Below are 461,373 nucleotides of genomic sequence, written 5' to 3'. Positions count from 1 at the left end.
GGACGAATGCGTTGTCGTGGTACCACCCTAATTCAGCGGTCGGCATACACCGACCGCTCTTGCTTGCATAATAACGGGCTGGCCGCCCGGCAGATCAAAATCTGCAGCTGCAAAGCAGGGAAAATGAAGTTGCAAGGAAACCATCACACCCATTAGGTTCCTCTCTGCGCATGCGTAACGTTCATTCTCACGCTTTGGTCATCGCTGTTTATGGATATATTTCCTAAACAAGTTGCAACATCTTATTCACGCTGTCAAGAAGGATACAGCATTCCGCTACCGCAGCAGCCAGTACCCTAATTCCAATAGCAGACCAAGCACTAACAGCACAGTGCCCAGGTTCTGCTTGTCCTTATCATTGTGGAATGCCAGTACCCCGCCTATGAGTAGACCAACTAGAGGGAAAATGGCGGTAGCGACTAATACTAGCAGAAGTGCAGCGCAGCCTGGCCCGCTCTCTGACGAAGACGGCTGAGCAGTTGCTTCAGATGTCAGCTTTTGCTCGGATTGGCTTGGAATGACGGAACCACAATATTTGCATTTTAAAGCGCCCTGCTCTACTTTTTCGTGACAATGGGAGCATGTAAGCTCTGCTTGATTCACCGACAAGATGCCGTTGTATTGCTTCTCATCTTCTGGCGTTCCCGCTATGGTGGCATCTTTCAGTGAGTGACTGCACGCGATACATAGCATTGCGGATTCCTTGTTCGATTCTCCGCAGTTGCTGCATATTTTAATCGCCATGCTGGAGCACTCCTTTCTATGACCACTCCTAATTCTGAATAGGCACTGCTTTACTTCCTAGATGCTCGATCAGCTCCGACATTTTCTTTTTTCCGTCCAACCGTTAGGCTATAGCTGCATGAATTCCGGATAGTGCTCCTTCAGGCCCTGCTTCAGCGCTTCGATGGGCTGCATTCCTGTGTCCGCCAGATTGCTTAGGGCGATTAACACAGAATCCGATTTCGCATCGCGAATCATCGTGCAGCTGTATCCAGACAAGCTGCCATTATGATAACGGATATGCGGACGCTCTTGATACACGACCCAGCCGTATCCATAGCTCCGTTCCTCATCAATGCGCACATGAGGCGTGAACATCGCTTTCAGCGATTCTTGATTTGCAGCTTGGCCTAAATGGAGCGCACGATCCCAGCGGTACAGATCCTCTACAGCCGAGTAAACAATACTGCCTGCACTATTATGGCTTGGAATATCTTCCTTCCATGCCGGCTCTCCTCTACTGTAGCCTAATCCTATATTCGCTTCATGGCGCAGCACATCCATACGACCGCCCGTTCTTATCATTCCAAATGGCGCGAACAGCTCCTTCTCGATAAATGCTTCATACGGCTGCCCCGACAGCCGCCCCACGATTAGTCCAAGCAGGGCATATCCGAAATTGCTGTAACGATATTCCCCCCTTGCACCTGCTGGCATGACGGTATGAAGGGCCAACGTATGCAGCGGTCTTCTATCCTCATTCACGTTCCAATCAATCAGAGCATCCTCATCTAAGCCTGAGGAATGGGTAAGCAGCTCGTGAATGGTCACATCTGCAAGTCCTTTACATTCAGGGACATATTTCGATAGCGTATCCTCTACGCGAAGCAGCCCTTTTTCCTGCAGCTTCAATATTGAGACAGCTGTAAACTGCTTGGCTATCGAAGCTATTTTAAATATCGTATCCTTATTTATGACCTGCCTTGTCTCAAAGTTCGCCAGGCCATAACCTTTACTGATTAGGATCTCATCATGTGACGCCAGTAAGATCGATCCATTATACCCATGCTGCTCCAATAATTGATCTGCCCATGCCGCCAGGTTCATTTCCCGCCATATCCCCTTCCTGTGCCATCACAGCGCGCTGGCTCGATAACATGAATGAATCGTAAGTATTACGTTATATCCACTTCGATACTATCGACGGTGTTTCCTTCATTTACTAACGATTAGACACAAAATCGCCTCCACAATGAGTATTGGGAGACGATTTAGGTGTGAGATATTAAGCTACAAGCTTTAGTCCAATAGCAGCACCAAGCACCATCGCAATAAAGACGATCCGTTTCCAATCGCGGGATTCACCATAGAAAAGCATTCCTAATATCGCTCCGCCAGATGCACCAATTCCTGTCCAAATGGCATATGCTGTCCCCATCGGCAGCGACTTCATGGCAATGGACAAGCAGATAAAGCTAGCGCTAAAGGCAAGCGACATATACAAAAATGATTGCCAATTGCGATCTTGGTTCAGCTTATTGATCATTGCCACGCCAAGCATCTCACAGATACCGGCTGCAATGAGACTTATCCATGCCATTACGATTCAGCTCCTTTCGCTTCCTTGTCCTTTGTAACCAGCTTCAGTCCTACAACCCCCATCAGCATAACAAGAATAAGCAGCACCTTAATCGCCTTGAACGGTTCGCCGAAGAATGCCATCTCCGCAAACACTGTACCTGCGGTCCCTAGTCCTACGAATACGGCATAGACCGTCCCTACCGGAAGCTGCTTGCCGGCCATAATCATCACATAGAAGCTGACAGCGATCGAAATGATCGTACCTCCCCATTCCCATACATTGCTGGCGTGCTTTAAACCAATTACCCAGAACACTTCGAAAAAAGCCGCCACAAACACATAAATCCAATGCTTATTCATCCTTCTCCACTCCCTTGCTGTTCTCTATCCACGCATAACCTCTATCTATCTGAACCATCAAATTCTGACATACCAAAAGCATCGTTAGTATTCTCTACAGCACGTACTTCCATATCTAATCTGGACAAATGTTTATGGCTCCATTGTTCGTGCAAGACTGCGCCAGAACATGCGCCAAGATGCATCAAAGCGCCGCTGAAATCTCTCTGGCCCCCCAAGCAGCATCTCAACGAGAATGCCATCTACAAGGCACATGTAGGATACCGTCATCATCCCTACATCCAGAGCGGCAATTTCTTTCCTTTCTATGCCCAACTGGAACACCTCTGAAAGCACCAGCTCCATTTGATCCAAATAACCATTCACCAACTCCATAACCCGCTCCTGCATCGCAACAGGCGGGAAGAACATCATTCTCAGCAGGAACTTCAAATGACTGGTTGTCTCGTAGCGCACTTCATATTGCCGAATCAGACCATACAGCGTATCTTCAACAGAGTGCGTCCGGCATGAATCAATGAACTGCTGCAATTGTCCCATCTCTACTTGAATGGCGCGCTGTATTGCACGTAAAAACAAATCATCTTTATTTTTGAAATGTGCATAGATGGAAGGGGTTTTAATGCCCACTTGCTCCGCTATATTGGCAAGAGACGCTCCTTCATAGCCATGCTCAGCAAAATGATTCAACGCTGCTTCAATAATTCGGTTAGCCGTCATCTTGTTCAGCTCCTTTACTAACTAACATTCGTTAGGCAACGTTTGCAACGAAGCCTTTGCGTACTTACCTTGATGCGAACAATTCCTAACTAATATTCGTTAGGCTCATTTTTTCACATCCTAGTCTTATTGTCAAGACTAGGAACCATGTCGCCATTATGTCCCTATGAATCTCTGCAGCGATACTTCCACAATCCATACAATTGCTTTTCCGCACACAAGCCGTTGGATTAGTAATCCACGGCTCGCGTGCAGTTATCAATTATATGCTATTACCTGCAAGCCATTTTCCTGCACTTCCCCCGCTCCACACCTCACCCGCTAAGCATACAGCGGAATGCACAACCCATTTATTCCACTGAGCATCTGCCCCAACAATTGTCGCCATCTCAGCGCTACATATGCGCCGGTGCCTGAATCCCCAGCTTCTCTAGACCTTCCTGAAGCACACGTGCAACGACAGCAACGATACGGAGCTTCATTTGGCGTTCAAGCGCATTCTCAACAAGGATTTGCTCCTGATGATAGAAGCGATTGAATTGCTTCGCTGCATCAAGAATATATCGCGCGAAGATGGAAGGCTCATTGCTTGCTAGCGCCTGCTGCAGCGAACGCTCGTATTTAGAAATGGACTTGATGCAAGCCCATGCCTCTGGGCTCATTTTCCAATTCCCTGCCGCTTCCGGTATCTGACGCAGATGAGCCATGCAACTGTCCGCACTGTTTCGAGCAGTCGCATTAATTTCAGAAGCAGAAGCGGAATCCGGTTGAGACTCCAAGCCCCCCTTCATAAGCAAGCTCTTAGCTCTAACAAGAGTAAACTGCACATAAGGGCCTGTTTCCCCTTCATAACGCAGCGCCTCCTCCAGGCTGAAATCGACGGACAACATGCGGCTGCTCTTCAAATCATCGAAGATAATCGCGCCAATGCCCACCTGAGATGCAACTGCTCCTTTATCCGGCAAGGATGGATTTTTGTCTTCAATGATTTGTAGCGCGCGATTCTCTGCCTCATTCAGCACCTCATCTAGAAAAATAACCTTCCCCTTTCGGGTCGACATCTTCTTCCCTTCAAATGTCATCAAGCCAAATGGCACATGCTCGCATTGCTCTGCCCATTCATATCCCATCTTGCCAAGCACGGCAAATACCTGTTGAAAATGAAGCTGCTGCTCTGCACCGACCACATAAATCAACTTGTCAGCCTTCATCACTTCCTTGCGGTAAATCGCAGTTGCCAAGTCACGAGTCGGGTAAATCGTTGTACCGTTTGACTTTAAAATAAGACATGGCGGCATGCCCTTATCTTCCAATCGAACAACCATTGCCCCATCGCTTTCCTCCAGCAAATCAAGCTCCTGCAATCGTGCCACCACTTGATCCATTTTATCATTGTAGAAGCTCTCCCCAAGGAAGTAGTCAAAACGAATCCCCAGCCGCTCGTACATCCGATTAAATTCAATCATGCTGGCGTCCACGAAGTACGTCCATAGCTGAACAGTCTCTGTATCTCCCGCTTCCAGCTTGCGGAACCATTCGCGTGCTTCATCTTCCAGTTCCGGCTGCTGTGCGGCCTCCTCATGAAACCTCACATACAGCTTCAAGCTTTCGCGGATTGGATCTTGGCGCAGCGTCTCATCATTGCCCCATAGCTTGTATGCTGTTATAAGCTTGCCGAATTGTGTCCCCCAATCCCCTAGATGATTCACCTTCACCACTTCATAACCGGCAGCCTCATACAGATGAGCGAGAGCATTGCCAATTACCGTAGAACGCAGATGACCGACGCTGAATGGCTTTGCAATATTCGGAGACGACATATCAATAACAACGCGCTGCCCTGAACCATCCGCCAGCCTCCCGAAAGTCGGCTCCAGCATGCGTCCAAGGCACGTCTCTCCATAGAAGTCCTTATCGAAAAATAAATTCACATACCCGCCTGATGCAACAGCATGTATTCGTGAGGCATCGCTATTTTGGTTGATACGTTCTACGAGCTCGCCTGCTATTTGCTGTGGAGCGCGTTTCCACTGCTTTGCGAGCGGGAAGCAAGGGAATGCCAGATCTCCCAATTCACTTTGCGGCGGTATTTCTAAGGCACGCTCGATATCGTATCCACTCATCTCTAACATTGGCTCTAATCGTTGTGCAGCGATCTGTTTTAACATAAGCTCATTCTCCTTCATTTTGATTAACATATTGCAACATAAGTCATGGGCATCGATTCAACTCTTAACACGACAAAAAGCCCCCGTCTGCAAAGAGACGGAGGCTTGAATCCGTGGTGCCACTCTTATTGATCCTACCGGAAGCAGTGTGCTTCAATAGGAATCCACTCCATAAATAACGGCTGTGCCGGGCTCTCCTACGGGCTCGTGTGAGGCAGTTCAAAGAGCCAACTCCCGGGTCCGCTTCCTCTTCATTCCGTATCGGCTTCCACCCTCCCGATTCGCTGCATTACGGAGCTTGCAGAGTACTCTCCCGTTCATCGTTGTTGCTTCCATTTTTCATTTCACACATTATATCCACAACATTCAGGAAAAATCAACCTCTTTTTGCCTATTTCTCAAAAAAGCGAGCGCGTTTGTACGTTCAACGAGATTGGAACGATATCTACAGCACCAACACCAATTTTGTCACTTCATCGTGTACTTGCGATCTTCCGTTCCATTAAATTCTATCGCAATCTTAGTGAAGGTGCGCTCAATAAATTGACACACATCCGTATAAATCTTAGGTTTGCCTGTTATATATCGGCGTTCGGGCGAACCATGATCACGTATGAGCAATTCGCTGATGATGCGAGCACTGCCCACACCGTTCGCCACATACTGCTTCACCGCCTCTTGTTCGGATGCAGTAAGACCATCATAGCTTACTTCCTGGATTTCCGCAGATTCTGTCCACGACCATAAATCAAATTCCTCAGGCATGGAAGCCAGCCTAGGATCAGCCTGCTGTGGAACAGCCTTAGATGGAGTTTGAGGAACAACAGGCCTGTGCTTCAACACGTTAAGCTGCCTGTCCAGCAAAGGAAGTCCCAGCGATAGCTGCTGCTTCATGTGCTCGGGTAAATCAGCATGTATCAATGAATCTGGTGCAGGCTGCCAATTACTTGCCAGCTTCACCAAGATTTCATCAAGCTCATAATCAATGGCATCGAACCCCTTTTTAATCACCGCAACGATGGCTGCATCAATGCCAAGATGCTCCTTCAGATGCTCAATGCCGAACTTTTTGATCTCGCCTGTCTTTCGATTTTTCACCTCGTGCTGGTAGCGTAGGGAACGGCCGCATTCGCATCGCAGCTCTGGACTTATCGTGCCTGCATCCTTATAACCGGTATAAATCCAATCATCAAGCAGCGCTTCAATGTCCTCTGGCTCGGCATTTGCTGGAACATGATGCCCTTTCTCCTTCGCCATCGCATTCGCGAACGCCGTACGGCGAGAACGAACGAGATAATGTGTCAGAAACTCCCGCTGCGTGTCATTGAGCTGTGATAACATTTCATCCCGTTCCTGGATCGTTAATATCATTCTTTCTCCTCCTCGGGCTTGCTCAACTCCATTCTATTGTACAGGATACGAAGTATAGAAAGAAACAGGCAAGACAGCAAAGAAGCTGTCCTGCAATCATCTATACGTTTCCGTACAAACTACAGGCAGCTTCTTTAGGGTTGGTAGAGAGCTGATCAATAAGGAGTGAGCAGATTACGCATCATATACAGACATAAGTTCGACTCTGTCCATTCAGCGCAAGCTTAGCCGAAGTTAAGATTAGGATGCATCAATTCGCTCCTGTGGGGCCTGAAAGCATTTTTTGCACACCTTGATCTGAACTCCGTTCGCCCTTGTCCGATTATATAACAGCTTAATACGTGTACTGGCGCAGACCGGACATGTCCCACGCCCACGTGAAGGCAGATTCCACAATGATTTGCCGCGTTTGTTCTTCGCCATTCCGTTCCCCTCATTTCCTATCATTTCATTCGTTCTCCTACCCTTATGAGCGGGCGAATAAAAATATGACTCATCAATGGCATACCAGCTCCTATCGAAAAAAATACCAATAAATGTATGTGCCAAGAAGGTTGTTTTCCTTCACCGCTTTCTCGACAACTCGTGGTATGATGGAAATGGTCAGATGATTTTGAACTTCGAAAGTGGATGGAAAGATGAAAGGAGTATGATTATGGCAATTCGCATTCTTACCGACAGTGCTGTAGACCTTCCTCAATCTGTTATAGATGAGCTAGGAATTACTGTCATGCCGCTAATCGTTACTATAGACAATGAACAATATGAGGATGGTGTAACCATTTCACCTAAGGCCATGTTCGATGGCATGCGTGAAGGCCGCATATATAAAACCTCGCAGCTCTCTATGGAGGTATTGCAGAAAACGTTCCGATCCATTGCGGAAGCGAACGATGAAGCTATCTATATTGCATTCTCTTCTGAGCTATCTGGCACCTATGCTTCGTCCCGCATTATGCACGATATGGTGCAAGATGATTTTCCAACTTTTACTTGCAGCATTATCGATACGAAATGTGCTTCCCTAGGATTTGGTCTCGTCGTTCGTCAGGCTGCCCTCTGGGCGCGCGAAGGCTTGTCTCGAGAAGAGATTGTTACACAGACACTGTCGCTTGCTCGGCAAATGGAGCATGTATTCACAGTCGACGACCTGCAATATCTGTATCGCGGCGGGCGCGTCAGCAAAACTTCAGCCGTCATCGGCGGCTTGCTCAATATTAAACCCGTGCTGGATGTTGAGGATGGTAAACTTATCCCCGTCGATAAAGTGCGCGGTAGAAAGAAATCCATTCAACGGCTTGTTGACCTCATGGAGGAGCGGGCAAATCTGAATGATAAACAGCAAGTAATCGGCATTGCTCATGGAGATGACGCAGAAGCGATGGAGCAATTGAAGGCTCTCATCCAAGAGCGCTTCGGCATGACGAATTTCCTTATTAGTTCAATAGGCTGTGCAGTAGGTGCACATTCCGGTCCCGGAACCTTGGCTCTCTTTTTCCAGAATAAGTCCTATTCTAAATAGTTGGTGCAGCTCTCACGATCTATTGACTTGAAATTGCGTAGAGCAGCACGCTTCTTGATGTATTTCCGTGCAACACAGAAGCCCTCAGAATCAGCATTACGGTCTGATCTTGAGGGCTTCTTTTTACTTCTTTTTACTTCTTTTTATGTCGTTCCTATTCTACCCGCGCGGCTCACATCCTTTTTGGAAGCTGGTTCTCCAAATCATTCCCGTCTACCTTGGACTTTTGAAGCAATTCTCCTTCCATGTATAAAAAAGCCCATTGGAATGATCCAATGGGCTTAACATCTATCCTATAAACAAGGACAGAACTTTCAACTTCCCATCTACAATTAGGAAGCTGCGGAATGACTAATCTCTTCTTCATCCTTCTGCAATTCACTTGTCGGTTGCTTCGTCCCATTGAACAGCAAATTTAAAACCATAGCAGTGAACGTTCCCGCTACGATTCCGTTGTCCGTCAAAATGCGCACCGTTGACGGCAAGCTTGCAAACAATTGAGGAACTACCGTTACTCCAAGCCCCATGCCGACCGAGCAGGCAATGATAAGCAGATTTTCATGGCGATTCATATCCACCTGTGAGCCGAGCATGCGCAGTCCGCTCGATACGACCATGCCGAACATGGCAACCATTGCACCGCCAAGCACCGATTTCGGAATAAGTGTTGTGAGAGCTGCAATTTTCGGAACGAGACCAAGCAGCATCAGCAAGCAGCCAGCTACGACGATGACATCTCGCGTTTTCACCCGGCTCATTTGGATAAGTCCTACATTTTGCGAATATGTGGTATAAGGGAACGCATTGAAAATCCCGCCAATTGTAATCGCCAAGCCTTCCGCACGATACCCTCGAGCCAAATCCTTGGAGTCTACATCACGGCCAACAATTTTGCCTAATGCCATGAACACGCCTGTCGACTCCGCAATGCCAACCATTGCAACGATAATCATCGTCAGAATGGCCGTCATGTTGAATTTCGGAACACCGAAATAAAATGGCTGAACCGCATGAAACCAAGATGCCTCTGCAACTGGCGTAAAATCAACCTGTCCCATAAAGGACGCAATTGTCGTTCCGATGACAAGACCCAGCAGAATAGATATGGCACGAATAAATCCGCCAGACAGCTTGTTCATAATGACAATGAACACAAGTACACCGAATCCGAGCAGTAAGTTCGTTGGACTTCCGAAATCTGGATTCCCTTGACCGCCGCCCAAATCATTGAACGCAACAGGAATCAGGGTTACTCCGATTATTGTGACGACCGAGCCCGTTACAACCGGAGGGAACAGCCGAATTAATTTGCCGAATAAACCACCGAATAAGATGACAAACAGCCCCATCGCTATGATAGCGCCGTAAATATAGGATATGCCGAAGTCCTTGCCGATTGCGATCATTGGCGTGACCGCCTGGAAGGCACAACCTAAGACGACAGGCATTCCAATACCGAACCACCGATTTGCAAATACTTGCAGCAAAGTAGCTATGCCGCACATGAACAAGTCAATCGCAACCAAATACGTAATTTGCTCTTGTGAGAATCCTAAGTTACCGCCCACAATGAGTGGAACAATAACGGCTCCGGCGTACATCGCCAATACATGCTGCAAGCCAAGTGAGAAGGTTTGCAGCGGATGCCGATTTTTCACAAATATGCGGTTGTCGATTTGACTCATTGCTGCACCGCCTCGGACTTCGCTTCTTCTACAGCTTCATTTACAAATGCAACACCGTCCGCAGACAATGACGCGATACGAGCAAGGGATTCTACACGATAGCCAGCATCGAGCAGCATTTGACGGCCTGGCTGGAACGACTTTTCAATTACAATCCCGAATCCAACGACACTAGCTCCCACCTGCTCGACGATGCGAGCCAAGCCAGAAGCCGCTTCGCCGTTCGCGAGGAAGTCATCAATGATCAGTACACGGTCATCAGCGGACAAGAAGCGCTTGGATACCGTTACTTCATTCGTCTCTTGCTTCGTGAAGGAATACACCTTCTCTACAATAATATCCTCACGCAGAGTGAGTGATTTTTGCTTGCGTGCAAAAATGAGCGGAACATTCAGTTCTAATGCTGTCATTAACCCTGGCGCAATCCCGGAAGATTCAATCGTGAGCACCTTCGTAATACGTTCCCCCGCATAGCGGCGGACGAATTCTTGTCCGATCGCCTGCATTAGCCCTGGATCCATTTGATGATTAAGGAAAGAGTCCACCTTCAATACATTGTTGCCCAACACTAGTCCCTCTTGCGTAATTTTATCCTGAAGCCGTTTCATGTTCAGTTCCCCTTTCGATGTGTGCAGCTGTGCATCTCTCTTTATTCTCATACGATAACAGCCCGGCTCCTGATCTACCTTCGGCATGAAGGTGATTGGAACCGGGCTGTGCGATAGTTGCATGCAATGACTGAATACAAACGGAATAGCCCTATATCCCATAAGCTCAATCAAGCAAGCATGCGATCGACTGTGAACCAAGTTTCCCCGCTGGCTGACAGCTGGATGAAACGGCCGCGCTGCAGCATACCCTATGGGCGATGTACAAGCCTGCTTCATATGATAGGCTGCGGCACGTTGGTTCCCCGTAGTCCAATCATTCCGGTGATTGGGTAGAAACATGCAGGCCAATTCCTGCACATATACGAGATGACGCTGCTTTATGATGTTAGCGGTAAGTATACCTCATTTTTTTATTGAAAGGAAGTAACAATTTCTGAAAATACGACAAATTCAGAGGGCTATTATCAGATGTTGTCGCCCCTTGTCTTCATTCGATGCTGACTGATAACATCTCCTAATTTCCACCTTAATCAAATAATGTCAGCTGCTCGGCCGGAAGCGGCGGATCCTCCATCCCTAGCATTCGCTTGAACTGCTTGCCATTGTGCGCTGCATCTCCGCCCGAATTATTGTTGAAAATGACCCAGCAGCGCTTCGTATCCTTCAGAAGCGACTGGACATGCCCCTTCCATTCCTGAAGCTCTTGTTCATTGTAGCGATACAAGTAGCGAACATCTCGCCAATTCGGTTGTCCGCTTGCATTCCAGCCAGATTCGTTGCGACCATGCATACGAACCATCGTGGCTCCCATCTGTGTCGGGACAAGCACTGTCGGCACGCTCCCCTCGCCAGCTTGCGGCTCATCACAGATGCTATGTATCCAGCCTTCCTCACGCATAAAGTCGAGTGTACGCTCTCGCATCGGTTCTGCAAACCAGCTCTGGTGTCTAAATTCCAAAGCGACAGGAATCCCCTCCATCCATTCTCGCGTTCGCCGTAAGATGTCAACATTTCGCCGATCACAATGGAACCAAGGCGGGTACTGGAACAACACCGTTCTAAGCCTTCCCCTCTCCAGAAGTGCATGGACGGATTGGCGAAATACTTCAAACATCTCCTTCGTGCTTGTGAAGGGATGCTTTCCTCGAGAATGGCCTGTCATGCCCTGATACGCCTTCACAATAAATCCGAAGCTGTCTGGTGTCTGCTTACTCCAGCCTTGCATCCGTTCAGGAGATGGAATGGCATAAAAGGAGCTGTCCAATTCAACGATGGAAAAATGCTTGGCATATTCCGTTAGCTTCTCATTGGCTCGTGTACCTGGCCCGTACAGTGCGTCCTGATCTCCCCAGCCTGCAAGCCCAATTTCGATTTGATAATGCTCCATATCCGACTCCTTTCGCATCAGATGCTACTGCCTATGTTGATTTACGACTCCATCTATGTATAAAGTACATATAAAGTACATTCTATATAACAAACTTAATTGAAGTGATTGGCCTCGCTGTTCCTAATCCCTTTTCCCTGGCTAAACGAAAGCAGCGAGGACTCTATCCATTGCCCCTATAATCCCCTTCTCTATTGTGCAATCTTTCGCATAGGATTTCAATTGTGTCCGCTCCTTTCGGAGAACAATTGCACACACTGAAGATGATGCTGCTTGTTTCTGTCTTCAAATAGGTTGATCATTGATTCAATAACGATAATTATGCTACTATATATTCGTTAGCACAATATTATCCATCACAAGATACTCGTTAGCATTTTATATGCGTATATCGCCTTGAAAGGATGACAATTACGATGACTATATCGATGACTGCAAGCGAAGCAATGCTTTCGCGCCATTCCGTACGTAAATACGTCCCAAATACTCCGATTGCTGCAACAGAATTGAACGAAATTTTGGAGTTGGCTGCTTCTGCTCCTTCTTCATGGAACCTGCAGCATTGGCGCTTCCTCGTCTTCCAACAGGAAGAAACAAAACAAAAGCTGCTTCCGATTTCGTACAATCAACAGCAAGTTGTGGACTGCTCAGCGGTGATTGCTGTACTTGGAGATACACAAGCGAACTTGATGGCTCCCGAATTGTACGGCGAGCAGCTTCAAGCAGGCAATATCACACAGCAAGTGCATGATACACTGGTGGGCAACATTAATCGCGCCTATGAATCATCTGCACAGCTTGGTACCGAAGAAGCGATTCGCAACGGTTCGCTTGCTTCCATGCAATTGATGCTGGCTGCAAAAGCCAAAGGATGGGACACTTGCCCGATGGGCGGCTTCAATAAGGAGCAGTTCGTTACAGAATTCAATATCCCATCCCGCTATGTGCCGGTCATGCTGATCACACTCGGCAAAGCTGCTGCTCCAGCGCATGCTACAAGCCGCCTGCCTCTGGAACGCACTGTATTTCATGAGACATTTCCAGCCAACCAATAAGCTAGCATGATTCATGCTTGCCTATCAACAATATGATTCGAAAGTAACAAAAGCGCCCATCCCTAGGATGAGGCGCTTTTGACGTCATTACATTGGATTCCAACGCATCTTCACTTCCAATTCACAGCACCGTGATTCCGAAGAATCCGTATTGAAAGTCAACTTGATACCATCAGGCGTAGACTTCACTTCCAGCCTCGATTGTACACCGATATCCCGAATTAAACGCGTTACTTCCGTTCTATTTCCCCGCTGTGCAGCATCCATAATAGCAGTCGCTAATGTTCTCGACTTCCTTAGGCGATCCAGCACGCGGACAGCCTGTTCTGCTAGAGAATGGGTACTATCTGCAGATGATACAAATTTACTCGAATCAACGGGTGGATACGTATCCGGAATGCGCTCACTCTTGCCTGCTACCGGACGGACAGGGGTTACTCGTACAATGGATTGGTTTGAGCCCACACGATACGTAATCCCCAGTTCATTGGACGACATCTTACACATCCCTCGTTTCTTGCGTAATCCGTACGAAGAGGTACTATGTCAGCCTATGTGAGGAGGACTTATTTCGTGTGCTCTTTTCATATTCTCACAGTATTAAAAGATGCTCCAATCATATCGCTCCGACAATGCGCCGAGCAAATGAACGCCTGCAACGCTATTTCCTTTCTTATTCAGGGCGGGACCTACCACTCCGATCCCCATCTTGCCTGGGATTACCGCAAGAATCCCCCCGGAAACTCCACTTTTGGCCGGTATCCCCACTTGAATTGCAAACTCTCCCGAGGCATTGTACATGCCGCATGTTACCATGAATGAATTCGCAATTTGTACATAATGCTTCGGAATATAGCAGCGCCCGTTCTGAGGATTGCAGCCTCCATTCGCCAAGACAAGCGCCATACGCGCAAGATGGTCTGTGTTGACCTCGATCGCACATTGGCGAAAATACACTTCGAGCGTATCCTCGACATCCGCTTGAAGAACACCATTATCCTTCAAAAAGTAAGCGAGCGAGCGGTTGCGATGGGCAGTATCTCTCTCCGATTGATACACCTCTTCATTCCATGTTATCGTTGGGTCATCTGCCAATTCACGGATGAATTCAAGCATGCGCATCGATTTTTCTTGCGGAGTTTCGCCTTCAATCAGCGAGGCGATCGCGATTGCTCCCGCATTAATGAACGGATTGAACGGCTTGCCCGGATCAACGAGCTCAAGCTTCAAGATCGAGTTGAAATCATCTCCAGTAGGCTCCATGCCTACCTTACTAAATACGCCTGCTTCACCACTATCGAGCAAAGCGAGGAGCAGTGAAAATACTTTGGATATACTTTGCATCGTAAACGTTAACTTGCAATCGCCTGCATGCACTTGTTCACCTTGAATACCGAACAAGGATATGCACAGCGCGTCCTTCGGAGCACTTGCAAGCCCGGGTATATAAGAAGCGACCTCTCCATCCTGTGATACAGTCCGGCTCTCCTCTACCCATTGAGGGAGCTCTCTTCTAAGTTGTTGCCAATAGGTCGTCATACCATGTACACCTTTCCTTCCTTCTATCCCAACATTGCAATGAACCTATCTGCATTGCTCTGCTTCAATATGTACGGTTATATCTATCGTTTCATAGATAACGAATTCACATGCGTCAAATGAGCTGCTCCTGAGTCTAGTTTGTCCAATTTTCACTTCTCATCGGGAGACTTCGTGACACCGGTCACCTTGCTTACGATTTGCGATTCATATTGGGCAAACGCGGGCACAACAGTCCACCCACGCTCCTCCATCATCATCTGCAGCCGGAGTTTCCGTTCATTCAGCTGCTTCCGAGTGTCGCCTATCCTTTGCTTATCTTCTGGATCACACGCTGCAAGAAGCTCCTCCAAACGTACGATTTCACGTCCAAGATATATAGGTTCAGGCAGCAGTCCAGCATTTTGCATCATCAAATATGCAGGCCGCAATTCCTCAGGAACATGGGTCAAATCTTTCAGATCTAATGGCCTCCCTTTGCCAGGCAGTTGATCAAATGCGCCTTCCTTCATCGCTTCTTGAATTTTCTGCTCTGCCATCCATCCGATGATGTCCATGATTACGCACCTCGCTCATCATTCGACTATAAATAACGAAGACATTCCATCTAATAGGATACCACTAATCGCCCCAGAATTTTAACTGGAAAATAAACAAAAAGAGCTTATCTCCCATCATAGGAGGCAAGCTCTTGTTCCCCTATACAGTTTGAGCCTCAGTTGAGGGCTCCTTGCGTTTTATGCCAATCCTCTTCATGTGTCAGCAAAAATTGCTCGGTCGTTAAGTAAAGCGAGATTGGCGGCTTCTCTTTTAAATAGTGGCGCTGCACGAGCAAGTCATAATGAACTTGGCGATTGCGCGTGCCCGAGAGTACGGGAAGATCATCATGTTCATCCAAATAATCATCCACCGCAGCCTGCACCATATCGAGATATATCGGAATATGCTTGTCTTTCTCATCAAATATTTCGTACGTATATTGGGACATATAAAATTTCTGATCCGATTCCCCGCCCAAGTAACGGCGCAGACGCTTCAAATCAATGCTGTGATCTGCTAGCATCAGTGTTGTGCGTTTGATTTCATTCGGCATATCTTTTTCGTATTGAAGCACCGCTCTGCGCACATCCTCCACAGTCACGTGCACCCTTTTACGTACCGATGGAGAAACCTGTTTGTTCCGTTTGAACCATTGTGTAATCCAACGCATATCAGATCCCACCTTTCTGCTTCCGGAAGTAGGGTACGGGAAGATGGAAGCAGGAGATATGTATCCGCTTACATCTCTATTATACCATATCTTTTCTTCATTCGATATATCCTTATATCTCGACATCCTTTACGTATAAATAACCATTTTCGTTCTCCTTTACTCATGTCCAGAAATCAAGTTGTCCATATGCCATCTATTGCATATTTCAAATTTTAATCTTTCTTATTCCACTCCACTTTAAGAAAGAAGGGCCATCCCTGCATGGCAATCACGATGATTGCGAGAGATGACCCTTTCCTACTTAAATGATCCTATTGAGGTATAATTGCATGTTGCGGGGAGTGGTAATGAACAAGCTTATGCTTCAGTTGATACGGCCGCTGCATGACGGGCACGAGCAAGCTTCGTTGCTTCTACCATGTTGCGCAATGCTGCTACTGTTTCAGGCTCGCGGCGAGTTTTCAGACCACAGTCCGGGTTAATCCAGAACGTCTCTACTGGAAGCACGCGCAGTGCCTGTTCGATGATTCGATCAATCTCTTCCACCGCTGGGACGCGGGGACTGTGAATGTCATAGACGCCAAGTCCGATGCCAAGCTCATAGCTTTGCTTCTCCAGCGTTCCAATCATATCGCCGCCGCTTCGTGCCGTTTCAAGTGAAATGACGTCCGCATCCATCTTGCGGATTGTGTCAACCATATCGGAGAAATCACAATAGCACATATGCGTATGCACTTGCGTTTCCGGCGCTGCTCCGCAGGTGGCAAGGCGGAACGCCAATACCGCCCAATCGGTGTAATAAACAGCATCCTCTGCCTTCAGCGGCATGCCTTCCTTTACCGCCGGCTCATCGACCTGGATCATGCCGATTCCGGCTTTCTCCAGCGCGGCAATCTCTTGGCGAAGCGCATAGGCCAGTTGGAACGCAGCTTGCTCACGCGGGATATCATCGCGGACAAAAGACCAGTTCAAGATTGTGACTGGGCCAGTAAGCATCCCTTTAACCGGTTGAGAAGTCAAGGATTGAGCAAATGCCGTTTCCTTCACTGTCATTGCCTCTGTAAACGCAACATCTCCATACAACACTGGCGGTTTCACACAGCGCGAACCGTAGGATTGAACCCATCCAAACTTTGTAAATGCGAACCCATCTAACTTTTCACCGAAATATTCGACCATATCTGTCCGTTCGAACTCGCCATGCACCAGAACGTCAATTCCGATCTCTTCTTGAATGCGGATCCATCGTGTCATTTCATCTTCTAAATACGTTTCGTATGTCTTTGCATCCCATTCGCCCTTGCGGAAACGAAGGCGAGCGCGGCGAATATCCGCAGTTTGCGGCATACTTCCGATCGTTGTTGTCGGTAGCAGCGGCAAGGAAGGCCAGCGCTTACGATGCAGCTCCTTGCGCTCTTCAAATGGAAGGCGTTCAATTCCTTTTTCTTTTTCTGTCCGAAGCAGCTCCTCCAAAGCCTGAACCACTTGCGGACGCTGTCTCGAAGGCTCATTGCGCCAAGCTTGAACGCGAGCGCCGCTGTCTGTGAGCACTGCGCGAGTCTCCTCGCTTGGGCTTGAGAAATGACGAGCAAGCGCAGCAGTCTCCTCCAGCTTCTCGTCTGCGAACGCCAAGGCTTCTCTAACAGGGGCTGGCAATTCAATCTCCCGCTTCGCAGTCAACGGTACATGCAGCAGGCTGCATGATGGCTGTACGATCCAGCGCTCCCTCGGGACAATACCTTCCACCGATTCGAGCCAAGCCGCTGCTGCGGCTAGATCCGTACGCCAAATATTACGGCCATCAATGATACCGATGGCAAGCTGCTTCTGTTCTGGGAATCCAAATTTACGCAGTGCTGCTTCATTTCTACCTTTATCATGAACAAAATCAAGACCGAGCGTATCTACCGGAAGCGACACGAACGATTCGTAATCTGATACTGCATCGAAGTATGTTTGCACCCATAGCGACAAGCTTGGAGCCGCCTTGCGAAGCTCAGCATATATTTCCTGCACTGCCGGCCAATGTTCGTGCGGCATCTCCAGAACGAATGCCGGCTCATCCAATTGAACGGTCTTCACGCCTTCCTGCTCCAATTCACTCAAAAGCTGTCCATATACTCCAGCGAATTGACGAAGTACATTCAAGCGTTCTTCCGGTTTAATCCCTTTAATAAAGCGGACATACGTATAGGGGCCGATGATGACTGGCTTTCCTTCAATGCCATGGGCTTGCTTAGCCCTGCGATATGCTTGCAGCGGGCGGTTGACCGTCAATTGCGGAGCCTTGCCCTCCCACTCTGGCACAATGTAGTGATAGTTCGTGTTGAACCACTTCGTCATCTCGCAAGCGACGGCATCCTGTGTGCCTCGAGCCAATGCGAACAGCAAATCCGCGCTTACTTCACCTCCATTGTAGGAGAACCGTGAAGGAATCAATCCGAAAGTAGCAGTCATATCAAGCACATGATCATACCAGGTGTAATCATTGACCGGAATCAGATCAATACCTGCCTCTTGCATCGTCTTCAGGCGAACGTCATTGATGCGTTCCAGCTCATCCTCCAATTGCTCCGCAGAGCTGTTGCCTGCCCAATACTGCTCCAATGCCTTTTTCCATTCCCGGTCGTATCCGATCCGAGGGTAACCTGCTGTGCTTGTCTTGATTGAATTGGCTGTCATCATACTGCCCCTCTCATGCGTAATTTTGCCGTACGGGATTAATTGGACAATTTCTATCGCTTAACACGGAATTAGAATTGCAGTCGAACTCACTACTCCACCTTATGAGACGTTTATGGATCGCCTTGTGCATTCATTACATCCTTAATATGCAAAAAAAGACATTCCTGTCCCATAACAGAAATGTCTCGTAAACGTCCATGAAGGCATAATGGAATAGATCGTTCCTTCCGGCTCATTAGCAAAAAACACCTCATGCTAAGAGGAATCGAAATGACGATATCCATGCTTACGAACACTTCCCTATCTCCCGTAGGTACGAACAGTGTTGTCAAAACAGGCAGGTCTCCTGGCTTCAGCTTCATTGGCCATTGCAGCCTTCCCGATTCCTTACAAACCAGTGGCTCTCTCGCAATACCTCAACTGTCACAGTGGCGGGACCGCGCCGGATTTCCAACCGGCTTCCCTATTAAGCTTCGACGTTACCCGAAGCACCTGTTTCCCATATTTAATTACATTGAAAGCCGCTTTCACACATCTTCCAATTGAGAACGATTATATATCTAACCAGAGCGATTGACAAGAATTTTTTCTCAGTTTCTATTCGAAAAAAATCCTAACCCCGCCCGCTTCATTTGTACATAAGCTCCCCTTACATACACAATAGGCGAGCCTCACGGCTCGCCTAACGATCATTGATGGGGTGATATGCTAGATGACCATCCCTTCATGTACGAAAACAATATCTTCGTCCTTCTCATCCAGCGTCAATTCGCGATTATCCAAGAACCATACATCATTTTGCTCCATAAAGAACGTAATGCCGTTCACGACTTCCGTCACTGCTGGATATTGCGGACTGTCTTTCATGATGCCGAATGAATAAGGCCCTGAAGCACTGAATCCGCTGTAGCGCACAAAGATGCGCACTTGATCTCCTGCTGTAAATCCCCAATCGGCCAAAAAACGCTCGACTGCCTTCGCTGTAACGCGTAATTGCATGCTCAGACCTCCTTAATCCAACCTATCATCATTTATGATCATACCACGCGCATATATCATTTGTTAACACCAAAGTGTTTGGTACGAACATGGTCTGCGACTTTTTCCGACTGTCCGCATTACGCAGATGTTGAGCATACAACATATGTCCGTTGTCGGCAATCATCCACTATAGCTCAGAAAAGCCTCTCCTTGAAATTACAGCTTGATCCGCTGAAGACGAAGCGCATTGAGCACGACCGAGACTGAACTGAACGCCATGGCCGCGCCTGCAAGCCATGGAGCAAGCAGACCGGATGCTGCAATCGGAATGCCGAGCGTATTGTAAATAAGCGCCCAGAACAAGTTTTGCTTAATATTGCGCATCGTCCGGCGGCTCATCTCCATCGCATCAGCAATCCCGTTCAAGTCGCCGCGCATCAAAGTTACACCTGCTGTCTCCATTGCTACATCCGTCCCTGTACCGATAGCGAAGCCAATGTCAGCCGCGGCAAGCGCAGGTGCGTCGTTGATGCCATCGCCTACCATGGCAACGACTGTGCCGTCCTGCTGCAGCTCACGAACATGCTGCGCTTTTTGTTCAGGCAGCACCTCTGCAAATACATCATCAATCCCGACTTGTGAAGCGATGGCTTTCGCTGTTCGAATGTTGTCCCCTGTCATCATCACTACTCGAATCCCCATCTGATGGAGCCGCTCAATCGCCTGCTTCGAGGAAGCCTTCACCTGATCAGCTACAGCAACAATCCCTCTCCACTTGCCATCAACCGCAATCAACATCGCCGTCTTGCCTGACTGTTCCATCTCCTGCAGTGCTGCTTCCGCGTTACTGCTTACGATTCCGTTCTTCTCCATCCATCTGCGCGTCCCGACAATGATGGATTGCCCATTTACTTGAGCCTCTATGCCATATCCAGGCTCAGCGCGGAATGAAGTCGGCTCAACCGTACTAATTCCTTGCTCGGACAGTCCCTTCACAATCGCTTGCGCAAGCGGATGCTCAGACTGCTTTTCGGCAGATGCAAGCAGGGTCAAAAGCTCTGCCTTCTCCTCTTCATTCACATCAGGAAGCACAACATCGGTAAGCGAAGGTGCCCCTTCTGTTACGGTACCCGTCTTATCGAGCACAACAGTCTGAACTCGATAAGCTCCCTCTAAGTGCTCGCCTCCACGGAATAGAACACCATATTCGGCCGCACGACCCGTACCAGCCATGATGGAAGTTGGTGTAGCCAGACCTAATGCGCATGGACAAGCAATGACGAGCACAGCGATGGTACGAGATAAGGCGATACCGAAGTTCCCGGGCTCAACTGCGAAGTACCATAGCAAAAACACAAGAACTGCAATCCCAACGACGATCGGTACGAAAATGCCTGAAATTTTATCCGCAATCCGCTGAATAGGAGCCTTGGAGCCCTGTGCTTCCTCGACGATTTTAATAATTTGCGACAGAGCCGTTTCGGAGCCTATCTGAGTCGCTTGCATCGTGAAGGCGCCTTGCGCATTCACTGTAGCACCATACACATTATCCCCAGCCTGCTTCTCCACAGGAACACTTTCCCCAGTCAGCATGGACTCATCTACGGTTGAAGTACCACTAACGACAACTCCATCTACTGGAACCTTCTCGCCTGGACGAACGAGCACGATGTCTCCACTCGCCACATCTTCCACTGGCACTTCTACTTGTTCGCCATTGCGCACAACCGTTGCCGTTTTAGCACGAAGTCCCATGAGAGCGCGAATTGCCTGAGAGGAGCGCCCTTTCGCAGAAGCCTCCAGCCATTTTCCAAGCAGAATAAGGGTAATGAGCACAGCGCTCGTTTCAAAGTACATTTCAGGATGATGAAGTTGGCCGATTTGCCATTGCCACGCCAAATACACACTGTACACATACGCAGAAGTCGTGCCGAGAGCAACCAGCACATCCATATTGGCACTGCCGCTGCGAAGCGCTTTGTACGCCCCCACATAGAACCGTGCACCAATGATAAATTGAACCGGCGCAGCTAGAATCATCTGCACCCAAGGGTGCATGAACCATTCCGGCACCCATATCCATGAAGTGAACGAAAAATGTCCTACCATCGACCATAGAAGCGGAATCGACAAAATAGCCGAGACAAGAAATGTGTTGCGCAGACGGCGCATATTCCGCTGGGTCGGCGACTCTTGTTCCCCTTCACCCTCTTCCTTCTTCAATCGGCCTGTATATCCAAGCTGGGCAATTTTATTCAAAATATCTTCTTGCTTTAATCCAATGTAAGTTATTTTTGCAGTCTCAGTCGCCAAGTTAACGGCAGCGCTCTGCACGCCCGGCAATCGATTCAGCCCCTTTTCAATTCGGGTTGAACAGGCGGCACAGGTCATGCCTTCAATTTGCAAATCCATTGTTTCAACCGGCACCTTATACCCCAGATGCTCAATCTTATCTACAACCTGCTGTAAGGATACAGCATCGCCGTCATACTGCACGGCTGCTCGTTCAGAAGCCAGATTTACTGCTGCTTCCTCTATGCCGTCCATGCGCTTCAAGCCTTTTTCAATCCGGGTTGCACACGCAGCACAGGTCATGCCTTCAATCGGCAACGTTGTATGCTTTTCTGCCATGGTCAAGTCCTCCCTACTCTCATAAATATACCCCTATACCCTATATCCAATTCCAAAAGAAAACTCCTCGTAAGGAGTATTCTCGGTTGAATGATTTCGGGCAGGATGAAAGCGCCGCGCCCTAATTATTAAACTACATCGTATCCTTGATCCTCAATTGCCTCGCGAATTTGTTCTGGCTTCACCTTGGACTCATCATACGATATCGTCACTTGCTTCGCTGCCAAATCAACTTGAGCTGAAGCTCCTGTACCTTCAACCGCACGTTCTACCGCTTGCTTGCAGTGCCCGCATGTCATGCCTTCTACTTTCCATGTTACGTTTGTCATCACGATTTCCTCCCCTTGCGGCTGTTGCTTTAGATTGGAACAACCATTATTATTTAAGTAATTTATGAATCGTTGTTAACAGTTCATCAATAACTTCCGGTTCACCATCTTGCAAGCGCTCAACGACACAACTCTTCATATGCCCTTCGAGCAGCAATCTTCCAACAGAATGAAGAGCCGACTGGATGGATGCGATTTGATTTAGTACATCATCACAGTAAGTATCTCGTTCAATCATGGATTTCACGCCCCGCACTTGACCTTCAATGCGATTCAATCGGTGAATCAGCTTCTTCTTCATTTCGTCAGAGTGATGGCTCTTCCTCTTGCCTTCTGTTGAATGGCATACCCCCCCATCCTCAATTGAGGAGCAACCATCATCTGATTCGAAAGCAGCGTCCAGTACGTCATCGACTTGTTTATCGATACGTTCGTTTGACATTTGTGTATCACCACCTCATGTATCCAATATACTATACCCCCCCACCCTATGCAAGCCTTTTTTCTCACTCTTTTTTTTAAACTGAATGGTACTTTTTGTAGCATGAAAATTAGGGTTGGTTATTTTTTCGGAAAATGGTTAAAATTTAAGTGGTTAGTCTGGCTTCTTGTCGCTGGTCAACACATGAATTTATCGTTTACTACTTAAGAGGAGGCAATACTTATTATGACTCAAATGACAAAAGTGTCCCGTGTCGCATTGATCGGATCGGGCTTTGTAGGCTCTAGCTACGCATTCGCATTATTCAATCAAGGCTTGGCCGCTGAGCTTGTCATCATCGACGCAAACCGCAAAAAAGCAGAGGGAGATGCGATGGACTTGAATCATGGACTTCCATTCGCATCCAATATGCGCATCTGGGCCGGAGACTACAGCGATTGCAAGGACGCGGACTTAGTTGTCATTACAGCAGGCGCGAACCAAGCTCCTGGCGAAACTCGACTTGATCTGATCGGCAAAAACGCGAACATCTTCAAATCGATCGTCACTTCCGTTATGGAAAGCGGCTTTGACGGATTGTTCCTCGTCGCGACGAACCCGGTCGATGTCCTTACATATGCAACCTGGAAATATTCTGGTCTGCCTGCGCACCGTGTCATCGGTTCAGGCACCATTTTAGATACAGCACGCCTTCGTTACTTGTTGGGTGAAAAGATCGGCGTCGATCCGCGCAACGTCCACGCTTATATCATGGGCGAACATGGAGACACTGAACTTCCTGTGTGGAGTAATGTCAGCATCGGCGGCCAACCGCTTGAGCACTATCGCAAGACACATGGCAATCCTACTCAAGAAGAATTGGATGAGATTTTCGTCAATGTGCGTGATGCGGCTTATCATATCATCGAACGCAAAGGTGCAACTTACTACGGAATTGCCATGGGATTGGCTCGCTTGACGAAGGCCATTCTGAAGAATGAGAACTCTGTATTGTCCGTATCTGGACTGCTTACTGGCCAGTACGGCTTGGACGATGTCTATATCGGGGTGCCGGCTGTCGTCAATCGTCAAGGTATCCGCGATATTTATGAGCTGCACTTGTCCGAAGAAGAGATGCAGAAGCTGCACCATTCCGCAAGCGTACTCAAACAAGCTATCTCTTCGGTGTTCCCAAAATAGCTTCTGATTCATCCTAATGAAAAAGGCGCACTCTTCTAAAGAGATGCGCCTTTCCTGTATTATGCATTTATGATCATGGTGCGCACTTGCTCTGGCAGCATTGCTGCCTCTTCTTTCGACAGAGCGGAAGTCATAACGGCTGGAAGAACCGTCACCTCGACATGAGCTGGGCGGATCCAATTGCCGTTCGCCTCCATCAGCTTGTACGAACCGGATATACGAACCGGCACAATAGGCACTCCTGACTTTGTAGCCACTCGGAAGCCGCCATTTTTGAACTCCCCGATTTGATCGCCCTTGCTGCGCGTTCCTTCAGGGAAAATAACAATAGGATGCCCGCTCCCTACAAGCTTGCCTGCTTCATTCAAGCTGTTCATCGCCTGGCGTACATTGCTCCGATCCACGAAAATGCAGCGCAAGTATTTCATCCATACGCGAATGAAGGGCAGCTTGGCTAACTCCGCTTTAGCCATCAGCGCCTTCGGCTTGCCGATATGTCCGAGCATGATCGGTACATCGAAATTCCCTTGATGATTGGCGATAAAGACTGCACCGCCTTCCGGAATATGTTCCAATCCACGTACTGTGACTTTCGCTCCAGCTACACGCAGTAAGGAACGTGCCCACCTTCCTACCTGTTTGGCTGTGTAAGCGTCCAGCTCTTCAAGTCGCCCTTGTCTGTACAGTCTATTCGCCTTCATCATACCTGGAATGATAAAAATTAAATAAAGCCAAAAATAAATAAACCAAATGATTGTTCGTATGAATTTCATGCTGTAATTCCCTTCTACATATCGATCAAGTCAGCCATTCCTGCGAACATGGCGTGCCGTCTACAGATTGTGCCGCAACAATGGCATTATGAACAGCATAGCCAAGCACTTCCGCTGCCCACATCCCTGCAAGATCCACAGAAGACTCAACTCCGCCCGTCGTCATTGCGAACACTGTGTCCCCATCATACATCGTATGGACTGGATAAATCGTTCGAGCCAATCCATTGTGGGCCATTTGAGCAATTTTCGTCATTTCGGTTTTGGTGAATGAACCGTTACAGGCAACCGCAGCAATCGTCGTATTCGTACCCGGCTTCAACGTTCCTTGAAAAGGATTAGCCAATTGGGTAAGAAAGGACAACGGATCAATAAAGCTCCCCTTTTCATCTGATCTTGCACCAGCCAGTGTTCTGCCGTTCTTCGGGTGTCTAACCTCGCCGACTGCATTGACTGCGACAGCGGCTCCAACAATCAGTCCATTGGGCAATTGTACAGAAGCCGTGCCGAATCCGCCTTTCATTGACCGATCAGTGCCCGCGAATTTGCCAAGCGTTGCACCCGTTCCCGCACCAACATTCCCTTCAGCAACCATTCCAGATGAAGCGCTCACTGCAGCCGCATATCCCATCTCTGCAGTTGGTACAACTGTGGGATCGCCAAGCGCCAGGTCAAATAAAATCGCCGAAGGTACGATTGGCACCTTCGCAACGCCTACATCCAATCCAATCTCCTGCTCCTGCAGCCGCTGCATGACCCCTTGTGCGGCAGCAAGTCCAAATGCGCTTCCGCCGCTAAGGCAAAGAGCATGTATATGCTGAACGAGCGCCGTCGGCTGCAAAAGCTCCGTCTCACGAGTACCTGGCGCTGAACCCCGGACATCGACGCCGCATACAGCGCCTTGCTCGGCTACAATGACAGTACAGCCCGTAAGTGCAATATTGTCCTGTGCATGGCCTACAGCAATGCCAGGTACATCTGTTATTGATCCAGGATAGCGAGCGGGCTTGTCACCCGCTCTATTCGTATAATGGGATGATTCCATATGCTCACCCTTTCCGGTGTGATTATGATGCGCCCTGCTATTTCCACACCAATCCGCTTCAGATTGCAACAAGAACGTGGCACCATTTTGGGCAAGCCTACACGCCTGTAAGAGGAAGATTGTCGAAAAAAGTAAACTCTTGCAGAAAAATGCACGTTTTTGCGCTTTCCCGAGAAATAATTTTGTCTTCCTTTCCCGAGATAGCGGCCCCTTGGCCTGTCATACATCGGATAGACCAAAATCCTGCATGAAGCAGAGAAAGGAGCCCGATTGCAATGGGCTCCTCTTTGACATTAGGATGTTATACAAGTCCGAACAATCTGCGGCAGCGGCCAGGACGGTTCGCTCGGAATCGCTCGACATTGCCCTGATCCATCATCGTGACATATACGGTACATCCATCTTCGCCACCGAAGGTCACATTTGTGCAGTTGCTTCCATGGAGTCGTATCTCTTCGAGCAGAGTTCCATCCGGAGCGAGAACTGCTACCGTCCCTTTGCCAAAGCGAGCAACGTACAGATTGCCGTCTATATCACAGCGCATCCCATCCAGTCCGAAATCCGGAAACTCATGAAATAGCCGCTTGTTCGAAATACTTCCGTCCTCATGAAGATCATAGACCCATATTCGGCGTTGAACCGACTCGTTAACATACAACAGACGCTCGTCCGAGCTCACCTCTATGCCGTTCGTAGTTCCCATGCCCGTTTCCAACAATGTCATTTCTCCATTTGGACGGATGCGCCAGATTTGCCCGGAATCATCGGCCCACTTCGGATCACTTGCAAATATAATATCATTCGCCATAATTGCAATATCGTTCGGCTGATTCATTGTTGGATCGTGTGCAAGCACTTGCAGCTCCTTCGTCACAAAGGAATATCGGAACACATGATGTCCTGCATAATCGGCGATGCACATCTCCCCTCTGCGATTAAAGCGGATACCATTGCCTATGCATCCCTCGGGAAGCTCCAGAAACACAGAGCATTCGCCTGCCGGCGTGACTTTTCCAATAGTGCCTTGGCGTTCATAATTGACCGCGTACAAATTGCCTTCCTTATCGCAAGCAGGACCTTCTATGCCTTGTGTAAACCCATGCTGTGGTGTAAATACCTCACTGCTTCGCATTTCCACTGATCCATCAAACGTCTGACTCATGCTATCTCCCTCTCCCTCTTCGCATGTACATCATTCATAACGTTAAACGATCTTGCTCATGGTACGGCCTAACAGAAGTAAATCGCTTCATAGCCGCAATTGCAGTATGACAGCGATTCCTATCCCCGCATAAAATTCGCACAATCTCGCGTTAGACGGGGAAGTCAACTCGTATGATCAGAGCTTGTCCAACTCACCGATGTTCATTATTTATCGTGATCCTCATCCGAATCTCCAGCATCCATTTGGAATGAACGCAATTTTTCCTTCTCTTGCACATGCGCCTCAATCATGTCGCGCTTGAGCTCCCAGGCCTTCGTGCTCACATCGACATGATACTGCTCTGGGTTCGTCTTCCGCAAATATTCCGGCCAGAACAGTTGCAGCTGCTCCTTATGGTAGTTGCGGATCTCCTCCAGAGGCGGGCGTTCATATACAAGCTTGCCGTCCCGATATACAGGCTGAAGCAGCAGTTCTGCATCATAACTCTCCACATATTTGTGTAAGTATGGGTGAATTGGATCAAACAGCTTAATTTTCGCCCGACGCTTTACATCATCCTCTTCAGAGAGGCAAATGTAGTCAGCGATCGCTTTTTTCTTTTTCTTATGAATGATGCGGTAAACATCCTTCTTGCCTGGCGTCGTGACCTTCTCTGGATTCGCAGAAATTTTGATCGTTGGCTGCATCTCTCCGTTTACTTCACGAGATACAAGCTTGTACACGCCGCCAAGCGAAGGCTGATCCGCTGCCGTAATCAGTTGTGTGCCGACTCCCCACATTTCCACACGAGCACCCTGTGATTTCAAGTCTGAAATCGTATACTCATCCAAATCGTTAGATGCACAAATCTGCACATCAGTCAGACCGGCCTCATCCAGCAGCTTGCGGGCTTGAATGGACAAGTACGCAATGTCCCCGCTGTCGAGTCGAATCGCCTGTAGCTTCTTCCCTTTTTTCTCCAGCTCAAGACCAATTTGAATCGCATTCGGAATTCCGCTGTGCAGCGTATCATACGTATCGACGAGCAGCGTCACCTGATTAGGCAGCGCTTCAGCGAATGCATGAAAAGCCTCTTCCTCGCTCTCGAAGCTTTGCACCCACGCATGAGCATGCGTCCCTTTTGTCGGAATACCGAACCTACGGCCCGCGAGCATATTTGAAGTGGCATGGAAGCCTGCCAAGTAAGCTGCACGCGCGCCCCATAATGCAGCATCTGCCTCTTGGGCCCGGCGTGTGCCGAATTCCATCAAAATATCGTTCGGAGCGACATGCTTGATGCGCGAAGCCTTGGTTGCGATCAATGTCTGAAAGTTCATGAAGTTCAATAGAGCTGTCTCAATCAGTTGCGTTTCGAACACACGTCCCTCTACGCGAATAAGCGGCTCATTGGCGAATACGAGCGTACCTTCTCGAACTGCATCAATCTGTCCGGTAAAACGGAATGCGCGCAGCTCTTCCAGAAACGCTTTCTCGTATTGCTCTTCCTGCATACCTAGATACTCTATGTCTTCTTCTGTGAAATGCAAATGCTCAATATACTCAACAATTCGCTCAAGACCGGCGAACACGGCATACCCATTATGGAAGGGCAGCTTGCGGAAAAATGCTTCAAACACCGTCTGCTGATTATGTGTGCCATTCTTCCAGTGCGCATACATCATATTGATTTGATATTTATCTGTGTGTAAGGCCATTGATGTATTCATCAAGTCATCTCTCTTTCTACCGTTTACCAGTCAGACTGTATGCGGCAATTAACTATTCTGTGCGGTACCCGCTTACAATTTGGGCACCAAGCGAATTGCGGAAGTGCTGCAATGCCCACGCATGAGCTTGCCCGTTAAAGGTTGCAACAGCATCCTCATGAACAACAATTTTATATCCTTTATTATAAGCATCCACTGCCGTATGAAGCACGCAGATGTCTGTACATACGCCAACCAAGTGAATCTCTTGAATATGTCTAGCTCGCAATTGCATATCTAGATCGGTACCGCAAAATGAGCTGTATCTGGTCTTATCCATCCAATATACATCTGATTTATGACGCTCGTAGGCATCGGCTACTTTACCGTATAGGTTCCGCCCTTCAGTCCCCCGAATGTTATGGGGCGGGAACAACGCTGATTCCGGATGGTACGGATCCTGCTCCTCATGCAGATCCACGGCCATCGTAACAAAATCACCAGCAGCCGCGAAGGACTCTACCAAATCCGCAACACGATCCTCGATATGTACGGCTGGATCTCCGCAAGGAAGGCGACCAATCACAAAATCATACGTATAATCAATGACAATTAATGCCTTCAATTCCAATTGCATCCCCTCTCCGAGGCCCGCTATCCGATAGTTAGCTTATCGTCATTATGACAAATCGGTGCTAAATGTCAACCACCTGCACGCGGGCTTCTCACGTGAAAAGTTCCTGTCGCCATCGTACCGAGCTCACCTTGCTCGTTCACAATTGTCCCTTGAATCGTAAGCACGCGCTTCGTTGCATGGGTAACATGCGCTCGAGCTTCCAATATGCCCAGCTTCATTGGACGTAAAAAGTTCACATTCAAGCTCCCCGTCACAATGTTCTGATCCTGCTTATATGCAGTGGCGGCAATCCCCATCGTATTGTCCAGCAGAGAAGATAATACGCCTCCATTCACAATGCCCATCATATTCAAATGGTGATCCTTCGCGTCAAGACGAACGACCACTTCCTTCTCATCCGCATGAACGAGCTCACAGCCCAAGTATCCCCAGAATGACGTTTGCGCGCTTTCCTTTATTTCATCCCACCGCAAGATTTGCTCGTTGCTCATGTTGGCCACCTCTCGATTTATCCGCCATTATTTACCTTACAGTATACCGACATTATGCCCTTCTATCACTAACAAAATGTCGAAAGAAGCGAAGGCCGATCGTTTTGATGACCGGCCTTCTCCTCTATTTTATCACATTGTTGCTTCAAATGGTTCGTCTCCTGCTACTTATCGTCAGAAGAGTTGTCGCCATGATGCTCGTGTTGGAGCCGGCGCTGCGCCTCTTCTTCAACCAGCTTACGGCGAAGCACTTTGCCAACCATCGTCTTAGGCAGCTCCCCTCGGAACTCGATTTGCCGAGGAATTTTAAATGCAGCCAGCTTCGCACGGCACCAACCGACCAAGTCCTCCTCTGTAATCGTTGAACCATCCACTCGTACGATGAAAGCCTTGACCGTTTCCCCTCGATATGGATCTGGAACTCCGATTACTGCTGCTTCTTTCACCTGAGGATGCTCGAACAGCACCTCTTCTACATCGCGCGGGAATACTTTGAATCCGCTTGCATTAATCATCTCCTTCTTCCGATCAACGATCGAGAAGAACCCATCCTCATCCATCTTCGCCATGTCACCGGTTAGCAGCCAGCCCTCTTTCAATACTTCCGCTGTCTCTCTAGGCCGATTCCAATACCCCTTCATAACCTGCGGTCCGCGTACGGCGAGCTCTCCGATAGAGCCTATCGGCAATTCTTCAAGAGTATCTGGATTTACAACTTTAGCATCAGTGTCCGGGAATGGAACCCCAATCGTTCCAGCCTTCCGATACCCCCATACCGGATTGGCATGCGTAACCGGGGAAGACTCTGTTAAGCCGTATCCCTCAATCAATCTCCCGCCCGTAATGGCTTCAAATCTTTCTTGTACCTCAAGCGGGAGAGGCGCGGAACCAGACACACATGCCTGCACCGATGATAAATCATAACGAGCAATCTCTTTATGGTGATTGATCGCAATATACATTGTCGGAGCGCCGGGGAATATCGTTACCTTTTCCTTGGAGATCGATTCCAGCACTTGTTTTGTATCGAACCGCGGCAGCAATATCAGCTTGCCTGCCAGATGGATGCCCAAATTAAGAAGAACCGTCAAGCCGAATACATGAAAGCACGGAAGTGCTGCAAGAAACGTTTCCTTGCCTCTTTGTGCGCAGTAGAACCAATTTGCCGTTTGCGTTGTATTTGCGAGCAAATTATAATGCGTCAGCATGACACCCTTGGCTACTCCTGTTGTCCCGCCCGTATATTGAAACATAGCCACATCCTGCTCGGCATCGACAGGACAAATCGTAGTCAGCGGAGCACTTGAAGCGAGCCAGCGCTTATAGCGTATTACACCAGGCACCTCGGGAACCGCAAGCGATTGACCTTCCTTCTTCATTTTGAGCGGATACAGCCAATTTTTCGGGAAAGGCAAATAATCACGGATCGAGGTTACGATCATATGATTAAGCTTGGTTTTCTGCTTGACATGCAGTACACGAGCAAACAGCAAATCGAGTGTTATGATTACCGTTGCCCCTGAATCCTCCAATTGGTGAGCCAGTTCTCCCTCCATGTACAGCGGACTGGTCATCACTACGATTCCACCCATAAATAACGTGCCATAATAGGCAATAAGCATTTGCGGGCAATTCGGCAGCATGATGGCAACCCGATCCCCTGCACTCACCCCGAGCGAGCGCAAGCCGCCTGCAAATTGATAAACTGAAGCAAGCAATTCACGATAAGAAAGCGCCTTACCCATGAATTCAATCGCTGTACGCTCTGGGTACTCAGCAGCAGCCTTCTCCAGCAGGTGTGCCACATTATGCTTCGGATAGTCGAACGACGGAGCTACTTCTTTCGGATAATGGCGCAGCCAAGGCCTTTCATCAGCACTCATGTGCTACTCCCCTTCCTCGTTCTGTCTGCGCTGCGCGCAAGGCAGCAGCGCAGATCAGTCACTGAAAATAGCGCTTAATTACATCACGATATACCGTTCGTTCGCGATTACACGAACAGCGATGTCCCGCTTCTGCGAAATTAAGGACAATGGCGAGGTGCGGCTGAACTTCTTGAGCAAAGAGAGCTGCGTGCGAAGCACGTCCCCTGATGCAGCTTCATGGAGTGTTTCCTTTGCTCTTTGCTCGATAACCTGGATCGAATCGCGAACGAATACCTGAGTCATCCGCATAGCCAGAGCAGCCTTCTCCTCTCCAAAGCGGTTGATTAGCTTATTCGTTCGCAGTATCGCGCTTTCTGCCGCATAAATGTAAATCATCATATCAGCAAGGGCAGAGAGAACCTCCTGCTGCTCCTCGATACGTGTTCCATATTTCTGAACAGCGGTTCCACCCACGACCAGAAAAGCGGTCTTCATTTGGTTCAATAGTCCATATAGAACAGACAAGGGATCCTCTTCGCTGTCGCTAAGAGATGGACGGAATGCAAGCACCTCTTCCTGCAGCCGCTCCAATCGCTCCATTAATGGGAGCTCTCCCTTCAATGCTTTTTTCAGCAGCGTACCTGGAATGAGAAGCCGGTTGATTTCATTCGTGCCCTCGAAAATGCGGTTAATGCGCGCATCACGATAAATTCGCTCCACCTTGTATTCTTGGGTGTAACCATAGCCACCGTGAATTTGCACGCCTTCATCCGCAATTGTATGCAGTGCTTCACTGCCGAACACCTTAATAATGGAGCATTCAAGGGCAAATTCTGCGATTGCTTTGGCTGGAGACGCGACCGTATGCGTACCGCCTTGTGTTCCCGTATCCGTTGACTTCTCATGTAAGCCCTGGAGCATAGCGTCGATATAACCAGAGGTTCGATAAACCATGCTTTCTAATACATAAGTTAGCGTATTCATCTCGGCAAGCTTCTTCCCAATAAGCGGGAAGCTGCTGATCGGCTTGCCGAACTGCGTTCTTGCATTCGCATAGGCAGAAGCCAGCTGGATCGTTTCCTTTGCTGCGCCAAGACAGCCCGCCCCTAGCTTGAATCTGCCGATATTTAATATGTTAAAAGCAATAAGGTGCCCTTTCCCGATCTCTCCGAGCACATTATCAACAGGTACACGCATGTTATCAAAGTAAATCGGGCAGGTGGATGAGCCCTTGATTCCCATCTTTTTCTCTTCCGGTCCAACCGTAAATCCTTCCATGCCCCGCTCCACGATAAACGCCGTAAATTTCTCACCGTCTACCTTCGCATATACGATAAAAATATCCGCAAATCCTGCGTTCGTAATATACAGTTTTGAGCCGTTTAAAGTATAATGGGCCCCATCCTCAGTCAGCTTAGCAGTTGTACGAGCGCCTAGTGCATCAGATCCTGAGGCGGGTTCGGTTAAACAATAGGCGGCTATTTTAGCGCCAGTTGCTAGTTGCGGCAAATATGTGCGCTTTTGCTGTTCGGTTCCAAAGTACACGATCGGCAGTGTCCCAATCCCTACGTGAGCCCCAATGGACAATGCGAAGGACGATGCCTTCGCCAGATTCTCATTTACGATCGTGGAGCTCACCTTATCGAGTCCCAGCCCGCCAAAAACTTCGGGTATATCCACGGCTAATAGGCCGAGCTCACCAGCCTTGCGCATCAGTTGAACTGTCAGCTCGTAATTGAGCCGTTCAATCTCTTCATCATGCTGCAGCACATCCCCTTCGACAAAAGCCTTTGTTGTATCGGCGAACAACCGCTGCTCTGAGGTGAAATCCTCGGGCGTTACTACCCATTCAAGCTTCGGCTCGTCAATAACGAAACCACCGCCCCTTATTCGCGTCGTAGACGCTGCATCCATGCCTCATTCCTCCTGTCCCATGCTGTTCATCTCGTACAGTGCTGTTCGGATAGCTTCGTCCCAGGCTGTCCCAAGCCTATGTAGCCAAACCTATGCCGAAAGACGGGTTTACAGCTATCCGTCCCCCATTTGTAATGAGTAAGACAAGCCATTTTACATAAATTAGCAACCCTTCTCCCCTTCCTTATGCAGGATGCTGTCTAATCTGTACTCACGCAACTTGGCTGTACGTAAAGAACTATGTTTGATGGATATGAGTTTTGACACTAAAAAATTCGTCCTTGCCCTTGCTATGACCGCTGGTTAATGAAATTGCTGAATCAGGAATAGAGATAAGTTAACAAATTCCCCCATACAATGATTGCATAAAGTTGAGAATAAGTCTTAATTACAGACCGGTCTGCTCTTGGAAGACGGAGGAAAGAGGATTATTCATCCTTATGACGAATATGGCAATAAAGAAACAGGAAAGTGGAAAGGGAACTATGGCGGACATCCCTCTAATCACTTCGTTACACATCGACCATGCGCTTGCTTCTAAACGATAAGATCTACAAGTAAGCCGCAAGCGTGCTATCGACTGGAAAGGAGTGCTGCCCTATGAGCCGCACATATGCTGTAATTGCTGAAATACGTGGAACTCGATTGCACCAGGTTACATTCGAAGCGCTTGGTGCTGCTGCGCAGATGGCGAAGCCTGATGATCGAATTATTGTGCTTGTCATTGGATATCAACTTGCAGAGGACACCATCCAGTCCTTAAAGATTCGAGGAATTGCGCAAGTTAGCTGCGCAGATGATGAAAGGTATAGATATTACGAGGCAGAAACCTATTTTTCGGCATTGCAAGCATTTACGGAACAGCAATCACCAGATGTCGTGCTGCTTGGACACACGGCTATGGGACGCGACCTTGCCCCTATGCTTGCTGCCCAGCTCCATACTGGCCATATTTCAGATGTCGTCTCCATACAATCGGATGCGGCTGGCAGTACGTTCTTGAGACCTGTCTATGCAGGCAAAGCATTTGAAACAAAACGCTTTGCCAACCAAGCCCGACCTTGGATTATCACGATCCGGCCTAACTACTTCAGTCCTATAACCCAACAAGCTGGAAGGCTTCCCGCGTATCAGTCCGTAAATGATCCTCAATTTATTTCCCTGCTTGCCCCGGCCTCATCCTTACGGACTGTCGTCCATGAAGTTGTGACCAGAATGAGCGGATCTGTAAATTTGTCTGAGGCTAAAATTATTATTTCTGGCGGGCGCGGTGTGAAAAGCCCCGCAGGTTTCAAGCCGCTGGAGCAGCTGGCCCGTGTACTGAATGGTGCAGTCGGGGCTTCGCGCGGCGCTTGTGATGCCGGCTATTGCGATTACTCTCTGCAGATCGGACAAACGGGCAAGGTCGTTACGCCCGAAATTTATTTCGCATGTGGAATTAGCGGCGCCATCCAACATATTGCAGGGATGGGTCAATCCCGCACTATCGTTGCCATCAATATTGATCCATATGCTCCTATTTTCAAGGTAGCCAATTACGCTATTGTTGGCGACTTATTCGAGGTTGTGCCGCTGCTTACCGAACAATTCCGCAAGCTATTATCCTAATTTGCTTCCTCTCACCCTATTTCCTTCAACAATCGCAAAAGAAGGCTTCCCGCCTTAACTGCAGGAAGCCTTCTTATTTCATCCTATGCTAATCGCATGATTCTGGCGCTTCTGGTGTGACTGCTTCTACCTCGATCTTCTCAGATACCGTGTCACGAATAACCGACATGATCAGTTGAAGCAAATAATTTACATCACTCTGGCTTTGCTGGAATTCCACAACGAGCGGAATATTATCCAGTTCGTCTTGGAGCTCGCTAATCTCATTTTCAATTTTATCCACCATCTTAGCATTTTGGAATGATTGGAACGCAACCAATTCCTTTTGCTTTTTCTTAATCGAGGAGATTAGCTCTTGTACCCTATTATGCATCTGAATTTGCTTCTCGGCTTGCTGGAATTGCCGAACCTCATCTGTCGTGAGAATAAGCTCGGACAACTGCTTCGCCTTTGCCATAATATCTTCGCGGACTAGCAAGTCCCGCGTATTGAACTTCGGTATTCCGCATCCCGATCGATGGACATGCTCCTCATGTTCCGAGTGTTCTGCGTGTTCCGAATTCACCTTTGAAGATTGTGACTGTTGCGTCAATGAGAACCTCTCCCATCTATTCGGCCTGAATTGTATTGGTAAAATCTATCTCTTCTCGTTTATTGTATCCGATAATACAGAAAAGGTTAAGAAGTCATTTGCATCGGTTCTGTGACAAGCACACCCTTGATGTAATATGACATAATATCTGTAATTTTAACATGTACGATTTGACCGATCAACGATGCCGGACCTGCAAAATGGACAAGCTTGTTCGTACGCGTACGTGCAGATAAAATGTCAGGGTTATTCTTACTTTCCCCTTCTACCAAGACTTCAACGACTTGATCCATCAATCGTTCGTTACTGCGACGACTCTGCTCCTGCAGCAGTGCATTCAAGCGCTGCAAGCGCTCCTTCTTCACTTCCATCGGAACATTGTCTTCCATCCCTGCCGCTGGCGTGCCTTCTCGCGGTGAATAGATAAAAGTGTAGGCAAAGTCGAATTCTACCTCTCGCACGAGAGACATCGTTTCTTCGAACTGTTCATCTGTCTCGCCTGGGAAACCGACGATAATATCTGTCGTAAAGACGACATCTGGAATCGCCTGCTTGATTTTGAAAGCCAGTTCCAGGAAGCGTTTCCGGTCATACTTGCGGCTCATTTTCTTCAATATTTCCGTGCTTCCTGATTGTACAGGAAGATGAATATGCTCAACCAAATTGCCGCGCTTTGCAAGCACCTCAATTAATCGGTCATCAAAGTCTCTTGGATGAGAAGTGGTAAAGCGAATGCGCGGTACATCGATGGTACGAATTTCATCCATCAAATCGCCGAATGAATAGGTAATGTCGGCAAAATCTTTACCGTAAGCGTTGACATTTTGACCGAGCAGTGTAATCTCCTTGAACCCTTGACGAGCCAAGTCTCTAACCTCAGCAATTACGTCTTCCGGACGGCGGCTGCGCTCTTTCCCGCGTGTGTACGGAACGATGCAGTATGTACAGAACTTATCGCAGCCATACATAATGTTGACCCATGCTCGCATACCTTCCCGCTTCTTCGGCAGATTTTCAATAATGTCGCCTTCTTTAGACCATACCTCCACGACCATTTCCTTATTGAACAAGGCATCGCGAATCAGCACCGGCAAGCGGTGAATATTATGTGTACCGAATACGATATCAACGAATTGATGCTTTTGCATGATTCGATTCACGACATTTTCTTCTTGGGACATACAACCGCACACGCCAAGAATAAGCCCAGGTCTTTGCAGCTTCAATGTCTTCAAATGTCCGAGTTCGCCAAAAACTTTATCCTCTGCATTTTCACGAATCGCACATGTATTTAATAAAATGATATCGGCCTGTTTCCGATCTTCCGTTTTTTCATAGCCCATTTGTTCGAGTAAGCCGCTCATTGTCTCGGAATCATGCTCGTTCATCTGGCAGCCGAATGTATAGATGATATATTTCTTTCCAACACCTAGATCCTTTAGCTCCTCAGTCACTGCCTGATCATAATGCACCTGAATATCCTGTTTGCCCCGTTGCTTCTCTTGACGCTGGTTAGGCTCCGAAATAATGTTGATTTCACGACCATTTATACGAATCCGTTTACCTTGTTCATCCTCGGAAATGACTTTGGCATTCGAGAAATCAAAATATTTGGAGTAATCTTTCGACTCTTTGTTCATTTGTGTCGGCACTCCTTCTTCTCAATCGATTCTGTAGGTTTTCATTGTGGTGTTCATCTGTAGTCTTCTATCTTTATGCAAACCACCAATGTATGTACATGAACATCACTTCGAATTATACCATCATCCGAAGATGAGAGCCAAGAATGAACTTCCATATTTAGTTATTCGGAGTGGACAACATGGCCCTATGCTATCCAAAACACTGTAAACAGTAAGAATTTCCAAAATTCAAAATAGACAGGATTGGTCATAGTGGCCTGGTGTAAACATCGTTTTTGTCGGTAGAGTGTGGATCATGTATGAAAAAAAGCCTCGGAGCATGCCGGGGCTTACTTTTTTGGCTTAGGTCTCATTGTGTCATAAACAGGTTTATTGCACTTTAAAGCAGGTATATACTTCATCCACCCAGAGGCCACGCATCGCAGTCATATAAAGATGAAATCCATTTCAGGTCAATATTTTATATTGATTGACGTACAATGATGTTATAAGGAATAAGGAGGAAGAACATTCTCTTGAAGGTGCTAATTTTCCACTCACTTTATAGATTCAATTCTTTTCCGCTTTCCTTCTGTATCTTTTCAAGCTATATTGTTTGCCAATAGGCTGTTCAAGTCGCTTGTGTTCTCCGTTTTTGTACCATCTCATCCACGTTTGTATTTGCGTCCTGTTTTTGATGTGTAACTCTTTCATGACTTCTTTAACGGTAATTCCCGCTAATCTCATTTCTATTGCTTTCAGCTTCACTTCCAATGGATAACTCACTCTAGGTGCCATCACAAGCACCACAAGAATCTACGTTCAGTACGAGACAGCTTATCGCGTATTCCCCAAATTCCTTGCCCTCGATTGTAATCTGATTGTCCTTTACAACCGTAATGACACCATTCGAAATACAGTGAGTCAACTCATTCGGTAATAGTGGGTGAACCGGAGGAACTGGCATCGCTAAAACCGTTGCTGTTGCCAATACATTGGATGATTTTTTCATAGTCTGTAAGCCTCCTAGGTATGTTCCTTTGTGTTACATTTCCTAAAGACGGGCGCGCGTCAACTAATGTTGCAAGTGAAAATAAGCCAATCCCCCCTGAAAACGGAAGGACGGGAGCCTGTACCTGCTTGACCTTCCCGGGCGTGTACTACTTCACCAGCTACGAAAGCACAGATAGGAGCTTTATGGCTCTTAACAATATCAATGTCTGTATGAAATACTGTGCCGCCGTTGAATGGATCACTTCTGTATCCATATGGGCTTGTTACGCGGAATCCATATTCTCCCCAATTAATTGTCATTCTGACATCTCCTTTTCGTGACTCTAACCGTTATTTTTTATCAAGATCCGATTTGCCCAGTTCAATAACCCAATTCAATACAGGCAGCGGCAGCTAGTCATTCCATCCTGATCCTATGCTGTTGGCTATCATGGACTGTAACACATGGTAGAGAGTACTGAGGGCGATCGCCCCAAATACAAGACCAGGCAACCCGAACATGACGTCAAGCAGATGCCCGCCACACGGAAGCAGCAGAATGAAAAATGTCCTTGCCACGCCTCCAAACCGCTTTCCATTTGTCCATCTCTAAACCTCCCCAATTGAAATAGCCCCCACGCTGGTGAGGGCATAAAAATAGCATAGCGCTGACCGTCTATGCGGCAGCGCCTAAACTACATATTTAATATGAACTCTGCTCTTACAAAGTAGTCATCTATGCAAAAAAGGCACAGCCCATAAGGACTGCACCTTTAATTTCTTAGTATGATTCAATAATTAATCAATGATCTCAGCTGTGTCGCCGTTTTTTACACCAGCAGCATTCGCTTCGTCTGTGTCGATATGCATGTCCAATGCAAATTTTTCGGAAACACGTGCAATCACGTTTTCAAATACAACACCGCGCTCTCCGCCTACACGTACGCGAAGCTTTTGCTTGTCTTGAATCCCCCATTTTTCTGCATCAGAAGTATGGAAGTGAATGTGACGCGCAGCTACGATAACGCCGTCTTGCAGTTCAACTTCACCGGCAGGTCCTTTTACAAGAATACCTGGAGTACCTTCGATATCACCAGATTCGCGAACTGGTGCTTTTACACCAATTGCAAAGGAGTCAGTACGGGAAATTTCCAATTGGGATGCAGGGCGTGCAGGTCCCAAAATACGAACTTTATTGAAGGATCCTTTGGAACCTACAACTTCAACTGTTTCGTTCGCAGCATATTGTCCTGGCTGGGACAATGGCTTGAACTCAGTCAATTGATAGCCTTTGCCGAACAAAATCTCGATATGTTCTTGAGTCAAATGAATATGGCGAGCGGATACGCCGACAGGTACGTTTTTCATTTCTCTTCCACCTCACGTATGTGTTCTCTCTAGCTAGTACCAAATCATATTATACTACGAAAAGCAACAAGGCATGCGCCTAAAGACGCATGCCTTTTCAACAATTATTTGAATTCTGCCACCAATTTGTCAAATTCTTCAGAAGAAAGACGAATATTTTGCTTCGCTAACGGTTCAGCGCGGAATCCAGTTACGAGATTCTCATAGCTCTTCTTCGATGTATCTTGATAGATAAGACCTGTTATCATTCCATCTGTTTCCATCAGCTTCGTCATTGCCGCGATGCGGTTAGACGGATCATAGCCTTCCACGGAATCCAAATTGATGATGTTCTCCTTGAACCAATCATACGTATTGATCTTGTTGAAGGTTACACATGGGCTGAACACGTTGATTAAAGAGAAGCCTTCGTGCTTGATGCCTTCTTCAATCAAGGATGTCAGCTGCTTCAAATCACTTGAGAACGATTGTGCTACGAAGGTAGCTCCCGCAGAGAGCGCAATTTCAAGCGGACTCAATGTGTTCTCGATTGCGCCTTCCGGTGTACTCTTCGTCTTAAAGCCGACCGCGCTGCGTGGCGAAGTCTGGCCTTTCGTTAATCCATAGATTTGATTATCCATTACGATGTAGGTTATGTTGATGTTACGACGAATCGCATGCACCGTATGTCCCATCCCAATCGCGAAGCCGTCTCCATCCCCGCCGGATGCAATGACGGTCAAGTCGCGATTGGCCAGCTTCAATCCTTGTGCGATTGGAAGCGCACGGCCGTGAATGCTGTGGAAGCCGTATGCATTAATATATCCTGAAATCCGACCAGAACAACCAATCCCTGATACAACTGCCAAATTCTCAGGTTCCAATCCGACATTGGCAGCTGCGCGTTGAATGGCTGCCTGAATTGAGAAGTCGCCGCAGCCTGGGCACCAATTCGGCTTCACATTGTTGCGAAACTCTTTGAACGTTGCCATTCTAGACCAACTCCTTGCTTTGTTTGTACAATTCCAAAGGCAGGAACGGAGTTCCATCATATTTATTAATTCGGCGAAGCTTCTCTCCGAATCCGACGTTCAGTTTCACTTGATCAGCCAATTGGCCAGTAGCATTGTTCTCTACCACAACGATTTGCTTCGCCTTCTGCGCATGCGGAGTGAATAGCTCTGTTGGGAACGGATAGATTTGACGAACGGTGATGTGGTTCGTCTTTACACCGTCTGCTTCCAAGCGTCTGCGCGCTTCATCAATCGTACCGCCTGTGGAGCCCATACCCACCAGAAGTAAATCTGGTTCTTCATGCGGTACATCTGCATGAATGGCGTTTGTCACCTGCAGCCCATTCAATTTGTTCAACCGTTTGTCCATCATCTTCTTGCGGTTCACTGCACTTTCCGACGGTCTGCCGATCTCGTCGTGCTCTACGCCAGTTACGTGGTGAAGCCCGCCTTTCTCTCCTGGGATAACACGTGGAGAGATGCCGTCTTCCGTAAACTCATAGCGCTTAAACTGTTGGTTAGCCTCTAACGGAGGTACATCACTCACCAGCTTGCCGCGGTCGATCATGATTTGCTCATAATCCAGCATTTCACATGTTTGCTTGCCGAGAGACAATTGCAAATCCGTCAATACGATAACTGGACATTGGTATTTCTCTGCTAGGTTGAATGCTTCTACTGTATCGAAGAAGCACTCTTCTATTGAACTTGGCGCGATCACGATCTTTGGAATTTCACCGTGCGTCCCGTAAATCATCGCGTTCATATCACTTTGTTCCTGCTTCGTCGGAAGCCCTGTACTTGGACCGCCGCGCTGTGTATTTACGATTACAATCGGTGTTTCCGTCATCCCCGCAAGACCGATTGCCTCAGTCTTCAAGGATAGACCAGGACCTGCGGACGCAGTCAATGCACGTACGCCTCCATAGTTAGCGCCGATCGCCATCGTAACTGCTGCGATCTCATCCTCTGTTTGAATAACCGTGCCGCCGAACTTCGGCAGACGCTTAATCAAATATTCCATAATCTCAGATGCTGGCGTAATTGGATAAGCCGCCATCAGGCGGCATCCTGCTGCCACTGCACCCAAGCCAATTGCATCGTTACCTATCATGAACAGCTTCTGCTTGCCATCAGCCGGCTCCAGCTTGAAATCATCAAGCGGACCGCCTGCTTGCTCCAGCACGAACTCTGCACCTCTACGTGCCGCCTCTACGTTCTTCTCTACGACTGCTGGACCCTTACGACTGAATTCCTCTTCAAGCGCCTTGTTGAAGACCTCCAGCGGCAATCCAAGCAGTGCCCATGAAGCGCCTGAAGCAACCATGTTCTTCATGAGAGAAGCACCCAGCTCTTCCGCGATTGCTGTGAACGGAACAGCGAACAGACGCGCATCTACACCTTCTGGGACAGTCGGATTGAACTTTGCATCTGCAACGATTACGCCGCCTGCACGAAGCTCACCAACGTTCAAATCGATGGATTCCTGGTCGAATGCGACCAGAATGTCCAAGTCGTCTGAAATTGCACGAATCGGCTTCGTACTGATACGAATCTTGTTGTTCGTATGACCACCCTTAATACGAGAAGAAAAATGACGGTAACCATATAAATAGTATCCAAGACGATTCAATGCCGTCGAGAAAATACGGTCCGTACTTTCTACGCCTTCCCCTTGCTGACCCCCGATTTTCCAAGACAATTGACTAATCAAGCTCGCCCACTCCTTTTGAAAGGTGACTCGCATATGCATCACGACGGATGCCACCAAAATTCGATAAATTGTAACAAGTAAAATACTGTAATGGTTGAGTCAATCTCATTCTATGTCCAGAGGTTGGAAAAAGCAAGCGTTTTCGCCGATGTCCACGATAGCAAGTTTCGATAGATATGATACCTTCATGAGATGAATGGACAATTATCCTTTCCTCGCAGGAAGGTTCGTCTTCAGAAACTGGACAGCATTGCTATGAGCAATGCGATTGACAAATTCCGACGAATATCTGTATTCGATCGCTTCCAGCAAATTGCCGTATCGACCGGCGTGTTCCAACCCTTGCACCTTGCGATCAATGCCGTCGAAGTCCGAGCCGAACATGATATGATGTTCACCGCCCAATTCACATATCCGATCGATATGGCGAAGCAAATCCTCAATCGTAACAGCTTGGCGATCCGAGATAAATTGCGGTACAAATGTTATTCCGATTCTGCCGTCACGCTCGATAATCGCCTTAATCTGTGCATCACTCAAGTTTCTTGGATGGGCAAGCACATGAGCCGAATTGGAATGGGATGCGAATACGGGACGCGCTGTGAGCTCCAACAGCTCCCAGAAAGCACGTTCATTCAAATGGGAGACATCTACCATCATCCCCAGCTTGTCACACTCGCGAATGAGTTGTTTCCCCTTGTTCGTAAAGCCAGCCTGCCTCGGCTCTAGGGTTCCGTCTACAGCCCAGTTCGAGTGATTCCAAGTCAATCCAAGGAAACGAACGCCAAGCTCAAATGCAGTTCGCACATACACCATGTCGCCTTCCAGACCGTCAACACCTTCAATGGACAGCAATGCCCCCGTTGCCTGGGGAATTTGCTCCCAATGCTCAACATCTTCGCGCCACCGAATAAGGGACACGTCTGGCAGTGAACATATCCGTTCTCGCAGCAAATCAATACAACGCAAAATTTGAGAGAATTGCGGAGGGCCGCTAAGTAAAGCTTCTTCTAAAAATACCGCAAAAACCTGCATGCCTACATTACCTGCCCGCATACGCGGCAGCGTAATATCCAGTGCATCCTCGCTCATAAAATCCAGTTTGCCTGTGTAGAGCATCTTGTACAATACATCGCAATGAAAATCAATAATTCGTTGTGTCATGTTATCCCGTCTCCTTCTTTTTGTTATTCTTATCGGATCGCCAATCTATTCCGCCGCTATTCGAACTGTGCTTGTCCGAATTGCCGCACCTAGATCCATCTTAACCATCTTTCTTCCCGAGGAACACAAAGCAAAAAACCTGCTTACGTTGTAAACAGGCTGAAAAAAGTCGTTACTCACACACCACTGTCGACGTATATTATCTGGGCTCAACTATCAATTTAATTGCTGTCCGATCCTCGCCATCGATGACAATATCCGTGAAAGCGGGAACACAAATCAAATCCACACCACTTGGTGCAACGAATCCCCGTGCAATGGCAACGGCCTTAATCGCTTGGTTCAAGGCCCCTGCGCCAATTGCTTGCAGTTCGGCTGCTCCCCGTTCACGCAAAACCCCTGCTAACGCTCCAGCTACCGAATTAGGATTGGACTTTGCTGAAACCTTTAATACTTCCATGGAAAGTACCTCCTCGGGATTGTTAAGGTTAGACTCCATTATTACAACATATTCGTGAATGTGCTAAAAATTCCTTCACAATGCAGATTCATTCACTTTCGGGCAGCCTGGCTCGACTGGTTCGGATTTAGGCTCCGCTCTGTTCAAGCGTCATCCGTTAACAACAACCATTCCATAAACGCTTCTTTATCGCTTCCCCCCAATTCAAGAACCTCCTGAGCACCTTCCTATCCCAACGTTTAGCATGGCTTACCGTTCATCTTACCTATCATTCAACGCATACAGCAAAAAGGCGAAGCCAGTGCTCTCGCACTTGCCTCGCCTGCTTCTTACCGCAATTACTGCAATTACTCCATTATCCACTCGTCTTCACGAACACGGATCTTTTCAAGCTTAACAGCCTTGCCGGTAGCTTCATCAATTTCGACTACAAGCCCATGGAACTGCCATTTTCCTTCGTCAACAACGAAACGGACTGGTAGCTGTGTCTTGAACTTGCGTAGCACAGCTTCCCTTTCCATTCCCAGCACGCCTTCCTTGGAGCCTACCATACCCACATCTGTTAAGTAAGCAGTGCCTCCTGGCAAGATTGTATCGTCATTTGTCTGTACATGCGTATGTGTACCTACTACAAGTGACGCGCGGCCATCCAAGTGCCAACCCATCGCAATCTTCTCTGACGTTGCCTCAGCGTGGAAGTCAACAAGTATCGCCCGCGATTTCTTCCCCAGTGATTCAATGATTTCATCCGTCGTACGGAATGGGCAATCAATAGCCGGCAAAAAGGTGCGGCCTTGCACATTGACGATTACCAGTTCCTTGCCGTTGGCCTTAATTACCGTATGACCTTGGCCTGGTGTCCCGGGCGGGAAGTTCGCTGGGCGAACCATGCGTTTCTCGTCGTCAATCCATTCGAATATATCCTTATTGTCCCATGTGTGGTTCCCCATTGTAAAGCCGTGAACGCCTAGATCAACGAACTCCTTAATAATCGCAGAAGTTACACCTCTGCCTCCGGCAGCATTTTCAGCGTTCGCAATGATGATGTGCGGATTGTGCTTTTGCTTGAGTGACGGAAGAACCTGCTTGAGGGCTTTGCGCCCCGTATTTCCGACGATATCTCCGATAAACATTACTTTCATCTTGCCTAAGTCCTCCTTGCGACAGCCTCTAGCCCAGTTCTTCTTGAGTTCCGACCAGTTGAGGCAGCTTTCTATCTCCTAACCATTTCTTCGATGTATTAAAAAAAGGTCGGTTTGCAGCATCGAGAAGGTTGCGCGAACTTGAAGCGTATGCTTCCGTAGTGAGTTTTGCATTGCAAAACTTGTAGGGAGCGGCGAAGTGTAGATGAGACTACATGAGCAGCTGAATGTTTCCGTTGGAAACATACTTCGAAAGCATACGCCCTTCGAAAGTGAACGCACGATTCGATGTCAAGTTACTTTCTGCATCTCTTTGTGCCCAAAAGCGAACTTTTTGAACAACCGCTAAAAGGGAGAAGTGGCCTAATTAGGCCACTTCTCCAAATCCTATATGTGCATCCTATTTCGCATATTCAACCGCTCGGGTTTCGCGAATGACCGTTACCTTAATATGCCCTGGATAATCCAATTCATTTTCAATCGTCTTCGTAATTTCACGAGCAAGACGATATGCTTCGGCATCATCAATCTTCTCCGGTTGTACCATTACGCGGACTTCACGTCCCGCTTGAATCGCGTATGATTTCTCAACGCCCTCGAACGACTCTGAAATCTCTTCCAGTTTTTCAAGTCGTTTGATGTATGTTTCAAGCGTTTCCCTACGAGCGCCTGGTCTTGCTGCCGACAAAGCGTCAGCGGCAGCGACCAGCATAGCGATGACAGATGTTGCTTCACAGTCGCCATGGTGGGATGCGATGCTGTTAATGACTACAGGATGTTCTTTATACTTCTTCGCCAACTCTACGCCGATTTCGACGTGAGATCCTTCAACTTCATGATCCAACGCTTTTCCGATGTCATGCAACAGCCCGGCACGTTTGGCTAACGTTACATCCTCTCCAAGCTCTCCTGCCATCAAACCGGCAAGATAAGCCACTTCCATAGAGTGCTTCAGTACGTTCTGTCCATAACTTGTACGGAACTTCAAACGACCCAATATTTTGATCAAATCAGGATGCAATCCGTGCACGCCGACTTCGAATGTAGCTTGTTCTCCGTATTCGCGAATCCGCTCGTCCACTTCCTTGCGCGACTTCTCCACCATTTCCTCGATGCGAGCTGGGTGAATACGTCCGTCTGCAACGAGCTTCTCAAGAGATGTTCTTGCAATTTCACGGCGAATCGGGTCGAATCCGGACAGAATAACCGCTTCAGGCGTGTCATCGATAATGAGATCGATCCCTGTCAACGTCTCGAGCGCGCGGATATTTCGTCCTTCGCGACCGATAATGCGGCCCTTCATCTCTTCGTTCGGCAATGCAACAACGGATACCGTCGTTTCTGCGACATGATCTGCAGCGCAACGCTGGATAGCCATCGTAATAATCTCACGGGAGCGCTTGTCCGCTTCCTCGCGAGCTTGCTGCTCAATCTCTTTAATCATTTGCGCCGTTTCATGACGCACTTCTTGCTCTACATTCGTCAAAATAATTGTACGCGCATCTTCCATCGTCAGATTCGAAATGCGTTCTAATTCTGTAACTTGCTGCTGACAAATTTGATCGATCTGTTCTTGTGTTTCTTCGATTCGTTTCTCTTTAGCAGCTACTTGTTCTTCTTTACGTTCCAGCGCTTCTAACTTTTTATCCAACGACTCTTCTTTTTGCAATAAGCGTCTTTCGAGTCGTTGAACTTCGTTCCGTCGTTCGCGGATGTCCTTCTCCGCTTCATTGCGAAGCTTATGGATTTCGTCCTTCGCTTCAAGCACTGCTTCTTTCTTCAGCGCTTCAGCTTCCTTGCGCGCGCCATCCATAATTTGTTCCGCGGCGTGTTCAGCACTCGTTATCTTCGCTTCGGCAAGCGATTTGCGAATCAGGTATCCGATTCCAAACCCCAAGAACAATGCGGCCACAACGAGAACGATCGCGAGCCAAAGTTGTACGTTCATTGCCTCACCTCCCCGTTGGTTCCTCCAAGCACTGCTTGGGACAGGTTACATTTTTGGTTTTCAAGTTTCCCTATTCATTAATCAACTCAATAGACTAGTGTTCGTGCACTAGCCTATGTATATGCTCTAGGCATACACGGGCGTCGCCTTAAGGCGACAATCGGAAATCAGTAAATTGGCGAAATGAATCATTAGAAATCAATCTCTGGAAGAGGGGATTGATCTCGTGAAAATAAAGATACATGTTCATTTTATTATTCATGAAAAGATATTGTCAAGCAAATGACGTGAGTGGTCACTTTATTATTCGTCAAGATGGCCTGATACACCCTCTTCATCAACTTGCTCATCCGCTGCAGCATAAGCTGCCCGACGCGCCATATCCATTGGGAAGCCTCTGCGGGCGAGGAAGGCTGCCACTTTTTGCTTGCGCAGATGCATTTCCCCCTTCGTCTGTCTCCATTTTTTGCGAGCGGCATGCAGTGCGCTTTCCCATTCCTCTTCCGGATCTATCGAATAAAGCGCAGTTTCAATATGCCGATCCTGCACTCCCTTTTGCTTCAGCTCATGCTGAATCCAGCGGCGCCCCTTCATATGACGATTCAGACGCTGATGCGCCCATTGCATTGCATATGATTTATCATCGACCAACCACTCCCGTTCCAAACGATCGAGCACCTCATGCACGATGCCGTCTTCATAGCCCTTCTGGGCTAGGTTACGTGCGAGTTCGATGCGTGTACGTGGTTTGCGCTGCAAATACTTAATCGCTTGCACGTAGGCCTTATTCCCTTCGTCTGCACGCAATATCTCCGTAAGGGAGTCGAGTGACAGTTCTGATCCTTTTAATAGTCGGAACTTGATCATCACATCTTCATGCACTTCAAGCGGAGCTGCCCCATCGAAATGAATCGTATAGCGACCAGCCTGTCTCTCCACGCGCTCTACGCGTGTGATTGTTACGATACGTTCACTATCCTTCAAACGGCTCTCCTCCATACAAATACATAGAAGCACCTTCGCCTAACGCGAAGGTGCTTTGAGCAGACAACGAATTATTCGTCGTCACCTAATTCCAATTCTAATGTATCATCATCATCTTCACTAACACCCTTAGCAGGGATTGTTGTCGTTAGATTGCTTGCTTCACGAATTTGATTTTCAATGGATAACGCAATTTCCGAATGTTCCTTCAAGAATTGCTTCGCATTCTCGCGACCTTGGCCCAATCGCTCACCCTCGAAGGAATACCAAGCACCGCTCTTCTGCACGATATCCATCTCTGTGCCAATATCGACGATGCTTCCCTCGCGTGAGATACCTTCACCATACATGATGTCGATGTCTGCCTGCTTGAACGGAGGAGCAACCTTATTCTTAACAACCTTGATGCGTGTACGGTTACCAATCATATCTGTACCTTGCTTAATTGTCTCAACACGGCGTACCTCAAGACGAACACTGGAATAGAACTTCAATGCACGGCCGCCTGGCGTTGTTTCCGGGTTACCGAACATCACGCCAACCTTCTCACGAAGCTGGTTGATGAAGATCGCGATCGTCTTCGATTTGCTGATTGCACCAGACAATTTACGCAATGCCTGCGACATCAAGCGAGCCTGAAGACCAACATGGGAGTCTCCCATTTCGCCTTCAATCTCTGCCTTCGGAACAAGTGCTGCAACAGAGTCAATAACGATAATGTCGACAGCACCGCTTCGTACCAATGCTTCCGCAATTTCAAGCGCTTGCTCCCCTGTATCTGGCTGGGACAACAGAAGTTCGTCAATATTGACGCCCAGCTTGCTTGCATATAGCGGATCCAACGCGTGTTCCGCATCAATAAATGCAGCTTGTCCACCAGTCTTCTGTACTTCAGCGATCGCATGAAGCGCAACCGTTGTCTTACCGGAAGATTCTGGTCCATAAACCTCGATAATACGACCTCTCGGCAAACCGCCGATTCCTAAAGCTATATCTAATGCAAGAGATCCGCTTGGTACAATCTCGACTTGCATGTGATTGGATTCGCCAAGTTTCATGATCGAACCTTTACCGAATTGTTTCTCAATTTGACGCAAAGCCATTTCTAACGCAGCGCGACGATCTGACACAAACTCACTTCCTTCACTGATTCGTTTGATATATACATCATAACGTGTTTCATTCGGTTTGCCAAGCATTTTTTCGAACATACATTCGTTTTTTTGACGAACACACCCACTTCAATATCCATTTTTACCATATATTTGATATATCAATTTGCCGGATGCAGCCAACAAAAAAACCGCAACAAAGCGCACATACACTTTGTTACGGTTCTTCCGCATCTATAATCGATTGTAGCTTCCGCTCTTTATTTTGTCAACAATTTCTAAATTACATCGCATTATGCACGGATCGTTCCTGCAGCCGTCTCCATAACCGATACATAATGGCATATACCGTACGGCGGCGTATCCCTTCCCGATCTCCATTCAAACGCAACTCTTCAACAACAACTTCCTTCCCCTTCTCGGCAATTGCTATATAAACCAAGCCGACAGGCTTACGCTCCGAATGGTCAGGCCCTGCAACTCCTGTTATGGCTACTGTGAAATCAGTATCAGCAATGTCCTGCATCCCTTCAACCATAGCCTTGGCAGTTTGCTCACTTACTGCTCCAGGTGCATGCTCTCCCTCAAGCAGCTCATGAGGCACGCCAAGAATTCGTTCCTTCATTTCGTTCGAGTAGGTCACCGCACCGCCAGCGAACACATGCGAGCTTCCAGGGATCGCCGTAATCGTATCAGCGAACATCCCTCCTGTACAGCTTTCGGCAGCGGATAAGGTTAACCCATATTGCGTCAACTGCTTCACAAGCACTTCTGGGAGCGGCAAATCCTCAGTTGCATAGAGATGCAAGCCCAGTCGGGTGCGAATTTCACGTTCCACCTGATCGAGCTTCAACTCGGCTTCTGTCCGATCTGTCCCTTTTACAGCCAATCGAACAAGTACCTCCCCTTCCTTTGCATAGGTGGCAATCGTTGTATCTGTTTGCTGCTCGATCAGATCGAGAAGAGCATTTTCGAGACCTGATTCTCCGATGCCCGCAAATTTCAGCATTCGCGTATACAAGGAGGATTGATCAATGACTTGCCGACGCTGCAGCCACGGAATCGCCTCATTGTCGAGCATTGGCTTCATTTCACGTGGAGGTCCTGGAAGCAGTACATACGTTGTTCCATTATGTTGGAGGACATTCCCAACGGCGAGGCCTGTCGAGTTCTGCAGTACATCAGCCCCATCAATGACATGCGCTTGACGCTTATTGCTTTCAACCATATGGATGCCGCGCCCTGCAAACATCTCTGTCATCTTGGCCATTGCCGGTTCATCGTATGTCATCTTACGACCTAACATTTCCGCAAGTACATCCTTCGTCAAATCATCCATCGTTGGTCCTAGACCGCCGGTAAAAATGAGCAGGTCAGAACGATCCCGAGCTGTTTCAATAGTCTGTTGAATTCGCTTGGCGTTATCTCCGACAACCGTATGATAAAAAACATCCACACCAACCAAAGCCAATTGCTGTGAAATATATTGAGCATTCGTATTTACAATTTGTCCGAGCAGCAGCTCAGTGCCAACTGCAATGATTTCTGCTTTCATGTCAACCACCATCCCCATAAGTCTGTACATAAGAATAGGTGCCTCTTCCACCCCGGAAACAGCCGGAAATACGGAAAAAGCACCTATTTACCTAACAGCTTCCGCTCATCTATCACGAAAGATGCAGCACATTTTTATTTTTGACAAAATAGTCAATTCCCGAGTAGACCGTGATCAACGCGGCAACCCACGTCGCCAATATATCAAATCGGAAATGAAGAAACGCAAACGGAAAGTTGTTAAGCAGCATTGCCGCAATCGCCGTTATTTGTGTTGCCGTCTTCCATTTTCCCCACTTGCTGGCAGCAACAACCGTTCCTTCGAGCAAAGCAACTTGACGAAGGCCTGTAACCGCGAACTCACGGCTGATAATGACAACCGCGATCCACGCATCACACTTTTGCATCTCAACAAGAGAGATGAGTACCGCCGCTACGAGCAGCTTGTCCGCAAGAGGATCAAGCAGCTTTCCTAAATTTGTAACCATTTTGCGTTTACGGGCGATATAACCATCCAATCCATCAGTACTTGCAGCAATAATGAAGATCAAGGCCGCAATAATCTGGTTGTAAGTAATCGAAAACCCCTCTAGTTCAATCGCAGGCAAATAATCAAAGTTCACCAATAGGAAGAACATCATTATTGGCACAAGAAAAATACGGACCAACGTTATCTTGTTCGCCAGATTCACGCGAGACCCTCCCCGGCTAAGTCAAATTCAAGCGCATGAGTAATCCTTACCTTGGCAATTTCCCCAATACTCAATGGCTGGCCGGAAATAAATACTTCCCCGTCAATTTCAGGGGCGTCGAATTGCGAGCGGCCGATGAATACATCATTGCGGCCATCGTAACGCTCAACAAGGACTTCCAATATATCACCAATACGCTTCTCACTTACTTCTTTAGATACTTGACGTTGAATCTCCATAAGCGTATTCGCACGCCATTCTTTCACCTCATCAGGGACATGGTCAGGCAAGCGAGTTGCCGGCGTGTCCTCTTCGGAAGAATAGGTGAATACACCTAATCGATCGAACTTCATTTCCCTAATAAAGTCGCATAGTCTGTCAAAGTCTTCGTCCGTTTCTCCGGGGAACCCTACAATAATAGACGTACGCAGCGCTACACCCGGGATTCGTTCACGGATTTTGTTCACGAGCTCTCTGGAATCACGCTGGCGGCCCGGACGTCTCATACGCTTCAAAATGCTATCTTCGCTATGCTGCAATGGCATATCGATATACTTGCAAATCTTCGGATTGCTTGCAATCGTATCCATAAGCTCCTCGGTGAAGAAACCAGGATATGCGTAGTGCAGGCGAACCCATTCCACACCTGGAATTTCGCTTACTTTATTCATCAACTCCGGCAGCTTGAAGCCATCGTACAAGTCTACACCGTAATTCGTGGAATCCTGGGCAATTAAGCTAATCTCCTTAACCCCTTGTTCTGCCAGCTGGGCTACCTCCGCAAGAATTGACTCCATTGTACGGCTGCGGAACTTGCCTCTCATAATTGGAATACTGCAGAAGGTACAATTGTTGTCACAGCCCTCGGCAATCTTGACATACGCCGTATAGCGCGGAGTCGCCACTTTACGCGGAAGGATGCGATCATAATCGAACACAGGATTGCCTACCCGGATAGGCTTGCTTCCCTGCAGTGCTTCATCAACAATATCATTGATTTTATCAAAGTCGCCTGTACCAACGATACCATCAATCTCCGGCATTTCATCGAGAAGCTGCTCTTTGTATCGCTGTGTTAAACAGCCCGAAACGATGAGCGCCTTCAGCTCTGCGGTTTCCTTCAGATCTGCCAATCTTAAAATCGTATTGACCGATTCTTCCTTAGCAGCATCAATGAATCCACATGTGTTGACGATGATAACCGTTGCGTCTTCTTCATTTTCCACCAACTCATATCCACGCTCATAAATTAAGCCGGACATAATCTCGGAATCAACCAAGTTTTTGTCGCAGCCCAACGTTACGATTTTAATCTTTTCTGTCATTTTACATCCCCCATAAGGCAGACTCCTATTTGGAGTATTTTCATATCCGTATATCTATGTATCTCATCAAGTATAATACAGTCATGACTTTGGAGTCAAAAAAACAAAAAAGGCCCATCATCCTTCTACCTTACAGCTGTGATGATGGGCTATCCGCTTAGCGATAATTCGTAAATTGCAGATCTAGCGGCAGATTTGCACCCCGTAGCAGCTGCATGACAGCTTGCAAATCGTCTTTACTTTTACCAGTAACTCGAATCTGATCTCCTTGAATCTGGCTTTTTACTTTAAGCTTCGAGTCACGGATCATAATATTAATTTTTTTAGCTGTATCCTGATCAATCCCCTGCTTACACTTCGCCCGCTGTCGTACAGCAGCTGACGCTGCCGGCTCAATTTTACCGAAGTCCATATTTTTGATAGCTACACCGCGCTTGGCCATTTTTGATTGCAATATATCAATGACACTCTTTAGTTTGAACTCATCATCCGATACAATGATCACTTCATCCTTCTCAAGGGTAATTTTACTTTTACTTCCTTTAAAATCGTATCGAGATTCAATTTCCTTCATTGCCTGAGTAATTGCATTATTCATTTCCTGCAGATCCAGCTTGGATACAATATCAAATGAACTGTCCGCCATATTTGGTTCCTCCTTCAAGATACCACTTAATTCCATATGTACAAACTTAACGTTATGTATATACACAAAGGCATTCTCAAACAGGCTCAAGCCTGCAAAAGAATGCCCCTGCAGCATGCGATTGTCTAAAAACGAACGCGTGCTGGCGCTCGGAACATATCAAGCACTCCTAGTAAAATATGTGCAAGCCCAAAGCCTAACACGCCATACCCCCAAACACTTGGCATCAAGTAATACCCTAACAAGCTGACCACAATACCAGCACCGGTAACGATCCAACTGGTTGCCATTGCTCGACACCTCACCTTGTATTTAATCGGAGTTCACAATTATCGCCGCAGCTATATTGTCTCCTGTGAAAAAGTGATTATGTCCAGCGGCAGGATGTAATTCGAACCAAACCAGCCATTGGGTCATGCTGTTTATGCACCTAGTGATTGCCTTGATCCATGTTCGTTGTAGGGGATCCCTCTTGCTTTTCTGCTTGTAGCTTCTGCGCTTCCTCGTAAGAAATCCATTGCAGGCGAATATTTTTGGAGCCCTCATTGTCGGATTTATTCAACGGCTCCCCAGCAACCGTAACTTCGATCGCCTTAGCATAACCAGCGCGAATGAACATACCTTGATCCGTCATATCGAACGATACGGTTTGATCCTTCTCCAATGTTTCATAATGGAGCTTCTTCCCGCTGCTATTCTTCTCATGAACGGCCAGCCAGCTTCTGTCATTAACTGCTTTAATTTCAACCTTCACAGGTGTATTCGCTGGGGCCGATACTTGATACACATCCTCAGAACGCTTAGAGGTTTGCAATACGACAATTGGCTTCTGCTCCTGTTTCGGAGGTTCTGGAGTAGTAGGCTTAACTGGCTGTTGAACCGCTCCACCGGCATTGTTTTGTCCTGCTTTGTCGCCATTGGCCGCTCCATTCGCGCCCGTAGATGGTGTCTGTGTCTCCGTAATATTCGTATCATCAGAAGTGTTGTCCGATGTTCCCGGATTCACTTTCATGACGACGAAGAAATAGACAATGACACCGATTAAAATGATGAAAGCCCATAGAAGCAGCGTCGATGCCCAGCGTCCAAATCGATCAGACGATGACGATTGTACACTGCGTTTCTTCGTTCGCATGAGCGGCTCGACTGACGGCTCGGGTTCCGGTGTCGGAATATCGTTGCGATAATACTGCAAAATTTCATCAGGGTTCAAGCCTACCGTCTCTGCGTACGTTTTGACAAAGGCACGTACATAGAACGAACCCGGCAGCACCTTATAGTCCCCTTCCTCAATCGCCTCCAAGTAACGCTTACGAATTTTCGTAGCTTCTTGGACATCATCCAGGGAAAGATTTTTTTCTAGCCTTGCTTTTTTTAATAATTGCCCTAACTCTGACACAACTTCACCTCCTGTCCATAATCCAAGCTGCACCTGCGTACTGCTATGTTAAATTTCGTTATAATTTATCGTAAACGATTCGTACGTAATTTCCTCATCCGGATTGTTGCGCAATTCGATAATGTAATCAAAAAAATCATAATCATAACTGGTTTCTTGAACAAATATATCTGGATGCTCAATTACCTTCGTGGATGGCATATTGATAATTTCCTCGAGCAATGAAGCATGTTTCTCATTCGAACGAATCGTGCTTACAATGCCATCGATAATAAAGATATTGTTCGGGTTCAGTTCCTCATCAGACATTTGACTGCGCACGGTCTGTCTGAGCAGCGTAGAGGATACAAATGTCCAGCGCTTCATCGCACACACGCTTCCAGCAATAATGGATTCCGTCTTGCCAACCCGCGGCATTCCTCGAAGCCCGATCACCTGTTGCCCATCACGCTTGAATATTTCACCCAAAAAATCAACAAGCAAGCCAAGCTCGTCTCTTGTAAAGCGGAACGTCTTTCGATCATCAGAATCGCGTTCAATATATCTGCCATGGCGTACAGCCAGTATATCAACCAGCTTCGGCTGCCGCAGTGCGGACACTGTAATATTGTCAACCTTTTTCAGCATCTGCCCCATGATTTCGATCTTCTCATCATCATCCGTTTGCAGAAGCATTCCTCTTGTCTTGTCTTCTACACCGTTAATAGTCAAAATGTTTACTTCGAGCATTCCTAGCAGCGAAGCAATATCCCCGAGAAGACCAGGGCGGTTTTTATGTATCTTATATTCCATATACCACTGTTTGTACTCCATGACACACCTCATCCGCGGTTATCCGCCGTTTTCCATTCTACAATACATGGGACACAAATTCCACCGGAGTCGGGCTAAAAAACGAGAAAAAACGCAATACTTTCTAAATTTCTCCGATTCAGTACCATTATAGCAGGTTCTGAGCATGTATTCATGTCGTTTGCATGAAGATGAGGGTATGAAAAGAAAGAAAGTTCGGTTCAGAACTTCCTTTCTTTTGATATATGGACAAAATGACGAATTACCCGTTTTGCTCAGCCAATTTTACCATCAAACGAGCAATCGTTTTCCGCTCCTCGTCAGAGCCGACACTCCACAATTCTTTCAATGCACTTTCTTGTGCATTTTTCGGGTCAACCTTCTCTTCCAAAAACGAACCGATTTCATAAGCAAGCTTGGAAATTGTTTCTTCAGACATGCCTAGCCCTTTTGCTTGCTTGACACGTTCTCCAAGAAACTTTTTCCACGAGTCGAAGTTTTCAAGTACTGATGACACGAGAACGCCCTCCTAGTGGTCTAATGTGAATTCATCAGTCGTAATATGTGCCTATGCCACCGGAATTATGCGTAACATATCAAGCATTAGACTTACATTTGCCATCCGCCATTTGGACTAATAACTTGTCCTGTGATATATCCCGATTCAGGCAGTGCCAAATAATAAATCAGGGAAGCAACCTCTTCCGGTGTTCCAAGTCTGCCTAATGGAATATCTTCTTGGAGCGCCATTCGTTCTTCTTTATCCAAATGCTTGACCATATCGGTATCCACCACACCCGGTGCTACCGCATTTACAGTTACTCCAGAAGGCGCCAGCTCTTTCGCTAATGCCTTTGTAAAGGCATTAACGCCGCCTTTGGCCATCGAATACATGACTTCACAGGAGGCTCCAGTGATTCCCCAAATGGAGGATACATTGATAATTCGACCATACTTTTGCGTTATCATATACGGAGCAAATCGTTGCGTACACATGAACATCCCCTTCAAATTAATGTCCATACAGTCCATCCATTCCTGCTCCGTTACATCCGTGAACAGACCGTAATAAGCAACACCAGCATTATTGACCAATATATCAGGTGTGAAACCCAACTCATCAAGCTTTTCCTTCATTCGATCAAGCTGCTCCATATCTCTGAGATCAGCAGAGATTGTCATGACCTGCGCACCATGATTCAGACACTTGCGAGCCACTTCATTCGCAGCTTCGTGTGAATTTAAATAATGAATCACGATCTTCATTCCTACTTGAGCGAAACGTTCCGCAATCGCTGCTCCAATCCCACGGCTAGCTCCAGTTATTAGGACAGATGTCTCTGACAAAGCTTTCATACTTGCTCTCCCCCTTTTTTTGTGGACAAGTATTGTACATATAAAAAAAGAAAGCGCACCTGATTGCAGGTACGCCTTCGTATGTTACGGTTGTTCGACAATAGACACTGCTAGTCGATTCCAATCAAAATGATCCTTCAACCGCTGATGCACTTGTTCTAACGTTAGCGTCTCGTATACCGAAAGTATATCAAATAAATCGGTATCACGGAACTTATACTTCGTAAATTCGTTGGCAATCGCTTCAGGAGAATTTAGCATCCGCAAGTAAGAGCCAATCGACTTATTGCGGATACGCTCGAATGCACCCTGCTCGAAGCCCGATACTTTGCGCTCATCAATTAGCTCCCTAACCCGCTTCACCAAACCATCAGGGTCTTTCGTTTCCCCGCCGATAATCGAGAAGGCATAATCAGAGCTGCAATTGAATTCGCTGCCAAATGAATCTGTCGTTAAACCTTCCTCATACAGCGTCTGATATAACGGCGAGCTACTGCCCAACATCAAATCCAGCATAATGCGCGTCTTTATTTCATGCTCCAACAGTTCCTTACCCTCTAGGCCGGGACGAGGTTCTTTACAACCGAATAAACATCGAGGAAGAGATACGGGAAGCTTGGAGACTCGTCTTGTCTCCTTCACCGTGTTTGGTTCCTCCTCGAATATGCGGCGTATCTGCCCTTGCGGTTCATATGTCTTGCTGGCCTGATTGCTGCGTACTAACTCGAAGATGCTTTTCGGTTCAACACCGCCTACGACGAACAACAGCATGTTGGAAGGATGGTAGAAGGTATGGTAGCACGTATAGAGTGTTTCCTTCGTAATCGTCCCGATTGATTCTATCGTACCTGCAATATCAATATGTACAGGATGAACATGGTACATTGCCTCAATAAGGCCAAAGTACACCCGCCACGCTGCATTATCGCGATACATGTTAATTTCCTGACCGATTATGCCCTTTTCTTTTTCTACATTTTCATCTGTAAAATAAGGCCTTTGTACGAAATCAATCAACGTCTCCAGGCTTTCTTCAATTCGGGACGTGGATGAAAACAAATAGACCGTACGATCAAAAGTAGTAAAAGCATTCGCAGATGCACCCTGTTCGGCAAACTTAGCAAAAATATCTCCTTCAGGCTCTTCAAACATTTTATGCTCCAAGAAGTGTGCGATCCCATCTGGAACTTGAATCTCTTCTTGTCCTTCCACATGAAAATGATTATCGATAGAGCCATATTTTGTGGAAAAAGTAGCGTATGTCTTCTGGAATCCCGTCTTAGGGAGCACGTACACATCTAATCCATTATCCATCTGTTCATAATAGATCGTTTCTTGCAAATTGGAGTAATGACGTTGTTCCATCGATTAGGCCTCCTCCCTATTGCGCAAGAAATAAATCGTATCCAACTGGAAGGTCAGAGCGACCTTTTGAATATGCGCTGCGTCGATATGCTCTACCTCGTCAATGAGTTGGGACGTACTGCGCTCTTTTCCAGACAGCACCCGGTTGAAATCAAAGCCAATCATTTCAAACGAGGAATCATCAATTTCACGCAGTTGATTCGCAATCATGGCTTTCGTCTGACTGATTTCGAGTGGCTGCAGTTGTCCTGCCTTCATTGCCTCAAGCTGCTCAATAATAATTTCCCTGGCTTTATCAAAATGCTCGAACTCAATCCCAGACTGAATCGTGCAAATGCCTTTATGCCCTTCGAAGCGGGAGGCAGCATAGTAGGCTAGACTGTTCTTCTCACGCACATTGATAAACAGCTTGGAATGCGGGTACCCGCCCAAGATGCCATTGTACATTAACACAGCAGGATAGGCATCATCAGCATAGGTAATGGTGGAGCGAAGCCCCATATTCAGTTTTCCTTGACTGACTTCGAGACGTTCAATAACGGTGTTCGGTTCGCCTATGCGCGGCACTGGTATAGAACGGGCATATGGCGTCTCAACCGAGCGGCCGATACGGAACGATGACTCTACACAGCGTTCAACCTCTTCATAGGTTGTATCCCCAACAACATAAACGTCAATTGCCGCATGCTCAAGCAGCCAGCGATACTTTTCGGTTAATGCGGCCGCATCAATCGAGTCTAAATCTTGCCGATTGCCAAGCGCATGCAGGCGATACGGTTCGTTTTTGCACATTTCCTCTACGCAGCGTTCTGCCGCATAACGGATTTTATCGTTAACGATCGACTCAATACGCTGGCGCAAGGTTTCTTTCTCCTCGTCCACATACTTACTGCGAAAGGTACCATTATCCATGGCTGGGGTCGTAATTGCTTCGCCTAAAAACTGAAATGCCTGTGCAAGCAAGGACTCTGACGAGCTCACAAAAACATCATTGATAACGTCCATACGGAACTGAATGATTTGATAATCCGCTCGCTTGAACACATCGAAGCCAAATCCTGCTCCGTACAACTCATCCAAGCGCTCGCGGAATCGTATCGTTTCCGGATACGAAGACGTGCCTCTCCGCAGTACAAAAGGCGTTAGTGCCGTAGTCGTTAAGGTATCCTCTTGGAGTGGGATCCCTACATACACAGAGATGGCGAACGTTTTAAAGCGCTTTGTCGGCATAACATGAACACGCATGCCTTTTACCTTTCCCCGTTCAAATGTCGGTTTGCTCACCATATCTAACCCCATTTCTTCATATGATCAATCATTCATTACCAATAACATACCGGAATGGAAACAAAGAAGCAAATGGCCTGCTGCCATTGCTTCTTCATCCCGCTTCCATATGTAACATCTCGTTACGTCTCATTTCTTTCGTCGCTTCGATCACTTCATTACATACAGAATATATGCTTGCCGATTGTTTTCACCTGAGGACGTGTCCAAATCCATTTGGACGTAGCGGTTTCAGGGTTGAAATAATATAGGCAGCCGCCGGAAGGATCCCATCCATTAATTGCATCCTTAACTGCTCGTTTTGCCGTCTCATTTGGTTCTAACCAGATCTGTCCATCGGCTACTGCGGTAAAAGCGCCTGGTTGGAAAATAACACCGTATGCCGTTTTCGGGAAGCTCGGCGATTTCACCCGATTCAAAATAACAGCTGCTACAGCTACCTGCCCTTCATAAGGCTCTCCACGTGCTTCACCATAGACCGCATTCGCCATAAATTTCAGATCATTTTCCGATAGCCCCAAATTGTTGGAACCGCTTATATTGTTATTTGTTGAGCCAGAAGGCTTGTTTGGTGCCGTCCCGCCCGTAGTTTCAGGCTTCCAGTTTTTCGTCGCCTTTACTAGCATTTCTTTGGTCTTCGGCCCAACGATTCCGTCTGACTTCATGCCAAACTTCCATTGGAACCACGTCACTGCATTTTTCGTCGCTGGGCCAAAGATACCGTCGGTCTTGCCGTCATAATACCCGAGAAACTTCAATCGACCTTGTAACTCCTTCACATCTTGCCCCTGTGAGCCTTGCTGCAATGTCGCATTGCTAAATGTGGCTTCCGTCTTGCCCATTTGCTTGTACTGGAATGCCCCAATCAGCACGAATACGATGCATATCGTAATCCAAATCATCCGTTTTCTCATGCCTAACGTCTACCTCTCTCTTGTGAATTTGACAGGATTGGCAACTTTATTATGAGATAACAGGGAAAGATCTATGCACTTGCATACACTCCTCCATGCACAACAAAAGAGGACGCCAAAGCATCCTCTTTTATGGTTCCCTACACTATGATGATATTTTACTCTGCTGATACTGTTCCAGCGTCATTAGTACTTCGCGCGGTCGACTGCCTTCATGTGCGCCGATCAAACCTTGCATATGCATATGATCAATTAAGCGGCTGGCGCGGTTATATCCGATTCTCATCCGGCGTTGAAGCAGTGATGCCGATGCTTGCTGCGCCTCCAGCACAATTTGAATAGCTTGGTCGTACAATTCATCGACTGGTTCATCCGAGGCATGTCCGCTTTCATCAATCTCCGGCACTAATTCCTCATTGTATTCCGCCTGCGCTTGACCGCTTACGAAGCCAACGACAGCTTCGACCTCTTGATCGGATAAGAATGCTCCCTGCACCCGTATCGGCTTGGAGGAGCCCATCGGCAGGAAGAGCATATCGCCACGTCCAAGCAGCTTCTCAGCGCCAGCCATGTCCAAAATGGTTCGTGAATCCACTTGAGAAGATACACCGAATGCAATTCGCGATGGAATGTTTGCCTTGATAACCCCAGTGATAACGTCAACAGAAGGACGTTGAGTCGCGATAATCAAGTGAATACCTGCTGCACGCGCCATTTGGGCTAGGCGGCATATCGAATCCTCTACATCATTGGCAGCAACCATCATCAAGTCCGCAAGCTCATCGACAATAATAACGATATACGGCAGAACCTTATCCGGTTCATCTGCTACTAGCTTGTTATACCCCTCAATGTTCCGGGTTCCTGATTTGGAGAACAATTCATATCGTTTCTCCATTTCAACGACGATTTTCTTCAAGGCTAACGAAGCGCGTCTCGGATCTGTAACGACGGGGGCAAGCAAATGTGGAATACCGTTGTATACATTCAATTCGACCATCTTCGGGTCAACCATCAGGAACTTCACTTCATCCGGTTTTGCCTTGTAGAGGATACTCGTTATAATCCCATTAATACATACCGACTTCCCTGAACCTGTAGCGCCTGCAACAAGCAAGTGGGGCATGCGGGCCAGATTACCTACGATTGGCGTTCCTGCAATATCACGTCCCAATGTAATGGACAACCTTGATGGCGCATCGATAAACGTCGGTGTCTCCATGACTTCTCGCATCGTTACAACCGAAACCTCATTGTTCGGCACTTCAATCCCAATTGCGGATTTGCCCGGAATCGGCGCTTCCATGCGAATGTCCTTAGCGGCTAGCGCAAGTGCGATATCATCCGACAGACTAACGATTCTGCTGACCTTTACCCCGATGTCAGGCTGAATTTCATAACGAGTTACTGCCGGTCCACGTACAACCTCTAGCACCTTCGCCCTTACACCGAAGCTCTCAAGGGTTGCTTCCAGCTTGCGAGCCGTCTGCATGAAGTCGGATTGATCGCCGCCTTTCCCGCTTCCTTGCTGTTTAGCAAGCAGGTTGAATGGCGGCATTTTATATGGCTTCGGAGGCGGCTTCTGAATAACAACAGCTTCGTTTGTACCTTCACCGTCAATCAGCAATCCATCCGTCTCTAATTGGACATCCCCTTCACTCTCCACTACGTCATTCTGATGGCGAAGAGGAGACGCTCCTTGCTGTACACCTTGTGTTTCTGCTTGAGGATCATTATTCCAATCATCTTCAATATCATCCGCCCCTTCTTCCCACGTTGCAGGCTTTGTAAAGCCTCCTACCTCCTCAGCATGATGGGACTTCTCATCTCCGCTATCATCTGTCGCTGTAAAGTCGCGGAACAACGGGGTATGTGACTGATCATCATCCTGTTCAATGCGAGCAAGCAGCGCGTTCAGCTTGGAAGCATTGCTTACCGTATTCATTGATGCTGCTGTATCAGCTTCTGGGTGTATATTGTGATCGTCATTCAATCTAGCTACATGCGGCTTGCTCGAATGAGCGGTATGTCGCTCATTATATTCCTCATCCTCTTCTTTCGATGCGAGGAATCGCTTTTTTCCTGCTTCACTTAATTTGCCGAATATTTGCATGAACACTGGCGTTCTGTTTGAATCATTCTCTTCTTCATCGTCCAATTCATCATCCAGCATGTAATCGTCGTCTGAATCCTTTTTCGCCGATTTACGATTTTTACTTTCCATACGTTTACGTTCATTAAGACGCGCCTTACGTTTCTTCTTGATGATTGCCGCAAATTTCTTCACTTGAACACGGATAAGCTTCACAAGATCGACATAAGACAATTGCGTTGCCAGCATGAAGCCGATGAAGAGCATAACAATGGTAAGCAACTTTGTTCCTAGAGCTCCAAACAGCACAAATAGCGTACAGTAAAGGATTGCTCCAATGTAACCGCCGCTAATATCCTTCTGCAGCATCGTTCCTGCCGTCCCCGTATCGGTAGCCTGCACGAGCTCTAAGTTCAAAGCTTTATGTATATCATTTAATATGTATCCAGCACTTACTTCATCTGCAGTTGGCAAAATACGCTGTTCTACTGCATGCACGGTACTTATCATCGTCAAAGCTAGTATAATGACCATGATGCCACTCTTGCGGGAGTTCCAGCCTGAAGGCCACTGGCGTTTAATCATAACCGACAATCCAATATATATGAACACGAGCGGTATGAAAAAGTACCATTTACCTAACAACAAGCCTGATATTTTGGATAAGGAGCGCCCGAACGCCGCTCCGCCTGCCAATGCAATGACGGAACAGGTAATCAGCAATATGCCATATATTTCATATTTCAAGCTCTTGCTGAAGGATTGCTTTTTCTTCTTCTTACGGGCCAAAATGCCGTCACCTCCATCCCTCATTATAACACAGAACAACCGTTCTTCCTATGACCATTCCATAACTAGGGAAAAGGGAAAATAAAAAAGACAGAACCCAGGCTCAGGTTCTGTCTGTCTGCTTGAACATATATGGGATTAAACCATCCGCAATGTCTTAGACCTTACATATTAACACAGTGATAATAGGGTGCCAGGGGCGAAGCTTGGATCCAAAAAGTCCTGCATGCCTGTATTCTTCAACAGCCGCTCGACTTTCACGGTCGTATTGTCGACCTGCTGCACTAGCAGCGTACGTCCCTGCCACTGCATTTCGAAAAATGCCGGCTCCTTATCGAATCCTTGCAAGACCTGCTCCATCGGTATGATTGTATGAAGCATTATCCTCGCTCCTTTGCCGGCACATACATTGCTTGCGTACCTGCATGCTGATTGTGTTGCTGCTGCTGCTGATTAGCTCCACATTGTTCACCAGATATGATCGACTGCTCAGCCCCAGCATGATGCCCGCCATGTTCTTGATGCGATCCATAATGATTAGCGTGCGCATGGTCATGATGGCCATGGTCATGATGGCCATGATCATGATGGCCACCATCCGAGCCTCTCTCCTCACGTTTCTCATCAATTAAGCGATTCAAATGCTTCAATGCCGTACCAATACCCCCGACTTCATCAATAAGACCATACTTAACAGCATCATGCCCAATTACTGTCGTACCGATATCGCGTGTCAGTTCTCCAGTTGTGAACATTAAGTCCTTGAATTTGGACTCTGAAATATTTGAATGAGCCTTTACAAAGCGTACGACCCGCTCCTGCATCTTCTCCAAATACTCAAAAGTTTGCGGTACACCGATTACGAGCCCTGTTAATCGAATTGGATGAATCGTCATGGTTGCCGTCTCTGCAATTAAACTGACATCGGCAGCTACGGCAATTGGAACCCCGATGCTATGCCCTCCTCCTAGCACCAATGTCACGGATGGCTTGGACAATGAGGATATCATCTCGGCTATGGCCAGTCCTGCCTCTACGTCTCCCCCAACCGTATTTAATACGATGAGCACACCCTCAATTTTTGGATTCTGTTCCACCGCAATTAATTGTGGGATCACATGCTCATATTTGGTTGTTTTATTTTGAGGAGGCAATACAATATGCCCCTCGATTTGACCGATAATGTTCAAGCAATAAATATTAGATTCGCCGGTTGTCGGGATCGACGCCGTACCTAGTTGTTGAATTGTTTCCACTGTAGGGGGAGCTTTAGCTGGCTGCTGCGGCTGACCTTGTGGATCTAAAGGCTGTTCGTTCATCATCTTCCATTACCTCCAATTGACCGGTACAATGCCGTCATAGCATGCTTCGCGCAAAGAAGTTTTATACGCTAATTCATATGCATAAAAAAGCTGCCGTCCCTGCAGATTGCAGAGACGGCAGCTTGTAACGTACGTGAGCGAGAATGACTGGTGACTGGGATTCTCGCTCACTTCGTTCTATACTTCCATAATGATTGGCAAAATCATCGGACGACGACGCGTTTGTTCGTACAAGAAACGTCCAAGCGCATCTTTTACGTTCGTCTTCAATGATGCCCATTCGTTCACATTTTCATTCATTAGCTTATGCAGTGTTGAAGTGACGATGCGGTTCGCTTCATCAAGCAGTCCTTCCGATTCACGGACATACACAAATCCGCGAGAGATAATGTCTGGTCCGGAGAGAATCGTACCTTCTTGCTTGCTGAGTGTAACAACAACAACCAATATTCCGTCTTGTGACAACAGCTTTCGATCGCGCAATACGATATTGCCGACATCGCCGACACCAAGACCATCAATAAGTACATAACCGGATTGAACCTTAGAGCCCCGGCGTGCAACACCATTCGTAATTTCAACAGTATCGCCAATATCCGTAATAAAGATATTCTCCCGCTCAATTCCGACTGCTTCTGCCAAGTCAGCGTGGTGACGCAGCATGCGGTATTCACCGTGAATCGGAATGAAGTACTTCGGCTTCATCAGATTCAGCATCAGCTTCAGTTCTTCTTGGCTGCCGTGACCGGATACGTGTACACCAGTCTTGGAGCCGCCATAGATGACATGAGCGCCGAGGCGGCACAGTTCATCTACCGTTCTGCCCACATATTTCTCATTACCTGGAATTGGTGTAGCCGCGATCACGACTGTATCCCCTGGCAAAATATCAACCTTGCGGTGCGTAGAGCGCGCCATGCGCGTTAAGGCTGACATCGGTTCACCTTGAGAGCCTGTGGACAGGATAACTACTCGATCAGCAGCCATCTTATTCACTTCTTCTGGTTCGATCAGCATACCATCTGGTATGTTCAAGTAGCCTAGCTCGGAAGCGATCGTGACGACGTTCACCATGCTCCGACCGATAACGGTTAACTTGCGATTTGTAGAATATGCAGCATCAATGACTTGTTGAATACGGTGAATATTTGAAGCGAATGTCGCAACAACTACGCGCTGCTCCGCCTTCCGGAAAATATCTTCCAGAACGACACCCACACTACTTTCAGATGGAGTAAAGCCTGGGCGTTCTGCATTCGTACTGTCTGACAACAGTGCAAGAACCCCTCTTTGGCCAATTTCCGCCATACGCTGCAGATCAGCATATTGACCGTTAACCGGCGTATGGTCAAACTTAAAGTCTCCTGTATGAACGACGCATCCTTCTGGAGTATCGAGACATACACCGACCGAATCCGGGATGGAATGGTTCGTTTTGAAAAAGCTTGCGCGAATAGTGCCTAGCTGAATTTCCGAATCAGCTGTAATCAGAATTCGCTTTGTTTCACCTAGCAAATTCGCTTCCCGTAACTTGCTCTCAATCAACCCGAGCGTCAATCTTGTTCCGTATACTGGAACGTTCAAATGCTTCAGTACATATGGCAACCCGCCAATATGATCTTCATGTCCGTGCGTAATCAAGATTGCTCTTACCTTATCTCGATTCTCCGTGAGGTATGAAATATCCGGGATGACAATATCTATTCCGAGCATGTCTTCTTCCGGGAACTTCAACCCTGCGTCTACGACGACGATATCGTTACCGTATTGGACGACGTACATATTTTTTCCGATTTCACCTACGCCGCCCAATGCGAAGATGGACAATTTATCAACGTTGTTTTTCTTCGACAATTGGATCTTAACCTCCTATATTCAGTTGGCCGTCGTACCAATGAACATCCTTCTTTTGAAAAATATACCGCACCCAGTCACTTGATATCCATTATACATGAACAAAAGTAGAAAACACAAGTCGGCGATTTGTCCCCTATTGTTGCCGAAAAACACAAAACCGATGCTGGATATCAGCATCGGCTTAGTAAAAGTGCAATTATTCGCTTACTAAAACAGCTATTTTCCTTTTATTTTTTGATCGATTGTACCAGTTCACGAATAGCTGCCGCTTCTTGTGAAGTCGGTTCTACGAGCGGAAGTCGAACACTTCCTACTTGGAAGCCAGACAATTGAAGCGCATGCTTAACCGCTACTGGGTTCGGACACATGAACAGTCCCTTGAATACCGGGAACAGCTCAAGATGAATACGAGCAGCCTCTTCATGCTGACCAGCCAGATGATTTTCAATCATTGCCTTCATTTGAGCACCAATAATATGGCTGGCCACACTGACAGCACCATATCCGCCTACGGACAAAATAGGCAGCGACAAGGAATCCTCGCCACTGTACACCTTGAATGAGCCAGGAGCGCCAGCGACGATCTGGGATACTTGCTCTAGACCCGCACACTCTTTCGTAGCAACAACATTAGGCAGTTCAGCCAATCGAAGCGTCGTCTCGACTGAAAGGCTGGATGCCGTACGCCCTGGAACATTGTAGAGCATGATCGGCAAAGAAGTAGATTTCGCAATCGCTTCAAAATGTCGATACATCCCCTCTTGCGAAGGACGATTATAATAAGGAACCACGAGTAAAATGCCGTCTACGCCCGCTTCTTCTGCTGCCTTCGTCAAATGGATAGAATGTGCCGTATTATTGCTTCCTGTGCCGGCAATAATGCGAGCGCGTCCGTTGGCTTTCTCGACCGCAAAACGGAACAGCGCCACCTTCTCTTCATCTGTCAACGTAGGAGACTCTCCTGTCGTTCCGCACATAACGATGCTGTCACTCTTCTGTTCCTCAATTAAGTAATTTATCAATCGTTCACATTCAGGCCAATTTACCTCATTCTGACCGTTGAATGGTGTCACCATCGCCGTAATTAATCTACCAAAATCCATAAAGACTCCTCCTCTTGCGACTATATGCGCTCAAGGTTCGCGTTCCTAGCGCTGCGTGATTATCGATTCAGATGGAACTTCGCATGCAGCGCCCGCAAAGCCCGAACCATATCTTCCTTACGTACCAGAACCCAAATCGTTGTGTTGGAGTCGGCGGATTGAAGAATCTGAATTTCTTGCTCAGTCAAGGCTTCAACGATGTGCGCCATAATACCTGGCACCCCATTGATGCCTCCACCGATTACAGATACTTTCGCGCAACCCGATAACGATTTCGGCTCGAATCCCATCTCTCCCAGCACTTGCAGCGCTCGCGGCGCGTCACTGTCAAATACCGTATAAACAGCGCCAGATGGGGTTACATTAATAAAATCAACACTAATTTGATTTTGCGCCATTGCCTTGAACACTTTTAATTGTAAATCATACACGCCCTCACGAGATTCCACCGTGATTTGTGTTACATTGCCAACATAAGCAATTCCCGTTACGTAGCGATCAACGATGTCAGGCTGCATATCACGGAATCCTTCCGGATTCGTCACAAGCGTCCCTTCCTCATCGCTGAATGTAGAACGGACACGAACTGGAACCTGAGCTTGCATTGCGATCTCAACAGCACGCGGATGAATAACTTTGGCACCATGATGCGCCATGTTGCATATTTCTGCATAGCTGACGATAGTAAGCGGCTTCGCATCCTCAACAAGACGAGGATCAGCGGTCAATATTCCATTTACATCGGTATAAATATCGACTATTTCTGCGTGCAGCGCCGCACCCAATGCTGTTGCAGACGTGTCACTGCCACCGCGTCCAAGTGTAGTAAAGTCGCCTGTTTCCGTTTGCCCTTGAAATCCAGTTACAATGACAACCTGTACATCTTTCCAGGCATCAATAACTCGATCAGGAGTAACATCCAAAATACGCGCATTATTGAAATGGCTATCCGTCTTAAACCCGGCTTGTGCGCCAGTAAGAACCGTGGATGTGATACCTTCACTATTCAACAAGCTGCATAAAGTGGTAGCGGAGATAATCTCTCCACAGCACAAAATCATATCCTTCTCACGTGATGGCAAACTATCGCCATTCTGACCTATCCAATCAAGCAAAGTATCTGTCGCATATGGCTCTCCCCGTCTGCCCATCGCCGATACAACCACAGCTAATTGGTATCCCTGCGCCAATTCTCTACGGATATGGTGTATGACTCTTTCTCTAGCTTCTGGTGTAGACAAAGAAGTTCCGCCAAATTTTTGTACTAATATTCGCATGTGTTATTTCCCCCAACTAAATGAAAACTGACTGCCAGAACGAATAAAGGCAATTCAACCCATCACATCGTGACCAAGCTGAATACCTTGTCAAGTAAGAAAAAAAGGCAGGAGCGGCCTGCCAATTACTGCCGCTCCGAAGCAATGTACTCTGCGATTTGTACCGCGTTCCATGCAGCGCCTTTCATTAAGTTGTCGGATACGACCCACATATTCAATGCGCGTGGCTGAGACAAATCACGACGCAAACGGCCAACGAATACATCTGGCTTGCCTGCAGATTCGGTAGCGAGCGGGTACTTTTGTTCGGAAGGCTCATCGACGAGCGTCAAACCTGGCGCGTTAGCCAGCAACTCGCGCACATCCTCCATTTGGAAGTCGTCCTTCAACTCAACATATACAGATTCAGAGTGGCCATGTACGACCGGGATACGGACGCATGTTGCCGTCACTTGAAGGCTATCATCATTCATGATCTTTTTGGTTTCACGGATCATTTTCATTTCCTCGAGCGTGAATCCATTATCTTGGAACTTATCGATTTGAGGAATAGCATTGAATGCGATTTGATGCTTCACGGGCAAAGAACCAACTGGAAGAATGTCTGGCTCAACTTCATTGCCTGCAAGCACTTCTGTAGACTGACGCAATAGCTCGTTAATTGCTTTGCTGCCAGCGCCTGACACTGCTTGATACGTAGACACGATGATACGGGAAATACCGTAGCGATCATAGAGCGGCTTCAAGGCTGCTACCATTTGAATCGTGGAACAGTTCGGATTGGCAATTATGCCTTGGTGTTCCTTCACTTTCTCGATGTTCACTTCGGGAACAACGAGTGGCGTGTTCGGATCCATACGGAATGCATTGGTATTATCAATACATACCGCTCCGCGTTCTACTGCAGCTGGAGCCAACTCTTTACTAACATCGCCGCCAGCACTGAACAAGGCAATATCAATACCTTCGAAGCTTTCTGGCTTTGCTTCCTCAACCGTAAATTCTTGACCATTAAACATGATCTTCTTGCCGGCTGATCGTGCCGAAGACAACAGCTTCAAGGATTGAATGGGGAATTGACGTTTTTCTAACAATGCTATGATTTGTTCCCCTACTGCACCCGTAGCGCCGACTACAGCAACATTAAACCGCTTCTGATTCGTCATCTGTCGTTTCTCCCCTCTATACCCACAATCTTTCAACCATCTATATTATGATAATTTGCGTGGTATGCTATGTTCAGTACTGGAACCGTTCAATTAATACCGGTTGAAGCTGCCTGCCCTCTAATGCTGCATAGCAGGCCTCTGGTACCAAGTCCATGCGCGCCACCAATGAATTCGGCTTCTGCTTTGGATTATCTTGGCCGAACGGAACGAAGTATATGTTCTTGGCAACGAGAAGTTTGGCAATATTGGCCGCATTCAATCCCAGTCCATCATTCGTCGATATCGCCAGCACAAGCGGGCGCTGATTGCGCATCTGTGCCTTCGCCGCCATAAGGACAGGACTTTCTGTCATTGCATTCGCCAATTTACTCGTTGTATTGCCTGTGCAAGGTGCTATGACCATCACATCCAGCAGCTTGGAAGGCCCAAGCGGCTCAGCATCCACAATTGTAGAAATGATATCATTGCCAGTTATTTCTTTCAACTGTTTCTGCCAGTGATCCGATGCTCCAAAACGCGTATCCGTCGTCATCACCGCTTGCGATGCAATCGGAATGACCCGTGCTCCTGCATCTACGAAGCGCTTCACCTGAGGCATTATTTCCTCTAATGTACAGTGAGAACCTGTTACTGCATAGCCGACTGTTTTCCCCGTGAAGTTCATTGTCCACTCCCCCGATTCCGCATGTCCTCAAGCAACAGTTGTGTGATACTCTGTGCCAATATTCGTCCAGCAGATTTCGGTGCGACAATGCCTGGCAACCCTGGTGCCAGCATAGCCTTAATCCCCCGCTTCTCCGCGAATCTAAAATCCACGCCTCCCGGGAAGGAAGCAAGGTCGATAATCACGGCACGGTTAGGGATTTGCGCTATGACCTGCGCTGTGACTATCATAGTCGGTATCGTATTAAAAAGCAAGTCGATATTTGACACCTGTCGTGCGAGATCTGCTATGAAAAAAGGCTTAAATCCCATTTCTACCGCTCTGGCAAAATGTTCATCTCTGCGCACCCCAATTCGTACATTGGCCCCTAACCCGAGAAGGGTGCGAGCCAATGTGAAACCTGTTCTTCCCATGCCAAGGACAACTGATTCAGAACCATGCAGCGTAATGTCTGTGTTCTGTATCGCCATCATAATTGCGCCTTCGGCTGTTGGAATCGAATTGTAAATGGCAACATCGTCCCGATCGAACAGTTCAATTAATGAAATGCGGTATTTTGCGCATAGCTTGCTTAAATACGGTTTGGCCATTCCCGTAAAAATGACACACTGATCCGGAAGTGCCGCAATATGCTCCTCGGTCAGCAACAATTCATCCGACGTAAATATGGCATGAACCTTGCCGCTGTCATCTGTGCCTACCGCAGGAAGCACAAGAGCGTCCGCATGCTTCAGCAGCTCAATAGATAAAGGCTGGCGCTGCACGCCATGGTACGGATTTTGCAGTTGGTCATACCCTACAATCGTGACACTGGCATCTAATTCAGTCAGCTTATGGATGATCTCTAGCTGGCGGGCATCTCCGCCAATAAACACGACCTGAACCCCAGTCAACATCCTCGCTGATCACTCCTTTCACAAACATGCACACAACATATAAAACATCTTATGCCGCCGCCTAAAAAGGGTGCAGCCATAATCGCACCCATCTGCATGCACAAAAAAACGCAGTCGTTTTACCTATTAGGTAAACTCAACTGCGTGATTTATAACTTTTATTTCGTTCCCGTATGTCCGAAGCCGCCTTCTCCGCGCATCGTTTCAGTCAATTCATCCACCTCGACAAGTTCAATAGAAGGAACAAATTGAATGACCATTTGAGCAATGCGCTCATTGCGTTCAATCTTGAAGTGTGTCTGTCCTAGATTGGCCAGCAATACCTTCACCTCGCCGCGATAGTCGGCATCGATCGTACCTGGTGAATTCAAGCATGTAATACCATGCTTATAGGCAAGTCCGCTGCGCGGACGAATCTGTGCTTCTAAGTATCCAGGCATCGCCATGCAGAACCCAGTAGGGACAAGGGCACGATGACCAGGCGCTAATGTAAGCGGTTCTTCTACTGCTGCATATAGATCGAAGCCTGCTGCTAGTTCAGACATTTTCTGAGGAAGCGGGACATCCTCATTGCCTGGCAGGCGCTTAATTTGAACTTGGTGTAATTGCTGTAACAAGTTGATCCCTCCTAAATGCCGATATTGCTTTGTCATTTGCTCCGACCATTGCTCCTGCGAATGAATGGGAAAGCATACGCTTCAATACAAATGTAACATCATCTAACGCGATTGAATCAATGCGCGCGATGATTTCATCCAACGTATAATGCTTGCCAAGCATGAGCTCATTTTTCCCTAACCGATTCATGCGGCTGCCGGTACTTTCTAAGCCAAGAATAAGGCTTCCTTTTAACTGCTCCTTGCCCTTGTGCAGTTCTCCCTCAGACAATCCCTTCACCGCCAGTTCGCCTAACATATCCATAGTCAGATCTAGCACTTCTTTCGTCTGCTTCGGCGCTGTACCTGCATAGATCGTAAACAGACCACTGTCTGCATGTGAGGAATGATAGGAGTAGACCGAGTAAGCAAGCCCACGCTTCTCCCGAATTTCCTGGAACAGGCGAGAGCTCATGCCTCCCCCGATCAAGTTGTTAAGCAAGATCATCGCATATAAGCGCGGATCCGTCATTGAACAGCCAGGCAGGCTGAGACAAATATGATTCTGTTCCGTCTTCTTCTTATGATAAATGAATTCACTGTGGAAACTAGGTTCCGATATATTGGCTGCAAGCTCATCATTCGAAAATTGCCCGAAGTGCTTTTCCAGCAGCTCAATGATCGAGTCATCAAAGTTTCCCGCTACAGCAATGACTGTATTCGAAATCGTATAATGGCTCTTCATATAAGCCCGCAAATGATCTGGCCCCATCGGTGTGAGTCGTTCCTTTGTTCCTAAAATCGGATACGCCAACGGATGCGCACCAAAGGCAGCACGAGTAACCAGATCATGTACGGTATCATCTGGTGTATCCTCGTACATCGCAATTTCTTCAAGTATTACATTTTTCTCTTTCTGCAACTCCTCGTCCAACAAAGATGAACGGAAAAACATATCGGATAATACATCGACGGCAATTGGCAAATGCTCATCGAGTACCTTCGCATAGTAACAAGTATATTCTTTGGAAGTGAACGCATTTACATTGCCTCCAATCGCATCAAAAGAGTCTGCGATTGCTTTTGCATCAAACCGTTCCGTTCCTTTGAACATCATATGTTCGATAAAATGGGAAATCCCGTTGGTCGTTTCATCCTCATTTCGAGAACCTGTCTTCACCCAAATTCCAAATGAAACGGAACGGCAGGTTGGGATTTTTTCCATAACGACACGCAGGCCGTTAGACAGCTGCACTTTCTCCACCGGCAATTCCTCCTCGTCCAAGTACATTCCAAGTATGCCTTTCTAATCCTACCAGAAAACTTACTCCCTCTCAACTTCATTTGGAGGGTATTCGCTTCTCCGAAAGCGTCTCCCCAACCGTTCCCGGTGTAATGCCCTTTTCCCTTAGAATCCGTATCATATCGTTCAAGGCAGTACTGGATGGAGCAGTTGGATGCATCAAGATGAGCGACCCTGGCTCCGTCTTCTCTTGAAATCTTCGCAATATTGTAGTTACGGCTGGCTTCATCCAATCTCTCGTATCAAATGTCCACAGCACCGTCTTGAGACCAAGTGCACGCGCCGTGCGTACTGTCAGCATATTAAAATCTCCTGATGGAGGAGCAAACCATTTATTTTCTACCCCAAGCGTTTCCTTAAGCAGTTGCTTGGTCTTGTCAATTTGCTGGGTCTGTAGTCCTTCGCTCAGTTCACTCATGTTCGGATGGGAGTACGCATGATTCTCCATCTCGTGGCCAGCCGCCTGAATGCGCTTCGCAATGTCTGGATGTTTTTTCAACCAGCTTCCATCTAAGAAAAATGTCGCTTTCACCTTCTCTTTCTCCAACACGTTAAGCATCGGATCAATGAATTCATTGCCCCATGCAACATTAATCATGAGAGCGGCCATTGGCTTATTCGGATTCCCGCGATATATCGGTTGTGGATCCAGATCATTCAGCGTAATAGCTGGCTTAATCTCCCGCATAACGAATTGAAGCACATCACCTTGCCCCTTACCTTTGTTGGCCGCATAGGTTTGCTCCAGGTCAACTTCTATTCCATTATATCCGGGGATAGCCTTCCATACCCGATCCACGCGGGCATTAATAGGAGCAATATATTGTTTGGCTGCTTCCTGCTTAATTCGGGCCATGAGAGCATCATCTGCAGCCTTATCGTCTTGGTTTGATTGATACGCATAGCTAACGGCGAGCTCAGCCTTTCTTTCCTGTAAATAGCTTCTTACATCTGGCTGCGCTCCAACTGCAAGCACGATGACAATCCCTGCTGTTACGGCAATCCACTTCTTGAAAATTGGCTGCATCAAGTCCATTCCCTTCCATGATAGTCCTTTTGATTCTATGCGTTTTCGGGACGAGTTATGCGGTCAGAATGAAAACCGTTCCATCTTCTACTCTAAAGAAGTTTCTACAGCAGTAAAATTGTCCATAGCCGATGTTGATCACTTCGCTCTGTGATTCATTTTTTGCATCAAAAAAAGAGCCAGAAACCAGTCTGCCTCTTTCCTTGCTACGTATGTTGTGTTGCCTTCTTCAGGCTTGTCTTGCTCTCGTACCCGAATTAGCTTTGCGGCTTAGACGGACGCGGTCCGCGAGGTGGACGATTGCCGCCCCCTTGCGGAGGTCTGCTGCTGCGTGGACGTTCCGTCCCTGCAGCTTCGGAGCTTGCAGAACCTTCTGTCTGCGCAGGCTCAAGCAATACTTTACGGGACAAGTTGATACGGCCCTGTTGATCAATCTCGACAACCTTAACCTCAATCTTATCGCCGATGTTCACGACATCTTCTACTTTCGCTACACGCTCAGTCGACAATTGCGAAATATGCACAAGCCCTTCCTTGCCTGGAAGCACCTCAACGAATGCACCGAATTTCTCAACGCGCTTCACTGTTCCTGTGTATACCTCACCAACGACAACTTCCTTCACGATACCTTCGATAATTTCACGGGCACGCTCGTTGGACTCTGCATTTGTAGATGCGATGAAGATGCGTCCATCCTGCTCGATGTCAATTTTGACACCTGTTTCCTCGATGATTTTGTTGACGACTTTACCGCCGGCACCAATAACATCACGGATCTTATCTGGATTAATATGCATCGTCAAGATCTTAGGCGCATACTGTGACAAGGATTCACGTGGAGTTTGGATAACTTCATTCATTTTACCCAAAATGTGCATACGTCCTGCACGTGCTTGATCCAGCGCTTGCGTCAAGATGCTGCGGTCAATACCATCGATTTTGATATCCATTTGAATGGCTGTAACACCCTCAGCAGTACCAGCAACCTTGAAGTCCATGTCGCCGAGGTGGTCTTCCATACCTTGAATATCGGACAAGATGGAGAAGTGTTCCCCGTCTTTGATCAGACCCATAGCAATACCTGCAACTGGCGCTTTGATCGGTACCCCTGCATCCATCATAGCAAGTGTGCTTGCGCAAATACTTGCTTGCGAAGTTGAACCGTTAGACTCCAACACCTCAGATACGAGACGAATTGTATATGGGAATTCGCTCTCTGGCGGAATAACCTTGGACAAGGCACGTTCTCCAAGTGCGCCGTGACCAATCTCGCGGCGTCCAGGCGCGCGAAGCGGACGAGCTTCTCCTACGGAGAATGGCGGGAAGTTGTAATGATGCATGAAACGCTTCGATTCTTCCAAGCCAAGACCGTCCAAAATTTGCACGTCTCCAAGCGCACCAAGCGTACAGATGCTGAGTGCTTGCGTTTGTCCACGTGTGAACAAGCCTGATCCGTGAGTACGAGGCAGCAGTCCTGTATCGCAATCAATCGGACGAATCTCCTCTAGTTGTCTGCCGTCTGGGCGAACTTTGTCATGTGTAATCAAGCGGCGAACTTCTTCCTTCACGATATCGTACAAGGTTTCGTTCACATCGCTCATATTCTCAGGCGTTTCTACATACAATTGTTCGAAATGTGCAACTGCTTCTTGATTGATTGCATCAATCGCGTCTTGACGCGCATGCTTCTCAGGAATACGAATCGCCTCAACAAGACGTTCCTGTGCGAAAGCACGAACAGCAGCATTCACATCCGTATCAACTGCATGCAGCTTTACTTCCATTTTAGACGTGCCCGCGATTGCCGCGAACTCTTCAATCTTCGCAACAATTTTCTTGATTTCTTCGTGACCGAACATGATTGCTTCAAGCATAACCGATTCCGGTACTTCGTTCGCTTCTGCTTCAACCATCATGATCGCGTCTTTCGTACCCGCTACAACAAGGTGAATATCGCTCTTTTCCTCTTGTTCAACAGTTGGGTTAATAATAAATTGACCGTCGATACGTCCAACAATCACGCCCCCGATTGGCCCGTTAAATGGCACATCAGAAACCGTTAAAGCAGCGGATGTCCCGATCATTGCCGCGATTTCAGGTGGGCAATCTTGATCCACGCTCATAACCAAATCCACGATTTGCACATCGTTGCGGAAGCCTTCCGGGAACAATGGGCGAATTGGGCGGTCAATAAGACGGCTGGCAAGAATCGCTTTTTCGCTTGGGCGACCTTCGCGCTTAATGAATCCTCCAGGAATTTTACCTACAGCATATAATCGTTCTTCGTAATTGACAGTCAATGGGAAGAAATCTAGATCTTTAGGTTCCTTCGAAGCCGTTACAGTACACAATACAACGGTGTCGCCGTACTCGACTTTGACTGCGGCATTTGCTTGCTTGGCCAAGCGTCCCGTTTCCAGGATAAGCGTTCTGCCGCCAAGTTCCATCTCGATGCGGTTCATCGGATCCCTCCTTAAGTGATTCACTTTATAATCTTCGGTACTACTCCCATTATTTCCTGCATTTCATTTGAAATACCGTTTCATTGGAAGCTTGTATTCTATGACAATATGTAGCAACTTATGCAATCACTAAAAAGCAACCCGGTTGCATGCCGCTTTATCAGGCGGCGATGAACAACCAGGCTGCTTTGGTTCGTGCTATTAACGGCGAAGACCGAGCTTTGCGATCAATGCGCTGTAGCGTTTAACATCTTTGTTTTTCACATAAGCCAACAATTTACGACGTTGACCTACCATTTTCATCAAACCACGACGGGAATGATGATCTTTCTTGTGTGTACGAAGATGCTCCGTCAAATTAACGATGTTTTCAGTAAGGATAGCGACTTGCACTTCCGGAGAACCAGTGTCCGTAGCGTGCGTCTTATGTTCTTCAATAAGCTGTTGCTTACGCTCTTGAGTCATAGCCATCCTATTCACCTCCTAAAATATGTTGGTTTACGCCATTAGCCTCGTTATCGACGGTGAGATCGAGTAACCAAGCTATGGACAGGTGCCGTTTTCACGACAACGATATTAGTATAGCATTATCATCTTCAAAAGTAAAACAAGTCTTTGCAATCTATTCATACAAAATAGAAGCTTAGAAAATGGAGTGCAATATTAAACGCCAATTGTTAATGCAGGCGCCTTATCCATCTTGCTCAGACGTTGGCGTGCTTCCTCTGAATCCGCAGTAATCTGCGCAATCAGCTCTTGTATGGAGCTGAACTTGCGCTCTGGACGAATATAGCTCATCAGGGCAACCGTTATGGTCTCTCCATATATATCTTGATCAAAATCAAATAGATGGGCTTCAATCGATTGAACGGTTTCTCCCGTCTTGAACGTCGGCTTTAAGCCGATATTCAGCACCCCATCATACCATGTTCCGTGCACAAGCACCTTCACAGCATATACGCCATTCGCTGGGATGACATATGCTTCTTCTGCCCGAACATTCGCAGTTGGGAAGCCCATCGTACGACCACGGGCGTCACCGTGAATGACCTCGCCACGAATGATATACGTTCGGCCTAGCAGCCGATTCGCATTGACAACATCACCTTGCAATAGACTTTCGCGAATCCGTGTACTGCTTACCTTCACTGCGGTTTCTACGTCGTTATGTGCTGGTATGATATCAACAGTAAAGCAGCCCTTGCCCCATTCCTGCAGCAATTGGGCGGTACCTTCTCCGCCATGACCGAAGCGATAGTCGAAACCGACAACAACATGTTTCACCTTCATACGGCAGATCGCTTCTGCGAACTGCTGCGCTGTTACCTTAGCAAACGACAAATCAAACTGTACAACATACAAGCGGTCAAGCCCAAGCTGACTCAAAATTCGCTTTTTCTCCGACAATGGCGTAATGAATCGTTCATACTCCGGCTTGCCGAATACTCCCTTGGGATGTGGATGGAAGGTCATCAGCCCTACAGGCAATTGTTGCTGCTTCCCATAGTCTAACGCACGTCGAATGACCCTTACATGTCCCTCATGAATGCCGTCAAAATGTCCTAATATTAATACTTGCGGCTGCTCCTGCAGTCGCCAGCTCGAATCATCGAGCGCTGCATGTAATGCTATCGTTTCCATTATAATCAGAGCCCCTGCGTATTATCGATTTGTGATTAAACTACTAATCCAGTTACACGGACAGTCAACAGTAGTGTCTACCTTTTAGTATGTTCTCCCTTTCACAAGAGTAGACAAAAAGCTGGCGCATACCGAGTCACTTGACGCTCGATCTGCGCACTAGCTATGCTTGTTACTCGTTCGGAAGAAATACCTTCACAGGACGCAATACAGTTTGCCCCTGTGGAACTTGGAATATCCCATAGAACGTTCCTTGTTCATCATACAATCGAATCGTACCATTCGTCAAAGGTTTCGGCTGTAAAGCATGAAGGGGAATCGATCGCCCTGTAATTGCATAGTGCGCATACTTCTCAGAAACCTCGATTCTAGGCATATCTGATATCGCATCTTCCACAGATAGCAGCATCTCTTCAAATGTCCCATCCGCGACAGCTTGCTCGATCTGTTCAAAGGTTACACATTGAGACGGCACAAACCCAGCAGATACCGTCCTCGTTAGCTTGGCCATCGTAGATGGAACGCCAAGCTTGCGGCCTATATCAACGCATAGTGTCCGGATATACGTTCCTTTGGAGCACTCGACAAGGAAGCGGATTTCCGGTTCTGCTGCGCCTAACTGCATATCCAGAAGATCAATCTTGTGGATCGTAACCTGCCGCGCTTTTCGTTCCACCGTTTTTCCCTCACGTGCTAGATCATATAGTCGCTTACCATCCACCTTAACGGCTGAATACATCGGAGGAATTTGCTCGATGTCTCCAATAAAGGAATGAACCGCCTCCCGTATCATCTCTGCCGTCAAGTGAGAAGCATCCGATCGCTCCAATACTTCTCCACTCAGATCCTCTGTGTCGGTAGATAGACCAAATCGAAGAACTGCCTCATACTGCTTCGGCATCTCCTGCAAATATTCAACAATTCGCGTTGCTTTGCCAATGCAAAGCGGCAGCACTCCGACAACCTTCGGATCCAATGTTCCCGTATGCCCGATACGCTTCTCCCGAATTAGTCGGCGTACTTTGGCGACTACGTCATGAGACGTCCAGTCCTCAGGCTTCCATACGGGCAATACACCATGATAGTTACTCATAAAGCTTGCTTCACCCGTTCTATTACAATGGTAATGACTTCTTCTAATGTACCAGTAAGCTTGCAGCCTGCTGCACGAACATGGCCGCCTCCACTGAAGGATTGAGCAATCTCAGCCACATTGGCAAGTCCTGCGGAACGCATGCTCACCTTAACTCCTGTGTCATCTACTTGCTTAAATAAGATACCAACTTCTACACCATCGATATTGCGCGGATAATTGACCAAGCCTTCCAGATCTTCATTTAGCGCACCAGTCTCCTGCATATCCTGAGGGGTCACATACAACCAGCCAATTCGATGATCTTCGCTAAATGCCAATCGCGACAGGCCACGCTGTATAAGCTGCATCTGTGCCATCGACATCTTTTCGAGCAATCGATCCGCAATGTCATTACCGTTAACACCTTGCTTCAGCAGCTCAGAGGCTATCGCCATCACATGCGGAGTCGTATTGCTGTACCGGAATCCGCCCGTATCGGTTAACAAGCCGGTATACAGTACTGTTGCTACACCTAAATCGAGTGTGATCCCGTAGGAAGTAATCATATCGAATAATATCTCAACGGTTGCCGCAGCATCCTCGCGGATGACTGCAACTTCCCCATAACGGTCATTCGTTGGATGATGATCAATATTTAAAATACGAGCATCTTTATCGATCCATTCTGCTATTTTGCCGATGCGTGCATAATCCGCACAATCCACACAAATAACGTTATCAAACGGCTTGGCAGCAACGTTCTCGCGATCTTCATGTACATTGATTTGATCAGATCCCGGCAAATAGCTTAGCTTGTTAGGAACTCCATTCTCATTCACCATGACGAAGGATTTGTTCCATTGACGAAGCAGCCAGCCTACTGCCAATGTTGAGCTTATTGCGTCTCCGTCAGGCTGAACATGTGCAACAACAAGAAAATGATTTCCCTCTTGAATAAAGCTTCTAGCTCTCTCGATCTGCTCTGCATAAGATAGCGTCGTTAGTCCTGTCATTAATAACCTCCATACAGACAAGTGAACCGAGCCTAGGCCCGATTCACTTGTGCGTTCTTATGCAGCTGTCTTAGTTATTGTCGCGATCGCGAATTTCACCAAGCAGCTTTTCGATATGGCTGCCGTATTCGATCGAAGAATCGATCTTGAACAACAGCTCTGGAGTATGACGAAGACGAATTCGCTTGCCAATCTCGGAGCGAAGGAATCCGCTCGCCTTCTCCAAGGCTTTCATGGATTGTTCCTTTTGTTCTTCATTACCCATGACACTCAAGTACACTTTGGCTTGTGATAAATCGTTCGTTACATCAACGCCTGTCACCGTTATGAAGCCGATTCGAGGATCCTTAATCTCGGTTTGAATCAACTGGCTAAGTTCCTTCTTCATCTGCTCGCCAACACGTCCGGAGCGAAAGTTCGCCATGGGAAACACCTCATTTCATTTATAACTTACAACATCATCCGAGTGAAACCATTCTATTTGCGTTCGATGGTTTCCATAACAAACGCTTCGATGATGTCGCCTTCCTTCATATCGTTGTACTTCTCAAGCATAATACCGCACTCGTAGCCTTGTGCAACTTCCTTCGCATCATCCTTGAAGCGCTTGAGCGAGTCGATCTTGCCTTCGTGAACAACAATACCGTCACGAACAAGGCGTACTTCTGCAGAACGGGAAATCTTACCTTCTGTAACCATACAGCCGGCAATTGTTCCGACCTTGCTGATCTTGAACGTGTTGCGCACTTCAGCATGACCGATAATAACTTCTTTATATTCTGGGTCAAGCATACCTTTCATCGCTTGCTCGATTTCTTCTACGATCGAGTAGATGACACGGTGCAGACGAATATCAACCTTCTCTTGCTCTGCGGTAATCTTCGCTTGCGCATCTGGACGAACGTTGAAGCCGATTACGATCGCATTGGATGCTGTTGCCAAAATAACATCCGATTCGGTAATTGCACCCGCACCGGAGTGAATGATCTTAACGCGAACGCCTTCCACTTCAATCTTCTCAAGCGAACCGCGAAGTGCTTCTACGGAACCTTGAACGTCACCTTTAATAATCACGTTCAGTTCTTTCATTTCGCCGTCTTTAATATGCTTGAACAGATCATCCAGCGTTACTCGAGTATTCGCACCCAGTTGGCTCTCTCTGTATGTTGTCGAACGCTTCTCAGCGATCGAACGAGCTTTGCGCTCATCCTCAAACGCGACGAACATATCGCCAGCCTGTGGAACATCTGTAAGACCTGTAATTTCGATCGGTGTGGACGGGCCTGCTTCTTTCAAGCGGCGGCCGCGGTCATTCACCATTGCGCGCACACGGCCGAAGCATGTGCCTGCAACGAATGGATCTCCGACTTTCAATGTACCTTGTTGAACGAGTACACGTGCAACTGGTCCACGACCTTTGTCCAGTTCAGCCTCGAGTACAGTACCGCGAGCATCCTTATTCGGGTTCGCCTTGAACTCGTTCACTTCGGATACGAGCAGAATCATTTCGAGCAATTCTTCTAAGCCCGTACGCTGCTTCGCAGAAACGTTAACGAAGATAGTGTCTCCGCCCCACTCTTCTGGAACCAATTCATATTCAGTCAGTTCCTGCTTCACGCGATCGACATTGGCTTCTGGCTTATCGACCTTGTTTACAGCAACGATGATTGGGCAGTTCGCCGCTTTCGCGTGGCTGATTGCCTCAACCGTTTGCGGCATAACACCATCGTCAGCAGCAACGACGATAATCGTAATGTCGGTTACTTGAGCACCGCGAGCACGCATCAGCGTAAACGCTTCATGGCCTGGTGTATCCAGGAACGTAATCTTCTTCGAGTTAAACTCAACTTGGTATGCACCAATATGCTGCGTAATGCCGCCTGCTTCTCCACCCGTAACATTTGTTTTGCGGATCGAATCAAGCAATGTCGTTTTACCATGGTCAACGTGACCCATAATCGTAACAACTGCTGGCCGTTCAACCAAGTCTGCTGCATCTTCTTCTTTTTCTTCTGTTTCCTCGAACGGATCTTCGGATACAGGCAGCTTCAAATCAACTTCAACTTTGAATTCGTCTGCAATCAATTGGATTGTATCCAAATCTACTTCTTGGTTGATTGTTGCCATAACGCCCATGAGCAAGAACTTCTTAATAACCTCGGAAGCGTCTTTATGAAGCAATTTTGCCAATTCACCTACTGTCATTGCACCGCGTACAATAATCTTTTTCGGCGTATTGTCAATTTTCTCACGCTGTACCTGCTGTTGATTATTTCTGCCTCTGTTCTTGCCGCCGCGGCCGCGCATGCCTCCGCCATTACGGTTGTCATCGAAGCGTTTCTTATTATTATTGTTGTTTCTTGATTGATTTCTTCCACCGGAAAAATCATCACTGCGCTCACCGAAGTTTCTGTTCGGACGTTGCTGGCCGCCTTGACCTGCACGCGCTTGATCACCTTGACGCTGTTGACCGCCTTGTGCAAAGCGCGCTTGCCCGCTGCTTTGTTGACTACCTTGACCTGGACGGGATCCACCGCCTTGACCTGGACGCGGAGCGCCTCCTTGACCGCCTTGACCGCCTTGACGCGGAGCGCCTCCTTGACCACCTGGACGCGAAGCACCACCTTGACGTGGTCCGTTTCCTTGACCGCCTTGACGCGGAGCGCCTCCTTGACCTGGACGGGAGTTCCCGCCCTGGCCTTGACGTGGGCCGCCGCCTTGACGCGGAGCACCTTGGCCTTGTCTTTGCTGGCCATTAGATCTGTTACCTTGATTATGCTGTTGTTCACCTGATCGACGTTGTTCTTGTCCGTTCATATTCCCCTGTTGGTTTCCTTGTCTTGTATCCATATTAATGTTTATCTCGCCCTGTCTATTATGGTCTTTTTGACCGTCATGACCTCCACCGCGATTAATGCGTTCCTGGCGTTCATTACGTCCGCCTCGGTTGCCTTCGCGCTGATGGTCGCGACCGTCACGTTGCATTTGTTGCTGCTGTCCAGCATGTGAGTCACGCTGATCCGACTGTTGACTCGTCTTTCTTGCCGGTTGGCTAGCAGTTTTATCTGGTACTTCTGATGTTTTCGTCTGGCTAATGTTCACTTGTGGTTGCGAGGTACTATTGCCTTCACGCTTTGCCTGTGCATTTTCCTTAATCGTGCGCATGTACGACTCTACTTTCCCTACAGCATCATTCTCCATAACGCTCATATGATTGTTAACTGGTATGTTAAGACGTTTGAGTATCGTAATAATTTCTTTGCTGCTCATATTAAGCGATTTGGCATATTCATAAACTCTTGTTTTGTCCTTAGTGTTCTCTTGTTTGCTCAATATACTCCACCTCCGACATAGTTTTCAGCCCGTTCGTCATCATGGTCGCAAATCCATCATCCGTTACCGCCAATACTACCCGCTGCAGTTTGCCAATGCTCTCACCGAGCTCGCTGCGCGTAAATCCGATAGCAAGTGGCACTCCGTACGACTTACATTTATCTCGAAACTTCTTCTTCGTGTTGTCAGAAGCGTCCGCCGCAACAATCACCAAGCGTGCTTGCTTATTGCGAATCGCCTTGAGGACAATCTCATCACCAGTCGTCAGCTTTCCTGCCCGCTGGGCAAGACCAAGCTGCGACTTTACCTTACTCATAATCATCCTCCTGCTCCTTCAAGGCGTGGAATTCATCCTCCACCTTAATGAAGTCTTGAGCAAGCTGTTCATAGATGGAAGAATTCACCTGATGCTTCAAAGCCCGATCAAGCGCACGAGACTTATGCGCAAGCTTGAAGCAGGACAATTTCCCGCACAGGTACGCGCCGCGTCCAGACTTCTTCCCTGTCAAATCAATTAAAACCTCATCCTGTGGTGTCTTTACCACACGAATCAGTTCTTTCTTCGGCATCATTTCTTGACATGCGACACACTTCCGAAGTGGAACTTTCCTCGGTTTCATGACTCAATCCCCCCCTTACGATTCGGTCTGACTTCCCCTGCTTGAAAGAAGCGACCGCTTCATATGGCGTTGGTCGCGCCTTCGGTGTTTACTCGCTTACTTCAATGCTGTCGTCAACAGGTCGCTCATCCGAAGCCGCCGGGAATTCTTCCTCATCTGCTTGGGATTCACTCTTAATATCGATTTTCCAACCAGTCAATTTCGCGGCAAGTCGAGCGTTCTGTCCTTTAATCCCGATTGCTAGCGACAACTGATAGTCAGGCACGATAACACGAGCCATCTTCTCAGCCTCTCGCACTTCGACATCAACAACTTTGGAAGGGCTAAGTGCATTTGCTACATACTCGCTCACATCTTCAGACCATCGAACAATATCAATCTTCTCACCACGAAGCTCGTTGACAATCGTTTGTACGCGCATTCCTTTTGGCCCGACGCAGGAGCCTACCGGATCGACTTCCTCGTTGCGGGAGTATACTGCAATTTTGGAGCGTTGACCCGCTTCACGAGCAACTGACTTGATTTCAACGACGCCATCAAAGATTTCTGGTACTTCCAGTTCGAACAGGCGCTTCAGAAGCCCTGGATGCGTACGGGACAAAATAATTTGCGGTCCCTTCGTTGTGTTCTCCACTTTCGTAATGTATGCTTTGGTACGATCACCGTGCTTGAACTTCTCGTTCGGCATCAGCTCGTTCAAAGGAAGGACTGCTTCCACTTTGCCCAAATCTACATAAACATTGCGCATATCCTGACGTTGCACGATACCTGTGACGATATCATCGGACTTGTCGATGAACGCGTTATAGATAAGGCCGCGCTCCGCTTCGCGAATACGTTGTGTTACGACTTGTTTCGCCGTTTGTGCAGCGATGCGGCCGAAATCACGCGGTGTAACTTCAATCTCGCAAATATCATCCAGCTGGTAGTTCGGATTATGTTCACGGGCAGCATGAAGTGAAATTTCAAGACGCGGGTCCAACACCTCGTCCACTACGTTTTTGCGTGCATATACCTTAATTACTCCAGTTGCCCGGTTAATATCTACTCGTACATTTTGTGCAGTATTGAAGTTGCGCTTATAGCTCGAAATCAGAGCCGCTTCAATTGCATCAATGAGTACTTCCTTGCTAATTCCTTTTTCTCTTTCGATTTCCGACAACGCGTCAATAAAATCCATACTCATTTGGTGAGTTCCCCCTTTCAGCCGAATCCGGCTTCATTCCAATAATGTTAAAATTCAGCAGGCCGATTCCCAATCTAAGATTACGATCGTCCTAAAAAACGATAGCAAGACGTGCGCTTGCTACCTTCTCAAACGGAATTGCATGTTCTTTTTTGCCGACTTGAACAACGACCGTCTGTTCATCGAAGGAAGAGAGAACTCCTTCAAATTCCTTCAATCCGCCTATCGGTTCGTATGTAGTCACATACACATGCTTGCCCACCGCTTTGACGAAATCCTTCGTCTTCTTCAACGGACGTTCCGCACCTGGAGACGAAACTTCCAAGAAGTAAGCGTCTGTAATCGGATCGTTCTCGTCCAGCTTCTGACTCAATACTTCGCTGATGCGGCCGCAATCCTCGATGTCAATGCCGCCTTCCTTGTCCACAAACACGCGCAGGAACCAACTGCTGCCTTCCTTTACGTATTCCACATCGACAAGTTCGAAGTTGTTCTCTTCCAAATAGGGTGTGATCATATTCTCAACTGTCGATTTGATATTGGCTGAGCTCAAATTCAAGAACCTCCTAGAATGTTAGGAATAATGATGTTCCTCTATGTTAGAACCCGATACTAAACATGAAAGAGTGGGTTTCCCCACTCTTTACGTAACGGATTTATCCACATGATTACCAAAAAAATTATATCATAGCCATCTACAATATGGCAAGGGCAACTCCGATCATGCCTTAGAACAGAGACAATTGGTTCGTTTCCGGCAGTCCGCGGAAGCAGCCCATCTGATTAAGCAGCTCGACAATTGTCTTTGTAGCCTTTGAACGCATTTGGAAATCCTCAATGGACAAATACTCCGCCCCATCGCGAGAAGCTGCGATATTGCGAGCCGCATTTTCACCAATCCCCTGCACAGCAGAGAATGGCGGAATGAGCGAGTTGCCATCAACGAGGAATTTCGTCGCATCGGAACGATACAGATCAATCGGCTTAAAAGTGAAGCCCCGTGCCGTCATTTCAACAGCCATCTCCAAAATAGAGATCATCGCCTTTTCTTTCGTTGTTGCTTGGAAGCCCTTCGCCTCAATCTCATCGATCTTCTTATTGATAGCCTCGTATCCTTGGCAGCACAATTCGATATCAAAGTCCTCAGCACGGACGGTAAAGTAGGTCGCGTAGAACTCGATCGGATGGTAGAGCTTAAAATAAGCTGTCCGCACCGCGGAAATAACATAAGCGGCAGCATGGGCTTTCGGGAACATATATTGAATCTTTAAGCAGGAATCGATGTACCACTGCGGCACATTGCAGTTTTTCATTTCTTGAATCCATTCATCACTCAAGCCTCTTCCCTTACGAACGCTTTCCGTTATTTTAAAGGCAAGACCTGCATCCATGCCTGCTTTGTAGATCAGGAACAACATAATCTCGTCACGACAACCAATAACGGTCTTGATCGTACAGATTCCATTCTTAATCAGTTCTTGCGCATTACCAAGCCATACGCCGGTACCATGAGATAACCCGGATATTTGCAATAAATCAGCGAACGTGCTTGGCTGTGCTTCCACAAGCATCTGTCGCACGAAGCGGGTTCCCATCTCAGGAACACCATAGGTCGCTACTGGTGTCCGGATTTGCTGCGGCGTTACGCCAAGAGCATCGACGGAGTTGAACATACTCATAACCTTCGGATCATTCATTGGAATCGTTGTCGGATCGACCCCTGTCAAATCCTGCAGCATCCTCATCATCGTCGGATCATCGTGCCCTAGAATATCAAGCTTCAATAAATTATCCTCGAACGCATGATAATCGAAGTGCGTCGTCTTCCATTCGGCACTTGTATCGTCCGCTGGATATTGAACAGGCGTTACATCTTCAACTTCGATATAATCCGGTACAACGACGATACCGCCTGGGTGCTGGCCTGTACTGCGCTTCACGCCCGTACAGCCTGCTGCAAGGCGGTTAAGCTCTGCCCCTCGCCATCGCTTGCCATGGTCTTCTTCATATTTCTTTGCGAAGCCGTATGCCGTTTTTTCCGCGACCGTACCAATCGTACCTGCACGGAACACACTCTTCTCACCGAACAGCACCTTCGTGTAGTTATGCGCCACAGGCTGATAATCACCTGAGAAGTTCAAATCGATATCGGGAACTTTGTCTCCCTTAAAGCCGAGGAATGTTTCGAACGGAATATCCTGTCCATCCCCCTTCATCGGCTGGCCGCATTCTGGGCAATCCTTGTTTGGAAGATCGAAACCGCTCGGTACACTTCCGTCCGTAAACCATTCGCTATGCTTGCACTCCGGATTGCGGCACACATAATGCGGCGGAAGCGGGTTAACTTCTGAAATGCCAAGAAACATCGCTACAACCGAGGAGCCTACCGATCCCCGCGAACCAACAAGATACCCATCTTCGTTCGACTTCTTCACAAGACGCTCTGAGATCAGATAGTTCGCGGAGAAACCGAATTTAATGATTGGAATCAGTTCCTTCTCAAGACGCTGTACAATAATGTCATTTAACGGTTCCCCGTAAATGCTCTTCGCCGTATTGTAGCATTTATCACGGATTTCTTGATCCGCGCCCTCAATATTCGGCGTAAACAGCTCTTTCGGGAATAAATCGAAATCCTCAAATCGTTCCAGCAACGCATTCGTATTCTCTACAACAAACTTATACGCCTGCTCTTTACCCAAAAACTCAAATTCCTGCAGCATTTCATTCGTCGTCCGGAAATGTGCATCAGGCTTGCGGAGATCCTTGAGCGGACTGAAGCCCGTGATCCCATGGATAGTTATATCACGGAACAGCTTGTCTCGCGGATGCAAGTAGTGCACATTACCTGTTGCGACAACAAGCTTGTTCTGCTTTTCACCGATCTGAACGATTTTGCGAATTGCGCCTTCAATCTCAGCCGTCGAACCAACCAAGCCCTTCTCCACCAAGTGCATGTACATCGTCAGAGGCTGGATTTCAAGCACGTCATAAAACTCTGCTACCTGCTCTGCTTCTTCCATTGATTTGTTGAGTACCGTCTCGAAGAACTCACCCTTCTCACAACCTGACATGATCAATAAGCCTTCACGCATGCCGACGAGCTTGCTCTTTGGAATACAGGCGACGCGCTTAAAATACTCCGTGTGGGACATTGAAACGAGCTTGTACAAATTTTTCTTACCCACCGCATTAAGCGCGTAAATCCCGCAATGGAACGGACGAGCATTTTGCAGGTTCTGACCTACATAATCGTTCATCCGATCAAGTGTTTCAATCCCGATAAGCTGCTGAGCGTCTTGAAGCAAGCCATTCAACACACCACCGAGAGCTATCGTATCGTCAATCGCACGGTGATGGTTCTCCAGCGATACTTTATATTTGTCCGCCAATGTATTCAGACGGTGATTTTTGAGCGTCGGGTGCAGTAGCCGCGCCAGTTCTAACGTATCTAGTACTGGATTGTTCATCTCAGACAAATTCATAAGCTTCAAATTATGCTGTATAAAGCCAATATCGAACCTTGCGTTGTGCGCAACGAGGATCGAGTCCTGTGCAAACTCCACAAATTTCGGCAGCACTTCTTCAACATCCGGAGCATCTGCCACCATTTCGTCCGTAATATTGGTGAGCTGCTGAATGTTATACGGAATTCGAACATGCGGATTGACGAATGTGCTGTAGCGATCAATCTCTTTCCCCTCTTGCATTTTTACAGCAGCAATCTCAATAATCTTATTGTTCGTTACAGACAAACCGGTTGTCTCGATATCAAACACCGTAAAAATGGCATCTTTCACCGAGCGATTGTCCGCATTCAGAACAACCTCCATATTATCATTCACAACATTCGCTTCTAAGCCATAGAGCATTTTAATGCCGTTTTTCTTTGCCGCTTTCGCTGCTTCTGGGTAACACTGCACGTTGCCATGGTCAGTCACCGCGATCGCCTTATGTCCCCATTTGGCTGCCTGCTTCACGTAATCGCTAATCGAAGTTACTGCATCCATCGCACTCATCGTAGAGTGAAGATGAAATTCAATACGCTTCTCTTCGGCGGTATCCTGCCGTTCCGCTGGAGCCTTGACTTCATTCAAATCATTTGGCATCATCACCAGCTCAGGCACCTGCATGAAACGATCATATTCTACCCGACCGCGTGCTTTCAGCCATTGACCATCCCGAATAAGGCTAAGCATTTTGACATCTTCCTTCGTCTTCGCGAACATCTTCATTGCCATTGAGTCCGAGAAGTCCGTTAGGTTAAAGGTGAACAAGGTACTGCCATTGCGCAGTTCCTTCATCTCGACACCAAAAACGGCCCCTTGTATCGTGACACGCTTCTCCTCATCCTGTATGTTCATAATCGGAGTTGGATCATCCTTAATATCGTAACCAACATGCAGACGCTCAGGCGCTTCTCCCTCTTCTTCCACCACTTCACGCGCTGAATCTTCCATCATCTGCTGAATGACTTGACGTTCTTCCTCCATAAGCTTCTGCTGGAATGCTTCATAGGCTTCCGTATCATGGCTGCCCTGCTGCATGGTCACACGCAATGTACGAGTGAAATACGTTTCAAAAAACGTCGTGCAATATTTATCGATTTGCTTCTTCTTCGCAAGTTCCAACGACGTCGCATCAGGCAGAGAAAGCTTAATCAGATCCTTTTCAACCTCGTACTGCCCTTTATGCAGCCATCCGTTTACCGACGCCACCTCGCGCTTAACCCATTCCATGAACAATCCCCAATAAGCATCAACGACATCCTTATTTGGAAGCTGCTCTTCATAATGAAAAATGATTTTGATCTTGGCAATGTGGGACAGCTTATCCTGTACACGCAGGCAGAACGTACGATAAGCCTCCGCCGGGACGACTGTCGACTTGCCGATGTGAATCGTCCACTCTTGATTCGAGCGGCTGCACTCCACCTTGTCAATCCATCCATCATTGAAAAAGCTATCTAACAGTTCGACAGGAACTTCCACCTGTCTCATCAACACTTCAAATCGCTGCCTTTTATCCGTCATGTAGATTGAAGCACCTCCCAACTCCATACTGCTGCCGAACCCACAGGTAAAGTGGCAGTGTGTGAACAAAGAGAAGCCTCCCTCAATCGAGCCATCGTCCGGTGTTCCGTTGGATGTTCCAATGATGGAAGCTTCCCTTCATTGTGCTCCTTGAGCAAGGAGCATGTATCTAATTAATACGCTCGTGCAAATACGACCGTATGCTTGGCATCTTCTCCGCAGACAAGGCATTTCGTTTTTGTCGTTTGCGGATCAAATGGAATGTTGCGGCTCGTTGCACCTGTCTCGTCCTTAACATGCTTCTCGCACGCCTCTGATCCACACCAGCCAGCCAGTGTAAATCCACGCTTTTCTTCCATTTGCGCCTTCATCTCGTCAATTGTCTCTACCGAGTAGAAGTGCTCGTCGCGGAAGGAACGCGCGCGCTCGAACATTTCTTGATGAACGTCAGCAAGCATGCGGTTTACTTCTTCAACCAAATCCGCCTGCTGTACAATGCGTTTCTCACCCGTTACGCGAGAAACTAACACGCATACTCCATTTTCCATATCACGAGGGCCAATCTCCAGTCGAACCGGCACACCACGCATTTCATATTCGTTGAACTTCCAACCCGGACTAATATCAGAACGGTCGTCCATGCGAACACGCACACCTGCTTGTTTCAATTCGCTGAATAGCTCATTGGCCCGTCCTACAACTTGCTCGCGCATCTTCGCAGGGCCAATAGGAATCATAATAACTTGTGTAGGGGCTACCTTCGGCGGCAATGCAAGTCCTCTGTCATCACCGTGTACCATAATCATGGAACCGATTAGACGAGTGCTGACGCCCCAAGAAGTAGTGTGAACGAATTCCTGTTCGTTCTCGCGACCCAAGAATTTAATATCAAAAGCAACCGCAAAATTCGTACCCAAGTAGTGAGATGTTCCGGCTTGAACCGCTCTGCCGTCCTTCATCATCGCTTCAATGGAGAATGTATCTACGGCACCGGCAAATTTTTCAGAAGGCGTCTTCTGCCCTTCGATTACCGGAATTGCCAAGTAGTCTTCTACGAATTCACGATAAATTTTCAGCATCTGCATCGTTTCTTCGCGTGCTTCCTGCTCTGTTTCATGCGCCGTATGACCTTCCTGCCACAAGAACTCACTTGTACGCAAGAATGGCAGCGTGCGCTTCTCCCAGCGCACAACGTTCGCCCACTGGTTAATTAACACAGGCAAGTCGCGGTATGATTGAATCCATTTCGAGTACATATGTCCGATCATCGTTTCCGATGTAGGACGAATCGCCAACTTCTCTTCCAGTTGTTCGCCGCCTGCTTCAGTTACCCAAGGCAGCTCAGGATTGAAGCCTTCCACGTGCTCCTTCTCCTTCTGGAAAAAGCTCTCTGGGATGAACATTGGGAAGTATGCATTGCGATGGCCAGTTGCCTTAAAGCGGCGATCCAGTTCGTCACGAATATGCTCCCAAATTTCGTACCCATCCGGGCGAAATACGATACATCCTCGAACTGGAGAATAATCCATCAAGTCCGCCTTCTTAATCACATCAATATACCAACGGGAGAAATCCTCCTGCTGTGGGGTAATCTCCGTAACAAACTGCTTCTCTTTCGACATAACGGTACATGTTCCTCCCGACAGACACGGTTATTTGTACTCTAGTATAAATGAAATGAACCGTGATATAAATGTTAACCTTTAACCAATCGTAATATATCATTGTAGGTTACAGCAAGCATCAATAACATGAGCATTGCAAAGCCTACAAAATGAACCATGCTTTCCCTGCTCGGATCAACAGGCTTGCCTCTAACAGCTTCCAGCCCAAGGAATACGAGACGGCTTCCATCCAGCGCAGGAATAGGAAGCAAGTTGAAAATTCCTAAATAAAGGCTCAATATCGCCGTCCATAGCGTAAGCTGTTCGATTCCCTTCTTCGCAATTTGGCCAGTCACTTCGAACGTACGAACCGGCCCGCCCAAATCATCCAGCTTGAATTGGCCAAAGATAAGCATGCGAAATCCTTCAAAAATCTTCTCCGTCGTATTCACCATAGAAGTTGAGGCGAACGACATCGTCTCACCGAATGAGGCCGTTCGTGTCGGCAGTACCGGTACAATACCAACCTTGCCGCCTTCTTGACCTTCCACCTTCTGCGGAGTCAGTATCGTAGTGAAGCGTTCTTCACCGCGTGCAATAAGGAATGTCATCGGCTTGCCTTCGGAGTCAGCAATCAGCTTAATTAACTTGTCACGATCGCCGCCGATATGCTTGCCGTTTACTTCCTCAATAATGTCTCCCTTTTGCAGTTGAGCTTGTGCTGCTGGAAGCCCTGGTGTTACATCGCCTATTTTCACAGTTGTGGGGTTTTCTACTGGAACGCCGGATAACGATACGGACACGCCAAATAGAATAAATGCGAGCACAAAGTTCATAAAAGGACCTGCAAAAATAGCAAGTGCGCGTTGCCCCACTGTCTTGCTGCCAAACTGCCGATCATGCGGGGCGATTTGAATTTCATCACCCTTCACAATCATCTTAGCCTGCGGATGAATGTCGTAAGTTGTGTCTTCCCCTTCAACATCCAAAGTCAGCTTCAATGAATGCTCCAAGTCAATCGATTTCACTTCTCCACGAACAACCTGCTTGCGCATATCCAGCTGATCTAGGTACAATTTCGTCACCTTATTGTCGCCTGATATACGTACAGCTATGGTCTGTCCGGGATTAACTTCGACGATTTCAGGATCTTCTCCGGCCATCCGTACAAAGCCGCCGATCGGCAGAAGCCGAAGTGTATATCTTGTTTCTCCACGTGTATGGGAGAATATTTTCGGTCCGAATCCAATAGCGAACTCTCTAACGAGAATCCCTGCCCGTTTGGCGAAAATAAAATGTCCCCATTCATGAATCGTTACAATAACGAAAAAGACGAGCACGGTTAAAAATACGATTTGCACCATCTGCACTGCGTAGAATCCTCCTTTTTGTGCGTGTTCACTCCTCCTGACATGTCTCTTGGAATCATGAACGGCCCCAATAACAATCGGACAGCGGTTTGTCTATATAGATTATCATTATTCTCCAATCCCGCACAAGAGAATCCGTATCTAGTGAATGGTTGTTATAAAATGGACAGAGCTTCTGCTCGCGTACGCATGTCCGTCTCTTGGATCGCCTCCAAGGATGGATGCGAAATCGTCTGATGCTTCGTGATGAGCGTGCTCACAATACGTTCAATATCTAAGAAAGAAATTTCACCGCGAAGGAATCTCGCAACAGCCACTTCGTTGGCCGCATTGAATACGGTGGTAGCCGTGCCCCCTGCCTTACCGCAATCATAGGCGTATCGAACCATAGGGAAGCGTTCTGTGTCCAGCTCACGGAAATGAAGCTTTGCGATTTCTGCCAAATTCAATGAAGCTGAAGTATTCGAAAGTCTCTCTGGATAAGCCAATGCATATTGAATAGGTACGCGCATATCAGGTACACCCAATTGCGCAATGATGCTGCCATCCAAATATTCTACAAAGGAATGAATAATGCTTTCAGGATGGATAAGTACACGGATTTGCTCGTAAGGCAGATCAAATAGCCAGCGTGCTTCTATTACTTCGAGACCTTTATTAGCCATCGTTGCAGAATCAATAGTTACCTTTGCTCCCATTGACCAGTTCGGATGCTTGAGTGCATCCTCAACCGTAACATTTTCCAGTTCATCTCTCGTACGATCCCGGAAGCTGCCGCCAGATGCCGTGAGTGTAATTGTCCGCACCCCACGCATCGGTTCCCCGTTTAAACACTGAAAGATAGCAGAGTGCTCACTGTCTACCGGCATCAGCGCAACACCTTTTGCCCGTGCTCGTTCCGTAACCAGGTGTCCCGCTGTTACTAACGTTTCCTTATTCGCAATTGCTATTGTCTTCCCTTCGTCAATCGCTGCAAGTGTCGACTTCAAGCCGATACTTCCAACAACAGCTGTAACGACGGTGTCCGCCTCGCTGCCAGCAGCCACTTCAACCAACCCATCTTCTCCATAATACAGTTCAACACCCTGTGGCAGTCGTTCCCGCAGGCGATCAGCCGCAGCCTTGTCTTGAACCGATACTTTGCTAGGCTTGAACTCATGAATCTGCTCAAGCAGCAATGATGTATTGTTCCCAGCTGCTAATGCTTCTACCTTAAACTGCTCAGGATGCTGTCTGACGATGTCGAGTGTCTGTGTCCCGATTGAGCCGGTTGACCCTAGTATAGAGATCCTCTTCATGGCCTCACCTCTTCACCCTATTCATAACTATATCTATTACATGATAACGTCATCGCTGCTCTTGTCGACAACGTTCGATTTACAACGTTAATAGTCCGATCAGATGAACGAACGGGAACACGACCAACCAGCTGTCGCAACGATCTAGAACACCACCATGGCCTGGAAGCAATGTACCCGAATCCTTCACACCTCGAACCCGCTTATAGGCCGATTGGATCAAATCACCGAACTGACCGACAACGGCAGACGATAACCCAATGCCTAGCGCAAGCGGCAAGCTAACAATATCAGGTCGACCAATAGCAAATAATAGAGCGACTACAATCGACGTCAGAACTCCACCAATTGCCCCTTCTATCGTCTTGTTCGGACTGATAGACGGCCAAAGCTTATGATTGCCGATCGCACGGCCAATGAAATACGCACCGATGTCTGACGACCAAATGACTGCAAACAACATGAGCGTCCAAAATAAACCATCAATCCCCATTGATGTGCGTGTCAGCATCATGTATTTAAAACCAATTCCAATATAAAACGCCCCTAGCCACAACTGTGACACTGCCTCAATCGACACTTTATTTTTGGATAATACCGTCATGCCAAGCATCAGCAGCATGCTGATCCACACGACTGCTTCTAACGGTACATCCCACCCTATTGACCAGCTTGTCCAAGGAATCGCAATTAAGGCCATCGTTGCATACCCAATCAACGACGCCAAATCGAACGGAGATACATGATGCATACGTGCAAATTCATAATAGCCCACAAAGGCAAGTGCGAGGAGCAGCAGCTCATACGGCAGACCGCCAATGATGCATAATGCGCCGAACAATAGTCCTGCTATAAGCCCTGTAACGATGCGCTGTTTCATATAGACTGTTCCTCCAACCTATTGTAATCCACCATATCTGCGCGTTCTGCGCTGATACTCCATAACGGCCTCCATCAGATGTCGCTCAGTGAACTCTGGCCAGTAATCATTGGTGAACCACAATTCGCTGTACGCGATTTGCCAGAGCATGAAGTTGCTCAGTCGCATTTCCCCGCTAGTTCGAATGAGCAAATCAGGATCAGGCAAGCTGCTTGACAAAAGATGATCATGAATCAGGCCCTCATCAATGGAGTCGACTGCAATCTCACCTGACTGTGCTTTGCGTACAATTTCACGAACACCTTCCACGATTTCACGCTGACTACCATAATTCAAAGCGAAATTCAAAATAAGTCCTGTATTATGCTTCGTTTTTTCAATGGCTTCCTCAAGCGCTTGTTTCGTATGTTCAGGCAAACGGTCACGGTACCCCATCATTCGCACTTGGACATTTTTCTCAATCAATTCATCGAGTTCGATCGCCAAAAATTCCTGTGGCAATTTCATGAGAAAATCGACTTCTTCTTGCGGGCGCTTCCAGTTTTCGGTCGAAAAAGCGTACATCGTAAGCACTTTTACGCCCAAATCATTCGCTGCGATGGTTACGCGCTTAACGGCTTTCATTCCTGAATGGTGGCCAGCAATGCGCGGCAAGCCCCGTTTTTTAGCCCAGCGGCCGTTGCCGTCCATAATAATCGCCACATGCTGTGGGATATTATCTGGCATCAGTTCCAGCTGGTTGTGGCTTCCTCGCTGCTGTAACCACGCTTGGAATCGCTTAATCATTCGGTCTCCTCCAACCCGGTGATGAAAAAAAGACAATAAACCCCACCGTTCGGAGGGGCATGAAGAACAAAAAAGAATAGGTTCTATTCGTCTTACTTTTATACTTCCATAATTTCTTTTTCTTTAACAACTAATACTTTATCCACTTCAGCGATGAATTTGTCAGTCGTCTTCTGAATATCTTCTTGATGACGACGAGACTCATCCTCTGAAATGTCTGTTTTCTCAAGCTTCTTGATGTCATCATTCGCATCACGACGAATGTTGCGGATTGCTACCTTCGCTTCTTCACCGAACTTCTTCGTGTGCTTGACAAGCTCTGCACGACGCTCTTCTGTTAACGGCGGAATCGATAGGCGGATCAACGAACCGTCATTTGCTGGTGTCAATCCAAGATCCGACTTCAAAATCGCGCGTTCAATATCAGCCAAAGAGGATTTGTCCCAAGGCTGAATCATGAGCGTACGCGGATCTGGCGTGCTGATGTTCGCCAATTGGTTAACTGGCGTCATCGCGCCATAGTATTCTACTTGAACACGATCAAGCAATGCAGGTGTTGCGCGTCCAGCGCGCAATGTTGCCAGTTCCCGTTTCAAAGCGGCAATCGCTTTTTCCATGCGTTCTTCTGCGTTTTTCTTCACTGCTTGTGGCACTAGTCTACACTCCCTTTTACAATCGTTCCAATCTTCTCGCCGAGCACGACGCGCTTGATATTGCCTGACTCCGTAATTGCAAATACAATAAGTGGGATGTTATTGTCCATACACAACGAGGATGCCGTTGCATCCATAACACCCAAGTTGCGGTTCAACACTTCCATATATGTCAATTGCTCGAACTTTTCTGCTGTTTCATCCTTAAATGGATCAGCTGAGTATACACCATCGACTTTATTCTTCGCCATCAAGATCACATCGGCTTCGATTTCAGCAGCACGGAGCGCAGCTGTCGTATCCGTCGAGAAGAATGGATTCCCGGTTCCTGCTGCAAAAATAACAACACGTCCCTTTTCCAAATGACGTATTGCACGACGACGAATATATGGTTCTGCGATTTGCTGCATCGCAATCGAAGTTTGTACACGAGTCGGCACGCCAATTTGTTCGAGGGCATCCTGTAAGGCAAGCGAGTTCATAACCGTTGCAAGCATCCCCATGTAGTCTGCTGTTCCGCGGTCGATTCCTTTTTCACTTCCCGCAATACCGCGCCAAATGTTGCCCCCGCCGCAGACAATTGCGACCTCTACGCCAAGCTCTACAACCTCTTTTACTTGCTCGGCAATGGAGTTGATCATTTCGGATTCGATGCCGAAGCCAGCTTGCCCGGACAACGACTCTCCGCTTACTTTAAGTACGATACGTTTATAAACCGGTTGTTTCAATGTATACCCTCCACTTTTCCATAACGGCCGCTAAAAAAGAAGGAACACGATGTGTTCCAACTTTTAAGCGCGTCTGTTGATTACGTAGTAGCCGCGTTCGTATGTCCTCTTTTCAAATGAAAAGATTACTTCATGTTCGCTTGAGCCATAACTTCTTCAACAAAATTATCTTCTTTTTTCTCCAAGCCTTCACCAAGCTCGAAACGAGCGAAGCGACGGATAGAAATGTTTTCACCGATTGTTGCGATTTTCTCTTTCAGCAACGTTTCGATTGTTTTGTCTGGGTCTTTAATGAAGGATTGCTCCATCAAGCAGTACTCTTCATAATATTTACCGATGCGGCCTTCAACCATTTTTTCAACGATTTTTTCAGGCTTGCCTTCGTTCAATGCTTGTGCTTTCAAGATTTCTTTTTCTTTTTCGATTTCCTCTTGTGACACTTCTTCGCGACGAACATATTTTGGAGCTGTCGCTGCGATTTGCATAGCTACATCACGAGCGAATTCTTTGAAGTTGTCAGTCTTTGCTACGAAGTCAGTTTCGCAGTTGATTTCAACCAATACGCCAATGCGTCCGCCAGCGTGGATGTAAGACTCAACCACACCTTCTGTAGCGATACGATCGGATTTCTTAGCCGCTGCTGCAAGACCTTTCTCACGAAGCAATTCAGCTGCTTTCGTCAAATCGCCGTTAGCCTCTTCCAATGCCTTTTTGCAATCCAGCATACCTGCGCCTGTTTTTTCGCGCAATTCTTTTACTGCACTCGCATTTACTGCCATCTCGTATTTCCCTCCATCAATAAATTGGTACCGACGTATTATGTACGATTAACGGCACCGAACGTTATACAGCTTAAAAAAAGGGCGGCGAGAGGTGAACCACCTGCCAACCACCCTTTTGTTCATCTAATTAGTATTCCAAACTTACGCTGTTGTTTCTTCGCCTTGATGTGCTTCAACAATTGCATCAGCCATCTTGGAAGTCAACAATTTAACTGCACGGATTGCATCGTCGTTACCAGGGATAACGTAGTCGATTTCGTCCGGATCACAGTTTGTATCAACGATACCTACGATTGGGATACCCAGTTTACGAGCTTCCGCAACAGCGATGCGCTCTTTGCGTGGATCGATAACGAACAACGCGCTAGGCAAACCTTTCATATTTTTAATACCGCCCAAGAACTTCTCGAGACGATCTTTTTCCTTGCGAAGTATGATAACTTCTTTTTTAGGAAGAACTTCGAATGTTCCGTCTTCTTCCATCGTTTCGAGTTGCTTCAAGCGATCGATACGTTTTTGGATCGTTTCGAAGTTTGTAAGCGTACCACCCAACCAACGTTGGTTGATGTAGTACATGCCGCAACGCTCAGCTTCTTCCTTAACGGAATCTTGAGCTTGCTTTTTCGTACCTACGAACAAGATTGTTCCATTTTCTTCGCCGACGGATTTTACAAAGTTGTAAGCTTCCTCGACCTTTTTCACTGTCTTTTGCAAGTCAATGATGTAAATACCGTTACGTTCTGTGAAGATATATCTGTCCATCTTCGGATTCCAACGACGTGTTTGGTGACCGAAGTGTACCCCAGCTTCCAAAAGCTGTTTCATGGAGATAACTGCCATCTTCACTACACCTCCTAATATGGTTATTTATCCTCCGCCAGTATCCTCTTTCGATGAGACTTCCCGCAGTTGTCCCGACAAAAAGCACCCTCACTGAAATACACTGACGTGTGTTCTTAACACCGTCATTTAATATACCATAACGCCTACCCAGTTGCAACCACTTTATCCATTGTTCTGCCTATGCGCATCTACTTCGTTTTTGGGTTCGTAGATTGAAGAGGAACAAGCTTATATCCTGCTTGCTCTGCAGCACGCTGCAGCTCCGTATCGGATATCGGCTCCATTGTCCGCTGACCGATCATACACAACTGAAGCAGAAGTCCTCCGAGAACAATCCCAGCTCCAAGTCCGATAAGAAAGCGTCGATCCTTAATCATGAGATCCCTCCTGCTGACCCAATCGGATAATAAGCTGAAGTTCGCCGATAGGCATTCCCACTTTCTCCGCTATAGCCTGCTCTGACCAACCGTTTTGGATAAGCTTGAATATTTCTGCATACCGCTTCTGAATTTGAGGATTAGTTTGCGTTGCAGGCTCTATTTCATCAACTGCATGACTCTCTTCTATTTTATTAGCTTCAAGTAAATCTGGGGCAGCAGCAGATATCCAATTTGAATCAATAGCTGATTGTTCAGTCTCATCTTCCGCATGAATACCTTCAACCGGTTGCTGCTTGCTGTTATCATCCACCAGAACAATACCGCTGCTCTTTGCAACTGAGGATGCTCGTATAGATAAGTCCGCAGCGTGCTGAAAGTTGTTCCACCTGGTGTTCGACTCCTGCTCAAGCTTGTCCAATCGCTTGCGCAGCGCTTCATCTCGATATTCTCCCTCTTGCTTCATTCGCTCGATTACCGTCAGGAGCTTATCATTTTCTGTTTCCAGCTCAGTCATATAATGTTCAAGTGTCTCTTCCATATTACGGCGCATCTCTGTGCTATCCGTTATCTGCTGTGTTCGAGGACGGAGCATGCCAATGGCAACAATGACACCACCTAATAGTACAATATAAATCCAGGGCTCCATATGAGCACCTCCTTATGTCGTCACGCATCCTAAATGCAAGCGCCGCGATCCACACATAATGCGGGAACCCGGCGCCACCATTTAACACATGAAATCAATATGTTTACCTTTGAAGGGATGTTGGGCCGGAACCGATGCTTGCCCAGCTTCATCTTGATTGTGCTCCGATTGATTGTTATCGCTTCCATCTCGATCTGCATGGTTCTCACCTTCATGCTGTTGATTGCGAATTCGAGCATCCTGTGATGATTCGACCTGTTCATTTCGCTCTCGTGACTTTGCCATCAACTTTTGCGCTTGCGTATTTAATATTGCTTGTTCCGTTGATGGGCGCTGCTGCTGTTGATGCTGCACAGTCGATGTTTCCTGCGTTCGCGGCAGCGCGATTTGCATTTCTACAGGCTTCATATTCATCAAATCACCCCGATTAGGCTAGTAACCCTCCACACGATCGATTATCGGTAAGGCGTCATCATGATGTCGCCTTCAACGATACGGAAGGAAATTCGCTGTGCCATATCCTTGATGAACCGTACATTGCGGCCAATAACCAGCTTGGCACCGCCGTATATCGTATGAGTTACATCTATGGAAGATACAGCAGTGTCCTCGAGCATTTTTTCGATTTCCAGCATACGCTCACGCATTTCGGTCTGCTCTCCAACAAGCTGTTTTTTCGTTGAATTCAATTTAATGCGCATTCCTAGTTTTTCTCCTGTCAACTGTCCAGTTGCAGCTAGTTGATCCAGAATACGAAGTGCTTTTTCGGTCTTCTCTACATTTTCAACATTGTATTTAAGCTTCGTTCGCAAATCTGTTAATTCATTACGCAAATCCGGTTGGACTCCCACTTCAATAATGGTGGCAGTAGACATCGTATTGCCGATCGTACGAGCGGTTACACGCTCGCCTGCCTGTACAATTCCGCCTACAATAAGTCCCTTCGTGCCTTGGCAAACGACACGCTTGCCTGCTCGAATGTTGGAATGCATAATGCTTTGCGACACATTGACTTCTGTGCCTGCAATAACGTTCGCCTCTTGAATGAACGAACATTTCACATGAGTTCCAGCTTTGACGAGTCCTTTATTGCTGGCAATAATTCCGCCGCTTACCTCAATGCAGCCTGCCGCAGTGAGCGTAGCACCTTCTACTCCGCCATAGACGCGGATATCCCCTGCCGCCTTAACCGTAAATCCAGTCAGTACATTACCACGAATGACGATTGTGCCGACAAAATCAATATTACCTGAGCGATAATCCACGTCTCCATTGACTTCAAATACAGGAAATACACTAATTCGATCTGGTTCAATTCGGGATACTAGTCCATCAATCGCTGAATAAAGTGCTTTTTCATCCTCATCAAGAACAACATTCTTACCTTGCTTGAAACGTGCCTCACGTCCATTGATTGCTTTCAGTTCCTCACCAAGAACGGACATGCCGGGTATCCCTTCTTGGCTTGGAATCCGCTTGGCTATCAATTGACCTTTCTTAACGTTGTCTAACTGCTTCACTTCACGAAAATCAATCGTACCGTCTTCTCTCTCAGCTGGCCTTGACTCGCTTCCGCTCTGCGGAAGCATTAATTCGATTCGACCATCTACACCGTGTACGGGTGCTTTTCCATGAGCGACCATCGTTGCACCACGAGCAAAATTGATCGGATTTGCAGCGATATCCTTCAGAACCTCAGGCTGTACTCCATATCGAACGCCATAAGAGCGCAGAAATTCGTTCAATTGTTCCACCGTACACTTGAGATCTTCGGCAGACTTCTTAAAATAGAGATGCGCCTGCATCTTATCTTCAGATATTGCGACATCCATATACTCTTCCAATGCCAATGTCATACTCACGAAAAACCCCCCTTTCTTTTTCTTCATTCAGCGTAGTCTCTCAACTATTCCGTATCTATTTTTTAATTTTCCATTAACATAGGTTTCTGCTTCTCCAATACGGTTCGCAATCTTAATATCGCCTTGGAGTGCAGCTGCGAAATTCGGGAAGGTGATAAAGACATGACTTCCGCGATTTCACTTAAAGACAAGTCCTCGTAATAGAACAAGGAGATTACCGTTCTCTCTTTATCGGTTAATTTATCAATTCCTTGAACAAGGGCTTCCTTTAAATAATACTCATTGACCTTGTACTCTGGATTCTTCGCAGTCTCATCAATCAATAGCGATATTCGAGTCTCCGAGTCATCCTCTCGAATCGGATCTTCCAATGAACAAATCGACATAATCGATACATCTTGAAGCATTCCATGGAATTCCTTTTCGCTGACTTGCAAATAGGCGCTTACCTCTTCATCTGACACAGTACGCAAGTATTGCTGCTCCAATTGTTGATAAGCCTCTTCTATTTTTTTCGCCTTTTCTCTTACCGAGCGAGGCACCCAATCTCCAGAGCGAAGTCCATCAAGGATTGCTCCCCGAACACGCCATGAGGCATAAGTTTCAAATTGCAATCCTCTTCGGTGATCGAATTTTTCAACAGCATCTATTAATCCAATAACACCATGGCTAGCCAGATCGTCCTTACTAACATTGCGAGGCAACCCTGCAGCAAGTCGATTCGATACGAAGTCGACGATGGATAGGTGGTTCTCTATCAATTGCCGCTTCGCATCCTGATCACCATGATCCTTCCAGCGTTCCCAAAGCCCCTCTTGCGAGCCAGGTTGTAATTTCTGTACGCTCACCGACAGTCAACCTCCTTACTTTTGTACGAAGTGACGAACAGCCTGTGCCAATTTCTCCGCATCTGGTTGCGGCTTGGTCACGAGCTTGGGTGGTTGCAGCGGTTGGAACGAGCCGCCATTATCATCTTCCGGATTCGTTTGTTTCGAATCTGGGCCAGACGGCCGCAGCAAGTCTCGAATAGCATCCTCTTCATCCGGAGTTGTCATATCCAACAGTGACCCTGCATTCGGGTTCTGATAAGAGCCTGATCCAGCCAGTACGGCATCAGCTTCTTTATGCAGCATGCCTAAGGCATATCTGACTCCATATGCAAGCCCAAACCATATCGCAAACGCAATGATTCCACGGAGCATACTCGTCGTCCAGACATTATTGCTCCAGGACACCATCATTGCAAGGAATGCTCCGACGGCACCAAATATGTAATTCCAACGTATTGTTCCTCTCATGCTATATATCCTTTTCACCCATCTGCACACTGCGAATGTGTAGTCTCCCGTCATCGCAGTACAGCTCAATCGTTCTCCCATAATTGCCGCCTGTATCTTCTGCGTGAAGCGGGATACTGTATTGCTCCAACATTACTTTGCAGGAATCAACATTACGTGGGCCGATGCGCATCATGTCGTTATTGGATGAAAAAGCGAACATTTGTGCGCCGCCGGCCATTTTCGCATGCATCCGGGACATGGAGGCCCCGGCTTCTGTCATGCGGCGTATTAGCTCTGGAATAGCAGTATCCGCATATTTGGCAATATTGCGATTTCCCTCTCTTGCTATATCGGAAGAGGGCAACATGACATGCGCCATCCCCGCGACTTGGGCAACGGGGTCGTATAATGTCAATCCAACGCACGATCCGAGACCGGTCGTACGTAAGGAACCGAAACGGCTCACCTGCAAATCGGCCATTCCGACTTTTACAACCGTCGACTCTTCTATCATTCGAATGGCACTCCCAATGCAGCAAATATTTTGTCAAAAGAGTCCGGGTCAGGTATTAAGAAAAAGGTCCCTTGCACTTCATCGCAATCCTGTAAAAACTTCGTATCGATTAACAAAGCGCTGTCTCCCATTTCCCCATACTGCAATATTCCGTAGTTGAGCACTGCACCTGCCATATCGATGGCAAGCTGAGGAACAGTTGGAGACATCGCCAGATGTGTGAAGTCTGCCAAGGAAGACAAGTACGAACCCGCTAATATATTTCCAATCTCCGACAAGGCGGACAATTCCATGTCATTGAACCATTGGTTAGTGTCTGAAGGAAGAGCTTCCAAATGTGACAGAAGGCGCTTAGCGGCATCGGTATCAAACATGAAGAATAAATGGCTTGGCGCATCTCCCTCGACGCGAAAATAAATCGCAATTACAACATGCTCTGCTCCACCGACCTCGTCCGCAATTTCTTCGAACGGCAGAAGCCGTACCTTAGGCACAGCCATGTCAATTGGCCGGTTGAGAAGACGGGATAGTGCCGTTGCGGCGTTGCCGGCACCAATGTTCCCGACTTCCTTCAGAACATCCAGCTTGAATTCTCCGAGACGTTCAAATAAATGCACGCTGCTACGCCTCAAGCTGCTCTAGTCGAATAATTTCGCTCTTATTCAGCACTTCGGCCAAATTGAGCATAATAAGCAAACGGTTATCCCCAATCTTAGCTACGCCGCGCAAGTATTTGGCTTGAATTCCGCCAACAACCTCTGGTGCCGGTTCGATATCCTCATCAATAATGTCGATGACATCATTGGCGCTATCGACAATAAAACCAACTTCCAGATCTTCATAAGCTACGATTATAATGCGGGATTGTTCAGTCACTTCCGCTGACGGCAAACCGAATCTGCCACGAAGCTCGATGACAGGAACGACAACACCGCGCAAGTTGATAACACCTTTAATGAAGTCATATGTTTTCGGAACTCGTGTAATAGGAAGCATGCGCTCTATCGTTTTTACCTTTTCTACTTCAATACCGTATTCTTCTTCTCCTAACGTAAAGACAACGACCTTTAATTCCTCTGCCATGTCGCGCCCTCCTTCATTTGAATATGGCTGTATTGCTATCATGAATAGATATTGATGATTACTTCAGTAAGGCATTCGGGTCTATGATCAACGCCACTTGCCCATCTCCAAGTATCGTTGCACCAGAGAAGCCCGGCGTGTTTTTCAAATAGGTTCCGAGCGGCTTCAGCACAATCTCGCTTTGACCGATAAAGTCATCTATAGCGAGTGCAGCCAAGCGTTCGCCTTTACGCACAATGATGATTTCTATCTCTTCTTCTTCCATATCCGAATAATTCGGACAATCGAACAATGTGCTGAGGGACAGCAAAGGAATTACGCTGTCTCGGTAATCGACCATTCGAATTCCACCGTGAACACGGCGTATTTTCTCTTTCTTAACCAAGCTGGTTTCCACAATAGAGCTAAGCGGAATTGCATATTTCTCGCTGCCCAAACGGAAGAGCATTGCTGATAAAATCGACATCGTAAGCGGAAGCTGTACAATGAACTTCGTTCCTTGTCCCAACTTGGACTCTACGATAACATGTCCGCCAAGTGAAGTAATCTTCGATCTTACGACATCAAGTCCTACGCCCCTGCCTGAAATATCAGAGACTTTTTCCGCCGTACTAAAGCCGGAGGCGAACAATAACATATAAACTTGTTCATCGCTCATTTGAACTGCTCTCTCTGCAGTCACTACCCCATTCTTGATGGCTTTCTTCAGAACCATCGCGCGGTCAATTCCATGACCGTCTTCTTCAATTTCGATGAAGACATGGTTGCCGCTGTGGAACGCCCGAAGATGGACAGTTCCGGTTTCTGATTTGCCCGCTGCGATACGTTCTTCGATGGATTCAATACCATGGTCAACTGCATTACGCAGCAAATGGACAAGAGGATCACCAATTTCATCAATTACCGTGCGATCAAGCTCAGTCTCAGCACCTGTAATAATGAAATCTACTTTTTTATCTAGTGATTTAGCCAAGTCCCGCATCATCCGCGGGAATCTGCTGAATACTGTATCAACTGGCACCATGCGCAGCTTGAGTACGATATTTTGCAGATCGGAACTCACACGTGACAGATGCTCCACAGTGTCTGTCAAATCATGATTTTTCAGTTCTCCGGACAATTGTTCAAGACGAACACGGTCGATAAGCATTTCGCTTAATAGATTCATTAATACGTCAAGTCGCTCAATGTCCACTCGAATTGTTCGATTTCCAACTGGTTTTCCCGTAGCAGCGGCTGCTGTATTTGCCTTTCGAGCTGGAGCAGAAGGCGATTCCGAAGCCGCAGACTGCTCTTGCTTTACGTCGGGCTTGGATGGCGCTGCTGTTGCCGCAGCTTCCTGCTTTCCAGCTTGTATCTCATCAATCTGACTGTTCCAATTCCGAACATCATCAAGCGTGAATGGCTGCACCTGCACACTGTCCAGCTCTGAAACCTGTCCGATTTCTTGCTGTAGACGCGATTCCTGTTCGCTACTGACATAGAACACAGAAAATCCATTTTCGAACTTGTCCTGCTCGATGTCCTGTGCTGGCGGGTTCGACTTCACAACTTCTCCGTACTGCCCTAATACTTGGAACACCATATAAGCTCGAGCAGCCTTAAGCACGCAATCTTCACGCAATCGGATATGAATATGGTATACATGCATGCCTGCTTCCAGCGATTGCTCCAGTATACTTCTTTGGAATTCATCAAGCCGTTCGTTTTGCTCTTCTTCACCAGAAGCAGAGCTGCCGTCTTCAGAAGCTGCTTCTTTTTTGTAGTCGCCCTTGACTATGGACTGAAGAGATGCAACGATTGCCGTCACATCCGCCTTCCCTTCACCGCCATTGGTGATATCGGAAACCATTGCTTCCAAAGCATCCAAGCTTCGGAATAACGTATCAAAAATGAAGGAGTCCATTGCAAGTAGGTTATTTCTCACAAGATCCAATACATTTTCCATCTGGTGGGTTAGTGAGGCCAAGTCCTCAAATCCCATCGTTGCCGACATCCCTTTGAGTGTGTGGGCAGACCGAAAAATAACTTGCACAATCCCAACATCGTCCGGCTGGTTCTCCAACTCTAGCATGTGCTCGTTCAACGCTTGCAAATGGTCGTTCGCTTCGTCAATAAACATGGACAAATATTGATTCAAATCCATGCTCGAACACCTCCTTTAACGATTTGCACAACAGTATCTGATCATTTCATCGCATGTGTGATGGACTTAGCCATCTGCTGAAGTGGAATGACTTGCGATACACATCCCAACTCGATTGCCGCGCGCGGCATGCCGAAGACGACGCAGCTTTCTTCACTTTCGACAAAGGTAGAAGTCACGCCCTCGTCGGCCAACCGTTTCATCATTTTTGCACCATCACTGCCCATCCCTGTTAACAGAACAATATGTCGTTTTAGCTCCTTCAACGGCAAAAGCGACTCGAAAAGGGTATCTACCGAAGGACGATGCCCGTTGCGAGGCTCTCCTTTAGAAAGAGCAATTGAATATGTCCCCTCCGGGTTGCGCACAGCCGTCATATGCATGCCGCCTGGCGCTATATAGGCTACTCCGGTATGAAGCACTTCGCCATGCTGCGCCTCTCTCACTTCGATATCGCTATAATTGTTCAATCGTTCAGCTAATGACTTCGTAAAATTAGGCGGCATATGCTGAACCACCAATATCGGCGCAGGGATTTGCTTAGGGAGCGATGATAACAGTTGCTTCAATGCACGCGGTCCGCCTGTTGATGTCCCGATGGCAATGATTTGATCGAATTTGACTAGTTGGGTCGCACTTACAGCTTCATGCTGTCCTGTGACCCGGGAAGACATCCCATCTATTTGCTCATCGCGACAACGTGGTTGTACTTCAGCATCTGAGATTGGAACAGGTGGCTTGTCCTCTCGAGAACGGCTAGTAACAGCCTTTTCGTCCGGAGTTCGACGTGTCTGCTTTTCATTAGCTGCCAATCTTGCTGCGGCTCGAGATGCCAATGGACTTTTAGCCTTTGGCTTATGCCCCTCCTCTTTACGAGGTTTCGAAGCAGATTGATTCGGCGGCAAAGCATGATTTTCTTCTGTCTGAGAAGCTGTCGCCGCATACTCCCTTTTAAGACGCTCCCCTTGTTCCCGCAATCGCTCAAGCTGACGCTTCCTTTCTTGAGAAGCGATAGCAGTATGCAGCTTCTCTCGAAGCATTTCTCCTACATTATGTATATCTTTCGATCCGCCCGCTGGACTTGGCTTGCATACGAAGTCAAATGCTCCATATTCAAGGGCGGATAATGTTTCCGAACGCCCTTCCTCTGTCAAGCTTGACAGCATAATTACTGGAGTAGGACATTCTGTCATGATGCTCTGAAGTGCTTCTAAACCATTTCGAATCGGCATTTCAACATCAAGCGTCACAGCATCCGGTTTCAGTTCCATCACTTTATGTACAGCATCCACCCCGTCTGAGGCTGTCCCTACAATTTCAAAGGAATGATCCTGGATGATTAAATCAGAAATAATCGTTCGCATGAAGGCCGAGTCGTCCACAACAAGCACTTTCTTAGTTGTCAATTTCTCATCACGCTCCCTGGCAGCAATTTGTGAATACTGCGTCCTTCATTCCATTATGCGTTCATTTAGGAAGACCATTTGCCCAGCCATTTGCGCAAGAAATGCTTAACACCACCAGTTTGGCCCGCCTGCCCTGCTCCGTGCATATAGGCATTGGCTAGTTCGCGCAGTTGCTTGGCAACTATACATTGTGGATACAAAATGGTAAACGGGATTTGCTTCTTCACAGCCTGCATGACATGAGGATCATCATACAAAATGCCAAGCGTGGGAATCGGGCGATGTAGGAATCGCTCCGCTACTGAGGATAGTCGCTCAGCAGTTTGGCTTCCCTCTTTCCAGTCAGATGCACGATTAATTACGAGACGGAACGTATGATCAGGTCTAGCTGCAGTCACAACCTTAATCAGTGCATAGGCGTCCGCAGTGGATGTTGGTTCTGGTGTGGTTACGACAAGTGTTTCATCCGCTGCAGTTAGAAATTGCATCGTTTCCTTACTTAAACCCGCTCCCGTATCGAACAATATGACATCATATTGTTCTGACCATTTTTCCATTTCCTGAATGAAGTGTTCAATATGAACAGAAGGCATATCCAGTAGTTCTTGAAACCCTGAGCCCCCAGGAATGTAATGCATCCCGCGAGGGCCCACCTGAATAATATCCTGCAAGGAACGCCCGTCACGCAGCACATGCATTAGGCTTACCCCCGATGTCGCACCAAGCAGTACATCGATGTTCCCCATGCCAATATCTGCATCGAATACTAGTGTTCGATATCCCGCCTCCTGCAAGGAGAGTGCAAAGTTCAACGTGAAATTGGATTTCCCCACTCCACCTTTGCCGCTCGTAACCGCAATAATGCGTGCCGTTGAAACCTGAGCGCGTTCCTGCGGCTTTCTGCTTACCGGCATCATTCGAGCTTTCTCATGACGGGACTCTACCAGTTGTCTTAGCCCTTCTGCTTGATCATAGCTCATCTCGTCATGCACCTACTATTCGTCTTACCGCATCATCCACTTGAAATGGCTCGATATCATCAGGTACGTTTTGCCCTGTCGTCACATAGCTGAACGGAATTGTCGTCCGCTCAGCAAGCTCCAATACTGAACCGAATGTATCTGTTTCATCCGCCTTCGTGAAGATAATCCGGTCGATACGCTGTCTCGAGAAACGCTCCAATATAGCTATCATATCTTCCGTCTTGGAGGTTAAGCTCAAAACGAGAAATGTCTCGCTGTCTGGATACGGTCTGAGCATCGTATTCAACTCATTTACATACATGTCATTGCGGAAGTTCCGCCCAGCTGTATCCATAATGATGAGATCACAGCCCTGCAGCGCGCGAAGCGCCCGCTCCGTGTCATTTGGTGAGGTCACTACCTCCATTGGTACGTTCAGGATTGATGCATACGTTCGCAACTGTTCAACCGCAGCAATTCGATACGTATCCGAAGCAATAAGCCCTACCTTGCGCTGATGATGGAACATTTGATCCGCCGCCAGCTTCGCAATCGTTGTCGTCTTGCCTACTCCTGTTGGCCCTACTACGTACAAAATACGGGTAGCCGGTGTCAATCCATGAACAACATGCGACTGCAGCTTTTCCTCCACAATGTCTTTCACATAACCTCTCAGCACATCGGAGTCAGGTTCCTCTTCACGGTTTAATTTGCATTGCTCCCAAGCTTGTTGAACATACCCGTAAGCAGCCTCTTGTGACAGTCCCTGCAAACGAAGATGGCGCTCTACTTCCTGCGCGCTTTCTGACCATGAATCATAGTTGACACGCTCCATAACTTTACGCATCATCCGTTTCATTTCAGCCAATTCCTTTTGCAAATGCGGATCTGCCTGCTCTTCTTCAACCGATGTTATCGGAACAACGGAGCGCTCAGAACGTGCAAAAGGAAGCTGTGCCGGGGGCTCAGTCGTATTTTCCTCTACCGACTCAACCGCCGCCAAATGCAAGGATGTCGGAGGATAAGCTGCTCCGTTGGAGGTTATAGATTGCTGTACACGGTTGGCTGCATCAGCATGTCGCTGTGCTATTCCTTGCTCCGCTGCATCCCTAGTAAGAACGCTTCCTCCAGTTCCTCCGTACATTGAACGGGCAACCGATGAAGGGATATATGATTGCATCCCTCCATTGCCAGAAATCTGATTCGATTGTGTGGGAGTCTTCACAGCAGGCTTGGTTTGTTCGTCGACAGCTGCAACTACCTCAATGGCCCGTTTGCGGAACATGCCAAGAATACCGCCTGTCTTAACCTCTTTAGTGCTGACAATGACCGCATCCTTGCCCAGCTCTTGCCTGATTTGACTCATGGCCTCCGGCATCGTTTCGACGAGGTACTTTTTCACCCTCATACATTCACCACTCCGACGCTTTGAATTTCAACATTTGGTTCAAGCTCATTGTAGGACAGCACCGGCACATCCTGCATTGCACGCTCCATCAACTGGCGCAAATACATGCGAATATTCGGAGATGCAAGCATAATCGGCGAATGTCCGGATTGAAGGAGCTTCTGAATCTGTTCGCTCATGCGCTGATATACTTGCTGTGTCGTATTCGGATCCAGAACAAGGTAAGAACCATGCTCATTTTGCTGCACATTCTCCGCAATTTTCTTTTCCAAGCTAGGCCCAATTGTAATAACACGCAGCGTCTCGCCTGGAGTTGAATATTGCTGTGTAATTTGTCGTGCTAGCGCTTGACGTACATATTCCGTCAACACATCCGGATCCTTCGTGTATGTACCGTAATCGGCCAGTGTTTCGAATATCGTTACGAGATCGCGAATCGATATTTTCTCTCGCAGCAACTTAGCCAAAACTTTTTGAACATCACCGATCGTCAATACATTTGGAATCAGTTCATCCACAAGTGCAGGATATTGTTCTTTAACAGTTTCAACAAGCGATTTTGTTTCCTGACGACCAATAAGCTCGTGTGCATGCTTCTTAATGATTTCGGTCAGATGCGTAGCCACGACGGAAGGCGGATCTACAACCGTATATCCTGCCAATTCGGCACGCTCCTTCATTGCATCATCCACCCATAACGCAGGCAGTCCGAATGCCGGCTCTACCGTTTCGATTCCTGATACCGATTCATCATCATAACCAGGGTTCATCGCCAGATAATGATTGAGCAGAAGCTCGCCGTGGGCTACCGCGTTGCCCTTGATTTTGATAACATATTCATTCGGCTTCAGTTGGATATTGTCCCGAATCCGGATGACGGGAACGACTAATCCAAGCTCCAATGCACATTGGCGTCGAATCATAATAATGCGGTCGAGCAAATCCCCGCCTTGCTGTGTATCCGCTAGTGGAATGAGTCCATAACCGAACTCAAATTCAATCGGATCAACCTGCAACAGATTGACTACACTTTCTGGACTGCGCACTTCTTCAATTTGCAGCTCTTCTTCAAGCTGTTCTTCTTCGATTTGCCGTTCATCAATGTTCTTCTGCATCCGATACCCAGCAATCGCGAGAATAACGGCAAAAGGAATCGTAGAACCAATTCCAATTGGGGTAAGAAGACCAAGCAAAGCGATCGTTCCTGATACAATGTAAAGCAGCTTTGGATAGGCAAACATCTGCATTCGCAAATCTTCTGCCAAATTACCATCAGATGCTGCTCTTGTTACGATAAGACCTGCTGCAGTCGAAATGAGAAGCGCTGGAATTTGGCTGACGAGACCATCACCGATCGATAAAATCGAATACGTGGATGCCGCATCGCCAAAAGATTTGCCATGCATCGCCATTCCGATAATGAAGCCGCCAATCAGGTTAATAAGTAGGATGATGATACTTGCGATCGCATCCCCTTTTACGAATTTGCTGGCACCGTCCATGGCGCCATAGAAATCCGCCTCTCGACTAATCTTATCGCGGCGATCACGGGCCTGCTGCTCGTTGATAAGTCCTGCATTCAAGTCTGCGTCAATTGCCATCTGCTTACCGGGCATCGCATCGAGCGTAAAGCGTGCTGATACTTCAGCGACCCGCTCTGAGCCTTTCGTAATAACAATAAACTGTACAATGACAAGAATGAGGAAGACGACAAGACCAACTGCGATATTTCCTTGCGTTATCCACTCACCAAAGGTGGCAACTACGTCACCAGCTTCGCCATTCGTAAGAATTTGCTTCGTAGTGGATATGTTCAGCGCGAGTCGGAACAATGTCGTAATGAGCAGCATAGCCGGGAAAATCGAGAAGTTCAACGCTTCCCTCGTATTCATGGCAATGAGCAAAATCATGAGCGCGATCGATATATTGATTACGAGTAAAATGTCTAGCAACCATGTCGGTATGGGCAAAACCATCATGAGTACGATACCGATAATACCGACCAAGACGAATAAATCCCTCGTTTTCACGGAATGCACCCTCCATCCTTGAACAAATCAATCAATTGACTTTGCCTTTTAATTTGTATACGTATGCCAGTACCTCAGCCACGGCTTGGAACAAATCGGCCGGAACGGTTTCGCCAATATCGGCCCTTTGATACAAAGCACGGGCGAGCGGCTTGTTTTCCATCGTTATGACGCCGTGTTCCTTGGCAATCTGCTTAATACGGAGCGCGACGTAATCCTGTCCCTTGGCGATAATCTCTGGCGCATCCATCGCGCCGCCATCATATTTCAATGCAATGGCAAAGTGCGTCGGGTTCGTAATGACGACATCCGCCTTTGGCACCTCCTGCATCATGCGCATGAGCGCCATGCGTCGCTGACGTTCACGAATCTTACCCTTAATGAGAGGGTCGCCTTCGGTCTTTTTGAATTCGTCCTTAATGTCCTGTTTCGACATCCGTAAGCTTTTCTCGTATTCGTACCGTTGGTACATGTAATCCAAAGCAGCAAGCACGCATAACGCTGCTCCAATCTTCAATCCGAGCATAAGCGTCAAGTGACCCGTAAATGACATAATGTCATTCAATGGAACATGGGACAGCATGACAATCGTATCTCTCTCTCCCCACAATGAGGTGTAGACGATCACGCCGATCGTCGTAAGCTTCAAGATCGATTTCAGAAATTCAACTACGGAACGCATGGAAAAAATGTTTTTGAACCCTTTAATCGGATCAATCTTCTCTAATTTCATCTTCAACGGCTCGCCAGTAAACAGGAAGCCAACCTGCATATAGTTAACGACCAGTGCAATGACAATTGCTGCAATGAACAACGGTGCCATTATGATCATTAGCTTCATAAAAATAGAGCTAAAGTAACTAAGCACATTGTTTGCTGTTACATCCATGGTAAGCCGGTTTTGCAATACATCAGAGAATAATTCGACAATCCGATCCTTCATAAAGCCGCCGAGTGCGAACAAGCAAGAGAACCCTGCCAAGAGAATGAATGCTCCTGAGAGATCCATACTTTTGGCAACTTGCCCTTTCTTGCGTGACTCCTGTCGTTTCTTCGGCGTAGCTTTCTCTGTCTTCTCTTGCGAGAAAAGCTGCAAGTTCAGCTCATAACGTAGTGCATACGCGTGACGATTCGACTCATCTGTACGTATCTCGTGAAGCTGCTTCATCCTCTCGCCCCCATCATGCGTAACAACTGATCGAGCGCTTCGAACAGCGTAGAGAACAATTGCTGCAGTACGTATACAAGGCCTGGTACGACTAGCAGCAACATAAGAAGACCAACAATTAGCTTCAGTGGGATGCCCACGACGAAAATATTAAACTGTGGCGCTGTACGCGCTAGAAATCCCAGTGCTACATCAGTTAAAAACAATGCAACGATAAGTGGCGCAGAGACCTGAAACGCAATGATGAAAGCTTCTGTGAATGATTTCATAATGAAATCTGTAACATTCCCATTTGCAATTTGTGCGAAAAAAGCATTTTCATCCAGCGGAAGCCACTTAAAACTTTGCATAATTCCGTCGATAAAGTAATGGTGGCCGTTCATTCCAAGAAACAATAACACGACAAATATGTATTTAAAGTTGCCCATCACAGGTGAACTTGTCCCGGTCAAAGGATCAATGACATTAGCTATGCCGAATCCAATCTGCATATCAATGAATGATCCTGCTGTCTGCACAATGGAGAAGAACAGTTGAGCCAAATATCCAATGAGCAAACCTATTAATATTTCCCGGACAATATATACGATATAAGTTCCATCTGTTGGTACACTCTTGCCAAGCCCAAACAACAAATAGGCGATAACACTGACGAAGAATGCGAGCCCAATCTTGAAACGAATCGGCACGCCTCGGGAAGAAAAGACAGGGACGGCGACAAAGAATGCCGCAATTCGACACAGCGAGAGCAAAAAAACAGGGAAAGCTTGTACGAGCATTTCCATGGCTTCACTGCCTAACCGATATAATGATGCAAGTTATTTAAAATATTGTGCGTAAAATCCACGAGTGTCGTTAAAATCCAGGGTCCAAATAGCAGAATTACGATCATAACCGCCACAATTTTCGGCACGAATGCAAGTGTCTGCTCTTGAATTTGTGTCGTCGCTTGAAATATGCTTATCAGCAATCCTACGACTAAGGCTACTGCCAGCATGGGCGCGCCGACCTTAAGAACAGTAAACACAGCCTGTCCAGCCAGCCCCATTATAAATTCTGCACTCATGTTCATTCCTCCCGTTCGCCATGTCCCACTCGCGTCATGTATTGAAGCTCATGAGCAATGATTTCACTACGAGATACCAGCCATCGACGAGCACGAACAATAAAATCTTGAACGGCAGCGATATCATGACTGGCGGCAGCATCATCATCCCCATGGCCATTAGCGTACTGGCCACTATCATATCGATGACCAAGAATGGGATAAAGATCATAAATCCCATTTGGAACGCCGTCTTCAACTCGCTGATCGCAAATGCAGGCACGAGTACGGTTAACGGAATATCTTCATATGTTTTCGGTTTTTCCGTTTTGGTGTATTTCATAAATAAGAGCAAATCTTTCTCACGTGTATGTGAGAACATAAACTTCTTCATCGGAACAGATGCCTTCTCGAGCGCTTGGTTTTGATTCAACTCACCCTTTAAATACGGCTGCAGGGCAGTTTGGTTCACTTCACCAATGGTCGGGGACATCACAAACAAAGTAAGAAAGAGCGCCAGACCAATCAACACCTGATTGGGCGGCATCTGCTGCGTCCCTAGGGACGTTCGAACAAATCCCAAAACAACCACAATACGTGTAAAGGATGTCATCAGTACGAGTATTGCTGGAGCTAAGCTCAATATTGTAATAAGCAGCAATATCGATATCGATGATGCTCCCGGCTGTCCTCCGCCACCAACTTTAATGTCGATGTCTGGAATGATGGGAGATGCCATTGCCCAATGAGCTGACATGCTGGATACAAACAGTGCGACGGTTACAGATAGTAACAATTTTTTGTTCATGAATCCATCTACCGATCTTCTTTAATATCATCTTTTAATAGTTGCTCCACTTGCTCGCTGCGCTTCGGCATGCGTTCAAGCTTCTCGTGAAACATTTCATGAAATGAGACTGTGTCCGTCTCTTCTAGCTTCGTGTTACTGTCAACGTTGCGTCCATTGCGTCCAACCCGCAGACGCTCCTTCCACTCCGACCAGGAGGTTGGCCATGTCGCTGTCGGCTGCTCGCGTTCAAGCGCCGCGATGAAGCGTGCCGCTTGGGCCGGATCGGATATTTTATCAATGAGTGTAATATCTTCCCCGATGCCCAATACATAGACGACATCGCCAACTTCTACGATTTGCATCGACTTGTTCGGTCCGAGGCCGGTGCCGCCCAACGTCCGGATACTCTGGTTCAATTGCCACATTCGATTCTTGCGGCTCAACAGCTTGATGAACAGCACGATAAGCACGATAATGACGGCAAGCGACAACAACACGGTCAATAAGCTCGATAAATATCCATCGACACCAGATGATTGCATCAGTTGACCGCTGTCATTTTTCATACAATTACCCTAGCGTCTTCTTGATAGCTTCGATTACGCGATCAGCTTGGAACGGCTTCACGATGAAGTCCTTCGCGCCTGCTTGAATCGCATCGATTACCATGGCTTGCTGCCCCATAGCGGAGCACATAATGACTTTGGCGTTTGGATCGGATTTGCGAATTTCTTTAAGCGCTGTAATTCCGTCCATTTCCGGCATTGTAATGTCCATTGTAATCAGGTCAGGTTTATGTTCTTTGTACTTTTCGATCGCTTGCGCACCGTCCGATGCTTCCGCGACAACATCATAACCATTTTTAGTTAAAATGTCGCGAATCATCATTCGCATAAACGCTGCGTCATCTACGATCAAAATACGGTTTGCCATCGTTGAGAATCCTCCCCAAATCTTATTGTAGTTTTTGAATTCGATCCCACTGATTGATAATATCTGTGACACGCACGCCGAAATTCTCGTCAATAACCACAACTTCACCTTTAGCGATCAGCTTGTTGTTGACAAGAATGTCGACAGGTTCGCCTGCCAGCTTGTCCAGCTCGATAATGGAGCCCTGGGAAAGCTCCAAAATGTCTTTGATCTGTTTGTGTGTCCTACCTAATTCTACTGTGACTTTGAGTGGGATGTCCAACAATAAATTTAGATTTGATTCATCCGGTTGTTGGTATGGAGCCGACTGGAAATTTGCGAATTGCACAGGCTGCACATTCACATTCCGATTAGGCGCTGTCCCATATGCTGCAGCTTGATCTCTATGCATATCCATACCCGGCGTATGCATTGGAGCAGATGTATAAGGTTGCTGCATTGCGTGTCCTCCTCCCATTGGATCATAATGGCCCTGCATCGGCGGAACGTGAGATTCCATAGTTGGTGCAGTCATTGGCGATTCATAAGCTGATTTTGCTTCTGGCTGCATTTCTGCAACTGGAGCTTCTGCAGCAGCCGCAGGTTCATCTGAAGCTGAGTCAAGAAGCAGAGAGATCATATTACGTGCAAATGGAACCGTTAATATTTGCATGATCGTGGAATCGATCAGGTCACTAATTGTCAGGCGGAATGAAACCTTAACGAGCACGTTATCATCAGGCAATGTGTCTACACCAGTTCCATTGGACATGTCCAAGATCCCGATCCCCGGAGGGGAGATATTTACCAATCGGTTAAATATCGTAGACATCGATGTTGCAGATGATCCCATCATTTGGTTCATCGCTTCTTGTACAGCACTAATATGAATTTCTGTTAAATCATGGCTTGTGTTTGTGCCGTCTCCACCCAGCATCAAGTCTGCAATTACTTGCGCATCCGATGTTTTAATAACGAGTGAATTTACACCCTCAAAGCCTTCCACATAACGCACGTGAACAGCTACATGCGGCTTAGGAAATTCATTTTCCAAGTTTTCACGCTGCAGCAGCGAAATGCGAGGCGTTGTGATCTCGACCTTTTTACCGAGCAGTGTGGACAATGCTGTCGCTGCACTACCGAATGTAATATTGCCGATCTCACCCAACGCGTCAATTTGAATCGGGTCTAAAAACTTTTCAATGGAAGGAGTACCGGCTTCTTCGGCAGACGGTTCATCCGATGATCTCTTCAGCAACGCGTCAATTTCCTCCTGTGACAAGTAGTCCTTACTCGTCATGCTCTTCCACTCCTTCATCTACAACTTGCTCGATTTGTACTGAAATTCGATCCTTGTATACACCAGGTGTTCCTATGTATTTCTCGCGTTCGCCGACCCGGATCGATAATCCACTGTCAACCGGCTTGTTCAACGCGATTACATCGCCAACGGCAAGCTGCATCAGCTCATGTACCGTAATTTGGGATGTCCCAAGCTCCACCGATATAGGCAGTTTTGCTTTTGTTACGCGCTGGCGCAATTTTTCGACTTCAATCGGTTCCCTTGTCTTCTTCTCCGACACGAACCAATGGTGTACGGAGAGCTTCGGCATAATCGGCTCAATGACGACATGCGGAATACACAAATTAATCATCCCCGTCGTATCTCCAATTTTTGTGCTCAAAGAGATGAGCGCAATTGTTTCATTGGGCGATACGATTTGCATAAATTGTGGATTTGTCTCCAGTGCTTCAAGTCTTGGTTCAATATCAAGGACATTTTTCCAAGCTTCTTGCAAACTGTCGAACGCACGGCTGAATATCCGCTCCATTACCGTCGTTTCAATCTCTGTCAACGCATTGATCTTCGATGGAGAAATACCAGTACCACCCAGCATGCGATCCAGCATTGCAAAGGCTACGTTAGGGTTCACTTCAAGAACCATCCGTCCCTTGAACGGTTCAGCCTCAAAGATATTCAAAATGGTCATTTTCGGAATAGACCGAATAAATTCGTCATACGGCAGCTGCTCCACCTGTACGACATTGATTTGTACAAATGTCCTGAGTTGCGCAGAAAAATATGTTGTTAAATATCTGGCAAAATTCTCATGGATGCGTGTTAAGCTGCGAATATGATCCTTAGAAAATCGAACAGCCCGCTTAAAATCATAAGAGCGAATTTTTCGCTGCGTTTCCTCTTTTTTCAGCTCTTCGGCATCCATTTCTCCAGAGGACAACGCCGCGAGCAAGGCGTCAATCTCATTCTGTGACAGCACGTCAACCAATCGTTTCACCCCCTTACAGGAATCAACTACAACAGATGCAAGCGCCCCTTAGAGGCGTTGCATAATGAAATCAGTCAAGTCGACTTGGACGACCTTGCCTTCCGGCAACTGCTTATTAATCAATTCAAGCAGCTTGGAACATAATTGATCCTGTCCCTTCATGCCTTGCAGCTCTTCTGGCTTCATATCAGCGAGCGTGCGCAGTATGAGAGGCTTAATGCGAAGGTCTTTGATCTTGTCGAACTGTTCCTTGGTCTTCTTGCTGTCCAATTGAAATGCGAATCCTGTCAGCACAATATAGTCGTGATCCGCCAGGTTCGTCTTGATTTCATTCATACTGGACGTCATATCTACAATTTCATCGGCAGACAGTCTAGGTACGGCAATGTTCCCAGTTGGGGTTGCTTGTTTCCCTGGTGTTGTGTTCCATATTATAATGACTACCACTGCAATTAACGTGAGCGCTAGCAGCACCGTAATCATCCACGGCAGCATTCTTTTCATGGTTGACCCTCCGATAATTCTGTCTTCTTCGTTCCTGCAATAATGCCTACAGAACGTATGTATTGTTCAATACGGGTAATAACTTCTTGCCCTTTCTCCAGCACAATTACCTTTTTACCTGTCGTTAGGGTGATGTACGTATCTGGCGTCTCTTCAACGGACTCGATAAGAAGGGCGTTCACCCAAATAGGCGATCCATTCAATCTCGTAACAGATATCATTCTATTCCTCCTTTCGAGCGCCGCCCGTCATCCCGCAAGCTTGGCCATTACAGACACGGCTACCTGCGGGATTCAGGAAGCATTATCTGCTAATGCTTATCGCTTCAAATTAACAACCTCTTGCAACACTTCATCTGAAGTGGTGATGATGCGAGAGTTCGCTTGGAAGCCGCGTTGTGCAACGATCATTTCTGTGAATTCAGAAGTCAGATCGACGTTCGACATTTCCAATTGACCTGAAATGATAGCGCCTGTACCTGCTTCCGGATCGTTCGCCTCCGAAAACTCATCAAGAGTGCCGCCCTCGATCGCATTCGGTGTCAAGCGGTACAAGTTGCCCCCAACCTTTTCCAGACCTTCAGGATTCGGAATTTTTGCAATACCGATTTTAACACCGGTTGCTTCCGTCGTACCGTCATCCTTCTTTGCTACGATTTCACCATTTTGCCCGATAGTGAAGGCAACGATCTCTTCATCCAGCGTAATTGGCTCACCACCTGCATCCAATACCCGCAAGCCGTCAGAAGTAACGAGTTGGCGATTGGCATCCAGATGGAAGTCACCAGCCCGTGTAAAGAAGGTAGCCCCATCTTCACCCATGCGAACCGCGAAGAATCCATCTCCATCAATACGCAAGTCTAGCGGACGGTTCGTCGTCATCGCACTGCCGCCTGTATGAATATTGTCAATCGAAGCAACAACAGAGCCGAGTCCGATCTGCTTGGCATTGACGCCTCCTGTACCATCATCACCTGGTGCAGTTGTTCCTGATACCGTTTGGCTCATAATATCCTTAAAGGTTACACGTCCAGCCTTGAAGCCAGCTGTGTTCACGTTCGCAATGTTATTGCCGATTACGTCCAGCTTGGTTTGAAAGCCGCGCATCCCGGATACACCCGAGTACATGGATCGAATCATTTTTTTACCTCCGACTATTCATTATTCCGCTCACTTCAGTCGTTCCATGAGCGAAGGCCTCCTTAACGGTCCAGCCTTGTTATACAGCGTTCTTACCGCGTGTATAATCTTTCATCTTTGTTTCCTATTCACAACCAGTGAACATTAATTCATAAGAACAGCACTGTCTATTTGTGTAAAGATGTGATCCTGTTGAGATGCCTCGTCCAAAGCAGTAATCACCGTTCGAGATTGAACATTCACAATAAACGCCTGCTTATTGACTACAACCAACGACTGCTTAGCCCCTTTGGATTCTGCTTGTGAAATAGCCTGCTTCATTTTTTGCATGAGATCCGGCGTCATGGACATCCCGCGCTCCTTCATTCGAGCTTGCGCATGATGACTGAACCGAACATCCTCTTGCTTATGAAGCTCCTGACTCAGCAGCTGCTGGAACGGAGGGAGAGCATTGGTCTTTCCATTCAAAGCCGTCCGCGAAGTTGAACTTGCCTGTACAGGACGAATCGGCGGCAAGTGTCCTAGCGGCCCATGGATATTCATGAGTTTTTCTCCACGGCTTGTTCCGGCTTGCTTGTCTTATTTCCATCCTCTTGTTCGCCCGATGGCATGCGAATTTCCGTAATGTACTTCATTTCGACTTCGTCCTTGCCTACTTTGGCATACATTTTATTATCACGGACTAATATTGAATCCACGATACCTGACTTGATTTGAGTCGTGCTTTCATTACCATCCGTGTCCGCTGCATCTTTTTGAGCGATCCAATTAATTTGCTTACCAATCATATTGGAGGACATTCCAAGCGTCTGCTGCATCGTATTCATCTGCGTCGAAATATTCATCAACTGCTCAACAGAACTGAATTGCGCCATCTGTGCGATAAAGTCGCGATCCTGCATTGGCTGCATCGGATCCTGGTTTTGCAATTGCGTGATTAGAATTTTAAGAAATTCATCCTTGCCCAGCTTCTTCTCTTCCACACGTCCTGCCAAAGCCATATTGTCCTTGTGATAGTTCGGGAACGTTACGACTTTATGCAACTGATTGTTCGTGACACCATTAATTTCTCCCGGCACTTCCGCCCCTCCCTTCTCAATGCTTGCTGTTCTACATTGCGTACGATTTATACCGATGCTGAGAAGGTAGATTGACCATGAGCACGCAGTGCCTCTTTCACTTGCTCTTCATCTTGTATTAGCGCTGCTGCTTCTTCAATGGAAGCTGCTGCTGATCGCTGCTTTGATTGACGTTCTGACGACTGTTGTCGGTTAGCATTGGACTCTCTTTGTTCTTGGAACATCGATGAAGTCAAGGATGAAGCTGGCTGCTGCGCAACTTCAATCTTCTCAACTTGTATGCCTTGTGTCTGCAGCGCTCCGCGCAGCATTGACATCTGTTGCTCCAGCATTTCCTTCGCTAGTCCATGCTCCGTCATAAAACGAGCTGTCAATTGTCCATTATGCATCGTTAAGCGAATATCAACTTGTCCCAAATGCTCCGGATACAACGAGATTTTCGCTTCGGAAACACTTCCTAGCTTGCTGAAGCGAAGCTGCTTCACAATGAATCCAGACATTTCATTTGCAAATCGATCAGCATGAACAACAGGTGTAGATTTCGCTGTATTCAATCCGTCCTGTTTCATTGCCCATTGACCCGCCAGCATGACTTGTTGAACAGGCTGTCCTTCGTTGCTGTCCAATGTGGTTGGTTCCACAACAGCTCCTGATGCTGCTTGATTCGCTGTAGATGGACGAAGCAGTGCATTTAATTCATCGATCCTTTTCACGACACCCTGCAATTGGCCATCCTCTTGCCCAGCGGCCTTAGATGCAGCCGCTTGATTCGCTCCATTTCCAGTAATGAACCGCAAAAGATCCTGATTCCCATCAACTTCTGAGCCAGTACCATTAGCAAAAAGCGCAGCACGCAGCATATGAGTGAATTGATGCGGTTCAGCATTGCCCTTTGGTGCTTCCAAATACGCCGCCAATTGAGCCAATACATCACGAACCGCTATTGTAATCGTCTCTGGCTGTGCAATCAAATTCTGAAACTGTGCTGAGTCTCCTTGCTGTCCTGGATTCTGCTGTTGTAGCCACTCGTGCGTCTGCAGAAGCCACTGCTGCAATGCAGCCATTAGTGCAGAGTCGGGATTTGCTGCAAGCTGCTCATCCAGTTGCTTAAGCGGCTCATCGAACCATTGATCAATGACCGCCGTTAACGCCTCCCCGTCTTCGGAGCCCAGCGCAGACAGAAGCTCATTTGAAGACATCATCGAGCTAAGCGAAGAAGACATCGTCGCTTCTCCTTCAGCCCCAGCACCGCCCATGCACTGAGCAAGGGTAGCCCAGAATCCACTGGCGCCAGTATCGCCTTTTGATTGAACACCGCTGAAAAAGGATGCTGCATTACCAGCTGATACGTTCGTAACCGTTCCTGACATGTTATCACCTCCTTCCGTAATTTACGGTTATTGGTTCGGCAATAATTTTGCAACTAATTTGGCAGTCTTTGTCTTGTCCAAATCAGTCATCGCATTGATTAATTTCGAGCGCGTCGCATCATCGACCGAGCTCAATACCGTCAATGCTTTGTCCGGGTTGATTTTTGCTGTTTCAAGCAGGAAGCTTGCCCCACTCTTCGGAGTCATGCTTGAGAATGTTTTGCTAAGTTGTGAGCGATCCAGCCCCGTTTGAGCCTCTTTCGTACTTTCGTTCTTCTTCAGTCTTGCTTGCAGAGCGCGTACTTCGAGATTGTCGGACGGCTTGATATTCTTCAACATCATGGATGCCTCAGCTGCCACCTTCGGATTCATCTTCTCTAGAACCTTGACTCGGTTATCCGGCTTCATCGCATTTAATACAAGCACAATTTCTTCCGTCGCCATGTTTTCTAAAATGGGCGCTGCCTTACTTGGCATCATCTTCGCATAGATATTCGCCAAATCCTTAATTTGTCGATCTGACTGCTCTTGGTTGGTTTGTTCTTCTTGGCGATTGCTCTTGAGCGTTTGCAGTTCATGCTTCAACTCGGCAACTTCACCCTCCAAAGTTTTACGCTTGTCCGCTAGAACCCGTAAATCCTGATCTTTCGAAGTAAGCAATGCCTTCAATTCAGTTATTTGATCAGACTGTGCCTTAGCGTCATCCTGTTTCGCTTTCTCTTTTTTCTCTTCCTTCGCTTTTTCCTTCGTTGCCTCGTCTGGAGTGACCCATTTATTCACGATCGGAATTTCACTCGCAATCGACACCAACTGGTTGCGCCAGTTTGCATTAAAAAGCGTCAAGAGCACGCCGATAAGAATAATCGCGAAAATAATTGGAGTTACAAAGAACAAAAACCGCTCAAAACCTGAATAATTACTTTCTTTCTCTTCTTCTGTCATTATCTCTGACACTGCTATCCCTCCTGCTTGTGCGGCGGGTCTGAACCGGTATCCATGTTAGCGGGCGGCCATGTGATAGCGGACCGTTGCGAGCTCGTCCATCTCACTTTGCTCCCACAATGCCGTTTGCCGCTTGAACTCCTCTTCTGCTTTTTCACGGGCTTTGGTCCATACCTTTTCATCTGTCATCCGTTCGGCAAGCTCACCTTGCTTGTCCTGAACATGGATTTCGGCAGAGCGCACCCGTGTCCTCGCATGTTGGATTTGCTGTTCCACATGGGAGATGTACTGCTGCCAAGCTTGAACTTGCGCAGCCGGCGCACAGCTGTCTACGCTCTGCTGCAGTTGCTGCCTCGCTGTCTCGAATTCTCGAAGACATTCCTGTAGACTATTCTCCTCTGCATGAAGATGTCCAACAGCCTCTGACAGCATCCATTCTGCTTGTTTCTTCTCATTCGTCTTCAGATCCAGTACCTTCTGGAATGAATAATGAAAAGCTCGCACTGCTCATTCAACTCCCTGGAAATTGCATCATTAATTGCTCAACTGTGTTCTCATAAGAAGCCTGCTCCTCAATACGCTGCTTCGTGAACGACTCGATTTGTTCAATATAGGCGATAGCCTCATCGATCGCCGGGTTACTGCCCTGCTGATAAGCGCCGATGTTAATTAAATCTTCGGATTCACGGTAGACCGCTAGCAGCCGCTTCAATTGCTCTGCGGCTAATTGATGATCTCTTGGCACAATATCCTTCATAACCCGACTGACACTGGCCAATATATCGATTGCCGGAAAATGTCCCTTATTGGCGATGCTTCGGTTCAACACAATGTGTCCATCAAGTATCCCACGTACCGCATCGGCAATTGGTTCATTCATATCATCACCGTCAACGAGCACGGTATAAAAAGCAGTAATCGAGCCGCTAGTTCCGGTTCCCGAGCGTTCCAGCAGCTTCGGCAAGCTTGCGAACACAGAAGGAGTATAACCGCGTGTCGCCGGAGGCTCTCCTACTGCAAGTCCAACCTCACGCATTGCCATCGCATAACGGGTAACGGAATCCATCATGAGCATGACATTCATGCCGCGATCTCGGAAATACTCCGCAATCGTCGTTGCTATCAGCGCACCCTTAATCCGAACGAGCGCAGGCTGATCCGAGGTTGCAACAATAACAACTGAACGAGCAAGACCTTCAGGCCCCAAATCCCGCTCAATAAACTCCAACACTTCACGTCCGCGTTCACCAATAAGAGCAATGACGTTTACATCAGCATCGGTATTGCGTGCAATCATGCCAAGAAGTGTACTCTTCCCGACGCCTGATCCGGCAAATATACCTACGCGCTGACCATTGCCTATCGTCAGTAATCCATCGATTGCTCGTACACCGACTCCTATTGGACTGCTGACTCGTTGGCGTTTCAACGGATTGGCCGGTGTATTCGTTGTTGAATACTGTGACATTCGTGTCGGCAAGTAGGAACCGTCAAGCGGTCTTCCAAGTCCATCTAACACTTTGCCAAGAAGCTCTGATCCAACTGATACGCTTAATGGCTTGCCAGTGCCTACAACATCACAGCCAGGACCTATGGATTGCAGTTCACCAAGAGGCATAAGAAGCACCTTATTGTCTCGGAAGCCTACTACCTCCGCCATTAACGGCTCGCAGCCCTTCGACGGGTAGATATAACATACTTCCCCAACGCTTGCATCCGGCCCCTCGGATTCAACCATTAATCCGATTACTTGTGTTACCTTGCCATTCACACGGACAGGATCTACTTGCCGTAAATAATCCATGTATTTATTCGCATTCCATTTGTAATTAAGCGTCATCGTCTATACGCTCCTCTTGCTGTATCGCCACCTGCAGCAGTGCCTTCTTGATTTCAGACAACTGTGTGTCAATGCGGGCGTCGATGCTTCCAAGGGATGACCGTACAACACAGCCCCCATCGTTCACGCTTGTATCCGGAATAATTTCCAGTTCAGCTTGAGAATCTATGGCAAGTCCAAGTTCTTCTCTAGCCGCATGTACGAAGGAGAACTGCTCTGGCGATACACACAGCGTAATTGTTCCGCTCTCACGCTTGCGGGCAAGTGTTCGGCGAGCAATTTCGAGTATAATGTCCGGATCGACCGTAAGCTGCTGTTGAATGACCTTCTCCGCAACGGCACAGCTAAGCGTAACGACGAAAGGCTCAGCCTCCTGGAGGATTTGCTCTTTGGCCTGATACGCTTGCTGCAAAACAGCTTGGGCTTCAGCGATTTTACGCTCATATGCCTGCTGAATTTCCTGCTCCGCTTGGGCCATCCCTTGCTGATAGCCTTCGTCATATCCTTGCTGCTTTAACGACTCGACAAGTTGCTCATCTTGCTCTCTCCGCTCTGTCCACCAGGCATCGATCTGTTCATGAGCTTCGCTTAACATTGTTTCAGCTTCTTCCGCTGCATTTCGCACATGCTCTTCAGCGAACGATTCTGCATCATCGAGAATGGACTGCCGCAAGCTTGCAAGCTGCTCATCCTTATTCAGGACATGCTCCGCTGTTACCAGCTCAGCTTCTTCTTCATTCGGTTCCGTGTTCTGTTCGAGATGGCGGCGAACCGCCTCCAGCATTCTCAGCTGCTCGACAGGTACATACTGTGTTGATTTGATGACATTAGACAACGATATCATCTCCTCCGCCGCGAGCGATGATCACTTCACCCGCTTCTTCTAAGCGACGGATAGTCGACACAATTCGGGTCTGCGCTTCTTCCACATCACGCAGCCGCACTGGACCCATAAATTCCATTTCTTCCTTGAACGTATCCGCCATCCGTTTGGACATGTTCCGGAATATCGATTCGCGAACCTCTTCGCTGGCAACCTTGAGCGCAAGCTGCAAGTCGCTGTTGTCGATGTCGCGGATAATGCGTTGAATCGAACGGTTGTCGATATTGACGATATCCTCGAATACGAACATTCTCTTTTTGATTTCTTCAGCCAATTCCGGATCCTGAATTTCAAGTGAGTCCAGAATTGTGCGTTCCGTGCCTCGATCGACGCCATTCAAAATGTTGACGATCGATTCGATGCCGCCCGCACTTGTATAATCCTGTGTAACTGTAGACGACAGCTTTTGTTCCAATACTTGCTCCACTTGGCTAATAACTTCTGGTGAAGTGCTGTCCATAAGCGCAACTCTTCTTGCGACCTCTGCCTGCTTCTCTGGTGGAAGTGAGGAGAGAATGACCGATGCTTGCTCGGTTTGCAAATAAGAGAGCACCAGCGCAATCGTTTGAACATTTTCGTTTTGGATAAAGTTGAAAATCTGCTGAGCGTCTGCTTTGCGTGCAAAGTCAAACGGTCTCACCTGCAGCGTAGCTGTCAGACGATTAATAATATCCAATGCCTTCTGCTGTCCAAGCGCCTTTTCCAATATTTCTTTTGCGTATGTAATACCGCCTTGCGATATATATTCCTGTGCCAAGCAAATTTGATGGAATTCGCTCATCACTGCTTCTTTTTCCGCTGCATCTACTTTACGTACATTAGCGATTTCGAGCGTTAACTGCTCAATCTCTTCATCCCTGAGGTGCTTGAATATTTGGGCTGACACTTCCGGTCCGAGAGTGATGAGCAAAATTGCCGCTTTTTGTCTGCCTGTTAATCCACCTTTGACCATTCCGCTCACCTCGATTCCTCTACTAGCCATGTGCGCAGCAATTTAACAAATTCATCCGGTTTCTTCTTCGCTAGCGATTCCAGTTGTTTACGTACTTGATGTTCGCCTGTCAAATTCTCCAAATCAATCGAAGGAAGCTCGATTTGAGACGCGCCGGACATTTCGGACTCGTAATATTCTTCTTCCTCTTCTTGTCTGCGTTTGCGAACGACCGCATAGGTAATTCCTCCTGCTACAGCTAGTAGTCCGAGCGCACCCGCACCATACCATACCCAGGTCGGAATCGATTGTTTATCAGACGCAGCTCCATCTTTAGAACCATTTTGCGTCATGACTGAAACTTTTTGCGTCAAGTCAGCGTCTGTATAAGTAACACCTGAATCTCTTAATTGAGTGGCAACGATACTGCGCAGCACCTTCTCAACCTGCTGCACACGATCTTGCTGCATTCGATCGGAGTCAATTGCCGCATGAATGGTTAAATCTTTAACCGCATACGGACTTGCTTCAATCGTGTTCGATATTCGATTCACATCGTAATTGGTCGTACGTTGGGATTTCTCGGAGTTCGTCTCTCCGCCGTTAGATGCAGAAGGATAATTCGTCACTTCTCCATCACCCACGCCAGCAACACCACTTTCAGGTGAACCTTTGCCTGTATGGGATTCCTGCATTTCCTGTACGCTGATTTCAATCCCTTTTATCTCTTCCTTATTTACAGGCTCGACAAGATCTTCTTTCTTGTGGATTTTGTCGAAATTCAATTTGGCAGAGACAAGAATATGAACCTGATCAGCAGGGAATTGCCCGTTCAGGAACTGTTGTACCGTCATGCGAATATCATTTTCGTACTTACGTTGAATTTTGAGCTGCTCATCGACTTCACCGAGCGCATTTTTCCCGTTGCCGCCAACAGAACCCGAAGCGAAGAACATGCTCTCATTGCTGGAAATCGTAATATTATCAATTGGTAAATGTGGAACAGCGGTTTTTACTAGATTAAAGTATCCATCTACTTCTGCTTGGTTCGGTTGATAACCGCTTTTAAAGCTAAGCACGATGGATGCCGATGCCTGTTCCTGATCGGGTGTTGCAAATACCGTTTCTTTAGGAAGATTGACGATTACTTTTGCATCTTGGACACCTTGCATTTGACGCAGTAACCGTTCGACTTCTCCGTTCAATGCGTTCTTGTATCGAACGTCAAATACATTGTCGGTCATTCCACTCATCAAGCCGTCTGCACCGAATGATTCGAAGCCGATCGATCCATTCTTCACAATCCCTTGCGCACCGACATCTACCTTTACTTTTGCAGCCGAGGTGCTCGGGACGGATATTTGGCTTCCATTGGAACTTAATTGATACGGAATGTTGTTCGAATTTAAATACTCAATGATTCCAGCCGCATCATTCGCATTCAAGTCGCGAAATGCGAGTTCATACTCGGTTCTAGAAAACAAATAAGTCATAATGACTGCAGCTACTAGAACAAGACCTATTGTCGACAGAAGCAATGCTTTTTGCTTCTTGCTGAATTGATTCCAATACCGAGATACTTGTTCACGATACTGGGTCACTTTTTCATTCACTTCACGTCACCCCACCAAAACTATGTAAGACAGCACGCTGTTACAATTGCATGCGCATAACATCCTGATATGCTTCAACGACCTTATTGCGCACTTGAGTAGTCAGCTGCATGCCGAGTAGCGCACGCTCCGAGGCGATCATGAGTTGATCGACATCAACTTCACCCAGTATAAATTTGTCATTCATTGTCTGGACTTGCTGTTCTTGTCCTTCAAGCTGCTGGAGTGCATCTGCAAAGAAAGTACCGAAAGACTTTGTTACTTCTGCTGGTGAATTCTGCTTCAGTCCTGCAGTGGCCGTGGTAGACGTGGCCGGCTGAGCCATATGTATTGGGAGCATTGTATTTTGAATCACCCTTATTCCTCCTTATCCGAATGAGTCGGCAGATTTTTGTCGAATAATAGCGAAGATTACCCTTTGCCGATTTCGAGCGCCTTCATAACCATTGACTTGGAGGCATTGAGCGCTGTTACATTAGCCTCGTATGACCGCGTAGCCGAGATCATGTCGACCATCTCCTTCGCCATATCTACGTTAGGCATAGATACATAACCATTTTCATCGGCATCCGGATGAGTAGGGTTATAAGCGATCTTGAAAGCCGAGTTATCTGATTTAATTTGAGAAACCTTCACCCCGCGTGCTGTCGGTTCTCCCTTCATCGCAGCCTCAAAGGATTGCTGGAAAGTTGGTTCTGTAGGAGACATTACCACTACCTTGCGACGATAGGGCGTGAACTTTCCGTTGACATACTGTGCACGCGTCGTTTCCGCATTCGCAATATTGGAGGAGATCACATCCATCCGCAATCTTTGAGCAGTTAATCCTGACGAGCTAATTTGAAAACTGTTGCTGATCTTCATATTATCGGTTACCTCCTAACATCCATAGATGTTCGCATCATGTTGATATGATGGTTAAGCTGTTGGATAAATGTGTTATAACGCAACTGGTTCTCGGCCTGCATCGTCATTTCACGGTCCATGTCGACGTTATTTCGATTATTCCCCATCACCGTAGCCTCGTCGCGAATCATCTGCATCGGCGGCGTCGATTGAGAAGGTCCAATATAGAAGTGTTTCTCATTCGTCCGGCGACCAATCAATGTACCGCCCTCCATCTGATCTCTCAGGAGTGATTCAAATTGCACTTCCGAGCGCTTAAAGTATGGCGTATCGACATTCGCAATATTGTTTGAAATTGCGTTTTGTCTTGCTACGGAAGCTTGAATGGCACCCTCTAGCCGTGTCATGTGCACGCCATTCAATAAGTCCACAATAATCCCTCCTTTAGTTGTTTAAATTTTTGACTATATAACTATACCACTTCTTTCGACGTTTCTCCTTCTTTTTTCGACAAAATATTCGTTTTTGTGCATAAGTCGAAGGACGCATGTGCAAAATTCGCCTTTATTCATTCAAATCGTTAAATTTATGACAGAAGAAGATAATTAACGCCATACCTATCATCTTAAACTTTGGGTTATAACACAATAAGAAAAAAGCCCTATCTTTCGTCCGAAAGTCAGGGCTTTTTCTGAATAGTTTGTCGAACATTTTGAGAGGTCTATTTTTCAGTAACATTTGTCACACTTTGTCGTAATCATTTAGAGAATATATTGACTCAAGTCCCGGTTCTGAGAAATATCTGCAAGCTTTTCACGCACATACTCCGGTGTTATTTGGAATTGCTCCAATGTCAGCTCCGGAGCCTCGAAGGATAAGTCCTCAAGCAGCTTCTCCATAATGGTATGAAGCCTTCTTGCACCAATATTCTCCATGTTTTGGTTAACCGTTGCTGCAATTCGGGCAATTTCTCGGATGGCTTCATCTGAAAACTGAATTTCAATGTTCTCGGTTTTCAGCAATTCGACATATTGCTTCGTCAGGGCATTTTTCGGCTCCGTCAATATGGAAACAAAGTCATCCAGAGATAGATTGTTCAATTCGACACGAATCGGGAATCGTCCCTGCAATTCAGGAATAAGATCAGACGGCTTAGCGATATGGAACGCACCTGCTGAAATAAACAGCACATAATCCGTCTTTACAGGCCCATACTTGGTCATGATAGTAGAGCCTTCTACAATCGGCAGAATGTCACGCTGTACCCCTTCTCTGGATACATCCGGGCCAGAGCCTCCCCGCCCGCTGGAAGCAATCTTGTCGATCTCATCAATGAAGATGATGCCAGATTGCTCCGCACGTCGAATGGATTCCTGAATAACATCGTCCATATCAATCAATTTACCCGCTTCTTCTTGTGTTAAAACCTTACGCGCTTCTTTAACCGTCAACTTACGCTTTTTCATGCGCTTAGGCAGCAAATTGCCAAACATCTCCTGCATGTTCATCCCCATCTGTTCATTGCCTTGTCCAGACAGAAAATCAAGCATGCTTGGGGCATTTTCCTCTACATCAATTTCAATCATGTCATTTTCAAGCTGACCAGACAGCAATTCAAAGCGAACTTTGCGACGTTTTTCTTGTATTCCTGGGTCTGGCTCCTTCTCAGGGGCAGACTGTTCTTGATTTTGCTGACCGAACAGCATCTCGAACGGATTGCGTCCGCTTTTATTCGATTGTGGTGCGGGAACGAGCAATTCGACAATGCGTTCATTAGCCATTTCTTCCGCTTTATCCTTCACCTTCTCCGTACGCTCCAGCTTTACCATTCGAATCGAGGTTTCAACCAAATCTCGTACCATCGATTCGACATCACGGCCGACATAGCCTACTTCTGTGAATTTCGTCGCCTCCACCTTTACAAATGGTGCATGAACAAGCTTAGCCAAGCGGCGGGCAATCTCCGTCTTCCCTACACCCGTAGGCCCGATCATTAAGATATTTTTTGGAACAATCTCATCCTGGATACTCTCGTCAAGCAGTCCGCGGCGATATCGGTTGCGCAGTGCAATCGCAACGGCACGCTTCGCGTTCTTCTGACCTACAATATACTTATCCAATTCAGTAACGATTTGTCGCGGTGTCCACGCTTGTTGATTCATTACTATCCCTCCGCTCCGGCTGCCTTACGGCTACTAAATTTGTTCAATCACAATATTATCATTCGTATATACGCAAATCTCGCTTGCAATCTTGAGTGCAGCTTCTGCCATTTCTTTGGCTGTCATATTCGGAGAGTGACGCTTTAATGCACGTCCAGCAGCAAGGGCAAATGATCCGCCAGACCCAATTGAAATGACATCATCATCGGGCTCAATGATTTCTCCCCCACCCGAAATAAGCAGCATGTGGGACGCATCCATGACAATCATTAATGCTTCTAATTTGCGAAGCACGCGATCCTGGCGCCAATCCTTTGCAAGTTCAACTGCTGCACGCTGCAAATTGCCGTGATGCTCCTCCAGCTTGCCCTCGAACTTCTCAAACAACGTAATAGCATCCGCCACAGATCCCGCAAATCCAGCAACCACCTGACCGCGATACAAGCGTCGCACCTTGCGTGCATGCTGCTTCATTACCATATTGTTGCCAAAGGTCACCTGACCATCGCCAGCAATCGCAGCAGCACCATTATGTCTTACTGCACAAATCGTTGTTGCATGAAATGAATATTCCACTCTCCTCAGCCTCCTGCCTCATGAAAGCGCAAAGGAACCAGACATGCACAAAACGGCCGCTGCTTCCTTACACTTCACCAATTATTTGATGTGGATGCCATTCTCTTCCTGAAATGCACGCAGCGTATCAAGCGCACGGTGTGCGATGGCTTCGTTCTTTTCTTTTTTGTTGCGAATACGAGTCTCCAGCGGCGGGAACAAACCAAAGTTCGCATTCATTGGCTGGAAATGCTTAAAGTCTGCAGTTGTAATGTAGTTCGCCATACTTCCCAATGTCGTTTGGTGCGGCAATACAAGACAAGCTTTCCCTGCAGCATAACGTGCTGCATTTATGCCCGCAATTAATCCCGACGCAGCAGATTCTACATATCCTTCTACCCCTGTCATTTGACCAGCAAAGAACAAAGATGGACGGCTCTTAAATTGATAAGTCGGCTCAAGCAGCTTCGGCGAATTAATGAACGTATTGCGATGCATTACACCATAGCGTACAAATTCGGCCTGTTCTAAGCCTGGAATCATGCGGAATACACGCTTCTGCTCTCCCCACTTCAAGTGAGTCTGGAAGCCAACCATATTGTACAGTGTGCCTGCTGCATTATCCTGACGGAGCTGAATAACGGCGAAAGGTGTTTTGCCCGTTTTCGGATCAATAAGTCCGACAGGTTTCATCGGTCCAAACAGTGCCGTCTGCTTGCCGCGGCTCATCATGACCTCAATCGGCATGCACCCTTCAAAATAAACTTCTTTCTCGAATGTTTTTAGTTCAGCCTTCTCCGCTGTAATGAGTGCTTCATAGAATGCATTGAACTCTTCTTCATTCATTGGGCAATTCAGATACGCAGCTTCTCCTTTATCATAGCGGGAAGCCAAGTATACTTTATCCATGTCGATTGTATCTTTATCAATGATGGGCGCTGCCGCATCGTAGAAGTAGAAGTACTCCTCACCCATCAATTCTTTAATACGTGCGGATAAAGATTCGGATGTCAAAGGCCCAGTCGCAATAACAGTAATCCCATCTTCAGGGATATCACTTACTTCCTCGTTGCGAACCTCTACAAGCGGGTGCTCCTTTAACGTATTTGTGATTTCATCCGAGAAGCCCTCACGGTCAACCGCAAGTGCACCACCGGCCGGCACGGCATGCTTATCTGCTGCACTCATAATAAGTGAGTTCATATAGCGCATTTCTTCCTTCAACACACCTACTGCGTTGCTTAAACCATTAGCCCGCAGCGAGTTGCTGCACACCAACTCTGCAAATCGTCCCGTGTGATGCGCAGGCGTCTGCTTGACAGGTCTCATTTCATATAGTGTGACAGGCACGCCTTGCTGCGCAATTTGCCATGCCGCCTCGCTTCCCGCCAATCCTGCTCCAATGACGGTTACTCTAGGCTGATTCATTTATTGATATCCCCCTCAATTGTATGCAAAAGCATTGATCGCGGCCCTTAGAACAAGCAGCCGCGATGCAGAGCTAACTATTATTATCATAACTCTGTCCGTCTCGTATGAAGACAACGGCCAGAATAACTGCAGCGAAGCTCGGCATATTACACAGCATGGTCATATCCACTTTATGTGTATGCCAGCAGCTCCTTATTCATCCTCTGAATCTTCTTGCACTTGTTCTGTATGATCGCAACTTGTACAGAGCAGTTTCGTTCCTTGCTTGCTCCGCTTCTCAATCATCATGCTGCCGCAAGAAGGACACGGCTTCACAGACGGACGATCCCACATCACATGATCGCATTCTGGATAACGGTCACATCCGTAGAAGACGCGCCCCTTCTTGCTGCGGCGCTCTACGAGCTTACCCTCGTGGCATTTCGGACAAGTAACTCCGGTATCCTTTACGATAGGTCTTGTATTGCGGCACTCCGGAAAGCCCGAGCAAGCAAGAAATTTCCCGAAGCGACCCATTTTATATACAAAATGACGTCCGCACTTCTCACAAATCTCGTCGGATACTTCATCCTCGATCTCGATTTCCTTCATTTCCTCTTCCGCAACAAGCAGGCGTTTCTCGAACGATTCATAGAAATCAGCAAGCACTTTCACCCAATCCTGCTGCCCTTCGCCAACATGATCCAGATCCTCTTCCATGTGGGCGGTAAATTCCACATCCAGTATTTCTGGGAAAAATTCTTCCATTAACTGAATGATGAGCTCGCCCAATTCCGTTGGAACGAATTTCTTTTCTTCAATGGCTACATATCCACGCTTCTGGATTGTTTCCAGCGTAGGCGCGTATGTACTCGGACGTCCAATGCCAAGCTCTTCAAGTGTCTTAACCAATCTAGCTTCTGTGTAACGTGGAGGCGGCTGTGTAAAGTGCTGCTTCGGTTCAATTTGCTCGGTCTTCATGCTGTCTCCAACTGCAAGCGGAGGAAGAAACTTGTCATCCTCAACCGTGCCATCATCGTTGCCCTCTACATAAACCTTCATAAAGCCAGGGAAGCGGATCTTGGATCCATTCGCACGGAACGTAGCTTCTCCAGTCTTAATATCTACCGTCATCGTATCCATGATGGCCGATGTCATCTGACTCGCTACGAATCGTTCCCATATGAGCTTGTATAAGCGGAGCTGGTCACGGCTTAAGTAAGATTTCATCTCATCAGGACTACGCATTATCGAAGTCGGTCGAATCGCTTCATGGGCGTCCTGTGCATTCGCAGATTTCTTCACATATTGCCGTGGCGTCTCAGGCAAAAACTCGTTGCCATATTGGTCTTTGATGTACTCGCCAGCCTCTTCCTGCGCAGTCTGAGAAATGCGCGTTGAATCAGTACGCATATACGTAATGAGACCAACCGTTCCTTCTTTGCCAAGGTCAACCCCTTCATACAGCTGTTGGGCAACCGACATCGTCTTCGCCGCACGGAAATTCAGTTTGCGAGCAGCCTCCTGCTGCAATGAGCTGGTCGTAAACGGTGGCGAAGGGTGGCGGAGACGTTCTCTCTCCTTCACTTCATGGACGACAAATGAACTGCCCTTAATTGCTTGAAGAACTTCATTAACCTCAGCTTCGTTCGAAAGTTCTCTCTTCTCCCCATTCATGCTGTAGAACTTAGCATCGAATGAAGATTTGCCTATGTTCAATCGTGCTGTAATTGTCCAATACTCTTCGGGTATGAACGCGCTGATCTCATTTTCCCGGTCGATGATCAGTTTGACTGATACAGACTGTACACGTCCAGCGGACAGCCCTTTCTTCACCTTTTTCCACAAAAGCGGACTTATCTTATAACCGACCAAACGGTCAAGGATACGTCTCGCTTGCTGTGCATGAACGAGGTCCATATTGATTTGACGCGGGGTTTTGAACGCATCCTTCACCGCTTGCTTCGTAATTTCATTAAATACGACTCGGCAAGCTTCAGACTGATCCAACTCGAGAGCGTGTGCTAGATGCCATGCAATCGCTTCTCCTTCACGATCGGGGTCAGCTGCGAGATACACTTTTTTGACTTTCTTCCGGGCATCCTTCAATTCTTTCAGGACACTGCCTTTACCACGAATCGTTATATACTTGGGTGCAAAATTGTCCTCAATCTCGACGCCGATTTGACTCTTCGGCAAATCGCGAACATGCCCCATTGATGCTTTCACTATATATTTGCTACCTAAATACTTCCCAATTGTCTTGGCCTTCGCAGGTGACTCGACAATTACTAGTGAATCCGCCACAGGCGCATCCTCCTCTCCAGCATACTGCACTCTCATTCCGAGCTATATACGGCTCCAAGGCCTTCTCGGATTCGTTTTTTTAATTGTAAGGATAACAAAACTTCATGGAGTTGCGCAAATGTAGTACAACTGCGCTGCATTAAGTCATCTATTGTACTGTCCTGCTCACAGATGAGCTCGTAAATGCGCTTTTCTTCTTCTGTTAGGGATTGTTCCCCTATTGCGTCGACCGTTTCATTATTGTACGACGAGGGGATCGTTGTCAACCAACCTTTGAATTCTTCCACAATATCACTAGTCGAACGGATCATTTTAGCCGATCCTTCATACAGCAGCTTCAGTGTCCCTGCCGACTTCGGAGATGTAATCGGTCCAGGAACCGCGAATATCTCCCGATTGGACTCCAATGCCATATCTGCCGTAATCAATGCGCCGCTGCGCAAATTAGCCTCCACAACGACCGTTCCCAAGGACAATCCTGCAATAATTCGATTGCGGCGAGGGAACATTCCCGGATGTGTCTTCATACCGAGAGGGTACTCGGTTATGACAATCCCATTGTCAGCAATTCGACCTGCCAATCCCCGATTCTCCGGCGGGTACACTTGATCGAATGACGTTCCCATCACTGCGATTGTCTTGCCATATTTGAGAGCGCCTTCATGACTGGCCGCATCAATTCCTTTCGCTAATCCGCTAACGACGTGAAGGCCCATTCGACTCAACTGCTCTCCCAGCGTTGCTGCTACCTTCTTGCCATATGATGTAGGTGTTCGCGTTCCGACGATACTGACGGAAGCTTCCCCTAGGCATGTCCAATCCCCTTTACCATATATGACCCAAGGATATTGAGCGGTTTCCCTCAATAATAAGGGGTACTGGGCGTCAATCGCCGTCCTCCATTCAATACCGTGCCGCTCTATGATATCAAGTCTCTGTTCAAGATGCTCGGAACGAAACTGAGCTGCCAGCCTATCAGCTATATTCGGCTTCATACCAAATTCTTGCCATTGAGAAGAAGGGCGATCCAGCCAATATTGCAGATCGTTGGGCCCTATTCTATCCATCAAGTCACGTATCGTGTGCCATCCAATTCCTTCCGCTTCATGAAGTGCAATTATGATTTGACTTATTGTCCATTGGCTCATCGCATTCTTTCCCTTCATTAAAAAAGAAGCGCGATTCCGCTCCCCTTATTTTGCTTGAGATAGTAACAGATTGCAAGTGTCAACCCATTCATTTTGAAATTCATAGAACTTTAATTTGCAAAACAAAATAAAAAAGCAACCTTTATACACGTTTCCGTGTCGTAAAGGTTGCCTACCTTTGTAAATAGATTAGGAGTTGACTACATGAGTCTTGCAGGATTCAAGCAGTCCCCGTTCTTCTAGTACAGCAACAAGTGTACTGCCCATTTCTGAAGGTGTTGGAGCTACCTTAATACCACATGCCTCCAGCGTTGCAATTTTCTCGGCGGCAGTTCCTTTGCCTCCTGAAATAATGGCTCCTGCATGGCCCATACGCTTGCCTGCGGGCGCTGTTGCCCCACCAATGAATCCGACAACTGGCTTCTTCATATTATCACGGATCCATTCTGCTGCTTCTTCCTCAGCAGTCCCGCCGATTTCACCAATCATAATAACAGCATGTGTGTCCGGGTCTTCATTGAACAAGTTCAGGATGTCGATGAATTCGGAGCCTTTTACTGGGTCTCCTCCAATACCAACAGCTGTTGATTGACCGATACCTCGTGTCGTTAATTGATGTACCGCCTCATAAGTGAGCGTTCCGCTTCGAGAAACGACACCTACATGACCTGGAGCGTGAATATATCCTGGCATAATCCCGATCTTGCATTGTCCAGGTGTGATGACACCAGGGCAGTTCGGACCGATAAGACGTGTGCGCTTGCCCTCCATGTATCGCTTAACCTTAACCATATCCAATACAGGGATGCCTTCCGTGATGCAAATTACAAGATCGAGATCCGCGTCTACTGCTTCCATGATTGCATCTGCTGCAAATGCTGGCGGTACGTAGATAACACTTGCTGTTGCGTTAGTTGCTGCCTTGGCTTCTACTACCGTGTTGTAAACAGGAAGTGTGACCACTTCTCCGTTATCAAGCGTAATATCAACCTTAGTTCCACCTTTGCCAGGGACAGCGCCAGCCACCATCTGGGAGCCATACTCCAGTCCGCCCTTCGTGTGGAACATGCCTGTAGCACCCGTCATATTTTGCGTAATAATCTTGGTATGCTTATCAATTAAGATACTCATTGACTCTCATCCTCTCGTCCGTGAATTATTGAACCAATGCGACAATTTTCTGCGCACCGTCTGCCATTGAATCGGCTGCAACAATGTTCAATCCAGATTCATTCAGAATGCGCTTGCCGATCTCCACGTTCGTACCTTCCAGACGGACGACGAGCGGCCGATCAAGACCAATTTGCTTCGCTGCTTCCACAACACCGTCAGCAATGACATCACAACGCATAATACCGCCGAAAATATTAACGAAAATTCCTTTTACATTTTCATCCGACAAAATAATCTTGAATGCTTCCGTTACTTTCTCCGTAGTAGCGCCGCCACCTACATCAAGGAAGTTAGCTGGTTCGCCGCCGTAATATTTAATAATATCCATCGTGGACATCGCAAGACCGGCACCGTTAACCATACAGCCGATATTGCCGTCGAGGGCGATATAGCTCAAATCGAATTTGGAAGCTTCAATTTCCTTCTCATCCTCTTCATCCAAATCGCGCAGCGCTTGAATGTCCTTATGGCGATACAGCGCATTGGAATCGAAGTTCAGCTTCGCATCCAATGCCATGACCTCTCCGTCACCAGTTACAACGAGCGGGTTGATCTCTGCAATCGAGCAATCCTTATCTACAAATGCTTGGTACAGGGCAATCATAAATTTAACAGCCTTGTTGACCAGTTCGGCCGGAATATTGATTGCATACGCGAGCTTGCGCGCTTGGAAGACTTGCAGACCAACCGCTGGATCGATGACTTCCTTCACGATCTTCTCCGGTGTTGCTGCAGCAACCTCTTCAATTTCCGTACCGCCTTCTTCAGACGCCATCATAACGACGCGACCTGTTCCACGATCAACGACTACACCAACATAATACTCTTTCTTAATGTCACAGCCCTGTTCGATCAACAGACGCTTTACTTCCTTGCCTTCCGGACCTGTTTGATGCGTCACGAGCACTTTGCCAAGCAATTCCGTCGCATATGTACGCACGTCATCCAAGCTCTTCGCTACCTTCACTCCGCCTGCCTTACCGCGGCCACCTGCATGAATTTGCGCCTTGACGACGACGATTGGAGTGCCCAATTCCTCAGCTGCCTGTACGGCTTCGTCTACCGTGAACGCAACCTTCCCTTCTGGAACAGCAACGCCATATTGCTTCAATACACTCTTGCCTTGATACTCATGAATATTCATCGTGCATCCCCCTATCCGATCGTTAGCCTCATGGGCTGTTTCCGACTTGAAGCCGAGGTTGTAGGACAACAGCATGCCTTGCCCGCTCCTGCAGCTACACCTCGCGGCGCGTCCGTGAACTTGGGGAACCGCTTCCGCCGCTTCGCCACCGTTAATCACAATAACGGAAAATATATACAATCCGAACACATTGTATCATGAATTTAAAACGCTTTCCTCTCATTTTCGTCAAGAAAGTACATTTTTTTGATATTGATATCATCTCATTTTGAGATTAATAGGGAATCTCGACATTTCCTAAAGGGAAAAATTGACGTTGTAATTGGGCAGAGCTATAATACACAGTACATGCTCTAATAGACTTACTACATGGTTTCAATTATCAGATCACATAAACAATAGGCCTATTGCATTCTATTAAACTAGCTAGATTATCTGCATTTCAATAACGAGCGTTGATAAGGAAGCACCTTTCCCTCGTATTCCAGCATTGTGCTGAGAATGACGATAGAGAGGTGTTTTTATGTACGGAAATTTGTGGGGTGCCTCTGTATATGGTGTAGAAGGCAGACTCATCCATGTGGAAATTGATATTTCTCCCGGTTTGCCGCAGGTCAGTATTGTAGGTCTTCCCGATGCTGCAATTCGTGAATCCATCGAACGAGTAAGAGCGGCAATCCGCAATTGCGGCTGGAAATTCCCTCTGGAGCGAATAACGATTAATTTGGCGCCGGCCGATCTTCGCAAGGAAGGAACTTCATTCGACATCGCCATGGCGGTAGGACTGTTATGCACAAGCGGACAAATTCCCACTCCTCCCTTTCAAGATATGCTGCTCATTGGGGAGCTAGCGTTAGATGGTTCTACCCGAGCCGTCCCTGGTGTCCTGTCTCTCGTCGATGAGGCACGAAGAAAAAGATTTACCCGCGTAATTGTACCAGCCGACAATGCTGCTGAGGCAGCACTTGTAGAAGGTATTCAAGTATTCCCCCTTCGCCACCTGAATGAATTGAAAGATGTACAACATGTGGGAGATCTGCCCATCGCGATCCGTGACAAATGGGGGATGGTGTCGAGTGACATGGAAGAAGAAGGACTAGAAACGAATACCGAGGATTACGCCGATGTCAACGGCCAACTGCATGTAAAGCGCGCATTAACCATCGCAGCTGCAGGCATGCATAATATACTGCTTAGCGGCCCGCCGGGAACAGGCAAGACCATGCTTATCCGGAGGCTGCCGTCGATTCTACCACCTATGAATGAAGAAGAAGCACTCGAGGTGTCGAAAATATATAGTGTGTCAGGAAAATGGAATCATGATGGTGCAGGTCTGATAATGAAGCGTCCCTTCCGTTCGCCCCATCATTCCATTTCTGCTGCCGGGCTTATTGGCGGCGGCGCCATTCCTAAGCCTGGGGAAATCAGTTTGGCTCATCGTGGTGTTCTATTTCTAGATGAATTGCCCGAATTTCCGCGTCAAGTGCTTGAAGTACTGCGGCAGCCGCTCGAAGAACGCAGCGTCACAATCGGTAGAGCACGCGCCGTCTTCCGCTTCCCTGCCCATGTGATGCTCGCGGCATCGATGAACCCTTGTCCTTGTGGATATGCAGGCTCCACCACTGACGAATGCAGATGCTCACAAGGGAGGCTCGAGCAATACAAAAGCAAATTGTCAGGCCCGCTACTCGATCGCATAGATGTACAGGTGGATGTGCCTCGATCACCAATATCCGATTGGAGCAGCAACAATCTTAGCTCGGAGGAAATGCGTAGACAGGTTATGCATGCCCAGCTTGTGCAAGCAAAGCGATATCAAGACATAGGTATCCAGTTCAACAGCGAGCTGTCAGGGTCTTATTTGAAGAAATTTTGCAGCATGTCTGATAACGCAAGGCGAATGCTGCAGCAGGCATATGATCAGCTTGGCATGAGTGCACGGGCTCATGATCGCCTTTTAAAGATGTCTCGGACGATTGCGGACATCGAGGGCAGTGAAGTTATTGAAGTTCCGCACGTGGCGGAAGCGATCCAATACCGTACGTTGGATAGACGGCACAATCTTTGACTCATGCGGCTTAAAATGCCCCTTGAAAAAGTTCTATCTTAGGTATAGCCCCTGATTGAGACGAATAGGTAACGGCCACGGCATCGAAGCGCACATGAACCTCATCCAGACGATATCGATGCATATAAGCGGTAGCAACTGCTCGCACCTTGCGCTGCTTGCGCCAATCAATGGCCTCAGCCGCACCGCCATAACGCAGCCCCTCGGTGCGGCTTCTTACCTCTACAAACACCCAGATATCGCCATCTTTAGCTACGATGTCAATTTCGCCTGATTTGCAGCGCCAATTCACATCAACAATAAGGTAATTCAGCCGTTCCAAGTAGGCAATTGCAAGCTGCTCGGCCTCTGCTCCCCGAGCGCGGCGGTTGAGCTTTTTCGACATGGCTCTCTCCTCCTTGCATTCTCCACGATGGAAGAAGTCGCTATGTCCATTGAAGACGCCAAAGAACTCGTCCTATGAGTATGCGGCAACTTCATCAGACGGTTACGATCTACGATTGATCCCCCCCTTATCCGCACGTTGATCAGCTTTATAGACGAAGGAGAGCACTTCCGCAACCAATTGATACAGAGCAGGCGGAATTTGTTGATCGATGTCAAGCTTGGACAACACCTCAACTAAGGAAGCATCCTCTTGAATAGGCACTCCGCTCTCCTTCGCTTTATCGAGAATCCGCTCAGCGATTTGGCCATGTCCCTTCGCAACAACAACAGGCGCATCCCCCTGCTCGGGATTATAGGTAAGGGCAACCGCCTTTTTACGAGGAGCGGCGCTCTCATTCGCTGACGCATTCATTGCCTCGCGAACGCCTTGACGCGCCTCCTGCTGATTCCAATAACTCGTTCCCGAGTTCGGTGATGGCTGTACGGGCTCAACAGAAGCTGGCCGAGGGATAGATGATTTATTCTTCATATTTTCATATCCACCCCTTTATATGGCTTAGCCGCATAATCATCCATGCTTATTTCCGATGTTGGCGCCGGCACCGTATCGGAGCTTCGTTCTGGAAGCGGCAGTGTTCGGAAGGCGGACATCTGATAGCCGATACGCTCCAATGCTTCTTCCGCCTCGCCTCGTAATCCCTTTATCCATTCTCCAACCCGTTCATCATCATGATGGATATGCAGGGCAACCGCATTGTCCACGACCTGAACGTCAACTAGTGTACGTCCTAGCGTCTTCATGTTCAAGTCGAACCAGAGACGGCAATTTCCTGCATCAAGCTCTCCACGCTTGCTCTGACGGGACTGAATATGAACAGCTGCCGTTTGCTTGCCATCTGGTGTAACAAGTGGAACAAACAACGTAATATGCGAAAATGGCGCTTGCCGATCAGAAGCAAGCAGCAACTGCTGGCCTGTAACATGCTGTACAAGCTGCTGTGCTGCCTCACGAAGTGCGTGAGGGACACCTTCAGCTTGCAGCAAATGAAGCAGGGCGCTTTTCAGCGATTCGCCCACTGCAACTCCCTGCTGCGTTGACCCAGTTGCCAATTGGGAGATGTCCAACTGAGCAGCACCCGGAGCAGTAGATGCCGCGGAAATAGGCGGATGAATGGCAGTTTTTGCTGCGGCCGCTCCTGCAGCCGCTTCTTGTGGCGCGATATTACGTCCTGTTCCACCGTTCACTGCTCCCGACTTGTCTGATGGAGTACCATTCGTATTTGATGCTCCGGTTGGAGCATTCGAAGCCGATGCCGTAGATGGTGCTGCAGTACCTGAATGCAGATCTGGCCGTCCTCCACCCGTAAGCCCGCTATTTGCAGAGGCACTCGTATTAGCGGAAGAAGCTGCGGCATTGCCTCCGCCAGTTGTAGACTGCGCGCTGTCCCCCACCGCCTGCTGAGGCTGTGATGTGAGTTCCATCACCGCAGCTCGATGAGCCTGCTGTTCATGCGATACGCCCAGCAATTGAAGCATTCTTCCAATCCATGCACCAGCTTGAATAGACGGCTGAGAAGTCGAAGGAGCTCCAGCGGTTCCTGCAGCTCCGCTGCCACCTTGAGCGAGTTCAGCATGTGCTCCTTCCCCGCTCTTCGCTGCCCCGCCTGATGCCGGTGTCGCATTCAGCATGGCTCCGCTCGTATTTTTGTTCTGCTGCTCATTAACAGGCGAAGTGCCAAACTGACCTACTGCACTGCCTGCGGCATTACTATGCCCATTCCCATTCACAGCAGCGCTCATTCCGCTTCCACTGCCTTGCTGCTGACCTCCAGTCTGTAATCCCTCTGCGAGCAGCGCCCTTACAAGTGCTTGCGCCTCGCGCAGAGGCTGCGTCCACATACTGCCTGACTGCGAGCCAGTGTCCGTCGTCTTGCCCATTAACCCGCTTTCTAAGGCAAGTGAATCATCTCCTGCCCGCATAAATACTGCAAGCATATCTGTAAGCGGCTTACCGAAAAGCGCCTGTCGAAGCCCGTTTAACGTATCCGCTGTAAGCGGCAATTGACGCCGCAGGGCAAGTCCCGCTGCCTGCATCCACTCCGATGCCGCAACACCTGGAGGTTTCGCGGCCATCGCTTGGCTTAGCTTCGAGGCAAGTTCCTTCGTCAACGGCAAGCCGGCCTTCTGCAAATCCTGCAGCAGGCGGCGTGCCCACGGTTCATCTGGCAGACCCGATTGCTTAAGTGCTTCCTCCATGGACGGCAGCGCAGCAACAGAAGGCCCGTCTGTTGGCTTCAATATAACCAATCCATCTGACTGCTGTCCCTGCACTCGCATCCATGTCGTCTGACCAGGCTGCATTGGCGCATCCAATGCAGCACGCACGGGAACACCATTCACCGATACGACTGCCTCACGGCCATTTTCGGATACTTCTGTTACTGTCGCGCGCACGACTTGACCTGTCTTTAACTCCAATGAACGCTGCTCGCCGGGTCTCGCCTCCCCAGCCAAGCCTCGTACCAATTGTGATATATTCATATTCATCCCCCGTCCTCTGCAAATAGCTAACTTATATATCGGCATAGAGTGGGCGGATGATGAGCATTATCCGCAGCTCTCTTCATACCTTTCACATGAACCAATAAGCATTAGGTAATACGCTCAAGCAACTAGAATAACGTCAGCTGCTCCTCTTTAGGAAATAAAGAGGATAAAAAGCTCTTCCGATGCATGGGGGTAGGGCCATGGATGAGCAGTTGTTCACGATGCATTTTTGTTCCATATCCCTTATGTACAGCAATCCCATACTCTGGATATCGGTCATTCCATTCCCCACTGCATAGACGATCACGCGTTACTTTAGCTATGATTGATGCGGCTGCTATCGATTGGCTGTTGGCATCTCCTTTAATAATAGCCTCCTGCGTAAAAGGTAAATCGATCTTCTCTGCATCCACAAGCAGTACCTCAGGCTGTATGTCCAAAGTTTCAACCGCCTCTTTCATGGCACGGCGGGCTGCCTGCTTAATATTAATCTGATCGATGGTTGCAGCATCCACATGGGCGACTGACCACGCAACTGCTTCCGCGATGATGATATCATACAGTTCATCACGTTTCTTCTCTGACAGCTTCTTCGAGTCATTTATGCCCTCTATAATAAGACCCTCAGGCAAAATGACGGCTGCTGCGACGACATCACCGAACAGACAGCCACGACCGACCTCATCAATCCCTGCGATATGTCGAATGCTGCGTGCCCAATACTGCCGTTCCCAAGCTAATAAGTCAATCGGCTCCGCCGCCGTTTCCTGCTTTTTTTTCCCCATTTGAATAAGCTCCTCTCCTGCCTGTCCAAGCAACACTGCCCTGCCTAAAGAAATAGCGCCGTACACCCTTCGGCGTTAACGGCGCTATCCCATGCTCTTACTCACTGCGTCTATCGAACAGCTAATTCACCATAAAAGAGTATGGCTCTTCGAATGTAAGACGTCCCAGCTTGCCGGAACGCAGCTCTCGCAAAATAATGCCGGATGCCTTCTCTAGGTCGACTCTCCCGCCGCCCATCAAGCATCCGCGCTTACGTCCAATGTCTTCCATCACACGTACCACTTCATCTGAATCCTCCACATCAATGGCATCGCCAGTAATGCCGAATCGTTCAGACAACCGCCCCCAATAATGGGATGCAACATATTTCAGCGCGTAGAACGCGATATCTTCCACATTTAATATTTCTTCGCGAATTGCTCCGGTTGTCGCCAACCGGTAACCTACTTCCTGATCCTCAAACTTAGGCCACAAAATCCCCGGAGTATCGAGCAGTTCCATTTCAGAACCTACACGAATCCACTGCTGCCCCTTGGTAACGCCAGGGCGATCCCCAGTTGCAGCTACCGTTCTTCCAGCCAGTTTGTTAATGAGTGTAGATTTCCCCACGTTAGGAATCCCAACAATCAACGCACGTACTGGACGCGGTTTCATTCCTTTTGCTATTTGCTTCTGGAACTTCTCTTCGAGTAGTTTGCGCGCTTCCCCAGGAATCTGCGATACATTAATGCCTGTTGACGCATCGACGGCAATTACAGCGTGGCCTTCATTGCGAAAGTATTTCATCCATTTCGCCGTCACGTCTGGATCTGCTAGATCGCATTTGTTCATAATAATCAGACGCGGCTTATTGCCGAGTATATCGTTAATCATCGGATTGCGGCTTGACATAGGCAGGCGCGCATCCAACAGTTCGATCGCTACATCTATCAGTTTTAACTTCTCCTGGATCTGACGTCGCGCTCGCGTCATATGACCCGGAAACCATTGGATTGACATCGCTATCCACCTCCTTAGCAGCCGTAACTCAATTAATGATGCTGAATCAACTTAACATGCGAGATCGGCCAGAAAATAACATCCGCACGTCCAATGACGTCTGTTAACGGAATGAATCCAAGCATGCGGCTATCGGTACTGTTGCTCCGATGGTCACCCATGACGAAGATATGTCCTTCTGGAACTTTGTTCGGCTGAGTCGAATCACTTGGGAAATTACGGTCATTATATAACATATCGTTCTTATGAGCTTTATCTATTGCTTCCTGTATGTACGGCTCTTCTACCTTTTTGCCGTTCACGTACAAATCGTCACCACGATAATCAATCGTATCGCCTGCAACGCCGATAACACGCTTAATTAAATCGCGGTTCTCCTGTGGAACATGGAATACAACGACTTCTCCTGTCTTAGGTTGTCTGAACTCATACAAGATCTTGTTTACGATAAGCCTTTCACCCGTCCAGAAGTTAGGTTCCATAGAAGGACCATCAACTATAAACGGAGCGAACAGCAACCATCGTACGACAACGACAAGGACAACGGCTATCGCAATCGCTTTTATCCATTCCAACAATTCGTTTTTCTTCGGGCTAGCTGGCTTTTCAGCCGTTTCTTCCGTATTCGGTTGCATCAATTGGTCGTTTTGATCCATTCGCTGTGCCCCGCTTTCTCCTAGGATGCGTATTTGAAGTTCACGTCATGCGCAATGCGCAGTCCAATCCATACAAATAGCAAAAGGGAGCTTGCAGTCAAGCAAGCCCCCCGGTTGTTCCTTAACGGATTTCTTTGATTCTCGCTGCTTTACCGCGAAGGTTGCGAAGATAGTACAGCTTCGCACGACGCACTTTACCACGGCGAGCCACTTCGATTTTATCGATTTTCGGAGTGTGAAGCGGGAACGTACGCTCAACACCTACACCGTAGGAAATTTTACGAACAGTAAACGTTTCACTGATTCCGCCACCACGACGCTTAATAACAACACCTTCGAACAACTGGATACGCTCGCGAGATCCCTCGATAACTTTAACATAAACCTTCAAAGTATCACCGGGACGAAAGCTTGGAATATCCTTGCGAAGCTGTTCTTGCGTAATCGCTTGTACGATATTCATCTAGGACTCCCTCCTTCCACACAGGTGTTCTTACATCTCAGCACGCATTGCACGTTCGCCTCATCGTATGCAGAGGACCACCGTATTCCAAACAACGAAATTAATTGTAGCATACGAATGAATAGAACACAAGCGCATTTTTAGGGCTTGGCCTCTTTCCAATAATCATAGGCGTGAATCATAAATCCTGTATAAGAAGAGTGTTCCGCAAGCATTTCAGGAAGCTTGTCAAGCTGCTTGATCATCTCTTCTGCCCCTTTATCGTAAAAGGAAATATGCTCGCCCTCAAAACTCTCCTTCATCTCGACAGCAACAACAATCCGCTTGCCTAAACGATCTGCCATTTGCATCTCCTGCTTCACCACAGCGACGATGCCATTACTTCCTTCTGCCATATTGCGAAACGCCATTAGCGTTACATGATCCATATGTCCTATCATCCATTCACTTATCGACAATTCCGGCTTATCCGGCAGGAAGGTTCGATCCAGCCATACAGCAAGATCCACGCTTATCTCTAATTTAGAATCCGCCTTGACTGACTGGGCGAAAACGTTCATATTTTCTCTCCATTGCGCAACCACATCGTCCCTGCTGCTGCTCCATTCCGGTAAAACATACGGTTCCACGTCCAGATGTATACCATAAAAGCGTTCTTCTGGTGCAACAGCCTGATTGTAACGCTTCACATAATCGACAAGCTTCATAATTCGCTGTCTGTTCTCTGTTAGCGCCCAAGCCGGATGCCCTCCCATAGCATGCATCTCAATGCCGGCATCGTGCGCCTTCTTCACGAATGAGCGATATGCGTCGAACGGCTGTTGCAGATCCAATCGAACATATAAATAGTTAATCCCCTTTTCCTTCGCAAACGCAATAATGTCATCAGGCTGGTTTATCGCTAACTCCGCCTGCCATACATAGGTACCAACAACCGTGCTATTACGCTCCATCAGTGGCGGCATAGGCACCGAAATCTGACCTGGATCGGGGTCAGGCTTTGGCAGCGGTTCGGGATCTGGCTTCGGATCAGGAAGTCCGCCTGCATCTCCATCCCGCTCCAGCATACGGTTCCAATACTGATAATCATGAATGGCAACACCTGTGAAGGAGGCATGATGCTCTAAACGCTCTGACACCTGCTTAAGCGCTGCATCCATTGCCTGTATACCTGCATCATAAAACGTAGTGTGCGTTTCAGTCATAGGCTTTGTGTTAACCCCGATGAAGATAGACTTCCCGAAGCGATCTGCGATTTCCATCTCATTCTGCACAAGCTCGATAATCCCATTACCGCCATCAAGCTGTTGGCGATAGGCCATTAACGTCACATGATCAAATCGGCTAATAATCCACTCCGACAGGGAGGTACTTTGTGTATTCGGCACCATTATGTTATCGAACCACACCGGCATATCAACACTGATTTCGAGGCTGCCGCGGCCTTTGACAGCATCGATCACATGCTCCATATTTTCCGTCCAAGAGCGCAATACCGGCTGTGGATCAACTTCCCATTCAGGGAGAACATAAGGCTCCACATCCAAATGAATGCCCTTAAATCGCTCCGCAGCAGCAGAGCTTTGATTATAAGCACTTACCCAATCCACTAGCTTCATTATCCGATCCCGATACTCACGCAAAGCCCATAAGGGGTGTCCTGCTAATCCGTGTACTTCAATTCCAGCTTGTCCCGCCTGCCTCAAAAACCGACGGTATGCCGCTTCTGGAACCCTCCTATCCACATGCAAATACATAACGTTAATGTGATTCTTTTTTGCAAAATCAATCAGTTTTTCCGGTTCGTCCTCTATCCTCTCCGCCTGCCATATCCAAGTCGCCTTTCGCGTATCGCCCGGCTTTGAAAAACCGACCATAAACAGTGCGGTCATCACAAGCAGAAGCAATCCGATACGCGAAGCATTTCTCTCCACGATATCCCTCCATTCACGATTTATTTCTACCATTTTCGACATTCTTAAAATGGTTATTTCATTATAAATGTGCAAGATTGGAAAATATACGTGAAGATGGACCTGTTTTAGACAACCCGTGTAATGCGCATCCAACTATTTTATTGCATGTACAATAGACTATCGTTGACCTAACGTGAAGGTATGCAATCGTTCGTACATAGGACTTTGATTCATATGAGTCCGGAAGAGCACTATCTCTTCCCCCATCCATTGATGCGAAGGGAGTGGTTCGCTGATCATAGAGAATGGATGCACCTCTCCACCTCGATACTTGCGCGCTAGCGTAATATGGGGACGATAAGGACGATCCTCTGGCTCGAATCCTAGCGGTGATACCGCAGCACCTACACTATGGTTCAATTGTCGCAGCCTGTCGATTGCACCTCCGAGACCAACCCACAGCACACGAGGCGCTTCTTTTGTCCCAAAGCTCCCTATGCCCTCGAATTGAAGCTCAAAAAGATCTGTTTTTCTCGATACCTGCTCCAAAGCCTGAACAATCCGAGGAGTAGCCTCCTCGTCTGCTGCACCAAGGAATTGCAAGGTTATATGTAAATCCTGCGGATGTACCCATTTGGCAAAATGCCAATGGCGTTGTCCTGTTTTGCACCATGCATCAAGCACATGAACAGCTGACTCAGGCAGCGGCATTGCAATAAACAATCGCAATTGACGGTTCTCACTTTTACTCATAACGTCTCCTCATTTCCTCCAGATTCAACACGATGTAATACCACCTTAGATCAACATTGTCCTCCAAATACGGTTATTATGGTCAAAATAACAAAATTCTTTGCGGTTTCTATCAAAAAAAAATTCCAAAAAGGCTGCGAATCTATGACTTAACTACATAGATTCACAGCCTTCTATTGTTGACCATGCGTGCAACTATTCACCCTGATCATTTAACCGGCAGACCACAGCATTATGCATGAGTCCCATTGGTTTCATTTTTCAATCGTTCTATCATTTTTTTATCTTCCTTGCTTAGTTCCACATGCTCAAGTAGGTCAGGACGTCGTTCAAGCGTCCGCTTCAACGCTTGTTCTCGCCGCCACACCTCGATATTCGCATGATGACCGCTAATGAGCACATCGGGCACCTTCCAGTCACGGAACTGCGCCGGACGGGTATAATGCGGATACTCCAGCAAACCTGTACTAAATGAATCGGTTACTGCCGACATCTCATTGCCTAGAACGCCTGGCAACAAACGAACTACCGAGTCGACTACCGTCATTGCAGGAAGTTCCCCACCTGTCAGCACATAGTCCCCAATGGACAATTCATCTGTTACTAAATGCTCGCGAATGCGCTCATCATACCCTTCATAATGACCACACACGAAGATTAAATGCGACTCCTGTGCCAGTTCCTCCGCTTTCTTCTGTGAGAAGCGTTCCCCTTGTGGACACATTAAAATAACTCTTGGTTTGACAGCCTCCTGTAAGCTTTCTTCGCTCTGATCCTTCTTATCGGCCAACCGCTCTGCTGCCGCTTTTGCGACCAGATCCTCAACCGCCGCAAAAATCGGCTGCGGCTTAAGCACCATACCGCCTCCACCGCCATACGGATAATCGTCAACGGTTTGGTGCTTATTATCAGAATAGTCGCGGAAATTGACCGTGTTAATCGTAACATGACCATTCTCGCGCGCTTTGCCTAATATACTGGAACCAAATACCCCTTCACACATTTCCGGAAAAAGGGTCAACACATCGATACGCATCCTATATTAGTCCTTCCATAATATGAACCTTCACAATCTTCTCCTGCACATTAACCTCTAGTACAACATCGTCAATTACCGGCAGCAGAATGGATTTCCCTTTTGCCGGCTTAACAACCCAGACATCATTCGCACCTGGGGACAATATCTCCTCAATAACCCCAAGCTCTTCTCCTTCATCTGTGACGACTTTACATCCGATGATCTCATGATAGTAATATTCGTCATCATCGAGCTCGTCCAGCTGTTCTTCACTTACTTTCAGCACCCAGCCTTTATACTTCTCGACATCATTAATGTTGTCGAACTGTGTGAATTTCACGATGTACATATTTTTATGTAAACGCGACCGTTCAATCGTAACCGGTACGTTAATGTTCGAATCAGGCTGCTGCAAAATTAGCTCGCTCTTTTGTGCAAAGCGCGTCTCCGGAAAATCAGTTGTCGGGATAATTTTTACTTCTCCACGAATGCCGTGCGTATTGACTAGCTTGCCGACATTGAACATTCTTTGAGACATATCGTATCCTCCTGCCATGTATTTACCATTTATATCTATCTATCGTTAGTGCCCGGAAGCAGAAGCTTCCGAACAGCCTTCTCTCTAGTGTAACACAAACTGCCCTATGCATACGAAAAAGGGCTAGGACTTCATCCTAACCCTCTTGCGTACTGTTATGAAATAATGTCCACGGCAACTCGTTTTGGAACTTTGACTGCTGCCGATGTGACGACCGTACGAAGCGCCTTAGCGATACGACCTTGCTTGCCGATAACCATACCGACATCGTCGGGATGAACGTGAAGCTCATACACGATGACATGGTCTTTCTCCACGACGTCCACACGGACCTCCTCCGGATGATCGACCAAAGCGCGTGCAATTACTGACACTAACTCTTCCATTCGCGACCCTCCGAACGGCTAGATTATTTCTGGTTTTTCAGCTCATGGAACTTCTTCATTACGCCAGCTTGGCTAAGCAAGTTGCGAACCGTGTCAGATGCTTGAGCACCAGTTTGCAACCATTTCAGCGCCTTTTCCTCGTCGATGTTAACGACTGCTGGTTGAGCTACCGGATTGTAATGACCGATTTCCTCGATAAAACGACCGTCACGCGGGGAACGGGAATCGGATACAACGACACGATAGAATGGTGCTTTATGAGCACCCATGCGTTTCAAACGGATACGTACTGCCACGAAATTCACCTCCTAAACAGAATTCGAATCAACAAGCGAGCTTGTTGCAGCTCCACTTCTTTATTTCTTAACGGAAAGGAAATCTCATTCCTTTGCCAGCCTTGCCTGCTTTGCTCTTCAAGTTCTTCATCATCTTCGGCCCTTTCGGGCCCATCATGTCGGAGAACTGCTTCATCATCCGTCGCATCTCATCAAATTGCTTGATAAGACGATTCACATCAGCCAGCGCAGTTCCGCTGCCTGCTGCAATCCGTTTGCGACGACTGTGATTGATTAAGTCTGGATCTTGGCGTTCTTCGTTCGTCATTGAACGGACAATCGCTTCGATTCGACCCATTTGACGCTCATCCACCTTTAGATTTGCATTTTGCTTCATCTTATTCATCCCTGGAATCATATCCAGGATCTGATCGATTGGACCGAGCTTCTTCACTTGCTGCATCTGCTCAAGGAAATCATCGAATGTGAAGGCTGCATTGCGCATCTTCATTTCCATTTCCTTGGCTTTCTCTGTATCGATATTCGCTTGTGCCTTCTCGATCAAGGAGAGCATGTCCCCCATGCCGAGAATCCGCGATGCCATCCGCTCTGGATGGAACGGCTCCAGCGCATCCATTTTCTCGCCAAGTGTAGCGAATTTGATTGGACAGCCAGTTACTGCCTTGACAGACAAGGCTGCACCACCGCGCGTATCGCCATCGAGCTTCGTCAGCACGACACCCGTAAGCTCTAGCTGTTGGTTGAAGCTATCCGCTACGTTCACCGCGTCTTGACCTGTCATCGCGTCGACGACGAGCAGCACTTCATCCGGCTTCGCTGTAGCATGAACCTGCTTCAGCTCCTCCATCAATGCTTCATCGATGTGCAGGCGGCCTGCGGTATCGATAATGACATAGTCAAGATGGTTCTCCTTGGCATGCTCCAATCCACGACGAGCGATCTCAACCGGACTTACTTGATCACCAAGTGCAAATACCGGAACCTTAATCTGCTCGCCTACAACCTGAAGCTGCTTAATCGCAGCTGGTCGATAAATATCGGCAGCGACAAGAAGCGGCTTATGATTCTGCTTCTGCAGCATCTTAGCCAGCTTACCAGATGTCGTCGTCTTACCAGCACCTTGGAGACCTACCATCATAATGACAGTTGGCGGCTTGTTGGCCTTAGCCAGCTTCGCAGCTGTGCCACCCATCAATTCCGTCAATTCCTTATTAACGATGTCGATAATGACCATGCCCGGTGTGAAGCTCTGCATCACTTCCTGACCTACGGCCTTCTCTTTCACCTTGCCAATGAATTCCTTGACGACTTTAAAGTTAACGTCGGCTTCAAGCAGCGCGAGGCGCACCTCGCGCATGGCTTCGTTGACGTCGTCCTCACTAACTTTACCTTTGCCTCTTAACTTGCTGAATACATTCTGTAATCGGCTCGTTAATCCTTCAAATGCCATATTATCTCACCCCGTTCCCTTAATCCAACGCCTGCAGTTCACGGACAATCGTCTGCAGTTCCGCGCGCTGCGGGTCGGGTATGGTATCCATATCGTTCAATGTATGTTGCAGCGTCATCACGATCTCTGTCCGACGCTCGAACTTCGACAATAAGCCGAGCTTGCTTTCATAAGATTCAAGCGTCTGCTCCGCCCGCTTAATATGTTCATATACCGCTTGGCGGCTAATGCCGAAGTCGGCTGCAATCTCGCCTAATGAAAAGTCATCTTGAAAGTAACATTTTAGGAACGTCTGCTGCTTCTCAGTAAGCAGTGGTTCATAGAAGTCGAACAGCATATTAATGCGGTTCGTCTTAGCAAGTATCTGTTCCTCGTTCATACGGGCCACCCCTTTCGTAAAGGAAAAACACTTTACAGCCCATCGACGTTTCTTATCATACCGAAATCACAGCATCATGTCAAGGGTTGAACCTTAACAAGGAGAAAAATATTTTTGAAGCCTTTCATTCGGTGATCGGAGACGACTATTACTCCTATATCACATAACGGTAAATACATATAAAATGCAAGATTGAACCAGCCAAAACGAACAAATGCCAAATGGCGTGATGATAGGGCAAGCGGCGCCATACAAAGAACGGAATGCCCGCTGTATAACATCCCCCTCCCATGACTAGCAGCATAACCCCTTCAAACGGTATCGCCTGCATTAAGCTGTCCCATACCGTTACCATGAGCCATCCCATTACTGCGTAACCAATTGTCGAAAACCACATATGGCGGCCTGTATAAAAAGCTTTATAAATCATGCCGACAATCGCAGTTCCCCATATTAGGCCAAACAACTGCTGGCTGAACTCATCCTGTAATACAATCAACATAAAAGGCGTGTAGGTTCCAGCAATAAACAAATAGATCGCCATATGATCGAGGATGGTAAATCGGAACTTAGTCCTGCCCTCCGGCATACTGTGCATCATCGTCGAGGTTGTAAACATAATAGTCAAGGTAATTCCATACACAGAAGCCCCGATGACATGCGCTATCGTTCCACGCTCCCATGCAGCGCCAATCAATACTCCAAGCGCCCATAGACTGAACAATAATCCGGCAGCATGGGTAATCACGTTCGCCCGTTCCTCCCCAGATATATTGCGTCCCCACTTCATAAGTCGCTCCTCCCCGCGGCACTCTAGCTGCCTGCTGTGCATACGCCCATATTCACGACGGATCACATTATATGCGGAGCAGACATCGTCGGTGAGAACAGGGAGACGAGTCGGTTCGTTGTTTAACTTGTACAGGCTCTTCATAAATAGGATGGCTTTCTCTTGCATCATCCAAAGACTGCACAGCCGCATCCTATTAATAGGACGCAAACACTTAAACAATACGTCAATAACGTGCAATTATATTTATTCCCCCATTATAGATAAAACCCCAGCACGTATGGATCTGCCAGGGCTTCTTATAGCTGTTATAGCTGTGCCGAAAACGATGGAAATATCCCTCCCAACGAGAAATCGAATCAGATGTTGCCATCTACCTATCAGCTTAGTCAAAATAGGTAGAGATTCCCGTTCTGCCCGATAGTCGCAACTAGACTTTGCCGCAGTTAACTCCATATTTCCAGCATCGTTTCTATACTTTAGGAAATGTTCAAAAAGCACGCTTATGATCACGATGATATATGAAGGCAATATCAGCACGGCCTTTTTGAACTCTCCTTTTCAATTTGCTTACAGGGCCTTGCTCATTAGGTCGTAGCTCTTCCACGTATGGAATCCAAGCTTCGCATAAAAGTCAACCAGTTCTGTCCAGTCAATAACTAACTGGCGCATGCCGCGTTGCTGTAATTCTGCAATGCCCGCCTTAACTAAGCCGAGACCGTATCCTTTGCCGCGGTACTGATCATCTACGCCGAGCGGCCCAATGCCGCCTAACGGTTCTTCGAAAAGCGGTGCCCAATACGTATTTTGTGCAATAAGCGGAGAGTGCTCATCATTGACGCGACAGAAGCCTATCATTTCACTGCCCTGAAACAATCCAATGAACTCTCTTCCCTGTCCTCCGCGCTCCCAATAGCATTGTGCTTCATACAGCCATCTTCCCGGGAAGCAGCGGCGGAAAAATTTCAGCATTTCTTCCTTGTCCTCTGGTTCGAGCAGCTTAATAATCCCTCCATCTGCAAAGTCAGGGGTTGCCAACAGCTCTGTCTTTTCGGAAGACAGCATATCGCTAACCTCGTAGAGCTGCTTAAATCCTCTCTTCTCCAGCCATGGGCGATGCATGGACAGCGCCTTCGGCAGTCCCGGTACATAATGCCACGGATCGCGTCCAATAAACACTTGAGAAGCGCCCGCTTCACGCAATGCCTGTTCGGCCCGTGCGAGCAATTCGGAGCCTATCCCCTGCCCCCTTGCTTCGGAACGAACGACAAGAGCTTGAATCCAGCCTCCTCCTTCTCCAAGCTTCATCTCACGTTCTGTTTCCTGCCATTTCTTTGCAATGATGAAACCAAGAATGGAGCCGTCTGAATTTTGGACGATCCAGGAGCCAGGAAAGTAAACGTTTACATCTCGAAAGCTATTTTGCAAAAACAGCTGTTGTCTCATTGGGAACAGATCGCCCAGTTCACGGTTCCACAGCTCGCACATTGGATCCGCCCATGCTTCATTAAGTGGAATGACGTTCACATTCAACCCCTCCTACGATGAAGTCAATCTTCCCCGCAAATTGACTGCATTGATGTCTGTTACTATTTTATGAAATATTATTACAATATAATTATAGGTAATGTGAAATATTACTTCAACATTTTTTCCGCAAAATAATCTACGACGTGCATGACCTTCACTTTTTCAGCTACACCGTCCCGTTCTACGCCAACCTTCATCTGCATCAGGCATCCGGGATTGCTCGTCAAGATAATCGAGGCCTGCGTATCGCGAACGGCATCCATCTTCCGATCTACGATTGAATTCGCCATGTCTGGCTGTACAATGTTATAAATACCTGCGGATCCGCAGCATACATCTGCGCCTTCCAATTCCTTGTACTGTATGCCCGAAATACGGCGGATCAATTGACGAGGGCCATTGGATGATCGCATTACATTTCGCAAATGGCAGGAATCTTGATAAGTAACGGTTTCAGCAGCTTCTTCTGCTCTCGTTCCACTATTGCCTAACGGCATAACCGGGAGATTGCTCCAACGCTGTGAACGCATAATGAGATCACTGATATCCTTCACTTGCTTCGCAAATTTTTGGGCCGGCTCCACCCACTCCGACTCATTCTTCAGCAAGTGATCGTACTCAACGAGCAACGCTCCACATCCGCCAGCATTGGAAGCAATGTAATCAACGCCAGCATCTCGGAATGCCGCAATATTTTGCTTAGCTAAATCCCTAGCCGTAGCCGTATCGCCTCCGCCATGAGCAAACAACGCGCCACAGCAGCCCTGTGCTTCTGGAATAATGACGTCATAGCCGGATTCCGTCAGCAAGCGGATCGTATTCACGTTCGTTTCGGTGAACAAAACGTCCATAATACAACCGCGGAACAGCCCTACTGTACCCAGCTTCTCGCCCTTCGCCAAGAAATGCCGTCCACCCGCCCGCTTCACAACACCTTGACTGTCCGCTTCCGGCAAAATGCGCTCCATCATTTGCATTTGCGGAGGAAGCCACCGAAGCAGGTTCTTCTTGCGAGCAAAGCTTTGCAAGCCAGAACGCTGATAGGTTTGCAACAGCTTGCTTATTCGCAGCAGACGATTGTGTTTCATAAATACGGGGCGTGCAATGCGTTTCAGTCCCTTGACCGCCGTCGGCGGATTATGATGCGCATGCATCGCCTCTTTCGTCTGCTCAAGCAGCTGTCCGTACTTGACGTCTGAAGGACATACCGGCTCACAAGCTCTGCATCCCAAGCACAAGTTCATCTGCTTCTGGAACGATTCATCCGGCTCCATAATGCCATCGGCTACTGCTTTCATGAGGGCAATGCGTCCGCGTGGAGATGCTGCCTCCAAGCCAGTCTCTTGATAAGTCGGACAGGTCGGCTGACAAAATCCACATCGCATGCAGTTCATCATCTGCTCGTAGTCGAGCGTCTTAACGAGCTCCTTCTGCAGTAGATTGTTCGCCTCTGATTGTTGTTGACTCATCGGGAGACCACCAGCCTTTTACGAGCAGCTTTGGCAAATATTTTGCCTGGATTCATAATGCCATTCGGATCGAAAACTTGCTTGATCCCTTTCATGATATCGATGCCTGCAGATCCCACCTTCCATTCCAGATACGGAGCCTTTACCGTTCCTACACCATGCTCGCCTGTAATGGTGCCGCCTAGACGAATCGCTTCCTCGAAAATATCCGCAAATGCTTGCTCAACACGATGAATTTCATCTTCGTTGCGAGCATCCGTTGGACAGGTTGGGTGAAGATTTCCGTCTCCGGCGTGACCGAAAGTACAGATGTTCACTCCATATTGTTCGGCGATGCGATTAATCGCAAGCACCATTTCAGCGATCTTCGAACGAGGAACGGTTGCATCCTCCAAAATCGTCGTTGGACGAATACGCGCCAATGTAGACAATGCACTGCGACGAGCCTTCATCAGTTGCTCTGCCTCCATTTCATCCTTCGCAGTCTGGACGCTGTCTGCACCGTCCTCGTTGCATATCTTTGCAATCGCTTCCATATCGCGCATGACAACGTTCTCGTCTTGTCCGTCCTGCTCAATAAGCAGCACAGCCTGCATATCCGTTGGAAGGCCGATGTGATTGTACTCCTCAACTACGCGAATCGTTGGCTGATCCATAAATTCAAGTGTAGCTGGAATAATGCCCGCGCCCACGATCCGAGATACACTGCGTGCAGCTGCATAAATATCCTTATAGGATACGAGCATCGTCTTGCGGATGCCCGGCGCTGGCAGCAGCTTGACCGTAGCTTCCGTAATAAGTGCCAAAGTTCCCTCCGAGCCGACCAGCAGCTTCGTTAAATCATAGCCGGCAACGTCCTTGTACAATTTCCCTCCCGTACGAATCACTTCACCGGACGGCAGCACCGCCTCAAGCGCAATCACATAATCCTTCGTCGTTCCATATTTCAAGCCGCGCAGTCCCCCGGCGCCCTCCATAATGTTGCCGCCCAATGTCGATATGGACATGCTGCTTGGGTCTGGCGGATAGAACAATCCCCGCTTCTCGACCTCACGATGGAATGTCTTCGTGTTCAATCCTGGCTGGAACGTTGCTGTAAGATTCTCCGTATCCATTTCAATAAGCTTATTCATTCGTGTCATCGCTACGACAATTCCCCCTGCTACAGGAACAGTACCGCCGCACAAATTGCTTGCAGCGCCTCTCGGCACAATGGGAATACGGTATTCATTCGCTGTGCGCAATATTTCCTGAACATCCGCTGTCGATTCCGGATATACAACAGCATCGGGCAAAGACTGCATCATTGGCGTAGCATCATACGAGTGTGTGACCAGGCTTTCCTTATCATCGCGATACCGCTCAGGCCCGAGCAGTTTAAGCAGCCGCTCACGTGCTTCATTGGCTATCATGAATGAACTCCTCCTTGATGTCTTGGTTCCAAGTCAACATCTGAAGTGAACGATTCAACCTAATCTTCCACCTGCTGAATTGTTCAGGTCATCTGATGACTTTGGCATATTATAACGTATGATTGAAACCAATGTCACTCAATTTTAAAAATTAATTTTATAATATTTATATTTTTTGATTTTATATTTCAGTAAAAAGAAGATATCGTTACATGGCGGAAAATTAAATTAAAAAAGGCTCTAAGCTTATTCAAGAGCATCTGTTTGAACAGCTTCGCGGTGGAATTTATACCCCTGGCGACAAACTGCCTTCTGTCGAAGTATTTTTCTCAACATATGCGGTAGGCCGTTCTACTATACGAGAAGCGTTTAGTATGCTTAAAGCGATGGGCTGGCTGAAGCGAGCCACAATGAAGTTCTTATCCCAATGCTGCACATGACCATCAAAAATGTGCTGAGCATATGGGGGAGACTCGGCGCATTTTGGTTGTCAGAGGACGCTCATCCACGGCTCAGTTGCTGGAGGAGCACCGGGAAATCTATAACGCGATTGCAGCTCAGAATGAACAACTCTCATGCTGGAGCATTTGAGCAAAATTGAAGCCCTGCTTGAAGGCGGTATAAAAATTTCGTAGCTGCTCCATTCCCAACATCAGTTTATTATTATTATTTATTTAAAATAGTTCTTAAAAACCAAAATCATCCATGCTATAATGTGTAAAATTAGAAACAACATGAGGATGTGATAGGTTTTGAATCGCTCTTTCTACTCGCTTCTATCCAGCAGATCCTTCGCCAATCTTGCCGGATCGTTATATATGATGACGTTGATAGCAGCTGTTTATCAAATGACGGATTCGGCTGCTTTTGCCGGAGCAGTCTCCTTTATACGATCGATGGCGATATTGGCGAGCAGCTTCATGCTACCGATCTGGTATCGCCGCATGAGCCTCGCGTACGTTACACGTTTATTTTTGATATTACAGTTTGCGCTGTCGGCGATTGTCGCCTTCTCTATATCGCCGCTCGCATCGATGTTATCGACAACTCTATTTCTCGCCTATTCATTTTCTTCCATTATTGGCATTGGGTACGCAGAGGGCTGTGCTTCTGCAGCGGCAAATGCCCTCTATCCGCGCTTGGTGGAGGAAGAGAAGCGGGTTCACGCGAACAGTCTGGTATCAACCAGTATGCAAATGCTATCTTTACTTGGATGGATCATGGGCGGAATACTGGTTGCCAAGCTTGGACATTCCCTGGTTTTGCAATTGTCCGCAGGTCTTCTTTTTCTTGGCTGCCTCTGCATTTTCAAATTATCTTACCATCAAGAAGAGAGTGTGAAATCAAATAAGAAATCGCACTCTATCCTGGCAGGCTGGACATACCTGTTCACGCATCCTAAGCTGCGCGTCATTACATGGATGGACATTCTTGAAGGAGTAGCCGGTGGAATATGGATTGGCGGTGTTACGCTCGTCTTTGCACAGGAGGTGCTCCATAAAGATGAAGCGTGGTGGGGATATATTAATGCAGCCTATTATGCGGGAACAATTATTGGCGGACTCATTACATTGAAGCTGTCTGCACGCATTCATAACCATTTGGTCGGCACGATCCTGATCGGATCGTTTGGTGTCAGTTTGCTCGTATACGGGTATGCTTGGAACACGCAAGCATTTGTCGCATTAGCTATAGTGGTTCTAATGGGGCCATTCTATCAGCTTCGTGATATTGCTCAGCGTACATATGTACAGCAGGTCACCCCAATTGAAGAACAGCCGCATGTTTTTGCCGCGCAAAGCACCATCTCATACATATTGTTCGGAGTATCCGTACTGTTCGCTGGAACAATCTCTGATATTTGGGGACCCCAAGCCGTCTATGTTATTGGCGGCACGATGTATCTATTGTCCTCCGCAGGAGGATTTTTGCTTCGCCGCAAGCAGGAAGTAGCACATTCGGAAAACCATGCACCTTATTCTACCTGACCTGGCATTGGTTTGTGCCTTCTAACAAGTAACAAGACGGAGTAGCCAGTTTGGTCTCTCCGTCTTTCTTCGTCTTATTTATATATTGGGAAGAAATATAGTCAGCTAACCAAATCGTATGATCACCGTGATAGAACAGTGTACCCTCTGACATACGGCTCCATATTTCACCTATGAAAGCCGGCGAGGGCTAGGAGCGAATCTTGCGTTCTCTGCGCAATAAGTAAAGGAAATAAGGAGCCCCGATTACGGCAGTCACTAACCCTGCCGGGAACTCGATTGGCGGAACGATGGCGCGTCCAAGCGTATCGGCCGTCAACACCAAGATGGCGCCTAACAAGCCCGATACGGGCAGAAGAATGCCATGTTTGGCGCCCACAAGCCGGCGCGCCATATGCGGAGCGATCAAGCCCACGAAGCCAATTGCGCCGACAACGGCCACCGATGCGCCTGCCAAGGCTACTGAAACAGCTACCAGCGCAAGACGCTGCCGCTTCACCCGTTCCCCCAGGCCTGTCGCTACATCATCGCCCAAGCTCAGCACATCCAGCCTCGAAGACAGCAGCAGCGCAAGCGGGATGAGTGCCAGCATCCACGGCAGTACGCCCATCACTTCATCCCAGCCTCTGCCCCATATGCTTCCGGTAAGCCAAATCAGTGCTGCATTGACGCTGACCGGGTATTTGAACATGAAGTACTGGATTCCTGCATCGCACATCGCGCCAAGCGCTATGCCCGTCAGTGCCAGCGTCGTGGGACGAGCTCCGCGCCTATATACGAATGCAAATAGAAGTAGGGCTACCAGAGCCGCTCCGGCAAATGCGGATAAAGGCAGTGCGATTGCCGATGACCCAGGAAATAAAATAATGGTTGCACAAGCCGCTAAGCCTGCCCCTTTCGTAATTCCGATAACGTCCGGAGAAGCAAGCGGGTTCCGCAGTACGCCCTGCAGCACAGTTCCCGATATAGCAAGCCCGGCGCCCACAAGAACGGACAAGACGATTCGAGGCGAACGGTATTTGCCAAGGATGAACGCATGGTCTGTGCTTTGCCCCAACATCGTCTCGATCACTTGGTTCGGCGTTATATAGACCGCCCCCACTCCAAGGCTGATCAGGCCCATGATGAGAAGCAGCGCAACTAACGCGAGCACGACGAGCCGATGACGGCGCGCCATATTTACAGATCTATTCATTGTGCTTCCCTCCTGCATATGCCAAGTACAAGAAGAATGGTGTTCCCAGCATGGCGGTGACAATCCCAATTGGCGCCTCATACGGATACGAGATATAGCGTGAAGCAATATCCGCATACACCAGCAGCACCGATCCATACAGGGCGGAGCAAGGCAGCACATAACGCAGATCCACGCCGACCATCAGCCGGACGATGTGCGGTACCAGCAAACCTACGAAGCCAATCGGGCCGGCAACGGACACCGAGCCTCCCGCCAAAATAATGACGAGCAGACCGCCGGCGAATCGCGTTGCCTCGATTCTTGCTCCGAGCCCCCTCGCCACATCATCCCCCATGCTCAGCATCGTTAACGGCTTCGACAGAGCCAAAGCGCCCAACAAGCCAATGCTTGCCCATGGAAGAAGCACACCAACATGATGCCAATTCCGATTGCCTATCGCGCCGACCAGCCAATAGAGAATGCTGTCCGTTGTGTTCTCATGAAACAAGATCAATCCTTGTGTGATGGACGAAAGAAAAAAATGGACGGTCATTCCGGCAATGGCGAGTCGGGCCGGCTTTAAATCTCCCCCTGCGCTGATAAAATACACGATAAAGCCGCCCAAAGCCGCTCCCGCAAATGCGGAATAAACAAGCTGCTGCTGCGTCAACTCCGGCAGGAACACCGTTGACGTTACCACTATGAGCGAAGCGCCAGCATTGACGCCGAACACCTGCGGATTAGCTAGCGGGTTGCGCGTCATCGCCTGCATGATCGTACCTGCGACCGCCAAGCTGGCACCGATCAGAATTGCGATTAACGCACGGGGCAATCGGATCTCCTGAACGATAAGCATCTCCTTCGTTCTGTCCGCGAAGAACAGAGCCTTCAGCAAAGTAGGAAATGAAATCGAGGAGGAGCCCAGCGACACATTGATCATGACCCCTGCCGATAATAATGCGAAGCCAAGCAGCAGCGACAGGCCGAACGCCTTGCGCCTACCGCCGTGACGTAATCCCGTCATGCGTTACAATGCCCCTTTCTTTTTTCGTTCCTGGGCAGACAAAAAGTAGACGTTAACAAGTAACGCCTACCTCGCCCGTTTCCTGTCTTACAAATTATTTCTCCACTTTCCCGCTTCCGTACAGTTTCGAAATTGCCTCTTCCATCATTAATTCCCCGGCAACAATGCCGCGCCAGCGTGTCCATAAATTGCGATCCACTTCAATGACCTTTTTATTCTTCACGGCCTTCAGCTCCTGCCACAACGGATTGACGGACCACTCGTCCACGATCGTTTGCTCTCCGTCTGTCTTCATCAGGAACAAAATATCGGGATTGATATTCAGCAATTGCTCCAATGTTAGCTCCGCATAGGGTTCCTTCGGATCCTGTATCGCATTCATCAGACTGACCTTTTCCAATACGGCGCCGTCATAGGAGGATGATGTATGCGCTTTGAAGCTTTCTTTGCGCAAAGCAGCCGACATGACGGTCTGTTTCTCGTCTGATGGCGGCACTTGAGCCTTCAAAGCATTGATTTTATCCTTATGCTGTTCCAACCGCTGCTTTCCTTCCTCACTCATGTTCAGGGCGTCTGCTATCGTCTGGAAGGACGCCAAATTGTCTTCATAACTTGCTTCCAGACTCTTCAGCACGATTGTAGGAGCAATTTGTTTCAAGTCTTCATAAATCGCTTTATGACGTTTCCAATCCGCGATAATCAAATCCGGCTGCAGGGAGCTTATTACCTCCAAGCTTGGCTGCTTGCGCGTTCCAACTGACGTATAATCTCCAATCTTATCTGCTAGCGTCTTCAAAATTCGATCTTTATTTCCGTCATCGGCAATGCCGACAGGCTTCAAATCAAGTGATGCAAGCGCATCGACAAAGGAAAATTCGAGCACTACGACCCGCTTCGGCGATCCTTTCACCTCTGTCGTACCGAGCTCGTGCTTAATTTCTCGCGCGGCTTCTGTTTTCTTAGCGGCTGGTTGACTATCGTCGGCTTGGCTGCCCCCATTTGCTTGAGAGCCGCATCCCACGACGAGAAGCACTGTGAATAATATCGCCAGTACCGCTTGATATTTCTTTTTCAAAGTTACTACCCCCTGGTGTCCAACATGATGCCGTATACACTTTACATCAACATTGAGAATCATTATCACTTGTTCATCATATTGTGATTTGATCTAACTGTCAATGTAATCTTTAAATATAAATTATAGTATTTTATGGTATTATAAATTTTGTTTACATTTCTTTCTATGAGAAGACTGATTTGAACTTGATTTTGCAATCCCTTTTTCGCTAGCATTCGTTTTGTGGTAAACTAACACTAACCTGTATTGGATTCTTTTATTGTGAATAAGGGAGAAAGCCAACATGTATCCGGATATTCAGCATTTTAAGGCGGAGTTTTTCAAAGCATTAGCGCATCCTTTGCGGATAAAGATTCTGGAGATCCTATGCGAAGGAGATAAAACAGTTAACGAAATTCAATCCATACTCGGAACGGAAGGATCTTCTGTTTCTCAGCAGTTGGCCGTTCTGCGCGGCAAAAACGTAGTGTATGGCGTTAAGGATGGAACCTCTGTTATTTATTCCTTGCGTGACCCGATGATCAAGGATTTACTTCAAGTCGCGAAGCAAATTTTCAATAACCACTTAGTCAATTCCATATCTATGTTGAAAAACATGAAAAACCAAGAATCGTCCTAAAAAAGAGAGGAATATGAGTCCCCGACTCCTGTTTCCTCTCTTTCTTGTATAAAAGCACACCACATCCCTTCCTATACGCTTTGACAGGTATGCGAATCACCGTTATCATTTTAAATATTCAAATAATCAAATATTTAGAAATGGTGGGGAGTCATACATGAAACCGTTGTGGCGCGGTCGCTATGCCGAATACAGCTGGCAATCTTTTAGAAAAGATATGATTGCAGGCATGATCGTCGGTGTCGTTGCCATCCCGTTAGGCATGGCATTCGCCATAGCCTCCGGCGTTAAGCCTGAATACGGCTTATATACAACCATAATCGCCGGATTTATTATTTCGCTGCTTGGTGGATCCAAGTTTCAAATCGGAGGCCCTACCGGTGCATTTATTCCGATATTATTCGCAATTGTCATGCAATATGGGTTTGAAAACCTGCTGATCGCTGGCTTTCTTGCGGGAGTAATGCTTGTCTTAATGGGACTGCTGCGCTTAGGGGCAGTCATCCGCTTCATCCCGCGGCCTGTAACCATCGGTTTTACTTCAGGGATTGCCGTCATTATTTTTACAGGTCAAATTGCTGACTTTTTAGGGCTTCACCTTGAGAAGCAGGACAGCTTCATTGCCAATATGCGTGAGCTGATCATTCATATCCCAGCGGCCAACTTGTACAGTGTACTGACATCCTGTATTTGTCTTGTTGCCCTTCTTCTCGTACCCAAGTACATGCCCAAGGTTCCAGCTTCCCTGGTAGGACTTCTTTTATCAAGCCTTATTGCTGCTTGGCTGTATCCGAACCAGGTTGCTACGATTGGTACGACATTCGGCGCGATACCTAGCGGTATTCCTGACTTCCATTGGCCAGCATTAAGTTGGGATCGTATCCTTTTACTGCTCCAGCCTGCTTTTGTCATTGCACTGCTCGGCGGAGTAGAGTCTCTGTTGTCTGCACTTGTTGCCGACAGTATGACTGGTGAAAAACATAACAGCAATCGAGAGTTGATCGGGCAAGGCATTGCAAATATGATCGCACCGTTGTTCGGGGGAATACCGGCAACCGGGGCGATTGCACGCACAGCTACCAATATTCGCAGTGGAGCTGCTTCTCCTATATCCGGTATGGTACATGCCATCGTCGTACTGCTCGTGCTGCTGTTCCTTGCTCCCTTTGCTTCAGCTATTCCCTTGGCTGCAATGGCCCCGATATTGATGCTGGTAGCCTGGAATATGAGCGAGCGAAAAACATTTGCCAAGATTGCACGAACGAAAACAGCAGACTCGCTTATTTTAGTTGTTACCTTTTTGCTGACTGTGTTCATGAATCTGACGGTCGCCGTTCAGGCTGGGCTTGCGATCGCCATCATATTGTTTATCAAGCGAATGAGTGAAGAAGTAAAGGTCGATAAGGTTCTGCCTGATCCGCAGGATCAGAAAGCCAAAGTATCTGCAAGCGTCGTAAAGGACGGACGGAAATGTCCTCAAATTAGTATGGTCAGTGTTGAGGGGACGCTGTTTTTTGGCGCTGCCCACACGTTGGAGCAAGCACTATCCTCACAATGCGAGGATACACCGCATGTGCTAATTTTACGGCTGGGGCGTGTACCGTATTTGGACACAACAGCAGCTGCGCATCTATCCGCATTCGTGAGCCGTATCCAGCAGCAAGGCGGGATCGTGCTTATTACTGGGATTGCTCCTCAGCCAGCGCAAATGATGCACAAAACGGGACTGCAAGCCTTAATCGGGACAGAGCATTTTTTCAGAAGAACAGGCACAGCCATTGATTACGCTCTATCTCGGATTGCGCTATCCCAATGCCAAGGCTGTACACATTTTGCCTTTCGGGAGTGCAAGCAATTATGCTGTGCTCAGTCACTGCCGGAGCTATCCAAACAGCCGTTATCACAGCGAAGTACTTTGCAAATTTGATGAGCTGCACGATATTCTAACCAATATCATTTCATAAAAAGGCGTCCCTGACTGGGACGCCTTTTTCTACCTGAATGGTCTTATGCTTGCTGTTCTTCTTCCTGCTCCGCTTCTGCAATCAGTCCTGCGAACAAAGCATGAACGAACTGCTCGGAATCGAATTCCTGCAAATCTCCCATTTTCTCGCCGAGACCAACCAGCTTTACTGGCAGGTTCAGTTCTTGACGGATCGCAATGACTATGCCGCCCTTCGCCGTACCGTCCAGCTTCGTGAGCACTAAACCGGTAACGCCGCTTTTCTCACCAAACAGCTTCGCTTGATTCAGTGCATTTTGACCCGTTGTTGCATCCAACACCATCAATACTTCATGTGGAGCATCTGGCACTTCACGCTGAATGACGCGGAAGATCTTATTCAACTCTTCCATCAGATTTGTTTTGTTCTGCAAGCGTCCTGCTGTATCGCACAATAACACATCTACATTGCGCTGTTTCGCTGCCTGCACTGCATCGTACATCACTGCCGCTGGGTCAGAGCCTGCCTGCTGCTTAATGACGTCAACCCCAGCACGTTGTCCCCATACCTCCAGCTGTTCAATTGCACCAGCGCGGAACGTGTCTCCCGCCGCAAGTAAAACGGATTTGCCTTCTTGCTTGAAACGATGCGCCAACTTTCCGATCGTAGTCGTCTTCCCGACGCCATTAACACCGACGAACAGAATGACGGTCATTCCATTCGGATTTATGTTCAGTTTGTTAGAATCATCGCCACGCAGAAGCCCGATAAGCTTCTCGGACAATACCGGCTGCAGATCAGCAGCGTCCTCGATTTTTCGCTTCTTCACCTCATCGCGAAGATCGTCAATCAAGTTCATAACGGTCGTCACGCCGACATCGGCACCAATTAAGATTTCTTCCAATTCTTCATAGAATGCTTCATCGATTTTCTTGCGTCGCGTAATGAGCTCCGTTACCTTCTCCACGAGCCCTTTGCGAGTTTTCTCCAAGCCTTCCTTGAATATATTCGTTACGGACTCCGTCTTCGCTGCGATGCTATCCTTTAGCTTCTTAAAAAAACTCATGTCCTCTCCGCCCCTTATGCAATGATTGCTTCATCATCTTCCAACTTTACGGATACGAGCTTCGATACGCCGCCCTCTTCCATCGTAACTCCATACAGCACATCAGCCTCTTCCATCGTCCCTTTGCGATGAGTGACAACAATGAACTGAGTCTGCTCGGAAAATTCACGCAAATATTGAGCAAATCGCGTAACGTTCGCTTCGTCAAGCGCTGCTTCTACTTCATCAAGTACACAGAATGGAACCGGCTTAACATGCAGAATCGCGAACAGAAGCGCCATTGCTGTTAGTGCGCGCTCCCCACCGGACAGCAGTTGCAGGTTCTGCAGCTTTTTGCCTGGTGGCTGTGCCACAATGTCAATTCCCGTTTCCAAAATATGATCCGGATCAATCAATACGAGATCGGCCCGCCCTCCGCCGAACAACTTCGAGAACACGACGACGAACTGCTTGCGAATCGCATCAAATGTAGACTTGAACCGCTTTGACATTTCATCATCCATCTCTCGAATGACCTGATATAATGTCGTCTTCGCTTCGATTAGATCATTTTTTTGCTCACTGAGGAACTGATAGCGCTCATTTACTCGTTCAAATTCGTCGATTGCACCAAGGTTCACTTCTCCAAGCGCAGCGATCTGCTTCTTCAAATCACGCACTTCCTGCTTTGCTTCCTCAATATTTTCCGGCATAACGTACCGATGCTTTGCGAGTTCAAAGCTAATTTCATACTCTTCACTCAGCTTGCGCAGCAGGTTATCCAGCTCAACATCAAGCCGATTCGCTTGAATTTCGGTTTGGCGCATGGACTCTTCCACCTGTTTCAACTCTGTGCGCTGTTCCTTTGTATCACTCTCGGCAAGCTCCAATCGAGCAACACATTGCGCACGATCCGCACGCTTGAACTCGATCTGTTTGCCCGTTTCCTGCTTCTTCACGCTGAAATGATTTAAGTCTTCCGTCTGCTTCATCGTCTCGCGCTCTGCCGTTTCCAGATCAATCTGAACCTGTATCAACCCTTGTGTTAACTGCGTATACTCTTGTTCATACGCCTTCGCTTCCTGCTCGGATCGCGTCAGTTGCTCCTGCAGGGAGAACGATTCCTGATCCAGCTTGCCTTGACGAACCTTCAAATCCGTAAGCTGCGATTGCAGCACTTCCTTCTCTGACTCGTTCGCTTTGCGTGCGGATTCCGCTGTCTCAATCGAGACATGCAGCCGATCTTCATCAATTTTCAGCTCGGCAAGCCGCGCCTCCGCAGTACGACGGCCAGCATCCAGCGTGGACATCTCCTCTGCCGCGTGCGCCAGCTCTTGCTGCTCCATCTCAAGCGTTTCTGACAGCTGGCGTTCTTCCTTCTCCAGCTGCGCAATCTCGCTTGTCAGTTGCTGTTCATTAATGCGCTTCGTTTCTCCTTGCTCTCGAAGATCATCCAGCCGCTTCAAACCAGTCGTTGTGCGCTGCTTCAGCTCCGTATAGGTTTCCGTCAACTTGGCCAGCTGCTTTTCAGCTTCCTTAATATCTGCTTCCAGCTGATCCAATTGACGCTGACGTCCGAGCAGGTTCGCACTCTTCTTATTCAAGCTTCCGCCTGTCATAGAGCCGCCGGCATTGACGACATCGCCTTCTAGCGTCACAACACGATAGCGATATTGGAGCTTCGCTGCAATTCGGTTTGCGTCCTCCAGCGATTCCGCGATCACGACATTCCCGAGCAAGCTCCCAACAATGCTGGCATAGGCAGCGTCTGACTTAACCAGATCTGCTGCTACACCCACGAACCCTTCCGCTCCATTCACGATTCGGCGATCTGTATCATGCAGCGAACGCGGACGGATAACATCCAGTGGCAGGAAAGTCGCTCGGCCTAATTGGCGCTGCTTTAGGAACATGATCGCGTTCCGAGATACTGCCTCATTCTCCATAACGATGTGCTGCAAGGCTGCACCGAGTGCCGTCTCAATCGCCGTCTCCAGCTGTTCCGGTACGCGAATCAGTTCGGCAACAGCGCCGTGCACGCCCTGCAGTCCGTTTGGACGGCGGGAGGCCTTAAGCACTTCCCTTACACCGAGCATGAAGCCGTCAAAATCATTTTGAAGCTCCTGCATCGTATCACGACGGGACACCATTGCATCCGCTTTTTGCTGCCATTTGCGAACGGCCTGCTCCGTTTCGCCGAGAAGCGCCTCATCCTGCTTCAGCTGTTCACTCTCAGTCATATAACGGTTTCGAATATAAGCAAGGTCTTCCATGAGGGTTTCACTGCGGCGTTTCGCATCTTCTACCTTCTTTTGAAGATCCTTTTTCTCCTGCTCGCGCTTGTTTCGAGCTGTATTCATTTTATCGAGACGTTTTTGCAGCGCTTCTTTTTGCTGGTCATAGTACCGAATATCGTTGCGCTGCTGGGCCATCTGGTTCATAACCTCGAGCAGTTGCCCCTTCAGACTCTCTTCCGCATCCGAGCTTGTCCCTCCAGCTACACCAGCTAGCCGTGTTTCTTCCGCCACGATTAAGCCACGAATCTCAGCCATTTCGGTCTGCAATGCCAGCAGCTTCTCACGTACAGACTGTACTTCCAACTGCTTCGCACGCATCCGCTCCGATGTCGTCGTCAAGGTTGCCTTCATCTGCTGTTCATTCGACGTCAGATTCCGCTTGCGCTCTCTCAGAACCTCGCCTTGTCCCTCACACTTCTCATACTCTTCACTGTAGTGAAGAAGAGTAGCCTGCAGCTTCTCAAGCTCTTCTTCCAGCTTCCGCAACTCAATCCGATGCACTTCCAGCTTTGCATCATGCTCACTTACTACAGTTGATAAGGACAATTCACGTTCCTTCAACTGAGCAAGCTTCTCATTCGCCTGCTGCCAAGAGACATGAAGTTCTTCTATTTGATGAACATAGACTGCTATTTCTTTGTTTTTCAGCCATTCCCGTAGCTGCTTATAATGCCGTGCCTTTTCAGACTGCTCCTTGAGCGGTCCAATCTGATCCTCCAGTTCTACGACCAGATCATGAATGCGCAGCAAGTTCTGCTCGGTTTCGTCCAGCTTCTTTTTCGCGTCTCGTTTGCGGGATTTGTACTTAACAATTCCAGACGCTTCTTCGAATATACCGCGTCGATCTTCAGAACGAGTACTTAAAATTTCTTCAATTCGGCCTTGTCCAATTATGGAGTATGCTTCTTTACCGATTCCTGTATCCATAAACAGCTCGGTAATATCCTTCAATCGGCAAGCCTGCTTATTAATAAAATACTCACTATCGCCGCTTCGATGTACACGGCGCGTCACTGTCACTTCATTGAAATCAAGTGGAAGCGTATTATCGCTATTTTCCAGCGTTAATGACACTTCTCCGTAGTTCACAGCCTTGCGCGCATCACTGCCCGCGAAGATAATATCTTCCATTTTCCCGCCGCGAAGTGACTTGGCGCTCTGTTCTCCGAGCACCCAACGGATTGCGTCAGAGATGTTGCTCTTCCCGCTGCCGTTTGGGCCGACAACGCCGGTAATCCCCTGGACGAACTCTAATTCCGTCCGATCCGCGAACGATTTGAAGCCCGCCAGTTCCAACCTTTTTAAGAACATCGTTCTTCGATCACCTCAACGATTATTGTACCATATCGCGAATCCGAATCGTCGCATGGACATCCTGTCAATTTTCCGCGCGGTAACGTAGCTTCGGACAAAGAAAGAGCAAAAACCAGCCTGTAAGCAGCTCCAATTCCGCTCGCTTCGCGCGCTGTTCTTTGCTCTTTCTGCGAAACTGGCCGACGACGCGCGCCGGCCTTACAGTACGTTATGATTTCGGAATGACTAATTGCTCGAGTGCCTGTGCCGCTGCCTGCTGCTCCGCTTCCTTTTTCGAACGGCCAACTCCGCGGCCTAAGCATTCGTCACCCATACATACTTCAGATACGAATTCACGTTCATGTGCCGGGCCGCGTTCCTCGATAATTCGATATTCAAGCGAACCCAAATTGTGATGCTGCGTTAACTCCTGCAGCTGTGTCTTGTAATCATTCGTCTGCAGCTTACCGTCAAGCGAGATTTGCGGGAATATATGCTCGCGCAGAAAATCCCGCACCACCTCTAAGCCTTGATCCAAATAGAGCGCGCCGATGAACGACTCAAAAACATCCGCCAATAAAGCGGGACGAGTGCGTCCTCCCGTTAGCTCTTCTCCCTTGCCTAGCAGAACGTATTTGCCAAAATTAAGCTGATTGGCAAATTTCACGAGAGATGGCTCACATACGATGGAAGCACGCATCTTGGTCAACTCCCCTTCGGGCCGTGTCGGACATCGGTGATACAAAAATTCTGACACTGTCAGCTCCAACACAGCATCGCCCAAAAATTCAAGGCGTTCGTTGTCTTGGTGCTGGCCGAAGCGATGTTCGTTCACATAGGAAGCATGGGTGAACGCCTGTTTCAACAGCTGTCTGTTCCGAAAATGAATGTTCAGTTTCTGTTGTAACTGCTTCAATTCTACACTCAACTGTCTGACTCCTTATGCTTCGTATTTCTTCAAGACAATGGTAGCATTATGTCCGCCGAAGCCAAATGAATTGGACATTGCTACTTGAACATCGGCTTTGCGAGCTACATTCGGAACATAATCGAGATCACATTCCGGATCCTGATTGTCCAGGTTGATCGTTGGCGGAATCATGCCGTTCTGCAGCACCAAGCTGCAAATAACCGCCTCCACGCCGCCTGCTGCACCGAGCAAGTGCCCTGTCATGGATTTTGTAGAACTCACTGCTGTCTTATATGCATGTTCACCTAACGCGGACTTGATCGCTTTCGTTTCCGAACGGTCTCCGACAGGAGTCGAGGTGCCATGCGCGTTGATGTAATCAATTTGTTCCGGTGACAATTCGCCATCAGCCAGCGCACGTGTCATGCACAATGCAGCGCCTGTCGGATCTGGCTCTGTCATATGATGAGCGTCTCCGCTCATGCCATAACCAGCTACTTCTGCATAGATATGAGCACCACGAGCCAGCGCATGCTCCAGCGATTCCAGAACAAGCACGCCTGCGCCCTCGCCCATAACGAATCCGTCACGGTCTACATCGAACGGACGGCTTGCGCGTTCCGGCTCATCGTTGCGCGTTGACATCGCACGCATCGCACAGAAACCTGCCATACCGATCGGACGAATCGTCGCCTCTGCCCCGCCGCAGATCATTACATCCGCATCGCCGCGCTGAATAATCTTGTAAGCGTCACCGATGGAATGTGTACCTGTTGCACAAGCAGATACAGCCGCTGTATTCGGTCCACGGGCTCCGACTGTGATGGATACCTGTCCAGACGCCATGTTCGCAATCATCATCGGAATGAAGAATGGACTAACACGCTTAACGCCTTTTTCCATCAGTACCGTATGTTGATCTTCCCAAGTACCAAGACCGCCAATACCGGAACCGACAATGACGCCGACACGATCTGGATTCGTCTGTTCTCTGACATCCAGCTTCGCATCTTCCAAAGCATTCTTACTCGCTGCTACCGCGAATTGAACGAATCGATCCATTCGTCTTGTTTCTTTTTTATCCATGAAATCTTCCGGATTGAAATCCTTCACGGAAGCGGCAATTTGCGTCGGATAATCTGTAACATCGAACGCCTCAATACGAGATACTCCGGATTTCCCTTCCAACAAGTTGTTCCAGAATGTCTCAATTTCCGAGCCGAGAGCGGTTACGACACCCATGCCGGTCACTACAACCCTGTGCTTCAATCAGAATCACCTCTACTTCTGCAGTTCAAGCTTCTATATGATGGAGAATGCGGCCCCGCCGCACTCAGATATTGCGATAATGAGGAGAAGTCCCGTTAACGAAGAACGGGACTCGGTAACTTAGGTATGAGATTGTATGTAATTCACTACTTCTCCAACCGAAGTAATTTTCTCCGCGTCTTCATCAGAGATTTCCATATCAAACTCATCTTCCAATTCCATCACCAATTCCACAACATCGAGGGAATCAGCGCCAAGATCCTCTTTGAAAGATGCTTCAAGCGTAACTTCTGCTTCATCAACGCCAAGGCGTTCAACGATGATGCGCTTTACACGCTCCAACACTTCTGCTGACATCCGGTTCACCTCCTCTTTGGTATTATACGAAAAAACATTGTAAATTGCCATATCAAAACGGCTTGCTGGTAGAAACGACCTGATCTCTCACGGCCATTTCCAATTATTAGGGCAAAGTTGCTAATTGCCAATCTATCAGCAATTTTGCACTTCCACCCTATATATCGCTTAACGTCCATGCTGCCATGAACGGAGAAGCCTAGAAGAAGCCTCTTACATGTACATGCCGCCATCTACATGAATGGTTTGGCCTGTCATATATTCCGCATCATCAGATGCCAGGAAGCGAACCGCCTTCGCAATATGCTCTGGCTGACCAAGTCTGTTAAGCGGAATCTGACTGAGAAGCTGCGCCTTCATCTCATCGGACAACGCATCCGTCATATCTGTCTCAATAAAGCCTGGCGCAACGCAGTTCACCGTAATGCCGCGCGATGCAAGCTCGCGGGCAGATGCCTTCGTGAGGCCAATAACGCCTGCCTTAGCAGCGACGTAGTTGGCTTGGCCTGGATTGCCGAGTACGCCGACAACGGACGAGATATTAATAATGCGGCCGGAACGCTGCTTCATCATCGGACGTGTTACTGCCTTAACGCAGTTGAATACGCCTTTCAAATTCGTTTCGATGACTTGATCAAATTCTTCCTCTTTCATCCGCATAATTAAATTATCTCTTGTAATTCCGGCATTATTCACCAATATGTCAATACGGCCAAATTGATCCAGCGCTGCTTTCATAAGAAGCTCAGCCTCTTCTGTCTTGCCCACATTTGCTTGAACGGTGATGGCTTTGCGTCCCAGCGCCTCAATGGCTGCAGCTGTGTCCTTCGCAGCAGCCTCACTGCCTGCATAGTTCACAACTACATCAGCACCAGCCTCTGCCAAGCATAACGCAATCGCTCGGCCTATGCCGCGAGAAGCGCCTGTGACAACCGCCACTTTGCCTTCAAAGCTCGACATGGTCATGTTCCTCCCTTATATTTTCCGGGCGCATACCGCAGCGGGTTGCGCCCAGCTTCATTAGATTTATCAGTACAAGTGCTAGTTAATTAAAAAACTCTTTTCTATAAAAAACCGCTATTCAGCTGCATGGAACGCTTCAATTGCCTCAAGGCTGTTGAGCGATACTACTTTAACCGAACGGTCGATCTTCTTAATCAATCCAGCAAGCACGGATCCGGAACCCAGCTCAATAAAAGTGCCTACACCTTGCTCGATCATGTAGCGTACACTGTCCTCCCATAATACTGGCGAGAACACCTGCTCAACGAGCAGTTCACGAATGCGCTCTCCTCCTTGCTCAGGACGGGCAGATACATTGGCAACGACGGGCACTGCTGCATCATGGAAGTCTATCTTTTGAAGCGCTTCTCCCAGTCTTTCAGCGGCTGGCTTCATTAGCAAGGAATGGAATGGACCGCTAACCTCTAATTGCTTCACGCGCTTCGCGCCAGCTTCCTTCCCTCGCTCAATGACAGCTGCAACGCCTTCCACTGTTCCTGACACAACGATTTGTCCAGGGCAGTTGATATTAGCCATCTCAACAGAGCCCGTTGTGCGGCTAATATCATCACATAATGCGCCTAACTGTTCACGCTCTGCTCCAAGCACAGCAGCCATGGCGCCTTGTCCATTCGGAACAGCCTGCTCCATGAATTGCCCGCGCTGGCGAACGATGGCGACTGCATCCTCAAAAGAAAGTACGCCCGCAACGACAAGCGCGCTATATTCGCCTAAGCTGTGTCCTGCTACATAATCTGGACGAATTCCGGACGCTTCAAATGCGCGATACAGCGCACAGCTTGTCGTTAGAAGTGCAGGCTGTGTATTTGCTGTCTGCTTCAATTCTTCATCCGGCCCATTAAAAATGAGCTCCTTCAGCGGAAATCCAAGCACTTGTTCTGCTGTATCGAACGCTTCGCGCGCAGCAGGAACCGCTTCATAGACATCCTTGCCCATCCCGACCGCTTGTGCACCTTGTCCAGGAAAGACGAATGCAATTTTACCCAAGTTTGTCCACTCCTTAATCATATCCGTATATGAGTGCGAATCAGAACTGTCTCATATTTTCACGAAGAGATCATTCATTACCAAACGATAACCGAAGCTCCCCATGTTAAACCGCCGCCAAATCCAACGAGCAGAATCGTGTCTCCCTCTCGAATGCGCCCTTGCTCTGCTGCCTCTGCAAGTGCAAGCGGAATGGAGGCTGCCGATGTGTTTGCATAGTATGGCAAATTAATAATGCATTTGTCCTCCGACAAGTTCAACCGTTCCAAAGCTGCATGTATAATCCGCGTATTCGCCTGATGCGGAATCATCAAGCTGATATCTTCCTTCTTCTTTCCAGCCTTCTCAAGCGCTTCCTCAGCCGCATTCCCCATAATGCGCACAGCGAACTTGAATACTTCACGGCCATTCATATAGAGAAAATGACGCTTGCCTTCAACCGTCTCGATCGACGCCGGCATTCTTGAGCCTCCAGCTTCGATTTTCAGCAGCTCTCCTCCGTTGCCGTCTGCGCCAAGCACGAAAGATTGGAATCCACGGCCTTCCGGTACTGGACCAAGTACCGCTGCACCTGCTCCGTCGCCGAACAAGATGCATGTGTTGCGATCCGTGTAGTCCGTAATGCGCGACAGGCACTCCGCACCAATTACAAGTGCGTATTTGTAGATTCCCATCGCGATAAAGTTTCTGGCATTGGCAAGTCCATATATAAATCCTGAGCAAGCTGCCGACAAATCAAATGCCGCCGCCTTCGTTGCCCCGAGACGCTTCTGCACCAGACAAGCAGTGGATGGGAATGCCATGTCAGGTGTAACCGTCGTTACGACAATCAAATCCAGTTCTTCTGCTGTAATGCCCGCCGCTTGCAACGCCTTCTCTGCCGCATGAAATGCCAAGTCTGAAGTAGCCTCATGCTCCGCCGCAATCCGGCGCTCCTTAATTCCAGTACGTGTTACAATCCATTCATCACTCGTATCGACCATTTTCTCCAAATCGGCATTGGTCAACACACGTTCAGGCACATATTTGCCTGTACCGATAATGCCTACTGAACGCAAACTCATCACGCATCACTCACTTCCCACTGTTAGTTCCGCCGACTCCTATAGAAATCGTCTCGATCAGATCATTTTGCAGCGCTATACGTGCTTGTCGAACCGCATTATGAACAGCCCGCGCATCCGAAGAGCCATGGGCCTTAATTACAAGTCCATTCAATCCTAGCAGCGGAGCTCCGCCATGTTCCTTGTAGTCCATCGTCTTGCGCAGACCCTTAAGTGCTGGCATCAACATGGCCGCCGCCAGCTTCGTATACCATGTACGCGTGAATTCCCGCTTCAGCACACCAAATAATGAGCTGGCCGTTCCTTCTAACGATTTCAGCATGACATTGCCTGCGAATCCGTCGCACACGAGTACGTCACAGGCGCTTTCCAATACGTCTCTGGCTTCGACATTGCCTACGAATTGAATCGGCAGTTCCGCGAGGAGCGGATATACCTGCTTCGTCAATTCATTCCCCTTCATTGCTTCCGTCCCCACGTTCAGCAGACCGACGCGAGGTCTCGACATGCCGTGCACCTTTTCCCGATAGATGCTGCCCATTAAGGCATATTGAGCAAGATGCTCCGGCTTCGCATCCATATTGGCGCCCAAGTCCAGTGCTAGCACGCCTCTTCCGTCCATCGTCGGGATCATAGGGGCCAATGCAGGTCGCTCAACCCCATTCATTCGTCCTACGATCAGCAGACCTGTTGTCATCAACGCCCCTGTATTGCCTGCAGATATCATACAGTCCGCATCACCTTCACGAACCATGCGGCCCGCAACAACCATTGAGGCTTCTTTCTTACGACGAACCGCTTTAACTGGCTCATCATCAGCCTCAATCGTATCTGGTGCATGAACGATGCGCACATTAGACGTGGAAGAGGTCATGTACGGAGCAAGCTTCGCTTCATCTCCTATTAGCAGCAGCTCAACGTCTGACCATTCCTTAGCTGCGGCCAATGCACCCTCTACATTGCTTTGCGGCGCATTATCTCCTCCCATTGCATCAATGGCGATTCTCATGCAGTTCTCCTCCTTCGCTGCTAATCACCGTTCCTGCCGAACGATAGATGACAAAGTTCCCTTGGAACACCATTTCTTCTCCCACATAACTGAATACTTCTACCTTCGCCTTGCTTCGTTCACCTGAGATGGATCGCACATACGCCTTCGCGATGCACTTCTCGCCCAGTTTCACGGAACGAAGGAAGCGAATATCTGCTGATGCCGTTAATGCAATCTCATCATTAATGACCGCAACTGCTAGCGAGTTCGCCTGAGCGAACAGATGATGTCCGCGTGCAATATGCGTTCTGGAGAATACATGCTCTTCACGGATTTCAAATATCGATATCCCGCTGCGATCCAGCTGCAAATCTACAATATCACCAATGACTTCATGCAGTGGCAAGGATTTTACTTGATCATAGGAGAGCTCTGCCATCAACTTCAGTCGTTCCCTTAGTTCAGGAATCCCAAGCTCCATCCGGTCAAGCCGGATCGTCTGGATGCTCACCTTTAGCTTGCGGGTCAATTCCTGATCGGTCACGAATGGATTCTCTTCAATGATTGCAGCTAGCTTCTGCTGACGCTGTCTTTTAGGTAAACGCTCGATGTCCCGCACCACCTTTGCTCGTTGCCCATATGCTAGAGGCTTGGCACGCTGCTTAACTGCGAATCGTGCTGGCCTTTATGTATATCATAGATCATTTTGAACCGTTTTGGAAAACTCATTTAGAACCTGGTACTAAGAGTAGTATATATAAAAATCTCCTCAAAGAAAAGCACCAGTTTTATACCTTTTCTAACTTTCCTAATTTTATCCAAATAGTCTAAACAAAAAAAGTAGCACTCCGCGAGATCGCGAAGTACTACTTTTCCTCGTATTGGTATACGATTATTGTTTGATAATCTCTCTAGCTTTGTATGTTCCGCACACTTTGCATACATGGTGCGCCAATTTCAACTCACCGCATTGTTCGCACTTTACCATGCCGGGTACGGACAATTTGAAGTGCGTACGGCGCTTGTCACGACGTGTTTTCGACGTTCTTCTTTGAGGTACTGCCATGTTTACACCTCCTTACCCAAGTTACGTGTTATTTCTACTGTCAGCTTTCTATTTCTTAAAGAAATCTTGTAACCCCGCCAGTCTCGGGTCGATTCGCTCATTCGAGCATCCGCATGGATGTTCGTTGCGGTTCGTGCCGCAAGTCGGGCACAACCCCTTGCACGCCTCGTCGCAAAGCGGCGCATACGGCAAGTTCATCAAGAGCGTCTCTTCCACATAAGGCTTCAAGTCGACAAGGTCGTCCGCCACCAAAATGACGTCCTCCTCCTCTTCTTCTGCGGGAAGATCAGTAGAGTCCTTCAGCTTGAACTGCTCTTCAAACGGAATAACGTACGTTTCGGTAAACGATGTCAAACAACGCGAGCATTGCAGTTCCATCTTAGCGGTCAGCTTGCCATGTGCTCGTGCGAGTCCATCACTTTCCGCCTTTACCGACAGTTCGACATGAACCGGTTCAGAAATGGTAACATCAGAGCGCTCACGCGCTACCTCATCGGCACGAAATGCCGTATCAATCTGCGTTTCCCCTCTACCAGCAACTATGTCTCGAAATCGAAATTCCATACTATCACTCCAAACAAACAAAATTAATTATAGCGATTAACGTCATGCTTTGTCAACCAAATTCGTTTGACAGTTTGCCAGAGCCGGAGCACGATTCCCCTTCCTATGGAAAACCACTCTTTCATGGTATGATTTGATTATCATTGCCCGCGGATTGTCTGGGAAAGAGATCCGTTAACAAGCATCCAATGTACTATAAAAAGATACCATTGAGATACAATATTACCGCATTCGGCGCCTGAAAGGAAGAGATGCGAATGAGAACGCTCGGAATCGTCGTTGAATACAATCCGATGCATAACGGTCATGTATATCATCTCCAGCAATCGAAAAAAATTTCAAATTGCGACGCAGTTGTTGCTGTTATGAGTGGCCACTTTCTACAGCGCGGCGAGCCCGCACTTTCTGATAAATGGTCGCGGACGGATATGGCATTGGCGAACGGTGTCGACCTAGTGCTTGAACTGCCCGTCGCCTACGCTGTGCAGCCTGCCGAATGGTTTGCCTACGGTGCTGTCGCTACATTACAGGCCACAGGAGTTATTGACGCCCTCTGCTTCGGCAGCGAGCTGGGAGATGCAGAACCGTTCAAACAAGCTGCAGATGTACTTGTCAACGAACCTTCCGGTTTCACAGATCAACTGCAGGAGCATTTAAAAGCTGGCTTAACCTACCCTGCTGCTTATGCAGCGGCGGCGGGACATGCGATAAAAAACAGCGCCACTCTCCCTTCAACGGGCCAGGCCGATGGTTGGATGATTCAGCCGAACAATTCGCTCGGCTTGCACTATGTGATGGCACTGCAGCGCTTAAATAGCACAATCGAGGCCTACACAATCGCACGCACGCAAGCGGGTTACCATGATACAAACGCTCCGGAAGGCTCAATCGCAAGTGCAACTGCCGTCAGAAAGCTGTGGGTGGAAAATAAAAATGGGAGCCTTGGCGCATGCGCACAATATTTGCCGACAAGTACGCTCCAAATCCTTGAGCGAGAGCATCGTCTTGGCAGGGCGCCAATCAGTTGGGATTCCTACACTCGCGAGTTGATATACCGTCTTCATCAGCTGTCTGTTAAATCTCTAGCGCGACACCTTGAGGTTACAGAAGGCCTCGAGCATCGTATCAAGCAAGCACTTGGCAGGATGGCGGATTATCGGGTAGAATCGCTGCTTGAGCAGCTTAAGACCAAGCGCTATACGCGAACGAAACTGCAGCGTATGCTCACACATATTATACTTCATCATGATAAGTTCCATTTCGGACCTGACAGTCTGGAAAAAGGACCCTGGTACATACGAGTTCTTGGTTTTACAGATAAAGGGAGAGCACTGCTCAAACGCATGAAGAAAAGCGCAGAGCTGCCGATTGTATTAACAGCAAACCGTAACAATATCGGCCTTGGCGGCGTCTGCGGCCTGGAGGCAGATATTCGGGCAACATCGCTATATGCGAATGCCTTTCAACAATGGAACGCGCGGGATGCCCTCCGGGATTACTATGAGCCACCCCGCCGGAACCCCTAGTATACAGCAAGTCATGGATCGAAAATAAAGATCGAGCTTAGAAGTCTTCCCTCTAGGCTCGATCTTTATTACGTTGCACCTAACGATTACTTCCCAGCATTCTGCTTACTACTGAATTGCTTGATCGCTTGAAGCGCTTCTCCCACGGTTCGAACTGGAACCAGCTTCATCTTGGTATCCATCGACTCAAGCTTCGCTTTCGCTTCCGCATAATTGCCTTCGGGGACAAGGAATAGCTCTGCCTGCTCACGATCCGCAGCAACCACCTTGAACTGTACTCCGCCAATGATGCCTACTTTACCGTCAGGATCAATTGTTCCCGTACCTGCTATTCGATGCCCTTGCGTCAAGTCTCCTGGTGTCAGCCGATTAATAAGCTCCAATGTGAACATCAGACCTGCAGATGGTCCGCCAATTTCACTGTCCTTGAATGTTACAGTTTTGCCTTTATCATCAGGAGCCGCTTCCTTGCGTTGACCGTATCGAAGGCCGAAGCCAACGCGCTTCTCTTCTTTCTTGTTCGGATCACTAAGCTCAACTAGCGTTGCCTTAACGACCTTCTGTTGCTTATTCCGCTCAACTTTAACTTGAACCGTCTCCCCTGCCTTGCGCCCCTTCATAACAGCCTGCAAGGAATCGAAATCGACAACGGGCTGTCCGTCCACTTCCACAATTCGATCATTTGTCTCAAATTCATTATGCGCAAGGTTCGGATAATTATAAATTACAAACACGCCTTCAGATTTTAATTGGTATGGAATATGTAATTGATTATAGGCAGCGAGTACAGCTCCAAGCTGGGAGTCGCTCATATTGAACAATTGCTCCGTAACATACTCCTGTTCGCTTCTACCTTGCAATGAATCCGCCTTTTTCCCGAACTCGGCATGCGGATCGAATGATTTCCATATAAGTAAGGCCAGATTGGCATAAGTACGACGTACCGTGGTGAGCATAAAAGTTCCGTCTTCCGTCTCATCACCTGCTTGCACGCTTACCATCGGCTTGACCTGCTCAGCACTTCCCGGTGTATATATTACATAGGGCGTTGGCATATATACCATGATGTACAAAAACAGAAGTGCTGCAAAGAACCACTTCCAGTTGCCTAATCGCCAACGCTTCGTCTTCTGGGTGCCTAGTAATTCGTCTTCTTTCATTGCTGCATCCCTCCTGCTACATTCACTCGCCTTTGCATCCATGTACAAACTGGTCTAAAGCCTGTCTTTGGGACGTACATATGTGGAAGTACGAACTTCCATTTTAATGCAAGAGGTGAACATCTATGTTTTCTTTTCGAACGCCACTATCCCAGCATCCGTTCATGACATTGCTAATGGGAAGCACGGCGGTTCTTTTCGTTATTTGCATTGTATCCTATCCCGATCAAGCTTTCCAAGCCTCGCTTCAAGGCCTGAAAATATGGTGGACCATTATATTCCCGGCGTTGCTTCCGTTCTTAGTATTGTCCGAAATGCTGTATGCTTACGGATTCGTACATGGCCTAGGCGTCATGCTGGATCCAATTATGCGTTTGCTGTTCCGCCTTCCCGGGGTTGGCGGCTGGGCATGGTCAGTTGGCTGGACAGCCGGCTATCCAGCAGGTGCAAAGGCTGTTGCTCAACTGCGCAAGCAGCAGACTTTATCACGTCAGGAAGCCGAGCGTCTTCTCTGTCTTTCCCATGCGAACAGTCCCATATTCATGATTGCTGTTGTTGGAGTAGGGTTCATGCAGCAGCCCCATCTTGGGCTTGTCATCGCGATCGTCCACTGGCTGTCCGCTATCCTTACGACACTGATTTGGCGAACGTTACATCGTATGCATCCTGAGCTGCAAGCTGTACGTCCCAACCATAACATCACTAAAGCGCACCGCAATTTCTATCGCCGATTGATTAGCGAAATGGAGGACGCCCATCGACAAGATGGCCGTCCCTTCGGGAGAATGCTCGGCGAGTCGGTCAGCTCTGCTGTTCAAACCTTAATGATGGTCGGCGGATATATGATGATTTTTTCCGTCATCATTCAAGTTCTGCGCATCGCAATCCCACAGGAGTTCGGCAAGCATATCCTGAACGGATTATTCGAAGTAAACCTGGCAGCCTACACACTTGGTTCTACAGCTTTTTCTTCCCCCGTTTTTCAGGCAGCTTTGCTCAGTGCTGTTATTGCCTGGAGCGGGATTAGTGCCCTTCTTCAGGTTCATAGCATCATTAAGGAAACCGATCTGCGTTTCAGCCATTTTCTGATTTCGCGCCTGCTTCATGCATTATGTGCATTTCTGCTTACCTATGTGCTGTGGTCGCCATTACACGCTTGGCTTTCCACTCCGAATTCGGCAATGTCAACATTAAGTCCGTTTGCAGCCAGCCATACCGATGTCGAACATGTATCTTCCATTCTTGACTCCAGCGGGTCACTGCCCTTTATAACCTATATGAGTCAGCTGCCGATTTGGGCCCAAGCATCTATACTCATTCCCGTAGCCTGTCTATTTCTGTTCGCATTATTCGTTCTGGCACAAACGATAGGCAGACTTTTTACCCATCGCTAAACAAAAAAGTCCATATCGACCGGATCATCCTACTGGCGACATGGACCTGCTGCTTAGTTCGTATCTTTGAATTTATCACGCAGTGCCAATTCAACTTCTGGTGCAACTAATTCACTAACGTCACCATTAAATTTCGCAATTTCCTTCACCATACTGGAGCTTAAATAGGAATATTTCGGATTCGTCATCATAAAGATGGTCTCTACCCTTGGATTGAGCTTTTGGTTCGTTGACGCCATTTGCAGCTCATATTCAAAGTCTGTTACAGAGCGAATGCCGCGTACGATCACATGGCCCTGCTTCTGCTCCATATAATTGACCAGCAAATCGCGAAAGCTGTCGATTTCCACATTCGGGATATGTCTAGTAATTTGCCGCAGAAGCTCCTTTCGCTCTTCTACACTGAACGTAGGCTGCTTGGACAAATTGTTCAGCACTGCAACGATAAGCTTGTCGAACTGTTTGGCAGCCCGCTGTATGATATCAAGATGTCCAAGCGTAACCGGATCGAAGCTTCCCGGATACACCGCAATGCGCGGCTCATGCACTCGTTCTGTATGTTCCGTCATGAAATAAATCCTCCTTATTCCCTGCAGCAGATAGATCTGCCGTTTCATTTCCTCATATGGTTTGAAGCTTATGCGTCTTGTTCTTGCGCCGCTTCCTTCTCTGTCTGTCCGTAGACTCGGTATACGGTTACACCGATCTCTCCATACTCCGCCTTCTTCCACACATAAAGGGGGCCAATCTCATTCCGGTAAACATGTTTCGAATCATGTTCTACAACAATGATTGCGCTCTCTGAGATTAACCCATCATTCCACATGCCTTCCAGCAGTTCGTCCGCATCCTTCAGCCGATATGGCGGATCAAGAAAAATAAGCTCAAACGCAATGTCACGCTTCGCCAGCGCCTTTAACGCCCGTTTCGCATCATTGCGATATACTTCACTTCGATTCGCAACCCCAGCCGTTTGAACATTATGCTTGACGACTTCAACAGCCTTGGGATCCTTGTCTACGAATATTCCTTGTCCCGCGCCACGGCTTAACGCCTCAATCCCTAGGCCGCCTGTGCCAGCGAATAAATCCAGCACATAGCCGCCGTCAAAATACGGCCCGATCATGCTGAACAATGCTTCCTTGACTTTATCTGTGGTCGGTCGCGTCCCCATGCCGGGAACCGGCTTTAGTGAGCGACCTCTTGCTGTTCCTGATATAACTCTCAATGCACTCCACCCATTCTTTTGCGCCGCAGCGCAGCTTATCACGTATGATCATGATGGTATGTAACAAATAACTTATTGTATTTCGACGTTTATCGTACCACATTTCTATATAATTTGAAAAAGGAAAACGTGTCCTAACATCAGTCATCCGGTCTCACTTTTTCAAGAAAAAGCATCGAATGTAAAAACTCCTTACCAGGGGGGCCGCGTCCGATAAGGAGTGTCTTCTTCCTAATTATGTCTTTCTGTTTCTTTTCTTTCTAAATTCTTTCACTCAAATGAGCAGAACTCTCCGTCCTTATTTGCAGCTTCCCTTATTTGTGCAGCTTTTGCAGCAGCTCCCTCACGCTTATTAGCATTTGCCTGCGAGCTTCTTCATCAATAGTCGTTACTGAGGCAAAAAAACGATGAGCGAGCACCTTCATTCCCACAAATTCAAATATTCCATTATCCGTCGTTTGCTGCATCGACTCATACATCCCGCTCTGCTCATACTGCTCATGCGAATTTCCATGCGTGGACAGCAGCAGTGCAGACTTTCCTTTCAACAGCTTCTCGATGCCGTCCGCGCCATATCGATAAGCGAATCCATAAGAAAATACACGGTCAATGTACCCCTTCATAATGGCAGGCATGCTTGCCCACCAGATTGGGTAAACCATGATCATATGATCCGCCCACGCAACATGTCCCTGCTCCTCCTCAATATCTGAAGGCAGCTTATGCTGCCCGAACAGTTCGAAATCCTTGGCAGACAGCACTGGATTGAACTCCATTTCATACAAATTGCGAACTAATGCCGCATGCCCTTGATCTTCAAGCTCAGCTTGGACGATTTCCATAATCGCATGATTGAAGCTGTTCGGATTGGGATGCGCGTATATAATCAGATGCCTCATTTAGATCTCCTCCTACTTGTTCACCAAAGTTGCGCTAACACAACTGGACAAATCTGTTTTAATATAGGATGTGAGAAAGCGGCATCATTTATCGAGCTCCACAAATATTTTTATGGCATGTATATTTCTGACCAATCGGGCAATCATTAAAGTATCGACATCATCGAATGTCGTAGACAACCGCGGAGAAGACTTACGTTTCCCCATAAGCTCTTCGTCCGGTTTCTCCTCTCCCATGAGGGCGTCCTAGCAATAGGGCGCCCGTTTTAATTTGCCCCCCTTAAAACCAAAATCATTATACGTCCGGGAAAATAAAAAAGTTGATCCAAGGCGCCTTGGATCAACTTTTTAAATATATTATCTATATATTGTCATTACGTTACAACAAATTCGACAACGATTGGAGTAGCAGGATCGAGAGCATCTCCTCCAGGGATCGTTATTGTTGTTGTCGTTACTGTCGACGTATCTGCCGTTTGGATGACGCCATTAATATAGAGAACATAATAAGCGAATAAACTTGGGAATGCTGTTGCTGCAGCACCAGCGTCATTAGTAAAGGCTGTTGCAGCAACCGCAAATGTAGCGCCTGTACCAGTCCCGGCGCCAGTCGTAGCTGCAAATTTCCGACTTGCTATAAATGGTTGAGAAATAGGCATTTTTCTCCTCCTTTTCTTAAGGAATACTTTATTAGATGCAAGTTGGACAAGTAATGAACCCTACAATTGACATAAAGAAAAGATACATTTTAAAAAGCCCATTAAAAAGACTGTTCTGGAATATAACCAGAACAGTCCATTATGAGCATATGTCTTAATTAAGTCACAACAAACTCAATCACAAGCGGCGTGGCAGGATCAAGAGCATCACCGCCAGGAATCGTTATTGCTGTTGTGGTAACTGTAGACGTATCTCCCATTTGGAGAACCCCATTGATATGAAGGTCATAGTAGGCGAATGAGGCTGGAAATGACGTAGCTGCAGCACCAGTATCATTTGTAAATGAGGTTACTGCAATCGTAAACGCGGCACCGGTTCCCGTGCCTGCCCCAATAGTTGAACTAAATTTCCTGCCTGCCAGAAACGGTTTAATAATGGCCATTCATGTCACTCCCAATTTTAGGATGCTTTATTTAATGCTAACCTTCCCCAGAACTGATTGTGCAAATGTCACGCTGCATCTAATCAGCGCAAAATTCCTGTTTTTTTGTACAGGTCATATAGAGAACGTACTGTGGCGAAATGAAATAGCAAAAAGCCCCCCTCCTGCTAACAATCTTGAAGAAAGGGTGCCTTCTTTGGTTAAGGAGCTTTTCCGACTCAAGGGCACAATCTATGTATCCTATTAGCTCCGCCTCCGAGTCACCCAATTTCCGCATGAAATATTCGAATGAACTGAAGTGTAATAGGAACGCCATCTGCTGGTACTTCATCAATAGTTAATGCCCCAGCCGACACCTTGTATGCAATAAGCGGCTGAAGAATGCCGTTGATGAACAAGTTGGTGTAGGATACATTTGCCGGATCCAATATGTTCGAACTTCCGTATTGCGGCAGCGCATCCTCGTTCGTATATGTTGATTTCATCCCGTCGCTTCTTGTAATGAATTGGAATGTTTCAACCTTTAGCACCTTGCCCGTCTCCGGAGGAGTTGGCGGTATCGGCGGAGCAGGAAATATAAGCGCGCATCCGGGGGGAGGACATATGCTTCTGGACATTAACCCACTCCCCTGGGCATATTCGAATTTCTGCTTATTACTCCACGGTTTGGACGTTATGCGAAACATATTATCTCCGTTCATCATAACCACCTGCCCCTTAACCAAAAATATTGTGCTCCTATTCATAATTTTTATGATATTCATGTACTTCTAATCTGTTCAGGGCATACGTACATTCAATAATCAAATTCGGCTGACACGCTTAAGGAATAGTCCTTTACCATCGTATCCCTCGCAATATATGGCCGGAAATCAAGCAACTTTATAAACATCATCGGTCGTTGACTGGCCTTGCCTGAAATTTTATGTATAAACAACATGTTTTCTATAAAGACGGCCTTCCTTCAAGATTGCTCCCGTTCACGGACAGAAAAAGGAGTGCCTATCATCCCAGTATCAAGCATACTAGCTATCCGGGCCACTCCTTCCTTCCACCGTGACATCATGTCAAGGCTCGTCCTCTTCGAACAACGGCTTAGTTCTGAGGGGAATTGTCGTCTTTCTCTTGCTGATTGTCTCGCTTATCCCTCTTCTGACTGTCATCTCCATCGCTACCTTTATCCTTCAGCACCATAATTGCTTTTCTGAGCACATTCGGGACTGGCACACCGAGTCGGCCTCCATTTTCTACAATCGACAATACCTCATTCGCCATATAAAAATAAGTTGTCGCGTCTCTTATTAGATTTTTACTTTCAAAGGCGATATCGATCTGATGGGCAAGCGCAATAATTAGAAAAATAAACACTTTGCGTGCGATCCCCACAAGTCCTACACGACTCAACAATTTGCCTTCCGCACCCGAAGCGATTACACCTGTTACATAATCTATTATGACCATCGTCAGCAGCACCTGCACTAGCGCAGGCCATCCTCCAAATACAAACGAAAACGTCCCTCCAATAGCTGCAACTCCCGTTTTGAGTAGAAGATCGAATCGCTCCATGTTCGCCCTCCTCTGCTGTCGCATACATTTCGGTCAAGTTATCTATTACTCTGCCTCGCTTCTGCTAGAATGTGGACGAAGCACTCTCAGAAGCTTGATATATTTTATGCAGCTTGCACTCAGCCCGACAAAGGCAAGCCTCCCTGCTGCTTCTTTTGCCTTAGATGATAGATGGAAATAATAAAAATCAATTGCTAGAATACAAGAATGGCGCTATTCGTGCTCGTTCCTTTCTATTGGCTGACCATTACAACACAAAAAGCGGCCCCCCAAGGATTCACATGTTTCCCTGCACAGGAGCAACAAAAAAGCCGCTGAATCCTCAGCGGCTCAAATTCGTAACCATCACTGGATGAATGCTCCATTACGCATAGGGTTCAGCTAGACAATACTCGTCCTCCATGTTGCGAATCCATTCCTCCAGCTCATCCAGCTGTTCGAAGGTTCGTATCGCAATTGGAGCCCGATTGGGCACGTCTCGCTGCAAGATTACGGTATCCCCCGCCATCATGCGTTCCCTTGCGTGTCTATAAATAGAATCCACCCTTTTCCAATCCTTGTGCTCATAAGCGCTCCCAATCTGCGCGAGATCGATAGTGATATTCATTACGCTATCCCTCCCTTGAATGGGTATGCCTTACAATATATAATATAACCTATTTTTTTCAAAACGTACGCTTTTTCTAAAAATTGCCTTTTTTCTGCCACTATTAAACTTACTCCGAATTCGCATTTTGCTCCTTGCTGCCAATCCGTTTCTTTCCAAAAAGCGCTCTACTCGCTAGAATTCCTTTATCGATCAGGTTGTATATTCGCTTCGACTCCTTCGTTAAGAGCGGTCCTAATATGGCAAGCAGCAATACATATAATACAGCAAAGGATTGGACAACCGGAAGCAGACCTCCAGCCTTGCCGATATTCGCCATAATTATGGAGAACTCTCCTCTCGAGGCCAAGGTGAAGCCGATATTGATAGAAGAGCGGTTCGATAAGCCTGCTGCGCGTCCTGCCAACATCCCTGCGACGACATTGCCGATAATGGTCAACACGACAGCTGCAAGCGCCATTCCAACTGCCCCGCCTAATGTCATCGGATCAATCGTTAAGCCGAAGCTGAAGAAGAACACGGCTCCAAAGAAATCCCGAAAGTTTATCACATAGTGTTCAATCCGCTTTACATGTTGGGAGTCTGCAAGTACAAGTCCCACCAATAGAGCCCCAATCGCTTCCGCCACGTGCAGTGTTTCCGAAAATCCTGCTACGAGGAATAAGGTTGCCATCACAAGTATGAGGAACAGCTCCGAGGATTTTCCGTTCAAGACCCGGTCAATGAACGGCATCGCCTTGCGGCCCAAAATAATGAATAACAAGATGAAAGCAAGCGCAGATCCTGTCGTCAGCAATACAGCCCCGAGAGATGCGCCTCCACTAAGTACAAGTCCTGACAGAATGGACATATGAATGGCGATGAACAAATCGTCAAACATAATCATGCCCATAATCACTTCGGTTTCCGGATTTGCCGTCCGCTTTAAATCAACTAACACCTTAGCTACAATCGCAGTAGATGAACTTGTCATAATACCGCAAATAACGAGTGTCTCCGCAACAGGCAATCCCATCAGCCAACCGATTAGCAGGCCGGAGACAAAGTTAATCGCAATATAGGAAATCCCCCCCACAACGATGGATTTCCCTGATTTAAGCAAGCGACCGACGGAAAACTCCAGTCCTAAGTAGAACAATAGGAACAGTACCCCAATACGGCCCATAAAATCAATAAATACAGAACTTTCAATAAAGCGGAAATCAAATATCCAAAAGTGCGGCGCATGCGGCCCTACTGCCATCCCTACAAGAATATAAAATGGTATGACAGAGAAGCGAAGCTTCGTTGCAATGACGCCCACTAGACCAATCAACGCAATAGCCAAACCAACCTCAAAAATAATTGTATCCATAGTTCACCCCGTTTCCTGCTTATTCGCTTCCACTTAACAACCACGGCTTAAGCAGCTTAATATGTTGTCTTTCTCCTGCAACGACAAGCGTTGTATGAGCAGATAACACGACATCAGGTCCTGGATTAATTATTTTCTTATCCTTCTCAAGGATCGCTATAATTGTTGCTCCTGTCGTCTCACGCACTTTAATCTCGCCGATGCTCTTGCCAACGCAGGCCGCATGAGGCTCTACTTTGTACCATTCAATCATGAGGTCATCTAAGGCAACATTGACTGTCTCCAGCGCCTTAGGCTTGTAAATAAGCCCACCAACGATAGCAGCAACCGCTCGCGCCTCATCATCATCCAATGTAACCATCGAAATGCTCTCTTCTTGATCTTGCTGATCAAAGTGGTACATTTCACGGCGTCCATCATCATGTACAATGATGACCAATTGATCACCATTACGCGCTTCCAGCTGATACTTACGACCGATTCCTGGCAATTCTGTTTCCTTTATATTCAATGGAAATCCCTCCAACCGTACATATAGGTTTATTTTTCTCACATTGTGAAATAAAGAACTTTATAGGAGTGTCGACCATACTTTTCGTGCAGCACAAACAATCTATGTCGATTACAGTTAAATGCCATAGACAAAACTATGCACGCAAGCAGACATCTACTATGATTGGACGATTCCCTACACGATCAGAGAATACATATCCATCAGCAATTATGCGTCGTCGCCGCTGTTCCTTATTCCATTTTTCAAGCACAACCGTGTGAATGAATGTAGAGAATTACACTACGAACGTAGAGGTGAATTTGATAGGCATCAGAAATAAACGTTTCCGCATTACGAAGAAACTACTGTGGAGATACTTTATAACAAGTGGCATGCTAAAGATGAAATGCTGGAAAAAAAGAATAAACATGAATATGATCTTCTTCACGAGAAGATGCTTCATGGTAGAGGTATGCCGTGAAACGGCAGTAAATTGCTGCTCATGAAAAGACTTCGTCAGCTTGGATGGATTGTTCCAAATGACGCGCTCTTCTTCAACGATAAACGGGGAAAATACCGTACATAAAAGCAGGAAGGCAATACATACAACACCAAGTATGCTGTTTCTCTTGCATGGCACACCTAATCTTGTCATATCGCACCTCCTGTAGTTTATTAGTTAATTGTAAATTTTCTTAAATTTAAAAATAAGATTATCATGCAGATCCGCATCAATCAAGAAAAAACGAACATCCATTCTCTGGATGCTTGCGATCCCGCTATGCTCGGCCGTTAATCTTCACGTTGCAGACACGATCGCATCGGATGATTGTCGCCATCCTTATTATTCCCACGATCATCATCAGAAATAGACTAAACATGCCGATCATGACGGCGAAAAAAAGCATGGCATCCTCCTCAAATGCATAATTGACGGTTACTAGGTACTACGCAGCTTCCATGGAAACGTTTCACTTTTTCCCATTTTTATTCACTTCACTAATTGCGGAAACCGCCATCTGAGTGAATAATTTGTCCTGTAATCCATTCCGCTTCTTCACTCGCCAGGTACACTAAACGAGTTGCATCCTCTGGCGTCCCAATGCGTCCCATTGGGAATTTCGGTCTTAGGAAGTCCTGTACGAACGCTTCCTTTTTCGCGCGTTATTTTTTCCGTTTTCCTGATTCCGCCTTACCGCACGATTCGCAGCCATACAATGTTCCGGTCTGCATTTACTCCGACGCGCACAGTTACTCCCGTCTTCACATTTCGAAATTCCTCGCCTTGAAGATCGGTAGAGCCTGTCAATCGGAAGGCCTCCTCCATGCCATCACCTGTCTGAATAACGATCCGCTCTGCCTCCAACTGCTTGACGCTGCCTTCATATTCCCGTTCTACTACAGCTGCCCTGCCCGGATTCACCATCGTGGAATTCACGAAGCCGATCGAAAATGCAGCGGTTCCGAAAACAAGTACGAGTACGGTTATGGTGATCCACATCCATTTTTTCATGCGCATATCCCCTTTCTGACTGACTTGAAGCGTGTATCCGACTTGCTTTTAGCTATTTCTCCAATTATACCATAGGCCTGTAGTTGCCTCATCCCGACAAGGGGAGCAACTCCTTAGTCTTTAGCTCTAGTGTGCCTTATATTCCTGCCTCATCTGCCGCGAGCTGAACCGGTTCACCCAGCTCTAACACTGCACGCTGCTCTGCAAGAATTCCGGTCATAATCGCTGCATACAACTCCCCAATCACAGCGCTCGATTCATTAAATGGCTCTAAGCCATCCATCGTTAATACACCGTAAGAGCCAAGTGAAATGCAAATCAGCGAGCGGTAGGGGCTCTTCGATTCTTGATTGCGTTCCCAATCCTCGTCCTTCAGCACATCGGCGCACTGAATCGTTACCTGCTTCCGGAAGGAACGACCTGCTACCGAACGATCGATATGAAGATAGCGCTGCCCAACATAATGGTTCGGGAAGCCTACCGAGGCAAGCTGTAGCGTTAGTATCGGCTCCTCATACTTCCAAATGCCGCAGCGGTGATGCCCGCCTGGGGCGCATTTCATATCCACGGCCAGCATATCCAGCATCCGCTGCAGCAGGAAGTTCGATTCGTGCAGAACAGCGTACGGATCCCCCATTCCGCGCAGCCCGTTCAACGCGTCCGCAAAAGGCTTCATATTGCGCAGCGCTGATAACATTTGCTGAGATGCATGCTCGGTATGACTTCCCGTTTGCTGTAGGCTATCCACCTTTTCCTGCAGCCTCTGCAGGCGATCTTCCCGGTGAAGCACCTCATGCACGACTTCGGTAAATTTTTTGTTGATATACAATGTCTTGATAAAGTAGAATACCAACCCTGCCGCAATGACGACGGCAAACAGCTGGTACGACCATGGCGGCAGCTTGTCGAGCATCGCTTTCATTAGAGATTCCATATCGCTCTTCCTCCTCTCACTTGTCCTTGGAACAAGAATATGATTGAGAACGAGCGAACATGCATTCTGCATTTCTTTTATTTTTCTTTTTCATATAAAAAATGCATGTATTTCAGGTGTTTTTAAACCAGTTCTCCTCGTCGAACAAGCATACGATATTATAAGTTCACTTTTTAAAAAAAGGGAGAGGGAGAAAATGGAACTTTCACACATTCGAGTTACTTACGATGCTGCATTCAGTCTTGGAAACTCCTGCTATTCTACCTTTAAACTTGCTACTTATCAGCTAAGGCATTATAGCGGAATCATGGATTGGATGGTATCTCCTTCGTTGTCTAGCGTCAACAAGTTGATTCGCAACCGAGGCGCCGGATTCATGGAACTTTCCAACATGTCCGTCGTAGGCACTCACGCAGGCGGACTCAACTGGCTTATCCGAGATAACGAGTACGACATTATGTCGGCTCACGATTTCCCCGTTGCGAGCAACCATATCGATAATTGGCCAAGCTACCCTGCTTTTAAGGAGACGCTTAACCGACGCATCAAACGCTTTTTCGAAAAAATGGAGACCAGTCAGCGCATCTTCTTTCTACGCTTAGGTGGAACATACGAGGAAGCTCTTGAACTCCAGACCGAGCTACGGGCAATTGTGAAACATCAATTTCATATTCTTCTTGTGAATCATACCCCTAACTATGGCATCGTTGAATGTCATTGGCCGCTGGAACACGTTTGCGCGATCGAAGTGCCTCTAGACGGGGAACAGTACCCGGAGCTATGGAATTATATCCTCTTTGGAGTCCAGTTGCTTGGTCAGCCATAACAAGAAGCATGCTCTGCAAATGACAAAGAACCGTTCAATGCTTCCCATCGAGAAGCAATTGAACGGTTCTTCTTATTGTCGTATCTTCAATTATCCGTGTTGATGCTGAACTGCAGGCCGTACTGGAATGGAACGATCGCGTGTCGTGCCAACCTGTACCGTCCATGTAATGACCTTACCTGCTATGCTGACCGCCAGTATCGTGTACAGCGTGTCGACAAGCGGCAGGAAAAACAAGGACAGCAGCAATACCACTATATCAAATATAATAAATACTGTACCTATGCTTAATTTCGTAATACGGCTTAAAAATAATGCCAGAATGTCATCACCGCCTGATGCGCCTCCATGGCGCAGCACGAGGCCGGCTCCAAGCCCTGTCAACAATCCTGATAGAACAGCCGCAAGCACCATATTGCCGCCAAGATTCATATTCCATGGCGAAAAGCGCTCGCACATCTCGTACGTTAACGAGAACACTCCTGTTGCAATTGCCGTATTCATAATGAATGTCCGCCCTTTGAAAAACCAAGCAGCGATAAATACGGGAACATCCATGCACAACACGGTCAGCGCTGGCGACCAATTAAACGTGTACTTACCAATCAGCGCTAAACCAACAAATCCGCCTTCAGCCAAATGATTCTGAAAATTAATGTGATAATAACTGAAAGCCAACAACATCGATCCTACCATCATCCAAAAAATCTTACGTAATTGTTCGTTCCCCATCTTCGTAACCTCTCGTTTCGTAATGTAGCCCTTCGACTAACCGAGAGGAGACGGATAGGGATCCTTATCCTTCGAACCATCATAATTCACTCATCCTTCTCGTATTAGTCTCCGTCTTAGCGACCATTGACAAATCTACGAGAAGAAGCTAGATGTAAGAAAGATCATAACGTTTCCAGACTGTCCTTTGGGGTTTCATCCTTCGGGGACGCATTGGTATCCTGATCCTTTCTTGTTTTGTCTTTTGTATTGCCTTTAGTAATTGTATTATACCACAATGTATATGCCCTCTAAACACGTCTCATTCTGTAAATAACGCTGTCGTTCGGATTTATCTGCAATGAATCGCTCCAAGCTTGGTACAGCCCCAGATAAAGTCGATATCCTCCCTATTTTCCTCTGAAATCCTCACAATTTGGACACTTTTACATTTATGTTTGAATTTCAGATCCATCTTTCGTTGTACAGTTAGCTTTTCATTTGCTTTCTTCAGTTGATGTTCATAAAGCTATCATATTTGTTGTGCGCAGGATCACATTGTGACTAATATCACAACTATACAATAGCAGCAGAAGCATTCGGATGCCGCACGTGATTACTCTCGCTCTTTCTCTGCTGCGCATCCTTATATGATCGTTACGCTAAAGGAGGAATCCCTTATGTTACAACCTCGTACGATTGAAATTGTGAAATCTACAGTTCCTGTGCTGGCAGAGCACGGCCCACAAATTACAGCACGATTCTACCAGCTCATGTTCAGCAATCATCCCGAGCTGCTCAATGTATTCAACCACGCCAATCAGCGTCAAGGCAAACAGTCCATGGCCCTTGCAAACGCGGTCTACGCGGCTGCAGCGAACATTGATCGATTAGAGACCATCTTGCCTGTCGTACAGCAAATTGCCCAGAAGCACCGGGCACTCAATGTTAAGCCTGAACATTATCCGATTGTCGGCGAGCATCTGCTGCTCGCAATCAAGGATGTACTCGGCGACGCCGCTACCGATGACATCATTCAAGCTTGGGCAGAAGCCTATGGCGTTATTGCTGATGTATTCATTCAGGTTGAGGCGGATATGTACAAAGAAGCCGAGCAGCAGGACGGCGGCTGGTCAGATGTGCGCCGCTTCATCATTGCCCGTAAAGTAAAAGAAAGCGACGTGATCACCTCCTTCTACTTGAAGCCAGAAAACGATCAGCCGATTGCCTCCTTCCTGCCCGGTCAATATATTACGATTCGGGTTCAGCCGGAAGGCCAAGTCAATACGCATTATCGCCATTATAGCCTATCCCAGGCTCCTCATCCCGATGTATACCGCATCAGTGTGAAGCGCGAAGGCGGCGATGCGAACTCTCCTGCTGGTGTTGTCTCCTGCTACATGCACGATATGGTGCAAGAAGGGGATGTTATCGAAGCGACAGCACCTGCAGGCGACTTTACCTTAAAGCCAAGCGCTGCACCGGTGGTGCTGATTGGCGGCGGCGTCGGGCAAACACCGCTTCTAAGCATGCTGCATTCGCTAGCGGGCGAGGACTCCAAGCGAGATGTTTATTACATTCATGCCTCACGCAATCACGCAGCACACGCCTTCAGCCAGGAAGTGAATGAATTGGCTGCTCAGCACAGCCATCTTCACACCTTCCTATGCTATGAGAAAAGCAGCGGGACAGAGTCCACAGAGTCCTGTGATCACATCGGCTTCGTCGATGCGCAGTGGCTTAGCTCCATCATACCGTCCTCCGTCTGGAAGAAAGCCGACGTTTACTTCTGCGGCCCTGAGCCTTTCATGAAGGCGGTATATCGCGCAATAAAACAGCTTGGAGCTTCGCCTGACCACATCCACTATGAATACTTTGGACCGGCAGGATCCTTGGAGGCTTGACCGCCTCCATAACAGAAGGGACACTTCTTGCACTCTGCAAGGGTGTCCCTTTCGCATGTTATCGTCTTTTCCGACCTGGTCATCAAAACACTTTTTTCATACTCCGCTCTTCCTTTAGTATTTCAACAGCTTCCCTGAAACGCAAAGAATGCACGACTTCACGCTCGCGCAAAAACTTCAGTCCATCCTGCAAATCAACATCGTCCGTCATGTCGATCAGCCATTGGTATGTGGCGCGCGCCTTCTCTTCCGCTGCAATATCCTCGTACAAATCTGCGATCGGATCTCCCTTGGCCTGTATGTAGGTCGCCGTCCATGGATCCCCCGCAGCATTGCTATAGAACAACGCCTTTTCATGCGCTACAAAATGAGGTCCTAGCCCTGCCTCCTCCAACTGCTGCGGCGTCGCATCCTTCGTCAGCTTATGCACCATTGTGGCAATCATTTCGAGATGGGCGAATTCCTCCGTGCCGATGTCTGTCAACAGCCCGATCACTTTATCAGGAATCGTATAACGCTGATTTAAATAGCGCAGCGCTGCCGCCAACTCTCCATCCGCCCCCCCGTACTGCTCCATTAACAACTTCCCCATACGAGGATCACACTTGCTAACGCGCACTGGATATTGCAGCTTTTTCTCATAGATCCACAACTCTGCGTCCCCTCCCATTCACCAAGTTTCTCAGCAGTCTCTTGCCTACAGCTAAATTTGCCAAGGCCATGGTGTTGTAGCCCATGTCCACGGACAACCAGAATAAGAATGTCCATAGTTCATTAATGGCCCGTATTGCTCCTGAAAATGATGGGCGACCTTCATCCGTTCCGTTACGTAATAATTGAATTGCTGAATAGCCTGTAAATCTCCTGGATGAGTGTCCAAGTACAAATTTAATTCCAACAGTACAAAATCAATTACTTGCAGCTGCTCCAAGCTTCTGCGATATTCTTCGGTTTGAAAGGGATGTACACTCATCGTCAAGCTTCCCCCTCCCCTCGCTGCGTTCTGCGGGAATGATATGGACTGTATAGAGCAGGCCATAAGGTTCCACAGCGCAACGCCTGTTCTGGCGGGAACTGCGGAAGGTTGGGCGGCTGAAACGTAATAAATTGGTTAATGGGAACGACATATACCGAATAAGGCAGTGGTGGACAAGGATCACATGGACTTCGGAACGGGACGTATACACGATCTTGCGGGATTGCCTGTTCCGTTGGACAACAACTGTTCCTCGCTTGCTGTTCAACCGGCGGCAACTCTCTTGAAGCTAAATTTCGCTGTAATTCGTGTTCCATGACACTCTTTGCGCCTCCTTGCTTTCATGTTCGCATTTCTCGATCTCTTACTTGTATGAAAGAATAGGAATGTCCCATGTACATAATTAAAGCCAAGGTGTGACAGATTTGATTTTCTGTGCACCTTGGCTTGAGGAGCTGCGGGATATGTGTCTAAGTCTTATTTTTATACAAAGAAAAAAGAAGTTCGGATTCTATCGGCTTGCATTCTCAGTGATTGCTCCTATCGGATTTGTGATCCCGTATATTGTTTGCGGTTCCCCAAAGCGCTGCACAGTGCTCCGAAAGCTCATGCCGACTCGTTCAAGCAGCCTGCGGGAAGCCTTGTTCGCTGCCTGTGTTTCGGCTACTACCTCGGGCAGCCCCAACACGTGGAAGGCATGCTCAATCACGGCTGTAACAGTTTCTGTCGCGTATCCAGAGCCCCACCATTCAGGCAGCAGTTCATAAGAAACCTCCGTACTTTCACCGTCATGATGAAAATCCAGAGAAATTAACCCGATACATGCATTCGTTTGCTTTTCTCGAATCATCCAGAACGATGTTCCTTCCTGCGGAGCAAGCATTCGGTTGAAGCTGCCTTTGATCGCCTCCTCCTCTTTCCATGCCCCTCCAAGATATTTCCGCACCTCTTCATTGACATACAATTTTCTGACATCTTCATAATCTCCAGTGTGCAATGTGCTAAGTATACAGCGGTTCGTTTCAAGCAAAACGTTATCCTCCATTATGAATGTAAAATACGAATGATTATCCTATTAAAGGATATTTCACCTCCAAACAAAACCTCCATATCGAATTCGCAATTTATACGTAGTCCCTCATGCCAACCCGCTTCATGCCAGAGAACCTATTCTCTTATTCTTCCACGCTCATCAGCCATCTTCTCCGCCGTGACCTTGACGCAGAAGCCGATTCACCGTTTCCCGCCTAACACCGATAAATTGACCGATTTCCTCTTGCGTCAATAATTCGGTAATAGGCATTTGCTCTGTATAACTGCGTAACCAAGCTGTCAGCAGCTGCAATCGTTCACTTGGGGTTCCAATGGTTAAATGATCAATGCGCTGCTGCATGAAGCGCAGCTTATCCTGAAGCAGCCTCGCGATGTCCAGCGCCTTGTCTGGTTGCCGCCGTAATCCTTCATACCACTCCTCAGCAGGAATTCGTTCTACTTCTGTCTTCACCATCGCGGTTGCTGTGCCATGGCATTCCTTCGGTGAAATCAACGAATGATGAGGGACAATTTCGCCCGTATATATGAGGTTGAATAAAATAATATTGCCATTCTCATGCAGGCGTGTTACTTTACATAGCCCGCTTATGATGCGATACAAATATGTTCCGGGATCTCCTTGTCTGAACAATACCTCTCCCCGATGCAGTGTCATTCTCATCCCCGACTACCTCCTTATCTTATTTCCCGCTCTGTCTACGAATGCTGCTGTATTCGTTGGGATGTCGTCCTTATTGTACCGATTTTCCATACTTTTGACTACGTATGCCCCTTGATATACGAATATTTGTTCGGTATTATGAATATAATACGAACGTAGGTTCCCTTATATATATATCCATGCTTCTTATGGCATGAGGTCAATGCATTTGGCGTACACAAAATGTATGGCATACAAGGAGGAAGAGCGTGCATGGGTACACCATTCGCATCGAACGGCGCTCCACCGCACAGCGGAGAGGATGCCCTTACTGTCAAGAAATATATTATTCAAACACTCATTTTGGATGTGCTGGAGCGGGACATTGGACGCATAGGGGCCTCTAATCTGAAAATGGCCGACATCTATGCTCAATTTCTGCGACAAGCGCAAGACAACGCTTCTCGCGATTTGTTCCACCTTCGCAAGCAATTTCGCAGCCGCGGCATTAAAGTGTATGAGGAAGAACGGCTAAAGCACGGAATTCGTGTCCATTATGTATGTAGAGGCTATCAGCATTCATTCTACATGCTGCGCGGCTTGATTCGGGCTGAGGTAAAGAAACGGATGCAGGCTTACTTGCACATTGCTGCCGCCCAAACCTCGAATTTGAGCACAAAGGCAGCAAGTATAAGCAGCAACAACAGTGCTTCTACAAGCCCACAGTTAGGTATATAAGCTTCATTTCATCATCTTATCCCTCTCTTACAAAAACACCCCTTAGCCAGCACCAGAGCGTTCTGCTCCTCTGATGCTTGCCAAGGGGGATTTCATATCTTCTCTCTTATTGCCCCGTCCAATTTCTTATTTCTTATTCTGTTTCCGATTTTCTTTTTATTTTCGACAATGCTTGTATAGAGTCGTTCCTTTCGTATCTGAAAACAGAAAAGATCTATCTAACAAATCCGCAAACGTTATTGGAATTGCTACAGGTTATCCGAGATTACGTTTCGTTTTACAACCATGAACGCTTTCAGAAAAAACTAAACAACCGTTCCCCATAGAGTACCGGGAAACGGTTGCAGCGCAGATGTCTTTTTAATTCTGTCTACCAAACAGCAGGCTTAGACTTATTAATGACTTACTATTTTGACCTTGATAAGTTACTTAATTTTGTGATAAGTCTGTCCGTGTATCGAGCTAACCTTCTGCTTATTTCCATCCTCATGTACTCTTTTGTTATAATAAAACTATCCTCAGAGTTACGGTAAGCATAGTGTAATATCATTGTACTATCGTGCTTCTCTTCATCTACAATACGAATTTCTTTTTTCAACATCTCTTGTCTTCTTTTGGACAGGTCGGCAGAAATATTATTCGCGAGGATTTGAGCTGCCTTGGTATAAAGGGATTTTAACGTCTCAGAGGATACCCCCATTTCGTGAATTTTTTTAGTTACCATTGTATACATTACCGAAAGTAGAATATAATCGCGCATTAATTCAATATCTTCTCTCTTTGGCTGGTTTGATGTCCCACTTGGCGCGTCACGATGCCTACTCAACAAAGCTTCCCGATGTTGCGGCAACATCATCCGGCTGGACTCCCAAAGACCATTCTTCTCGAGTTTTTTACTCATTTATAATGCCCCCCGATTTTCAGGGATCTCTCTAGTGCTTGACCTGCGTGGGTAAGGGAAGAAGCTCTGATAATTGCCGCATTTCCATATCGATCCTTAATCGTATCAGTCACCTTATCCAGCGCCCTAGCTCTCTCTTGATCTTCAAAAAGCGTTAGTTGATAATGCTGGTCATCTTCCAATGTGCTTAACATAACACCCACACGACGTACGGGCATCCGATCCCAATATTGATAAAAAATTCTCTTTACCATCTCAAATACTTTATTTGTATTATTCGTCGGGTCCGGCATTTTCATCTGGCGTGAGAATCCTGTAGGAGCATCGTACGGACTGCACATACAGCTTACGGTTGTAACCCAGCCCATATACCCTTTCGTCCGACAATCTCGGCAGACTTCCTCCGTCAACTCTAACAATATTGTATCGATCTCTGCAGAATCCGTATAATCTCGGGGCAAAGTCATCATATGACCAATAGATTTTGGAGGAGTTTGAAATGTCCCTGGTGTCACCAGACTATCATCCAACCCGTTCGCCGTTCGCCACATCACCTCGGCATGAATATCCGACTGCTTGCCGAAACGAGCTCGAAATTTATCCTTAAGCTGTGGCAATGGAGTTCTCGCAATGTCCCCAATCGTAACTATCCCTAATTTCGCAAAATGCCTGCACATCCGGGATCCAACACCGAACATTTTATGAACAGGTTCTTTCCACAGCACGACGGGAACATCAGATGGATGCAAGGTAAAAATACCGCTTTTATTTTTTTTTGCCCAGATGTCTGTTGCAGTTTTAGCTAATATTTTATTGGTGCTGATTCCTATTCGAATCCGCACTCCTGTCTGGAGCATTACTCGTTTTTGGATTTCCTTTGCAATGGTAATCGGATCCCCGAAAATTGATTGGCTCGCCGTCACATCTAAAAATTGTTCGTCAATACTAAACACTTCAACTAAATCCGTAAACTCCTCATAAATCTGAGTAATCATCAAAGAAACATCGATGTAATGCTGCATACGAGGACGCATAATGACGAGATCCGGGCATTTCTTAAGGGCTTCACCTAACCGTTCGGCTGTCGTCACGCCAAAACTTTTCGCAATCGGGCACGCGGCCAGAATAATCCCTGAACGACGTGTAGGGTCACCAGCTACTGCTACTGCTTTATTTTTATATTCTGGATGATCTGCTTTTTCTACACTTGCATAAAAGCTTTCGCAATCGGCTAAAAATACTACCCTTTCCCTTCTTTGACTCACATAAAGCCCTCCAATATTTATAAATCATGTTACATACACAATCACAAAACAAGAACGTATATTCTCATTATATACCGAACATACATTCCCTATACAAATGAATTTTTTGGATCTATGAAACCTCACCCTTAGTTATCGAATACATTGTGGCTTTTGAATCGATGATGACGATGCATATGGTCAACTACAGAATGCAAGGCAAAACACAAAGCCAATTTACAAGATAAAGGTAAAGGTGCTGTTTGCAAGCATTGAAGAGCAGAGCGACAGGAAGAGCAGGAGCATATGGCAATGTGGGCGTAATTATTTCATAGTAATATTATGTCCCGTATAATGAATGAAGTAGTTGATGCAAACTTCATAAAAGAATACAGCCAATCTAAACCTTAAGCATTAAGACTACGTTAAGGATATTGGTCTAAAGGTGAGCAAGAAGAGAAATGCTTCACTTTATTTGCGGGTTCGAACATCTTGGAGCTACTCTGTTTGTAAAGACTAATAATATTATCAACTTTTGGGAGAGACACATATGAACAAACAGGTATTTAGCGATCTTTGTGATGATGCTTTAAGGAATAAAGATACTTATTTGCAAGAGGCAAGATCGCGGGTTACACGTTGGGAGTATTATGAAGGTTCCTCATATTATCATTTAGCACCATATTGGTTTGAGCGTAACATTGAACCAAAAGGGATACCTACTAGTAATAGCGATGGGTTTAATTACGGATTTGATTGCAATAATCAGTTGATTTATATGAAAGTAGGATATTGGGAAGAGTGTATTGAAAGGAGTGGTGAGCGTATCATAAACCGAACATTTTTGGATGGTAGGGTGAATTCCATTGAGGTGATTATACTTGAAGAAGGACGTCCTATCGAGTACACGGAATTCGTTGTACGAAATGGTATTGACTTATGGCATATATGGTCTTTTAAAGAATACTATCGCTACTCAGGAAACCAATTAACTACCATTGAATTAGAAAAATATGAACCTAAAAATATTACTACATATAGCTTGGAATATAAAGAGACAGGTGAGCTTAAGAAAATCACAAAATTAGATGACGAAGAAATCATTTACCTGGAAATGTCGGTAGAGGAAGTAACCTCATTACGTAGTACTGTCATTGAAGAACTATATAGTGAATGTGAAGCGGCTTTACAACGTTTAGGTAAGTGTATAGGTGAAAGTAAGCTTTGTTTTTTAGCAATTTGGCTACATCAAGAAACTCAAGCTGTAGTTAATCCAACGTTTATTGCTGGGATGGACTATATTCGTGAAGAACAACTAGCTGATGGAGAAGATCTAGAAACACTTTGGTATATAGGATACCATTCAGACTATGACGAAGGGCTTGAAAATGAGGATCTAATTCGGAAATTTTCTCTGTTAATGAACTATTGGGAGCTACATTCTAATGTTTCTGATGAACCTACCTATTCTACATTGCAACATCATAATTGGTGGGGAGAAGGATTAGCTATATGGCAGGAAGTTGCCTATAGACTAAATAGAAGGAAGTGGGATAAAGTCTTACCTGTTACTGATCATTTTGTTGTGTTTATTGACGAGGAAAATTTCGATCCAAGTAACGATCTTCCACGTTATATAACTCATGAACAATTAGCTAAACTTCAGGCGAAAGAACTAATCTGATATCTCATTTTTAGTATGACTGTGAGTAATAAAAAGCACTCACATATGTGGGTGCTTTAGCCATGTTATTTGGGATCGTCAGTAAATTCAGCGGGGCAGTTTTTTTGTGAAGCGTAGCCGACGTCGAGTTAATGCTCCACCAAAATACCTTTGGTATCCAATTATACCAGCCCTTCTTTAGCAAGCTTGCGGACTAATGCCAAAAGAGGCCGCATTCCTCTCATTAGGAGAGTTAATTACCAGCTTTGCAAAAAACAAGCGTCTCGGAACGATAGGAGACGTAACGGGTCAAAGTCATTAAATCCCATCAATATAAGGATGAATAAAGAAACACCTATTTCTATTCATATTCAACAGTAAAACAAGCACCGTCAAAATAAATAAGATCTCCATGATCGTAATTCCAAACAGCCTGAAGTTGGGTTGGTTGTTTGATACCGCCAATTGTCTTGTAGTCCTTAAATATGGCCGACCATCTTACTTGCTGAATTGTTCCATCGGTAGATATAACGTATCTATCTTCTGTTGTAAAAGAAAGAAGCTCCCCCTTCTCACTGAAAGTAAATATCCCGCTTGCTGATATATCATTGTACGATATCGTCGCTTTTGCATGGGTATCATCAACTGTCTCCCAGGTCATATAATGCTGTAAAGCAGCATTAGGCATGATAAGAGATTCTGAAAGAAAGGTTACTAGACAAGCTTTATTCATTTCTTTACCTTTGTGATTAAACAGCGTAATGACTTTAGCTAGAACTCCTTTCATACTACCTTCACCATCAATATAAGAATCGAACCCTTGAAATGGTATTCCATACATTGACGTGTCAATATAGGCAAATCTTATAGGCTCGCGTACAAAGTTATATTGAGTGTAGTCGATTTTTAATGGTGGCTTGTCGGGTGACATAATAAAATTAACTTCTTTAAAGGCTACCTTCATATAAGACATTTTAGGAATGCCAATGTATCCACTATATTCAAAATATTTCCTTACCGGATACGGCAATTCTTTAATATCATCGAATGTAAAGATATCATTAATGACATTAGAAATATTGATTTGTTCTGTTGCGGATTGAATAAACTCTGTATTGGTTTTGGAATAAGGCACATTAAAAAATACAATGATACCGATTATAATAATGCCAAGGATCGAAACGATTATCCACATTGTTTTTTTACCCCTTTTCCTCGACTTCATGAGCATTCTCCATTCTGTTTACATTGTTAGCTAAATGAATGACTCCTTCATACAACCCATTGGTCAAATTTTCATCAAGTTCGTCAAACAGAGCATTCAGAAACTGCATCTCTTTTTCGCTTCGAGCCTGGAAATAAGTGAAACATTCGGGTGTAAGGTGAATTCTAAAGATTCTAGCGTCTTGATCATCTTTTATAAGGGAAACAAAGCCCTGTTTCTCAAGTAAACCGGCCATTTTCTTGACGTTTTGCCTAGAATTCCCAACCAATTTAGCCACCTCACTTATTGTCGGAGATGATCGTCCCGACTTTAAAATGACAGCTATCAACAACCACTGCTTAAGCGTTACATTCTCATCCAATTTGTCACCAAGAGCTTGTAATCGGTTGGCTAATGTAAGAATACCACCAAAGATGTAAGCCTTTTTCTCTATGTCATTCAATATTAAATACCTCCGATCTTTCAAAATAAAGGTAACTAGTTACATATATTATATGTAACTAGTTACCTTTTGTCAAACTTGTTGATGAAAACGAGAGAATCTACAGTAACTTCCAATATGACACCTAGAACTTCCCTCTATCATCGGTCATCGGACATTGTTGTTTCGCTGCAGATGCGCAAGCTTCAGCGGTTTACCGAAGAGTTACCAACTCCCCGTCACATCCAGATGCTGTTCATCACAATACTGTACGGCTCACCAAATCCGTATATCGCTGAAATATTTCCGTAATTTGCAGCGATACGCGAATGTACCCCTCCATGTGGGGCTGAACAACAATGAGATCCAGGCATTTTCCTATCGCCTCGCCCAGCCGCTCCGCTGTTGTGATACCATGCTTTTTCACTATTGGACAGGCCGCAGGGATATTTTGAAAATTCCATTCTAACAGCGTCGAATGCGGGCCAATATAGAATGGTATGCCTCTCCACTTCACGCGGAAGGCAGGCGATTGTGATATGATAAACTCACTATAGGATAGACCTGAAAAGGAAGGAGTACAGGAATATGTGTGGCCGATATACATTAACCGTTACCATTGAACAGCTAATGGCACATTACTTGCTCGACCCAGGTGCTCTCGTGCCCTTTCATGAGCCACGCTATAATATCGCGCCAAGCCAGCAGGTTCCGGCGCTTATTCATGATGGTGCGAAGCTTCGGCTTGGACCGCTCAAGTGGGGGCTCATTCCTTCTTGGGCAAAGGATGAGAAATTCGCTGGGCGCACGATTAATGCGCGTGCTGAAACATTACGGGACAAACCTGCCTTTCGGCTCCCCTTCCAGCGAAAACGGTGCATCATACCCGCAGACAGCTTCTACGAGTGGAAGCGCAATCCGGACGGAACCAAGCAGCCAATGCGCATTAGACGGACAGACGGCGGCATATTCAATATGGCAGGCTTGTATGACACGTGGGTGAATGCCAATGGAGACAAGGTTAGTACATGTACGATCATTACCACGACACCGAATGAACTGATGGAGCCAATCCATGATCGAATGCCTGTTATTTTGCCTGAGGAGCAGCTGTCATTCTGGCTGGATCGCCGCATGACTGACACGGGGAAGCTCCAGTCTGTACTCCTTCCATATCCGTCGGAGCTGATGGAAGCTTACCCTGTCAGTGCCAAGGTAGGGAACACACGAGTGGATGACCCATCCTGCATTGAACGTGCAAGCTTACAGGAGCAAAAAGGAGAGACGCACGACAGCGTCTCCCCTACATGATTTGAACGATGACAACCTATCACGGTTCGCCATATCTCGCACCCAAGATTATTTAATACAGCTGCGAAGCGAACGCTAGGCGTCCTAAACAATTACATGGCTGACTCGGTCTCCTGAAGAAATTCCGCTAGACGCTCACGCTGCAGCATATGATGACGGAAATGCATATCCACGAGCATATACCATTCCTTCGCACTCAAGTAGCCGAATCCCGGATGCATCGTCTTGTTCTGTTCCGGAATCGATGCAACAGCTGACGCAAGCTCCTCCATTCGCTGCAATACGGCCTGCATCCCTTTCACGATTTCTTCCTTGCTTGCAGGCTGTGGCGGCGTATATTCCGGCGATGCCGGCACCTTTATCCGAATGGGAGGAATGCTTCCCGCAGCAAAGACAAGCTCCCCTTGTTCAGACTTCTCCTGCTGGCTGCCGCCATCTACAATCATGTCACGGCATACCTCGATCTGACGAAGCTGCATGTAGAGAGCGGAACGGATCAAATGCATATATACTTGCCCAAGCGACCATTCCTCTTCGCTAGGCTTATGTGTAATCTGCTCCATGCTGTAGCGTTCGAGCTCTTGCACAATCTGCTTTACGGATTCCTCTACACGCAGCAGCGATTGACGTGGGTTCATATTGGTCATAAGTAAAACTCCCTTCAAACGAATATATCCCAACTATACGCAAACGCTACTGACAACAGTATGTCAGTAGCGTTTATATTGCTGCACTATTTTTTTTGCCTCGAGATAAACGAGCTCTGCCAGCGATTCCGGCTCCAGTACCTCCGCTAATGTGCCCCAGCCCATAATCCAGCCAAGCACCTCCTCAGGTCGTCGTACCCGCAGCGTCACAAGTGCCCCTTCCGGGTGATCCTCCATAACTTCCACGTAATAATAGCCCTGCTCCTTGACCTTGTCGGCTGCCGCAGCGCGCAGAAGAACACGAACGATCATCGAACGATCATCGGAAGGCGTATAGGATTGCAAGCAAAAGTCTGAAGGACGGACAAATGGTTCGTCCAGTAGTTCCAACTCCTTGATGCGGCTAAGTCTAAAATGCCTCAGCTCTTGCCTGAGATGGCAATATGCAACCATCGCCCAGTTTCCTTTGACATGCACAATGCCATAAGGATCGACCTTTCGAACATGCTCTCTCTCGCCGTCTTCCCCGCGAACTGGCTTCACATATCGGAAGCATACCCTCCGCTCCTCCAGAACAGCACGACGAAGCACGGCCAGCCCTTCTGTATGCGCTTCATCAGCAATCATTTTCAAGGAGGAGCGCATCCGATCCGCATCCTGCTGCACGGACGCTGGCATAACAGAAATAAGCTTGCGCCGAATGGACTGAATCGTGGCATCATGGGTTCTGCCGAACTGCCGCTCGATGTAATCTACCCCAAGCAGAAGCGACTCCGCCTCTTCCGGCGTAAAATGAACAGGCGGCAGGAAGTAGCCTTCCATCAGCGAATAGCCCTGGCCAGGCGCTCCGATGATTGCAACTCCTGCCTCACTAAGCGCCTGAATATCACGATAAATCGTACGCACACTCGTTTCAAAAACAGACGCCAGATCCTCTGCTCGCATTGTCCCTCTGCGCTGCAGTTCCAGCACAATCGCCATCATCCGATCCGTCTTATTCATCGCTGACGCTACTCTTCTACAACGAGTTCGCCCTTCATACCATCATGGCCTGAACCGCACATAATCGAGCATTGAAATTCAAATGTACCAGCCTTATCTGCGGTGAATTCCGCGCTTGCGCCATCCTGCTGCAATTCTACATTGTAACCATCCAGCTTTAAGCCGTGTAGGCCCTGCTTATTATTGAGTGTCAGCTTTACCTTGTCGCCTTTCTTAACCTTGATCGTTCCAGGCTCAAATTTATAATTCGTTGCATTAATCGTTACCGTGCTTGCCCCATCCGAGGACGCAGCTGTCCCTGATTCTGCACCAGTTCCCTTGCCTGAACCGCAGCCAGCGAGTGATACAGCCAGCAGCATGGCAGCCAATAACGCTGTACCTATTTTAATCTTCTTCATGTTGATTCGCCTCCATGTATTAGATAATGAAAGAATGAATGCTAACCTTTATTACTATCTAAGCATATTTTGAGTACTTGGATCGTAAAAATTGAAAATTGTTCCGAATTCGTCAACAATGCGACCTCAATCGTGATCCATATTGTTGAAAAAAGCAGGAAATAAGAAGGTATATCTAGGCCTATAATGTCGGGAATCGAACTAAAACCATACGAGCCGCCCTATTTCCCGCGCGAACACGCAAAAAGCCCAGCTCTCCCAAGAGAACTGGACTTCCTCGTGTATTTAGCATACCTAGGCATCCTAAGGCATAGCTAATATTAGCGGAACATCCCCCACAGCTTCAATAAATGGAACGTATTGTTCGGATCGATTTTTTGCGCAAGAATGAAATCGGTGAACTGCTCCTCCTGCTGGCTCGTGAGCGGCTCATTCAGCGCTTTCGCAATTTGTTTCATGAGACGCTTGATCGTGGCGCGATTTTGAAGATCCGCCTTGGTAAGGCCCTCGACAGCCTTTTTTACGCGATCTTTCGTTGCTGGATTTTTCAACTTCAGCTTTATTCGCTCCACGAGCTGTGGACTAATACCATATTTCACATAACTCATACGGACAGCACCTCCAGAACATATCCCGTAGAAAACATGGGAACCTGTTCCAATATATGCTTACCCGCTTGTCTACTATCCGCCCGATTTCATCCGAACTGCCTGAATACTGCTGAAAGCAGTCAACGTTAGTCCAGAAGTTCCCCTTGGAACAACTGCTCCTGCTGGGCAGCATCCCGGAGCGACGCATATTCTAGTGATGTCCAATACGCCTCAGAGCGGATAAGCTCCGCTGCATCATCTCGCGCCTGCTCCAGTACGGCAAAGTCACTTGACATATCTGCCACCTTAAAGTCAGGCATACCGCTCTGCTTCGTTCCGAAAAAGTCACCAGGACCACGGAGCTCCAAATCACGTTCGGACAGCTCGAAGCCGTCATCCGTTTCCGTCATAATGCGCATACGCTCTTGGCCAATCTCCGACTTTGGATCCGCGATCAGCACGCAGTAGGACTGATGCTCGCCTCGTCCAACACGTCCACGCAACTGGTGGAGCTGCGACAAGCCGAAGCGCTCCGCATCCATGACGATCATAAGCGTTGCATTCGGTACGTCAACACCAACCTCAATCACCGTCGTCGAGACGAGTACATGGGTGTCTCCCGTACTGAACGTGCGCATGACCTCATCCTTTTCTGAAGGCGTCATGCGTCCATGCAGCAGCCCAACCTTCAAATCTGGAAACGCCTGTTGCATCTGTACATGTACATCGATTGCATTCTGTACATCCAGCTTGTCCGATTCCTCAATGAGCGGGCAGATGATATAAGCCTGTCGTCCAGCATCCACCTCGCGGCGGATAAAGCCAAGGACACGGTCGAGCATATCATGCTTCACCCAGTACGACTTAATCGCCTTGCGCCCAGCAGGCCGCTCACGAATAGAGGACACATCCATATCGCCAAAAGCGGTAATCGCCAGCGTACGAGGGATTGGCGTCGCGGTCATGAGCAGCACGTCTGGGTTCATCCCCTTGCGGCGCAATATGCTGCGCTGGTTGACACCGAACCGATGCTGTTCATCCGTAACAACAAGACCAAGTTTCCGGTAATGCACGTCATCCTGAATGAGCGCATGTGTCCCGACCATAATGTCGACCATGCCCATCTGCAGCGATGCGAGCAAATCTTTGCGCTTCCGTCCGGACAAGCTTCCTGTCAGCAGCCCGACCTCAATGCCGTGCGGCTCGAACAGCTTCGTCAAGGATCGCATATGCTGCTCTGCCAATATTTCCGTAGGCACCATAAGAGCCCCTTGGTAGCCTGCACGTACAGTAGCATACAAGGCAACAGCGGCCACAACCGTCTTACCGGAACCGACATCTCCCTGCAGCAGTCGATTCATACAGGTAGGAGCCCTCATATCGTGCAAAATATCAGTTACAGCCTTCTTCTGACCATCTGTCAGCTCGAAGGGAAGACTGCGGACGAATTCACGAATCGTCGCATTGCCAACCTCATGAACAACCCCGTCAGCACGCTCGCGGGTAACCGCACGAAATACGTGCAGTTTCAGCTGGAACAGCAGCAATTCCTCGTAGACCATTCGTCTTCGCGCCTGCTTACCTTCCTCTGCATCCTGCGGCATATGCATCGCCCTCACAGCCTGCTTGCGCGGCATCAGTCGATAGCGCCGCATCAATTCCGGCGGCATCAGCTCAGGAATTGCTTCGCCGAACTGTTGAAGCGCTTGCGTAATCGTTTTGCGCATCCATGCCTGCGTAATCTTGCCACCGACTGAGTACACGGGCTGCAAGGTGTTTTTCCGACCTTCTCCACGATCCGAGAATTCAGATGTCGACACCGTCATCTGCAGCCGGCGCTGATCCCATTTCCCAGTCAATACAATCTCCCGCCCTTGCGTAAGCTGTTCGCGCAAATAATGGCGGTTGAACCATGTTGCTGTAATTAGCCAATCCTCTACCATCACTTTGCAGGACAAGCGAGACTTGCGTCCGAAGCGCTGCAGAACGGGAGCGCTCATTACCCGTCCTTCGACGGTTACTTTCTCTCCATCCTTTAGTTCGCTAAGCGAGCGCAAATGAAAATCATCGTAACGGTATGGAAAATAATCAAGTAAATCAGCAACGGTAGAGATGCCAAAGGCGTGAAGCTCTTGTTGTTTCGAAGCGCTCACGCCTTTAATCATCGTTACCGGACATTGTTTAAGTTCAATCATAATTGCACCACACTTACCCTATTGCACAGATTCGACGGAATCCGTATCTGCTGGCCACATGAATACAGCGCCTACGCCCGTACCAACATGGGTTCCGATGACAGCGCCGATAGCCGTGTATGAAAAAGAGCGGATATCGAAGCGCTGCTTAATCGCTTCCGTCAAGTCATCTGTTGCGGATTGGTCACTTGTATATCCCATCACGACATGGACCGGATGATCTGCATGATCCCGCTCCAGCAGTTCAACAATGCGCGCAACAGCCCGCTTATGCCCGCGAACCTTGTCCAACGCATACACTTCACCCGCACCATCCACAGATAGGATAGGCTTAATGTTAAGCAGCGTCCCGAACATAGCAGCAGCTTTGCCGATACGCCCTCCCTTATGCAAAAATTCCAATGAATCTACTAAAAAGTATAAAGAGCGCTCTGTTTGATAACGCTCGATCATAGCCAAAATCTCTTCCTTGGAATGCCCTGCTTCAGCCATGCGTGCCGCCTCAACTACAATCAGTCCAAACCCATAGGAAGCTGACTTCGAATCGACAATCGTAATATCCGCCTCTTCCTCAAGCATGCTCTTGGCAAGGACTGCGGATTGATACGTTCCGCTAAGCGCTGAGGACAAATGTATTGAAATAACTTGGGTGTCCGATTCTGTATTCAATCGTTTGTATACATCCAAAAACTCGACAGGCGAAGGCTGAGATGTTGTAGGAAGCTTATCAGCCTGCACCAGCTTCTTATAGAACTGTTCTGCATTGATCGTTACAGCATCCTTGAACATCTCTTGGCCAAAATGCACCTTGAGCGGTACCATCTCGATCCCGTAGCGTTCACGCACATCCTGCGGAATATCCGCTGTACTGTCCGTTACGATACGAATATGACTCATACAGAATCCCCCTCCACATTGTCCTACTCTACGGAAATGATATAGGAATAGATCGGCTGTCCGCCTTGATGCACTTCTACCTCAGCATTTGGATAATGTTCGCCAAGCCATGCCACAAGCGCTTCCGTATCCTCGTCCTTTGCTTCCTCCCCAGTAAGAAGCGTAACGACTTCCCCGTTGTTCTCCATCATCTTCGTTACCAACTGCTGCAAGGTATCTGTAACCGATTCAGTCGTTGTTACGATTTTGCCATTGACAATACCCATGTAGTGTCCAGCCTTAATCTCCAGACCGTCCAATGTCGTATCACGCACCGCGTACGTAACTTGACCGGATGTAATATGAGCAATAGCATCCTCCATAGCTGAACGGTTCACTTCTAAGCTTTCGTCCTCTTGGAAAGCAAATGCAGCTGCAATTCCTTGCGGAATCGTCTTGCTGATGAGAACCGTCACATCACGCTCCACAATCTCCGCAGCCTGCTTCGCAGCCATAACGATGTTGGAATTGTTCGGCAGAATGAAAATGTGCTGCGCCGAAATCGATTCAATGGCATCAATGAAATCCTGTGTGCTCGGATTCATTGTCTGTCCGCCAGACAACACAACATCTACGCCAAGGCTGCTGAAAATGTCACGAATCCCATCGCCCATCGCTACTGCGATGAAGCCATAAGGAGCGAGTTCTTCAGCTGGAGGTTCAATTGGAGTTGCCTCAATTGTCATTTCCTGCACAGGAATTTCCGCGAATATCTCTGGCATAGCGGATACATCTCCGTGTTCTCCATGTATGATTTCACGGTGCTGCTCACGCATATTCAAAATGTGCATTTGTGTCAGCTCGCCATATTCCATCGCGAGATCAAATACTTCGCCTGGCTTGCGGGAATGGACATGAACCTTAATGATTTCATCATCTGGAATCAAAATGATCGAATCCCCATTTTTGGCAAGCGCTTTCCTGAAATTGTCTTCGTCGAACGGCTTTGATGCACCGCGCGTACGATCAATGAAGAACTCCATATCGTACAAGAATTCAATATCTTCCGTATGCAGCTTCGCTTGAGCAGAAGTATGCAAATTCGGTGCTGGCACTGCGGATGGTGTATGAACTGTCGTAGGTGCAGCCGTCTCATGGAACGTGCCGTCAGCCGACTCCAGAACACTCAGGAATCCTTCATAAATATATACAAGGCCTTGTCCACCAGAGTCAACAACGCCTACCTGCTTCAGTACAGGCAGCATATCCGGTGTCTTCGCCAGTGCTTCCTTGGACTTCGCTACTACCTCCCGCATAAACTCCGTCAAATCTGGAGTACGGCGAGCGATTTGAACAGCGTGCTTAGCCGTTTCCTTCGCAACTGTCAATATCGTTCCTTCAACCGGCTTGACGACAGCCTTATAAGCAGTATCAACACCGCTTTGCATCGCATGAGCGAACTGAACGGAGTTTACCTCATCCAGACCAGCGACTCCACGGCCAAAGCCACGGAACAATTGAGACAAAATAACACCCGAGTTACCCCGGGCACCCATTAGCAATCCTTTGGACAAAACTTCTGCCGATTTGGCAATTGATGCAGACATCTTCGCTTTCAACTCAGTTACGCCTGCTGTCATCGTCAAATTCATGTTCGTCCCCGTGTCCCCATCAGGAACTGGAAAGACATTTAATGAATTGACGTGCTCTGCGTGGCGATTCAAACTGTCTGCACCACTTAGCACCATATTGGCAAATTGTGTTCCATTTAAAGAACGTATATTCAACGAATATTCCCCTTCCTAGCTTAATACGCGTACGTCTTGGACAAAGATGTTGACTTGCTCTACTGACAGGCCAGCTACATCATTCAATACATATTTCACTTTCTGTTGAATGTTGTGCGCCACTTCGGATATTTTCGTTCCGTAGCTTACAATAATATATAAATCGATATGTAGCGCATCTTGCTCTCGGCGCACTTCGACACCACGCGTCAGATTTTCGCGACCAAGCAGCTCTGCAATGCCGTCCTTCAACTGCTTGCGCGAGGCCATGCCCACAAGTCCATAACATTCCATTGCCGCAGATCCGGCGATGACTGCTACGACCCCTTCGGAAATATTCACAGATCCGAGATCAGTATCCAATTGAATGGTCATGGTTGTTCCACCCCTTTTTGTGAGTATTATGGACTAATCAACATTGTACTATAATAGAAAACAGAAATAAACAAAGTTTTTGATTCAGTTGACGAGGCTTTTTCGAATATGATATCATATTTGAGTATTTAATTGTATCAGGGTTGTTTTGGGATAAGGAGGTGTAAGGCATGGCTCGCAAATGTTATGTAACGGGGAAAAAACCTGGTTCCGGTAATCACGTATCGCACGCGAATAACAAAAACCGCCGCACTTGGGGCGTTAACGTTCAAAAGGTTCGCATCTTGGTAGATGGCAAACCAAAACGCGTCTACGTGAGCACACGCGCTTTGAAAGCAGGTAAAGTGACTCGCGTCTAATCCCATGAAAGATATACAAAAAGCACCTCGACGCGATCAGGTGCTTTTTTTCATATCTCAATGGAGGCTCCTCATTGATTATTCGTTCAATGAAGAGCCCTTTTTTATATATGCAATGATTACATGAGATGACACGGATTGATGCCATCTTGCAGAGAACGGTCGGCCCTCCGAACGGGACGGAACAACCGTTTCTGCTTCATGCCAGAACCCGCCGTAGTTCATATTTGTGCTGAGCCTGTTGTCCCGTTCCCGCTGTATCTCTAATGCGATTACGCTCGGGTGGTGGATGATAAATACGGATTCAGCATTATGGCCGCCGGGAACGTCAGTTTTTTTGAAACGTATTTAAGATGGCCTTGACGAAACCTCCCAAGAACTTAGGCAGCTTAAACGTATAGAACTTCATACTCCACCCTCCTCGTCATCTCATCTACCCTACAGTTCCATTCGCCGACCTGTCCGAAAGACCAGTCATGATAAGAAAAAAAGGTTACATGAGATCTGTGCTCATGTAACCACTATATGCCGACCCTATACGCTCTATGCATGGAGAGCAAGCCCGATTCGGAAGGATTCAAACAGCAGGCGCAGGCATTTGCTTCATATATGTGACAACTGACATCATGAATAAAAAGATGAAGTAAAACAATACGGACAAGGATACAAACCAAATCCGTACTCCTTTGGTTTCGTACCGCTTGAAGAACCTGTACCCGAGATACAACGCTCCTACCGAGCATACCAAGTTAACCGGAAATGTCAAAAACGCATACAGTCCTACCAGCGATCCGCATACAAAACTGTACAGCGTCAGCATTAGCGCCGTTACCCACATGCTTTTCTCCCCTTTGTCGCTCAGAAGCATCACGCTCTCCCAGACAAACCTCTCGCGATGTTTCCTCACAATCTAGTTGCCGTGTCAACCTCTCTGGGCTGCTTCACGAATGAGACGTATCGCTTCAGCGCGATCCTCCGCTCCGTACACAGCGCTTCCTGCCACAAGCACATCTGCTCCTGCTGCCGCAACCAGACCGGCTGTAGCCGTTGATATGCCTCCATCCACTTCAATATGCACATCCTGTCTGCCGAGTTCGTTCAGCTTCATACGCAAACGCTTGATTTTATCGGTCATCGAAGAAATAAACTTCTGTCCACCGAACCCTGGATTCACCGTCATAATAAGGAACAAATCCACATCGCTGAGCAGTTCTTCAACGGCTGACAACGAAGTTCCTGGATTCAGAGCAATGCCGGCCTTGGCTCCGCATTCCTTAATTTGATGCACCACACGATGCAGATGCGGGCAAGCTTCCGCATGTACGGTAATGACATCGGCGCCGGCCTTGGCAAAGTCGGGAACATACTTCTCAGGCTCCACAATCATGAGGTGAGCATCCAATGTCAACTTCGTATGCGGACGGATAGCATCTACAATGAGCGGACCGAACGTTAAGTTTGGAACAAAGCGGCCGTCCATCGCATCGATGTGAATCCAGTCGGCGCCGCCTTGCTCTACGTCACGGATATCCTGCGAGAGCTTCGCAAAGTCGGCAGACAAAATGGAAGGGGCAATTCGGATGTCGTTCTGCTGTGTCATGTTAGTACCTCCGTTTCTTCTCTTTCATTTCCTCGAAAAATAGCACATAGTGCTCATAGCGGGATTTTGCAATATCACCTTGCTCCAAAGCCGTCTTTACCTGACAGCCAGGCTCATGAATATGCGTGCAGCCGCGGAATTTGCAGCCGTCCGCATACGCTCTGAACTCACGGAAGCAATCTCCAAGCTGATCAACGCCAAGCTCCAAAAAATCGAGCTGGCTAAATCCCGGAGTATCCGCAATATATCCGCCGCGAGGCAGCGCAAGCAATTCAACATGCCGCGTCGTATGCTTGCCTCGACCGAGACGGTGACTGATCTGGTTCGTTTCCAATGATATGCCAGGCAGCATCGCATTGAGCAGCGATGACTTGCCGACACCAGACTGGCCTGCAAATACGCTGATATCTTGATTCAGCTTGCTCTCAACTTCACCATAGCCATATCCGCCCCGGGCGCTGGTAGAGATAACGTCGTACCCGATATTCGAATACAGCTGAATCGTCTCTTCCATCTCTTGACGCGCAGCTTGCTGCACCGTCTCCGGCAGCCCATCGATAATATCGCACTTCGTCAGGACAATAACTGCATCAAGACCCGCATGCTCGATATGTACAAGGAACTTGTCCAGCAGTTGCCTGTTCAATATCGGCTCCGCTACAGAAAATACGAGCGCTGCCAGTCCTACATTCGCAATTGGCGGACGAATAAGCTCCGTCTTCCTTTTTTCAATTTGATCCACCGTTCCTTCTCCATTATCCGTCATAGAGAAGGTAACGCGATCTCCTACTAGCGGAGATACGCCTTTTTTCTTGAAAATGCCGCGGGCACGGCACTGAACGACCTCTTCGTCTGCAGACTCATCGGGCCGAACATAATAGAAGCCGCTCAGCGCCTTTACAATTAAACCTTTTGGCATACATGTTCCTCCAAGCTCTTCTCGTTCCTGCTGTTCATTGCACGGTATAAGGATAAACCGTTAGTTGCCAGATCCTTCACCGCCAACCTCTCCATTCTGTCCGCCATTCTCGGGGGGCGCAATGCCCCCCTCGCCATTACCTTGGCTGCCGCCTGAATCGGGATTTCCTCCAGACGGTGTATTAACCGGAATATCAGGCGGTGGCGGAATGTGCACAGTTCCCTGCTTCGCATCGGTGTAAGACACAGGATATGCATCAACAAATTTGCCGTTACGCTCAAAGGACACCGCCCCATCCTTATTTGGAGCAAGAATAAGCTCCACGTTGAACGTTTTGGCTGACGTAATCGTTTCTGTTCCCCATTCCCTTTTCTCGCCGCGGGCATCCGTATAGTAAATTCGAATTTTACTCGACTTGCCTTCCACCTCAGGATACACGGTCAATGGGAATGTATATTGCAGTGCCTCAGGCGGATAGCCAGAGCTGACATAAATACGAACCTCCGCACCCTTCGTCACCGGATCATTTGGCTCATACGGCTGCTGCTTGATGACCTTGCCCTGTTCTTCATAGCTAGGCTCTTCCACCACACCGTCCTTGGCAAGCTTCAGTCCACTCGCCTCAATTGCGGCAATTGCAGCTTCCTTGGTCATACCTTTCAAGTTCGGCATGCCAAACGGCTCCTTGCCCTTGCTGACGACAAGCTTGATTGTGGCCGTTTTCGGATCGACCTCTGTATCCGGACTTGGCGACATGCTGACGACCATACCTTCCTGTATCTCGTCGTCATACACCAAATCCTTCTCGATCCGCGAATCCTCGAAGCCAAGACTATGCAGTTGATTCACAACACTGTCAACTGGCTTCCCCTTGTAATCTTCAAGCTTAACAAGCGGGGTTCCTTTGCTGACGTACAAGCGAATGGCGGATCCTTCCTTCACCATTGCCCCTGGAGGCTTGCTCTGGTCAAAAATCTTTCCGGCCTCGAAGCCTTCCTTATATTCCTCAACAACCGGATCTTCAATCTCAATCTTAAGAGCTCCTAGCTCTTTCTGCGCTTCACTTATTGTCTTGTTCTTAAGATCCGGAACCGCAACATCATTGACCACAAGCACACTTTTCACGTAATACACAACACCAATTAAAATCGCAAGGAATACAATAGTCACACTGGCCCAAATCGCCGGCTTCACCCAGGATTTGCGCTTGCCTGCTCCTGCAGCAGAAGAAGACGAGCGTTCAGGGAGGGTTTCCTTTTTTCCTTGGGGAACTTTTTTATTCGCCTCCCCAGTGGAACGAATTGCTGGCATAACCCTGGTTTCTTGATCGTCATCATACATGGGCCGCGGCTTGAATGTAATTTTAGGCTCATTCAGACGCTCCGGCAACAGGCATGTTTCCAGATCACGCATCATTTCCGCTGCGGATTGATACCGTTCAGCAGGATTTTTGCGCATCGATTTCAGAATGACGTTCTCTACACTTTGAGGAATATGCGGATTAACCGCTCTTGGCTCATCGAATGGCTCCTGCAAATGCTTCAGCGCCACGCTAATCGGACTCTCCCCGAGGAATGGAAGCTGGCCCGTAAGCATCTGATACAGCACGATCCCCAGCGAGTATAAGTCAGACTTTTCTCCCGTTGACACGCCCTTTGCATGCTCCGGCGAAAAGTAATGAACAGAACCAACCACAGAGCCGGTCTGTGTAATCGTCGATGAAGTAACTGCACGCGCAATCCCGAAGTCCGTCACCTTAACGCGTCCGTTCCGGCCGATCAGGATATTATGGGGCTTAATGTCACGGTGAATAATATGATTTTGATGAGCGTGATCAAGCGCATCACATATTTGAGTAGAAATGCGTATCGATTCGTCCACCTGCAGCGGGGCCCGTTCCAAAATAATCTCATTCAGATTGTGCCCTTCCACATACTCCATAACGATAAAGTGTGTATCCTCCTCCTGCCCAACATCATAGATGCTGACCACATTCGGATGAGATAAGGAAGCTGCTGACTGCGCCTCCCGGCGGAAGCGGCGAATAAACTCTTCATCATGAACGAACTGCTGGCGCAATACTTTGACTGCAACATAACGGTTCAGCAGATTATCCAGTGCCTTGTATACAAGCGCCATTCCACCGCCGCCAATCCGCGTAATGATCTCATAGCGGCCAGACAGTATAGTACCAATCATGAGCTCCCCCCCTCTTCCATGACGCTGTTCTCCATACGATCCAGAAGAACTATCGTGATATTATCATCTCCTCCGGCATCAAGCGCCTGTCCAAGCAGGCGATCCGCCTTCACCGGCAAAGGAAGCGAAGGATCAATGACAACTCCCCATATTTGTTCAGCATTCAGCATATTTGTCAGCCCGTCACTGCACAAAAGCAGCACTTCATCAGCCCGAAGCTCAATGGACAGCAAATCCACTTCAACCTGCTCGTCCGTCCCAAGCGCACGAATAAGCACATTGCGCCGTGGATGATGCTCTGCCTCCTGTGGCTCAATTTGGCCTCGCTTCACCAGTTCATTAACGAGTGTATGATCATCCGTCAACTGTTTAATTCCGCTGCGATTAAGCACATAGGCCCGACTGTCTCCGATATACCCAATAAACCCTTTCCATTCCGTTTTATCGAACAGCGCAGCCACAATCGTCGTTCCCATATGATGATATTTCTCATCTTGAGAAGCAATATGAAAAATCGTGTGATTCGCTCGAATAATCGCCTGTTCAAGCGCTTTGCCCAGCATGGCAGTGTCCAAATCACTCGGCAATGCTGACAATTCAGATATGACGGTTTCGACAGCAAGACGGCTTGCAATATCTCCCGCTTGATGTCCGCCCATTCCATCGGCTACGATCGCTGCGTAATAGCCGTTCGACAGCTCGGATACGAAGGCGCGGTCTTCATTTACCGCTCGTACGCGTCCTACATCAGAACGTTGAACAGCCCTCATTTTCGATCACCTCGCATTAGACTCCATATGTTTCGCTCGCAGTTGCCCACATGCTGCGGCAATGTCATGCCCCTGCTCCCGACGTATCGTCGAATTAATACCACGATCCAGAAGCGTACGGTGGAATGCAAAAATATCGTTGCGCGGGGTACGCACATAGTTCCGCTCTGGCACATAGTTGACCGGAATCAAGTTGACATGTGCGAGCATTTCCATACGTTTCAATACATCCGCAAGCTCTTCCGCATGCTCCACCTTGTCGTTTACACCACCAATAAGCGCATATTCAAAGGTAATGCGGCGTCCCGTCTTCACTTGATAATGCTTGAGCGCCTTCATCACTTCCTCGAATGGAAATCTACGGTTAACTGGCATTAATTTCGAACGCAGTGCATCATTCGGCGCATGGATCGAGATAGCCAAGTTGATTTGTGTATTCTCGTCGGCAAAACGATAAATACTTGGCACAATCCCACTCGTAGACACCGTAATATGACGTTGTCCGATGTTAAGCCCCTTCTCATGAATCATGATGCGCAGAAATGCCATCGTAGCATCATAATTTTCAAACGGTTCCCCCGTTCCCATAATAACGATGCTGCTTACGCGCTCTTCTGATTCGTCCAAAATTTTCTGAGCAGCCACGACCTGGGCTACAATCTCTCCCGCTGTTAGGTTCCGTTTCAACCCGCCAAGCGTAGAGGCACAAAAGGTACAGCCTACACGGCATCCAACCTGGGTCGTAACACAAATGCTGTTCCCGTAACTGTGCTTCATAATGACAGTCTCAATCGCATGGTCATCGTGCAAACCGAATAGGAATTTATACGTACCATCCTGCGATTTCATGTGCGTTATTTCTTTCAGTGTTACAAATTGGAAGCTATCCTCAAGCTTCTGACGAAGCGACTTGGACAAGTTCGACATCTCTTGGAAGTCGTCTACGCGCTTCACATACAGCCAGTCAAAAATTTGTCCGGCGCGAAATATCGGCTCTCCTTGCTCCTTCAACCATTCTTGAAGCTGTTCAAATGTAAGATCGTATATAAATGGTTTCATTTGTTCGTTCAACCTCTACCTTTCCTCAATCATGCAGTTCGATTTATTTTACCACAAATGGGCGAAATGCTAAAAGCGCAGTGTTGCAAGCACCAGATCTATCGAATTTGAAAAAGAAAGCCGCAACGTTCAAGAAGCCTTGTCTTGAGCGTTGCGGCTTATGCTTCACACCCTGTGCAGGTATTATCGTCTTAATGCGATTCACACGATCCCCGCTTACTTTCGCTTCTTCAGGCATGCGATGAAGAATCCATCCGATTCCGCATCATGCGGCAGCACCTGCAGCATACCTGCCGGGCTGCGCTTCAGCGCCGCAGCGAGAGGCTCCGCAGGGAGAGCCTGCTTCCACGTATCATCCAGTTCCCATCCTTCTTCGGCAGCGTATGCCAGGAAGCGGCGAACCACATCCTCATTTTCCGCTCGTTCAACCGTACAAGTTGAATATACAAGGCGGCCGCCTGGACGAACCAATTGAGCTGCCTGATCAAGCAGCTCAGCTTGAAGGGATGCGATAGATGCTACGTCCTCAGGACGCTTGGCCCACTTAATATCCGGCTTGCGTCTAATGACGCCAAAGCCTGTGCAGGGCGCATCGAGCAGAACTGCATCGAAGCTGCCAACAGGCAGCTCACGGCCTAGAATGGATGCATCTACATTCATCGTAGCTACGGATGTCAAACCCAAGCGTTCAGCCTGATCCGCGATAAGCGCCACCTTATGGGCATGGACATCATTAGCCACAACTTCCCCTTTATTGCCCATTCGCTCCGCAATATGTGTCGTCTTGCCTCCAGGTGCAGCACAGCAGTCCAGCACTCGCATGCCAGCCTCTGGCCGAAGCGCCTCAACGACAAGCATCGAGCTCTCATCCTGAACAGACAACTCACCATTGCGATACCATTGGCTTAACGCCAGATTACCGGCGCCCTCAGCCACAATGCCGTCCTTGGAGAGTGAGGAAGGCATTACATTTAAGCCTTCCGCTCTCATGTCGACAAGCAGCTTCTCTCGATTCGTTCGCAGTGCATTCACGCGTGCACTTCCGTGCGGCGGACGATTGTTCGACTCGCACATCGCAGCTGTCTCTTCTTCCCCGTAAGCCTTAACCCAGTTAGAGACTAGCCAAGCCGGATGCGAATGTTCCCATACGATACGAGAGACTGGATCTGAGCCAGCAGGAGTTTCCCATAATTGCGGCTCGCGCATGATCGCCCGCAAGACACCATTGGCGAAGCCGCCCATCGACTGGCCGCCTCGGCGCTTTGCAATCGTAACCGCCTCATTAATCGCGGCATGGGCAGGGATGCGATCCAGATAATGCAATTGATAGGCCGTCATTCGGAGCAGATTGCGCATCCACGGCTTCAGCTTGGCTAAGCCGCGCTGCACCTTCTGCTCCAAAACACCATCTATCGTGTTCAAACGTTGTATCGTTCCATATACAAGCTCAGTTGCAAGACCTGCATCAACACGCGCAAGGTTCGCTTCCTGGAGTGCTTGATTCAATTGCAAATTGCTGTAAGAATGCTCCTTCTCGACTTGAACGAGTACCTCTAGCGCAACATCGCGCGCTGTCTTACGCTTCTTCGCGCCCCCTGAATGCTGCTCGCTCACTTCAGCACCGTCCCTTGCACCATCTTGCCGCCACGAACGAATTCACTAGCAGCCATTGCCTTCTTGCCGGCAGGCTGCACCTCTGTCAGCCACAGTGTGCCTGCACCTGCCTGAACCTCTATGCCTCGCGGACTCAATGTTAGCACTGTCCCAGGTTCATGCACTCCTTTGGACACAGCAGCTTCAGACATACTCGGCGCCTCACATGCCCACACCTTGAACACCTCATCGTTCCACAACGTAAATCCGCCAGAGAATGGCACAAGGCCGCGAACCTGATTGAAAATATCACGCGCAGAACGCGACCAATCGATCTTCTCATCCTCGCGTTTCAAGTTAGGTGCATAAGTTGCTTCCTCATGAGGCTGCGGAACTGCCTGGATTCGGCCTGCAATCAAATCCGGCAATGTATCAATAAGAAGCTGGGCTCCGGCAGCACTTAGCTTCTGGAACATCGTGCCCGCATTATCCTCATCCGTAATCGGAACCTCGATCGGCCGAATCATATCGCCCGTGTCCATGCCTTCTGCCATATACATAATCGTTACGCCAGTCACCGACTCGCCGTTCATAATCGAACGCTGAATCGGCGCTCCCCCCCGATACTTCGGGAGTAGAGAGCCGTGAACATTAATACAGCCAAGACGAGGAATTTCAAGCACCGACTTTGGCAGAATCTGACCGTAAGCCGCGGTTACAATCAAATCTGGTTCCAATGCGCGAATATCCTCAATCGTGGTGGAGGTACGAAGTTTCTCTGGCTGCCATACGGTAATCCCATGTTCCAGCGCAGCAGCCTTGACCGGCGTAGGCGTCAGTATACGCTTGCGACCTACCGGACGATCCGGCTGAGTTACTACTGCTGCAACTTCATACCCTTCCTTCAGCAAATTCTCCAAGCAAGGAACAGCGAACTCAGGCGTCCCCATAAATACTATCTTTGTCATCGCTTATTCCCTGCCTTCGCGGGGCACCTCATATACCCGTTCTGCAATTTCGGTAAACAATACACCGTTCAAATGGTCAATCTCATGCTGGAATGCACGCGCCAAGAAATCTTCAGCTTCGATAGTAATTTCGCGCCCATTGCGATCAAGCCCTTTTACCGTGATTTTTTGATGGCGGCGCACATCACCATTAATTCCCGGGATGCTTAAACAGCCCTCCGGCCCAAGCTGCTCTCCTTCAGCAGACAGGATAACAGGGTTAACCATCCCGATCAAGCCATGTTCATCGCCGACATCTACAACAATGACACGCTTCAAGATACCGATCTGAGGTGCTGCAAGCCCAACTCCCTCCGCGTGGTACATCGTGTCTGCCATGTCTGTCAGCAGCTTCTGAATGTTTGGAGTAATTTTAGGGACTTCCTTTGCTACTTGATGTAGAACCTCATCCGGTTCATGTACAATAATACGCAATGCCATAGGGCACACCATCCTTTTTATCGTTATTTTGTAATTTATTCACCGCATATGGTAATAACCCATTCTTTATATGAATCCCTACATCATCATTTGCGGATCGATATCCACATTGAACCATACATCTTGTTCTTTAGATACCGTGTCGAACTCCTTCATCGCTTCCGCCATCAAGGAGGACAAATCCGCCTCCCCCTTGCTCTTGATAATGCATTGGAATCGATAGCGATTTTTAATACGCGGGATCGGAGAAGCAACGGGCCCCAAAATCTCAATCGCGTTACCCGATCCATTTTGTGCATGGAGCCATCCCCGCTGCTCAGCCAACTCCTTCAGCCTGTGTGCAGCATTTTCTGCGACGCGCACCAGCAGCGGCAGCTGTTCATGGGTCATAGAGAGAAGGGCTAATCGGCAAAATGGGGGAACCATTTGCTGCCGCCGATGCCTAAGCTCTTCCGAAGCGAACGCAGCGTAATCATGCTGCGCAGCATGGATAATCGAGTAATGCTCCGGAGCATAAGTCTGTACAACCACTTCACCTGGAAGTTGATGTCTCCCTGCACGACCTGCAACTTGCGTAAGAAGCTGGAACGTCTTCTCTGCAGCGCGGAAGTCCGGCATATGCAGTGCAGAATCCGCAGCGATAACGCCTACCAATGTCACATATGGAAAATCAAGTCCTTTCGCGACCATTTGCGTCCCAAGCAGTACGTCTGCTTTTCGTTCGCCGAACTGGGCAAGCAGACGTTCATGCGAGCCCTTCTCCGTCGTCGTGTCGACATCCATCCGAATGACACGGATGCCTGGAAAGCGCTTGGCAAGCTGCTCTTCCACGCGCTGCGTTCCGGTTCCGAAATAACGTATATGCTCGCTTTCACAAGAGGGGCAGATAACCGGCGCTCGTTCCGCGTAACCGCAGTAATGACAGCGCATATGCCCTGACTTCATATGATAAGTTAATGAAATATCGCATTCTGGACATTGAGCAACATATCCGCATGTTCGACACATGACAAACGTGGAGTAACCACGGCGATTCAACAGCAGAACAGTCTGTTCCCCCCGCTCTATCCGCTCCTCCAGCGCCTTTTCCAGCGGAGCGCTGAACATAGAACGATTGCCAATCTTCAATTGCTCGCGCATATCAACGATTGTCACGGGAGGAAGCTCTCTTCCGCCGACGCGCGTCGGCATGGCCAGCGGAGCCAAATCCCAAGCAGGCGGCTCAAGTCCTGACGGCGGGACTTCATACCCATGAAGCTTGGCCGCATAATACGTCTCCATGGAGGGCGTCGCCGAACCGAGCACAACAACAGCCCCATGCAGCCGCGCCCGCTCTATGGCAACGTCACGGGCATGATACTTCGGTGTTTCTTCTTGCTTATAAGAGGTTTCATGCTCTTCGTCCATAATGATGAGACCGATATGCTCAAATGGGGCAAATACCGCCGAACGGGCGCCAATCGCAACCTGTACGCGCCGTTCTCGAATTTTCCTCCATTCATCATAACGCTCCCCTTGAGATAGGCGACTGTGCATGACAGCCACCTTCGAGCCAAATCGGCCCTTAAAGCGCTCCACCATCTGGGGCGTCAGAGATATTTCCGGTACTAATACGATAGCTTGTCTTCCAGAACGCAGACAACGATCGATCGCCTGCAAATAAACTTCTGTCTTGCCGCTCCCCGTAACGCCGTGCAGAAGAAATGTCTGTGCATACTCCTTATCCAGCACTTCCGTAATTCGGCTCAGAACGCCCTGCTGCTCTTCTGTTAGAGCCAGGGGCTGCGTAGGCTTGAAGCGCCGGTCTGCATATGGATCACGCAGAACCTCAACCTCATCGACGACTACCAGGCCTTTGCCTTCCAGAGCTTTAACCGCAGAAGCATTGAGCGAGCGAAGCGGAAGTTCTCCGCCGAATTCAAGAAGCTGGTAAAGCAATTCCTGCTGGCGGCGGGCACGAGAGCCAATTTCCACAGCCGCTTGTTCAGCCTGTTCCGGATCGACAGCCAGACTCACTCGCTTCAGCTTCTTCACACCGATTCGATCTTTAATGCGCTCTGTCTCCACTAGCCAACCATGCTGCAGCGCCTCTTTGATCAGAGCAGCAGCATCTGGAAAAGCTTGCAGCAGCTTATCAGCCGCAATCGGCTCATGCCGCTCCACATAGGCAAGCAATTTAGGGGTTAAGCTGTCGGCCAGCAGCTTATGCGGCATCAGCGCAAGCTGATCAGGAAGCTGCATGTCTACGTTTGAATGATCTTCATGCAGCCGTGCATGATGCATGTACAGCACCGCATCCTCACCAAGCTGTACGGCTTTCTCCCGCTTGCCCTTCATTGCTCCTGGGATCATAACCTGCAGCGCTGCCGTTAGGGTGCATACATAGCGATCACTCATCCACTGTGCGAGCTGGACCAAATCAGGAAGCAGCGGAGGAACAATGTCAAGCAGCTGCTGGATTGGCTTCAGTCTTGAAATCGGCACGTCCGTCATATCTGAGAGCCCGATGACAAATCCCTGCACAGTTCGTCCGCCAAAGGGAACTCCGACCCTGCTGCCGATTTCCAGCCAAGCCTTCATCTCCTGAGGAATTGCATAATCAAATGGACGATTCGTTGCCTTGCTGGGCACATCAACAATGACCTGAGCCACAGAGCTGTGAGATCCTTCACCCAAGATCGTATCTCCCACCGTTTGGAACAATGGTTGATGTTCAGACATCCAGTCATGTCCGCTACTCAATCGGATGCACCTCTTCAGTGCGTGCCTGTGCTCTTACCGGATCATTCATTCTTGACGCAGCAAGCTGCAATATCCGCTTGGCAACCCCGCTCTTCGCCATGAGCGGAACCCGTTCTACGAGACCTTCCGCGTCATAGATCGATACCTCATTATTATCAGATCCAAATCCACCTTCAGAGCGAGATACATCGTTTGCTACAATGAGATCAAGCCGTTTGCGGCGAAGCTTGTCTGCAGCATGCTGATCAACATGCTCCGTTTCGGCAGCGAACCCAACGAGGAATTGTTTCGATTTTTGACGCCCAAGCTCTTCTAAAATATCTGGATTCCGTTCCAATTCAATAACAAGGCGCTCCCCTGTCTTTTTCAACTTCTGTGGCGCCCGATTAACAGGGCGATAATCTGCTACCGCAGCCGTTTTTACGACAAGATCGATTTCGGGGTAGCGGCTCATCACTGCCTCGTACATATCCTGTGCAGATTCCACACGGACAAGCGTTACTCCATCAGGCGGGCATACCTGTGTTTGGCCTGCAACCACGATAACCTGAGCTCCCATATTTCGAGCTGCCTCCGCAATCGAAAATCCCATTTTGCCGGATGAATCATTCGTAATATAGCGAACAGGATCAATGCGTTCAACCGTTCCACCAGCTGTAACGAGTACCTTTTTGCCATACAGCAGTTGTTCTTCTTGTGCTGCAGCTTCTGGCGTTCCACCTAAACGATTCAAGGCTGCGCTTACTGTCGAGCTATTCAAGCTAGATTCAACGGAAAGCGCATTAGAAGCCATCCACTGCTTGAGCTGTTCAATGATATGCTCAGGCTCCGCCATTCTTCCCTTGCCCGTATAGCCGCAAGCAAGAAGGCCCTCTTCCGGTTCGATGAACTGTACCCCGCGTTCGCGCAAAATCGACATATTGTTCTGAACAGCAGGATGGGTATACATATGTACGTTCATCGCTGGCGCAACAATGACAGGCGCTGTTGTAGCAAGCAGCGTTGTTGTCAGCATATCATCAGCAAGTCCATGTGCCATCTTTCCAATTACATTTGCCGTTGCCGGCGCAACCAGAACCAAATCCGCCCGATCCGCCAAGTCAATATGCGATACAACCGAGGCATCCCTCTCATCAAATGTATCTGTATATACAAGCTGACGAGATAAGGTTTGGAAAGTTAATTCCGTTATAAACTCCGTAGCAGATTTCGTCATAATGACGTGAACCTCTGCGCCTTCTTGCTTAAGCTTGCTGCATAAGGCAGCAGCTTTATAAGCGGCAATGCCTCCAGTAACTCCGAGCACTATCGTTTTCCCTTGCAACATTGTAACCCGCCTTTCCGTTCAGCCGATGCGGCTTTCGTCGCTGATCGTTCGTGACCGCCACACAATTCATCCGGTCAACATAGTCTCTGAACGTTAAATTTCTTTTAGGAATGATTGCTCACACAGCAGCACCTCGTTCCCTCACGTTGAAAAAAATAACAACCTTGCGGTTGTTATCCATTTTCATACATGTATGAATTTCCGTGCTGCGTGCACCGCCAGTTATCTAACTTAGTTTATTATCTAGCGTTCAGCTCATTGCACTACAGTGCTTATTCACCTGGCTGAAGTTGGCTATGGTCTTGCTCTGTGTGAATATAATCGCCATAAATTTCTTCCAAGGCTACGCCCACTTGTTTATGGGATTTCGGGTTTTTCAACTCTGTACGTCCGCCCTCACGCAACTGGCGTGCGCGACGAGAAGCGGCAACTACTAAAGAATATTTACTGTCAACCTTTTTCATCAATTCATCAATGGAAGGATAAAGCATGGTTCAGCACTCCTTTTTTTCATATCCTCGCTTCTGACAAACATCCAGCAGACAATATATGCCGTCTATCTGCGCTTTAGAAGCTGCTCTCTTCTAGCAACCGTGACAAGGCACACTTCCTATTGAAAGTGCGCCTTGCTGCAGTTTATTCATTAGTCTTAATCTTACAATGTTCGGCAATGATGATGCTCTCTATACGCTTGCATGCAAGATCAATCTCATCATTCACGACTGCATAATCGTAGTTCTCCATTAACGCAATCTCTTCAACAGCTACGTTCATGCGGGAATCGATAACATGCTCCTGCTCTGTGCCGCGTCCGCGAATGCGATCCTTCAGCTCGTCGAGCGACGGAGGAAGCAAGAAGATGAATATTCCATTCGGGAACTTCTCCTTCACCTTCATTGCGCCCTGCACTTCGATTTCCAAAATTACATCCCGGCCTTCGGCCAACTTCTGTTCCACGAAGTCGCAAGGCGTTCCGTAATAATTGCCCACGTATTCCGCATATTCAAGCAGGCGATCTTCCTCAATCATCTGCATGAATTCCTCGCGTGATTTAAAGAAATAGTTAACCCCGTCTACTTCGCCAGCACGCGGCTTGCGTGTCGTTGCAGACACGGAGTAGGTAAGATCGTTGGTCTTCTTCAATAAAGCTTTGCATACTGTGCCTTTGCCGACGCCAGACGGGCCGGATAGCACGATTAATAACCCCTTCTTCATCTTCGTCTCCATCTTATTCGTCGTTGTCGTCATCCTTTGTAGATAGACGGTGAGCTACCGTTTCAGGCTGTACTGCGGACAATATGACATGATCGCTGTCCGTGATAATTACAGCACGCGTACGCCGACCATATGTAGCGTCTATAAGCATATGACGGTCTCGAGCCTCTTGAATGATTCGTTTAATTGGAGCCGATTCCGGACTCACAATCGAAATGATACGGTTGGCAGATACGATATTACCAAAACCGATATTAATTAGCTTAATCGCCATTACAGGTCCTCCCTCTACTTTCGAGCGCTCCTAAAATTATTCAATATTCGCTGCTTGTTCGCGAATTTTCTCCAGCTCCGCTTTCATTTCCACGACGCGGTTCGTTATTTCCAAATGATTTGCCTTGGAGCCGATGGTGTTCGTTTCGCGGTTCATTTCTTGTACAAGAAAATCAAGCTTGCGTCCTATCGCTTCATTACTTCCGAGCAGTCGTCTAAACTGTTCGAAATGGCTCTTCAGCCGCGTCAATTCTTCATCAATGTTAGAGCGTTCCGCAAACAGCGCCACTTCCATTGCGAACTTATGTTCATCAAATGGAAAGCTGGCATCCAACAGTTGTTCGATACGTTGTTTCAGTTTCGCTCGATAATCGGTCACAACGACCGGAGCCCATTCTGTGAGTTCCATATGAAGCAATTCCAACCGGCTCAGTCGTTCCGCCAAATCTCGGTTGAGGTGGCTGCCTTCCATGGCGCGCATCTTGCACAATCCGTCCATTGCTTCCAGCAATCCTGATTCCAGAGAAGCAGCAAGCTCCTCCTCCGACCAAGAGGTTAACTCTCTAACCGTAAACAAATCAGGAAGCGAGAGCATGTCGGTAACCGACAAATCTCCCGCTACACCATACTCACTTTGAACTATTGCAGAAGCCTGAAGATACGCCTCGAGCGTATGCCGGTTCAATTCTACTACCGACTTGACTTCACCATTCTGCTCCTTATTGATATACACATCGATTCGGCCGCGGCTAACCTTCTGCTGAACGATGCGCCGAAGGCGATCCTCATAGCATGTCCACTCCTTCGGCAAGCGAAGCACAGCTTCGCAGTATCGATGGTTGACAGATTTCGCTTCAAACGTTATCTTATAACCGCCAATCTCGCGGTTAGATTGACCGTAACCAGTCATACTATAGACCACGGGCACCACATCCATTACCCTATTTTAATTGATTATGTCAGACGATACAAGGGGTCTGCTTGGCGTTCCGCTTTTTCCCATACATACTGGGTCAATTCAGCCGTCATTTCATAGAACATGAACGGCGTCATGAAGTAGATGCCCTTAAAATGGGTAAGCGCGACATCCAACAGCTCCTTCGCGATAGCAACGCCTTCCTTCCGTCCTGCTTCCCCTTCTAATCCGTTCATTCTTGTGCGTACATCATCAGACAATTGAATGCCAGGAACCTCATTGTGAAGATACTCTGCATTCCGTCCGCTAGCCAGCGGCATAATTCCGATAAATACAGGAACATCGAGATGTTTCGTTCCCTCTGCTATCCGTTCGATCAAACCAACATCATACACGGGCTGCGTCATAATATAATCCGCGCCTGCCTCGACTTTCCGTTCTAATCGAGCAATTGCCTTATCCAGATGCTTCACATTCGGATTGAAGGCGCCCCCAACGACAAAGTTTGCCTTCTGCTTCAACGGCTTGCCCGAGAATGCCAAACCGCTATTTAATTGTTTGATCATCCGTATGATCTCGAAGGAAGTCATGTCGTACACCGAGCTCGAATCGGGAAGATCTCCGAATCGGGCAGGATCTCCGGTTACGGCGAGCACATGGTCAATACCTAAGGCATGCAGCCCCATCATGTGAGATTGGGTTCCGATGAGATTGCGATCTCGACATGCAATATGGACAAGCGGGCGAATTCCGATTTTATCAAGTGCCATATAGCCGAGTGCCATATTGCTCATTCTTGTAACGGCAAGCGAATTGTCCGCCAAAGTAAGAGCATCAACCCCCGCCTCTTTCAATATTTGCGCACCCTTCATGAACTTCGATATATCCAGATCGCGAGGCGGATCCAGCTCTACAATGACCGTATGGCGGGATCGTACCATGTCGACTATCGATTCTTCTGCATCATGCCCATGCCCGCAGCCGTCGAAGCAAGCAGCACCGTCAGGCCAGTGCAAGGATTCCGCTTCCTCTTCGATGCCAATGCTTTCCGCGGGTTGTACAGGAAGCTCCGGAACCTCCACGTCATGCAGCGCTTCTACAATGGCTGCTACATGCTCAGGCGTTGTTCCGCAGCAGCCGCCGATAATCCGGGCACCCATCTGTACGAACTGAACCGCGCTCTGCGCCATATATTCTGCAGTAGCCACGAAATTGTAGCGGCCATCGACATAATCAGGGAGACCCGCATTCGGAAATGCGGACAGCGGCAGGTCAATACGTCCTTGGACACCTTCCAGTGCGCGCAGCACGCCATTTGGACCCATGTGGCAGTTCAGGCCAACTACATCGGCGCCATCATCTCGCAGGACGCGGAAGGCCTCAAGCAAGCTTTTCCCGTCCTTCGTTCTCCGAGATTCTTCCACGGCAAACTGGCATATAACAGGAACATCATGATCCAGCTCGCGCACAACTTGCAGGGCGAGACGCATCTCCTCCAGATCATAAAATGTCTCGAACATAATCCCGTCAACGCCTTCTTCCAGCATGGCGGACAACTGTTCATGATAATCCCGAATGACTTGATTCGTATGGACATTCTCGCGTTTCCCTGCTCGAATAGAGCCCAGCGCACCTATGACATAAGCACGATCCTCTGCCGCTTCGCGAGCAAGACGGACAGCCGCTCTATTAATATCCTTTACAAGATGCTCTTTGCCATGTCTATACAGCTTCTCACGATTCGCAGTAAATGTATTCGTCTCAAGCAATTGCGCACCTGCATCCACATACTGCTTATGGATATTGCGGACAACATCCGGATCACTAACATTCAGTATTTCATATGAGATGCCTACAGGATACCCAAGTTGATACAAATACGTCCCCATTGCACCATCGCCAATTATGATCTGCTCGCGCAGTGCTTCCCGAAAGTTCTTCATCCTGTCTCGCACCCCAATCTCCCATCGTTGGTGAATCCTCTGTGTATAGTGGTAACTCGCTTAGTAAACATTCTATCAAGAAACCGCGGTTCATCAAGTAAAATCGCCTATTTTATTCCGCCTTTTTTGAAAAAACTCAGAAATTCCACCAAAATACTAAGAAATGATTGCCCATTCTGCCTATGTAAAAGGGCCAGCCGCATCATTTTTGCAGCCAGCCCTTGCCTACGCATAACCGATTTTGGATTCGCTTGTTACTCGTTCCTTACTTCCATTCTCCTTCAAATACAAACGTCGCCGGACCTGTCATATAGACATGGTTATCCGCTGGATTCCATTCTATAAATAAGTCCCCTCCAGCAAGGGATACGGTTGCCGCCCGGTCTGTCAGTCCATTCAGCACACTCGACACAAGCGTAGCGCAAGCTCCTGTTCCGCAAGCAAGCGTTGGCCCAGCCCCACGTTCCCACACCCGCATCGTGACATGATCGCGAGTATCGATGGAAGCAAACTCAACATTGATGTTCCGCGGAAAATAAGAATGACTTTCCAACAATGGACCCCAAGCGTGTATATCAAATGTTGCCGCATCATCCACAAAGATGACACAGTGCGGATTGCCCATCGATACCGCCGTAAATGAAAATGCATGGCCGCCTGCTTCAATCGGCTTGTCAACGATTGTCGCTTCATCAAATATGGTCGGTACCCGTAGCCCATCCAGCACAGGCTCACCCATATCTACGCGCACAGCATGGACGCTTCCATCCTGGCGAATGATTTGTACACGCTGGATACCTGCCCGAGTTTCAATCGTCAACTCATCCCGATTAACGAATCCATGCGCTACAACATAAGTCGACACGCAGCGTATCGCATTGCCGCACTGTTCAGCTTCTGTTCCATCTGAATTGATAATTCGCATCATCACATCAGCAGATTGGGAAGGCAATATATATACAAGACCGTCTGCACCAATTCCGAAGTGGCGATCACAGACTGCAATCGCCAACTCCGATACGTTAGCTGGGAGCTCCTGCTCTCCATGGACAATTACAAAATCATTGCCCAATCCGTGCATCTTCGTAAATTTCATTATAATCAACCTTTCTTACGGCAAACTCAGTTTGCATTATTAACCGCATTGATCCTATTTATAACAACACAAAGTTTACCGTATAAAGGCTGTTCAATCTATAAACCTAGTGGAAAAATATTTGTACTATTCGCATGATTCACATTTATACCGACATTACATTACGGAAGTAATGGCACAAGTAGCAGCAACATCACGCTGCTCTACGGTTAGACGTATATGCAGGTTTAGCACCGCTTGGACGTCCCGGCTTCGTGCCGGTCAGCACAGATCCGATGCCCATCAAGAAAGTTGGTATGCCGGCCATGACGAATGTAATCGCCCAGTCTCTAAAGTTAAGTGGTACCGTTTTGAATATTGGCTGCAAAGGCTCAATGTAAAGCACGCCAAGCAGAAGAAGAAGCGATGAGGCCACTGCCAGCACCAAATAACGATTTTGGAAAAAATTCCGATGGAAGATTGAACGAGAACTCCGGCAATCGAATACGTGAATGAGCTGAGCAAGCACGAGAGTCGCGAACGCGACCGATTGAGCCTTTGTAAGCTGCGCAGCACTGTCTGGATTCACACTCCATGTGAGCCAAAATGCAATCAGTGTGCACACCCCGATCAAAATACCGCGGCTAATAATTTTCCAGCCCAATCTGCGTGAAAAAATGCTTTCCTTTGCGGAACGCGGCCGATGCTCCATCAAATCCTTCTCCGGCTGATCAACGCCAAGCGCCATTGCCGGCAGACCATCGGTCACCAGATTCACCCACAGAATCTGAATCGGTACCAGCGGTAGAGGTAGCCCTAATATCATCGCAAGGAACATCACCAAAATTTCCCCAACGTTCGATGCCAGCAAGTAACGAATAAATTTTCGAATATTTTCATAAATGCCGCGGCCCTCTTCAATAGCAGCTACAATCGTAGCAAAGTTATCATCACTTAAAATAAGCGATGAGGCCTCTTTCGTTACATCGGTACCTGTTTTACCCATTGCAATTCCAATATCCGCTGCCTTAATCGCCGGCGCATCATTGACGCCATCACCCGTCATCGCAACTACATGCCCGTTGCGCTGCAAAGCCTTAACTATCCTCAGCTTATGCTCAGGCGATACCCTCGCATATACATAAGCATTGTCCACAACCTTATCCAACGCATCGTCATCCATCATTGCCAGTTGTACCCCGCTCATCGTCAACCCGCCGCGAGGAATGATTCCAAGCTGGTTGGCAATCGCTTCAGCGGTCATCTGATGGTCTCCGGTAATCATCACCGTCTTAATTCCAGCACGTCTGCAAACAGCGATAGCTTCTCTTGCCTCTCGGCGCGGCGGATCAATCATGCCGGCTAAGCCTGTGAACACGAGTTGAGCTTCTACTGCGTTTTCGTTTTCTTCATTCTCTCTTGGCTTCATTTCGCGATAGGCAAGCCCGAGCACACGCAGTGCCTGCTTCGCCATCGCCTCGTTAGCAGCTAATGCCTTTTGCTTCAGCGTAGCCGTAAACGGAACGACCTTGCCGTCCCAAAGCGCATAACTGCAGCGCTCCAGCAACACGTCAGGCGCGCCCTTAACCAACACGAGGCGGCCGCCCTGGTGTTTCACAATGACAGACATACGCTTCCGATCCGAATCGAACGAAATTTCTCCAATGCGCTCATACGCAGTTGATAGCGATTGCGGTGTCATTCCAAGCTTCGCTGCCAGCACGAGCAGCGCTCCCTCGGTCGGATCCCCTTTAATATCCCATATCGGCTTAAGCTCTTCTTTCTCTTTGTCTGATGCTTGCTTGCCGCCCTTGCCTTTCTTGCGATCAGACAGTACAGAAGCTTGATGCTCGGTTGGATAAGATTCAATAATGGTTGCATTATTGCACAGGGCACTAATTTGCAGCACGCGGCGCAGTGACTGATCATGCTTCAAATCAAGCTGTTTGCCCTGCTCCGTAATTTGTCCCATCGGCTCATAACCTTCGCCGCTAACCTCAAGTGAACGACCGCCTGTCCAAATGCGGGTAACGGTCATCTTGTTTTGAGTAAGTGTCCCGGTTTTGTCTGAACATATTACAGAAGCGCATCCAAGCGTTTCCACAGATGGAAGCTTGCGCACAATAGCCTTTCGCTTTATCATTCGCTGTACGCCTAGTGCAAGCGCAATCGTGACTATAGCCGGCAAACCTTCAGGAATCGCAGCAACAGCCAAGCTGACACCTGCCAAGAACATCGTCATTGTCGGTTGTCCATGCAAAATCCCAGCTACCACAACCAGTACCGTTACCAGCAAGGCTACGACAATCAAAATTTTGCCTAGCTGCTCGAGCCGGTGCTGAAGAGGGGTATCCATCGACTCCGTATTCTCAATTAGATCGGCGATTTTCCCCATCTCAGTGTCCATACCCGTACGAATAACAATGCCCTTGCCAGAGCCCCGCGTAACCATCGTGCCCATAAAGCCAATATTTTTCATATCCCCTAGCGGAAGTTCTTCCTTGTCTATCGGCCTAGCATGCTTGCCGACCGGTACGGATTCACCTGTTAACGCTGATTCCTCAACATAGCAGCTATGTGTCTCAATCCAGCGAATATCGGCAGGTATACGATCTCCACTCTCCAAAAACACGATATCTCCGGGCACAAGTTCACTCGCAGGCACATTGCATAACTGCTTATTGCGAAGAATGTTAGCGGTAGGTGCAGACAGCTGCTTCAACGCGTGCAACGATCGCTCTGCTCGGAATTCTTGAATGAAACCAAGCACGCCATTCAGCGTAATGATTGCAATAATTGTTATAGCATCAAGATACTCTCCAAGTATCCCAGATACGAGCGTTGCGCCAGCAAGCACCAGCACCATGAAATCCTTAAACTGGTTCAAAAATAACGTGATCGGCGAGACACGCTCTCCCTCTGCCAGTTCATTCGATCCAAATCGTGTATGGCGCGCTGCCGCTTCTTCGTCAGAGAGCCCTTCTTCCCGGTGGACTCCCAGCGTTTGAAGCAGTTGCTCCGAGGATGACTGGTGCCACTTCATTTGATCCATGGTTCTTACCCCTTTCCATTACCGTTATTGTTCCATAGGGAAGCCTTGCGAAAGTGTCCAAGCTGATACCCTCTACGCTAAAGGTATTCGGACGAGTCCGAAAATATCCCAACGATCCAATAGACACTTAAGTTTTGATCGAAAATATGGCATGATAGGAGTTACAAACAACACACATTGGCTCAGTCATACGAGCTTTTGTTTTAACACGAAGGATGATCGATTCCCTTAGTAGCGAGGGTGCCATTTGCCCGTATCCTCATGCAGCAAATCTTGCTGCGGCGGCCTTGCTGAGAAATTGAATATAAATAAGATAGGAGCTTTAATACGATGTCATTAGATGGAATTGTAACCCGTGCCCTTGTCGATGAGCTGCAGCAGACGATAGGCGCCCGCATTCATAAACTATATCAACCTACCGAACACGACCTGATCCTGCATATCCGAACTGGCGGGAAAAATCGTAAATTGCTGCTCTCTGCCAACCCGACGTATCCGCGCGTTCACTTTACGGAGCATTCTTATATGAACCCGCCGGAGCCGCCAATGTTCTGCATGCTTATGCGCAAACATTGTGAAGGAGGCGTTATCGAGAAAATCGAGCAGATTGGACGAGAACGCATTTTGCATATTACCGTTCGTTCTAGGGACGAGTTGGGAGATGAATCACAGAAGAAGATTATTATTGAGCTGACTGGCAGACACAGCAACATCATTATCGTCGATCCAGCATCTTCTACGATTATTGATGGTATTCACCATGTAACACCTGCTATTAGCAGCTTCCGCATTGTCATGCCTGGGTTCGCCTACACGGCACCGCCAGAGCAGCACAAGCTGGATCCGCTGTCTGTAGAGCCATCCGTCTTTGAATCTTTATTTTTGGAACAAATCGAAGCTTCACCTGAACAAATTATCGATTTCAAATTTTTATCCAAATGGCTTGTGCAGCACTTCTCCGGTGTAAGTCCACGACTGGCTGATGAGATCGTCTGGCGTACAGGCCTGTTTACTGCACTAGATGGCCAAGAACTGACGGAAGCTACAGCAGAGCAAGAACCGCGTACGCCTCATACGGTGGTTCTCCGCTTGCATGAAGTATTTTTACAGGCAATGGACGATGTCTCTCAACAACGGTACAAGCCTACTTTGCTTGTAGATCAGCGAGGCAAAACTTATTTTTCTGCGCTGGAAATTACCCATATCAACGGCGAGACTCAGTCTTTTGATACGATGAGTGAATGTATGGAGCATTTCTATGGAGACAAGGCCGAACGCGATATGATTAAGCAGCGCGTCGGGGATTTGTTCCGGTTCCTGCAGCAGGAGCATGCGAAGAACACGAAAAAATTAGACAAGCTGGAGGAGACGCTGCAAGATGCGCAAGATGCTGATCGATTCCGCATCATGGGAGAGCTGCTGTTTGCTTCCCTGCATATGATCTCCCGAGGCGACAACGAAATTACGCTTATTAACTATTACGATGAGAACGGTGCATCCATCACGATCCCGCTTGACCCGCTGCTTGCCCCTTCAGACAATGCGCAGCGTTATTTCAAGAAATACAATAAAGCTAAAAACAGTATTGCCGTGGTACAAGAGCAAATGACAGCCGCGCGGGAGGAAAATCGCTATTTCGAGACGCTGATGCAGCAGCTTGAGGATGCAACTGTGCAAGATGCACAGGAAATGCGAGAGGAACTTGTAGGGCAGGGCTATTTACGTGATCGCGGCCGCAAGGATAAGCGGAAGAAGAAGGATAGTCGCCCAACGGTATACTGCTATACTTCATCTGAAAATATCCCAATCTATGTGGGAAAAAATAATTTGCAAAACGAGTACGTAACCAATCGTCTCGGCAAACCGAATGATACTTGGCTGCATACGAAAGATATACCAGGGTCACACGTCGTCATCCGCAGCGAACAATTCGGAGATGTGACTCTGGAAGAGGCTGCCCAACTCGCGGCCTATTTCAGCCAAGCGAAGCACTCCAGCCAGGTGCCTGTCGACTATACGCTTATCCGCCATGTGCGCAAGCCGAACGGAGCCAAGCCTGGATTCGTCATCTATGAGCGGCAGAAGACGCTCTTCATCACGCCTGACGCCAAGCGCATTGAAAGCATGAGCCTGACAGTCAAGCAAGGCGGCTAATCACTCCTTTGCGCCATAGCGGCCTTGAAATACAAAAAAAGACCTGCTAAGTCAGCAGGTCTTCTTCTCTATACGACGATACGAAAATAGTTTGGGGTATACAATCAGCCCGTTTATTTTCAACAGTACGAGCATTCAGCTACTGCGCTCCGCCCGAACACGCTGTGCCCGCTCTTGCAGCTCGCGAACCACATCCGTCTTCACACGGCGGCCGCCCAATGCTCCGTGGAATACATCTCCCTTGCGAGCTCCGTGGAAGTCAGAGCCTGCAGTCTGCAGTAAGCCCCTCGCACATGCCATTTCTTTATAGCGCTTAGCATCTTTTGCAGAATGATCCGAGTGCCATACCTCAATGCCGTCCCATGGGGCTGCATCCAACAAGCGAACGACAAGATCATCCCGATGATAAATCCCAGGATGGGCCATAACCGCAGCGCCGCCGGCATCGTGAATCCATGCAACTGCCTCCTGCGGACGAATGCGAGGAGGGTTCACATACGCCTTTCCTCCAGCACCCAGATACTCGTCGAAAGCCTCCTTCATATTTTGAACAATTCCTCGGCGAACTAAGGCATCTGCAATATGAGGACGCCCTACTGTCTCTCCAGGAGACAGCGGCCGTCCCAGTTCCGACACCACTTCTTCCATCGTGAGCGGGATTCCCAGCTCCGTCAGCTTCGCAACGAGCATTTCATTGCGACGATCCCGAACTGCTCTAAGCTCAGCCAGCCGCTCCAGCAGCTTTGTATTCGAAATATCCAGGAAATAACCGAGCACATGAATATCGATACCGTCTTCAACCGTACTAATCTCAACACCAGGCACGACTTGAACACCATATTGCTCTCCAGCAGCAACCGCCTCCGGCACACCCAGCACGGTATCATGATCGGTAATCGCTACAGCATGCAGACCGGCCAAATAGGCAAGCTTCACATTATAAGCAGGCGTTGTCATCCCGTCTGATGCAATTGTATGGGTATGCAGATCCGCGCCACCGTGCTCCTCACTTGAACCTCCCGCTCCTTGTGGAGCGTATAACATGGTCTCCTCTACTTGAATGTCGTCAGATCTCTTATTCATCTTATCAGCCCCTTATCATGTCGATTGCGAAGCATCGTCAGCAGCGCTGTCGCAGGCAGTGACAAAAGATCAGCTTGAGCATGTACCGCATAAAATTGCCGTTTCACACTCACCTGTCGGATACGAACAGTCTTCACCAACCCTAACGCCTCCTCATGCCGCACAACAGATGGTGACAGCATCGTTACCCCAATTCCTGCCTCAACAGCCGATTTCACAGCTCCCGTACTCCCCAGTTCCATGACTACATGAAGTCTTTCCGGTTCAATTCCGAGACGCCGAAGCGCTTCCTCCATAACAATTCGTGTACCGGATCCGATTTCCCGCAGCACAAATGGATAGGACAGGACATCCTCAAGCTTTACTTCATTTGCTGCGGCCAAAACATGATCCCGAGGTACGACGAGCATCAACTCGTCTTCCATGATTGGTTCAACGTGTATGTCGTGATCCGCCACTGGGGCCTCCACAAGTCCAAGATGTAATTGTTGACTGCGAATACCATCTACAATTTGCGAGCTGTTCATCACCCGTAATTGAATATCCAATTGCGGGTGCAGCTTGGCAAATTGACCGAGGATCGGCGGCAAAATATATTCACCAATGGTCAAACTCGCCGCAAGCACAAGTTTGCCATGCAAGTCGAGTGTGTAATTCGACATCATTTCCTCTGTTTCACGAACAAGCTCCGTACAACGATGTGCATAAGGGAACAGCTTATGGCCCGCCTCAGACAATTGCAGCTTCTTCGTAGAACGGTGCAGCAGCTTTGTGCCGAAATACTCTTCCAATGCCTGAATCTGCATCGTTACTGCCGGCTGCGTCATATGCAGCGCTTGTGCCGCAGCCGAAAAGCTTCCTCTTGTTGCGACGTTGTAGAATATATGCAGCTGATGAAAATTCAACCCCATACGCCTTTCCCCTCTTTCCTGCTTCCTAGCCTCTATTATAGCGTAAAATTGCGCGATTCCATAAAACATGTATCTCATCCGATGCTCCATCTGCAGGCATTGCAGATCCAGCTGTCCGGGGCTATTGTCATAAACATATCAAAAAAGCCAATCAGATGATCTGATTGGCCTAGTGTGTATGTGTGATCCATCGAAGCATTCATCTATGCTTGCGGCTGTTCTTCACCAACGTCATGCGCCGCGAGTGCCGCAGCCATGAATAATAAGTCTTTAAATCACGCAGTTCCATCGTTTCCGACATTTTGCCGAGAAACGTAACGATGATCATCTTGGATAACGGATCGCCCGCCAAATCAAACTCCGTGTCAGATTCCACGAACTCTGCTACCACGACCAAATCATCATCAATTAAGAACACGTCCTGCTCATTGCGATAGTAAGAAATGATCCGATTCTGCTTCAAGCTGTCCCATATAAACGCCGCTATTGATTCAACATCCGCCTCTTCCTTCGCGATACGGTCAATCCAGCGGGATCGCGCATGATTCGTTATGACAACATTGGCTACTTTCTTATCGCCTAACAACACATAGAAAGGTTCATAGGTGCTCCATCGATTCATTACTTTATCTCTCATTGGCTTCACCACTCTCCACCATGTTAGGTCTTTTTATCTATGTATATATACCCATTATATTACATGATGTGTCAACTGTTCTCAAGTTCAGGAATGAACTTTTTCACTCATTTTAGGAAAACTTTAACATCAAAATCGGATTTTGCAAAAAAATAGCAGACCCCTCCAACACACGGAGTGGTCTGCATATCCGTTACTACCATTACATTCCGTAAAAACGAGTTTTATCTGGAACATCCTTGCTGTATTCCGTTTTAATCTCGTTGCGATACGAGCGCTCGATTTTCTTTACATAATTTAGGCGCTTCATATTTTTAACTGTATCTTCCGCCTTTTCCGCGTTCACGTATAAGACGGCATATTGCATTTTCTTTGACACATAATGAAGCGTCCCATATTTATCCAAGTTACGAGCAGCCTTCACATCGCTTACCCATACGATATACCCCGTCCGTTCAGGAACCATAACACTTGCCCTCCCCCTGCCGTTCTACTAGGAACAGCTGCTGCAACCACCGCTGCATCCGCCGCTACCACATCCACCCTTCGGCTGTGGATCATTGCTCGGCACCTTGATCGTTTCAGACACGGCAAGAGCAATTGTTTCTGACAAGTGATGCAGCAGCTTATCAACTGCTTCCTCGGCTTGCTTGAATTGATATACTGCTTCTATAGACTCCAGCTCTTGTTGTACAGCGAGCACTTCATCCTTTGCCTTATGATAATCGGGATGGAAGTGGCCGAACCGCTCCGCCTCTTCGAAGCGTTCCTTCTTGCGGGCAAATTCGCGTACGAGCTGCTTTACCTGCTCATTGCCTTCCATGCGTTCTTTCCACATCACATAATCGGCAACCTCTATCGACTGGTTGATCATGTCGCCTAATTCATATGCATTGGTGAGCAGAACGGCCATATCGGCAACATCTTGTTTTTCTTCTATTGGCACGTTATCACGCTCAATTCTTTGTAGAGTAGTACGATGAGGGACAGAGCAGTCCAACCCTACAGCAGCCCCTCGGGTACGATCAAGCGTACCCTGTCCCACTTCTCAGGAGACAATTGAACCGGCTTGTCACTTGACAAGCAAGGCAGCACGTAAGCCGTTATCGCCCAGCCCAGGTCATCAGAACTTGTTGAGGTCAACGGAACGATTACCTGTAATCTTCCCTCTTCCTCAACTTCAAGCTGTGTCTGATGCCGGATAGCAGCCATCACCATATCCCGCTTCGTCGAGGTATGATAGGATCGCAAAGCCTTCGTCCACTGGCCGGAAATATCATTATAACTAGCCTCTTCTGCATCTTGTGCGAGTAAACCGGTATCCATTTCATAATACTGCAATGAGGATGGACTGTAAACTGGCCCTTTAAGATCCGCTTCCTCCGCCACTTGCCCATGATTCCCATCCTGCCACAGCTTCGGCATACGTCTTCGTTCCTCACCGCCCCAGCGCTTTAAGGGCGGCAATTCGAAACGAATCAGTTGACTCTCAACCTCATCCACATGATCTCGATCTACAATGTAATCTTCAGAGCTTATTGGAACAAGCCAGTTCCTGAGCACCTCTGAACTTTCCATCGCTGATTGCACAGCTTGGGCCGTATCCGAGTCTGCACAACGAAGAAGAACCACTTCCGAGAACTGAATTCTTCCGTATTGTCGCCCCCACATTTCGATAGCGTCACGTACTGGATCCGGCACCCCAGTCAACGAACACCTCTCTAGGAAGGAGAGAACGGATTGAACCGACCGACCGTGCTCCAATCCGTTTTCGAACGATTCGCGGGTAAGACGATAGGTATCCATCTGGTCGGAATTCCATAGCTGGGCAAATACCTCCAATTCGAAGCGGATGAGAAACGAAGCATGAGGAGGCACCATAATCTCGAAATCCGGTTGTACAAATAGAACCCGTTCCTGTTCATCCTCTTCTTGATACACAGTGCGGAACATCCAGCAGTCATCAGCTTCCCCGACATCGCACAGCCCTAATGCATGGGATGTACGCAGCCACTCCTTTATTTGCTGCCGCACTGTGTCAAATGTGACATTCCCAATATCGAGCCATCCGAGATCACGACAGGCATGTCCGACAATTTCATCCGAGCTCCACTTACCCATCCTTCCGAAATGGAGCACCGCATATGCAACATGTCTTATCAATGCCTCATTTGGTAAATAGTGCTCAATGACAACCTCGGCAATTGCCCGCAGCGCTTCCTGTGAAGGCAAGTTGAGCCACTTTTTCAATTGGTCGTTCTCCACTGTATAGCTTGTTGCATCTTTGCGCAGCAGCCCAAGTCGAAGTGCCGTATCAAGCACAATGGCTACATGTATCGGCATCGACTCAGCGAAAGGTATTTTGACGTTCCAGCCAGCAAATACCTGTCCATGCAGACAAAGCAAGGAATCGAGCCTTGAGATCGCCCTTTTATGCAGTACTCCCTTGGCCGTAAGAGGCAGTCCTTCATTCAGCGCATACACAAGGAGTTGGAACAAGTCCCTCAACATTCCCTTGGAGGATTCTACCGATATGACATTGCTTCCATCAAGGGGTTGAAGTGAGTACAGCCATTCATCTCCTGACTTCGTCCCCTTGGACTGAGGGACATTTTCCAAGTCCATTCTATCTAATCGAAATGCAAGCAGGCGCTCATAAACATCCTTAGGAATAAAAAAGAGCCGTTCTCCCCAGGTTGTCCGCACACTCGCCAATAAACCTGATTTCAATAATGGGCCGCAAGCGGCACGCAGCATTGCACCTGTTGCCATAGGACCGTGCCATTTGCGCAATGCGTCTAATGCGAAAGGAAGCGTAGCCGTTCGATTGAACATGACATCATACGAGGCTCTATGCTCCTCCGGCAGCGCTGCATAAGCCTCGACAATCTGAACAGGATTGTCGCTGAATTTTTGCCATTGCTGGCTGAATGAATGCTCCTTATTTTGTTCCATTCGCTTCCATAGTTGATACGTATTCATGACAGTCCTCCTGCTGCTCAATTGCATATTGATACCCTTGCTCTACTAGAAACCGCTGCCGCTTCATCGCATAATCCCGTTCCTTTGTATCCTCGCTTACGACCGAATAGAAACTGGCTTGTCTGCCATCTGCCTTGGGACGAAGCAGCCGCCCAAGCCGCTGGGCCTCTTCTTGTCTCGAACCGAAGCTTCCTGACACTTGAATAGCTACCGTTGCATCCGGCAAATCTACAGCAAAATTAGCAACCTTGGAGACAATAAGCACCTCTATCGAGCCTTGCTTGAACTGAGCATACAGCTGCTCACGTTCTTCTTGCGGTGTTTTTCCTGTCAGTACAGGTGCTGACAAAGATTGTGACAACCGATCCAACTGCTGCAAGTATTGTCCGATAATCAACGTTGGAAGCTTCGGATGGCGCTTCAAGATCCGCTTTACCGCTTCTATCTTCAATTCATTCTCTCCAGCGATCCTTGCCTTATCTCGCTCTCCCGCTTGAAGATAATACTTCCTGCCTTCCTCTGACAAAGGCACTCGCACTTCCACGCAATCGACCTCTGCGATCCACCCGTCCTGCTCCAGCTCCTTCCAGGGCAGTTCGTACCGCTTTGGGCCAATTAGGGAAAATACATCCCGTTCGCAGCCATCTTCACGGACGAGCGTAGCAGTCAAGCCAAGCCGCCGTGTGGCCTGCAAATCAGCCGTCGTGCGAAATACCGGAGCCGGAAGCAAATGTACTTCATCATAGATGATCAACCCCCAATCCCGCTCATGGAACAGGTGCATATGCTGGCACTCACGGTCTTTATCCTGACGGTAGGTCATCATCTGATAGGTAGATATTGTAACAGGTCTTACTTGCTTGGATTTACCGGTATATTCACCAACTTGTTCATCCAACAATGTCGTCCGGGTTAAAATCTCCCGCTTCCACTGCTTCACGGAAGTCGTGTTCGAGGTTAGAATTAAGGTCTCGCTTTGTAATTCTGTCATGGCGGTTATTCCAACGATCGTTTTGCCCGCCCCACACGGCAGCACAATGACGCCATCTCCAGCTGCACGCTTCGCGCTGCCGATAAATGCCTGCACAGCTTCGCACTGGTAATTCCGTACTTGAAAGCCCCCCTGCTCTTTCAATTGAAAATCAAGCGGCTCTCCATCTCTGTAACCAACCCTGTCCACGATCGGATACCCAGCATTGGCAAGCGCTCGCTTCAAGCGGCCACGGTGCTTCGCTAATATCGCTACAATTCCATCCTGCGGCTTCCCTGTAAAAAGTCTGCCTACCTCCCGATCCGATAGCATCCGATCCAACACTTTAGGATCCTTGGCGTGCAGGGTGATGCTCGCATCTCGCTCTTCTCCATGCAGAACGAATAAGCCATACCGCCCCATCCACATCGCGATCTCTTGCTTGACCTTTACAGGAACAGGGTATGTCGCATATGTATCCAGCACCGCGCATACCATCTCCGCAGTCTTCCCGCTCGCCGCAGCATTCCACAGCGTGATTGGGGTCATACGAAAGGTATGGAGTCCTTGCGGATGCTTCATTAACTCTGCAAATCCCAGTAGGGCACGGCGAATGTCTGAATAACTGGTAGACTGCGCATTAACCAATATCGTCATATCCTGCTGCACAACAAGTGCAAACGTCTCTCTTGCCATTTGTTGCACCTCCCCTCGTTTTCTTCATCAATCAAGTCAAACTATTTCACCTAGTGTAAAGCTGTATTCCAACGCCCTTCTTATGAGGCCGCAGAATGCAAAAAAGTTCATCTCTCCCCTATAGCAGAAGACGAGATGAACTGTTTCTGTGTCCTTAACTAGCCCTAATGTGTATAAGGCGATTCAGATATCTCGCTGAGCGCCTGACCTGCTTCATCGGCGAACGGTGTCCGCTTCGCTAGATCACCGATCGATACGATTCCTACGAGCTTGCCGTTCTTCACTACAGGCAGTCGGCGAACCTGCTGCTCAGCCATTAACGCTGCTGCTTCATCAATCGTCGCATCCGGCGATATACTAACCAGTTCTTCTGTCATAATATGCGAAATGCGCGTCGAGCCTGGGTGCTTGCTCGCAATCCCGCGCAGCACCAAATCCCGATCCGTTACTGCCCCAACGAGCCGTTCACCATCTACAATCGGAATAAATCCCGTATCATATTGCTTCATCTTGACGGCTGCCTCATAAATGTTGTCCAATACTGTGCATGTGGCACAGGTTGTCGTCATTACCTCTTGTACCGTTGACATCAGCATCCTCCTATTCAGGCATAGGATGCCCCAATTGGCGAAACATATCCAAGCGAGCCAATCACTTCTTCGGCATAGTGCGATCTAATGCTCATTCATTTTAAATATCAGCCATTTACATGTTTTTACTACAGATTAATCCCGTTACGTATTCTATACTACTATATCACATGCAGCCAATGGTTACTTTTGCTCGGCTAATGCATCCATTGCTAATCCGATTAACATTTGCCCCGCAATCAACATGGCAGACTCCTCAAAATCGAACTTCGGATGGTGGTGTGGATAACGAGCATAATCCTCATTTCCCGCTCCTACAAGTACGAAGCATCCCGGTATCTGCTTTACATAATAGGCAAAATCTTCAGCAGGCATCATCATTTCTGCTTCCCGAACGCAATCTTGACCGACCACTTCATCTGCAATGCGGAATACGCGTTCAGCCTCGCTGCCATCATTAACAAGTGCTGGATAGCCAACACGGAATTCCATCTCATATTCGGCTTCATGCATCGCACACGTCAGCTCTACAATACGTTCGAAGCGCTGCCGTAGCAGCTGTCGAACTTCTGGATCGAAGGAACGAATCGTCCCCTTCAGTTCAGCTCGATCAGCAATAATATTCTGTGTCGTGCCTGCCTGAAGAGAGCCCACAGATATAACAGCCGGCTGAAGCGGAGATACATTGCGGCTCACAATCGACTGCAGCTGCTGTACAAGCGATGCCCCAATAAGGACGGCATCCGTACATAAATGCGGCATCCCCCCATGACCGCCCTTCCCTGCAATCGTCAAGCGGAAATCATCTACAGCTGCCATCATCGATCCTTCGCGTGTAGCTACAATGCCTGTAGGAATCGGCGTCCACAGATGAACGCCATAGATCCGATTCACACCTTCGAGCGCTCCATCACGAATCAACGCCTGGGCCCCGCCAGGACTAACCTCTTCCGCAGGCTGGAACAGCAATCGAATTTCTCCCGTCCATAGGCTGCGCTGCTCTGACAACACTTTGGCTACCGACAGCAGCGTAGCTGTGTGCCCATCATGACCACATGCATGCATGACGCCAGGAACCTGTGAGCGATAATCGCACTGCTTCTCATCTTGAATCGGAAGCGCATCCATGTCTGCGCGCAGAGCAACGACAGCACCATCGCCGTTGCGAATCCGGCCTATCAGACCATTTCCGCCAATGCCGGTTTCAACCTCAATTCCGAAGGAACGCAACTGATTCGCTACAAATGTGGCTGTTTTCGACTCTTCATAGGACAGTTCCGGATTCTGATGCAAATAACGCCGCCATGCGATCGTCTGCTCAAACTGTGTTGACAAAGCTTCCTTCCATAAGGACGATGCTTGAGACACACTCATCCTTCTCTCCCCCTACCTTCACATTTCCAATATTGTACCATACCCCCGTAATCTACCGTAGATATCTTTGCATGATTTTGACCGATGCGCCGGATCATGCGGTAACCACGCTAGGGATCTCTTGCGCAAGCGTAGGAAACATACTATCATGGAAATGAGTAAAGATGGTTGTACTTATAAGGTAGACGAGAACTCGAAGGAGGAAAGTGGTACATGATAATCGAAAATTCTGGCCTGATTGGGCTTGAATCCGACCTTGCTTATCTTGACGAAGCAATGGAAAAGCTCGGTTTCGTACGAGGCCAATGGGAGTATTACCGTGCTACATACGACTTGAAGATGGAAGCAGGCAGCGAAGACTATTACTTGCGTATTAATACACGAGTGAAAGAAGGCAAGCTCGAGAAGCCCGATGCCGTTTTGGCTATTGAAGCGGTCTACATGGGACGTGCGTCTTTCCCCCATGGGTTGGACTATGAAACCCCGATCCCGCAAGCACAGCTCAATACCGCTACTCAACGCCTGCATCAATTGAAGGAAGCGCTCAGCGCGTAGTGGTTCTCACTTGAGTAGAACATACAAACCCATGAAACGAGATACCCCGTCTCCACCAGCCAAAGGCACGCCGGATTTCACCTTGCTCGTGCTTACTTTATTGCTCGTAGGATTCGGTGTCGTCATGGTGTATAGTGCGAGTTCTAGTCTAGCTGCCGTTTCTGCTTTATACAACCACGATGCACTTTACTTCGGCAAACGTCAGCTCATGTGGGCTGGATTAGGATTGATTGCAATGCTGATTGCAATGAATATCCCGTACAAAATGTATAAAAAGTTATTTATCCCTTTATTTATTGTTACGATTATAATGCTGGCTCTCGTTCCTTATATAGGACAAGAGCGAAACGGGGCAAGAAGCTGGTTCGGTATCGGCGGCACCATTGGGGTACAGCCGGCGGAATTGGCTAAGATTTCAATTGTTCTGTACCTGGCCGCCTTAATAACCAAGAAGGGCGAGAAATTTCGAGATTTCAAAAAAGGGCTTTTCCCTGTCATGATTATCGTCGGCTTCGTTGTCGGCCTGATCATGCTGCAGCCCGACTTTGGATCTGCGATGATTTTGGCCGCCTGCGCCGGTGTAATCGTCATTGCAGGCGGAGCCAACCTGAAGCACATCATGAATTGCCTGTTGGTAGGACTAACAGGTGTGATTGTCGTTTTAGGATTACATTCTTTGCTATCGCCCGGGAAGCTGGCGGACGGATATCAATTCGCCCGCATCCAGTCTTGGCTCGATCCTTTTCAAGATGCACAAGGAACCAGTTATAATTTGCTTCAATCGTTGAAGGCGGTCGCTCATGGCGGATGGACAGGAGCCGGGTTCGGTCAGAGCATCCAGAAGCTGTTGTATCTGCCTTATCCGTATAATGACTTCATCTTCGCCATCATCGCCGAGGAATGGGGCTTTATTGGAACAAGCATTTTCCTGATCGTCTATTTGATGTTCATTTGGCGTGGTATTATAATCGCCCTCCGATGCCCGGATACGTACGGAACGCTTGTGAGCGTCGGCATTATCGGTATTATTGCCGTTCAAGCCTTCATCAACATTGGAGGCGTAACGAGAACGATACCGATTACCGGTGTTACGCTGCCGCTCATTAGTTATGGCGGTTCCTCGCTGCTTATTACGATGGCGAGTATCGGCATATTACTGAGCGTCTCCCGCGAGGCCAATCGGATAAGTCATGATAAAAAGCCAGTTGGCAGCTTGCCGAATTCTCGCGAACGAACAACAAAAAAAGACTACCGACCGCTCAGGTCCGTGTAGTCTTTTTTTGTGTGTTGTGCATGCAAGCATAAGTGCCTATTTGGTGATTCGCTGAATCTCCTCCAGCTCCTCGTCTTTAAATGCGACGCCCTCTACCTTAATATTAATTTCAACGACGTCTAGTCCGGTCATATTCTGAACCGCTTCGCGGACGTTTAATTGCAACTGGCGGCACACTTCCTGAATTGGCATGCCATACATGACAATCACTCGCAGATCTATAGCGGTTTCCACTTGACCTACCTCTACAGATACACCCTTTTGCACGTTCTTGCCGCTCAATCGCTTCGCCCAACCTTCGGACAGTCCGCCTGACATAGCAGCAATACCTGGAGTTTCAAGCGCAGCAAGACCAGCGATTGTGGCGACGACATCGTCGGATATCCGAATGTTACCTTCCTGTGTGTTCAATTGTTCCTCAGCCATCGTCATCCTCCTTTCTGTCTCACCTATATTGTAGACGATTATTGAACATGAAAGCAAACAGAGTATTCAACTCGCCCCAAATTCAGATGTTGCACGATAAAATGGATCAATTGGCCATAGTTTACAAACGAAAATCAGTTCGCTATATTAAATATCAGATATTTTGGCCCAAACAATTTAAACGATAGGAGTGGTCGGTTTGCGCAACCGATTGTTTTTCGCGCTATTGTGCATCACATTCGTCCTAAGCGGAGTAGGTCATTACCTCCATTGGAATATGACAGTGCAATTCGTTATTTCCGCAATCGCGATTATCTTCGTGGCGGGCTTCCTTGGACGATCTACAGAAAGTGTATCCCATTATGCAGGCCAGCGGCTTGGAGGATTCCTAAATGCAACCTTCGGTAATGCAGCTGAGCTTATCATCGCGATCTTCCTTGTGCGGGAAGGACTATTCGACATGGTCAAGGCCAGTTTAACAGGAGCAATTATCGGCAACTTGCTGCTTGTATTGGGCCTTAGCTTATTCGTGGGCGGATTGAAGTTTAAAGTGCAGCGATTCAACATTGAGCTTGCCGGAATGAATGGCTCCCTCATGCTGCTTGCTGTCATTGCATTATTTGTGCCCGCCGCATTTTTTACGACCCATTCCATCAGTGCAGAAGGAACGAAGACACTCAGCTTAATCGTAGCAGGTGTATTGATCGCTGCCTATTTACTCTGGCTCGTGTTCTCTATGATTACGCATAAGGACATGCTCGTAGACGAATCGGCGGTTGGTGAAGAGCAAGCCGAAGAAGAGCCTGCTTGGTCCAAATCCAGATCTATCTTTTATCTGCTTCTATCTACGGTCATGGTCGCATTCGTCAGTGAATGGCTTGTTGGTACCCTGGATTCATTCACCGCACAATTCGGCTTATCCGAACTGTTCGTAGGGGCATTCGTGATTGCGATCGTGGGCAATGCTGCAGAACATAGCGCGGCAGTTATGATGGCCATGAAGAACAAGATTGGCGCTGCCGTCGAAATTGCAATTGGCAGCAGCTTGCAAATTGCACTGTTCGTAGCACCGGTGCTGGTCTTCGTCAGTACACTGTTTGGACAAACGATGGATATCGTATTTACAACCATTGAGATGGTGGCAATTGGCGTCTCTGTATTTATAGCCAAATCCATTTCCCAAGATGGTCGTACGAACTGGTACGAAGGCCTGCTGCTGTTAGCTGTGTATGTGATTCTTGGCGTCTCCTTCTATCTCGTCTAAGTGATCCGGTCTATGCGATCTAGCTCAGCTATTAAGCGTGGGGACAGCTTGTCATCAACTTTTTTATACATAATGAACACAAAAAGCTTGGGACTTGTCCCAAGCTTTCTTTGTATTCAGCCGTTACGCTATACGCTCTACATATTTTCTTCTCTATTTATTTCTCTGCTTTGTTCAATGCTTCATACAATACGGCAAGATTCCGCTCTAATCTGCTGACCAGCATACGTCCGACATCCTCTTCTACCAATCCAGCTCTTACCGCAAAGTCCACCTGTCTAGAAAAACCATACATCTGCGTATCTAGCACTTCCTCATAGAGAGGGCAGTAACGCGTCGCCAAGTTCTCCATTTGAACTTGAATGAGTTTCTCTATTTGATGCGCATCATCTTCAAGCAGAGCGAGCGCCTTATCATTGATCTTTTGTACCACATCCGACGAAGACATGCCTGATTTCCCCCCTATGACCCGAAGTCACGTTTGTTCTATTTCTAATATTAGACGATCACGCCCTGTAACACAAGATGCACGGTGAACTTCTATGTGATAAACCGCACATTTCCAGCGCCATGGCAAACGTTCATAAAGGACTGAATGCCTTGCACCGCGCGCATATTTACTGTATCACAGATGTTGCATGGCGACAAAAAATATAATGAACCGTCAACATGAACGTCGCAGTCTCATTCCAATATGAAAGAAGAGCCGAGACAAATCGTCCCGGCCCCCTATTCTTCTCGTTTCGAATTATTCGGCTACAACAGTTACATTCAAACCGTGCTTTGCAAATACCTCAGCCATTGCTGCTTTTGCCTCGTCCACATCTGGACCATGGACATGCAGTTCGTAGGCTTGATTACCAACGAGCGTTGTGAACAAGCCAAGAATACTTTTTACGTCAATGTATTTGTTGTCGGCTTGTAACACAATCGAGGATCTGAATTTGTTCGCTGTTTGCGAGATTTCCACAATTGCCGTGTTATTAGACATTGAAATCCCTCCGTCTCAGTAAATCACATCTAAATTTATACGCTTCCATCATACCGTGAATAAGAGTCTTGGCGCAAGGTGAAATCCTTCATTAGAAGCAGGCAAATATAGACTACTTCAAATGTTCAGGATTCAAGCATTCCAGCTCTGGAATGACAAATCGGCCGTCTTTGCGTACGAGCACATCATCAAAGTACATCTCACCGCCGCCGTACTCTGGACGTTGGATCAGAACCAAGTCCCAGTGGATGGACGAGCGATTGCCGTTATCCGCTGTGTCATAGGCTTGGCCCGGTGTGAAATGAATGCTGCCCGCGATCTTTTCATCGAACAAAATATCCTTCATCGGGTGCAAGATGTACGGATTGACGCCAATTGCAAATTCCCCGATGTGGCGAGCCCCTTCATCCGAATCCAAGATTTCATTCAAGCGATCCGTATCGTTGCTTGTTGCCTCCACAATTTTACCGTTCTCAAAACGGAATTTCACGTTCTCGAATGTGAACCCGTTGTAGATGGACGGTGTATTGTAGGACAAGGTGCCATTCACCGAATCACGCACTGGAGCCGTATACACTTCTCCGTCTGGAATGTTCCGTTGTCCGGAGCATTTGACAGAACCAATGTTCTTGATGGAGAAGCTAAGATCTGTTCCTGGTCCGACCAGGCGTACCTTGTCAGTACGATCCATCAAGTTTTTCAAAGCATCCATCGCTGTATCCATTTTGGAATAGTCCAGGTTGCATACATTGAAGTAGAAATCTTCAAACGCCTCTGTCGATGTGTTCGCCAACTGGGCCATTGAAGCGTTCGGGTAACGAAGCACAACCCATTTCGTGCGTTTTACACGCTCTTCCATATGTACAGGATGGGAGTAAATTGACTCATACAATGCCATCTTATCTTTTGGCACATCTGCCAATTCATTCGCATTCTCCCCTGCACGAATACCGATATACCCCTGCATATTCTGCATACGAAGCAAATCGTACTCTTTCCATGTCTCCATTTGCTCTTTGGTTGCATTCAAGAGAAGCGAACGCAGCACAGAACGATCGGTTAGCTGCACAAACGGACGGCCGCCACGCTTAGCAATCTCGTTCACAATACATGTAACCAGTTCACGCTCAGATCCAATCATCTCTACAAGAATATTTTCCCCTGGCTGTACATCCACAGAGTATCCAACCAAGTTTTTCGCAAGCTCTTCTATTCTTGGGTCTTTCATCCTATGGTTCCTCCTCGGTCGGTTTGCATGATCTTACGATTATCATTGTATCACGATGATCGCATGACGTCAGCGGTTCCTACCGCTGTACAAGTGATACTCTACTCATACAAAAATCGGGACTGCATGTGAACCAGCTCTTCCTTCGGCTCTCCTTGCTCATCATAAGATGAAGTGATCCAACCTTCTACGTAGGCAGGAAGCGAATCACGCTTATTTACCCATACCACATACTTCGCTTGTACCGCTGCATTCTTCAGCTTCGCATAGAGATCCTTACGGCCTTGAGCAGCAAGGACTGATAGTTTCTTTTGCAGCTTTTGCTCGTCAGCTTGAGACATGCTGCCCTTCATTTGCTGCAGTTGTACATTTGGTGTAATCAACCGATCATAATCATCAATCAATTGTTTCGAATACATGTGCTTAGCTTGTTCTGCGTCTACATCAACTTGCAATGGAATCAAATCCGCTCGCTGCTTCTCGTCCATGCTCATAATATGCATCTTGCTTGTTGAGCCTGCATGTGTTTGTACAACGGGATCATAACTTGTCAGCGCCTTCACACGCTTGGCCCCATCGATTCTAAGCTCTTCCAATTGTTTAAGCGGATTCCATCTGTTCTCTGTCGTTGTCTGCTCAGCCTGAGGGCTTAACCGCATATAGATCCCCTTATGCTGTTGAATTTCTCCCTCATATCGCAGCTGCTTCGCCAGCAGCTTATCTCTACCTGTTCGAATTTCAGCCATCCCCTGAAAGCGAAACTGATCTTTACCTGCCATGCCATTTAGTGCTCTGTCAAGCAATGCTTCAGGAGGTGTATGATCCGCAATCGAACATCCATGGATCAAAATAGCACCAAGCAGCAGTACTACTGTCCGCGTTATCCTGTTCCACTTTACTCGTACTTTTGCTCTTGTCGTGGTTATCATGTCAATCACCTCCACTATATTCATGAACGAAAAAAAGAGGTGGGAAATGTTATTCCCGCCTCTTTTAGCGTTTCACGTCTGTTTTGGAATTATTCGACGGTATCGCAATGCGCTTACCACTCCTTCTTGCTCACTTGAATCCGGTTCCGTCCACCGTTCTTCGCCTCATACAAGGCGACATCTGCCCGGTAGAACAAAGATTCCACACTAATCTTCTCATCCTGCCAATTCCAGTCTGCAATTCCACATGAAACCGTTACACGCGGATCTGTTTCATTGGCCACTCGAGTCCGTATCCGTTCCGCCACACCAAGTGTTTGGGACAAGGTAAGCTGTGGCAAGTATATTGCAAGCTCCTCACCGCCCCAACGGGCCGCAATATCTGTTTCTCGAATCGATGAGCGTATGATTCGGCTGACTTGATTCAGAATCTTGTCGCCAATTTGATGACCATAGGAGTCGTTAATATGCTTAAAATAATCAATATCCGCCACAATCAATGACCCACAGAAATCATTCTTTTGCAGCCGATCGATTTGCTTGTCCAAATAATGCCTTGCAAAAAGCCCTGTAAGCTGGTCTTTATTCGCAAGATGTTTCACTCTTGCATGCAAGGTGGCGTTTGCAATAGCAAGACCAATATGAGTAGCAAGCATTTGCAGCAGCTTCAAGTTCTCATACGTAAAGAATTGCGGCCGCTTGTCTGCAAGCAAGACAATCCCAACCAGCTCGCCTCCGCCGAATAACGGAGCTGCAATAACGGAACGCAAGCCGAGCTTCTCGAAGAATTGCATCGAAGCAGGAGTCTGCTCCGTACAGTCAGACACAATTATCGGTTCACGCAGTGAGATCATATAGCCGAACAATCCTTCATCTGCCGGCATATGAGCCCCATCAAACTCTTCTAAATTACAGGATACGACCTCGAAGCGATTCTTCTCAGTATGGAGCTGCAGCAATAGGCAAAATTCAGCACCGAACACCCGCAGCAGTTCATGCGTAGCGTCTCGGAATACATCCCGCAGCCGCAGGCTCTGATTAATTCGCTTCGTCAAATCATTGATAAAACGGAGCTCTTGTATCACTTCATTGGCTTGCTCATGAAGTCGTGCATTCTCAAAAGCCGTCCCTGCTGTCTCTACGACGAGTTGAATGAGCTGCACATCCGAAGGATCAGGATCCTCGCCAAGGAAGCATACCTTCAACACGCCGTATGAGCCTTGCTTGCCGCAAAGTGCAAAGGCAACTTCAATATGTCCCTCCTGCGTTCGTCCGTAACATAGTTCGCCCTTCATAAAGGCCTGCATTACAATTGGGTCTCCCCATGACTTGAATACGAGCGTCTTCACCTTCGGATTCACACTATGATGATCTTGCGATAAATACACCTCAATGCTCGATTCCGGCACAAGCCGTTCGACACTTTCCATAATTTGTGTCAATACTGCATCTACATCAATTCGATCATGCATGTGACGCACAACATTATATAGAACATCTCTGCGCTTATATTCTCTTTCAACAACGCGCTGTGTGTACATAAGTTCTTTAATAAATGTATATTCAAATGCAAGATAGAACTGAGCGCGAAGCGCGTGTGTCCACGCTTCGAGTGCTGTCATAGCCTCATTCGGCATCAGCAGTTTATACACAGCGACTGCGAACACATCACGCCCTTCTCGTGTGTGCAGCGGGCACATAACCAATACCCCGTCTCCAATAGCTGCTATCGTCTTGGTTCGCTCTTGCAAACATTCATTCATCGCCTCGCTGGCTCTGCTGTCCGTATCCAGCAGTGACTTATCTCCTGCGAGCCATCCACCGGAATAATCATAAATAGCGCTGCTTCCAATGATGGACAGCGCTTCATTTGGCATATCCTTCAGCCACGCGCGGTAGGCGGATTGCAGCAGTGAGGCAATATACGGAAAGTCATGAGGTGTCACATCACGTTGCAACAACCATCCTTCTATTGCCAATTCATCATCGACAGGAGCGGATTCTTGGTAATCCTTTGTCTCTATCTTTTTCGGTTCTAATTCAATTGTATAATGTGGAAGTTGACGTTCCGTCATCCTCTTCTCCTTCATATTCGAAAGGTTGTTCATTTCCTATCATACATGATTTTTCAATGAAAATGTACTATATCCCGAAAACCAATTCTAAAATTTTGGTCCATTAGAACCATGCCTAAAGATCTAATGACTAGACGTTTTCCAGCACAATTGGAATTGATAGCTTGACAGAAGAGTGTCCTATCTTATAATATTATGTGATGTATATGGGCGAAACTGTTGTGTCACCCTCACGACAATCATCACCGACTAGGCAGCGGCTGAAAACCTGAGTCGGAGCTGAACGAATTGATCGAACGGCATAGGATGATTTCGACGCAATGACACCCCACAATCTAACGATAATTTTGATTGAGAAGGAGTCAATATAACATGGCACGTTACACAGGTCCTAAATTTAAATTGAGCCGTCGTCTTGGAATTTCCTTGAGCGGTACTGGTAAAGAATTGAAGCGCGCGTATCCTCCAGGACAACATGGTCCAGGACAACGCAAAAAATTGAGCGGCTACGGCGTTCAATTGCAAGAAAAACAAAAATTGCGCCACATGTACGGTTTGGGCGAGAAGCAATTCCGCACATTGTTCAACCGCGCATCCAAATTGCCAGGCATCGCTGGTGAGAACTTCATGTTCTTGCTCGAAAGCCGCTTGGACAACTTGGTATTCCGTCTTGGCCTTTCCAACTCCCGTGCAGGTGCTCGCCAATTGGTAGCACACGGTCACGTGACTGTGAACGGTAAAAAAGTAGACATCCCGTCTTACATCGTAACTCCTGGTGATGTTATCGGCTTACGTGAAAGAAGCCGTGGCTTGAAAGTGATCAAAGAGGCTCTTGAAGGCCGTCATCACTTGGCAGGATACTTGGAATTCAACGAAGCTGCTATGGAAGGTAAATTCGTACGTTTGCCTGAGCGCGGCGAGTTATCCCAAGACATCGATGAAAAGCAAATCGTCGAGTTCTACAGCCGATAAGATTCGCTCTATCGCATAGAAGCGACACCACAATCGCCTCCCCTAGCGGGAGGCGATTTTTTTATGTTTACCCGCTATATTATCATCAGGAAATGCGATTTACGACGCTCTTTTTCCCCTCACTTTTATGGTATAATGGAAAGCGCTGCACTTACTAAGGAGGAAAAAATGCATGGTTGAGGAGAAAGTGACGGAAAGCGGCAAAAAACCGACGCGCAAGAGGTCGATTGGCCGCACGATATGGTCCGTTATCAAATGGCTCATGCTGTTCGGCCTGCTATGCGGCTTATTTGCTGGTGGGGCTGGTCTCGGTTATGTAACGTCCTTAATTAAGGACGAACCAGTTCGCCCACGGGAAATGATTCAGCAGAAGATTCAGGAGAATGCCATAACGGGATTCGTCTTTTTCAATGACGGCAATCAAATCGGACAGCTTCGAACCGAAGAAGATCGTCGTCCCGTCTCATTAAAAGATATCCCCCAATCCGTCATAGATGCCCTTATCGCGATTGAAGACAATCGATTCTATGAACATATGGGCGTTGATATTCGCGGACTGTCTCGGGCTGTAGTACAGAAAGTATTGAATCAATCTGTGCAAACAGGCGGCAGTACGCTTACACAACAATTGGCAAGACGAGTATTTTTGAATTTGGATCGTACCGACAGCCGCAAGGCAAAGGAAATATTGCTCTCTCTGCGTATGGAGCGCGTGTTGTCCAAAGAAGAAATTATTGTTGCATATTTAAATAAGGTTCCTTTCGGCAACGGTTCAACAGGCTATAATTTATACGGAATTAAAGCAGCAGCTAAAGGTATTTTTAATATTGATAATTTGAGCAAGCTGAATATTGCCCAGTCTGCATATTTAGCGGGTCTTCCACAGTTGCCTTCTGCCTATTCGGCCTTTAACGGTAAAGGTGAAATCAATGAAAAAGGTATTGCACGTGCGATAGAGCGGCAGAAGCTTGTTCTCAAACGAATGCTTGAAGAAAATAAAATTTCGATGCAGCAATATAATGAAGCGCTGGCGTTTGATATTCGCAAATCGATTGCCCAGCCTCGGGAGAAGGCATACGCTACATATCCGTATCTGATGATGGAAGCGGAACGCGCAGCCGCAGAAGTGCTCGTGCTTCAGAAAAACCCAGGACTTACGAAGGCAGACTTGCGCAAGCGCGAGAACAACGATATGCTGCAGTCGGCACGCGAACAGTTGTTGCGCGGCGGGTATCTCGTATATACCACCATCGACAAAAAGATATATGATGCGATGAAGCGAGTATCTTCCAATCCCAATAATTTCTCACCGGACAGTAAAACAAAAGGTGTTGAACAGGTTGCGTCGTTGATGGTCGATCATAAATCTGGTGCTATTCTAGGCATGATCGAAGGAAGAGACTTCAAGATCGAGCAGATGAACTTCGCCACGCAAATGCTGAAGCAGCCTGGCTCGACGATGAAGCCGCTGGCTGCGTATTTGCCTGCGCTTGACCAGGGGTTGATTCAACCAGCTTCCATATTGGACGATGCTCCGATGGTGCTCAAGGACGGCTCTAAGGGTTATCATATTCCAGGCAACGCCAACGGTCGCTATCAAGGGCTCGTTACCGCACGAAGCGCATTAAGCCAATCACTTAACCTGCCGGCTCTCAAAATCTACATCGAGAAGCTGGGTGTGAAAAAAGCGCTGGATTTCGTGCAGAAGCTCGGTATCACAACCATTCAGCCTGAAGATTACTACGCACAAACTGGCGTTATAGGCGGCTTGCGCTATGGCGTTACGGTTGAGGAAATTACCAATGCATTCGGTGCAATTGCGAATCAGGGTGTATTCAATGATGCGTACTTGATTAGCAAAATTGTAGATTCCAAAGGAAATATCGTCTATCAGCACAAGGAAGAACCGCAAGCGGTCGTTTCCAAGCAAAGCGCCTTTCTGATGACAGACATGATGAAATCGGTCATTACGGATTCGAGAGGTACAGGACGCCGCGTGAGAGGCGAATTTGACCTATATGGAAAAGTTGAGGTTGCCGCGAAAACTGGCTCGACCCAGAACTATGCGGATACTTGGTTCATCGGCTCAACTCCTGATGTCACGATGGGCGTATGGGTAGGCTACGACAAGCCGATTCATGTATTGAATCGCGATGCCCGCTCACGCTCGACAGAGATATGGTCGAAGGTCATGAACGAGGTGAACAAGGCCAAGCCTGACCTGCTGCAAACGAAGGAATTTACTCGTCCTGACGGCATTGTAAGCATGACAGTGTCTGGGTACAGCGGTAAGCTTCCAAATGAATTAACAAGACTTGGCGGCAAATTCGTTACAGATATTTTCAACCGCAAGTATGTTCCAAAGACCGAAGAAGATGCGCTTGTTCACATGAAGTACATTACCTATGACGGCGTCAACTATATACCACAGGACAGCACTCCTGCTGATATGGTTGCAGAGAAGGTTGTACTGAAGCGTGAGAAGCCAATCCAGGAGCTTGTTGAAGAATTGAAGAAGGCGCTGGGTCATTTATCATCCAGCAGCAATCGCCGATCTTTATCTGCCTATTTGCCGGAGGACGCCAATAGTGACGCACCAGCGAAGGTCGATCCACGTCAAGACGATGGCAAAGCGCCTTCTGCACCACGCGACGTTCGGATTGCAGCATCGAAGAGCGATGCCGTTCACATCACCTTCTCTCGCAATCCAGAATCCGATGTAGTCGGATACCGTCTATATCGATCATTGAACGGCGGAACATACCAGCAGCAAAGTGGAACCGTATTGACCGGTGATGATACGAGATTCAGCAGCTATGCATCAAGCAGCCAACAATACAGCTTCTATGTGACAGCTGTCGATGTCGGTGGACATGAATCGATACCTTCTGAAATTGTCCAGTGGGGAGCTCTAGGCTCAGGAACAAAAACAGAGGTACCTCAACCACCGGGTACCAATGATCCAAGTGAATCGAGCAGGAGCAATTCAGGCGGCCAAGCCGGTAGCCATGAAGCCGATAATGGCAATGCTCATGAGCCGCAACAGTCAGCAGCTCAGGCTCCTGACTCTCCTAGCGGACTGAAGGCATCGTTAACGGATATGGGTGTAAAACTTACTTGGAAGGCTTCAGCCAACAATCCAAGCGAATATTACATCTACTACAGCGCGAGCCGCAACGGCCCTTATGAGCGAATCGGATCTTCTGCCTCAACTGACTTTGAGCTGATTACATTAACACCAGGCGGATGGTATCATGTAACAGCTGCAAACAGTGCAGGCGAATCATCTGCCTCCTCTTCTGCTCAGGTCAATAATTAAATTTACACAAAAGAGGACAGAATGCGATAGACATTCTGTCCTCTTTTTTTTCATGTTATCATCCATTGCTTCTTCCCTCATATGCTAACATTTTTCCGCTGAACAAGCCGTTCCAAATGCATCGTTAGAAATCCGATTTCTTCTGGGGGTACCGCTTTTTCCAGCCCTTCAGCAATCCAGCCTGCCAATATAATTGCCTTTTCATAGGCTTCTTCATATTCTTCACGAATTTGAACGAGCAGCGGATTGTTAAGTGTCTTCCCTGCTCTTACTCGATCAATGAGTCCCTTTAAGTGACCAATAAAGAGTACTGTGGAGAGCGACTCATCAAAGTCAATGCCAACATGCTTGCCATTCTCCAGCACTCTCGATATCATTTTCAATTCAGCAACAGACTTATTGCCCTTGCCGCCACTTCTTGCTCCGTGAAAATGCATTGCCAAGAACGCAACCTCATCTTGAGGCAAGTTCACATCCAACTGATCATTTAGGTAATCTATCGCCCGCTCTGCTACGCGATATTCATCTCGATACAAATGCTGAATTTCGAACATGAAGGGATTGCTGATCACTAAGCCGCGCTTGCAGCGCTCAATGGCTAAATTAATATGATCAACGAGTGCAGAATGAATCGTTTCTGAGAAATCCCCTTCCAAATGACTCTGTGCAAATGCAATCACTTCCTCGACTACACCAATAATTTTGAAATCCACCGCATACAAAATTTGCTCGTAATGCTCCAGCACTTCCGTCGTATGCAGTAAAAATTCCTGTTTTATATCATTTTCATTCACCTCCATACCCAGCTTTTTTTGAAAGCCAATCCCTTTGCCAAAAGCGATAGAGTTTTTCCCATTGGATAGTTTGGTCATCACCACATTATGCGACAGGACATGCACAATTTTCCGTTCAATCATCCGCTCTCCCCTTCCAAGAATCGAACTGCCCTGCTAATGGATAACCGAGATATGCGTGCTAACCGTTAATAAATGCTGACACGCTTAATCTTCGCTCAATCTTCTCCCGCAGAAGCTCCGAATCCGTTCCCATCACAATATGGATGTGACCTTTGCCAACACGCATCAAACCATACGCGCCAAGAGACATAATCCCTCCCTCATCTACCTTGGAGTCATCCTCAAGCCGCAGCCGAAGTCTAGTAATACACGCATCGACAGCTCGAATATTTCCCATTCCTCCTATATAGCCTAGCAATCGTTCCAATAGGGCAGCTGTATCATCTCGCGTTCCAATTGAGGGGATTACGGCCTCCATCGTTGCCTGCTCCTCACGTCCTGGTGCGTGAACATGAAATACACGGATTGCAATTGTTGCGGTCGCATAATACAGTCCAAAATAAAGAATTCCGAGTAATAGCAAGAGCAGAGCATTTCTAACGCTCGTCCACGATATGAACATATCGATGAAGCCTGCTGAGAATCCAAATCCTGCTCGAATGCTCATGAGATCTGCTAGCATGAGTGCTAATCCCGTATAAATGGCATGCAGACCATAAAGAACTGGGGCAGTCAGCATAAGTGTAAATTCAAGCGGCTCTGTTATCCCTGTCAGGAAGCTTGTCAATGAGGCTGTCAACATAATCGACGCAACACGCTTGCGTTCATGCAATTGGGAGGAACGGACTATGGCAAGTGCATAAGCCGGCAGTCCAAACATCATAACAGGGAAAAATCCTGCCATAAAGGTTCCAGCTGTCGGATCGCCTGCATGGAACCGCCACAAATCGCCTCGCACAATCGCCCCGGTATCTGTTACGTATTCCCCAATTTGAAACCATGCAATATTGTTCAGTATATGATGCAGTCCAGTAGGTATGAGCAATCGATTCAACAAGCCAAATATGCCAGCCCCCCAGCCTTTTGCCGTCAGTATACTGGAACCTGTATCACGAATGGCCTCCTGGATTGTCGGCCAAATCAGGCCAGCTACTACCCCTACACCAACCATCGCAACGGAAGATATGATCGGGATAAAACGCTTGCCTCCGAAAAATCCGATCGCTGCCGGGAGCCTTATTCTATGGTAACGGTTATACAAGGCAGCTACGATCCCTCCGCATAGCATTCCTCCCAGAACACCCGTATCCAAGACAATTCCATGCTCAAAATGCTTCATGACATTCGTAAATACAAAGTAACCAACAGCAGCGGCCAAAGCTGCAACCCCTTGGCCTGATGTCAATCCAATCGCTACCCCCACAGCAAAAAAGAGCGGCATATGATCGAAAATGGCGTTTCCACCTAACTTGCATACACTTGCTGCTGCTGCCATCCATGGGATATTGGAATGAATATCTCCGATACGCACTAATATCGAAGCTGCGGGGAGCACTGCAATGGGGATCATCAGTGATCGGCCGACTTGCTGCATATAAGTCATCATTTTCATTCGCAACACTATCCCCTTACCCTACTCGGATATGTGTTATTTAATCGCACCAGCCATCATGCCGCTTGTAATTTGCTTCTGGAAGATTATATATAAAATTAGTACAGGGATGATCGAAAGCAGTAATCCCGCAAAAAGTGGCCCCCACTCTGTACGATACTGCATCTCGGCCTGCATAATCGCGATGCCGACAGGGATCGTATACTTATCGGGATCATTTACCAGCACCGTACCAATAATATATTCATTCCAAATATTCAATACGTTCATCATGCCAACAGATATAAGTCCAGGCTTAACAAGCGGAAGCATAATACGGAAAAAAACACCATAATGCGAGCTGCCGTCGATGGAAGCCGCCTCATCCAGTTCCTTCGGCATCGACCTAAAAAATCCAACAAGCACAAATACGCCAAATGGCAAATTAATTGCCGTATACACCAGAATCAGTCCCAGAAGCGAATTATCCAGATGCAGGTTGGAAAGAAGGAAAAATAACGGGATTAAGCCAAGGATAAGGGGAATCATCATGCTGGACAAATATAAATTATAGAGCGCCATGCTTCCGCGAAACGGAAATCTAGCGATAACATAGGATGTAGTTGAAGATAGAAGCAATGCCAGCACGGTGCTTGCCACTGTAACAAGCAATGAGTTGGTAAAGTACATCCCTAAATGGTAGTTGCTCCAAACTGCTGTGAAATTAGCCCATTCAAGCGGCCACTCCGGCAAGCTCCACGGCGCATGTAACAGGAACTGCTGATTCGTCTTGAACGAACCAAGGATCGTCCACAGCAGCGGATAAATGACGAATATCGTCCAAATCCCGAGCAACGCATACAATAAGGCTCTAACAACCTTTTGAGAACGCTTACGAGGATATTGCTCTATGGAATTCATAGACTGTCCTCTCCTTTTCCAGTCCAAATAATCAAGCCATCTCAATTGCATCTCTATGCATTAGCCGCTGAAGCGCCAGGGTTGTTATGAGCGACAGGACAAGGATCAGTACACCAATCGCGGAAGCATAGCCGAAATGGAATTGTCGAAATCCCATTTGATACAAATATGAGCCCATGACCTGTGTTGCATTATCCGGTCCGCCTTCTGTCATCATCCACACGATGACGAACGAGCCATTCAAGGTTGTCATAACCACCCATAGAATGGATACTTTGATTTGCTCCCACGTAAGCGGCATCGTGACACGCCAAAATTGCTGCCACTCCTTAGCACCATCAATACTCGCTGCCTCATATAAGTCCTTCGGAATATTCAAAATGCCCGCAATAACGAGGATCATGACAAAGCCTACACCTGCCCATATTGCCGGAGGCAGCAGCATCCACATCGCCAGTTTCGGATCTCCTAACCATGGTGTCTGAACCTTTTCTGACGAGAACAAAGATAGAAACGAATTTAAAAATCCAATACTAGGATTGTAAATATAATTCCAAAGCACGCCAATGACTACGACCGACAGGATGTTGGGGATAAAAAATACTGAACGGAAAAATCCGCTTCCACGTACCCGAAAACGGGTCATCAGTACGGCGAACAATACCCCTAATCCGACAATGCCAACTACCTTCCAAAACACAAAGAAATAATCATTCATGATCGCCTTGATGATTATAGGGTCATTTGCCAAGTCGCGATAGTTCTGGATGCCGATCAAGTTCTTCGTCTCCGATCCACCCGACCAGTCTGTAAAACTGTAATACAATCCGTGAAAAATGGGGTAGATCATAAACAAGCAGAAAAACAACAATGTTGGTACCGTAAATACGAACACAAAGAGCTGACGCTTTCTCTTCCATGAGAGGCCGACTCTTCCGCTTGCATTCCCCTTTGCGGGAGTTCCCTGTGCGGGCACCATCTTTTTCAAGTAGTCCCCTCCTTATCTCTCATTTGTTCAAAGCCGTCGTGTTATAGATCAGGATGCATGCGCTACGACTTCACACATGCATCCCCAAATAATCACTGTTCTGCTTTATTTTCTTGCCTTCGCAGCCGCCTTCTCCATCCGATCCATCCATTCATCTGGAGTAATGCTGCCCATCATAAGTGCAAGGGTTGAGTCTGATCTCACCTTGTCTACATCCGCATTCAATTCAATGTAAGGAGCAACAATGGTGTTGTCTGAGCTGTAAAATTTCATAGCTGTCTTGGACAGCTCACTCGCATTTGATTTCTCCAAATCCGCTTTCAAGTTGCCAAGTGCACCTGTCTCCTCCGCCCATGTAATGGCAGATTGCTTCGTGAATAAGAACTCAAGGAATGCTTTTGCGGCAGCTGGATTTTTCGCTTTCTGCGCAATTCCTACCGTAGCAGTAAATGGTATCGCTACATATTTGCCGCCCGGCTTTTGTGTGATTGATGGAATGAAACCGAATTCAAAACCTTGCGGAACATCTTTCTTCATTTCATTTTCGAGCCAGAGTCCATTCGGAATAAAGGCATCCTTATGCTGCAGGAACAGCATTTGCGAGTCAATATGGTTAATTGGAGCTGAGGCTGGGTCAATAAGGCCTGCATCCCGCATTTGCACCATTTGCCCCAATGTCTTCTTCACTGGCTCGCTCTTGAACACGCCTTCCTTCAAGGCGAACATATCAAGCAAAATAGAAGTATCGTTGTTGTTGTTCACGACAAATGCGGAATCCATTACACCATTTTGGAAGTAGTACGGGTACTTTCCTGTAAAAATAAATGGCGCATTGACCTTGCCGGATTCCTTGATTTTCTTCGCTTCGCTTATAAAACTTTCAAAATCTTTCGGTTCAGTCCAGCCATTGTCTGCAAAAAATTTCTTGTCGTAGAAAACTCCCCAGGAGCCAAATACGAATGGAATCGTATAAATTTTGCCGCCGTAGTCGATCGGCTTCAGCAGCAGTTCGTCAGAAATCTTGTTGCCATCCGCATTCTTGGCCTCTTTAAAGTAATCTGTCAAGTCCATCAATTGATCATCTTGTACCATTTGGGTTGCATTCGAGCCAGCACCGTCAATGTAGACAAAGTCAGGAGGGTTTCCTTGAATCCAGCGCGGCTTCATCTGATCATTGATTTTCGGGCCTGCTGACTCTTTGACTTTTACATTCGGGTACTTTTTCTGAAACTCCGCGATAATCTTCTTCCAGCCCTGATCGCCATATCCGCCGACAAAATACTGGATTTCAAAATCACCCGACACGTCGCCGCCTGTCGACTCTGTCTTGCCTGAATCGCTATTGTTTTGTGCTTGTTCTGATGTCTTTCCGCTGCCTCCGTTATTCGACGCTCCATTCGTCTGACTGCTTGAGCTGCAACCTGTTGCCGTCATTAAGACAAGTGCGGTAATGATAAGCAGCAATAAGGATCTGCCCCACTTGTAATGTATTCCGTTCATGGATATACCCCTCTCCGTCACAATGGATTGATTTCGCGAAAACGGTGCAACGACAAAAAAGGCACACGTTAAGAAGGCAGTCACATAGCGACTGAACTTCCATAACGAATGCCCTTGCGGTAACATGTTATGTCCATTCTATTGTACTTGTCGTTTCGCGTTGCATATTCGCTTCGCTATTGGGATAATATCCCACTATTATGGATTTGTCAATAATGACTTCAGCAGTTAATCCTCAATCGTTGATAAATCGCCTGTCGGCAGGCTCAATTCCCATGCCTTGAGCACACGGCGCATAATTTTGCCTGAGCGAGTTTTCGGCAATTTGTCCTTGAACTCAATCTCCCTAGGCGATGCATGTGCGGACAGCCCTTCCTTGACGAACTTCGCAATATCCGCTTTTAACTCTTCGGACGGCGTATAGCCTTCGCGCAAAGAAATAAATGCCTTAATAATTTCGCCACGCATTGGATCAGGCTTCCCGATTACGCCTGCTTCCGCGACTGCCGGATGCTCGACAAGCTTGCTCTCTACCTCGAAGGGGCCAACTCGTTCGCCCGATGTATTAATAACATCGTCAATTCGGCCTTGGAACCAGAAGTAGCCCTCATCATCCATGTAGGCAGAATCACCCGATACATACCATCCTGTAAGGCGGAAGTATTCTTCATACTTAGCCGGATTGTTCCATACCTTTCGCATCATCGACGGCCATGGTGTACGAATGGCCAGGTTCCCCATTCGAAATGGAGGAAGCTCATTGCCTTGATCATCAATAATCGCGGCTTCAATACCTGGGACAGGACGTCCCATGGAGCCAGGCTTGATGGCCATTGCCGGATAGTTGCAAATCAACTGTCCACCCGTTTCCGTCATCCACCATGTATCATGAATCCGATGATTGTAAACTTTCATTCCCCAACGAACAACCTCAGGATTAAGCGGTTCGCCTACAGACAGGATATGACGTAAGCTTGATAAGTTAAAGCTCGAAATTACATCATCCCCGGCACCCATCAGCATACGGAATGCGGTCGGAGCACTGTACCATACGGATACTTTATATTTCTCAATGGTTGAGTACCAGTCCTGCGGACTGAACCGTCCACCACGAACCACGTTCGTCGCTCCGTTCAGCCACGGTGCGAATATCCCGTATGACGTTCCAGTAACCCAACCTGGATCTGCTGTACACCAATAAATGTCGTCTTCCTTTAAATCCAATACAACATTTCCGGTATGATAATGCTGAATCATTGCGTTTTGTACGTGATATACGCCCTTAGGCTTGCCTGTCGAGCCGGATGTATAGTGAATAATGAGCCCGTCTTCCCGCTGCAGCCATTCCACTTCGGCTTCTTCGGAGGCGGTAGACATTTCCGCGTGGAAATCAACAATTCCATCCTCAACCTCTATTTCGTCACCTACAAGAATCACATGCTTCAAGGCAGGCAGCTCAGAACGGGGCACACGATGAACGAGCGCTGGAGTTGTCACAATCGCTACTGCCGCGCTGTCTTCTAACCGATCCTTAACCGCAGTCTCCATAAACGCTTCGAATAGTGGACCGACAACAGCCCCAATCTTCAGCGAGCCAAGTAAGCTGACATACAGTTCAGGTGTGCGCGGCATGAAAATGAAGATGCGTTCTCCCTTTTGAATTCCGAGGTTGCGCAGCACGTTCGCGAACTGATTCGTCTTGCGGCTCAACTCAGCATAGGTATACGCTTCATCACGAACAGCATCACTGTAATAGAGCGCCACCTTTTCTCCGCGACCGTTCGCAACATGCCGATCAATCGCCTCGTAAGCCATATTTACTTTTCCAGTCTCATACCAAGAAAATTGCTTCTCTACCTCTTCCCACCTGAAATCGGCCGACCATTTTCCATAGTCACTCATGTTTGGATTGCTTGCAATCGCAGCAATAATTTCTCCCTGCACGTTACCCATATTGTTCCATCCTCCTATGTCTTTTACATCATTATTCATGCTCCACGAATCACAAATTCGTGTAATAAATCGCTTTCATGAAGAAATGCACTAAAGGACGATGATGCAGTTCGTGGTGTCAAGGGAAAAAATCATGAACTTTAAGGCAAAATCATTATAGCATACGATTTGTTTTTCGCCTATTCTTTTCCTTTTCAAATCATTCTATTTTTGCTATAACGGAATGGAAGAGATGAAAGGAGCTGCTTGGTGTGGAACATCCGAAGAGATACTACGCTCATATTATTCCTCATACGGAACGAGTTGTTGTTGTCGAAGGCCCCGTACGTTCCGATATTCTTCGCACCTTGACTATGCACACCGATTTGAAGGCGTTTCGCCGGCCAGCTGATCAACACCAAGCGCTTGTGGAGATCGCAGATTTACCCGAAGGACGCATTATTATTGCGAGAGAAGGCTCTACTATCGTCGGTTACGTCACCTTCCATTATCCCGATGAGCTGGAGCGCTGGTCAGATGGACAAATGGATGATTTAATTGAGCTTGGCGCCATTGAGGTCGCCAAGGATTACCGCTCACTTGGTTTGGGCAGAAGCATGATTTCGACAGCGTTTGAAGATGAACAGATGGAGCGCTATATTGTATTTACGACAGAATATTATTGGCATTGGGATTTGGATGGCACCAGAATGAACGTATGGGACTATCGGAAGATGATGGAGAAGTTGATGGAATCCGTAGGCATGATCTGGTATGCGACAGACGATCCTGAAATTTGTTCCCACCCTGCCAACTGCCTTATGGTTCGTATCGGCAAGAACGTTCCATTATCGTCAGAGGAGCAGTTCGACCGCGTCCGATTCCGTCAGCGGTTCATGTATTAGTATTGTTAGGAGAGGGATGTTGGACATGTCAGGTAAGGCACTATACTTCATGCATGAGGAAGCCCTCCGCTATCGCTTTAATGCCGATCACCCATTCGATCAGCAGCGGCTTGCTATGACGCATGATCTGCTAGAATACGCTAAAGCCATAGATGAAGGCGCTATCACACGTCTTCAGACGGAAGCCGCAGATATCGAACGTTTGCTGCCTCTCATTCATCGCGCCGACTATATCGAAGCTGTAAAGAAGCTTAGCGAACCGAATCCAACTGCCGAGTGGGCCGTTAAAGCAGCACAATACGGCTTGCATACGGAAGACACTCCTTACTTTCCAGGGATGCATACAGCGGCTTGCGCGATAGTTGCCGGTTCCATTGCTGCTTGTGAGGCGGTCATGTCTGGAAGATCTGAACACGCTCTGCATTTGGGCGGTGGACTTCATCATGCCTTTGGCGATAAAGGTGCGGGCTTCTGCGTATATAATGATGCTGCGGTCGCAATCGCCTGGCTTCGGCATACGTACTGTGCAAGAGTGCTGTATATCGACACAGATGTCCACCATGGAGATGGTGTACAGTGGTGCTTTTATACGGACCCAGATGTATTTACTTACTCCATTCACGAGACTGGGAAGTTTCTGTTCCCGGGTACAGGATTCGTGCATGAACGCGGCGGTGGAGAGGGTTTTGGCGCTTGCGTCAATGTACCGCTGGAACCGTATACGGAGGATGACTCGTGGCTGGAATGCTTCACAGAGACCGTACAATGTGCAGCAGCAGCATTCAAGCCGGACATTATAATTAGCCAGCATGGCTGTGATGCTCATGCAATGGATCCGTTGTCTCACTTGCATTGCAGCACGCGTATCTATAGTGAGATCCCGCGCATTATCCACCGTCTTGCACATCAATACGCCAATGGCAAATGGGTCGCCATTGGCGGAGGTGGCTATGATATATGGCGGGTCGTGCCGCGTGCTTGGAGCATGCTATGGCTGGAAATGAGCGAGCATCCGCTTGCACGTACATTAACGAACCACCCACAGCAGCTATTGCCGGAACAATGGTTGACGAAGTGGTCGCAGAAGTCCCCCGTACCCCTCCCCCACACTTGGCATGATGATACATCTACTTGGGCGCCGATGCCAAGACGAAGTATTATTCAAGACCGCAATGCAAGGGCTAAGGAGCTTGCAATGGAATATATTCGTTAGAATGAACAGCGGCGCAAGCAGATCCTAAGTGTAGGTCGCTTGCGCCACTGTGCTGCCTATCATATTCATTACTTATTAACTAACGTAATTAGTTCTGTAATCCTTGCAGCATGCTGTCCACAATTTGGTGGGAGCGATGTGAGGCTTCCACCGTGAATTCAGAAAAGTTAACATGAGCTGACCCATCCGCCTTATCCGACATGGAGCGAATAACGACATACGGAATCTCATTGATGAAGCATGCTTGTGCCACTGCGGCACCTTCCATCTCTGTGCAAACTGATCCAGTGAATGTTTCATACAGCTTTCGAACTTTGTCTCGATCTGCGACAAATTGATCGCCTGACAGCACGACTCCTTTGCGATATCGGCCTGGTACGAGTCGTTCACACGCCCGTTCTGCCAATTCGATAAGACCTGCATCAGCCATAAACTGTGAGATCTCTTGGAACGGGATTACGCCTGGAGCAAACCCAAGTGCGGTTACATCCATATCATGATGCATGCAGGACGTCGAGATGACGATGTCCCCGATGTTCAGTTCTGGGTGCACTGCACCTGCTACGCCTGTGAAAATCACCTTCGTTACATGAAAACGGTCGATCAGCACCTGCGTAGTTACTGCAGCATTTACTTTCCCTACTCCAGACTTGCAAATAACGATGTTTATACCGTGGAGTGAGCCCTTGTAATAACGGAGTCCCGCGACATCCACTTGTTCTACCGGTTGAGCTGCCTGAAGCAACAATTCGATTTCCTCATCCATTGCCCCAATTACACCAATAACCGATCCATGCGCATTCGTCATCGAAACCAGCCTCCTGTACGTATATCTACTTCATAACCATACAAAAGACCCCACATACATGGGGCCTTACGTATATATCTAACCGTATTCTTATGGATTCACACGCAGCAACCGAACCTTACACTTCACTTACAGACAAGCGAAGAATCGTTTCGTGCGGCAAAATTACACGTGAATGTTCTACATTTTCCTTCTTCATCAGCTTCGTCAGCAAGCGCATCGCTACCGCACCAATGTCATACATTGGCTGAGCTACCGTCGTCAATTGCGGACGAACCATCGATGCCATGCGGATATTATCAACACTGATGACAGAGAAGTCATCTGGCACCTTCAAGCCAGCATCTTGAATGCAGTGTATTGCACCGATAGCCATTTCATCCGTTGCAGCAAAGATTGCCGTCGGACGCTTCTTCAAGCCGAGGAAGTACTTCATCGCTTCTACGCCGGACTCATAGCGGTAGTTGCCAATTCTAACCAAGTCTTCCTTGTATTCGACGCCCGCGCCTTCCAATGCACGCTTATATCCTTGAAAACGGGCAAAGCCGTTTGCTGGATCTTGAAGCGTGCCGCTGATCATCGCAATGTCACGATGCCCATGTCGGATAAGTGTATTCACAGCATCAAAGGCTGCTGCCTCGTGATCGATATCGACCGACGGGATAATCCCATGCTCGTCTGTTGTTGCACACAGCACAATCGGCACCGAAGCAGTACGGAATGCTTGAACATGATCCTCCGTAACAACTCCGCCCATAAACAACAGTCCGTCCACCTGCTTCTCCAGCAGCGTATTAATAACCCGAATTTCTTTCTCCTTCTTCTTGTCCGCATTGCACAAAATGATATTGTAATGATACATATTGGCAATATCCTCAATACCGCGCGCTACTTCGGCAAAGATAGAATTCGAAATATCAGGAATGACAACCCCAACGGTTGTCGTCTTCTTACTCGCAAGTCCGCGTGCAACCGCATTCGGGCGATAACCTAAACGTTCAATCGCTTCGTATACTTTCTTACGCGTTTGCGGCTTCACGTTCGGGTTGTTGTTGACAACCCGGGAAACGGTGGCCATCGAGACGCCCGCTTCTCTTGCTACATCATAAATAGTTACCGTCACGATCCTTCTCTCCAATTAACGATAAATTTGTTGCGACCATTGATATTATGTTAATGATACGCTATTTTCAGAAAATTCGCAATGTCACGAGCAAATCCGCCACCATTTGTCATTATTTACCGTTCATTGCGTAAGGATGCTTTCTAAGTTGTCATATCGTATAGCATGATGCGATTCGTTCCATGCAGGCTCCCCATCACGCAATACGATGACCTGCGGGGATTCATGCTTAATGCCCAGCTTATCCGCACATGCAAGTGAAACGTCACGATTTTCGACGACCAGAATTCGGCCAATTGCAATTCCTTGCGATTCGAACTCCTCTGCCACCTTGCTCATTTCCTCATCCGCATGTGAGCTAATCGGACAACGCGTACTGTGCTTGAAAAGAACTACGGTTTGCTGCTTCGACCGTTCTATAAACGCTTCAAGTTCTTCCATCGTAGTCACTGCTTCCATTCTTACTGCCTCCTATACTTCGATTCGTTTTGCTTACATGTATAAGAATATCGATCATAATTCTTATGATGATCTATGAAAATGCTCTTTAGCTTATTTTAACCCGATATGACTCAAAACTAAAACCGGAAATCTGTTTTAATCTGCATTGCAGCTCTTTCATCCATAGTGTGTCATTGCACGTCCGTGCAAATAGATACAAGTCGAGCAATTGATTGACCCGTTCTGCAATGCGGCATTCCAACCGTGACAGCATATCATCGCATTGCTCCTCATCCAGCAAGGAGACGATAACGCTGGCCAGCTCATTCTGCTCATCAAAGGATACATGCAAAGGAGCATTTTCCAATGCCTGCGGGTTCTCAGCGATCATATCCATGCGATTGTGTATGAGAGCTATGACATCCTTTTTAATAAAGGAAAGCAGTTCCGAGCGCCCGCAATTCATACAAGTGGCAACCGGTACACGATGGATGTGAATCGTTCGTGCATGTACAACTGTGCGGACGGTTATATCCATGTATTGATCACAAATGCATCTTGTATACATATCATTCACCCCTGAACATACAACGTTGGTATTCCTACCATTTCTATAGATGATACTGAAGATGATACTGATGATTTCTTGCGGCCAATTGCTGCAGACGACTACATTTCAATTTTGGGTTATCCTAATATTCGAATATTCGACTAAGCCTTACAATCTCCTTCCGTGCACATATATGTATTTTTTTACACTTTTAGCAATTTACCTAGCGCTGCTGAGCGATTTGCAATGAGATTTCTCACCTTACGCATGCAATTTGTGCGGGCGCTGTGTACTTTTTCACGGACAATGTGGTTAAATAAATGTGGTGTATCGTACACGATTCCCTGTTGTCTATGATCGTAGGTCATATTGGAATAAGAGACAATGGACATTGTATGGGAAAACCCCCAATTCTCTGAGAGTTCTGCAAAAAATAGGCGGAATTCAAAGAAATGCTCTGCTATATCCATACGAAGGAGGGACAACATTCATGCGTTTAAGTGGCAAGCGAATTGTTGCATTTGTAGATGAAGAATTTGAAGATTTGGAACTGTGGTATCCGGTTCACCGCGTCCGTGAAGAAGGCGCCGAAGTACATCTGGTAGGTCTGGAACGCGGCAAAACCTATATCGGTAAATATGGTGTTCCTGCAACCTCAGACTATGCTTATGCTGACATTGATACATCTCAGTACGATGGCGTGCTCGTTCCTGGCGGATGGGCGCCGGATAAGATCCGCCGCTACGCTGATGCACTCCGCATCGTGAAGGAAATGAATGCTGATGGCAAACCTGTTGGACAAATCTGTCATGCTGGCTGGGTACTCATTTCCGCTAAGATTTTGAATGGCCGTACGGTGACTTCTACTCCGGGAATTCGTGACGACATGGAAAATGCAGGTGCTAAATGGCTAGATGAGGAGGTTGTTGTAGACGGCAATCTCGTATCTGCGCGCAGACCGCCTGATCTGCCTGCATACGGCAAAGCTTTTTGCGATAAATTAGCCAAAGTATAATTACCTGCTCCATAGGAAAAAGGCATGCCCTCGTTTGAATACCAGGGCATGCCTTTTTGTACGGTGTTTCTCTGTTTCTCCTTAATATCCTTATGAACGCTGCTGCTCGAGCAAGATCTCAATTTCTTCCTTTGTTCCCGATTCGAACACACTTTGCGCGATACGTTTGCACTGCTCCACTGTTGAGCGTCGAACTGCCGCCTTCACACGCGGAATGGAACGAGAAGACATGCTTAATTTATTCACACCAAGCGCAAGCCAAATGGGCACCGCCCGTGGATCTCCAGCCATCTCGCCGCATACGCCAACCATGATCCCTGCTTGCTTCGCCGCCTGAACGGTATAACGTATCAAGCGAAGGACCGCAGGATGGAATGGATCATACATATGTGCAATTTGCTCATTCATCCGATCTACTGCAAGCGTATACTGAACCAAATCATTCGTTCCGATACTAAAGAAATCGACTTCCTTCGCAAGCTGATCGGCGATCATAGCTGCGGCTGGAACTTCTATCATAATGCCTACTGGAAGCTCTTCATTGAAGGGAAGGCCTTCTTCACGCAGCTCGGCCTTGGCATCCTCCAGAATGGACTTAGCTGCCTGCACCTCATTCACGGATGTAATCATCGGGAACATCACCATAATCGGGCCATGAGCGCTTGCACGCAAGATGGCTCGCAGTTGTGTCTTGAATAGATCCTGCCGATCGAGACAAATCCGAATTGCCCGATAACCGAGGAACGGATTATCCTCCTCAGGCAAGTTCAAATAGTCCATCGGCTTGTCGCCGCCGACATCTAATGTGCGAATAATAACCGATTTTTCCTTGCAATGTTCCGCCGCTTCCAGATACACCGTGAACTGTTCAGCTTCTGAAGGGGGATAGGAGCGATCCATATACATGAACTCCGTCCGGAATAGCCCAACACCTTCCGCTCCATTTTGATCGGCAATATTCAGTTCGCGCGTAGAGCTGATGTTCGCTCCCAACTGAACATTGAAATCATCGAGTGTAACGGCTGGTAAGGATACGATCTTCTGAAGCTCGTCAGCTTCCTGTACATATGCATCTCGCCGAACTTCATAGCAGGATATCACATCCAGCGGTGGAGCAATATGCACAATGCCATACTCACCATCAACAATAACCGTATCCCCTGTCTGGATCGGCTTCGATATTTTTCCTTCCAGTCCGAGTACAAGTGGAATGCCCAGCGCTCGAGCCATAATGGCCGAATGTGATGTTTTCCCTCCCTGTAGCATGACAATCCCCAATACATTTTTGGGATTCAAATGCACCAACTGTGACGGAGACAGCTCCTTCGCAACAAGGATATACGGCTGTGCGTCCGTCGGAAGCGTTATTTCCGGAGCTCCTAGCAAATGCTTGAGCAGTCGGTTACCTACATCCTTGATATCCAATGCCCGCTCCTTCATATACTCATCATCGAGTAGGTCGAACATCGTTACAAAATGGTCGATCGCTTCCTTTACCGCAACTTCAGCTGCCTTATACTGACGCTGAATGAGTCCTTGAATTTCATTCATGAAGATCGGATCATCCAAAATAGCCAGATGAGCGTCAAAAATACATGACTCTTCACTGCCGACCATTTCTTTAATTTCACTCTTAATAAATTCGATTTCGTGCTTCGAGGAACGGATTCCGTCATACAATCGTTCGAATTCACGCGCTAAGTCGGCTGGATCCATTTTCTCCTCAGGAACATCCCACTCCCAAGTCGGCAATACAAATGCTTTGCCTATGGCAATGCCTGCGGATGCACCGATACCTTGGACTTTCTGCGTCATCGGCTTGCACCTCCAACCGCGTGTTCATGCATGATGACTGACATGACTGAAGTCTGCCCCTTCCGTACAGGCGCAAATGGCGCTATGCTCCATGATGCTACTGCGTCTGAGTTCGTAATTACCATCGGTGTTGCAAGTGATTTACAGCGTTTTTTCACTTCAGGCAAATCAAATTTAATGAGCAGCTGTCCCGGTTTCACTTCATCACCTTCCTGTACTACTGCTTGAAAACCGGCGCCATTCAATGATGACGTCTCTATTCCAATATGTAACAATACTTCTAACCCCTCAGGCGTTTCAATGCCGATCGCATGCATCGTCGGGTAAATATGACGAATATGTCCGCGTACAGGCGATACGAGCTCTCCTTTATCCGGATAAAAAGCTACGCCCTGACCTACAAGCTTCTGAGCAAATATCTTATCCGGCACTTCTTCGATCGGAATCATCCGTCCATGCACAGGAGCAACAAGCCAGATCTGGTTCGGATCCCGCTGCAGACGCTTTGCCATTTCGTCCTTGATTAACTCCGAGTACGTGCCAAATACAACTTGAATATGACCGCCTCCAAGACGAATGACCCCTGCTGCTCCAAGTACGCGAAGCGCGTGACGGTCTACCAGCTTATCATTTTTGACTCTTAACCGCAGTCTCGTAATGCAGGCTTGCAAATCAATGATGTTATCTTTACCTCCAAGCGCGCGAATAATTAGCGGCACCCTAGGGAGCAAATCTCCCGCCATATCATCAAGCAAGGAGCCATCGACCCTGCCTGGCGTCGGGATTTGAAACCGCTGAATCGCATAGCGGAACACCACATAATAGATGAATCCAAATGCGATGCCAATCGGGATAATCCACAGCCCCTTCGTCGATTGATGGAAATTGACCACATAGTCAATTGCCCCGGCGGAGAAAGAAAACCCATGTCTAACACCAATCTCAGCAGTCAGCCACATTGCAGCTCCGGTCAACAAGGCATGGACAACAAATAGATAAGGCGCTGCGAACAAAAAGGCGAATTCAATCGGCTCGGTAATCCCCGTCAACAGGGACACACAGGCAGCCGTAAAATAGGTTTTGCGCACCTTCGGGCGTAAATCTTCCCGTGATTCATGTACAATAGCCAATGCAACGGCCGGTAGTGCGAACATCATAATCGGATACATGCCTGCCATATAAATACCTGCACTCGGGTCCCCTGCAAAAAACCGCGGTAAATCCCCTGTAAAGGACATCCCTTCGCTATTCGTAAAGGTGCCAATTTGGAACCAGTACACATTATTGAGAAGATGATGCAGTCCAAATGCGACTAACACACGATGCATGACTCCATACAAAAACACCCCGAATCCGCCCATGGCAAGCAGTTCTTGGCCAAGAAACATGACGCCCTGCTGCAAAAACGGCGAGCACAGCTTCATAAACCAAGAAAGCAAAATCGAAGCAAATATCGTAATGGCAATCACAAATCTCGGACCACCAAAGAACTGCAAATATTCTGGCATCTTTATATTTTTGAACCGTTCATGCAAAAAGCCTGCCATGACCCCAAATAAAATGCCATTCAGAATCGTCGGTTCGAATGAAGCTTGCCATTGAACAAGCAGTTGTTTGAAGATAAACATACCAAGCAGGGACGATAGTGCAGCTACACCAGCATTATTAGATAGTCCAAGTGCAACCCCAACTGCAAAAATGTAAGGAAGTACGGAAAATACGGTCTTCCCCGTTAATTCAAATAATATCGCAATATCCGACAGACCTGCGCTGTGAAGCAAATTGCCAATGGCAATAGCAAGCGCAGCAGCGGGCAGTGCGATTAGCGGCTGCATGAGCGCACGCGATAATTGCTGCAATCGCCCTAATTGATTCAATGCACATCCTCCCTTCTACCATGAATGGTAAGGGCATCACGCTTTGTTGTCAAAGCATTTTACAGCCGCATTCCTATCTCGCAGCACTCGTAAATAATATGGCGCGAAAAACCGGGCCCCTTCATCGCAGCAGCAACTCGGAATGCCCGGTCTTCGTCTTTTCACGTTATGAGGACGCAGACTCTCCCTTGCCCTGCGGAAGCAAAATCGAGTCTAGCACCTTAATGCACAAATCCATGACAACAGTCATTCCATGCTCCTCTGCAATTGCAGCTGCCTCTTCACTGACAACTCCCTGCTGCATCCAAATTGCCCCAGCATTCACAGCCGCAGCTTCACGTGCAATGTCTGCGCAGAATTCACTGCGTCGAAACACATTGACGATATCAATATGATCCGGTACATCGCGAAGCGAAGCATAGCAAGGCTCGCCAAGTATGCGATCCGCTTTCGGATTAACAGGTATGATGCGATATCCCTTGCGCTGCATCGCCTCTGCCACCATATAGGATACGCGAGTCGGATCGTCAGATAGTCCGACAACTGCAATGTTCGTGCTGCTAAGGAGCAGCTCCTTAATTGCCTCTTGCGATGGATGCTGATAGCTCATTATTACACAACCCCCTTAAATTTGGCAGTAAGCTGCCGGATTATCGTACATTACGCGTTCTATTCTACCCATTCCACTTGTGCGCCAAGTGCACGCAGATGATCGAAGTATTGCGGATACGACTTGGCAACATGGTGAGCATCTTTAATGCGGATTTGCTGCTCTGCACGCAAGCCGACTACCGTTAATGCCATAATAACACGATGATCATAATGAGCGTTAATTTCTACACCGCCTGTCACGCCTTCTGGGCGTCCATGAACGATAATTTCTGCTTGACGCTCCTCGACATCCGCACCTGCTTTGCGGAGCTCTGTTACATAATCAGTAATTCGATCACATTCCTTGTAGCGCAAATTCTCCACATTGTAGAAACGTGAAGTGCCTTCCGCGAACACAGCAGCAGCTACCATAGCTAGAACTGCATCTGTTGCAACGTCACCGTCAACTTCAACGGCCTTCAGCCTGCGATTTCCTTGAACTCGCACAACGGAATGCTCATGCTCAAGTGGAACCTCCATCATGCGCAGCACGTCGACAATCGCTCGCTCTCCTTGCTTGCTGTCCTCTGTTAATCCGCGAATGATAACGTCAGAATCAACGACTGCCGCTGCAGCGAGAACCGCTGCAGAGCCCGGATAGTCGCCTTGAACGGTATATGTCTTTGCTTCATATTGTTGATTGCCGGCTATCTTGAAATACATTAGATCTTTTCTTGCTTCGATTCGAATTCCTGCTTCCGCAAGCACCTCAAGCGTTTGCCCAACAACTACCTTCGATTTCAAATCATCCATTACTTCAATCTCACTGTCTTCCTCAAGTAATGGTGCCAGGAAAAGCAGCGAGCTTAAAAATTGCGAGCTTACATTGCCCGATACCTTAATCTTTCCTCCACGAGGCTTCCCGCCTCGAATCGTAATGGGTAGCTTGCCTTCCCGGTGATCAATGCCCACGCCCATTTGTTCAAGCGCAGTTATTAGATCATTATGAGGACGTTTGCCTAACGAATCTGGATACGTATTTACAAAATTGACTTCTTCCAGCAGAGAGGCTGTTCCCATCAAGAAGCGTAGTACAGCACCCGCATTTCCCACATTCAATTCGTGTGAGGGATTGCTCAATGTCGGTTTTTTTCCGAAGCCAGTAATGACAATCTTCTCTTCATCCTCTACCAGCTGTGCACCTAAATCATGGAGGCAGCGCCGCATCGCATCGCTGTCTTCACTGTGAGCAGGATAATAAATCGTGCTCGTGCCCTCCGCTAATGCAGCTGCAAGAAGGTAGCGAGTTGTGTAGTTTTTCGAAGAGAGTGCTTGAATATCCCCTTGCAGTTTCGGTGTTGATCGAACGATTACGTCCATGCGCTTCCACTCCTTTATCTTTCAACGTATAATAACTCTTATCTCGAATGAATTCTAGATAAGAAAGGATGCCTATTTGACATGAAACCAATTGCTCAAATTGATGTGGCTGTCTTAAAACAACGCCTAGAACGCGGCGAAGCGCTAAATTTAATAGATGTGCGGGAAGAAGAGGAAGTAGCTTACGGGATGATTCCCGGCGCTAAACATATCCCCATGAACGAAATTCCCGATCGCCTTGATGAAGTTGAGCGGACGGATGAAATTATTTTCATTTGCCGCAGCGGATATCGCAGTGAACGAGTTTGCGAATATTTGCAGCATATCGGCATTGAAGGGTGTGTCAACATGGAAGGCGGCATGCTCGCCTGGAGTCAGTTAGAACACAAGTCTGTATAATCTGGAACGATGGTCGGCCCCTCATGCTAGGGGCTCTTACTTGCAGCTTCCATCCGTCAGCTTACAAATGCGAGCAGCCAATTGCACAGCGGTCTCATTATCGGTAGCTATGGTTGTATGTGCAAAGTCATACAGCCCCTCGCGCTGCTGTATCAGCTTGGATACACGTTCTTCCATGTCTCCCTGAAGCAGCGGGCGATTGCGGTCTCGCTTCACACGCGCCAAAATGGTCTCCTTGCTTGCAGCCAAATGAACGATATAGCCTCCGTCTCGCATTAACTCGCGATTGTGCTCACGAAGGACGATCCCGCCGCCAGTAGCAATTACATGCCGTGTTGAATGGTTCAGCATATCAGCTAAGGCCTGACTTTCTCGTTCTCGAAAATAAGCTTCTCCATCCGTAGCGAAGATTTCTGGGATCGAGCGGCCCTCACGTGCGACCACAGCAGCATCTAAATCTGCAAAACTGCATCCTAGCTGTCTAGCCACTTCTTGACCGACTGTCGATTTCCCGGTGCCCATGAATCCGATTAAAATAATATGCTGCATGATTTCAAGCCTCATTTCTTAATAAGTCAAGCCGCTCTGCATGAAGCATTTCAGCTGTTGGCTTGACGGTAAACTTCCCATATGATATCACACGTTTCTTTTATTCGACAATGCCGATAGGTATAAAATGAAGAAGTTCAACGTAAAGATGAATAATAGCCCTGCTGCATTGTCTATTTTATTAGGAAACCGGATAATGCCACTTTTTATGTAGGAGTGAATAAGGCATGCCAAATTTGCCTATCCCAGAACCGCACCCATCCAAATCAGCTATTCAGCGCCCCATATCCGTTCGTTTGTCTCGGATTTTGGATCCGAATCACCCACTGTGCAGGGAAGACATCGTCTGGGCGCTGGATGTGATGAAGCAGCAGCTCACAGATCATCCGGACAAATGGGCTATGCTTGCATCAGATCAGCTCGTGCGTCGCTTTCATAGTTATGCCGAAATCTCCTCCCTGCTCGTGCACAGCAGCAGCTACGGACAGGAATCTGATCGCATACGCAAATACTTGACCATTCTCGTATCCGGATTATATGAGTAGCAACCGATGAATATCCTTATGCAAAAATAACGCCGAGTCCTCCGCGGGCTCGGCGTTATTTTGATTTCTATTAAGACATCCAGTTGTAGTGGAATGTTCCTTCTTTGTCTACGCGTTTGAATGTATGCGCTCCGAAGTAATCACGCTGTGCTTGCAGCAAGTTCGCTGGCAAGCGCTCCGTGCGATAACTGTCAAAATATGCAAGTGCACTTGCGAATCCTGGAACAGGAACACCATACGCAACCGCTGTGCTAATGACTTCGCGCCATGCATCTTGATACGTCTCCACAATATTTTGGAAGTAAGGATCAAGCAGCAGGTTCTTCAGCTCTGGATCGCGGTCATAAGCTTCTTTAATGTTTTGCAAGAAGCGAGAACGGATAATGCAGCCGCCGCGGAAGATCATTGCGATCTCGCCGTAACGAAGGTTCCAGCCGAATTCTTCGGATGCCGCACGCATTTGTGCGAAGCCCTGTGCGTAGGATACGATCTTGGACGCGTACAAAGCCTTGCGGATGCTCTCGATGAAAGCTGCCTTGTCTCCAGTGAATGCAGCAGTCTTCGGCCCTTTTAACACTTTGCTTGCAACGACGCGCTCGTCCTTCAATGCGGATAAGAAACGGGAGAATACAGATTCTGTAATCATGGATAATGGAACGCCCAGGTCAAGCGCGCTTTGGCTTGTCCATTTGCCAGTACCTTTTTGACCAGCAGAGTCGAGGATAACATCAACCATCGGCTTGCCTGTTTCCTCATCGTATTTGGAGAAGATGTCCGTTGTAATTTCAATCAGGTAGCTGTCAAGCTCGCCCTTGTTCCACTCACCGAAGATGGAGTGAAGCTCTTCAGTACTTACACCAAGCACATTCGTAAGCAAATGATAAGCTTCACAGATCAATTGCATGTCGCCGTACTCAATACCGTTATGAACCATTTTCACATAATGGCCTGCACCATCTGGCCCGATATATGTGCAGCAAGGATCTCCATTTACCTTCGCGGAAATGCTTGTCAAAATCGGCTCTACTATGCGATATGCACTCTCTTGGCCGCCAGGCATAATCGCAGGCCCCTTCAATGCGCCCTCTTCACCGCCGGATACGCCAGTCCCGATGAAGCGGAAGCCCTTCTCTTCCAAGTACTTGCTGCGACGCTGCGTATCAGGGAAGTGAGCGTTACCGCCATCGATAATGATATCGCCTTGATCCAAATGCGGGATCAACTGCTCGATTGTTGCATCTGTAGCTTGTCCGGCTTGTACCATAATCAATATTTTACGAGGTGTCTCAAGCGACTGCACGAACTCCTCAATTGAATATGTACCTGTCAGATTCTTGCCTTCCGCCTCGGCAATGAGTGCATCTGTTTTCTCGCGGGAACGGTTGTATACCGATACTTTGAAGCCGCGGCTCTCGATGTTGAGCGCCAAGTTCTTACCCATTACGGCAAGGCCAATGACACCAATTTGATTGTTAGCCATTTGGTTGTTCCACCCTTTATCCATAAATTTATATATTTTGCATTACGCTTATTGTACAGCACAGCAAAACACCCTGCAACCATCTCGCCCCTAGCAGTTCATCCATACATTTTGGCGGATGGGAGGGTGATCAAAGCATGAAAATCACTTACCATTCAAGCTGAATCATTTCTGAGCGCAACTCGTTCAGCTTTTCTTTACAGCTCTCAATTACAGCTATTTTTTGCTCATTCATCGCTTCGAACAACTCGGCGAGCGCATAATCCATTTCAAGCCGAATTACCCGCATGCGCTGCTCTGCCCGATTGGATAAAAACGCCTGCATCATCTCCTCCGTTGTCACTATAGGGCGCTTCTGATAGAGCACACGCTGCTTAGGTCCAATAACCTCAACCAGCCGTATTCGCTCCCCGAACAAAATATTTTCGATAAAGATCTGTCTATCTTTGAACCGTTTGACGACCGCATGCCCGCGTGAATCGCCGATCAGTTTTTCCATGAAGTCAGCCAGCTTCTCATCCCGAATCGTATAGTCGCCGACAATTTTGTAGCGCTGCTCCACACGTTGGAACCGAAGTTTGACCAACTTCCTGCCTGTTCGGATAGATACGATGAATAGCGATTCATTTTCACTCCAATACAAGGAATAACCTTCTTGTATGAGATCACGGATGAGGTTCTGGATTTGCCGACGGTCAAAGCGTAGCTCCAAGTTGCAATACTCCACCTCGTCGCTGCGATTCACGGCAATCCCTCCTTACCTTGTCGTATACTCCATCATATGATTCATCAACTTGGATTATTGACTCGATTTCCGAACAAGAGGCTTGTTCCATCAAAATATAATAATTATAATTTGATAAACATTCTCAATGAGATGTGATATACTGAAATAGTGACTATTTACTATGAAAATGAAAAATGCAAGTATGTTATTTTGAACGAGTCCTGAGTGTAGATGTAGTAAGTTTAACCATTTCAGTTGGACTTACATCAATAATGCATAGATCACAACTTGGTAGAAAGGAAGAGATGCATGTCTTTTACTGGATTTTATCCTTCAGACTTTGAAACTTTTACGATCGAGGGGCTGGATGCTCGGATGGAGGCGATCCGCGAACGTATTCAACCCAAATTCCGTGCTATAGGCGAACAACTCATTAGCGATGTAGCTATGCATAGCGGAACTGAAATGTTCCTCCATATCGCGAAGCATGCACGCCGTACAGTCAATCCCCCAAAGGATACGTGGCTTGCCATTGGGCCAAGCAAGCGTGGATACAAGTCCCTGCCCCATTTCCAAGTTGGCCTGTTCGACGATCACCTTTTCATTTGGCTGGCTTTCATCTATGAAGTGGCGAACAAGCGCAATATTGCACAAACGATGCTCGATCACCAAAAAAAGCTGAGAAGCATCATTCCGGATGATTATGTATTGTCTATGGATCATATGAAGAAAGATGCCTTACGTATCGGTGAGTTAAATGACGCGGATATGACGGACAAGCTTACCCGCTTCCGGGATGTGAAATCAGCAGAATGGCTGGTTGGACGCCACATTACGATGAATGATCCGCTGCTGCAAAATGGTGAGGCATTTATGGAGCTTGCCCGGCAGACGATCACAACACTAATGCCGCTATATCGGATGGCTGTCGAAGCTTAACGAGTGTAATAAGCGGAACAAAAAAATCTGCGTTCTCCCCTTGCCTGAGCAGAGGTTGAACACAGATTTTTTTGCAAATGTATTCCTATGCAGTTGTGCTCGCCGCTGTTTGCTTCCGATCCAGCAGTGCAAAACGAACAAGCAGCCAAATTGCAGCAATGCACAATACAGCTCCAATTATGTATGGCAGATTAATATTCCACCCGAACAGAGCCGTAGCCAGCAGCGGCCCCGTAATGCGTCCAAAGCTGTCCATAGATGAATTCAAACCTGAAGCAACCCCTTGGCTTACCGTCGTCTTCTGTGTAATCAACGAGGTAACACACGGGCGAATCAGGGCATTGCCGATCCCGAATACACATAAATAAATCGTCGCGTCGACAACACTTGAGGACAGCAACAGCAGCAAGAATCCCGCAGCTGATATGATCAAGCCTACGGCAATTGCCTTCTTCTCTCCTCCACTCTTAATGTAGCGTCTTACAACGCCGCCCTGAATAAGAGCTCCCGAAAGTCCGCAGAAGAAAAACATATATCCAATCTGCTCCTCTGTAATTCCGGGAATTCGTACCGCTTCAAAGTAGAGCAGCGTTGATTCTAGACCTGCCAACGTGAAGGTTACAAAGAAAGATAATACATACAAATACTTCATGCGGCCTGTAAAGGCGGTCCAGCGTGAAGGAGCTGATTCGTGGCTCGCCTTGCGCTTCTCAGGAGTGAGCGACTCCTTGAGCAATAGAAAGCCCAATACACATGTGATAAATGTCAATGCTGAAGCTGCAAAGAAAGGCGTATTATAACCATATCTGCTTAAAATACCGCCAAAGGCTGGTCCAAAAGTAAAGCCCAAGCCAATCGACATTCCGACGAATGCCATGCCCTTCGTTCGTTGTTCGGGCGTCGTGATGTCAGCGACATAAGCAACGATTACTGAAGCCACTGCACCGGAGAAGACCCCTCCCAGAGCACGGGATACATACATCATCCAAAGCTCACCATCTGCTAATCCGAACAGCAAGTAGCTAATGCTGAAACCAAGAGTCCCGATAAGAATGATCGGACGTCGACCTACTTTCTCCGACAGCGCCCCCCATATTGGTGATACCACGAACGCAATCAGTGAATAAATCGCGAGCATTAGCCCCAAATGAAATTCATTGGCGCCCGCATTCGTTATCATTCGCGGCAGAACCGGTATTACAATTCCAAATCCAATGAACACCATCATCAGCATGAACATGACGACGGACATTTTCTTTTTCATGACACTTCCCTCCGATATGTACATCCTATCACACCATACCCTGAAACGAAAATGAATAAACTGCGAATCCTCGTTCTCTATATCACTTCGAACAGCAGGAAAAACATCTTGCATTCCGGGGCGTTTTTGTTAAACTTAACTTTGTTTGCGCAGGACACACCATGCGCAGCTCAGTAGATTGCCAACATGAAAGGTTGTGATACGGCGATGAACCATCATCGGACGCCCTTATTTACCGCACTTACGGAGCATGCCTCCCATAATCCGGTGCAGTTCCACATTCCAGGTCATAAGAAAGGCGTAGGAACAGACGCAGAATTCCGAAGTTTTATCGGAGATAACGCGCTCTCTATAGATCTGATTAATATTGCTCCGCTTGATGACTTGCACCAACCTACGAGCGTCATCGCCGAGGCGCAGCAGCTCGCTGCTGACGCATTTGGTGCCGATTATACGTTTTTCAGCGTACAAGGCACAAGCAGTGCAATCATGACGATGATTATGTCGGTATGTTCTCCGGGAGACAAGATTCTTGTTCCGCGAAATATCCATAAATCCGTCATGTCCGCCATTATTTTTGCCGGAGCGAAGCCTGTATTCGTCTCACCAGCACGGGATGCGAATCTCGGAATCGATCATGGCATCACAACCAGCTCAGTGCGCAGAGCTTTGGAGAAGCATCCGGATACAAAAGCGGTGCTTGTCATCAATCCAACATACTTCGGTATTTGCGCAGATTTGAAAGAAATCGTCGATTTGGCACATTCCTACGATATTCCTGTACTTGTTGACGAGGCACACGGCGTTCTTATTCATTTCCATGAAAAGCTGCCGATGTCTGCGATGCAAGCCGGTGCTGATATGGCTGCAACAAGTGTGCATAAGCTTGGCGGTTCCATTACGCAGAGCTCTGTGCTTAATGTGAATACCAAAAATGGACTCGTTAATCCTCAGCGTGTACAAACGATATTCAGCATGCTGACTACGACATCCACTTCATATATATTGCTGGCTTCTCTCGATACATCACGCCGCAACTTGGCCCTGAATGGTCATGATATGGCGGAAACTGCGATTGAACTGGCCCAGTTTGCTCGTCAGCAAATTAACGAAATTCCTAGCCTCTATTGCTTTGGCGAAGAGATTTTAGGTGGAGAGGCTACTTATAGCTACGATCCAACTAAACTAACGATACATGTCCGTCATCTAGGAATTACTGGTTATGAAACAGAGAACTGGCTCCGCGATCATTACAATATTGAGGTCGAGCTTAGCGATATGTACAATATTTTGTGTCTCGTAACTCCGGGTGACTCCAGAGAGACGATTGACACGCTGCTTCGAGCTTTGCGTGAATTATCTGAGCTTCATCATGAGCGGAATGAAGTTCAGGAGCTTGTTGTGAAAATACCGGAGATCCCGCAGTTGTCTCTCATTCCACGAGATGCCTTCTATGCGGATACAGAGGTTATTCCATTCAAGCAATCTGCAGGTCGAATCATTGCTGAATTTATATACGTATACCCGCCAGGCATTCCGATCTTGCTGCCAGGCGAAGTCATATCGCAAGAGAACATCGATTATATCCGCGATCACGTCGACATCGGGCTCCCTGTCAAAGGGCCTGAGGACCGCAATATTGAATTCGTCAAGGTTATACGCGAGGAACGCGCAATATTTTAAGCATAATACAGGGTGCCCCATGATGTTGGGGCACCCTGTATTATTATTCCCTCTACCAGTTAGTATTGATCCTGAACCTCAAGTGAAGGTATTCGCGTACGCAGCAGCTGAGCCGCCTCACACGCTGCCTCCTTATGCGGCAAATCAAACTTCGCTTGCAGAATTTCTGAACGCAAATCGTCAGCGCATAATAAGGTTGAACGTCCTGTTTGCATGCATACGACTAATGTCTTACCATAAAAATGATCGGAATAAATGAGTGCGAAATCAAAGCGAATCTGTTCTGTGGCCCAACCGACAAAGGTTACATTTGCTTGCTCCGTTACTTCATACAAATCGTCAAACATCGCACACCTCCTCGGGATATCCTATTCCAAGAACACCAACCAATTAATGGTTTTACGTTCAAGTATAACATACCCATTTAGACACGAACAAGAATCAAACTCCACTTTCCATGTAAATATTGCCATCCGGATCAATCAGATGGTATGATGAAAACGATTCGTGCTACAAGCAGAAGATGTCCGAAGGGGAGGATAGATTCGATGAGTCAAAGCGCATTCATTACATTTGTTGATGGTTCGGAGGTTGCATCCGTAACATTAGATGAATTAAAGAGCCAGCTTCTTCATTATCGGGAGCAAACCCAATTAACTGGAGAACAATTAAACTGGGATTATGCCGAGGCTGCCTTTCCATATACAATTGAGACAAAGCCCGGCCAAGAGCAGGAATGGTTTTATTTAAAAGGTTCGGATCCATTATATCGGCACATCGTGTTCGGTGTAGGAGAAAATGAGGATTCCAGGCACTATGTACAAATGGTGCTGCCTGATGGTGCCACTCACGGAGACAAAGCCAAGGGAAATGAGTTATGTAAATACTTGGCCAAAAAGTGGAAAGCTGAGCTTACACTATTCAATGGAAGGATTATGCATTATAATCCGTGCAAATAAGAACATGCAATGTATTTATTTACGTACGCAATACGCAGCATATACAGAACAAGCTCCAGAGATCTCCGGAGCTTGTTCTGTGACGTATATATTGGTGGAGCGAGAATAATTACTCTCCTTGCTCAGCAACCAATTCATTGTATGCTTGCTGTACGCGTTCCCATTCAGCATCATCTTCGATAGGAAGCATTGCCATTTCTTCGCCTTGCTCTTCCAGACGTACGATGATTCCGTCCGCTTCTGGATCGTTTCGTTGGAGAAGAAGTGCATATAGCTGCTCGTCGACGTTGAACGTTTCGACCATCGCCATGTCGATTTCGTTGCCGTCTTCGTCTACCATTGTAATAATCAATTCATGATCGTGGTCGTGATCATGATCGTGTCCACATCCGCAGTCATGGTTATGTTCGCTCATGAGTAAATCTCCTTTATGTTCAGGTAGTGGTCATACTCACGTATCGTACCACTTTCTGCGAATGAGGTCAACGAAGGCCTAATCGCCTCAGTATGTATATCTAACCAGAAGCTTTCAGCCTTAGTTTGGCAAAACTGCTGGCAGCTTTTTCTGAGATATAAGTGTAAAATCACCATTCTTTTGTCTTAAATAGCAGGAGATCATGTAATCGCCCTTCGCCTTAAAGTCATACTTATGTTCATCGGTAGTGAACCAAAAGTTATCTTCTTTGTTTGGAACGTCCGCTTCCTGAATCATCGTTGTTTTCCCTTTGGGATCCGTTATCGTAATTTTAATCTTATCGACTGCCGATTGCAGACTATCAATTTGGACAAATACCTTAAAGGAATTTTTTCCGGTTTCAATTTTGCCAAATGTCTTATTGTCTTTAAACAGCATCAAATCCACATTAGGCTTATCTATGACTACCTTCTTATTTGCATCATCCCAGAATATGAATGCCTGAAGCGCTTCTGATAGTTGACGGACAGACAAATAAGCACGTCCATCTATCATATACCCGCCTTCACTCACGGAATTTCCATTTAGAACAACATCAATTTTCTCAGCCGCTGAAGCGGCTTGCGTAATATCTGTTTGTGCCGATGCATAAGCTCCGCCTACAATGGAACCAAGCAGTACGAAAGCTGCAAGTCTCTTGCCTTTCATCTCGTTACCCCCAAATTGCTTTGTTGTAAAGTTATACTCCAATCATACAGCAGAGTTGCGCTGGCTTCGTAAATAACCTTTCCTTCTTTGCAGCAGCAATGTATGAATGCCTTATAGAACCAGTTGTATTGTCCCTAACCTTGATCTTTGCTTTACATGCCCTTTCTTGTCGAACAATAAATGATACGCATTCTCCTAAGCTCATTATTGGTGATTTCAGCCGAAATCCTCAAGCCTGCCCGTCATGCCGCATATCCTCATATAACCGCCTCCAAGGAAAGTTTGGGCCTGGACAGTTGGCTTTTCTTCTTCCGTCTATCTGAAAATGTCCCAATACATGTTCATAATCTAATGGAATCCAATGTCCCCATTGCTCCATGACATATTGCTGAATATATCGATGCAGATTAAGGCTTGCCAAATATTGCTCCTCGGTAAGAAGCCCGTCCATCCCCTCATGTTCAATTGATACTGCATATAAATTGGGATTGATTCCTTTATCACGTACAATATAGGCAGGAGCAAGCGCTATTCGCTCTCCTTCTAGTCCTTGGGAGAATGCCATGCGTTCTAAACCTACATATTGGTAAATTAAACCGTTTTTGGAGACGATAAAATGAGCGGAAGATATTTTGTTATCCGGACATGTATACCAAGCATCCAGACGAGATATGCTCTGGGCAGAAATATGATTCACAATAATCTGGGGAATTTCACCCTTGCGATCACTTGAATTGGTATGCTCATTCCCTCTCCATACAATATTCAGCTGCATCGCAATACCTCCTATTTGTTCAACAGGTACGAATATAGGCCAGCCGCATAACTTTAGAGCCATTATGACCCGGGAAATGATTTTTCCGAACCTACACAGCACAACTCCCGGCACATGACTTCCTGTAAACGAACAACTAACCGCTTATTTGGGAGCGAGTTAACACACAAGGAACACCACTGCCAACTGCACCTGGCTGAGACATTCGCTCAATGTATTCCATACCACGTGCACACGGGGTTTTGCATACTTCACACCGATCTGAGGTTACTAATTTCATCGTGTACTCTTCTTGGCCCAACTGCACTGTCGTCTTCTTTTTGCCTTTACCCTTCGTCATGCCGATCACCCGCTTCATGTGCAATTCACGTGACTTGCTACTTACCAACTGAACGCTGATTATTGCATGTTATGCAGGATTTCACACCCTTGCTTGTGCATTTATCCCAGTCATGGTACAGTATAGGCGTAATTTAAGCCTTGTCAGCCAATAGGAGGATAAATATGAACCTTCGCATTCAAATGTTAGGGACAGGCAGTGCATTTGCCAAATCATACTTTAATAACAACGGATTACTCTACGCAGATGAATTCACACTGCTCATCGACTGTGGATTTACTGCACCAATGGCGCTTCACCAACTGAACAAATCGTTCTCCGATATCGATGGTATTCTCATTTCTCACATTCATGCTGATCATGTTGGAGGATTAGAGGAATTCGCCTTCCAAATGAAATTCAAATATGGTCGCAAGCCTAGCTTGTTTATTGCTGCACCGCTCGTGACTGTATTGTGGGAACATACATTACGGGGAGGACTAACCCAAGAAGGAATAACATGCTTGGAGGACGTATTCGACGTATATGCAATTGAGCCTCAGCAGCCATATAAGATTGCTGATGGTCTCATTGTTGAATTGATTGAAACTCCACATATCGAAGGCAAACGTAGTTATTCCCTGCTGTTCAATCATACCTTCTTCTATAGTGCTGATATGCAGTTCCAGCCTGAGCTGCTATATAAATTGGTTGAATCACGCGGAGTAACCACTATCTATCACGATTGCCAATTAACAGGCAAGGGGGAAGTACATACGACGCTGGCCGAGCTCTTGACGCTGCCTGAATCAATGCAAAGCCGCATTTCCCTAATGCATTATGGGGATGATCGACCCGAATACGAGGGGAAAACTGGTGCTATGTCATTTGTGAATCAGCACCTACTGTATACAATCGAGTAAAATGCCAAAAGAGCACTTTACAGCGACCTATTTAGGTGCTGAAAGTGCTCTTTTACATAACGTGCTTGTTACTCGAAGGACGGCAAATTATCCAAATTGTTACTAGGGTCGCCGTCGGCATCTCCACGAATATAAGTGCCGCCGTCCCTTCCCTTAAATGCATTCACACCTGCAATTTCTCCATTTTGAACGGCTTGGAGAGCTTGCTCATAATTCAATATCCGACCTGCGCTCGTTTGGAACGCCGTCAAATCGCCATCTCCATTTTTTTGAACAGCTACAAATGATTCGCGTTGTGACATTGAACATCCTCCTATCTACGGGCATCAAACTACCTTCAGATGCGATTATAGGTAGGATATCCAAAAAACTCAAAATGATGAGCCGAATTCAACCTACACCATCTATAACAGCTTTTTCTCCATCCGGACATGAGGAATGCCTGCATCTAAGAATGGCTCCTCTGATACCGTTTCATAGCCCAAAGAGTAATAAAACCCTTCCGCTTGGCATTGACCGTCCAATACACATTTCTCAACACCGTGTTTTCGTGCGATTTGTTCCAAGCCCACCATTAAGACTCGTCCAATTCCTTTTCCGCGAAACGGCTTTCTTACTGCAATGCGTTGCATTTTAGCAGTGAATTCATCCAAAAGCTTCACACGTCCTGTCGCAGCATACTGCCCATCCGACATCAGCAGAACGTGAAAGGCTGGAGCTCCCAAGATGTCGTATTCGTCACATTCTTCTTCTTCAGGTACATGTTGCTCAGCCACGAATACCTCTTTACGTATAGCAATACATTCATCCAATTGCTCCTGCGTCCTAACTTCAATGATTTCTGCAGCCACTCCCGCTCACCTCCGAATGAAATGTGCAGCAGCAAATGTATAGTCTCTGAGCTACTGCAAACGAATTTATATTATACAAAAAAATCATTTTCATGTATAGTTGCAGTAACGGATACGCTTACATTGGTAAGGAGGTACAAGATGGATCCGATTATTGCTACTGTCATCGCTGTTGTCATCATGGTTATCGGCATGGTTCTCTTACTGCTCTACGTGACGAAGAAGGCCTATGCACGCAAATGGGATGCATACGATCCTATGGACGACGCACAAAAGCAATCCAATCATTCCACAACAAGCTCTGACTCATAAAGAATTATACTATCTGCTATGAACAGAAGCAGCCCCGGTCGAATCTTATAGATTCGGAAACCGGGGCTGTCAGTTACAACCTTATGTATGGCTACACTTTAAGGATCATACACTTCCTCCATAATCGGCTTGCCATACACATCCTCATAGATAGGAATCGTCCTCTCTGTAGGCTCTAGCAGAGGGTTGGAGCGACTTGCATCGACCACGCTCAACCTTACCCCAATAAGCAAGACGCCAATGATGACCCCTGTCAACATTACCACGCCCAATAAGGCCCATGGTCTTCGCATGATGAATCCCCCGCTTACATCTCATAACTTTACGTATAGCCCCTATTTTCACCGTAAAGTTATCTCCTTAAACATTTCAATTCATCGGTTTATGATTTCATTTCCATTGCTGCCGTCTTCTTCAACTGAGCGCAGCCATACGAATTGCTCATCATGCCTCGTACTATCAAATATGAGCAGACGAGACAAAAACCAGCAAACAACAGCAACCAAACCAAATACCGCTGTCAGCCATACAAATAGTTCAGCTCCCATTTTCAACCCTCCGCTTGTCCTCATTATTAACTTGGAATATCAGTTATACCTTCACTATATGAACTTCTCTGTTACTTTAGTTCTCGATAACACGAACAGACAATAAAAAAAGCAACTATCATTACTTACGAATGATGGTTGCTTGATAACTTCGAGAGAAGTCTACATACTGACACAAACTGATAACCACTGAGGCAATCCTGAAATAACAATGCCGCAGCGATTTTTACCAATCGCTCTATTTTAGCAAATCTTATTACAGGATTATGTTTGAGAGAAAAGCGTATTGTTTCACTTCGCAAACAAAATAAACCCCCTTGCTTCCAAGGGGGTGGATTAAAATTGTATGGTGATCTGTAGTGGGCTCGAACCACTGACCCCCACCCTGTCAAGATGGTGCTCTCCCAGCTGAGCTAACAGATCATGTCAACAACAATCTTAATATAACATCAATATATTACCATGTCAATTGAGCTAGATCATTTTTCACTTCAACGGCGGACATGTGAACCCCCCTCATTCATATGCCTCTTGTGCTGGCATGACAGCAGTTCACATATCTGCCTATCTTCATTTATATATTAGGTATTTGCCAGTCGATTTCCTGTTCGCCCCATTCACGCAGCTTATTATTAATCTTCGAATATGGCTTGCTTCCAAAGAAGCCTCGGTGCGCTGAGAGTGGACTTGGATGCGGAGCTTGTACAATATAATGCTTCGACTGATCAATCATACTCGTTTTCGCTTGAGCATGACTTCCCCACAGCACGAATATGATTGGGCGCTCTCTTTCATTCAACAGCTCAATAATACGATCCGTGAATTTCTCCCACCCCTTGCCGCGGTGCGAGGCTGCTTGTCCTTGCGCTACAGTCAGCACTGTGTTCAGCATCAGTATGCCCTGATTCGCCCAATGAAGCAAGCTTCCGTTGTTCGGAATTGTCAGGCCTACATCGTCAGCTCCTTCTTTGAACATATTTTGTAGAGATGGCGGCAGCTTAACCCCTGGTTGAACAGAGAAGCTTAATCCATGTGCCTGTCCTGGCCCATGATAAGGATCTTGGCCCACGATAACGATCTTCGTATTTTCATAGGAAGTGGCATTCAACGCTGAAAATATGAGATCATATGGCGGATAAATGACGGCACGCTCGTATTCTTGGCGAAGCCAGCCCCATAGCTGCTTAAAATAGGGCTTTCTTACTTCATCATGCAGCAACGCTGCCCAATCATTCTGTACATGCATCCCCAATGTATTCCCTCCCAAGTTTGTACCAAGTTGTTTATGATAGTTTAGCATTTGAAACTCTTAGCATGCGGCATATGTGAAAACATAAGAATATAAAGCAAAAAACTCCTTACTTGTTCAAGGTCTGAACAGGAAAGGAGTTCTAATCATCAATACGTGGTGCCGAGGACGGGGGTCGAACCCGTACGATGGTCACCCATCGCAGGATTTTAAGTCCTGTGCGTCTGCCAATTCCGCCACCCCGGCACATTTTCCACATCGCAATGTGGTTCAAATATGCGGTCATTGCGCTTCACAAGCTGCTCTTCTGCTTCCGATTCAGATTGTTATATATCGCAACCGACAAGATATAATATATCATACGCTTTGTTATGATGTCAACAATAAATTTAACGATGTAAATGTTCGCAAATGAGCAATAGCAACTTCATTATTTTTTCAACAGCAATCGTGTTCATATCTTACGCTGCCCATTAATTTCATAGGAATCTTTCGCTTGTATAGTACAACGGAACATTTAGCATCCAGGGGAATTATGGGCTGTGAAACGACGATTATACCTGTCAGCGATGAGATTATCCAAGATAATAATCATACTCGGATCTGGGAATGAGCAGATGCCTATCCTTCAGATGTGGACATCCAAATGATTGGTGCTATCATTGGATCAATTATCCGGCATGAGAGCAAGCAATATTATTATGATGACCATATATACAATTACCAAAAAAAGAAAAAGCTTCGCTCTAAAAAGTTCTGGACGCCTACGACGCACTGACCAAAGATGAACAGCGTAATCAAGCAGAAGTCTGCCCGCAGATCCCCTGCTGACAGGCATCTTCATTTCTTATGCTTATCTCTCTGCAAATAAAAAAACACCTATCTCATTTCTGTTAAGCAATTGCTTAATCATTATGATGAAAGATGCGTCTTAGTACTACTATGTATGAAATTATAATTGGTGGGCCCTGAGGGACTCGAACCCCCGACCAATCGGTTATGAGCCGACCGCTCTAACCAACTGAGCTAAGGGCCCTCACCATTGCAATTTCATGAAGTTTGGTTGCGGGGGCAGGATTTGAACCTACGACCTTCGGGTTATGAGCCCGACGAGCTACCAGACTGCTCCACCCCGCGATATGTTGCGACAACTGAACTTCTTCAGCAGCGACAAGTATTACTATACAATAGGTGCACGTGTTCAGTCAAGAGGAAAATAAAAAAAGATTAAAATTATAATACATGATGGTCAGCGAAGAAACCTTACCCCATACTTCCCTCTTCTCGATCGAAATACTTCAATCTCTTTCAATACATCATAGCCATAAATCCATGCATCATGTTCGAGACGCTGCTGCATGCAGCGCGCTTGAAACTTAGAATCAAACAACTTGCCCCAATATACCCAATGCACATGAACACCCCTTTGTTCCAACTTTCAACACACTTTTGTCTCTTCTACTATTCCCATTTATACAAAAAAGAATCGGCGATCTCCCATTGACTGGAATATGCCGATTCTTCCTTTATCCTGCTCTCTTAATCGTGATATACGTTGCCTGGAGGGGTTCCTCCACCGTTCTTCGCCTGGAGGAGAAGCTGATTTCCTTTCGTCTCCCATTCCTTCAAGGCTTCAGATACTGATTTCTTCTTATCAATCACTTGCTTCATCAATTCAGAGGCAATTTGATTAATCTGCCACAAGTTTCCGTCTCCCATGAGTTTATCCATATCTGTCTTTGTTGGAGGTACCGGCTTCGTTTTATAGAATGCGCTAATATTTATATTCGTACCGTCCTTTGGCTTGATGTATTGCTGACGGGACACCATTTCCCAACTGCTGCGGGAACGAAGCTTCGCCCAGTCTTCACTATTAATGAATTTGATAAATTCCCATGCATCATCTGGGTTGGCTGCTTTTTGGTTGATAGAAAAAATATTATATAACTGCGAGCCGCCAGATACGCCTGGAGCTTCGGGATGTGAAGGCAGCGTCACGACATCCCAATCAAACTTCTTGAAGCCTTTGATTTTATCTGCATTCTTCATGGCATCAGCCAATTCGGTATTAATGTAATTGTAATCGCTAATAGCCATTGCAACCTTGCCTGACAAGAAGTTATCGTGGCTGAATGGATTTTCATTCTCTGGTGCTTGACCTGTCATTTCATTATTGCTGTTGCCCGTTGGAATGGTTTTTTTGATGGCCAGATCACTCACCGTTGTCCATACTTTCTCCCACTGCGGTGTATTTACCGTCATCTTCTCTCCCTTGTCATCGAACATACGGAGATTAAGTGGGGATACATAGTAGTTCAACATGTCGTCGAACACGTCAGATCCGTTGTAACGGTTGAAGCTGAAGCCGTATTTCCGATCTGCTCCATCGCCCTTCGAAAGGTTAGCAGCAAGTGTAAACACTTGATCCCATGTCATATTATCAGTTGGAGGAGCAATGCCTGCATCACTGAACATTTTTTTGTTGAAGAACAGCGCGCTGGATGAGAAAGTAGGTGAAAGACCATATAAATTGTTGTCTCCCATCGTCTTCAGTCCGTCGATTACCGTCGGAACAAAATCGGACAAATCAATTTTATCTTTCTGTACGAGAGGATCGAGCTGCTTCAGCATTCCTTCTTCAACAAGCTTGCGGAACTGGAATGAATCCGTCACAACAATATCAACCGGGTTAGCGGAATTTAACAGCTTCTTCATGGCTTCATAGCGGTCAGGCTGTTTCTTCGGATCGCCTGAGTTATCATACCGCATATCCGATCCGTCAATGGCTGGAACAAGCTCAATGCGGATTCCTTTATGTGTAATCTCAAATGTATCGGTCCATTGCTGACGGAAATAGGTATCATCATATCCGCCGTACTGCATGCCAATACGCAATACTCGCTCTTGTCCTGGTACAACCTCATCCTTATTCGTACATGCAGCCAACATTGGAATAATCATCGTCATTGCCAATGTAACCGTTAATAATTTACGTACCCAGTTTTTTTTCATCTGGTTACTCCTCCAATTCCTTAGGTGTGCGGATAATAATTTTATCTCCGTCTAATTCCATCGATGCTTTGTCATGAATATCGAGAGCTTCCAAATACTCCTTCGGCACTTGCAATCGGCCGACACGATCGACTACCACATAGGCCTCATGGTGATCCTGAAGCCCGAATCCTTCCTCACCTCCAGCGGCCAAATTCGGATTACGCTTGATGAATTCTGTGCTGGTTAAGCCATCACGTATCGCAACAACACGATCCACCTTCCCCGCAAGCGATAGGTCATGGGTAACGATTACGACTGTGACTCCTAATTCCGTGCTCATCCGCCGGAAAATATTCATGATCATATCCGAGGTCTGCGTATCCACAGATCCGGTTGGTTCGTCAGCAAGCAGCATCTGCGGACGGTTCGCAAGCGATATCGCAATTGCAACACGCTGCTGCTCGCCGCCGGACAACTGATGAAGCTTATTATTCATTCGATGACTGAGGCCAACCCATTCCAGCAGTTCCTTCGCATATTTGCGATCCATTTTGCCAGCCAGCATCATTGGCACTTCTACATTTTCCAGTGCAGTAAGGTAAGGCAGCAGGTTGCGAGCATTGTTCTGCCAGATAAATCCAACTGTGTCCCGCTTATACTCGACAAGCTCTTTATCTGTTATTTTGAGCAAATCCCACTTGCCAACCTGAACGGATCCGGCAGATGGACGATCCAGTCCGCCGAGAATGTTCAGAAGCGTTGATTTACCACTGCCGCTGTTGCCGATAATCGCCATCAGCTCACCTTGCTTTACTGATAAGTTCAATCCCTGTAGTGCAACTACTTCAATGTCATCTGTTTTGAAGATTTTGACTAGCCCTTCACAATGTATCATCGATTAACGCTCCTCTCCCATCTTCACGGCTTGATGGACGCGTAGACGACGAATATGCATAAATAACAGCGTCGCGCCAGTAAAGATCATCACGCCAACGACGATGTACAGCTGAATCGTATCTCGTGATTCAAATACAATCCGGAATGGCGGAACCTGCATCTTCGAACTTTCTGCTGTTTGCAGGAATGGCAGGAATAAGCGGCTCGCCAGCTTGCCAAGCAAAATACCGAACACGATGGACAGCCCCGCCGTAAATAGCTGTTCCAACAGAAGCATACCGGTCAGCTGTCTGCGCGACAAGCCCATTGCCCGTAAAATACCGAACTGGAGCACACGTCTCGTCAAGTTAAAGAACCAGAACAACAAATATCCAATTAAGGAGATGATGACGGAAATCAAGAAGCCCATACTCAGAATGCCAAATACTCCGCCTCTCGTCGGGTGCTTGCTCTGAGTCGCAAGCTCGCTTCGTACATCCGTCACACTGAAGATTTCAATGCCCTTCTTCTGCAATTCCGTTATAACTGGCCCTAGCTGTGCTTTGTCCTTCATTTTCAACCAAACTTCGTATGGTGTTATTGGCACTTGATCATAAATATAATCTAAGTTCGCAATAAAGAACGGCTTCTCATCGGGATACATACTTGGCCAATAAGGCAATACCCCAACAATTACGAATTCAACCATCTGCTCGCCAAATCCGATAGAGATGGTGTCGCCTTCCTTCAATTGATATTGCTTCGCTACATTGCTCGGTATAATAACAGCAGATTCCGTATATTTTCCGAGTGCATCCAAATAACGGAACGGATGGGTTGGGAACAAATCCTTGCGGAACCAAGCAACTTTGGAGAAGTCGACATTGTCGATCCCCATAATTTCACCTTGACCGATGGAGCGTCCGGAAATAATGACATTCCCCTTCGTTTTCAATACGCGTGCTGCCGCCTCAACACCCGGCATTTTTCTGAATAACTCAAACGGTGGCTCTGTATATATGGTCTTTCCTGCTTTAGGTGGCTGGTTGCCACCGCCTTGCCCTGGGTTGCCGCCTCCACCGCCGCCGTTATTCCCTTTGCCATTATTCTTATCCCGAATGATTTCCTGCTCAGAGTCCCATACAGTTTGCATAACGACATCCGTACCATACTTATACAAGGTGCGCTCTGTCGAGTTAATGTCGATGGTACGTGCAGCAGAGGCATTATATACCCCTAAGCCGAGTGTAAGAATAAGCAGAATCATCAGCGGATAATACGTCTTGGCAGAACGAGACAGCTGTGTCAGCGTCAAATACAGCGGAACTGGCAGCAGCTTCCCGCCAACCCACTGTACGATTTTAAGAATAAGCGGGAACAGACGCAAAAAGAACAGACCGCATGCAAAAATAGCAAGTGCTGGTACAAAGAAGAGGAACGGCTGTACCTGCAATTGATCAGAACTTATTCCAGATTGGAATGTCAGCAGCTGCCTTTCATTCAGCATGTAATAACCATACCCAACCAAGGCCAGCAGCAGTACATCGAGGAACCAGCGCTGCCACACAGGCTTGCGGTCTGATCGGGCCATCTTCTGCTTCAAATTCACAATAGAAGAACGAGCGAAGACAACTGCTGGAATAATACTAGCGAACAAGGCAATGATTACTGCTACTGCACCGAAAATCACAGCATCTGTAGTAAATCCTACTGGAATGGACTTCCGATTTACGAACTCCAGGAAGCCGTTCGCCGAGCCAATTGACTTCGCCATGAACCAGCCGAATATCGGGGCCAGTGCCAAGGCCAGTAATCCCAGAATGATTCCTTCCAATAAATAAAGCCAAATAATTTGCCTCGTACTTGCTCCGCGGCTTCGCAGCACCGCAATATCGCTCTGCTGCTTCTCCAAGGATTGACTCGCATTCATCGCAATATAATAGAATACCATCGCGATCATGGGCGCAGCTAACGTAAACAGCATCATTTGCAGCTGCACACTTTGACTGCGGAACTCATTCAATACTTTTGCGAAGGAGATCTCTACTTGCGTCCCCTTCAACTTCTGGTACAAATCAATATTAAGGCGATCCAGCATAGAGCTCAGTGAAGATAGCTGACTTGTCTTCACCTCTCGCAAATCGAACGCATAATACCAGCTGGATACGGAAATCGGCAGCTTCTTCTGCTCCATCAATTGATCGAAGGTTGCCGGTGTGACGAGCAACGAGTTCATCATTCCTTCCAAGCCTTGGAACCAATAAGCACTCGCTTCATCCTTCGGCTTGAATGTGCCTACCAGCTTTACCTTCAACACGGTATCCGTGCCACTGACCGGATATTCAAGCTCGTCGCCGATATGGAGATCATTGCGATACATGGCTTCTTCCATCATAACTACCTGCAAAGCCCCATTCTGCTCGCCATCTCCATATTCCTTGCCGAGTGTCCATTCTACTCGATCGTTCAAATCTGTCAAAGAGCCTAATGTCATCGTCCGAACACGGCTGGCATCTACCTTGCTCGGATCAACGGGATAGACCTCTGTTCCTCGGAGTGAACGCGCGTTCACAAAGATTTGGGCTGGAAACCCAACCTGCGCCTTCACATCCTCACGTATGTATCGATCAACTTCCTTTAAGTCCTTTGGATCCGTTTTGGTTCCGCCTGTTGCTTGGTATTTGATTGACAATGAGCCGGCAGGCATGGATTCACTATTGTCCTGAAGTGTCTTAGATACGACCCGCTTCAGCGCGCCATCAGCATACATGGGAATACTGACTGTAAAAGATACAGCCACAATGAGTCCTAGCAATGTGCTGAGTGTCAGCCAGCGAGTATTCCACATTTTCCGGTATAGAAACCGCAACAAAGGAATGCCCATTAGCGACCCACTACTTTCTGTCCAGGCTCAAGTCCTTTTTTAATCTCAACTCTTGTAGCATCCTGCTCGCCTATCTCAACGTCAACCTCGCGCTTACCATTCTCATCAACGACCTGTACATAGGTTCTAGCACCAAGTGTTCGCAGCGCAGATGGCGGAATATAGACAACATTACTGCGTTTTTTCGTAATTATAGTAGCGCCAAGCATAGAGCCGCGGTTCACTGTTGAAGGCAGCTTATCTGATAGCGACACGGTTACATATTTATCAATGCGATCCTGTTCAGGCATGTTGCCTTCGCCAGGAATGTTGTTATTCCCGTTGTCCTTGTCCGATGTAGGAGCAGGCAGCGCCTTAACCTTTCCTTTTATGATTTTGCCTGTCGAATTTATGCTTAATTCAACCTCCATGCCAGGGGAAATTTTCTTCAAATCATCCTTTGGTACATCCACCGTCACAACGAGTCGAGATGTATTGGCGATGGTTGCGACAGGATCATATTTTTTTGTCATTTTCCCTTTCTTCGCAGCGACATTAACGACCGTTCCAGCAAATGGAGCTGTAACCGACCCTTTGGCAATATCGTTTTCAACTTCGGCAATCTTTTCAAGGGCCTCTTCGTATGCATTTTGCTCATCTTCGTACTGAATTGGATCCATCTCATCCTTCTGGCGTAGCGTTTCCTTCATCTTCACTTCCAGCTTGCGAAGTTCTCTCCGCTTTGCACGCAGATCCCTTTGCATTTCCTCAACATCAAGCACTGCCAGTACCTGACCAGCCTTAACGTTGTCTCCGTTCTTGACCAGTACATCCTTAATTGGCTTATTGTCCAAGGTGAAGAAGAACGTCTCTTCCTGTTCCGACATTACTTTGCCTGTAGTCTTGACATCAGAAATCCATTCACCCCTCATAACTTCATATTCTGGCTTTTTCGATATTGCTGGCGGCGTAATTGTCGGCAGCGTCTCTTCCTGTTCTTCATCAGGAAGCAAAGAACATGCGGATGTAAGCATCATAACCCCGCACATAAGGATTAGCGCCGATCGACGCCATTTCTTCCTTTTATCTGCACCATTACGAGATGAATTTTCCGTCGACCATTTCATAAACATGATCAGCTACCTCCAAAATTGTAGGATCGTGGGTTGTCATGCAGATTGCGATCTGTTCAGAGCGTATAATTTGCCGGAATACTCCCATGACCTGCGCACCCATCTGTGAATCAAGCTCTGCTGTAGGCTCATCCGCGAGCAGCAGCAGCGGCTTATGTGCAATCGATTTTGCAATCGCAACGCGCTGCTGCTCACCGCCGGACATTTCGAACGGGCGGTGCTTCATTCGTTTTCCAAGACCAACCAATTCCAAGCAATGCTGAACGCGTTCCTTCCATAAATGACGAGGAATGTTCGCCATACGAAGAGACAGTTCCACATTCTCATACGCAGATAACAATGGCATTAAAGCAAAAGCCTGAAATATGAAGCCGATATCATTGCGCCGCGTATAGGTACGCTTGTTGTCGCTCCAAGAAGAGAGCTCCTCTCCTCGGAAGTAAATCTCGCCTTTTGTAGGCAAATCCAGACCTCCGAGCATATTAAGCAGGGTCGTTTTTCCTGAACCGGATCGACCCTTCAGCATAACCAATTGCCCTGGATGTACTTCCATATTTATGCCTTTCAGGACATGCAGCTTTTGACTGCCCACTTGGAAGGATCGTTCCACATCGCGAACTTCGAGGATAGGTTCATCTGGAGCGACAGGAACCGCGCGCGCAGGCCATTCAGAAGATGTTTTTTTGTCGTCTATGTATTTCGCCTCATTATTCGCAACATTCTCGTCCTGCTTATGCACTTCGAGATCTGGGGTTGCCTCATTAGCCTCGACCTGGTCTGTCTGCTTCCGTTTGCGAAGCCATTTCATCCTTATATCTGCCCCTTTCTCGGACATGACGTCAAACTCTCCTCAAGTATAAACGAAAGTTTTGCGTGAAAAGTTACAATGTTCTTAACCGTTTTTCTGCAAAAAAGATAAAATTTTTGATTCCTTTTATAAGCGCATTTTGACGATTTATGGATGCTGCTCTAAAAAAAAGAAACCTTCTCACTTGGGATGGAAAGGTCTCTAAGAAATGCGGTCTTATATGCTAACAATGATATCAAACTCGTTATCTTTCTAGTTTCCCCATGTTGTTGGATCATGGCGCCATGCTTGCAGCACATCCATATCCGCGGGCTCAATAACACCTTGCTCAAGCGCTGTTTGAATAAGCGCCGAATAATTTGACAGCGTCTGCAGCGGAATTCCCGCTTTTGCGAAGGCCGATGTTGCTTTTTCCAGTTGATAGCTGAAGATAGCCAATACCGCCAAAGGTTCAGCTCCCGCTTCCTTTACTGCAAGGGCCGCCTTCAAAGAACTGCCGCCAGTGGAAATCAAGTCCTCAATGACAACAACCTTTTGACCAGGTCGGATGATCCCTTCAATTTGATTTTGCTTTCCATGACCTTTTGCTTTGTCGCGGATGTAAGCCATTGGCAAGCCAAGCTTGTCTGCCACCCATGCAGCATGGGGAATGCCTGCTGTAGCTGTACCTGCGATGACTTCTGCATCAGGAGCATATTGTTTCACCAAGGAAGCAAAGCCTTCTGCAATGGCGTTTCGAATCTCCGGATAGGACATCGTTAAGCGATTGTCGCAGTAAATCGGGGATTTAATGCCGGATGTCCACGTAAAAGGCTCATTCGGACGAAGCGCTACCGCTTGGATAGTTAACAGATGCTGTGCAATTGTGCGTTCCAGGTTCGTTGTAGTCATTAGTTTAATAGCTCCTTTATAATAGATAGAATTGCTTCGCGCGGATTCGGCGCGGCCGTAATTGGGCGACCGACCACAATATAATCCGTTCCTTGTTCAAATGCTTGTCCAGGCGTCATGACACGGGATTGATCTCCCATTGCACTGCCAGCCGGGCGAATCCCCGGCGTAATCGTTTGGAAATCTTCGCCGCAGGCTGCCTTAATCGCCGTTACCTCCTGAGGGGATGCTACAACCCCATCAAGCCCTGCTTGCTTTGTCAACTTCGCATAGCGAACAACCGTGTCGGCTACATTTCCAGCAATACCAATCTCCTCATTCATGACCTTATCGTTGGTGCTCGTCAATTGTGTAACCGCGATGACAACCGGACGCTTCAGCTCCGGATATTCAGCCAGCGCTGCCTCAACACCTTCAACAGCAGCCGACATCATAGCAGCTCCGCCTCCGGCATGGACATTGAACATATCGACGCCTAGCTTCGTAATACTGTTCGCTCCACCCTTGACCGTGTTCGGGATATCATGCATTTTCACATCGAGAAACACTTTATATCCATTATCCTTCAGTTCGCGAACAAACGCTGGGCCAGCCGCATAGAACAGCTGCATACCTACCTTCATATAACAAGGGATTCCTTGCAGCTGCTGCAGCAGTTCTTTTGCTGCGTCTGCATTCGGATAATCCAGTGCGACCATAATTTTGCCCGCCGCTTGTGCCTCGCTCCATCGCTTGTTCATCTTGACACCTCTTCGCATTTATTTCGTACTTTGGCTCCATGTTTCGTCCACTGCCTATTCATACTCCGAGGAGGCCTTGCGGCCTCCTCGAATTTGCTTCTATTGTGAGACGATACTCGTCTATTTCTTCGATGATTTCTTCGATGATTACTTCTGAACAACCGGCATTGCGCGGGATGAGAAGTTGATTTGCTCCAGCATACCCAGCAGTGCGCGTACAGTATCTAGCGATGTCATGCAGACTACGCCGTTCTCTACTGCTTCGCGGCGAATGCGGAAGCCATCGCGTTCTGGTGTTTTACCCTTCGTCAAGGTGTTGACAACAAAGTGCGCTTCTCCTCCGCGGATGAGATCCAGGATGTTAGGCGAGCCTTCTGTCAGCTTCTTCACATGGGTAACGCTCAAGCCTGCATTTTCAAGTGCAACCGCTGTTCCGCCTGTTGCGATAATTTTGTAGCCAAGGCTTGCGAATCCGCGCATTAACTCTACCGCTTCTTCCTTGTCCTTGTCTGCTACCGTGCAGATGATGGCACCAGTCGAAGGAATTTTCATTCCGGAGCCGATGAGGCCTTTGTACAATGCCTTCGCATATTGCTTGTCGCGACCCATTACTTCTCCTGTTGATTTCATCTCAGGGCCAAGTGTTGGTTCAACTCGGCGCAGCTTCGCGAACGAGAACACCGGAACCTTAACCGATACATGATCATCTTCTGGCCACAAGCCCTCTTGATAACCAAGGTCATTCAGCTTCGCACCCAAGATAAGCTTTGTTGCAACATTCGCCATTGGAACGTTTGTAACTTTACTTAGGAATGGAACCGTACGCGAGGAGCGAGGATTCACTTCGATAACATATACTTGGTCGTTGAAGATAACGAACTGGATGTTAATCAAACCGACCGTCTTCAGTTCCTTCGCGATGCGAATCGTAACATCGACGATTTGCCGCTTCAGCTCTTCCGACAGATGCTGCGGCGGGTATACCGCAATCGAGTCGCCGGAGTGTACCCCTGCGCGCTCAACATGCTCCATAATACCCGGGATAAGCACTGTCTCGCCGTCGCAAATTGCATCGACTTCTACTTCCTTGCCGAGCATGTAGCGGTCAATCAGAACCGGATGCTCCGGATTGATTTTCACTGCTTGCTCCATATATGTGAGCAGCTCTTGATCGGAGTACACGATTTCCATCGCGCGTCCGCCAAGGACATATGATGGACGAACGAGCACCGGGTAGCTAAGAGTTTGTGCCGTTCCTACTGCCTCATCGACAGATGTAACCGTGCTGCCTTGCGGCTGTGCAATATGCAGGCGCGATAGCAAGGCTTCGAATTTCTTACGGTCTTCTGCTTCATCAATGCTTTCCAGACTCGAACCGAGAATTTTCACACCCGCAGCAGCAAGTGGCGCTGCAAGGTTAATCGCTGTTTGTCCACCGAACTGGACGATAACCCCTACCGGCTTCTCTTGCTCGATAACATTCATAACGTCTTCGAAGAAGAGCGGCTCGAAGTACAAGCGATCCGATGTATTGAAGTCTGTCGATACGGTTTCAGGGTTGTTATTGATGATTACTGCTTCATATCCTGCATCTTGAATTGCCCATACTGCATGTACAGTCGAGTAATCGAACTCGATACCTTGACCGATACGGATTGGACCGGAGCCGAGCACGACGATTTTTTCTTTATTGGACTCTATTACTTCATTTTCTACTTCATATGTGGAGTAGTAGTACGGTGTAGTCGCTTCGAATTCAGCGGCACATGTATCTACCATTTTATATACAGGCTTCAAGCCTTGCTGTTCCCGATATTCACGAACCTCTACTTCCTTCGTGCAAGCTCCGCCTGGCTGGCCTTCGCTGCGCAGCTCAGCAATCGCGCGGTCTGTGAAACCCATGCGCTTCGCTTCGTACAATGTTTGCTCAGACAAAGTTTCTTCTCCGCGAATACGACCTTCGAACTTGACCATGCCCTCCAGCTTGTCAAGGAACCACCAGTCGATTTTCGTCAAATCCTGGAGCTGCTGCAGTGTGTAGCCGCGGCGGAACGCTTCTGCCAACAAGAACATACGCTCATCATCTGGTGTTTTTAGACGATATTCCAGCGTTTCCTTATCCAGCTCTTCTGTACCTTTCAACTTCAAGCGATGCACGCCGATTTCTAGGGAACGGATTGCCTTGTGTATGGATTCTTCAAAGGTACGCCCAATTGCCATGACTTCGCCAGTTGCTTTCATTTGCGTACCGAGCTTGCGGTTCGCTTGTGTGAATTTATCGAACGGCCAGCGCGGAATCTTCGATACGATGTAATCGAGCGTAGGTTCAAAGCATGCGTATGTTTGACCCGTAACTGGGTTCACGATTTCGTCGAGTGTGTAGCCAACTGCGATTTTCGCCGCCATCTTCGCAATCGGATAACCTGTTGCTTTCGAAGCGAGCGCAGAAGAACGGCTGACACGAGGGTTTACCTCAATGACATAGTATTGATAACTGTGTGGATCCAGCGCGAACTGAACGTTACATCCACCCTCAATGTTGAGCGCACGGATGATTTTAAGTGATGCGGAGCGCAGCATTTGATACTCGCGATCCGACAGCGTTTGGCTTGGTGCAACTACGATACTGTCACCTGTATGGACGCCTACTGGGTCGAAGTTTTCCATGTTGCAGACCACGATGCAGTTGTCATTCGCGTCACGCATAACCTCGTACTCGACTTCCTTCATGCCAGCGATGCTCTTTTCAATCAAGCATTGTCCAATTGGACTGTAGCGGATGCCTGATGCTACTGTATCGCGCAGTTCCTCTTCGTTCGCGCAAATACCGCCACCCGTTCCGCCGAGCGTATAAGCAGGACGGACAATAATTGGGTATCCAATCGTGTTCGCGAAGTCAACCGCTTCCTGTACCGAATTGACGATAACACTCTCTGGCACTGGCTGCTCCAATTCGCGCATCAGGTCGCGGAACAAGTCGCGGTCTTCTGCACGCTCAATGGAATCAAGCTGTGTACCGAGAAGCTTGACGTTCTCTTGCTCAAGCACGCCGGCACGAGCAAGCTCCATTGCCATGTTCAAGCCTGTTTGCCCGCCCAAGGTTGGAAGTAACCCATCTGGGCGCTCTTGCCGAATGATTTGAGTAACGAATTCTAGTGTAATTGGCTCGATGTATACCTTATCTGCCATATTCGTGTCTGTCATAATCGTAGCAGGGTTGCTGTTAATGAGAACGACTTCCATGCCTTCTTCTTTCAAGGCTTCACATGCTTGTGTTCCTGCATAGTCGAACTCAGCTGCCTGACCGATAACAATCGGGCCTGATCCGATAACAAGGATTTTCTTGAGCTCTTTATTTTTCGGCATTTTATAGTTCCCCTTTCAGCTGTGCTACGAGTTCCGCTTGTCTCGGAACCTTAGGTTGATTGCGTTTATGCTCACGAATCATATCGATGAATTGGTCGAACAAGTAGCTGCTATCATGCGGACCAGGAGCTGCTTCTGGATGATATTGCACCGAGAAGGCCGGGTATTTCACATGCGCAAGTCCTTCAATCGTTTTATCGTTATTGTTGATATGCGTGACCTTCAACTCCGTGCCTTGCACCGAGTCTTCCAGAACCGTATATCCATGGTTTTGAGAAGTAATATAGCAGCGATTCGTTGCAAGCTCCTTAACCGGATGGTTGCCGCCGCGATGGCCAAATTTCAGCTTGCCTGTGTCTGCTCCGCAAGCGAGCGCGAACAATTGGTGTCCTAAGCAGATGCCGAAGATTGGGTACTCTCCAAGAAGCTCTTGTAGCATCTTTACAGCATGAGGGACATCCTTCGGATCCCCAGGGCCGTTGGACAATTGAATCCCGTCTGGACGCAGGCGACGAATTTCCTCTGCTGTTGTATCATGAGGAACGACAACTACATCGCATCCGCGCTTCGTCAATTCGCGCACAATACCGCTTTTCGCACCAAAGTCGACGAGAACGATTCGTTCTTTATCACCAGGGCTGGAGAAGAGCTGCTTTGTCGAAGTACGTGCTACCTGATCCCGCATCAACTCACTGACTCCGAGCATTTCCTTCAACTCTTCAATAGATTGGCTGCCTGTTGTCAGCAACCCCTTCATCGTACCGAAGTGACGAAGCTTGCGAGTCAACATGCGTGTATCAATGCCGCTGATTCCTACGATGCTGTACTCTTTCAGCAGTCGGTCTACTGAATATTCAGCGCGCCAGTTACTAGGCACTTCTTCATGTCTGCGCACGACGAACCCGTTCACATAAGGGCGAATCGATTCGAAATCATCGCGCGTAATGCCGTAGTTACCAATTAGCGGATAAGTCATCGTTACAATCTGTCCACAGTAAGATGGGTCGGACAATACCTCTTGGTATCCTGTAATCCCTGTATTAAATACAACCTCGCCTACAGACTCACCATCTGCTCCGAACCCTGTTCCTGTAAAGAGGGTACCATCTTCCAACAACAATCTTGCTTGCATGTTCGTCACTCCTCGCTCTCCATCTTATGCACTTCCCGTTGCTTGTCTTCATCTATCTATATTTTGTTACTCGTAATCTCGTTAGTTGCTCCATACGAGACGGCCATCGACGAATGTCTTCATCGGCCATCCCTTTAGGCTCCAGCCGGTAAATGGTGTATTGCGTCCCTTTGTTAAGAACTCATCCGGGTTAACCTGACGTTCAGTATCCAAATCAATAACGGTAAGGTCAGCTGGCGCGCCTTCCTCAATACGCCCGGTATTCAAACCAAACGTTCTTGCCGGGTCGCTCGTCATTCGATTGACAAGCAAGGACAGCGGCCACTTTCCAGTCGCTACGAATTTCGTATAGAGAAGCGGGAATGCTGTTTCCAATCCGACAATTCCGAATGGAGCAAGCTCCATTCCTTTTGCCTTCTCTTCTTCGGTGTGCGGCGCATGGTCTGTGACGATGATATCGATTGTGCCATCCACCAGCGCTTCAATGCAGGCCTCAACATCTCGAGGCGAGCGCAGCGGAGGGTTCATCTTCCAATTCGCATCCATACCCGGAATATCTTCATCCGAGAGCAGCAGGTGGTGTGGACATACCTCGGCAGTTACCTTTACACCAATTTGCTTCGCTTGGCGGATAAGCCGTATCGACTGCTCCGTGCTGACATGGCATATGTGGTAATGAACTCCTGTTGCTTCTGCCAGAAGCACATCTCGACCTACATGAATCGCTTCAGATTCATTCGGAATTCCTTTCAATCCATGCTTGCGGGCGAAAACCCCATCCGTTACTGCTGCGCCTTTAACAAGGGAGTCGTCTTCACAATGTGCGATCACCGGCATATCCAGCTCTTTGGCCCAGTTCATCGCATCCTTCATCATTTGTGCATTTTGTACGCCGACCCCATCATCAGTGAAGCCAATGACTCCAGCGTTTTTCAAGGCTACAAAGTCTGTGAGTTCTCTTCCAAGCTCATTTTTCGTAATCGAGCCGTAAGGCAACACCTTAACCGAACCTTCCTGCTCTGCTTTATCGAGAATAAGCTGCACCGTTTCCGGCGTATCGGTTACTGGCCGCGTATTCGGCATGCATGCGATTGTTGTAAATCCGCCCTTCGCTGCGGAGCGAGTACCTGTTGCAATCGTTTCTTTATGTTCAAAGCCAGGCTCTCTCAAATGGACGTGCATATCGATGAAGCCTGCCGATACGAATTTGCCTTCAACATCTTGCACATCTGCGTCCGTAGGAACAGCTTCCTCGAGATTCGTGATTTTACGGATGATTCCGTCTTCCATCCAGATGTTAACGTCCACCAATTCGCCTTCGGTATTTAATATCTTTGCATTTTTCAACACGATCATCGGTTTCTCTCTCCTTACGATGCCATTTTGAAGCGTTACTCCGCTTAGTATGCTTGTTCTATCTATTGAAAGAAATTGTTTATGATTGGTTTACACTTTATACTAATGCTCTTTCCAATACGGCCATTCGCACCGGAACGCCGTTAGCCATCTGCTCGAAAATTCGTGCCGATTCAGCCTCGACAACCTCGTCGTCAATTTCTACATTGCGGTTGACTGGCGCCGGGTGCATAATAATCGAATGTTTCTTCATCTGTGCGACGCGTTCAAGTGTTAAGCCGTACTCTGCCCGGTACGCCTCTGTTGAGTGCATAACTTCCGATTCGTGGCGCTCAAGTTGTACGCGGAGCATCATCACAACGTCGGCTTGAAGAGCCTCACCCATCGTGACATACGGTGCATCCAAATCATGTGCGCGCATGTTGTCTGGTGCACAGAAGCTTACGTTCGCTCCGAACTTGCGCAGCGCGTATAGATTTGAACGTGCTACCCGGCTGTGCTCTATGTCTCCGACAATCGCGACATGTAAACCATCCAGCTGTCCGAAATGCTTGCGCATCGTGTACAGGTCGAGCAGCGCTTGCGTTGGATGCTCGTTATTGCCGTCCCCTGCGTTTATAAGCGGCATCTTGACACGCTCCGCAATTTGTTCCAAGAGCCCAATCGGCTTCAAGCGGATAACACCTGCATCCATGCCCATCGATTCTAGCGTTCGAACCGTATCGTAGATGGATTCTCCCTTTTCGACACTCGATGCTGATGTTGAGAAGTTGATAACCTCAGCGCCAAGGCGCTTCTCGGCTACTTCGAACGAACAGCGGGTGCGCGTGCTGTTCTCGAAAAACATGTTGGCTACAAATTTATCCTTCAACACATTCTGAACTTTGACATGCTGTTCATCCCAATGTACGGCACGATTCAGAATCGATTCGATTTCGAATCTGCTTAACGACTTTAAGCCGAGCAGACTGCGGTCTTTTACCGATCGTTCCATCTGAATTGACATTGTTGTTACCCCCTGTGGTGTACGATTTTCACTTCATCGACGCCGTCTAATTCCTTCAAGGCGACTTCAATTTCTTCCGTGCGCGAAGTCGGTACATTTTTGCCAACATAATCAGGTCGTATCGGCAGCTCACGATGTCCCCGGTCTGCCAGTACCGCCAGTTGAATCATTTGCGGTCTTCCCTGATCCATGAGCGCATCCATTGCCGCACGAATCGTCCGGCCAGTGTAGAGCACATCGTCGCACAGGATAATTTTCTTATCCTGTATTGGAAATGGATCGCTAATGTCAGCCGTCTCCCGTTCATCGCGCTTGTTGTCATCTCGGTATCTCGTGATATCAAGCTCTCCAACAGGAATTGTCTCATTTTCGATCAGTTGGATTCGCTCCGCGATTCGCCTTGCGAAGAATATCCCTCTTGTCCGTATTCCGACAAGTACACAGTTGTCAATGCCTTTATTTCGCTCCAGAATCTCGTGTGCGATCCTTGTCAGTGCCCGCCGTATTGCAGCTTCATCCATAATAACGTTGAACTCGGTATTGCTCATTTCTTCATTGTCTCCTTCCGTATTCCAGCCCTTATATAAGTTAGGGCAAGACTGTATATCGATAGTGTGCGCAGATACAAAAAAACTCCTTGCCCGGAGGCAAGGAGTTGTGTGCATTCACGATATGCGCGGAAAGAATCCGCATGAAGATAGAGCGCAGAACGAAGAAGCTGTTCGCGTTCCATCATAGCTCTCGGCCTCTGACGGATACACTTCTTCCTTCCGCTCTTCACGTGTTCTTTCTCGTAAACGAGCGTTACCTTGCCAGCCTCTCGGGACTGATTTAAAGGTCTTATTTGATTAACTGGATTATCCCACTTCTCACGTTACATGTCAAGTTATTACTTGCAAACAAATACTAGAAGATATATTCTACATCCATCAGTCGACGCTTCAGTTCATTCATAACCCGCTTTTCTTCCGCTTCGCCTTGCGCTTGGAACGTTACAGAAAAACGAATAAAACGGCCTGCATCATCCCATGGGACGGTAGAGATCAATTTCTCTCGGATCAAATATTGGGAGAAATCCTCTGCTGTATGGAATTCCGGCCCGCCTTGCACCGCTTTAGGAGCCTCAACATACAAGAAGAAGGAGCCTTGTGGTTTAACAGCATGGAAGCCTGCCTCATTCAGTGCGGCAACAAGCAAATCATGACGGCGGGAATACTTGGCCCCAATTGCTTCTGTAATCTCTGGATGAGCAAGCCCGTACGCAGCAGCCTTTTGGATCGCGATGAATTGACCGGAATCATTATTATCTTTAACATCTCCGAATGCCTTCACAATCAGCGGATTACCAGCAATGAATCCAATGCGCCATCCTGTCATATTGTACGACTTGGACAGGGAATGGAGCTCTACGCCTACATCTTTGGCACCCGGTACGCTCAAGAAACTAAGCGGCTTGTTGCCGTCATATGTCAATGCCGCATAAGGAGCGTCATGAACGATAATAACCTGATGCTGCTTCGCCCAAGCAATGGCTTTCGTGAAAAACTCAACTGTCGCCACAGCGCCAGTTGGGTTGTTTGGATAATTCAAATATAAGAGCTTCGCTCGCTTGCATATCTCTTCCGGAATCGCATCCAAATTAGGCAGGAAATGATTGTCCGCGGTTAACGGAATGTTGTAAACCTCTCCACCCAGATATTTCGTATGTGTTCCCATTACTGGATAGCCAGGAACCGTCATGATCGTAATATCTCCTGGATTAATAAAACAAGAAGGAAGCATGGCTAATGCAGGCTTCGTTCCGATAGAGTGAAGTATCTCTGTATCTGGATCAATTCCCTCAACATGGAACACTTCCTGCAAATATTTTGCAGCAGCGTGCTTGAATTCCGAGATACCATTATCTGCGTAGCCGCGATTTTCGGGCTTGGCTGCTTCTTCAGCCAATGTAGCTACGATTCCCGCATCTGCCATCTCATCCGGCTCGCCAACACCCATATCAATTAGTTCAACGTCAGGGTATTGCAATTTGGCAGCAATCTTGGCCCGTTTGATTTTCTCAAACTTATAAATATTTGTATCCTTTCCATAATTGGATCCGCCAATCCGGTCTGCAAATGTATGCTGAATATATGTGTTTTGATAGTATTTTGTCGTCATCCTATACAGCTCCTTCTTTTGCATCAATCTTATATCGGTTATGATGCCACTGTAATAACTATGTTCGATTTTGACGACAAAAGGAATGAATGATCTTCAATACTATTTGCACTTTTTTCACACATATATCAATAAAAGAACCGTATTTTAACCAAAAACCATGGTTTAATTTTGCATAATATGATTATCTATTACGAATCGAGTGCAGCAGACTCTCCATATCCTCAGGGATCGGAGCATGGAATTCCAAGGTTTCCCCACTCGTTGGATGTACGAAGCCAAGCGTCATCGCATGCAAGGCCTGCCCATTCATTGTCAATCCACGAGTCCCCCGGCTATACATCGGATCGCCTACTAATGGGTGACCAATAAACTTCATATGCACACGTATTTGATGCGTACGCCCGGTTTCCAATTGCAATTCAACAAGCGTTGCATCTCCAAACCGTTCCAATACTTTAAAATGGGTCACTGCATGCTTGCTATTATTCTCTGTTACGGTATACATCTTGCGGTCATGGGTATCTCGTCCAATTGGGGCATCAACCGTTCCTTGATCATGGGGCACATTTCCGTGCACAAGTGCAACATATTTACGCATAACTGAGTGTTCTTTTAGCTGCTCTGCCAAATGAACATGTGCGCGATCATGCTTGGCTGCCATTAATAAGCCCGAGGTATCCTTATCAATTCGATGGACAATTCCTGGTCGAAGCTCACCGTTAATGCCGGACAAATCACGGCAATGATGCATCAATGCATTGACGACGGTACCTGAAGTATGCCCTGGCGCTGGGTGGACAACCATTCCGCGCGGCTTATTAATGACAATAACGTCCTTGTCTTCATAATACACATCAAGAGGGATATCCTCAGCAATAATGTCAGCTGAGGCTGGCTCCGGCATCGTTAATGTAATGACATCAGCCACAGCCACCTTGTAATTCGATTTTACAGGCTGACCATTGACGAGTACATGCTCATCACGAATCCAGAGCTGTACTTGTGATCGAGAGACATCCTCTTCAATGGATTCGGTAATGAATTTATCAATCCGATCCTTCGCATGAGCAGGTTCTACCCTCCATATGTATGGCTCACGCCCTTCATCCCCCGTTTGTGGTTGTACGTTTTTTTCATCTGTCATTGTGCTTATGTTCCTTTCTCTTCCTATCCCTATGCTTGATTCGTTGTGTTGTCATTATGCTCCGCAGATGAACCGGAATGATTCTCGCGCTTCACCGTAACGAGAGCGTCTAGTAGAACCAACCCGACACCAATACAAATCCCCATGTCTGCAACATTGAAGATCGGGAATGTATAGGAACCAAAGTTAAATTGAAGAAAATCAACAACTTCACCCGTAAGCAAACGATCGATAAAGTTGCCAATTGCACCACCCAAAATAAGGCTTAATCCAAGCGGTAGTATGATCCCGCTCTGATGTCTAATTTTTTGCATATACCATACAAGTCCGATTACAACCACTATCGTAATGACAATGAAGAACCAGCGCTGATTTTCCAAAATACTGAAGGCCGCTCCTGTATTGCGATGGGACGTGATCAAGAAGAAATTGCCTATTACTGGAATTTTCTCACCCAACTGCAAGTTCGTAGCAATCATCCATTTGCTTACTTGATCAATCAGCAATACGATAAAGGCGATAATATAGTACCACACGTGCCACAGTCACCTCATTTTAATTTTAATTATGTTATTCAATTGAAGCTTTGCTCATTGTATCACAGGAACCTAACCCAAACCAATCCATTGCCTACGCCATTTACCACGCAGGAACCCTCTCCAATTTGCACATGCTAGTTGTAAGTTACGCCAATGCGAAAGGAGCGTCCCGCACTGATGTCTCAACTTTCAACTGAGCAAATAAACAGCTTACAGCAGCAATTGCTGCAATCCAAGGCTCAAATCGAGCGGCGTCTGCATCGAGGAGATCATTATGGCTTGTCCAACTCACTCCGTGAAAATACAGGGGAGTTGTCCACATTGGATAATCACCCAGGCGACGTTGGCACTGAAATGTTCGAACGCGGCAAGGACATTGCGTTGAACGAGCATGATGAGATCCTGCTGGATCGCATCGACACAGCCTTATCGCGCATGAAGAAAGGGCAATATGGCAAATGCGTTGTGTGTGGCAATGACATCCCATATGAACGTTTGGAGGCCGTCCCTTCCACGATGTATTGCGTTGAACATTGTCCTGAACAAATGATATCCCAGAACCGCCCGATTGAAGAAGAATTCTTAACTCCTCCATTCGGACGAACAAGCCTTGACGAAGATACACAAAACGGATTTGACGGCGAGGACGCCTGGCAAATCGTTGAGTCATGGGGAACTTCTAATACGCCTGCCATGCACGAAGAGCGCGAAGTCGATGATTATGGCAACTTATATATTGAAGCATCTGAAGAGCTCGACGGGTGTGTAGAAGCATATGAAAGCTTCGTTGCTACAGACTTGACTGGCCGCCATGTTTCCATTGTTCGCAATCGACAATATCGTCAGTATATGAATAACCATGAGGGTGCTGGCCTGTTCGAGCCTGATCGCGATTACGATTCAGATCTCGATGAAAATCAATAAAATTTGGTGTCGAGCTGATGTTGAACGATGCGCACAATGTCAGCAATAAAATCACCGATAATAGGCAAGTTGAGTGCTCCTAGATATTGCAAGATGTAAACAATGATAGCTGTAAATATCGTAAATCCGATAGCAATTCCAACACCGCGTGCTGCGCCGCCCATCAGATTGATCCAGATCAGCTTGCGCGGGTTAAACAATAATTCATTATATTCAGCAATTCTTGACTTCTCCATCGATTGTGCAATTTGCAGCGTATAATCATGAATGCTCTTCATCATTTTTTTTGCATCTTCTGTATCTTGCGAAGCGGCAGCGGCAGATAAACGCGGCTCTGCTGGGGTCTCTGAATCCGCCACTTCTCGCTCGCTAACGCTGGTATTATCGTTCTTGACTTGAATCGGATCATGTCTATGCTCGGTACGATAATCCTTCGAATGTTTCGAATCATGTGCTTTCATTGACAGTTTCCTCCTCTTCTAAAGCCGATATGCTGCATCCCCTTATATCACAAAAAGAGCGTGACCGAACAGATGGAATACCCATCTGCGGTCAACGCTCTCCCCTCTTCATTCTCGTTCGCGATTCAGACCATTATAGATTCTCCCGAACAGGAGGGATCTATACGCTGTACAATTAAGCAATTGCCACGCGGATCGACTTTTGTCCCAAATCAACTGATTCCATACCGTCTTGAGAGCCGAATGACAAGTTCGCAACGAGCACGTTGTCGCGCAATGTTGATTCGAACGCTTGAATCGCAGCCTGCAATTCCGCATCCACATCCAATACGATATTTACCCGCTTCTCAATTGGCAAATCAAGCTTTTTGCGCAAGTCTTGGATACCGCGAACCACTTCACGAACCCAACCCTCTTGCTCCAGTTCCGGTGTAATTTCCGTATTCAATGCGACTGTAATTTGGTAACCAGACGCTGACGCAAAGCCGGATTTTGCTTGCTTCTCGATCAGAAGCTCTTCGCGTGTCACCTCGAAGCTCTCGCCTTCTTGATTCGTGAAGTTCCACATACCCGATTCCACGATGCGGCGTGTTTCTTCTGGAGTCATCGCTTTCAGTGCACCTTGCAGAACTCCGACATTTTTGCCGTATTTCTTGCCCGCTACTTTAAGATTCAGCTTCAATGTAAAATCAACGAATCCAGAGTCGCTTGTTTCCAAACGAATATCCTTCACATTGATTTCTTCTTTAATGACCTCATCATAGCTCGCAAGATGGAACTCGCGATCCATGGATACGATCAGCTCAGACAACGGCTGACGAGTCTTGATTCCTGTTTCATTGCGAACATTGCGAGCCAGCTCTACGATTTCACGAGCTGTTTCCATATCGCGTTCCAATTCTGCATCGATCAATCCTTGATCAGCGACAGGGTAGCTCGCCAAATGTACGCTCTCGCTTGTGCCGCCGAGGTTCATGTAGATGTCTTCTGCAATCATCGGTGCATAAGGCGCGATGAGCTTAGACAGTGTGAGCAGAACATGACGAAGCGTTTGGTATGCGGACAATTTGTCCTCTGTCATTTCACTGCCCCAGAAACGGTCACGTGAACGACGGATATACCAGTTGCTTAATTCATCGATGTAGGACTCAATCGCTTTTGCAGGATTCAAGAAGTCATTCGCTTGCAGTCCTTTGCTTACACTAGCGATCAGCGTGTGCAGGCGTGACAAAATCCAACGATCGAGCTTATTGTTCGATTGACGTTCTTCATAGGCACTTGGATCGTATTGATCGATCGAAGCATAAAGAGCATAGAAGGCGTGTGTGTTTACAAGCGTATCAATCACTTTAGATTTTGCTTCTGCTACGATTTGCTTCGAGAAGCGCTTCGAGTTCCACGGCGCACTATCAGACAGTAATGCCCAGCGGAATGCGTCCGTACCGTACTCATTGATAATATCCCATGGGTCGATAACATTGCCCTTTGATTTGGACATCTTCTGTCCGTTTTCATCGAGTACGTGACCCGTTGAAATAACAGCCTTGTATGGCGCTACACCCTTGTACAACGTTGATACGGCGAGCAAGCTGAAGAACCAGCCGCGAGTTTGGTCAATCCCTTCACAGATAATATCTGCCGGGAACTGCTCTTCGAACTTCTTCTCATCTCCGAATGGATGATGATGCTGTGCAAATGGCATCGAGCCGCTATCGAACCATACGTCAATTACTTCAGATGTACGTTCCATTACACCGTGTTCACAATGCGGACAATGCAGCTTAACCTCATCCACATATGGCTTATGCAGCTCTAGGTTCTCATCAACTGGAGACGTTGCACGGTTGCGCAAGTCCTGATGGCTCTCAGGCGCATACTCACTCTTACATGTTCCGCACACCCACACGTTGAGCGGCGTGCCCCAGTAACGGTTACGACTGATGTTCCAATCAACCAAGTCTTCCAAGAAGTTGCCGAAGCGGCCTTCTCGAATATGACCAGGGTACCATTCGACCTTGCTGTTATTTGCTATTAATTGATCTTTAACCGCTGTTGTCTGAATGAACCACGATTCTGTCGCATAGTAAAGAAGCGGTGTTTTACAGCGCCAGCAGAATGGATAGCTGTGTTCGTATTTTTCTTTGGAGTATAATGTTCCATTCTCAGAAAGCTTCTTCACGATGTCGATATCGCAATCCTTGACGAAGCGCCCTGCAAAATCAATAACCTCATCGTTATAGCGGCCTTGTGTATTTACGACGTTGATGAAGCTGATTCCGTTCTCACGGCAGCTCTTATAGTCGTCCTCACCATGAGCCGGAGCCATATGAACGATACCCGTACCGCTGGAATCTGTTACGAAATCAGCAGCGACAATGACATGTCCCTTCTCAGGCACAACATATGGAAATGGAGCAGCATACGTCTTGTCAATAAACTCAGAGCCCTTATGCTCAGACAAGATTGTGTACTCGCCCTGCATCACATCTTCAACTAGATTCTTCGCGACGATATATACACCGTCTTCTTGCTGAACGCGCACATATTCCATATTTGGATTCATGGCAAGCGCGGCATGTGCCGGCAATGTCCAAGGTGTTGTTGTCCAAGCAAGCACATATTCGCCATTATCATGCAGTTTGAATTTAACAGTTGCAGACAGATCCTTAACCGTTTCATAGCCTTGTGCTACTTCATGCGAACTGAGTGTAGTTTGGCAGCAGGGGCAGTATGGACTTACGCGATGACCACGGTACAGCAATCCTTTTTTATGAATCGTGGAAAGGATGTGCCATACACTTTCAATATAGTTGTTATCGAGCGTGATATACGGATCGTCAAGATTGGTCCAATAGCCGATTGCTTCGGTTAATTCACGCCATTGCTTTTCATACTCAAATACGCTCGCTTTACATTTTTTAACGAACGCTTCAACTCCATAGTTCTCAATTTCCTGCTTGCCAGAAATACCAAGCTGCTTTTCTACGCCAAGCTCTACCGGCAGGCCGTGTGTATCCCAACCCGCTTTGCGGACAACACGATAGCCGGACATCGTTTTGTAGCGGCAAATAAAGTCTTTAATAACACGCCCGAGAACGTGTCCAATATGCGGCTTTCCGTTCGCTGTAGGCGGTCCTTCATAAAATACGAAATTAGGTTTGCCTGCGCGCTGCTCAATGGATTTTGCAAATGTATCTTCCGCGTTCCACTTCGCCAGTACACGCAGCTCCCGTTCCCGGGCGCGTTCTTTGACATCAACTTTTCTCACAGTGATACTTCCTTTCTTCGATACGTATTGAGAAAACAAAAAAACCTCCTCCCAAAAAGGGACGAGGTTCTGCTCGCGTTACCACCCTTGTTCCATACCAATCATTAGCATGATATTAGCACGGCACCTTCGTTCTTGCATGCCTATGCACACAAGCCCCAGATAACGGAGGGGATCCGGACATGCTTACAGTTTAAGCAAAAATGAGATGTATAAGCTTCGTTATTACATCCATCGGCTGCATTCAGCATATCTTCTCTGGGATGATGTCTCGACACGATTCGTTCGTCGGTTCTCACCTGCTCCGACTCTCTGAAGAACGGATGGGCGTGTCAGCGCGTTCCCGTCATTGAATATCACGTTATTAATAATACATATTTATATCGTGTTTTGCGATAATTGTCAATCAGGAGCATACTTGACTAATACAATTCCTTAACTTCCTTCACTTCTTCACGCTCAAGCGCATCCCAGCCATCCTGATTGAGCAGTTCCATCTGAGCTTCAACCAGTGTACGGAAGCGCGCACGATATATAGAGGATTGTTTTTTGAGTTCCTCAACTTCCAACGCGATCTTACGAGACTTTGCAAGGGCATCGTTGACGATACGATCTGCATTTTTCTCCGCTTCCTTGACTATCAGCTGTGCTTCCTTCTTCGCATTATTCTTCACTTCATCCGCAGCTTCTTGTGCAACGATGATCGTTTTGCTTAAGGTTTCCTCAAGATTCGCGAAGTGGTCAAGCTTGTCCTGCAAGGCATTGGCATGGTTTTGCAATTCCTTGTTCTCGCGAATAAGCGCTTCATAATCTTTAATTACTTGATCGAGGAACTCATTTACATCGTCCTCATCATAACCGCGCAGCTTGCGGCTAAATTCCTTGTTATGTATGTCTAATGGTGTCAATGGCATCGTGTGCACCTCCTCAAAATTACAAAGCATGCGGAAAATTGTTATGTTGAACATACGCAGCTGAATCGTACAGCCCGGAGTATGCTCAACGAGTATAAGTACCTACCGAAATGCGCATGCGGCCTTTTTTCGATACGCCCTCAATGTCTATTACCTTGAACCGTCCAAACCCTTGCAGGGAAACAACATCTCCAGCATGAAGCTGAGTAGATGGATTCTCTTCCACCTTCCAATTCACCTTGCAGCGCCCTGCCTTAATGGGCGTTACGATCTTCGTTCTGCTGAGTCTGAATACATCACTAGCGATGCCGTCCAGCCGAAGGGACGCCACACTTAGAGTCATCATCTTCAACTCTGCATGGGTGGCTTGAAGTTCCGACAAAGGAACAATGTCTGTTAGAACATTGACGCGATGTACCTGCCGCAGATGTGTATCCAAAAAAGCCCCAATTTCTTCTGTTATGACAATGTGACAGCGATCATCACTAACGTGAATATCGCCAATTTTGTCCCTCTTTATGCCAAGACCAAGCACAGCTCCCAAAAAATCACCATGCTCAAGCTGCTCCCAATTGCGGTCAAGAGAGGTGATTTGAAGGATATGCATCCCCATTTCTTCTCCTTCTGCATATACGTAGTCGGGAGCGATAAGCGCACGCTTGCGCTCTGCATGCTCGTGCCCGCCATCCAAGCGCAGCTGAACATCGGCATTCCGATTGACAAGTGTTGTCAAAATAAAGGCTTGTCTCGGATCCAAAAAGTCAGTACGACGGATCTCGTGAAGCTGTGCTGCACGTTCCACCCATTCAGAAGCACGATCAACAAACACACGCTCATCAGGGTGAAAATGCGAATAGATATGTTCATTTGCTGTCATCTTCGGCACTCACCTATTACTAAATGAAATACTGTAGTACAGCAAGAACGCCTCTGTACACGAATTCAAGCGTAAATAAAGCCACGATCGGAGAGATGTCCAGCATCCCACCAATTGGAGGGATAATGCGGCGGAATGGGGCCAAGTACGGCTCAACAATCTTGCCCAGAATCTCCCCGATTGAGCTCTCTCGTACATTAGGCACCCAAGACATCAAAATATAAACAATAATTAGCCATCTGTATATGTTGAACAGGTAATACACATATTCAGCAATCTGATACTCCAACAAGGTCACCTCGTTTGCATGTAATCGTAATCGTCTTGAAGAATTTCTGTAATGGAACCTTGAATTTCAACCTGCTCGGGGGTACACACAAATATATTTCCACCAACTTTGGATATATTCCCACTTAACGCATAGACAGTACCGCTCAAGAAATCGATAATTCGAAAGGCTTGATCCTTTCGAACTCTTTGCAGATTCACGATAACCGAGCGCCGTGAACGCAAGTGATCAGCAATTTCTTGTGCCTCGTCATAGGAACGCGGCTCATACAGCACCATCTTGGAAGACTTCTGTGAGTGTATGCTTACTACATTAGTGGATTTAGAGGATCTGCGCTGATCGAATGACGGTGCTTCCACTTCTTGATCATGCATATCCGTTACTACCTTCTCGCGCTCAATGATTTCTTCTTCTTCCTGAAGCCCTAGAAAATTCATAAATCGGTTCATTACACCCATTACGTTTCCCCTTCCTTCCCAACTAGGACGAATCCAAGTCTCAGCCGTGTCGCCCTCTCTTCCATAGCGACCTCAAAATCATTGGACATCCCCATCGATAAGTGCGGCAATGATATGGACAACGATGATTCCAATTCGTCTCGCAACTTACAATTTGCGGACTCGGGTCTCGTTTGTTCCGGTTCAGCTTCGTATGGAGCCATCGTCATAAGTCCAATTGGCCCAATATGAGGAAACGCGCGCAATTGCTCTACAAATGCTGCGGCTTGTTCCGGTTCCAATCCATACTTGGATTCTTCACCCGAGATATTCATCTGAATGAAGCAGCGACTAGGATGCACTACAGCTTCTTTCTCGATGCCGGGTCGTCATTCAATTATCCCTACTTCCAGCCTATCCAACTCATCATACGACCTGTAGTTCCTCCCTCCATACGGTGGGAATAAAACATATCGATATTACACCCAGTGCACAGTGTAGTACATTCGATATTTGCTGCCAAAATTCCTGCTTCAATCAACAAATGTCGATTCAATTCACGTAAATCAAGCATAGCATGCCCAACTGATGTCGGACGAATAACGACATCCTGCACGCGCTCTGCTTGTTGGCAGCCTTCGAATACACGCCGTACCTCGGCAATTACGCGCTCGTCCACCTCATAGCAACAGGAACCAATCGATGGCCCAATTGCTGCTTGAATATGCTCAAGACGGCAGCCATACTGCTCCTGCATCTTATGTACCGTTGCAGCACCAATATTGCTGACAGTTCCTTTCCAACCTGCATGCGCAAGACCGATGACACGCTGAACGGGATCCAGGAACATCAATGGAACACAATCGGCATAAAAAGAAGCTAATAGAACTCCCGTAACATCAGTAACCAAAGAATCCGTATTTTGAATCGCATCAGTACGATTCATTCTTCCTTTTCCTCGTTCATTTTGCGTAACGACATGAACATGACTCCCATGCACCTGCTCACCACATGTCCATGCTTCAAACGGCATGCCGCATGCTTCTGCGACAAGCTTGCGATTGTGGATGACATCTGCTTCATTATCGAGCACATGCAGCGCACAGTTCAAAGAGTCGAAATGCTCGCTGCTCACGCCGCCATTTCTTGTTGTAAATCCAGCTGTCAACTCCGGATAGGAATCTGTCCATTTCTTCAATTCCAGCAGAACAGGCCCCTCTGAAGTCTTTGACTTCTGCAATTGAAATGGTTCCATGACGATAATCACCTCACCGTACAGTTTACCACAAACCATATGGCGAAGCCTATTGTTTCTGCACAAAGGAAGCACTGTCATATTCTTCAGTTCGTGCTGGCTTCATTTCCTCCATTTTCACCAGAACAACATCAGCACCAATCTTGACGATATTCCGCCACGGGATAATCAATTCACTCCCACCACCAAACAGCCCCATAAATTTACTGTAATTTGGCACAACGATGGATTCAATTCTTCCCTGCTTCATATCAAGCTCTACATCACTTACTTGACCTAGTTTCTTACCGTCTATTATGTTGATTACATCCTTCGTTTGAAAATCAGAAATTTTCATCGCAATCACCATTCTACAAGGAATTTGACCGTAGCCAGCGTACATACCTTAGTATATGAGTCCACTTGCCAAAATGCCCTGTCAGATGCAAAAAAAGCCGCCGCTTAACCGCGGACGGCTTATTTTACCAATCAAATATTACGTGCGTACGTGCTTCTGCATCTGATTGATCGCTGACTTCTCCAGTCTTGATACTTGTGCCTGAGAGATGCCAATCTCGTCTGCAACTTCCATTTGGGTTTTGCCTTCGAAAAAACGCATCGATAAAATCATCTTCTCACGTTCGTTCAACTTTCGCATCGCTTCCCGCAGCACAATTTCCTCGATCCAGGATACGTCCTTATTTTTCTCATCGCTAATTTGATCCATGACATAGATCGGGTCACCTCCATCATGGTAAATCGGCTCGAACAAAGATACCGGATCCTGTATCGCGTCCAGTGCGAACACAACATCCTCCTTCGGAACATTCAGTGCTTCCGAAATTTCATGTATCGTCGGTTCCCGTGAGTTCTGATTCGTCAACGAATCGCGAACTTGCAATGCCTTATAGGCGATGTCCCGCAAGCTTCTAGACACTCGGATCGGGTTATTGTCACGCAGGTATCTGCGAATTTCTCCGATAATCATAGGCACCGCATATGTAGAGAATTTAACATTCTGACCAAGATCGAAGTTATCGATCGCCTTCATCAGTCCAATACAGCCAACTTGGAACAAGTCATCAACGAATTCGCCTCGGTTGTTAAATCGCTGGATCACACTCAATACGAGCCGCAAATTACCATTTACCAGCTTCTCCCGAGCCGATAGCTCGTTTCGTTCCTGTAATGACACGAACAACTCCCTCATTTCGGCGTTCGTGAGGACGGGCAACTTCGATGTATCGACACCGCAAATTTCGACTTTGTTTCGGGTCATTCGTGATTACCTCCCAGGGATGAAACATTAATGTACATTATCTCCCCGGGGTTCTTTTTTATTCCTGTACTCCCAGCACCCGATTCGTTCCGATCAAGCCGTATTCCGCATCCGTCCAAGCTTTGAAACGTTTACACCATCTTATTAAATTCTTTGCGCAAACGCTTAATAATCCGCTTCTCAAGACGTGATATATATGACTGCGAGATGCCAAGCATATCCGCAACATCCTTCTGCGTTTTTTCCTCTCCATCCGTCAGGCCAAAGCGCAATTCCATAATCATTCGTTCACGCTCGCTAAGCTTATCCAATGCTTTATGCAGCAGTTTACGGTCAACCTGCTCTTCAATATTTTTATAGATCGTATCATTCTCTGTACCGAGTACATCTGACAGCAGCAGTTCATTGCCGTCCCAGTCGATATTCAGCGGCTCGTCAAAGGATACTTCTGTTCTTGTTTTGCTGTTACGCCGCAAATACATCAAAATTTCGTTCTCAATACAGCGAGAGGCGTAAGTCGCGAGCTTAATCTTTTTTTCCGGATCAAATGTATTCACAGCCTTAATTAGACCAATTGCTCCGATCGACACCAGATCTTCAATATGAATGCCTGTATTTTCAAATTTGCGCGCTATGTAAACGACGAGGCGCAAATTACGTTCAATTAGCATCGCACGTACTGCCGCTTCCCCAGTCGACAGCCGTGACAGCAGATACTCCTCTTCCTCACGTGTTAACGGGGGAGGAAGTGCCTCGCTGCCTCCAATATAATAAATCTCATCCCGCTTCAGTCCGAGCCAGAACAACAGCCGATAATATTGAAGCTGCATCATCAGTTTCCATTGCAAACGCATCGCCAATCCTCCTAAAACATAGTGATGACAGGGTCGTTCGTATCAGGTACTTCGGTACAATCGGTAGTATTATAGCAGTTCATTCTCCAGCGGCCGCCTTACGAAGCACGATGAGAAGAGTCCGGCATAGAATGATAGCTTGCTTCTTCTCTACCTGAATCTTGCATCAAATCTGGATGTACGATAGCTTGGAAGGCTCCATCATGAGACAATGTCCCCATGTCCAGCCCAATAATCACTTTTTTGCTTACATAAGTCTCGCTCTCCGTCCGGATTCGAATCGAATCTGGACGCAAGCCGATCATCCACTGCATATCACGATTCACACCGCGATAAGGGATGAGCCGCAGGCGGGATTCATCCAAAATCGCACCAGCTTCTCCTGTTCCTGTCCAAGACTGCAGCATATCAAATGGCTGTTCAGATCGAAGCCTGTTCAACCACTCTGCTGGGAAAATGCCTTCCCACAATCTCGCTTCCGTCACAACAACAGGCGCCCCTCCTAATGGATCTCGCAGATGATTCCCCGTATCTACAAGCCCTGTACATTGGCGAATTGTATCGCCGATATAAATATCCAATTGCACCAGTTGCTTCACTACCTGCTGCTGCCGAGCGCTGTGACGCCATACGAGACGGAACAACGCATAAGAAGCTGGTAGTGCAACAATGAGAAAGCCTATCCCTGCCTGAAAGGAAGTACGGTGAGCAGCAATCCATTGTGATGCCTGATGGGACAAAGACCAAGCACGTGCATCCTGCAGCAAATACTGCAGGCCGAACGCTCCTCCCGCAATGACAAAGGCCGAAAAATAAAAGACACCAACATTTTTAAGAAAATATCCGGCATTATGAAATCCAAACGCCAAGATGATCATAAGTATAGATAAAAGTAATTTACCAACGTACGTATACAGTATCGGATAGGTGGGAATGAAAAGAACCGCTGCATACACGGTACCTAACCCTGCAGCAGCAGCGAGGCGCCAACGCAAAAATTGTATGCCGCGAATTCTCGCTGTCATGCGGAGCAGCGTCCAATCCAATACCAGATTAAGGCCGAATAGAAGATCGGCATAGATGACGGTCAATGCGCTTCCCTCCTTCTTCAGCCGCCAACTATTGGGAAGTTATTAATTAGTATAAAGAGTGCTGTATTCGAAGTCTGTCTAATGATGGGTGTGGAATGACACTTTTTTTGTCGATCATTCCGATCTACGTTCGAGATTCTATTTCTGTGGAGGCAAGCTATCCTGATAGAATGCTGTGGGAAATGCAAAAAAGCGTCTGCCTATGTAAATCGGCAAACGCTTTATAGCAAAAATTCTTATTATTCGTTGTTTGAATTACGAGGGCGGTTACGCAAAAACGTCGGAATATCCAGCTGATCGGAAGATGGCTGGTTGCCGAACGGACGAACCGTTGACGAAGAGCGAGATTCCTGAGATTCGCCAGAACCAGTTGGATTAGCAGTTGGGCGACGTCCTGGCAATGCCTGAGCCGGCTTATTCTCGAATCCTGTTGCGATAACCGTAACCTTGATATCATCCTTCATATTTTCATCAATGATTGCACCGAAGATCATGTTGACTTCCATATCGGAAGCCTCTGTTACGATCTCAGCCGCCTCATTGACTTCATACAAGGACAGGTTAGCTCCGCCTGTAATATTCATAATGACACCACGCGCGCCATCAATGGACGTTTCGAGCAATGGGCTCATAATCGCCTTGCGAGCAGCCTCAGCAGCACGGTTTTCACCGTTAGCTACACCAATACCCATCAACGCAGAGCCACGCTCTGTCATAATCGTCTTCACATCAGCGAAGTCCAAGTTGATCAGACCTGGTACAGCAATCAAGTCAGAGATACCTTGAACGGCTTGACGAAGTACATTATCGACCTCGCGGAATGCTTCCAGCATCGGTGTTTTCTTGTCTACGATTTCTAGCAAGCGGTCATTTGGTATAACGATAAGCGTATCTACCTTTTCCTTCAATGCTTCGATACCGATTTCTGCTTGTGCAAAACGTTTGCGGCCTTCGAATGTAAATGGACGAGTAACGACACCTACCGTCAATGCGCCGCATTCCTTTGCAATTTCAGCAATAACTGGTGCCGCACCAGTACCCGTACCGCCGCCCATACCGGCTGTAACGAATACCATATCTGCGCCTTTCAGCGTATTGCTGATCAATTCGCGAGATTCTTCTGCAGCTTTCTTTCCTACTTCCGGATTTGCACCTGCACCAAGACCACGTGTCAGCTTATCGCCAATTTGCAACTTATGCTCGGACTTTGCAAAGTGAAGTGCTTGTGCATCCGTATTTACCGTAATAAATTCAACGCCCTTAACGCCATTATCAATCATTCGGTTGACTGCGTTGCTACCGCCACCACCGACACCAATAACTTTAATTTGGGCCAACTGTTCCATCTCAAATTCAAATTCCAACATGAGTCCTCCATCTCCCCTTCATTGTGCACCGATGGCCTGAAGTCAACTATTATTAAATGAATTCACTAAACATATTTTTTAACCGTTCAATGAAACTAGGTTTGTTTGATGATTCCATTGGAGTTGGCTTCCGGGTTGCCGCTTTCTTAGCGCCACCTGCACTGCGTGGACGAACGGAGCGCAACACATGATGCAATACCCCAACACCGCTTACGAACCCTGGATCGCGAACACCAATAAAATCAGGTACCGCTATGCGTACCGAAGTCTGCAATGCAGCTTGAGCTGAATTGAGGACTCCAGGCATAGAGACAGTCCCTCCAGACAAAATATACCCACCTGGCAATTCCGTGAAGCCAAGTCGCTTCACTTCATTCTTGACAAGATGGAATATTTCTTCCATACGCGGTTCAATGATGTTGGCAAGGAATACTTGATTGAATTCCTTCTCCACATTGCTGCCAATACGCGTCACTTTAAACACATGATCCTCTAATGCATCCTCAATCCATGCACAGCCGAATTTCAGCTTAACCTTCTCTGCATGGTCGGACATTGTACGAAGACCGTATGCGATATCGTTCGTGACAAAGTCCCCACCGATAGGCAGTGTAGATGTAGCTGCAAGCGTTCCATCTTGGAACACTGCAATTGTCGTCGCGCCTGCGCCGACATCTACGAGCACGGAGCCCATCATCTTCTCATCTTTAGACAATGCCAGCTGCCCACCGGCAAGCGACATTAATATTAAATCCTTGACGTGCAGACCAGCCTTCTCTACACAACGCAATAAGTTATGTACGGCCGTCTTTGCGCCGGTTATAATCGTGGCATCGACTTCCAAGCGAACGCCTATCATGCCTCGAGGATCATGAATATCCTCCAGTCCATCAACAACATATTGCTTTGCAACCACGTCGATGATTTCACGTTCTGGTGGCAAAGCAATAACTTCTGCTGCCTTGAGCACACGCTCAATATCCTCTTCGCCAATCTCACGGTCTTCATTCGATACCGCGACAACTCCATGGCTGGATTGCAAGCCGATATGATTGCCTGATATGCCTACGTACACTTCCGTAATTTCAATGCCGACCATTCGCTCCGCATGCTCTACCGCATTACGAATTGACTGGACAGTCTGATCAATATCTACAATCGCACCTTTGCGAATACCTTCTGAGTCAGCAGATCCAACGCCGATGATTTGCAGCGTTCCGTTGTTAATTTCCCCGATGATAGCGCGCACTTTGGATGTACCGATGTCCAAACTCACAATGATGTCATTGCTGCTCAACCCGTGGCACCTCCTACTTCCCAATCAATTGGTATGTTTGTATCCCCGGACACTTTGTATGTATTCAACAAAGTTTAGTCATTCCCTCTTTTTTCTACAAATTTTTTGAAGACAAATTCCTTCCATATAAGCGGATATCGCCTTCTTTCTTAAAAACGTGAAGAAAAAAGAAGGAGAGAACGGAAATACCCATAAGTTTTATTCTAGCATTTTTTCCGTTTATTGAGTAGAGTTTTTTTCTCTCTCCATATTTTGCTCATTCATGGAGGAACCGCTGTCTTACTCGGTTTCCGAGTCCGTGTCCAGCCCTTTTTCAGGTTCCTTTATATCATTCTCTGCGCCCGCTCCTTTTTCCTGCTCAGATCCATTTTCTTTCTGATTTGCATCTTGTGAATCGGCGCTTCCCTGATTTTGCTCTGAACCGTCAACTTTATCCTTGCCTTCTTGAGTTCCTTCAAGTGCTTCTATATCATTCGGCAAGCTTGAATAAGGGATATAAGAGTCAGCCTTCAGCATCGTAATCCGCCCGGGAGATTGGGATTCCACAACACCACTTAAGTATGCAATCTTATCTGGCAATAGAGGGACTGTTGTCACCACTTCGAATCCTGAACGCGTGTACATCTTAATCCGGTCAGGATAAGAAGGCGATGGATAATAGCGGATTTCCGAAATATCCGCCAGCAACCCTCTAGGAGTAGCCGCTAGCGCCTTGCTCAGCTCTGCTTTGAGAACCGCTTGTCCTTGCCACTGCGTAAGTACCGGCTTCTCTAGCACGAGTTTCTGCTTATCCTTCAGTGAAATTACAGAACCGTTCTCCAGACAGGCTTGAATACTCCCATCTTCTGTGAGTTCATACGCAACCGGAGCATATTCTTGAATGTATACCTCAATCACGCCCGGGAACTGCTTGTCTACTTGAACCGATTTTACAAATGGGAACTGTGTCTTAATTCGATCTTCTACAGCGCTTGCACTAGTTCCAAAATACGGTTCTCCTGGTTTGACACCACTGCTGCTGCTTAATTGTTCTTGATTTACAAGGTGATTCCCAATCCAGCGAACTTCCTTTATTTTACTAATGGATGATCTGAAGAACAGGACAACGAGCAGCACGATGAGAAGGAAGAGAAGAAGCCATTTCACTCTGCCGCCCATCCGTTTCTTCCTCACCGGCTTATCGGGCAGCGAAGGTATCGTTCTCAATGACACTGGATTCATCCCCTTCTATCAATACACATTTCATAGTAACTAGAAACATTAAAACAAGAATTATTACAGTCCCCTACCGTATGATGAAGGGGACTGCGTATAAATTATTGCATTATCCGTTAGCAATATCAAGCTTAGGCACGGACAGGATGCGATCAATCTTCGCACCGAGCTTGGTAAACATATGCTCGATACAATCATATCCGCGATCAATGTGATGAACATTCTCTACGACGGTACGACCGCTAGCAGCAAGCCCCGCAATAACAAGTGCTGCACCGGCACGTAAATCGGTTGCTTCAACAGTCGAGCCGTACAGTTCAGGCACACCTTTAATAAAGGCATTACTTAGATCGACCCGTATATCTGCTCCCATCCTAGCGAGTTCTTCTACATGACGGAAACGCCCTTCGAACACCGTTTCTTTCATCACGCTTACTCCATCAGCCAATGACAGCAATACCATAAGCTGAGATTGCAAATCTGTTGGAAACGCAGGATATGGCGAAGTCACTATTCTCTCTACAGCCTTAGCTCTTCCAAAGCTGGTAACATTGATTATACCATCACTCGTTGCTATCTGAACACCAGCACGCCGCAGGATATGGATGAGGGAGGTTAGATGACTCGCATGCGCATTTGTAAGCGTCACAGCCCCTCGAGTAGCTGCGGCAGCAATCATCAGCGTGCCTGCCACAATCCGATCAGGCATCACCTCATATTGGCTGCTGTTCAGTTCAGTAACGCCTTCTACCACAATCGTGTCTGTACCTGCTCCCGATACCTGCGCCCCCATACTGTTGAGGAAATGCTGCAAGTCAACGATTTCCGGCTCCCTTGCTGCATTCGTAATAATGGTGGTTCCTTCTGCCAGCACAGCAGCCATCATTACATTTTCCGTAGCTCCTACACTTGGAAAGTCTAAGTGGATGTCCGTCCCTACCAACCGATCTGCGCGGCAAGTGATTCGATTGCCGCAATGCTCCAGCTCTGCTCCTAGTGACTGCAATCCACGAAGATGCAAATCGATCTTTCTTTCCCCAATCGCACATCCACCAGGCTGGTAAATGTGAACCTCCTTGAACCTTGCAAGCAGCGGCCCCATCAAAAAAATAGAGGAACGCATCTGACGCATCAAATCCTCCGGTATATGCGAGGAATGGGAGCCTGACGCATCAATTGTAACTGTACCTCCATCTTGAATTGTCCTGCAGCCTAAACTTCGCATAATGCGCTGCATTACTTCGATGTCTAACAATTGTGGAACATTCTCTAGCCTAACGACGCTATCGGTTAGAATCGAGGCTGCCATAATTGGTAAAGCGGCATTTTTAGCTCCTTGGATACGAATCGTACCAGATAGAGGCCTTCCACCCTCAATCACCAATTTGTCCAATGTGTCACCTCCGAGATTACCGCTTACCCACTACTCGATTTTCGGCACCAACCCTACCTGGTATATCCCCTGAGTCACCTGTTGAATGCACGCTATAAGGGCAAGCACGTCTGACGCTGTTGCTTGACCGGTGTTAACAATGAAATTGGCATGTTGTGTGGACATTCTTGTAATACCTACTCCATTCCCTTTCATTCAGCCTCTTCTTTCATAAACATATTAAATATTAGGCTGATTGCGGAACATGCTGCCTGCAAGCGGAGATATAAGCAGCAGGGTAGGCAGCCAGCATTTTTTATTCGGAGCCAGCAAGGCCTTGATTTCCCCCATTCTCTATGCTTACGCGCAGAACGTTGTCTCCTAGACAATGTTCTCATTTTATGCAGCACAGAGTGCCGATAGGCTAACTGCATAGGTTCCGCCATATACGCCATAAAACTTACCAATTTCCCTGTCCCCAGTACAATCTCAGCAGAATCATTTATTCGTGACACATCCGACCCGTGCGTGCCTGCACTCTTGGATCGGCATTTTGTCCGTCCAGGAATGCATCAGCATATTCTAGCCCCGACAGCCCCAAGTTGCTTGTGGTTATCTCCGTTTTTGACAGTTGATAACCGTACCAGCAGTGCAATTGCTTTACACGTGAACATGTTGAAAACATGTATATCTCGACTGCCATGAGCCACCAATGGCTTATGCATTAGCTGATTTCACAAGCCGCTCAATCTTAATGAGTGTACGACGAGGCAGCGGTCTGGGGGAAACTGTCACGATGTATAGAGTATATTATGTCAGGTTGAAACGTTGTGTGACAGGAGCCCATTCCCGATTCTTCTTACTATATGGACGAATACCCAAATTACACACCATTTTATCTGCAGGTATAAAAAAAATCGGGCAAAGTCACTTGCCCGATAATCGTTGTAATTCAGCTACTACTCTTGCAGCAGCGTCTGGCTGGCCGAATAACTTGGCAGCGTCAGACATGCTTCTGCGCTTTTTCTCATCTGTCATCATTGTCTTAATATGACGGAACAAGGCTTCTGTTGATAGTTCCTTCTCCGTAATCATAATGGCGGCGCCTGCATCCTGCAAGGAACGAGCATTTGCTTCCTGATGATTGTTCGTCACATTTGGCGATGGTATTAATATGGAAGGAATGCCGAGAGCGGTCATTTCCGCAAGTGAAGAAGCTCCTGCCCGACTGACAGCGAGTGTCGTCGCTGCAAGTACCTCTGGCATGTTGCTAATGTACGGAAGTACATGCAAATGATTGCGAACTGAATCACTTGTTTGCAGCACAGCCTTCCGTGTATTTTCATAGTAGTTCTGCCCTGTTACATATACAAAATGCACATCCGGCAATTGCTTCAACAAGGGAGCCATTCCGATCATCGCATCATTTAATGCCTTTGCCCCGCGGCTTCCGCCTACGATCAGCACAATCCGACTATCACTTGGCAAGCCAAGTGTGGCGAATCCGCGAGCTTTCTCCGCTTCCATCACTGCCGTCGCACGAGGGTTGCCACAGTAGACAACGTTTTTCGCTTTTTTGAAATACGGAGCCGATTGCTCAAAGCTAACCGCGACAGTACTTGTATAACGACTCAAAAATGTATTCGTCAAGCCGGGTATGACATTCTGCTCATGAATGACAGTCGGGATCCCAAGCTTGGCCGCAGCGTATACCACTGGACCGCATACATAACCACCCGTTCCGACGACCACATCCGGCTTGAATTCCTTCAGCATTTCCTTGGCCTTGCTTACACCTCGGATAAAACGCATAATGGTTTTGAAGTTTTCAAGAGACAGCTTGCGGCGGAAACCTGTAATCTCAATCGCCCGAAAATCCAAGCCCTCTTCTGGAACGAGACGGCTTTCCAACCCCTTCTCAGTTCCAATATATAAAAAAGCGCTGCCGGGAAACTGCTTCTCGCATTCCCTTGCAATGGCGATTGCCGGGTAAATATGTCCACCTGTACCGCCACCGCTTAGCACGACGCGCATGACCTTCACCTCGCATAACGTGATATATTAAGTAGAATTCCTAGTGCGGTCAGCATTAAGGTCAGAGATGAGCCTCCATAACTGATTAACGGCAGTGTGATGCCCGTAACAGGCATGAGTCCGATTACGACACCGATATTGATAATGACTTGAACAGCTACAATGCCAACAATTCCTGCCGCCAGCAGACTGCCGAATTTATCTGGTGCTGTCAAGGCAGTTCGCATCCCACGCCACACTAAGATTAAAAATAGAATCAATACCGTAACCGCTCCTAAAAAACCAAGCTCTTCTGCCAATATGGAAAAGATAAAGTCGGTTTGCGGTTCGGGTACATAGCTGTATTTTTGGCGGCTTGCCCCCAGTCCAAGTCCCATTAACCCTCCAGGGCCTATAGCGAACAAGGACTGAATGGATTGATAGCCTGCCCCCCTCGGATCCTGCCAAGGATCGAGAAAGGCGGTAATCCGCAGCAGCCGATAAGGTGCCGCTAGGACGAGTCCAACAAAGCCAGCAATGCCAACCATAGCAAGTGACATCAAGTGCTTAATCTGTGCCCCTGCCACAAAAATAACGAGCAGCACTGCACCGACCATGACCGTCCCTGTACCAAGATCCGGCTGCATCATGATGAGCCCAAACGCTGTGCCCATAATCGCGAGTGGCGGCAGCAGCCCCTTCGTAAAGTCCGTAATGCGCACTTGATCCTCAGAGAGCATTTTAGCCATAAACAAAATCATGCCAAGCTTCATGAATTCGGAGGGCTGTATACCAAATGAGCCGATACCAAGCCAGCTTCGCGCTCCCCCCCGCACATTGCCGATACCAGGAATAAGAACAATGATAAGCAAGGCGAAGCAAATGAGAAGACCTACCTTGGCATAACGCTTCCATACGCGGTAGTCCGTATTCATCGTAATGAACATGGCAGCAATCCCCAGCAGAGCAAACAGCAATTGACGCTTAACGAAATAGAACGAGTCTCCGTATTCCCGGAAGGCGAGAACAGCACCGGCGCTGTATACCATAATCATGCCGATCGATAGCAGGGACAGTACCGAGACGATTAGCCACAAATCGGGCGCAGTGCGTGCTTTGACCATGCGGTACACCTCTATTAGGACAATGTAGGGGCTTGAACACCCCCCTACTACAGACTATGCACCGCCGCTTTAAACATTCGTCCCCGATCTTCATATGACGGGAACATGTCCCAGCTCGCACAAGCTGGCGACAACAGAACGATATCACCTGGCTTCGCATAAGAGCGCGCCATTTCGACAGCTTCTTTTACAGCGTCGGCTGCATGATCTACATTGTCGACGACTGCTATATCCGTTAAACCTGCCTTCTCAGCAACATTTTTCATAATGTGGCGTGTTTGTCCCATCGCAACAACAGCCTTCACTCGTTCTCCCATGATCGGAACCAGCTCATGGAAATCAAGACCGCGGTCAAGACCGCCAGCAATAAGGATAATATTGCGTTCGAAGGCCTCAAGCGCCATCAGCGTTGCTTTTGTATTCGTCGCTTTGGAATTGTTGTAATATTTCACGCCATGCTGCTCGGATACGAACTCCAAACGATGTTCAACCCCTTGGAACGAACGGAGAGACTCGACCAAGGCAGATGGTTCAGCACCCACGGCAATCGAAATTGCACACGCAGCCAGGGCGTTATCCACGTTGAATCTTCCCGGGATCCCCAATTCCATAACAGATATTATCGGGAATACACGGCCCGTGCCGTCTGCATACACGATCTTCCGTTCTTCTTCCTCCGCCTCAACCTCGTAAGAAGGCTCTACGAACACACCACGCTCTACACGCTTCATCGATGATACCCACCACTTATCTGCTTGAATATGAGACGATAGGGTACGGCAAGTCTCGTCATCTGCATTCAGCACTGCAATATCTCCGCTTCCCATATTCGCGAACAGGCGAGCTTTCGAAGCAACGTAGTCCTCCATTGTGCCATGGTAATCGAGGTGCGTTTCCGCAATATTAAGCAGGCAGGCGACACGAGGGCGGAAAGCGCTTGTCCCCTTCAACTGGAAGCTGCTTAGCTCAACAACCAGCGTATTATCCTCACTCGCTTCCTGGGCCGCCTGACAAAGCGGGGTACCTATATTTCCTGCTACGATTGGCTTCATCCCAGCGGACTCCAGCATATTTCCAACCCACGTTGTCGTTGTCGTCTTTCCATTGCTTCCCGTAATTCCGATAATCGGTGCCGGGCTGAGCTGATACGCAACCTCTACTTCAGTCACTACCTCGATGCCCAGTTCAATAGCTCGAGCAACGGGAGGCGCTGTATACGGAATCCCCGGATTCTTGACCACAAGAGCTACCTGCTTATCGATTAAATCATCTGGATGATGTCCGCATACAACACAAATGCCCAAAGCTTCTAATACCGAAGCTTCGGGGCACTTGTCGCGATCCTTCTTATCATTGACGGTGACGATAGCACCGAACTTGTGGAACAATTGTGCTGCGCTGACGCCGCTCTTGGCTAAGCCAAGTACGACGACGCGCTTTCCTTGATATGTTGCTGGGTGATTCATTCGTTACATCCCCTTGTTGATCCATAATCCAAGTCCAGCTAATACGATACCCGCAAGCCAGAACGTGATAACAACCCGCCATTCCGACCATCCGCACAATTCAAAGTGATGATGAATCGGACTCATCTTGAACACACGCTTGCCGCGTGTTTTGAAGGATACGACCTGAATAATAACCGACAGCATTTCAATGACGAATACACCGCCGATAATAATGATGAGCAGCTCTGTTTTTGTCAGAATTGCAACTGCAGCAATCGCTCCCCCAATACCGAGTGAACCTGTATCGCCCATGAACACCTTAGCTGGATGCGCATTGAAGACGAGAAAACCGAGCACTGCACCGACCATAGCTGCTGCACTAACAGCTGCCGAGATTTCCGATGCTTGCATTGCGATAACCGCAAATGCCGAGAATGCAATCGCACTTGTACCGGCAAGCAAGCCATCCAGGCCATCCGTAAAGTTCACCGCATTACTCACGGCAAGCATCATCAATACGATGAACGGATAGTAAAACCATCCAAAATCAAGACCAAAAGATGTCCCTGGTATCGAGATTACCGTACTATGACCGGACTGCCACAGCAGAACACAGATTAAACCCGAACAGACTAGCTGTCCAAGCAGCTTCTGCTTCGCAGTCAAGCCAAGAGAACGTTTAAAAATAATTTTGATGTAATCATCTAAAAATCCAATTAAGCCAAATCCAAGTGTTGCGATAAGCAGCACATAGAAATCGGTATCCATCACCGAAAATTTAAGGAAAGAAAGGGCAAACGCAAGTAAAATAATTGCGCCACCCATTGTTGGAGTTCCTGCTTTTTTCAAATGAGCCTTCGGACCATCATCACGAACCTGCTGACCAAACTTCAGCCTACGAAGAAGCGGTATCGTTAACGGGCCCAATATGACGGCTAGGAGAAAAGATACACCGATTGTCATTAACATCAACTTGAAGTCCAATCCTTACACCTCCCGTTACACAACCAGTTAATGTTGGACACTAGTCCATTCATTAACAACTTCTTCTAGTTTCATTCCTCTAGATGCCTTCACTAGCACGGTATCCCCTGAGCGAACATGCTGCAGCAGGCAAGCCTTCAATTTAGCCTTATCATCAAATGAATAAACGGATTCCTTCGCCAAATGTTGCAGGGCGCCCGCCGCAATTTCACGACCCAGTCTGCCGTATGTAAGCAGAAGGTCAAGGCTTCCCGGTTGAATCGACGTTCCGACTTCATAATGGAGCTCCGCTTCATCAGGCCCCAGCTCTAGCATATCGCCAAGAATAGCAATCCGTTTGCCCCCATGCAGTTCAGCAAGCACATCCAGTGCCGCCTTCGTTGCAGTTGGACTAGCATTATAGGCATCATTTAATAATACCCATCCGCCGGGCGTAATCGTCCGTTCAAATCGCATACCGCTTATTTGTGCGTTACCAAGACCTTGCGCAATCTGCTCGTCAGTAAGACCGAACAAGCGGCCTATTGCAACAGCAGCCAACGCGTTAATGACATTGTGCTTGCCTAAGAGCGGAAGCTCGACAGCCATCGCCTTCTGACTGTCAGATGCCGCAACCGTGAATGTCGTCCCCGCCTCATGAAGATCGATATGCTCTGGCCGAACATCACACTGCATACCTGCACCGAAGCGAATCACTGACATATTCTTAGGCCGCTTCGTTGCTTCTTCCGAAAGTGCCATGTCAACAAGTGGTTCGTCTCCATGACAGATGAGCACTCCATTTTCTCGTAATCCGCTAATAATTTCTAGCTTAGCACGTGCAATCTCTTCACGGGAACCAAGCTGAAGCAAATGCGCTTCCCCAATGTTCGTAATAACTGCCGCATCAGGCTGAGCGATGGAAGATAGAAGTTCAATTTCGCCTCTTCCGCTCATTCCCATTTCGAGAACTGCAATTTCCGTATCTTTCGGCATGGACAATATCGTTAACGGAAGGCCAATATGATTATTGAAATTGCCATCCGTCTTGTGAACACGATAACGTTCCGCAAGAACAGAAGCAATCATATCCTTCGTAGTCGTCTTGCCATTGCTACCTGTAATAGCTACTACCTTTACCTGCTGCTGGGCCAAATAAGCTTGTGCCAGCCGCTGAAGCGCCTCTAATGTGTTGTCCACCATGATGAGCGGATATCCCTGCGGTGCATCATCATGATTGGATTCCCACATCGCAGCTGCTGCCCCATCCTTCAATGCTTGATCCACATACAGATGTCCATCGAACCGTTCTCCTTGAAGCGGCACGAACAATACACTTGACTCGATCTTGCGTGAGTTCGTGCTAATTCCTTTCACCGTGCGGTCTCCATAGGAGGGGTCGGAAAGCGTCCCTCCACATAAGTCCGCTACTTCTCGTAACGTCGTTTCAATCACTGAACTATACCCCTTATCGCTTCTTTGGCCACCAAGCGGTCATCGAAGTCAAATGTTTCCTTGCCGATGATTTGATACGTTTCATGGCCTTTCCCCGCAATCAATACTACATCGTGCGGGCTTGCCATTTCAATAGCTTTCGTAATGGCAGCGCGGCGATCAACGATGCATTCGTAACGGCTCGGATCCAATTTCACTTCATGAAGCCCTTCTACAATGTCCTTAATGATGAGATCCGGGTCTTCTGTGCGCGGGTTATCGGAAGTAACAATAGAGTAATCAGCATATCGCGCAGAAATTTTGCCCATTAGCGGGCGTTTCGTACGATCGCGGTCACCACCGCAGCCAAATACACTGATAACACGGCCTTCGGCAAACTCTTTAACTGTCTGCAGCACATTTTCTAGTCCATCAGGCGTATGCGCATAATCCACAATTACTGCGAAAGATTGCCCAGCTTCAACTGCTTCTACACGTCCATCAACACCTGGTACGCTTTGCAGGCTGTCGCGAATGGCTTCGAGCTCGATACCTTCAATGAGGCCTACAGCAATTGCAGCCAGTGCATTATACACATTGAATTTACCAACCATACGCAGCTGGATGTCCAACGATCCCTTAAATGTATGCACGGTGAAGCTCGTTCCTTTTGCCGTAATCCGAATATTCTCTGCACGAACATCCGCTTGTTCAAACATACCGTATTTAATCGTCTCAGCAGTTGTAATGCTGGCAAAATATTCAGACGACGGATCATCTCCATTGAGCACCGCGTAAGAGCGTTCTGCCTCTACATCAGAAAAGGTATTGCCAAGTCGTGAGAATAGCAGTCCTTTTGCTTCGCGATAAGCTTCCATCGTCTCATGATAGTCCAAATGATCTTGCGTCAAATTCGTAAATACAGCTGTACGGAAGCGGCAGCCTTGCACACGTCCTTGTACGAGCGCATGTGAAGATACCTCCATTGCTACAGAATCCACACCCTCGTTCACCATATCATGAAGCGACTTCTGCAGCTCGAAAGCATTTGGAGTTGTACGAGACATCGGAAATACCTTGCCTGCATAGCGCATTTGAATCGTCCCAATGACACCTGCTTTGCGCTTGGCATCATTCAAGATTTTTTCAATCAAATACGTCGTCGTCGTTTTGCCGTTCGTTCCTGTAATCCCGATCAGGTTCAAAGCACGGCTAGGCGAGCCATAGAACGCGTCGGATAATACAGCAAGTGCATGTCTAGCACTCTTGACGATCAGCTGAGGAACCTGCAGATCTAATTCACGTTCCACGACAAGTGCAGCTGCGCCAGCTTGAACCGCTTGCTCTGCGTAACGATGGCCGTCTTCAGCCGTCCCTGAAATACAGAAAAACAGATCGCCTTGCTTCACATCGCGAGAATCCATAGCAAGTCCTGTTACTACAGTGTGTTCATTTCCCTTGCACTTCGCTGTCAGCATTCGCGAGCAGGCTTCAGCCAATTGCATCTGTTGCATTAATTATTCCTCCGTCTCTTCTCCCATGTAAATTCGGATCGTAGAACCTCGATCTACACGGGTTCCCGGTTTGGGCGCCTGATGAATAACAGTGTTACCCGTACCGGATTTCGCTAATTGAAAATTCATATTCATATCTTCGTAGATATCAGTCAGCGTCTTCCCAACTAAGTTCGGGACGACAACAATCGGCGTTTCATCGAATCGGTATTTGCGCGCAACTTGATCCTTACGCGGCTCAACTCCCATGTAATGAAGCGAGTCCTCCATAATTCTCTTTACAATTGGCGCGGCAACCAGACCACCGAATTGAATACCTTGCGGGTTATCGACAGCCGTATAGACCACAATCTTCGGATCATCAGCAGGGGCAAAGCCGACAAAGGATACAATATGTTCATTCGGTGAATATCTGCCATTGATAACTTTTTGAGCAGTACCCGTTTTTCCGCCAACACGATATCCGTCAATGAATGCATTTCTCCCTGTACCTTGTGCAACCACATGTTCGAGGGCGTCACGCACTTTGCTGGACGTTTCGGGGCTAATGACTTTTTTGACCAGCTCTGGCTTAATCTCATCCACAACCATCCCAGTTTCCGGCTGGATAAAAGACTTAGCCACATGAGGCTTGAACAGCTTCCCTCCGTTAATAGCTGCCGATACAGCAGTAATTTGCTGGATTGGCGTAACGGATACCCCTTGTCCGAACGCAGTAGTCGCAAGCTCTACTGGACCTACCCGGCTCAGTTTGAACAAAATGCCGCTTGCTTCGCCACTCAAATCAATGCCTGTCTTCTGCCCGAAACCAAAGTTGCGTATGTAATCGAACAGCGTCTCCTTGCCAAGCCGATTTCCAAGAGCAACGAATCCTGGGTTACAAGAGTTTTGCACAACCTCCAAAAAGGTCTGACTGCCATGTCCCCCGCGTTTCCAGCAGCGCAGCTTGGCTCCGCCGACTTCAACACGTCCTGGGTCGAAAAAATGCTCGTTGTATAAATCGACCTTCCCCTCCTCCAAGGCAGCCGCAAGCGTAATAATCTTGAACGTAGAACCCGGCTCGTACGTCATCCAAATTGGCAGGTTACGATTATATACATCAGGCGGGAAGTCTTTGTATTGGGCCGGATCGTAGCTCGGGCGGCTCGCCATTGCCAATATTTCACCATTATTCGGATCCATAGCAATTGCGAGTGCCTGATTCGGCTTTAATTCATCCATCGCACGATCAAGTTCCCGCTCCATAATTGTCTGTATCTGCTTGTCGATCGTCAATTGCAAATTTAATCCATCTCGGGGCACAACGTACTTTTCTGACGAATTCGGCATCTGCTTGCCGCTTGCATCAGACAAATAGGCAATGTTGCCGCGCAAGCCTGTTAAAGCAGAATCATACCTCTGCTCAATACCTGTTAATCCTTGATTGTCAATACCCGTAAATCCAAGAATGTGAGCTGCCAAATCGCCATAAGGATAATATCTTTTATTATCCTCTGCCACTACAATCCCCGGCAAGTTTAGATCGCGCACTTTTTCCGCTGTTTCAAGCGATATTTTACGACCGCCGCCCTTAATCTGCTTAACAGACTGCCCTTTCGCAATCATGCGCTCTACATCTTCCGTTTTCATCCCCAGAAGAGGGGCAATCTGTGCAGCAGTACCCTTTTGATCTTCAATTTGCACAGGAATAGCCCATATCGTTGGAGAACTGATATTGTAGGCGATCCTCTCGCCTTTGCGATCCAGTATCTCACCGCGCTTTTGGAAGATAGGAATCTCTCTTCTCCACGAATCTTCTGCAAGATCCGCCAAATCCTTGCCCTCCCACAGCTGTACATATGCCAAGCGGACAACGAGCGCGATAAATCCAATCGATATGAGCACCATTCCAACAATTAACCTTTTACGGATCGTCACCCCTGTAACCTTCATACATACCCTCCCTCGTCCGACATCGGTTCATAACCAACCTATTCGGGACAACCAGAGGATAGAACAAGCTCTCCATGAGGATAATCCATAAGACTTCTTTTCTCTTTTTTTCACCTCACACCCTACGGATGTTTTGGCTCTAATTTAATATGAACGATACGTGTTCCGTTCTCATTTGCTTCTTTTTGTTCCGTTACATACCCTTCACCATCTACACGCACTTCCCAGCCAAGCATGGAGGTGATTTCCATAACATCGCGCAGTGATTTGCCCTTAAAGTTCGGCAGCGGCAGCTTGTTAGGCTCGTCGGTAAGCAAATATATCCGTTGACCAATCGCCAAAGGTTCGCCCGGAGCCGGATATTGACGTTTCACCTTGTCTCCTGCGCCTACTGTCTCGAACACGATCCCTTGCTCAGCCAGCCGCTGCTTGGCATCATATGGCTTCAAGCCCTGCACGTCTGGCGCCTTAACCGTTATTGGAGCCCCCGTCTTCTTCTCGTTGCCTTTTTCTTGCCCATCGATCGAGGAAGGAACCCCCATATAACGAAGCGACTGTGTAACGATCTTCTTAAACATGAGCGGCGCTACAAAGCCGCCACCCTCCCAATAGTCCTGCGGATCGTCCACTACCACCAGCAGTGCAATACGCGGATCCTCGACAGGTGCGAAGCCGACAAAGGATACAACAGCACGCGTATTGGCATATTCACCATTGATGACCTTTAAGGCCGTACCTGTCTTGCCGGCAACGCGATATCCTTCGATATAAGCATTTTTACCTGTACCAATCTGTTGATCCGCCACAACCTGTTCTAAGTATTCACTTACCTTTTTGGCAATGCCTGGTTCGATTACCTCACGCACTACCTCCGGCTTGCGCTCAGTCACTTCACCCGTAACGGGATCATGAATTTTCCGAACAATGTGCGGCTTCATAAGCTTCCCGCCATTCGCTACAGCCGCAACCGCCATAATTTGCTGGATCGGCGTTACTTGAACCTTACCATGTCCATAAGATGCTGCAGCAACGTCAGCCGGATATTCAAATCGGATAAGACCATTGTTCTCTCCCGGAAGCTCGATGCCTGTCGGTTTACCAAAGCCAAACTTCTCGATGTACGCCTTTAGGCGCTCTTCCTTTAGCTGCTCAAATCCCAGTTTAACAAAGGCAACGTTACTGGAGCGCTTCAAGCCTTCCAAGTACGTAATTCTTCCCCATCCATCCCGATTAACGTCATGGATGAGGCGTCCTCCCGCATAGATCCGGCCAGAGGCAAATGTCGCATTCGGATCAAAGATGCCTTCTTGAACAGCCGCAGCAAGTGTCACGATCTTGAACGTTGATCCCGGCTCGTAACGTGACTGTACTGCGTGATTGTAAAATGCCGCAATATCCTTGGCATTCCAATACTGATTTGGATTGAAATCCGGCATATTCGCAAGCCCCAATATATCGCCAGTCTTCGGATCTGCCGCAATGACCGTCATACTATGAGGAGAATATTTATTGTATACCTCTCGCATCGCATCTTGAATATATTGCTGTATTGTCCGATCGATTGTGAGGTAGATGTTCTCACCATCCTTGGATGGCTTGTATACTTCTGAAGCTTTTGGGAGTTTATTGCCCATCCTATCCTTCTCGTATTGGAGCATCCCTGCCACCCCACGCAGTTGCTCATCATACAGCTTCTCAATCCCGCCAACGGGATTGCCTTGCTTGTCCGTATAGCCAAGCACATGTGAAGCCAATGACTCTTTCGCGTAGAAGCGCTTCACCTCAGGCAAGAGATAGAGTCCGACATCCCTTAGCTCGGTCTCCTTCTTTAGTTCGTCCGTAAATTCTCGCAGCTTCTGTGCTGTCTCATCACTAACCTTCCAGCCCTCACTGCGAACTTCGACTTGGGTATAGAATTCGTCTTTGTCTTTCTTCTTTCTGCGAACTAGCTCATATAGTTCACTCTCGGGCTTTTTCAGCACCGTGCTCAGCTTCTCTACGATAAGCCGCTCAATGTCAATATTCTTCTCAACTAACTTCGTAGAGGTGCGCAGTTCTTGAATGACCTTAGGGCCGACCGCTACTGTATATGCGGGCGCATCCATAGCAAGCACTTCACCATTCATGTCATAGATCGTGCCTCGGACTGGATTAATCTCTTGCTTTACAGACCATGACTGCTTGGCCTCCGCCATCCAGAAAGGCTGATTAATTACCTGATACCAAAACAGTCTCCCAATTATGACAATAAAAAAGAGGGTGAATAAGCCCCCGATCGTCAACGTGCGCAACTTAATTCGTTTGACCATCTTCATCCCTCGTTTAGTCGTTTCCTACTTGTTGTTTGTAAACTTCAATTTCAGCCCGAGTTTCAGGGAATCGCAAACCATTCTTTCTTGCTTCCCCCTCGATCCGCTTCCAATCGGACAGCTTCTCTTTCTCCACCGTTAGCTCTGACACTTCATTCGTCAGTGCAACTGTAGCCCGCTTCGTTTCTTGAACCTTGAGATTCAGATTGTAAATATTGGCATATCCGCTAATTAAGAACAACGCAATCGCTGCGCAAAAAATAATTGTGCCCAAATAAAGCAGTTTTTCTCGAGTAGGTAGAGTAGACTTACGGGTTACCTTTTTCTTCGTTTGTCGATATCGAGGCTTCTGTTGTGTCTGTCTCTCTGGACGCATTGCCAGGTTGCCGCGCACATAGGCCATTTATCTGCTCCCCCTCATCCCAATTTTTGAGCAACACGCAACTTAGCCGAACGCGACCGTGGGTTGTCTACTAACTCGTTATCACTCGGAGCAATCGGTTTGCGATTTACTAATGACAATACGCTCTTGTGGCCACATGCGCACATTGGCAAGTCAGGCGGACAAGTGCATCTGCCAACGTACTCATTCATGATTTGCTTGCAAATACGATCCTCTAGTGAATGGAATGTAATCACTGCCACTCTTCCTTCTGGCTTCAGACAGCGAACCGCTTGATGCAGCGCATCCTCAAAAGCGCCAAGCTCATCATTAACGGCAATTCGCAGCGCTTGAAAACTCCGTTTGGCTGGATGCCCCCCGGTCCGTCTTGCAGCAGCAGGAATTCCTGCCTTCACCAGTTCAGCGAGTTCTCCTGTTGTTTGGATGGGCTGCTTAGCACGAGCTGCTCCAATCTCTTTTGCGATACGCCTCGAAAACTTTTCTTCCCCGTATTGGAAAAGTATTTTCGCAATCTCCGCCTCCGACCAACTGTTGACAATATCGTAAGCTGTCAATTCTCCATTCTGATCCATCCGCATGTCTAGTGGCGCATCGTGGTTATAGCTGAATCCCCGCTCCCCCTCATCAAGCTGAGGTGATGATACACCCAAGTCGAATAAGATTCCATCAACTTGCGGATTCCCGTCAACCTGCGGCACACCAGCTTGAATCAAGGCTTCTTCCAAGTGGCGGAAGTTTGTTTTGACTAGTGTTACTCGATCCATATAAGGTGCGAGCCTAACTTTAGCATTATCCAGCGCCCAATCATCCTGATCCAGCGCAATCAGTCTTCCGGCAGTTGACAGCTGTGAAGCAATTCGTTCACTGTGTCCCGCTCCTCCTAGCGTACAGTCGACATAAATGCCGTCAGGACGTACTCGCAAGCCTTGTACCGATTCTTCTTTCAATACGGTAATATGATGAAACAACGCAATACCTCCTACTTTCGGTTCCCATCTAGCTGCGATGCGTTATGATAGTCCTGATGTTCACCTAAAAATTAAAATCAACTAGTGTTTCCGCAATTTCATTAAACGCGGATTCCGACTTCTCTACATATTGTTCCCAAGCATCCTTGCTCCAAATCTCTACCCGATTCTGAACACCAATAATCATGCATTCTTTTTCCAAATGAGCGTATCCTCGCAAATGAGACGGAATCGTGATGCGGCCTTGCTTATCCCACTCACATTCGCTCGCCCCTGAAAAAAAGAAACGGGTAAAGGCTCTAGCATCAGCTTTCATCATGGGGAGCGCCTTTAACTTCTGTTCAAGAGCTTCCCATTCATTCATAGGGTAGACGAAGAGACATTGATCCAACCCTCGAGTCAATATAAATGTGGTTCCTAAGGAGTCACGCAGCTTGGCAGGAATGATAAGACGGCCTTTGTCATCGATGCTATGTTGATACTCGCCCATAAACATCAGCCACCACTCCTCCCCCTAAATCCACCACAGCGCCCCACTTTCCACCACAACGATTGTATACTTCGCCATAAAAGAAAAAACTCCTGCTAAAAAGCAGGATTTTATCTGAATCATACCCATATAAATTTTGGATATGCTTCCATAATGAATGATTAGGAAATACGGGCTCGCAGTTGATTAATGCTTCTCTGTATCCTTGTCAGCCGGATCTGTCGGTGTACGAGTTGTCACTATAGTTAATACAGGAGAAATCCCGCGTTTTCCCTTTTTTCTTTTCACAATGAACCAAATCGGGATACCAATAATTAAGAATGCACATGCAAACGGAAGGAATGCAATAAGAACGAGCACAATGTACTTAGTGAATTTTATAAGTGCTTCCCAGCTGGCTACAATCGTATTCACCACCTGTGTTCCAAATGCATCCTCCAGCGCTTGGCTTGGCTTGGCCTTCAGACGCTGGAACATGTCTAATGAAATTGTGGACATCGCAACATTGTTATCATAATATCTCATTTTCCCTACAATTTGCTCGATTTCGGATTGAACATTCCCCAGCTCGGTGGAAAAACGGAGCAAATCATCCGATTTCGTTGCCTTCTCCATGAAGGAGATCAGCCGTGCCTCCACCGTACGCCGTGCCTTGAGCCGCGCCTGCAAGTCAACGTATTCCTCCGTAACATCATTGGCCGAATATTGGCGAGTATAGGCAATGGACTCCCACTTGCCCAGTTCATCAATGAACGATTGGAATCCAAGAGCAGGAACCTTAATCACATAGTTGCCGCCTCGCATACTGTCTGTTTCCTGATCGGAAAATTGCAGCACATAGCCATGAGATTGCTTGATAAACCTATTTAGCTTATCCTTCACTGCTCCATAATCCGCTACCTCCATATGAAGCTGTGCCTCATAAATAAGCTTACGCTCAGGCTGAAACTTTACCTGTGGCCCTCCGCCTCCCTTCATAGGCTGCTCAACCACAGCTGCCGCATCTTTGCTTTCCTGATGCGTCAATGCATCTGCGGAACTATCCCCCTTGGATTCGATCCTTTGACTGTTTGATGCCGAACTGCAACCCCCTAGAAGCAGCATCAGAATCAAAACCCACATTGCAAATTGCCATTCCCAACTTTTTTTGACCATCCATATGTCCCCCTCTATTTATCTCGGCATGGATATTCTGGATGTAATTGCTTCACTTCCCATACTATAACAGCAGACGTATTTCCATTGGAAATGTTGCAAATAAATATACGAATATAACAAAAGCCGCCACTAGCATATTGCTAATGGCGGCTTACGGTTCTATGGGATAGAACTATCATCTCATTAATGCTCTTGCCAGCTTTCCAAGTAAGATCTCTGCTCACTTGTGAGTGTGTCTACTGAAATTTCAAGCGACTCCAGCTTGAAGCGGGCTACTTGCTCATCAAGCTCGTAAGGCACATTGACGACTTTTTTCCCGATGGATTGGTACTGCTCGTTTATATATTTCAAGGACATTGCCTGAAGTGCAAATGTCATATCCATAATTTCAGCCGGATGTCCATCCCCTGCTGCCAAGTTCACGAGCCGTCCCTCAGCAAGCAGGTAAATACTGCGGCCATCCTTAAGTTTATACTCTTCAATGTTCTTGCGAACTGTGCGCACAGATACAGAACGGGCTTCGAGCTCAGGCTTATTTACTTCAACATCAAAGTGTCCTGCATTTGAAAGGATGGCTCCATCCTTCATAACATCATAGTGCTCGCCACGAATGCAATCACGATTGCCCGTTACCGTTACGAAGATATCGCCCACACGAGCAGCCTCGCTCATCGGCAGCACGGTAAATCCATCCATGTATGCCTCCACGCCTTTGATCGCATCTACTTCTGTCACCACGACATTCGCACCGAGCCCTTTGGCACGCATGGCAACCCCTTTGCCGCACCATCCGTAACCGACAACAATTACCGTCTTGCCAGCAACGACGAGGTTCGTCGTACGATTAATGCCATCCCACACTGATTGTCCTGTTCCGTATCGGTTGTCGAACAAATATTTGCAATATGCATCATTAACAGCAACCATAGGGAATTGCAGTGTACCGTCCTTTTCCATCGCCTTTAAGCGAAGAATGCCTGTTGTCGTTTCCTCAGCTCCACCTCTCACCTGATCGCGCAAATCAGGGCGTTCAGCGTGCAGAATGGATATCAAATCGCCGCCATCGTCGATAATTAAGTCCGGCTTCGTTTCTAACGTACGTATGAGCAGCTGCTTGTATTCCTCAGGCTCTGGATTGTACTTGGCATACACCGTGATGCCGTCTTCTACAAGCGCAGCGCACACGTCATCTTGCGTTGATAACGGGTTGCTTCCGGTAATCGTCACTTCAGCCCCACCAGCTTGAACAACTTTCGCCAAATAGGCCGTCTTAGCCTCCAAATGAAGCGATATCGCTACTTTCAGCCCCTTAAATGGCTGTTCTGTTTCAAATTGCTCCCTAATGCGATTAAGCACAGGCATATGGGCTTGAACCCATTCAATTTTCAAATGGCCTTCGGGTGCTAATGCAATATCTCGGATGATACTGTTGTTTGCCGCATTTGTACTACTTGTTTGCGTATTACTCATGGACATTTCATCCTCTCTCATTTGGATTAAGAAGCATTTATGATCCAGTTTCAAAAACAGGATACCGGTCACTACCTAACTATACACTTCTTACAACTTATGACAATAGTGCAATGCGATGTTCCCCTCTCCACACGACAGGAGCCTCCATCAGCATCGTAAACCAGTCCTCCCCGTATCGGCAGGCATATCCTAGCATGTTCAGCACACGCTCCTGAGGCTTTTCAAGCGGATGAAGGGAGACATGCAGCCGTTCCCACTGACGCAATCCAGATTCATGCTGCTTCGCCATTGCGTCCTTCGCTCTGTGATGCAGGAAATCAATCTGTTCAAGAACCTTGTTATGATTTGTAGCCCCAAGTTTTCCAAGCGCAGGAAGCGAAGCGACAAGCTCCTGCAGCAGTTCCGTATACCTGCTGTCCACCTCCGAACGCAGCGTCTCAAACCGTTCATCCAGATGAAGCGCATCTTGGGACTGCAGCCATGCAGATCTTTTCTCTTCATAACGATATACAACGTCTTCGACTGTCAGCTCATACTTATCCAACAGCTTATTAAGTGTGCCCTCAATACATGTAAAGCCCATTCGAGGCCATATGATAGGCATACGCATACCCAGCTCCCTAAATGCCTGTTTGATCTGTGCCCAGTAAGCAATTTCTCCTGGTCCAAGCACAGTTGCAAGAACTGGGAATAGATAATCCTGCATAAGCGGTCTAGTCAATACATTATTGCTTAGCGACTGAGGAGAATGTTGTGCAATGTCCAGCAGTTGCTCTTGCGTGAGCGATATGCCTTGGCGATGATTGACGAACTGCCCGTTCTCCTTTTGCAGTAAATGGCGTTCTCCATCTCGAATGACAAATACATTTGCGCTATGTGCAGAACGTACTGCTTGTGGCGTATAGCCGTAAGAAGCGAGCAGCCGCTCACTCGTGTCGTATGCTTCTTCCAATCGGTCATTCTGCTGTATGATTGTCTCAAACATCGGTGCCTCAATTGAACGCAAGCCCTCATCCGCTGAGTCAACGAGCACAAGCCCGTATTTACCAAACAGGCGGCCGATTGTTGCTGCGAAGGAATCAGATAGCGTGGCGCAGGAAGAAATCGATTCACGCAGATGTTCAAGCATTCCTGGTGTAAATTCCGTCTTCGGCAAAACGTGCTCGAGCTCAGCAAGCACCGCCTCCCATGCCGTTGAATCCAGTCTTACATGGCTGACTGGTGCACGTTGTTCATCTGGCTTCTCGATCCGTATGCGCTGAACGGATGGCTCCGCGGTTACCACATAGGTATGATCGACCTCATCAAAATCGTGATCCTCCCCAGCAATCCAAAAGACAGGAACAACTGGTCTCGACAATTTCAACTCTGCTTCCTGAGCCATTCGAATTATGGAGATTGCCTTGTACAGAACGAGAAGCGGTCCAGTGAATAGACCTCCCTGCTGTCCGCCTACGACGACCAGCGCCCGCTCATCCTTCAGCTTCTCTATGGAATTGCGTACTGCTTGACTGTTATTGAATCGCTCATTATACAGAGCAAGTACTTCTGTCAAGCGTGTACGATCAGCTCTTAATTGCTCTGAGCGCTCCACCCACTCTGCTCTCTTTTCCCAATCTAAATCTGGATGGTACTCATAGAACGTCTCAACGATGGATGGATCCCGCTCCATGTACTGTACGGCCAGCGGTTGCTGAACCGGAATTGATAATATTGGCCAATTCAAAGATAGCCGCCTCCCTTTTTGCTTCGTCTCGATTGTACACAATGCGGCTTCTGAACGTCAAAACAAAGATTATGTATTCGTACCCTCGTGCACACCTTTCATTTTATCATAGCAGCACACCTTATGTTTCGCACACGAGTCCTATCAATGATCTAGCTTTATGTATAGCTTATCCTACATGCTTGCGGAATAAATAATGATGCCAAGGAGCAGCAGGAATACATACAGGACGCCTAACAAAAAAAATGAAATCCGCCATATGATGCGAAACATCTTTTTCGGTTCCAATTTGCCATATTTCTGCTGCTGCAATCCGCCAATCAATCCTGCAGCGATTAGGAAAAAGAACAGTATCCAGTAAAAGCCTGCTTTCGATACGAACAATGTATTATATAGACCACCCACCGAAGCAATAAGGAACACCGTTGTTACATCCATCGCCAGTTTGAAAGCTCTCTTCTTCGGCCTCAATATCCTTCTACCAATAAGCCAAGTAATGATGAACGGGAAAAAGGGGAGTATAGAAAGCACAACAAATCCGTCATACATCAGCTGAAACATATTCGGGTAGACTCACTCCTCTCACTAAGAGATCCGCGCAGAAAATGTTAGTCACAACTTGCCAAAATAAGACGATACATCATACGATGCAGCGGCACAGCGACCTCATATTGCTCAGCCATACGGATGAGGGCGCCCGTAATGGCTTCTATTTCTGTTTCTCGTCCCGCTTCTACATCCTGAAGCATGGATGACGAATTAGACGATGTCATGCGGCATACTTGGACGACACGATTCCAATCTTTCTCCTCATCGACATCAATATGAGCAGCTCGGTATACGGCGACGGCCTCAAGGAACAGATCTTTCATGAATGACAGCCTATCTTCTTGAGCCAGAAGCTGTCCGTTCTTGATGCGCAGCAATGCCGTTAATGGATTGATAATGACATTGACAAGCAATTTTTGATAAACCATACCTTCGATGTTGTTCGACAAAAACGCCTGAAATCCTGCATTTTCTAGCAATTTCTTTGTTGACAAACATAAAGAAGTTGCTAAATCCGTCTTATTTGGACAAATTGAAGAGGCATTCCATATTCCAATCGAAGTCTGACCGCTACCGGTACGAATAACCTTATTGCTGCTTACGCGCTTGGCTGCTTCTGTCGTAACAGCCCATAACAATTGCTCCCGTGGCCAAATGCTGCTCAACACCTCCATGTGACCAACCCCATTTTGATAACAGACCAGGGAAGCCGTCTTTTCTCTTGGGATACGATCTAAATAGCCGAGGAAATCAGAATCAATATGCGTCTGCTTCACAAACAGCCATATGCAGCTTGATTTCATACCTGTCTGTTCAAGTACTTCACCAGCTTCCTCCAATGGATAAGCCCGTACAGGGTGAATATGAGCCACTCTGCCATCCTGCCCCTCAAAATAAATACCTTGATTGCGAATAAGCAATGCTTGTTCCTCCGTGCGTGTCCACAATCGCACCTCTACATTGTTTCCATCTATTGAAGGGGAATTTGATAACAGCATTGCCACATGAAGCAGTCCCAGTGAACCTCCGCCAATAATATCGATAACCATATATAGCACCTTCCTTGTGAACAAGTATCTATCTGTTATATCAAACTGAAATCAAAAAGACAAAAAGCGCAAAGAGTGAGCCATGCTCTCTCTTCACGCTTTTTCCATTCGGCCTGTATTATTCAATTCGCTCCAGATTGCCGTTGGCATCCATCCGAAAGCGAGTCTTCGAGTCGTCCTCATCTTCGCTTAAAATCGCTAATCTGCGAGCACGATCCATAATTTGAATAAGCGCCTTATAATCGTCATTAACCGTGCGGTAATCCGTCTGCACCGCATTCACCTGCTTGGAGAGATACTCGTTTTCTTCCCGCAGACGACGATACTGCTCTTCCTTATCTTGCAACTCTTTCTCCGTATGCTTCAATTGACGTGACAGCTCTTGATAATTGTTACGCCATTGCCGCAAGAAGCGGATAACCATATCCATGGAAAGCGATTCTTCGGTAATGAGCTCTGGCTTAAGGCCAATTTCTTCACCATCAGCTAAAGCAATAGAAGCCACTTGTGCGCCAATTGGCTGCTTTTTCATATAGTTGCGTTTTTGGCGTTGTGCTTTTGCAAGTTGGATAGCAGCTTCATATTTTTTGCGGACACAGCTATTCCAGCGGAACCCGCAGGCAGCAGACGTGCGGCCAATCTTTTCCCCTACTTCCTCAAAGGCAGCTAGCTGGGTGCTACCTTCGCGGATATGTCTTAACGTTACTTCTGCCAAAATCAAATCATCATCCGCTGTCCACGCATCTTGTCTAATTGCAGTCATGCGATACCCTCCTAACGACACTCATTCAATTCGGTTGTATACAGCACCCACGCCATCCGCATGTAAGCAGGCGACGAAGGATGATCAGTCGGTAATCAACCGCTTATTCCATCTCTATGCCCATGGTAGAGTTCATAGAATCTATCGGATACTAAAATGTATATCCATTTTTTCTATGAATCATACGTTTACCTGTCCATGCACTAGATCACAATTAGGCTAAGATTCTGAAAAAGTTCGCTAATCCATCAAGATTGGCAGTTTACACCAGAAGAGTAGAACGCTATAATGTCAATAGTAAATGTTGGGCCGATCGTAACGAGAGGGGGATGAATCGTGGCACGGATGTATCGCGTACTCGGCTTCTGGACATTGGTAATCGGTCTGATGGCGTTCGCAGGAGACATGATTGAAATGGCATTGCTGTTCTTCATGCAGACCGCTTTCTTTGTGTTGCTGGGTTACTTGAAATTGTCCGAACGTACATATACAATGCTGTTTTGGGCATACATGGTCGTATGCTTCAGCGGCTTTTCGTATTGGAGCGTCTTCATTATGAAAAACCCATACTAACAGCACCATTGACATCGTTGCGGACGGCTAATGAGATGACAGAATAGAACGATACAGCAAGAAGCGTCAGGAGATCCCATATCTCCTGACGCTTCTTCATGTTTTGACTCCTTGTGATTCCTTAATGGATTATTACTTTGATTCGGATCCACAGGACAACAAGAGCACATGGAATCGTTCGCTCATCTGATCGCTGAGCAGCAATTGTCGAATAGCGCGATTGCGGCGTGCTTCCGCACTGAATGGATCCGGGTTGGTGTGCTGCTGCAGTTCATTCAACAAGCCTTGTTCCAACAAAAATGACTTCTGTGTCATATAGCCGAGTATCGATGCATTGACTTGCTTGGCAACACGCTGGCAAATATCAAAATCAACCATCGATGTAATATCCTGCTCTCCGATGTGAATCCAAGGATTGTCATGAGCCTGGTGACGGTGGTAGCACATCAGCGTTCCCTCCATCCGATGTGCTGCAGTCAACTCATTCGTTCCATCCCCATAGTCAATAAATACGAATTCCGCTTCCTCCACCTGACTCAGAATAGAGGTCATCCAAGCAGACATTGCAATCCCCGCATCGAATATTTGCCGATCCACAAGTTGAATATGATGCTGCTCAAGCCATAAAAGGGTCTCTTCCGTCGCAGGCAGCCAAAGCGGCATGAATTGCTGCTTCTCCGCATCCCACACTACATAGCACTGCTCATATATACCATCATGATGCCGAATACGCTCGACCGGAAACGCATCGAGCAATTCATTTGCGATGACGAATAGACGCCGCTGAGGTGACTCTTGTTCGAATCCCTGCTCATCCCACCATGTAATCGGAATTCGCTCTCCTCCGAGCATTTCCGCCGCCAGGCGTTGATGATGCGGACTCCTCTCTACGATAACATGCTCATAACCTTCAAAGCGATCATGCTTAAAGCGCTGACTCATTTGCAGTGCAAGACGCCCCGTACCTGCCCCCCATTCCACCAGCGTTATGGAATCAGATCTCCAACCACGCTCCTTCGAACGCCGCTTAACATACACAGCAAGCATTTCCGCCATGATCGAGCCGATATTCGAGCTTGTATAGAAATCACCCTCGCGTCCAATCTTCGTTCGTTCGGACATATAATAACCTTCCGTTGAATGGTATAGACAGGTACCCATAAACTGCGAGAATGGAATGCAGTTGCTATCGGATTGTTCAATTTGGTTAATTAAGTATTGAATGAGGATGGGATTCGGCTGATAATGAGACATACAGTCCTTCCTTTCTATTTATGCAGGTTCAATAGGAACATTAAAAACATTTTGGATAAGCTTTTATAGTTATCCTTCAACTACACAACACTCGTTCAGGTCATGTCCAACCCGATCCGAACATACGATAATGTTGTGCAACTCAATGAAGGAGGTCGCCTCATGACTATAACGAAACGCGCATGGCGCTCGCTCATTGGGGTTATGATATCGATGCAGCTCATCGCGATCGTTCCGTGTGCGACAGATGCAGAGCCAGCTTCACCAGTACAATGGAGCATTCAGCCAACAGCAGAAGAACTGCAACTGCTTCAACAGAGCCTATCCGTCACCGAACTGGACAAGGACATCGATCGCATAACCATCCAGGAAGCAGCAACAGCCAAAGAGCGCACGCGCACAGAGGACGAGCTTCAAGCCCGCGAAACCACCTTGGAACAGAAGCGCGAACAAGCTGGACGTGTACTTCGCGCTTACTATATTGGCGAACGCGACATGATGCTGCAAGCCGTTCTCTCAGCTAACCGGCTTCAAGATATGTTTCGGTTATTCGAATACTTTCAGCTGCTCTTCCAATCTGATCAGGACATCATAAATGCTTACAAAGAACAAATACAAGGCTTACGCCAGACACGTGACAAGCATCTACGGCTGGAGCGTGAGCTCTCAACCGTTCGCGCACAGCTCATCGAGCAGCGCGATCGGCTCAAAAAGCTGCAGCAAAAGCTGGATTCTGACATTGCAGCCAGCAGTAACCCGAAAGCAATGAATGCACTTATTCAAGAATTTACAGCCTATTGGCAGAACGTCGGCCTTTATGAGGTTCGCCATTATTTTCAGGCACTGGCAAGCGCGATGAATAAGCTGCCCGATTTTGTCAAAAACAGCGGGGGCCTAACCATTGAAGGTACTAATTATACGATCACGATCAAGGAAGAACAACTCAATCAGTTCCTCAGAGAGCAAGATCCGATGTTCGAAACCTTTGCATTCCATTTCAAGAAGGGCATTATCGCCGCTGAAGGCACACGTTCTGGCATGACCGTTCGTATTGAAGGCCATTATACAATTGAATCAGAACCGGAAAATCGTATATTGTTCCATGTAGATCACATGCAGTTCAATGGACTTGAGCTGCCTGACACCACTCGCAAAGAACTAGAACAAAAATTCGATCTAGGCTTCTATCCAAAGCAACTCGTATCCTTCATTGAAGCAAAGGAAGTAACAATCGATGACAAAAGCCTTACCGTCAAGCTGTCGCTCAGCTGGTAAGGCTAATTCTCCTGCACTACTTGTCGATCAGCAGAGATCACATCTACAGTACGCTCATTTGCTTAAGTCTATCTGCTGATCGAAGCAGGATTATTCCATCCCTGCTGCAGCTGCTCATTAGTGGCTGCTCCCATCAGCCAAAGCTCCGCCGTTCCAATCCAGCCTCGAATCGGATCTATAGCATTGAACAGCGCTGCCGCATAATTGGCTTGAGGTAAGAACATGTCAGGGAGCCAGCGCCGAATATCTCCCCAGCGATCTATGTATGCTTGTTCATGAACTGGCAATACAGACAAGGTGTCATACCATTCCCGCTGAACAGCAAGACTTGTCATATATGCTATCCACTGCCTTGCCTCCGCTTCATGCTGCGAACTAGATGCAATGATATAGCTTCTGCTCGCCACCCATTGACCAACGGGTAGGTGAACGTCTCCTGGCGCTTCAATTGCTAACGGCTCACTGACCTCTGCCACCGCTTCAGAATAAGGTACGATTGCAAAGGCTACTTTCCCTGAGCGCAATAAGTTCCACGTTTCTGACTTGTTGGCTTTCGCTTCCCACGGAACAAAATGAGAGCGATACGATTCCAGCTCTATCAACTGTTGATTCCACTTCAGTCCAGTAGATGCCCCATTATCGCCATCAACTCCCTTAGCATACCAATCGGAGCGCATTAATGGAGTCTGATTCACTTCGGGCCATATTAAGCCCAGTCGTCGGATTAGCGATAAGAATGCCTCCCTATCCCCACTATGCCACGCGAACCAAGCTTGAGGCATTTCTAACCTAGCTGCCGCCCTATCCGTCTCAGAAACCTCTTGCCGCTGGCTCGGAATAGAATCTTGAAGAGAGGTTGGATCGAGCATCTTTTTCCACCCCTCCCAACTTTCAGGCAAGGAGCCATTCATCCTCCCAGCCATTAACGCTTTGTTCCATACCAGCACATAAGGTTCAATTTGGGCAGGTACTCCCCACGTATACCCATTCCATTTTAACTGATTCATCAGCCAAGCTAGAGACGTGAAACCGGCATTTGATGATTGATCAATTGGCTGCAGCCAGCCCTTCTTGGCAAAGCTCAATACGGAAGCACTATCTGTCAGCATAATGTCCGCACTGTCTTCCTGTTTCAGCTGGCTAAACCATTCAGCACCCGTTAATGGATTTTCTGCATTAACAAGCTCCACATAAATGCCGTTATTGTCAATGAAGGACTGGTTGAGCTGCCGGAGCTGAATAAATGATATCGAAGGAAGGTTCACCAATACCTTTAACTGCTTCCAAGTTGACGGGTTCTTCTTCGCCTTAGGAGGGCGATTGGCCACTTCATTCGTCGAAGGCTGCGACGGTTCAAATATTTGATCACTTATATGAAATTGGGACAACAAGAGTAACGAAACGAAAATCATAATTACTGCAACTAGCAGTTTTTTCAAATTCGGCACTCATTCTCCTCCCCACTAACATAATTTTTCTTTTCCAACACCCCTATTGTAGCACCGAACATACGAGCTGTCCGTAACAGAATGCATGATTAGGCGAAAAAATAAGCCTCCGGATACTACCCAGAGGCTTTACTGCTTACAGAAGATCTGCGGCAAGCTGTGCAAGGCGGGATCGTTCTCCCTTTTCCAATGTGACATGGCCGCTAACACTTTCCGTTTTAAATCGTTCTACCAAATAGGTTAAGCCATTGCTTGCCGAATCTAAGTACGGATGGTCGATCTGTGCCGGATCCCCCATCAGTACAATTTTACTTCCCTCACCAACCCGGGATACAATCGTTTTCACCTCATGTTTGGACAAATTTTGGGCTTCATCAATAATAATGAACTGCCCAGGGATAGAGCGTCCACGAATATAGGTGAGTGCTTCAACCTGAATATTGCCCATGCCGAGCAATATTTTCTCAATATCTCCCGCCTTCTTTGTGTCGAACAAAAATTCCAAGTTATCATAAATCGGCTGCATCCAAGGACGAAGCTTCTCTTCCTTCTCCCCGGGCAAGTAACCAATGTCTTTCCCCATTGGCACTACTGGTCTTGCAATAAGAAGCTTTTTGTATTTGCGTTCATCCTCCACCTTCATGAGACCGGCAGCAAGAGCAAGCAGCGTCTTGCCTGTACCCGCCTTCCCGGCCATGGTCACAAGGGGAATGTCATCATTCAGCAACAGCTCCAGGGCCATGCGCTGCTGCGCATTACGAGCCGTTATCCCCCATACAGGGTCATTACTGAGAAAGAGCGGTTCAAGCTTCTTAGCATCTGCGCTTACCTTGAGCAAAGCCGATTTGCTCGTACCCATATTATCTTTTAAGATGACGAATTCATGCGGATGGAAGGACATGTTGACATTCAAGCTGCGGAGCGGGAGATGGCGGAAAGAATAAAATTCATCGATGACACCGGGATGAACAAATAAAGTTACACAACCGTTGTAGAGTTCATCTCCTGATTGTACGGTGCGGTCTGACATATAGTCTTCGGTATGAAGTCCCAACACATCTGCCTTGATCCGAACAAGCACGTCCTTGCTTACCAAAATAACTATTGATGGGTTAGTGTGCTGCTCCTGCTCTAAATGATAATTCAACGCTACTGCCAAAATCCGATTGTCATTGGATACTTCCCCAAACATCTCCTGTACTTTCACAAAGCTGCGATGATTCAACTCTACCTTCAAAGTTCCACCGTTGTGCAGTTTGACCCCCGAATGAAGATGTCCAACATCACGAAGCCCGTCTAACAGTCGAGAAACGGTGCGGGCATTGCGCCCGATTTCATCTGCATTGCGCTTCTTCGAGTCAATCTCTTCCAATACAACTGCCGGGATAATCACTTCATTGTCGCCAAATGCAAATAATGCGTTCGGATCATGCAGCAGCACATTTGTATCCAGTACGAAAATTTTACCCATAGGATCTCCCTTTCGTTCGCATGCCTGTACCAGCAACACCGGCGAGCAGCAGCGCTCGGCGTTACATAAAAAATGCAGGCACCGCTCACACTATAGTCAGTACACATGCCGCACTACTTATTTGACCAACGAACAAAGAAAGGAACGATGAATTCATGCGTTTGTTGCTAATTGCCATGCTTGTCATCGGTCTCATCTCCGGATGCGGCAACGCGAATAAGCACGCTGCAGCTAATAACCCTTCCAATCAGGTGAAAGCGAAATCGACTCCTAACGGAAAGCCGGCCATTCATGATCGAGCAGCCGTTCGTGAACACTTGACTTCACTTGCAAAGAAGGTACCAGGCGTTCGCGGCGTTAACTGCGTTGTATTCGGCAATACTGCAATTGTAGGTATTGATGTAGATGCGAACTTGGAGCGTTCTCGGGTCGGAACCGTCAAGTATTCCGTTGCAGAAGTTCTTAGCAAAGATAAATATGGCGCTCATGCACTCGTGACCGCAGATGTCGACCTGAATCAACGCCTTCATGAAATGGCGGCTGATATTCAGCAAGGCCACCCTATTTCAGGCTTTACTGAAGAGCTTGCTGACATTATGGGCCGCATTGTGCCGCAAACGCCAAGCGATGTTCGGCACATCGAACCGTCCCGCAATACGGATCAGCCAAAAATGAAAAAGCACATGTAATCAATGAAGTGCGTTCACCGGGTACTGCCGGATCGATACCGGACAAGCATATTGACGCACGAAAAGCCTAGTGGGATTCCACTAGGCTTTTCGTATGAAGACATCGTCGTATACATGATCCAGCGTAATAGCTGCGAATGGGCATTTGGCCGTGCCGATGCCTGCTTGATTGGATAAAACCCTTGAACCAAATTATGTTGCAATGGGGGATACCCTTCATCAACGCTTCGGACATCGTACAGACCTCCTCCACACCATAATTGCAGCTACACTCTATTATATTAAAAGACGCTTCAAAAATTGCATACCCTTATCCACTTAGGAGCCGGGTTGGGTTGTATTCGTAAGCTGTGAATCCGCTCCGGCTTCTCCAGACAAGGTTGACTTCAATGGTTTGCCGGCAAGCACATCCTTAATTGCTTGTTTGCCCTCTTCCAACTTCACCGTGTCCGGATAGATGTACGGGCTAATCCAATTTCCATCTACAGAAATATAATGGATGTTATCCCGGTCTATTCCCAAATACGTAGAAATCGAGCTGCGAATTTGGCTAGGTGTCATATCAATTTTAAAGTTATCGGCCATCGCATCAATAACGCCCGTTACCTTCGTCAAGCCGCCAAGCGACTGCAAATTGCCGACGATTTCCTTCAGTACTGCATTTTGTCGCACGTTGCGATCCGCATCTGTAGTACCCTTCGTCATCGGACGACAATTCGATTTGCGGTAGCGAACAAAATCCAGCGCATTTTTGCCGTTAAGCGTTTGTTGGCCTGTCTTCAGGTTGATATGCGTTCCATCCGCATTATCGTTATAGCACATGTTCTGATCTACATTCACGTTGACGCCGCCGACTGCATCGACGACATCCGAGAAACCTTGGAAGTTGATTACCGCGGCATAGTCAATCGGAACGCCCATATACTTGCCAAGCATGAGCTTCATTTCATCTTCTGGCGTTGGGCTATCCAGCTTGCCTTGTTCCTTCAATGTGAAGAACTTCGGATAATAGTGATTCAATTTGTCCGGATGATACCCTGGGAGTTCAAAATACGTATCGCGCGGCAAAGAAACAAGCACCGCTTCCTGTGTATCCGGATGCATTGCACCAACCATGACAACATCAGTACGGCGTCCAGGAAGCTCTGGTCGATAGTCGATGCCGAGCAAGATGAAGGAAAAGGGCTCCTTGTTCGGCGAAAGAGTATCTTGCACCGTAGTGCTGCCGCCGCCCTGATTACCAGCAGTAGAAATATCGTTCAACTTGTTGTTCGCATACCAAGCAAAATATCCGACAATGAATATAACGACAACAGCTGCGATAAGCGCGGTGATAAGGGTCACCTTCAACCATTTTGGCATTCCTCGCTTGTTCGAGGACGTCTTCCTTTCGGGCGACTTCCTCTCAGGCGACTTCCGCCGTTTCTGCTTCGTTCTAGGTGGCAATGGTGTCGATGAATTCATATCTTACCTCACTTACTCATTATATTTCGGATTCGCTTCGATGTCCTGCCACAATCGTTCTGCTTCTTCGCGGTCGAATAATTCCGTACTCATTTCTTCTTCCCGCCAATACGTAATGACATATCGCTCATCCGATCCATCCAAGCAAGCCTTGAAGGAAGTCAACTGATGATCTTCCTTCAAGATTGTTTCAAAAAATTGTACCGTCTCCTTCGCTGCCCCATCATCCGGGCGCTGCTCAGACACAATGTGAATTTGCAGCCAATTGAATAATGCAACTTGCAGCTTCATCATCCGGCCTTCTCTCCCCTTTGCGTGTCGGTGATGGTCTTACGATGACGCACAATACATTAATTCTTTGAATCTGTCGCCTTTTTGCGGCGAGCTTCCATAAAGTAGCGAATTCGCACCATGAACATCAATGCAACCGCAACAAACAAGCATTGAATGATAGGCAGCTTGTCTATTTGGAAAATGAGAAGAATGAATGCACCCAGTCCCATCAGCAAATAGATAAGAACCTCCTTCAAGATCGGAAGCTTTTGAACACGAAATACTTTATTGAACACATACACGATTAACAGATAAATAAGCGCATAACTTACAAAGGGATGGGTAGCCAACCATTCCTGCATCGTAAACGCTCACTCCTTTGCCAAAGTTGTCCAAATCCCATTATACATGGGATTCGGATACTTTGCGCGTCTTTTCTGCGCGTTCACGTTCGCTTTTGTTCAGTATTTTTTTGCGCAGCCGTACTGAAGACGGTGTAATTTCGCAATACTCATCATCATTCAAATACTCTAAAGCTTGTTCCAAAGAGAATAGAACCGGCGTTTTCATCTTGACAGTATCGTCCTTCGTTGCGGAGCGAACGTTCGTCAACGCCTTCTCTTTACAAATATTTACGACGATATCGTTGTCGCGGTTATGCTCACCGACGATCATACCTTCGTAAATTTCCGTACCTGGGTTTACGAACAACGTACCGCGATCTTCAACGGACATAATGCCGTACAGTGTAGAGGATCCTGTTTCTGTCGATACGAGAACGCCTTGGTGGCGTCCGCCAACTTGGCCGCCAACATATGGGCCATAGCTGTCAAACGCGTGGTTCATGATGCCGTATCCGCGTGTAAGAGTCAAGAAGTACGTGCTGTATCCGATAAGTCCACGGGCAGGGATTAAGAACTCCAAACGCACTTGGCCATTGCCATGGTTAATCATGTTGACCATTTCTGCTTTTCTCGTTCCCAAGCTTTCCATTACCGGACCTGTAGCTTCTTCTGGAATGTCGATCAAGAGACGCTCAATCGGCTCCATTTTCTTGCCGTCTATGACTTTGATGATAACCTCAGGCTTCGATACTTGCAGCTCGTATCCTTCCCGACGCATGTTCTCGATCAGGATACTAAGGTGCAATTCACCACGACCCGATACGATAAATGCATCCGGGCTGTCTGTTTCTTCAACACGAAGACTGACGTCTGTCTCCAGCTCCTTCATCAAGCGCTCGCGCAGCTTACGTGATGTAACCCATTTACCTTCACGTCCTGCAAATGGGCTGTTGTTCACGAGGAATGTCATTTGCAGAGTAGGCTCGTCAATATGAAGAACCGGAAGTGCTTCTGGATTCGCCGGATCTGCAATCGTCTCACCAATGTTAATATCTTTAATGCCGGCAATGGCAATGATATCGCCCGCTCCAGCTTCTTCTTGCTCAACACGCTTCAAGCCTTGGAAACCGAATAGTTTCTCGATGCGAGCCTGCTTCGTCTTCCCTTCACGGTTAATAACCGCTACAGATTGACCTTGACGGATCGTACCACGGTTCACACGGCCAATCGCAATACGTCCCATGTACTCGTTGTAATCGAGCAAAGTAACGAGGAATTGCAATGGCTCTTCTGGATTTTCAGTTGGTGCAGGGATGTGAGAGATGATCGTCTCATACAACGCCTGCATGTTCTCTTCCTGCTTCGCAGGATCGGATTCCAAGCTCGAAGTACCGTTCAATGCTGAAGCATATACAACTGGGAAATCCAATTGATCGTCGTTCGCATCCAACTCAATGAACAGCTCAAGCACTTCGTCGATAACTTCTTCCGGACGAGCATTCGGACGGTCGATTTTGTTTACAACAACAATTGGCGTCAATTGACTCTCAAGCGCTTTGCGAAGCACGAACTTCGTTTGCGGCATGCAGCCTTCAAAAGCATCCACGACGAGCAATACGCCGTCAACCATTTTCATGATGCGTTCTACCTCACCGCCGAAGTCAGCGTGGCCTGGTGTATCTACAATGTTAATCAAATTATCTTTGTACGTAATGGCTGTATTTTTAGCCAGGATCGTAATTCCGCGTTCACGCTCCAAGTCATTGGAGTCCATTGCGCGTTCTTGAACAACTTCATGCTCACGGAATGTACCGGATTGTTGAAGCAGTTTGTCAACCAAAGTTGTTTTCCCGTGGTCAACGTGTGCGATAATTGCGATATTGCGAAGTAAGCTTCTGTCTTGCATCGTTAAATCTTTCCTTTCTGGGTGTGGAATAATACCAAAAATCCAAATCAAGCTAACCACGAATAAAGCCGCCATAAAGGGCGGCATTTATTCCTACGATAGGTCATTCTAAGCATTTGCGCTTGCTCAGAACTTTACGCTTACATGTTCGCCTGTTGTGCTGCAATTAACGGAATCGATTCCGTATTCCGCCAAAAGCGAGTCCTGCTCCGACAAGTATAAGTGCAACGGCGATCATATACGTACCGATTGCGAATACGAGCATCAGGATTAACATGGCTGCACCAACTCCACTGAACAGCAGTGCGCCTTGCCATGCTCCTCTCGGATGATAGGGATCGTATTTATAGTAGCCGTACAGCCCCACACCGATGCCAATCAGCAGCATCGGCCACAAATACCCGAACAGTCTCCAATGGATCCAGGAGCTCAGCATGAACAGGATGCCGTAAGTTGTCAGCATACCTGCTGGAACCATCATTACAGGCGGCAGGATTGCCATTCGTGCAAACACATAAAAGGCAATACCGACAAGGAACATGAGGAGCGGCCACATCGTACCGCCGATGAAAGCAAACACTCCCATTTTCCCCAGCAAAATGAATAAGCCTGCGGCCAATATAGCAATGCCAATCACTTGTTGGTTTCTAGGCATAGGTCAACCTCCATGTCCAGATTTCTGATTCGGACACGATATGACGCAATTCGCGTCGTTTTTTACTTTTTCTAGTGTATATGAAAGTTCGTAAAATTACTACCTGCTCCTTGAAAAAAACACAATAGCGATAAATTCCCTTACCAAAGACTCCTGAGACTTCCATCTTCTTGACTAATTATAGAAAAAACCTGCCGGCATAAGATTCATCGGCAGGTGTCGTATCTAATCCTACGATACATGGCAAAGACTGAAATTAATAACGGATTTGACGTCGAAATGCAAATCCGAGCACCACCACAAGTGCAAGCACAATCCATGGCAACCCAAAATGAAGCTTATTCCACATTGCAGGCAGCCACAGCGCCAAGCGTTCATCCGAGGCGATCATTTCACCTGCTGTATATCCAAGAATGCCTGCGCCCGCATACAAAAGCAGAGGCAATTTCTGAAGCCACGAACTAATGAAACCGCTGCCCCATACAATAATCGGGATGCTCAGTGCAATGCCGATTGCGACAAATGCCATATTGCCCTTAGCTACCGCTGCAATTGCAAGCACATTATCGAGACTCATGACTACATCAGCTAACAGAATAATTCGCACTGCAGCCCATAAGGAATGTGCTTCGCTCTGCCTTGGATCTATATGCTCTTGCTCAGCAAGAAGCTGGACAGCAATGACGAAGAGCATGACTCCCCCTGCTGCCTTCAATAACGGAATATTCATTAACCATAATGCCGCCACTGTCAGCAATACCCGAAGAATGACCGCTCCTGCTGCGCCCCACCATATGGCTTGCTGCTGTTCATGCTTAGGCAAGCGTCTGCTTGTCATCGCAATGACAACCGCATTGTCTCCACTCAGCACCAAGTTAATCAACATAATCTCGGCTAACAACCAGAACGATTCCACAGCCCGTCCCTCCTCTGTAGTTAGGTCTATGACAGAGGAGGCCAAGCTATTCCGTTAATTGAAAGCCTGGTGCTGGACAATTCAAATCAACGATTAGAACCAATCGCCTGTAGCAGGTGCTGCCTGCTCACCAGATTCATTTGCCTTCTTCACAACCGAAGCAGGCTCATTCGAGCTTACTGCCTTGTCTTTGTCCTTGCCTGACAATACGATTGCATCGTCCGGGGTTCCCCCTGCCTTCAGCAAGATCGCTTCTGTGCCTTCTACAGCGGCTTTAATCAGATCATCCAGCTCTGGAATAGAGCGTTCCGCATGCTCAACAATATTCAAATTCGGATTGGTAGCCGGAGATTTCGGCACGAATAGCGTGCAGCAATCTTCATAGGGAAGAATGGACAACTCATAAGTCCCGATATATTCCGCTTCGCGGATAATTTTATCTTTATCAACCGTAACCAATGGGCGAAGCAATGGCAAATCAGTTGCGCGTCCAATGACATTCATGCTTCCGAGCGTCTGGCTTGCTACTTGACCCAAGCTATCCCCGGTTACAATCGCCAATGCATTGCGCTGCTCTGCAATTTGTGTGGCAATTCGCAGCATCGCACGGCGCATTAGCGTAATGAGCAGATTATCGTGTCCGCTCTGATGCAGCCGGGTTTGGATATCTGTAAATGGAACCATGTGCACCCGCATCCGTCCTGCATAATTGGCCAACACCTGCGCAAGATCAAGCACCTTCCGCTGTGCGCGCTCACTCGTGAACGGATAGCTGTGGAAATGTATTGCATCCAGTTGCAGACCTTTGCGCAAAGCTTCATAACCAGCAACCGGGCTGTCAATGCCTCCAGATAGAAGCAGAACCCCGCGGCCATTCGAAGCAAGCGGGAATCCTCCAGCACCTTGAACGACCTCACTATATACATAGGTCCACTCTTCTCTCACTTCAACGCGCAGGTCAATGGCCGGCTTGCGCACATCTACCTTCAGCTGTTCAAATTCTCGCAGCACAGGAGCACTTACCAGGTGATTCATTTCCTGGCTGCCGTGCGGGAACCCTTTCCATGCTCGCTTCGCAGACACCTTAAATGTCGTCCCCTCAGCCGGATCCATTTCCCGCATTAATTGAACCGCCGTTTCAATGATAGGCTCCAGCTCAGAAAGAGTACGCTTAACCGGACTAATAGATACGACTCCGAATACGTGCTTGAGAACCTGAATAACTTCATTCAAGGGCTCTCCATTCAGCTCTACGTATAATCTGCCATATTCTTTAATTACTTTTGCCTTTGGAAAAGGACTAAGCACCGCATTCACGTGCTGGTAGGCTGCCTTTTCGAATTTACTGCGGTTCTTGCCTTTAATTGTGATTTCTCCGTAGCGGAGAAGAATCATATCGTAATCCATAATAGTTTCGATCCTGCCTTTCGCTTGCTTGTAATCCATTTATCCATTATCGCTGCACAAGAGGCTGCAATTGTTCCGTCATTTCCTTAAAGCTTTTCACCAAGCGATCAATTTCCATCTCTGTATTGCTCGCATCAAGACTGATGCGAATACCGCTTGAGGCCCTCTTTGAGTCATGCGTCATCGCGAGAAGAACACGGCTCGGTTTGTGCAGCTTCGATGAGCATGCCGATTGGGTAGATACAATAATTCCTCTTTGTTCGAGTGCATGCACCACGACTTCTGATTTCATACCTGGGAAAGATATATTAATGATATGAGGCGCGCTGTATGGGTCAGCAGGACTGTTTACAACCAGCGGCTTCAACTGAGACAAATGCTCAAGTACAGATTGGCGCAGGCGCGTCAGCTTATTATATCGCTCGGCTTGCCCCTCAACCGCAAGCCTAACCGCCTTGGCAAGACCAACAATAGCAGGTACATTTTCTGTTCCCGGACGAAGCTCTCCCTCTTGAGCGCCACCATACATAAGGGGCTGCAACATAATATGCTTACGTTTAACAAGCACGCCAGCTCCCCGCGGCCCTTGAATTTTGTGACCAGACAGACTATACAAGTCTACACCCCATTCAGCAAGTCGGACCGGAACCTTTCCTAAGCCCTGCACCCCGTCTACATGAAAGGTTACCTTGGGATAGCGGCGAAGAATTTGCCCAATTTCACCGACAGGCTGAATTGCCCCCATTTCATTGTTGACGTGCATAATGCTAACCAATACCGTATGAGGCCGGATGGCTGCTTCGACATCTTCAGGACGGACTCGGCCATTTGTATCCACAGGAAGATATGTTACCTCAACCCCCTCCTGTTCCAATTGTTGAACACATTTATATACCGAAGCATGCTCAATTTCAGATACGATTATATGGACAGGCTTGCCCGCAGCTTGGTGAGTCTTCGCAATCCCGAATATGGCGAGATTGTTGCTTTCTGTTGCTCCTGAAGTGAACAGAATCTCTTCGGGCTCTACCTGCAAGGCACGTGCTACAACCTCTCGCGCACGACGCAACAGCTGTTCAGCCTGTCCCCCAGCACCATGAATGGATGAAGGGTTGGCATACACTTGCTCCATAACCTCCGCAACCGTCCGGATCACATCCGGATGGGGAGGAGTAGATGCACAGTGATCGAAATACAACTGAGTTGTGCTCATCACATTCCCTCCTCGTGACAACAAAAAAGATCAAAATTGGAACAGGACGCAACCAACCCCGCTTCCCTTCCGCTGTTGATCTCAATTACGAAATAAGATGTTACTTATTTTACACGTTTCGTCATAAAAGCACCATCCCTTTTCCCTTGATCACTCTGACCAGCAAGGATTTGGTTCGTGCTTCATATAGAAAAAGCCTGATCCGGGACGAATGACCGGTTCAAGCTTGATGATAACACTATGATGACATCGCTATAAATTGGACTAAGATAGCCAATAATCCAGCAACTGCCGCAAATATTCCGGATGAACGGCTTCCCTGCAAATAGGCTAGCACGCCTAGAGCAGCACCTCCAACCCCCATAGGGATCGGAAACAAAAAGAAGGCGCAAATGGAGAAGATTACGGCCAGCATGCCAATTCCCGACCAATGGTCGATCTTAGAGTGCTGGGTCGCGAAGCGAAGGGTATCCGAGAAGGTAGCCGCTTCCTCCCCAAACTCAACATCTTGCTGCTGTTGCTGCTGCTTTTCTGCATTGCTCACGGCATGTTTCCTAACCCGATGCCGCTTCAAACGGCGTGATTGACGCGCTTTGTTAGTTGACATCACACCACACTCCTAGCTCCCTGTACGAGATCATTTCGGCTCGAACGTCTGGCAGCATGTGGAAGAAGACTTAGCTGCTTTATCCTTATGATCTTCAATGAACGTTTCGTCAGCAAATTCTGAATTCGCCTTCACATTGGCATGAGCATCAATGTCAATCATAATCTCCGAAGCTTGACAGCGGAAATCCCCCCAAAATTTACAGTTGGATACACTGCAGCGAACTACCGGCTTTTCACTCATTTCCATCACCTCCGTTTAACAGGATGCCCTGTTGATGATGTCATATCCGGCCCTACTCCTGCCATGTTCTAACGAAAAAGGACGCTCCGTGGCATTTACGGAACGTCCTCTTTTTTCTTATTTGGGATAAAATGCAACAAACGATCAGCGGAATTACTTCGTTCTTTGCATGCGGCGCTGGGTTAAATAATCGCTTTCATAATAAGTTAGCTCATCGCGAAGCTCTTCAAAGATCTTAACGATGGACAGGACGATATCTCGTGCTGCTCTAACTGGCTTTTTCCGGAAGCGGATCGCATCCTGACCAGTGTACGCATAGCGTCCATCCTCGGAATAGCACTCATTCTTCGGGTAAAAGAAGGCATTCACGCAGTGATGGTACACTTCGTACAAGCAGCGCTCCGAAAATGCAGTATCGAAGGTTGCTCTTCTTAATGCAACGCCTAGTCTTTCATAGCTCTCCTCCGCAAATACAAGCAAATGTCTCATATCCGTCAGGAATCCTTTATAGAAGCTAACCGTCTCCTCATCTTCATTCCCTTGAACAAGCGCAGTTAGCGAATACTCATTTAAAAATGCTTCAAGCTTATCGATAGCTTCCTTCAAATTGTCCTTAGAAACCTCACATAGATGCTTTACATTGGATGCTGGCATGAAAGCTCCCCCTTACCCCATTTGTCCATTCGACATTTCAAAATATCTTGCATCCGATTTGGAATCATTTTCATTTCCCCTCCATCCTACCACAATCCGATCATGATGGGTATCATTTTCCGCCTCGCTCCGAATAAATTCGTACCCTGATTCTCAACCTATAACCAAGTCTGTTCACGTCACGATATCTCCAGCTTGCTGGGTCACGATATCACGAGGAAGGACGCGGAGATAGGAACGCTTAGAGGAGGAAAGTTGGAATGCAGCGACGATATGTAGTTGGAATAGTTGCTCTTTGTGCAGCCGTACTTGTAATTCCATTATTGTGGGCGCCTGATCGTCATCCCGAGCCGAAAGGAATGACAACTGCCGCGCACGAGGAGAGCATAAAAAAACAAATTCTGCATCAGGATGTTACCCGTACAAGCCGCATGTTCGCCATTGATTCCAGACGCGATCTGGAAGATGCCCTTGCTAATTGGAGAAATGGGACTTCAGCTCAAAAACAAGAAACCGTTCAGCAATTTATGAAATCCCATCCCCATTTTGTGTATATGAAGTGGGTAGAGGGAGGTACGACTGCCTGGGAAAAGGGAAGCCTTCCAAAGGATGAGCGTTGGGAAGCGAATAAGCAGTTGTCCAGCTATGTTCGAACCGCCACAATGAACGTGATGAAGCAACAATCCTATACTTCTCCTGAAGTGCTTGTCAAAGGAAAAAGCCATATGGTCATCGGCATCGCCTCTCCACAGTCACAGCACGGGATTGTAGCGATTGTGAACCAAGATGTCATTCAGACAGTGCGCAAGCATCAGCAAAAAAATCTTCGGCTTGTCCCTTACCCGCCAGAATCCAAATATCGCGTAAAGTCTGTGGATTCAAATTCGATGTCAGACGTTAAGGTCAAAGACGGAGAAGATAATGCCGGCACAAGCCATTATTATGAAAACGAGATCGTCGTACGCTTTCGTTCCGACCCGGATCCCATTCAACTACAGCGAATGATGCGGGATACGGGCTGCGCGCATCCGCGCAAGCTTGGATATACGTATGTTTTCCGTTCTCACAAGATGAGCGTGGAACAGTTAAGCTCCTATTTCAAGCAATTTAACCCGATATACAGCGAACCGCATTTCCTTTATATGACAAACGAAAAACCAGTACCCGTTCCAGCAGTGCCTTCTACTCAGGCTCGACCTAAAGCTTTAAACGACACAACACAAGGGGATGCTGGCGAGGAGCCGAATGACGCCCTGTATAAGGCCTATCAATGGAACTTGCCGAATATCCATACGAACCGGGGATGGATGACGAGCAAGGGGGCAAAAGATGTTATTGTCGCAGTTGTCGATACTGGCGTTGATGCCGGTCATCGTGATTTACAAGGCAAACTGCTGAATGGCTACAACGTCTTTGATAAAAATCAGCCTCCAAAAGATGAGGTAGGTCATGGCACACATGTTGCTGGCATAATCGGCGCTCAGGTCAATAATGGCGAGGGCATTGCCGGCATGACTTGGTACAATCCGATCTTGCCGGTCAAAGCGCTGGATAATAATGGATCAGGTACATCCTATTCCGTTGCTGAGGGCATTATTTGGGCAACCGATAACGGGGCTAAGGTTATCAATTTAAGTTTGGGCAACTATGTCGACGGCGCATTTTTGCATGATGCTGTCAAATATGCCTTTGACCGCGATGTCGTGCTTATTGCTGCTACCGGCAATGATAATACGCGACGCCCTGGATACCCTGCCGCTTATCCAGAAGTATTTGCTGTGTCAGCGACAGATGCAAATCAGAAGCGTGCCTCCTTCTCCAACTACGGCAATTATGTCGATGTTGTAGCACCAGGGGAGTCCATAGCGAGCACTTATCCGAACAATCAGTATGCGGCATTGTCTGGTACTTCAATGGCTTGTCCACATGTATCTGCACTTGCTGCACTTATTCGCTCTGTCAACCCTTCGCTCAAAAATACGGAAGTGTATGATATTATGCGGCAAAGCGTCATTGATTTAGGAACACCTGGCAAAGATATCTATTATGGCTATGGCGAGATTGATGTCGCTCAGGCACTTACCCTTGCAGAACAAGGTACTACATCTTTGTCGCTGCTCCCGCAAAATATTGCTCGCGAGATCAAGCGTACAATTGCTCAATATGTACAGCATCCTTCTCCACCATCCTCCATGCTGCCTGCTTCTCAGCGGTAATCTATTGATGATATGCAGGCTGCCAATGCTTGAAGCCAACAAAATTGTATGCATGGCGACAAGAGACAATCAAAAACCCCCGCAGGGTATTCCTGCGGGGGTTACTTTATCCTTGTATAGAAGCTGTGCGTTAACATAAATACGCAAGCTATAGTTTGATACTCGAAACTTCATCCTATCCAGATCAAGTTATCGAACAAGAAAAAATGTTGCAGCTCCGGAAAGTTTGCCGTAAGCCGGGTTCTGTACTGATCGTGGTATTACGGGAGCTACCCTTCCACTACGAAGTGACAATCATCTATCTAGACCGTACATTGCTGCACGGTTCAAGCGACCAACCCAGACGCACCTCGGGCTAAGGCTGCCCTTGCGGGCATGCATCTCATTAGGTCTTGCTCCAGATGGGGTTTACCAGGAACGAAGTCACCAACGCTCCTCGTGGTCTCTTACACCACGGTTCCACCCTTGCCTGTGCTGCCGAAGCAGCCATCGGCGGTCCATTTCTGTGGCACTATCCTTCAGCTCGCGCTGACTGGACATTATCCAGCACCCTGCCCTATGGAGCCCGGACTTTCCTCTCGTGACCAAGTCACCAGCGATTGTCTGTCAAACTTTCCGTCAACATTCGTTAGTATACTAGTTTCACACAAGAAACTCAACCGTCAACTTTTACAAAAACTGAAATGGCTCGGTATTTAAGGAAGAAGCTATGAACTGTGTTGATGCACCCTTATCTGATGCCGCCTTCTGCAACCGTGCTGCGACGTCCTGTTTCATCATCTTTTCTGCATTATGCCCTGGATCGATAATAGCAAGTCCTGCTGCAAGTGCATCGTGAGCCGTATGATAATCAACATCTCCCGTTACAAGTACATCTGCCCCATGGAACAGTGCATGGTGAATATATCTAGCCCCGGAACCACCTAGAACGGCAACCTTGCGCACAGGTCGATCCAGCTCGCCAACCACACGTACATTGGATACTTCGAAGCTGGTCTTCACTTGCTCGGACAATTCACGAAGCGTTACTCCCTCTGCAAGCTTGCCCACTCTTCCCAGACCGTATTCCGTCCCTTGAATATCTACAGGATATAGATCATACGCGACTTCCTCATAAGGATGTGCCTTGAACATCGCTTGAAGCACACGGCTGCGAATCGACTTCGGTACTATTGTTTCCACGCGCACCTCTGGCACTGTTTCCAACTTGCCGGCTTGTCCGACATGCGGATTTGTGTTGTCGCCTGGCTTGAAAGTACCGAAGCCTTCACTGTTGAAGCTGCAATGACTGTAATTACCGAAATGTCCTGCACCTGCATTCAATACCGCTGCACGCACGTCCTCGGCATGTGTCTGCGGCACAAATACAACCAGCTTATGAAGCTGCTCCTGGTGTAATGTTTCAAGCACGCGCACATTGGTCAGTTGAAGACGCTCTGCCATCAAATCGTTCATTCCGCCTACAGCAACATCATAATTCGTATGGGAGATATATACCGCGATATCATGCTTAATCAGTTTTTCATACAGTCGACCTGCAGGAGTATCTGTCTGCAAATGCTTCAGTGGTCGGAAAATAATCGCATGGTGTGCGATAATAAGATTTGCCTCCTGGGCAATCGCCTCTTCGACGACCTCTTCGTTCACATCAAGAGCGACGAGCACCTTGGCCACTTCCTTATTCAGTGACCCTAATTGAAGCCCAATCCGGTCGTCTGGGACTGCCAATGACTTAGGCGCAAGCTGCTCCATCCATTGAATTATCGTTGAACCTTTCGCAAACATTCGATAATCGCCTCCAATTCCGCCTTATTCTGCATGAAAACTTCACGGCGCTGCATTGCCTCTTCACTCTCAGCCTGTTCCATTGTACGCAACACACGCTCTCGTTTTCCTACTTCGCGCTTCCACTTCTCAAAGAATACTTCTGTAGGAGCTTGTGACAACAGCGGGCCGAATTGAAGCAGCCATTCCTCAGTCAACGGCAGCCCGCACGAAAGAGTACGAGCTTCGTACAGTCGAGCATTATAAGCCTCCACTGCTTCTGCGTCTGGCTGCCGCTCCGCGAGCAGCACTTCATAAATCTTGCCGTCTTCCTCTAAAATATGCTCCTTAAGCAGATTCCAGCCTTCCTTGCGAAGCCAACGGCGAACTGTATCTTCTCCTACATTCGGTTGAAGGATGAGCCGCTTAACCCCCTCCAACTTATCAGGCTGCGCTGATAAAATACTGACAATAAGACTGCCGCCCATTCCAGCAATGGAAATACAGTCTACCTCATTAGGCTCCAAAACGGCAAGGCCATCTCCTAGCCGAACTTGAACAATATGCTCCAAGCGTGACCCCAACACTTGACGTCTTGCCGCTTCATAAGGCCCTTGATTCACTTCACCAGCAACCCCATACGAAATCTTGCCTTCCTTTGCTAAATACGATGGAAGCAGCGCATGGTCAGAACCAATATCTGCAAGCTTGCTGCCCTCAGGCACCCAATCCGCGATCCATTGTAATCGTTTGGACAGTTTGATGTTCACGTATCCACTTCACCCACTTTTTTCTAAAGTAATATCCCATGTAGAACATAATAAAAAGCTTCGTTAGCATAAATAATAAGACTTCATCGCCTGGATTTAGCTTGAGCGCAATATGTCTGCCTAACCAAGCCACCTCTGGCATATGCCAAGTGATAACAGAGGCAAGAAGCAGAGCCGCTGAAGCTGAATGAGATCGATGATGCAGTACCCAAGCCAGCCATATGAATAATAAACTCTCAGGCAGCCACAACCATTGCATATTAATCAGCGTGAGTTCGCCGCCAATGGAATCAAGGATTATCGCATAGGCAATCGCCAGCGTAAGCCAGCCAAATCCCTGTATCCCGCTTCGGCGCAGAAGCAAGCCTGTGATCAGCCACAAAAGTCCGGCTCCGATCAACCACAATGCTAAGCTCCACCATAGCATCCATTCATGTAGGATGAGTATTGCTAATGAGCCGAGTATACCGGCAGCATTGCCAAGGCATGCACATATCGCTGCTTGAAGTTTGCTTTTCTTTTCCGCATACTTTGATTTGTAAACAGCAAGCCCATAACCAAGAACGATAAAAGCGGCTACTGCCCCAATTTGCATTGGAAAGTCAAAAGCGGTAAAATAAAATCCAACAGTACAGAACAAGCCAGAAATGAAAAATAACGCCATCCATTTTACGGCAGAAGGCTGTTCAGCCAAGCTGAAACGCCTACTTCGGAAGCGGTATTTCCGGATTTTTCAGGTGCTATCGTTTCTTCTGGCAGCTGGTACAATCGAGCAAGGAACTCGCAATAACGTTCCGGCAATAGTCGATTTTCCCGCCAGCGGGCAATCTCGTGTGACATCCATTGTCGCTGCTTCTGATCCATGCGGCTTGTCACGCCTCCCGTAATTGATGCCTTCATGGCAACAAAAGACCTTCCCCACGCATACGCGCACAAGAAGGTCTCGTCGTTAGCCACTATTCAAGAAAATCTTTCAGTCGCTTGCTGCGGCTTGGATGACGCAATTTACGAAGTGCTTTCGCTTCAATTTGGCGAATCCGTTCGCGTGTGACTCCGAATACTTTACCTACCTCTTCCAAGGTACGTGTACGGCCGTCATCGAGACCAAAGCGCAAACGAAGCACATTCTCTTCACGTTCTGTCAATGTGTCAAGCACATCCTCCAGTTGCTCCTTCAACAGCTCATACGCTGCTGCATCAGCAGGTGCCAGTGCTTCTTGATCCTCAATGAAATCTCCCAAGTGAGAATCGTCTTCTTCCCCAATTGGCGTTTCCAACGATACCGGTTCCTGGGCAATCTTCATAATTTCGCGTACTTTCTCAACACTGAGTTCCATCTCAGCCGCAATTTCTTCCGGCGTTGGTTCGCGCCCAAGCTCTTGAAGCAGTTGACGGGATACACGAACCAATTTATTAATTGTCTCTACCATGTGAACCGGTATACGAATTGTGCGTGCCTGATCGGCAATCGCTCTCGTAATCGCTTGACGGATCCACCAAGTAGCATACGTACTAAATTTGTATCCTTTGCTGTGATCGAATTTCTCAACAGCCTTGATCAAACCCATATTGCCTTCTTGAATCAAATCAAGGAAGAGCATCCCACGTCCTACATAACGCTTCGCAATGCTGACCACGAGTCGCAAATTCGCTTCTGTCAAGCGCTTCTTCGCTTCTTCGTCCCCCTGCTCGATTCGCTTCGCAAGTTCGATCTCTTCTTCTGCCGACAAGAGCGGAACACGGCCGATCTCTTTTAAGTACATCCGAACCGGGTCATTAATTTTAATCCCCGGTGGCAGCGATAAGTCATCATCGAAATGGAAATCGTCGTGATCCCCACTCTCCCGATCACCACTATTGCGATTGCCCATTCCATCTTCCGTTTCATTTACCACTTCAATACCCAAATCAGATAGCTGCTCGTAGAACTCATCCATCTGCTCCGGGTCTTGATCGAACGTCGATAACTTTTCAGTAATATCTTTATAGCTAAGCGAACCGCGCTTTTTACCGAGCTCAATCAATTGATCCTTCACATGTTCTAACGCTGCTTCGGCATCTAGTCCAGTATGTTGATCATTCGCCATTTTCCGACTCCCTCCTCCCTAGAAACTTCTGCTTACTACCGCTTCAGTTGTTGCTCTAGGGCTATAATTTCTTGTGCAATTTGCGCGGCACGCAATATGTCTCCTGTACGCTCCGCCTGCACCATTTCTTCCTTTTTACGCTCAATTTCACGATGCCGAGGCACTTTCAAGATTTGACCAATATAATCGTCTAATAGGGCGGTGTCATATCGCAGCGGCACTTCGGCCATTGATATGGATGCAGCCGTCTTCTCTAGTCGGTCATCCTGCAGAGTTGCCAAATAACAACTGAAATCAGGCTCCTTGCCTTGCGCGTAATAAGCATATAGATAAGCGGCAAGAGCCGCATGATCATCTACATTGAATTGCTCGCCAAGATTCCGCTCCACATAGTTGGAAACTTCGACATCCTGGAACATCAGCGCCAGCAAGCTGCGTTCTGCATATACGTATGCTGGACGCAACACGGGCGGGGAGATAACTTGCTTATCATTCCTAACATTATTCCACCAATTGTCTTGATTATCCCCGTTTTCGTTCTTTTTTTGCAGCTTTTGGCGGATATTCGCACATTCTTGCTTCAAAGAAGCGATCGCAGAATCCCCTGATAATTCAAGCAGTGAAGCAATCTCCTTCAAGTGCATCTCCCGTTCAACAGGTGATTCAACCTTCGCCACAACACGCAGCGCAGCATCTTTGAATCGTCGTTTGCCATCATCTTCTAGCAGTATATGATTTCGACGTAAAGATATAAGCTTGAATTTGGTTGGAGTAACGGCCGATGCAATGATCGCATGCCTAAACCGCTCTGCGCCATGCGCTTTGATGAATTCATCAGGATCCATTCGATCAGGCAGCATGGCAACGGCTACATGCAAGCCGCTTCCCTCTAACAATGCTATGGATTTCATTGCAGCTGCTTGTCCAGCATCATCGCCGTCATAGCATAACGTAACGCTGTCTCCGAGTTGCTTCAGCAATTGAACATGATCGGAGGTCAACGCAGTACCCATGGTAGCAACGCCATTCATCACTTGAGCTTCCCAAGCCTGTATGACATCTGCAAAACCTTCAAACAGAACAATTTCACCAGTGCGCTTAATATGCGGTCTTGCCTGATGCACATTGTACAGCAGCTTGGATTTGTTGAATAGCATCGTTTCCGGCGAGTTCAAATACTTCGGCTGACTTCCGTCAAGCACCCTTCCTGCAAATCCTACTATGCGTCCCCGGCGATCCCATATCGGGAACATGACCCGGTTACGGAAACGATCGACATACCCTTCTCCATTCGTTCTAGCCGATACGATACCGCCCTTCTCCACCAGAGCAAGGTCGAACTGCCGTTTCGTAAGAAACTTCACGATCATATCCCAATTTGGCGGTGCGTATCCAATCTGAAACTGTTCGATAAGCTTGTCGTTAAAGCCGCGTTCACGCAAATAGCGAAGCGCTTCCTGACCTTCCGTTGTGTTCATTAATATATAATGATACATTTTCGCAGTCAGCTCATGTGCTTCAATCAGCCGATCCTTCGCTTCATTCCGTGGATTGCGTTCAGCATACGAGTCGCCGCTTCCCCATGTAACAGGAATGCCCGCTAACTCGGCGAGATGCGTAATGGCTTCCGGATACGAGTATCCTTCCAGCCCCATTACAAATTGAATAGCCGTCCCGCTCTTTCCGCAACCGTAACAATGGAAAATTTGCTTCTCCGGCGTGACCGTGAACGATGGTGTCTTCTCCGAATGAAAGGGACAAAGCCCCTTCAAATATTTACCGTGCTTCGATAAATGGACATATTGTCCAACTATATCGACGATATCGTTGCGCTTTAATACTTCATCGCGAACTTCATCAGGAATCAGTCCATATCCGTTCATCGCTCAATCACCTTCATCTGAACACGTATTACTAATTCGCTATGGGCGCATTTTCTCCTGCTCACGAAGCAAAAGTTTTGTCAGTTTATGTTGGAAAATTTCGCGATCCTCTTCACTCATTGCTCGCGGGCCTTTCGTCCGTAAACCTGCTCTTCTTGCTTTGCTCGAGATGTGTCGCCTTGTCAGGTACTCATCTACATTGTCGCTTGTCAGCTCGCTGCCTCGCGGCGTAAGCACATAAGCGCCTCTTGGCAAACAGAGCGCGGCCAAACCGTAGTCGCCTGTTACCACTACGTCGCCTGACCGCGCTGTGTTGGCAATATAAATGTCCGCCGCTTGAAACGCTTGATCCACAAAAACGGTACGAATATCATAATTCATAAGCTGCCAGTCTGGAGCAAATGCAGCATAGGAAGCTACAAACAGAACTCCGGCATCCATTTCGATAGCTGCGGCAACTATTTCATTTTTTACAGGACAAGCATCGGCGTCTACTACGATTCGAAGTTTAGAAGACAATAATCTCACCATTTTCGTAAAGCGTCGGAACTTACTTTAATCGTTTCACCGTTTATATTATATACGCTGTAACGTTTAAAATTCCTGCTTCGAAATCCGGATTTCCTCTACTTTAACTCAGTTTTTGTCGAATCGATGAAAATAACGAAGGAACATGTCGAAGAGAATCCGAAGAATCCCTTCTTCATGTTCCACCTTTACTACCCTTTACTGTCTTCCTACAATCACAGTCAACCTTCTACTTAAGCCCAAACTAACTTTGAGAAATCAGCAAAACGTTGAATGTCATTTGCTATATTCGCAAGCAGCGCCAAACGATTTGCCCGTACTGCTTCGTTCTCAGCCATAACCATGACCTGTTCGAAGAACGAGTGAACTTCATCTTTCAGTTGAGACAAAACTTCGATTGCCTCAGCCGGATTTCCGCTTGCAGCTGCATAAGCTTCATGTACGTACATCCAACGCTCATAGAGCTTGCGCTCCGCATCCTGCTCGAACAATTCAGGATGGATATCATTGCTGACCGCCTTAGCAGCCAAATTGCTTACCCGGTTAAAGGATTCAACTGTCAGCTTGAATTCATCTGCCTGTACAGCGCGCATAAGAGCTTCCCCGCGAGCGACTGTCAGTTTGACATCGTCATATCCAGATGCCATCACTGCATCAACCACGTCGTAGCGAACAGACTCAGACAGTACATTTTTGACGCGCAAGCCGAAGAACTCATACAATTCTTTACGAACTTCCTCACGTTCGCGTTTCAACAATCCTGCTTGCGCATATACATCAAGCGTAATGTTGAAGATGGTATGCAGTGTCAGCGGCAGATTGCGTTCTAACAAAATTTGCACAATACCTGTCGCCTGTCTGCGCAAGCCATATGGATCCTGCGAGCCAGTCGGAATAATGCCGATTCCGAAGCAGCCTGCCAACGTATCCATTTTGTCAGCCATACTTATAATAGAGCCAACAAGTGAAACAGGAGCTGGGTCGCCTGCGAATCTAGGCTTATAGTGCTCATTAATCGCCTGCGCTACTGCTTCCGGTTCGCCTGCCTTTCGGGCGTAATCTTCACCCATAACCCCTTGCAGTTCTGGGAACTCATATACCATTTGCGTAACAAGGTCGAACTTGCAAATGTCCGCAGCCCGGCTGACCCACAGTGCTGTCTCACGATCTGTCTGGACAGCCAGTGCCAATGCATCAGCAATAGCATGTATGCGGCGAACCTTATCACCGATCGAGCCAAGCTCCTCGTGGAACACGATCGAATCGAGCTTATGCACGCAATCAATAATATTCAGTTTTTGATCTTCTTCATAGAAGAACTTGGCGTCAGAGAGACGCGCACGAAGAACTTTCTCGTTCCCTTTTGCAACGATATCCAAGCCCTTGGAATCACCGTTGCGTACCGTTACGAAATAGGGAAGAAGCTGTCCCTCCGTATCCAATACCGGGAAGTAGCGCTGATGCTCGCGCATGGATGTAATCAGCACTTCTTGAGGAATGTTCAGAAATGCCTCGTCAAATCCGCCGAACAATACAGTTGGATACTCAACGAGGAAGAGAACTTCTTCAAGCAAGTCATCCTTGATTGCGATATTCCAATTTTTACTTTTAGCGAGCTCCTCGATTTGAGCCGTAATGTTCGCCTCACGCTCTGCCACATCCACGATGACAGATTGCTCTCGAAGACGTTCCACGTATTGAAGCGGCTCGTTAATAACTGTCTCTTCTCCGAGGAAACGATGTCCACGCGACGTACGGCCTGCTTTGACGCCTGCAATTTCAAGCGGAATAATCTCTTCCCCATGCAGAGCAACCATCCAGCGAATCGGGCGTACGAAGCGCATTTCCTTTGCACCCCAACGCATGTTTTTCGGGAAGGTCATCGCATGAATAATGGAAGTCAAACCTTCAACAAGCACATCCTCTGTATTGGTACCGAGACTGCTCTTATTTGCGTAAATATACTCGACTCCGTTCAATTCCTTAAAGAAGAACGCTTCAGGCTCTACACCTTGACTCCGTGCGAATCCGAGAGCTGCCTTCGTCCATTCACCATTGGCGTCAAGGGCAATTTTCTTCGCCGGCCCCTTTACTTCCTCGTGTACATCCGTCTGCTTGTCAGCTACATCCTGTATGAGTACAGCGAGACGTCTTGGCGTTGCATATGCAGACACAGTTCCGAATGTGATTCGGGATTCTGTCAGCCAGCGTTCTGTGCGATCCTTCAGCTGTTCCATCGCGCTGCGAATGAAACGTGCAGGCACTTCCTCCAAGCCGAGCTCCAACAACAAATGTCTAGGCATCTTGTTCCTCTCCTTTCTTCAAGAGCGGGAAGCCGAGCTTCTCACGTTCTTCCAAGTATGTTGCGGCCACATGACGTGCAAGATTACGAACACGGGTAATGTACCCGGTGCGCTCCGTTACACTAATCGCGCCGCGTGCATCCAGCAAGTTGAATGTATGGGAGCATTTCAGCACATAATCATATGCTGGGAATACCAAATGGGCATCCATCGCTCGATTTGCTTCTTTCTCGTACATATTGAACAGCGTAAATAGCATCGCCGTATCGCTTACTTCGAATGTATATTTCGAATGCTCGAATTCAGGCTGATGGAATACGTCGCCATAAGCTACTCCTTCTACCCACTCCAAGTCGAACACATTTTCTTTTTCTTGAATATAGGAAGCAAGCCGCTCCAAGCCATACGTAATCTCGACAGCTACTGGATGTGCGTCGATGCCGCCCACTTGTTGGAAATAAGTGAATTGCGTAATTTCCATACCATCAAGCCAGACTTCCCATCCAAGGCCCCATGCACCCAATGTTGGCGACTCCCAGTTATCCTCTACGAAGCGAATATCGTGGATTGACGGATCGATACCAAGACGGTTCAAGCTTTCCAAATACAACTCTTGAATGTTGTCTGGAGAGGGCTTCAAAATCACTTGGAACTGGTGATGCTGGTACAAACGGTTCGGGTTCTCCCCGTAACGGCCGTCAGCCGGACGACGAGATGGCTCTACATAAGCTACATTCCATGGTTCTGGTCCGATCGAACGAAGGAAAGTCATCGGGTTCATAGTTCCCGCGCCCTTCTCCACATCATACGGCTGTACGATGATGCAGTTTTGTTCGGCCCAAAATTGCTGCAGCGTCAAAATCATTTGTTGAAAATTCACAGTCAGCACTCCTTTGCCTCATATTGACGGCATTGACGTATGGGAGAATGCAAAAAACTCCCGCCTCTACGTCTGATGCCAGACGTAGGGACGAGAGTTAAATTCCCGCGGTTCCACCCTACTTGATCGGAATAGATTCCGATCCACTTTCACATGAGCCCCTGCTCCAAAGCGCCATTTCATTCGTTTGTCCGTCCAGGCTTCCACTATCCCTGAATCGCTGCGTTCAAACATTGCGAACTACTTTCTTCTTCAACGCAAGGTATAATCTTAATTCAATTAGCTTGATTTATTATAGCGAATTGGATTTTACTCGTCAAGCTGCGCCAAATCATATTTCTCCATCTGCTCAAGGAACTGAAGTGATTTCAAGCGCACCCCGACATGGGTGTCCATATAGCCTCGCATACATGCGCGAAGCTGCAATTTCGTTTCAGGCTTCAATGTTATATTGCCAAGACGACGCAAGTCTGTCATTTCGAAGCGCTGAAGCAATGCAAGCATGTGCAAATTAGCTACATAATTCGCATGCTCTCTTGACTTACAACTCTCACATAGGGCGCCCCCGAGACGCCAACTGAAAGCAGCAAGCCTATCTCCTGTACCACAAGCGACACATGCATGGAGTTGAGGAGCAACTCCCGTTCGCTGCCATAGCTTCATTTCGAACAAATGAGTTGTCACCTGCACATCCTTGCCTTCTGCAATTGCCCGCAAATAGGCATGGAATTGGTCAAACATCGGCCCTCCAGCCTCTTCATCATGCAGTGCCTTATCCATCAGCTCGGCTGCATAGGAGGCGTAGGCTGCCAGATGAAGCTGTTCGCGCAGCAAATGGTTCGCTTCTATTATTTCGCAAGAATTAAGCGTTCCGATATGCCCCATACCGCGAAAGAATACATATTCTCCATAAGTGAACAGCTGAGTTGCCGCAGCATGACGGCTGCGAACCTTCTTCGCGCCGCGAACAAGAACACCCACCTTGCCATGCGATTTCGTACAAAGTGTAATGATCTTATTTCCTTCCCCATAATCCATGCTGCGGATGACAATCCCCTCTACCCGATATAACACTCTCTTCCTCCCATGTATGACACTGCATAATCATTATTAATCTGCTGATTGCTCTGCGATTGGCGCCGTATCAGCTGTAAGTTCCTCCAACTCATCTGTCATTCCTGCCTGCTTATATAGCAAGTAAGCGTCGACATCCCCCGTCTTCGCAAAAACATTCCATGAAAAATCACGCATTGTTATAATCCCCTTTCGTATAAGAGAACCTTGATCAATGACATGCTTCTATGGTGCCCGCAAGCACCAACAGAGGCAGATATTAAATGCTGTGCCTATAACAAACATTTCGAGCATGAACGTCGGATACAGACCAGTAAGACTATGCGTCATCTTCTAGGTTGTACTGCTTATAGGGGAATATCCATTGCAAAAATTGGAGTGTATGAAACGTAAATAGGTTGCTTACTCGTGTCGGAACCCGAGATCCCGTAAAATCCGATCCTGATTTCGCCAATCTTTCTTCACTTTCACCCACAGCTCCATAAATGTCTTAGAGCCAAGTAAATTTTCGATATCTTGTCTCGCCAGCTTTCCAATTTCCTTCAACAATGCGCCTTGCTTGCCGATGACGATTCCCTTCTGGGAATCACGCTCTACAAATATGACTGCAGAAATATATACGACACCATTCTCTTGTACTCGCATATCTTCGATGGTTACGGCAATAGAATGAGGAATCTCCTCACGTGTCAGGTGCAATATTTTCTCACGGATCAACTCGGCCACAACGAATTGCTCAGGGTGGTCTGTAATTTGGTCATCTGGATAATACTGCGGCCCTTCAGGCAAGTAACCGCCAAGCACATCAAGCAGTCGGTTCACATTGCTGCCGTTTAATGCCGAAATCGGCACAATCTCCGCAAATTCATGCAGTTCATTGTACTCTGCAATTAACGGTGGCAATGCTTCTGGATGCACCTGATCAATTTTGTTCATGACGAGTATGACAGGAGTACGGACTTTTTTCAATTGTTCAATCACATATTTATCGCCGCCTCCAAGCCCTGCCGAGACGTCAACGAGGAACAACACTGCTTCGACCTCGTTCAAGGTATTCAGCGCCACATTATTCATATAATCGCCGAGCTTCGATTTTCTTTTGTGGATGCCTGGTGTGTCTAAAAACACAATTTGGGAATGATCGGTTGTGTAGACGCCATGGATTTTATTGCGAGTCGTTTGCGGCTTATCCGACATGATCGCAATTTTTTGCCCAATCACATGATTCATCAAAGTGGACTTCCCTACATTCGGGCGGCCAACTATCGCAACAAAGCCTGATTTATACGTATTTCGATTTGATTGATCTTGATTATAAAACATGTATTTTCCTCCAAAATGTCTCTGTATGTGCATAAACGGCGCCACGCCGTCCAAGTAACGACAATAGCGCCGCTTATGAAGTCTAATTTCATTACTTTAGTACAGGAGCCTATGAAGCAGCTTTATCCCTGGTTCGTAGAAAATCACGCAGCCGACAATAACGGCGAATACCGCCGTCACGAGCACGGCTCCTGCGGCGGTATCTTTGGCTACCTTCGCCAATGGATGCAGCTTCGGCATCACGAGATCGACGACAGATTCTACTGCGGTATTCATTAGTTCAGCTGAAATGACGATGGTAATTGCTAGTCCCAGCCACAGCCAGTCCGAGGTCGATATTTGCAGGATACCGCCTAAAATAAGTGCAATTCCACTCATGGCCACGTGTACCCGCATATTGCGCTGTGTACGTATCGCATAGACGATCCCTGCGATTGCAACGCGAAATGTATCGCTCCAAGGACGCTTCATTAGCGGCTCAGACCTACCTTCTCCAAAACAGCTTCCTGCTTGTCCATCATTACTCGTTCGCTTGGCTCATCCTGATGATCATAGCCAAGTAAATGCAGAAATCCATGCACAAATAAAAATCCAATCTCACGCTCCAAGGAATGGCCATACTCTTCCGCTTGTTCCTTGGCGCGCTCTGTAGAGATAATGATGTCGCCAAGCAAATCATTCATCTCATCCAATTCTTGCTCATCTTCAATTTCGTATAGAATATCCAATTCCTCTTCAACGGATTCGTTCAAGGCAAAGGACAATACATCCGTTGGACGATCGATTCCTCGATATTCACGGTTCAACTCGTGGATTTGCTCATTATCAACGAACGTTAGCGCGACTTCCCCCTCTTGAATGCCTTCCATCGCCGCAGCTTCCTGCAAAATGCGCTTCAGCAATTCGATCAATGAAGGATCGATCGGGTATATGTCTTGATCGTCATTCCATTCCAGCTTCATACTCGACATGTTCGTTGCTCCTTACTCACAGTTTATAGGTGATAGGCCCGTTCCTTTTTAATCATATATCGCAGATTAAGATTTTGCTGGTTCCTCGTTTGCGTCCGTTCCTTTATTTTTCAGCTTCGAATCGTCTGGATATTCGATGCGGGAATGGAATATTCCCATCACCGTCTCTTTCAGCGACTGTGCAACAATATCTAGTTCTCGAAGTGTCAAATCACATTCATTGAATTGATTGTCATCCATACGATCCTTCACAATTTTATGAATCATGGACTCAATCTGCTCAACAGTCGGGTGGCGTAACGAGCGAACAGCTGCCTCGACACAGTCCGCGATACCTACGACGGCCGCTTCCTTCGACTGCGCTTTTGGCCCAGGATAACGGAAATCGTCTTCTGTAAAATCAGGTTCTATCCCTTGCTCTTCTGCTTGCTTTTTCGCTTTGAAGTAGAAATACTTCAAGAAGGTTGTACCATGATGCTGCTCCGCAATATCGCGTATCGGCTTCGGCAGCTTATAATCCTTCAGCATCTCGGCACCGTCGCGTGCATGCGCAACGATAATAGATGTACTAAACTTAGGATCAATTTGATCATGTGGATTGTCCATATTTGTTTGATTTTCAATAAAGTAACTTGGACGCTTTGTTTTGCCGATATCATGATAGTAGGCCCCAACACGACACAGCAATCCGTTCGCACCAATCGCCTCAGCAGCCTGTTCCGACAAGTTCCCAACCATTACACTGTGATGATACGTTCCGGGCGTTTCCGTCAACAGCTTGCGCAGCAGTGGATGGTTTGGATTGGACAGTTCAACTAGCTTCAGTGCAGACAATATGCCAAATGTAACTTCAAAGAATGGCATAAGCCCAAGCACAAGCACAGAGGTCAGCAGACCGCTTGCAAAGGCAAACGCCGCCGCTAGCATCGTATTGCCCTGATTCATCGGTTCACCGTACAACATGGACAGCATTAAAGCAGTCACACTGCCGAAGATGCATACCATGATGCCTGCCTTCAATATCGTTGAACGCTGGCTGGCGCGATGAATAGCGAATATGGCTGCGTAGCACGAAACGAGTGCGAAAAATCCAAAATGGAAATCAAACAGCGTACTTTTATCTGTGTTCAATATAATACCCGCTATCAAGCTCAATACGATTGCACATAGATATGCCAGCGGCAGATCAATAAGCAGGGTAATCAGCATAACCCCCATAGCCGTAGGGGCCACATAGCCTATAAAAGGAATTTCCTTCGTCTGCGCGTAGCCGATAATATGAATCGCAATAATATTGATGGTAAAAATCAATACAAGCATTAATAGCTGAGTGTTGTTAAATTTGAAATGGGTGTGACTCGTTTGACGCATGAACATAAACAAAAAAAGCGAGAGCATGACCGACAGAATCAGCAGGCCGAGCTGCGGCCAATAGTTAACCTCAGATTTCAAGAGATCGTTCTCTTTCAGCAAATCATAAGTCTCTTGGGAGATAAGCTGACCTTTTTTAATAAAGATATCGCCCTGCTTAATGAAGATAGGCGGCGTATTTTCCCGCGCCTGAACCTTCGCTTCCTTCGTTGCGTCATCATTATAGAACTTGTTTGGCGTAATGCACAGGCGAACGAGCTCCTGCACTGCCTCGCGAGCGGAACGCTTGTCAAGCGAGCTCGCATTGACGTATTCCGGCACCTTGGCTCGAGGCACAGAGGCATCTGGAACTGCATCTGCCATCAACTTGGACACGAGCTCACGGGCCACCGGCTTCATTTGCGCTACGTCTTCTTTGGACAAGCGTGCAATTTTCAGATACGTCTCCTCGGGAATATCGTACTTCTGCTCGTCAATACGTTTTCTCACTTCGTCAAGCAGTGTTTCCGAATACGTATCTTTATTTCGACTTGTCGTCATGAACTCTCGAAGATACTTATTAACCTCATCAGGGATGACTGTACGATACAGGCTAATCTTTTGTGAGTAAGAGATCAGCTCATCATCATTAAGTTGATCGATTCTCTCGAACAGTGAGTCAATTAATCGCTCATTTTTCAGCGAAATAATCTCGTAAATAGGCTGTACACGTTCAGCGGCCTGTTCCTGAGCTTTCAGCGTTGCCTTCTTGTCCGGTATTTGAATCGGTGCGATGATATCCTTTTCACTCTTCGCATTGACTTCAATATCCAGCTTCTCCGGCAAAATACTCGGTGCCAAGCTGAAATAAAATAATAATGTTAATAAGAAAAACAGAAGAAAACGTACGCCTACGCTATACTTCCATCCCGTCATATTGACCTGACGTTTGTTATTTCCGTTGCCGGAACGATTTGTCTGTAGCATAGAGAACAGTCCTCTCTATCCTTGGTTTTCGCTTTCCTTCTGGTAAGCTGTAATAATTTTCTGCACTAAGGAATGACGAACGACATCCTGCTCGGCAAAATGCACGAATCCGATCTCATCAATTTCCTTCAAGATCCGCCCTGCCTCTACTAAGCCTGAGTTCTTCCCGCGAGGCAAGTCGATTTGGGTAATATCCCCGGTAATGACCATTTTCGAGCCGAACCCGAGCCGCGTCAGGAACATCTTCATCTGCTCAGGCGTCGTATTTTGCGCCTCATCCAAAATGATGAACGCATCATCCAGCGTCCGCCCCCGCATATAGGCAAGAGGTGCGATTTCAATCAGTCCACGCTCAAGAGCCTTTGCCACCTGTTCGGTGCCCATGACATCATACAGCGCATCGTACAGAGGACGCAAATATGGATCTACCTTTTCCTGCAGATCCCCAGGCAAAAAGCCAAGATTCTCCCCCGCTTCTACGGCAGGCCGAGTCAGTACGATTCGCTTGACAGCTCCTTCTTTTAGTGCAACGACGGCCAGCACGACCGCCAGATAGGTTTTACCTGTACCGGCAGGACCTACTCCAAATACGATGTCTCTCTTCTTAATCGTGGATACATAATGCCGCTGGCCTATTGTCTTAACGCGGATTGGCTTGCCGCGGTATGTATGTGCGATTTCACCCCTGAATAAATCAAGCAGCTCATCAACCTTCCATTCCTGCGCCAAATCGATTGCATACATAATATCCCGCTCAGACAGGATAATATTGTTGCGGATCAACTCGAGTAGAACAAGAAATAACTGCTCTAATTTTTCAGTTTCTTCCGCTTCCCCCGTAATGACAACCTCTGCTTCGCGCGATGACACAAGTGCATCCGTACGGCTTTGGATAAGGCGCAGATGCTTATCTTGCGGCCCGAACAGCGCAAGTCCTTCAGCAGCGTTTTGCAGTGAAATTTTAACAGTCTGTTGTTGCGACAAAAACCTCAGTCTCCTTGTATTCAGTGTCCTTGTTCTTGTGGTTCTGATTCCGGTTGTGATTTCTGTTCAAACTGGCGAACAAGCGGAAGTTCTTCCGCAATTGATTGCTCCACTTCAAAAAGCACCTTCATGACCACTTTACCATTGTCCGTCTTCTGATGCAAAATTTTTTCCGAGTGGATGCGGGCATTCGGCCCATTCTTTCCAAGCACATCTGCTCTTGCCTGCTTAAGTCCCGCTTCTGACGCCTGTTCTGCCGTCCGTTCTTCAGAAGCAAATTGAACTTCCTTAATTTTTTCAATCATCCAGCCAATCGGCAATGACAGTTGCCTCCACCGGAGGGTGTTGTCCTCCTGCAGCAGTTCATAATGAGCATATGGAATATCTCCGAAGCCAGCTATCATGAGCCTACGACTGCCGGTAACAATATATTTCCGTTCCTTTTCTTCACCTGTATATACTTTATGTCTCATCACCAGCGGTGACGAAATCTCATACTGATGCCAGACTAATCCTCTCACTTCTCCTTTTGCCACCACATCTTTTGGCTCCGTCTCATTGCCAATTGCACCTGAGATCAGCACATCGCCTTTTTTCACTCGGGCATTGCGTGCAACGACAGCTCGTCCATTCTCCGCAATAATATCTGTAACTACTGCATCTGCTGAAGCCACAATATGTCTTGGGTTGACCAGCTTTAATGCATCAGGTTTGGTTGCCTCTATGACCTGTATAGCCACCCTTGTCCCTTCCCAATTCACACCGATCCAAGAAGCCTCCTTCAGCTTCGTATGCATCGCCTTGGCAATTACATCCGGATCGCGAAGTCGGAATGTCCACTGGAAAGGATATATTCCCTGCTCCTTGGCAGCTGCAAGAACCTGTTCTGTCGGGATACGAACATTCCCCTTTACTTCAATTGACCATACGAGTGAAGAGAGCATGTACAATCCGAGCATAAAAAAAGCGAAGCCAATGAGAAAAAACTTTCGTCGCAGAACTCGTCTCATCGTAAAAGGCAGGCCCATTCGTTGTTCAACATGAACCCGACAGCCTGTCTGCTTCAATATTGGTTTCAGCTTAAAATAATCAGACACTAGTACATAACATTGGAAGTCGTGGAATGAAGTCCGTTGCACATCCCACACCTGAATTTGACTGGAGACAGCCGAATTGATAAAAGACTCCGCACTCCCTCCTCGAATACGAACTCTTACATAGCCTCGCGCATGTGCTAATACAGGTGCCTTCACTTCAATTCCCCCGTTCCTTTATATGTGATATGGCCTATTGTCCCTTCAATACGTATTTCTTCCGTCCATATTGCTCGAATCACAAGTTCAGATCCGGTTATCTCCAGTTCTCCATTGGTTAGCGCCAGACGAACCAGCTCGTTCGAAAAGTGAACAATGCCGCGATGATTTTCAACGATGAGATGCCGATTCCCAATCATGGCCAACCGGGGCGTATCCGATAAGGTATCCTGCGGCAAATCCAGCCAATTTGCTGTCCAGTTGCTCAATTTGCGGCCAAAGCGACTCATATTGCGACGGGCCCCCTTCCTATTCGTTACAATTTATGCGCCGGATGGCGTGATTATAACGATGGGAACAGGCCTTGGTGCGATATCCTCTAGGAATATTCCAAGAGATTGAGCCCAGCATAGTGAAATGAAATAAGAAAAAGAGCCCCACTCTACAGGATAAGCACAGATATGCCAATACTGTAAAATGGAGCTCTTTCGGTTCTTACATCATCCATAAATGATATAGCAAACAAGCTTGCGTATTTAGTTAATCAAGCACTTAGCGCTGCCGCTGATTGTATGGACGCTTGGCACGCGGTGGACCGAGGACTTCTGACCAAATGACCCCTTGCATTACCTCATCAGAAGTGATTTCCCGGCTCGGTATGCCCTGCTTCGATACAGACGAAACAGCCGCTGAAGCAGAGCCTTTTTTAACCCCTGCACCAGATGAAATGGAGCTAGCCATTCGGTCAATTGCAGCGAGACGCTGCTCCATCTCCGCAAGTCGTGCTTCATCGGAGTCAATCGTATCGCGAGAGATGTCGGAAGAGGAAGTCAGTACAATTGGCGAGGATTTGTCTGCGCTCGCATAGGCAGGCTGATGCTCTACTTCCTTATACTCCTCTTCGAGATCCTCATTGTACTTTTTATCCTCGCTCCCCCGTGTGCCTCCGCTAAAATCAGGCATCCGGTTTTTGCCGTCCTTTTTCTTCGAACCGCCTAAGGATGACAAGATCGCACCTAAAATAAAAATGGCGATTAACGGATTGCTCGTGATGAAATGAATAATCTTCTCAATGATTACCATGGCTCATCGCCTAGCTTTCCGATTTATTGTCATGATTGTTATCAGACGCTTTACCAATCGTGCCGCGCATTTGTGTATCGGCCTCAATATTCTTCAAATTCATATAATCCATAACACCCAGCTTGCCTCCACGAAGTGCCTCAGCCATAGCAAGCGGAACTTGGGATTCCGATTCTACAACACGTGCACGCATTTCAACAACGCGCGCTTTCATCTCTTGCTCTTGCGCTACCGCCATTGCACGACGCTCTTCCGCTTTTGCTTGGGCAATGCGCTTATCCGCCTCTGCTTGCTCGGTTTGCAAATGAGCACCGATGTTCTTGCCTACATCTACGTCCGCAATATCAATGGACAAGATTTCGAAGGCTGTTCCTGCATCCAGACCTTTGCCCAGTACAGTACGAGAGATCAAATCAGGATTTTCTAGAACGTCTTTATGAGATGCACTGGAACCTACTGTTGTTACAATACCTTCGCCAACGCGCGCAATAATGGTTTCTTCCCCTGCACCACCGACGAGTCGTTCGATGTTAGCACGTACGGTAACGCGCGCACGAACCTTTACTTCAATACCGTCTTTCGCCATAGCTGCGACGATAGGCGTTTCGATAACGCGAGGGTTAACGCTCATTTGTACAGCTTGCAATACATCACGTCCAGCAAGATCGATCGCTGCCGCGCGTTCGAATTCAAGATGAATGTTAGCACGCTGTGCTGCGATCAATGCGTTAACAACGCGGTCAACATTACCTCCTGCAAGGTAATGGCTTTCCAATTGGTTAATGTTCAAGCCAAGACCAGCCTTAGTAGCCTTGATCATCGGATTGACAATACGGCTAGGCGTGACACGACGCAAGCGCATTGCAACAAGCGTAATAATACCAATCTTGACTCCGGACGCGATTGCCGAGATCCAGAGCATGACTGGGAAAAAGCTAAAGAATACACTTAGCGCGATAACAATGACAACCCCAATTAATAGCGTTGTTACGATAGATGGATCCATACTCATCATCCTCCATTATTTTGTTATATGTGTAAAGCTGTAAGCTAACACGCAGAATTTGTTACTTTTCAACCTCAATCTTGGTTCAAGGAACGGACAACAATCCGTACCCCTTCTACTTGCACAACCTTAATTGCCTCGTCACGGCTTACAAAGGCTCCGTCTGTGACGACATCATATTTAATATCGTCAATTAGTGCCGTTCCTGATGGGCGCAACGTCGTCAATGCACGACCTGTCTTCCCAATCAGCTCCGTATGATTCACATTTGATACATACCCCTCATCTGTCGACAAGGAGTCCCGTAGAATGAATTTGTTCCAAATGCCTCGATGCTTGAATATCCGAACGACGATAATCACAACAACCAACGCAGCTACAAAGGCAATACCTAGCGACAGCAGTGCATGACCAGTATCATTCGCAGCTAGCACAACTCCCGTTATCAAGCTCAATGAGCCTAGTATACCCAATATACCGAAGCTTGGGATAAACAACTCCAGTGCTAGCAGTATCAGTCCTATAATGAACAATACGATGGTCTCCACCCCCGCTAGTCCTGCAATATAATGACCGAAGAAATATAATCCAAATCCAGCAATCCCCAGAATCCCTGGAACGCCGAAGCCCGGAACGAACAGCTCAATCGCAACGCCTGCAATCCCAAGGAACAGAAGCAGGGTCGCAATGCCAGGATGAACGACAAAAGCAGCAATCTGTTCTGAGATAGATGGTTCAATCTGAACAAGATTCGCTTGATCCAACTTCAACTGCTTTAGCAAATCTGTTGTATTGGAAGCTACATATTCAGTGTATCCGGCTTTACGTGCATCCTCTGAACTCAATGACAACACTTCTCCAGATGGCACTGTGCGTCCAAGCTCCTTAATCTCATAAGAACCCTGCAAGTCAGCCATAGCTTGTGCGATAATCGGGTCACGTCCATTTTTCTGAGCAACTGCTTTCATTTTGCTAACCCACATCGCTACTAGCTTTGGGTCGTCCACATAATTGTGAGCTCTGTCAACTAGTGCAGCCGATCCGATTGCACTGCCTGGCGTCATGGCGATCTCATTTGCGCTCAGCGCAAGATAGCTTCCTGCAGAAGCTGCATTTCCTTCTACGAACATAATGGTACGCACAGGACTAGTAATTATTCTTTGACTGATCTTTCCTGCCGACTCCAATTCCCCGCCAGGTGTATCCATTTCGATAATAATCGCTTCAGGACTCAACTGCTCTGCTTCCTCAAGTGCACGGTACAGAAAAGATTCCATTACAGGATTGACCGTTCCCTTCAACGGAAGGACAACTACATTGTGAACAGATCTTCCGTCTGCCTTCGCTTGAGCGCTTACAAATGGAATGCTGGAGAACAACAACATGATGGTGACCAAAGCCAAGATGGCTAGCCCAAATGTTCTTTCTCGCAAAAACCGCATACTGGATGACTACCCCCTTTCTTATTCTGTTGTAAAGTATATGCGATACATACTATTCAAAAAGTCCTTGATCATTCGGATATGTTGCAGAACCACCGTGCGACAACCTACCTTTTGAATACATATAATAATACGTCAACATTATACATTGCGTTTCACCTTTACATATACAGAAAAAAACACTCCTCAAAATAAGGAGTGTTTTTTATCGTTTCGTCAATAGACGCAAAGAGATCGTTTATTGCAGACATTGTTGCACGACAGAATTGACTAACTTGCCGTCTGCGCGCCCCTTCACCTTAGGCATGAGGGCACCCATTACTTTCCCCATGTCGGCTTTCGAAGAAGCACCGGTCTCTTGGATGGTCTCTTGTACAATCACTTTTATCTCTTCTTCGGAAAGCTGAGCTGGAAGATAAGGCGTCAAGATTTCAATCTCCGCCCGTACACCATCTGCCAAATCGCCTCGACCTGCTTTTTCGAACTCGTGGAGGGCATCTTTCCGCTGTTTGATCTCACGACCTAGAATTTCAAGCACTTCATCGTCATTCAAAGTTCTTCTTTCATCTATCTCAACATTCTTGATCGCCGAACGAACCATTCGGATGGTGGAGAGTTTGAACTTGTCTTGACTTTTCATCGCTTGCTTCATATCTTCGTTCAATCTTTGGCTAAGATCCATTGGTGCGTTATCCTCCTAAAACTTTCTCTTGCGGGCAGCCTCGGACTTCTTCTTGCGCTTAACGCTTGGCTTCTCATAGTGCTTGCGCTTTTTAACTTCAGCCAATACGCCATCCTTTGCGATGGAGCGCTTAAAGCGACGAAGTGCGGCATCGATTGTCTCGTTTTTGCGAACTTTCGTTTCAGACACCAGTTATCCCTCCCTCCGAACAGACCGTCCAAGAACAAAAACACGGTTCATCAAACTACATTATATGTGATTCTAAAAGTAGGTGTCAACCATGAGGAAAGATTATGACGAGATTTCACCATTGGAAATGTTTGCCCAAGTGCAATCAAGCCACAACCCCCTCATCATCATTGCAGTATTTTGTTAAGCCGTTGGCCCAACCAATGCACCCAATTGCTTGCCGCCAAGCAAATGATAGTGGATATGGAATACGACTTGTCCGCTATCCTTCCCGCAATTGTTAATCAGGCGGTAGCCTGATTCTGCAATGCCAAGCTCACGGGCAATTTGCTGTGCTGCACGATGAATTTCTCCAATAAGAGCAAAGTCCTCTCCTTCAGCATCATTCATAGTTGCAATATGCTTCTTCGGAATTACGAGAATATGTACTGGAGCTTGTGGGGTAATATCATGGAAAGCAACTACAGTATCATTCTCAAATACTTTTTTCGAAGGAATGGAGCCTTCGATAATTTTACAAAAAATACAATCCATCTCTTTCATTCCTCCTCGTATGAGTTCGTCACACCCTAGCTTTCTCGCTGTCGGATCGTAATTGTATACCGCTATCATATCAAAAAATAGAAGCTCGTCCAAGTCGGACTAAAAATCGATAGCTCCGGTTCCATCTATACATAGCGGAGCTTTCATTTTTCGTGAATGACCGTGAATTGAAAGATTTCTTAATAAAAGGGAAGAAGCGATAGATCAGCTAGCCCAGCGAGCGGGAGCACAACTTTTCCGAATCGTTTGCCATAACCATAGGGATAGTAATAGTCTGGGCAATACCTTGGAAAATGGGGATCTATAAATGGCGTTTTTACATATGGTGTGCCTGGATATGGATAAGGTTGCGTACGGGGTTGCGGATAATAGCCGTAAGCGGAACGCTCCATTTCCATATACGGGACAAGATTGCCAATTGGCATATTGGTTTCACTGGCCTGCACTGGCTCTGCATGTGTGCATGTTGGAACCGCCAAGCTAATATAATTTTGATCTACCGACTCTACAATAGCCTGATAGACAACTCCATCATGTGTTTGCACACGCACAAAACGATGCATATGTTTCTGACAGTGATCGAATATAGACTCTTTTTCTTTCCCTTTCCCTGTCGCAGTAACTTCAGGAGCAGCATTGTCATCGGCACTGATAGTCGCTTGCGGTTGAACAGTACCCGATTTCTTTGCAACAGATGACCTTTTCTTCATAAGTGCCTCCTTATACGGAAGATCATGCTACGACATCGTATTCGCCTATGGGCTTAAATGTGTATGTAAAGGCAACTTTGTTCAAAAAAATTACATTTCATTTTCCTGACAGTGAAATGTTCGTTCAAAATCGGTAACACAGAAAAAGAGTCACTATGATATATTTATTAAGTTCATAATTTTTCCATTTTGTTAGGGGATGCAAATTTTGCAACAGAATACTGCGTTTTTACAATTATTGAATGATACGCATAAGCATTTTTCTGGATGGGATTTTTCCTTTATCTCAGCGACGGGGCGTATGCAAGAAGAACTGCTTCCTTGGTCATATGGGAGCATAATTATTCCTCTCATAAGAAAATCCTCTTCTGCGCTTGATATGGGGACAGGCGGCGGTGAATTTTTGTCAAAGCTGCTTCCCTTCCCTCCGCTTATCGCAGCAACAGAAGGTTACCCGCCCAATGTTCCGATAGCGAAGCAGAGACTCGAGCCGCTCGGAGTCAAGGTCGTGGAATTCGACGACGATCATAAACTGCCGCTTGATAGCGCAAGTTTTGACTTAATCATAAACAAGCATGATTCCTACTCCCCTCGTGAAGTTAGGAGAATAATTGTAGACTCTGGTATATTCGTGACACAACAAGTTGGCGGGCAGGATTGCACGGAAATTAATGAGATGCTAGGCGTTCCGCTAAACGAGGAATATAACGATTGGTGCCTGCAATCGGCGGTTGATGACTTAGAAAACAACGGATTTAAAATTGAGTACAGCAATGAAGCCTATCCCGCACAACGCTTCTACGACATCGGGGCACTCGTATATTACTTGAAAGCCATTCCTTGGCAGGTTCCTAATTTCGATATCTATTCCTACCGAGAACCGCTATATGAAATATACAATCGGATACAGACCGAAGGATTTTTCGAGGTGAAGCAGCACCGATTCATCTTAATGGCTACCGTCCTGTAAGTACTTACGATTTCAACTACTGATAGCCAACACGCTGTGGTACTAGGATTGTGACATTACTAAAAAAAAGAGCACCTCGTACCCCGCTTTGCGGGCAGCGCGTCAGCGCTGTGAGCGTACTGTTTCTGCAAGCATTGCGCCTATCCTTCATAGAGCACGATTGTTTGCAGACACAATACGATCACCGAGGTGCAGTCAAATAATATTAGATGTCGGCTATCTGTATTATAACAGCCTGTTGAAACTGTTACTGTGAGCTATTTCACATCGTTTCAATTCATTTCCATCACAATCCGCGATCCTTGTCCTGCTTGCTCTGCCGGTAGTACAGCCAGCTTTCTCGCCAAGCGCGCTCTCAGCTCTGGAACATGGCTGATTACCCCAACAGACAAGCGGTCCGAATGCAGTTTCTCCAGTGCTGTTACGACGGTATCAAGCAGTTCGGGATCAAGCGTACCGAACCCTTCGTCAAGGAAGAAGAACTCCAAAGGATATTTGCCGCGCAATTGAATTTGCGAGGAAAGTGCAAGTGCCAGCGCTAGCGATGTCAAGAAGGTTTCACCTCCGGACAACGTAGATACCGGCCTGCGAATGCCTCCATTACCATCGTCGCGAATGACGAACCCTCCGCCAGAATCCACTTCCAATGCATAGCGCTGCTTCGTGAGCGACTTCAACCGTTCTGACGCGGCACGGCTAACTTGCATGAGCTGTTCTTCCGCAATAAATTCAACAAAGGCATTGCCTCTGAATACCGACTGCAGCTGATGTAACCGGCCAGCATATTCCTCCGTGCGTGAACGCGCTTCTTCAAGCTCCGTCCAACGCGCATGCTTGCTTCTTAATTGCTCAGCATCCCGCTCTGCCTTAGCCTTGCCGGCAAGTGCGGTTTCAGCGGCTGCTTCGGCTGCTTCTTTCTGTTCGCTGCAAGCGATCCATTGTTCATCGGTAACGAACGAAGCTCCTATTCGCTGCTGCAATCGATTCAACTGGGAAGTGACGTCTCGAACTTCTTCCTTGTAGCTTATCAAGTCTTTCTCCACTTTCTCAACAAGCTCTTCTGCCATTCTAGCAGCATGTACCTCCGCAACATCTACGAATGAAGATTTCTCCAACTGTTCTTGAAGTCGCTGGCTGCTCACTGATGCCTGTTCAGACAGACTCGCCCAAGCCTGCGCAGCAATCGCCGCTTGGCGTCCTGCAGCCTCGCTGGCTGCACGAGCATGACCTGCCACATCTGCTGTGCGCTTTGCTATCTCGCGCAATTCAGCAAGACGTGCTGACGTTGCTGCTGCAAGCTCTTCAAGCGATTGCTCTTGCAGCCATGGCTTCAAGCGTGTCTCATAATCAGCCAGCATGCGTGTAACACCGTTGCACTCTGCTTGTGCGTTAACGCGCTCCACTTCCGCAGCTTGTCGCTGCTGGGTGTACTGTAGGATGCGTTCCTTCATTTCTTCCAAATATACTGCGCTCTTCTCCAGACGTTCTCGACAGTCGCTGACAACGGCCTCTCTCGCATTCCATTCTTGCTGCAGGGTCTCCATCTGTTCGAATTCCCATTGAAATGCCACATAGCGAGCATTCCATGCCTCGCGCTGTTTCAAAAGTGCATCCTTGGCTTCCTTCCACGCGCCATCCGCCTCTCGCAAGGATGCCTCGGCCGATTGATAGCTTAACGACAGCTGCTGAAGCTCCCACTGCTTGCCTTCAGCATCCTTCAGCAACTGATCCATATGCCCTTCCATTTCTCGAGTATGCTGAATATAGGATTGCATGTCATGCTGCAGAGACTTCAATTCCGCTCTCACTACAGACAAGTCGTTTATCACTACTTCCTCGGGCGAAGACAATCCTGTTGCTGAATGGAACTGCGCATGTTCTACAACCGTTGAACCCTCTGATTTGCCATCGAACCATATCTCTCCGTCTTTCGTGAATGACTGTGCAGCAGCAAGCTCGATTATCGAGTCTCTCCACGGAAATTGAACCGTATCCGCTCCGCCTTCTTCAGCAGCCCTCGACAAATGTGCTTGCATCAGCTGCGACGCTCGTTCAGACACTTCCTGAAGCCGGTTCATCCAGGATGCGAACTGTTCACGGCTGCGTGCTGCTTCAGTATCTGCCTCCAGCAATAATCGGCTGGACAAGTTCTTCAGTTGCTCCCATTGCTGCCAGCGCTCATTTCCATCAACAGCGAGCTCCGCGCTTCCTTCCTTATGGGCAGGAGCTGGATGATCCTTCGATCCACACACCGGACAAGGTTTGGAAGGCGCCAATGAAGATGCGAGCTGAACCGCCATCCGCTCCGCCGCTTCCTTCCACTGGCTTTGACGCTCTTGCTCCATTGCTGAATCAATTTTCTCCAAGAGCCGTGACAATTGCTCCCGAATTCGTCTCCAATCTGTCCTTGCTGGCAGCCCATCTTCCATATTGTTCCGAATCGCCCCGGCAGCTGTCAGCAGCTCTCCCAGCTTGTCTTGGAGTTTGTGGAGGACTGCATTCGTCTGCGATTCATGCTTGACCCGAGTATGCTCGAGCTCCTTACACCGCTCCCCCATGAACGAAATCTTATCATAGTGAGATACGGCTTGATGGAACTGCTCCTGCTCCTCTGACGATTTAAGATGAGCCGCAAGTATTGTCCGCAGCTCCTCTTGGCGTACCCCCGCCTTTTTCACCAACTGCTCTGATCGCTCTATTTCTAAGGCAGCAGCGGTATACCGCGCATGCGCGTTCTCCATACGGAGCTTCCACTCGCCTTCCTCCTTGCGCAGACGATCGCATTCATGCTGGAGGCGAACGGCCTCCTGAAGCTGCTCGCTTCGTCGCAGCAGTTCCGGTTCCTCGCGTTCCTGAATCCTCTTGGCTTCCTCTGCATCGGACATCGCTTTCTCTGCTGCAAACACTGCTAGACGAGCTTGTTCCTCATGCGCTTTACGCTCCTCCTCAGCCATGTTCTGCTTCACATTCAACTGCTCCGCTTCTAATGCCATGGGAGCAATCCGCTCTGCCTCTTTCGCTCGCTTCAGCTTTAACTCTTCATCCGCACGCATCGGCTCCTCAGCATGTAGTTCAGCCATTCTTAGGGAGATGCGCGCATGCTCCTGCTGGAGATCACGCTGTTCAGCCATCTCATGGTATTGGCGATCAGCAGCTAACTTCGCCTCCTTCGCTTGCTCAGCATGCAGGGACGCTTCAGTCAGCACCTGCTCTGCCAGAGCCAAAGCCTCCTTCGACGCATCCCCCAAGCCCTGCTGCTCAGCCGAATAAGCCATTAGCTCAGCTTCGGCTGCCTTCGCTCGGCGGGAAATACGTGCGGAAAGCTCGTCTCCATATTTTTCGAGCGAGAAGAGGCGCTGAAGCATTTGCCTTCTATCGCTTCCCTTGAGCGACAAAAATTCTGCGAACTTCCCTTGCGGAAGGACGACTGCCCTAGTAAAATCATCCATTTTCAACCCAATGTGCTGCTCTACACAGCGTGTCACCTCAGCCAGCTTATCAGCCAAGACAACATCACCTTCCGATGTTATCTCGACAAATCGACTGACCGTATTGCTGACCGTTATATCGCCTGTACGCTTGAATCTCCGCTCAACGCGGAACATTCTATGTTCACCGGCACCGTTCAACTCAAACGTAAAAGCCACAGACAATTGATTTTCCGCCTGATTCAAAATGCCCTGTGTACCATTGGTTGCTCGCTCCACCTTCCCGTACAGCGCAAGCGTCATCGCATCTAATATTGTGGATTTGCCGCTTCCTGTCGGGCCAAATATGCCGAATAGTCCGGTTTCGCACAGTGTCCGGAAGTCGAGGCACTGCTCTTCTCGATAGCTTTGCAATCCTGCAAGCTTCAGCTCGATTGGCTTCACGCGCCTTCACCTTCCTTCTCCAATCCGTCTTCTCCAATCAATTCCAGGAAACAGTCAACCAGTGCATCGTCGGGCTTGGCTCCCCCAGTTTGACGTTCATAGAATCGCCGAAACAGTTCATGCACAGGGAGTTCACTGCGCCTTCCTTCCTCTGCTGCTATTCGTTCGATTTCTGGATAAATGGGACGAATATTGACGATCCCTTCATGTATCCGGCGCAGCTTTTGAATTTGTTCCATAGTCAATGCTTCCGTAAGATGAATACGAACGTCCAGCCATGCCCCAGCATCTCTACCTTCCTCAATCCAACGGAGCACTTCTTCATATCCGCCGCGCACATTCCATTCTATGAGCGGCTTGCCCGAAGACAGGAATCGCTCCTGCGGCACAGCCTCCATGCCCGGAGCCAGATCGAGCAAAGTTACCGACTTCGCCTGACCAGCCTCAGAGAAGCTGTAGCCGAGCGGTGATCCGCTGTACCGAATTACACCAGGCCCCTTGACTGCCTGCGGCCGATGCAAATGGCCGAGCGCACTATACTGCGGCGCTGCAGGAGCCCCCAAACAGGCGAATACACTTGGATCGACCGTATATGCTCCCCCTACCTGAATAGGACGTTCAGAATCCGTCTCCAATCCGCCAAGGACATATAGATGACTCATAATCAGATTCACTGCGGATGGACGGAAATGCATAGCCTGACGCTGCAGCAGCTGACCCACTTTCGCACTGTATGCGCTGCGCAGCTCATGCTCTTCATTTGAAGAGGTAAGCAGTTCTCCCAATCGCGCCTCAGACGGATAAGGCAGCCCTGCAATAACTGCATCTTCCCCCGTTCTGGCACAATGGATTGTAACTGCTTCTAAAGTTGGCTGCCCAATCAGCGTTACGCCAAGCTCATGAACGAGCGGTGCAGACGCAGACAGCCGATCTGGATGATCATGGTTACCGGATATAATCACTACCGGCCGCTGGCCGCTGCGCGACAATCTAGCAGCCGCCTCATAGAACAGTTGCTCTGCCGCTGCCGGCGGGTTGACTGAATCATATATGTCTCCTGCGATCAAGATTAGGTCTGCCTGCTCCTCATCCGCGAGCTGCACGAATTCATCAACAAAAGCTGCCTGCTCATTCAGACGGCTTCTCCCTTCCAGCGTTCGCCCAAAGTGCCAATCCGCCGTATGCAAGATACGCATGGTTGTCTCTCCTTCCCTATCTGCGATAACAATTGATTACAGTTCACATGCCTGCCCTGCATCGAAAAAGTACAGCACCTTGCGGTCGACTGGGCGATGGAAGATCTGCTCAATTGCGCGCGCGTATAAATTCAACTGGAAGCGATAGTGCTCCGTCAAGGCCTTCAGACCGCCCCGATCCTCAAGCACCTTATCGGTCTTATAGTCAAGCAGCACGAGCTGTCCCTCCCACTCGAACATGCAATCAATGACCCCTTGGACGAGCACCGTCTCCTCGTCAAGCAAGCCAGAAGCATCTCGTGCCGCGAAGGTGGAGGTTGCGACAAAGCGCTCAATTGACTGTTTCTCCTGTTGGCGGCTGTTTTCCTTCACTATCTCTACCGAATCAACCTCTCCAGACTGTGTCCCTTGCTCAACAGAATCCGGCTCAATGTTGTCTTGCTCAAGCGTCAATTTTCCAGAACCGAAATGCAGCTGTCTCGTCAGCTCAATTGTGTACGCTTCAGCTGCCGTCAGCCCATAGCTGAATGGAAGCTCCCGCTTCACCCATGATGCCTGAACCAATTGACGGCCCACCTCGCTTTGGAAAAAGCCAGCAACCGCAGCCTGATCGATTGCTTCCGCCTGCTTATCCGACATATATTGATGCTGAACCAAGTGCAGCAGCGTAGCTCTAACCGTATCTACTGTTACATCCGAATGAAGAGGCATATGTTGCATGAGCAAATGATACATGGTTCCCCGTTCCGCAGGTGTCACCTTGCTTGCCTCCATGAATTTAGGGCGTTGCAAATGCAGGGTGAATCCCTCTTCGCTGTTAGCAGGAGAAGATGCGGATGCACTGTCCCCTTTCGGTATCACCAAGGATGGAGCATTTTCGATTGAAGCTCCGCCTTCCACTATCTCTTCCAACATAGGTAAAAGCTCAGTGTCAGGCTCAGCAACCCATTGATCAGCCGGCCATTCTTCTGATGCTGCCATCCGCTTCATTTCCGTCACCGATGTCTTGGCGGGCAGCAGGCTAGCAATCCGATTCGGATCACGCCATTTAAGGCGTTCATCCAATACTGCCTGCCAATCACTTGCCGGCATCTCCTCCTGCACTTCCAGCCGCGCCAATGCTGCAAGCAGATCTGCCTTATCTTCATCCAGTTCCATCCCGCCAATTGCGGTGCCTGAAGCAAGAATTGCTGCGGACATAATCGACAGGCGCCACTCCGATTGATCCTCCAACAGGCATTCGCCATTGCGATTCGGAAGTCCCGCATAGCGGCGCCATTCAGAAGCAGACTTGTGACGAATGACAGACGGGCCGATCCAATCCATGTAGGAACGTGCCCGCGCAACCATGTAATCAGGCAGCAGCAGGGATACTACATCAAGAGCCTCTCCCCACTCGCGAATGGCCTTCTCTGGATCATTGACGGTGCCGATTAGAATCATCTTCTCCTTAGGCCGTGTCAAGGCGACGTATAAGACACGCATCTCCTCTGCGAGAAGCTCAAGCTTCATTTGTCTGCGAATCGCCAAGTTTGGCAGCGTCGGATAAGAAACTCGAAGCTCTTCATCAACGAACTTCGGCCCAAAGCCAAGCTGCTTATGCACCAAAAAGGAAGAATTCAAATCTTGTTGATTGAAACGCTTCGATAGTCCCGCAACAAAAACAATGGGGAACTCCAAGCCTTTACTTTTGTGGATGGTCATAATCCGGACAACATCCTCTTGCTCCCCTAATGCGCGGGCAGTTCCCAAGTCCCCGCCTGTGTCGCGCATACGATCAATAAAGCGAAGAAAACGGAACAAACCGCGAATGGAGGAGGATTCGTATTGACGCGCCCGATCATACAGTGCACGCAAATTGGCCTGGCGCTGCATGCCTCCTGCCAATCCACCTACCCATTCATAGTAGCCTGTTTCCCGGTACAGCTGCCAAATGAGCTGCGATAGACTTCCTTGACGAGCTGCTATTCGCCAATGCTCCAGCTTGTATAGGAAGCGGTACAGCTTGTCCTGCAGGTCTAAAGCCTCTGAGGCATCGTTTCCAGCTTGCTTTCCCCCCTCATCTTGCACTGTTCTGCATACTGCGTCATAGAAGGAGATTCCTTTCCCTACAAGCCGAATATGTGCCAGCTCTTCTGGCGTAAGTCCAACGATAGGCGAGCGAAGAACAGCCGCCAGCGGGATATCCTGCTGCGGATTATCAATCACGCGAAGCAATGACAACACAACTTCAACCTCGGTAGCTTGGAAATAGCCCGTATTAAACTCGGCATATGCAGGAATGCCTTCCAATCTAAGCTCCTCTACCATGAGCGGCGCCCAGGCTTGTGTCGCTCGCAGCAATATCACAATATCCCGATACGTCGCCGGACGCATACGCTTCAAGTGCTTGTCGTAGACCAGAAACGGTTCTGTCCCTTCATCCCCAAGCAGTCTGCGGATTCTCCCTGCAATTGCCCTCGCTTCGAGGCGGGCTGTTTCCATTTCAGCCGGGTCAAGCGAAGTCGCTGAGGATCCATCCATATCCGACTCTTCATCCTCATTCTCATCTGCAGCAGCCTCCGTGTCTGCCCCTGCGCTCGCCTTCTCAATCAATACCAGTTCGGTTGCATAGTTCTGGCGCTCTGCAAGCTGCTCCCTATCGGGTTCCCGCTGAGCGGCGCGCAATTCCTCGCTGATATCCTCCAACGTCGGGTAGGAAGCGCCGCATACAAGTTCAGCGGCCTCATCATATTTCAGCTCAGCGACTCGCTCGTTCATAATTTGTCGGAACAGCATATTGACTGCATCGACGACCCCTTGTCGGCTGCGGAAGTTGCGCGCTAAGTCAATACGGATTCCCTTATGCTCGCTGCTGTCTGAAGAATACGATTCATATTTGCTCAGGAACAGCCCTGGCTCAGCAAGACGGAAGCGATAAATGCTTTGCTTCACGTCTCCAACCATAAAGCGATTACCTGCGCCGGAACGCGTAATCAGATTCACAATCGCTTCCTGAACCATATTGGTATCCTGATATTCATCAAGTAAAATTTCAACGTACTGCTCTTCATACTGTCTGGCTGCTTCGGATGGAATGGTGTGATCCGGCGTCGAGCTCGGATCACGTAGAATGCGGAGGCAATAATGCTCCAAATCTGAAAAATCAAGCCATCCCTTTTTGCGTTTGGCTTCCTCGAAGCGTATGCCGAATTCAATCACGACATCCGCGAGCGTATGCATAACTGGTGCAATGACAGTCAGTTCCTGCAAAAATTGCTCCGGAGTTCTGCGAAACAATTCGTCCCGCAACTGCTGAAGCCGAGCTTTTGCTTGATCGCGAAGACGCTTCACCTGCTCCTGCAGCGATTTATCATACTTATCCCCCCGGCACGCAGCCAATCGACCAAACGACAGCAGATCAAATGAAGCATGCAGCTTCTCCCACGGTTCATTCTCAGCCGCCTCGGCCAAGGCCGCTGCTCCTGACAGCTCCTGAATAAGTGCCTCCCGATACGGTTCAGGTCCGCCAGGGGCATCCAACAATCGATACGCCTGCCGCAGCAGCTCTACAATTCCGTTCAAGGTCAAGCGTGCATCCTGCATGACGCTCGCCACCCAAGGCGTACGACCCAGTTCGTCCACCGATTTCACTTCGAACGAAGCGGCCATTTCCTTCATCCAATCATCCGGCCAAGGGTGGCTGCGCGAGAAGTCATACAGCTGTTGAACTAAGCGAAATGCAGCTTCATCGCTGCGTTCTCCGCTGAACCAATCAACCATTCGCTTGAACTCCACGTGTCCGTCTGCATAGCGCTGCTCGAACAATTCTTCCAATACATCCTGCCGCAGCAGCTCTGTCTCGGTTTCATTCGAAATCCGGAAAGCCGGATCAAGCTGCACAGATTGGAAATGACGTTGAATCACTTCAAGGCAGAAGGAGTGCAGCGTTGTGATGGAAGCACGATTCAATAGCGCCAGCTGACGGCGAAGATGCTCTGAATCCGGCTTTGCCTCCAATTCCCGCTCCAGAGCAAGCCGAATCCGCTCTCTCATTTCAGATGCGGCCGCTTTTGTAAACGTTGCGACAAGCAGCTGATCGACATGAACAGGATGCTCCTCATCACGAATCGTCCGGATGATGCGTTCAACGAGCACAGCTGTTTTCCCTGAACCGGCCGCAGCAGCGACAAGCACATTTTGCCCCCCGTCGACGACAGCGCGCCATTGCTCGTCTGTCCAGGTGCTCCCTTTCGGCTTGCCTGGAAGCACCCTTACTGTAGACGATGCCTGATTCTCATCCGAACGAGACGATACCCAATCCAGCAAATCAAGCTCCAGATCCTGCTTATCGTCCAGAATCTCACTTTCGTTCTTATTTTCGCGCTGATCCATCCTCGTCTTCCCCTCCTTCCATCTTCATCCATACTTCTTCCTTCGTCATCCGCGGCAATACATGATATTCATTGCCCTCGGTCAACTCATCGAACTGGCATACAGGTTTATAGCTGCAAAAATCACACGCCTTCTTTGTACCAAGGCGATACGGATCAATGCGAACGTCGCCATCGGTAATGCGGGTTCCGATATCTTGAATCACATAGCGTGCCGTTCCGCGCAGCATATCCCACTGTTCTGTAGTTGCAACAGAGGCATTGCTGTAAAACGAACCGTCCGCCTTTACCGCTACGGGAAGAACGTCCGAATATCCTTTTTCAAGCGGCTCATCCATCAAGGACACTACCTCTCGATCCGCTAGGACGAGTCCGCGCATTTTATATTTCTTCATCATTTGCTCGTAAGCTTGCTCCACACTCATTCCATTCGCAGCCTGCAATAGCGGATTGTGAACATGGAAATAGAGTGTGCCTGCAGGCAATGCCGCCGTTCCAAGCCACATTTCCGCATATGTGATCAACACATCCAAATAAGTGAGCATTTGCAGCGACAACCCATAATACACTTCCTGCAGCTTCAAATCTGTCGCACTTGATTTGTAATCGATCACCCGCAGAAGAACGCCTCGCTCGCTTTCCGCCTTGTCGACTCGGTCAATGCGGCCGATGATCTCCATCGTGCATCCATTGCTAAGTGTGAAGCGAAGCGGCGGCAGCAGCTTATCTGGCCCAAAATCCAACTCCAGCCCAATCGGCTCAAAACGGCCTCTTCGCGCATGCTCCCCAAGCACAGAAGCCGCACGTCCTACAATTCGCTTCAACTTGAGGGAAATATGCTCATAGCGCTTCGAGCTCAGCAGGATTTCCCCCTGCAGCCTTGGAGCAAGCATATCTACAATGCGATCCGCTTCTGCCCGGCATTCATCCGCAGACAGAGCCGCCCATGTGCGGTTCGAGCTTTGCAAATCTATCGCAAAACGGCTGAGTGCCGCATGGAACAACTGCCCAATATCCGGCGCCTCCAATCGATATACTCGACGCTCCTTCAACTTTAAGCCATGGGAAGCGAAATGCGAGAATGGACAGGCAACGAAACGCTCCATGCGAGACACACTCGTCCGCAAAGCAGTGCCGTACAAGTGACGGCTCGTTACCGGAGTTAGCGCCTCTGCCTGATTGCGATACAAGAGTGAGCTCATCAGCACCTTCAGTCGATCATGCCAAGCTGGCTGCGCTGCAAACCAGCGGTATACATCCCACCACACATTAGCGATCGGCCTTCCTTGACGCCATTGACGCAGCTGGACGATCAAGTGCTTGAGCGCAGATTCTGGATAGACGGCGAATTCCGCTTGCTCCTGTTCATTCATAAACTCGTTCGGCTCAGCCATGACGAGCCGTTCTTGCACACGCGGGAACATACTGCGCACATGCCGCACCACCTCGGACGGCAGCAGGGTCTTTCCTTCTTCATCAGCGAGCGCATAACTAATCCATAAACTTCTGCTGGGAGTAGCAAAAGATTGATAGATTAAGAAACGCTCATCCAAAAGCTTGCGGCGAACGCCCGGCGCAAGCTCCATGCCAATTTGCTGCAGCGTATCCCGTTCATGCTCGGTGAGCACTCCATCCTCAATCGGCCGCGCTGGTATAACGCCATCATTTACGCCTAACATATATAAATGCATAATTTGGCCTGGTCTTGTCCGATCCATCGAAGCAATGAGCACCTGATCAAGCGCAGGCGGCACAAGCGCCATTTTGATGCTCTCGAATCCAGTATCGAGCATGCCGCCGAACAATTCTATACTCATCTTCTCTTCGCCAACCATTTCAACCATTTGATCCAAAATGTCTAAGAGCGAGCCCCATATTTGCCGATGCTCCCGCGATAACTGGACATCCCCATCAAGCAGAGCATCCTGACTCATGCGCTCCAGCTTGTGAGGTACGCCAAGCGCCATCCAGAAGGAGTACAGGGCTTCGCACATGCCTCGCACATTCGAGCTTGCCTTCATCGAGCGTGCAAGCTCGGCAATCGGCTCGGCAATGATGCTGCGGCAATGCTCCACCCATTCTGGCGCATGTTTTGGTTTTTCCGCAGCATCGGCTTCTTCTTCCGTACGCTCCGCCGCTCCGTCGGCATGATCCGGATCGAGCGACAGGTCTGGCATCGCGGGCCACGGACGCTTATTCGTCCACATCGTCCCTTCAATGCCGCAAGCAAGCACATAGTTCTCCAGCTTGTCAAAATGCTCTCTTGTTATCGAGGCGTCGTCAGGCAGCAGAAAGTCTGTTTTGACAAATCGAAATACAGCATCGTATTTCCAATTGCCTATCAATATATCAAGCACAGCCCGCGTCATTTCGACAAAAGGATGATGTAAAACTGATTTCTTCTGATCCGTAAAGTATGGAATCCCCGCTTCCGTGAACACCGTATCAATCAGCTCGCCATAATGCGCAATATTTCGCACCATAACCGCCATGTCTCTCCAGCGGACTTGTTCATTGCGCACACGGCTCAGCATATCTCTAGCTATCGCTTCAACCTCTGCGCGGCGATGAACAGCAGCCTGCACGGTAATCTCCTGTTCATCTTTACGGGCAGGCGGATGCCCATCCTTGATCTTGCTTGCCGCGGCGGCATTTTCCGACTCGCGATACTTTACTTTGCGCTCGAAGTTCCGCTCCAGATGAGCGAGCATGGGCGATGCCGCATAACGTGGAAGCGGATCTTCCTGCGGCTCCAGCTTCGTGATGCGCCCGATCTCTACACCGAGGGTGTCGGCGATTTCGCGCAGCTTCAGCATCGTAGTAGCCGTCGGGTGGAACAAGTTCAGCTCATGCGGAACCTCGCCTAGCTCATACGCCTTGTCCAGACACAGCGTCACGTTCACATTAGGCGCATGAAGAATAAGGGAAGCGAGAACTGCATATTCCTGTGGGGTAAATCCATGAAACCCGTCAATCCAAATATCGGCATTCTTTACATACTTCGATGCTGCAACCCCCTCGGACAGCTTGGCAAGCACATCTTCGCCATCCAAATAGCGGCCAGCCAATTCCGATTCGAATTCGTGCAGAATGCTGGATATGTCTCGCAACTTCGCGGACAGCAGCGGCTGGCCGGTCATATGCGCATCCAAAAAAGCGAGATGCTCATCCACCTCACTGGGTTCCACTCGATATCGCTTCATTTCATCAAAGAGATCATTTAGTTTCTCAATAAATCCAAATTGCTCCGCCGCACCAGCGAATAAAGGCAAATCCGACTTGCGGCGCTGCAAGATTTTGTACAGCAGCATCTTCTTGCCTTCTTCATTGATAGGAGTCAGTGCTGTGCCGCCCGTTTCCTGCATTACCCGATACGCAAGACGACGGAAGCTCAGCACTTGCGCTCTCATAATGCCCGCGATTCCTTCCTCGCGAATGAGCGCATGTTCTGCTTGAAAAGTTGCCTGTTCAGGCACTATCCATATGATCGGAGTCCCGTCCGCTTTACTCCGAAGCTCATCTCGTACTTGTCTCAATACATGCTCCGTCTTGCCACTGCCGGAACGACCGATGACAAAATGCAACGGCAAAGTGATCCCTCCATTTCCCTGATTACGATTCATGGCATCTGCTTGCCACGATGTGATAAACTATAATCAAACCAATAAATGGTATATATTTTCGAATACAGCCGATTCTAGCATTAGGTTTCATTATACCATAATCCAATCTGTCGATAGAACACATGTTTGGAAAAGATGCCGATATTCGCCAATCGCTTCCTGTGATAGACATCATTTCACGAGGAAGGCGGGATCGAAGACGAGGCTCATGTTCAACATACCCTCTAATTCGAACAAGGAGGCTGATTGTCATGATTCATATTGTCAACGGGGAGTGCACTGCCAGACAACTAAGCAGCATTGCTGAACAGCGATGGAAAGAGAAGGTATGGGTATATTCTGAACTGCTGACCGAAGGCCCTGTATATGCAAGGCTAGAGCAGTATTTAGCGTATCGGGCTTTGCAACTGGAGCGCATGTGCGGACTGCCTTCAACTGTTTTTTTGCAGAGAGGAAATGAACAGGAACGTTCGTGGAAATCTGATATTTTACCCGCTAATGAGATTGCATTATGGTTCGAACACGATTTGTTTGACATTACAATGCTACTCCGCTTAGTGGATCGCCTAACACAGGAAAATGCGAACGCCAAACTTTACTGGGTCGATATTGCATCGATCGCTGAGCATGATCGCTATCTCGGATTTGGCGCGTTGACAGGAGAACAATTGGCTCCTTATCGCGACACTGCCATTTTACTGACCGCAGAGCGTATCGAATGGATGCGATCAGCATGGATCGCATATACGAGTCCAAATCCGCTTAAAATTGCGCAATGGGTTAACGATGCCAGTTCCGTATCTGCCCCATTCTGCGCTATTAGGGAAGCGCTTCAGTTCCATCTTTCCCGTTATCCATCCGTACAGGATGGAATGGGAATTGTCGAGCGAATCACACTGCATGCCGTTAAGGATGGAACTGCTTCCTTTCAACAATGCTACGACATTGTTCGCAAGCAGCTGCCGGAATACGGACTAGGGGATTTGCAATTCTGGGGCTACCTGCGCAGATTGACAAGTGGCGATGCTCCTCTGCTTGAGCTGTCTCCAAGCTCGTCCCCATTGCCTGAACCTTTCCAGTCCTCTGCTGCGAATGACGGGCAGCTGTTCGTAACCGACAATGGCCAACAGGTGCTGAACGGCACACTCAACTGGGCGCAAGCCGGTGGATATGGACGCTGGCTGGGCGGTGCATTTATAACTCGCACTGCAGTCGGAATAAAATAGCAGCAAGATGAAATCTTTAAACGGATACGATTTTGAACATGTACGTATGCAAAAGAAGCGCCGTGCATTGTAGACCAATCCGATCTGGTCTACAGCGCATAGCGCTTTTCACGTAAATCCCTTCAATTGCAGCGGATGAGCCGCATAAAATACTACTTCGTGCGAACCTCGAAAATAGCGAACTTCAAATAATGTCCTTCATCAACACCCGCAATTTGCGGGTGATCCTTGCCCGCAGGGCGCCATTCCACAAGACGAAGCACCTTGCCCGCATCCTGTGCCGCATCCAATATCGATTGCATGAACATGTCTGGCCGCATATGATAAGAGCAGCTTGCCGTTACCAAATAGCCGCCATCATTAACGAGCTTCATACCGTGCAGATTAATATCCTTGTATCCGCGATACGCCCCCTCAACAGCGCCTCGCGTTTTTGCGAAGGCGGGAGGATCCAGTACGACAACATCCCACGTACGTCCGCCGCCAGCAGTCATCGGCTTCGAAGTATCTACCTTCTTCGCACCGGCTTCTCCACTCGCCCGCTGTGCACGCTCCTCCAAGCCGTGAACCTGCTCGCGCAAGTAGGCGAAGGCATCCGCAACGACAAACTCTACACGCTCTGTAAAACCATTCAATTCAACATTGCGCTTCGCACTCTCGATCGCATGCTCGGAAATATCGAGACAAGTGACCTTCTTGGCCCCATATTTACAAGCATTCAATGTGAAGCTTCCCGTATGAGAGAAACATTCCAGCACAGTCGCTCCATCCCACCAAGGGAAGGTAACCGGCTTGCCCTTTGCATTAAGCGGCAGCGTCTGCACAGTTCCATCCTCTGCTTCTACTTCACCCAATCGGATGCCGCTGCGGGCTCCCCAGCCTGTCATGAGCGGGGCAATGGAAGCGCGGTTCTCACGCTGATCGAAGAAGTAGCCAGTCTTCTGTCCTTCTACAATATCCACTTCGATGAGAAGCCCGTTCTCCTCCACTTGAACATGACGCGGGCAATCTCCGTACAGAATACCTGTCTTCAGTTCAAGTCCTTCCCGCTCGCGAATTGGCACATCACTGCGCTCGTAGATGCCGCGCGGCTGCATGACATCTACCAAAGCTGCAACCAAAGCCTCCCGATGCACATCCATACCGAGTGTCACGATTTGCACGACGAGTACATCACCAAAGCGATCGACGATGAGTCCCGGCAGGAAGTCGGCTTCTCCATACACAAGACGATATGCCGCAGCTCCAGGCAAGAAGCGCTGGCGATGAGCGACACAGCGTTCAATCCGTTCCTTGAAGAAGACTTCATCCATCGCTTCAATCGGTTCATAGGACACGATCCGAACCGTAATTTGCGATGCAGGATTATAATATCCTGTTGCGATATACTTCCCTTGGGCGTTCTGGACATCCACAAGCGTTCCCGGCTGCGGGTTACCTTCTACCACCTCTATTTCCGATTGATACACCCATGGATGAGAGCGTTCAATTCTCTTTTTCCGCGAACGGATTAATTTTACAAAAGGCCTATTCAATTACAGTTCTCCTCTCGGCTCATAGCTTGTCATGGCTGTCCACTCGCAAGCATAGAATGGATAACGTATTGCGATGAATGATCAATGACAAAGGAGCCCTTCATGTTCAAAGAAATTTGGTTCCCGCTCCTTGGCGGGTTGGCACTGTTTCTGTTTGGAATGAAAACGATGGAGCTTGCCCTTCATGCTTGGGCAGGCCCTTATTTGCATCGATTTCTGCACAGCTCGACCCGAACCCCGCTTCACGGTATGCTGTTCAGCACAGGCATGACAGCCGTGCTGCAAAGCAGCACAGCCATCACAGTCATAACGATTGGCTTGGTCAATGCAGGTATTATAAACTTCTCCCGCACGCTCGGCATCATATTAGGAACAAACATTGGCACCTGTTTGACGACTGAACTGATTGGTCTCAATATAAGTCAATTTGCAGCGCCGCTCCTCTATCTGTCCATAGCTGGATGGCTGATGGGAGCATTGGTCGATGAATATCAGCCTAGGCTTCTGCAACACTTTTCCTCTTGGATGCGGCCGCTCCAGTACGGATCTCTTGCCACAGCCGGCTTCGCCTTTATCATGCTGGGCATAGAGTGGATGAAGAAAATTAGCGAGCCGCTCCAGCAGCGCGGCTTATTCACATGGTTCCTAGAACGTTCAAGCGACAGTCTGCTCTGGGCTCTGGCTGCGGGCATCGTCATTACAGCGCTCGTGCACAGTAGTGCAGCAATCATTGCCATGGCGATGGGATTGTCAGCAACCGGAGCATTGCCTGTTGAAGTAGGCATCGCGATAGCAATCGGCTCTAATGTCGGCACCTGCTTCACCGCTGTCATCGCCTCTCTCGGCGGAACGAAAAGCGGCCAGTTCGTCGCCTGGTCCCACGTCACATTAAATATCGGTGGTGCCATCTTATTCTATCCCTTTATCAACCAAATTGGGCAGCTGAGCGCAGCTTTCTCCTCAGATGCAGCCGGCCAGATTGCACATGCCCAATCGATATTTAATATTGCGAGCTCCCTGCTGGCCCTGCCTTTGTGCTACTTGCCGGTATGGAGCCGAATCCGTTAATAATTGCAATGCCGGAGCTTGTTCCGATGCGCGTTGCACCAGCTTTAATCATTGCGAGGGCTGAGGCAGTGTCCCGAATACCGCCAGATGCCTTGACACCCAATCGAGAGGATACATGTGCCCGCAAAAGACGAATATCTTCGAGGGTTGCCCCGCCCTTGCCAAATCCAGTTGACGTCTTGACAAAATGAGCACCCGCCGCTTCTGAAGCTTTGCAAGCCGCAATTTTTTGCTCCGTATTAAGAATGCCCGTTTCCAATATGACCTTGACGATCGCGCGTCCTTCTACCATTCGAACGACCTGAGCAATATCCTGCTCCACAGCCTTCACATCTCCACGTAGAAGGCTTCCAATTTGCAGCACCATATCGATCTCAGCAGCCCCGTCCTCCACGGCACGGGCTGCTTCAAATGCCTTGGCTTGACTGGCAGTGGCCCCCAATGGGAACCCACATACCGCAGCCACATGCACACCTGTTCCATTCAGCAGTTGACGACAGGCTGATACCCAAAACCCGTTGACGCATACACTGTAAAAGTGGTATCGACTCGCCTCCGAGCACAGTTTCTCGATATCGCGCAATGCAGCCTCCGGCTTAAGCAAGGTGTGATCGATATATTGTGCCAATTGAAGTTGATCCGTCATGCATACTCTCTCCTTCCGGCAATGTGCAGAGGATTAAAGATTTACGGATACGGACAATTCTTCAAAAGCTTTTTGCAGGATGTGATCGTTGTTATCATATCCGAGCTCCCGCTGCTTCTCCCATGCTTCCTGTGGACGATACCACTCTACGCTGCGAATTTCCTCAATTTGCGCATGGTGCTTGCCTTCCTCTGCCTCAACGAGGAAATAATGCACCTCTTTATCAATTGTACCCGCTTGTGGTTGTACATATTGATAATAAATGGTATCGAGTTTTTTATCGATACGTCCATGAATCCCAGTCTCTTCCCATATTTCCCGCAAAGCAGTCTGTTCAATCGTCTCCCCTGCTTCCATCTTGCCTTTGGCTAGCGATATTTTGCCATAGCGATCTTGGATGAGCTGAATTTCCAGCTCTTCTCCTCTTCTGCGGTATACAACTCCTCCTGCTGATACTTCCTTCATATGCGCACCTCCATCAAATTCATAACTCGTATGTATATATCCTAACCGAAAAGAAAGAGGATTTCATCCATTCAGCCAAGCGCCAAACGGAGAATCCTCCTCGATTCCTTATTCAGTAGTTTCGGTTATTTGTGTCTGTAGTTTATTGCCGTTCATCTATTTCTGGCTGTCCTTCATGCTGCTGAACTGTACAATTAGGAAGCAACATTCGGCTCCTGACCGATGACGCGTGTAAGGACGCCTTGATTCTCATTCACGCCCGCTTCTGTAATTTTTACGCGGCAGACTTGGCCAATTAAGGATTCATCTCCTTCAAAGATCACTTGAAGGTAATTGTCCGAGTAACCCATCAGCATGCCAGCACCTTGGTCGCCTTTCGTATTCCGTTCCGGAATGACATCGACGACTTGTCCAACGAACTGCTTCGCGTATTCCAGCTGCATTTGTTCAGACAGATCAATCAGCTCATGAACGCGAGCATGCTTCACCTCTTCATCCACTTGATCCTCCATGCGCGCAGCCGGAGTACCTGTGCGCTTCGAATACGGGAATACGTGCATTTCAGAGAAGCCCACTTGCTTCATAAATTCATAGCTTTGACGGAAATGCTCATCCGTTTCGCCTGGGAAGCCAACAATAACGTCTGTCGTAATTGCCACATTCGGCATTGCCTCGCGTATGCGTGCAAGCTTCTCCGCGAATTCCTGTGTTGTATATTTGCGGCGCATGCGCTTCAACACTTCGTCATTGCCCGCTTGAAGCGGAATATGCAGGTGACGGCACATTTTCGAAGACTTGTTCAATACCTCGATCATGCGATCATCAATTTGGCTTGCCTCAATGGAGCTGATGCGAATGCGTTCAAGCCCCTCTACCTTGTCCAAATCCCACAGCAAGTCAGTCAAATCATAATTCTCCATATCGTCGCCGTAGCCGCCGGTATGAATTCCTGTCAAGACGATCTCCTTGTAGCCTGCCGCTACGAGCTGGCGAGCCTGATTCAACACACTCTCCGCTTCACGGCTGCGGGACAGACCGCGCGACCAAGGAATGATGCAGAATGTGCAGAAGTTGTTGCAGCCTTCTTGGATTTTCAAGAACGCGCGCGTCCGCTCTGCGAAATCTGGCACGTCCAATTCCTCGAACGCCCGAGTTTTCATAATATTCCGCACCGCATTGATCGGCTGGCGCTGCTCTTGCAGCTCACGGATGTAATCCATCAACTTTTCGCGATCCTGCGTTCCAATAACGAGATCGACGCCTGGAATATCAAGAATCTCAGCAGGCGATGTTTGCGCATAGCATCCTGTTACCGCAATAATTGCGTCTGGATTGCGACGCACAGCACGGCGAATAATTTGGCGGCTCTTCTTGTCGCCTGTATTCGTTACGGTACACGTATTAATCAGGTACACGTCTGCCGTCTGCTCGAAGTCTACCTGCTCATAGCCTTCATTTTTGAACAATTGCCAAATCGCTTCAGTATCGTAAAAATTGACTTTGCAGCCTAATGTGTAAAATGCTACTGATGGCATCGTTCACATTCCCCCCATTTCTCCAAATTGATACATGATGCAGGCACATGCAGCCATTCCTGCCGTTTCTGCCCGCAGAATGCGGCGGCCTAGGCTGACACATCGTGCTCCAGCTTCCACTGCGGAATGAATTTCCTGCGAAGTAAACCCGCCTTCTGGCCCAATGACAACCATAATGCGTGCTTGCTTCACTGTACGATTCTGCATGTCGCCCTCTGTAGGCGCGAACGCTTCTAATACGTCGCGCAGCATCGTACCCCGCTCATCCTCATAACAAATGAGCACAAGGTCATAAGAAGCAAACTGGGACATCAAAGCCTTCCAATTCATAGATGCTTCAATCGTGGGCACTACATTCCGATGAGACTGCTCAGCAGCCTCCTTCGCAATTTTGCCCCAACGCTCCAAGCGCTTTGCTTCCTTCTTGCTGTCATATTGTACAACCGTCCGTTCAGACACGAACGGCATGAAATGCACGGCACCAATCTCCGTGCATTTCTGAATGATAAGCTCCATTTTATCGCCTTTAGGCAAACTCTGCGCAATTGTCACTTGGACAGACGGCTCTCGGTCAAAGTCTCTCATTTCAACAATTCGAGCTTCTACCCCGTCCGCGCTGCATTGTTCAATCACGACGACCGCTTCACGCTTCTCTCCATCGCTGACCAATATCTCAGCTCCAGGCTTGAGGCGCATTACGTTCATAATATGGTGGGCATCATTGCCCGTAATTTGTATGCTTTCATCTCCGAACTGCTCGGAGGGCACAAAATATTTCTGCATCGTAATCAACATTCCTCATCATACACGTTTTGAGCGGCATCCGCCAGTATTGTCAACATTTTCACTCTAGTCATTGTAAGGACTCAGCCGTATCTTACATAGCCATTTTTAACTGCCTACGATGAACATGGCTGCTCTGGACATTTCCCTCATGATCGGCTGAATCAGACTGAACAAAGGCCCTAATGTCTTATCTCGCAATACCGGGATGAACACGATAAGCAAGAAGATAAAGATCGACCATTGCTCAATTTGCTGCAGCCGGGCACGAACATGAGACGGTGCCAAATCTTCTACAATTCGATAGCCGTCCAGCGGCGGCAGCGGAATTAAGTTGAACAAGAACAGCAGGATATTGTTCGAAATCAAGAAAGACAAGAAATAAAATAATGCCAAGTGAATCCGGTTGCCGGACTCCACATCGACGAATCCTAGTTTAAATCCTAAATGCAGCACCAATGTGCCAACAAATGCTAGTAATAGGTTGCTCAGCGGCCCGACTGCCGATACGACAATCCCCATTGTGCGCGGATTCTTGAAATTGTCCCGATTGACTGGAACAGGTCTTGCCCAACCGAAGCCAGCAATAACGAACAGCAGCATACCAAGAAAATCAATATGCTTCGTGGGATTCAAGCTGACACGGCCGAGCATCTTCGCTGTCGGATCACCGAACTTCCATGCGGAGTAAGCATGAGCAAATTCGTGAACGGTGAATGAAAGCAGCAGCGACAACACTAGAAAGGGCAGCAGCTCCAGCTTGACCACCAGCAGGCTATTTAGAAAATCCATAAAACGTCCCCTCTCCTTTATTCAAACGGCTTGCGCGCCACAAACGCAATCCAGTCCTCTTCACGATGCTTCGCTTCAATGATGAAGCCTTTCGCCAGCAAGTCCTGCTCTACGACGTCTTCTTTATTTTTGTAAATCCCTGACGCAATGTAAACACCGCCAGGCTGCAATGCTTCATATACATCCGTTACGAACAGCAGAATAATTTCCGCCAAAATATTAGCGACTACAATCTGGACAGGAAGCCGTACGCCAAGCGCCTGCTCTTCTGCAGTACCGCTCGTTTTGATAATGCTTAGCAGATCGCCCTCTCGTACGGTAATGGCGTCAGATAACCCGTTCAGGCTGGCGTTCTCCATCGCACTGGATACTGCCACCGGATCCAAATCAATTGCAAGCACATGCTTGGCGCCAAGCTTACAAGCACCGATTGCCAATATACCAGAGCCTGTCCCAACGTCAATGACTTCCTCTCCGCCTTGAACGACACTCTCCAAGGTGCGCAAGCATAGCGAAGTCGTCGGATGCGTCCCCGTTCCGAACGCCATGCCCGGATCCAGCTCAATAATCTGCTCACCCTCTTGCGCCGTATAGGACTCCCATGTTGGCTTGATTGTCAGCCGATCTGTTACGCGAGCTGGTTTGAAATATTGCTTCCATGCATTTGCCCATTCATCTTCATGAACCGTACGCCAAGTAATTAGTGCCTCACCCGGATCTATCTCATAGCTTCTCAGCTCTTCAATCCGCTCACGAATGATTGATTCAACTTCCTTCAAATCAGTGCCGTCTGCAAAATACCCTTGTACGACAGCTTGTCCTTCTGGGATATCGTTCAGCGGCAGCTCATACCATTCCCCATACTTTGTATCGCGCTCCTTGTTAAGGGTCCCCGATTCTTCAATCGTCACGCCTCCAGCGCCAGCTTCATGCAAAAAGTTCGATATCATCTCAATTGCTTCTTCGGTCGTATGTATCGTTAATTCATGCCAATGCACGATCGTACATCCTCCTATACATCTTAAAATAGCTACACATTCTATTTATTGTACACAAAAACAAAACTCCATACAACGAGCGTTCCTAATAGAACGCAATTGTCGTGGAGTTTTGCCTCTTTGCGTTGGTTCGATCAACGCATTATTCAACTGCTTAACGTTCGTTCTTCGCATTTCCAAGATGGTCGCGGATAAGCGCATATGCCCGATCCAGCACGTCATCCTCTACATCTGCGCTAATGAAATACCCATTGGTTCCAGCGGTTATCTGAATGTCTTGTCCCCGCAACGCCTCCAGCTTGCGTTCGCACATATCTGCGGCGGCGGCATGTTCAAAGGTAGCAATAATTCGTGTCACGACTGCTCTGCACGCTCATCAGCCTGCTTCGCGCGCTCCAACGCCTTCAAATCATCGCGATCCGCCTCTTCATATGAAAATTCCACATCCTCAAACTTGCCATCCGCTAGACCTGCTTGCTGATTCACAACCGCATCTGCTTTATCGCTGTATGAGCTTGCCGAACGGTTCGAAGTATTACGGAAATTGTTCATCGGTGCGCCTCCTTCGTGTTCATAATCGATACGCTTCCTCCATAACTTGAGTCAGTTTCCATCGGATTATGCACATTGGCAATCTTCCGCACTCCTAAACCCAATCATAGCTCCTCAGAACGAGGTTTAAATCCCCTATAGCTACTTTGCCAATACCGCAAACCTCTATCTAACAAGTTCCCGGAACTGCTGTAATACTGCAGAATGCGTTGGATTCATTGAGTATATACTCGAAAGGTTATCTTGATAGGATTTTCTACTTTCAAGGGACAACAAAAAAGAACCACAACATACGCACTGGTAATTTTAATGCGTGGTTGTGGCCCTTCTTTATGCCCCGACCGAAATGATGAACGTATACAATATGATAAAAGGTATAGACAATTCGGCCATTGCCAGCATGAAAGTATGATTAATCTCCGCGGAATGCACGCTTCATACGATCAAAGAACGATTCTTCATTTCCGCCGTAGTTCGGATGCTCGCCGCTCTTCTCCGCGAATTGACGCAGCAACTCTTTCTGCTCATCAGACAGCTTTGTCGGTGTCACGATGACAACCTTCACGTGTTGATCGCCTTGACCGGAACCACGCAGACGAGGAACCCCTTTGTTGCGCAAGCGGAAGAACGTTCCTGTTTGTGTACCTGCTGGTATTTTCAGCTTCACCTTTTCCGTCAGCGTCGGGATTTCGATCTCGTCGCCAAGCGCTGCTTGCGCGAACGTGAGCGGAATCTCGCAATAGATATCATCTCCGTCACGCTCGAAGAATTCGTGGCGCTTCACACGGATTACGATATACAAATCTCCGTTCGGACCGCCGCGAAGTCCACTTTCCCCTTCGCCGCTCATGCGCAGCTGTGCGCCATCATCGACACCTGCCGGAATGCGAACATGAATTTTGCGCTGCTTCTTTACAGTACCTGCGCCGTGGCAAGTCCCGCACTTTTCACGAATAATTTTGCCGCGCCCTTGACATGTCGAACAAGCACGACGGTTGACCATGCGGCCAAACGGCGTATTCTGTACGACTTCCTGCTGTCCAGTACCGTGGCAAGTCGTACACGCATCTGGCTTCGTCCCGGGCTTAGCTCCAGAGCCATAGCACGTGTCGCATTGCTCGGTACGCGGAATGGTAATGTCCATCTCTTTGCCAAATACAGCTTCCTTGAATTCGATTGTCATCGTGTACTGTAAATCGCCGCCGCGCTGCGGTGCGTTCGGATCCTTGCTGCGGCCACCGCCGCCGAAGAACATATCGAAGATATCGCCGAATCCGCCGAAGTCGCCCCCACCGGAGAAACCGCCGCCCATACCCTGGTTCGGATCGACATGACCATATTGGTCGTACATCGCCCGTTTTTGATTGTCGCTCAGCACATCGTACGCTTCTTTGACTTCCTTGAACTTGTCTTCTGCGTCCGCGGCCTTGTTGACATCCGGGTGATATTGGCGTGCGAGTTTGCGATACGCCTTCTTAATCTCGTCGTCGCCAGCACCTTTGGCAACGCCAAGCACTTCATAATAATCTCGTTTCGCCACTATTCCACCCCCATACGCTTTCGTAGCATACCTCTATAGAAGACTATACGAATTTGCTGCAAAAGGAAAGTCAAAGCCGAGTCTCCCGGCTTTGACCTCACCATCGAAAAGCTTATTTCTTGTCTTCGTCTACGACTTCATAATCAGCATCAACGACGTTGTCTTTCTTCGCTGCGCCTTGCTCTGGCTCTTGGCCTTGTGCCGCTTGCTGAGCTTGAGCAGCTTGCTCATACAGCTTTACAGACAACTGCTGTACGATTTGCGTCAACTCTTCTGTTGCTGCTTTGATCTCGTCAACGTTGTTGCTTTCGATTGCTTTTTTCACTTTCTCTTTTGCTTCGTTCGCTTTATCTACTTCAGCTTGGTCAACCTTGTCTCCCAAGTCTTTCAATGTTTTTTCAGTTGTGTATACCAATTGGTCAGCGCTGTTCTTCACTTCGACCATTTCTTTACGCTTGTTGTCTTCTTCCGCATGCATTTCTGCTTCCTTCATCATGCGGTCGATTTCCTCATCGTTCAAGCCGCTGGAGGAAGTGATTGTGATGTTTTGCGTCTTACCAGTACCTTTATCTTGTGCAGATACTTTTACGATACCATTCGCATCGATATCGAAGCTAACTTCGATTTGCGGTACACCGCGTGGAGCCGGTGGGATGTCCGCCAACATGAAGCGGCCGAGTGTTTTGTTGTCAGCAGCCATGGAGCGCTCACCTTGAAGAACGTGAATTTCTACGCTCGTTTGGTTGTCTGCATATGTCGAGAACACTTGCGATTTGCTTGTAGGAATCGTTGTGTTACGCTCGATCATTTTCGTGAATACGCCGCCCGCCGTTTCGATACCGAGGGACAGTGGCGTTACGTCGAGCAAGACAACGTCCTTCACATCGCCAGTCAATACGCCCGCTTGAACTGCTGCACCAAGTGCTACAACTTCGTCTGGGTTAACGCCTTTATGAGGCTCTTTACCAGTCAATTTCTTGATTGCTTCCTGTACAGCTGGAATACGAGTAGAACCGCCGACAAGAACAATCTTGTCAATGTCAGCAGGAGTCATGCCAGCATCTTGCATCGCTTGGCGAGTTGGTCCAAGTGTACGCTCTACCAAGTTCGCAGACAATTCTTCGAACTTCGCACGAGTCAAGTTTACTTCCAAGTGTTGAGGCACGCCATCAACAACCGTGATGAACGGCAAGCTGATTGTTGTCGTCAGCACACCGGACAATTCTTTTTTCGCTTTTTCTGCAGCATCTTTCAAACGCTGTACAGCTGCTTTGTCCTTAGCCAAGTCAATGCCATGCTCTTTCTTAAATTCTGCAGCCAAGTAGTCAATGATCACTTGGTCGAAGTCATCGCCGCCCAATTGGTTGTCACCGCTTGTTGCTTTAACTTCGAAGAAGCCATCGCCGAGTTCAAGGATCGATACGTCAAATGTACCGCCGCCCAAGTCGTATACGAGAATTGTTTGATCGTTTTCTTTGTCAGCGCCGTAAGCAAGTGCTGCTGCTGTTGGCTCGTTGACGATACGAAGCACTTCAAGACCTGCGATTTTACCAGCGTCCTTTGTTGCTTGACGTTGGGAATCGTTGAAGTAAGCAGGAACCGTAATTACCGCTTGTGTAACCGTTTGGCCCAAGTAAGCTTCCGCATCGGATTTCAATTTTTGCAAAATGATTGCGGAGAGTTCTTGCGGCGTGAAGTCTTTGCCGTCAATAGATGTTTTATGGTTTGTACCCATATGACGCTTAATGGAGATGACGGTGCGGTCAGGGTTCGTGATCGCTTGGCGCTTCGCCGTTTCACCAACAACACGCTCTCCGTCTTTTTTGAAACCTACTACGGAAGGGGTTGTGCGCGCGCCTTCCGGATTTGGGATAACGACAGCTTCGCCGCCTTCCATTACTGCAACGCAAGAGTTTGTTGTACCTAAGTCAATACCAATTACTTTACTCATGAGTATTTCCTCCTCTAACTTAACATGCAATCTCTAAATTGATGTGTCCATACAAATGCGGTGTTTACCCAGCTTGTACGTTCACGTTTATCCACTAACTTTGACCATTGCCGGACGCAGTACTTTGTCCTTCAGCATGTAGCCCTTTTGCAATTCTTCGACAACGACGCCTTCTTCAAATTCATCTGTGTCGACTGTCATTACCGCTTGATGGAATTCTGGATTGAAAGGCTGACCGACAGCTTCCATCGGCTTCACACCTTCCTGCTCCAGCACTTGGCCTAATTGGCGGAAAATCATGTCTACACCTTTAATGAATGATTCAGCCTCGCTAGACGCTTGTTCAGTTGCAAGCGCGCGCTCGAAGTTATCAAGCACCGGCAGCAGCTCGGTAACGAGCTTTGCGGATGCGTACTTTGCGAAATCTTCCTTCTCCTTCAACGTGCGGCGGCGGAAATTATCGAAATCCGCCTGTGCGCGCAGATAGCGCTGCTGATATTCCTCAGCCTCTGCTTTTGCTTTGGCAAGTTCAGCATCCTCCACTGCACCTTCGCTTGAAGAAGTATTCCCTTCGCCCGATTCCGCTGCCGCGTTCTCAGAAGCTGAAGTGTCTTCAGTATGATCATGGGCAGCTTGTGCCGCCTCTTCATTCATCGTTTCAGTAGTGATGCTTTCTTCTTGTTCTGGGTTCAACCCCTTCACCTCCCCTTTATAGTTCAAAGCCTTCATTTATAGTAACTTTACATTGTTACCTATCATCAAGTGATGAGGTCACGAATCAGGTTTGTGCTCTCATCTTAATCACGGTATGTATGCGAAGCACTGCAGCAGCTACTTCTCCTGCTGCACGCAGCGCATGAAGCTTGACTGCCGCTGGATCATAAATGCCAGCTTGTGCATAATCGAGCAGCGCTCCTGAATCGCAGTCAATGCCAATTGCATCATTGTTCGAAGCAATTTGTGCTGCACGCGCTTCCTCCAGCTTCTCAAGCGGGTTGAAGCCGGCATTGAGTACGATCTGCGCCATCGGCTTGCGCAGCGCCTGAGCAACGGCAGCGATGCCGAATGCCTCCATGCCGCGCACACTCTCGCGGTAGCGCTCCAGCCGATAGGCTAGCGCTACCTCTGTGGTGCCTCCGCCTGGAAGCACGCCGCCCTGAATGGCGGCCTGCAGCGCGGAGGCTGCATCTTGGGCGATGCGCGCTCGCTCGCCCACCACCTCGCGCGTGCTTGCGCCAACGATGAGCGTCACCTGCGGGCGCTGCGGCGCCGAAGCCGGATCCGGGACGGAGCCGGCTTCGGCGTTCCGGGCTGTGTGGCCCGGCGCTGCCGGGGCATACAGCCGTACGCGCTCCAGGCGCTCATCGTAGCGAACGCAAGCGGTGCGCCCGAGCAATGGCTCAAGCACGTCCCGCTGCTTCGCTAGCGCGGTACGCTTCAGCGGCTTGGCGCCGCTCAGACGGCAGACCCGCATGATATCCTCACGGCTCACTCGCTGCACGACCATCATATCGTGATCCAAACAATATTGTTCCGCATCCGGATGAATTCCACGCTCCAGCACGATGAAGCCTACACCAAGCTCATGCAGTTGCTCAAGCATTTGCATGAAACGAGCCTGTTCTGCCATATACTGCTGAAAACCCGCTTCTGTCGTGAGAAGCTGTTCGTCGAGCGACACCGGCTCCAGACTGTCCTGCAATACGAGAACGCGGCAGTTCAAGCGCTCCGGCAACCAATCCCGCTGCAGTGGCTTCTGCTTGAGCATCACGCCATGGAACCACTCATTGACAGCCTTCTCATGTGCGACAATGCTGTCTGCATACCGATAATTCGGCTGCTTTAGCTGTTCCCAGCCTACCGCCTGTCCGGCTTCCAGTACGAGCTTCACAATATCGTCCTGCTCTCGTCCTGCAATATGTACGGCTCGGTAAAGCCGCTCATCATTCCATCCTTCAAGCGGTACCGCCCGATGACGGAGTTCTTCGCAAGCAGCAGAAATGCCGTGCATCAGCCCAGTAACAACCTTTGCGGCTGGAACACCCCGTGTCACCTGAGCTACCCCTTCTTGCACGAGCGCACCAGCGAGCACAGTAGCCGTGGTCGTACCGTCGCCTACTTCATGTTGTTGTGCTCGAGCCACCTGAATGAGCAGCTTGGCCGCCGGGTGGGACACGTCCATCTTTTCTAAGATCGTAACCCCATCATTCGTGATAATAACCTCTCCGTCGCCTCCAACGAGCATGACGTCGAGCCCCTTAGGCCCAAGCGTTCCTTCTACTGCTGCGCACAAGGCGCGAACAGCCCCTGCATTATTGAGAAGCGTCGCATAACGCTCATCGGTCTCTTGCACATGTCCGCTTGCTTGAGTCATGACGACGCCCCCTTTTCCCTGCTACCTTATTTATTCGAGCGCTGCGAAAGCAGCGCGAATTGATTCGACAAATGGTTCATCAAGTTAATAACCTTCGCATACTCCATGCGCGTCGGACCTAATACGCCTATCGTTCCAAGTGTCTGTCCGTCAATGGTATAAGTCGCTGTAACTAAGCTGCAGTTGGCAATCGCCTCATGCGGGTTCTCTTGCCCAATTCGGACTTGAATCCCGGTTGGCGCGCTGCCGACGACTTTAATGAGCGTTGGCGTTTCCTCTAAAAGCTCCCAGATCGTCTTAATTTTGTCGACATCCTTGAATTCAGGCTGTGCCAGCATATTCGTTGTACCGCTCAAGAACACCTCGCGGTGATTGTCTTCACCAACGAGCACACTTTCAACAAGCGTCATTAGCTCTTGCACATGAGAAACATATCTGCCCATCTCATTTCCCACTTCGGTATACAATTGAGAACGAAGCTTATATAAAGGAACGCCGACTAGTTTCGCGTTCAGCAAGTTGACAACCTGTTCCAGCTCCGACACCGATATTCCCGGCGGAATTGGCACTGTCTTATTCTCTACATGTCCTGTATTGGTTACAACAATTGCGACTGCTGTATCCTCATTCAGCGGAAGCAGCTGAAAATGGCGGAAGGAAGCTTCAAATACTTCCGGGCCAAGCGCAATCGACGTATAGTTTGTCATCTGCGATAATATCGAAGCCGTATGCTGCACGATTTCTTCCATTGCCGTTATTTTTTCCGCGAACGCAGATTTCAATCGGCTGACTTCTTCACCCGACAACCTTTCCAACTGGACTAAGTTGTCGACGTAGTAGCGATATCCCTTTTGAGAAGGAATGCGCCCTGCAGACGTATGCGGCTGCTCCAAGAACCCAAGCTCTTCCAAGTCGGCCATTTCATTGCGAATAGTTGCCGGACTAAATCCGACATCGCCGCGCTTGGAAATGCTGCGGGAACCTACAGGCTCCGCAAAACGGATATAATCATCTATGATGGCGTTCAAAATCATACGTTGGCGTTCCGTCAACATGCGCATTCCCTCCTCGTGAATGTTCTGGCTGTAGTCGTTAGCACTCATCAGCGTCGAGTGCTAACCGTTAATACAAAAATACCAAACGGACGAGACCATTGTCAAGTCAGTTCGGTACTTTGGGCGTGCCTATTTTATATGCAGGCAGTATTCAGTATTATTCCTGATCGTATAAATCAGGTTTGATGTCAGACCACTATATCTGAAGGACTTTTTTCAGGAGATTCTGTCTGTCGAATATTTTAAAATCAACTAAATTTTTTAGGAGGTTCTGTATTCTCTGATCAAGAGAATTTTTCAGGGTATTTATTTGATCGTCATTACAATTTTAGGTGTATTAAAAGTTCCAATGACAGTAGTTTGGGGCAGAGAAATAAAGTAATAAAAGGACGGATAGCATTTTATCTTTCATCACGTTTAACGAATAGGGTATGTGAAGTCATCCGATGTGGCCCTAATTCCAATCAACCCACGACGATCTCTTATTTGGCTCAGTATTGGGTTCGCCCCACATCGATCAAAATAGTACTGTAATCCATTAGAAAAATCCATGTGTCCTAAAGGGAGTTCATTTATTTCCATAATAAATACACAAACAAATTGAGAAGATAATGATTATAAGGAGGTGATAAAATATGAACAATCAAACAAAATATACAAATACAGAGAACTCTGAACAAATTTCCTCCTTTGCAGGGAGCCCGTGTCAAGAACCAGGGGCTAGTGTTTGTAGAGGTGATATTCGGTACGTTTGTAGAGGTGGTCGTTGGCAATCTACAGGTCGCTTTTGTCAGGAGGATAATCTGTCACAAAGCCTCGAACAAAATTTTCCCGATGATATGGGCCCATGTGAACAAGAAGGGTCTACAACTTGTATTGGTGATATAAGATTTACATGTAAAAATGGTCGTTGGAAACCTACCTACGATTATTGTCAGAGTGATAATACACCAACATAAATATCGCTTTTGACACAAGTTTGTTTGTCTTATCAACCTTTGCAGTAATTAACTTCCGGGAACGTTACATTTATCACCGAGATTTCCATCTCTACGTAGAACTTATATAAAAACGTAAAGGTTTCAGGATGTCGATAAAGTCTCGATAGCCTGAGGATGCCTTTCTCGAGGCATCCTTTTTTTTATAACAGCAAATACTCTTGTCGCTTCACGGGAATGCATGGCTATCCAGCCATTGTATTTCATGTCGGCTTAATTTTTTCAGCATCTCTGCTATCGAATATCCAAAGTTCCCCCTTTTCCCCGGGGGTCTGACCTGCAATTCCCTCTCGACCTCACAATATCAATCCAACACCCTCATCACTGCGATCTCATCACAGCATTGGCGCTTGTTGCAATGAATGCAATCCGTCCATACCTTCTCTGGGAAAATCTCTTTTTCTACAATTTCAAAGCCATTTTTCTGAAAAAATTTCGACTCATACGTTAAGGCCATAACCTTCGGAATGGCTCGTTCCCTTGCTTCGGTAAGCAGTTCGTCTACTAAGCGTGTGCCAATGCCTTTTCCTTTATAATCAGGCGATATGCCTAATGAACGGATTTCGACCAAATCAGCTCCAAGCTGGCAGAGCGAACCGCAGCCAATGAGCTCTCCTTCCCATTCGGCAACGATAAAGTGCTGAATCTGCTTCGCCAGCACCTCTCTGGAACGAGGAAGCATAATTCCCTGCTGTGCATAGAATTGAATAAGCTCTGCCAATGACTCAATATCGTTCTCATCTGCCTTCCGAATCGTTGCTACCACGGTATAGTCCCCCCAACCCAATCTCTATATACGGATGTACATTTCTGATCGACTCAAAAATATGTATGTATTAATATACATGCAACCGCATAAATTATCAAGACTATTTTTACCTGCTTCTTCCTTATATTTGACTGTTGTTGAACCTTTTTACGAAAATAAAAAAACGAGCAAGAGAAACATATCCATGTTCTCAAGCTCGTTTTTTCTACTATTGTCTTATCTCACAGCACACATGCAATTGACAGGATACCTTTAAACGTTTGCGGCCAGCCCCTTATCGTAATGCACACCATTCCATCTATTATTCTTTAGCTGTCAGCGTTCCTACAAAATCACCAAATACGTTATTTCCGAACAACAGTCCTTGCTCTGTCAACCGATAACCGTCATCCGTAGCCTCTATCAAGCCCTGCATCAGCAAGCGGCGGATTGGATCCGAAAACACCTTATCCAACAAAGCACCATTGAACTGTGATGCAAAGCGAGCGCTGCTTACTCCCTCGAGCAACCGAAGGCCAACCATCATGAAGTCTTCCATTGCTTCGTTCTCATCAATTGTGAACGTATCGAGTCTTGGCAAGCCCTGCCTGCAGGCCTCTACATACGGGTTCACGCCTTTAATGTTCAGATGGCGACATCGATTGACATATCCATGTGCCCCTGCTCCAATACCATAGTAATCCTCATTGCGCCAATATACCGTGTTATGACGACTTTCAAATCCAGGCTTCGCAAAGTTACTGATCTCATATTGCTCATAGCCTGCTGCCTTCATCCGCTCCATAATGAGCATATACATATCCAGTTCATCCTCTTCACTCGGAAGCGGAAGCTCATTGCGGTGGTACATAGCATGGAAGAGAGTGTTTTCTTCTACCTTCAGACTATATATAGACAAATGGGGCAGATTTAATTCCAATGCCTTCGTTACACTATGATCAAGCATTTCAACCGTCTGGTTTGGCAAGCCAAACATCAAATCGATCGACATATTGCTGAAGCCTGCCTTATGTGCATTCTCAATACTGCGGTACACATCATCCGTATTATGAATGCGGCCTATACCGTGGAGAAGGTCATTGTTGAACGACTGAACGCCGAAGCTGATCCGGTTCACGCCTCCATCACGCATTGCCCGCAGCTTGTCTAAGTCAGTCGTTCCTGGGTTCGATTCCATGCTGAACTCAATGGCCTGGCTCCAGTTCGGAAACGCCTTGCGAACCGATTCCAAAAAGTAAGACATTTGATCGGGTGTCAAGACCGTCGGGGTACCGCCGCCTACAAATATCGTGTCAATAACACCTGGAGGATGCTGCTCTACTGTATGCGCCATCTCCTGCTCCATCGCCCGCAAATAATCCATAACAGGCTGTCCTTTCAGTACATAGGAGTTAAAGTCACAGTAATGGCATTTGTTCGTACAAAATGGAATATGAATATATACCGCGCGTGGAGCACGTGCCGGTATTATTGCTTGCTCTGGTGAAGGTTGATTCGCCGGCATGGCGAGACCCTCCTTTCATGGCTGAATGACACCAGCCTATCTATAATGATGATCTTTCTAAAAAAGAGGAGGCGTTTCGCCCCCTCCTCCGAATTAGTTATCGTCGATTTTCAATACGGCCATGAACGCTTCCTGCGGCACCTCAACGCTGCCGACCTGCTTCATGCGCTTCTTCCCTTCCTTCTGCTTCTCAAGAAGCTTCCGTTTACGGGAAATATCGCCGCCGTAGCATTTTGCGAGTACGTTTTTACGCATTGCCTTAACGGTTTCACGCGCAATGATCTTTGTTCCGATAGATGCCTGAACCGGAACTTCGAACATTTGTCGCGGAATAAGCCCGCGCAGCTTCTCACAAATGAGTTTACCGCGATGGTATGCGCGATCCTTGTGTACGATAACAGACAATGCATCGACTTGCTCGTTGTTAAGCATGATATCCATCTTCACAAGATTAGACTTGCGGTATCCGGATAGTTCATAGTCGAAGGATGCATATCCTTTTGTGCTTGACTTCAATTGATCGAAGAAGTCATATACAATCTCCGACAATGGAATTTGATACGTAATCGTTACACGAGTCGTATCCAGATACTGCATATCAACGAATTCACCGCGCTTGCCTTGGCACAGCTCCATAATCGCTCCAACGAAATCGTTAGGCACGATAATAGATGCTTTGACATAAGGTTCTTCTACAAAATCGATCTTGCCCTGCTCTGGATAATTTGAAGGGTTATCGATGTCTAAAGAAGTGCCATTCGTCAGCGTAACGCGATAAATAACGCTTGGTGCAGTCGTAATGAGCGGAATATTGAATTCACGCTCAATTCTCTCCTGGATAATCTCCATGTGCAGAAGACCAAGGAAACCACAGCGGAAGCCAAAACCAAGCGCTGAGGACGTTTCTGGTTCAAATGTAAGAGACGCATCATTCAATTGCAGCTTCTCCAGCGCCTCCCGCAAATCATTGTAGTCCGACGTCTCGATCGGATACAAGCCGCAGAATACCATTGGATTGATACGACGGTAACCTGGAAGTGGCTCCGCAGTAGGATGCTTCGCATCGGTTATCGTATCACCTACACGAGTATCTCCTACATTCTTAATGCCCGCAACAACAAAACCAACATCACCAACATTAAGCTCGTCGACGATCGACATGCGCGGCTTAAACGCACCAACCTCGATAACTTCAAATGTTTTGTTCGTTGCCATCATTTTAATTTTGCTGCCTGCACGAATCGCGCCATCAATGACACGAACGTACACGATAACACCTTTGTACGGGTCATAGTGGGAATCGAAGATGAGCGCCTTAAGCGGCTCTTCTGGGTCTCCCGTTGGAGCAGGTACTTTCTGAACTACTTGCTCCAAAATTTCCTTGATTCCGATACCCGCTTTGGCAGAGGCATGAACAGCCTCAGAGCAGTCCAGCCCAATTACTTCTTCGATCTCCTGCTTTACACGTTCAGGCTCCGCACTTGGAAGATCGATCTTGTTGATGACCGGAATGATCTCCAAGTCATTGTCAAGCGCCAAATATACATTCGCCAGCGTCTGAGCTTCAATCCCTTGTGCAGCATCTACAACGAGCAGCGCCCCTTCACATGCTGCCAAGCTGCGAGATACTTCGTACGTGAAGTCGACGTGTCCCGGTGTATCGATCAAGTTCAGGATGTACTCTTCTCCGTCGTCTGCTTTGTAGCTCAAGCGTACAGCCTGTAGTTTAATCGTAATTCCCCGCTCACGCTCCAGATCCATCTGGTCAAGTACTTGAGCTTGCATTTCACGGGACGTTAAAGCCCCCGTATATTCTAATATCCGGTCGGCGAGTGTAGATTTGCCATGGTCAATATGTGCTATGATGCAAAAATTCCGAATTTTCTTTTGTCGTGACAGCAATTCCGTCATTCGATTTCAATACCCCCACCACTATGCCAAGATTCAATTTATTTATTATACCGGAATGACCCTCTAACAGCAATGGGGGCATACAATCCTCTCTGACATGACCATTTTTGCCGAGAACCGCTGAAGGTTAGAACAACCCATTAAACAAGCCAACAACTGCCCGAATTCCAGCCTGTGACACACGCTGCAGCACGCCTGCCGTCTTGTCAGCCAATTGGTTCACGGTAGCATCCTTCACTGGCGGAACAGGCCAACTATCCGAATTGTTCATCTCATTCACATGCCTATTTGTTTCACTACGTTCCGCTTCCAATTGGTTTTGGCGCTTATCCTCAACTCGAGTTTCTGTTTCGTTCATCGCCGTTCGAGGATTATCCTGCAGTGCAGTCTCCCCGTTCGAATGTCGGCGGTTATCGATTGGCAGATTGTCTCGATATGACCCTGGGGCTGCGTATCTGTCAGTCGAATCCAAGGCGCTTGTTGCGCGGGACGCATTGATCGGCCCATATATGCGCTCAATCCCCGAGGAGGTGATTTCCATACCTATAAATACACCTAGCGTCAGCAGTACGACGACACCGATCAATTGCTTCATAAATCGCGTCATGCAAGCGCCCCCTTCGGTTACCCTTTTGCTCCCGCAGATTTCGATTGAGTCTTGCCCATCACTGTTTTGTCAGCACCTTTCCCCTTGATGATTGGGTTAGGTATTGGCTTGTTTACCGGCTTGGCATCCTTCTTTTTGTGAACAATATCGGCAATGAAATCAGCAAGCACATCAGCAGTCCGGTATAGCTCCTCTAATGTGTTGTCTATGCCCCCAATTTCGATAACGACACTATTCGGAGAAAGCGACTGATTGTACTCTCCATTTCCTTGTAATGCAGTTTTGCCGAATATTCCCCGGGAAATCCCTGGATAGTTCTTCTCCAGCCGTTCATGAATCTCATTTGCAAACTGCTCATTCTTTTTCCAATTCGGATTCAAGTGCCCGATAATAAAATAAACTCTCGCATAGTCCTTTCCCTTTATCGTTACGGTTGAATCCTTGCGTCTATTCGAATCTCGATGTATATCGAAGAAAAATTGCAGTTCCTGATTCGCGCTCATCGCTTGTTTTACCGTCTGCTTCGAATACTTATAAGACATGTTCCAATTGTACCCTTCTACACTTGAAGCATAGTCTTTATTGGAATGAGAGGCCCCGATTCCTCGCTTCTCTAACTGCCCCTGCAATCGCTTGCCAACCAGTGTAATATTCTTCTTTGCATCATTCGGATTGTTACTTTCCTTCTTAAGCAGTGGATTGAAGGATTCTCGGTTATGAGAGTGATAGATGAATACGATCTTGCGCAAATTTGAATTGCCTCCCGATTGCGTTGTTGATTCATCCTTGTCTGGTTTTAAATCCGTAGATGGATCAGTCGACTTGGGAGGTTCCGCACTCCCCTTATCTTTATTTCCGTCTATAACCTCCCCCTGAATGACATCATGCGGCGGCTCTCCTCCATGCTCGGCTTGAGAGCTGCCCTCTTGATCAGTAGGTGTTGGATAATCCTGCGGCCCAATGCCAGTTTGATTACCGATGCTCAGTCTCAATGGGATCGCTGCATCTCTATTAATTCCTGGTACTTCGCCAGCCAGCAGCGTTTTAGGATCTAGCGGATTCACATTCGTCGCAAGTCTGACAAGGAACTGGGCCACTTGATTGCGAGTAAGTGTTGCTTCCCCTTCCCCTTTCGGGAGATTTGGCATTTCCATAGCCATCATATCGACAAAGAAGCGTGTCGATAACTGTGCTGCAACTCCCTTCATCGAAGATAACGGAGAAGAGTTCAGCTTATTCTCCAACATTCCTCCAAGGCCTAATACGATAAAAAACATAGCCGTTCCGATAGACAACAATGCAAACGTCCGTCCCATAACGAGCGCCTGCAGCCATTTACGCTTCCACTTTCCTACATTAAATGTCCGAAACATGCGCAGTCCTCCTTCTTCCGCCTTCCTCTCTCAGCTCAAGCAAAGGATCATTCATCTAAGAGAGTACTTTTACTAGAATCTATGAGGACAATCTATGAAATAGAACAAACATATTAAGTATCAATTATTCTAATTAGATACATGTTCTATTCAAGCTAGCTGCTGACAGCGCCACTATACCTTCATACACAACTGCGAACTATTTCGATATCTCAAACCTTCCCCTTATCTTTTTTTTGTACTGTACTTCATTTTAATTGCAGAAAGTGATAATGCGTACGATTTACCCTCGGGACTTCTCACCCATATTTTTTATAAAAGTTCCAACCAAAGCCTGCCCCCATTTGCATACTTACGATGGATATCTAATAATATGCTTTTATTCCTTCATACATCATTCCGTCTACAAAGTAAGAGATTGAATCTCCTAAAAAAACGTAAGGAAATCTTCTTTGCATAAACAATAAATAATCGAATGCAATAGATAAAGAATTATATGTGCTTCCTAAAATTATTTTCCTGGATATCTATTTCTAATAAAAATCAGGACTTGAACAATAAAGATACGATAAAGAACTTCCATTTAATAATCATGACCCTTTATTCCCTCTAACCTCTGCTAGCATCATGTGCATGCATATAAAAGATGCAGAAAAACTTTCTTTAAAAACTCTTAAACATAAGATACGGCATATGGGCTCTGAGGAATATATAGAACGTGCCGTCTATATGCATCAACTCCTCAACAATGACGAACATAACCATTATATTAATACTTTGAACCAGTCTGATAATTACGATATCGAGTTGCAACGAATAAAATCATGTAAACAACCCTGTTCTACAACCAAGGACTATGCAACACTAATGAAAGGGATTCATCAAGATAACGGATTGCTCCCTTCTCATGTAAGCGAGATGATGAGAAACATCTTGAACCGTACATTCTGTTTTGCATTACCGTATTCTTACTTAAAAAATAAAAGGTTACCTTTCTCTAAAGGAACTTGGATTAGTTTATGAATTCGGAAATTTGGAGGATGCCACGAATTTTATCCAAATGAAACTTTCAAACAAAGCACAAATCATCCAGTATAGCAAAAACTCATCTTTCTTGAATCAAATCTTGCCTCAAGCAGCTCATATAACCCCTCTAGAAGAGCAGATAAAAGCAGCAGCAGCGCAGCTTTTCGATTCTACGCCTCAAATATTGTACATGCTAAAATAAACATATGGGGTATTCAGGAATGGAGGTAACTGTAATGGCTCCCCACACATTGAATCATGCCGGCTTTTGGGTTAGGTTTTATGCATTTATCTTAGATCTGATTTTCACATTTTCATTACTCTATATTATTTTCGATGTTTTTTTAACGAGCAATAACAAAAGTTTTTTAGTTACAGTCGCAAAAGTATGCTTTCCAGGATTTTAGTTTTTATCTTGACGTATCTATTTGAGCAAACACTTGGTAAAATGATAATGGGAATCAAAGTCATACCTGTCACGAACAAAAAAATATCCTGGGATGAAGCCCTGCTAAGGGAAATAATCGGGAAATTTTTATCTATGAGCTTTATTATTCGCAGGAATGATATTAATTGCTCTAGATCCAACAAACAATCTTTACATGACAAGTTGGGAAATATGTATGTAGTATGGGATAAAAATGATTGACAAATCATAATTTTAGAGGTGTTACATGAATAAAAGTTTGGTTTTGCTCATTCAATTTGTGGCGCTTTCCTGCGGTTTTGCTTTTCCCTTCATTCATGTTGTCCTCAGAATTGTTATGCTCTTAGGTGTTTACTTTGCCGACGCAGTGGTCGGCGAAAAAATAGAAAACAGCAATCGAAAAGTATTGTTGATGTGGATTATAGGGCTTATTATCGGCTATGTTGCTAAAGGATTGTTAGGCGGGGGCATATAGTAGTCCCGCCTGCATCCCCCTGCTTATAGAGTTGTTTATTTTCCCCGTCCCCCTACCTGTTCTTTAAGCAAGGAACATAGAGACAACTCCTACCCGAATCCCGCTAGCTTTAATACCAAAGATCTTCCGTTTGAACATCTTGAAGGGCAGCCAAAAACGTTTTATCGTTATCGACATAGAGTTCAGAGTCAAGATAATACAACTTTTTATCATCCAGACACTTTTTAATATATTCCTCGCTCACAATGCTTTTGTCCTTCACGTTAGCTGCGAAAGCTTGGAGCTTGGGAAGCGCCGTTTTAGGATATTCGAGCCAGGAATGATGAAATCCAACCGGTTCCTCCAAACAGTAAATATCTTGATACAATCCTTCGGCAATCCCCTTCTTCCTCAGGTAATCCGCCGAAAAAGGCATGCTTCTGAAAAAGCGGCCGGTCATCGCAAAGACGCGATAGCTCCAATGCGGAGCGCCATGATTCGATCGGCAGAATAAATTAAGGAAAAAGACGGAATAGTGCATCTTAACGGTAATAACTTGACGCCTCTTCACTTCAGTAACGATCCGATCTGCCATGCGACTGTCGATAATCTCGTCGAAGTCGGCCAAAATAATCACATCTTCATCCTCTACCCGCTCTCGCAAAATGTCAGAGCATTTACTTCTTTGATAGGCTTCGTTATGAAACGCACTATTATAGCTAAGCAAACGCCAATACCACCGGTCAAAATTAGCGGATTGACAGGTTTCGGGATTGAAATACAATTGGTGTCGCTTCGGTTGGCGAAACACGTTGTCGGCATGGAGCGGATGATAAATTACCTTCGAACCGATATAAGACGGATTGAAATTTTGAGGTTTGACCGCATAACTGAATGTTTTGTTCGCCTCGATTACATGGAGCTCATCAATCCAGCGGGCATCTTCGTTTACTTTGATTTCCGCCACACGGTTTTCGTTAAAAAAAGGGCAAAATTCATAGATTTTCATGATCGAAATCTCAATCTCCTCTCGCTGTAGTCGTTCGTGTCTACAATTGCATGCAATCGCGCAGATGATAGGAAAAAAGATGTGCCAGTCGGTCAATGGTCTGTTCGTTGTAATGTAGTGAGCTATAATAACAGGTCAGGCATAATTTGTCCTTCTTTATGCAAGCCGTCATATTTAGCCAGTAGGCAGAAGGGTTATTCGACGCATTCGTGTTTCCAAAAGGAATGGATAATGGTTCATAGAGATTATCGGCTTGCCAGGCCGTTTCCTCGGATTGGTAGTGAAACAACATGTGGCTTCCATCAATAAGCGGTCCCACTCCGTTATGCAAATCTGGCAGAACATATCGCATAGCAAAATAATCCATGCCTTCACGTGGAATATCGCTTAACGTCTGCTTGACCTGCTTCAGATCCAATTCAATATCCCCTCTAAGCTCTTGGTTCTGGAGGCGGATCCGCACAGGATATGCCCCGGCAAAAAAGCCGATCGTCCGGAAAATCGAGATGTTGGGTAAAAAGGACTCCCGCTGATAAGACATCAAATGCAGCAGCAAATCCGATTGTCCTTTTAAGTCAAAACAAGCCCGGGACAATGCCGTCAATAAGACGCAAAGCGGGGTCGTTTTCCAATGCCCGGCTATCGCTTTTAATCTGCTTACCCGCTCCGATCCTTCAAGTAAATCATACGCTTTGGTCGCCATTTGACGATGAACTGGCCTTTCCTCCGTTTCCTTGTCGACTTGCAACGATTTCCCACCCGTGGTCACGTTACTCCAATACTCCGTCGCCGCAAGTGGTAAGCCGTTGGCCACGTATTGCGTCAATGCCTGACACCAATCCCGGTAACTGCTTCCATGTTCCTGGCTCGCCTCTTCTTCAACAACGACGTCTAATAGAAGGAGATTCCTTAAATCATCCAAGAAGATGTTCATTGACATTCCGTCAAAAATCAAATGATGGAACAAAAGCAGCAAAACTTGGCGGCTACCGTCATAGTGATCAAACAATACCACTTTCCACAAAGGCCCATTTTCAATGTCAAAGCCATACTGAAGGTTCGAGCTGTAATCTGAGATGAAGATGTCGTGCACTTCGGGAGTCTCTCGCAAATCTACATAAGTAAAAATCTGATCCGTTTCGATTCCCTGCTCGTATTGATACCATTCTCCGTTATCCAGTTTGGCAAAAGTCAATCGTAATGCCGCATGCCGATCGGCTAGGGTTCGTATCGCTCGACTTACCGCCTGCTTCGAAGTTTGTCGCTTGAGCAAGGCCAAGTAAGGAACATTGAACATATTGCGGTTTTGCAAATCTCTTTTGATAAACCTCCTTTGTACCGCCGACAGCGGGAACCCGTTGTCGGGATACTCCACCCACAATGAGTTTTGCGCTTGCTCTTGAACCTCGATTGCCGCCGTATCCGGAATCATTCCGTTCAGAAATTGAGCTAAACGTTCGATCGTTTGTTCTCTAAATATTTGGTTGACCGTAACGGGATAACCGCTCTTTTGCAGAATACTGGCTATGCGCAGCGCATGGAGGGAATGTCCTCCCAATGCATGAAAATCTTCATTCTTGCCGATATGATCGAGCTTAAGAACGGAACGCCAGATCAGTTCCAGCTTGTGTTCCATTTCGGTGTTGCAGTAGGAATTGCCTGCATTTGCAACTCGTCGAACTTCCGGCAACGGAAGCCTCTTTCGGTCGATCTTCCCATTAAGTGTCAACGGAAACGAATCTAGTCGCGCGAACCTGTAAGGAAGCATATACGAAGGAAGAACCTCAGCCATAAAGGCTCGCAGATGTTCTTCCTGCTCCTCCGTTTCTGAGGTATAATAAGCAATCAACCGCCGTTCCCCTTGAATTTCTCGGACGACCACCAGACATTCTTTCACACGGGAATGAGAGCTAAGGCGATGCTGGATTTCTCCGAGTTCAATTCGATTGCCGTGTAGTTTTATCTGCTCATCGATCCGTCCTATATATTCGATATTCCCGTCCGCAAGCCATCTTGCGCGATCCCCTGTCCGATAAAGAACCATGTTTCTTTCTCTCTTGCGATCTTCGGCGGAAGCATACGGATTAGTGAAGAATGCATTTCGCGTCAATTGATCGTTCTTCCAATACCCCCTCGATACACCATCCCCTCCGACGTAGATCTCTCCGATCGCCCCAACAGGCTGAACACGACCTCGTTTATCCAGAATATAACAGGTGGAATTGCTGATCGGTTTGCCGATGGGAATATCTCGTTCAAAGTGTCGCTCGATCGTATAGCTCGTAGAGAACGTGGTGTTCTCCGTCGGGCCGTACATGTTCAGAATCGTAATAGCTGGACAAGCTTGACGAATGCGATTAATGGCCTTTGGCGATAATATTTCTCCACCAACCAGCAGCCATGATAATCCGCTAAACATCGATATGCTTTCTTCAATCCATTGATTGCATAACGCGCTGGTAAGCCATAAGGTGTTTATGCTCCACGATTCCATTCGCGTCTCTACTAGTCGAATATTCAAAAGGTCGTCTTTTGAAACAACGTGCAGACGTCCCCCGTTCAGCAGCGTTCCCCAGATTTCGAACGTAGAAGCGTCAAATACGGGTGAACCCGTATACAATAAATTCATATCTGGGGAAAACGGGAAATAATCGACGTTTTTGACTAGACGAACGATGCTCCGGTGATCGATCATTACGCCTTTCGGTTTCCCCGTCGAACCAGAGGTATACATGAGATAAGCAAGGTCGGAAGCTGCCGAAGCTACGGCTTCCTTCTCTGGATAACGGACTGTCGGAATCGCATCGCAATCGTCGAGGTAAATCAGATGTAGCCGGGTTCCTCGGCTGATTTCCAGGATATTAGCAGCATCGCTCCGCGAAGTGATTATCGTTTCCAGTTCTGCATCTTGGATAATATCGTTCATCCTTTCCCTTGGGGAATCAGGATCAATTGGGACGTACGCGCATCCCGCCTTCAAAACCCCTAGTATGGAAACGATAAATTCAAGAGAACGTGGGAAGCATACGCCGATAAGCTTTCCGCGCGTCGGCTTTTGTTCTTCGAGCAAGCTCGCAACATACCAAGACAATCGGTCTAAGCTGCCGTAAGATAGGATGCTGTCATGGGTAATCACTGCCGGTTGGGAATGTCTAATCATAACCTGCTCGCTGAACAGTTCGGGAACAGAGCTCTCGTTTGGATACTCTGTAAAAGTACGGTTCCAATCGTATACGATTCGTACATATTCCTCTTCGGACAGTAAATTTACATCGCCAATCAAACGATCCGGATATTGCACAGCAATATCCATGACGTTTCGCAGATTTCCCGCCAAACGACGAATCGCGTCCTCATCAAGCCTTTCAACATCATACATGAACTTGACTTCGATTTGCTCTCCCACGTTTGCGATCGTGATTGTTAGCGGGTAATTTGTTTTCTCTCTTTCCTCGATCGCCGACATTATCAAGCCGTTTGCAGGCTGACGATAATCATTCAAATAATTTTCAAATGCCACGATGCTATGGAACAGCGCATTACCTTGAATCGGGCTCCATTCCTGCAGCTCGTTTATACCAACGCAACAGTAATCGTTCAGCTTCAGAATGGTTCGATGAAGCTCTTGTACATAATCGGCAATCGTTTGATCCGTATTCCAGCGCATGACCAAAGGGAGCGTATTAATAAGCAGCCCTGTGATTCGATCCGCTTTCGCCAGATCCGATCCTCTGCCGGACACAACCATGCCGAATACGGTGGTATCCGCATCATGATACACTTGAAGTACTTTGCCCCAAGCGAATTGCACCAAAGTGTTTAGTGAAATTTTCATCGTTTTCACAAAATTCGCCACTCGTCCTGTAAAGGTTGAATCCAAATGAAGTATTTCGATTTGCTGTCTACGGATTGCCCGATGAGCTTCGAATCGCGGACCGCTTATGTCCATAGGAAGCAAGGTAGGTTCAGTAACTTCCTCCAAATACGCTTTCCAAAATGACTCGGATTCCGTCCTTTCCTTCTCTATAAGCCATCGGATATAACCTTCAAAAGAAAGCAAAGAGTTGCGCTGCGGCTTCATGAATTCAAGCCTGCAAGAATAAATTTCATGAATCCGATTAAGCAACAGCGGAAGACTCCATCCATCCAAAAGTATGTGATGATAACTCCAAACAACCGTCCATTCCTCTGATGACCTCTGAATTAACATAAGGCGATGGGAAGGCCGACTCAAATCGAAGCGGCGAGCTCGATCCAGCGTAATCTGTCGTTCGACGAACTCTTTCTGTTGAACAGGGGATTGCGAGTCAATCTCAAGCAATGTCCAATCCATTTCCATTTTTTGAACCACACATTGTACCGGCTTGTCTATCGACTCCCAAACAAAACATGTCCGCAAACAATCATTTTCGGTAATGATGCGTTGCCATGCCTCCTTGTAGTAGGTGGTATTTAGCCTTCCTTCATAATTCCAAACCATTTGTACATGGTATTGATCAGATGCAGGGTTCTCTAAATAATGAAAAAGAAGGCCCTCCTGCAATGGACTAAGCGGCAAGATCTTTTCCAAACCGCATTGTGGATGGTATGTGTTTGCAATATTGTCAAGAGCATGTTGCTGTAGGGAAACCATCGGAAAATCGCTTGGCGTAAACTCCCCCCATTCCTTATAAACGCAATGATCAATAATAGAAAGCAATCGCGATGTGAATATTTCCATGACTTGAACGATTGTCGATTCCTCGTAATGACGCTTGCTATATTTCATGAACAGATGAAGTTCCCCATGAACAATGGAACAGTTTAGCTCCAGCAGGCTTGTTCCGCGATTTCGCGGCGAACTATAATCTTGTGCCGTATCCTGCGTGAAGTACAGCCACTCACTCTCCTCCTCTGACTCGGCATGGCCAAACTGGCCCAAATAGTTGAACAGCGCTTGAGGTTCGGGATCCGTCAGCGACGCTCGAATGGCCTGATCTGGGTGGCAATATCGTAAAATTCCATAGGAAATTCCATGATGAGGGATGCTCCGCAATTGTTCCTTAACAGACTTAATCGTTTCGCCTAAAGCATCGTCAGGCGCCACGTGGATGCATACAGGAAACAAAGAGGTAAACCATCCGATCGTTCTGGTCAAATCCATGTCTGATACACATTGTTCGCGTCCATGGCCCTCCAATTGGAAAGAAACCATATCTTGTCCGGACCATGCAGACAATGTCAATGACCAGGCGGCAAGCAACAAATCGTTAATTTGCGTACGATAAGCATGGGCGCATTGTTTCAGTAGTCGCTCCGTATCAATGAACGACAGCGTTGAGAGAAGCACCCCGGATTCAACATTGATTAAGCTATCTTTGCAATGATCCACAGGCAACGAAAATCCGGCGGATCGTTTCTTTACTTCGATCCAATGGCTCACGTGGTCGACGGTTCCCTTATTTGCTGCATAATCCATCAACATAGCCTGCCATTTGTTAAATGAAGCCGGAACCGGGGGAAGTTCCCCTCCTCTGTACAAATGATAAAGTTCATCAAGCAAAATTCTCCAGGAGACGCCATCAATAACAAGATGATGAATTGTTATAAAGAGACGTATTTTTCCGTCGGGATGCCCCTCGATAACACCTACCCGCATCATCACTCCCGTTTCATAGTTCAGTTGCCCATGCCACTTCGCACAGATCACCGATATTTCATGTTCTGAACGTTCTGCTTGCTGAATCGTATAAGTGGAAATTTTCACGTCAGCATCCTTGCGATAACGCTGCTTATACACATCGCCATTTTGTTCGACTGCCAACGTAAGCTCTGGGTGCAAATGAACTAACTTATTTATAGCTGACGTAAGTTGGTTACAATCGCAATGGTTAAGCAAAACCATTTGAGACTGGTTGAAATAATGCGGTTCTTCAAACTGCTGCTCGAAAAACCAACATTGGATCGGACTCAGTCCGAAATCCTCATCAAGCGTGTCATCGCTAACGCTTTTATTTTTTTCTTTCGCATTTGCCCACAAGGCAACTGTTGACAAATCTTTCACCGTCGGATGATCCGCAACTTTCCTAGGTGTTATGATAATCCCTTCATCTCGGGCCATGGATACAGTCTGAATGGCAAGGATTGAGTCTCCTCCTACGGAATAAAAATGATCATTGACGCCAACATTGTCCCGCTTCAGCAAATAGCGCCATATTCGAAGCAGTTTCGCTTCCATTTCGTCTTCGCTTTCGTCAACTGACGCCTCAATTGAATCGTTCCAAACCGTGCTCGGATGCGGGAGAGAAGCGCGATCCACTTTACCGTTTGCATTCAACGGAAACGCTTTCAATCTATAGAAATAAAAAGGAACCATATAAGATGGTAGCTTAGACGCCAAATGCTGCATCAAACTAGCGTCTTCTATCGCCATGTCGGAGGTAAAGTACGCAGCTAGTTTTGGAGAATGCTCATCCTGCCATGCTTGAACGATGCAATGGCCGATGCCGGGATACTGGCAGAGCTGATGTTCAATCTCCCCTAGTTCTATGCGAAAACCTCTAATCTTCACCTGATTATCGCAACGGCCTAGAAATACCAAATCCCCCTTTGGAGTCCATTTCACGATATCCCCTGTTCGGTACAACCTTTCCGTATGAAGAGGAAATTCGCCACCTATCAAAATCTCCTTGTTTACAAAACTTTTTTTAGTCAATTCCTCACGGTTCAAGTACCCTCTTGCAAGTCCGATTCCACCTACCCACAGTTCTCCCGGAACTCCTATCGGGACAGGGTTCCCAAACGGGTTCAGCACATAGAGCCGCTTATTATAAACAGGCTTGCCGATCGTTATCTCCCTTCCCGGACTGCATGGGGCAGCGGAACACATAACTGTCACTTCTGTCGGACCATACGCGTTCAGGAACAGGCGTCGTCTCCCCCAAGCCTTTACAAGGTCGGGTGTACAGACCTCCCCGCCCGACACGATCGTACGCAAAACGGGCAACTCCCTCTCCCCCATCGTTCGCAAGACGGAAGGCGGAAGCATCGCAACGTGAATATTTTTTTCCTCGAGAACATCTGAAACGTCAGCATAGGGAGGCAGATCATCTTCAGATAGAACAACAAGCGTTCCTCCTACTGTAAGCGTACCAATCCATTCATACACGGAAGCATCAAAACTGATGGAAGCAAATTGCATGACTCTTGTTTGGGGCGAAATGCCGAATTTGTCGACCAGGTAAGGGATCAGCGCCACAAGTCCAGCGTGTTCAATGAGCACACCCTTCGGTTTTCCGGTAGAGCCGGAAGTGTAAATAACGTAAGCGAGATCGCTCGGCTTGACCCGTATGTTTAGATTATCGGAATGACTGTAAGGAGACGTAAAACCATCCTCGACACAAATAAGCAACTGCTCATCGATGCCGAGTTGTGCGATTATCGGTTTGAGTTTTTCAATCGACTTGTTATTTGTCATGATGAAGTTTATTTGAGCATCTTTCAAAATAAATCGGATCCGTTCTTCGGGATATTGCGGATCGATCGGAAGGTAAGCTCCTCCCGTTTTCATGACTCCCAGCATGGCCGGTATCACATCCGCGCTTCTATCCATAACGATAGCGACCAAAGTCCCTAACGGAAGAGGTGCGTTGTGTTTTTTTCGGTATACGTCAAGAATGAAACTGCCAATTCGATTAGCCCGGCAATTCAATTCGCAATAGGTAAGCTTCTGTTTGCCGAATTCCAATGCGACCGCTTCGGGCGTCTCGGAAGTCTGTTCTTCTACCAATTGAAATACGGTACTATGGGATGAATAGTCCCTATCCGTATCGTTCCATCGGACGAACTGCTTCCATTCCTTTAGGGTCAGTATGGGGTGAAAGAGAACCGGTTTCTTCGGAGCATTCAACGCGTTTGACAATAATGCTTGAAAATGCCCGCCCAGCCTATTAATCTGCGCTTTGCCATATCTCCTGCCATCGTATCGTATCATGCATTCCAATTCATCGCGGGTATAGCGATAACAGAAAGTGATGCCCTGCTGTTCCACTCTCGAATGAACCTTTATATTTATGTACGGCTGCAAGTACCCTCCATTCGATTCTATAATACCGACGGTAATAGAATCCTGCAGCTCCGTATGTGTCCATTTCCCGCTTACCTTCCGAGCTGTCTCTCGTTCCTCGCTCCGTGTTCTGCCGAAACATTCGTCCAACTGAAGCTTTACCTTGTTCACCAGACAGAAAAGGTTATCCTCTTTTTGAATAGATATATCTAGCGGATGGGCATTGCAACATGTATCTTCGTCGTCTTGTGAACTTGTCGAAAACAAAACGGAAATTTCATATTGTTCAGCGTAAGACGATAACAGTACGGACCATATCGAAAGCAGAAAAGAAGACATGCACAGTTGGTGTCCGTGAACAAATTCAGTTGCTGACCTGACCGTTTTCTTTCTAAAACGAATGTTATGGATCATTTCCTTATCAAATGAATCAAATCTGTTTTCCCTTAAAGCATCAATTAGGCTCCTGACTTGTATATTGGCAGGTACCATTCGTTATTTATTCCCCTCTCGTTGTTTTTTAGAACATGCGTAAGGTTGGTCTACAAGAATCATCGCTCAGGAACTAGGGCGACATCATTCAAGTGTAGCGCATGAGTTGAAGCGCAACCAAATGTCCAATATGTATAAAGCTGATAGAGCACGACTGGCCTATGTGAACGCCGTAGTTGCACCTCTTCCTTCCATAAGCAGACTATGAATAGAATCGAGTCTATCAGCGAGAGACTCAAGGCAACTTGGTCACCTGATCAAATTTGCTTGCCATGAGAAGCTTGAAGACACACATGGCATTCAAGTTTTAAGGAAATGCCTAGGCTGGAAAATCGCTTTCGAATCATTTATGAATGAACTGCCGCACCTCACTTGACAATCCGTCTTTTCTACAAACTATGTATTAAGAACATGGAAGCATTGGTCATTGGTACAGGCGGGCAATAAAATGATCGGTATTAGAAACCATGCAAATGGGAGCGGATGCTTAAATCATCGTGCAGCGATTCGTGGATAATTGAAAATATCTAAAAATATGTATTTGGAGTTTAGCCTTTTAAAGATACCATAATGCATAAAATAATTCAAAAAACTTAAAATCCTCCTTTCTTCCCCGTTATTTTCAATAGATCGTTACATCGAAATAATAAAAAAACTGAACAGTGACCCTTACACGGACACTAAAAAACACACTACGCTGTCAGAAGATGATTCCTATATTCATTAGGAGTCATCTTCTTTAATGTCCACTGATATCGTTCGGTATTGTGAAAGTAAATGCAGTGAAGGATATTTTCGTCTCCGATAAGTGCTTAACATTTGGATTTGCTTCTGAGTGTCCATCTCTCGGGTCACAGTTCTATCATCGATAACCCAAGTGAACATTTATGCGGAAATCCTATTTTACTTTAAGAGATTAGATGGATAGCCTCATTTGGAAATGAAAGCATAATGGTCGTCCCCCGCCCCAGTTCACTTTCGGCTAGCACCGTTCCTCCATGAGCTTCTGCCAATTGTTTTGCAATCGCCATTCCAAGTCCCGATCCACAAGAAGACTCATCTGTAGACGTACCGCGGTAGTAACGATTAAATAAATTTCCTAGTGTCTGTTTATCCATTCCTTTCCCATTATCCTCGAATACGAGTACAATTCGGCTACCTTCCATTTGTAGTTTTATGCACAATGTCGTATCCTTCGAATTATGCAAAAATGCATTCACGCACACATTAGCTACCATGCGCCGAAAATAACGCGGATCCATCGAAAATAATACTTCTTGATGGGGATATAAATATTTGATACGTCCTGCGGAATATTCGGGCGGCATGATATGCACCAGTTCCTTTTGCAGCCAGTCTCTCAAATCCATGACTTCTAATTGCAACGGAAGACTGTTGCTCTGCAGTCTATATGTTAAATTCAATTCTTGAATAAGTTCGTCCATCACCTCCGCTTTTTGCCTCATAATATCCGCGTATTCGGCAACTTCCTGTTCACTCCAGTTGTACTGCGGCGCGTTCAAAAGATGCGCATAGCCAATGATAGACGCAAGCGGTGTCTTCATATCATGTGATACCCCCGCGAGCCATTCTTCACGAAGCACTTCATGCTTCCTTCGCTCCTCATCCGCCTCTTCCAGTCGAATTGCCATACGCCGCAAGCTGTCAATGACATCGCCATAGATGCGGTAGTTCCGCTTCATCTTTCCATTCTGCCGCTGTGATAACGGCATGCCCTTGAAATTAGAAGGTTCTTCATACTTGCCAAGCTCAATTCGCCTCATCCACAGCATAAGATGCTGAAGCGGCCTTGCCAGCCGCGCGCTCTGCCACCATGCCATGCCGATAAAAACAACGATCATAAACATAATAACAGCCGCAGCAGCAATCCAAATCAATTGCATTGGGCTATCTACAATGAATCCAGCAACGTCAATCGATGAGCCAAATGTAGGAGGCCGATGCATCAGCCACGTTTCTTTCGTATCTGGCATGTAACGATAAGTAAGAATCCATCCATAACGTTCAGGGTAAACGCTTCGAAGACCGATGTCTGAAACTTCATACCGAGACGGCTCTTCTACAGGCTTCTGCCATGATTTGAGTTCACGCCCATCGGCATCTATTAGCTGTACCCATGCCTGTTGGTCGCTTAGTAATTGATCGGCCTCCTTGAAGGATTGCTCAGTCCCCTTCTCTCTAGCCGCCAACCAACGATCCAGCAGTTGATCCTGGGCAGAATCAATACCAAACAATACCGTAAGCGTTGCATGCCCAATCTCTGTGACATATAAAGATAAATGATAAGGAAATGGAGAATTCTTTTCTACATAGGCCATTATTTCTCCTGAAGCATAATGAGTCGGCACATTTGAAGGAGCCGCATATGACTTGATGACATCTCCCTTCTCATTTACAATTTGCATCCATCCCCCGACCATATCCACTTTCCTCAGTATTTCTTCATCCAGAGATATTTTCCCATCTTCATCGACCGAAATCGACCTAGAAACCAATTCCCAGCCATGCCTCATGAAGTTGCGATTTAATTCCAATTCGGTTACGCGATCAGTTATCCAAATAAACGCAAACAGTACCGCAGTTAACAATATTGCCCCAATAAAGACCCACTGCCAACCGTAATGCCATGCCAGCCTCTTTCCCGTCTTCATTGTTGATCTCCTCGTTCACAAAGATGCCCTCCTTGTTCCAGTTCTTCCTTTTCGGGCGGAACAAGCTTATATCCGAGTCCACGGACAGTGATCAACAGGCGCGGGTTGCTCGGTTGCATCTCGATGCGCTCTCGTATTCGATGAACATGCACCATAACGGTATTATCATCGCTCAGGGAATCATGGCCCCATACCCGCTCATACAATTCCGATTTCGAAAAAATCCGGTTCGGGTGCTTGCAAAAGAACAGCAGCAATTGAAATACCATCGCGGGACAATCGACGACTTTGCCCTTGACGCGAAGCTCACCGGCAGCCGCATCCAATTGAACATCACCATATCGATATACGTGATCTTCAGGCAATGCAGGCACAACTTTCTCTGTCTCCCCTTTTTTGGACATATAACGCCGCAATAAAGCCTTGGTTCGTGCCGCCAGCTCCAATGGATTGAACGGCTTTGCTACATAATCGTCCCCTCCGAGCGCAAACCCGGTCAACTTATCCAAATCCGTCGTCCTGGAGGTCACAAATATAATCGGGGCGTCACACTTCTGGCGGATAAACGGGGCGATTTCAAACCCGCTTTTCCCTGGGAGCATAACATCTAATATAATCAGGTCAACCGCTTCCTTCTCTATATGGCAGATGGCCTCTTCCCCCGTCGTGATACAAGTTATGTACTCCATACCTTCTTTATGTAACACGGCTCGAACCATTTTGCTAAGCGCACTCTCATCCTCAACGATGAGAATGCGCGCCTCATGCAAATCCATGTTATTCATCTCCATTCGCAGCGTAAATTATCTTCCGATCAATGCGTTCATTTTATCACATCCATTTGTCCCCCTTATCTCCACTTTCTTAACGGAACCTTAACTGTCCGTCCAAATGAAGTGGAAAATACTGAATAATTAAGGTTGGCATGAACTTCTGTTTCCATTCCGTTCAACTTCGTTTCCTACAATTAAAGCAGGTAAGTTCATCGCAATCTAAAACATCAATTTATGCTAATGGGAAAGGAAGATTAGAAATGAAACAATCAAAAGGCAGGATAGTTTTTCTGACCGCATGTTTAGCAATCAGCATGACATACCCATTTACTGTCGAAGCTGAGTATAAAGAAGGGATAAGAACGGAACATATGACGAAAACTGCCGGAACTATTGTATCTGACCAATCGTATTCCAAAAATCAACTGACGTCTGAGTTAATCGAACAATGGATCCAAAAGCCGGATGGCTCGCATATGTACCGTTATTTTTCCAAGGAGCTTATGGAAAAAGTCCCTGAAGGCTACCTCCCGAAGCTGCTTCAAGCGCTATGGAAAAAGGGAGAGAAGCCGACGCTTATCGCCCGCAAAAGCTTAGGCGGCATTGAATCATATGTGTGGACGGATTCGACCGGACTGCGTGGCATTCAAACCGGAATTGCGAATAACGAAATCGTGTCGCTGCAGATGTACCCTCTTCTCCAATGGGAATCCGATCATCACCCGACAAAGCAGGCGTATAAGCCCCCGTTTACAGGTGAGTGGCTGGTATTCTGGGGTGGTAATAATGAATTCGTGAATTATCACTACGCTTCTCTTGGGGAACGTTACGCCTATGACCTCGTCATTGCGCGCGGTGGGTTGAGCTATGAGGGAGATCCGTCAAAGAACGAAAGCTACTACGCATTCGGTCAGCCAGTAGTAGCACCACGGGATGGCACCGTCGTTCGAGTAGAGAATAATATTGTAGACAATGATCCCGTTGGCGTACCAAACGAGAAAGATATGGCGGGGAATTATGTGGTCATTGATCATGGCAACGGGGAATACAGCATGCTTGCTCATTTCAAGAAAGGCAGCGTTGTTGTCAAAAAAGGCGACGTTGTCAAGCAAGGCCAACTGTTAGGAGAGTGCGGCAATTCAGGCAATTCAAGTGAACCTCACATTCATTTCCAAGTATCGGATACACCACAGTTTGAGGAAGGCATGTCTATCCGAATTCGTTTTGAGGGCGGGATTGACCCTGTATACGGCCAGACGATTACAGGTCAAAGCGCAGTCGCAACGAAGTAAGTAGCTGCGAATGCTCTCTTATCGCTTTATCATGTAACTTCTATGAAATGAGATCTCGTATCTTCTTAGAATGAACGACGAATAGGAACGTCAGAGAACAAGCGAAAAGATCGAGTGCAGTCACACGAAGGAGGCCAAAACTCGATCTTTTTCGTTATTGTCATGACGTTATTCTAGTTGCATGACCGCGTCATACTTGTGGATGACTTAATGCGTATACGCGTTCACATTATCTGTATCGACTGCCTCATGCAATGCCGCATTCAGCCCACTTGCAATAATGTTCGCCATATCCTCCATGAACTCGTCAACTTCCTTCGGCGTTACGACTAAATCATGACCGAGCGGCTCAAGCACTTCCTTAACCAGCATTAATCGTTCCTGCTCGCTAATATCATCCAGCATGCCAAGGATGTCCCTTGTATGGTTCGTTTCCTGCTTAAAATGCTCTTTCATATAATCAATTGCATTGTTGACAATTGTTGAGGCATAGCAGACCGTCGGCACCCCGATTGCAATGCATGGAATCCCGAGAATGTCCTTCGTCAATCCTCGGCGCTTGTTGCCTACACCAGAGCCTGGGTGAATGCCAATATCTGCAATCTGAATCGTCGTATTCACCCGTTCTAGCGCCTTGGATGCTAGGGCATCGATTGCAATGATCACATCTGGCTTCGTCCGCTCCACAATCCCTTGCACGATTTCGCTCGACTCGATCCCAGTTACCCCGAGTACACCAGGTGCAACCGCACTGACTTCTCGGTATCCAGGACTCACTTGATCCGGCATAATTTCGAAGTAATGGCGAGTAACGAGTACGTTTTCTACGACTAGAGGCCCTAGAGCGTCCGGTGTTACATTCCAATTCCCGAGTCCAACGATGAGCGCCTTGGAGTCTTTATTCAACCCGACTTCACCCAAGAAACCTTCGAACAACTGAGCGAACTTGGTTGTTACGCGATCCTGGAGCTGGCTGTCCTTACGCCGCAAACCGGGTACTTCAATCGTAATATACCGTCCTGGCAGGCGACCAATTGCACGGGAGCCCTCTTCGGTCTGGACATGTATCTTTGTCACCTTAATTCCACGTACATCCTCCACTTCTTCGGATACACCAGGTATCGGGATCGTACTGTCCGGCTGGGCAATTTCTCTTGATTCGAGTGCTAAATCGGTTCGAACTGAATACGAATTTAAATCTACTGTCATGGTAAACTCCTCCCATATCGCACATCATTTCCTAACCTGTATTTTGCTCATAGAGACGTTTCTTATGCGAATGATAAAGCGTACCGAGCAGAACGGTGACAGACCGTTGAACATCCCCGTCCATTTCAAGGCTAATCCCAATACCAACGTGGCAAATGTATTGCTTTTTGAATTGTAGCGTGATAGAATACTTTAAGTTGTGAATCTATTTTTCTTATGAACGAGGGAATTGGATTCTGTTGTCGCACTACGATGCAACGGAGGTGAAAGCAATGCCAAACATTAAATCCGCTGTTAAACGCGTTAAAACAAACGACAAGCGCCGTCTGTTGAACGCTTCTCAAAAATCTGCACTTCGCACAGCTGTTAAAGCAGCTGACACTGCTTTGGCGAACAACGAAGCAGAAACAGCTAAAGCTGCTGTCGCTTTGGCTTCCAAGAAATTGGATAAAGCTGTGACAAAAGGCTTGGTACACAAAAACGCGGCTTCCCGCAAAAAGTCTCGCTTGGCAACGAAATTGAACGCTCTGCTTGCGCAAGCGTAAGCCCGAGCCTTTTCATACTTAGCTAGAAGCGAAGAAACCAGAAGATGAACGCCTAGGCGTTCATCTTCTGGTTTCTTTTTGCATTCTTGTTATTCCTTTCGACATCCGCATAATAAACAGCTCTAAGCCCAATGTTTTTTCCACTTGACCTGATTTCATTTCATAATCAAGCTCTGCCGCCTCTGCAATCCACTTTGTCAGCATATTGCTATCATAGTCACGCGCTTGCTCATAAGCCATTTTGACCGCATACGGATGCATTCCGAGCTGAGAAGCTGCCTGCTGCTGACTGAAGCTGCGGCTCGTCAATTCCTTCACCTGTACCATAATCCGCAACTGACGCACGATAAGCGCCATAATTTTAATGGGCTCTTCCTTCTGCTTCAACAATTCATGCAGCGTATCGAGCGCACGATCCGCCCGCCGCTTAATAATGTCCTCGACGAGTTGAAATACATTCTGCTCCGTATTTTTAGCAATTAAAGAGTGGACCGTATCTACGACTACTGTTCTGCCTGTCCCAGTGAACAAGCAGCACTTTTCAATTTCGGCCGACAGGGTTTGCAAATTCGTTCCAGCATTGTTCAGAACGGTTCGTACGGCCTCATCCTCTATGGCGCATCCGTGCTTCTCCGCTTCCTTGCGAACCCATAAAATCAGCTCATCTGCACTAAGCGGCAAGAAAGGCAGCACCGCCCCTGCGGTCTTTGCTTTCTTGACCGTTTTCTTTCGCTCATCCAGCTTGTCCGCTTGGACAAGGAATACTACAATGCTCGTATCCATCGGATTATCCATATACTCCAGCAAGCGTTCGGTCTGATGCTCAATCTTGCCATCCTTGCCTGATGCGAACACCGTCTGATCCTTGACAAGAATGATTTTGCGCTGAACTAGGAACGGCATCGTCTCCGCCTCTGCTACGACTGCCTCCACTGGAAATTCAGAAGTATCCATCTTCATAATGGCTAATTCACGATTTTCTTCATCCACGGTATGCTCTATTAAAAATTGAACGAATTCCTGAATTCGATATTTTTCCGTACCGTACAGAATATAGATAGGGCGCGGGAAGCCGCGCTTAATTTCCTTGACGGCTGCTTTAATATCCACCATGTTGCTACCCTCCCCTCACGATATAACGAACCTCATCATAGCAGACTTTGCTGCAAAAACAAAGGGACTTGCACAACATCTCTGTTGCGCGAGTCCCTTTGTCCCCTAACATCTATAATAAACATTTGCCACGAAGCTCTAGAAACTTCGCACAAATGGTCATTCGACGTACGGGAAAGCTTTGCTGTCATCCTGATATTATAATATACGCAAGGCCTTACTAATGTGTGCATCAACGCCCTGCATGTCTGCCCTTTTTATTACTGCTGCTGAACGGAACCCTCGATCACTTCTCGCTCTTCCTGATTTTCAGTATCCTTAACCAGTTCGAGCGATTCGTTCTTCAGCTCATATTGCTGCTTAACTGACTTTCCATCTTCCGCTGCGGTCACAATCGTCAGCTTCGAGCTATCAGCAGACCATAAAAGCTCTGTTGGCTTATCTGCCAGTGCAATTGTCTGCAGCTTGGTACGTTCCTGTCCAGTTAACTTATACAACAGTAACTGCCCATTGTCCCAAGTCGCCATAAGGCTGCCGTTCGGTGCCGTTGCTTCAGCCGTGGACGTAATCGAAGGAGGACCAACTAAGCTGTTGACCTGCTTCTCCTCAGTTGAACCATTATCATTTTGAACCTGATTTGTATCTTCTTTCGGCGGCTCTTCTGCCGGAGTCTGTTTTGTATCTTTTTGCAACTGATCTTTCTTAGCATCTTCCTTCTTGCCCTCTTGTTTAGCTGGAACCTTGCCCTTATCCAGATCCGTTTTCGGCTGTCCGCCTTTTACAGGGGGTTGATCTGTTGAGGCTATCTCTCGCTCCTTTTGCCGACGAGATGACTTACCTTTAGAATCTGCCTCTGTCTTCGAACTTTCCCGAGCCGCGGAGCCTGCCTTATATTCCTGAACACCTTGTTCTGACGCCTTAAGATCCTTATTTTCCGTTCCATCCGGCGCCTTATAGGCAGAAGAGTCAGGCTGATTGTTCTGTGGATCGTTATTCGCTGGCTTCTCCTTCACCGGCGAACTAGAGTCCGATTTAGTTTCTTGAGGGCCATGTGATTCATCCATCGCTTCTGATTGCATCAATTGCTCTTTTCCCAGCTCGCCAAAGTCCCCAGCCTGTTCGACTGTAGGCGGCTTGAAATTCACAATAAACAGTCCTAGCACAAGCCCCGCTGCTACGACAGCGCTTGTTGCACGCCAACGGATTCGTTCGAACCACCGCTGAGCAGCCTGAGGCTGCGAACGATCCTTATCGATACGTTCCTTTTCGGACTTATCGTTCGTTACTGGGCTCACTGCCTTCATCTCATGCGGATAAGGTTCTACATTTGATTCGACCGCAGCCAACTGTTCGTCTCGATCTATGAAATCAAGCGTAGGCATAATTGCATCAACTAGGCTGAATTTAGGCTCGACCTTAGGCAGCTGAACTAATTCCATATGGAGCCGTTCCAATCGCTCAGCCATTTCACTACAGGCGGGGCAATGGTTAATATGCTCAGTCAGAAGGCGCTGTTCCGTATCGTTTATGTCTCCATCCAATCTCCGCTGCATAAGTTCCATCACCTCTGAACAGTTCATCCTCGCACACCACCTTTCTCGTAATCTTGCAGCATTGTCTGCAGCTGTTGTCTGGCGCGGAATAGATATGATTTCACCGTATTGAGAGGCAAGTTCAAACTTTCAGCAATTTCGTTATACGAGAAGTCTTGCAGATAGCGAAGCACAACAACAGCACGATGATGCTCCGGCAGTTGCTCTATCGCCTCTCGTATATCCTGCGCTGCATGGGAAGATAGAACCTCACGCTCCACGCTTTCATTCCCAAGGAATGTGAGGTTATGCTCCTCAATTGATACAGTTGGCTTCGTACGACGGAATTTGTCAATGCAAATATTCGTTACGATGCGCTGTACCCAAGTTTTGAACTGTGCTTTCTCCTCATACGATTGAATTTTAGTATATATCCGGATTAAGGCCTCTTGGGACGCGTCCAGTGCATCCTGCTCATTATTCAGTATGTAATAAGCAGTTCGATACACATATTGTTCGATTTCCCGCAAAAGAGTGATAAGCGCGTCTCTATCGCCAGACTGAGCGGATCGAATGAGTCCTGGCTCTACCACCTTGATCCCCCTCTCTTGCATATCCATTGACGTGAGAACGTCTGAAATGGTTGCAGATGATCGTTACCAATTTGTAGAATAATCTTGATACGTGAATTTTTTTTCAATAATCCAACATTAGCATAGCAAACAACACCTTGAAAAGGATATTACAATGTAATGAAACTTAAAAAATAGAAGAAAGCTACAGGAAAGAAGAAAAAGCACGCCTTATATGACGTGCTTCCCGCGCCAATCTATAAATGTATCCTATCACGCTTCGCTCTAACCTTCAAACCACCTGATGTCAGCTTGAATTGAATTTCCCCCTCTATGTCTGTACGCTTCACTGGGATCCTCGCATCACGCAGCGTATCTAACACCTTCGGATGTGGATGACCATATCGATTATTTCGCCCCGCTGAAATAATTCCGATTTTGGGGTGCCATTGCTCTATCCATTCTGGGGTAGTAGAGGTTTTGCTGCCATGATGCGCTACCTTCAATACATCAATAACCCTCGGCGACCTCTCTGCAACATATTGCAACATTTGTCTCTCTCCATCGGCCTCCAAATCACCTGTCAGCATGAATACCGCATGTTCACCACTGGTTGGGTGTGTAAGTGTTACCTGTACGACAAGGGACGCCTCATTCTGATTGTTCTCCAATTGGAGAGAAGAATCAGAATTTGATGATGGGTACGGATACAAAACCTCTAACGTACTCCACTGATCCAACTTCCAGCGCTGTCCCGCTTCCCATTTACGGATTGGAATCCCTTTATCTATAGCTGTACCATATAAATTGTTCATAAAAACAGAAGACTTCCATGTCCCATTCATAATGAACTGCTTCACGGGAATATGCTTCAACACGGCCTGCAAGCCGCCGGCATGATCTTGATCAGCATGGGTAAGCAGAACGACATCCAACTCCCTGATTCCTCGCTGCTTCAATAAGGGGACAACAACCTTTTCCCCTACCTCGAATGGTACCCTTCGTTCCCGCCAATGGTCATTCGGTTTGCGGAAATTCACAGTCCCTCCTCCATCAATCAGCATATGCTTGCCTGTTGCAGTCGAAATCAGAACACTGTCACCCTGACCAACATCAATGAAGCTTACCGTTGCACCATCAGGACGGCTCCAAGTATATCCCTGCACCACCACGAATCCAAAAATGAAAACAGCCCCAAATGCTCCGATCCCCTGATATCGTCCCCCTCTAATCGGAAGCTCGATGAAATCAAGCGGCTGTGTTTCATCCCCATGATGAACTGCCGCATTCTTGCCTCTCTTGTAAATCTGTCTAGTTGCCGACCAGCGGCGTACAGATTCAAGTGCTATGGCGAATATCACATAGTAAAGAACAATCCACCACAATGGAGGCGTTGGCCATATAATCGTAGCTCCTTCGATTTGCGCCAGCCAGTGAACCAAGTGGAACGTGAACTCATTCAAGTGTTCAACGAGCCACGCAACCGGTTTCGCTAAGGGCTCATATACGGAACCGATAAGTAAGGACATGGAACCTAAAGGTAGTACAATAAGACTAATACAGGGCACGATCACAAAATTAGCTAGAAATGATAACAGTGAAAACTGATTAAAATAATATACCGTTAGAGGCAGTGATACAGACTGTGCGACTAACGTCACAGAGATTGCACTGGATATCGTTCTTGGAAGTGAGCCTAACATGTTCATCACTTGAGGAACAAATACTATCAATCCGGCCGTAACCACAAAAGATAATTGAAATCCGACCTGAAGCACATAGCGGGGATCCCATAACGCCATAAGAAGGAAGGCTGCCGCCAATAGATGAAGACCATCCTTCAGCCAGCCCCTTTTTGCTCCGTACAGTGCAAGAAGCGCCATCATACCTGCCCGTATGACAGACGCAGAGGCTCCGGTCATCAATACATATATTGGGATGAATCCCATCGTGATCGATATGCTCGTTTCCTTGGTGATTCGCAGTAAGCGTAAGAGCGATAATAACGCTCCGATGAGTACACCTACATGCAGTCCGGATATGGCGAGCACATGGGTCAGTCCCAACTGCGAAAACTGTTGATAAATATCCGGATCCATATCTTCCCGCGTCCCTAGCACAAGCCCCTGCATATAGCCGCTATGCGGTTGTACGTAGATGTGCTGCAGTATATTTGCCAAACGTTCCCTGCCTTGATCAACATAGGCGAGCATCCGATTCCATAGGACTATTGGTTCATAGATAGAGATCGTTCCAAGTGAAACATGCAGTTGCATGTGCTGCAAGCCAGACACCTTCAAGATTGAATGGATATGCAATGTACGCAAATAGTCTCGATAACTAAAACCACCAAAATTCCCAGCGTCACCGGGGACATCCAGCTTGCCTTGTATACGTACCAGTTGCCCACGTTTCCAATCATTCACTAGCTTCAACTCCTGCTTGCTCAAGAGTTTAACTTGAACAAGCAGCATTTCCCGAACACGATCCATACGAGACACTTCAGGTGTCCTCCAGCCTGTTGCTGCAAGTTGGAACTGCATCCGGTCTCCATCGATCTCTGGATGGGAAAAAATGATTCCTTCCCACTCACCGTTCAATTCCTGTTCCTGATCGACAAGGGAAAGGGATTCCCATTCTGACCATACACTGTCGCCAGCCTTGACGATCCATTGATAATAAAGCACAGCAAACATTAATAGCAGCGCATAGACGATCGCCTGCATGCGGCTGCATTTGCTCCCAATTACACAGATGGGCAGCAGCAGTGTCAATCCGAATGCCGCTACCCAAGCCTCTCCATTAGACAGCACTGCGCTCAGATGAAATCCTGCTGCAATGATACATGCAGCAGCGACTAACGGCCGACGTGCCAGCATATGAACTCCTTCCTGCTGCGAATACGCAAA

428 protein-coding genes, 4 tRNA genes, 1 other RNA gene, 6 pseudogenes, 2 riboswitches and 2 other annotated features are annotated in these 461,373 nt (G+C 47.5%); of the genes and pseudogenes, 49 read left to right on the top strand and 390 right to left on the bottom strand.

Annotated elements, in window-relative coordinates; genetic code table 11:
* Positions 1 to 27: 27 nt before the first annotated feature.
* From NO352_RS06045 to NO352_RS06005, 9 genes are all read right to left on the bottom strand, one after another.
* Positions 28 to 153: a hypothetical protein gene (locus NO352_RS06045; protein ID WP_289355063.1), complete on the bottom strand. Its 126-nt coding sequence runs from the start codon at positions 151 to 153 to the stop codon at positions 28 to 30.
* Positions 154 to 276: 123 nt separating this feature from the next.
* Positions 277 to 744: a double zinc ribbon domain-containing protein gene (locus NO352_RS06040; RefSeq protein ID WP_005550428.1), complete on the bottom strand. Its 468-nt coding sequence runs from the start codon at positions 742 to 744 to the stop codon at positions 277 to 279.
* A 108-nt stretch (positions 745 to 852) separates the two neighbouring features.
* Positions 853 to 1,830 (bottom strand): serine hydrolase domain-containing protein, encoded by a 978-nt coding sequence (locus NO352_RS06035; RefSeq protein WP_289355062.1) that lies wholly within the window; start codon positions 1,828 to 1,830, stop codon positions 853 to 855.
* A 178-nt stretch (positions 1,831 to 2,008) separates the two neighbouring features.
* Complete coding sequence (locus NO352_RS06030; protein ID WP_268623158.1) at positions 2,009 to 2,323, bottom strand: DMT family transporter; 315 nt, start codon at positions 2,321 to 2,323, stop codon at positions 2,009 to 2,011.
* The gene (locus tag NO352_RS06025) at positions 2,323 to 2,664 is read right to left on the bottom strand and encodes a DMT family transporter (RefSeq protein ID WP_005550434.1); all 342 of its coding nucleotides are present in this window, start codon (positions 2,662 to 2,664) and stop codon (positions 2,323 to 2,325) included. The genes NO352_RS06030 and NO352_RS06025 overlap by 1 nt, the downstream gene beginning before the upstream one ends.
* A 132-nt stretch (positions 2,665 to 2,796) precedes the next feature.
* Complete coding sequence (locus tag NO352_RS06020; RefSeq protein WP_289355061.1) at positions 2,797 to 3,384, bottom strand: TetR/AcrR family transcriptional regulator; 588 nt, start codon at positions 3,382 to 3,384, stop codon at positions 2,797 to 2,799.
* A 395-nt stretch (positions 3,385 to 3,779) separates the two neighbouring features.
* Complete coding sequence (argS, locus tag NO352_RS06015) at positions 3,780 to 5,552, bottom strand: arginine--tRNA ligase (protein ID WP_289355060.1); 1,773 nt, start codon at positions 5,550 to 5,552, stop codon at positions 3,780 to 3,782.
* A gap of 90 nt (positions 5,553 to 5,642) precedes the next feature.
* Positions 5,643 to 5,882 (bottom strand) — a binding site (T-box leader).
* Positions 5,883 to 6,020: 138 nt separating this feature from the next.
* Positions 6,021 to 6,923: a DUF3895 domain-containing protein gene (locus NO352_RS06010; protein ID WP_268623156.1), complete on the bottom strand. Its 903-nt coding sequence runs from the start codon at positions 6,921 to 6,923 to the stop codon at positions 6,021 to 6,023.
* Between the two features lie 240 nt (positions 6,924 to 7,163).
* A complete protein-coding gene (locus NO352_RS06005; protein WP_040736741.1) occupies positions 7,164 to 7,346 on the bottom strand; it encodes a hypothetical protein in 183 nt (60 codons plus the stop codon).
* A gap of 232 nt (positions 7,347 to 7,578) precedes the next feature.
* Between NO352_RS06005 and NO352_RS06000 the strand changes: the two genes are divergently transcribed.
* On the top strand, positions 7,579 to 8,445 hold the full coding sequence (locus tag NO352_RS06000) for a DegV family protein (RefSeq protein WP_289355059.1): 867 nt from the start codon (positions 7,579 to 7,581) through the stop codon (positions 8,443 to 8,445).
* A gap of 332 nt (positions 8,446 to 8,777) precedes the next feature.
* Here NO352_RS06000 and NO352_RS05995 read toward each other — a convergent pair whose 3' ends face one another.
* The 3 genes from NO352_RS05995 to NO352_RS05985 all read right to left on the bottom strand — a co-directional run bounded on the left by NO352_RS05995 (position 8,778) and on the right by NO352_RS05985 (position 12,128).
* Positions 8,778 to 10,130 (bottom strand): nucleobase:cation symporter-2 family protein, encoded by a 1,353-nt coding sequence (locus tag NO352_RS05995; protein ID WP_216633901.1) that lies wholly within the window; start codon positions 10,128 to 10,130, stop codon positions 8,778 to 8,780.
* On the bottom strand, positions 10,127 to 10,738 hold the full coding sequence (locus NO352_RS05990; RefSeq protein WP_171417678.1) for a xanthine phosphoribosyltransferase: 612 nt from the start codon (positions 10,736 to 10,738) through the stop codon (positions 10,127 to 10,129). The genes NO352_RS05995 and NO352_RS05990 overlap by 4 nt, the downstream gene beginning before the upstream one ends.
* Before the next feature lie 288 nt (positions 10,739 to 11,026).
* Positions 11,027 to 11,126: riboswitch (purine riboswitch) on the bottom strand.
* A gap of 141 nt (positions 11,127 to 11,267) precedes the next feature.
* Positions 11,268 to 12,128, bottom strand: a complete 861-nt coding sequence (locus tag NO352_RS05985) for a DUF72 domain-containing protein (RefSeq protein ID WP_289355058.1) — start codon at positions 12,126 to 12,128, stop codon at positions 11,268 to 11,270.
* A 416-nt stretch (positions 12,129 to 12,544) separates the two neighbouring features.
* Here NO352_RS05985 and NO352_RS05980 point away from each other — a divergent pair, with 416 nt between their 5' ends.
* Entirely contained in the window at positions 12,545 to 13,183 is a 639-nt protein-coding gene (locus NO352_RS05980) for a nitroreductase family protein (protein ID WP_005550450.1), read from the top strand.
* Positions 13,184 to 13,270: 87 nt separating this feature from the next.
* Here NO352_RS05980 and NO352_RS05975 read toward each other — a convergent pair whose 3' ends face one another.
* The 9 genes from NO352_RS05975 to NO352_RS05935 all read right to left on the bottom strand — a co-directional run bounded on the left by NO352_RS05975 (position 13,271) and on the right by NO352_RS05935 (position 23,003).
* Positions 13,271 to 13,681 carry a YuzC family spore coat inner layer protein gene (locus NO352_RS05975; protein WP_005550453.1) on the bottom strand — a complete coding sequence of 137 codons (411 nt, stop codon included), beginning with the start codon at positions 13,679 to 13,681 and terminating at the stop codon, positions 13,271 to 13,273.
* A 102-nt stretch (positions 13,682 to 13,783) separates the two neighbouring features.
* Entirely contained in the window at positions 13,784 to 14,722 is a 939-nt protein-coding gene (glsA, locus tag NO352_RS05970) for a glutaminase A (protein ID WP_005550454.1), read from the bottom strand.
* Positions 14,723 to 14,874: 152 nt separating this feature from the next.
* The gene (locus NO352_RS05965; protein ID WP_005550455.1) at positions 14,875 to 15,279 is read right to left on the bottom strand and encodes a DnaJ family domain-containing protein; all 405 of its coding nucleotides are present in this window, start codon (positions 15,277 to 15,279) and stop codon (positions 14,875 to 14,877) included.
* Positions 15,280 to 15,437: 158 nt separating this feature from the next.
* Positions 15,438 to 15,932: a DUF3939 domain-containing protein gene (locus NO352_RS05960; protein WP_005550456.1), complete on the bottom strand. Its 495-nt coding sequence runs from the start codon at positions 15,930 to 15,932 to the stop codon at positions 15,438 to 15,440.
* 360 nt (positions 15,933 to 16,292) lie between these two features.
* Positions 16,293 to 18,617, bottom strand: coding sequence for a 5-methyltetrahydropteroyltriglutamate--homocysteine S-methyltransferase (metE, locus tag NO352_RS05955; RefSeq protein ID WP_289355179.1), 2,325 nt, complete (start codon positions 18,615 to 18,617; stop codon positions 16,293 to 16,295).
* Between the two features lie 322 nt (positions 18,618 to 18,939).
* Positions 18,940 to 19,131: riboswitch (cobalamin riboswitch) on the bottom strand.
* A 197-nt stretch (positions 19,132 to 19,328) separates the two neighbouring features.
* Entirely contained in the window at positions 19,329 to 19,619 is a 291-nt protein-coding gene (locus tag NO352_RS05950; RefSeq protein WP_005550460.1) for a HesB/YadR/YfhF family protein, read from the bottom strand.
* Between the two features lie 198 nt (positions 19,620 to 19,817).
* Positions 19,818 to 22,232 carry a heavy metal translocating P-type ATPase gene (locus tag NO352_RS05945; protein ID WP_005550462.1) on the bottom strand — a complete coding sequence of 805 codons (2,415 nt, stop codon included), beginning with the start codon at positions 22,230 to 22,232 and terminating at the stop codon, positions 19,818 to 19,820.
* A gap of 128 nt (positions 22,233 to 22,360) precedes the next feature.
* Complete coding sequence (locus tag NO352_RS05940) at positions 22,361 to 22,561, bottom strand: cation transporter (RefSeq protein ID WP_005550463.1); 201 nt, start codon at positions 22,559 to 22,561, stop codon at positions 22,361 to 22,363.
* Between the two features lie 49 nt (positions 22,562 to 22,610).
* Positions 22,611 to 23,003, bottom strand: coding sequence for a metal-sensitive transcriptional regulator (locus NO352_RS05935; RefSeq protein ID WP_268623151.1), 393 nt, complete (start codon positions 23,001 to 23,003; stop codon positions 22,611 to 22,613).
* A 225-nt stretch (positions 23,004 to 23,228) separates the two neighbouring features.
* On the opposite strand from NO352_RS05935, the gene NO352_RS05930 reads away from it, so the two are divergent.
* Positions 23,229 to 24,182: an L-lactate dehydrogenase gene (locus NO352_RS05930; RefSeq protein WP_005550466.1), complete on the top strand. Its 954-nt coding sequence runs from the start codon at positions 23,229 to 23,231 to the stop codon at positions 24,180 to 24,182.
* A gap of 59 nt (positions 24,183 to 24,241) precedes the next feature.
* Here the strand turns inward: NO352_RS05930 and NO352_RS05925 are convergent, their stop codons facing one another.
* From NO352_RS05925 to NO352_RS05890, 8 genes are all read right to left on the bottom strand, one after another.
* On the bottom strand, positions 24,242 to 24,955 hold the full coding sequence (locus NO352_RS05925; protein ID WP_289355057.1) for a lysophospholipid acyltransferase family protein: 714 nt from the start codon (positions 24,953 to 24,955) through the stop codon (positions 24,242 to 24,244).
* A 25-nt stretch (positions 24,956 to 24,980) separates the two neighbouring features.
* Complete coding sequence (locus tag NO352_RS05920; protein WP_268623159.1) at positions 24,981 to 26,000, bottom strand: P1 family peptidase; 1,020 nt, start codon at positions 25,998 to 26,000, stop codon at positions 24,981 to 24,983.
* 301 nt (positions 26,001 to 26,301) lie between these two features.
* Entirely contained in the window at positions 26,302 to 27,162 is an 861-nt protein-coding gene (locus NO352_RS05915) for an SMP-30/gluconolactonase/LRE family protein (protein ID WP_005550473.1), read from the bottom strand.
* Between the two features lie 206 nt (positions 27,163 to 27,368).
* Positions 27,369 to 28,871, bottom strand: coding sequence for a nicotinate phosphoribosyltransferase (locus NO352_RS05910; RefSeq protein WP_412071104.1), 1,503 nt, complete (start codon positions 28,869 to 28,871; stop codon positions 27,369 to 27,371).
* A gap of 52 nt (positions 28,872 to 28,923) precedes the next feature.
* Complete coding sequence (locus NO352_RS05905; RefSeq protein ID WP_197267583.1) at positions 28,924 to 29,475, bottom strand: cysteine hydrolase family protein; 552 nt, start codon at positions 29,473 to 29,475, stop codon at positions 28,924 to 28,926.
* 77 nt (positions 29,476 to 29,552) lie between these two features.
* Positions 29,553 to 29,978, bottom strand: coding sequence for a PaaI family thioesterase (locus tag NO352_RS05900; protein WP_005550478.1), 426 nt, complete (start codon positions 29,976 to 29,978; stop codon positions 29,553 to 29,555).
* Between the two features lie 164 nt (positions 29,979 to 30,142).
* Positions 30,143 to 31,861, bottom strand: a complete 1,719-nt coding sequence (locus NO352_RS05895; RefSeq protein WP_268623148.1) for a long-chain-fatty-acid--CoA ligase — start codon at positions 31,859 to 31,861, stop codon at positions 30,143 to 30,145.
* A 78-nt stretch (positions 31,862 to 31,939) separates the two neighbouring features.
* Positions 31,940 to 33,757 (bottom strand): acyl-CoA dehydrogenase family protein, encoded by a 1,818-nt coding sequence (locus NO352_RS05890; RefSeq protein ID WP_268623147.1) that lies wholly within the window; start codon positions 33,755 to 33,757, stop codon positions 31,940 to 31,942.
* A gap of 600 nt (positions 33,758 to 34,357) precedes the next feature.
* Here NO352_RS05890 and NO352_RS05885 point away from each other — a divergent pair.
* A complete protein-coding gene (locus NO352_RS05885) occupies positions 34,358 to 35,365 on the top strand; it encodes an electron transfer flavoprotein subunit alpha/FixB family protein (RefSeq protein ID WP_289355056.1) in 1,008 nt (335 codons plus the stop codon).
* 88 nt (positions 35,366 to 35,453) lie between these two features.
* Here the strand turns inward: NO352_RS05885 and NO352_RS05880 are convergent, their stop codons facing one another.
* From NO352_RS05880 to sucC, 104 genes and pseudogenes are all read right to left on the bottom strand, one after another.
* Positions 35,454 to 35,957: a YlbF/YmcA family competence regulator gene (locus NO352_RS05880; protein WP_289355055.1), complete on the bottom strand. Its 504-nt coding sequence runs from the start codon at positions 35,955 to 35,957 to the stop codon at positions 35,454 to 35,456.
* Positions 35,958 to 36,043: 86 nt separating this feature from the next.
* On the bottom strand, positions 36,044 to 37,597 hold the full coding sequence (gene miaB / locus NO352_RS05875) for a tRNA (N6-isopentenyl adenosine(37)-C2)-methylthiotransferase MiaB (protein ID WP_289355054.1): 1,554 nt from the start codon (positions 37,595 to 37,597) through the stop codon (positions 36,044 to 36,046).
* Positions 37,598 to 38,185: 588 nt separating this feature from the next.
* Positions 38,186 to 38,377: pseudogene (locus NO352_RS05870) on the bottom strand (helix-turn-helix domain-containing protein); the annotation flags it as partial.
* The gene (locus NO352_RS05865) at positions 38,367 to 38,591 is read right to left on the bottom strand and encodes a hypothetical protein (protein ID WP_005550485.1); all 225 of its coding nucleotides are present in this window, start codon (positions 38,589 to 38,591) and stop codon (positions 38,367 to 38,369) included. The gene NO352_RS05865 and the pseudogene NO352_RS05870, both read right to left, overlap by 11 nt.
* Before the next feature lie 59 nt (positions 38,592 to 38,650).
* The gene (locus tag NO352_RS05860; RefSeq protein WP_289355053.1) at positions 38,651 to 38,893 is read right to left on the bottom strand and encodes a M23 family metallopeptidase; all 243 of its coding nucleotides are present in this window, start codon (positions 38,891 to 38,893) and stop codon (positions 38,651 to 38,653) included.
* Positions 38,894 to 38,986: 93 nt separating this feature from the next.
* Positions 38,987 to 39,151: a hypothetical protein gene (locus NO352_RS05855; protein WP_157267239.1), complete on the bottom strand. Its 165-nt coding sequence runs from the start codon at positions 39,149 to 39,151 to the stop codon at positions 38,987 to 38,989.
* A 219-nt stretch (positions 39,152 to 39,370) separates the two neighbouring features.
* Positions 39,371 to 39,940 carry a phosphate propanoyltransferase gene (pduL, locus tag NO352_RS05850; RefSeq protein ID WP_005550487.1) on the bottom strand — a complete coding sequence of 190 codons (570 nt, stop codon included), beginning with the start codon at positions 39,938 to 39,940 and terminating at the stop codon, positions 39,371 to 39,373.
* 104 nt (positions 39,941 to 40,044) lie between these two features.
* Complete coding sequence (locus NO352_RS05845; protein WP_268623141.1) at positions 40,045 to 40,911, bottom strand: 2-oxoacid:ferredoxin oxidoreductase subunit beta; 867 nt, start codon at positions 40,909 to 40,911, stop codon at positions 40,045 to 40,047.
* 1 nt (position 40,912) lies between these two features.
* Entirely contained in the window at positions 40,913 to 42,646 is a 1,734-nt protein-coding gene (locus tag NO352_RS05840; RefSeq protein WP_289355052.1) for a 2-oxoacid:acceptor oxidoreductase subunit alpha, read from the bottom strand.
* A 204-nt stretch (positions 42,647 to 42,850) separates the two neighbouring features.
* Positions 42,851 to 43,810 (bottom strand): dipeptidase, encoded by a 960-nt coding sequence (locus NO352_RS05835; protein WP_289355051.1) that lies wholly within the window; start codon positions 43,808 to 43,810, stop codon positions 42,851 to 42,853.
* Between the two features lie 199 nt (positions 43,811 to 44,009).
* Positions 44,010 to 44,270, bottom strand: coding sequence for a stage V sporulation protein S (locus NO352_RS05830; protein ID WP_005550495.1), 261 nt, complete (start codon positions 44,268 to 44,270; stop codon positions 44,010 to 44,012).
* A gap of 347 nt (positions 44,271 to 44,617) precedes the next feature.
* The gene (locus NO352_RS05825; RefSeq protein ID WP_289355050.1) at positions 44,618 to 45,412 is read right to left on the bottom strand and encodes a TIGR00282 family metallophosphoesterase; all 795 of its coding nucleotides are present in this window, start codon (positions 45,410 to 45,412) and stop codon (positions 44,618 to 44,620) included.
* A 400-nt stretch (positions 45,413 to 45,812) separates the two neighbouring features.
* Positions 45,813 to 47,360: a ribonuclease Y gene (rny, locus tag NO352_RS05820; RefSeq protein WP_005550497.1), complete on the bottom strand. Its 1,548-nt coding sequence runs from the start codon at positions 47,358 to 47,360 to the stop codon at positions 45,813 to 45,815.
* Positions 47,361 to 47,663: 303 nt separating this feature from the next.
* The gene (locus tag NO352_RS05815) at positions 47,664 to 48,344 is read right to left on the bottom strand and encodes a regulatory protein RecX (protein WP_005550498.1); all 681 of its coding nucleotides are present in this window, start codon (positions 48,342 to 48,344) and stop codon (positions 47,664 to 47,666) included.
* 71 nt (positions 48,345 to 48,415) lie between these two features.
* Entirely contained in the window at positions 48,416 to 49,474 is a 1,059-nt protein-coding gene (gene recA, locus NO352_RS05810; protein WP_040736752.1) for a recombinase RecA, read from the bottom strand.
* Between the two features lie 265 nt (positions 49,475 to 49,739).
* Entirely contained in the window at positions 49,740 to 51,011 is a 1,272-nt protein-coding gene (locus tag NO352_RS05805) for a competence/damage-inducible protein A (RefSeq protein WP_040736754.1), read from the bottom strand.
* A 112-nt stretch (positions 51,012 to 51,123) separates the two neighbouring features.
* Positions 51,124 to 51,702 carry a CDP-diacylglycerol--glycerol-3-phosphate 3-phosphatidyltransferase gene (pgsA, locus tag NO352_RS05800; protein WP_005550501.1) on the bottom strand — a complete coding sequence of 193 codons (579 nt, stop codon included), beginning with the start codon at positions 51,700 to 51,702 and terminating at the stop codon, positions 51,124 to 51,126.
* Positions 51,699 to 53,027 (bottom strand): 30S ribosomal protein S12 methylthiotransferase RimO, encoded by a 1,329-nt coding sequence (gene rimO / locus NO352_RS05795; RefSeq protein WP_005550502.1) that lies wholly within the window; start codon positions 53,025 to 53,027, stop codon positions 51,699 to 51,701. Before rimO ends, pgsA begins: the two co-directional genes overlap by 4 nt.
* Before the next feature lie 157 nt (positions 53,028 to 53,184).
* Entirely contained in the window at positions 53,185 to 53,673 is a 489-nt protein-coding gene (locus NO352_RS05790; RefSeq protein ID WP_005550503.1) for a YajQ family cyclic di-GMP-binding protein, read from the bottom strand.
* Positions 53,674 to 53,798: 125 nt separating this feature from the next.
* Entirely contained in the window at positions 53,799 to 53,963 is a 165-nt protein-coding gene (locus NO352_RS05785) for a hypothetical protein (RefSeq protein WP_005550504.1), read from the bottom strand.
* Between the two features lie 140 nt (positions 53,964 to 54,103).
* The gene (locus tag NO352_RS05780; RefSeq protein ID WP_262866848.1) at positions 54,104 to 55,072 is read right to left on the bottom strand and encodes a helix-turn-helix domain-containing protein; all 969 of its coding nucleotides are present in this window, start codon (positions 55,070 to 55,072) and stop codon (positions 54,104 to 54,106) included.
* A 48-nt stretch (positions 55,073 to 55,120) separates the two neighbouring features.
* Positions 55,121 to 55,885, bottom strand: coding sequence for a DUF3388 domain-containing protein (locus NO352_RS05775; protein ID WP_163978262.1), 765 nt, complete (start codon positions 55,883 to 55,885; stop codon positions 55,121 to 55,123).
* 241 nt (positions 55,886 to 56,126) lie between these two features.
* Positions 56,127 to 56,381 carry a DUF3243 domain-containing protein gene (locus NO352_RS05770; RefSeq protein WP_005550507.1) on the bottom strand — a complete coding sequence of 85 codons (255 nt, stop codon included), beginning with the start codon at positions 56,379 to 56,381 and terminating at the stop codon, positions 56,127 to 56,129.
* A gap of 92 nt (positions 56,382 to 56,473) precedes the next feature.
* Entirely contained in the window at positions 56,474 to 57,220 is a 747-nt protein-coding gene (ymfI, locus tag NO352_RS05765) for an elongation factor P 5-aminopentanone reductase (RefSeq protein WP_289355049.1), read from the bottom strand.
* 84 nt (positions 57,221 to 57,304) lie between these two features.
* Positions 57,305 to 58,585: an EF-P 5-aminopentanol modification-associated protein YfmH gene (yfmH, locus tag NO352_RS05760; RefSeq protein ID WP_289355048.1), complete on the bottom strand. Its 1,281-nt coding sequence runs from the start codon at positions 58,583 to 58,585 to the stop codon at positions 57,305 to 57,307.
* 3 nt (positions 58,586 to 58,588) lie between these two features.
* The gene (gene yfmF, locus NO352_RS05755; RefSeq protein WP_193373014.1) at positions 58,589 to 59,869 is read right to left on the bottom strand and encodes an EF-P 5-aminopentanol modification-associated protein YfmF; all 1,281 of its coding nucleotides are present in this window, start codon (positions 59,867 to 59,869) and stop codon (positions 58,589 to 58,591) included.
* Between the two features lie 161 nt (positions 59,870 to 60,030).
* Positions 60,031 to 60,786 (bottom strand): spore cortex-lytic enzyme, encoded by a 756-nt coding sequence (gene sleB, locus NO352_RS05750; RefSeq protein WP_005550515.1) that lies wholly within the window; start codon positions 60,784 to 60,786, stop codon positions 60,031 to 60,033.
* 145 nt (positions 60,787 to 60,931) lie between these two features.
* Positions 60,932 to 63,667, bottom strand: a complete 2,736-nt coding sequence (locus tag NO352_RS05745) for an FtsK/SpoIIIE family DNA translocase (RefSeq protein ID WP_289355047.1) — start codon at positions 63,665 to 63,667, stop codon at positions 60,932 to 60,934.
* 171 nt (positions 63,668 to 63,838) lie between these two features.
* Positions 63,839 to 64,048: a YlzJ-like family protein gene (locus tag NO352_RS05740; RefSeq protein ID WP_163978265.1), complete on the bottom strand. Its 210-nt coding sequence runs from the start codon at positions 64,046 to 64,048 to the stop codon at positions 63,839 to 63,841.
* 230 nt (positions 64,049 to 64,278) lie between these two features.
* Positions 64,279 to 64,986: pseudogene (locus NO352_RS05735) on the bottom strand (ClpP family protease); the annotation flags it as partial.
* 180 nt (positions 64,987 to 65,166) lie between these two features.
* Positions 65,167 to 66,843, bottom strand: a complete 1,677-nt coding sequence (locus NO352_RS05730; protein ID WP_005550520.1) for a ribonuclease J — start codon at positions 66,841 to 66,843, stop codon at positions 65,167 to 65,169.
* A 230-nt stretch (positions 66,844 to 67,073) separates the two neighbouring features.
* Positions 67,074 to 67,949, bottom strand: a complete 876-nt coding sequence (gene dapA / locus NO352_RS05725; protein ID WP_289355046.1) for a 4-hydroxy-tetrahydrodipicolinate synthase — start codon at positions 67,947 to 67,949, stop codon at positions 67,074 to 67,076.
* 59 nt (positions 67,950 to 68,008) lie between these two features.
* A complete protein-coding gene (gene dapG / locus NO352_RS05720; protein ID WP_005550522.1) occupies positions 68,009 to 69,226 on the bottom strand; it encodes an aspartate kinase in 1,218 nt (405 codons plus the stop codon).
* 125 nt (positions 69,227 to 69,351) lie between these two features.
* On the bottom strand, positions 69,352 to 70,392 hold the full coding sequence (locus NO352_RS05715; protein WP_005550523.1) for an aspartate-semialdehyde dehydrogenase: 1,041 nt from the start codon (positions 70,390 to 70,392) through the stop codon (positions 69,352 to 69,354).
* 73 nt (positions 70,393 to 70,465) lie between these two features.
* The gene (locus tag NO352_RS05710) at positions 70,466 to 71,059 is read right to left on the bottom strand and encodes a dipicolinate synthase subunit B (protein ID WP_005550525.1); all 594 of its coding nucleotides are present in this window, start codon (positions 71,057 to 71,059) and stop codon (positions 70,466 to 70,468) included.
* Positions 71,056 to 71,955 carry a dipicolinate synthase subunit DpsA gene (gene dpsA, locus NO352_RS05705; protein ID WP_005550526.1) on the bottom strand — a complete coding sequence of 300 codons (900 nt, stop codon included), beginning with the start codon at positions 71,953 to 71,955 and terminating at the stop codon, positions 71,056 to 71,058. Before dpsA ends, NO352_RS05710 begins: the two co-directional genes overlap by 4 nt.
* A 158-nt stretch (positions 71,956 to 72,113) precedes the next feature.
* Positions 72,114 to 72,608 carry a dUTP diphosphatase gene (gene dut / locus NO352_RS05700; RefSeq protein ID WP_171416455.1) on the bottom strand — a complete coding sequence of 165 codons (495 nt, stop codon included), beginning with the start codon at positions 72,606 to 72,608 and terminating at the stop codon, positions 72,114 to 72,116.
* The gene (locus tag NO352_RS05695; RefSeq protein ID WP_040736661.1) at positions 72,541 to 73,815 is read right to left on the bottom strand and encodes a M16 family metallopeptidase; all 1,275 of its coding nucleotides are present in this window, start codon (positions 73,813 to 73,815) and stop codon (positions 72,541 to 72,543) included. Before NO352_RS05695 ends, dut begins: the two co-directional genes overlap by 68 nt.
* Positions 73,816 to 73,891: 76 nt before the next feature.
* Entirely contained in the window at positions 73,892 to 74,890 is a 999-nt protein-coding gene (locus NO352_RS05690; RefSeq protein ID WP_289355045.1) for a polysaccharide deacetylase family protein, read from the bottom strand.
* A gap of 248 nt (positions 74,891 to 75,138) precedes the next feature.
* Positions 75,139 to 77,343 carry a polyribonucleotide nucleotidyltransferase gene (gene pnp / locus NO352_RS05685; protein WP_005550531.1) on the bottom strand — a complete coding sequence of 735 codons (2,205 nt, stop codon included), beginning with the start codon at positions 77,341 to 77,343 and terminating at the stop codon, positions 75,139 to 75,141.
* Between the two features lie 201 nt (positions 77,344 to 77,544).
* A complete protein-coding gene (gene rpsO / locus NO352_RS05680; protein WP_005550532.1) occupies positions 77,545 to 77,814 on the bottom strand; it encodes a 30S ribosomal protein S15 in 270 nt (89 codons plus the stop codon).
* A 192-nt stretch (positions 77,815 to 78,006) separates the two neighbouring features.
* Positions 78,007 to 78,984, bottom strand: coding sequence for a bifunctional riboflavin kinase/FAD synthetase (locus NO352_RS05675; RefSeq protein ID WP_289355044.1), 978 nt, complete (start codon positions 78,982 to 78,984; stop codon positions 78,007 to 78,009).
* A 172-nt stretch (positions 78,985 to 79,156) separates the two neighbouring features.
* On the bottom strand, positions 79,157 to 80,077 hold the full coding sequence (gene truB, locus NO352_RS05670; RefSeq protein ID WP_005550535.1) for a tRNA pseudouridine(55) synthase TruB: 921 nt from the start codon (positions 80,075 to 80,077) through the stop codon (positions 79,157 to 79,159).
* Positions 80,074 to 81,072 (bottom strand): DHH family phosphoesterase, encoded by a 999-nt coding sequence (locus NO352_RS05665; protein ID WP_005550536.1) that lies wholly within the window; start codon positions 81,070 to 81,072, stop codon positions 80,074 to 80,076. The genes truB and NO352_RS05665 overlap by 4 nt, the downstream gene beginning before the upstream one ends.
* A gap of 70 nt (positions 81,073 to 81,142) precedes the next feature.
* Entirely contained in the window at positions 81,143 to 81,496 is a 354-nt protein-coding gene (rbfA, locus tag NO352_RS05660) for a 30S ribosome-binding factor RbfA (RefSeq protein WP_005550538.1), read from the bottom strand.
* Between the two features lie 53 nt (positions 81,497 to 81,549).
* Positions 81,550 to 84,405, bottom strand: a complete 2,856-nt coding sequence (gene infB / locus NO352_RS05655; protein ID WP_289355043.1) for a translation initiation factor IF-2 — start codon at positions 84,403 to 84,405, stop codon at positions 81,550 to 81,552.
* Positions 84,383 to 84,721, bottom strand: coding sequence for a L7Ae/L30e/S12e/Gadd45 family ribosomal protein (locus NO352_RS05650; RefSeq protein WP_005550540.1), 339 nt, complete (start codon positions 84,719 to 84,721; stop codon positions 84,383 to 84,385). Before NO352_RS05650 ends, infB begins: the two co-directional genes overlap by 23 nt.
* A complete protein-coding gene (gene rnpM / locus NO352_RS05645) occupies positions 84,714 to 85,025 on the bottom strand; it encodes an RNase P modulator RnpM (protein ID WP_005550541.1) in 312 nt (103 codons plus the stop codon). Before rnpM ends, NO352_RS05650 begins: the two co-directional genes overlap by 8 nt.
* Positions 85,026 to 85,113: 88 nt before the next feature.
* Entirely contained in the window at positions 85,114 to 86,211 is a 1,098-nt protein-coding gene (gene nusA, locus NO352_RS05640; protein WP_268594632.1) for a transcription termination factor NusA, read from the bottom strand.
* A gap of 91 nt (positions 86,212 to 86,302) precedes the next feature.
* Positions 86,303 to 86,764, bottom strand: coding sequence for a ribosome maturation factor RimP (gene rimP / locus NO352_RS05635; protein ID WP_171416444.1), 462 nt, complete (start codon positions 86,762 to 86,764; stop codon positions 86,303 to 86,305).
* 175 nt (positions 86,765 to 86,939) lie between these two features.
* Entirely contained in the window at positions 86,940 to 91,265 is a 4,326-nt protein-coding gene (locus NO352_RS05630) for a PolC-type DNA polymerase III (RefSeq protein WP_412071069.1), read from the bottom strand.
* Between the two features lie 152 nt (positions 91,266 to 91,417).
* Positions 91,418 to 92,866, bottom strand: coding sequence for a proline--tRNA ligase (gene proS, locus NO352_RS05625; protein WP_005550545.1), 1,449 nt, complete (start codon positions 92,864 to 92,866; stop codon positions 91,418 to 91,420).
* A gap of 74 nt (positions 92,867 to 92,940) precedes the next feature.
* Entirely contained in the window at positions 92,941 to 94,218 is a 1,278-nt protein-coding gene (gene rseP, locus NO352_RS05620; protein ID WP_005550548.1) for an RIP metalloprotease RseP, read from the bottom strand.
* Positions 94,219 to 94,373: 155 nt separating this feature from the next.
* On the bottom strand, positions 94,374 to 95,516 hold the full coding sequence (locus NO352_RS05615) for a 1-deoxy-D-xylulose-5-phosphate reductoisomerase (protein ID WP_005550549.1): 1,143 nt from the start codon (positions 95,514 to 95,516) through the stop codon (positions 94,374 to 94,376).
* Between the two features lie 79 nt (positions 95,517 to 95,595).
* Positions 95,596 to 96,396, bottom strand: a complete 801-nt coding sequence (locus tag NO352_RS05610) for a phosphatidate cytidylyltransferase (RefSeq protein ID WP_005550550.1) — start codon at positions 96,394 to 96,396, stop codon at positions 95,596 to 95,598.
* A gap of 18 nt (positions 96,397 to 96,414) precedes the next feature.
* Positions 96,415 to 97,182, bottom strand: coding sequence for an undecaprenyl pyrophosphate synthase (locus NO352_RS05605; RefSeq protein WP_005550551.1), 768 nt, complete (start codon positions 97,180 to 97,182; stop codon positions 96,415 to 96,417).
* Positions 97,183 to 97,280: 98 nt separating this feature from the next.
* Positions 97,281 to 97,835 (bottom strand): ribosome recycling factor, encoded by a 555-nt coding sequence (gene frr, locus NO352_RS05600; protein ID WP_005550552.1) that lies wholly within the window; start codon positions 97,833 to 97,835, stop codon positions 97,281 to 97,283.
* Positions 97,835 to 98,563 (bottom strand): UMP kinase, encoded by a 729-nt coding sequence (pyrH, locus tag NO352_RS05595; RefSeq protein ID WP_005550553.1) that lies wholly within the window; start codon positions 98,561 to 98,563, stop codon positions 97,835 to 97,837. The genes frr and pyrH overlap by 1 nt, the downstream gene beginning before the upstream one ends.
* A gap of 125 nt (positions 98,564 to 98,688) precedes the next feature.
* On the bottom strand, positions 98,689 to 99,342 hold the full coding sequence (gene tsf / locus NO352_RS05590; RefSeq protein ID WP_005550554.1) for a translation elongation factor Ts: 654 nt from the start codon (positions 99,340 to 99,342) through the stop codon (positions 98,689 to 98,691).
* Between the two features lie 144 nt (positions 99,343 to 99,486).
* On the bottom strand, positions 99,487 to 100,185 hold the full coding sequence (rpsB, locus tag NO352_RS05585; protein WP_005550555.1) for a 30S ribosomal protein S2: 699 nt from the start codon (positions 100,183 to 100,185) through the stop codon (positions 99,487 to 99,489).
* 191 nt (positions 100,186 to 100,376) lie between these two features.
* Positions 100,377 to 100,565 (bottom strand): hypothetical protein, encoded by a 189-nt coding sequence (locus tag NO352_RS05580; protein ID WP_005550556.1) that lies wholly within the window; start codon positions 100,563 to 100,565, stop codon positions 100,377 to 100,379.
* Positions 100,558 to 101,214, bottom strand: coding sequence for a hypothetical protein (locus tag NO352_RS05575; RefSeq protein WP_005550557.1), 657 nt, complete (start codon positions 101,212 to 101,214; stop codon positions 100,558 to 100,560). The genes NO352_RS05580 and NO352_RS05575 overlap by 8 nt, the downstream gene beginning before the upstream one ends.
* A gap of 81 nt (positions 101,215 to 101,295) precedes the next feature.
* Positions 101,296 to 101,622 carry a hypothetical protein gene (locus tag NO352_RS05570; RefSeq protein ID WP_238555910.1) on the bottom strand — a complete coding sequence of 109 codons (327 nt, stop codon included), beginning with the start codon at positions 101,620 to 101,622 and terminating at the stop codon, positions 101,296 to 101,298.
* Positions 101,623 to 101,669: 47 nt separating this feature from the next.
* Positions 101,670 to 103,076 (bottom strand): flagellar assembly protein A, encoded by a 1,407-nt coding sequence (locus NO352_RS05565; protein WP_040736669.1) that lies wholly within the window; start codon positions 103,074 to 103,076, stop codon positions 101,670 to 101,672.
* A gap of 62 nt (positions 103,077 to 103,138) precedes the next feature.
* On the bottom strand, positions 103,139 to 103,924 hold the full coding sequence (locus tag NO352_RS05560) for a FliA/WhiG family RNA polymerase sigma factor (RefSeq protein ID WP_163978286.1): 786 nt from the start codon (positions 103,922 to 103,924) through the stop codon (positions 103,139 to 103,141).
* A gap of 15 nt (positions 103,925 to 103,939) precedes the next feature.
* Entirely contained in the window at positions 103,940 to 104,374 is a 435-nt protein-coding gene (locus NO352_RS05555) for a hypothetical protein (protein ID WP_005550562.1), read from the bottom strand.
* A 1-nt stretch (position 104,375) separates the two neighbouring features.
* A complete protein-coding gene (locus tag NO352_RS05550) occupies positions 104,376 to 104,870 on the bottom strand; it encodes a chemotaxis protein CheD (RefSeq protein WP_005550564.1) in 495 nt (164 codons plus the stop codon).
* Positions 104,867 to 105,487 (bottom strand): chemotaxis protein CheC, encoded by a 621-nt coding sequence (locus tag NO352_RS05545; protein WP_005550566.1) that lies wholly within the window; start codon positions 105,485 to 105,487, stop codon positions 104,867 to 104,869. Before NO352_RS05545 ends, NO352_RS05550 begins: the two co-directional genes overlap by 4 nt.
* Positions 105,488 to 105,491: 4 nt before the next feature.
* Positions 105,492 to 105,953: a chemotaxis protein CheW gene (locus tag NO352_RS05540; RefSeq protein WP_005550567.1), complete on the bottom strand. Its 462-nt coding sequence runs from the start codon at positions 105,951 to 105,953 to the stop codon at positions 105,492 to 105,494.
* Positions 105,954 to 106,011: 58 nt separating this feature from the next.
* Entirely contained in the window at positions 106,012 to 108,099 is a 2,088-nt protein-coding gene (locus NO352_RS05535; protein WP_262866853.1) for a chemotaxis protein CheA, read from the bottom strand.
* A 41-nt stretch (positions 108,100 to 108,140) separates the two neighbouring features.
* Positions 108,141 to 109,505, bottom strand: coding sequence for a protein-glutamate methylesterase/protein-glutamine glutaminase (locus tag NO352_RS05530; protein ID WP_262866854.1), 1,365 nt, complete (start codon positions 109,503 to 109,505; stop codon positions 108,141 to 108,143).
* Positions 109,506 to 109,570: 65 nt separating this feature from the next.
* The gene (locus NO352_RS05525; protein WP_262866855.1) at positions 109,571 to 110,485 is read right to left on the bottom strand and encodes a MinD/ParA family protein; all 915 of its coding nucleotides are present in this window, start codon (positions 110,483 to 110,485) and stop codon (positions 109,571 to 109,573) included.
* Positions 110,486 to 110,489: 4 nt separating this feature from the next.
* A complete protein-coding gene (gene flhF / locus NO352_RS05520) occupies positions 110,490 to 111,875 on the bottom strand; it encodes a flagellar biosynthesis GTPase FlhF (protein ID WP_005550569.1) in 1,386 nt (461 codons plus the stop codon).
* The gene (gene flhA, locus NO352_RS05515) at positions 111,872 to 113,905 is read right to left on the bottom strand and encodes a flagellar biosynthesis protein FlhA (protein WP_005550570.1); all 2,034 of its coding nucleotides are present in this window, start codon (positions 113,903 to 113,905) and stop codon (positions 111,872 to 111,874) included. The genes flhF and flhA overlap by 4 nt, the downstream gene beginning before the upstream one ends.
* Before the next feature lie 31 nt (positions 113,906 to 113,936).
* Positions 113,937 to 115,073, bottom strand: coding sequence for a flagellar biosynthesis protein FlhB (flhB, locus tag NO352_RS05510; protein WP_005550571.1), 1,137 nt, complete (start codon positions 115,071 to 115,073; stop codon positions 113,937 to 113,939).
* Positions 115,070 to 115,858, bottom strand: a complete 789-nt coding sequence (gene fliR / locus NO352_RS05505; RefSeq protein WP_262866856.1) for a flagellar biosynthetic protein FliR — start codon at positions 115,856 to 115,858, stop codon at positions 115,070 to 115,072. The genes flhB and fliR overlap by 4 nt, the downstream gene beginning before the upstream one ends.
* Before the next feature lie 11 nt (positions 115,859 to 115,869).
* The gene (gene fliQ, locus NO352_RS05500) at positions 115,870 to 116,139 is read right to left on the bottom strand and encodes a flagellar biosynthesis protein FliQ (RefSeq protein WP_005550573.1); all 270 of its coding nucleotides are present in this window, start codon (positions 116,137 to 116,139) and stop codon (positions 115,870 to 115,872) included.
* Between the two features lie 34 nt (positions 116,140 to 116,173).
* Positions 116,174 to 116,926, bottom strand: a complete 753-nt coding sequence (gene fliP, locus NO352_RS05495) for a flagellar type III secretion system pore protein FliP (RefSeq protein WP_005550574.1) — start codon at positions 116,924 to 116,926, stop codon at positions 116,174 to 116,176.
* Positions 116,927 to 116,934: 8 nt separating this feature from the next.
* Positions 116,935 to 117,474, bottom strand: coding sequence for a flagellar biosynthetic protein FliO (locus NO352_RS05490; RefSeq protein ID WP_005550575.1), 540 nt, complete (start codon positions 117,472 to 117,474; stop codon positions 116,935 to 116,937).
* Between the two features lie 4 nt (positions 117,475 to 117,478).
* Positions 117,479 to 117,841: a response regulator gene (locus tag NO352_RS05485; RefSeq protein ID WP_005550576.1), complete on the bottom strand. Its 363-nt coding sequence runs from the start codon at positions 117,839 to 117,841 to the stop codon at positions 117,479 to 117,481.
* A gap of 22 nt (positions 117,842 to 117,863) precedes the next feature.
* Positions 117,864 to 119,120 carry a flagellar motor switch phosphatase FliY gene (gene fliY / locus NO352_RS05480; protein ID WP_289355041.1) on the bottom strand — a complete coding sequence of 419 codons (1,257 nt, stop codon included), beginning with the start codon at positions 119,118 to 119,120 and terminating at the stop codon, positions 117,864 to 117,866.
* Positions 119,110 to 120,108, bottom strand: coding sequence for a flagellar motor switch protein FliM (fliM, locus tag NO352_RS05475; RefSeq protein WP_289355040.1), 999 nt, complete (start codon positions 120,106 to 120,108; stop codon positions 119,110 to 119,112). Before fliM ends, fliY begins: the two co-directional genes overlap by 11 nt.
* 48 nt (positions 120,109 to 120,156) lie before the next feature.
* Complete coding sequence (locus NO352_RS05470; protein WP_005550581.1) at positions 120,157 to 120,612, bottom strand: flagellar basal body-associated FliL family protein; 456 nt, start codon at positions 120,610 to 120,612, stop codon at positions 120,157 to 120,159.
* On the bottom strand, positions 120,609 to 120,833 hold the full coding sequence (locus tag NO352_RS05465; protein ID WP_005550583.1) for a flagellar FlbD family protein: 225 nt from the start codon (positions 120,831 to 120,833) through the stop codon (positions 120,609 to 120,611). Before NO352_RS05465 ends, NO352_RS05470 begins: the two co-directional genes overlap by 4 nt.
* 96 nt (positions 120,834 to 120,929) lie before the next feature.
* On the bottom strand, positions 120,930 to 121,751 hold the full coding sequence (flgG, locus tag NO352_RS05460; RefSeq protein WP_005550584.1) for a flagellar basal body rod protein FlgG: 822 nt from the start codon (positions 121,749 to 121,751) through the stop codon (positions 120,930 to 120,932).
* Positions 121,752 to 121,895: 144 nt separating this feature from the next.
* On the bottom strand, positions 121,896 to 122,294 hold the full coding sequence (locus NO352_RS05455; RefSeq protein WP_005550586.1) for a TIGR02530 family flagellar biosynthesis protein: 399 nt from the start codon (positions 122,292 to 122,294) through the stop codon (positions 121,896 to 121,898).
* Positions 122,291 to 122,830 (bottom strand): flagellar hook capping FlgD N-terminal domain-containing protein, encoded by a 540-nt coding sequence (locus tag NO352_RS05450; protein WP_005550588.1) that lies wholly within the window; start codon positions 122,828 to 122,830, stop codon positions 122,291 to 122,293. Before NO352_RS05450 ends, NO352_RS05455 begins: the two co-directional genes overlap by 4 nt.
* Before the next feature lie 47 nt (positions 122,831 to 122,877).
* Positions 122,878 to 124,200 (bottom strand): flagellar hook-length control protein FliK, encoded by a 1,323-nt coding sequence (locus tag NO352_RS05445; protein ID WP_289355039.1) that lies wholly within the window; start codon positions 124,198 to 124,200, stop codon positions 122,878 to 122,880.
* Between the two features lie 27 nt (positions 124,201 to 124,227).
* The gene (locus NO352_RS05440; RefSeq protein ID WP_289355038.1) at positions 124,228 to 125,154 is read right to left on the bottom strand and encodes a MotE family protein; all 927 of its coding nucleotides are present in this window, start codon (positions 125,152 to 125,154) and stop codon (positions 124,228 to 124,230) included.
* A 45-nt stretch (positions 125,155 to 125,199) separates the two neighbouring features.
* The gene (gene fliJ / locus NO352_RS05435) at positions 125,200 to 125,646 is read right to left on the bottom strand and encodes a flagellar export protein FliJ (RefSeq protein WP_005550593.1); all 447 of its coding nucleotides are present in this window, start codon (positions 125,644 to 125,646) and stop codon (positions 125,200 to 125,202) included.
* Positions 125,647 to 125,653: 7 nt separating this feature from the next.
* Positions 125,654 to 126,982 carry a flagellar protein export ATPase FliI gene (gene fliI / locus NO352_RS05430; protein ID WP_005550595.1) on the bottom strand — a complete coding sequence of 443 codons (1,329 nt, stop codon included), beginning with the start codon at positions 126,980 to 126,982 and terminating at the stop codon, positions 125,654 to 125,656.
* Positions 126,972 to 127,817: a FliH/SctL family protein gene (locus NO352_RS05425; protein WP_268600440.1), complete on the bottom strand. Its 846-nt coding sequence runs from the start codon at positions 127,815 to 127,817 to the stop codon at positions 126,972 to 126,974. Before NO352_RS05425 ends, fliI begins: the two co-directional genes overlap by 11 nt.
* Entirely contained in the window at positions 127,810 to 128,817 is a 1,008-nt protein-coding gene (fliG, locus tag NO352_RS05420; RefSeq protein WP_005550597.1) for a flagellar motor switch protein FliG, read from the bottom strand. Before fliG ends, NO352_RS05425 begins: the two co-directional genes overlap by 8 nt.
* 5 nt (positions 128,818 to 128,822) lie before the next feature.
* On the bottom strand, positions 128,823 to 130,409 hold the full coding sequence (gene fliF, locus NO352_RS05415; protein ID WP_005550598.1) for a flagellar basal-body MS-ring/collar protein FliF: 1,587 nt from the start codon (positions 130,407 to 130,409) through the stop codon (positions 128,823 to 128,825).
* 40 nt (positions 130,410 to 130,449) lie between these two features.
* Positions 130,450 to 130,764 (bottom strand): flagellar hook-basal body complex protein FliE, encoded by a 315-nt coding sequence (gene fliE / locus NO352_RS05410; RefSeq protein WP_005550599.1) that lies wholly within the window; start codon positions 130,762 to 130,764, stop codon positions 130,450 to 130,452.
* Positions 130,765 to 130,820: 56 nt separating this feature from the next.
* Positions 130,821 to 131,273 (bottom strand): flagellar basal body rod protein FlgC, encoded by a 453-nt coding sequence (flgC, locus tag NO352_RS05405; RefSeq protein WP_005550600.1) that lies wholly within the window; start codon positions 131,271 to 131,273, stop codon positions 130,821 to 130,823.
* 8 nt (positions 131,274 to 131,281) lie between these two features.
* Entirely contained in the window at positions 131,282 to 131,686 is a 405-nt protein-coding gene (gene flgB / locus NO352_RS05400; protein WP_005550601.1) for a flagellar basal body rod protein FlgB, read from the bottom strand.
* A gap of 330 nt (positions 131,687 to 132,016) precedes the next feature.
* Complete coding sequence (gene hslU, locus NO352_RS05395; RefSeq protein WP_005550602.1) at positions 132,017 to 133,417, bottom strand: ATP-dependent protease ATPase subunit HslU; 1,401 nt, start codon at positions 133,415 to 133,417, stop codon at positions 132,017 to 132,019.
* Positions 133,418 to 133,450: 33 nt separating this feature from the next.
* On the bottom strand, positions 133,451 to 133,993 hold the full coding sequence (gene hslV / locus NO352_RS05390) for an ATP-dependent protease subunit HslV (protein ID WP_289355037.1): 543 nt from the start codon (positions 133,991 to 133,993) through the stop codon (positions 133,451 to 133,453).
* An 81-nt stretch (positions 133,994 to 134,074) separates the two neighbouring features.
* Entirely contained in the window at positions 134,075 to 135,400 is a 1,326-nt protein-coding gene (trmFO, locus tag NO352_RS05385; RefSeq protein ID WP_268622120.1) for an FADH(2)-oxidizing methylenetetrahydrofolate--tRNA-(uracil(54)-C(5))-methyltransferase TrmFO, read from the bottom strand.
* 195 nt (positions 135,401 to 135,595) lie between these two features.
* Positions 135,596 to 137,689, bottom strand: a complete 2,094-nt coding sequence (gene topA / locus NO352_RS05380; RefSeq protein ID WP_040736674.1) for a type I DNA topoisomerase — start codon at positions 137,687 to 137,689, stop codon at positions 135,596 to 135,598.
* Between the two features lie 32 nt (positions 137,690 to 137,721).
* On the bottom strand, positions 137,722 to 138,837 hold the full coding sequence (dprA, locus tag NO352_RS05375; RefSeq protein WP_262866858.1) for a DNA-processing protein DprA: 1,116 nt from the start codon (positions 138,835 to 138,837) through the stop codon (positions 137,722 to 137,724).
* A gap of 189 nt (positions 138,838 to 139,026) precedes the next feature.
* Complete coding sequence (sucD, locus tag NO352_RS05370) at positions 139,027 to 139,968, bottom strand: succinate--CoA ligase subunit alpha (RefSeq protein WP_005550607.1); 942 nt, start codon at positions 139,966 to 139,968, stop codon at positions 139,027 to 139,029.
* Positions 139,969 to 139,993: 25 nt separating this feature from the next.
* Positions 139,994 to 141,154 (bottom strand): ADP-forming succinate--CoA ligase subunit beta, encoded by a 1,161-nt coding sequence (gene sucC, locus NO352_RS05365; RefSeq protein ID WP_040736770.1) that lies wholly within the window; start codon positions 141,152 to 141,154, stop codon positions 139,994 to 139,996.
* 523 nt (positions 141,155 to 141,677) lie between these two features.
* Between sucC and NO352_RS05360 the strand changes: the two genes are divergently transcribed.
* A complete protein-coding gene (locus NO352_RS05360; protein WP_289355035.1) occupies positions 141,678 to 143,222 on the top strand; it encodes a YifB family Mg chelatase-like AAA ATPase in 1,545 nt (514 codons plus the stop codon).
* A 10-nt stretch (positions 143,223 to 143,232) separates the two neighbouring features.
* Here NO352_RS05360 and NO352_RS05355 read toward each other — a convergent pair whose 3' ends face one another.
* The 19 genes from NO352_RS05355 to NO352_RS05265 form a co-directional block, all read right to left on the bottom strand.
* Entirely contained in the window at positions 143,233 to 143,607 is a 375-nt protein-coding gene (locus NO352_RS05355; RefSeq protein WP_289355034.1) for a YraN family protein, read from the bottom strand.
* A 102-nt stretch (positions 143,608 to 143,709) separates the two neighbouring features.
* Positions 143,710 to 144,021: an EscU/YscU/HrcU family type III secretion system export apparatus switch protein gene (locus NO352_RS05350; RefSeq protein ID WP_289355178.1), complete on the bottom strand. Its 312-nt coding sequence runs from the start codon at positions 144,019 to 144,021 to the stop codon at positions 143,710 to 143,712.
* A gap of 113 nt (positions 144,022 to 144,134) precedes the next feature.
* A complete protein-coding gene (locus NO352_RS05345) occupies positions 144,135 to 146,150 on the bottom strand; it encodes a DNA ligase (protein ID WP_289355033.1) in 2,016 nt (671 codons plus the stop codon).
* A 131-nt stretch (positions 146,151 to 146,281) separates the two neighbouring features.
* Positions 146,282 to 146,941: a ribonuclease HII gene (locus NO352_RS05340; RefSeq protein WP_005551923.1), complete on the bottom strand. Its 660-nt coding sequence runs from the start codon at positions 146,939 to 146,941 to the stop codon at positions 146,282 to 146,284.
* A 121-nt stretch (positions 146,942 to 147,062) separates the two neighbouring features.
* Entirely contained in the window at positions 147,063 to 147,941 is an 879-nt protein-coding gene (gene ylqF, locus NO352_RS05335) for a ribosome biogenesis GTPase YlqF (protein WP_289355032.1), read from the bottom strand.
* Positions 147,942 to 147,973: 32 nt separating this feature from the next.
* Positions 147,974 to 148,597, bottom strand: coding sequence for a signal peptidase I (gene lepB, locus NO352_RS05330; RefSeq protein WP_005551920.1), 624 nt, complete (start codon positions 148,595 to 148,597; stop codon positions 147,974 to 147,976).
* A gap of 121 nt (positions 148,598 to 148,718) precedes the next feature.
* Entirely contained in the window at positions 148,719 to 149,060 is a 342-nt protein-coding gene (gene rplS, locus NO352_RS05325) for a 50S ribosomal protein L19 (RefSeq protein WP_005551919.1), read from the bottom strand.
* Between the two features lie 140 nt (positions 149,061 to 149,200).
* Positions 149,201 to 150,994, bottom strand: coding sequence for a hypothetical protein (locus NO352_RS05320; RefSeq protein WP_289355031.1), 1,794 nt, complete (start codon positions 150,992 to 150,994; stop codon positions 149,201 to 149,203).
* A 159-nt stretch (positions 150,995 to 151,153) separates the two neighbouring features.
* Positions 151,154 to 151,729 carry an RNA 2',3'-cyclic phosphodiesterase gene (gene thpR / locus NO352_RS05315; protein WP_289355030.1) on the bottom strand — a complete coding sequence of 192 codons (576 nt, stop codon included), beginning with the start codon at positions 151,727 to 151,729 and terminating at the stop codon, positions 151,154 to 151,156.
* A 232-nt stretch (positions 151,730 to 151,961) separates the two neighbouring features.
* Entirely contained in the window at positions 151,962 to 152,765 is an 804-nt protein-coding gene (gene trmD / locus NO352_RS05310) for a tRNA (guanosine(37)-N1)-methyltransferase TrmD (protein WP_268622114.1), read from the bottom strand.
* A 1-nt stretch (position 152,766) separates the two neighbouring features.
* The gene (gene rimM, locus NO352_RS05305) at positions 152,767 to 153,285 is read right to left on the bottom strand and encodes a ribosome maturation factor RimM (RefSeq protein ID WP_005551914.1); all 519 of its coding nucleotides are present in this window, start codon (positions 153,283 to 153,285) and stop codon (positions 152,767 to 152,769) included.
* 155 nt (positions 153,286 to 153,440) lie between these two features.
* On the bottom strand, positions 153,441 to 153,671 hold the full coding sequence (locus tag NO352_RS05300; protein WP_005551913.1) for a KH domain-containing protein: 231 nt from the start codon (positions 153,669 to 153,671) through the stop codon (positions 153,441 to 153,443).
* Positions 153,672 to 153,694: 23 nt separating this feature from the next.
* Positions 153,695 to 153,967: a 30S ribosomal protein S16 gene (rpsP, locus tag NO352_RS05295; protein WP_005551911.1), complete on the bottom strand. Its 273-nt coding sequence runs from the start codon at positions 153,965 to 153,967 to the stop codon at positions 153,695 to 153,697.
* 67 nt (positions 153,968 to 154,034) lie between these two features.
* A complete protein-coding gene (gene ffh, locus NO352_RS05290) occupies positions 154,035 to 155,417 on the bottom strand; it encodes a signal recognition particle protein (protein ID WP_005551910.1) in 1,383 nt (460 codons plus the stop codon).
* Between the two features lie 19 nt (positions 155,418 to 155,436).
* Positions 155,437 to 155,796: a putative DNA-binding protein gene (locus NO352_RS05285; protein ID WP_268622113.1), complete on the bottom strand. Its 360-nt coding sequence runs from the start codon at positions 155,794 to 155,796 to the stop codon at positions 155,437 to 155,439.
* Positions 155,797 to 155,950: 154 nt separating this feature from the next.
* Complete coding sequence (trhA, locus tag NO352_RS05280; protein ID WP_268600431.1) at positions 155,951 to 156,586, bottom strand: PAQR family membrane homeostasis protein TrhA; 636 nt, start codon at positions 156,584 to 156,586, stop codon at positions 155,951 to 155,953.
* Between the two features lie 570 nt (positions 156,587 to 157,156).
* On the bottom strand, positions 157,157 to 158,113 hold the full coding sequence (locus NO352_RS05275) for a GNAT family N-acetyltransferase (RefSeq protein ID WP_268622112.1): 957 nt from the start codon (positions 158,111 to 158,113) through the stop codon (positions 157,157 to 157,159).
* Between the two features lie 110 nt (positions 158,114 to 158,223).
* Positions 158,224 to 159,585: a (Fe-S)-binding protein gene (locus NO352_RS05270; protein ID WP_289355029.1), complete on the bottom strand. Its 1,362-nt coding sequence runs from the start codon at positions 159,583 to 159,585 to the stop codon at positions 158,224 to 158,226.
* Entirely contained in the window at positions 159,582 to 160,997 is a 1,416-nt protein-coding gene (locus NO352_RS05265; RefSeq protein ID WP_289355028.1) for an FAD-binding oxidoreductase, read from the bottom strand. Before NO352_RS05265 ends, NO352_RS05270 begins: the two co-directional genes overlap by 4 nt.
* 227 nt (positions 160,998 to 161,224) lie before the next feature.
* Here NO352_RS05265 and NO352_RS05260 point away from each other — a divergent pair, with 227 nt between their 5' ends.
* Positions 161,225 to 161,437, top strand: a complete 213-nt coding sequence (locus NO352_RS05260; protein WP_326847666.1) for a GntR family transcriptional regulator — start codon at positions 161,225 to 161,227, stop codon at positions 161,435 to 161,437.
* A gap of 312 nt (positions 161,438 to 161,749) precedes the next feature.
* Positions 161,750 to 162,985: an MFS transporter gene (locus NO352_RS05255; RefSeq protein ID WP_289355027.1), complete on the top strand. Its 1,236-nt coding sequence runs from the start codon at positions 161,750 to 161,752 to the stop codon at positions 162,983 to 162,985.
* A gap of 190 nt (positions 162,986 to 163,175) precedes the next feature.
* On the opposite strand, the gene NO352_RS05250 is transcribed toward NO352_RS05255, so the two are convergent.
* The 3 genes from NO352_RS05250 to NO352_RS05240 all read right to left on the bottom strand — a co-directional run bounded on the left by NO352_RS05250 (position 163,176) and on the right by NO352_RS05240 (position 166,324).
* Positions 163,176 to 164,180 (bottom strand): FecCD family ABC transporter permease, encoded by a 1,005-nt coding sequence (locus tag NO352_RS05250; protein WP_268600675.1) that lies wholly within the window; start codon positions 164,178 to 164,180, stop codon positions 163,176 to 163,178.
* Positions 164,173 to 165,186, bottom strand: a complete 1,014-nt coding sequence (locus NO352_RS05245) for a FecCD family ABC transporter permease (RefSeq protein WP_262866914.1) — start codon at positions 165,184 to 165,186, stop codon at positions 164,173 to 164,175. The genes NO352_RS05250 and NO352_RS05245 overlap by 8 nt, the downstream gene beginning before the upstream one ends.
* Positions 165,187 to 165,280: 94 nt before the next feature.
* Complete coding sequence (locus NO352_RS05240) at positions 165,281 to 166,324, bottom strand: ABC transporter substrate-binding protein (RefSeq protein ID WP_163979391.1); 1,044 nt, start codon at positions 166,322 to 166,324, stop codon at positions 165,281 to 165,283.
* 223 nt (positions 166,325 to 166,547) lie between these two features.
* Here NO352_RS05240 and NO352_RS05235 point away from each other — a divergent pair, with 223 nt between their 5' ends.
* Together NO352_RS05235 and NO352_RS05230 are read left to right on the top strand one after the other, a co-directional pair.
* Positions 166,548 to 166,883, top strand: a complete 336-nt coding sequence (locus NO352_RS05235) for an ArsR/SmtB family transcription factor (protein ID WP_005551896.1) — start codon at positions 166,548 to 166,550, stop codon at positions 166,881 to 166,883.
* 157 nt (positions 166,884 to 167,040) lie between these two features.
* A complete protein-coding gene (locus NO352_RS05230; RefSeq protein WP_005551895.1) occupies positions 167,041 to 168,810 on the top strand; it encodes a SulP family inorganic anion transporter in 1,770 nt (589 codons plus the stop codon).
* 80 nt (positions 168,811 to 168,890) lie between these two features.
* Here NO352_RS05230 and ftsY read toward each other — a convergent pair whose 3' ends face one another.
* The 12 genes from ftsY to NO352_RS05170 all read right to left on the bottom strand — a co-directional run bounded on the left by ftsY (position 168,891) and on the right by NO352_RS05170 (position 181,692).
* Entirely contained in the window at positions 168,891 to 169,892 is a 1,002-nt protein-coding gene (gene ftsY, locus NO352_RS05225; protein ID WP_005551894.1) for a signal recognition particle-docking protein FtsY, read from the bottom strand.
* Positions 169,893 to 169,906: 14 nt separating this feature from the next.
* Entirely contained in the window at positions 169,907 to 173,479 is a 3,573-nt protein-coding gene (gene smc / locus NO352_RS05220; RefSeq protein WP_289355026.1) for a chromosome segregation protein SMC, read from the bottom strand.
* Between the two features lie 211 nt (positions 173,480 to 173,690).
* Complete coding sequence (rnc, locus tag NO352_RS05215; protein ID WP_005551889.1) at positions 173,691 to 174,389, bottom strand: ribonuclease III; 699 nt, start codon at positions 174,387 to 174,389, stop codon at positions 173,691 to 173,693.
* A gap of 12 nt (positions 174,390 to 174,401) precedes the next feature.
* On the bottom strand, positions 174,402 to 175,640 hold the full coding sequence (gene fabF / locus NO352_RS05210) for a beta-ketoacyl-ACP synthase II (protein WP_289355025.1): 1,239 nt from the start codon (positions 175,638 to 175,640) through the stop codon (positions 174,402 to 174,404).
* A 120-nt stretch (positions 175,641 to 175,760) separates the two neighbouring features.
* Positions 175,761 to 175,997 (bottom strand): acyl carrier protein, encoded by a 237-nt coding sequence (gene acpP / locus NO352_RS05205; RefSeq protein ID WP_005551886.1) that lies wholly within the window; start codon positions 175,995 to 175,997, stop codon positions 175,761 to 175,763.
* A gap of 213 nt (positions 175,998 to 176,210) precedes the next feature.
* Positions 176,211 to 176,957, bottom strand: a complete 747-nt coding sequence (gene fabG / locus NO352_RS05200; RefSeq protein ID WP_289355024.1) for a 3-oxoacyl-[acyl-carrier-protein] reductase — start codon at positions 176,955 to 176,957, stop codon at positions 176,211 to 176,213.
* A 117-nt stretch (positions 176,958 to 177,074) separates the two neighbouring features.
* Positions 177,075 to 178,007: an ACP S-malonyltransferase gene (fabD, locus tag NO352_RS05195; RefSeq protein ID WP_268622104.1), complete on the bottom strand. Its 933-nt coding sequence runs from the start codon at positions 178,005 to 178,007 to the stop codon at positions 177,075 to 177,077.
* Positions 178,008 to 178,084: 77 nt separating this feature from the next.
* Positions 178,085 to 179,071, bottom strand: coding sequence for a beta-ketoacyl-ACP synthase III (locus NO352_RS05190; RefSeq protein ID WP_268622103.1), 987 nt, complete (start codon positions 179,069 to 179,071; stop codon positions 178,085 to 178,087).
* Between the two features lie 10 nt (positions 179,072 to 179,081).
* Positions 179,082 to 180,080 (bottom strand): phosphate acyltransferase PlsX, encoded by a 999-nt coding sequence (gene plsX, locus NO352_RS05185; protein ID WP_005551882.1) that lies wholly within the window; start codon positions 180,078 to 180,080, stop codon positions 179,082 to 179,084.
* Positions 180,064 to 180,684: a transcription factor FapR gene (fapR, locus tag NO352_RS05180; RefSeq protein WP_005551881.1), complete on the bottom strand. Its 621-nt coding sequence runs from the start codon at positions 180,682 to 180,684 to the stop codon at positions 180,064 to 180,066. The genes plsX and fapR overlap by 17 nt, the downstream gene beginning before the upstream one ends.
* A 270-nt stretch (positions 180,685 to 180,954) precedes the next feature.
* The gene (gene rpmF / locus NO352_RS05175; RefSeq protein WP_019424932.1) at positions 180,955 to 181,128 is read right to left on the bottom strand and encodes a 50S ribosomal protein L32; all 174 of its coding nucleotides are present in this window, start codon (positions 181,126 to 181,128) and stop codon (positions 180,955 to 180,957) included.
* Between the two features lie 48 nt (positions 181,129 to 181,176).
* Positions 181,177 to 181,692 carry a YceD family protein gene (locus NO352_RS05170; RefSeq protein WP_163979368.1) on the bottom strand — a complete coding sequence of 172 codons (516 nt, stop codon included), beginning with the start codon at positions 181,690 to 181,692 and terminating at the stop codon, positions 181,177 to 181,179.
* 257 nt (positions 181,693 to 181,949) lie between these two features.
* On the opposite strand from NO352_RS05170, the gene NO352_RS05165 reads away from it, so the two are divergent.
* The gene (locus NO352_RS05165; protein ID WP_268622102.1) at positions 181,950 to 183,218 is read left to right on the top strand and encodes a nucleotidyltransferase; all 1,269 of its coding nucleotides are present in this window, start codon (positions 181,950 to 181,952) and stop codon (positions 183,216 to 183,218) included.
* 86 nt (positions 183,219 to 183,304) lie between these two features.
* Here NO352_RS05165 and NO352_RS05160 read toward each other — a convergent pair whose 3' ends face one another.
* Positions 183,305 to 184,378 (bottom strand): YlbL family protein, encoded by a 1,074-nt coding sequence (locus tag NO352_RS05160; RefSeq protein WP_005551871.1) that lies wholly within the window; start codon positions 184,376 to 184,378, stop codon positions 183,305 to 183,307.
* Positions 184,379 to 184,503: 125 nt separating this feature from the next.
* On the opposite strand from NO352_RS05160, the gene NO352_RS05155 reads away from it, so the two are divergent.
* On the top strand, positions 184,504 to 185,772 hold the full coding sequence (locus NO352_RS05155) for a nucleoside recognition domain-containing protein (RefSeq protein WP_262866913.1): 1,269 nt from the start codon (positions 184,504 to 184,506) through the stop codon (positions 185,770 to 185,772).
* A gap of 53 nt (positions 185,773 to 185,825) precedes the next feature.
* Here NO352_RS05155 and coaD read toward each other — a convergent pair whose 3' ends face one another.
* From coaD to NO352_RS05085, 14 genes and pseudogenes are all read right to left on the bottom strand, one after another.
* Positions 185,826 to 186,341 carry a pantetheine-phosphate adenylyltransferase gene (coaD, locus tag NO352_RS05150; RefSeq protein WP_005551868.1) on the bottom strand — a complete coding sequence of 172 codons (516 nt, stop codon included), beginning with the start codon at positions 186,339 to 186,341 and terminating at the stop codon, positions 185,826 to 185,828.
* Between the two features lie 68 nt (positions 186,342 to 186,409).
* Complete coding sequence (rsmD, locus tag NO352_RS05145) at positions 186,410 to 187,000, bottom strand: 16S rRNA (guanine(966)-N(2))-methyltransferase RsmD (protein WP_289355023.1); 591 nt, start codon at positions 186,998 to 187,000, stop codon at positions 186,410 to 186,412.
* A gap of 314 nt (positions 187,001 to 187,314) precedes the next feature.
* On the bottom strand, positions 187,315 to 187,899 hold the full coding sequence (locus NO352_RS05140) for an NAD(P)H-dependent oxidoreductase (RefSeq protein WP_005551866.1): 585 nt from the start codon (positions 187,897 to 187,899) through the stop codon (positions 187,315 to 187,317).
* Positions 187,900 to 188,273: 374 nt separating this feature from the next.
* Positions 188,274 to 188,558, bottom strand: coding sequence for a DUF4183 domain-containing protein (locus tag NO352_RS05135; protein ID WP_005551764.1), 285 nt, complete (start codon positions 188,556 to 188,558; stop codon positions 188,274 to 188,276).
* 158 nt (positions 188,559 to 188,716) lie between these two features.
* Complete coding sequence (locus tag NO352_RS05130) at positions 188,717 to 189,001, bottom strand: DUF4183 domain-containing protein (RefSeq protein WP_005551763.1); 285 nt, start codon at positions 188,999 to 189,001, stop codon at positions 188,717 to 188,719.
* 260 nt (positions 189,002 to 189,261) lie between these two features.
* Positions 189,262 to 189,618 (bottom strand): DUF4183 domain-containing protein, encoded by a 357-nt coding sequence (locus NO352_RS05125; RefSeq protein WP_268600704.1) that lies wholly within the window; start codon positions 189,616 to 189,618, stop codon positions 189,262 to 189,264.
* Positions 189,619 to 190,096: 478 nt separating this feature from the next.
* The gene (locus NO352_RS05120) at positions 190,097 to 190,567 is read right to left on the bottom strand and encodes a phage holin family protein (protein WP_262866902.1); all 471 of its coding nucleotides are present in this window, start codon (positions 190,565 to 190,567) and stop codon (positions 190,097 to 190,099) included.
* A 364-nt stretch (positions 190,568 to 190,931) separates the two neighbouring features.
* Positions 190,932 to 191,174, bottom strand: coding sequence for a hypothetical protein (locus tag NO352_RS05115; RefSeq protein ID WP_005551758.1), 243 nt, complete (start codon positions 191,172 to 191,174; stop codon positions 190,932 to 190,934).
* Between the two features lie 109 nt (positions 191,175 to 191,283).
* Complete coding sequence (locus NO352_RS05110) at positions 191,284 to 192,528, bottom strand: cation:proton antiporter (RefSeq protein ID WP_289355022.1); 1,245 nt, start codon at positions 192,526 to 192,528, stop codon at positions 191,284 to 191,286.
* Between the two features lie 19 nt (positions 192,529 to 192,547).
* Entirely contained in the window at positions 192,548 to 193,039 is a 492-nt protein-coding gene (locus NO352_RS05105; RefSeq protein WP_005551756.1) for a cation:proton antiporter regulatory subunit, read from the bottom strand.
* Positions 193,040 to 193,316: 277 nt separating this feature from the next.
* Positions 193,317 to 193,676 carry a hypothetical protein gene (locus tag NO352_RS05100; RefSeq protein ID WP_289355021.1) on the bottom strand — a complete coding sequence of 120 codons (360 nt, stop codon included), beginning with the start codon at positions 193,674 to 193,676 and terminating at the stop codon, positions 193,317 to 193,319.
* Positions 193,677 to 194,020: 344 nt separating this feature from the next.
* A pseudogene (locus NO352_RS05095) lies at positions 194,021 to 194,164 on the bottom strand (SDR family oxidoreductase); the annotation flags it as partial.
* Positions 194,165 to 194,213: 49 nt separating this feature from the next.
* Positions 194,214 to 194,534, bottom strand: coding sequence for a hypothetical protein (locus NO352_RS05090; RefSeq protein WP_268600705.1), 321 nt, complete (start codon positions 194,532 to 194,534; stop codon positions 194,214 to 194,216).
* Between the two features lie 136 nt (positions 194,535 to 194,670).
* Positions 194,671 to 195,468: a GAF domain-containing protein gene (locus tag NO352_RS05085; protein WP_289355020.1), complete on the bottom strand. Its 798-nt coding sequence runs from the start codon at positions 195,466 to 195,468 to the stop codon at positions 194,671 to 194,673.
* A 196-nt stretch (positions 195,469 to 195,664) separates the two neighbouring features.
* Here NO352_RS05085 and NO352_RS05080 point away from each other — a divergent pair, with 196 nt between their 5' ends.
* A complete protein-coding gene (locus NO352_RS05080) occupies positions 195,665 to 196,294 on the top strand; it encodes a DUF1796 family putative cysteine peptidase (protein ID WP_289355019.1) in 630 nt (209 codons plus the stop codon).
* Between the two features lie 90 nt (positions 196,295 to 196,384).
* Here NO352_RS05080 and NO352_RS05075 read toward each other — a convergent pair whose 3' ends face one another.
* Positions 196,385 to 197,026 carry a YitT family protein gene (locus tag NO352_RS05075; RefSeq protein WP_005551746.1) on the bottom strand — a complete coding sequence of 214 codons (642 nt, stop codon included), beginning with the start codon at positions 197,024 to 197,026 and terminating at the stop codon, positions 196,385 to 196,387.
* A 659-nt stretch (positions 197,027 to 197,685) separates the two neighbouring features.
* Between NO352_RS05075 and hmpA the strand changes: the two genes are divergently transcribed.
* Entirely contained in the window at positions 197,686 to 198,909 is a 1,224-nt protein-coding gene (gene hmpA, locus NO352_RS05070; RefSeq protein WP_289355018.1) for an NO-inducible flavohemoprotein, read from the top strand.
* 82 nt (positions 198,910 to 198,991) lie between these two features.
* Here hmpA and NO352_RS05065 read toward each other — a convergent pair whose 3' ends face one another.
* The 5 genes from NO352_RS05065 to NO352_RS05045 all read right to left on the bottom strand — a co-directional run bounded on the left by NO352_RS05065 (position 198,992) and on the right by NO352_RS05045 (position 201,599).
* Positions 198,992 to 199,561 carry a manganese catalase family protein gene (locus NO352_RS05065; RefSeq protein WP_268622627.1) on the bottom strand — a complete coding sequence of 190 codons (570 nt, stop codon included), beginning with the start codon at positions 199,559 to 199,561 and terminating at the stop codon, positions 198,992 to 198,994.
* Positions 199,562 to 199,612: 51 nt separating this feature from the next.
* On the bottom strand, positions 199,613 to 199,882 hold the full coding sequence (locus tag NO352_RS05060) for a spore coat protein CotJB (protein WP_005548315.1): 270 nt from the start codon (positions 199,880 to 199,882) through the stop codon (positions 199,613 to 199,615).
* Between the two features lie 2 nt (positions 199,883 to 199,884).
* On the bottom strand, positions 199,885 to 200,202 hold the full coding sequence (locus tag NO352_RS05055) for a spore coat associated protein CotJA (RefSeq protein WP_326847676.1): 318 nt from the start codon (positions 200,200 to 200,202) through the stop codon (positions 199,885 to 199,887).
* A 194-nt stretch (positions 200,203 to 200,396) separates the two neighbouring features.
* Complete coding sequence (locus NO352_RS05050) at positions 200,397 to 200,915, bottom strand: GNAT family N-acetyltransferase (protein WP_268599650.1); 519 nt, start codon at positions 200,913 to 200,915, stop codon at positions 200,397 to 200,399.
* Between the two features lie 162 nt (positions 200,916 to 201,077).
* Positions 201,078 to 201,599: a Crp/Fnr family transcriptional regulator gene (locus tag NO352_RS05045; protein WP_005548308.1), complete on the bottom strand. Its 522-nt coding sequence runs from the start codon at positions 201,597 to 201,599 to the stop codon at positions 201,078 to 201,080.
* Between the two features lie 252 nt (positions 201,600 to 201,851).
* Between NO352_RS05045 and NO352_RS05040 the strand changes: the two genes are divergently transcribed.
* Together NO352_RS05040 and NO352_RS25040 are read left to right on the top strand one after the other, a co-directional pair.
* Positions 201,852 to 202,316 (top strand): YhjD family protein, encoded by a 465-nt coding sequence (locus NO352_RS05040; RefSeq protein WP_289355017.1) that lies wholly within the window; start codon positions 201,852 to 201,854, stop codon positions 202,314 to 202,316.
* 77 nt (positions 202,317 to 202,393) lie between these two features.
* The gene (locus NO352_RS25040; protein ID WP_353961221.1) at positions 202,394 to 202,642 is read left to right on the top strand and encodes an IS3 family transposase; all 249 of its coding nucleotides are present in this window, start codon (positions 202,394 to 202,396) and stop codon (positions 202,640 to 202,642) included.
* Positions 202,643 to 202,722: 80 nt separating this feature from the next.
* Here the strand turns inward: NO352_RS25040 and NO352_RS05035 are convergent, their stop codons facing one another.
* Both NO352_RS05035 and NO352_RS05030 read right to left on the bottom strand, forming a co-directional pair.
* Positions 202,723 to 203,217: a YhjD family protein gene (locus NO352_RS05035; RefSeq protein WP_268599647.1), complete on the bottom strand. Its 495-nt coding sequence runs from the start codon at positions 203,215 to 203,217 to the stop codon at positions 202,723 to 202,725.
* On the bottom strand, positions 203,214 to 204,482 hold the full coding sequence (locus NO352_RS05030; RefSeq protein WP_163975616.1) for a DNA polymerase IV: 1,269 nt from the start codon (positions 204,480 to 204,482) through the stop codon (positions 203,214 to 203,216). The genes NO352_RS05035 and NO352_RS05030 overlap by 4 nt, the downstream gene beginning before the upstream one ends.
* Positions 204,483 to 205,011: 529 nt before the next feature.
* Here NO352_RS05030 and NO352_RS05025 point away from each other — a divergent pair.
* A complete protein-coding gene (locus NO352_RS05025) occupies positions 205,012 to 206,145 on the top strand; it encodes a hypothetical protein (protein ID WP_289355016.1) in 1,134 nt (377 codons plus the stop codon).
* A gap of 340 nt (positions 206,146 to 206,485) precedes the next feature.
* Here the strand turns inward: NO352_RS05025 and NO352_RS05020 are convergent, their stop codons facing one another.
* The 3 genes from NO352_RS05020 to NO352_RS25035 all read right to left on the bottom strand — a co-directional run bounded on the left by NO352_RS05020 (position 206,486) and on the right by NO352_RS25035 (position 208,377).
* Positions 206,486 to 207,319 carry a DUF6544 family protein gene (locus NO352_RS05020; RefSeq protein WP_268599644.1) on the bottom strand — a complete coding sequence of 278 codons (834 nt, stop codon included), beginning with the start codon at positions 207,317 to 207,319 and terminating at the stop codon, positions 206,486 to 206,488.
* A 7-nt stretch (positions 207,320 to 207,326) separates the two neighbouring features.
* Positions 207,327 to 207,791: a MarR family winged helix-turn-helix transcriptional regulator gene (locus tag NO352_RS05015; protein WP_268599643.1), complete on the bottom strand. Its 465-nt coding sequence runs from the start codon at positions 207,789 to 207,791 to the stop codon at positions 207,327 to 207,329.
* A 238-nt stretch (positions 207,792 to 208,029) separates the two neighbouring features.
* Complete coding sequence (locus tag NO352_RS25035) at positions 208,030 to 208,377, bottom strand: Y-family DNA polymerase (protein WP_483311811.1); 348 nt, start codon at positions 208,375 to 208,377, stop codon at positions 208,030 to 208,032.
* Here NO352_RS25035 and NO352_RS05005 point away from each other — a divergent pair.
* Entirely contained in the window at positions 208,359 to 209,081 is a 723-nt protein-coding gene (locus NO352_RS05005; RefSeq protein WP_163975623.1) for an SOS response-associated peptidase, read from the top strand. The two genes, NO352_RS25035 and NO352_RS05005, sit on opposite strands and share 19 nt — an antisense overlap.
* A 92-nt stretch (positions 209,082 to 209,173) precedes the next feature.
* Here the strand turns inward: NO352_RS05005 and NO352_RS05000 are convergent, their stop codons facing one another.
* From NO352_RS05000 to NO352_RS04965, 8 genes are all read right to left on the bottom strand, one after another.
* Entirely contained in the window at positions 209,174 to 209,728 is a 555-nt protein-coding gene (locus NO352_RS05000) for a DinB family protein (protein WP_005548294.1), read from the bottom strand.
* Between the two features lie 63 nt (positions 209,729 to 209,791).
* Positions 209,792 to 210,730: a helix-turn-helix transcriptional regulator gene (locus NO352_RS04995; RefSeq protein ID WP_005548292.1), complete on the bottom strand. Its 939-nt coding sequence runs from the start codon at positions 210,728 to 210,730 to the stop codon at positions 209,792 to 209,794.
* A gap of 8 nt (positions 210,731 to 210,738) precedes the next feature.
* Positions 210,739 to 211,128 carry a cupredoxin domain-containing protein gene (locus NO352_RS04990; RefSeq protein ID WP_005548290.1) on the bottom strand — a complete coding sequence of 130 codons (390 nt, stop codon included), beginning with the start codon at positions 211,126 to 211,128 and terminating at the stop codon, positions 210,739 to 210,741.
* A 320-nt stretch (positions 211,129 to 211,448) separates the two neighbouring features.
* Entirely contained in the window at positions 211,449 to 211,736 is a 288-nt protein-coding gene (locus tag NO352_RS04985) for a stage VI sporulation protein F (protein ID WP_005548288.1), read from the bottom strand.
* A gap of 128 nt (positions 211,737 to 211,864) precedes the next feature.
* The gene (gene recG / locus NO352_RS04980; RefSeq protein WP_005548286.1) at positions 211,865 to 213,913 is read right to left on the bottom strand and encodes an ATP-dependent DNA helicase RecG; all 2,049 of its coding nucleotides are present in this window, start codon (positions 213,911 to 213,913) and stop codon (positions 211,865 to 211,867) included.
* An 18-nt stretch (positions 213,914 to 213,931) separates the two neighbouring features.
* A complete protein-coding gene (locus NO352_RS04975) occupies positions 213,932 to 214,810 on the bottom strand; it encodes a DegV family protein (protein ID WP_289355015.1) in 879 nt (292 codons plus the stop codon).
* 23 nt (positions 214,811 to 214,833) lie between these two features.
* Positions 214,834 to 216,537: a DAK2 domain-containing protein gene (locus NO352_RS04970; protein ID WP_005548282.1), complete on the bottom strand. Its 1,704-nt coding sequence runs from the start codon at positions 216,535 to 216,537 to the stop codon at positions 214,834 to 214,836.
* A gap of 54 nt (positions 216,538 to 216,591) precedes the next feature.
* The gene (locus NO352_RS04965) at positions 216,592 to 216,951 is read right to left on the bottom strand and encodes an Asp23/Gls24 family envelope stress response protein (RefSeq protein WP_005548280.1); all 360 of its coding nucleotides are present in this window, start codon (positions 216,949 to 216,951) and stop codon (positions 216,592 to 216,594) included.
* A 170-nt stretch (positions 216,952 to 217,121) separates the two neighbouring features.
* On the opposite strand from NO352_RS04965, the gene rpmB reads away from it, so the two are divergent.
* Positions 217,122 to 217,310: a 50S ribosomal protein L28 gene (gene rpmB, locus NO352_RS04960; RefSeq protein WP_005548278.1), complete on the top strand. Its 189-nt coding sequence runs from the start codon at positions 217,122 to 217,124 to the stop codon at positions 217,308 to 217,310.
* Positions 217,311 to 217,638: 328 nt separating this feature from the next.
* On the opposite strand, the gene spoVM is transcribed toward rpmB, so the two are convergent.
* The 19 genes from spoVM to NO352_RS04865 all read right to left on the bottom strand — a co-directional run bounded on the left by spoVM (position 217,639) and on the right by NO352_RS04865 (position 239,441).
* Complete coding sequence (gene spoVM, locus NO352_RS04955; protein WP_019424875.1) at positions 217,639 to 217,719, bottom strand: stage V sporulation protein SpoVM; 81 nt, start codon at positions 217,717 to 217,719, stop codon at positions 217,639 to 217,641.
* A gap of 168 nt (positions 217,720 to 217,887) precedes the next feature.
* The gene (locus NO352_RS04950) at positions 217,888 to 218,178 is read right to left on the bottom strand and encodes a hypothetical protein (protein WP_268641053.1); all 291 of its coding nucleotides are present in this window, start codon (positions 218,176 to 218,178) and stop codon (positions 217,888 to 217,890) included.
* 54 nt (positions 218,179 to 218,232) lie between these two features.
* Positions 218,233 to 218,910 (bottom strand): ribulose-phosphate 3-epimerase, encoded by a 678-nt coding sequence (rpe, locus tag NO352_RS04945; RefSeq protein ID WP_289355014.1) that lies wholly within the window; start codon positions 218,908 to 218,910, stop codon positions 218,233 to 218,235.
* Position 218,911: 1 nt separating this feature from the next.
* Positions 218,912 to 219,829 carry a ribosome small subunit-dependent GTPase A gene (gene rsgA, locus NO352_RS04940; protein ID WP_268622618.1) on the bottom strand — a complete coding sequence of 306 codons (918 nt, stop codon included), beginning with the start codon at positions 219,827 to 219,829 and terminating at the stop codon, positions 218,912 to 218,914.
* 60 nt (positions 219,830 to 219,889) lie between these two features.
* The gene (gene pknB / locus NO352_RS04935; RefSeq protein ID WP_262867014.1) at positions 219,890 to 222,028 is read right to left on the bottom strand and encodes a Stk1 family PASTA domain-containing Ser/Thr kinase; all 2,139 of its coding nucleotides are present in this window, start codon (positions 222,026 to 222,028) and stop codon (positions 219,890 to 219,892) included.
* Positions 222,025 to 222,798 (bottom strand): Stp1/IreP family PP2C-type Ser/Thr phosphatase, encoded by a 774-nt coding sequence (locus NO352_RS04930; protein ID WP_163975638.1) that lies wholly within the window; start codon positions 222,796 to 222,798, stop codon positions 222,025 to 222,027. The genes pknB and NO352_RS04930 overlap by 4 nt, the downstream gene beginning before the upstream one ends.
* Positions 222,799 to 222,804: 6 nt before the next feature.
* Positions 222,805 to 223,857, bottom strand: a complete 1,053-nt coding sequence (rlmN, locus tag NO352_RS04925) for a dual-specificity RNA methyltransferase RlmN (protein ID WP_262867013.1) — start codon at positions 223,855 to 223,857, stop codon at positions 222,805 to 222,807.
* 216 nt (positions 223,858 to 224,073) lie between these two features.
* The gene (rsmB, locus tag NO352_RS04920; RefSeq protein WP_005548267.1) at positions 224,074 to 225,471 is read right to left on the bottom strand and encodes a 16S rRNA (cytosine(967)-C(5))-methyltransferase RsmB; all 1,398 of its coding nucleotides are present in this window, start codon (positions 225,469 to 225,471) and stop codon (positions 224,074 to 224,076) included.
* A complete protein-coding gene (gene fmt / locus NO352_RS04915; protein WP_005548265.1) occupies positions 225,468 to 226,418 on the bottom strand; it encodes a methionyl-tRNA formyltransferase in 951 nt (316 codons plus the stop codon). Before fmt ends, rsmB begins: the two co-directional genes overlap by 4 nt.
* 3 nt (positions 226,419 to 226,421) lie before the next feature.
* On the bottom strand, positions 226,422 to 226,898 hold the full coding sequence (gene def / locus NO352_RS04910) for a peptide deformylase (RefSeq protein WP_005548264.1): 477 nt from the start codon (positions 226,896 to 226,898) through the stop codon (positions 226,422 to 226,424).
* Positions 226,899 to 226,976: 78 nt separating this feature from the next.
* Complete coding sequence (gene priA / locus NO352_RS04905) at positions 226,977 to 229,619, bottom strand: primosomal protein N' (protein WP_289355174.1); 2,643 nt, start codon at positions 229,617 to 229,619, stop codon at positions 226,977 to 226,979.
* A 13-nt stretch (positions 229,620 to 229,632) separates the two neighbouring features.
* On the bottom strand, positions 229,633 to 230,967 hold the full coding sequence (coaBC, locus tag NO352_RS04900) for a bifunctional phosphopantothenoylcysteine decarboxylase/phosphopantothenate--cysteine ligase CoaBC (protein WP_289355013.1): 1,335 nt from the start codon (positions 230,965 to 230,967) through the stop codon (positions 229,633 to 229,635).
* 272 nt (positions 230,968 to 231,239) lie between these two features.
* Positions 231,240 to 231,458, bottom strand: a complete 219-nt coding sequence (rpoZ, locus tag NO352_RS04895; protein ID WP_065290281.1) for a DNA-directed RNA polymerase subunit omega — start codon at positions 231,456 to 231,458, stop codon at positions 231,240 to 231,242.
* Between the two features lie 145 nt (positions 231,459 to 231,603).
* Positions 231,604 to 232,182: a guanylate kinase gene (gene gmk / locus NO352_RS04890; protein ID WP_005548258.1), complete on the bottom strand. Its 579-nt coding sequence runs from the start codon at positions 232,180 to 232,182 to the stop codon at positions 231,604 to 231,606.
* A 13-nt stretch (positions 232,183 to 232,195) separates the two neighbouring features.
* Complete coding sequence (gene remA, locus NO352_RS04885; protein WP_005548256.1) at positions 232,196 to 232,456, bottom strand: extracellular matrix/biofilm regulator RemA; 261 nt, start codon at positions 232,454 to 232,456, stop codon at positions 232,196 to 232,198.
* Between the two features lie 36 nt (positions 232,457 to 232,492).
* Complete coding sequence (locus tag NO352_RS04880; protein ID WP_005548243.1) at positions 232,493 to 233,377, bottom strand: YicC/YloC family endoribonuclease; 885 nt, start codon at positions 233,375 to 233,377, stop codon at positions 232,493 to 232,495.
* A gap of 32 nt (positions 233,378 to 233,409) precedes the next feature.
* Complete coding sequence (locus tag NO352_RS04875; protein ID WP_289355011.1) at positions 233,410 to 235,314, bottom strand: bifunctional homocysteine S-methyltransferase/methylenetetrahydrofolate reductase; 1,905 nt, start codon at positions 235,312 to 235,314, stop codon at positions 233,410 to 233,412.
* A gap of 265 nt (positions 235,315 to 235,579) precedes the next feature.
* Positions 235,580 to 236,410, bottom strand: coding sequence for a diaminopimelate epimerase (dapF, locus tag NO352_RS04870; protein ID WP_289355010.1), 831 nt, complete (start codon positions 236,408 to 236,410; stop codon positions 235,580 to 235,582).
* Positions 236,411 to 236,603: 193 nt separating this feature from the next.
* Positions 236,604 to 239,441 carry a calcium-translocating P-type ATPase, SERCA-type gene (locus NO352_RS04865; protein WP_289355009.1) on the bottom strand — a complete coding sequence of 946 codons (2,838 nt, stop codon included), beginning with the start codon at positions 239,439 to 239,441 and terminating at the stop codon, positions 236,604 to 236,606.
* 330 nt (positions 239,442 to 239,771) lie between these two features.
* Between NO352_RS04865 and NO352_RS04860 the strand changes: the two genes are divergently transcribed.
* A complete protein-coding gene (locus NO352_RS04860) occupies positions 239,772 to 241,595 on the top strand; it encodes an Rqc2 family fibronectin-binding protein (protein ID WP_289355008.1) in 1,824 nt (607 codons plus the stop codon).
* A gap of 135 nt (positions 241,596 to 241,730) precedes the next feature.
* Here the strand turns inward: NO352_RS04860 and NO352_RS04855 are convergent, their stop codons facing one another.
* The 9 genes from NO352_RS04855 to NO352_RS04815 form a co-directional block, all read right to left on the bottom strand.
* Positions 241,731 to 242,678: a PHP domain-containing protein gene (locus tag NO352_RS04855; protein WP_289355007.1), complete on the bottom strand. Its 948-nt coding sequence runs from the start codon at positions 242,676 to 242,678 to the stop codon at positions 241,731 to 241,733.
* Positions 242,675 to 243,589, bottom strand: coding sequence for a selenium metabolism-associated LysR family transcriptional regulator (locus tag NO352_RS04850; protein WP_289355006.1), 915 nt, complete (start codon positions 243,587 to 243,589; stop codon positions 242,675 to 242,677). The genes NO352_RS04855 and NO352_RS04850 overlap by 4 nt, the downstream gene beginning before the upstream one ends.
* 199 nt (positions 243,590 to 243,788) lie before the next feature.
* Positions 243,789 to 244,226, bottom strand: a complete 438-nt coding sequence (locus NO352_RS04845; protein WP_040736017.1) for a hypothetical protein — start codon at positions 244,224 to 244,226, stop codon at positions 243,789 to 243,791.
* 202 nt (positions 244,227 to 244,428) lie between these two features.
* Positions 244,429 to 244,692, bottom strand: a complete 264-nt coding sequence (locus tag NO352_RS04840) for a YlbG family protein (RefSeq protein ID WP_005548226.1) — start codon at positions 244,690 to 244,692, stop codon at positions 244,429 to 244,431.
* 27 nt (positions 244,693 to 244,719) lie between these two features.
* On the bottom strand, positions 244,720 to 245,139 hold the full coding sequence (locus tag NO352_RS04835) for a YlbF/YmcA family competence regulator (RefSeq protein WP_040736092.1): 420 nt from the start codon (positions 245,137 to 245,139) through the stop codon (positions 244,720 to 244,722).
* Positions 245,140 to 245,228: 89 nt separating this feature from the next.
* A complete protein-coding gene (locus NO352_RS04830) occupies positions 245,229 to 247,208 on the bottom strand; it encodes a helicase-associated domain-containing protein (protein WP_289355005.1) in 1,980 nt (659 codons plus the stop codon).
* The gene (locus NO352_RS04825) at positions 247,168 to 248,874 is read right to left on the bottom strand and encodes a DNA repair helicase XPB (RefSeq protein WP_289355004.1); all 1,707 of its coding nucleotides are present in this window, start codon (positions 248,872 to 248,874) and stop codon (positions 247,168 to 247,170) included. The genes NO352_RS04830 and NO352_RS04825 overlap by 41 nt, the downstream gene beginning before the upstream one ends.
* 164 nt (positions 248,875 to 249,038) lie before the next feature.
* On the bottom strand, positions 249,039 to 249,464 hold the full coding sequence (locus NO352_RS04820) for a CBS domain-containing protein (protein WP_005548219.1): 426 nt from the start codon (positions 249,462 to 249,464) through the stop codon (positions 249,039 to 249,041).
* Between the two features lie 183 nt (positions 249,465 to 249,647).
* On the bottom strand, positions 249,648 to 250,838 hold the full coding sequence (locus tag NO352_RS04815) for a M20 metallopeptidase family protein (RefSeq protein WP_289355003.1): 1,191 nt from the start codon (positions 250,836 to 250,838) through the stop codon (positions 249,648 to 249,650).
* Between the two features lie 213 nt (positions 250,839 to 251,051).
* On the opposite strand from NO352_RS04815, the gene NO352_RS04810 reads away from it, so the two are divergent.
* Positions 251,052 to 251,393 carry a YugN family protein gene (locus NO352_RS04810; RefSeq protein ID WP_005548216.1) on the top strand — a complete coding sequence of 114 codons (342 nt, stop codon included), beginning with the start codon at positions 251,052 to 251,054 and terminating at the stop codon, positions 251,391 to 251,393.
* Positions 251,394 to 251,424: 31 nt separating this feature from the next.
* Positions 251,425 to 252,666 carry a putative lipid II flippase FtsW gene (gene ftsW, locus NO352_RS04805; protein WP_163975665.1) on the top strand — a complete coding sequence of 414 codons (1,242 nt, stop codon included), beginning with the start codon at positions 251,425 to 251,427 and terminating at the stop codon, positions 252,664 to 252,666.
* Positions 252,667 to 252,702: 36 nt separating this feature from the next.
* On the opposite strand, the gene NO352_RS04800 is transcribed toward ftsW, so the two are convergent.
* Positions 252,703 to 253,092 (bottom strand): Asp23/Gls24 family envelope stress response protein, encoded by a 390-nt coding sequence (locus NO352_RS04800; RefSeq protein ID WP_005548210.1) that lies wholly within the window; start codon positions 253,090 to 253,092, stop codon positions 252,703 to 252,705.
* Between the two features lie 199 nt (positions 253,093 to 253,291).
* Here NO352_RS04800 and cax point away from each other — a divergent pair, with 199 nt between their 5' ends.
* Positions 253,292 to 254,356, top strand: coding sequence for a calcium/proton exchanger (cax, locus tag NO352_RS04795; protein ID WP_005548208.1), 1,065 nt, complete (start codon positions 253,292 to 253,294; stop codon positions 254,354 to 254,356).
* 157 nt (positions 254,357 to 254,513) lie between these two features.
* Here cax and NO352_RS04790 read toward each other — a convergent pair whose 3' ends face one another.
* From NO352_RS04790 to NO352_RS04770, 5 genes are all read right to left on the bottom strand, one after another.
* The gene (locus NO352_RS04790) at positions 254,514 to 254,804 is read right to left on the bottom strand and encodes an Fpa/YlaN family protein (RefSeq protein ID WP_005548206.1); all 291 of its coding nucleotides are present in this window, start codon (positions 254,802 to 254,804) and stop codon (positions 254,514 to 254,516) included.
* 300 nt (positions 254,805 to 255,104) lie between these two features.
* Complete coding sequence (locus tag NO352_RS04785) at positions 255,105 to 255,347, bottom strand: HPr family phosphocarrier protein (RefSeq protein ID WP_163975671.1); 243 nt, start codon at positions 255,345 to 255,347, stop codon at positions 255,105 to 255,107.
* Between the two features lie 112 nt (positions 255,348 to 255,459).
* Complete coding sequence (locus NO352_RS04780; protein ID WP_268599633.1) at positions 255,460 to 256,575, bottom strand: aminopeptidase; 1,116 nt, start codon at positions 256,573 to 256,575, stop codon at positions 255,460 to 255,462.
* Positions 256,576 to 256,676: 101 nt separating this feature from the next.
* Positions 256,677 to 257,504 (bottom strand): hypothetical protein, encoded by an 828-nt coding sequence (locus tag NO352_RS04775; protein ID WP_289355002.1) that lies wholly within the window; start codon positions 257,502 to 257,504, stop codon positions 256,677 to 256,679.
* A gap of 113 nt (positions 257,505 to 257,617) precedes the next feature.
* A complete protein-coding gene (locus NO352_RS04770; protein ID WP_289355001.1) occupies positions 257,618 to 259,579 on the bottom strand; it encodes a sensor domain-containing diguanylate cyclase in 1,962 nt (653 codons plus the stop codon).
* Positions 259,580 to 259,951: 372 nt separating this feature from the next.
* Between NO352_RS04770 and rpsD the strand changes: the two genes are divergently transcribed.
* Both rpsD and NO352_RS04760 read left to right on the top strand, forming a co-directional pair.
* Positions 259,952 to 260,551 (top strand): 30S ribosomal protein S4, encoded by a 600-nt coding sequence (rpsD, locus tag NO352_RS04765; protein WP_163975677.1) that lies wholly within the window; start codon positions 259,952 to 259,954, stop codon positions 260,549 to 260,551.
* A 172-nt stretch (positions 260,552 to 260,723) separates the two neighbouring features.
* Entirely contained in the window at positions 260,724 to 263,870 is a 3,147-nt protein-coding gene (locus tag NO352_RS04760; protein WP_289355000.1) for a transglycosylase domain-containing protein, read from the top strand.
* Between the two features lie 77 nt (positions 263,871 to 263,947).
* On the opposite strand, the gene NO352_RS04755 is transcribed toward NO352_RS04760, so the two are convergent.
* The 6 genes from NO352_RS04755 to acsA all read right to left on the bottom strand — a co-directional run bounded on the left by NO352_RS04755 (position 263,948) and on the right by acsA (position 271,620).
* Positions 263,948 to 264,787: a PRD domain-containing protein gene (locus tag NO352_RS04755; protein WP_005548192.1), complete on the bottom strand. Its 840-nt coding sequence runs from the start codon at positions 264,785 to 264,787 to the stop codon at positions 263,948 to 263,950.
* Between the two features lie 58 nt (positions 264,788 to 264,845).
* On the bottom strand, positions 264,846 to 266,279 hold the full coding sequence (locus NO352_RS04750) for a PTS transporter subunit EIIC (protein WP_289354999.1): 1,434 nt from the start codon (positions 266,277 to 266,279) through the stop codon (positions 264,846 to 264,848).
* A 36-nt stretch (positions 266,280 to 266,315) separates the two neighbouring features.
* Positions 266,316 to 267,179: a carbohydrate ABC transporter permease gene (locus NO352_RS04745; RefSeq protein ID WP_163975683.1), complete on the bottom strand. Its 864-nt coding sequence runs from the start codon at positions 267,177 to 267,179 to the stop codon at positions 266,316 to 266,318.
* Positions 267,180 to 267,210: 31 nt separating this feature from the next.
* Positions 267,211 to 268,158: a carbohydrate ABC transporter permease gene (locus NO352_RS04740; protein WP_268622635.1), complete on the bottom strand. Its 948-nt coding sequence runs from the start codon at positions 268,156 to 268,158 to the stop codon at positions 267,211 to 267,213.
* Between the two features lie 114 nt (positions 268,159 to 268,272).
* Positions 268,273 to 269,667, bottom strand: a complete 1,395-nt coding sequence (locus NO352_RS04735; RefSeq protein WP_289354998.1) for an extracellular solute-binding protein — start codon at positions 269,665 to 269,667, stop codon at positions 268,273 to 268,275.
* Positions 269,668 to 269,895: 228 nt separating this feature from the next.
* A complete protein-coding gene (gene acsA, locus NO352_RS04730; protein ID WP_289354997.1) occupies positions 269,896 to 271,620 on the bottom strand; it encodes an acetate--CoA ligase in 1,725 nt (574 codons plus the stop codon).
* A 251-nt stretch (positions 271,621 to 271,871) separates the two neighbouring features.
* Between acsA and NO352_RS04725 the strand changes: the two genes are divergently transcribed.
* Together NO352_RS04725 and NO352_RS04720 are read left to right on the top strand one after the other, a co-directional pair.
* Positions 271,872 to 272,504, top strand: a complete 633-nt coding sequence (locus NO352_RS04725) for a GNAT family N-acetyltransferase (RefSeq protein WP_289354996.1) — start codon at positions 271,872 to 271,874, stop codon at positions 272,502 to 272,504.
* 25 nt (positions 272,505 to 272,529) lie between these two features.
* Complete coding sequence (locus tag NO352_RS04720) at positions 272,530 to 273,717, top strand: acetoin utilization protein AcuC (protein ID WP_268594653.1); 1,188 nt, start codon at positions 272,530 to 272,532, stop codon at positions 273,715 to 273,717.
* 88 nt (positions 273,718 to 273,805) lie between these two features.
* Here the strand turns inward: NO352_RS04720 and NO352_RS04715 are convergent, their stop codons facing one another.
* The 4 genes from NO352_RS04715 to NO352_RS04700 form a co-directional block, all read right to left on the bottom strand.
* On the bottom strand, positions 273,806 to 274,525 hold the full coding sequence (locus NO352_RS04715) for a 5'-methylthioadenosine/adenosylhomocysteine nucleosidase (RefSeq protein ID WP_005548179.1): 720 nt from the start codon (positions 274,523 to 274,525) through the stop codon (positions 273,806 to 273,808).
* Between the two features lie 118 nt (positions 274,526 to 274,643).
* A complete protein-coding gene (gene ccpA / locus NO352_RS04710) occupies positions 274,644 to 275,648 on the bottom strand; it encodes a catabolite control protein A (protein WP_005548177.1) in 1,005 nt (334 codons plus the stop codon).
* A 123-nt stretch (positions 275,649 to 275,771) separates the two neighbouring features.
* A complete protein-coding gene (ytxJ, locus tag NO352_RS04705; protein ID WP_005548175.1) occupies positions 275,772 to 276,107 on the bottom strand; it encodes a bacillithiol system redox-active protein YtxJ in 336 nt (111 codons plus the stop codon).
* An 88-nt stretch (positions 276,108 to 276,195) separates the two neighbouring features.
* The gene (locus NO352_RS04700; protein WP_005548173.1) at positions 276,196 to 276,657 is read right to left on the bottom strand and encodes a hypothetical protein; all 462 of its coding nucleotides are present in this window, start codon (positions 276,655 to 276,657) and stop codon (positions 276,196 to 276,198) included.
* A gap of 472 nt (positions 276,658 to 277,129) precedes the next feature.
* On the opposite strand from NO352_RS04700, the gene NO352_RS04695 reads away from it, so the two are divergent.
* Complete coding sequence (locus NO352_RS04695; RefSeq protein ID WP_289354995.1) at positions 277,130 to 277,654, top strand: type 1 glutamine amidotransferase domain-containing protein; 525 nt, start codon at positions 277,130 to 277,132, stop codon at positions 277,652 to 277,654.
* Between the two features lie 90 nt (positions 277,655 to 277,744).
* Here the strand turns inward: NO352_RS04695 and ptsP are convergent, their stop codons facing one another.
* The 4 genes from ptsP to aroA all read right to left on the bottom strand — a co-directional run bounded on the left by ptsP (position 277,745) and on the right by aroA (position 283,317).
* Positions 277,745 to 279,469 (bottom strand): phosphoenolpyruvate--protein phosphotransferase, encoded by a 1,725-nt coding sequence (gene ptsP / locus NO352_RS04690; RefSeq protein WP_005548169.1) that lies wholly within the window; start codon positions 279,467 to 279,469, stop codon positions 277,745 to 277,747.
* Positions 279,466 to 281,346, bottom strand: a complete 1,881-nt coding sequence (locus tag NO352_RS04685) for a glucose PTS transporter subunit IIA (RefSeq protein ID WP_005548168.1) — start codon at positions 281,344 to 281,346, stop codon at positions 279,466 to 279,468. The genes ptsP and NO352_RS04685 overlap by 4 nt, the downstream gene beginning before the upstream one ends.
* 166 nt (positions 281,347 to 281,512) lie before the next feature.
* Positions 281,513 to 281,956 carry a CoA-binding protein gene (locus NO352_RS04680; RefSeq protein ID WP_005548166.1) on the bottom strand — a complete coding sequence of 148 codons (444 nt, stop codon included), beginning with the start codon at positions 281,954 to 281,956 and terminating at the stop codon, positions 281,513 to 281,515.
* Between the two features lie 59 nt (positions 281,957 to 282,015).
* Entirely contained in the window at positions 282,016 to 283,317 is a 1,302-nt protein-coding gene (aroA, locus tag NO352_RS04675) for a 3-phosphoshikimate 1-carboxyvinyltransferase (RefSeq protein ID WP_163975707.1), read from the bottom strand.
* 81 nt (positions 283,318 to 283,398) lie between these two features.
* On the opposite strand from aroA, the gene NO352_RS04670 reads away from it, so the two are divergent.
* Positions 283,399 to 283,716: a rhodanese-like domain-containing protein gene (locus tag NO352_RS04670; RefSeq protein ID WP_005548162.1), complete on the top strand. Its 318-nt coding sequence runs from the start codon at positions 283,399 to 283,401 to the stop codon at positions 283,714 to 283,716.
* Positions 283,717 to 283,752: 36 nt separating this feature from the next.
* Here NO352_RS04670 and NO352_RS04665 read toward each other — a convergent pair whose 3' ends face one another.
* The gene (locus NO352_RS04665) at positions 283,753 to 284,265 is read right to left on the bottom strand and encodes a shikimate kinase (RefSeq protein WP_289354994.1); all 513 of its coding nucleotides are present in this window, start codon (positions 284,263 to 284,265) and stop codon (positions 283,753 to 283,755) included.
* A gap of 227 nt (positions 284,266 to 284,492) precedes the next feature.
* Between NO352_RS04665 and NO352_RS04660 the strand changes: the two genes are divergently transcribed.
* Complete coding sequence (locus NO352_RS04660; RefSeq protein ID WP_005548157.1) at positions 284,493 to 284,810, top strand: hypothetical protein; 318 nt, start codon at positions 284,493 to 284,495, stop codon at positions 284,808 to 284,810.
* Positions 284,811 to 284,880: 70 nt separating this feature from the next.
* Here NO352_RS04660 and gndA read toward each other — a convergent pair whose 3' ends face one another.
* Positions 284,881 to 286,290 carry an NADP-dependent phosphogluconate dehydrogenase gene (gene gndA, locus NO352_RS04655; protein WP_005548155.1) on the bottom strand — a complete coding sequence of 470 codons (1,410 nt, stop codon included), beginning with the start codon at positions 286,288 to 286,290 and terminating at the stop codon, positions 284,881 to 284,883.
* A 148-nt stretch (positions 286,291 to 286,438) separates the two neighbouring features.
* Complete coding sequence (locus tag NO352_RS04650) at positions 286,439 to 287,035, bottom strand: hypothetical protein (protein WP_005548153.1); 597 nt, start codon at positions 287,033 to 287,035, stop codon at positions 286,439 to 286,441.
* Between the two features lie 291 nt (positions 287,036 to 287,326).
* On the opposite strand from NO352_RS04650, the gene NO352_RS04645 reads away from it, so the two are divergent.
* Positions 287,327 to 287,956, top strand: a complete 630-nt coding sequence (locus NO352_RS04645) for a YktB family protein (RefSeq protein WP_289354993.1) — start codon at positions 287,327 to 287,329, stop codon at positions 287,954 to 287,956.
* Positions 287,957 to 288,041: 85 nt separating this feature from the next.
* Here the strand turns inward: NO352_RS04645 and NO352_RS04640 are convergent, their stop codons facing one another.
* Positions 288,042 to 289,220: a tetracycline resistance MFS efflux pump gene (locus NO352_RS04640; RefSeq protein WP_005548150.1), complete on the bottom strand. Its 1,179-nt coding sequence runs from the start codon at positions 289,218 to 289,220 to the stop codon at positions 288,042 to 288,044.
* A gap of 207 nt (positions 289,221 to 289,427) precedes the next feature.
* On the opposite strand from NO352_RS04640, the gene NO352_RS04635 reads away from it, so the two are divergent.
* Complete coding sequence (locus tag NO352_RS04635; RefSeq protein ID WP_262867023.1) at positions 289,428 to 290,903, top strand: aminotransferase class I/II-fold pyridoxal phosphate-dependent enzyme; 1,476 nt, start codon at positions 289,428 to 289,430, stop codon at positions 290,901 to 290,903.
* 59 nt (positions 290,904 to 290,962) lie between these two features.
* Here the strand turns inward: NO352_RS04635 and NO352_RS04630 are convergent, their stop codons facing one another.
* On the bottom strand, positions 290,963 to 291,250 hold the full coding sequence (locus tag NO352_RS04630) for a DUF3055 domain-containing protein (protein ID WP_163975717.1): 288 nt from the start codon (positions 291,248 to 291,250) through the stop codon (positions 290,963 to 290,965).
* A gap of 201 nt (positions 291,251 to 291,451) precedes the next feature.
* On the opposite strand from NO352_RS04630, the gene NO352_RS04625 reads away from it, so the two are divergent.
* Entirely contained in the window at positions 291,452 to 291,862 is a 411-nt protein-coding gene (locus NO352_RS04625) for a DUF1885 family protein (protein ID WP_289354992.1), read from the top strand.
* A 109-nt stretch (positions 291,863 to 291,971) separates the two neighbouring features.
* Here NO352_RS04625 and NO352_RS04620 read toward each other — a convergent pair whose 3' ends face one another.
* The 4 genes from NO352_RS04620 to NO352_RS04605 all read right to left on the bottom strand — a co-directional run bounded on the left by NO352_RS04620 (position 291,972) and on the right by NO352_RS04605 (position 294,118).
* Positions 291,972 to 292,277 carry a DUF1292 domain-containing protein gene (locus NO352_RS04620; protein ID WP_005548145.1) on the bottom strand — a complete coding sequence of 102 codons (306 nt, stop codon included), beginning with the start codon at positions 292,275 to 292,277 and terminating at the stop codon, positions 291,972 to 291,974.
* A 120-nt stretch (positions 292,278 to 292,397) separates the two neighbouring features.
* Positions 292,398 to 292,985 carry a stalk domain-containing protein gene (locus NO352_RS04615; RefSeq protein ID WP_005548143.1) on the bottom strand — a complete coding sequence of 196 codons (588 nt, stop codon included), beginning with the start codon at positions 292,983 to 292,985 and terminating at the stop codon, positions 292,398 to 292,400.
* A gap of 229 nt (positions 292,986 to 293,214) precedes the next feature.
* Positions 293,215 to 293,760: an N-acetylmuramoyl-L-alanine amidase gene (locus NO352_RS04610; RefSeq protein ID WP_268599622.1), complete on the bottom strand. Its 546-nt coding sequence runs from the start codon at positions 293,758 to 293,760 to the stop codon at positions 293,215 to 293,217.
* 136 nt (positions 293,761 to 293,896) lie between these two features.
* Positions 293,897 to 294,118, bottom strand: a complete 222-nt coding sequence (locus NO352_RS04605; RefSeq protein ID WP_430113391.1) for a hypothetical protein — start codon at positions 294,116 to 294,118, stop codon at positions 293,897 to 293,899.
* Positions 294,119 to 294,264: 146 nt separating this feature from the next.
* Between NO352_RS04605 and NO352_RS04600 the strand changes: the two genes are divergently transcribed.
* Positions 294,265 to 295,002 carry an MBL fold metallo-hydrolase gene (locus NO352_RS04600; protein ID WP_289354991.1) on the top strand — a complete coding sequence of 246 codons (738 nt, stop codon included), beginning with the start codon at positions 294,265 to 294,267 and terminating at the stop codon, positions 295,000 to 295,002.
* A 68-nt stretch (positions 295,003 to 295,070) separates the two neighbouring features.
* On the opposite strand, the gene NO352_RS04595 is transcribed toward NO352_RS04600, so the two are convergent.
* Together NO352_RS04595 and NO352_RS04590 are read right to left on the bottom strand one after the other, a co-directional pair.
* Entirely contained in the window at positions 295,071 to 295,304 is a 234-nt protein-coding gene (locus NO352_RS04595) for a DUF3892 domain-containing protein (RefSeq protein WP_005548137.1), read from the bottom strand.
* 102 nt (positions 295,305 to 295,406) lie between these two features.
* Positions 295,407 to 295,853, bottom strand: a complete 447-nt coding sequence (locus tag NO352_RS04590) for a GNAT family N-acetyltransferase (RefSeq protein WP_268599621.1) — start codon at positions 295,851 to 295,853, stop codon at positions 295,407 to 295,409.
* Between the two features lie 141 nt (positions 295,854 to 295,994).
* Between NO352_RS04590 and NO352_RS04585 the strand changes: the two genes are divergently transcribed.
* Positions 295,995 to 296,165 (top strand): hypothetical protein, encoded by a 171-nt coding sequence (locus NO352_RS04585; RefSeq protein WP_005548133.1) that lies wholly within the window; start codon positions 295,995 to 295,997, stop codon positions 296,163 to 296,165.
* 98 nt (positions 296,166 to 296,263) lie between these two features.
* Here NO352_RS04585 and NO352_RS04580 read toward each other — a convergent pair whose 3' ends face one another.
* The 20 genes from NO352_RS04580 to pyrR form a co-directional block, all read right to left on the bottom strand.
* Positions 296,264 to 296,458 (bottom strand): hypothetical protein, encoded by a 195-nt coding sequence (locus NO352_RS04580; RefSeq protein WP_005548130.1) that lies wholly within the window; start codon positions 296,456 to 296,458, stop codon positions 296,264 to 296,266.
* Positions 296,459 to 296,539: 81 nt separating this feature from the next.
* Positions 296,540 to 296,713: a hypothetical protein gene (locus NO352_RS04575; protein ID WP_005548128.1), complete on the bottom strand. Its 174-nt coding sequence runs from the start codon at positions 296,711 to 296,713 to the stop codon at positions 296,540 to 296,542.
* A gap of 347 nt (positions 296,714 to 297,060) precedes the next feature.
* Positions 297,061 to 297,136 (bottom strand) — tRNA-Val (locus NO352_RS04570).
* Positions 297,137 to 297,287: 151 nt separating this feature from the next.
* Entirely contained in the window at positions 297,288 to 297,959 is a 672-nt protein-coding gene (locus NO352_RS04565; RefSeq protein ID WP_187698589.1) for a uracil-DNA glycosylase, read from the bottom strand.
* 160 nt (positions 297,960 to 298,119) lie between these two features.
* Positions 298,120 to 298,208 (bottom strand) — tRNA-Leu (locus NO352_RS04560).
* A 713-nt stretch (positions 298,209 to 298,921) separates the two neighbouring features.
* Positions 298,922 to 298,998, bottom strand: a tRNA-Ile gene (locus tag NO352_RS04555).
* 24 nt (positions 298,999 to 299,022) lie between these two features.
* Positions 299,023 to 299,099, bottom strand: a tRNA-Met gene (locus tag NO352_RS04550).
* A 112-nt stretch (positions 299,100 to 299,211) separates the two neighbouring features.
* A complete protein-coding gene (locus tag NO352_RS04545) occupies positions 299,212 to 299,376 on the bottom strand; it encodes a hypothetical protein (RefSeq protein WP_167549035.1) in 165 nt (54 codons plus the stop codon).
* A gap of 125 nt (positions 299,377 to 299,501) precedes the next feature.
* Positions 299,502 to 300,974 carry an ABC transporter substrate-binding protein gene (locus NO352_RS04540; RefSeq protein ID WP_163975740.1) on the bottom strand — a complete coding sequence of 491 codons (1,473 nt, stop codon included), beginning with the start codon at positions 300,972 to 300,974 and terminating at the stop codon, positions 299,502 to 299,504.
* A 4-nt stretch (positions 300,975 to 300,978) separates the two neighbouring features.
* The gene (locus tag NO352_RS04535) at positions 300,979 to 301,851 is read right to left on the bottom strand and encodes an ABC transporter ATP-binding protein (RefSeq protein ID WP_005548123.1); all 873 of its coding nucleotides are present in this window, start codon (positions 301,849 to 301,851) and stop codon (positions 300,979 to 300,981) included.
* 3 nt (positions 301,852 to 301,854) lie between these two features.
* Positions 301,855 to 304,716: an ABC transporter permease gene (locus NO352_RS04530; RefSeq protein ID WP_005548121.1), complete on the bottom strand. Its 2,862-nt coding sequence runs from the start codon at positions 304,714 to 304,716 to the stop codon at positions 301,855 to 301,857.
* The gene (locus tag NO352_RS04525; protein ID WP_289354990.1) at positions 304,716 to 305,828 is read right to left on the bottom strand and encodes an efflux RND transporter periplasmic adaptor subunit; all 1,113 of its coding nucleotides are present in this window, start codon (positions 305,826 to 305,828) and stop codon (positions 304,716 to 304,718) included. The genes NO352_RS04530 and NO352_RS04525 overlap by 1 nt, the downstream gene beginning before the upstream one ends.
* Positions 305,791 to 306,663 (bottom strand): ABC transporter ATP-binding protein, encoded by an 873-nt coding sequence (locus NO352_RS04520; RefSeq protein ID WP_289354989.1) that lies wholly within the window; start codon positions 306,661 to 306,663, stop codon positions 305,791 to 305,793. The genes NO352_RS04525 and NO352_RS04520 overlap by 38 nt, the downstream gene beginning before the upstream one ends.
* 225 nt (positions 306,664 to 306,888) lie before the next feature.
* Positions 306,889 to 307,527: an orotate phosphoribosyltransferase gene (gene pyrE / locus NO352_RS04515; protein ID WP_005548113.1), complete on the bottom strand. Its 639-nt coding sequence runs from the start codon at positions 307,525 to 307,527 to the stop codon at positions 306,889 to 306,891.
* Positions 307,527 to 308,267 (bottom strand): orotidine-5'-phosphate decarboxylase, encoded by a 741-nt coding sequence (gene pyrF / locus NO352_RS04510; RefSeq protein WP_289354988.1) that lies wholly within the window; start codon positions 308,265 to 308,267, stop codon positions 307,527 to 307,529. Before pyrF ends, pyrE begins: the two co-directional genes overlap by 1 nt.
* A 147-nt stretch (positions 308,268 to 308,414) precedes the next feature.
* Complete coding sequence (gene carB / locus NO352_RS04505) at positions 308,415 to 311,633, bottom strand: carbamoyl-phosphate synthase large subunit (protein ID WP_289354987.1); 3,219 nt, start codon at positions 311,631 to 311,633, stop codon at positions 308,415 to 308,417.
* A gap of 1 nt (position 311,634) precedes the next feature.
* Positions 311,635 to 312,765 (bottom strand): carbamoyl phosphate synthase small subunit, encoded by a 1,131-nt coding sequence (locus tag NO352_RS04500; protein WP_005548108.1) that lies wholly within the window; start codon positions 312,763 to 312,765, stop codon positions 311,635 to 311,637.
* Between the two features lie 81 nt (positions 312,766 to 312,846).
* Positions 312,847 to 314,121 carry a dihydroorotase gene (locus NO352_RS04495; RefSeq protein WP_289354986.1) on the bottom strand — a complete coding sequence of 425 codons (1,275 nt, stop codon included), beginning with the start codon at positions 314,119 to 314,121 and terminating at the stop codon, positions 312,847 to 312,849.
* 97 nt (positions 314,122 to 314,218) lie between these two features.
* Complete coding sequence (locus NO352_RS04490; protein ID WP_289354985.1) at positions 314,219 to 315,127, bottom strand: aspartate carbamoyltransferase catalytic subunit; 909 nt, start codon at positions 315,125 to 315,127, stop codon at positions 314,219 to 314,221.
* A gap of 5 nt (positions 315,128 to 315,132) precedes the next feature.
* On the bottom strand, positions 315,133 to 315,675 hold the full coding sequence (gene pyrR / locus NO352_RS04485) for a bifunctional pyr operon transcriptional regulator/uracil phosphoribosyltransferase PyrR (protein ID WP_005548102.1): 543 nt from the start codon (positions 315,673 to 315,675) through the stop codon (positions 315,133 to 315,135).
* A gap of 107 nt (positions 315,676 to 315,782) precedes the next feature.
* Between pyrR and NO352_RS04480 the strand changes: the two genes are divergently transcribed.
* Complete coding sequence (locus NO352_RS04480) at positions 315,783 to 315,962, top strand: hypothetical protein (protein WP_268640007.1); 180 nt, start codon at positions 315,783 to 315,785, stop codon at positions 315,960 to 315,962.
* A gap of 71 nt (positions 315,963 to 316,033) precedes the next feature.
* On the opposite strand, the gene NO352_RS04475 is transcribed toward NO352_RS04480, so the two are convergent.
* The 3 genes from NO352_RS04475 to lspA form a co-directional block, all read right to left on the bottom strand.
* Positions 316,034 to 317,287 (bottom strand): LL-diaminopimelate aminotransferase, encoded by a 1,254-nt coding sequence (locus tag NO352_RS04475; RefSeq protein WP_289354984.1) that lies wholly within the window; start codon positions 317,285 to 317,287, stop codon positions 316,034 to 316,036.
* Positions 317,288 to 317,471: 184 nt separating this feature from the next.
* Entirely contained in the window at positions 317,472 to 318,434 is a 963-nt protein-coding gene (locus NO352_RS04470) for an RluA family pseudouridine synthase (RefSeq protein WP_262867012.1), read from the bottom strand.
* A 29-nt stretch (positions 318,435 to 318,463) separates the two neighbouring features.
* A complete protein-coding gene (lspA, locus tag NO352_RS04465; RefSeq protein WP_289354983.1) occupies positions 318,464 to 318,970 on the bottom strand; it encodes a signal peptidase II in 507 nt (168 codons plus the stop codon).
* A 180-nt stretch (positions 318,971 to 319,150) separates the two neighbouring features.
* Here lspA and NO352_RS04460 point away from each other — a divergent pair, with 180 nt between their 5' ends.
* Complete coding sequence (locus NO352_RS04460; RefSeq protein ID WP_289354982.1) at positions 319,151 to 319,897, top strand: TraR/DksA C4-type zinc finger protein; 747 nt, start codon at positions 319,151 to 319,153, stop codon at positions 319,895 to 319,897.
* Here NO352_RS04460 and NO352_RS04455 read toward each other — a convergent pair.
* The 34 genes and pseudogenes from NO352_RS04455 to NO352_RS04295 all read right to left on the bottom strand — a co-directional run bounded on the left by NO352_RS04455 (position 319,891) and on the right by NO352_RS04295 (position 357,168).
* On the bottom strand, positions 319,891 to 320,178 hold the full coding sequence (locus NO352_RS04455) for a DUF5665 domain-containing protein (protein ID WP_005548091.1): 288 nt from the start codon (positions 320,176 to 320,178) through the stop codon (positions 319,891 to 319,893). The genes NO352_RS04460 and NO352_RS04455 overlap by 7 nt on opposite strands.
* Before the next feature lie 355 nt (positions 320,179 to 320,533).
* A complete protein-coding gene (ileS, locus tag NO352_RS04450; protein ID WP_289354981.1) occupies positions 320,534 to 323,626 on the bottom strand; it encodes an isoleucine--tRNA ligase in 3,093 nt (1,030 codons plus the stop codon).
* A gap of 54 nt (positions 323,627 to 323,680) precedes the next feature.
* Positions 323,681 to 323,985: a binding site (T-box leader), on the bottom strand.
* Positions 323,986 to 324,048: 63 nt separating this feature from the next.
* Positions 324,049 to 324,540, bottom strand: coding sequence for a DivIVA domain-containing protein (locus NO352_RS04445; RefSeq protein ID WP_005548085.1), 492 nt, complete (start codon positions 324,538 to 324,540; stop codon positions 324,049 to 324,051).
* An 85-nt stretch (positions 324,541 to 324,625) separates the two neighbouring features.
* Entirely contained in the window at positions 324,626 to 325,417 is a 792-nt protein-coding gene (locus NO352_RS04440; protein ID WP_005548083.1) for a YlmH family RNA-binding protein, read from the bottom strand.
* Between the two features lie 19 nt (positions 325,418 to 325,436).
* Positions 325,437 to 325,709 (bottom strand): YggT family protein, encoded by a 273-nt coding sequence (locus tag NO352_RS04435; RefSeq protein WP_005548081.1) that lies wholly within the window; start codon positions 325,707 to 325,709, stop codon positions 325,437 to 325,439.
* A 2-nt stretch (positions 325,710 to 325,711) separates the two neighbouring features.
* Positions 325,712 to 326,164, bottom strand: a complete 453-nt coding sequence (locus tag NO352_RS04430) for a cell division protein SepF (protein ID WP_005548079.1) — start codon at positions 326,162 to 326,164, stop codon at positions 325,712 to 325,714.
* Positions 326,164 to 326,493, bottom strand: a pseudogene (locus NO352_RS04425) (alanine racemase); the annotation flags it as partial. The gene NO352_RS04430 and the pseudogene NO352_RS04425, both read right to left, overlap by 1 nt.
* A 53-nt stretch (positions 326,494 to 326,546) precedes the next feature.
* A complete protein-coding gene (gene pgeF, locus NO352_RS04420; RefSeq protein WP_268622569.1) occupies positions 326,547 to 327,398 on the bottom strand; it encodes a peptidoglycan editing factor PgeF in 852 nt (283 codons plus the stop codon).
* A gap of 49 nt (positions 327,399 to 327,447) precedes the next feature.
* Positions 327,448 to 327,735, bottom strand: a complete 288-nt coding sequence (locus NO352_RS04415) for a YlmC/YmxH family sporulation protein (RefSeq protein ID WP_040736008.1) — start codon at positions 327,733 to 327,735, stop codon at positions 327,448 to 327,450.
* A gap of 138 nt (positions 327,736 to 327,873) precedes the next feature.
* A complete protein-coding gene (gene sigG, locus NO352_RS04410; protein WP_005548072.1) occupies positions 327,874 to 328,656 on the bottom strand; it encodes an RNA polymerase sporulation sigma factor SigG in 783 nt (260 codons plus the stop codon).
* Between the two features lie 131 nt (positions 328,657 to 328,787).
* Entirely contained in the window at positions 328,788 to 329,510 is a 723-nt protein-coding gene (gene sigE, locus NO352_RS04405) for an RNA polymerase sporulation sigma factor SigE (protein ID WP_163975770.1), read from the bottom strand.
* A gap of 98 nt (positions 329,511 to 329,608) precedes the next feature.
* Positions 329,609 to 330,601 (bottom strand): sigma-E processing peptidase SpoIIGA, encoded by a 993-nt coding sequence (spoIIGA, locus tag NO352_RS04400; protein WP_289354980.1) that lies wholly within the window; start codon positions 330,599 to 330,601, stop codon positions 329,609 to 329,611.
* A gap of 239 nt (positions 330,602 to 330,840) precedes the next feature.
* Positions 330,841 to 331,968: a cell division protein FtsZ gene (ftsZ, locus tag NO352_RS04395; protein ID WP_005548067.1), complete on the bottom strand. Its 1,128-nt coding sequence runs from the start codon at positions 331,966 to 331,968 to the stop codon at positions 330,841 to 330,843.
* A 52-nt stretch (positions 331,969 to 332,020) separates the two neighbouring features.
* Positions 332,021 to 333,265 (bottom strand): cell division protein FtsA, encoded by a 1,245-nt coding sequence (gene ftsA, locus NO352_RS04390; protein WP_005548065.1) that lies wholly within the window; start codon positions 333,263 to 333,265, stop codon positions 332,021 to 332,023.
* Positions 333,266 to 333,544: 279 nt separating this feature from the next.
* Positions 333,545 to 334,477, bottom strand: coding sequence for a cell division protein FtsQ/DivIB (locus NO352_RS04385; RefSeq protein WP_268599535.1), 933 nt, complete (start codon positions 334,475 to 334,477; stop codon positions 333,545 to 333,547).
* A 112-nt stretch (positions 334,478 to 334,589) separates the two neighbouring features.
* Positions 334,590 to 335,873 carry a UDP-N-acetylglucosamine 1-carboxyvinyltransferase gene (gene murA, locus NO352_RS04380; protein WP_005548061.1) on the bottom strand — a complete coding sequence of 428 codons (1,284 nt, stop codon included), beginning with the start codon at positions 335,871 to 335,873 and terminating at the stop codon, positions 334,590 to 334,592.
* A gap of 30 nt (positions 335,874 to 335,903) precedes the next feature.
* On the bottom strand, positions 335,904 to 336,068 hold the full coding sequence (locus NO352_RS25030; RefSeq protein WP_081505758.1) for a hypothetical protein: 165 nt from the start codon (positions 336,066 to 336,068) through the stop codon (positions 335,904 to 335,906).
* A gap of 711 nt (positions 336,069 to 336,779) precedes the next feature.
* Entirely contained in the window at positions 336,780 to 337,886 is a 1,107-nt protein-coding gene (murG, locus tag NO352_RS04375) for an undecaprenyldiphospho-muramoylpentapeptide beta-N-acetylglucosaminyltransferase (protein WP_005548058.1), read from the bottom strand.
* 5 nt (positions 337,887 to 337,891) lie between these two features.
* Complete coding sequence (gene spoVE, locus NO352_RS04370; RefSeq protein ID WP_005548056.1) at positions 337,892 to 338,989, bottom strand: stage V sporulation protein E; 1,098 nt, start codon at positions 338,987 to 338,989, stop codon at positions 337,892 to 337,894.
* A 47-nt stretch (positions 338,990 to 339,036) separates the two neighbouring features.
* Positions 339,037 to 340,455 (bottom strand): UDP-N-acetylmuramoyl-L-alanine--D-glutamate ligase, encoded by a 1,419-nt coding sequence (gene murD / locus NO352_RS04365; RefSeq protein WP_289354979.1) that lies wholly within the window; start codon positions 340,453 to 340,455, stop codon positions 339,037 to 339,039.
* Between the two features lie 3 nt (positions 340,456 to 340,458).
* Positions 340,459 to 341,421, bottom strand: a complete 963-nt coding sequence (gene mraY, locus NO352_RS04360) for a phospho-N-acetylmuramoyl-pentapeptide-transferase (RefSeq protein ID WP_005548053.1) — start codon at positions 341,419 to 341,421, stop codon at positions 340,459 to 340,461.
* Between the two features lie 27 nt (positions 341,422 to 341,448).
* Positions 341,449 to 342,855, bottom strand: coding sequence for a UDP-N-acetylmuramoyl-tripeptide--D-alanyl-D-alanine ligase (locus NO352_RS04355; protein WP_289354978.1), 1,407 nt, complete (start codon positions 342,853 to 342,855; stop codon positions 341,449 to 341,451).
* Positions 342,852 to 344,339, bottom strand: a complete 1,488-nt coding sequence (locus NO352_RS04350) for a UDP-N-acetylmuramoyl-L-alanyl-D-glutamate--2,6-diaminopimelate ligase (protein WP_262867022.1) — start codon at positions 344,337 to 344,339, stop codon at positions 342,852 to 342,854. The genes NO352_RS04355 and NO352_RS04350 overlap by 4 nt, the downstream gene beginning before the upstream one ends.
* A 12-nt stretch (positions 344,340 to 344,351) precedes the next feature.
* A complete protein-coding gene (locus tag NO352_RS04345; RefSeq protein WP_005548050.1) occupies positions 344,352 to 346,280 on the bottom strand; it encodes a stage V sporulation protein D in 1,929 nt (642 codons plus the stop codon).
* A gap of 122 nt (positions 346,281 to 346,402) precedes the next feature.
* Entirely contained in the window at positions 346,403 to 348,589 is a 2,187-nt protein-coding gene (locus NO352_RS04340; RefSeq protein ID WP_268622563.1) for a penicillin-binding transpeptidase domain-containing protein, read from the bottom strand.
* 13 nt (positions 348,590 to 348,602) lie between these two features.
* Positions 348,603 to 348,992, bottom strand: a complete 390-nt coding sequence (gene ftsL2, locus NO352_RS04335; RefSeq protein ID WP_005548048.1) for a cell division protein FtsL — start codon at positions 348,990 to 348,992, stop codon at positions 348,603 to 348,605.
* A 14-nt stretch (positions 348,993 to 349,006) separates the two neighbouring features.
* Entirely contained in the window at positions 349,007 to 349,960 is a 954-nt protein-coding gene (rsmH, locus tag NO352_RS04330) for a 16S rRNA (cytosine(1402)-N(4))-methyltransferase RsmH (RefSeq protein ID WP_005548047.1), read from the bottom strand.
* Between the two features lie 64 nt (positions 349,961 to 350,024).
* Positions 350,025 to 350,456, bottom strand: coding sequence for a division/cell wall cluster transcriptional repressor MraZ (mraZ, locus tag NO352_RS04325; RefSeq protein ID WP_289354977.1), 432 nt, complete (start codon positions 350,454 to 350,456; stop codon positions 350,025 to 350,027).
* Positions 350,457 to 350,636: 180 nt separating this feature from the next.
* Complete coding sequence (locus NO352_RS04320) at positions 350,637 to 351,605, bottom strand: DUF4349 domain-containing protein (protein ID WP_289354976.1); 969 nt, start codon at positions 351,603 to 351,605, stop codon at positions 350,637 to 350,639.
* Between the two features lie 186 nt (positions 351,606 to 351,791).
* Positions 351,792 to 353,084: an adenosylhomocysteinase gene (locus NO352_RS04315; protein WP_289354975.1), complete on the bottom strand. Its 1,293-nt coding sequence runs from the start codon at positions 353,082 to 353,084 to the stop codon at positions 351,792 to 351,794.
* Positions 353,085 to 353,175: 91 nt separating this feature from the next.
* Positions 353,176 to 354,807, bottom strand: coding sequence for a bacillithiol biosynthesis cysteine-adding enzyme BshC (bshC, locus tag NO352_RS04310; RefSeq protein ID WP_268599531.1), 1,632 nt, complete (start codon positions 354,805 to 354,807; stop codon positions 353,176 to 353,178).
* 174 nt (positions 354,808 to 354,981) lie between these two features.
* Positions 354,982 to 355,368 (bottom strand): DUF3397 domain-containing protein, encoded by a 387-nt coding sequence (locus tag NO352_RS04305; RefSeq protein ID WP_163975802.1) that lies wholly within the window; start codon positions 355,366 to 355,368, stop codon positions 354,982 to 354,984.
* A 47-nt stretch (positions 355,369 to 355,415) separates the two neighbouring features.
* A complete protein-coding gene (locus NO352_RS04300) occupies positions 355,416 to 356,405 on the bottom strand; it encodes a ketopantoate reductase family protein (protein WP_289354974.1) in 990 nt (329 codons plus the stop codon).
* Between the two features lie 118 nt (positions 356,406 to 356,523).
* Complete coding sequence (locus tag NO352_RS04295) at positions 356,524 to 357,168, bottom strand: RsfA family transcriptional regulator (RefSeq protein ID WP_005548040.1); 645 nt, start codon at positions 357,166 to 357,168, stop codon at positions 356,524 to 356,526.
* 336 nt (positions 357,169 to 357,504) lie between these two features.
* Here NO352_RS04295 and NO352_RS04290 point away from each other — a divergent pair, with 336 nt between their 5' ends.
* Positions 357,505 to 357,741, top strand: a complete 237-nt coding sequence (locus NO352_RS04290; protein WP_005548039.1) for a DUF2626 domain-containing protein — start codon at positions 357,505 to 357,507, stop codon at positions 357,739 to 357,741.
* Positions 357,742 to 357,873: 132 nt separating this feature from the next.
* Here NO352_RS04290 and NO352_RS04285 read toward each other — a convergent pair whose 3' ends face one another.
* Positions 357,874 to 358,995 (bottom strand): class I SAM-dependent methyltransferase, encoded by a 1,122-nt coding sequence (locus NO352_RS04285; RefSeq protein ID WP_005548037.1) that lies wholly within the window; start codon positions 358,993 to 358,995, stop codon positions 357,874 to 357,876.
* Between the two features lie 162 nt (positions 358,996 to 359,157).
* Between NO352_RS04285 and NO352_RS04280 the strand changes: the two genes are divergently transcribed.
* Positions 359,158 to 360,270 carry a hypothetical protein gene (locus tag NO352_RS04280; protein ID WP_289354973.1) on the top strand — a complete coding sequence of 371 codons (1,113 nt, stop codon included), beginning with the start codon at positions 359,158 to 359,160 and terminating at the stop codon, positions 360,268 to 360,270.
* A gap of 68 nt (positions 360,271 to 360,338) precedes the next feature.
* Here NO352_RS04280 and NO352_RS04275 read toward each other — a convergent pair whose 3' ends face one another.
* Complete coding sequence (locus NO352_RS04275) at positions 360,339 to 361,718, bottom strand: extracellular solute-binding protein (RefSeq protein WP_289354972.1); 1,380 nt, start codon at positions 361,716 to 361,718, stop codon at positions 360,339 to 360,341.
* Positions 361,719 to 361,854: 136 nt separating this feature from the next.
* Positions 361,855 to 363,189 (bottom strand): PhoH family protein, encoded by a 1,335-nt coding sequence (locus NO352_RS04270; RefSeq protein WP_289354971.1) that lies wholly within the window; start codon positions 363,187 to 363,189, stop codon positions 361,855 to 361,857.
* Positions 363,190 to 363,344: 155 nt separating this feature from the next.
* On the opposite strand from NO352_RS04270, the gene NO352_RS04265 reads away from it, so the two are divergent.
* Entirely contained in the window at positions 363,345 to 363,878 is a 534-nt protein-coding gene (locus NO352_RS04265; RefSeq protein ID WP_005548033.1) for a YhcN/YlaJ family sporulation lipoprotein, read from the top strand.
* A 318-nt stretch (positions 363,879 to 364,196) separates the two neighbouring features.
* On the opposite strand, the gene NO352_RS04260 is transcribed toward NO352_RS04265, so the two are convergent.
* The 11 genes from NO352_RS04260 to NO352_RS04210 all read right to left on the bottom strand — a co-directional run bounded on the left by NO352_RS04260 (position 364,197) and on the right by NO352_RS04210 (position 373,560).
* Positions 364,197 to 365,342 carry an LCP family protein gene (locus NO352_RS04260; protein WP_268622547.1) on the bottom strand — a complete coding sequence of 382 codons (1,146 nt, stop codon included), beginning with the start codon at positions 365,340 to 365,342 and terminating at the stop codon, positions 364,197 to 364,199.
* A 12-nt stretch (positions 365,343 to 365,354) separates the two neighbouring features.
* A complete protein-coding gene (locus NO352_RS04255) occupies positions 365,355 to 365,633 on the bottom strand; it encodes a hypothetical protein (protein WP_005548030.1) in 279 nt (92 codons plus the stop codon).
* Between the two features lie 59 nt (positions 365,634 to 365,692).
* Positions 365,693 to 365,977: a YlaH-like family protein gene (locus NO352_RS04250; protein ID WP_005548028.1), complete on the bottom strand. Its 285-nt coding sequence runs from the start codon at positions 365,975 to 365,977 to the stop codon at positions 365,693 to 365,695.
* A 40-nt stretch (positions 365,978 to 366,017) separates the two neighbouring features.
* Positions 366,018 to 367,865 carry a translational GTPase TypA gene (gene typA / locus NO352_RS04245; RefSeq protein WP_262867009.1) on the bottom strand — a complete coding sequence of 616 codons (1,848 nt, stop codon included), beginning with the start codon at positions 367,863 to 367,865 and terminating at the stop codon, positions 366,018 to 366,020.
* A gap of 166 nt (positions 367,866 to 368,031) precedes the next feature.
* A complete protein-coding gene (locus tag NO352_RS04240) occupies positions 368,032 to 368,520 on the bottom strand; it encodes a hypothetical protein (protein ID WP_005548024.1) in 489 nt (162 codons plus the stop codon).
* Between the two features lie 256 nt (positions 368,521 to 368,776).
* Positions 368,777 to 369,436, bottom strand: a complete 660-nt coding sequence (locus NO352_RS04235) for a TerC family protein (RefSeq protein ID WP_289354969.1) — start codon at positions 369,434 to 369,436, stop codon at positions 368,777 to 368,779.
* Between the two features lie 93 nt (positions 369,437 to 369,529).
* Positions 369,530 to 370,843, bottom strand: a complete 1,314-nt coding sequence (thiI, locus tag NO352_RS04230) for a tRNA uracil 4-sulfurtransferase ThiI (protein ID WP_289354968.1) — start codon at positions 370,841 to 370,843, stop codon at positions 369,530 to 369,532.
* A gap of 46 nt (positions 370,844 to 370,889) precedes the next feature.
* Positions 370,890 to 372,056: a cysteine desulfurase family protein gene (locus NO352_RS04225; RefSeq protein ID WP_268622539.1), complete on the bottom strand. Its 1,167-nt coding sequence runs from the start codon at positions 372,054 to 372,056 to the stop codon at positions 370,890 to 370,892.
* A 238-nt stretch (positions 372,057 to 372,294) separates the two neighbouring features.
* Complete coding sequence (locus NO352_RS04220; RefSeq protein WP_268622538.1) at positions 372,295 to 372,663, bottom strand: hypothetical protein; 369 nt, start codon at positions 372,661 to 372,663, stop codon at positions 372,295 to 372,297.
* Between the two features lie 30 nt (positions 372,664 to 372,693).
* On the bottom strand, positions 372,694 to 372,906 hold the full coding sequence (locus NO352_RS04215; RefSeq protein WP_005548016.1) for a DUF1540 domain-containing protein: 213 nt from the start codon (positions 372,904 to 372,906) through the stop codon (positions 372,694 to 372,696).
* A gap of 153 nt (positions 372,907 to 373,059) precedes the next feature.
* Positions 373,060 to 373,560: a YpuI family protein gene (locus NO352_RS04210; protein ID WP_289354967.1), complete on the bottom strand. Its 501-nt coding sequence runs from the start codon at positions 373,558 to 373,560 to the stop codon at positions 373,060 to 373,062.
* Between the two features lie 260 nt (positions 373,561 to 373,820).
* Here NO352_RS04210 and NO352_RS04205 point away from each other — a divergent pair, with 260 nt between their 5' ends.
* Positions 373,821 to 375,776 (top strand): S8 family peptidase, encoded by a 1,956-nt coding sequence (locus tag NO352_RS04205; protein ID WP_268622537.1) that lies wholly within the window; start codon positions 373,821 to 373,823, stop codon positions 375,774 to 375,776.
* 217 nt (positions 375,777 to 375,993) lie between these two features.
* Here NO352_RS04205 and rnpB read toward each other — a convergent pair.
* The 26 genes from rnpB to NO352_RS04075 form a co-directional block, all read right to left on the bottom strand.
* Positions 375,994 to 376,391: RNase P RNA component class A (gene rnpB, locus NO352_RS04200), an RNA gene on the bottom strand.
* A 54-nt stretch (positions 376,392 to 376,445) separates the two neighbouring features.
* The gene (locus tag NO352_RS04195) at positions 376,446 to 377,561 is read right to left on the bottom strand and encodes a Nif3-like dinuclear metal center hexameric protein (RefSeq protein WP_289354966.1); all 1,116 of its coding nucleotides are present in this window, start codon (positions 377,559 to 377,561) and stop codon (positions 376,446 to 376,448) included.
* Positions 377,537 to 378,310, bottom strand: a complete 774-nt coding sequence (locus tag NO352_RS04190) for a tRNA (adenine(22)-N(1))-methyltransferase (protein WP_040736004.1) — start codon at positions 378,308 to 378,310, stop codon at positions 377,537 to 377,539. Before NO352_RS04190 ends, NO352_RS04195 begins: the two co-directional genes overlap by 25 nt.
* Positions 378,258 to 379,004 carry a hypothetical protein gene (locus NO352_RS04185; protein ID WP_289354965.1) on the bottom strand — a complete coding sequence of 249 codons (747 nt, stop codon included), beginning with the start codon at positions 379,002 to 379,004 and terminating at the stop codon, positions 378,258 to 378,260. The genes NO352_RS04190 and NO352_RS04185 overlap by 53 nt, the downstream gene beginning before the upstream one ends.
* A complete protein-coding gene (locus NO352_RS04180) occupies positions 378,980 to 379,210 on the bottom strand; it encodes a hypothetical protein (RefSeq protein WP_289354964.1) in 231 nt (76 codons plus the stop codon). Before NO352_RS04180 ends, NO352_RS04185 begins: the two co-directional genes overlap by 25 nt.
* A 56-nt stretch (positions 379,211 to 379,266) precedes the next feature.
* Positions 379,267 to 380,397 (bottom strand): RNA polymerase sigma factor RpoD, encoded by a 1,131-nt coding sequence (rpoD, locus tag NO352_RS04175; protein ID WP_005548004.1) that lies wholly within the window; start codon positions 380,395 to 380,397, stop codon positions 379,267 to 379,269.
* A gap of 35 nt (positions 380,398 to 380,432) precedes the next feature.
* Positions 380,433 to 382,280 (bottom strand): DNA primase, encoded by a 1,848-nt coding sequence (gene dnaG / locus NO352_RS04170; RefSeq protein ID WP_163975845.1) that lies wholly within the window; start codon positions 382,278 to 382,280, stop codon positions 380,433 to 380,435.
* A gap of 39 nt (positions 382,281 to 382,319) precedes the next feature.
* Complete coding sequence (locus NO352_RS04165) at positions 382,320 to 382,811, bottom strand: YaiI/YqxD family protein (RefSeq protein ID WP_005547998.1); 492 nt, start codon at positions 382,809 to 382,811, stop codon at positions 382,320 to 382,322.
* Positions 382,812 to 383,041: 230 nt separating this feature from the next.
* Positions 383,042 to 385,111 carry a glycine--tRNA ligase subunit beta gene (gene glyS / locus NO352_RS04160; protein WP_005547996.1) on the bottom strand — a complete coding sequence of 690 codons (2,070 nt, stop codon included), beginning with the start codon at positions 385,109 to 385,111 and terminating at the stop codon, positions 383,042 to 383,044.
* Entirely contained in the window at positions 385,104 to 385,991 is an 888-nt protein-coding gene (glyQ, locus tag NO352_RS04155) for a glycine--tRNA ligase subunit alpha (RefSeq protein ID WP_005547994.1), read from the bottom strand. The genes glyS and glyQ overlap by 8 nt, the downstream gene beginning before the upstream one ends.
* Before the next feature lie 309 nt (positions 385,992 to 386,300).
* A complete protein-coding gene (recO, locus tag NO352_RS04150; protein ID WP_268622531.1) occupies positions 386,301 to 387,065 on the bottom strand; it encodes a DNA repair protein RecO in 765 nt (254 codons plus the stop codon).
* Positions 387,066 to 387,101: 36 nt separating this feature from the next.
* On the bottom strand, positions 387,102 to 387,242 hold the full coding sequence (locus NO352_RS04145; RefSeq protein WP_163975853.1) for a YqzL family protein: 141 nt from the start codon (positions 387,240 to 387,242) through the stop codon (positions 387,102 to 387,104).
* Between the two features lie 225 nt (positions 387,243 to 387,467).
* Positions 387,468 to 388,388: a GTPase Era gene (gene era / locus NO352_RS04140; RefSeq protein ID WP_005547987.1), complete on the bottom strand. Its 921-nt coding sequence runs from the start codon at positions 388,386 to 388,388 to the stop codon at positions 387,468 to 387,470.
* Between the two features lie 96 nt (positions 388,389 to 388,484).
* Entirely contained in the window at positions 388,485 to 388,859 is a 375-nt protein-coding gene (locus tag NO352_RS04135; protein WP_005547985.1) for a diacylglycerol kinase family protein, read from the bottom strand.
* Entirely contained in the window at positions 388,859 to 389,359 is a 501-nt protein-coding gene (ybeY, locus tag NO352_RS04130) for an rRNA maturation RNase YbeY (protein WP_005547982.1), read from the bottom strand. The genes NO352_RS04135 and ybeY overlap by 1 nt, the downstream gene beginning before the upstream one ends.
* Positions 389,360 to 389,425: 66 nt before the next feature.
* Positions 389,426 to 391,696, bottom strand: a complete 2,271-nt coding sequence (locus NO352_RS04125; protein ID WP_289354963.1) for an HD family phosphohydrolase — start codon at positions 391,694 to 391,696, stop codon at positions 389,426 to 389,428.
* A gap of 15 nt (positions 391,697 to 391,711) precedes the next feature.
* The gene (locus NO352_RS04120; RefSeq protein WP_005547976.1) at positions 391,712 to 392,680 is read right to left on the bottom strand and encodes a PhoH family protein; all 969 of its coding nucleotides are present in this window, start codon (positions 392,678 to 392,680) and stop codon (positions 391,712 to 391,714) included.
* 20 nt (positions 392,681 to 392,700) lie between these two features.
* Positions 392,701 to 393,933 (bottom strand): sporulation protein YqfD, encoded by a 1,233-nt coding sequence (yqfD, locus tag NO352_RS04115; RefSeq protein ID WP_262867004.1) that lies wholly within the window; start codon positions 393,931 to 393,933, stop codon positions 392,701 to 392,703.
* The gene (yqfC, locus tag NO352_RS04110; RefSeq protein WP_005547970.1) at positions 393,930 to 394,223 is read right to left on the bottom strand and encodes a sporulation protein YqfC; all 294 of its coding nucleotides are present in this window, start codon (positions 394,221 to 394,223) and stop codon (positions 393,930 to 393,932) included. Before yqfC ends, yqfD begins: the two co-directional genes overlap by 4 nt.
* A gap of 262 nt (positions 394,224 to 394,485) precedes the next feature.
* A complete protein-coding gene (locus tag NO352_RS04105; RefSeq protein WP_289354962.1) occupies positions 394,486 to 395,016 on the bottom strand; it encodes a hypothetical protein in 531 nt (176 codons plus the stop codon).
* Between the two features lie 10 nt (positions 395,017 to 395,026).
* Positions 395,027 to 396,022: a flotillin-like protein FloA gene (gene floA / locus NO352_RS04100; RefSeq protein WP_005547965.1), complete on the bottom strand. Its 996-nt coding sequence runs from the start codon at positions 396,020 to 396,022 to the stop codon at positions 395,027 to 395,029.
* Between the two features lie 74 nt (positions 396,023 to 396,096).
* Entirely contained in the window at positions 396,097 to 397,464 is a 1,368-nt protein-coding gene (locus tag NO352_RS04095) for an NfeD family protein (protein ID WP_262867002.1), read from the bottom strand.
* A 238-nt stretch (positions 397,465 to 397,702) separates the two neighbouring features.
* Complete coding sequence (locus tag NO352_RS04090) at positions 397,703 to 398,146, bottom strand: GatB/YqeY domain-containing protein (RefSeq protein WP_005547959.1); 444 nt, start codon at positions 398,144 to 398,146, stop codon at positions 397,703 to 397,705.
* 15 nt (positions 398,147 to 398,161) lie between these two features.
* Positions 398,162 to 398,335 carry a 30S ribosomal protein S21 gene (gene rpsU, locus NO352_RS04085; protein ID WP_005547957.1) on the bottom strand — a complete coding sequence of 58 codons (174 nt, stop codon included), beginning with the start codon at positions 398,333 to 398,335 and terminating at the stop codon, positions 398,162 to 398,164.
* Positions 398,336 to 398,518: 183 nt separating this feature from the next.
* The gene (locus NO352_RS04080) at positions 398,519 to 398,869 is read right to left on the bottom strand and encodes a histidine triad nucleotide-binding protein (RefSeq protein WP_005547923.1); all 351 of its coding nucleotides are present in this window, start codon (positions 398,867 to 398,869) and stop codon (positions 398,519 to 398,521) included.
* Between the two features lie 188 nt (positions 398,870 to 399,057).
* Complete coding sequence (locus NO352_RS04075; protein WP_289354961.1) at positions 399,058 to 399,588, bottom strand: hypothetical protein; 531 nt, start codon at positions 399,586 to 399,588, stop codon at positions 399,058 to 399,060.
* A gap of 208 nt (positions 399,589 to 399,796) precedes the next feature.
* On the opposite strand from NO352_RS04075, the gene NO352_RS04070 reads away from it, so the two are divergent.
* A complete protein-coding gene (locus NO352_RS04070; RefSeq protein ID WP_289354960.1) occupies positions 399,797 to 400,558 on the top strand; it encodes a class I SAM-dependent methyltransferase in 762 nt (253 codons plus the stop codon).
* Positions 400,559 to 400,830: 272 nt separating this feature from the next.
* Here NO352_RS04070 and NO352_RS04065 read toward each other — a convergent pair whose 3' ends face one another.
* Genes NO352_RS04065 through addB form a run of 4 tightly spaced genes read right to left on the bottom strand, consistent with a single transcriptional unit; the run spans position 400,831 to position 413,589 of the window.
* Positions 400,831 to 404,430, bottom strand: coding sequence for an AAA family ATPase (locus NO352_RS04065; protein ID WP_289354959.1), 3,600 nt, complete (start codon positions 404,428 to 404,430; stop codon positions 400,831 to 400,833).
* Positions 404,427 to 405,626: an exonuclease SbcCD subunit D gene (locus NO352_RS04060; protein ID WP_268622522.1), complete on the bottom strand. Its 1,200-nt coding sequence runs from the start codon at positions 405,624 to 405,626 to the stop codon at positions 404,427 to 404,429. The genes NO352_RS04065 and NO352_RS04060 overlap by 4 nt, the downstream gene beginning before the upstream one ends.
* A 36-nt stretch (positions 405,627 to 405,662) precedes the next feature.
* Positions 405,663 to 410,000, bottom strand: coding sequence for a UvrD-helicase domain-containing protein (locus NO352_RS04055; protein WP_289354958.1), 4,338 nt, complete (start codon positions 409,998 to 410,000; stop codon positions 405,663 to 405,665).
* Positions 409,981 to 413,589, bottom strand: a complete 3,609-nt coding sequence (addB, locus tag NO352_RS04050) for a helicase-exonuclease AddAB subunit AddB (RefSeq protein WP_289354957.1) — start codon at positions 413,587 to 413,589, stop codon at positions 409,981 to 409,983. Before addB ends, NO352_RS04055 begins: the two co-directional genes overlap by 20 nt.
* Positions 413,590 to 413,873: 284 nt before the next feature.
* On the opposite strand from addB, the gene NO352_RS04045 reads away from it, so the two are divergent.
* Positions 413,874 to 414,848: a DUF1835 domain-containing protein gene (locus NO352_RS04045; protein WP_262867000.1), complete on the top strand. Its 975-nt coding sequence runs from the start codon at positions 413,874 to 413,876 to the stop codon at positions 414,846 to 414,848.
* Positions 414,849 to 415,000: 152 nt separating this feature from the next.
* Here NO352_RS04045 and NO352_RS04040 read toward each other — a convergent pair whose 3' ends face one another.
* A complete protein-coding gene (locus tag NO352_RS04040) occupies positions 415,001 to 416,383 on the bottom strand; it encodes a class I SAM-dependent rRNA methyltransferase (protein ID WP_289354956.1) in 1,383 nt (460 codons plus the stop codon).
* Between the two features lie 102 nt (positions 416,384 to 416,485).
* On the opposite strand from NO352_RS04040, the gene NO352_RS04035 reads away from it, so the two are divergent.
* Positions 416,486 to 417,451 (top strand): Na/Pi cotransporter family protein, encoded by a 966-nt coding sequence (locus NO352_RS04035; RefSeq protein ID WP_289354955.1) that lies wholly within the window; start codon positions 416,486 to 416,488, stop codon positions 417,449 to 417,451.
* Here NO352_RS04035 and deoC read toward each other — a convergent pair.
* The 13 genes from deoC to hrcA all read right to left on the bottom strand — a co-directional run bounded on the left by deoC (position 417,384) and on the right by hrcA (position 430,142).
* Complete coding sequence (gene deoC / locus NO352_RS04030; RefSeq protein ID WP_289354954.1) at positions 417,384 to 418,097, bottom strand: deoxyribose-phosphate aldolase; 714 nt, start codon at positions 418,095 to 418,097, stop codon at positions 417,384 to 417,386. The two genes, NO352_RS04035 and deoC, sit on opposite strands and share 68 nt — an antisense overlap.
* 33 nt (positions 418,098 to 418,130) lie before the next feature.
* Positions 418,131 to 418,562: an NUDIX hydrolase gene (locus tag NO352_RS04025; RefSeq protein WP_289354953.1), complete on the bottom strand. Its 432-nt coding sequence runs from the start codon at positions 418,560 to 418,562 to the stop codon at positions 418,131 to 418,133.
* A 194-nt stretch (positions 418,563 to 418,756) separates the two neighbouring features.
* Positions 418,757 to 420,097 (bottom strand): tRNA (N(6)-L-threonylcarbamoyladenosine(37)-C(2))-methylthiotransferase MtaB, encoded by a 1,341-nt coding sequence (mtaB, locus tag NO352_RS04020; RefSeq protein ID WP_005547900.1) that lies wholly within the window; start codon positions 420,095 to 420,097, stop codon positions 418,757 to 418,759.
* A 3-nt stretch (positions 420,098 to 420,100) separates the two neighbouring features.
* On the bottom strand, positions 420,101 to 420,880 hold the full coding sequence (locus NO352_RS04015; protein ID WP_005547898.1) for a 16S rRNA (uracil(1498)-N(3))-methyltransferase: 780 nt from the start codon (positions 420,878 to 420,880) through the stop codon (positions 420,101 to 420,103).
* Positions 420,881 to 420,988: 108 nt separating this feature from the next.
* The gene (locus NO352_RS04010) at positions 420,989 to 421,672 is read right to left on the bottom strand and encodes a site-2 protease family protein (protein WP_005547896.1); all 684 of its coding nucleotides are present in this window, start codon (positions 421,670 to 421,672) and stop codon (positions 420,989 to 420,991) included.
* Between the two features lie 17 nt (positions 421,673 to 421,689).
* Complete coding sequence (gene prmA, locus NO352_RS04005; protein ID WP_005547894.1) at positions 421,690 to 422,670, bottom strand: 50S ribosomal protein L11 methyltransferase; 981 nt, start codon at positions 422,668 to 422,670, stop codon at positions 421,690 to 421,692.
* 154 nt (positions 422,671 to 422,824) lie between these two features.
* Positions 422,825 to 423,028, bottom strand: a complete 204-nt coding sequence (locus NO352_RS04000) for a hypothetical protein (RefSeq protein WP_289354952.1) — start codon at positions 423,026 to 423,028, stop codon at positions 422,825 to 422,827.
* Positions 423,025 to 423,222 carry a YfhD family protein gene (locus NO352_RS03995; RefSeq protein WP_005547892.1) on the bottom strand — a complete coding sequence of 66 codons (198 nt, stop codon included), beginning with the start codon at positions 423,220 to 423,222 and terminating at the stop codon, positions 423,025 to 423,027. Before NO352_RS03995 ends, NO352_RS04000 begins: the two co-directional genes overlap by 4 nt.
* A 412-nt stretch (positions 423,223 to 423,634) precedes the next feature.
* Complete coding sequence (dnaJ, locus tag NO352_RS03990) at positions 423,635 to 424,765, bottom strand: molecular chaperone DnaJ (RefSeq protein WP_040736000.1); 1,131 nt, start codon at positions 424,763 to 424,765, stop codon at positions 423,635 to 423,637.
* Between the two features lie 109 nt (positions 424,766 to 424,874).
* Complete coding sequence (gene dnaK / locus NO352_RS03985; RefSeq protein ID WP_163975897.1) at positions 424,875 to 426,713, bottom strand: molecular chaperone DnaK; 1,839 nt, start codon at positions 426,711 to 426,713, stop codon at positions 424,875 to 424,877.
* A gap of 87 nt (positions 426,714 to 426,800) precedes the next feature.
* Positions 426,801 to 427,442, bottom strand: a complete 642-nt coding sequence (gene grpE, locus NO352_RS03980) for a nucleotide exchange factor GrpE (protein WP_412071076.1) — start codon at positions 427,440 to 427,442, stop codon at positions 426,801 to 426,803.
* A 49-nt stretch (positions 427,443 to 427,491) separates the two neighbouring features.
* On the bottom strand, positions 427,492 to 429,087 hold the full coding sequence (locus NO352_RS03975) for a TCP-1/cpn60 chaperonin family protein (RefSeq protein ID WP_005547888.1): 1,596 nt from the start codon (positions 429,085 to 429,087) through the stop codon (positions 427,492 to 427,494).
* A gap of 26 nt (positions 429,088 to 429,113) precedes the next feature.
* Positions 429,114 to 430,142 carry a heat-inducible transcriptional repressor HrcA gene (gene hrcA / locus NO352_RS03970; RefSeq protein WP_262866999.1) on the bottom strand — a complete coding sequence of 343 codons (1,029 nt, stop codon included), beginning with the start codon at positions 430,140 to 430,142 and terminating at the stop codon, positions 429,114 to 429,116.
* 635 nt (positions 430,143 to 430,777) lie between these two features.
* Between hrcA and NO352_RS03965 the strand changes: the two genes are divergently transcribed.
* Positions 430,778 to 431,101 (top strand): hypothetical protein, encoded by a 324-nt coding sequence (locus NO352_RS03965; RefSeq protein WP_241734607.1) that lies wholly within the window; start codon positions 430,778 to 430,780, stop codon positions 431,099 to 431,101.
* Between the two features lie 343 nt (positions 431,102 to 431,444).
* Here NO352_RS03965 and NO352_RS03960 read toward each other — a convergent pair whose 3' ends face one another.
* The 5 genes from NO352_RS03960 to NO352_RS03940 all read right to left on the bottom strand — a co-directional run bounded on the left by NO352_RS03960 (position 431,445) and on the right by NO352_RS03940 (position 437,304).
* On the bottom strand, positions 431,445 to 431,906 hold the full coding sequence (locus tag NO352_RS03960) for an N-acetyltransferase (RefSeq protein WP_163975904.1): 462 nt from the start codon (positions 431,904 to 431,906) through the stop codon (positions 431,445 to 431,447).
* Between the two features lie 304 nt (positions 431,907 to 432,210).
* Positions 432,211 to 433,413 carry a radical SAM family heme chaperone HemW gene (gene hemW, locus NO352_RS03955; protein WP_005547871.1) on the bottom strand — a complete coding sequence of 401 codons (1,203 nt, stop codon included), beginning with the start codon at positions 433,411 to 433,413 and terminating at the stop codon, positions 432,211 to 432,213.
* A gap of 93 nt (positions 433,414 to 433,506) precedes the next feature.
* A complete protein-coding gene (gene lepA / locus NO352_RS03950; RefSeq protein ID WP_005547870.1) occupies positions 433,507 to 435,324 on the bottom strand; it encodes a translation elongation factor 4 in 1,818 nt (605 codons plus the stop codon).
* A 127-nt stretch (positions 435,325 to 435,451) separates the two neighbouring features.
* Positions 435,452 to 435,931: a DUF3679 domain-containing protein gene (locus tag NO352_RS03945; protein ID WP_268622859.1), complete on the bottom strand. Its 480-nt coding sequence runs from the start codon at positions 435,929 to 435,931 to the stop codon at positions 435,452 to 435,454.
* Positions 435,932 to 435,948: 17 nt separating this feature from the next.
* A complete protein-coding gene (locus NO352_RS03940) occupies positions 435,949 to 437,304 on the bottom strand; it encodes a stage II sporulation protein P (protein ID WP_289354951.1) in 1,356 nt (451 codons plus the stop codon).
* A gap of 1,414 nt (positions 437,305 to 438,718) precedes the next feature.
* Between NO352_RS03940 and NO352_RS25025 the strand changes: the two genes are divergently transcribed.
* Positions 438,719 to 438,979, top strand: a complete 261-nt coding sequence (locus tag NO352_RS25025; RefSeq protein ID WP_353961219.1) for an RDD family protein — start codon at positions 438,719 to 438,721, stop codon at positions 438,977 to 438,979.
* A 25-nt stretch (positions 438,980 to 439,004) separates the two neighbouring features.
* Positions 439,005 to 439,232 carry a hypothetical protein gene (locus NO352_RS03935; RefSeq protein ID WP_171415107.1) on the top strand — a complete coding sequence of 76 codons (228 nt, stop codon included), beginning with the start codon at positions 439,005 to 439,007 and terminating at the stop codon, positions 439,230 to 439,232.
* Positions 439,233 to 439,341: 109 nt separating this feature from the next.
* Here NO352_RS03935 and NO352_RS03930 read toward each other — a convergent pair whose 3' ends face one another.
* Positions 439,342 to 440,220 carry a hypothetical protein gene (locus NO352_RS03930; protein WP_289354950.1) on the bottom strand — a complete coding sequence of 293 codons (879 nt, stop codon included), beginning with the start codon at positions 440,218 to 440,220 and terminating at the stop codon, positions 439,342 to 439,344.
* 40 nt (positions 440,221 to 440,260) lie between these two features.
* Positions 440,261 to 448,435, bottom strand: coding sequence for a non-ribosomal peptide synthetase (locus NO352_RS03925; RefSeq protein WP_289354949.1), 8,175 nt, complete (start codon positions 448,433 to 448,435; stop codon positions 440,261 to 440,263).
* A 376-nt stretch (positions 448,436 to 448,811) separates the two neighbouring features.
* On the opposite strand from NO352_RS03925, the pseudogene NO352_RS25020 reads away from it, so the two are divergent.
* Positions 448,812 to 448,964, top strand: a pseudogene (locus NO352_RS25020) (IS30 family transposase); the annotation flags it as partial.
* A gap of 484 nt (positions 448,965 to 449,448) precedes the next feature.
* On the opposite strand, the pseudogene NO352_RS03920 reads toward NO352_RS25020, so the two are convergent.
* The 3 genes and pseudogenes from NO352_RS03920 to NO352_RS03910 all read right to left on the bottom strand — a co-directional run.
* A pseudogene (locus tag NO352_RS03920) lies at positions 449,449 to 449,553 on the bottom strand (IS3 family transposase); the annotation flags it as partial.
* Positions 449,554 to 449,664: 111 nt separating this feature from the next.
* Positions 449,665 to 451,428, bottom strand: a complete 1,764-nt coding sequence (locus tag NO352_RS03915) for a HAMP domain-containing sensor histidine kinase (protein WP_289354948.1) — start codon at positions 451,426 to 451,428, stop codon at positions 449,665 to 449,667.
* Positions 451,425 to 452,204, bottom strand: a complete 780-nt coding sequence (locus tag NO352_RS03910; protein WP_289354947.1) for a response regulator transcription factor — start codon at positions 452,202 to 452,204, stop codon at positions 451,425 to 451,427. Before NO352_RS03910 ends, NO352_RS03915 begins: the two co-directional genes overlap by 4 nt.
* A gap of 257 nt (positions 452,205 to 452,461) precedes the next feature.
* Between NO352_RS03910 and NO352_RS03905 the strand changes: the two genes are divergently transcribed.
* The gene (locus NO352_RS03905) at positions 452,462 to 453,493 is read left to right on the top strand and encodes a M23 family metallopeptidase (protein ID WP_005547851.1); all 1,032 of its coding nucleotides are present in this window, start codon (positions 452,462 to 452,464) and stop codon (positions 453,491 to 453,493) included.
* Between the two features lie 207 nt (positions 453,494 to 453,700).
* Here NO352_RS03905 and gpr read toward each other — a convergent pair whose 3' ends face one another.
* A complete protein-coding gene (gene gpr, locus NO352_RS03900; protein ID WP_005547849.1) occupies positions 453,701 to 454,702 on the bottom strand; it encodes a GPR endopeptidase in 1,002 nt (333 codons plus the stop codon).
* A 272-nt stretch (positions 454,703 to 454,974) separates the two neighbouring features.
* On the opposite strand from gpr, the gene rpsT reads away from it, so the two are divergent.
* A complete protein-coding gene (gene rpsT / locus NO352_RS03895) occupies positions 454,975 to 455,247 on the top strand; it encodes a 30S ribosomal protein S20 (protein ID WP_005547847.1) in 273 nt (90 codons plus the stop codon).
* A 60-nt stretch (positions 455,248 to 455,307) separates the two neighbouring features.
* Here rpsT and holA read toward each other — a convergent pair whose 3' ends face one another.
* The 4 genes from holA to NO352_RS03875 all read right to left on the bottom strand — a co-directional run bounded on the left by holA (position 455,308) and on the right by NO352_RS03875 (position 461,343).
* Complete coding sequence (gene holA / locus NO352_RS03890; RefSeq protein ID WP_483311815.1) at positions 455,308 to 456,357, bottom strand: DNA polymerase III subunit delta; 1,050 nt, start codon at positions 456,355 to 456,357, stop codon at positions 455,308 to 455,310.
* A gap of 263 nt (positions 456,358 to 456,620) precedes the next feature.
* On the bottom strand, positions 456,621 to 457,940 hold the full coding sequence (locus NO352_RS03885) for an anti-sigma factor family protein (RefSeq protein WP_289354945.1): 1,320 nt from the start codon (positions 457,938 to 457,940) through the stop codon (positions 456,621 to 456,623).
* Positions 457,937 to 458,485, bottom strand: coding sequence for an RNA polymerase sigma factor (locus NO352_RS03880; RefSeq protein WP_005547843.1), 549 nt, complete (start codon positions 458,483 to 458,485; stop codon positions 457,937 to 457,939). Before NO352_RS03880 ends, NO352_RS03885 begins: the two co-directional genes overlap by 4 nt.
* 236 nt (positions 458,486 to 458,721) lie before the next feature.
* A complete protein-coding gene (locus NO352_RS03875; RefSeq protein WP_289354944.1) occupies positions 458,722 to 461,343 on the bottom strand; it encodes a ComEC/Rec2 family competence protein in 2,622 nt (873 codons plus the stop codon).
* Between the last annotated feature and the right edge of the window lie 30 nt (positions 461,344 to 461,373).

The organism is Paenibacillus sp. S-12 (assembly GCF_030363895.1).
GTDB classification, from domain to species: domain Bacteria; phylum Bacillota; class Bacilli; order Paenibacillales; family Paenibacillaceae; genus Paenibacillus_B; species Paenibacillus_B alvei.
This window is presented reverse-complemented; position numbering and strand designations above follow the sequence as displayed.

Bases quoted from the DNA above. Each gene is read 5' to 3' on its own strand.
- NO352_RS06045 (WP_289355063.1), bottom strand. From the start codon at position 153: ATGGGTGTGATGGTTTCCTTGCAACTTCATTTTCCCTGCTTTGCAGCT.
- NO352_RS06040 (WP_005550428.1), bottom strand. From the start codon at position 744: ATGGCGATTAAAATATGCAGCAACTGCGGAGAATCGAACAAGGAATCC.
- NO352_RS06035 (WP_289355062.1), bottom strand. From the start codon at position 1,830: ATGAACCTGGCGGCATGGGCAGATCAATTATTGGAGCAGCATGGGTAT.
- NO352_RS06030 (WP_268623158.1), bottom strand. From the start codon at position 2,323: ATGGCATGGATAAGTCTCATTGCAGCCGGTATCTGTGAGATGCTTGGC.
- NO352_RS06025 (WP_005550434.1), bottom strand. From the start codon at position 2,664: ATGAATAAGCATTGGATTTATGTGTTTGTGGCGGCTTTTTTCGAAGTG.
- NO352_RS06020 (WP_289355061.1), bottom strand. From the start codon at position 3,384: ATGACGGCTAACCGAATTATTGAAGCAGCGTTGAATCATTTTGCTGAG.
- argS (WP_289355060.1), bottom strand. From the start codon at position 5,552: ATGTTAAAACAGATCGCTGCACAACGATTAGAGCCAATGTTAGAGATG.
- NO352_RS06010 (WP_268623156.1), bottom strand. From the start codon at position 6,923: ATGATATTAACGATCCAGGAACGGGATGAAATGTTATCACAGCTCAAT.
- NO352_RS06005 (WP_040736741.1), bottom strand. From the start codon at position 7,346: ATGGCGAAGAACAAACGCGGCAAATCATTGTGGAATCTGCCTTCACGT.
- NO352_RS06000 (WP_289355059.1), top strand. From the start codon at position 7,579: ATGGCAATTCGCATTCTTACCGACAGTGCTGTAGACCTTCCTCAATCT.
- NO352_RS05995 (WP_216633901.1), bottom strand. From the start codon at position 10,130: ATGAGTCAAATCGACAACCGCATATTTGTGAAAAATCGGCATCCGCTG.
- NO352_RS05990 (WP_171417678.1), bottom strand. From the start codon at position 10,738: ATGAAACGGCTTCAGGATAAAATTACGCAAGAGGGACTAGTGTTGGGC.
- NO352_RS05985 (WP_289355058.1), bottom strand. From the start codon at position 12,128: ATGGAGCATTATCAAATCGAAATTGGGCTTGCAGGCTGGGGAGATCAG.
- NO352_RS05980 (WP_005550450.1), top strand. From the start codon at position 12,545: ATGACTATATCGATGACTGCAAGCGAAGCAATGCTTTCGCGCCATTCC.
- NO352_RS05975 (WP_005550453.1), bottom strand. From the start codon at position 13,681: ATGTCGTCCAATGAACTGGGGATTACGTATCGTGTGGGCTCAAACCAA.
- glsA (WP_005550454.1), bottom strand. From the start codon at position 14,722: ATGACGACCTATTGGCAACAACTTAGAAGAGAGCTCCCTCAATGGGTA.
- NO352_RS05965 (WP_005550455.1), bottom strand. From the start codon at position 15,279: ATGGACATCATCGGATGGATGGCAGAGCAGAAAATTCAAGAAGCGATG.
- NO352_RS05960 (WP_005550456.1), bottom strand. From the start codon at position 15,932: ATGCGTTGGATTACACAATGGTTCAAACGGAACAAACAGGTTTCTCCA.
- metE (WP_289355179.1), bottom strand. From the start codon at position 18,617: ATGACAGCCAATTCAATCAAGACAAGCACAGCAGGTTACCCTCGGATC.
- NO352_RS05950 (WP_005550460.1), bottom strand. From the start codon at position 19,619: ATGCAATTACGCGTTACAGCGAAGGCAGTCGAGCGTTTTTTGGCCGAT.
- NO352_RS05945 (WP_005550462.1), bottom strand. From the start codon at position 22,232: ATGGCAGAAAAGCATACAACGTTGCCGATTGAAGGCATGACCTGTGCT.
- NO352_RS05940 (WP_005550463.1), bottom strand. From the start codon at position 22,561: ATGACAAACGTAACATGGAAAGTAGAAGGCATGACATGCGGGCACTGC.
- NO352_RS05935 (WP_268623151.1), bottom strand. From the start codon at position 23,003: ATGTCAAACGAACGTATCGATAAACAAGTCGATGACGTACTGGACGCT.
- NO352_RS05930 (WP_005550466.1), top strand. From the start codon at position 23,229: ATGACTCAAATGACAAAAGTGTCCCGTGTCGCATTGATCGGATCGGGC.
- NO352_RS05925 (WP_289355057.1), bottom strand. From the start codon at position 24,955: ATGAAATTCATACGAACAATCATTTGGTTTATTTATTTTTGGCTTTAT.
- NO352_RS05920 (WP_268623159.1), bottom strand. From the start codon at position 26,000: ATGGAATCATCCCATTATACGAATAGAGCGGGTGACAAGCCCGCTCGC.
- NO352_RS05915 (WP_005550473.1), bottom strand. From the start codon at position 27,162: ATGAGTCAGACGTTTGATGGATCAGTGGAAATGCGAAGCAGTGAGGTA.
- NO352_RS05910 (WP_412071104.1), bottom strand. From the start codon at position 28,871: ATGAATACATCAATGGCCTTACACACAGATAAATATCAAATCAATATG.
- NO352_RS05900 (WP_005550478.1), bottom strand. From the start codon at position 29,978: ATGAGCAACGAGCAAATCTTGCGGTGGGATGAAATAAAGGAAAGCGCG.
- NO352_RS05895 (WP_268623148.1), bottom strand. From the start codon at position 31,861: ATGAGTGCTGATGAAAGGCCTTGGCTGCGCCATTATCCGAAAGAAGTA.
- NO352_RS05890 (WP_268623147.1), bottom strand. From the start codon at position 33,757: ATGGATGCAGCGTCTACGACGCGAATAAGGGGCGGTGGTTTCGTTATT.
- NO352_RS05885 (WP_289355056.1), top strand. From the start codon at position 34,358: ATGAGCCGCACATATGCTGTAATTGCTGAAATACGTGGAACTCGATTG.
- miaB (WP_289355054.1), bottom strand. From the start codon at position 37,597: ATGAACAAAGAGTCGAAAGATTACTCCAAATATTTTGATTTCTCGAAT.
- NO352_RS05865 (WP_005550485.1), bottom strand. From the start codon at position 38,591: ATGAAAAAATCATCCAATGTATTGGCAACAGCAACGGTTTTAGCGATG.
- NO352_RS05860 (WP_289355053.1), bottom strand. From the start codon at position 38,893: ATGACAATTAATTGGGGAGAATATGGATTCCGCGTAACAAGCCCATAT.
- pduL (WP_005550487.1), bottom strand. From the start codon at position 39,940: ATGAAAAACGTACCTGTCGGCGTATCCGCTCGCCATATTCATTTGACT.
- NO352_RS05845 (WP_268623141.1), bottom strand. From the start codon at position 40,911: ATGGCAACGTTCAAAGAGTTTCGCAACAATGTGAAGCCGAATTGGTGC.
- NO352_RS05835 (WP_289355051.1), bottom strand. From the start codon at position 43,810: ATGACACAACGAATTATTGATTTTCATTGCGATGTATTGTACAAGATG.
- NO352_RS05830 (WP_005550495.1), bottom strand. From the start codon at position 44,270: ATGGAAGTATTAAAGGTTTCAGCAAAGTCCAATCCTAATTCGGTAGCT.
- NO352_RS05825 (WP_289355050.1), bottom strand. From the start codon at position 45,412: ATGAAAGTAATGTTTATCGGAGATATCGTCGGAAATACGGGGCGCAAA.
- rny (WP_005550497.1), bottom strand. From the start codon at position 47,360: ATGAACGTACAACTTTGGCTCGCGATCGTTCTCGTTGTGGCCGCATTG.
- NO352_RS05805 (WP_040736754.1), bottom strand. From the start codon at position 51,011: ATGAAAGCAGAAATCATTGCAGTTGGCACTGAGCTGCTGCTCGGACAA.
- rimO (WP_005550502.1), bottom strand. From the start codon at position 53,027: ATGACAGAAAAGATTAAAATCGTAACGTTGGGCTGCGACAAAAACTTG.
- NO352_RS05790 (WP_005550503.1), bottom strand. From the start codon at position 53,673: ATGGCGGACAGTTCATTTGATATTGTATCCAAGCTGGATCTGCAGGAA.
- NO352_RS05785 (WP_005550504.1), bottom strand. From the start codon at position 53,963: ATGGCAACCAGTTGGATCGTTACCGGTGCTGGTATTGTGGTCAGCTTG.
- NO352_RS05775 (WP_163978262.1), bottom strand. From the start codon at position 55,885: ATGGAGTACAAACAGTGGTATATGGAATATAAGATACATAAAAACCGC.
- ymfI (WP_289355049.1), bottom strand. From the start codon at position 57,220: ATGAAAGCTTTGTCAGAGACATCTGTCCTAATAACTGGAGCTAGCCGT.
- yfmH (WP_289355048.1), bottom strand. From the start codon at position 58,585: ATGGAACAACGTCATTACTCCAATTTGCAAGAAACGATCTATTATGAA.
- sleB (WP_005550515.1), bottom strand. From the start codon at position 60,786: ATGAGAAAACGGATGATTTGGATTACGATATGCATCGTATTCGTGCTG.
- NO352_RS05740 (WP_163978265.1), bottom strand. From the start codon at position 64,048: ATGCTTCATACAATCATACCGATGGAGCAGGTCTTGCAAGGATTCGAT.
- dapA (WP_289355046.1), bottom strand. From the start codon at position 67,949: ATGGATTTTGGTAGATTAATTACGGCGATGGTGACACCATTCAACGGT.
- dapG (WP_005550522.1), bottom strand. From the start codon at position 69,226: ATGCGAATATTAGTACAAAAATTTGGCGGAACTTCTTTGTCTACACCA.
- NO352_RS05715 (WP_005550523.1), bottom strand. From the start codon at position 70,392: ATGACGAATCAGAAGCGGTTTAATGTTGCTGTAGTCGGCGCTACGGGT.
- NO352_RS05710 (WP_005550525.1), bottom strand. From the start codon at position 71,059: ATGAACTTCACGGGGAAAACAGTCGGCTATGCAGTAACAGGTTCTCAC.
- dpsA (WP_005550526.1), bottom strand. From the start codon at position 71,955: ATGTTGACTGGGGTTCAGGTCGTGTTTATTGGCGGAGATGCCCGCCAG.
- dut (WP_171416455.1), bottom strand. From the start codon at position 72,608: ATGACAAAGCAATATCGGCATTTAGGAGGGATCAACTTGTTACAGCAA.
- NO352_RS05690 (WP_289355045.1), bottom strand. From the start codon at position 74,890: ATGGACTTGATGCAGCCAATTTTCAAGAAGTGGATTGCCGTAACAGCA.
- pnp (WP_005550531.1), bottom strand. From the start codon at position 77,343: ATGAACCGCATCGAGATGGAACTTGGCGGCAGAACGCTTATCCTGGAA.
- rpsO (WP_005550532.1), bottom strand. From the start codon at position 77,814: ATGGCTATGACTCAAGAGCGTAAGCAACAGCTTATTGAAGAACATAAG.
- NO352_RS05675 (WP_289355044.1), bottom strand. From the start codon at position 78,984: ATGGAAACGATAGCATTACATGCAGCGCTCGATGATTCGAGCTGGCGA.
- truB (WP_005550535.1), bottom strand. From the start codon at position 80,077: ATGAGTAACTATCATGGTGTATTGCCCGTATGGAAGCCTGAGGACTGG.
- NO352_RS05665 (WP_005550536.1), bottom strand. From the start codon at position 81,072: ATGACAGGACTAACGACGCTATCTTATGCAGAGCAGATCGAGAGAGCT.
- rbfA (WP_005550538.1), bottom strand. From the start codon at position 81,496: ATGGCGAACTTTCGCTCCGGACGTGTTGGCGAGCAGATGAAGAAGGAA.
- NO352_RS05650 (WP_005550540.1), bottom strand. From the start codon at position 84,721: ATGAGTAAGGTAAAGTCGCAGCTTGGTCTTGCCCAGCGGGCAGGAAAG.
- rnpM (WP_005550541.1), bottom strand. From the start codon at position 85,025: ATGAAACCGAGGAAAGTTCCACTTCGGAAGTGTGTCGCATGTCAAGAA.
- nusA (WP_268594632.1), bottom strand. From the start codon at position 86,211: ATGAGTATGGATTTTATTGACGCGTTGTCGGAAATCGAAAGAGAAAAA.
- proS (WP_005550545.1), bottom strand. From the start codon at position 92,866: ATGTCGAAAGAGAAGCAGTTTGTTACGGAGATTACCCCACAGCAGGAG.
- NO352_RS05615 (WP_005550549.1), bottom strand. From the start codon at position 95,516: ATGAAGAGGATCTCTATACTAGGGTCAACCGGCTCAATCGGGACACAG.
- NO352_RS05610 (WP_005550550.1), bottom strand. From the start codon at position 96,396: ATGAAACAGCGCATCGTTACAGGGCTTATAGCAGGACTATTGTTCGGC.
- NO352_RS05605 (WP_005550551.1), bottom strand. From the start codon at position 97,182: ATGATTAAGCGATTCCAAGCGTGGTTACAGCAGCGAGGAAGCCACAAC.
- tsf (WP_005550554.1), bottom strand. From the start codon at position 99,342: ATGGCAGTAAATGCGAGTGCAGTAAAAGAATTGCGCGAAAAAACAGGC.
- rpsB (WP_005550555.1), bottom strand. From the start codon at position 100,185: ATGGCAGTTATCTCCATGAAACAGCTTTTGGAAGCTGGGGTACACTTC.
- NO352_RS05580 (WP_005550556.1), bottom strand. From the start codon at position 100,565: ATGATTAAGGATCGACGCTTTCTTATCGGACTTGGAGCTGGGATTGTT.
- NO352_RS05575 (WP_005550557.1), bottom strand. From the start codon at position 101,214: ATGGAGCCCTGGATTTATATTGTACTATTAGGTGGTGTCATTGTTGCC.
- NO352_RS05570 (WP_238555910.1), bottom strand. From the start codon at position 101,622: ATGAAGCCTGTAGAAATGCAAATCGCGCTGCCGCGAACGCAGGAAACA.
- NO352_RS05555 (WP_005550562.1), bottom strand. From the start codon at position 104,374: ATGAGAGGAACAATACGTTGGAATTACATATTTGGTGCCGTCGGAGCA.
- NO352_RS05550 (WP_005550564.1), bottom strand. From the start codon at position 104,870: ATGATAGAAGAGTCGACGGTTGTAAAAGTCGGAATGGCCGATTTGCAG.
- NO352_RS05540 (WP_005550567.1), bottom strand. From the start codon at position 105,953: ATGGCAGAGGAATTAAAGGTCGTTGTCTTTACGTTAGGAGAAGAAGAA.
- NO352_RS05535 (WP_262866853.1), bottom strand. From the start codon at position 108,099: ATGGATTTGAATCAATATTTGTCCATGTTTATTGACGAAGCGAACGAC.
- NO352_RS05525 (WP_262866855.1), bottom strand. From the start codon at position 110,485: ATGAGCTATGATCAAGCAGAAGGGCTAAGACAACTGGTAGAGTCCCGT.
- flhF (WP_005550569.1), bottom strand. From the start codon at position 111,875: ATGAGGGTGAAAAAGTACCTCGTCGAAACGATGCCGGAGGCCATGAGT.
- flhB (WP_005550571.1), bottom strand. From the start codon at position 115,073: ATGAAGCAGCTTCACGAGATACGTACAGATGAGTCGAATCGTCACGCG.
- fliR (WP_262866856.1), bottom strand. From the start codon at position 115,858: ATGGAAATGCTCGTACAAGCTTTCCCTGTTTTTTTGCTCTCGCTGTGT.
- fliQ (WP_005550573.1), bottom strand. From the start codon at position 116,139: ATGAGTGCAGAATTTATAATGGGGCTGGCTGGACAGGCTGTGTTTACT.
- fliP (WP_005550574.1), bottom strand. From the start codon at position 116,926: ATGAACAAAAAATTGTTACTATCTGTAACCGTCGCACTGTTTGTATCC.
- NO352_RS05490 (WP_005550575.1), bottom strand. From the start codon at position 117,474: ATGAAAAATGACAGCGGTCAACTGATGCAATCATCTGGTGTCGATGGA.
- NO352_RS05485 (WP_005550576.1), bottom strand. From the start codon at position 117,841: ATGGCAAACCGTATTTTGATCGTAGATGACGCAGCGTTTATGCGAATG.
- fliY (WP_289355041.1), bottom strand. From the start codon at position 119,120: ATGACGAGTAAGGACTACTTGTCACAGGAGGAAATTGACGCGTTGCTG.
- NO352_RS05470 (WP_005550581.1), bottom strand. From the start codon at position 120,612: ATGAAAAGAATGCTGCCGTGGATGATTACGGTGCTGCTAGCGCTCACG.
- NO352_RS05465 (WP_005550583.1), bottom strand. From the start codon at position 120,833: ATGATATCTGTTACGAGATTGAATGGATCGCCTATTTGGGTGAACGCC.
- flgG (WP_005550584.1), bottom strand. From the start codon at position 121,751: ATGATTCGATCCATGTACTCGGGTGTATCCGGGATGCGCGGCTTTCAA.
- NO352_RS05455 (WP_005550586.1), bottom strand. From the start codon at position 122,294: ATGAATATCCATGGGCCGCTAGGACACTTGCCGCCGATTCGTCCTGTA.
- NO352_RS05445 (WP_289355039.1), bottom strand. From the start codon at position 124,200: ATGTCAGGAACGGTTACGAACGTATCAGCTGGTAATGCAGCATCCTTT.
- fliI (WP_005550595.1), bottom strand. From the start codon at position 126,982: ATGACGCTTAATTACAAATGGAATGCGAATAAATACATGGATTATTTA.
- fliG (WP_005550597.1), bottom strand. From the start codon at position 128,817: ATGGTCAAAGGTGGATTAACAGGCAGACAAAAAGCGGCAATTTTGCTC.
- flgC (WP_005550600.1), bottom strand. From the start codon at position 131,273: ATGAAGATCAGCAACAGTTTTCAAATTAGCTCGTCAGGATTAACTGCT.
- hslU (WP_005550602.1), bottom strand. From the start codon at position 133,417: ATGAATCAACAAGCGTGGACACCGCGACAAATCGTTACTGAATTGGAT.
- trmFO (WP_268622120.1), bottom strand. From the start codon at position 135,400: ATGAATCAGCCTAGAGTAACCGTCATTGGAGCAGGATTGGCGGGAAGC.
- dprA (WP_262866858.1), bottom strand. From the start codon at position 138,837: ATGAGCCAATGGACAATAAGTCAAATCATAATTGCACTTCATGAAGCG.
- sucD (WP_005550607.1), bottom strand. From the start codon at position 139,968: ATGAGTATCTTAATTGATAAGCATACCAAGATTATTACGCAAAATATG.
- sucC (WP_040736770.1), bottom strand. From the start codon at position 141,154: ATGAATATTCATGAGTATCAAGGCAAGAGTGTATTGAAGCAATATGGC.
- NO352_RS05360 (WP_289355035.1), top strand. From the start codon at position 141,678: ATGTACGGAAATTTGTGGGGTGCCTCTGTATATGGTGTAGAAGGCAGA.
- NO352_RS05355 (WP_289355034.1), bottom strand. From the start codon at position 143,607: ATGTCGAAAAAGCTCAACCGCCGCGCTCGGGGAGCAGAGGCCGAGCAG.
- NO352_RS05350 (WP_289355178.1), bottom strand. From the start codon at position 144,021: ATGAATGCGTCAGCGAATGAGAGCGCCGCTCCTCGTAAAAAGGCGGTT.
- NO352_RS05345 (WP_289355033.1), bottom strand. From the start codon at position 146,150: ATGAATATATCACAATTGGTACGAGGCTTGGCTGGGGAGGCGAGACCC.
- NO352_RS05340 (WP_005551923.1), bottom strand. From the start codon at position 146,941: ATGGGGAAAAAAAAGCAGGAAACGGCGGCGGAGCCGATTGACTTATTA.
- ylqF (WP_289355032.1), bottom strand. From the start codon at position 147,941: ATGTCAATCCAATGGTTTCCGGGTCATATGACGCGAGCGCGACGTCAG.
- lepB (WP_005551920.1), bottom strand. From the start codon at position 148,597: ATGGATCAAAACGACCAATTGATGCAACCGAATACGGAAGAAACGGCT.
- rplS (WP_005551919.1), bottom strand. From the start codon at position 149,060: ATGAATATCGTACAAGCGATTACGCAAGAACAGCTTCGCAAGGATATT.
- thpR (WP_289355030.1), bottom strand. From the start codon at position 151,729: ATGAGTAAAAGTGAGAACCGTCAATTGCGATTGTTTATTGCAATGCCG.
- trmD (WP_268622114.1), bottom strand. From the start codon at position 152,765: ATGCGTATCGATGTGTTGACCCTTTTTCCGGAAATGTGTGAAGGGGTA.
- rimM (WP_005551914.1), bottom strand. From the start codon at position 153,285: ATGTCTCAAAGAATGTTCAATGTCGGCAAGCTAGTCAATACGCACGGC.
- NO352_RS05300 (WP_005551913.1), bottom strand. From the start codon at position 153,671: ATGGAAGAGTTAGTGTCAGTAATTGCACGCGCTTTGGTCGATCATCCG.
- ffh (WP_005551910.1), bottom strand. From the start codon at position 155,417: ATGGCATTTGAAGGATTAACGAGCCGATTACAGAATGTATTCAGCAAG.
- NO352_RS05285 (WP_268622113.1), bottom strand. From the start codon at position 155,796: ATGAACGAGGAACAGATACTTGCTAAGACGAACCGCATTAATATGCTG.
- trhA (WP_268600431.1), bottom strand. From the start codon at position 156,586: ATGAAGTGGGGACGCAATATATCTGGGGAGGAACGGGCGAACGTGATT.
- NO352_RS05270 (WP_289355029.1), bottom strand. From the start codon at position 159,585: ATGAGTCAACAACAATCAGAGGCGAACAATCTACTGCAGAAGGAGCTC.
- NO352_RS05265 (WP_289355028.1), bottom strand. From the start codon at position 160,997: ATGATAGCCAATGAAGCACGTGAGCGGCTGCTTAAACTGCTCGGGCCT.
- NO352_RS05250 (WP_268600675.1), bottom strand. From the start codon at position 164,180: ATGAATAGATCTGTAAATATGGCGCGCCGTCATCGGCTCGTCGTGCTC.
- NO352_RS05245 (WP_262866914.1), bottom strand. From the start codon at position 165,186: ATGACGGGATTACGTCACGGCGGTAGGCGCAAGGCGTTCGGCCTGTCG.
- NO352_RS05240 (WP_163979391.1), bottom strand. From the start codon at position 166,324: ATGATTCTCAATGTTGATGTAAAGTGTATACGGCATCATGTTGGACAC.
- NO352_RS05235 (WP_005551896.1), top strand. From the start codon at position 166,548: ATGTATCCGGATATTCAGCATTTTAAGGCGGAGTTTTTCAAAGCATTA.
- NO352_RS05230 (WP_005551895.1), top strand. From the start codon at position 167,041: ATGAAACCGTTGTGGCGCGGTCGCTATGCCGAATACAGCTGGCAATCT.
- ftsY (WP_005551894.1), bottom strand. From the start codon at position 169,892: ATGAGTTTTTTTAAGAAGCTAAAGGATAGCATCGCAGCGAAGACGGAG.
- smc (WP_289355026.1), bottom strand. From the start codon at position 173,479: ATGTTCTTAAAAAGGTTGGAACTGGCGGGCTTCAAATCGTTCGCGGAT.
- acpP (WP_005551886.1), bottom strand. From the start codon at position 175,997: ATGTCAGCAGAAGTGTTGGAGCGTGTAAAGCGCATCATCGTTGAACGC.
- fabG (WP_289355024.1), bottom strand. From the start codon at position 176,957: ATGTCGAGCTTTGAAGGCAAAGTGGCGGTTGTCACAGGCGCTTCTCGC.
- NO352_RS05190 (WP_268622103.1), bottom strand. From the start codon at position 179,071: ATGAGTTTGCGTTCAGTAGGCATTATCGGTACAGGCAAATATGTGCCT.
- plsX (WP_005551882.1), bottom strand. From the start codon at position 180,080: ATGAGAATCGCCATTGATGCAATGGGAGGAGATAATGCGCCGCAAAGC.
- rpmF (WP_019424932.1), bottom strand. From the start codon at position 181,128: ATGGCAGTACCTCAAAGAAGAACGTCGAAAACACGTCGTGACAAGCGC.
- NO352_RS05170 (WP_163979368.1), bottom strand. From the start codon at position 181,692: ATGGAATTTCGATTTCGAGACATAGTTGCTGGTAGAGGGGAAACGCAG.
- NO352_RS05165 (WP_268622102.1), top strand. From the start codon at position 181,950: ATGAGAACGCTCGGAATCGTCGTTGAATACAATCCGATGCATAACGGT.
- NO352_RS05160 (WP_005551871.1), bottom strand. From the start codon at position 184,378: ATGAAAGAAGACGAATTACTAGGCACCCAGAAGACGAAGCGTTGGCGA.
- NO352_RS05155 (WP_262866913.1), top strand. From the start codon at position 184,504: ATGTTTTCTTTTCGAACGCCACTATCCCAGCATCCGTTCATGACATTG.
- coaD (WP_005551868.1), bottom strand. From the start codon at position 186,341: ATGACGGAACATACAGAACGAGTGCATGAGCCGCGCATTGCGGTGTAT.
- NO352_RS05140 (WP_005551866.1), bottom strand. From the start codon at position 187,899: ATGAGGCATCTGATTATATACGCGCATCCCAATCCGAACAGCTTCAAT.
- NO352_RS05135 (WP_005551764.1), bottom strand. From the start codon at position 188,558: ATGCCTATTTCTCAACCATTTATAGCAAGTCGGAAATTTGCAGCTACG.
- NO352_RS05130 (WP_005551763.1), bottom strand. From the start codon at position 189,001: ATGGCCATTATTAAACCGTTTCTGGCAGGCAGGAAATTTAGTTCAACT.
- NO352_RS05125 (WP_268600704.1), bottom strand. From the start codon at position 189,618: ATGTCCAGAAGCATATGTCCTCCCCCCGGATGCGCGCTTATATTTCCT.
- NO352_RS05120 (WP_262866902.1), bottom strand. From the start codon at position 190,567: ATGGAGCGATTCGATCTTCTACTCAAAACGGGAGTTGCAGCTATTGGA.
- NO352_RS05115 (WP_005551758.1), bottom strand. From the start codon at position 191,174: ATGAATATCACTATCGATCTCGCGCAGATTGGGAGCGCTTATGAGCAC.
- NO352_RS05110 (WP_289355022.1), bottom strand. From the start codon at position 192,528: ATGGATACAATTATTTTTGAGGTTGGTTTGGCTATTGCGTTGATTGGT.
- NO352_RS05100 (WP_289355021.1), bottom strand. From the start codon at position 193,676: ATGACAAGATTAGGTGTGCCATGCAAGAGAAACAGCATACTTGGTGTT.
- NO352_RS05090 (WP_268600705.1), bottom strand. From the start codon at position 194,534: ATGAAAAAATGGATGTGGATCACCATAACCGTACTCGTACTTGTTTTC.
- NO352_RS05085 (WP_289355020.1), bottom strand. From the start codon at position 195,468: ATGGAATCTCTAATGAAAGCGATGCTCGACAAGCTGCCGCCATGGTCG.
- NO352_RS05080 (WP_289355019.1), top strand. From the start codon at position 195,665: ATGGAACTTTCACACATTCGAGTTACTTACGATGCTGCATTCAGTCTT.
- NO352_RS05075 (WP_005551746.1), bottom strand. From the start codon at position 197,026: ATGGGGAACGAACAATTACGTAAGATTTTTTGGATGATGGTAGGATCG.
- hmpA (WP_289355018.1), top strand. From the start codon at position 197,686: ATGTTACAACCTCGTACGATTGAAATTGTGAAATCTACAGTTCCTGTG.
- NO352_RS05060 (WP_005548315.1), bottom strand. From the start codon at position 199,882: ATGAGTGTACATCCCTTTCAAACCGAAGAATATCGCAGAAGCTTGGAG.
- NO352_RS05055 (WP_326847676.1), bottom strand. From the start codon at position 200,202: ATGGAACACGAATTACAGCGAAATTTAGCTTCAAGAGAGTTGCCGCCG.
- NO352_RS05045 (WP_005548308.1), bottom strand. From the start codon at position 201,599: ATGAGAATGACACTGCATCGGGGAGAGGTATTGTTCAGACAAGGAGAT.
- NO352_RS05040 (WP_289355017.1), top strand. From the start codon at position 201,852: ATGGGTACACCATTCGCATCGAACGGCGCTCCACCGCACAGCGGAGAG.
- NO352_RS05035 (WP_268599647.1), bottom strand. From the start codon at position 203,217: ATGAGTAAAAAACTCGAGAAGAATGGTCTTTGGGAGTCCAGCCGGATG.
- NO352_RS05025 (WP_289355016.1), top strand. From the start codon at position 205,012: ATGAACAAACAGGTATTTAGCGATCTTTGTGATGATGCTTTAAGGAAT.
- NO352_RS05020 (WP_268599644.1), bottom strand. From the start codon at position 207,319: ATGTGGATAATCGTTTCGATCCTTGGCATTATTATAATCGGTATCATT.
- NO352_RS05005 (WP_163975623.1), top strand. From the start codon at position 208,359: ATGTGTGGCCGATATACATTAACCGTTACCATTGAACAGCTAATGGCA.
- NO352_RS25035 (WP_483311811.1), bottom strand. From the start codon at position 208,377: ATGTATATCGGCCACACATATTCCTGTACTCCTTCCTTTTCAGGTCTA.
- NO352_RS05000 (WP_005548294.1), bottom strand. From the start codon at position 209,728: ATGACCAATATGAACCCACGTCAATCGCTGCTGCGTGTAGAGGAATCC.
- NO352_RS04995 (WP_005548292.1), bottom strand. From the start codon at position 210,730: ATGAATAAGACGGATCGGATGATGGCGATTGTGCTGGAACTGCAGCGC.
- NO352_RS04990 (WP_005548290.1), bottom strand. From the start codon at position 211,128: ATGAAGAAGATTAAAATAGGTACAGCGTTATTGGCTGCCATGCTGCTG.
- NO352_RS04985 (WP_005548288.1), bottom strand. From the start codon at position 211,736: ATGAGTTATGTGAAATATGGTATTAGTCCACAGCTCGTGGAGCGAATA.
- recG (WP_005548286.1), bottom strand. From the start codon at position 213,913: ATGATTGAACTTAAACAATGTCCGGTAACGATGATTAAAGGCGTGAGC.
- NO352_RS04975 (WP_289355015.1), bottom strand. From the start codon at position 214,810: ATGAGTCATATTCGTATCGTAACGGACAGTACAGCGGATATTCCGCAG.
- NO352_RS04970 (WP_005548282.1), bottom strand. From the start codon at position 216,537: ATGGTGCTAAGTGGTGCAGACAGTTTGAATCGCCACGCAGAGCACGTC.
- NO352_RS04965 (WP_005548280.1), bottom strand. From the start codon at position 216,951: ATGACCATTCAATTGGATACTGATCTCGGATCTGTGAATATTTCCGAA.
- rpmB (WP_005548278.1), top strand. From the start codon at position 217,122: ATGGCTCGCAAATGTTATGTAACGGGGAAAAAACCTGGTTCCGGTAAT.
- spoVM (WP_019424875.1), bottom strand. From the start codon at position 217,719: ATGAAGTTCTATACGTTTAAGCTGCCTAAGTTCTTGGGAGGTTTCGTC.
- NO352_RS04950 (WP_268641053.1), bottom strand. From the start codon at position 218,178: ATGCTTCTGAGCGACAAAGGGGAGAAAAGCATGTGGGTAACGGCGCTA.
- rpe (WP_289355014.1), bottom strand. From the start codon at position 218,910: ATGACACAGCAGAACGACATCCGAATTGCCCCTTCCATTTTGTCTGCC.
- rsgA (WP_268622618.1), bottom strand. From the start codon at position 219,829: ATGCCAAAAGGTTTAATTGTAAAGGCGCTGAGCGGCTTCTATTATGTT.
- pknB (WP_262867014.1), bottom strand. From the start codon at position 222,028: ATGATTGGTACTATACTGTCTGGCCGCTATGAGATCATTACGCGGATT.
- NO352_RS04930 (WP_163975638.1), bottom strand. From the start codon at position 222,798: ATGAGGGCTGTTCAACGTTCTGATGTAGGACGCGTACGAGCGGTAAAT.
- rlmN (WP_262867013.1), bottom strand. From the start codon at position 223,857: ATGAAACCATTTATATACGATCTTACATTTGAACAGCTTCAAGAATGG.
- fmt (WP_005548265.1), bottom strand. From the start codon at position 226,418: ATGACAAAGATAGTATTTATGGGGACGCCTGAGTTCGCTGTTCCTTGC.
- def (WP_005548264.1), bottom strand. From the start codon at position 226,898: ATGGCATTGCGTATTATTGTACATGAACCGGATGAGGTTCTACATCAA.
- priA (WP_289355174.1), bottom strand. From the start codon at position 229,619: ATGTCTGAACATCAACCATTGTTCCAAACGGTGGGAGATACGATCTTG.
- coaBC (WP_289355013.1), bottom strand. From the start codon at position 230,967: ATGTTGCAAGGGAAAACGATAGTGCTCGGAGTTACTGGAGGCATTGCC.
- rpoZ (WP_065290281.1), bottom strand. From the start codon at position 231,458: ATGCTTTATCCTTCCATTGATGAATTGATGAAAAAGGTTGACAGTAAA.
- gmk (WP_005548258.1), bottom strand. From the start codon at position 232,182: ATGAAGAAGGGGTTATTAATCGTGCTATCCGGCCCGTCTGGCGTCGGC.
- remA (WP_005548256.1), bottom strand. From the start codon at position 232,456: ATGGCGATTAAGCTAATTAATATCGGTTTTGGTAATATCGTATCTGCC.
- NO352_RS04875 (WP_289355011.1), bottom strand. From the start codon at position 235,314: ATGAAGAACTTTCGGGAAGCACTGCGCGAGCAGATCATAATTGGCGAT.
- dapF (WP_289355010.1), bottom strand. From the start codon at position 236,410: ATGAAATTTACGAAGATGCACGGATTGGGCAATGATTTTGTAATTGTC.
- NO352_RS04865 (WP_289355009.1), bottom strand. From the start codon at position 239,441: ATGGATCAAATGAAGTGGCACCAGTCATCCTCGGAGCAACTGCTTCAA.
- NO352_RS04860 (WP_289355008.1), top strand. From the start codon at position 239,772: ATGTCATTAGATGGAATTGTAACCCGTGCCCTTGTCGATGAGCTGCAG.
- NO352_RS04855 (WP_289355007.1), bottom strand. From the start codon at position 242,678: ATGAATAAGAGATCTGACGACATTCAAGTAGAGGAGACCATGTTATAC.
- NO352_RS04850 (WP_289355006.1), bottom strand. From the start codon at position 243,589: ATGGGGTTGAATTTTCATCAGCTGCATATATTCTACAACGTCGCAACA.
- NO352_RS04845 (WP_040736017.1), bottom strand. From the start codon at position 244,226: ATGAGAGATAAAGTAATGAATCGATGGAGCACCTATGAACCTTTCTAT.
- NO352_RS04840 (WP_005548226.1), bottom strand. From the start codon at position 244,692: ATGGTTCCTGAACGGACGGGGTATATCGTATGGGTAAGCGATGTGAAG.
- NO352_RS04835 (WP_040736092.1), bottom strand. From the start codon at position 245,139: ATGGCCGTTCTGCTCACCAATGCATATGAATTAGGCGACATGATCAAC.
- NO352_RS04830 (WP_289355005.1), bottom strand. From the start codon at position 247,208: ATGAATACGTATCAACTATGGAAGCGAATGGAACAAAATAAGGAGCAT.
- NO352_RS04825 (WP_289355004.1), bottom strand. From the start codon at position 248,874: ATGGCAAGAGAGACGTTTGCACTTGTTGTGCAGCAGGATATGACGATA.
- NO352_RS04820 (WP_005548219.1), bottom strand. From the start codon at position 249,464: ATGTCAACGGTACAAGAGGTAATGACGACAACCTGTGCCACATGCACA.
- NO352_RS04815 (WP_289355003.1), bottom strand. From the start codon at position 250,838: ATGAGTGTGTCTCAAGCATCGTCCTTATGGAAGGAAGCTTTGTCAACA.
- NO352_RS04810 (WP_005548216.1), top strand. From the start codon at position 251,052: ATGATAATCGAAAATTCTGGCCTGATTGGGCTTGAATCCGACCTTGCT.
- ftsW (WP_163975665.1), top strand. From the start codon at position 251,425: ATGAAACGAGATACCCCGTCTCCACCAGCCAAAGGCACGCCGGATTTC.
- NO352_RS04800 (WP_005548210.1), bottom strand. From the start codon at position 253,092: ATGGCTGAGGAACAATTGAACACACAGGAAGGTAACATTCGGATATCC.
- NO352_RS04790 (WP_005548206.1), bottom strand. From the start codon at position 254,804: ATGTCTTCGTCGGATGTGGTACAAAAGATCAATGATAAGGCGCTCGCT.
- NO352_RS04785 (WP_163975671.1), bottom strand. From the start codon at position 255,347: ATGTCTAATAACACGGCAATTGTGGAAATCTCGCAAACAGCGAACAAA.
- NO352_RS04780 (WP_268599633.1), bottom strand. From the start codon at position 256,575: ATGAAAGACCCAAGAATAGAAGAGCTTGCGAAAAACTTGGTTGGATAC.
- NO352_RS04775 (WP_289355002.1), bottom strand. From the start codon at position 257,504: ATGATAACCACGACAAGAGCAAAAGTACGAGTAAAGTGGAACAGGATA.
- NO352_RS04770 (WP_289355001.1), bottom strand. From the start codon at position 259,579: ATGACGGAACGTCAACTTCCACATTATACAATTGAATTAGAACCGAAA.
- rpsD (WP_163975677.1), top strand. From the start codon at position 259,952: ATGGCACGTTACACAGGTCCTAAATTTAAATTGAGCCGTCGTCTTGGA.
- NO352_RS04760 (WP_289355000.1), top strand. From the start codon at position 260,724: ATGGTTGAGGAGAAAGTGACGGAAAGCGGCAAAAAACCGACGCGCAAG.
- NO352_RS04755 (WP_005548192.1), bottom strand. From the start codon at position 264,787: ATGATTGAACGGAAAATTGTGCATGTCCTGTCGCATAATGTGGTGATG.
- NO352_RS04750 (WP_289354999.1), bottom strand. From the start codon at position 266,279: ATGAAAATGATGACTTATATGCAGCAAGTCGGCCGATCACTGATGATC.
- NO352_RS04745 (WP_163975683.1), bottom strand. From the start codon at position 267,179: ATGAATTCCATAGAGCAATATCCTCGTAAGCGTTCTCAAAAGGTTGTT.
- NO352_RS04740 (WP_268622635.1), bottom strand. From the start codon at position 268,158: ATGGTGCCCGCACAGGGAACTCCCGCAAAGGGGAATGCAAGCGGAAGA.
- NO352_RS04735 (WP_289354998.1), bottom strand. From the start codon at position 269,667: ATGAACGGAATACATTACAAGTGGGGCAGATCCTTATTGCTGCTTATC.
- acsA (WP_289354997.1), bottom strand. From the start codon at position 271,620: ATGGGTAACGTGCAGGGAGAAATTATTGCTGCGATTGCAAGCAATCCA.
- NO352_RS04720 (WP_268594653.1), top strand. From the start codon at position 272,530: ATGTCAGGTAAGGCACTATACTTCATGCATGAGGAAGCCCTCCGCTAT.
- NO352_RS04715 (WP_005548179.1), bottom strand. From the start codon at position 274,525: ATGACGAATGCGCATGGATCGGTTATTGGTGTAATTGGGGCAATGGAT.
- ytxJ (WP_005548175.1), bottom strand. From the start codon at position 276,107: ATGGAAGCAGTGACTACGATGGAAGAACTTGAAGCGTTTATAGAACGG.
- NO352_RS04700 (WP_005548173.1), bottom strand. From the start codon at position 276,657: ATGTATACAAGATGCATTTGTGATCAATACATGGATATAACCGTCCGC.
- NO352_RS04695 (WP_289354995.1), top strand. From the start codon at position 277,130: ATGCGTTTAAGTGGCAAGCGAATTGTTGCATTTGTAGATGAAGAATTT.
- ptsP (WP_005548169.1), bottom strand. From the start codon at position 279,469: ATGACGCAGAAAGTCCAAGGTATCGGTGCATCCGCAGGCATTGCCATA.
- NO352_RS04680 (WP_005548166.1), bottom strand. From the start codon at position 281,956: ATGAGCTATCAGCATCCATCGCAAGAGGCAATTAAGGAGCTGCTCCTT.
- aroA (WP_163975707.1), bottom strand. From the start codon at position 283,317: ATGGACGTAATCGTTCGATCAACACCGAAACTGCAAGGGGATATTCAA.
- NO352_RS04670 (WP_005548162.1), top strand. From the start codon at position 283,399: ATGAAACCAATTGCTCAAATTGATGTGGCTGTCTTAAAACAACGCCTA.
- NO352_RS04665 (WP_289354994.1), bottom strand. From the start codon at position 284,265: ATGCAGCATATTATTTTAATCGGATTCATGGGCACCGGGAAATCGACA.
- NO352_RS04660 (WP_005548157.1), top strand. From the start codon at position 284,493: ATGCCAAATTTGCCTATCCCAGAACCGCACCCATCCAAATCAGCTATT.
- gndA (WP_005548155.1), bottom strand. From the start codon at position 286,290: ATGGCTAACAATCAAATTGGTGTCATTGGCCTTGCCGTAATGGGTAAG.
- NO352_RS04645 (WP_289354993.1), top strand. From the start codon at position 287,327: ATGTCTTTTACTGGATTTTATCCTTCAGACTTTGAAACTTTTACGATC.
- NO352_RS04640 (WP_005548150.1), bottom strand. From the start codon at position 289,220: ATGAAAAAGAAAATGTCCGTCGTCATGTTCATGCTGATGATGGTGTTC.
- NO352_RS04635 (WP_262867023.1), top strand. From the start codon at position 289,428: ATGAACCATCATCGGACGCCCTTATTTACCGCACTTACGGAGCATGCC.
- NO352_RS04630 (WP_163975717.1), bottom strand. From the start codon at position 291,250: ATGTTTGACGATTTGTATGAAGTAACGGAGCAAGCAAATGTAACCTTT.
- NO352_RS04625 (WP_289354992.1), top strand. From the start codon at position 291,452: ATGAGTCAAAGCGCATTCATTACATTTGTTGATGGTTCGGAGGTTGCA.
- NO352_RS04620 (WP_005548145.1), bottom strand. From the start codon at position 292,277: ATGAGCGAACATAACCATGACTGCGGATGTGGACACGATCATGATCAC.
- NO352_RS04615 (WP_005548143.1), bottom strand. From the start codon at position 292,985: ATGAAAGGCAAGAGACTTGCAGCTTTCGTACTGCTTGGTTCCATTGTA.
- NO352_RS04610 (WP_268599622.1), bottom strand. From the start codon at position 293,760: ATGCAGCTGAATATTGTATGGAGAGGGAATGAGCATACCAATTCAAGT.
- NO352_RS04605 (WP_430113391.1), bottom strand. From the start codon at position 294,118: ATGAAGCGGGTGATCGGCATGACGAAGGGTAAAGGCAAAAAGAAGACG.
- NO352_RS04600 (WP_289354991.1), top strand. From the start codon at position 294,265: ATGAACCTTCGCATTCAAATGTTAGGGACAGGCAGTGCATTTGCCAAA.
- NO352_RS04595 (WP_005548137.1), bottom strand. From the start codon at position 295,304: ATGTCACAACGCGAATCATTTGTAGCTGTTCAAAAAAATGGAGATGGC.
- NO352_RS04585 (WP_005548133.1), top strand. From the start codon at position 295,995: ATGGATCCGATTATTGCTACTGTCATCGCTGTTGTCATCATGGTTATC.
- NO352_RS04580 (WP_005548130.1), bottom strand. From the start codon at position 296,458: ATGCGAAGACCATGGGCCTTATTGGGCGTGGTAATGTTGACAGGGGTC.
- NO352_RS04575 (WP_005548128.1), bottom strand. From the start codon at position 296,713: ATGGGAGCTGAACTATTTGTATGGCTGACAGCGGTATTTGGTTTGGTT.
- NO352_RS04565 (WP_187698589.1), bottom strand. From the start codon at position 297,959: ATGCATGTACAGAATGATTGGGCAGCGTTGCTGCATGATGAAGTAAGA.
- NO352_RS04540 (WP_163975740.1), bottom strand. From the start codon at position 300,974: ATGAAAAAAAACTGGGTACGTAAATTATTAACGGTTACATTGGCAATG.
- NO352_RS04535 (WP_005548123.1), bottom strand. From the start codon at position 301,851: ATGATACATTGTGAAGGGCTAGTCAAAATCTTCAAAACAGATGACATT.
- NO352_RS04530 (WP_005548121.1), bottom strand. From the start codon at position 304,716: ATGGGCATTCCTTTGTTGCGGTTTCTATACCGGAAAATGTGGAATACT.
- NO352_RS04525 (WP_289354990.1), bottom strand. From the start codon at position 305,828: ATGTTTATGAAATGGTCGACGGAAAATTCATCTCGTAATGGTGCAGAT.
- NO352_RS04520 (WP_289354989.1), bottom strand. From the start codon at position 306,663: ATGTCCGAGAAAGGGGCAGATATAAGGATGAAATGGCTTCGCAAACGG.
- pyrE (WP_005548113.1), bottom strand. From the start codon at position 307,527: ATGACTACAACGAACCTGGAACGCACAATTGCACAGCATCTGTTAACT.
- pyrF (WP_289354988.1), bottom strand. From the start codon at position 308,267: ATGAACAAGCGATGGAGCGAGGCACAAGCGGCGGGCAAAATTATGGTC.
- carB (WP_289354987.1), bottom strand. From the start codon at position 311,633: ATGCCGAAAAATAAAGAGCTCAAGAAAATCCTTGTTATCGGATCAGGC.
- NO352_RS04500 (WP_005548108.1), bottom strand. From the start codon at position 312,765: ATGCAAGCAAGATTGTTGTTGGAAGATGGTACCCTCTTTACAGGAACA.
- NO352_RS04495 (WP_289354986.1), bottom strand. From the start codon at position 314,121: ATGATCGTGTTGAAAAATGCAAAGATATTAAATACCGAAGGCGAATTG.
- NO352_RS04490 (WP_289354985.1), bottom strand. From the start codon at position 315,127: ATGTCAATTCAGATGGAACGATCGGTAAAAGACCGCAGTCTGCTCGGC.
- pyrR (WP_005548102.1), bottom strand. From the start codon at position 315,675: ATGAGCAATACCGAGTTCAACGTTATTATGGATGAAGCTGCAATACGG.
- NO352_RS04475 (WP_289354984.1), bottom strand. From the start codon at position 317,287: ATGACGACAAAATACTATCAAAACACATATATTCAGCATACATTTGCA.
- NO352_RS04470 (WP_262867012.1), bottom strand. From the start codon at position 318,434: ATGACAGATGAAAAAAACGTACAACCACAAACGGGGGATGAAGGGCGT.
- NO352_RS04460 (WP_289354982.1), top strand. From the start codon at position 319,151: ATGTCTCAACTTTCAACTGAGCAAATAAACAGCTTACAGCAGCAATTG.
- NO352_RS04455 (WP_005548091.1), bottom strand. From the start codon at position 320,178: ATGATGAAGAGCATTCATGATTATACGCTGCAAATTGCACAATCGATG.
- NO352_RS04445 (WP_005548085.1), bottom strand. From the start codon at position 324,540: ATGCCATTGACACCATTAGACATACATAACAAGGAATTTAGCCGCAAG.
- NO352_RS04440 (WP_005548083.1), bottom strand. From the start codon at position 325,417: ATGACAGCAAATGAACATATCTATTCGCATTTTCACCCTGATGAGCGT.
- NO352_RS04430 (WP_005548079.1), bottom strand. From the start codon at position 326,164: ATGGGTGTAATGAACCGATTTATGAATTTTCTAGGGCTTCAGGAAGAA.
- pgeF (WP_268622569.1), bottom strand. From the start codon at position 327,398: ATGGAACCATTTCAATTGCAGAAGTCAAAGACTTCAGAGGGGCCTGTT.
- NO352_RS04415 (WP_040736008.1), bottom strand. From the start codon at position 327,735: ATGAAAATTTCTGATTTTCAAACGAAGGATGTAATCAACATAATAGAC.
- sigG (WP_005548072.1), bottom strand. From the start codon at position 328,656: ATGACCCGAAACAAAGTCGAAATTTGCGGTGTCGATACATCGAAGTTG.
- sigE (WP_163975770.1), bottom strand. From the start codon at position 329,510: ATGCGTTTGCAATGGAAACTGATGATGCAGCTTCAATATTATCGGCTG.
- ftsZ (WP_005548067.1), bottom strand. From the start codon at position 331,968: ATGTTGGAATTTGAATTTGAGATGGAACAGTTGGCCCAAATTAAAGTT.
- NO352_RS25030 (WP_081505758.1), bottom strand. From the start codon at position 336,068: ATGAAAGGGAATGGAGTAGGTATTACAAGAATGTCCACACAACATGCC.
- murG (WP_005548058.1), bottom strand. From the start codon at position 337,886: ATGCGCGTCGTGCTAAGCGGTGGCGGTACAGGTGGACATATTTACCCG.
- spoVE (WP_005548056.1), bottom strand. From the start codon at position 338,989: ATGGTCAAAGCACGCACTGCGCCCGATTTGTGGCTAATCGTCTCGGTA.
- murD (WP_289354979.1), bottom strand. From the start codon at position 340,455: ATGAATCACCCAGCAACATATCAAGGAAAGCGCGTCGTCGTACTTGGC.
- NO352_RS04350 (WP_262867022.1), bottom strand. From the start codon at position 344,339: ATGCAATTGGCTGAAGCCTGCTCGCGAATGCTGACAGCGAAGTGCAAG.
- NO352_RS04345 (WP_005548050.1), bottom strand. From the start codon at position 346,280: ATGAAGGTTACAGGGGTGACGATCCGTAAAAGGTTAATTGTTGGAATG.
- NO352_RS04340 (WP_268622563.1), bottom strand. From the start codon at position 348,589: ATGGTCAAACGAATTAAGTTGCGCACGTTGACGATCGGGGGCTTATTC.
- ftsL2 (WP_005548048.1), bottom strand. From the start codon at position 348,992: ATGGCCTATGTGCGCGGCAACCTGGCAATGCGTCCAGAGAGACAGACA.
- mraZ (WP_289354977.1), bottom strand. From the start codon at position 350,456: ATGTTTATGGGCGAGTATCAACATAGCATCGATGACAAAGGCCGTCTT.
- NO352_RS04320 (WP_289354976.1), bottom strand. From the start codon at position 351,605: ATGGTCAAAAAAAGTTGGGAATGGCAATTTGCAATGTGGGTTTTGATT.
- NO352_RS04315 (WP_289354975.1), bottom strand. From the start codon at position 353,084: ATGTCCATGAGTAATACGCAAACAAGTAGTACAAATGCGGCAAACAAC.
- NO352_RS04305 (WP_163975802.1), bottom strand. From the start codon at position 355,368: ATGTTTCAGCTGATGTATGACGGATTTGTTGTGCTTTCTATACTCCCC.
- NO352_RS04300 (WP_289354974.1), bottom strand. From the start codon at position 356,405: ATGGTTATCGATATTATTGGCGGAGGTTCACTGGGACTGCTTCATGTG.
- NO352_RS04295 (WP_005548040.1), bottom strand. From the start codon at position 357,168: ATGACTGCAATTAGACAAGATGCGTGGACAGCGGATGATGATTTGATT.
- NO352_RS04285 (WP_005548037.1), bottom strand. From the start codon at position 358,995: ATGTCTCATTATCAGCCGAATCCCATCCTCATTCAATACTTAATTAAC.
- NO352_RS04280 (WP_289354973.1), top strand. From the start codon at position 359,158: ATGACTATAACGAAACGCGCATGGCGCTCGCTCATTGGGGTTATGATA.
- NO352_RS04270 (WP_289354971.1), bottom strand. From the start codon at position 363,189: ATGGGTAAAATTTTCGTACTGGATACAAATGTGCTGCTGCATGATCCG.
- NO352_RS04265 (WP_005548033.1), top strand. From the start codon at position 363,345: ATGCGTTTGTTGCTAATTGCCATGCTTGTCATCGGTCTCATCTCCGGA.
- NO352_RS04260 (WP_268622547.1), bottom strand. From the start codon at position 365,342: ATGAATTCATCGACACCATTGCCACCTAGAACGAAGCAGAAACGGCGG.
- NO352_RS04255 (WP_005548030.1), bottom strand. From the start codon at position 365,633: ATGAAGCTGCAAGTTGCATTATTCAATTGGCTGCAAATTCACATTGTG.
- NO352_RS04250 (WP_005548028.1), bottom strand. From the start codon at position 365,977: ATGCAGGAATGGTTGGCTACCCATCCCTTTGTAAGTTATGCGCTTATT.
- typA (WP_262867009.1), bottom strand. From the start codon at position 367,865: ATGCAAGACAGAAGCTTACTTCGCAATATCGCAATTATCGCACACGTT.
- NO352_RS04240 (WP_005548024.1), bottom strand. From the start codon at position 368,520: ATGCCTAGAAACCAACAAGTGATTGGCATTGCTATATTGGCCGCAGGC.
- thiI (WP_289354968.1), bottom strand. From the start codon at position 370,843: ATGGATTACGATATGATTCTTCTCCGCTACGGAGAAATCACAATTAAA.
- NO352_RS04225 (WP_268622539.1), bottom strand. From the start codon at position 372,056: ATGAGCACAACTCAGTTGTATTTCGATCACTGTGCATCTACTCCTCCC.
- NO352_RS04220 (WP_268622538.1), bottom strand. From the start codon at position 372,663: ATGTCAACTAACAAAGCGCGTCAATCACGCCGTTTGAAGCGGCATCGG.
- NO352_RS04215 (WP_005548016.1), bottom strand. From the start codon at position 372,906: ATGAGTGAAAAGCCGGTAGTTCGCTGCAGTGTATCCAACTGTAAATTT.
- NO352_RS04210 (WP_289354967.1), bottom strand. From the start codon at position 373,560: ATGCCAGCATCCAATGTAAAGCATCTATGTGAGGTTTCTAAGGACAAT.
- NO352_RS04205 (WP_268622537.1), top strand. From the start codon at position 373,821: ATGCAGCGACGATATGTAGTTGGAATAGTTGCTCTTTGTGCAGCCGTA.
- NO352_RS04195 (WP_289354966.1), bottom strand. From the start codon at position 377,561: ATGTTTGCGAAAGGTTCAACGATAATTCAATGGATGGAGCAGCTTGCG.
- NO352_RS04180 (WP_289354964.1), bottom strand. From the start codon at position 379,210: ATGAAGGCATCAATTACGGGAGGCGTGACAAGCCGCATGGATCAGAAG.
- rpoD (WP_005548004.1), bottom strand. From the start codon at position 380,397: ATGGCGAATGATCAACATACTGGACTAGATGCCGAAGCAGCGTTAGAA.
- dnaG (WP_163975845.1), bottom strand. From the start codon at position 382,280: ATGAACGGATATGGACTGATTCCTGATGAAGTTCGCGATGAAGTATTA.
- NO352_RS04165 (WP_005547998.1), bottom strand. From the start codon at position 382,811: ATGGTGAGATTATTGTCTTCTAAACTTCGAATCGTAGTAGACGCCGAT.
- glyS (WP_005547996.1), bottom strand. From the start codon at position 385,111: ATGCCTAGACATTTGTTGTTGGAGCTCGGCTTGGAGGAAGTGCCTGCA.
- NO352_RS04145 (WP_163975853.1), bottom strand. From the start codon at position 387,242: ATGCGTGATTTTTCATGGAATGTTTTTGCGAAGACGGGGGATGTCGAC.
- era (WP_005547987.1), bottom strand. From the start codon at position 388,388: ATGTTTTATAATCAAGATCAATCAAATCGAAATACGTATAAATCAGGC.
- NO352_RS04135 (WP_005547985.1), bottom strand. From the start codon at position 388,859: ATGAAGCGTCCTTGGAGCGATACATTTCGCGTTGCAATCGCAGGGATC.
- ybeY (WP_005547982.1), bottom strand. From the start codon at position 389,359: ATGTCGAGTATGAAGCTGGAATGGAATGACGATCAAGACATATACCCG.
- NO352_RS04125 (WP_289354963.1), bottom strand. From the start codon at position 391,696: ATGCTACAGACAAATCGTTCCGGCAACGGAAATAACAAACGTCAGGTC.
- yqfC (WP_005547970.1), bottom strand. From the start codon at position 394,223: ATGAGTCGCTTTGGCCGCAAATTGAGCAACTGGACAGCAAATTGGCTG.
- NO352_RS04105 (WP_289354962.1), bottom strand. From the start codon at position 395,016: ATGGTAATCATTGAGAAGATTATTCATTTCATCACGAGCAATCCGTTA.
- floA (WP_005547965.1), bottom strand. From the start codon at position 396,022: ATGGATCCATCTATCGTAACAACGCTATTAATTGGGGTTGTCATTGTT.
- NO352_RS04095 (WP_262867002.1), bottom strand. From the start codon at position 397,464: ATGCGGTTTTTGCGAGAAAGAACATTTGGGCTAGCCATCTTGGCTTTG.
- NO352_RS04090 (WP_005547959.1), bottom strand. From the start codon at position 398,146: ATGGATCTTAGCCAAAGATTGAACGAAGATATGAAGCAAGCGATGAAA.
- NO352_RS04080 (WP_005547923.1), bottom strand. From the start codon at position 398,869: ATGGATTGTATTTTTTGTAAAATTATCGAAGGCTCCATTCCTTCGAAA.
- NO352_RS04075 (WP_289354961.1), bottom strand. From the start codon at position 399,588: ATGAAGAAAAGGTCATCTGTTGCAAAGAAATCGGGTACTGTTCAACCG.
- NO352_RS04060 (WP_268622522.1), bottom strand. From the start codon at position 405,626: ATGCGTATCTTGCATACGGCGGATTGGCACTTTGGGCGAACGCTGGAA.
- NO352_RS04055 (WP_289354958.1), bottom strand. From the start codon at position 410,000: ATGGATCAGCGCGAAAATAAGAACGAAAGTGAGATTCTGGACGATAAG.
- NO352_RS04045 (WP_262867000.1), top strand. From the start codon at position 413,874: ATGATTCATATTGTCAACGGGGAGTGCACTGCCAGACAACTAAGCAGC.
- NO352_RS04035 (WP_289354955.1), top strand. From the start codon at position 416,486: ATGTTCAAAGAAATTTGGTTCCCGCTCCTTGGCGGGTTGGCACTGTTT.
- deoC (WP_289354954.1), bottom strand. From the start codon at position 418,097: ATGACGGATCAACTTCAATTGGCACAATATATCGATCACACCTTGCTT.
- NO352_RS04025 (WP_289354953.1), bottom strand. From the start codon at position 418,562: ATGAAGGAAGTATCAGCAGGAGGAGTTGTATACCGCAGAAGAGGAGAA.
- mtaB (WP_005547900.1), bottom strand. From the start codon at position 420,097: ATGCCATCAGTAGCATTTTACACATTAGGCTGCAAAGTCAATTTTTAC.
- NO352_RS04015 (WP_005547898.1), bottom strand. From the start codon at position 420,880: ATGCAGAAATATTTTGTGCCCTCCGAGCAGTTCGGAGATGAAAGCATA.
- NO352_RS04010 (WP_005547896.1), bottom strand. From the start codon at position 421,672: ATGGATTTTCTAAATAGCCTGCTGGTGGTCAAGCTGGAGCTGCTGCCC.
- NO352_RS03995 (WP_005547892.1), bottom strand. From the start codon at position 423,222: ATGAACAATTTCCGTAATACTTCGAACCGTTCGGCAAGCTCATACAGC.
- dnaK (WP_163975897.1), bottom strand. From the start codon at position 426,713: ATGAGTAAAGTAATTGGTATTGACTTAGGTACAACAAACTCTTGCGTT.
- grpE (WP_412071076.1), bottom strand. From the start codon at position 427,442: ATGAAGGCTTTGAACTATAAAGGGGAGGTGAAGGGGTTGAACCCAGAA.
- NO352_RS03975 (WP_005547888.1), bottom strand. From the start codon at position 429,087: ATGACTCAAGCAAGCGGACATGTGCAAGAGACCGATGAGCGTTATGCG.
- hrcA (WP_262866999.1), bottom strand. From the start codon at position 430,142: ATGTTGACGGAACGCCAACGTATGATTTTGAACGCCATCATAGATGAT.
- NO352_RS03965 (WP_241734607.1), top strand. From the start codon at position 430,778: ATGAACAATCAAACAAAATATACAAATACAGAGAACTCTGAACAAATT.
- hemW (WP_005547871.1), bottom strand. From the start codon at position 433,413: ATGCCGGCGAATCAACCTTCACCAGAGCAAGCAATAATACCGGCACGT.
- lepA (WP_005547870.1), bottom strand. From the start codon at position 435,324: ATGACGGAATTGCTGTCACGACAAAAGAAAATTCGGAATTTTTGCATC.
- NO352_RS03945 (WP_268622859.1), bottom strand. From the start codon at position 435,931: ATGACGCGATTTATGAAGCAATTGATCGGTGTCGTCGTACTGCTGACG.
- NO352_RS03940 (WP_289354951.1), bottom strand. From the start codon at position 437,304: ATGTTTCGGACATTTAATGTAGGAAAGTGGAAGCGTAAATGGCTGCAG.
- NO352_RS25025 (WP_353961219.1), top strand. From the start codon at position 438,719: ATGCTTTCCAGGATTTTAGTTTTTATCTTGACGTATCTATTTGAGCAA.
- NO352_RS03935 (WP_171415107.1), top strand. From the start codon at position 439,005: ATGAATAAAAGTTTGGTTTTGCTCATTCAATTTGTGGCGCTTTCCTGC.
- NO352_RS03930 (WP_289354950.1), bottom strand. From the start codon at position 440,220: ATGAAAATCTATGAATTTTGCCCTTTTTTTAACGAAAACCGTGTGGCG.
- NO352_RS03915 (WP_289354948.1), bottom strand. From the start codon at position 451,428: ATGAAGACGGGAAAGAGGCTGGCATGGCATTACGGTTGGCAGTGGGTC.
- NO352_RS03910 (WP_289354947.1), bottom strand. From the start codon at position 452,204: ATGGATTTGCATGAGGCGCGCATTCTCATCGTTGAGGATGAGAGTGCG.
- NO352_RS03905 (WP_005547851.1), top strand. From the start codon at position 452,462: ATGAAACAATCAAAAGGCAGGATAGTTTTTCTGACCGCATGTTTAGCA.
- gpr (WP_005547849.1), bottom strand. From the start codon at position 454,702: ATGACAGTAGATTTAAATTCGTATTCAGTTCGAACCGATTTAGCACTC.
- rpsT (WP_005547847.1), top strand. From the start codon at position 454,975: ATGCCAAACATTAAATCCGCTGTTAAACGCGTTAAAACAAACGACAAG.
- NO352_RS03885 (WP_289354945.1), bottom strand. From the start codon at position 457,940: ATGAACTGTTCAGAGGTGATGGAACTTATGCAGCGGAGATTGGATGGA.
- NO352_RS03875 (WP_289354944.1), bottom strand. From the start codon at position 461,343: ATGCTGGCACGTCGGCCGTTAGTCGCTGCTGCATGTATCATTGCAGCA.